Source organism: Photobacterium swingsii (assembly GCF_024346715.1).
In the GTDB taxonomy this organism is placed as follows: Bacteria; Pseudomonadota; Gammaproteobacteria; order Enterobacterales; family Vibrionaceae; genus Photobacterium; species Photobacterium swingsii.
The window spans coordinates 1,441,670-1,903,042 of sequence record NZ_AP024852.1 but is presented as its reverse complement, the minus strand read 5'-3'; the positions used below and the strand labels follow the sequence as shown (position 1 = coordinate 1,903,042).

At 41.7% G+C, this 461,373-nt stretch carries 426 protein-coding genes, 4 tRNA genes, 6 pseudogenes and 2 riboswitches (2 of these 438 only partly in view); of the genes and pseudogenes, 172 read left to right on the top strand and 264 right to left on the bottom strand.

Features of this window, described 5'->3' with window-relative positions; genetic code table 11:
* On the top strand, positions 1 to 1,296 hold the 3' portion of the coding sequence (locus tag OCU77_RS09005) for an ATP-binding protein (protein WP_107302866.1). Its footprint begins 792 nt before the window's first position; only the last 1,296 of its 2,088 coding nucleotides appear in the window; its start codon lies off the left edge, out of view; its stop codon occupies positions 1,294 to 1,296.
* Between the two features lie 511 nt (positions 1,297 to 1,807).
* A pseudogene (locus tag OCU77_RS09000) lies at positions 1,808 to 2,293 on the top strand (phage protein).
* Between the two features lie 60 nt (positions 2,294 to 2,353).
* Here the strand turns inward: OCU77_RS09000 and OCU77_RS08995 are convergent.
* The 3 genes from OCU77_RS08995 to OCU77_RS08985 form a co-directional block, all read right to left on the bottom strand.
* Positions 2,354 to 2,692: a hypothetical protein gene (locus tag OCU77_RS08995; RefSeq protein WP_048898369.1), complete on the bottom strand. Its 339-nt coding sequence runs from the start codon at positions 2,690 to 2,692 to the stop codon at positions 2,354 to 2,356.
* Positions 2,693 to 2,733: 41 nt separating this feature from the next.
* On the bottom strand, positions 2,734 to 3,258 hold the full coding sequence (locus OCU77_RS08990) for a hypothetical protein (RefSeq protein WP_048898368.1): 525 nt from the start codon (positions 3,256 to 3,258) through the stop codon (positions 2,734 to 2,736).
* Positions 3,259 to 4,202: 944 nt separating this feature from the next.
* Entirely contained in the window at positions 4,203 to 4,889 is a 687-nt protein-coding gene (locus tag OCU77_RS08985) for a pseudouridine synthase (protein WP_048898366.1), read from the bottom strand.
* A 342-nt stretch (positions 4,890 to 5,231) separates the two neighbouring features.
* Here OCU77_RS08985 and OCU77_RS08980 point away from each other — a divergent pair, with 342 nt between their 5' ends.
* Together OCU77_RS08980 and OCU77_RS08975 are read left to right on the top strand one after the other, a co-directional pair.
* Positions 5,232 to 5,384 carry a hypothetical protein gene (locus OCU77_RS08980; protein ID WP_162845625.1) on the top strand — a complete coding sequence of 51 codons (153 nt, stop codon included), beginning with the start codon at positions 5,232 to 5,234 and terminating at the stop codon, positions 5,382 to 5,384.
* A gap of 760 nt (positions 5,385 to 6,144) precedes the next feature.
* Positions 6,145 to 6,525, top strand: a complete 381-nt coding sequence (locus OCU77_RS08975) for a response regulator (RefSeq protein WP_048898364.1) — start codon at positions 6,145 to 6,147, stop codon at positions 6,523 to 6,525.
* Position 6,526: 1 nt separating this feature from the next.
* Here OCU77_RS08975 and OCU77_RS08970 read toward each other — a convergent pair whose 3' ends face one another.
* The gene (locus OCU77_RS08970) at positions 6,527 to 7,237 is read right to left on the bottom strand and encodes a PilZ domain-containing protein (protein WP_048898363.1); all 711 of its coding nucleotides are present in this window, start codon (positions 7,235 to 7,237) and stop codon (positions 6,527 to 6,529) included.
* Between the two features lie 214 nt (positions 7,238 to 7,451).
* Here OCU77_RS08970 and OCU77_RS08965 point away from each other — a divergent pair, with 214 nt between their 5' ends.
* Positions 7,452 to 7,697, top strand: a complete 246-nt coding sequence (locus OCU77_RS08965; RefSeq protein ID WP_048898362.1) for a hypothetical protein — start codon at positions 7,452 to 7,454, stop codon at positions 7,695 to 7,697.
* A 49-nt stretch (positions 7,698 to 7,746) separates the two neighbouring features.
* Here OCU77_RS08965 and OCU77_RS08960 read toward each other — a convergent pair whose 3' ends face one another.
* Both OCU77_RS08960 and matP read right to left on the bottom strand, forming a co-directional pair.
* Complete coding sequence (locus OCU77_RS08960; RefSeq protein WP_048898361.1) at positions 7,747 to 8,052, bottom strand: DUF3634 family protein; 306 nt, start codon at positions 8,050 to 8,052, stop codon at positions 7,747 to 7,749.
* Between the two features lie 101 nt (positions 8,053 to 8,153).
* Positions 8,154 to 8,618: a macrodomain Ter protein MatP gene (gene matP / locus OCU77_RS08955; protein ID WP_048898360.1), complete on the bottom strand. Its 465-nt coding sequence runs from the start codon at positions 8,616 to 8,618 to the stop codon at positions 8,154 to 8,156.
* 190 nt (positions 8,619 to 8,808) lie between these two features.
* On the opposite strand from matP, the gene OCU77_RS08950 reads away from it, so the two are divergent.
* On the top strand, positions 8,809 to 10,503 hold the full coding sequence (locus OCU77_RS08950) for an AAA family ATPase (RefSeq protein WP_048898359.1): 1,695 nt from the start codon (positions 8,809 to 8,811) through the stop codon (positions 10,501 to 10,503).
* Between the two features lie 69 nt (positions 10,504 to 10,572).
* Positions 10,573 to 11,088 carry a bifunctional 3-hydroxydecanoyl-ACP dehydratase/trans-2-decenoyl-ACP isomerase gene (gene fabA, locus OCU77_RS08945; RefSeq protein WP_084711759.1) on the top strand — a complete coding sequence of 172 codons (516 nt, stop codon included), beginning with the start codon at positions 10,573 to 10,575 and terminating at the stop codon, positions 11,086 to 11,088.
* A 161-nt stretch (positions 11,089 to 11,249) separates the two neighbouring features.
* Here fabA and rmf read toward each other — a convergent pair whose 3' ends face one another.
* The 7 genes from rmf to pyrD all read right to left on the bottom strand — a co-directional run bounded on the left by rmf (position 11,250) and on the right by pyrD (position 21,235).
* Entirely contained in the window at positions 11,250 to 11,423 is a 174-nt protein-coding gene (gene rmf / locus OCU77_RS08940) for a ribosome modulation factor (RefSeq protein ID WP_048898357.1), read from the bottom strand.
* 173 nt (positions 11,424 to 11,596) lie between these two features.
* The gene (locus OCU77_RS08935; RefSeq protein WP_048898356.1) at positions 11,597 to 13,651 is read right to left on the bottom strand and encodes a DUF3466 family protein; all 2,055 of its coding nucleotides are present in this window, start codon (positions 13,649 to 13,651) and stop codon (positions 11,597 to 11,599) included.
* Complete coding sequence (locus OCU77_RS08930; RefSeq protein ID WP_048898355.1) at positions 13,651 to 15,579, bottom strand: ABC transporter ATP-binding protein; 1,929 nt, start codon at positions 15,577 to 15,579, stop codon at positions 13,651 to 13,653. The genes OCU77_RS08935 and OCU77_RS08930 overlap by 1 nt, the downstream gene beginning before the upstream one ends.
* Complete coding sequence (locus tag OCU77_RS08925; protein ID WP_048898354.1) at positions 15,566 to 15,856, bottom strand: glutaredoxin family protein; 291 nt, start codon at positions 15,854 to 15,856, stop codon at positions 15,566 to 15,568. The genes OCU77_RS08930 and OCU77_RS08925 overlap by 14 nt, the downstream gene beginning before the upstream one ends.
* Positions 15,857 to 17,995: a bifunctional 23S rRNA (guanine(2069)-N(7))-methyltransferase RlmK/23S rRNA (guanine(2445)-N(2))-methyltransferase RlmL gene (rlmKL, locus tag OCU77_RS08920; protein ID WP_048898353.1), complete on the bottom strand. Its 2,139-nt coding sequence runs from the start codon at positions 17,993 to 17,995 to the stop codon at positions 15,857 to 15,859.
* 1,501 nt (positions 17,996 to 19,496) lie between these two features.
* Positions 19,497 to 20,036, bottom strand: a complete 540-nt coding sequence (locus OCU77_RS08915; RefSeq protein ID WP_107302865.1) for a cell division protein ZapC — start codon at positions 20,034 to 20,036, stop codon at positions 19,497 to 19,499.
* A gap of 188 nt (positions 20,037 to 20,224) precedes the next feature.
* On the bottom strand, positions 20,225 to 21,235 hold the full coding sequence (gene pyrD, locus OCU77_RS08910; protein WP_048898351.1) for a quinone-dependent dihydroorotate dehydrogenase: 1,011 nt from the start codon (positions 21,233 to 21,235) through the stop codon (positions 20,225 to 20,227).
* Positions 21,236 to 21,658: 423 nt separating this feature from the next.
* Between pyrD and OCU77_RS08905 the strand changes: the two genes are divergently transcribed.
* Positions 21,659 to 22,714, top strand: a complete 1,056-nt coding sequence (locus tag OCU77_RS08905) for a GGDEF domain-containing protein (protein ID WP_048898350.1) — start codon at positions 21,659 to 21,661, stop codon at positions 22,712 to 22,714.
* Between the two features lie 132 nt (positions 22,715 to 22,846).
* On the opposite strand, the gene OCU77_RS08900 is transcribed toward OCU77_RS08905, so the two are convergent.
* From OCU77_RS08900 to pepN, 3 genes are all read right to left on the bottom strand, one after another.
* Positions 22,847 to 27,676, bottom strand: a complete 4,830-nt coding sequence (locus tag OCU77_RS08900; RefSeq protein ID WP_048898349.1) for an NAD-glutamate dehydrogenase — start codon at positions 27,674 to 27,676, stop codon at positions 22,847 to 22,849.
* Between the two features lie 375 nt (positions 27,677 to 28,051).
* On the bottom strand, positions 28,052 to 28,273 hold the full coding sequence (locus tag OCU77_RS08895) for a DUF2835 domain-containing protein (protein ID WP_048898348.1): 222 nt from the start codon (positions 28,271 to 28,273) through the stop codon (positions 28,052 to 28,054).
* Positions 28,274 to 28,383: 110 nt separating this feature from the next.
* Positions 28,384 to 30,993 carry an aminopeptidase N gene (pepN, locus tag OCU77_RS08890; RefSeq protein WP_048898347.1) on the bottom strand — a complete coding sequence of 870 codons (2,610 nt, stop codon included), beginning with the start codon at positions 30,991 to 30,993 and terminating at the stop codon, positions 28,384 to 28,386.
* A gap of 337 nt (positions 30,994 to 31,330) precedes the next feature.
* On the opposite strand from pepN, the gene pncB reads away from it, so the two are divergent.
* Positions 31,331 to 32,524: a nicotinate phosphoribosyltransferase gene (pncB, locus tag OCU77_RS08885; protein ID WP_048898346.1), complete on the top strand. Its 1,194-nt coding sequence runs from the start codon at positions 31,331 to 31,333 to the stop codon at positions 32,522 to 32,524.
* Positions 32,525 to 32,684: 160 nt separating this feature from the next.
* On the opposite strand, the gene OCU77_RS08880 is transcribed toward pncB, so the two are convergent.
* Both OCU77_RS08880 and OCU77_RS08875 read right to left on the bottom strand, forming a co-directional pair.
* Positions 32,685 to 34,034 carry a MipA/OmpV family protein gene (locus OCU77_RS08880; RefSeq protein ID WP_315972517.1) on the bottom strand — a complete coding sequence of 450 codons (1,350 nt, stop codon included), beginning with the start codon at positions 34,032 to 34,034 and terminating at the stop codon, positions 32,685 to 32,687.
* Between the two features lie 192 nt (positions 34,035 to 34,226).
* Complete coding sequence (locus OCU77_RS08875; RefSeq protein ID WP_048898345.1) at positions 34,227 to 34,535, bottom strand: DUF496 family protein; 309 nt, start codon at positions 34,533 to 34,535, stop codon at positions 34,227 to 34,229.
* 419 nt (positions 34,536 to 34,954) lie between these two features.
* On the opposite strand from OCU77_RS08875, the gene cspE (OCU77_RS08870) reads away from it, so the two are divergent.
* The 9 genes from cspE (OCU77_RS08870) to OCU77_RS08830 all read left to right on the top strand — a co-directional run bounded on the left by cspE (OCU77_RS08870) (position 34,955) and on the right by OCU77_RS08830 (position 42,635).
* On the top strand, positions 34,955 to 35,164 hold the full coding sequence (gene cspE / locus OCU77_RS08870; RefSeq protein ID WP_048898344.1) for a transcription antiterminator/RNA stability regulator CspE: 210 nt from the start codon (positions 34,955 to 34,957) through the stop codon (positions 35,162 to 35,164).
* A 402-nt stretch (positions 35,165 to 35,566) separates the two neighbouring features.
* The gene (gene cspE, locus OCU77_RS08865; protein WP_048898343.1) at positions 35,567 to 35,776 is read left to right on the top strand and encodes a transcription antiterminator/RNA stability regulator CspE; all 210 of its coding nucleotides are present in this window, start codon (positions 35,567 to 35,569) and stop codon (positions 35,774 to 35,776) included.
* Between the two features lie 278 nt (positions 35,777 to 36,054).
* Positions 36,055 to 36,789 carry a DNA/RNA non-specific endonuclease gene (locus tag OCU77_RS08860; RefSeq protein ID WP_048898342.1) on the top strand — a complete coding sequence of 245 codons (735 nt, stop codon included), beginning with the start codon at positions 36,055 to 36,057 and terminating at the stop codon, positions 36,787 to 36,789.
* Between the two features lie 256 nt (positions 36,790 to 37,045).
* Positions 37,046 to 38,470 carry an exodeoxyribonuclease I gene (sbcB, locus tag OCU77_RS08855; protein WP_048898341.1) on the top strand — a complete coding sequence of 475 codons (1,425 nt, stop codon included), beginning with the start codon at positions 37,046 to 37,048 and terminating at the stop codon, positions 38,468 to 38,470.
* A gap of 279 nt (positions 38,471 to 38,749) precedes the next feature.
* Entirely contained in the window at positions 38,750 to 39,289 is a 540-nt protein-coding gene (locus tag OCU77_RS08850; RefSeq protein ID WP_107302864.1) for a hypothetical protein, read from the top strand.
* A gap of 165 nt (positions 39,290 to 39,454) precedes the next feature.
* On the top strand, positions 39,455 to 39,793 hold the full coding sequence (locus OCU77_RS08845; protein ID WP_048898473.1) for a CidA/LrgA family protein: 339 nt from the start codon (positions 39,455 to 39,457) through the stop codon (positions 39,791 to 39,793).
* Positions 39,794 to 39,795: 2 nt separating this feature from the next.
* Positions 39,796 to 40,476, top strand: a complete 681-nt coding sequence (locus tag OCU77_RS08840; RefSeq protein WP_193391650.1) for a CidB/LrgB family autolysis modulator — start codon at positions 39,796 to 39,798, stop codon at positions 40,474 to 40,476.
* A gap of 244 nt (positions 40,477 to 40,720) precedes the next feature.
* On the top strand, positions 40,721 to 41,605 hold the full coding sequence (gene cdd, locus OCU77_RS08835) for a cytidine deaminase (protein WP_048898339.1): 885 nt from the start codon (positions 40,721 to 40,723) through the stop codon (positions 41,603 to 41,605).
* Positions 41,606 to 41,759: 154 nt separating this feature from the next.
* Positions 41,760 to 42,635 (top strand): DMT family transporter, encoded by an 876-nt coding sequence (locus OCU77_RS08830; protein WP_107302881.1) that lies wholly within the window; start codon positions 41,760 to 41,762, stop codon positions 42,633 to 42,635.
* An 84-nt stretch (positions 42,636 to 42,719) separates the two neighbouring features.
* On the opposite strand, the gene OCU77_RS08825 is transcribed toward OCU77_RS08830, so the two are convergent.
* Positions 42,720 to 43,124 (bottom strand): hypothetical protein, encoded by a 405-nt coding sequence (locus OCU77_RS08825; protein ID WP_048898338.1) that lies wholly within the window; start codon positions 43,122 to 43,124, stop codon positions 42,720 to 42,722.
* 316 nt (positions 43,125 to 43,440) lie between these two features.
* Here OCU77_RS08825 and purT point away from each other — a divergent pair, with 316 nt between their 5' ends.
* Positions 43,441 to 44,616, top strand: a complete 1,176-nt coding sequence (purT, locus tag OCU77_RS08820) for a formate-dependent phosphoribosylglycinamide formyltransferase (RefSeq protein ID WP_048898337.1) — start codon at positions 43,441 to 43,443, stop codon at positions 44,614 to 44,616.
* Positions 44,617 to 44,701: 85 nt separating this feature from the next.
* Here purT and OCU77_RS08815 read toward each other — a convergent pair whose 3' ends face one another.
* The 3 genes from OCU77_RS08815 to OCU77_RS08805 form a co-directional block, all read right to left on the bottom strand.
* Positions 44,702 to 45,679, bottom strand: a complete 978-nt coding sequence (locus tag OCU77_RS08815; RefSeq protein WP_048898472.1) for a hemolysin — start codon at positions 45,677 to 45,679, stop codon at positions 44,702 to 44,704.
* Between the two features lie 415 nt (positions 45,680 to 46,094).
* Positions 46,095 to 46,751: a thiopurine S-methyltransferase gene (locus tag OCU77_RS08810; RefSeq protein ID WP_048898336.1), complete on the bottom strand. Its 657-nt coding sequence runs from the start codon at positions 46,749 to 46,751 to the stop codon at positions 46,095 to 46,097.
* A gap of 229 nt (positions 46,752 to 46,980) precedes the next feature.
* The gene (locus OCU77_RS08805) at positions 46,981 to 47,274 is read right to left on the bottom strand and encodes a hypothetical protein (RefSeq protein WP_048898335.1); all 294 of its coding nucleotides are present in this window, start codon (positions 47,272 to 47,274) and stop codon (positions 46,981 to 46,983) included.
* 227 nt (positions 47,275 to 47,501) lie between these two features.
* On the opposite strand from OCU77_RS08805, the gene OCU77_RS08800 reads away from it, so the two are divergent.
* Positions 47,502 to 47,897 (top strand): nitrous oxide-stimulated promoter family protein, encoded by a 396-nt coding sequence (locus OCU77_RS08800; RefSeq protein WP_048898334.1) that lies wholly within the window; start codon positions 47,502 to 47,504, stop codon positions 47,895 to 47,897.
* Positions 47,898 to 47,909: 12 nt separating this feature from the next.
* Here OCU77_RS08800 and OCU77_RS08795 read toward each other — a convergent pair whose 3' ends face one another.
* The 9 genes from OCU77_RS08795 to OCU77_RS08755 form a co-directional block, all read right to left on the bottom strand.
* Positions 47,910 to 48,281, bottom strand: coding sequence for a spore gernimation protein (locus OCU77_RS08795; protein ID WP_144414899.1), 372 nt, complete (start codon positions 48,279 to 48,281; stop codon positions 47,910 to 47,912).
* Between the two features lie 76 nt (positions 48,282 to 48,357).
* The gene (locus OCU77_RS08790) at positions 48,358 to 48,753 is read right to left on the bottom strand and encodes a TM2 domain-containing protein (protein ID WP_048898332.1); all 396 of its coding nucleotides are present in this window, start codon (positions 48,751 to 48,753) and stop codon (positions 48,358 to 48,360) included.
* Between the two features lie 34 nt (positions 48,754 to 48,787).
* On the bottom strand, positions 48,788 to 49,018 hold the full coding sequence (gene yidD / locus OCU77_RS08785) for a membrane protein insertion efficiency factor YidD (protein ID WP_048898331.1): 231 nt from the start codon (positions 49,016 to 49,018) through the stop codon (positions 48,788 to 48,790).
* Positions 49,018 to 49,239, bottom strand: coding sequence for a DUF4177 domain-containing protein (locus OCU77_RS08780; protein ID WP_048898330.1), 222 nt, complete (start codon positions 49,237 to 49,239; stop codon positions 49,018 to 49,020). The genes yidD and OCU77_RS08780 overlap by 1 nt, the downstream gene beginning before the upstream one ends.
* Before the next feature lie 114 nt (positions 49,240 to 49,353).
* Positions 49,354 to 50,862 (bottom strand): peptide MFS transporter, encoded by a 1,509-nt coding sequence (locus tag OCU77_RS08775; protein WP_048898329.1) that lies wholly within the window; start codon positions 50,860 to 50,862, stop codon positions 49,354 to 49,356.
* Positions 50,863 to 51,099: 237 nt separating this feature from the next.
* Positions 51,100 to 52,179, bottom strand: a complete 1,080-nt coding sequence (locus tag OCU77_RS08770) for a polysaccharide deacetylase family protein (RefSeq protein ID WP_048898328.1) — start codon at positions 52,177 to 52,179, stop codon at positions 51,100 to 51,102.
* A 100-nt stretch (positions 52,180 to 52,279) separates the two neighbouring features.
* Positions 52,280 to 53,401, bottom strand: a complete 1,122-nt coding sequence (locus OCU77_RS08765; RefSeq protein WP_048898327.1) for a M28 family metallopeptidase — start codon at positions 53,399 to 53,401, stop codon at positions 52,280 to 52,282.
* Positions 53,402 to 53,608: 207 nt separating this feature from the next.
* Positions 53,609 to 53,968 (bottom strand): MmcQ/YjbR family DNA-binding protein, encoded by a 360-nt coding sequence (locus tag OCU77_RS08760; protein ID WP_048898326.1) that lies wholly within the window; start codon positions 53,966 to 53,968, stop codon positions 53,609 to 53,611.
* A gap of 41 nt (positions 53,969 to 54,009) precedes the next feature.
* Positions 54,010 to 54,525: a ClbS/DfsB family four-helix bundle protein gene (locus OCU77_RS08755; RefSeq protein ID WP_048898325.1), complete on the bottom strand. Its 516-nt coding sequence runs from the start codon at positions 54,523 to 54,525 to the stop codon at positions 54,010 to 54,012.
* 135 nt (positions 54,526 to 54,660) lie between these two features.
* Between OCU77_RS08755 and OCU77_RS08750 the strand changes: the two genes are divergently transcribed.
* The 3 genes from OCU77_RS08750 to OCU77_RS08740 all read left to right on the top strand — a co-directional run bounded on the left by OCU77_RS08750 (position 54,661) and on the right by OCU77_RS08740 (position 56,160).
* A complete protein-coding gene (locus OCU77_RS08750) occupies positions 54,661 to 55,128 on the top strand; it encodes a hypothetical protein (protein ID WP_107302863.1) in 468 nt (155 codons plus the stop codon).
* 81 nt (positions 55,129 to 55,209) lie between these two features.
* Positions 55,210 to 55,878, top strand: coding sequence for a glutathione S-transferase (locus OCU77_RS08745; protein WP_048898323.1), 669 nt, complete (start codon positions 55,210 to 55,212; stop codon positions 55,876 to 55,878).
* Positions 55,879 to 55,932: 54 nt separating this feature from the next.
* Positions 55,933 to 56,160, top strand: coding sequence for a glutaredoxin family protein (locus tag OCU77_RS08740; protein ID WP_048898322.1), 228 nt, complete (start codon positions 55,933 to 55,935; stop codon positions 56,158 to 56,160).
* 90 nt (positions 56,161 to 56,250) lie between these two features.
* Here the strand turns inward: OCU77_RS08740 and OCU77_RS08735 are convergent, their stop codons facing one another.
* The gene (locus OCU77_RS08735; RefSeq protein ID WP_048898321.1) at positions 56,251 to 56,541 is read right to left on the bottom strand and encodes a YkgJ family cysteine cluster protein; all 291 of its coding nucleotides are present in this window, start codon (positions 56,539 to 56,541) and stop codon (positions 56,251 to 56,253) included.
* A gap of 209 nt (positions 56,542 to 56,750) precedes the next feature.
* Here OCU77_RS08735 and OCU77_RS08730 point away from each other — a divergent pair, with 209 nt between their 5' ends.
* Positions 56,751 to 56,918: a CCGSCS motif protein gene (locus OCU77_RS08730; RefSeq protein ID WP_084711758.1), complete on the top strand. Its 168-nt coding sequence runs from the start codon at positions 56,751 to 56,753 to the stop codon at positions 56,916 to 56,918.
* 131 nt (positions 56,919 to 57,049) lie between these two features.
* On the opposite strand, the gene OCU77_RS08725 is transcribed toward OCU77_RS08730, so the two are convergent.
* From OCU77_RS08725 to OCU77_RS08710, 4 genes are all read right to left on the bottom strand, one after another.
* Positions 57,050 to 59,344, bottom strand: coding sequence for an ATP-binding protein (locus OCU77_RS08725; protein WP_107302862.1), 2,295 nt, complete (start codon positions 59,342 to 59,344; stop codon positions 57,050 to 57,052).
* A gap of 37 nt (positions 59,345 to 59,381) precedes the next feature.
* Positions 59,382 to 60,203: a phosphate/phosphite/phosphonate ABC transporter substrate-binding protein gene (locus OCU77_RS08720; protein ID WP_048898320.1), complete on the bottom strand. Its 822-nt coding sequence runs from the start codon at positions 60,201 to 60,203 to the stop codon at positions 59,382 to 59,384.
* Positions 60,204 to 60,543: 340 nt separating this feature from the next.
* A complete protein-coding gene (locus tag OCU77_RS08715) occupies positions 60,544 to 60,966 on the bottom strand; it encodes a hypothetical protein (RefSeq protein ID WP_048898319.1) in 423 nt (140 codons plus the stop codon).
* 119 nt (positions 60,967 to 61,085) lie between these two features.
* Entirely contained in the window at positions 61,086 to 61,523 is a 438-nt protein-coding gene (locus OCU77_RS08710) for a GNAT family N-acetyltransferase (protein WP_048898318.1), read from the bottom strand.
* Between the two features lie 90 nt (positions 61,524 to 61,613).
* On the opposite strand from OCU77_RS08710, the gene OCU77_RS08705 reads away from it, so the two are divergent.
* The gene (locus OCU77_RS08705) at positions 61,614 to 61,958 is read left to right on the top strand and encodes a HopJ type III effector protein (protein ID WP_048898317.1); all 345 of its coding nucleotides are present in this window, start codon (positions 61,614 to 61,616) and stop codon (positions 61,956 to 61,958) included.
* A gap of 122 nt (positions 61,959 to 62,080) precedes the next feature.
* Here the strand turns inward: OCU77_RS08705 and OCU77_RS08700 are convergent, their stop codons facing one another.
* The gene (locus OCU77_RS08700) at positions 62,081 to 62,308 is read right to left on the bottom strand and encodes a hypothetical protein (RefSeq protein ID WP_048898316.1); all 228 of its coding nucleotides are present in this window, start codon (positions 62,306 to 62,308) and stop codon (positions 62,081 to 62,083) included.
* 557 nt (positions 62,309 to 62,865) lie between these two features.
* Between OCU77_RS08700 and OCU77_RS08695 the strand changes: the two genes are divergently transcribed.
* Positions 62,866 to 65,412, top strand: a complete 2,547-nt coding sequence (locus OCU77_RS08695) for an Ig-like domain-containing protein (RefSeq protein ID WP_107302860.1) — start codon at positions 62,866 to 62,868, stop codon at positions 65,410 to 65,412.
* A gap of 146 nt (positions 65,413 to 65,558) precedes the next feature.
* Complete coding sequence (locus OCU77_RS08690; RefSeq protein ID WP_048898315.1) at positions 65,559 to 66,053, top strand: peptidylprolyl isomerase; 495 nt, start codon at positions 65,559 to 65,561, stop codon at positions 66,051 to 66,053.
* Positions 66,054 to 66,165: 112 nt separating this feature from the next.
* Here OCU77_RS08690 and OCU77_RS08685 read toward each other — a convergent pair whose 3' ends face one another.
* From OCU77_RS08685 to def, 5 genes are all read right to left on the bottom strand, one after another.
* Positions 66,166 to 66,747: a dioxygenase family protein gene (locus OCU77_RS08685; RefSeq protein WP_107302859.1), complete on the bottom strand. Its 582-nt coding sequence runs from the start codon at positions 66,745 to 66,747 to the stop codon at positions 66,166 to 66,168.
* 95 nt (positions 66,748 to 66,842) lie between these two features.
* Positions 66,843 to 67,193 carry a putative quinol monooxygenase gene (locus OCU77_RS08680; protein WP_048898314.1) on the bottom strand — a complete coding sequence of 117 codons (351 nt, stop codon included), beginning with the start codon at positions 67,191 to 67,193 and terminating at the stop codon, positions 66,843 to 66,845.
* 41 nt (positions 67,194 to 67,234) lie between these two features.
* Positions 67,235 to 67,636 carry a GFA family protein gene (locus tag OCU77_RS08675; RefSeq protein WP_107302858.1) on the bottom strand — a complete coding sequence of 134 codons (402 nt, stop codon included), beginning with the start codon at positions 67,634 to 67,636 and terminating at the stop codon, positions 67,235 to 67,237.
* 67 nt (positions 67,637 to 67,703) lie between these two features.
* Positions 67,704 to 68,057 carry a hypothetical protein gene (locus OCU77_RS08670; RefSeq protein WP_048898313.1) on the bottom strand — a complete coding sequence of 118 codons (354 nt, stop codon included), beginning with the start codon at positions 68,055 to 68,057 and terminating at the stop codon, positions 67,704 to 67,706.
* 6 nt (positions 68,058 to 68,063) lie between these two features.
* Positions 68,064 to 68,570: a peptide deformylase gene (def, locus tag OCU77_RS08665; protein ID WP_048898312.1), complete on the bottom strand. Its 507-nt coding sequence runs from the start codon at positions 68,568 to 68,570 to the stop codon at positions 68,064 to 68,066.
* 344 nt (positions 68,571 to 68,914) lie between these two features.
* On the opposite strand from def, the gene OCU77_RS08660 reads away from it, so the two are divergent.
* The gene (locus OCU77_RS08660; protein ID WP_048898311.1) at positions 68,915 to 69,547 is read left to right on the top strand and encodes an NAD(P)H-binding protein; all 633 of its coding nucleotides are present in this window, start codon (positions 68,915 to 68,917) and stop codon (positions 69,545 to 69,547) included.
* Positions 69,548 to 69,600: 53 nt separating this feature from the next.
* Here the strand turns inward: OCU77_RS08660 and OCU77_RS08655 are convergent, their stop codons facing one another.
* The 5 genes from OCU77_RS08655 to OCU77_RS08635 form a co-directional block, all read right to left on the bottom strand.
* Positions 69,601 to 70,230, bottom strand: a complete 630-nt coding sequence (locus OCU77_RS08655) for a LysE family translocator (protein WP_048898310.1) — start codon at positions 70,228 to 70,230, stop codon at positions 69,601 to 69,603.
* A 37-nt stretch (positions 70,231 to 70,267) separates the two neighbouring features.
* Positions 70,268 to 70,921, bottom strand: coding sequence for a signal peptidase I (gene lepB, locus OCU77_RS08650; protein WP_048898309.1), 654 nt, complete (start codon positions 70,919 to 70,921; stop codon positions 70,268 to 70,270).
* 142 nt (positions 70,922 to 71,063) lie between these two features.
* Complete coding sequence (locus tag OCU77_RS08645; protein ID WP_048898308.1) at positions 71,064 to 72,095, bottom strand: alpha/beta fold hydrolase; 1,032 nt, start codon at positions 72,093 to 72,095, stop codon at positions 71,064 to 71,066.
* Between the two features lie 103 nt (positions 72,096 to 72,198).
* Positions 72,199 to 73,110, bottom strand: a complete 912-nt coding sequence (locus OCU77_RS08640; RefSeq protein WP_048898307.1) for a hypothetical protein — start codon at positions 73,108 to 73,110, stop codon at positions 72,199 to 72,201.
* A gap of 78 nt (positions 73,111 to 73,188) precedes the next feature.
* Positions 73,189 to 74,574, bottom strand: coding sequence for a serine hydrolase domain-containing protein (locus OCU77_RS08635; protein WP_048898306.1), 1,386 nt, complete (start codon positions 74,572 to 74,574; stop codon positions 73,189 to 73,191).
* A 362-nt stretch (positions 74,575 to 74,936) separates the two neighbouring features.
* On the opposite strand from OCU77_RS08635, the gene OCU77_RS08630 reads away from it, so the two are divergent.
* Positions 74,937 to 76,064, top strand: coding sequence for a hypothetical protein (locus OCU77_RS08630; RefSeq protein ID WP_048898305.1), 1,128 nt, complete (start codon positions 74,937 to 74,939; stop codon positions 76,062 to 76,064).
* Between the two features lie 77 nt (positions 76,065 to 76,141).
* On the opposite strand, the gene OCU77_RS08625 is transcribed toward OCU77_RS08630, so the two are convergent.
* From OCU77_RS08625 to OCU77_RS08605, 5 genes are all read right to left on the bottom strand, one after another.
* Positions 76,142 to 76,762 carry a hypothetical protein gene (locus OCU77_RS08625; protein WP_144414898.1) on the bottom strand — a complete coding sequence of 207 codons (621 nt, stop codon included), beginning with the start codon at positions 76,760 to 76,762 and terminating at the stop codon, positions 76,142 to 76,144.
* An 89-nt stretch (positions 76,763 to 76,851) separates the two neighbouring features.
* On the bottom strand, positions 76,852 to 77,565 hold the full coding sequence (locus tag OCU77_RS08620; RefSeq protein ID WP_048898303.1) for a class I SAM-dependent methyltransferase: 714 nt from the start codon (positions 77,563 to 77,565) through the stop codon (positions 76,852 to 76,854).
* Positions 77,566 to 77,597: 32 nt separating this feature from the next.
* A complete protein-coding gene (locus OCU77_RS08615; protein WP_048898302.1) occupies positions 77,598 to 78,395 on the bottom strand; it encodes a carbon-nitrogen hydrolase family protein in 798 nt (265 codons plus the stop codon).
* Between the two features lie 36 nt (positions 78,396 to 78,431).
* Positions 78,432 to 79,133 (bottom strand): glutathione S-transferase family protein, encoded by a 702-nt coding sequence (locus OCU77_RS08610; RefSeq protein ID WP_048898471.1) that lies wholly within the window; start codon positions 79,131 to 79,133, stop codon positions 78,432 to 78,434.
* 95 nt (positions 79,134 to 79,228) lie between these two features.
* Positions 79,229 to 79,624 (bottom strand): DUF2391 family protein, encoded by a 396-nt coding sequence (locus tag OCU77_RS08605; protein WP_048898301.1) that lies wholly within the window; start codon positions 79,622 to 79,624, stop codon positions 79,229 to 79,231.
* Positions 79,625 to 79,989: 365 nt separating this feature from the next.
* Here OCU77_RS08605 and OCU77_RS08595 point away from each other — a divergent pair, with 365 nt between their 5' ends.
* Positions 79,990 to 80,760 (top strand): siderophore-interacting protein, encoded by a 771-nt coding sequence (locus OCU77_RS08595; protein WP_048898300.1) that lies wholly within the window; start codon positions 79,990 to 79,992, stop codon positions 80,758 to 80,760.
* 98 nt (positions 80,761 to 80,858) lie between these two features.
* Here OCU77_RS08595 and OCU77_RS08590 read toward each other — a convergent pair whose 3' ends face one another.
* Together OCU77_RS08590 and OCU77_RS08585 are read right to left on the bottom strand one after the other, a co-directional pair.
* Positions 80,859 to 81,380 carry a chorismate--pyruvate lyase family protein gene (locus OCU77_RS08590; RefSeq protein WP_107302857.1) on the bottom strand — a complete coding sequence of 174 codons (522 nt, stop codon included), beginning with the start codon at positions 81,378 to 81,380 and terminating at the stop codon, positions 80,859 to 80,861.
* Positions 81,377 to 82,561 (bottom strand): MFS transporter, encoded by a 1,185-nt coding sequence (locus OCU77_RS08585; RefSeq protein ID WP_107302856.1) that lies wholly within the window; start codon positions 82,559 to 82,561, stop codon positions 81,377 to 81,379. Before OCU77_RS08585 ends, OCU77_RS08590 begins: the two co-directional genes overlap by 4 nt.
* Before the next feature lie 146 nt (positions 82,562 to 82,707).
* Here OCU77_RS08585 and OCU77_RS08580 point away from each other — a divergent pair, with 146 nt between their 5' ends.
* Positions 82,708 to 83,616 (top strand): LysR family transcriptional regulator, encoded by a 909-nt coding sequence (locus OCU77_RS08580; protein ID WP_048898298.1) that lies wholly within the window; start codon positions 82,708 to 82,710, stop codon positions 83,614 to 83,616.
* A gap of 10 nt (positions 83,617 to 83,626) precedes the next feature.
* Here OCU77_RS08580 and OCU77_RS08575 read toward each other — a convergent pair whose 3' ends face one another.
* The 4 genes from OCU77_RS08575 to OCU77_RS08560 form a co-directional block, all read right to left on the bottom strand.
* Positions 83,627 to 84,097, bottom strand: a complete 471-nt coding sequence (locus tag OCU77_RS08575; protein ID WP_048898297.1) for a pyrimidine dimer DNA glycosylase/endonuclease V — start codon at positions 84,095 to 84,097, stop codon at positions 83,627 to 83,629.
* Positions 84,098 to 84,205: 108 nt separating this feature from the next.
* Positions 84,206 to 84,721, bottom strand: a complete 516-nt coding sequence (locus OCU77_RS08570; protein ID WP_048898296.1) for a GNAT family N-acetyltransferase — start codon at positions 84,719 to 84,721, stop codon at positions 84,206 to 84,208.
* Between the two features lie 23 nt (positions 84,722 to 84,744).
* Positions 84,745 to 85,164 carry an NUDIX hydrolase gene (locus OCU77_RS08565; protein WP_107302855.1) on the bottom strand — a complete coding sequence of 140 codons (420 nt, stop codon included), beginning with the start codon at positions 85,162 to 85,164 and terminating at the stop codon, positions 84,745 to 84,747.
* A 22-nt stretch (positions 85,165 to 85,186) separates the two neighbouring features.
* Positions 85,187 to 85,657, bottom strand: a complete 471-nt coding sequence (locus tag OCU77_RS08560; protein WP_048898469.1) for a GNAT family N-acetyltransferase — start codon at positions 85,655 to 85,657, stop codon at positions 85,187 to 85,189.
* Between the two features lie 374 nt (positions 85,658 to 86,031).
* Between OCU77_RS08560 and dhaR the strand changes: the two genes are divergently transcribed.
* The gene (dhaR, locus tag OCU77_RS08555; RefSeq protein WP_048898295.1) at positions 86,032 to 87,963 is read left to right on the top strand and encodes a dihydroxyacetone kinase operon transcriptional regulator DhaR; all 1,932 of its coding nucleotides are present in this window, start codon (positions 86,032 to 86,034) and stop codon (positions 87,961 to 87,963) included.
* A gap of 93 nt (positions 87,964 to 88,056) precedes the next feature.
* Here the strand turns inward: dhaR and ptsP are convergent, their stop codons facing one another.
* From ptsP to OCU77_RS08380, 34 genes are all read right to left on the bottom strand, one after another.
* Positions 88,057 to 90,510, bottom strand: a complete 2,454-nt coding sequence (ptsP, locus tag OCU77_RS08550) for a phosphoenolpyruvate--protein phosphotransferase (RefSeq protein ID WP_107302854.1) — start codon at positions 90,508 to 90,510, stop codon at positions 88,057 to 88,059.
* A 3-nt stretch (positions 90,511 to 90,513) separates the two neighbouring features.
* Positions 90,514 to 91,155, bottom strand: coding sequence for a dihydroxyacetone kinase subunit DhaL (gene dhaL / locus OCU77_RS08545; protein ID WP_244915179.1), 642 nt, complete (start codon positions 91,153 to 91,155; stop codon positions 90,514 to 90,516).
* A 2-nt stretch (positions 91,156 to 91,157) separates the two neighbouring features.
* The gene (gene dhaK / locus OCU77_RS08540; protein WP_107302853.1) at positions 91,158 to 92,222 is read right to left on the bottom strand and encodes a dihydroxyacetone kinase subunit DhaK; all 1,065 of its coding nucleotides are present in this window, start codon (positions 92,220 to 92,222) and stop codon (positions 91,158 to 91,160) included.
* A 1,138-nt stretch (positions 92,223 to 93,360) separates the two neighbouring features.
* Positions 93,361 to 93,819: an RDD family protein gene (locus OCU77_RS08530; protein WP_084711755.1), complete on the bottom strand. Its 459-nt coding sequence runs from the start codon at positions 93,817 to 93,819 to the stop codon at positions 93,361 to 93,363.
* A 567-nt stretch (positions 93,820 to 94,386) separates the two neighbouring features.
* Positions 94,387 to 94,944, bottom strand: coding sequence for a hypothetical protein (locus tag OCU77_RS08525; protein ID WP_048898292.1), 558 nt, complete (start codon positions 94,942 to 94,944; stop codon positions 94,387 to 94,389).
* Between the two features lie 389 nt (positions 94,945 to 95,333).
* Positions 95,334 to 95,723 (bottom strand): GFA family protein, encoded by a 390-nt coding sequence (locus OCU77_RS08520; RefSeq protein WP_048898291.1) that lies wholly within the window; start codon positions 95,721 to 95,723, stop codon positions 95,334 to 95,336.
* Between the two features lie 96 nt (positions 95,724 to 95,819).
* A complete protein-coding gene (locus OCU77_RS08515; RefSeq protein WP_107302852.1) occupies positions 95,820 to 96,515 on the bottom strand; it encodes a hypothetical protein in 696 nt (231 codons plus the stop codon).
* 59 nt (positions 96,516 to 96,574) lie between these two features.
* Positions 96,575 to 97,027 (bottom strand): NUDIX hydrolase, encoded by a 453-nt coding sequence (locus tag OCU77_RS08510; protein ID WP_048898289.1) that lies wholly within the window; start codon positions 97,025 to 97,027, stop codon positions 96,575 to 96,577.
* Positions 97,028 to 97,174: 147 nt separating this feature from the next.
* On the bottom strand, positions 97,175 to 97,513 hold the full coding sequence (locus OCU77_RS08505) for a GFA family protein (RefSeq protein ID WP_084711754.1): 339 nt from the start codon (positions 97,511 to 97,513) through the stop codon (positions 97,175 to 97,177).
* 251 nt (positions 97,514 to 97,764) lie between these two features.
* Positions 97,765 to 98,802, bottom strand: coding sequence for an NAD(P)H-dependent flavin oxidoreductase (locus tag OCU77_RS08500; protein WP_048898288.1), 1,038 nt, complete (start codon positions 98,800 to 98,802; stop codon positions 97,765 to 97,767).
* Positions 98,803 to 98,984: 182 nt separating this feature from the next.
* The gene (locus OCU77_RS08495) at positions 98,985 to 99,638 is read right to left on the bottom strand and encodes a class I SAM-dependent methyltransferase (RefSeq protein ID WP_048898287.1); all 654 of its coding nucleotides are present in this window, start codon (positions 99,636 to 99,638) and stop codon (positions 98,985 to 98,987) included.
* A 191-nt stretch (positions 99,639 to 99,829) separates the two neighbouring features.
* Positions 99,830 to 100,174, bottom strand: a complete 345-nt coding sequence (locus OCU77_RS08490; protein WP_048898286.1) for an antibiotic biosynthesis monooxygenase family protein — start codon at positions 100,172 to 100,174, stop codon at positions 99,830 to 99,832.
* Positions 100,175 to 100,323: 149 nt separating this feature from the next.
* Entirely contained in the window at positions 100,324 to 101,220 is an 897-nt protein-coding gene (locus OCU77_RS08485) for a hypothetical protein (RefSeq protein WP_048898285.1), read from the bottom strand.
* A 134-nt stretch (positions 101,221 to 101,354) separates the two neighbouring features.
* Positions 101,355 to 101,711: a nuclear transport factor 2 family protein gene (locus OCU77_RS08480; RefSeq protein WP_048898284.1), complete on the bottom strand. Its 357-nt coding sequence runs from the start codon at positions 101,709 to 101,711 to the stop codon at positions 101,355 to 101,357.
* A gap of 67 nt (positions 101,712 to 101,778) precedes the next feature.
* Positions 101,779 to 102,681, bottom strand: a complete 903-nt coding sequence (locus OCU77_RS08475) for a class I SAM-dependent methyltransferase (RefSeq protein WP_048898283.1) — start codon at positions 102,679 to 102,681, stop codon at positions 101,779 to 101,781.
* Between the two features lie 116 nt (positions 102,682 to 102,797).
* Complete coding sequence (locus OCU77_RS08470) at positions 102,798 to 103,526, bottom strand: sugar phosphate isomerase/epimerase family protein (RefSeq protein ID WP_048898282.1); 729 nt, start codon at positions 103,524 to 103,526, stop codon at positions 102,798 to 102,800.
* A 140-nt stretch (positions 103,527 to 103,666) separates the two neighbouring features.
* Positions 103,667 to 104,086 (bottom strand): GNAT family N-acetyltransferase, encoded by a 420-nt coding sequence (locus tag OCU77_RS08465; RefSeq protein ID WP_048898281.1) that lies wholly within the window; start codon positions 104,084 to 104,086, stop codon positions 103,667 to 103,669.
* A gap of 235 nt (positions 104,087 to 104,321) precedes the next feature.
* On the bottom strand, positions 104,322 to 104,753 hold the full coding sequence (locus tag OCU77_RS08460) for a GNAT family N-acetyltransferase (RefSeq protein WP_048898280.1): 432 nt from the start codon (positions 104,751 to 104,753) through the stop codon (positions 104,322 to 104,324).
* Positions 104,754 to 104,958: 205 nt separating this feature from the next.
* Entirely contained in the window at positions 104,959 to 105,510 is a 552-nt protein-coding gene (gene cyaB, locus OCU77_RS08455; protein WP_048898279.1) for a class IV adenylate cyclase, read from the bottom strand.
* A gap of 107 nt (positions 105,511 to 105,617) precedes the next feature.
* Positions 105,618 to 106,121: a GNAT family N-acetyltransferase gene (locus tag OCU77_RS08450; RefSeq protein WP_048898278.1), complete on the bottom strand. Its 504-nt coding sequence runs from the start codon at positions 106,119 to 106,121 to the stop codon at positions 105,618 to 105,620.
* A gap of 285 nt (positions 106,122 to 106,406) precedes the next feature.
* Positions 106,407 to 106,862: a GNAT family N-acetyltransferase gene (locus OCU77_RS08445; RefSeq protein ID WP_048898277.1), complete on the bottom strand. Its 456-nt coding sequence runs from the start codon at positions 106,860 to 106,862 to the stop codon at positions 106,407 to 106,409.
* Positions 106,863 to 107,005: 143 nt separating this feature from the next.
* Positions 107,006 to 107,290, bottom strand: coding sequence for a HEAT repeat domain-containing protein (locus OCU77_RS08440; protein WP_048898276.1), 285 nt, complete (start codon positions 107,288 to 107,290; stop codon positions 107,006 to 107,008).
* A gap of 204 nt (positions 107,291 to 107,494) precedes the next feature.
* The gene (locus OCU77_RS08435) at positions 107,495 to 108,085 is read right to left on the bottom strand and encodes a hypothetical protein (RefSeq protein ID WP_048898275.1); all 591 of its coding nucleotides are present in this window, start codon (positions 108,083 to 108,085) and stop codon (positions 107,495 to 107,497) included.
* A 402-nt stretch (positions 108,086 to 108,487) separates the two neighbouring features.
* Positions 108,488 to 108,961, bottom strand: coding sequence for a hypothetical protein (locus OCU77_RS08430; RefSeq protein WP_048898274.1), 474 nt, complete (start codon positions 108,959 to 108,961; stop codon positions 108,488 to 108,490).
* A 9-nt stretch (positions 108,962 to 108,970) separates the two neighbouring features.
* Positions 108,971 to 109,504 carry a GNAT family N-acetyltransferase gene (locus tag OCU77_RS08425; protein WP_048898273.1) on the bottom strand — a complete coding sequence of 178 codons (534 nt, stop codon included), beginning with the start codon at positions 109,502 to 109,504 and terminating at the stop codon, positions 108,971 to 108,973.
* A gap of 63 nt (positions 109,505 to 109,567) precedes the next feature.
* The gene (locus OCU77_RS08420) at positions 109,568 to 110,098 is read right to left on the bottom strand and encodes a GNAT family N-acetyltransferase (RefSeq protein WP_048898272.1); all 531 of its coding nucleotides are present in this window, start codon (positions 110,096 to 110,098) and stop codon (positions 109,568 to 109,570) included.
* A 660-nt stretch (positions 110,099 to 110,758) separates the two neighbouring features.
* Positions 110,759 to 111,247: a GNAT family N-acetyltransferase gene (locus OCU77_RS08415; RefSeq protein WP_048898271.1), complete on the bottom strand. Its 489-nt coding sequence runs from the start codon at positions 111,245 to 111,247 to the stop codon at positions 110,759 to 110,761.
* Positions 111,248 to 111,303: 56 nt separating this feature from the next.
* Positions 111,304 to 111,453, bottom strand: coding sequence for a hypothetical protein (locus OCU77_RS08410; protein WP_162845624.1), 150 nt, complete (start codon positions 111,451 to 111,453; stop codon positions 111,304 to 111,306).
* 220 nt (positions 111,454 to 111,673) lie between these two features.
* Positions 111,674 to 112,177, bottom strand: coding sequence for a YgjV family protein (locus tag OCU77_RS08405; protein ID WP_048898270.1), 504 nt, complete (start codon positions 112,175 to 112,177; stop codon positions 111,674 to 111,676).
* A 425-nt stretch (positions 112,178 to 112,602) separates the two neighbouring features.
* Positions 112,603 to 113,370, bottom strand: a complete 768-nt coding sequence (locus OCU77_RS08400; RefSeq protein ID WP_107302851.1) for a DoxX family protein — start codon at positions 113,368 to 113,370, stop codon at positions 112,603 to 112,605.
* Positions 113,371 to 113,382: 12 nt separating this feature from the next.
* On the bottom strand, positions 113,383 to 113,922 hold the full coding sequence (locus OCU77_RS08395) for a YbhB/YbcL family Raf kinase inhibitor-like protein (protein ID WP_048898269.1): 540 nt from the start codon (positions 113,920 to 113,922) through the stop codon (positions 113,383 to 113,385).
* A 324-nt stretch (positions 113,923 to 114,246) separates the two neighbouring features.
* Positions 114,247 to 114,603 (bottom strand): hypothetical protein, encoded by a 357-nt coding sequence (locus OCU77_RS08390; protein ID WP_048898268.1) that lies wholly within the window; start codon positions 114,601 to 114,603, stop codon positions 114,247 to 114,249.
* A 108-nt stretch (positions 114,604 to 114,711) separates the two neighbouring features.
* A complete protein-coding gene (locus OCU77_RS08385) occupies positions 114,712 to 115,116 on the bottom strand; it encodes a DUF1294 domain-containing protein (protein ID WP_048898267.1) in 405 nt (134 codons plus the stop codon).
* A gap of 143 nt (positions 115,117 to 115,259) precedes the next feature.
* Complete coding sequence (locus OCU77_RS08380; protein WP_084711751.1) at positions 115,260 to 115,712, bottom strand: GNAT family N-acetyltransferase; 453 nt, start codon at positions 115,710 to 115,712, stop codon at positions 115,260 to 115,262.
* Positions 115,713 to 115,928: 216 nt separating this feature from the next.
* Here OCU77_RS08380 and OCU77_RS08375 point away from each other — a divergent pair, with 216 nt between their 5' ends.
* On the top strand, positions 115,929 to 116,111 hold the full coding sequence (locus OCU77_RS08375; RefSeq protein WP_048898266.1) for a hypothetical protein: 183 nt from the start codon (positions 115,929 to 115,931) through the stop codon (positions 116,109 to 116,111).
* A gap of 105 nt (positions 116,112 to 116,216) precedes the next feature.
* Here the strand turns inward: OCU77_RS08375 and OCU77_RS08370 are convergent, their stop codons facing one another.
* Positions 116,217 to 116,624 (bottom strand): GNAT family N-acetyltransferase, encoded by a 408-nt coding sequence (locus OCU77_RS08370; RefSeq protein ID WP_048898265.1) that lies wholly within the window; start codon positions 116,622 to 116,624, stop codon positions 116,217 to 116,219.
* 202 nt (positions 116,625 to 116,826) lie between these two features.
* On the opposite strand from OCU77_RS08370, the gene OCU77_RS08365 reads away from it, so the two are divergent.
* Together OCU77_RS08365 and yidZ are read left to right on the top strand one after the other, a co-directional pair.
* Positions 116,827 to 118,041: an MFS transporter gene (locus OCU77_RS08365; RefSeq protein WP_048898264.1), complete on the top strand. Its 1,215-nt coding sequence runs from the start codon at positions 116,827 to 116,829 to the stop codon at positions 118,039 to 118,041.
* Positions 118,016 to 118,969 carry an HTH-type transcriptional regulator YidZ gene (gene yidZ, locus OCU77_RS08360; RefSeq protein WP_048898263.1) on the top strand — a complete coding sequence of 318 codons (954 nt, stop codon included), beginning with the start codon at positions 118,016 to 118,018 and terminating at the stop codon, positions 118,967 to 118,969. The genes OCU77_RS08365 and yidZ overlap by 26 nt, the downstream gene beginning before the upstream one ends.
* Positions 118,970 to 119,116: 147 nt before the next feature.
* Here yidZ and OCU77_RS08355 read toward each other — a convergent pair.
* The 11 genes and pseudogenes from OCU77_RS08355 to OCU77_RS08305 form a co-directional block, all read right to left on the bottom strand.
* A pseudogene (locus OCU77_RS08355) lies at positions 119,117 to 119,275 on the bottom strand (carboxymuconolactone decarboxylase family protein); the annotation flags it as partial.
* A gap of 26 nt (positions 119,276 to 119,301) precedes the next feature.
* The gene (lepB, locus tag OCU77_RS08350) at positions 119,302 to 120,198 is read right to left on the bottom strand and encodes a signal peptidase I (protein ID WP_048898262.1); all 897 of its coding nucleotides are present in this window, start codon (positions 120,196 to 120,198) and stop codon (positions 119,302 to 119,304) included.
* A 51-nt stretch (positions 120,199 to 120,249) separates the two neighbouring features.
* Positions 120,250 to 120,966, bottom strand: coding sequence for a hypothetical protein (locus OCU77_RS08345; protein WP_261856002.1), 717 nt, complete (start codon positions 120,964 to 120,966; stop codon positions 120,250 to 120,252).
* Between the two features lie 380 nt (positions 120,967 to 121,346).
* Positions 121,347 to 121,724: a carboxymuconolactone decarboxylase family protein gene (locus OCU77_RS08340; protein WP_048898260.1), complete on the bottom strand. Its 378-nt coding sequence runs from the start codon at positions 121,722 to 121,724 to the stop codon at positions 121,347 to 121,349.
* A 65-nt stretch (positions 121,725 to 121,789) separates the two neighbouring features.
* Positions 121,790 to 122,140, bottom strand: coding sequence for a MerR family transcriptional regulator (locus OCU77_RS08335; RefSeq protein WP_048898259.1), 351 nt, complete (start codon positions 122,138 to 122,140; stop codon positions 121,790 to 121,792).
* A gap of 46 nt (positions 122,141 to 122,186) precedes the next feature.
* Positions 122,187 to 123,029 carry a DUF726 domain-containing protein gene (locus OCU77_RS08330; RefSeq protein WP_048898258.1) on the bottom strand — a complete coding sequence of 281 codons (843 nt, stop codon included), beginning with the start codon at positions 123,027 to 123,029 and terminating at the stop codon, positions 122,187 to 122,189.
* A gap of 29 nt (positions 123,030 to 123,058) precedes the next feature.
* Positions 123,059 to 123,388: a hypothetical protein gene (locus OCU77_RS08325; protein ID WP_048898257.1), complete on the bottom strand. Its 330-nt coding sequence runs from the start codon at positions 123,386 to 123,388 to the stop codon at positions 123,059 to 123,061.
* Complete coding sequence (locus tag OCU77_RS08320) at positions 123,378 to 123,725, bottom strand: YkgJ family cysteine cluster protein (protein ID WP_107302850.1); 348 nt, start codon at positions 123,723 to 123,725, stop codon at positions 123,378 to 123,380. The genes OCU77_RS08325 and OCU77_RS08320 overlap by 11 nt, the downstream gene beginning before the upstream one ends.
* Positions 123,719 to 125,437 (bottom strand): hypothetical protein, encoded by a 1,719-nt coding sequence (locus tag OCU77_RS08315; protein WP_048898256.1) that lies wholly within the window; start codon positions 125,435 to 125,437, stop codon positions 123,719 to 123,721. Before OCU77_RS08315 ends, OCU77_RS08320 begins: the two co-directional genes overlap by 7 nt.
* A 58-nt stretch (positions 125,438 to 125,495) precedes the next feature.
* Positions 125,496 to 126,566, bottom strand: a complete 1,071-nt coding sequence (locus OCU77_RS08310; protein WP_048898255.1) for a hypothetical protein — start codon at positions 126,564 to 126,566, stop codon at positions 125,496 to 125,498.
* Positions 126,567 to 126,729: 163 nt separating this feature from the next.
* Positions 126,730 to 127,683 (bottom strand): helix-turn-helix transcriptional regulator, encoded by a 954-nt coding sequence (locus OCU77_RS08305; RefSeq protein ID WP_048898254.1) that lies wholly within the window; start codon positions 127,681 to 127,683, stop codon positions 126,730 to 126,732.
* A gap of 455 nt (positions 127,684 to 128,138) precedes the next feature.
* Here OCU77_RS08305 and OCU77_RS08300 point away from each other — a divergent pair, with 455 nt between their 5' ends.
* The gene (locus tag OCU77_RS08300; protein WP_048898253.1) at positions 128,139 to 128,321 is read left to right on the top strand and encodes a hypothetical protein; all 183 of its coding nucleotides are present in this window, start codon (positions 128,139 to 128,141) and stop codon (positions 128,319 to 128,321) included.
* A gap of 129 nt (positions 128,322 to 128,450) precedes the next feature.
* Here OCU77_RS08300 and OCU77_RS08295 read toward each other — a convergent pair whose 3' ends face one another.
* The gene (locus tag OCU77_RS08295; RefSeq protein WP_048898252.1) at positions 128,451 to 128,981 is read right to left on the bottom strand and encodes a YqhA family protein; all 531 of its coding nucleotides are present in this window, start codon (positions 128,979 to 128,981) and stop codon (positions 128,451 to 128,453) included.
* Positions 128,982 to 129,084: 103 nt separating this feature from the next.
* Positions 129,085 to 129,981: a LysR family transcriptional regulator gene (locus OCU77_RS08290; RefSeq protein ID WP_048898251.1), complete on the bottom strand. Its 897-nt coding sequence runs from the start codon at positions 129,979 to 129,981 to the stop codon at positions 129,085 to 129,087.
* 98 nt (positions 129,982 to 130,079) lie between these two features.
* Between OCU77_RS08290 and OCU77_RS08285 the strand changes: the two genes are divergently transcribed.
* Together OCU77_RS08285 and OCU77_RS08280 are read left to right on the top strand one after the other, a co-directional pair.
* Positions 130,080 to 131,327 (top strand): MFS transporter, encoded by a 1,248-nt coding sequence (locus OCU77_RS08285; protein ID WP_048898250.1) that lies wholly within the window; start codon positions 130,080 to 130,082, stop codon positions 131,325 to 131,327.
* A 12-nt stretch (positions 131,328 to 131,339) separates the two neighbouring features.
* Entirely contained in the window at positions 131,340 to 132,230 is an 891-nt protein-coding gene (locus tag OCU77_RS08280) for an MBL fold metallo-hydrolase (RefSeq protein WP_048898249.1), read from the top strand.
* A gap of 106 nt (positions 132,231 to 132,336) precedes the next feature.
* Here the strand turns inward: OCU77_RS08280 and OCU77_RS08275 are convergent, their stop codons facing one another.
* Entirely contained in the window at positions 132,337 to 133,734 is a 1,398-nt protein-coding gene (locus OCU77_RS08275) for an McrC family protein (RefSeq protein ID WP_239685915.1), read from the bottom strand.
* Between the two features lie 3 nt (positions 133,735 to 133,737).
* Complete coding sequence (locus tag OCU77_RS08270) at positions 133,738 to 135,807, bottom strand: McrB family protein (RefSeq protein ID WP_053111786.1); 2,070 nt, start codon at positions 135,805 to 135,807, stop codon at positions 133,738 to 133,740.
* A 264-nt stretch (positions 135,808 to 136,071) separates the two neighbouring features.
* On the opposite strand from OCU77_RS08270, the gene OCU77_RS08265 reads away from it, so the two are divergent.
* Positions 136,072 to 137,598, top strand: coding sequence for a YfcC family protein (locus OCU77_RS08265; protein WP_107302849.1), 1,527 nt, complete (start codon positions 136,072 to 136,074; stop codon positions 137,596 to 137,598).
* An 84-nt stretch (positions 137,599 to 137,682) separates the two neighbouring features.
* On the opposite strand, the gene OCU77_RS08260 is transcribed toward OCU77_RS08265, so the two are convergent.
* Positions 137,683 to 138,411 (bottom strand): Crp/Fnr family transcriptional regulator, encoded by a 729-nt coding sequence (locus OCU77_RS08260; RefSeq protein WP_048898248.1) that lies wholly within the window; start codon positions 138,409 to 138,411, stop codon positions 137,683 to 137,685.
* Between the two features lie 846 nt (positions 138,412 to 139,257).
* Complete coding sequence (locus tag OCU77_RS08255) at positions 139,258 to 140,166, bottom strand: DMT family transporter (RefSeq protein WP_107302848.1); 909 nt, start codon at positions 140,164 to 140,166, stop codon at positions 139,258 to 139,260.
* 789 nt (positions 140,167 to 140,955) lie between these two features.
* Here OCU77_RS08255 and OCU77_RS08250 point away from each other — a divergent pair.
* Entirely contained in the window at positions 140,956 to 143,823 is a 2,868-nt protein-coding gene (locus tag OCU77_RS08250) for a C25 family cysteine peptidase (protein ID WP_107302847.1), read from the top strand.
* Between the two features lie 68 nt (positions 143,824 to 143,891).
* On the opposite strand, the gene OCU77_RS08245 is transcribed toward OCU77_RS08250, so the two are convergent.
* From OCU77_RS08245 to OCU77_RS08220, 6 genes are all read right to left on the bottom strand, one after another.
* On the bottom strand, positions 143,892 to 145,724 hold the full coding sequence (locus OCU77_RS08245) for a leukocidin family pore-forming toxin (protein ID WP_048898246.1): 1,833 nt from the start codon (positions 145,722 to 145,724) through the stop codon (positions 143,892 to 143,894).
* Between the two features lie 641 nt (positions 145,725 to 146,365).
* A complete protein-coding gene (locus OCU77_RS08240; RefSeq protein WP_048898245.1) occupies positions 146,366 to 146,683 on the bottom strand; it encodes a YbjQ family protein in 318 nt (105 codons plus the stop codon).
* A gap of 113 nt (positions 146,684 to 146,796) precedes the next feature.
* A complete protein-coding gene (locus tag OCU77_RS08235) occupies positions 146,797 to 147,726 on the bottom strand; it encodes a hypothetical protein (RefSeq protein ID WP_048898244.1) in 930 nt (309 codons plus the stop codon).
* Between the two features lie 142 nt (positions 147,727 to 147,868).
* Positions 147,869 to 148,345, bottom strand: coding sequence for a DM13 domain-containing protein (locus OCU77_RS08230; RefSeq protein ID WP_048898243.1), 477 nt, complete (start codon positions 148,343 to 148,345; stop codon positions 147,869 to 147,871).
* Between the two features lie 186 nt (positions 148,346 to 148,531).
* Positions 148,532 to 149,083 (bottom strand): hypothetical protein, encoded by a 552-nt coding sequence (locus tag OCU77_RS08225; protein WP_048898242.1) that lies wholly within the window; start codon positions 149,081 to 149,083, stop codon positions 148,532 to 148,534.
* Between the two features lie 241 nt (positions 149,084 to 149,324).
* Positions 149,325 to 149,798: an RDD family protein gene (locus OCU77_RS08220; RefSeq protein ID WP_390624766.1), complete on the bottom strand. Its 474-nt coding sequence runs from the start codon at positions 149,796 to 149,798 to the stop codon at positions 149,325 to 149,327.
* Positions 149,799 to 149,957: 159 nt separating this feature from the next.
* Here OCU77_RS08220 and OCU77_RS08215 point away from each other — a divergent pair, with 159 nt between their 5' ends.
* Complete coding sequence (locus OCU77_RS08215; RefSeq protein WP_048898241.1) at positions 149,958 to 150,458, top strand: outer membrane beta-barrel protein; 501 nt, start codon at positions 149,958 to 149,960, stop codon at positions 150,456 to 150,458.
* 218 nt (positions 150,459 to 150,676) lie between these two features.
* On the opposite strand, the gene OCU77_RS08210 is transcribed toward OCU77_RS08215, so the two are convergent.
* Both OCU77_RS08210 and OCU77_RS08205 read right to left on the bottom strand, forming a co-directional pair.
* The gene (locus OCU77_RS08210; RefSeq protein ID WP_244915178.1) at positions 150,677 to 151,300 is read right to left on the bottom strand and encodes a hypothetical protein; all 624 of its coding nucleotides are present in this window, start codon (positions 151,298 to 151,300) and stop codon (positions 150,677 to 150,679) included.
* Between the two features lie 336 nt (positions 151,301 to 151,636).
* On the bottom strand, positions 151,637 to 152,191 hold the full coding sequence (locus OCU77_RS08205; protein WP_048898240.1) for a GNAT family N-acetyltransferase: 555 nt from the start codon (positions 152,189 to 152,191) through the stop codon (positions 151,637 to 151,639).
* A gap of 52 nt (positions 152,192 to 152,243) precedes the next feature.
* Here OCU77_RS08205 and OCU77_RS08200 point away from each other — a divergent pair.
* Positions 152,244 to 152,345 (top strand): annotated as a pseudogene (locus tag OCU77_RS08200) (IS110 family transposase); the annotation flags it as partial.
* 86 nt (positions 152,346 to 152,431) lie between these two features.
* Here the strand turns inward: OCU77_RS08200 and OCU77_RS08195 are convergent.
* The 4 genes from OCU77_RS08195 to OCU77_RS08180 all read right to left on the bottom strand — a co-directional run bounded on the left by OCU77_RS08195 (position 152,432) and on the right by OCU77_RS08180 (position 154,631).
* Positions 152,432 to 152,707, bottom strand: coding sequence for a hypothetical protein (locus OCU77_RS08195; protein WP_048898239.1), 276 nt, complete (start codon positions 152,705 to 152,707; stop codon positions 152,432 to 152,434).
* A 145-nt stretch (positions 152,708 to 152,852) separates the two neighbouring features.
* A complete protein-coding gene (locus OCU77_RS08190; protein WP_048898238.1) occupies positions 152,853 to 153,278 on the bottom strand; it encodes a hypothetical protein in 426 nt (141 codons plus the stop codon).
* A 1-nt stretch (position 153,279) separates the two neighbouring features.
* Entirely contained in the window at positions 153,280 to 153,708 is a 429-nt protein-coding gene (locus tag OCU77_RS08185; protein ID WP_048898237.1) for a hypothetical protein, read from the bottom strand.
* A 203-nt stretch (positions 153,709 to 153,911) separates the two neighbouring features.
* Positions 153,912 to 154,631 (bottom strand): hypothetical protein, encoded by a 720-nt coding sequence (locus OCU77_RS08180; protein WP_048898236.1) that lies wholly within the window; start codon positions 154,629 to 154,631, stop codon positions 153,912 to 153,914.
* A 153-nt stretch (positions 154,632 to 154,784) separates the two neighbouring features.
* Here OCU77_RS08180 and OCU77_RS08175 point away from each other — a divergent pair, with 153 nt between their 5' ends.
* Positions 154,785 to 155,972, top strand: coding sequence for an IS4 family transposase (locus OCU77_RS08175; RefSeq protein ID WP_261856001.1), 1,188 nt, complete (start codon positions 154,785 to 154,787; stop codon positions 155,970 to 155,972).
* A gap of 135 nt (positions 155,973 to 156,107) precedes the next feature.
* Here the strand turns inward: OCU77_RS08175 and OCU77_RS08170 are convergent, their stop codons facing one another.
* The 5 genes from OCU77_RS08170 to OCU77_RS08145 all read right to left on the bottom strand — a co-directional run bounded on the left by OCU77_RS08170 (position 156,108) and on the right by OCU77_RS08145 (position 160,990).
* Entirely contained in the window at positions 156,108 to 156,455 is a 348-nt protein-coding gene (locus OCU77_RS08170) for a hypothetical protein (protein ID WP_048901118.1), read from the bottom strand.
* Between the two features lie 562 nt (positions 156,456 to 157,017).
* On the bottom strand, positions 157,018 to 158,184 hold the full coding sequence (locus OCU77_RS08165; RefSeq protein ID WP_048901117.1) for a toll/interleukin-1 receptor domain-containing protein: 1,167 nt from the start codon (positions 158,182 to 158,184) through the stop codon (positions 157,018 to 157,020).
* Between the two features lie 155 nt (positions 158,185 to 158,339).
* Positions 158,340 to 159,368 (bottom strand): hypothetical protein, encoded by a 1,029-nt coding sequence (locus OCU77_RS08155; protein WP_107303188.1) that lies wholly within the window; start codon positions 159,366 to 159,368, stop codon positions 158,340 to 158,342.
* Between the two features lie 132 nt (positions 159,369 to 159,500).
* Positions 159,501 to 160,022 (bottom strand): GNAT family N-acetyltransferase, encoded by a 522-nt coding sequence (locus OCU77_RS08150; RefSeq protein ID WP_048901114.1) that lies wholly within the window; start codon positions 160,020 to 160,022, stop codon positions 159,501 to 159,503.
* 221 nt (positions 160,023 to 160,243) lie between these two features.
* Positions 160,244 to 160,990, bottom strand: coding sequence for a hypothetical protein (locus OCU77_RS08145; protein ID WP_107303187.1), 747 nt, complete (start codon positions 160,988 to 160,990; stop codon positions 160,244 to 160,246).
* A 166-nt stretch (positions 160,991 to 161,156) separates the two neighbouring features.
* Between OCU77_RS08145 and OCU77_RS08140 the strand changes: the two genes are divergently transcribed.
* Complete coding sequence (locus OCU77_RS08140) at positions 161,157 to 162,176, top strand: IS110 family RNA-guided transposase (protein ID WP_048901126.1); 1,020 nt, start codon at positions 161,157 to 161,159, stop codon at positions 162,174 to 162,176.
* A 384-nt stretch (positions 162,177 to 162,560) separates the two neighbouring features.
* Here the strand turns inward: OCU77_RS08140 and OCU77_RS08135 are convergent, their stop codons facing one another.
* A complete protein-coding gene (locus OCU77_RS08135) occupies positions 162,561 to 163,253 on the bottom strand; it encodes a YiiX/YebB-like N1pC/P60 family cysteine hydrolase (protein WP_048901138.1) in 693 nt (230 codons plus the stop codon).
* Positions 163,254 to 163,359: 106 nt separating this feature from the next.
* On the opposite strand from OCU77_RS08135, the gene OCU77_RS08130 reads away from it, so the two are divergent.
* Positions 163,360 to 163,557 (top strand): hypothetical protein, encoded by a 198-nt coding sequence (locus OCU77_RS08130; protein ID WP_048901139.1) that lies wholly within the window; start codon positions 163,360 to 163,362, stop codon positions 163,555 to 163,557.
* Positions 163,558 to 164,093: 536 nt separating this feature from the next.
* Here OCU77_RS08130 and OCU77_RS08125 read toward each other — a convergent pair.
* The 12 genes from OCU77_RS08125 to OCU77_RS08070 all read right to left on the bottom strand — a co-directional run bounded on the left by OCU77_RS08125 (position 164,094) and on the right by OCU77_RS08070 (position 177,573).
* On the bottom strand, positions 164,094 to 164,951 hold the full coding sequence (locus OCU77_RS08125) for a hypothetical protein (protein ID WP_048901100.1): 858 nt from the start codon (positions 164,949 to 164,951) through the stop codon (positions 164,094 to 164,096).
* 129 nt (positions 164,952 to 165,080) lie between these two features.
* Entirely contained in the window at positions 165,081 to 166,097 is a 1,017-nt protein-coding gene (locus OCU77_RS08120; protein WP_107303180.1) for a hypothetical protein, read from the bottom strand.
* 827 nt (positions 166,098 to 166,924) lie between these two features.
* Positions 166,925 to 167,782, bottom strand: coding sequence for a YDG/SRA domain-containing protein (locus OCU77_RS08115; protein ID WP_048901096.1), 858 nt, complete (start codon positions 167,780 to 167,782; stop codon positions 166,925 to 166,927).
* A 115-nt stretch (positions 167,783 to 167,897) separates the two neighbouring features.
* A complete protein-coding gene (locus tag OCU77_RS08110) occupies positions 167,898 to 168,446 on the bottom strand; it encodes a hypothetical protein (protein WP_048901095.1) in 549 nt (182 codons plus the stop codon).
* Between the two features lie 26 nt (positions 168,447 to 168,472).
* Positions 168,473 to 168,745, bottom strand: a complete 273-nt coding sequence (locus OCU77_RS08105) for a hypothetical protein (RefSeq protein ID WP_048901094.1) — start codon at positions 168,743 to 168,745, stop codon at positions 168,473 to 168,475.
* A 141-nt stretch (positions 168,746 to 168,886) separates the two neighbouring features.
* Positions 168,887 to 170,002 carry a DUF4238 domain-containing protein gene (locus OCU77_RS08100; RefSeq protein ID WP_107303181.1) on the bottom strand — a complete coding sequence of 372 codons (1,116 nt, stop codon included), beginning with the start codon at positions 170,000 to 170,002 and terminating at the stop codon, positions 168,887 to 168,889.
* 995 nt (positions 170,003 to 170,997) lie between these two features.
* Positions 170,998 to 172,725 carry a TniQ family protein gene (locus OCU77_RS08095; protein ID WP_107303182.1) on the bottom strand — a complete coding sequence of 576 codons (1,728 nt, stop codon included), beginning with the start codon at positions 172,723 to 172,725 and terminating at the stop codon, positions 170,998 to 171,000.
* Entirely contained in the window at positions 172,725 to 173,654 is a 930-nt protein-coding gene (locus OCU77_RS08090) for an ATP-binding protein (RefSeq protein ID WP_162845640.1), read from the bottom strand. The genes OCU77_RS08095 and OCU77_RS08090 overlap by 1 nt, the downstream gene beginning before the upstream one ends.
* Positions 173,641 to 174,669: a hypothetical protein gene (locus tag OCU77_RS08085; RefSeq protein ID WP_244915190.1), complete on the bottom strand. Its 1,029-nt coding sequence runs from the start codon at positions 174,667 to 174,669 to the stop codon at positions 173,641 to 173,643. Before OCU77_RS08085 ends, OCU77_RS08090 begins: the two co-directional genes overlap by 14 nt.
* A 116-nt stretch (positions 174,670 to 174,785) precedes the next feature.
* Positions 174,786 to 175,973 (bottom strand): IS4 family transposase, encoded by a 1,188-nt coding sequence (locus OCU77_RS08080; protein ID WP_261856001.1) that lies wholly within the window; start codon positions 175,971 to 175,973, stop codon positions 174,786 to 174,788.
* A gap of 72 nt (positions 175,974 to 176,045) precedes the next feature.
* On the bottom strand, positions 176,046 to 176,915 hold the full coding sequence (locus tag OCU77_RS08075; RefSeq protein ID WP_261856000.1) for a hypothetical protein: 870 nt from the start codon (positions 176,913 to 176,915) through the stop codon (positions 176,046 to 176,048).
* Complete coding sequence (locus OCU77_RS08070) at positions 176,908 to 177,573, bottom strand: hypothetical protein (protein ID WP_261855999.1); 666 nt, start codon at positions 177,571 to 177,573, stop codon at positions 176,908 to 176,910. The genes OCU77_RS08075 and OCU77_RS08070 overlap by 8 nt, the downstream gene beginning before the upstream one ends.
* Before the next feature lie 707 nt (positions 177,574 to 178,280).
* Here OCU77_RS08070 and OCU77_RS08065 point away from each other — a divergent pair.
* Positions 178,281 to 179,537: a coiled-coil domain-containing protein gene (locus OCU77_RS08065; protein ID WP_144414948.1), complete on the top strand. Its 1,257-nt coding sequence runs from the start codon at positions 178,281 to 178,283 to the stop codon at positions 179,535 to 179,537.
* Positions 179,538 to 180,524, top strand: coding sequence for a DUF6035 family protein (locus OCU77_RS08060; RefSeq protein WP_048901083.1), 987 nt, complete (start codon positions 179,538 to 179,540; stop codon positions 180,522 to 180,524).
* Between the two features lie 147 nt (positions 180,525 to 180,671).
* Here the strand turns inward: OCU77_RS08060 and OCU77_RS08055 are convergent, their stop codons facing one another.
* From OCU77_RS08055 to OCU77_RS08030, 6 genes are all read right to left on the bottom strand, one after another.
* Positions 180,672 to 181,370, bottom strand: coding sequence for an arylamine N-acetyltransferase family protein (locus OCU77_RS08055; RefSeq protein ID WP_107303168.1), 699 nt, complete (start codon positions 181,368 to 181,370; stop codon positions 180,672 to 180,674).
* Positions 181,367 to 182,803, bottom strand: coding sequence for an asparagine synthetase B family protein (locus OCU77_RS08050; protein WP_048901080.1), 1,437 nt, complete (start codon positions 182,801 to 182,803; stop codon positions 181,367 to 181,369). Before OCU77_RS08050 ends, OCU77_RS08055 begins: the two co-directional genes overlap by 4 nt.
* Entirely contained in the window at positions 182,791 to 183,849 is a 1,059-nt protein-coding gene (ribA, locus tag OCU77_RS08045; RefSeq protein WP_083541053.1) for a GTP cyclohydrolase II RibA, read from the bottom strand. The genes OCU77_RS08050 and ribA overlap by 13 nt, the downstream gene beginning before the upstream one ends.
* Before the next feature lies 1 nt (position 183,850).
* A complete protein-coding gene (locus tag OCU77_RS08040; RefSeq protein ID WP_107303167.1) occupies positions 183,851 to 187,204 on the bottom strand; it encodes a glycosyltransferase family 2 protein in 3,354 nt (1,117 codons plus the stop codon).
* Positions 187,205 to 187,802: 598 nt separating this feature from the next.
* A complete protein-coding gene (locus OCU77_RS08035) occupies positions 187,803 to 188,027 on the bottom strand; it encodes a hypothetical protein (RefSeq protein ID WP_107303166.1) in 225 nt (74 codons plus the stop codon).
* Positions 188,028 to 188,076: 49 nt separating this feature from the next.
* Positions 188,077 to 188,481, bottom strand: coding sequence for a hypothetical protein (locus OCU77_RS08030; protein WP_107303165.1), 405 nt, complete (start codon positions 188,479 to 188,481; stop codon positions 188,077 to 188,079).
* Positions 188,482 to 188,570: 89 nt separating this feature from the next.
* Between OCU77_RS08030 and OCU77_RS08025 the strand changes: the two genes are divergently transcribed.
* The 8 genes and pseudogenes from OCU77_RS08025 (at position 188,571) to tnpC (ending at position 197,184) form a co-directional block, all read left to right on the top strand.
* The gene (locus OCU77_RS08025) at positions 188,571 to 188,816 is read left to right on the top strand and encodes a hypothetical protein (protein WP_107303164.1); all 246 of its coding nucleotides are present in this window, start codon (positions 188,571 to 188,573) and stop codon (positions 188,814 to 188,816) included.
* A 68-nt stretch (positions 188,817 to 188,884) separates the two neighbouring features.
* Entirely contained in the window at positions 188,885 to 189,268 is a 384-nt protein-coding gene (locus tag OCU77_RS08020) for a hypothetical protein (protein ID WP_146156707.1), read from the top strand.
* A gap of 36 nt (positions 189,269 to 189,304) precedes the next feature.
* The gene (locus OCU77_RS08015) at positions 189,305 to 191,602 is read left to right on the top strand and encodes a TOTE conflict system archaeo-eukaryotic primase domain-containing protein (protein ID WP_244915189.1); all 2,298 of its coding nucleotides are present in this window, start codon (positions 189,305 to 189,307) and stop codon (positions 191,600 to 191,602) included.
* Positions 191,603 to 192,013: 411 nt separating this feature from the next.
* Positions 192,014 to 193,144 (top strand): dsDNA nuclease domain-containing protein, encoded by a 1,131-nt coding sequence (locus OCU77_RS08010; RefSeq protein ID WP_048901051.1) that lies wholly within the window; start codon positions 192,014 to 192,016, stop codon positions 193,142 to 193,144.
* A 51-nt stretch (positions 193,145 to 193,195) separates the two neighbouring features.
* A complete protein-coding gene (locus OCU77_RS08005; protein ID WP_048901052.1) occupies positions 193,196 to 194,884 on the top strand; it encodes a hypothetical protein in 1,689 nt (562 codons plus the stop codon).
* Between the two features lie 719 nt (positions 194,885 to 195,603).
* Positions 195,604 to 195,732 (top strand): IS66 family insertion sequence element accessory protein TnpB, encoded by a 129-nt coding sequence (tnpB, locus tag OCU77_RS25240; protein WP_084711916.1) that lies wholly within the window; start codon positions 195,604 to 195,606, stop codon positions 195,730 to 195,732.
* Positions 195,733 to 196,041: 309 nt separating this feature from the next.
* A complete protein-coding gene (locus tag OCU77_RS08000; RefSeq protein ID WP_239686096.1) occupies positions 196,042 to 196,260 on the top strand; it encodes a transposase in 219 nt (72 codons plus the stop codon).
* A gap of 144 nt (positions 196,261 to 196,404) precedes the next feature.
* Positions 196,405 to 197,184 (top strand): annotated as a pseudogene (gene tnpC / locus OCU77_RS07995) (IS66 family transposase).
* 206 nt (positions 197,185 to 197,390) lie between these two features.
* Here the strand turns inward: tnpC and rdrB are convergent.
* The 6 genes from rdrB to OCU77_RS07965 form a co-directional block, all read right to left on the bottom strand.
* Positions 197,391 to 200,081, bottom strand: a complete 2,691-nt coding sequence (rdrB, locus tag OCU77_RS07990) for an antiviral RADAR system adenosine deaminase RdrB (protein WP_107303163.1) — start codon at positions 200,079 to 200,081, stop codon at positions 197,391 to 197,393.
* Positions 200,082 to 200,088: 7 nt separating this feature from the next.
* The gene (rdrA, locus tag OCU77_RS07985; protein ID WP_107303162.1) at positions 200,089 to 202,743 is read right to left on the bottom strand and encodes an antiviral RADAR system adenosine triphosphatase RdrA; all 2,655 of its coding nucleotides are present in this window, start codon (positions 202,741 to 202,743) and stop codon (positions 200,089 to 200,091) included.
* A gap of 980 nt (positions 202,744 to 203,723) precedes the next feature.
* Positions 203,724 to 205,451, bottom strand: a complete 1,728-nt coding sequence (locus OCU77_RS07980; protein ID WP_062692750.1) for a TniQ family protein — start codon at positions 205,449 to 205,451, stop codon at positions 203,724 to 203,726.
* Positions 205,451 to 206,380: an ATP-binding protein gene (locus OCU77_RS07975; protein ID WP_062692748.1), complete on the bottom strand. Its 930-nt coding sequence runs from the start codon at positions 206,378 to 206,380 to the stop codon at positions 205,451 to 205,453. The genes OCU77_RS07980 and OCU77_RS07975 overlap by 1 nt, the downstream gene beginning before the upstream one ends.
* Positions 206,367 to 208,322, bottom strand: coding sequence for a DDE-type integrase/transposase/recombinase (locus tag OCU77_RS07970; RefSeq protein WP_062692747.1), 1,956 nt, complete (start codon positions 208,320 to 208,322; stop codon positions 206,367 to 206,369). Before OCU77_RS07970 ends, OCU77_RS07975 begins: the two co-directional genes overlap by 14 nt.
* Positions 208,315 to 208,980 carry a TnsA endonuclease N-terminal domain-containing protein gene (locus OCU77_RS07965; protein WP_261855998.1) on the bottom strand — a complete coding sequence of 222 codons (666 nt, stop codon included), beginning with the start codon at positions 208,978 to 208,980 and terminating at the stop codon, positions 208,315 to 208,317. The genes OCU77_RS07970 and OCU77_RS07965 overlap by 8 nt, the downstream gene beginning before the upstream one ends.
* 1,020 nt (positions 208,981 to 210,000) lie before the next feature.
* Between OCU77_RS07965 and OCU77_RS07960 the strand changes: the two genes are divergently transcribed.
* The 7 genes from OCU77_RS07960 (at position 210,001) to OCU77_RS07935 (ending at position 213,853) form a co-directional block, all read left to right on the top strand.
* A complete protein-coding gene (locus tag OCU77_RS07960; RefSeq protein ID WP_146156708.1) occupies positions 210,001 to 210,492 on the top strand; it encodes a hypothetical protein in 492 nt (163 codons plus the stop codon).
* On the top strand, positions 210,489 to 210,833 hold the full coding sequence (locus OCU77_RS07955) for a hypothetical protein (protein ID WP_048901048.1): 345 nt from the start codon (positions 210,489 to 210,491) through the stop codon (positions 210,831 to 210,833). The genes OCU77_RS07960 and OCU77_RS07955 overlap by 4 nt, the downstream gene beginning before the upstream one ends.
* On the top strand, positions 210,824 to 211,528 hold the full coding sequence (locus tag OCU77_RS07950) for a hypothetical protein (protein ID WP_048901047.1): 705 nt from the start codon (positions 210,824 to 210,826) through the stop codon (positions 211,526 to 211,528). The genes OCU77_RS07955 and OCU77_RS07950 overlap by 10 nt, the downstream gene beginning before the upstream one ends.
* A 66-nt stretch (positions 211,529 to 211,594) precedes the next feature.
* Positions 211,595 to 212,461, top strand: coding sequence for a viperin family antiviral radical SAM protein (locus OCU77_RS07945; RefSeq protein ID WP_048901046.1), 867 nt, complete (start codon positions 211,595 to 211,597; stop codon positions 212,459 to 212,461).
* Between the two features lie 83 nt (positions 212,462 to 212,544).
* Positions 212,545 to 212,688, top strand: coding sequence for a hypothetical protein (locus tag OCU77_RS07940; protein ID WP_162845638.1), 144 nt, complete (start codon positions 212,545 to 212,547; stop codon positions 212,686 to 212,688).
* Between the two features lie 12 nt (positions 212,689 to 212,700).
* Positions 212,701 to 212,985, top strand: a complete 285-nt coding sequence (locus tag OCU77_RS25280; RefSeq protein WP_420892226.1) for a ParE family toxin-like protein — start codon at positions 212,701 to 212,703, stop codon at positions 212,983 to 212,985.
* 259 nt (positions 212,986 to 213,244) lie between these two features.
* A complete protein-coding gene (locus OCU77_RS07935; protein WP_048901045.1) occupies positions 213,245 to 213,853 on the top strand; it encodes a deoxynucleoside kinase in 609 nt (202 codons plus the stop codon).
* Positions 213,854 to 214,391: 538 nt separating this feature from the next.
* Here OCU77_RS07935 and OCU77_RS07930 read toward each other — a convergent pair.
* The 4 genes and pseudogenes from OCU77_RS07930 to OCU77_RS07915 all read right to left on the bottom strand — a co-directional run.
* A complete protein-coding gene (locus OCU77_RS07930; RefSeq protein ID WP_048901044.1) occupies positions 214,392 to 216,233 on the bottom strand; it encodes a hypothetical protein in 1,842 nt (613 codons plus the stop codon).
* Positions 216,233 to 216,670 (bottom strand): ABC-three component system middle component 2, encoded by a 438-nt coding sequence (locus tag OCU77_RS07925; protein WP_048901043.1) that lies wholly within the window; start codon positions 216,668 to 216,670, stop codon positions 216,233 to 216,235. Before OCU77_RS07925 ends, OCU77_RS07930 begins: the two co-directional genes overlap by 1 nt.
* Positions 216,667 to 217,674 carry an ABC-three component system protein gene (locus tag OCU77_RS07920; protein WP_048901042.1) on the bottom strand — a complete coding sequence of 336 codons (1,008 nt, stop codon included), beginning with the start codon at positions 217,672 to 217,674 and terminating at the stop codon, positions 216,667 to 216,669. The genes OCU77_RS07925 and OCU77_RS07920 overlap by 4 nt, the downstream gene beginning before the upstream one ends.
* Before the next feature lie 46 nt (positions 217,675 to 217,720).
* A pseudogene (locus OCU77_RS07915) lies at positions 217,721 to 218,050 on the bottom strand (tyrosine-type recombinase/integrase); the annotation flags it as partial.
* A gap of 254 nt (positions 218,051 to 218,304) precedes the next feature.
* On the opposite strand from OCU77_RS07915, the gene OCU77_RS07910 reads away from it, so the two are divergent.
* The gene (locus OCU77_RS07910) at positions 218,305 to 219,648 is read left to right on the top strand and encodes a hypothetical protein (protein ID WP_048901041.1); all 1,344 of its coding nucleotides are present in this window, start codon (positions 218,305 to 218,307) and stop codon (positions 219,646 to 219,648) included.
* Positions 219,649 to 219,946: 298 nt separating this feature from the next.
* Here OCU77_RS07910 and OCU77_RS07905 read toward each other — a convergent pair whose 3' ends face one another.
* On the bottom strand, positions 219,947 to 222,262 hold the full coding sequence (locus OCU77_RS07905; RefSeq protein WP_048901040.1) for a hypothetical protein: 2,316 nt from the start codon (positions 222,260 to 222,262) through the stop codon (positions 219,947 to 219,949).
* A 281-nt stretch (positions 222,263 to 222,543) separates the two neighbouring features.
* Complete coding sequence (locus OCU77_RS07900; protein WP_048901039.1) at positions 222,544 to 222,948, bottom strand: hypothetical protein; 405 nt, start codon at positions 222,946 to 222,948, stop codon at positions 222,544 to 222,546.
* An 844-nt stretch (positions 222,949 to 223,792) separates the two neighbouring features.
* On the opposite strand from OCU77_RS07900, the gene OCU77_RS07895 reads away from it, so the two are divergent.
* Complete coding sequence (locus OCU77_RS07895) at positions 223,793 to 224,998, top strand: hypothetical protein (protein ID WP_048901038.1); 1,206 nt, start codon at positions 223,793 to 223,795, stop codon at positions 224,996 to 224,998.
* Positions 224,999 to 225,200: 202 nt separating this feature from the next.
* Here OCU77_RS07895 and OCU77_RS07890 read toward each other — a convergent pair whose 3' ends face one another.
* Together OCU77_RS07890 and OCU77_RS07885 are read right to left on the bottom strand one after the other, a co-directional pair.
* Complete coding sequence (locus OCU77_RS07890; protein WP_107303173.1) at positions 225,201 to 225,425, bottom strand: hypothetical protein; 225 nt, start codon at positions 225,423 to 225,425, stop codon at positions 225,201 to 225,203.
* A 49-nt stretch (positions 225,426 to 225,474) separates the two neighbouring features.
* Positions 225,475 to 225,879, bottom strand: a complete 405-nt coding sequence (locus tag OCU77_RS07885) for a hypothetical protein (RefSeq protein ID WP_107303172.1) — start codon at positions 225,877 to 225,879, stop codon at positions 225,475 to 225,477.
* Between the two features lie 403 nt (positions 225,880 to 226,282).
* Between OCU77_RS07885 and OCU77_RS07880 the strand changes: the two genes are divergently transcribed.
* Together OCU77_RS07880 and OCU77_RS07875 are read left to right on the top strand one after the other, a co-directional pair.
* A complete protein-coding gene (locus tag OCU77_RS07880) occupies positions 226,283 to 226,666 on the top strand; it encodes a hypothetical protein (protein WP_048901106.1) in 384 nt (127 codons plus the stop codon).
* A gap of 130 nt (positions 226,667 to 226,796) precedes the next feature.
* A complete protein-coding gene (locus tag OCU77_RS07875; protein ID WP_048901107.1) occupies positions 226,797 to 226,979 on the top strand; it encodes a hypothetical protein in 183 nt (60 codons plus the stop codon).
* A gap of 316 nt (positions 226,980 to 227,295) precedes the next feature.
* Here the strand turns inward: OCU77_RS07875 and OCU77_RS07870 are convergent, their stop codons facing one another.
* Positions 227,296 to 228,018, bottom strand: a complete 723-nt coding sequence (locus tag OCU77_RS07870; RefSeq protein ID WP_239686100.1) for an HNH endonuclease — start codon at positions 228,016 to 228,018, stop codon at positions 227,296 to 227,298.
* Positions 228,019 to 228,117: 99 nt separating this feature from the next.
* Here OCU77_RS07870 and OCU77_RS07865 point away from each other — a divergent pair.
* Positions 228,118 to 228,280, top strand: a pseudogene (locus OCU77_RS07865) (IS110 family transposase); the annotation flags it as partial.
* A gap of 196 nt (positions 228,281 to 228,476) precedes the next feature.
* Here OCU77_RS07865 and OCU77_RS07860 read toward each other — a convergent pair.
* The 4 genes from OCU77_RS07860 to OCU77_RS07840 all read right to left on the bottom strand — a co-directional run bounded on the left by OCU77_RS07860 (position 228,477) and on the right by OCU77_RS07840 (position 231,117).
* The gene (locus OCU77_RS07860; protein ID WP_048901108.1) at positions 228,477 to 228,953 is read right to left on the bottom strand and encodes a hypothetical protein; all 477 of its coding nucleotides are present in this window, start codon (positions 228,951 to 228,953) and stop codon (positions 228,477 to 228,479) included.
* A 54-nt stretch (positions 228,954 to 229,007) separates the two neighbouring features.
* Positions 229,008 to 229,865, bottom strand: a complete 858-nt coding sequence (locus OCU77_RS07855) for an IS3 family transposase (protein WP_107303171.1) — start codon at positions 229,863 to 229,865, stop codon at positions 229,008 to 229,010.
* On the bottom strand, positions 229,862 to 230,170 hold the full coding sequence (locus OCU77_RS07850; RefSeq protein ID WP_048901110.1) for a transposase: 309 nt from the start codon (positions 230,168 to 230,170) through the stop codon (positions 229,862 to 229,864). The genes OCU77_RS07855 and OCU77_RS07850 overlap by 4 nt, the downstream gene beginning before the upstream one ends.
* Positions 230,171 to 230,364: 194 nt before the next feature.
* Entirely contained in the window at positions 230,365 to 231,117 is a 753-nt protein-coding gene (locus OCU77_RS07840) for a hypothetical protein (protein WP_048901111.1), read from the bottom strand.
* A 99-nt stretch (positions 231,118 to 231,216) separates the two neighbouring features.
* Between OCU77_RS07840 and OCU77_RS07835 the strand changes: the two genes are divergently transcribed.
* Together OCU77_RS07835 and OCU77_RS07830 are read left to right on the top strand one after the other, a co-directional pair.
* Entirely contained in the window at positions 231,217 to 232,236 is a 1,020-nt protein-coding gene (locus OCU77_RS07835; protein ID WP_048901126.1) for an IS110 family RNA-guided transposase, read from the top strand.
* Between the two features lie 439 nt (positions 232,237 to 232,675).
* Positions 232,676 to 233,719: an IS110 family RNA-guided transposase gene (locus OCU77_RS07830; RefSeq protein WP_107302444.1), complete on the top strand. Its 1,044-nt coding sequence runs from the start codon at positions 232,676 to 232,678 to the stop codon at positions 233,717 to 233,719.
* A 494-nt stretch (positions 233,720 to 234,213) separates the two neighbouring features.
* On the opposite strand, the gene OCU77_RS07825 is transcribed toward OCU77_RS07830, so the two are convergent.
* Positions 234,214 to 235,401 carry a HEPN/Toprim-associated domain-containing protein gene (locus tag OCU77_RS07825; RefSeq protein WP_107302443.1) on the bottom strand — a complete coding sequence of 396 codons (1,188 nt, stop codon included), beginning with the start codon at positions 235,399 to 235,401 and terminating at the stop codon, positions 234,214 to 234,216.
* Between the two features lie 1,052 nt (positions 235,402 to 236,453).
* Between OCU77_RS07825 and OCU77_RS07820 the strand changes: the two genes are divergently transcribed.
* Both OCU77_RS07820 and OCU77_RS07815 read left to right on the top strand, forming a co-directional pair.
* Positions 236,454 to 236,933 (top strand): cell division inhibitor SulA, encoded by a 480-nt coding sequence (locus OCU77_RS07820; protein ID WP_048897279.1) that lies wholly within the window; start codon positions 236,454 to 236,456, stop codon positions 236,931 to 236,933.
* 191 nt (positions 236,934 to 237,124) lie between these two features.
* Positions 237,125 to 238,531, top strand: a complete 1,407-nt coding sequence (locus tag OCU77_RS07815) for a basic amino acid/polyamine antiporter (protein WP_048897325.1) — start codon at positions 237,125 to 237,127, stop codon at positions 238,529 to 238,531.
* 89 nt (positions 238,532 to 238,620) lie between these two features.
* Here the strand turns inward: OCU77_RS07815 and OCU77_RS07810 are convergent, their stop codons facing one another.
* The gene (locus tag OCU77_RS07810; RefSeq protein WP_048897278.1) at positions 238,621 to 239,022 is read right to left on the bottom strand and encodes a hypothetical protein; all 402 of its coding nucleotides are present in this window, start codon (positions 239,020 to 239,022) and stop codon (positions 238,621 to 238,623) included.
* A 962-nt stretch (positions 239,023 to 239,984) separates the two neighbouring features.
* Here OCU77_RS07810 and OCU77_RS07805 point away from each other — a divergent pair.
* Positions 239,985 to 240,719: an IclR family transcriptional regulator gene (locus OCU77_RS07805; RefSeq protein WP_107302442.1), complete on the top strand. Its 735-nt coding sequence runs from the start codon at positions 239,985 to 239,987 to the stop codon at positions 240,717 to 240,719.
* A gap of 6 nt (positions 240,720 to 240,725) precedes the next feature.
* Positions 240,726 to 241,562, top strand: coding sequence for an arginase family protein (locus OCU77_RS07800; RefSeq protein WP_048897277.1), 837 nt, complete (start codon positions 240,726 to 240,728; stop codon positions 241,560 to 241,562).
* 188 nt (positions 241,563 to 241,750) lie between these two features.
* Here the strand turns inward: OCU77_RS07800 and phnX are convergent, their stop codons facing one another.
* From phnX to phnW, 3 genes are read right to left on the bottom strand one after another with little or no spacing between them, the layout of a single operon-like run.
* Positions 241,751 to 242,560: a phosphonoacetaldehyde hydrolase gene (phnX, locus tag OCU77_RS07795; protein ID WP_107302441.1), complete on the bottom strand. Its 810-nt coding sequence runs from the start codon at positions 242,558 to 242,560 to the stop codon at positions 241,751 to 241,753.
* Between the two features lie 32 nt (positions 242,561 to 242,592).
* Positions 242,593 to 243,963 (bottom strand): aspartate aminotransferase family protein, encoded by a 1,371-nt coding sequence (locus OCU77_RS07790; RefSeq protein ID WP_107302458.1) that lies wholly within the window; start codon positions 243,961 to 243,963, stop codon positions 242,593 to 242,595.
* Positions 243,964 to 244,022: 59 nt separating this feature from the next.
* Positions 244,023 to 245,141, bottom strand: coding sequence for a 2-aminoethylphosphonate--pyruvate transaminase (gene phnW / locus OCU77_RS07785; protein ID WP_107302440.1), 1,119 nt, complete (start codon positions 245,139 to 245,141; stop codon positions 244,023 to 244,025).
* A 264-nt stretch (positions 245,142 to 245,405) separates the two neighbouring features.
* On the opposite strand from phnW, the gene OCU77_RS07780 reads away from it, so the two are divergent.
* On the top strand, positions 245,406 to 246,422 hold the full coding sequence (locus OCU77_RS07780; protein ID WP_390624765.1) for a putative 2-aminoethylphosphonate ABC transporter substrate-binding protein: 1,017 nt from the start codon (positions 245,406 to 245,408) through the stop codon (positions 246,420 to 246,422).
* A gap of 145 nt (positions 246,423 to 246,567) precedes the next feature.
* Here OCU77_RS07780 and OCU77_RS07775 read toward each other — a convergent pair whose 3' ends face one another.
* Positions 246,568 to 246,735 (bottom strand): hypothetical protein, encoded by a 168-nt coding sequence (locus OCU77_RS07775; protein WP_160314690.1) that lies wholly within the window; start codon positions 246,733 to 246,735, stop codon positions 246,568 to 246,570.
* 242 nt (positions 246,736 to 246,977) lie between these two features.
* On the opposite strand from OCU77_RS07775, the gene OCU77_RS07770 reads away from it, so the two are divergent.
* From OCU77_RS07770 to phnR, 3 genes are all read left to right on the top strand, one after another.
* Positions 246,978 to 248,054 carry a putative 2-aminoethylphosphonate ABC transporter ATP-binding protein gene (locus tag OCU77_RS07770; protein ID WP_048897276.1) on the top strand — a complete coding sequence of 359 codons (1,077 nt, stop codon included), beginning with the start codon at positions 246,978 to 246,980 and terminating at the stop codon, positions 248,052 to 248,054.
* 27 nt (positions 248,055 to 248,081) lie between these two features.
* Positions 248,082 to 249,791, top strand: coding sequence for a putative 2-aminoethylphosphonate ABC transporter permease subunit (locus tag OCU77_RS07765; protein WP_107302439.1), 1,710 nt, complete (start codon positions 248,082 to 248,084; stop codon positions 249,789 to 249,791).
* Between the two features lie 258 nt (positions 249,792 to 250,049).
* Complete coding sequence (gene phnR / locus OCU77_RS07760; RefSeq protein WP_048897275.1) at positions 250,050 to 250,757, top strand: phosphonate utilization transcriptional regulator PhnR; 708 nt, start codon at positions 250,050 to 250,052, stop codon at positions 250,755 to 250,757.
* Positions 250,758 to 250,831: 74 nt separating this feature from the next.
* On the opposite strand, the gene OCU77_RS07755 is transcribed toward phnR, so the two are convergent.
* The 5 genes from OCU77_RS07755 to OCU77_RS07735 all read right to left on the bottom strand — a co-directional run bounded on the left by OCU77_RS07755 (position 250,832) and on the right by OCU77_RS07735 (position 254,196).
* Positions 250,832 to 251,080: a hypothetical protein gene (locus tag OCU77_RS07755; RefSeq protein ID WP_144414872.1), complete on the bottom strand. Its 249-nt coding sequence runs from the start codon at positions 251,078 to 251,080 to the stop codon at positions 250,832 to 250,834.
* A gap of 229 nt (positions 251,081 to 251,309) precedes the next feature.
* Positions 251,310 to 251,558 carry a hypothetical protein gene (locus tag OCU77_RS07750; RefSeq protein WP_048897273.1) on the bottom strand — a complete coding sequence of 83 codons (249 nt, stop codon included), beginning with the start codon at positions 251,556 to 251,558 and terminating at the stop codon, positions 251,310 to 251,312.
* Between the two features lie 149 nt (positions 251,559 to 251,707).
* Complete coding sequence (locus OCU77_RS07745; RefSeq protein WP_144414871.1) at positions 251,708 to 251,938, bottom strand: hypothetical protein; 231 nt, start codon at positions 251,936 to 251,938, stop codon at positions 251,708 to 251,710.
* Positions 251,939 to 252,023: 85 nt separating this feature from the next.
* The gene (locus OCU77_RS07740; protein ID WP_048897271.1) at positions 252,024 to 252,392 is read right to left on the bottom strand and encodes a hypothetical protein; all 369 of its coding nucleotides are present in this window, start codon (positions 252,390 to 252,392) and stop codon (positions 252,024 to 252,026) included.
* Positions 252,393 to 252,831: 439 nt separating this feature from the next.
* The gene (locus tag OCU77_RS07735; RefSeq protein ID WP_048897323.1) at positions 252,832 to 254,196 is read right to left on the bottom strand and encodes an FAD-dependent oxidoreductase; all 1,365 of its coding nucleotides are present in this window, start codon (positions 254,194 to 254,196) and stop codon (positions 252,832 to 252,834) included.
* 573 nt (positions 254,197 to 254,769) lie between these two features.
* On the opposite strand from OCU77_RS07735, the gene OCU77_RS07730 reads away from it, so the two are divergent.
* On the top strand, positions 254,770 to 255,750 hold the full coding sequence (locus tag OCU77_RS07730; RefSeq protein WP_048897270.1) for a TerC family protein: 981 nt from the start codon (positions 254,770 to 254,772) through the stop codon (positions 255,748 to 255,750).
* Positions 255,751 to 255,886: 136 nt separating this feature from the next.
* Here OCU77_RS07730 and folE read toward each other — a convergent pair whose 3' ends face one another.
* Positions 255,887 to 256,540 carry a GTP cyclohydrolase I FolE gene (folE, locus tag OCU77_RS07725; RefSeq protein ID WP_048897269.1) on the bottom strand — a complete coding sequence of 218 codons (654 nt, stop codon included), beginning with the start codon at positions 256,538 to 256,540 and terminating at the stop codon, positions 255,887 to 255,889.
* A gap of 376 nt (positions 256,541 to 256,916) precedes the next feature.
* Here folE and moeA point away from each other — a divergent pair, with 376 nt between their 5' ends.
* Both moeA and moeB read left to right on the top strand, forming a co-directional pair.
* Complete coding sequence (moeA, locus tag OCU77_RS07720; RefSeq protein ID WP_048897268.1) at positions 256,917 to 258,152, top strand: molybdopterin molybdotransferase MoeA; 1,236 nt, start codon at positions 256,917 to 256,919, stop codon at positions 258,150 to 258,152.
* Positions 258,153 to 258,242: 90 nt separating this feature from the next.
* Entirely contained in the window at positions 258,243 to 258,989 is a 747-nt protein-coding gene (gene moeB / locus OCU77_RS07715; protein WP_084711681.1) for a molybdopterin-synthase adenylyltransferase MoeB, read from the top strand.
* 385 nt (positions 258,990 to 259,374) lie between these two features.
* Here moeB and OCU77_RS07710 read toward each other — a convergent pair whose 3' ends face one another.
* From OCU77_RS07710 to OCU77_RS07700, 3 genes are all read right to left on the bottom strand, one after another.
* The gene (locus OCU77_RS07710; protein ID WP_048897267.1) at positions 259,375 to 259,929 is read right to left on the bottom strand and encodes an OmpA family protein; all 555 of its coding nucleotides are present in this window, start codon (positions 259,927 to 259,929) and stop codon (positions 259,375 to 259,377) included.
* Between the two features lie 314 nt (positions 259,930 to 260,243).
* Positions 260,244 to 261,860: a peptide ABC transporter substrate-binding protein gene (locus tag OCU77_RS07705; RefSeq protein WP_048897266.1), complete on the bottom strand. Its 1,617-nt coding sequence runs from the start codon at positions 261,858 to 261,860 to the stop codon at positions 260,244 to 260,246.
* Positions 261,861 to 262,218: 358 nt separating this feature from the next.
* Positions 262,219 to 263,061 (bottom strand): CvfB family protein, encoded by an 843-nt coding sequence (locus OCU77_RS07700; protein WP_048897265.1) that lies wholly within the window; start codon positions 263,059 to 263,061, stop codon positions 262,219 to 262,221.
* Positions 263,062 to 263,260: 199 nt separating this feature from the next.
* On the opposite strand from OCU77_RS07700, the gene OCU77_RS07695 reads away from it, so the two are divergent.
* From OCU77_RS07695 to OCU77_RS07680, 4 genes are all read left to right on the top strand, one after another.
* Positions 263,261 to 264,697: a hypothetical protein gene (locus tag OCU77_RS07695; protein WP_239685811.1), complete on the top strand. Its 1,437-nt coding sequence runs from the start codon at positions 263,261 to 263,263 to the stop codon at positions 264,695 to 264,697.
* 229 nt (positions 264,698 to 264,926) lie between these two features.
* Entirely contained in the window at positions 264,927 to 266,504 is a 1,578-nt protein-coding gene (locus tag OCU77_RS07690) for a protein adenylyltransferase SelO (protein ID WP_107302438.1), read from the top strand.
* A gap of 237 nt (positions 266,505 to 266,741) precedes the next feature.
* Entirely contained in the window at positions 266,742 to 267,779 is a 1,038-nt protein-coding gene (locus OCU77_RS07685; RefSeq protein ID WP_107302457.1) for an acyltransferase, read from the top strand.
* 22 nt (positions 267,780 to 267,801) lie between these two features.
* Positions 267,802 to 268,200: an OsmC family protein gene (locus OCU77_RS07680; protein ID WP_107302437.1), complete on the top strand. Its 399-nt coding sequence runs from the start codon at positions 267,802 to 267,804 to the stop codon at positions 268,198 to 268,200.
* A 118-nt stretch (positions 268,201 to 268,318) separates the two neighbouring features.
* Here the strand turns inward: OCU77_RS07680 and OCU77_RS07675 are convergent, their stop codons facing one another.
* The gene (locus OCU77_RS07675; RefSeq protein WP_048897263.1) at positions 268,319 to 269,209 is read right to left on the bottom strand and encodes a putative PEP-binding protein; all 891 of its coding nucleotides are present in this window, start codon (positions 269,207 to 269,209) and stop codon (positions 268,319 to 268,321) included.
* Positions 269,210 to 269,503: 294 nt separating this feature from the next.
* Here OCU77_RS07675 and OCU77_RS07670 point away from each other — a divergent pair, with 294 nt between their 5' ends.
* From OCU77_RS07670 to OCU77_RS07650, 5 genes are all read left to right on the top strand, one after another.
* Positions 269,504 to 270,559 carry a 3-deoxy-7-phosphoheptulonate synthase gene (locus tag OCU77_RS07670; protein ID WP_048897262.1) on the top strand — a complete coding sequence of 352 codons (1,056 nt, stop codon included), beginning with the start codon at positions 269,504 to 269,506 and terminating at the stop codon, positions 270,557 to 270,559.
* 58 nt (positions 270,560 to 270,617) lie between these two features.
* Complete coding sequence (locus OCU77_RS07665; RefSeq protein WP_048897261.1) at positions 270,618 to 271,100, top strand: YajQ family cyclic di-GMP-binding protein; 483 nt, start codon at positions 270,618 to 270,620, stop codon at positions 271,098 to 271,100.
* A gap of 871 nt (positions 271,101 to 271,971) precedes the next feature.
* Positions 271,972 to 273,267 (top strand): serine/threonine transporter, encoded by a 1,296-nt coding sequence (locus OCU77_RS07660; RefSeq protein ID WP_048897260.1) that lies wholly within the window; start codon positions 271,972 to 271,974, stop codon positions 273,265 to 273,267.
* A gap of 179 nt (positions 273,268 to 273,446) precedes the next feature.
* Complete coding sequence (locus OCU77_RS07655) at positions 273,447 to 274,052, top strand: DNA-J related domain-containing protein (RefSeq protein ID WP_048897259.1); 606 nt, start codon at positions 273,447 to 273,449, stop codon at positions 274,050 to 274,052.
* Positions 274,053 to 274,174: 122 nt separating this feature from the next.
* Entirely contained in the window at positions 274,175 to 275,014 is an 840-nt protein-coding gene (locus OCU77_RS07650; protein ID WP_048897258.1) for a pirin family protein, read from the top strand.
* A gap of 115 nt (positions 275,015 to 275,129) precedes the next feature.
* On the opposite strand, the gene OCU77_RS07645 is transcribed toward OCU77_RS07650, so the two are convergent.
* The 3 genes from OCU77_RS07645 to OCU77_RS07635 all read right to left on the bottom strand — a co-directional run bounded on the left by OCU77_RS07645 (position 275,130) and on the right by OCU77_RS07635 (position 277,693).
* Positions 275,130 to 276,212 carry a porin gene (locus OCU77_RS07645; RefSeq protein WP_048897257.1) on the bottom strand — a complete coding sequence of 361 codons (1,083 nt, stop codon included), beginning with the start codon at positions 276,210 to 276,212 and terminating at the stop codon, positions 275,130 to 275,132.
* Positions 276,213 to 276,448: 236 nt separating this feature from the next.
* Positions 276,449 to 276,949 (bottom strand): pilus assembly FimT family protein, encoded by a 501-nt coding sequence (locus OCU77_RS07640; protein ID WP_084711678.1) that lies wholly within the window; start codon positions 276,947 to 276,949, stop codon positions 276,449 to 276,451.
* A 378-nt stretch (positions 276,950 to 277,327) separates the two neighbouring features.
* Positions 277,328 to 277,693, bottom strand: a complete 366-nt coding sequence (locus OCU77_RS07635) for a helix-turn-helix domain-containing protein (RefSeq protein ID WP_048897255.1) — start codon at positions 277,691 to 277,693, stop codon at positions 277,328 to 277,330.
* 439 nt (positions 277,694 to 278,132) lie between these two features.
* Between OCU77_RS07635 and OCU77_RS07630 the strand changes: the two genes are divergently transcribed.
* Positions 278,133 to 280,628, top strand: coding sequence for a hybrid sensor histidine kinase/response regulator (locus OCU77_RS07630; protein WP_048897254.1), 2,496 nt, complete (start codon positions 278,133 to 278,135; stop codon positions 280,626 to 280,628).
* Between the two features lie 185 nt (positions 280,629 to 280,813).
* On the opposite strand, the gene OCU77_RS07625 is transcribed toward OCU77_RS07630, so the two are convergent.
* On the bottom strand, positions 280,814 to 282,535 hold the full coding sequence (locus OCU77_RS07625) for a chitinase (RefSeq protein ID WP_107302436.1): 1,722 nt from the start codon (positions 282,533 to 282,535) through the stop codon (positions 280,814 to 280,816).
* Between the two features lie 420 nt (positions 282,536 to 282,955).
* Here OCU77_RS07625 and OCU77_RS07620 point away from each other — a divergent pair, with 420 nt between their 5' ends.
* Positions 282,956 to 283,312, top strand: coding sequence for a hypothetical protein (locus OCU77_RS07620; RefSeq protein WP_048897253.1), 357 nt, complete (start codon positions 282,956 to 282,958; stop codon positions 283,310 to 283,312).
* A gap of 221 nt (positions 283,313 to 283,533) precedes the next feature.
* Positions 283,534 to 283,977: a DUF411 domain-containing protein gene (locus OCU77_RS07615; RefSeq protein ID WP_048897252.1), complete on the top strand. Its 444-nt coding sequence runs from the start codon at positions 283,534 to 283,536 to the stop codon at positions 283,975 to 283,977.
* A gap of 87 nt (positions 283,978 to 284,064) precedes the next feature.
* Here the strand turns inward: OCU77_RS07615 and OCU77_RS07610 are convergent, their stop codons facing one another.
* On the bottom strand, positions 284,065 to 285,039 hold the full coding sequence (locus tag OCU77_RS07610) for a hypothetical protein (RefSeq protein ID WP_048897251.1): 975 nt from the start codon (positions 285,037 to 285,039) through the stop codon (positions 284,065 to 284,067).
* Between the two features lie 178 nt (positions 285,040 to 285,217).
* On the opposite strand from OCU77_RS07610, the gene OCU77_RS07605 reads away from it, so the two are divergent.
* Together OCU77_RS07605 and OCU77_RS07600 are read left to right on the top strand one after the other, a co-directional pair.
* Positions 285,218 to 285,913 (top strand): DUF2786 domain-containing protein, encoded by a 696-nt coding sequence (locus OCU77_RS07605; protein WP_048897250.1) that lies wholly within the window; start codon positions 285,218 to 285,220, stop codon positions 285,911 to 285,913.
* 457 nt (positions 285,914 to 286,370) lie between these two features.
* On the top strand, positions 286,371 to 287,675 hold the full coding sequence (locus OCU77_RS07600) for an inosine/guanosine kinase (RefSeq protein WP_107302435.1): 1,305 nt from the start codon (positions 286,371 to 286,373) through the stop codon (positions 287,673 to 287,675).
* 155 nt (positions 287,676 to 287,830) lie between these two features.
* Here OCU77_RS07600 and hrpA read toward each other — a convergent pair whose 3' ends face one another.
* Positions 287,831 to 291,670, bottom strand: coding sequence for an ATP-dependent RNA helicase HrpA (gene hrpA, locus OCU77_RS07595; protein ID WP_048897320.1), 3,840 nt, complete (start codon positions 291,668 to 291,670; stop codon positions 287,831 to 287,833).
* A 331-nt stretch (positions 291,671 to 292,001) separates the two neighbouring features.
* On the opposite strand from hrpA, the gene OCU77_RS07590 reads away from it, so the two are divergent.
* From OCU77_RS07590 to OCU77_RS07560, 7 genes are all read left to right on the top strand, one after another.
* Positions 292,002 to 292,454 (top strand): tellurite resistance TerB family protein, encoded by a 453-nt coding sequence (locus OCU77_RS07590; RefSeq protein WP_048897249.1) that lies wholly within the window; start codon positions 292,002 to 292,004, stop codon positions 292,452 to 292,454.
* A gap of 398 nt (positions 292,455 to 292,852) precedes the next feature.
* Positions 292,853 to 295,015, top strand: a complete 2,163-nt coding sequence (locus OCU77_RS07585; RefSeq protein WP_048897248.1) for an LruC domain-containing protein — start codon at positions 292,853 to 292,855, stop codon at positions 295,013 to 295,015.
* An 81-nt stretch (positions 295,016 to 295,096) separates the two neighbouring features.
* Entirely contained in the window at positions 295,097 to 295,546 is a 450-nt protein-coding gene (locus tag OCU77_RS07580) for a hypothetical protein (RefSeq protein ID WP_048897319.1), read from the top strand.
* A 192-nt stretch (positions 295,547 to 295,738) separates the two neighbouring features.
* A complete protein-coding gene (locus OCU77_RS07575) occupies positions 295,739 to 298,135 on the top strand; it encodes a helicase-related protein (protein ID WP_107302434.1) in 2,397 nt (798 codons plus the stop codon).
* Between the two features lie 238 nt (positions 298,136 to 298,373).
* On the top strand, positions 298,374 to 300,062 hold the full coding sequence (locus OCU77_RS07570) for an NAD-dependent malic enzyme (RefSeq protein WP_048897247.1): 1,689 nt from the start codon (positions 298,374 to 298,376) through the stop codon (positions 300,060 to 300,062).
* Between the two features lie 179 nt (positions 300,063 to 300,241).
* A complete protein-coding gene (locus OCU77_RS07565; protein ID WP_048897318.1) occupies positions 300,242 to 300,934 on the top strand; it encodes a SanA/YdcF family protein in 693 nt (230 codons plus the stop codon).
* A 649-nt stretch (positions 300,935 to 301,583) separates the two neighbouring features.
* Positions 301,584 to 302,954, top strand: coding sequence for an SLC13 family permease (locus OCU77_RS07560; protein WP_107302433.1), 1,371 nt, complete (start codon positions 301,584 to 301,586; stop codon positions 302,952 to 302,954).
* A gap of 101 nt (positions 302,955 to 303,055) precedes the next feature.
* Here the strand turns inward: OCU77_RS07560 and OCU77_RS07555 are convergent, their stop codons facing one another.
* A complete protein-coding gene (locus OCU77_RS07555; protein ID WP_048897246.1) occupies positions 303,056 to 304,036 on the bottom strand; it encodes a Gfo/Idh/MocA family protein in 981 nt (326 codons plus the stop codon).
* Positions 304,037 to 304,397: 361 nt separating this feature from the next.
* On the opposite strand from OCU77_RS07555, the gene OCU77_RS07550 reads away from it, so the two are divergent.
* The gene (locus tag OCU77_RS07550) at positions 304,398 to 305,471 is read left to right on the top strand and encodes a ketoacyl-ACP synthase III (protein WP_048897245.1); all 1,074 of its coding nucleotides are present in this window, start codon (positions 304,398 to 304,400) and stop codon (positions 305,469 to 305,471) included.
* A gap of 107 nt (positions 305,472 to 305,578) precedes the next feature.
* Here OCU77_RS07550 and OCU77_RS07545 read toward each other — a convergent pair whose 3' ends face one another.
* The 7 genes from OCU77_RS07545 to OCU77_RS07515 all read right to left on the bottom strand — a co-directional run bounded on the left by OCU77_RS07545 (position 305,579) and on the right by OCU77_RS07515 (position 312,897).
* A complete protein-coding gene (locus OCU77_RS07545) occupies positions 305,579 to 306,865 on the bottom strand; it encodes a GGDEF domain-containing protein (protein ID WP_239685810.1) in 1,287 nt (428 codons plus the stop codon).
* A gap of 179 nt (positions 306,866 to 307,044) precedes the next feature.
* Positions 307,045 to 308,301: a DEAD/DEAH box helicase gene (locus tag OCU77_RS07540; protein WP_048897243.1), complete on the bottom strand. Its 1,257-nt coding sequence runs from the start codon at positions 308,299 to 308,301 to the stop codon at positions 307,045 to 307,047.
* Between the two features lie 129 nt (positions 308,302 to 308,430).
* Positions 308,431 to 309,339 (bottom strand): N-acetylglucosamine kinase, encoded by a 909-nt coding sequence (nagK, locus tag OCU77_RS07535; RefSeq protein ID WP_048897242.1) that lies wholly within the window; start codon positions 309,337 to 309,339, stop codon positions 308,431 to 308,433.
* Positions 309,340 to 309,581: 242 nt separating this feature from the next.
* Positions 309,582 to 310,304, bottom strand: a complete 723-nt coding sequence (locus tag OCU77_RS07530) for a tRNA-uridine aminocarboxypropyltransferase (RefSeq protein WP_048897241.1) — start codon at positions 310,302 to 310,304, stop codon at positions 309,582 to 309,584.
* A 195-nt stretch (positions 310,305 to 310,499) separates the two neighbouring features.
* On the bottom strand, positions 310,500 to 310,838 hold the full coding sequence (locus tag OCU77_RS07525) for a DUF3802 family protein (RefSeq protein WP_048897240.1): 339 nt from the start codon (positions 310,836 to 310,838) through the stop codon (positions 310,500 to 310,502).
* 155 nt (positions 310,839 to 310,993) lie between these two features.
* Positions 310,994 to 311,971 carry a sensor domain-containing diguanylate cyclase gene (locus OCU77_RS07520; RefSeq protein WP_371700813.1) on the bottom strand — a complete coding sequence of 326 codons (978 nt, stop codon included), beginning with the start codon at positions 311,969 to 311,971 and terminating at the stop codon, positions 310,994 to 310,996.
* Between the two features lie 5 nt (positions 311,972 to 311,976).
* Positions 311,977 to 312,897 carry a response regulator gene (locus OCU77_RS07515; RefSeq protein ID WP_048897317.1) on the bottom strand — a complete coding sequence of 307 codons (921 nt, stop codon included), beginning with the start codon at positions 312,895 to 312,897 and terminating at the stop codon, positions 311,977 to 311,979.
* 480 nt (positions 312,898 to 313,377) lie between these two features.
* On the opposite strand from OCU77_RS07515, the gene OCU77_RS07510 reads away from it, so the two are divergent.
* On the top strand, positions 313,378 to 313,737 hold the full coding sequence (locus tag OCU77_RS07510; protein WP_048897238.1) for a glutathione S-transferase N-terminal domain-containing protein: 360 nt from the start codon (positions 313,378 to 313,380) through the stop codon (positions 313,735 to 313,737).
* A gap of 44 nt (positions 313,738 to 313,781) precedes the next feature.
* Positions 313,782 to 314,468, top strand: a complete 687-nt coding sequence (locus OCU77_RS07505; RefSeq protein WP_048897237.1) for a DUF3334 family protein — start codon at positions 313,782 to 313,784, stop codon at positions 314,466 to 314,468.
* A 106-nt stretch (positions 314,469 to 314,574) separates the two neighbouring features.
* Here the strand turns inward: OCU77_RS07505 and OCU77_RS07500 are convergent, their stop codons facing one another.
* The 6 genes from OCU77_RS07500 to OCU77_RS07475 form a co-directional block, all read right to left on the bottom strand.
* A complete protein-coding gene (locus OCU77_RS07500) occupies positions 314,575 to 314,856 on the bottom strand; it encodes a hypothetical protein (protein ID WP_048897236.1) in 282 nt (93 codons plus the stop codon).
* 166 nt (positions 314,857 to 315,022) lie between these two features.
* Entirely contained in the window at positions 315,023 to 315,352 is a 330-nt protein-coding gene (locus OCU77_RS07495; RefSeq protein WP_048897235.1) for a hypothetical protein, read from the bottom strand.
* 109 nt (positions 315,353 to 315,461) lie between these two features.
* Entirely contained in the window at positions 315,462 to 315,968 is a 507-nt protein-coding gene (locus OCU77_RS07490; RefSeq protein ID WP_239685808.1) for a hypothetical protein, read from the bottom strand.
* Positions 315,969 to 316,063: 95 nt separating this feature from the next.
* Entirely contained in the window at positions 316,064 to 316,675 is a 612-nt protein-coding gene (locus OCU77_RS07485) for an HAD family hydrolase (RefSeq protein ID WP_048897234.1), read from the bottom strand.
* A 77-nt stretch (positions 316,676 to 316,752) separates the two neighbouring features.
* Positions 316,753 to 317,568, bottom strand: coding sequence for a transporter substrate-binding domain-containing protein (locus OCU77_RS07480; RefSeq protein ID WP_390624763.1), 816 nt, complete (start codon positions 317,566 to 317,568; stop codon positions 316,753 to 316,755).
* Positions 317,569 to 317,718: 150 nt separating this feature from the next.
* Positions 317,719 to 318,234, bottom strand: a complete 516-nt coding sequence (locus OCU77_RS07475) for a TetR/AcrR family transcriptional regulator (RefSeq protein ID WP_239685807.1) — start codon at positions 318,232 to 318,234, stop codon at positions 317,719 to 317,721.
* Positions 318,235 to 318,445: 211 nt separating this feature from the next.
* On the opposite strand from OCU77_RS07475, the gene OCU77_RS07470 reads away from it, so the two are divergent.
* Together OCU77_RS07470 and OCU77_RS07465 are read left to right on the top strand one after the other, a co-directional pair.
* Positions 318,446 to 319,669 (top strand): efflux RND transporter periplasmic adaptor subunit, encoded by a 1,224-nt coding sequence (locus tag OCU77_RS07470; protein ID WP_084711676.1) that lies wholly within the window; start codon positions 318,446 to 318,448, stop codon positions 319,667 to 319,669.
* A 3-nt stretch (positions 319,670 to 319,672) separates the two neighbouring features.
* On the top strand, positions 319,673 to 322,798 hold the full coding sequence (locus OCU77_RS07465) for an efflux RND transporter permease subunit (protein WP_107302431.1): 3,126 nt from the start codon (positions 319,673 to 319,675) through the stop codon (positions 322,796 to 322,798).
* Positions 322,799 to 322,962: 164 nt separating this feature from the next.
* Here the strand turns inward: OCU77_RS07465 and OCU77_RS07460 are convergent, their stop codons facing one another.
* Together OCU77_RS07460 and OCU77_RS07455 are read right to left on the bottom strand one after the other, a co-directional pair.
* The gene (locus tag OCU77_RS07460) at positions 322,963 to 324,108 is read right to left on the bottom strand and encodes a J domain-containing protein (RefSeq protein ID WP_048897232.1); all 1,146 of its coding nucleotides are present in this window, start codon (positions 324,106 to 324,108) and stop codon (positions 322,963 to 322,965) included.
* Positions 324,109 to 324,330: 222 nt separating this feature from the next.
* On the bottom strand, positions 324,331 to 325,038 hold the full coding sequence (locus tag OCU77_RS07455) for a helix-turn-helix transcriptional regulator (protein WP_048897231.1): 708 nt from the start codon (positions 325,036 to 325,038) through the stop codon (positions 324,331 to 324,333).
* A 749-nt stretch (positions 325,039 to 325,787) separates the two neighbouring features.
* A riboswitch (glycine riboswitch) is annotated at positions 325,788 to 325,887 on the top strand.
* Between the two features lie 82 nt (positions 325,888 to 325,969).
* Here OCU77_RS07455 and OCU77_RS07450 point away from each other — a divergent pair.
* On the top strand, positions 325,970 to 327,364 hold the full coding sequence (locus tag OCU77_RS07450; protein ID WP_107302430.1) for an alanine/glycine:cation symporter family protein: 1,395 nt from the start codon (positions 325,970 to 325,972) through the stop codon (positions 327,362 to 327,364).
* A gap of 119 nt (positions 327,365 to 327,483) precedes the next feature.
* Here the strand turns inward: OCU77_RS07450 and OCU77_RS07445 are convergent, their stop codons facing one another.
* The 3 genes from OCU77_RS07445 to OCU77_RS07435 form a co-directional block, all read right to left on the bottom strand.
* Positions 327,484 to 327,894, bottom strand: coding sequence for a nuclear transport factor 2 family protein (locus OCU77_RS07445; protein WP_048897230.1), 411 nt, complete (start codon positions 327,892 to 327,894; stop codon positions 327,484 to 327,486).
* Positions 327,895 to 328,016: 122 nt separating this feature from the next.
* Positions 328,017 to 328,574: a hypothetical protein gene (locus OCU77_RS07440; protein ID WP_107302429.1), complete on the bottom strand. Its 558-nt coding sequence runs from the start codon at positions 328,572 to 328,574 to the stop codon at positions 328,017 to 328,019.
* A 202-nt stretch (positions 328,575 to 328,776) separates the two neighbouring features.
* A complete protein-coding gene (locus OCU77_RS07435) occupies positions 328,777 to 329,430 on the bottom strand; it encodes an HAD family hydrolase (RefSeq protein ID WP_048897228.1) in 654 nt (217 codons plus the stop codon).
* 323 nt (positions 329,431 to 329,753) lie between these two features.
* Here OCU77_RS07435 and OCU77_RS07430 point away from each other — a divergent pair, with 323 nt between their 5' ends.
* Positions 329,754 to 330,062, top strand: coding sequence for a high-potential iron-sulfur protein (locus OCU77_RS07430; RefSeq protein WP_048897227.1), 309 nt, complete (start codon positions 329,754 to 329,756; stop codon positions 330,060 to 330,062).
* A 113-nt stretch (positions 330,063 to 330,175) separates the two neighbouring features.
* On the opposite strand, the gene yegD is transcribed toward OCU77_RS07430, so the two are convergent.
* Positions 330,176 to 331,528 carry a molecular chaperone gene (gene yegD, locus OCU77_RS07425; RefSeq protein WP_107302428.1) on the bottom strand — a complete coding sequence of 451 codons (1,353 nt, stop codon included), beginning with the start codon at positions 331,526 to 331,528 and terminating at the stop codon, positions 330,176 to 330,178.
* 217 nt (positions 331,529 to 331,745) lie between these two features.
* Here yegD and OCU77_RS07420 point away from each other — a divergent pair, with 217 nt between their 5' ends.
* The 6 genes from OCU77_RS07420 (at position 331,746) to OCU77_RS07395 (ending at position 340,400) form a co-directional block, all read left to right on the top strand.
* Positions 331,746 to 332,360 (top strand): thiol:disulfide interchange protein DsbA/DsbL, encoded by a 615-nt coding sequence (locus tag OCU77_RS07420; protein ID WP_048897226.1) that lies wholly within the window; start codon positions 331,746 to 331,748, stop codon positions 332,358 to 332,360.
* Between the two features lie 707 nt (positions 332,361 to 333,067).
* Positions 333,068 to 334,123, top strand: a complete 1,056-nt coding sequence (locus tag OCU77_RS07415; protein ID WP_160314689.1) for a porin — start codon at positions 333,068 to 333,070, stop codon at positions 334,121 to 334,123.
* 217 nt (positions 334,124 to 334,340) lie between these two features.
* Positions 334,341 to 334,958 (top strand): thiol:disulfide interchange protein DsbA/DsbL, encoded by a 618-nt coding sequence (locus OCU77_RS07410; RefSeq protein ID WP_048897224.1) that lies wholly within the window; start codon positions 334,341 to 334,343, stop codon positions 334,956 to 334,958.
* Between the two features lie 363 nt (positions 334,959 to 335,321).
* Positions 335,322 to 336,362, top strand: a complete 1,041-nt coding sequence (locus OCU77_RS07405) for a porin (RefSeq protein WP_048897223.1) — start codon at positions 335,322 to 335,324, stop codon at positions 336,360 to 336,362.
* Positions 336,363 to 336,842: 480 nt separating this feature from the next.
* Positions 336,843 to 338,501 carry a putative transporter gene (locus OCU77_RS07400; RefSeq protein WP_048897222.1) on the top strand — a complete coding sequence of 553 codons (1,659 nt, stop codon included), beginning with the start codon at positions 336,843 to 336,845 and terminating at the stop codon, positions 338,499 to 338,501.
* A gap of 210 nt (positions 338,502 to 338,711) precedes the next feature.
* Complete coding sequence (locus OCU77_RS07395; RefSeq protein WP_107302427.1) at positions 338,712 to 340,400, top strand: methyl-accepting chemotaxis protein; 1,689 nt, start codon at positions 338,712 to 338,714, stop codon at positions 340,398 to 340,400.
* Between the two features lie 79 nt (positions 340,401 to 340,479).
* Here OCU77_RS07395 and btuD read toward each other — a convergent pair whose 3' ends face one another.
* From btuD to OCU77_RS07330, 13 genes are all read right to left on the bottom strand, one after another.
* The gene (gene btuD / locus OCU77_RS07390) at positions 340,480 to 341,244 is read right to left on the bottom strand and encodes a vitamin B12 ABC transporter ATP-binding protein BtuD (RefSeq protein ID WP_048897221.1); all 765 of its coding nucleotides are present in this window, start codon (positions 341,242 to 341,244) and stop codon (positions 340,480 to 340,482) included.
* A gap of 8 nt (positions 341,245 to 341,252) precedes the next feature.
* Positions 341,253 to 342,245, bottom strand: a complete 993-nt coding sequence (gene btuC, locus OCU77_RS07385; protein ID WP_048897220.1) for a vitamin B12 ABC transporter permease BtuC — start codon at positions 342,243 to 342,245, stop codon at positions 341,253 to 341,255.
* Between the two features lie 124 nt (positions 342,246 to 342,369).
* Positions 342,370 to 343,428 (bottom strand): succinylglutamate desuccinylase, encoded by a 1,059-nt coding sequence (locus OCU77_RS07380; protein WP_048897219.1) that lies wholly within the window; start codon positions 343,426 to 343,428, stop codon positions 342,370 to 342,372.
* 200 nt (positions 343,429 to 343,628) lie between these two features.
* A complete protein-coding gene (ihfA, locus tag OCU77_RS07375) occupies positions 343,629 to 343,925 on the bottom strand; it encodes an integration host factor subunit alpha (protein ID WP_107302426.1) in 297 nt (98 codons plus the stop codon).
* Positions 343,926 to 344,611: 686 nt separating this feature from the next.
* Complete coding sequence (gene pheT / locus OCU77_RS07370; protein ID WP_048897217.1) at positions 344,612 to 346,999, bottom strand: phenylalanine--tRNA ligase subunit beta; 2,388 nt, start codon at positions 346,997 to 346,999, stop codon at positions 344,612 to 344,614.
* Between the two features lie 18 nt (positions 347,000 to 347,017).
* Positions 347,018 to 348,001 (bottom strand): phenylalanine--tRNA ligase subunit alpha, encoded by a 984-nt coding sequence (gene pheS / locus OCU77_RS07365; protein WP_048897312.1) that lies wholly within the window; start codon positions 347,999 to 348,001, stop codon positions 347,018 to 347,020.
* 276 nt (positions 348,002 to 348,277) lie between these two features.
* The gene (gene rplT / locus OCU77_RS07360) at positions 348,278 to 348,631 is read right to left on the bottom strand and encodes a 50S ribosomal protein L20 (protein WP_048897216.1); all 354 of its coding nucleotides are present in this window, start codon (positions 348,629 to 348,631) and stop codon (positions 348,278 to 348,280) included.
* Between the two features lie 44 nt (positions 348,632 to 348,675).
* The gene (gene rpmI, locus OCU77_RS07355; RefSeq protein WP_036832349.1) at positions 348,676 to 348,870 is read right to left on the bottom strand and encodes a 50S ribosomal protein L35; all 195 of its coding nucleotides are present in this window, start codon (positions 348,868 to 348,870) and stop codon (positions 348,676 to 348,678) included.
* A gap of 94 nt (positions 348,871 to 348,964) precedes the next feature.
* Complete coding sequence (gene infC, locus OCU77_RS07350; RefSeq protein ID WP_449301155.1) at positions 348,965 to 349,435, bottom strand: translation initiation factor IF-3; 471 nt, start codon at positions 349,433 to 349,435, stop codon at positions 348,965 to 348,967.
* Positions 349,436 to 349,519: 84 nt separating this feature from the next.
* Entirely contained in the window at positions 349,520 to 351,448 is a 1,929-nt protein-coding gene (thrS, locus tag OCU77_RS07345; protein WP_048897214.1) for a threonine--tRNA ligase, read from the bottom strand.
* Positions 351,449 to 351,634: 186 nt separating this feature from the next.
* Positions 351,635 to 351,937: a N(4)-acetylcytidine aminohydrolase gene (gene yqfB / locus OCU77_RS07340; protein WP_048897311.1), complete on the bottom strand. Its 303-nt coding sequence runs from the start codon at positions 351,935 to 351,937 to the stop codon at positions 351,635 to 351,637.
* Positions 351,938 to 352,006: 69 nt separating this feature from the next.
* Entirely contained in the window at positions 352,007 to 352,405 is a 399-nt protein-coding gene (locus OCU77_RS07335; protein WP_048897213.1) for a VF530 family DNA-binding protein, read from the bottom strand.
* 69 nt (positions 352,406 to 352,474) lie between these two features.
* Positions 352,475 to 352,861 carry a carboxymuconolactone decarboxylase family protein gene (locus tag OCU77_RS07330; RefSeq protein ID WP_048897212.1) on the bottom strand — a complete coding sequence of 129 codons (387 nt, stop codon included), beginning with the start codon at positions 352,859 to 352,861 and terminating at the stop codon, positions 352,475 to 352,477.
* Positions 352,862 to 353,105: 244 nt separating this feature from the next.
* On the opposite strand from OCU77_RS07330, the gene hutC reads away from it, so the two are divergent.
* The 8 genes from hutC (at position 353,106) to OCU77_RS07290 (ending at position 362,474) form a co-directional block, all read left to right on the top strand.
* Positions 353,106 to 353,810: a histidine utilization repressor gene (hutC, locus tag OCU77_RS07325; protein ID WP_107302424.1), complete on the top strand. Its 705-nt coding sequence runs from the start codon at positions 353,106 to 353,108 to the stop codon at positions 353,808 to 353,810.
* 276 nt (positions 353,811 to 354,086) lie between these two features.
* The gene (hutI, locus tag OCU77_RS07320; protein ID WP_084711674.1) at positions 354,087 to 355,352 is read left to right on the top strand and encodes an imidazolonepropionase; all 1,266 of its coding nucleotides are present in this window, start codon (positions 354,087 to 354,089) and stop codon (positions 355,350 to 355,352) included.
* Positions 355,342 to 356,382 carry a formimidoylglutamase gene (hutG, locus tag OCU77_RS07315; RefSeq protein ID WP_107302423.1) on the top strand — a complete coding sequence of 347 codons (1,041 nt, stop codon included), beginning with the start codon at positions 355,342 to 355,344 and terminating at the stop codon, positions 356,380 to 356,382. The genes hutI and hutG overlap by 11 nt, the downstream gene beginning before the upstream one ends.
* Positions 356,383 to 356,544: 162 nt before the next feature.
* Positions 356,545 to 358,275: a urocanate hydratase gene (hutU, locus tag OCU77_RS07310; protein WP_048897211.1), complete on the top strand. Its 1,731-nt coding sequence runs from the start codon at positions 356,545 to 356,547 to the stop codon at positions 358,273 to 358,275.
* Positions 358,276 to 358,295: 20 nt separating this feature from the next.
* Positions 358,296 to 359,849: a histidine ammonia-lyase gene (hutH, locus tag OCU77_RS07305; protein ID WP_107302422.1), complete on the top strand. Its 1,554-nt coding sequence runs from the start codon at positions 358,296 to 358,298 to the stop codon at positions 359,847 to 359,849.
* A 333-nt stretch (positions 359,850 to 360,182) separates the two neighbouring features.
* Positions 360,183 to 361,049: a fructosamine kinase family protein gene (locus OCU77_RS07300; RefSeq protein WP_048897210.1), complete on the top strand. Its 867-nt coding sequence runs from the start codon at positions 360,183 to 360,185 to the stop codon at positions 361,047 to 361,049.
* A gap of 85 nt (positions 361,050 to 361,134) precedes the next feature.
* Positions 361,135 to 361,791, top strand: coding sequence for a hexitol phosphatase HxpB (gene hxpB / locus OCU77_RS07295; protein WP_048897209.1), 657 nt, complete (start codon positions 361,135 to 361,137; stop codon positions 361,789 to 361,791).
* A 479-nt stretch (positions 361,792 to 362,270) separates the two neighbouring features.
* Positions 362,271 to 362,474 (top strand): CPXCG motif-containing cysteine-rich protein, encoded by a 204-nt coding sequence (locus tag OCU77_RS07290; protein WP_048897208.1) that lies wholly within the window; start codon positions 362,271 to 362,273, stop codon positions 362,472 to 362,474.
* Between the two features lie 92 nt (positions 362,475 to 362,566).
* Here OCU77_RS07290 and OCU77_RS07285 read toward each other — a convergent pair whose 3' ends face one another.
* Positions 362,567 to 363,175, bottom strand: coding sequence for a riboflavin synthase (locus OCU77_RS07285; RefSeq protein WP_048897207.1), 609 nt, complete (start codon positions 363,173 to 363,175; stop codon positions 362,567 to 362,569).
* A 237-nt stretch (positions 363,176 to 363,412) separates the two neighbouring features.
* Here OCU77_RS07285 and OCU77_RS07280 point away from each other — a divergent pair, with 237 nt between their 5' ends.
* From OCU77_RS07280 to OCU77_RS07215, 14 genes are all read left to right on the top strand, one after another.
* A complete protein-coding gene (locus OCU77_RS07280; protein WP_048897206.1) occupies positions 363,413 to 365,221 on the top strand; it encodes a sensor domain-containing diguanylate cyclase in 1,809 nt (602 codons plus the stop codon).
* A gap of 221 nt (positions 365,222 to 365,442) precedes the next feature.
* On the top strand, positions 365,443 to 366,813 hold the full coding sequence (locus tag OCU77_RS07275) for an MATE family efflux transporter (protein WP_048897205.1): 1,371 nt from the start codon (positions 365,443 to 365,445) through the stop codon (positions 366,811 to 366,813).
* A gap of 169 nt (positions 366,814 to 366,982) precedes the next feature.
* Positions 366,983 to 367,243, top strand: a complete 261-nt coding sequence (locus tag OCU77_RS07270) for a DUF5062 family protein (protein ID WP_048897204.1) — start codon at positions 366,983 to 366,985, stop codon at positions 367,241 to 367,243.
* Positions 367,244 to 367,474: 231 nt separating this feature from the next.
* The gene (locus OCU77_RS07265; RefSeq protein WP_048897203.1) at positions 367,475 to 367,822 is read left to right on the top strand and encodes a rhodanese-like domain-containing protein; all 348 of its coding nucleotides are present in this window, start codon (positions 367,475 to 367,477) and stop codon (positions 367,820 to 367,822) included.
* 195 nt (positions 367,823 to 368,017) lie between these two features.
* Positions 368,018 to 369,103 (top strand): DUF3080 domain-containing protein, encoded by a 1,086-nt coding sequence (locus OCU77_RS07260; protein ID WP_048897308.1) that lies wholly within the window; start codon positions 368,018 to 368,020, stop codon positions 369,101 to 369,103.
* Positions 369,104 to 369,271: 168 nt separating this feature from the next.
* Positions 369,272 to 369,348, top strand: a tRNA-Val gene (locus OCU77_RS07255).
* Positions 369,349 to 369,391: 43 nt separating this feature from the next.
* Positions 369,392 to 369,468, top strand: a tRNA-Val gene (locus tag OCU77_RS07250).
* 43 nt (positions 369,469 to 369,511) lie between these two features.
* Positions 369,512 to 369,588 (top strand) — tRNA-Val (locus OCU77_RS07245).
* A 38-nt stretch (positions 369,589 to 369,626) separates the two neighbouring features.
* Positions 369,627 to 369,703 (top strand) — tRNA-Val (locus OCU77_RS07240).
* Between the two features lie 191 nt (positions 369,704 to 369,894).
* On the top strand, positions 369,895 to 370,260 hold the full coding sequence (locus OCU77_RS07235) for a hypothetical protein (RefSeq protein ID WP_048897202.1): 366 nt from the start codon (positions 369,895 to 369,897) through the stop codon (positions 370,258 to 370,260).
* Positions 370,261 to 370,747: 487 nt separating this feature from the next.
* Complete coding sequence (locus OCU77_RS07230; protein WP_048897201.1) at positions 370,748 to 371,830, top strand: porin; 1,083 nt, start codon at positions 370,748 to 370,750, stop codon at positions 371,828 to 371,830.
* Positions 371,831 to 371,874: 44 nt separating this feature from the next.
* Entirely contained in the window at positions 371,875 to 375,096 is a 3,222-nt protein-coding gene (locus OCU77_RS07225; protein WP_107302421.1) for an ExeM/NucH family extracellular endonuclease, read from the top strand.
* A gap of 132 nt (positions 375,097 to 375,228) precedes the next feature.
* Positions 375,229 to 376,167: a LysR family transcriptional regulator gene (locus OCU77_RS07220; protein WP_107302420.1), complete on the top strand. Its 939-nt coding sequence runs from the start codon at positions 375,229 to 375,231 to the stop codon at positions 376,165 to 376,167.
* A gap of 256 nt (positions 376,168 to 376,423) precedes the next feature.
* Positions 376,424 to 377,629: a NupC/NupG family nucleoside CNT transporter gene (locus tag OCU77_RS07215; RefSeq protein WP_048897200.1), complete on the top strand. Its 1,206-nt coding sequence runs from the start codon at positions 376,424 to 376,426 to the stop codon at positions 377,627 to 377,629.
* A gap of 87 nt (positions 377,630 to 377,716) precedes the next feature.
* Here the strand turns inward: OCU77_RS07215 and deoR are convergent, their stop codons facing one another.
* The gene (deoR, locus tag OCU77_RS07210) at positions 377,717 to 378,451 is read right to left on the bottom strand and encodes a DNA-binding transcriptional repressor DeoR (protein ID WP_048897199.1); all 735 of its coding nucleotides are present in this window, start codon (positions 378,449 to 378,451) and stop codon (positions 377,717 to 377,719) included.
* A gap of 395 nt (positions 378,452 to 378,846) precedes the next feature.
* Here deoR and OCU77_RS07205 point away from each other — a divergent pair, with 395 nt between their 5' ends.
* The gene (locus OCU77_RS07205) at positions 378,847 to 379,938 is read left to right on the top strand and encodes an endonuclease/exonuclease/phosphatase family protein (protein ID WP_084711673.1); all 1,092 of its coding nucleotides are present in this window, start codon (positions 378,847 to 378,849) and stop codon (positions 379,936 to 379,938) included.
* A 146-nt stretch (positions 379,939 to 380,084) separates the two neighbouring features.
* Here OCU77_RS07205 and OCU77_RS07200 read toward each other — a convergent pair whose 3' ends face one another.
* The 10 genes from OCU77_RS07200 to rsgA all read right to left on the bottom strand — a co-directional run bounded on the left by OCU77_RS07200 (position 380,085) and on the right by rsgA (position 393,744).
* A complete protein-coding gene (locus tag OCU77_RS07200; RefSeq protein WP_048897198.1) occupies positions 380,085 to 380,546 on the bottom strand; it encodes a hypothetical protein in 462 nt (153 codons plus the stop codon).
* Between the two features lie 198 nt (positions 380,547 to 380,744).
* On the bottom strand, positions 380,745 to 382,241 hold the full coding sequence (locus OCU77_RS07195) for a DEAD/DEAH box helicase (protein ID WP_048897305.1): 1,497 nt from the start codon (positions 382,239 to 382,241) through the stop codon (positions 380,745 to 380,747).
* A gap of 173 nt (positions 382,242 to 382,414) precedes the next feature.
* Positions 382,415 to 383,188 (bottom strand): ribonuclease H family protein, encoded by a 774-nt coding sequence (locus OCU77_RS07190; protein ID WP_107302419.1) that lies wholly within the window; start codon positions 383,186 to 383,188, stop codon positions 382,415 to 382,417.
* A gap of 210 nt (positions 383,189 to 383,398) precedes the next feature.
* Positions 383,399 to 384,058: a hypothetical protein gene (locus OCU77_RS07185; protein ID WP_239685804.1), complete on the bottom strand. Its 660-nt coding sequence runs from the start codon at positions 384,056 to 384,058 to the stop codon at positions 383,399 to 383,401.
* Positions 384,059 to 384,271: 213 nt separating this feature from the next.
* Complete coding sequence (locus tag OCU77_RS07180; protein WP_162845608.1) at positions 384,272 to 385,318, bottom strand: alpha/beta hydrolase; 1,047 nt, start codon at positions 385,316 to 385,318, stop codon at positions 384,272 to 384,274.
* Positions 385,319 to 385,545: 227 nt separating this feature from the next.
* Positions 385,546 to 387,033 carry a glutathione synthase gene (locus tag OCU77_RS07175; protein ID WP_048897196.1) on the bottom strand — a complete coding sequence of 496 codons (1,488 nt, stop codon included), beginning with the start codon at positions 387,031 to 387,033 and terminating at the stop codon, positions 385,546 to 385,548.
* Between the two features lie 27 nt (positions 387,034 to 387,060).
* On the bottom strand, positions 387,061 to 388,944 hold the full coding sequence (locus tag OCU77_RS07170) for an ABC transporter ATP-binding protein (RefSeq protein WP_107302417.1): 1,884 nt from the start codon (positions 388,942 to 388,944) through the stop codon (positions 387,061 to 387,063).
* Complete coding sequence (locus OCU77_RS07165; protein WP_107302416.1) at positions 388,937 to 390,784, bottom strand: ABC transporter ATP-binding protein; 1,848 nt, start codon at positions 390,782 to 390,784, stop codon at positions 388,937 to 388,939. Before OCU77_RS07165 ends, OCU77_RS07170 begins: the two co-directional genes overlap by 8 nt.
* Positions 390,785 to 390,797: 13 nt before the next feature.
* Positions 390,798 to 392,414, bottom strand: coding sequence for a glutamate--cysteine ligase (gene gshA, locus OCU77_RS07160; protein WP_239685802.1), 1,617 nt, complete (start codon positions 392,412 to 392,414; stop codon positions 390,798 to 390,800).
* Positions 392,415 to 392,700: 286 nt separating this feature from the next.
* A complete protein-coding gene (rsgA, locus tag OCU77_RS07155; protein WP_048897195.1) occupies positions 392,701 to 393,744 on the bottom strand; it encodes a ribosome small subunit-dependent GTPase A in 1,044 nt (347 codons plus the stop codon).
* A gap of 272 nt (positions 393,745 to 394,016) precedes the next feature.
* Here rsgA and OCU77_RS07150 point away from each other — a divergent pair, with 272 nt between their 5' ends.
* Both OCU77_RS07150 and OCU77_RS07145 read left to right on the top strand, forming a co-directional pair.
* Positions 394,017 to 394,733: a glycerophosphodiester phosphodiesterase family protein gene (locus OCU77_RS07150; RefSeq protein WP_048897194.1), complete on the top strand. Its 717-nt coding sequence runs from the start codon at positions 394,017 to 394,019 to the stop codon at positions 394,731 to 394,733.
* Between the two features lie 237 nt (positions 394,734 to 394,970).
* Positions 394,971 to 396,881: a bifunctional metallophosphatase/5'-nucleotidase gene (locus tag OCU77_RS07145; protein WP_048897193.1), complete on the top strand. Its 1,911-nt coding sequence runs from the start codon at positions 394,971 to 394,973 to the stop codon at positions 396,879 to 396,881.
* A 131-nt stretch (positions 396,882 to 397,012) separates the two neighbouring features.
* Here the strand turns inward: OCU77_RS07145 and ald are convergent, their stop codons facing one another.
* The 6 genes from ald to OCU77_RS07115 all read right to left on the bottom strand — a co-directional run bounded on the left by ald (position 397,013) and on the right by OCU77_RS07115 (position 402,740).
* A complete protein-coding gene (gene ald, locus OCU77_RS07140) occupies positions 397,013 to 398,128 on the bottom strand; it encodes an alanine dehydrogenase (RefSeq protein WP_048897192.1) in 1,116 nt (371 codons plus the stop codon).
* 764 nt (positions 398,129 to 398,892) lie between these two features.
* Positions 398,893 to 399,159: a hypothetical protein gene (locus tag OCU77_RS07135; RefSeq protein ID WP_048897191.1), complete on the bottom strand. Its 267-nt coding sequence runs from the start codon at positions 399,157 to 399,159 to the stop codon at positions 398,893 to 398,895.
* Positions 399,160 to 399,186: 27 nt separating this feature from the next.
* Entirely contained in the window at positions 399,187 to 399,552 is a 366-nt protein-coding gene (locus OCU77_RS07130) for a DUF2799 domain-containing protein (protein ID WP_053111732.1), read from the bottom strand.
* A gap of 48 nt (positions 399,553 to 399,600) precedes the next feature.
* Positions 399,601 to 400,245 carry an HAD family hydrolase gene (locus tag OCU77_RS07125; RefSeq protein ID WP_048897190.1) on the bottom strand — a complete coding sequence of 215 codons (645 nt, stop codon included), beginning with the start codon at positions 400,243 to 400,245 and terminating at the stop codon, positions 399,601 to 399,603.
* A gap of 230 nt (positions 400,246 to 400,475) precedes the next feature.
* Positions 400,476 to 401,702, bottom strand: a complete 1,227-nt coding sequence (gene arsJ, locus OCU77_RS07120) for an organoarsenical effux MFS transporter ArsJ (RefSeq protein WP_048897189.1) — start codon at positions 401,700 to 401,702, stop codon at positions 400,476 to 400,478.
* Between the two features lie 39 nt (positions 401,703 to 401,741).
* Entirely contained in the window at positions 401,742 to 402,740 is a 999-nt protein-coding gene (locus tag OCU77_RS07115) for an ArsJ-associated glyceraldehyde-3-phosphate dehydrogenase (protein WP_048897188.1), read from the bottom strand.
* Between the two features lie 339 nt (positions 402,741 to 403,079).
* On the opposite strand from OCU77_RS07115, the gene pnuC reads away from it, so the two are divergent.
* From pnuC to OCU77_RS07100, 3 genes are all read left to right on the top strand, one after another.
* Positions 403,080 to 403,820, top strand: a complete 741-nt coding sequence (pnuC, locus tag OCU77_RS07110; RefSeq protein WP_048897187.1) for a nicotinamide riboside transporter PnuC — start codon at positions 403,080 to 403,082, stop codon at positions 403,818 to 403,820.
* Positions 403,820 to 404,563, top strand: coding sequence for a nucleoside phosphorylase (locus OCU77_RS07105; protein ID WP_048897186.1), 744 nt, complete (start codon positions 403,820 to 403,822; stop codon positions 404,561 to 404,563). Before pnuC ends, OCU77_RS07105 begins: the two co-directional genes overlap by 1 nt.
* Positions 404,564 to 404,746: 183 nt before the next feature.
* Positions 404,747 to 405,427 carry a Crp/Fnr family transcriptional regulator gene (locus tag OCU77_RS07100; RefSeq protein ID WP_048897185.1) on the top strand — a complete coding sequence of 227 codons (681 nt, stop codon included), beginning with the start codon at positions 404,747 to 404,749 and terminating at the stop codon, positions 405,425 to 405,427.
* Between the two features lie 144 nt (positions 405,428 to 405,571).
* Here OCU77_RS07100 and dcuC read toward each other — a convergent pair whose 3' ends face one another.
* Complete coding sequence (gene dcuC, locus OCU77_RS07095; protein WP_048897184.1) at positions 405,572 to 406,966, bottom strand: C4-dicarboxylate transporter DcuC; 1,395 nt, start codon at positions 406,964 to 406,966, stop codon at positions 405,572 to 405,574.
* A 495-nt stretch (positions 406,967 to 407,461) separates the two neighbouring features.
* Here dcuC and OCU77_RS07090 point away from each other — a divergent pair, with 495 nt between their 5' ends.
* Complete coding sequence (locus OCU77_RS07090) at positions 407,462 to 408,118, top strand: Qnr family pentapeptide repeat protein (protein ID WP_048897183.1); 657 nt, start codon at positions 407,462 to 407,464, stop codon at positions 408,116 to 408,118.
* A gap of 91 nt (positions 408,119 to 408,209) precedes the next feature.
* Here the strand turns inward: OCU77_RS07090 and OCU77_RS07085 are convergent, their stop codons facing one another.
* From OCU77_RS07085 to OCU77_RS07070, 4 genes are all read right to left on the bottom strand, one after another.
* Positions 408,210 to 408,704 (bottom strand): phosphatase domain-containing putative toxin, encoded by a 495-nt coding sequence (locus tag OCU77_RS07085; RefSeq protein ID WP_048897182.1) that lies wholly within the window; start codon positions 408,702 to 408,704, stop codon positions 408,210 to 408,212.
* A 2-nt stretch (positions 408,705 to 408,706) separates the two neighbouring features.
* Positions 408,707 to 409,540 (bottom strand): metalloregulator ArsR/SmtB family transcription factor, encoded by an 834-nt coding sequence (locus OCU77_RS07080; protein ID WP_162845607.1) that lies wholly within the window; start codon positions 409,538 to 409,540, stop codon positions 408,707 to 408,709.
* A gap of 104 nt (positions 409,541 to 409,644) precedes the next feature.
* Positions 409,645 to 410,706: a PGAP1-like alpha/beta domain-containing protein gene (locus OCU77_RS07075; protein WP_048897181.1), complete on the bottom strand. Its 1,062-nt coding sequence runs from the start codon at positions 410,704 to 410,706 to the stop codon at positions 409,645 to 409,647.
* Positions 410,707 to 410,961: 255 nt separating this feature from the next.
* Positions 410,962 to 412,596 carry a GMC family oxidoreductase gene (locus OCU77_RS07070; RefSeq protein WP_048897180.1) on the bottom strand — a complete coding sequence of 545 codons (1,635 nt, stop codon included), beginning with the start codon at positions 412,594 to 412,596 and terminating at the stop codon, positions 410,962 to 410,964.
* Positions 412,597 to 412,851: 255 nt separating this feature from the next.
* Between OCU77_RS07070 and OCU77_RS07065 the strand changes: the two genes are divergently transcribed.
* Both OCU77_RS07065 and OCU77_RS07060 read left to right on the top strand, forming a co-directional pair.
* Entirely contained in the window at positions 412,852 to 414,855 is a 2,004-nt protein-coding gene (locus tag OCU77_RS07065) for an SDR family oxidoreductase (RefSeq protein WP_048897179.1), read from the top strand.
* A 47-nt stretch (positions 414,856 to 414,902) separates the two neighbouring features.
* Complete coding sequence (locus tag OCU77_RS07060) at positions 414,903 to 415,169, top strand: acyl-CoA-binding protein (protein WP_048897178.1); 267 nt, start codon at positions 414,903 to 414,905, stop codon at positions 415,167 to 415,169.
* 160 nt (positions 415,170 to 415,329) lie between these two features.
* On the opposite strand, the gene OCU77_RS07055 is transcribed toward OCU77_RS07060, so the two are convergent.
* Positions 415,330 to 415,716: a DUF805 domain-containing protein gene (locus OCU77_RS07055; protein ID WP_048897177.1), complete on the bottom strand. Its 387-nt coding sequence runs from the start codon at positions 415,714 to 415,716 to the stop codon at positions 415,330 to 415,332.
* Between the two features lie 224 nt (positions 415,717 to 415,940).
* Here OCU77_RS07055 and OCU77_RS07050 point away from each other — a divergent pair, with 224 nt between their 5' ends.
* Positions 415,941 to 416,405, top strand: coding sequence for a YcgJ family protein (locus OCU77_RS07050; protein ID WP_084711671.1), 465 nt, complete (start codon positions 415,941 to 415,943; stop codon positions 416,403 to 416,405).
* An 18-nt stretch (positions 416,406 to 416,423) separates the two neighbouring features.
* Here the strand turns inward: OCU77_RS07050 and OCU77_RS07045 are convergent, their stop codons facing one another.
* Positions 416,424 to 417,326 (bottom strand): LysR family transcriptional regulator, encoded by a 903-nt coding sequence (locus OCU77_RS07045; protein WP_048897176.1) that lies wholly within the window; start codon positions 417,324 to 417,326, stop codon positions 416,424 to 416,426.
* A gap of 156 nt (positions 417,327 to 417,482) precedes the next feature.
* Between OCU77_RS07045 and OCU77_RS07040 the strand changes: the two genes are divergently transcribed.
* Positions 417,483 to 419,183: an L-lactate permease gene (locus tag OCU77_RS07040; protein WP_107302414.1), complete on the top strand. Its 1,701-nt coding sequence runs from the start codon at positions 417,483 to 417,485 to the stop codon at positions 419,181 to 419,183.
* Positions 419,184 to 419,409: 226 nt separating this feature from the next.
* The gene (locus tag OCU77_RS07035) at positions 419,410 to 420,270 is read left to right on the top strand and encodes a bestrophin-like domain (RefSeq protein WP_162845606.1); all 861 of its coding nucleotides are present in this window, start codon (positions 419,410 to 419,412) and stop codon (positions 420,268 to 420,270) included.
* 92 nt (positions 420,271 to 420,362) lie between these two features.
* On the opposite strand, the gene OCU77_RS07030 is transcribed toward OCU77_RS07035, so the two are convergent.
* A complete protein-coding gene (locus OCU77_RS07030; RefSeq protein ID WP_048897298.1) occupies positions 420,363 to 421,262 on the bottom strand; it encodes a DMT family transporter in 900 nt (299 codons plus the stop codon).
* A gap of 450 nt (positions 421,263 to 421,712) precedes the next feature.
* Between OCU77_RS07030 and OCU77_RS07025 the strand changes: the two genes are divergently transcribed.
* The 3 genes from OCU77_RS07025 (at position 421,713) to OCU77_RS07015 (ending at position 425,216) form a co-directional block, all read left to right on the top strand.
* Positions 421,713 to 421,880: a hypothetical protein gene (locus tag OCU77_RS07025; RefSeq protein WP_162845605.1), complete on the top strand. Its 168-nt coding sequence runs from the start codon at positions 421,713 to 421,715 to the stop codon at positions 421,878 to 421,880.
* Entirely contained in the window at positions 421,880 to 423,088 is a 1,209-nt protein-coding gene (locus OCU77_RS07020) for an MFS transporter (protein ID WP_107302412.1), read from the top strand. The genes OCU77_RS07025 and OCU77_RS07020 overlap by 1 nt, the downstream gene beginning before the upstream one ends.
* Before the next feature lie 284 nt (positions 423,089 to 423,372).
* Positions 423,373 to 423,544: riboswitch (Lysine riboswitch) on the top strand.
* Between the two features lie 85 nt (positions 423,545 to 423,629).
* A complete protein-coding gene (locus OCU77_RS07015) occupies positions 423,630 to 425,216 on the top strand; it encodes a Na+/H+ antiporter NhaC family protein (RefSeq protein WP_107302411.1) in 1,587 nt (528 codons plus the stop codon).
* Positions 425,217 to 425,649: 433 nt separating this feature from the next.
* On the opposite strand, the gene htpX is transcribed toward OCU77_RS07015, so the two are convergent.
* Positions 425,650 to 426,528 (bottom strand): protease HtpX, encoded by an 879-nt coding sequence (gene htpX, locus OCU77_RS07010; protein WP_048897173.1) that lies wholly within the window; start codon positions 426,526 to 426,528, stop codon positions 425,650 to 425,652.
* Positions 426,529 to 426,933: 405 nt separating this feature from the next.
* Here htpX and OCU77_RS07005 point away from each other — a divergent pair, with 405 nt between their 5' ends.
* From OCU77_RS07005 to OCU77_RS06990, 4 genes are all read left to right on the top strand, one after another.
* On the top strand, positions 426,934 to 427,092 hold the full coding sequence (locus OCU77_RS07005; protein WP_048897172.1) for a hypothetical protein: 159 nt from the start codon (positions 426,934 to 426,936) through the stop codon (positions 427,090 to 427,092).
* Positions 427,093 to 427,290: 198 nt separating this feature from the next.
* Positions 427,291 to 427,884 carry a GNAT family N-acetyltransferase gene (locus OCU77_RS07000; protein WP_048897171.1) on the top strand — a complete coding sequence of 198 codons (594 nt, stop codon included), beginning with the start codon at positions 427,291 to 427,293 and terminating at the stop codon, positions 427,882 to 427,884.
* A 223-nt stretch (positions 427,885 to 428,107) separates the two neighbouring features.
* Entirely contained in the window at positions 428,108 to 429,280 is a 1,173-nt protein-coding gene (locus OCU77_RS06995; protein WP_107302410.1) for a MerR family transcriptional regulator, read from the top strand.
* 226 nt (positions 429,281 to 429,506) lie between these two features.
* Entirely contained in the window at positions 429,507 to 430,220 is a 714-nt protein-coding gene (locus OCU77_RS06990) for an HAD family hydrolase (RefSeq protein WP_048897170.1), read from the top strand.
* A gap of 105 nt (positions 430,221 to 430,325) precedes the next feature.
* Here the strand turns inward: OCU77_RS06990 and OCU77_RS06985 are convergent, their stop codons facing one another.
* The gene (locus OCU77_RS06985; protein ID WP_160314687.1) at positions 430,326 to 430,499 is read right to left on the bottom strand and encodes a hypothetical protein; all 174 of its coding nucleotides are present in this window, start codon (positions 430,497 to 430,499) and stop codon (positions 430,326 to 430,328) included.
* A 183-nt stretch (positions 430,500 to 430,682) separates the two neighbouring features.
* Here OCU77_RS06985 and OCU77_RS06980 point away from each other — a divergent pair, with 183 nt between their 5' ends.
* The gene (locus OCU77_RS06980) at positions 430,683 to 431,540 is read left to right on the top strand and encodes a helix-turn-helix transcriptional regulator (protein WP_048897169.1); all 858 of its coding nucleotides are present in this window, start codon (positions 430,683 to 430,685) and stop codon (positions 431,538 to 431,540) included.
* Between the two features lie 30 nt (positions 431,541 to 431,570).
* Here OCU77_RS06980 and OCU77_RS06975 read toward each other — a convergent pair whose 3' ends face one another.
* The 10 genes from OCU77_RS06975 to OCU77_RS06930 form a co-directional block, all read right to left on the bottom strand.
* Positions 431,571 to 431,957, bottom strand: coding sequence for a thiol-disulfide oxidoreductase DCC family protein (locus OCU77_RS06975; RefSeq protein ID WP_048897168.1), 387 nt, complete (start codon positions 431,955 to 431,957; stop codon positions 431,571 to 431,573).
* Positions 431,958 to 432,171: 214 nt separating this feature from the next.
* Complete coding sequence (locus OCU77_RS06970) at positions 432,172 to 432,615, bottom strand: F0F1 ATP synthase subunit epsilon (RefSeq protein ID WP_048897167.1); 444 nt, start codon at positions 432,613 to 432,615, stop codon at positions 432,172 to 432,174.
* Positions 432,616 to 432,626: 11 nt separating this feature from the next.
* Positions 432,627 to 434,012, bottom strand: coding sequence for a F0F1 ATP synthase subunit beta (atpD, locus tag OCU77_RS06965; protein ID WP_048897166.1), 1,386 nt, complete (start codon positions 434,010 to 434,012; stop codon positions 432,627 to 432,629).
* A gap of 34 nt (positions 434,013 to 434,046) precedes the next feature.
* Entirely contained in the window at positions 434,047 to 434,922 is an 876-nt protein-coding gene (gene atpG / locus OCU77_RS06960) for a F0F1 ATP synthase subunit gamma (RefSeq protein WP_048897165.1), read from the bottom strand.
* A 53-nt stretch (positions 434,923 to 434,975) separates the two neighbouring features.
* Positions 434,976 to 436,517 carry a F0F1 ATP synthase subunit alpha gene (gene atpA / locus OCU77_RS06955; RefSeq protein ID WP_107302409.1) on the bottom strand — a complete coding sequence of 514 codons (1,542 nt, stop codon included), beginning with the start codon at positions 436,515 to 436,517 and terminating at the stop codon, positions 434,976 to 434,978.
* 13 nt (positions 436,518 to 436,530) lie between these two features.
* Positions 436,531 to 437,079 carry a F0F1 ATP synthase subunit delta gene (locus tag OCU77_RS06950; RefSeq protein WP_048897164.1) on the bottom strand — a complete coding sequence of 183 codons (549 nt, stop codon included), beginning with the start codon at positions 437,077 to 437,079 and terminating at the stop codon, positions 436,531 to 436,533.
* A 13-nt stretch (positions 437,080 to 437,092) separates the two neighbouring features.
* A complete protein-coding gene (locus OCU77_RS06945; protein ID WP_048897163.1) occupies positions 437,093 to 437,563 on the bottom strand; it encodes a F0F1 ATP synthase subunit B in 471 nt (156 codons plus the stop codon).
* Between the two features lie 53 nt (positions 437,564 to 437,616).
* On the bottom strand, positions 437,617 to 437,853 hold the full coding sequence (gene atpE / locus OCU77_RS06940) for a F0F1 ATP synthase subunit C (RefSeq protein WP_004730405.1): 237 nt from the start codon (positions 437,851 to 437,853) through the stop codon (positions 437,617 to 437,619).
* A 49-nt stretch (positions 437,854 to 437,902) separates the two neighbouring features.
* Positions 437,903 to 438,673 (bottom strand): F0F1 ATP synthase subunit A, encoded by a 771-nt coding sequence (gene atpB / locus OCU77_RS06935; RefSeq protein WP_048897162.1) that lies wholly within the window; start codon positions 438,671 to 438,673, stop codon positions 437,903 to 437,905.
* Position 438,674: 1 nt separating this feature from the next.
* On the bottom strand, positions 438,675 to 439,073 hold the full coding sequence (locus OCU77_RS06930; protein ID WP_048897161.1) for an ATP synthase subunit I: 399 nt from the start codon (positions 439,071 to 439,073) through the stop codon (positions 438,675 to 438,677).
* A 554-nt stretch (positions 439,074 to 439,627) separates the two neighbouring features.
* On the opposite strand from OCU77_RS06930, the gene OCU77_RS06925 reads away from it, so the two are divergent.
* A complete protein-coding gene (locus OCU77_RS06925; protein ID WP_193391636.1) occupies positions 439,628 to 440,527 on the top strand; it encodes a hypothetical protein in 900 nt (299 codons plus the stop codon).
* 76 nt (positions 440,528 to 440,603) lie between these two features.
* On the opposite strand, the gene bioD is transcribed toward OCU77_RS06925, so the two are convergent.
* The 4 genes from bioD to bioB are packed head-to-tail and all read right to left on the bottom strand — an operon-like array spanning position 440,604 to position 444,343.
* Entirely contained in the window at positions 440,604 to 441,284 is a 681-nt protein-coding gene (gene bioD / locus OCU77_RS06920; RefSeq protein ID WP_107302408.1) for a dethiobiotin synthase, read from the bottom strand.
* The gene (bioC, locus tag OCU77_RS06915; RefSeq protein WP_048897160.1) at positions 441,277 to 442,116 is read right to left on the bottom strand and encodes a malonyl-ACP O-methyltransferase BioC; all 840 of its coding nucleotides are present in this window, start codon (positions 442,114 to 442,116) and stop codon (positions 441,277 to 441,279) included. Before bioC ends, bioD begins: the two co-directional genes overlap by 8 nt.
* On the bottom strand, positions 442,109 to 443,263 hold the full coding sequence (gene bioF, locus OCU77_RS06910; protein ID WP_160314691.1) for an 8-amino-7-oxononanoate synthase: 1,155 nt from the start codon (positions 443,261 to 443,263) through the stop codon (positions 442,109 to 442,111). Before bioF ends, bioC begins: the two co-directional genes overlap by 8 nt.
* A 27-nt stretch (positions 443,264 to 443,290) precedes the next feature.
* Positions 443,291 to 444,343: a biotin synthase BioB gene (gene bioB / locus OCU77_RS06905; protein WP_048897158.1), complete on the bottom strand. Its 1,053-nt coding sequence runs from the start codon at positions 444,341 to 444,343 to the stop codon at positions 443,291 to 443,293.
* A 225-nt stretch (positions 444,344 to 444,568) separates the two neighbouring features.
* Between bioB and bioA the strand changes: the two genes are divergently transcribed.
* From bioA to OCU77_RS06860, 9 genes are all read left to right on the top strand, one after another.
* Complete coding sequence (bioA, locus tag OCU77_RS06900) at positions 444,569 to 445,858, top strand: adenosylmethionine--8-amino-7-oxononanoate transaminase (RefSeq protein ID WP_107302407.1); 1,290 nt, start codon at positions 444,569 to 444,571, stop codon at positions 445,856 to 445,858.
* 250 nt (positions 445,859 to 446,108) lie between these two features.
* Positions 446,109 to 446,669, top strand: coding sequence for an LON peptidase substrate-binding domain-containing protein (locus OCU77_RS06895; protein ID WP_048897157.1), 561 nt, complete (start codon positions 446,109 to 446,111; stop codon positions 446,667 to 446,669).
* A gap of 142 nt (positions 446,670 to 446,811) precedes the next feature.
* Positions 446,812 to 447,381 (top strand): sigma-70 family RNA polymerase sigma factor, encoded by a 570-nt coding sequence (locus OCU77_RS06890; RefSeq protein ID WP_048897156.1) that lies wholly within the window; start codon positions 446,812 to 446,814, stop codon positions 447,379 to 447,381.
* The gene (locus OCU77_RS06885; protein ID WP_048897155.1) at positions 447,374 to 448,066 is read left to right on the top strand and encodes a ChrR family anti-sigma-E factor; all 693 of its coding nucleotides are present in this window, start codon (positions 447,374 to 447,376) and stop codon (positions 448,064 to 448,066) included. Before OCU77_RS06890 ends, OCU77_RS06885 begins: the two co-directional genes overlap by 8 nt.
* A gap of 665 nt (positions 448,067 to 448,731) precedes the next feature.
* Positions 448,732 to 450,315 carry an L-lactate permease gene (locus OCU77_RS06880; RefSeq protein ID WP_107302406.1) on the top strand — a complete coding sequence of 528 codons (1,584 nt, stop codon included), beginning with the start codon at positions 448,732 to 448,734 and terminating at the stop codon, positions 450,313 to 450,315.
* Between the two features lie 254 nt (positions 450,316 to 450,569).
* Positions 450,570 to 451,289, top strand: a complete 720-nt coding sequence (locus OCU77_RS06875; RefSeq protein ID WP_048897154.1) for a (Fe-S)-binding protein — start codon at positions 450,570 to 450,572, stop codon at positions 451,287 to 451,289.
* An 11-nt stretch (positions 451,290 to 451,300) separates the two neighbouring features.
* The gene (locus OCU77_RS06870) at positions 451,301 to 452,710 is read left to right on the top strand and encodes a LutB/LldF family L-lactate oxidation iron-sulfur protein (protein ID WP_048897153.1); all 1,410 of its coding nucleotides are present in this window, start codon (positions 451,301 to 451,303) and stop codon (positions 452,708 to 452,710) included.
* 15 nt (positions 452,711 to 452,725) lie between these two features.
* A complete protein-coding gene (locus tag OCU77_RS06865; protein WP_048897152.1) occupies positions 452,726 to 453,472 on the top strand; it encodes a LutC/YkgG family protein in 747 nt (248 codons plus the stop codon).
* A 109-nt stretch (positions 453,473 to 453,581) separates the two neighbouring features.
* The gene (locus OCU77_RS06860) at positions 453,582 to 454,487 is read left to right on the top strand and encodes a LysR family transcriptional regulator (RefSeq protein WP_048897151.1); all 906 of its coding nucleotides are present in this window, start codon (positions 453,582 to 453,584) and stop codon (positions 454,485 to 454,487) included.
* Positions 454,488 to 454,515: 28 nt separating this feature from the next.
* On the opposite strand, the gene OCU77_RS06855 is transcribed toward OCU77_RS06860, so the two are convergent.
* Positions 454,516 to 455,232: a UTRA domain-containing protein gene (locus OCU77_RS06855; RefSeq protein ID WP_048897150.1), complete on the bottom strand. Its 717-nt coding sequence runs from the start codon at positions 455,230 to 455,232 to the stop codon at positions 454,516 to 454,518.
* Positions 455,233 to 455,446: 214 nt separating this feature from the next.
* Between OCU77_RS06855 and OCU77_RS06850 the strand changes: the two genes are divergently transcribed.
* Genes OCU77_RS06850 through OCU77_RS06825 form a run of 6 tightly spaced genes read left to right on the top strand, consistent with a single transcriptional unit; the run spans position 455,447 to position 460,697 of the window.
* Complete coding sequence (locus tag OCU77_RS06850; protein ID WP_107302405.1) at positions 455,447 to 456,514, top strand: ABC transporter substrate-binding protein; 1,068 nt, start codon at positions 455,447 to 455,449, stop codon at positions 456,512 to 456,514.
* A gap of 15 nt (positions 456,515 to 456,529) precedes the next feature.
* On the top strand, positions 456,530 to 457,345 hold the full coding sequence (locus tag OCU77_RS06845) for an alkaline phosphatase family protein (RefSeq protein ID WP_048897149.1): 816 nt from the start codon (positions 456,530 to 456,532) through the stop codon (positions 457,343 to 457,345).
* Positions 457,342 to 458,232: an ABC transporter permease gene (locus OCU77_RS06840; RefSeq protein WP_048897148.1), complete on the top strand. Its 891-nt coding sequence runs from the start codon at positions 457,342 to 457,344 to the stop codon at positions 458,230 to 458,232. The genes OCU77_RS06845 and OCU77_RS06840 overlap by 4 nt, the downstream gene beginning before the upstream one ends.
* The gene (locus tag OCU77_RS06835; RefSeq protein WP_048897147.1) at positions 458,232 to 459,017 is read left to right on the top strand and encodes an ABC transporter permease; all 786 of its coding nucleotides are present in this window, start codon (positions 458,232 to 458,234) and stop codon (positions 459,015 to 459,017) included. Before OCU77_RS06840 ends, OCU77_RS06835 begins: the two co-directional genes overlap by 1 nt.
* Entirely contained in the window at positions 459,017 to 460,036 is a 1,020-nt protein-coding gene (locus OCU77_RS06830) for an ABC transporter ATP-binding protein (RefSeq protein WP_048897146.1), read from the top strand. Before OCU77_RS06835 ends, OCU77_RS06830 begins: the two co-directional genes overlap by 1 nt.
* Before the next feature lies 1 nt (position 460,037).
* Positions 460,038 to 460,697 carry an HAD family hydrolase gene (locus tag OCU77_RS06825; RefSeq protein ID WP_048897145.1) on the top strand — a complete coding sequence of 220 codons (660 nt, stop codon included), beginning with the start codon at positions 460,038 to 460,040 and terminating at the stop codon, positions 460,695 to 460,697.
* A gap of 119 nt (positions 460,698 to 460,816) precedes the next feature.
* On the opposite strand, the gene mlc is transcribed toward OCU77_RS06825, so the two are convergent.
* Positions 460,817 to 461,373, bottom strand: partial view of a sugar metabolism global transcriptional regulator Mlc gene (gene mlc, locus OCU77_RS06820; protein ID WP_107302404.1) — the final stretch only. Its footprint extends 661 nt past the window's final position; the window shows 557 of its 1,218 coding nt (coding positions 662–1,218); its start codon lies off the right edge, out of view; the stop codon is at positions 460,817 to 460,819.

Genomic DNA, 461,373 nt, shown 5'->3' with positions numbered 1-461,373 from the left:
TTTGAAGATGTCGAGTGGCAGCTACCAGAGAGTGAAGGGGGCTTATGGATAAGCATCAGTGGTACGGCGTACTTCAATAAAAAAGGCAAGTTGCTCGGTTATCGAGGCACAGCTAAAAATATTACCAGTCGTAAGCAGCGCTTATTTGATCTCCTTGAAGCGCGCAAACAGGCGGAATCAGCCAATAAAGCCAAATCACAATTCTTAGCCATGATGAGCCATGAAATTCGCACGCCATTAAATGGCGTACTTGGCCTAATGGACACCTTGGCAGATTCAGGCCTCGATAATGAACAAAAGACCTGGCTCAATCAGATGGATCAGTCAGCACAATTATTGCTGACAATCATCAACGATATTTTAGACTTATCACGTATAGAGTCAGGAAACTTTGAACTTTATCATTCAAAAATGCGTATCCAAGACAGTATCGATCTGGTGGTTAGTCAATTAAAAGAACAAGCTATTATCAAGAATATCGACTTGACTGCCAACATTGATGATTCTGTTCCTGAATTTATCCATGGCGATAAAAATAGAATTGCTCAAATCATGTTTAACTTAGTCGGCAACGCCATTAAGTTTACTAACGATGGCGCAGTCCACATTCTAGCCAAAGCAACTGATGGACAGATCCAAGTATCAGTAACAGATACAGGGATTGGTATTGCAAAAGAAGCTCAGAAAAATTTGTTTAATCCATTCATTCAAGCAGACTGCAGTATAACGCGACGATATGGTGGTACGGGATTAGGTTTAGCCATAAGCCAACACCTAATCACAAAAATGCGCGGTGAGATAACGCTTGAAAGTGAATTAGGTGTGGGAAGCTGCTTTACGATGATATTGCCATGCTTGAACTGTAATACTGAGTTTTCAAAGCAGCAGGAAGAAATATATCCAGCCAGTGATCATGAGCTAAATATCTTACTGGCGGAAGACAGCCAGACAAATCAGTTGGTTGCCAAACTGATGTTAGAGAAACGAGGTCATAAGGTTCAGATTGCCAATAATGGTGATGAAGCCATAGCGATGTACGAAAAGAAACCTGAGAGTTACGACATTGTCTTAATGGATATTTCGATGCCGGTACTTGATGGATTGCAGGCTACACAAATTCTTCGAGAGCGCGGCTACGACATTCCAATTATTGCGTTAACCGCCAATGCGATGGATTCAGATAAGGTTTTGTGTGAAGACGCAGGCATGAATGATTTCCTTGCTAAGCCGATACAAGTCTCTGAGCTTGAGATGATTCTGCGTAAATATCAATTCATCACGCAAGTCGTGAGCTAACATCAAGAACATAAAAGATCTCTAGAGTCAGCATAACGCTGACTCTGTAATAAACACGTAAGTTGAAGCACCATGCAAACTGAACATTTGCAGCAGTACTTAAACATAGGTGTTTATTACCTATTTTATGGTAAATACGCAATACTGTTAAATATCACTTAGTAATGAGCCAAATACAGAGAAGAGGAGAAGAACGGGGATGAAGCAGCATTGATATTACCACCTGCTGACACCTTATTTAACATAATATATATAATGCGCACTGAGAGAGTGGTGCTTTTTTAACATAGTTCAAGCCCAATCTGAGTTAATGCCGAAACCTATGATTTCTCTATCAAAAAATCCTTGTGGTTTTATCACTTTGTTGCTTTGGTTATCTTGCCTGTGCTTGATAAGTTTGTGCTTTGGTTCGATATCTAGTTTTGTTAACGGTAATCGGTTTTCGCTATCACCACATGCTTTATCAATCGAAAAATAAAATCAAACTTAGATATTTTTTGCGAGGTACATCATGCTCCACGAATCGTTTGTTAAGCTGTTTTGGCGTTGTTTCGATGATATTGACCAAGGCGCGTCATGGTTTCATGTTCAGCCCATCACGGTAAAACGTTGGTTATCTGGCTGGATGGATGTGAATCCCATGGCTGAAAAACTGCTGTTGATTCGGGTTCGTGGCTATTTGCCCGTCTAGTATTAAGAGATTTGACCCGCTGGACGGGATTTCGTGTTGATGAGGAACGCTGTGTGATTATCACGCCTGAAGGACGAATGTTCAGCCCCAAAGAGCTGGATTCGATGGCGTTGCGGTTTGATGAGTATCATCAGTTAAAACGTATGTATGAAACTGGACTATATACCCGTGCGTTCCAATGTGGTGACGCCGTTACCGTTTCGTGGTGGTCGCCGCATCAAACAGCCACAAAGTGACACGGTAACCAAAGAGAAAAAGAAGATGTATCGCGAGAAAGCCAAGAAGTGTTTGCGCCAACTTCCCTAGCCTTTAGATGTGTCAAAGCCCGCTATGGCGGGCTTGTATCAACTTGATGTTTTTTTAAATTCAGGATTTAAGCTTGCATGGTAAAGCTAGGGGAACTTCAAATCTAACGCGATGGACAGCCTGAGTTTCATCGGTATTTTTAATACCACCTCCAATAGATAACACTGAAATTTTAGCTTTACCTGATGCTTCAGTAGAACTTACATCTTTAACTTGAATAGCGACATCAAATTTAACCACTTGATGGTCTGCTGCTTTATAAATAGGAGTTGCCCCGACAATTCTAATTTCCTCAGGGGGATTAACATTTCCACCTAACACCTCAATTTCTTCAGAAGCTGATTTCACTCCCCTAGTTATCTGTACCAATGTTTCTTTTATATAATCATCTAACTGCATTTTTTCCAACTATTTATTAAGTTTAAACATTGACGCATTTGTTATGTCTGATATTCCGACAACGTCTTGATCCCAACTTTTGAACCTTTTACAAAGTATTTTTTACCTAGCACATCTGTTAAATAGTATTTTCTAAACAAACTATCACTTTCTGTAGAGTACCATTTTGTATAATCATCATGTTTAATACGATATTCATAGATTTCACCATCATTTAATCGGACTCCTACATTATGAACAAAACCACTTGAAACAACCGATGGAATACCATTTTCATCATAAGCTATCGGCTCATCTTTCAGCGCCCATGAATGAGCAGATTTTCTTGAAATATAACCACAAAGATTCGAAAGAAAAATAGGTCTCTTCCCTGTGTTTACTACATATATTCTCAAAAATGGCGGAGGATTATCTAGATTTTCAGATTGGTCTCTAGAGCAATCATAAACAACTTTACAGAAAACTTTAACTCGGCTTCTGTCCCTATAAATTGAATACCCACTAACCAGTAAACTAATACCTGAAATCAGCAAAGCTAACCAAGGTAAAGCATTTTCAAAACCCATTAATTTCCTCATAGTATGCTTTGCGTGAAACCAACTCAATACGTAACAAGTAGCTTATCATTAAAAAGAAACAATCATACAAAGATAAATACTATTCAAGCCGTGAAATTCTCTTATCATGACTCTCTAACATCTTCTTTATCCAAGCAATATCCGTCTTCATGGCAATGCCAATGCCAAACGCTGAACAGAACCCCGTGGCCGCACCACGAGTATGGTTTGATATAACTCCATACTCGTCACTCTCCTACTTTTTCTCGTTGCGAGACATAGATCACGCGCCAACTAGTAGCAATGCAATTAAAGCTCTGACGTTTTTTGCAGGATATAAACAACTAAATATTATAGCTATGGTGAATAACGTAGAGATACAGACACAAGGCTATCGAATACACCAAAACCAAAATACTTTTTTCTATTTTGCTTTTTAAGCCATTAAAAAAGTTGCAGAACAGCATGTAAAGACAAATGAAAGGTAGTATTAAAATAGTAGTCAAAAAAAGCTTTACTAGAGGAAATAACGTGAATGCATGGAAAGAATAAATACTGAATCCGCTATAAACAAAGATAAATAATAAGTATAAAAGCGAAGTAAAGGCAAAGACAGCAAGCGTAAATAGCAAGCCAGAAAGCAAAGCCCAACCAATTCCCCTGTATATAAATTTATCTATTAGGCTAGTTAATAATAGTCCAATGCAAAATTGTATAACATAAAGAATACAGAGTTCGAGGAAAAATGGTTCAGCTTGCGTGAAAGAAAATGAGAAGGACAATGCTAAATAGATCGAACAAGCCCCCAAATAAACTAGATTAAGCCTCTGCAATAACGGCATAATAAGCAAAACTCTAAATACAAAACAGCAAAGGTACAGCATCAAACATGCTATATCAAGGTTGCTGTTCTTTTCCTTTTAGATAAGTGATGTTACGTGGTAACAGATGGCTTAAATAAAAGACTGCACTTCGTCACGGGTTAAATGCCGCCACTCTCCTATTCCAACATCCAGTGTAACCTTTCCTATGCTCTCTCGATGCAGTGATACAACACGGTTACCTACTGCTGAGAACATACGTTTCACTTGGTGGAATTTACCTTCGGTTATCGTTAAATAGACCTCAGTAGGATTAATAACTTCAAGCTTTGCTGGCCGAGTAAGTTGAGTCTCGCCTTGTAAGGCTATGCCTTGCTTAAATTTTTTACCAACATCATCAGCAATTGGACGAGATAAACCAACCCGATAACACTTTTCACACTGCTTATTGGGTGTAGTGATATTAAAAGACCAATGGCCATCATCAGTAATTAAGACTAGTCCCGTTGTGTCCGCATCTAACCGCCCGGCAATATGGAGTTCCTCAATATTGTCGATATCAATACAATTGAACAACGATGGGTAAACTTCATTTTTGTTTGAACAAATAGTTCCTGCTGGTTTGTGCAAGAGAAGGTAACGAAATGCACGGGGTTTTAGTATTGCACCATTCAAAGTAACAGTATTGTTCTTATGAACTTGTGACCTTTCATCTGTAATGATCTGGTCGTTAACTCTAACGGTTTGATTGGCTATTAATTGAATCGCTTCAGTGTTTGTGAATTCAGTACTTTTACAAATAAACTTATCAAGGCGCATAACAACAACTATTTTCTGATGAACTAGCCATTATCCCTATCTGTTTGTTGTTAGCAACAGTGCATGACAATGATTTAATTACTCCACCCAGGCTTATCAAGACAAGCAAAGAACAAAAGTGACGTGGTAACAATCGAGATTTTAAATCTTATGGCACATAACTATCGTGAATATTCAGATTAATACTGATTTTCCGCTACTACATTCCCAGATTTTATGTACCGCTTGGTGAAAAAATCTCATCGATATAACAAGTAAATGGATTAGTTCATCAGCCTTGCATCTGGTTAAATACGCCCATAGATAGCTGTCATGATCTTTTTATAATCAAGGTGTTAGATAATGTTTGAACTCGATGATCAAGTAGTAGCAACTAAAGGTGTTGATCTAGGTGTTATGGTTATTACTGGTTTTAGTGGTGGCGGTGCTTACATCCACGTTAAAGCTGGCGATATGACCCTAACTTACCCAGTTAAAGACATTAAAAAAGCATAATTATAATTTATGCCTTCGTTCTGATAGTAAAAGGTAGCCAATAGCTACCTTTTTCTTTTTAAACCCCTGCCTCTCATTCTAGTCCTTGCAACATAAGTGACATTGTCACACCATTAGCACTAAATACTTCGGCTTAATACTGCGCAGATACCTAGCATTAAAGGTATGATTTGTGACGCCGTAACAAGCTTGTTTTGTGATATCTCCTCCACTTATCTCTATGTATAGTCTTAACTTTTACCAGTCTTAGAAGTTGTGGCTTCAGAGTTCAAGACGCTTTTATCAACAGAACTAAAATGCACGTTACTATTTATACCAACCTATTAACTATTCAATAGCTGTTTAGATGAACAAAGGTACTGGTATTACTTTTTAAAGAGGAAAATGAAATGCGTTTTTTGTTGATGATAGCTTTACTTATACCCTTTGAAAGCTTCGCAAAAAAGAAATCGGTCGATGATTACGTAGAACAATATAAATACTTATCATGCAGTGGCATAGAGTCAAGGCGTGCAGATATAGAGCGTAAGTACATCATGGCCAGTAAGCCGAAAAAGAAGCAAATGAAGAGGCAAATAACCGCGCTAAACAGGTTGAAAAAAGCAAGTAACTGTAAAAAATGAAATAGCGAACAAGTGTAACAAGATCTCATATAAATGTTTGTTTTATGAGAACTATCGTATTTACTGCTACACTCTTTAATCAAGAGAAGTTAAGCTTATTAATAAGGAAATCACGACGTTGATACAAAGGAAGTAGTATGAAACGATTTATGATAATTGAAGATAATAAGATGATGGCACAAATTCTAACGCAACTTCTCCGAAAATGTGCAAAGCCTCAATCAATTATTCATGCAGTCTCACCACAAGCTGCAGTTAATGGCTTGATCAATAACACTGTAGATTGTGTTTTCTTGGATCTGAATTTAGAAAAGCCACTCGATGGCATTCCTGTTTTGCAATTCATTAAAAAACAGCATCCTCATCTACCCGTTGTGATTGTGAGTGGCGATAGTGAAATGGATACGGTTAAGCAAGTTATCTCATTAAAACCTGCGGATTATATTGTTAAGCCGCTATCAATACAAAAACTGGAACGCTGTTTGAGTAAAGTACTACCTGTACCCAACCCATCATAACCTATGACTTTTTAAATGAAAGCCCAGTGCCGTCGAAAACAAGCTGCTTGAGAAGTAGCTTAGTGTTACTACGGCCTTGTTGATCAAACATAACACCATACTGACAAAACACACCAATACGATTGATGCTCTTCACTGAACCCGATAATTGAAAATATGTTTTTAATGTTGGGTTCATGATAAAAAGGTCGATTTTCTGATTTAGGCTAATTTCGGGCCCATGAATGCTGTGTTGGAAACAGCAGCCTTTATGGGACAAGTCTTGCAGTTCAACTTGTAATTGACGCTCTGGTAACACAGCCTTACCTTGAAGATTAACTTCAAAGCGAGGTTCACTGCGTAAAGGTGTTAGCACCATGGAATGCGGCATATTGATGACCAGCAAACCAATCGGTTTAAGAATGAGGTGTTCAATTTTACTCGTAAATCGAACAACGGCCCCTTCACCTCGATCTGAAATTGCTTTGATTGAAATATTGAAACCTTCTAGCAGATACATCTCAATTTCTTTTTTTGAAATAGCGGGCATTTCAAAAAGTAAGTAATCGTGGCTGTTTGTACCAATAAATGCGGTCTCACACCGAAAAATACGACCAAGTGGTGTTTTGATACTGATGGTTACAACACTACTACTTTTAATGAGCAACGCACCTTGAGCACCTGGTATTTGCTTCTCTTTTTCCTTGCTAGAAATATATTTTTTCAGTTCCATTTGATGAGCGAGTAAAAGTTAAATTTTGCTTAGTGTATTAATTTAAAGTCAAAGTTACAATAATATTAATAAAACGCACCAGCAATAGTTATAGTGCATTAGGGTTTTGATAGCAAAACAACATAGCCTCCATTAGGGAAGTATACGAGATTTGCTATCATTTCATAGAATTCGTTAATGTTGTTAGGTAAAATGCTTCTTTTGGGAGTTTTATATGGCTATAACAATAAGAAATGTAGATAAACACTACTACATGATTGAAGACCTAAAGCAACTGACTAATAACAAGGTCACCACCAAAGCATTAATTAAAGGTGGCTATATGGCTGTCGAACTTGGAAATCAACTAAAAGAAGAACAAGCAGCGCACCAACAAACAAAAGATGAGCTACTAAAACTCAAAGAAGTGGTTTCTAATTACTTACACCACCACAATGCGTTAGCAAATAGTATCAAATGAAAAAGGCTTCCGAATTGGAAGCCTTTCTACATTTTAATTTCTATTTTACTTATGCACGGCGACCGTGCTTTTTACTGCCGCCGGTATGTGGAAAAACGTTGTGAATACGTTGCTTTACCTTCGATGGGATGGTTTTAGAAAACACCAATTTAGTCGTAAAACGGGTTTTATAGACTTTAACTTTTCCAGAAAACGGCTGTTTGTGCGCAATGTCTTTGCAGCCCATTAAAAAGCCATTAGGGATGTTACCCTTAGATTTAGTTAACTCACCATCTTCAAACTGGAGCACCATAACAGGACGATCCCAGAAAACAAAAACAGCCACAACAATGGCTAGAACAACAACATACTCCATATGCTCTCCCCGTAAAAATATGCTCAAGATTCAGTATAACCACTCAAAGCGCCCTATTACTTGATCTTGATATAAAAGCGCTTAACGAGTAAAAATGCGAATTAGCTTTCGTTGAGGTCAAAATCTAATAGCTCTGATAATTCATTTTTTATATCAGACACTTTACGCGTTGCCGTTTCAGATCGATTACTTTCACTGATAAGGTATTCAATAGCGTCAGACAAGGTACAATCAAGCTCTTGTGATTTCTCTGCAAGCTTTTCCCACACACGGTAGTCAAGATCAATCGACTTTTTACGTGTGTGCACTTGTTCAGCATTAAAATGGCGTTTGCGTTTAGCTCGGATCGCTTGCTTTAGCTTCTTATCAAGCTCAGCCGACATATGCTTAGATATCCAAGCGATAACTTTGGTCGGTTCGTGTTCTAGCGCTAGGAGTTGTTGAACCGCTTCTTCATCTTCACTGGTATCAACATACGAAGTGATTGTCTCACCTTCTTTCCATTTTTTAACTAGGTACGTCCATTTCCAACCAGCTTCAAGATTTTCAAGTTGTTGATATTTCATAATGTAAAGAGATTCTCAGAAGTCTACACTTAACCTGTGACAGTGTAACTGTAAGCAAGTTAAAGCTCAATCGCAAGATGATGTTTAACTATTTGTTTTCGCGAATATCATCGCCGTTATAGCTATTATGAAGCCACTGATTCCTTTATACTGCTGTCCTTTTCACAGTAACGAAAGAAAGCACAAGCTTATGCATCAAGAAACTTGGCGTACCATGATCCCTGATTACACACAATACGCTGAAATTATGGATCAGTTCAATACGATTCCATCTGCTACTACGGGTCTCCTTCAAGACCGACTTGTGGATGCCGTACGCCGGTTTACCGCAATACCTTACCAACCTAGAGTATTGCGTGTTATTGCGCCTGATAACAAAATTTATCGCGATTATGTTATTGAATTATTAGCTCAATCTGACGCTGAACTCAATAAAACTGATACAAGTATTATCATTGCAGGCGAAAACGTTACTGAAATGACGCTCTTTGGCGCGGTTTATCCCCCCGTTGAAGACAGCGCGATAACTAAACAGCAAATCAAACACGGTCTACTCCATCAAGCAAATGGTGGTTACCTAGTCCTATCAGTAACAAGCATTTTAGCAAACCCTTCACTGTGGCCACGCTTAAAAAGCGTACTAATGAATGGTGAGTTAGACTGGCAACCCGCATCAAATAAGACACTATACAGTGTGCCACCTGCCGAAAAGCTAAATGTGAAGCTTGTAATAATGGGCGATCGTTACTTAATGGCTGAGTTAGACGGGGCTGAGCCTGATTTAAGTAGCGGCTTCTCTATGTATAGTGAATTTGAACAAGATCTCGTGCTATCTAAAGAGACGATGCCGGATTACTTAAGCTACGTGAAATCAGTTTGTGATCATGCTGGCTTACCGCACCTCGCCGACTCCAAAGCGATAGAGTTGCTGCTACGTACAGGCGCTCGTTATGCTGAAGATAAGAATCGTGTTCCTCTTTGTCCTATTTGGCACCAAGGTATTTTATCTGAGGCTGCGTTAGAGTCTAAAGGCCTAGCGATTACAGCAGAGCATCTTGCAGCATCATTAAAAGCCAAAGAATTTCGTGAATCTTACTTACCTGAGCGTGCCATTGAAGACATACACCATGGCATGGTGGTGATTATCTCTCAAGGTGAGGAAGTTGGTCAGGTTAATGGCTTAACGGTTGTCGATGTACCAGGCCACCCACAGTCTTACGGTGAACCCGCGCGTATCTCCTGTGTTGTTCACTTTGGTGACGGTGATATTTCCGATGTAGAGCGTAAAGTTGACCTAGCAGGTAACATTCATGCTAAAGGTATGATGATCATGCAAGCCTTTGTAAGCGCAGCATTAGACCTCGATCAACCTTTACCCTACTCAGCTTCTATTGTATTTGAGCAATCATACTGTGAAGTTGATGGTGACAGTGCATCACTTGCCGAGCTTTGTGCGCTAGTTTCAGCACTGTCTAACCAACCAATCAATCAGCAAGTAGCTGTCACTGGCGCAGTTGACCAATTTGGCCGCGTACAGGCTGTTGGCGGCATTAACGAAAAGATTGAAGGCTTCTATAAGGTTTGTGTTCACCGTGGCCTAACGGGTAACCAGGGTGTGATCTTACCTAAAACAAACTTGGTTAATCTATGCTTGAATGACGAAGTTGTCGAAGCTATTAAAGCGGGACGCTTCCATATTTGGCCAGTTGAAAATGTCGATGAAACCTTACCTTTACTGACAGGTGTAACATTTAGAAGCGATGATGATGAAGTTGAGACCTTACTGACGCGTATTGCTGAGCGTATCGATCATTTCCATCACGGCGATCTTTCTAATGAAGTCAATTGGTTAACTCGAATTAAGAACTGGTTTGTCCAGCACTGATCCGAGTTGTTTAGCTTACACGTGTACGCTAAATTGCTCCCATACTTTTCAAGGAGCTAACGAATAGTGATGAATCGCCCTCAATCTTACGAATATGAAGAACTAGTTGCATGTGGTAAAGGTGAGCTACACGGGCCTGAGTTCCCGCGTCTACCCTCTGATAACATGCTAATGATTGATCGAATTGTTAAAATCACTGGCGAAGGTGGCGAGCACGGTAAAGGTTTTATCCATGCTGAGCTAGATATTGACCCAAGTCTATGGTTCTTTGATTGTCACTTTAAAGGTGACCCTGTAATGCCGGGTTGTCTTGGCCTTGATGCTATGTGGCAACTTGTTGGTTTCTTCTTAGGCTGGTCAGGTGGTGAAGGTAAAGGTCGTGCACTAGGTGTAGGTGAAGTGAAGTTCACTGGTCAAATCCTGCCAACAGCGAAGAAAGTGACTTACGATATTCAGTTCAAGCGTGTTATCAACCGTAAACTGATTATGGGTGTAGCCGATGGCCGAGTGCTTGTTGATGGTAAAGAAATCTACGTTGCTAAAGATCTGAAAGTGGGTCTATTTAAAGATACTAACGCTTTCTAATTTGACTCAACTCATTTCAAAAGGTCGCTTATGCGGCCTTTTTTATTGCTTGGACAAAATGGCCACCAGCCGTAACAAGACTATAGCGTCTTTAAGTAGCGTATGACAGGCATTAAAAAGCCCCTCTCCTAAGGGGCTAAATAAGGTATTTTGAGGGGGATTTATTTATAGAGACCTTGCTGTATTTCGCCTCTTGCTTCTCGCCAACCGCCTAACCAATTTGTACGGGCATCCGTTGCCTGATATGGACACGCTTCACTAGAACGCCCATTCAAAGCTGCCTGATAACCGCGAGCTTGTGCGCGTTCTAAACGATCCCGCTTTTGTCTCTTCATACTTCGGTCCTCATTCCTTACTTATTATTTCTTTCATTACAGTTTCATAATGATGGAGCTTTTGTGACTCCAGATATAAAGATGAGTGATTTATGAATAATGATCAACCCCAAAAACAAAACAGGCTCACAATTTGTGAGCCTGTATGAGTTTTAACCAAACTTGACGAAAATTTATTTACGTCTTCTGAAACCAATGAAGCCTAACAGTGTCAAAGCGAACATACCCAGTGAGGCACCGTTACGTTTGATCTCTGTTTCTTCAGCTGGACGGGTTTGGATATCACCGTTTTGAATAGGTACTAACTTAACCGCAACAACACGCTCAGAGTTCTTCTCACCCCCCTTACATGTCGATTCCTGCGTTAATTTATCGTAACCACCCTCACAATACAGCGCTGTTGCAGACATCACACCGGCATCATTAATGTCAGAGATTTCAGCAATACGGTAACTGTTCGCGACCTTATTACCTGATGTCACACCGTCATTAGTTAGATCATCAAGGAACCAAGCGCCACCAGCTTTTAATGGTGATCCGGCAATATCAGTACCCGCATTATACAGGAAGCCACGTTGGCGACGTTGACGGCCATCTACCTGATTCGCATTCTCTGAATCGAGCTTACCAACAACCACATTATTGTTATTAATTGCCGCTGCATAACCATTAGACCCATCAAAGAAGATTGGGTTAACCCCAGCATCTAAGAATTTGTATGACCCTTTCGTGTTATCGTAAATAAACATACGTTCAGTGTAAGTACGAGACTCAGAACGATACAGTTTGGCAACACCCGTCACTTGATCTTTGGTATTAATATCAGTTGCGACACTGTAAGCGTATTGACGCTTATCACCATCTTTAAACTCAGGACCAATCAGTTTTTTATCCCATTGATCCGCTTTAATATCGTTAAGATCTAACGTTGTTTTAGGCGTATACACAGCGGCACGCTGAACGTAGTAATCGTTAGAAACGCGCTCAGTGCTTGTACCAACAATCATTAGCTTGTCATTAACGTTTTCAATCGCACGAGCAGATGCTTGGTAAGAGCGGCGTTTTTCATCCGGATCACGTGCATCTAAAGTACGAGCCGTTATGCGAATAGGTGTCGCACTGCCATCTGCAGGGTTTACATTCCACAGATAAGCATCATTAGCAAAAACAGTAAATTGACACTCCCACGTGCCAAACAAACCATTTAGGTCACCATCGTTAGCTTGTTTTGAACAATTATTCAGGTTGCTTGTGCTTAGGCTTTGTTTGACATCATTAATCCGCAAATCACTTGATGATGGCAATCTATTACTGTCATCAAGGTAACTTTCAGTGAATGATGCACTACCAACAACTAACAAGTTGGTATTATTAGGGTTCTTAATGGCGCCCCACGCGGTTGTCGTACCCATAGCTTTAGCCAGCTTTGTTGCATCTGTTGCAGGGTTTAGAGCAACTTTCAAGCTAGCTTCGTCTTGAATAAAACCTCGCTTAGTAAACGGTCGAGGGTAACCTGAACCATTTTTAAAATACGCGCCGCTAGTGACACCGTATACATAATCAGTTCCAGTACCACCATCAGCATCATTCACAATACCATTAGGTACTGAGTTCATTGAATTAGATTGAATAGAACCCAGTGCGCCAGTTATAGATTGATCATATTTAGCGCTGTCTTCAGCAAATGTTGGTGTAGGCTGACCTTCCACGAGTAAAAATGAATTACGGGTATAACCGAGTCTAAAGGCTTGCTGCTCACGAAGTAATCCTGCATAGCCACTGCCATCGTGGTTATCTTCTGTATTGAAGCCCGTACCAAAGTAACGGCTCTCAGCCCATGTATCACAGGTATTAAAGCCAAGGTTATTTTTACAGTAAGACTCTAACGTACTTACATCATTTATTTCCTGCAGGTTATCGTAGATAAAAGCCACTTCATCTCGATATTCTAAGCCAGCGTTACCAAAGCGGCTTTCACCTACTGTCTTGTAATCTGCTGCACAAGTGCCGGCAAAACAATCTTCGCCATCTTTAGATTGCTGAATAGCTTGCGCATATGTTTCTGTGCGACCTGATGTGTTTTTTCCGTAATAGTTAATTGAGTCAATGGCACTCAGTCCTGAGCCAGTTTCATCAACTTCAACTATCTTATAAACAGCGGCATTAGCGTTAGTAACACCAGCGATAAGGATCGCCAGTGTAGACAGCTTTAACATATTTTGTCGCATTAGGATTCCTTCTGCATTGCTTCTAATTCTTCCCAACGTTCAAATGCACTTTCAAGCTCTTCTTCCGCTTTTGCTAAACGCGCTAACGTGGCTTCCGTGTCATTTTTTACGTCTTGGAAGAATGCAGGATCATTAACTTGTTCCTGAATAGCAGCAATTTCATTTTCCAAGTCTTCTAGTTTCTGCGGCAGGTTGTTCAATTCATGTTGAAGCTTATACGACAACTTTTTCGCTGTACGTTTAGGCTCTTCCTGACGCGGCTTATTATTTTCTTGTTTCTTCTTCGCCTGCTCGTATTCAGCAGCCTGCTTTTTTGCAATATTTGTTAGTGAGTTAGCACGTTGCTCTTGCGCATCATGATAACCACCTACGTACTCATCGATAACCCCATTACCTTCAAAAATCCAGCTCGTGGTCACAGTATTATCAACAAACTGACGATCGTGGCTCACCAATAATAAAGTACCCTGATAATTGGCAAGTATTTCTTCTAAAAGTTCCAATGTTTCGATATCTAGATCGTTCGTTGGTTCATCGAGAATTAATAAATTATTAGGTTTAAGGAACAATTTCGCCAATAACAGGCGGTTTTTCTCACCACCAGATAGTGCTTTAACCGGTGTGCGCGCACGACGAGGATGGAAAAGGAAGTCTTGTAGGTAGCCTAATGCATGACGTGTTACGCCATTAACGGTAACTTCTTGCTTACCATCAGCCAGGTTGTCCATAACCGTCTTTTCTGGGTCTAGCACTTCGCGGTATTGGTCAAAGTATGCCGCATCAATCTTGGTACCACAGTGGAACTTACCTGATGTTGGCTTAAGCTGCTCCAACATCACTTTCAGCAAGGTACTTTTACCACAGCCGTTTGGACCGATCAGTGCGATACGGTCACCACGCATAACGGTAAAACTGAAATCTTTGATGATCTGCGCGTCAGCATAGCTGTAACAGATATTCTCGGCTTCAAATACGATCTTACCAGAGCGTTTCGCCTCTTGAAGTTTCATGTCAGCTTTGCCAACGACTTCACGACGTTCGCTACGCTCTGCACGCAATGCTTTCAGTGCACGAACACGGCCTTCATTACGTGTACGTCGCGCTTTAACCCCCTGACGAATCCAAACCTCTTCTTGAGCTAACTTTTTATCGAATTCAGCGTTTTGTTCCGCTTCAACACGAAGCATTTCTTCTTTACTTTCAAGGTAAAGCTCATAGTCACCTGGGAAAGATGCAAGTTTACCGCGATCGAGATCTAGAATACGGGTAGCCATTGAACGGATAAATGCACGGTCATGCGAAATGAAGATGATAGAACCACGGAAGCTCTTCAAGAAACCTTCAAGCCACTCGATAGTCGCTACGTCTAGGTGGTTGGTTGGCTCATCAAGTAACAAGATATCTGGGTTACACACCAAAGCACGAGCAAGTGCCGCTTTACGCTGCCAACCACCAGAAAGGTCTGAAAGCATGGTATGTGGGTCTAGGTGAAGGCTTTCTAGTACCGCTGCAATTTGGGTATCAAACTGCCAAGCGTTAGCATGGTCAATCTTCTCTTGTGCGCGAGTCAGTTTATTTAAGTTTGACTCACTTGGATCCACCGAAATTAAATCCAACAAGCGGTGGTACTCTTTTAGTACGTTACCCACTTCAGCCAAGCCTTCAGCAACGTAATCAAAAACATTACCTTCAGCATTACGCGGTGGATCTTGCTCTAAGCGTGAGATTTTAAGTTCAGTCTGACGCTGGATGCTACCGTCATCAAGCAGTACATCGCCAGTTACTACTTTCATAAAGGTCGATTTACCAGCACCATTTCGGCCTACTAAACACACACGCTCATTAGGCTGAAGTACAAACTCCGCCTTATCCAATAAAGCGTGATCACCATACGCCAATTGCGCATTACTAATATTAATTAAAGCCATTATTTTTTAACCATACTGCAAGGTCGGCACGATCAAACGGCCAGCCAAGTTCAGAAATTGAAAGTGTCGAATCATCAGATGCCGTCTCTGCCACCGCAGTAGATACAGCTGAAGAGATTGATACGACAGGTATCGTGACGCCGTAACGCAAAAAGAGCACGTCATCAAAGGCAATATCAATTACCTTAACGTGCTCTTCTACCCCAGCCTCTACGAGCAAGCGATAAGCCTGCTCGCAAAGGTGGCATCCTTCCGTGCTATAAAGCGTGATTAGCACTTACGCTTCCTTGTGTTTAATAACCCAACAGTTGTGGATCTGTTTATTACGTGCGAAATCCATTGGCAACGTTTTATCCGAAATATTACGTGCTTCTAGACCTAGTTTCTCTAGGGCTTCGAAGTCCATCTTGAAGTGACGCTTGTTATTAGAGAAAACAATCTGACCTTCAGGACGTAGCATACGCTTCAAGTTCTCAAGCAACATCATATGGTCGCGCTGAACATCAAAACTTTGCTTCATACGCTTAGAGTTTGAGAACGTTGGCGGATCGATAAAGATCAGATCAAACGTTTCATCAACTTCTTGTAACCACTGCAAACAATCCGCTTGAATAAACTGATGTTGTTCACCAACTTGATTATTCAGCTCCATGTTCTCTTGTGCCCACGTGAGGTAGGTATTCGACATATCAACCGTTGTTGTTGATTTCGCGCCACCTACTGCTGCGTGCACACTAGCAGAACCGGTATAAGCAAATAAATTAAGGAAATCTTTACCTGCTGCCATTTCGCCTAACTTACGACGAGTAATACGGTGATCGAGGAACAAACCTGTATCAAGGTAATCGTAAAGGTTCACTTTAAGCTGAACACCATACTCAGACACGTTCATGTGACGCTCTGCACTTGATAGTTTCTGGTATTGGCTCTTACCTTTCTGGCGCTCACGCACTTTCAAGATAACTTTGCTGTTATCAACGCCTGTTACTTGAATCGTTGCACGCAATATATCCATGATACGACGACGGGCTGTCTCTTCGGGTACCGTTTTAGGCGCTGCGTATTCTTGAATAATCAAGTAATCTTGATAGCGGTCAATCGCTGCGTTGTAGTTAGGCAAGTCAGCATCATAAATGCGGTAGCACTCAATGCCTTCTTTTTTCGCCCATTTACCGAGTTTTGCAATGTTCTTTTTAAGACGGTTCGCAAAATCTGGTGCAACATCTTTTTGTTCGATGTGTCCTTCCGCTTCACCTTCTTCTTTTTTAACACCACCAGCTGTAATCAAATAAGTCTTAAGCACACAATCAAGTGCACCGTTCGCTAATTTGAATTGCTTGTCAGCACGCATGCGAATACAGCTTAGTAGTTCATTAGAACCCGAGTAAAGTGCCGCAGTTGAGCCAGCAAAAGCTAACTTAAGGCGATTACCTAACTCTGTGTATAGGCTGATTAGCTCTGGTGTTGTACCTAAGCGCTCACCGTATGGTGGGTTACAAATAACAGTACCCGCTTCAAAACCTTCAGGCGCTTTTAGCTCAGTCGCATCACCCTGCTGGAAATTGATTAAGTCTCTAACACCAGCGCGGCCAGCATTATCACGAGCAATGGCTAATACACGGTGCTCTAGTTCAAAACCAAAAAACTTAGTCTCTACTTTTGCAATACCACGACGTGCTTTCACAGACGCTTCAGCATGAATTTCAAGCCACGCGTCTTTGTCAAAGTCTTTAATAGACTCAAAGCCCCAGCGTTTACGTTTAAGACCCGGAGCAATATCAGCAGCCATCATTGCAGCTTCAATCAACAAGGTACCTGAACCACACATAGGATCGAGTAGTGGTTGTTCTGGCGTCCAGCCACTTTTAATAACAAGTGCTGCAGCGTGCGTTTCACGTAATGGTGCACGGCCCGCTTCAGTACGGTAACCACGTTGGTGAAGACCGCTTCCTGCCATATCAAGACCAAGAACACCTTTCTCACCAGATAGACGCATGTGAATGCGAAGATCAGGTCGATCACGGTCGATATTAGGACGACGCAGATCGGCTTTTGTAAAACTGTCGACGATAGCATCTTTCACTTTCATCGCACCGTATTGACTATTGCGGATTTCACGGTTCGTACCGTTAAAATCAACCACAATACGTGTTGCGTTACTGAAGTAATTTGTCCAGTTGATCGCCGCAGCGCCAAGGTACAGATCCATATCATCACGAACGTTAAATTCGCTTAATACTTGAATGATACGCGATGAAATACGCGTCCATAGACAACAACGGTAAGCTGTTTCTTGATTTGCTTTAAAGCGTACGCCCGCGTGGACGACTTGAACGCTTTGTGCGCCGAGTTCATTTAGTTCTTCGGCTAGGAGGTTCTCAAGACCTCGAGACGTGATTGCTAGATATTGATTCATGGAGTTCTTTTCGCACTTTAGTTGCTCGGAATTATAACCGAAAACCCCGAAAATACCTCGCGAATCAACGAATGCTTTTGATATTTACTTAAAAAATATCCAGTTAATGCCCAGTTAGAACAAAACAATCATCAAAAAACACGCTAGATCGTTTCCGAGTATATGAATATCGCACTTCCATCTTCAACATCGCGGCATCAACACACTAGATAGCAATAGCCATCGTTACTGTTTGTCTACATTCATCGTGCCAACTCTAGCCATCCGATTAACGCCAGTAAGTGACACTGTCACCCATATAGTTATGTGACAACAAAGCAAGAATAAGCCGAATGATAGAGCGGCTAGATAGATACTGATAAAGCGCAATTACAAGAAAGCTTACGGCATGCTTTATAAGTTAAAACTCAGCAGATACTAAAGGACACTTTTTGCTTTCTGGCACTGCTTTTCTCAGTTGTTGTAGCAAATGGTGAAGTAGATAAAGCTCTCCCATGTTTCCCGCCTGAAACATTGTCTACATATAAAAACAATCACCATAAAACCTAGGAATCATAGCTACAGTAAGTACTTACAAATCCACACATCACATTGTCTACCCACAAATACAATGCGTTTAAATAATTGATTTATATAAGCATTACCACAAGATAAAGATGTTTATAAATGATTAATGCTTGCATTTTGGTGCGAGCACTCACTTATTTCCAATCCCTTTCCTACTGGGAAATAACCTATAGTTTCCTATTGGGAATTTATAGGTTTAATGGATGTAAGTCACTTTCACAAAGAAGGAAAACGGGGAAATTGCCCATTATATTTACTCTCATCACAGGATTATGAATGGTATTTTTTTGTGTTTTAATCGCAAAAAGAGGCACAAAAAAATTATTATTTATCGTCATTTTTCTGCGTTACATCACTCATATTGCGCATTTATTGCACAAACTACTGCTTATAAAACAACCTTTTCGGGCTAATCTTTTATGATTTAAGTTAGATGAATTGCCATTTTTCGATGCAAACCGATAGAAAGACAGTCAGTTCTGAAGTGGGTAACTAGGTAGATGTATGGGGTAAGCTAACATTGAGCAGGCCTAGCCTTTAGTAGCTAGTCTTTACCAAAAGTGAAGCCAAGCTCTTAAAGAACTTGAACATAGGTAGGTATCAGAGGAGGTATGAATAAAGAGAATAAAATACAGTGTTTATATGTGATGTAACAAAGAAGCAGCCCTATAGGCGCTAGTAAGCCGCTCGTTCAGAAGCAATTTACTTTTATACTTATAAGCTTGTGGTTGGTATGAGAAGGGATAGATTAAGGCTGCAACCCTATTCTATTTGGCACAAGAGTTCAAAAATACACAAGAGTCGACCAGCTTGCAGAAACACTTTGTTGAGTAACACTTTCCGCCGTATTGGTGCAAAGCACTAACTCTTTGTTATTCAATAAATTATTATTAGTGTAGTGTCCTGGTTTACGCGGCGTGGTTTGCGCTGAGTGTTACCCTACCAGCGCAAGGCCTTGATGCAGTTCTTCTACAAACGGAGGAATGCGATCGTTCATTACTTTGATGGTATCGCAGTAATTCATCTCTTTTGTGCTACTCAGTGACAATGGCTCTTGCTCTGCCATCATACACAGGCTGGCACTACCACTGTTTTCTATCACAATGAACCTACTCTGCCCTGTCTCTGTCGCTAAAGTAACAATTTCACCAAGCTCTGGTTCATAACCATGGGATTGGGTTTGAAAAAACCAGCTTTTAGGCATCATAGGTTTGTGGAAACGGCCAGCAGCCACGGCGTTAAGCGCTAATTCGGCTTTACGGGGTTTTGGAAGGTCTAGATGTTCGATACTACTTTTGAAAGTCTCAAAAGCGGTAGCATCCTCTACGGTGAAGGTGTTTTCTTGCATCGCGCAAGTGATCAAAAATTTTGCAGGGATCGCTGTACGAAAAACCATATCATTTCCCAAATGCAGCATTAGGGAATTATGTTGTTGGTCAAAATACCACTTCCATGAGTTATTTGGCTTTAGCACGCGAACGCTCCAGTTTTAGTTCTTTATACTGTTTATCCAACGACTTACAGAAAACTTTAGAACAATTTTACTTTTGCATAGACAAAAAAAAAGGGGAAATAAATCCCCTTTTCGTTGTTCATTACTATGTAATTTTGACAATCGCGTTGCTAAATTCACTTTTGTTAAGTGAGTTTGCTACCTGCAGACTAAATATTAGTCGCTATGTCTTTTACCAGTTTTGGACCGTGATAAATGAAACCAGAATAGATTTGAACAAGCTGAGCGCCTGCTTCCATCTTCTCGCGTGCTGAGATTGCTGAATCAATACCACCCACACCAATAATCGGTAATTTGCCATCGAGTTCTTCAGCTAAACGACGAATCACTTCAGTACTCTTGTTTTGTAATGGACGGCCACTTAAGCCCCCCATTTCATCGCAATGTGGTAAGTCTTTAACTAAAGTACGATCAAGTGTGGTGTTGGTACCGATAACACCATCGATTTCATTTTTGATCAACGATGCTGCAATTTGAACAATTTCGTGATCTTCAAGATCAGGTGCGATCTTTAACGCAAGCGGTACATACTTACCGTGTTTCTCTGCTAATTCTTTCTGCTTCTCTTTTAATTGAGAAAGTAGATCATCCAGCGCTTCACCGTACTGTAGGCTACGAAGTCCTGGTGTATTCGGTGAAGAAATATTAACAGCAATGTATCCCGCGTACTGGTATACCTTTTCCATACAGATAAGGTAATCTTCAGCGCCCTTTTCTACTGGCGTATCTTTATTTTTACCAATGTTGATACCAATAACGCCGTCGTAAGTTGATTTTTTTACATTCTCAACCAGGTTATCAACACCCAAGTTATTAAAACCAAAACGGTTAATAATACCTTCTGCAGGGATAACGCGGAACAAACGAGGCTTATCATTACCTGACTGTGGTCGTGGTGTCACAGTACCGACTTCAACAAAGCCAAAACCCATTGCGCCAAATGCATCAATACATTCGCCGTTTTTATCTAAGCCAGCTGCGAGGCCTACAGGGTTTTTAAAGGTAATTCCCATGACTTCCACAGGACGATCAGGAACATGTTGACGATAGAATAAATCTAGAGGAGTGCCGGTGAAGCGAGAGAAGTTCTGAATAGCAAGATCGTGTGCTTTCTCAGCGTCAAGCTTGAAAATAGCAGATCGTGCGAGGCGGTATAACATTGTACCTCCTAATAAAAGCCCCGTATAAACGGGATGACATTATTCACACATTCGTGGTTAACATCAATCAGAATTTTAAGAAAATCATACCTAAAACAGTTAGTTATAATTAATACCATTATTTACAATGAGTTAGTAAAAATTAATCGTGGGTTAGATTGGGCTTTATAGGCAATCGTTTACGCGGCAAGGCCATTTTTGTACATGCTAAGGAAGGGAAATGCTAATAATAACGGTATGCTACTCCTCTTCTTTCTTAAACAATTAATCATATTTGTTACTCAAATCATCCAAATAACGAATATATGGATGAGTGGCACTTTTAAAACATACGTTTAAAAGGTAAGTTAGAGTCATTACAAAGTAAAACCTTGCTTCTTTTGAACCAGGTTTGGCCAATAAATCATTTCAATAAGGCCGCTTATGACATTAAACAAACTCCGTTTTGAACATGGCGATGATGAACTTCTGGACTTTTATCGTCGTCAACACATACTCAAATTTATCACAGCAGTAACCATCTTCACTTTTATACCACTCGGTATTAAAAATTTACTGATAGGTGAGACTTTACTCGGTCTTTCTCTTCTTGCTTTTGAGCTCAGCTTTATCATCGAAATGATTGGATTACTTTATGTTGAACGAAAAATTATTGGCAATGGTATCCCCCTTTCACTACTCGTTATTTCTATTACCTTAAGCATTTATGAACTTGGTATGTTCGTCAGTTATTGGGTGTACCCTATTGCTGTAACGTTGGTTTTTATCATTCCTCGGCGTCAGGCGCTTATTACGAATACATGTTTAGTCGTAGGCTGCGGAATTGCATCTTTTTACCATGTTGATTGGCAGTACGCAATGCGGTTTATATCTTCACTCATCGCTTGCGCCGGCATAGCCCACGTTGCAGTTGAAGCCATTCACCATCTTCAAGTGGAGTTGCGTTATTTATCAACCCGCGATGCATTAACAGGTGCATTGAATCGCCACCAGCTTGATGCTTTTATGAACCGTTCGATAGCTCAGAAAAATCGTGGATTTTCAGCATGTGTTGCCTTAATAGACATAGATCACTTTAAGCAAGTGAATGATCTGTATGGCCATGATGTCGGTGATACTGTCATTAAAAATGTAGTCGAAACCCTTAATCAACATACCCGTGATTTAGATATTTTATTTCGACTAGGTGGCGATGAATTTTTGATTCTATTTGATAATACCAACATGAATGAAGCCTTTAAGGTCATGGACACACTTAGTCAACACATACGTGAACAGCATTACCCTTACCACGCAAAAGTAACTATCAGTGTTGGGCTTAGCCCTGCTTTTGCTGAGGATGATGCGGTTCGCTGGATTAAACGAGCTGATATTGCTTTATACCAATCAAAAGAAAATGGCCGTGACCAGATAACAATCAATGCAAAAAGTGACACTGTGACCAATATTAATATGAATTTAAATCAGAGAGTTATGTAGTAAAATCCAATAAAACGATCTTTAAAATGCTCGTGTTAAATCACGAGAAACAGCAAGATCCTCATTTCGTTGAGTCAATAAAAAAGCCAACCTTCTCGGTTGGCTTTTTCTTAAGTTTGCTTATTGTGCTCGTTAGATACTAGAACGGCAATTTAAATTAAGTAACATCAACTCTCGTAATGCGACAGAGAACTTCGCAAACTCATGAACATTACCGACTTTAAATTCAGCCAATACACTTTCCCAACGCAAGATTGCTTTATCGTGTTCTTGCATCCAAGCTTCGATTCCCTGCTCTGCCGTCGCATCATCTGCCATGGTTGTAATAACCGCGGATGTTAATTGACGCTGCTGCCAATCAAGGTCTTCGCGGAATGATGCTCTTGCCAGTGCTTGCCAATGGTTATCAACAGACTGGTTGTTAACCTGTTGCAAGAACCAATGCAATGACAACTCTGCCCCAACCACAAAGTACACACGAGAAATCTGGTCAATTTCTTGTTTCAGTTCTTTCGCAATCTGCGCGATATCCATTGCTGAATACAAGCTACTTAAACGAGCGATATTCTCGGCCAGTGCTTGTGGAACCCCCTGTGCCACCATAACAGCAGCTTGATCTTTGTGTTCTTGAACCTCTTCAGTTACAAGGTAACTTTCTAAGTTTTCGTTCAAGGTATTCACGACTGGCTGGTAGAAGCTAATTTGCTGTTCGATACCCAGTTTGCGGTCACGATTACGTAAGATCCAACGAGTCGCGCGGCGTAACATGCGACGACAGCGGTAAAGCATGTCGTATTGTGTTTCTGCTGATACGACGTTGTCGAGCTCGCGAATTTGATCGAAGAACTTATCAAAGTTGAACACACTACGCCCTACTGCATACGCAGAAGAGACTTCGGCAACAGTTGCCCCTGTTTCTTCTTGTAAGCGAGTCACGAAGTTACAACCCATCTCATTCGACATTTGATTTGCCAGCGAGGTGGCAATCAGCTCTTTACGCAGTGGATGGTTATCCATTTGCGCACGGTATTTCTCTTTTAGCTGTGCAGGGAAATACGCAGGTAGCAAGCGAGCATGATACGGATCATTCGAAATCTCATCTGTTACAAGCTGCTCTTTTAGCACCATTTTACCGTAAGCAACCAATACAGCTAGTTCAGGGCGCGTTAGTCCCATACCTGATTTTTCACGCTCTGCCAGTGTTTCATCGTCTGGCAGATTTTCTAGGGCGCGATCCAGTTTACCTTCACGCTCTAGGTGGTGAATAAAGCGGATTTGCTCTTTCAGAAGCTGTACTTGCTGCTGTTGAGTCACTGAAATAGACTCACTTTGGCAGTAAGCATCATCAAGAACGATTTCTCCTACTTCATCTTCCATGCTTTCAAGCAGTTGGTTACGTTGCTTATAAGTAAGATCGCCACCAGCGACAAGGCTATTAAGCAGGATCTTAATGTTTACTTCGTTATCTGAACAGTCAACACCGCCAACGTTATCGATAAAGTCGGTATTAACCAAACCACCACGTTTAGCAAACTCAACACGGCCCAATTGGGTCATACCTAAGTTACCGCCCTCACCAACAACTTTGGCACGCAGTTCGTTACCATTGATACGAAGTGCATCATTAGCACGGTCACCCACATCGGTATGAGTTTCAGATTCTGCTTTAACGTAAGTACCGATACCACCATTCCATAACAGATCGACTTCCATCTGAAGAATCAGGCGGATCAATTCGTTAGGTGGCATAGTTTGCTTACGCGTACCCAATAGTTTTTGGATCTGAGGTGTGAGTTTGATCGACTTACTACGGCGAGAGAAGATACCACCACCCTCAGAGATCAAACTTTGATCATAATCTTCCCAACTAGATCGTGGCAGATTAAATAGACGCTCACGCTCTGGCCATGTTTTCGCCGAATCAGGATTTGGATCAATGAAAATATGCATGTGGTTAAAGGCAGCGACTAAGCGGATATGTTTCGATAGCAGCATACCGTTACCAAACACATCACCAGCCATGTCACCGACACCCGCACAGGTAAAATCTGTTGTTTGGCAGTCTGTTCCTAGCTCGCGGAAGTGACGTTTAACCGATTCCCACGCCCCTTTTGCAGTAATCCCCATCTTCTTATGGTCGTAACCATTCGAGCCACCTGATGCAAATGCATCACCTAGCCAGAAGTTGTAGTCTTCAGATACTGAGTTAGCTAAATCAGAGAATGTTGCTGTCCCTTTATCTGCTGCAACAACCAAATACGGATCATCTTCATCATGACGAACAACATTCGCTGGTGGGATCAAATCGCCATCAATAATGTTATCTGTTACATCAAGCAAAGCGCGGATAAAGCGCTTGTAACAACGCTGGCCTTCTGCCCAAATCTCTTCACGCGTTGTCATTTGTGGCTGACGCTTACAAATAAAGCCACCTTTCGCACCCACAGGTACAATCACGGTGTTCTTCACTTGCTGAGCTTTTACCAAACCAAGGATCTCGGTACGGAAATCTTCCTGGCGATCCGACCAACGTAAGCCACCACGTGCGACTTTACCACCGCGTAGGTGCACACCTTCAATATCAGGTGCATATACAAAGATCTCAAAAAATGGCACAGGCTGAGGAATTTCTGGAATGTCTGAAGGACGTAGTTTCAGCGACAACCAAGGTTTATTCTTACCATTTTCATCAAGCTGATAGTAGTTAGTACGCTGCGTTGCAAGGATCATCTCCATGTAACGGCGAATAATACGGTCGTCATCTAGGCTTTCTACATGATCCAGTTTACCGTTCAGTTTCCCTATAAGCGTCTGTTCTGCTTTCTCTGAATGTTTCTTTTTCGGATCAAAGCGCAACTCAAACAGAGCGACAAGATCACGAGCAAGATCGTTATGGCTCGACAGTGTTTCTTCGATGTAGTGCTGGCTAAATGGGAAGCCAACTTGGCGCATATAACGTGCGTAACTACGTAAAATAGTAATTTCACGGCCTGTTAAACCCGCGCATAGTACTAAACGGTTAAAGCCATCGCTTTCTAGTGTGCCGTGCCAAATCGCAGAGAATGCTTCTTGGAAACGATCGCGAGCTTCTCGAAGATCAATCCCGGTACACGCATTATGTAACATCGCAAAATCAAGGATCCAGAAAACAGTGCCTTTGCTGGTGGTCACTTGATAAGGTGATTCACCGATCACACGTAAACCAAGGTTTTCAAGCATCGGCATCACATCAGAAAGATGGATAGGTTCGTCACGATGGAACAGTTTTAGCTTCACAAAGCGTGAGTCTGCGGCTTCTTCTTGTGGACGATAGAACAACATACCCAACTTGTTTTCTTCGCTTAGGCTTTCTAGTTGCTCAATATCTGCCACCGCAGAACCTGGTAGCATTTCTTCTTTATATGAACGTTGGAATGCACGGGAATAATTCTTCGCAAGTGATGTTCCACGGCTTTCACCAAAGTTTGCCACTAATGCATCGCTAATACGATCTTCCCATGATGCCGCTGCTTCAACCAAGTTATGCTCAATCGCTTTAACATCAATATTGAAGTTATTGTTTTCTACCCTCACGATATAATGTGTCCTCGCTAGTGGGCTTTCAGAGAAGAAGGTGGTGAACTCGACGTTCTGCTCCGATCCGAAATACTCTTTCAAGATCGCCTGTGTCTTACTGCGTAGTTCCGTGTTGTAACGCTCTTTAGTGACATACACCATGCAAGAGAAGAAACGTCCAAATGGGTCACGGCGAACAAACAAACGCAATAAGTCACGATCTTGCATTTGAACCACACCGCAACCTACATCCAGCATTTCTTTTTCAGTCGCTTGGAAGAGTTCATCCCGCGGGTAAGTTTCAAGTAAGTTATTCAGCGCCTTCCATGAATGTGAACCTTCTGTGTAGCCTGAAGATTCAAGAATACGCGCCATTTTATTTCGAATAAGTGGAATATTCGTTGCTGTTTGATGATAAGCAGTAGACGCATACAAACCGACAAAACGGTGCTCGCCGATCACACTACCATCTTCAGCAAAACGTTTGATCCCGATGTAATCGATATAAGCAGGACGGTGGATCTTCGACTGACCGTTACTTTTAGTCAGGATCATAATTTCAGGTTTACGTGCTTCGAAACGCGCAGATTCAGGAAGATCAGATAACATTAAACAGCGCGCTTTATTTGGCTTACTGAGTAAACCAAGCCCTGCTTCTTCTGTTGGGCAAAGCTGATAATCACCTTCTACGGCTTTTAAGTCGTAATTGTGGTAACCCATAAAGGTGAAGTTATGACGAGTGACCCAATCCAGCAGTTCTAACGCTTCAGCTCGGCTCGAATCATCGACTGGTAAAGGAGCCGTTTCTAGTTCTTTAGCAATAGACTGCATTTTGTCTTGCATTGCTTGCCAGTCTGTTACGACCAGATCCACATCAACCAGCATTTGCTCAAGTTCACGCTTCAAGGTTTCCATCTCAGACTTATCTGTCAGTCGATCTACCTCGATGTGGAATAGCGTTTGGAAATCACCTTCTGTACCACAAGCTTCAACAATTGTGCCGCTTTCATTACGTTTAAAGTAATACGGACCATTCAACATTAAGTGGCTTGTAATGCCTAAGCGGTTCAGTGTCATACGTACTGAATCCACTAAGAATGGTGAGTCAGGCACAACAATCTCAACCACAGTATGCGTGGATTGCCAGCCGTAACGACTTAATGTTGGGTTATAAACACGAACAGAGGTTGTTGTAGGATCGGTTTTCAATAAGTGATGCCATAAGCTCAGTACAGCACCATATAAATCAGATTCATTTCGTTGCAATAGATCGTCATCTGCTAGCTGTCCTAATAACCGCTGAGCAAAAACTTCGACTAATGACTGCTGGGGAGTTTCAATTTTGTCTTGGATTAAGCCATACACTTTTTCAAGCAATACCGGCACGATTGGGTCAGGTGCGGTCATCGTGATGCTCCATCGTTTATGTTTTTATAAATTTAGTATAAACGCATAATGCGTGGAGCTATTGTAGAGCTTTTTGTTGCGATTTAGTTACGTTAATTACTCTAAAAATCAGACAAAAAATCGAATATGTGACTAAGGTTAAGATTTGGTGGTTTATAAAAGCGAGATCCCATTCCAATGCACGCAGAATAAGGCTTCAAACGGTTAATTGGTCTAACCAATTATTTATACTATCAATTTTTCTAATGGCTAACGGTCATTTTTCTCAGGATAAATAACAGCCAGTTGGCACAGAAATAATATTTCCTACTTTCAACAATAACCTTACAAATAAAGTTGTTAATAGTAAGTTATGGCGTATCTACCCCATAAGTATCAGCTTATTTGATAAATATTCTCGATTTTATTCTGCGCATTTACCTCAACCCTAAATCTGCCTTTTACACCAATTTGGCTCAAAAAAGGTCGAAAACGCGATGCTGGCAATTGAAGACGTATACCATTATCAGTTACGACTACCACGCTACTTGCAGCACCAGAATAATGGTTTAAGTATGCTTGATAGCTAATGTTGACTGAAAATGTGAATGCGTTCATGACACTTAACCTTGGCTCTCTACGGGTATTAATAAGAAAAATGCCAACCCATTACGGTTGGCATCTGGATATAACAACATCCTGCTACAGCAATTTAGCAGGCATCATGACTAAAGTGCCAGTGCCTTCTCAACTTTTTCAAATAAGTCTTTTGCTAAATTCTCTAGCGCTGCAAGTTTCTCAAGCTCAGCACGCATTAACACTTGGCGTGCTTCATCGTACTGACGGTATTTCAGGAATGGTTCGATCAAGCGTGATGCAACTTGTGGGTTCGATGTATTCAGTGCAGTAAGGATCTCCGTCAAGAATACATAACCAGAGCCATCTTTCGCATGAAAACGTACTGGGTTATTGCCACAGAAATTGGCCACCAAGTTACGAGTACGGTTCGGATTTTTCAAATCAAACGCTGGGTGGTTCATGGTTTCACGAACATTAGCGAGTGCATTATCCGCAGGGTTACTACCCTGTAGTGCAAACCATTTATCCATAACCAGACCATCATGAGTCCACTTGTCACTGAAATCTTTCATCTGCTCAGCACGACATGCAAGCTCAGCATTATTCGCAGCCGCCATCGCTGCCATCGTATCTGTCATGTTGTCTGATACTTGGTACTGTGCAGTAACAAGCTCGTTGCCCTTCTCGGTACATGCAAGGTAAGACAAACAACGGTTACGTAAAGCACGTTTCGCCATCGCTTGGTGTTCAATGGTGTAACTTGGCTGCGCGAGAGAATGGTAAATAGCTGTCAGCTCGTCTTCCATCTCTGTTGCTAGGATTGCTTTGATTTCACCAACCACTTTATTAATGGCATCAACATCCACACACTTGTACCAACCCGCAACTTCATTCTCACTTGGTAGCGTCAGCATTTCTGCAATAAAGGCAGGATCAAGATCATCTGCCAGTAATGCACCACGGAACGCATCAACCACACTTGCAGGGAATTCAACCGCTTTGCCATTTTGCACATTTGTGACATTGTCACGGATATACTTCGCCAATAGCATTTGCCCTGCGTCCCAACGTGCAAACTCGTTACGCGCATGGACCATCAAGAACACAAGTTCGTCATCGCTGTAATCATATTCCAGCACAACAGGTGCAGAGAACTCGCGCAACAGAGAAATAACAGGCTGCTCTGGTACGTTATCGAACTCAAATACTTGTTCTTCCTGCTTCACATCAAGGACGTGATGAACCGCCTCACCGTTACACTGTAACTCTATAACATTGCCCTTGCTATCGTATAGTTCGATATCAAGCGGAATGTGCAGCGCGACCTTCTCTTCTTGGCCTGGTGTTGGTGCCGTTGCCTGTTTAACCGTTACGCGGTAACTCTTGCTTTCTGCATCATAATCAGTCGCTACATTCACAACAGGCGTACCGGCTTGACTATACCAACGACGGAATGCCACTAAATCAACACCTGATGCATCTTCCATCGCTTGAACGAAATCATCACATGTCGCAGCAGTACCGTCATGACGTTCAAAGTAAAGCTTAATGCCTGCTTGGAACTTCTCTTCACCCAGTAAGGTGTGCATCATGCGGATTACTTCGCTACCCTTTTCATAAACAGTCAAGGTGTAGAAGTTATTCATCTCAATCACTTGCTCAGGACGAATTGGGTGTGACATTGGGCCGCGATCTTCAGCAAACTGTGGACCACGAACAATGCGTACATTGTTAATGCGGTTTACAGCACGAGACCCTAGATCAGATGAAAACTCTTGATCACGGAATACCGTTAAGCCTTCTTTCAAGCTCAACTGGAACCAGTCACGACAAGTGACGCGGTTACCTGTCCAGTTATGGAAGTATTCATGGCCGATAACAGCTTCAATACCTTGGTAATCTACGTCCGTTGCAGTTTGTGGATTTGCTAATACAAATTTCGAGTTAAAGACATTTAGACCTTTGTTTTCCATCGCGCCCATGTTGAAGAAATCAACCGCCACAATCATGTAAATGTCTAAATCGTACTCAAGGCCAAAACGCTCTTCGTCCCACTTCATGGAATTGATTAGCGAAGTCATCGCGTAATCAGCACGATCTAAATTACCTTTGTCGACAAAAATTTCGAGCTCGACGTCACGGCCACTCATGGTGGTGTACTTATCACGAAGCACATCAAAGTCACCCGCTACAAGTGCGAATAAGTAACTTGGTTTAGGGAACGGGTCTTCCCACTGCACCCAATGGCGACCATTGTCTAAATCACCTTGAGCAATGCGGTTACCGTTGCTCAATAAAAATGGGAAATTGGCTTTATCTGCAGTCACTTTTGTCGTGAAACGCGCAAGCACATCTGGGCGATCTAGATAATAAGTAATGCGACGGAAACCTTCAGCTTCACACTGTGTACAGAAACCACCACCCGACTTATATAAGCCTTCTAGTAGCGTATTCGCTTCTGGGTTCACTTCTGTTTCTATGGTTAGCTCAAACGCAGTTGGTAAGCCAGTTAGTGTTAAGCCAGCAGGTGTCTCTTCATACTTAGTCCAGGCTTCACCATTTACTTCAATGCGAACGAGCTTCAGTGCATCACCATCCAACTTTAGCGCGGCATCCTGCTCTGCTAGACGTTTTACTTGGCTTACTGCAATAATACGTGCTGCCGTATCGTGTAAGTCAAAGTCTAGGGCGATATCTGTGATGGTATATTCAGGCGCTTGATAGTCAGCGCGGTACTTAGCTTGGGGTTGATCCGCCATTATGTCTTCCTTTTATTACGCAAACACTTATCAGGGCACTTAACATGCGCCAATAAGATAACGAGAAGTTGTTTTATGTTGCTAGAGTCGTTTTAACACAGGTATTTATATCGCTCTCAACCATAAAAACAAGAATTGTTTACAACTATACGTAATGAAATTGAATATTTCTGTGTATCACCTGCCAATAGTCGAACATTTAATCAGCTGAAAGCGGTCTTCCTTGTTGTTTGATGGATTTAGGCGTATCGTACGCCCCCTAATTTTGTCGCATTTAGCCAAGAATGCGTGCAAAATCATATAAATTATCTAATGGCGTACAAACACAGCTTTTAATATGAATCATACTGGAACACATAGAGTTATCGACTCACTGCTGGATACAGATGCATATAAACTGCACATGCACCAAGCAATCTTCCATCAATACCCTGAAACAGAGGTCGTTGCTGAATTCCATTGCCGCAGCAAAGAGGATCTACGCCCTTATTGCGATGCTATTCAAGCGCAAATCAACCAGTTTGATTCGCTGTCTTTTACACAAGAAGAACTCGACTATTTGGCGACCATTGGTTTCTTTAAGTCTGATTACCTTGAGTTCCTAAAAAGCTTCACCCTTAGCAGCCAACAAGTTGAACTTGACCCATCTGGTGATCAGCTAAGCATTAAGATCACCGGTAAATGGTTAGATGTTATTTTCTGGGAAGTCCCTCTGCTTGCGATCATCTGTGAAGTTCGCTGTGCGGCACTTTATCCAAATGCCAGTGCTGAAGATGCCATTGAACAGTTAAAGACAAAAATTGACCGCTTTTATCACAACGCTGAAGGCACTGACCTTTCAGAGTTTGCATTAGTCGATTTTGGTACCCGCCGCCGCTTCTCTAAGGCGGTGCAGCATCATGTGGTGGATTACCTTGCTGAGAGTTTCCCTTACTTTAAAGGAACCTCGAATTACCATCTCGCGCGCACACGTGGTTTAACCCCAGTGGGTACACAAGCACATGAGTGGTTCCAAGCCCACCAGCAGCTTACTGGCGAACTGGCCGACTCACAGCAACTTGCACTTAACCGTTGGTTACAAGAGTACCCAGACAGCCTAGGAATCGCCCTGACAGACTGTATCAATATGGATGCATTCTTACGTGACTTTGATCTTCGCCTGTCTAATCGCTTTGTAGGATTACGTCACGACAGTGGTGACCCTGTCACTTGGGGTGAAAAAGCCATCGCACACTATGAGTCATTAGGTATAGACCCAACGACAAAATCGCTGGTTTTCTCTGATAGCTTAACACTTGATAAAGCATTAGCGATTTATAAGCATTTTTACGGTCGAATCAATGTCAGTTTTGGTATTGGAACCCAGCTAAGCTGTGATCTTCCTAATGTCGATACGCTAAATATCGTGCTTAAGCTAACGCAGTGTGAAGGTCGCCCTGTTGCTAAAATTTCTGATGAGCCAGGGAAAAGCATGTGTCGCGACGAAGGTTATTTATCTCAACTACGACAAGCTTTTGATATCGCTCAATAGCAATTCAAACCTCTAAGATACAAAAAAGCCGAGCATTTTATTGATGCTCGGCTTTTTGTTATCTGTACTTTCAGACTGATACCAATATGGGTAAGTAAATGGTCAAGTGATTGCGCAGGAAAAAGCAGTGCCAAAAAAGCACCGCCCCTTTGCTCATAAATTAGAAGTCAAACTGAAGATAAACGGTATTATAGTTACTGCCGCCTTTGATCCGACCAAATTGCGATGCTTGCTCAAAAATCGCAGAACGGTGATGCATGCTATAACCCAACCACACATTATCTAACGAGCGGTTATTGATTAAATCACCTATATTCACATCTAACGACAGATCTATATAGTTCAATAGCTTACTTGTTTCATAGCCTTTATCTGCCAGCTCGGTACGCTCAATGTATGTGACGTCAGTAACATACGACAGACCTTCCGCAACACCTAAACGCCACTTCACTGGCCAGTTAACGGTGTAATACGCTTTAATCGCCATGACGAGTTCAGCTGAGAAATCTTGTACTTCAGACTGCCAGTGCGTCACAAAGCCCGGTGTTAAATAAATATCTAACGGAATACCAAACAAGTTATCCGTTAACGGGTGCCCATAAAACACTGAAGTTAATTGGTTATTGAATTCATCTTTTTCGGTCTCTCCCGCTAAGATGTCCCCCATATTAGAAGGAGTCGCCCAGCCATGTGCTACCCGTAAATAAGGCTTAGTCGAGATTGACGATTTCTCACCTTTAGACGAGTCATTGAAGAAGCCAAAGCCTGCGTAATATTCTGCATGCCAGTTATCATTGACTGTGTCAGAGTGTCGTACGTTTTTATCAAAACGCGTCACATACGCCCCACCTAACAAGTAAAGGTTTGATGTTACGTGGTAACGCACCTTACCACCAAATTTGATATCTGAGCCACCACCAATGCTTTCCTTATTGAAGCCGTAGTAGTGCGTATTGTAGTCTGATGTTTTATTAATCAAAGTTGCCGATGGATGAAAATACCAATCTCCAACTTCATACTTGGCACCAACTTCTAAATTTGCTTGAAAGTGCGCATCAGGATCCGTCACAACTTCTGCAAAGCCATATACATTATCGTCCCATTGATACCTTAACTGTATACCGCCCATACCGGTATCACCACCAATCGAGTTTTGATAAATCGCCGGTATATCGATGAAGTGCATTCGCAAGACCGCATTCGCCGAAAATTCATCTTTCTTGTAAAGTTGATAGCCAGTTTCAGTACCATTAATGTAAAACTTTTCGCCGCGATAGAACATCATAGGCACAAAAGTCATCACTGATGAGTCATCGACACCTGCGCCTTCTGAATAAGGAATACTTGCCTGACGAACGACAGCAGCCAATCCCCAATTCTTTTCTTCCTCGCGATGCTCACGTAATTCCTCAACACTGGCTGTTTCGGATAGTTGTTCATTTGTATCGGCAAAAGATGCCATAGGTAACACCGTAGATAACGACAGTGTTAAGCCAAGCCAATGCTTCAAGTAAGATTCCTCAGGTAAACAGTTGTATTAATAACACCATAGTGCTTTCAGTCATTAATACCGCACATAAATTCATCGAAGTCTGATTTTATCAGATAAAACTGCGAGGTTTATCAAATTCTTGTCATTCAGACATAAAAAAACCTGATATTTCTATCAGGCCTTATTAGTTCGATGTATGAGCTGTTGTTATTACTGCTTAGCAGCAATCTCTACACGCTTAAGCTCTTTTACGGCTTTGCTTACTTCGCGACGCTCTTTTGATAACTCCGCACTAACGATGATGTGATCATCAACACGATCTTCATAATCGCCTTTCATGTTTTCAACGATTTCCACAATCTCATCGTGGCTCATTCCTGGGCGGATGTATTCCATTAGGTTTTCTAACAGCTCTACACGCTTACGGTTGTCGCGGATCTTGCGGTCGTTATCTAAGATTTCACGTTTTAGTTTATTCTTACGACGTGCTTGACGAACCAACTCTAGGATATTGTTCATTATTTGTCCTTATTTAAATCTACTAAACCCTTGCTGCAAAACGTTATATCAGAAAGTACTACCCAAGCTCAAGCAACCAAGTCGCTTCATCACTTTTATTTCATCTACCATGATTTCAGACATACAAATGCTAAGCCGACTATAACTGCCAATTATGACAAAATGGTATAACCTCAAAGATCATTGAATTTAATACTAATTGGTGTGAAATCGCCCACAATTTATACGCTCAAACATTTGCTTTTTTAGCCACAGTGCCTAGTCTTTTGGTGACCGATAGTTTTTTCGATGTCGGTAACTAGCTGCAAAGCTTCAAAATACACCGCTAGGTATGTTGTCTGAAGGTATCCGGTTTTAGTTATCACTGTTGTAATAAGGACTATTGGCAATTTGTTGAAGTAAGGAATTCAGGAGACAACATGTCTAAAGCAACAGGTACCGTTAAGTGGTTTAACGAAGAGAAAGGTTTTGGTTTTATCACTCAAGATAATGGCGGTGCTGATGTATTCGTTCATTTCCGCGCTATTACTGGCGAAGGCTTTAAAACACTAGCAGAAGGCCAAAAAGTTTCATACGAAACAGAGCAAGGTCCTAAGGGCTTACAAGCTGCTAACGTTGAAGCAATGTAATTGTTCTGAATACAAGATAATTCAGATAAAAGGGCTGTAATTACAGCCCTTTTTTTCGCCAAAATCAAAGCCAGCTTAGCTTAAAGTTTACCCACAAATGCAGCTTTAACCCCTTCAAACCAAACAGTTTTTTGCTTAATTAATGCGCCATCTATCACACTTTGTTTTCCCGCTAATGAATATTTAAAATATTATCTTGCCCAACCCTAAGCTCTGTGGCTTAATACTTCACGGCCTGTAATGCAGTCCTATTTATGCAAGTATTGAAAGACCCTTCGTTCTACCGCTTACAACTAAGCTATTGTCCTGAAGAGCTTCTCATTCTTTTGTCCATAAGTAATTCATTATGTTGGCTTAAGTACGCAATAGTGCGTGTTTTTTATTATATTCAGGAGACATGTCATGTCTAAAGCAACTGGTATCGTTAAGTGGTTTAACGACGAGAAAGGTTTCGGTTTCATCACTCAAGACAACGGCGGCGCTGACGTATTCGTTCACTTCCGTGCTATCGCTGGCGAAGGTTTCAAATCTCTTGCTGAAGGTCAAAAAGTTTCTTTTGACATCGAGCAAGGTCAAAAAGGCCCTCAAGCTGCTAACGTTGAGCGCGTATAATTCTGAGTCTATCAGATTATAAAATTCCAAAAGGGTGTCTTCGGATGCCCTTTTTTACGTCAGCCATTAACCATTCCCTTCTAGATTTTCAATATCCCTCAAGGTAAATCAAAGTATACCATCTCCTATCTTACTAATATCGTTGATAAAGTGCGTAAAACCTCACTGCTTGAATTTATAAAAAACACCAGTCACAATCTATAGGTATATCAATACCCACACATTGCTTGAGTTAATATGATTGCTCGTCCTATACACTTCTATAATATGGACGAAACATGAAACACCTCTTATTCGCAATACTTAGCCTTAGCCTCTCAATATCCGCTTCTGCCGCCATTTGTAACCAACACCTTGTTAAAGGAACCCCAAACAACAGTGATCAGATCCTCTGCAGAGATGGCTATGCTGCCGGTTATAATTACCAAAACAAGGTTTCCAATTGGGTTGCTTATCACATCACAAAAGAAAGTGTGAATGCTTTCTATAAACGCTCTAATAGCTTCCGAACGGATAAAGACTTACCTCCTGCTTTTCGCGCAACCAGCAGTGACTATTCAAAATCAGGGTACGACCGAGGACACTTAGCACCGTCTGGTACCATGGACTTCTCTCAAGTCGCTATGCAGCAGAGCTTCTTGATGTCGAATATGGCGCCACAACTACCAGGATTTAATCGTGGTGGATGGAAAGGACTGGAAGAAAAAGTACGTGAATGGGCAAACACTTACAACGAGCTTTATGTTGTATCTGGCCCTATTTGGGATGGTAACGAGACCTATATTGGTAACGGTGTCTATATTCCACATCGTTTCTATAAGGTCATCCTCGACCCAACTGCCAACGATGCAATCGCATTTATTCTTCCACACCGTAAAATTTCATCTTCAGAATTACCCTCTTTCATTACAACTGTTGATGAAGTTGAACAAGTCACACAACTCGATTTTTTCAGTGCACTACCAGATAGTGTTGAAAATGACATCGAAGCCCAAACATGGAATATGTGGTAATTCGCGACGTATGAAACACAGAGATACATCTCACCACGCAAGCTGATCCTAGCCATCAAGGCAATCATATTGCCTTTTTGCAGCATTGGCATTGCACACTAATTACAAGACACAGGCTAACTTGGGAGTTACTAAGCAAGTAAAATGCTTATCTCTAAGAATAAATATTTAGGTAGATGCCATAATACCTTAGTTGCTCCCCCATTATTTGTTACTATAAAGGCAGTAAAGTAATTCATCCCAGTAGGGAAAAATAATGAGTAATAACAATCATCAACCAACTATGCTTTGGTTGGATTACGAAACCTTTGGTGCTACACCATCCGTTGATCGTCCCTCTCAGTTTGCCGCGATTCGCACTGATATGGATCTCAATATCATTGGCGAACCTTTGGTTATTTACTGTAAGCCACCAAGTGACTATCTGCCCTCACCAGAAGCATGCTTAATCACAGGAATCACGCCACAAGAAGCAATGGAAAAAGGGTTACCTGAGCACGAGTTCATAGCCAAAATTCATGATGAGTTGTCTACTCCGAATACCTGTGTGATCGGTTATAACAACGTGCGATTTGATGATGAAGTCAGCCGTTATACTCTTTATCGTAACTTCTTTGACCCATATGCTTGGAGCTGGAAAAACGGTAACTCACGCTGGGATTTACTCGATATTATGCGAACCTGTTACGCACTTCGCCCAGAAGGCGTTAACTGGCCGACCAACGACGAAGGTTTTCCAAGTTTTAAGCTGGAACATCTCTCTGTTGCTAATGGTATTGAACATGCGAATGCACACGATGCGATGGCAGATGTGTATGCCACAATTGAGTTGGCAAAGATCCTTAAGAAGAACCAACCCAAACTGTTTAACTACCTGTTTGATCTACGTAACAAGCGTAAGCTTCAAGAACTTATCGACATTATTAACTTAACGCCATTGGTTCATGTTTCTGGCATGTTTGGTTCTGAGTGCGGTAATACCAGCTGGATTGTTCCAATGGAATGGCACCCTGATAATAAAAACGCGGTGATTACGGTTAACCTAGCCAAAGACCCAACGCCGCTGATTGAGCTCGATGCTGATACCCTACGCGAACGTCTTTACACCAAACGCAGTGAACTTGGTCCAGATGAGCTACCTGTGCCAGTTAAACTTGTCCATATCAACAAGTGCCCTGTTCTTGCGCCGGCAAAAACACTCAAAGCAGACGATGCGGAACGCCTAGGTATTGATCGAGAACTTTGCCTTAAACACCTTCAGATGCTCAAAGCACACCCTGAAGTACGTGAAAAACTCGTTGAGATCTTCAGTGTCGATCGTGAGTTTGAAGCGCATGATAACGTCGATGCCAAACTATACGATGGTTTCTTCTCGCATGCCGATCGCACAGCAATGGATATTATTCGTGAAATGGATCCACTCGAACTTGTCGATTTTGAGCCACAAGTGGCTGATGCGCGCATTAAGCCTTTGCTATTCCGTTACCGTGCTCGTAACTTCCCGCTGACATTGACGCAGCAAGAGCAAATCCGCTGGAAACACCATTGCCAAGATTACTTTGAGAGTAACCTACCTGCTTACATTGAGAATTTAGACAACGTAGCGATGGAACATCAAGGTGACGAGAAGAAGATGGCTATTCTTAAAAAAGTGTACGATTACGTTATCCAGCTAGCCTAACTTCGCGGCACTCAGAAATGATAGCATAAGGCCTTAACCTCTTTAAAAGAAAGGCTTTCTTAAACACCCTGATAACCCTAGTTTTCAGGGTGTTTTTATTAAGACAGTTTCCACTCAGCAAAAGTTGAAGGAACGCTCTCAGCCAGTCACACTTAAGCTAACCAAGATACCTAAATCTGGTACTTGTTCACCATAAACAGCCATGTAAATGTCATGCAAACGCATAGTGATTTGTCCTCACTACATATTCTCCATGGCTTATAGCATTAAGTGGTAGCTATGACGACAAAAGCCCTAACACGCTGTTATCGTTTTCCCAGCGTTGATTTTGAACCCGATTTGCGAATGTTAGTTTGGCAAGATGGCTCTGAGACCATATTAACAGTGCATGAGTCACGCCTACTTGAAGCACTTTGCTATTGTGCTGGTGAAGTCATTAACCCACAGGCGTTATATGATAAAACCTTCATACAGATCGAAGCTTATGAAGAAAATAACCATACCCACTTTGATCTTAACGCACTACTTGTTTCGCTAAACCATAAACTTATCTATCAAGGTCAACCTGCGATTGCGATTGAAATCGTGGCCACTCATGGCTTTCGTGTGCCGCTCCCCAATAAAACATGCCGACTGGTACATACATTCAAAGAGTCTAAATTCACCCAGTTTACAAACGATAAAACAGACAAAAACGAGCCGTCAGAGTCAGCAGCAGAACATATTGTAAAACACAGCATACTCCATCGTATTTCCGTACTCTTACTGGCTGCTGCTGGCGTTGCTTTGTTCTTTCTTGCCGACAATATCTTGTTATAGCGCTTTTACATTGCAAACATGCAATCCGCAACCAGCCTGTATTTAAGTCAGAATGCTTAAACTTGCCTCTCTCAATATACGCGAAATAAGTGTGGCATAGGTCACACTTATTTTGTATGATGAATCCACCAAACAAAAGCACCGCCATTGGCATCACATAAAAGCATGAGTTATCTACGCTCCTTCAGCATCATTCTCGTTTGCCTTTTCTTAGGTAAAGGAATTCAGGCATTACTTGGACTCGCGATACCCGGTAGCATCCTAGGGATGCTTATTCTCTTTGGTTTACTTTCAGCGGGTCTTATACGTTCTCATTGGGTGCAATCAGGCTGCCACTTATTAATTCGTTACATGGCATTATTGTTCGTTCCTGTCGGCGTTGGCTTAATGGACCATTTCGCACTCTTGAGTGCTAATAGCCTCCCTATTTTACTCAGTACTATCGGCAGCAGCTTAGTTGTCTTTCTTGTGATTGGTATTGCAGCGCACCATAAGGAAAAATAATGATCTGGTTAATCACAACCTTAGTCGTTTTTTACATCGCTCGTCTTATTTCCAAACGACTTCAACATCCTATCGTCAACCCATTACTTATCTGTCTTATCATTATTATTCCTTTGCTCATGTGGTTAAATGTGCCTTATGAGACTTACTTTGAGCAAAACAAATGGCTAAACGCCTTACTAGAGCCTGCCGTTGTTGCTCTTGCATTCCCACTGTACGAACAACTTTCACAAATCCGCGCTAAGTGGAAAACAATTTTTACTGTTTGCTTTATTGGTAGTGTTCTTTCTATGGTCACAGGTGCAGGCATCGCATTCGCACTAGGTGCAAATGTGGAGTTAGTGGCAAGTATTTTACCTAAATCAGTAACAACACCTATAGCTATGGCCGTTGCCGAGCAAATTGGTGGCGTGCCTGCCATTGCAGCTATCATGGTGATTATTGCTGGGCTATTTGGTGCCGTGCTGGGCTACCCTCTCTTTAAGCTGGCAGGCATTCAAGCACCAATAGCAAAAGGGCTAACAATGGGGACAGTTTCACATGCGCTTGGTACAGCGAAAGCCGCTGAAGAAAACTATCAAGAAGGGGCTTTTAGCTCACTGGCTTTAGTGATCTGTGGTGTTATGACCTCAATACTCGCCCCTGTACTGTTTCCTTTAATTGCAGCCATATTCGGCTATTAATACCTAGAAGGTTAATTAGCTAGAGTAATTTCATCATTAATGGGATTGGTATGGTTATGTGCAAGTAATCGAATACAAAACTAATCTATTGAAAAATAAGGATATCAATTTACGCTCGTTGTGTGACCTCACTCTCAGTTATGTAATGGGTGAAACAAGATAAATTACAACGTGACATGGATCACACTATTATTCTATCGAGCTGTCTACAATATTTCTCCATACACAAGACGGAGAAATCCACATGCACACTAAAGTAATGGATGCTTTAGGTTCTTTACCGGCTGATCTTGCAACCGCAATCAAGCCTATGCTGGAAGATGGCAATTTCGATGCAACCATCAGTGCAGAGCAATTCGACAACTTACTCAGCCAAACTCACATGACTGACAGCGAATTGCGCGTTGCGCTGCTTCCTCTTGCAGCCACGTATTCTGTCTCTCCCCTTTCTCATTTTTGTGTAGGTGCTGTCGTTCGAGGCAACTCTGGTCGCCTATACTTCGGCGGCAACATGGAATTTGCCGGTGCAGCACTTTCACAAACCGTTCACGCAGAACAATCAGCAATTAGTCACGCTTGGGTTAAAGGCGAAACGGGTGTTAAAGATATCACCATCAATTACAGCCCTTGCGGTCATTGTCGCCAATTCATGAATGAACTTAGCACTGCTGACACAATTAAAGTTCAGCTGCCAGAGCGAGAAGAAAAGACACTGCAACAATACTTACCAGAGTCATTCGGCCCAAGCGATCTAGGTATCACTGATAGACTCTTAGCTGAAAAAAATCACGGTCTAGGCGTTGAAGAAGAAAGCGAGCTTGTTCAAGCCGCGTGTCAAGCTGCTAACCGTGCTCATGCGCCTTATACCAAGAACTTCAGTGGCGTTGCTTTAAAAGCTGATGACGGTCGTATTTTTGTTGGCATGTACGCTGAGAATGCGGCATTCAACCCAAGTCTTCCACCGTTGCAAGTTGCACTAATCAACATGAATATGGCGGGCTACGAATTAAACCGCATTGCTGAAGCCGCACTTGTTGAACAAAGTAGTAGTATTAGCCACCTTGCTGATACACAAAATACACTAGAAGCACTCAACCCAGATATTCCATTAACTTATAGCGCACTGTAAGTTATACGGTATCTGTTAAAGACAGTTTTAGTTACAGCAGAAAAGCGATGTCCCTTATTGGCATCGCTTTTTTCATTTGTGCTTGGTGATATAAGTTCACAGGCGTATGATTCTGCAAATTATTCACACTATTCATCAGACAGTGCCCTTACTCATGTCTCAACATCATAATCCAATCCAAGGTGCGAGCTGGATGCTCACCGCAGGCTTAGCGTTTGCCATTGTAAATAGCCTAGCTCAAGTACTGAGCGTGAAACTTCACCTGCCTTCGACTACCGTTGCATTTATTCAATACTTTATTGCCTTAATTGCAATGTTACCTTGGCTTAAATCATTAGGGCTACGCCAAGCACTGCGCACCCAACATTTCGGTTTACACTGTTTTCGGGTATTTCTTTCCGTTATCGGTATTCAACTATGGCTATGGGCGTTAGCTTATCCTGTTCCTATTTGGCAGGGTATCGCTCTGCTAATGACCTCACCATTATTCGCCACCATAGGCTCAGGCCTTTTCTTACGTGAACGCGTAGGCGCCGCCCGCTGGTTCGCGACGGTCGCTGGCTTTGTCGGCGCAATGATCATTCTTGAGCCTTGGAGTGATGATTTTAGCTGGGCCACACTACTGCCAGTTGGGGCTGCGTTCTTCTGGGCAAGTTATTCGCTTATGGTAAAAAAAATGTCAGCGCACGATTCTCCAACCACTATGGTTGTCTACCTACTGCTGCTGATAACACCTTTCAATATTTTGCTAGCCGTGCCTGACTTTACAATGCCAAGCTCGCTAGAAACCTGGGGACTCTTAGTCGGGGCTGGTCTGTTAACCGGATTAGCGCAATGGGCCATCGCGAAAGCCTATGCCGTTGCTGACGCGTCGTTTGTGCAACCTTTTGATCACGCAAAATTGCCGCTAAATGTTCTTGCTGGCTGGATTGTATTTGGTTGGGCACCACCAGGGCGATTATGGCTAGGCGCTGCGATCATTATTGCTTCCGTTGCCTTCATTACCCATTGGGAAAGTCGTAAGAAATAACGATATTTATTTTTTAGAATATACAAAAACGCCACCTTCAATGAAGGTGGCGTTTTGCTTTCAATTCAATGCTAACTCATCAAATCAGAAACGAATACGAAAGCCCAATGCAGCTTCAAGATCCAAATCTACTTCTTCAACCACATACAAAGATGGACCTAACTCACCATAAAGCTCGAAACTATTGATCGGCAGTTCAAACCCTACGCCAGAACGCACACCTACTTTCTTATTGTGGTGATCAACGTACTGAGCACCAACGAAAGTGTATAAGCTATCAAGTTTGCGGTTATCCGTTAATGAACCTAGGTTAAATGTTTTATCAAATGCGACACCAAACTTTTCAACACCCAATGAAAGACGTAAATCGTCATGTTTATATTGAATGCCAGACATCGGGCTACCCAAAAACACACCGATACCTTTTGATGCGTGTGCCGAGAAAGGAACGGCTGCAATCAATGCTAAACCCACTAACAACTTTTTCATTGGTTATTTACCTATTTATGACGCTCAAAACAAAACAGGAGCACTGAGCTTCCCTGCTGAATACCTATACTCTAGCGGTTCGTACCTTGTTTAACGAGCTTAGCACCTAAACTCTGACAATCATTTTACAAAAGCAAAGGAACGTTTTCTGATAAACCAATATGCACAGTAATAAATCAGTAAGTAGCTCTTACTTATCCTGTCGTCTGATTAACTCTTAGCCAAGCACTCGCAAACAACCGCGCAATCGTTTGCGCGAAAGCTAAAATCAGGTATGATCGCACGCAGTTTACATACTCATTCGTAAGGATTATCAATGTTAGGTTCAGCTACCCGCCCTGATGCAACACGTGTTCTTCTTCTTGGTTCTGGTGAGTTAGGTAAAGAAGTTGCCATTGAGTGCCAACGTTTAGGTTTAGAGATCATTGCAGTAGATCGCTATGCAGATGCACCAGCTATGCATGTGGCGCACCGCAGTCACGTCATTGATATGTTAGATAGCGAAGCATTAAAACGTATTATTACGTTAGAAAAGCCGCATTACGTTGTACCTGAAATTGAAGCAATCGCGACGGATACATTGGTTGAGCTTGAAGCGGAAGGCGTAAATGTTGTACCTACAGCAAATGCAACAAAACTCACCATGAACCGTGAGGGGATTCGTCGATTAGCCGCGGAAACATTAGCGATTCCAACCTCACCTTACGAGTTTTCAGAACAATATGATGATTTCGTTGCCTCAGTAGAGCGCATTGGTACACCTTGTGTGGTTAAACCTATTATGAGCTCATCAGGTAAAGGTCAGAGCGTGATTAAAACACCAGCCGATATCGAATCAGCTTGGAAGTATGCGCAAGAAGGCGGTCGTGCCGGTGCTGGTCGCGTTATCGTCGAGGGTTTTGTTGAATTTGACTACGAAATCACTCTACTAACGGTTCGTGCGGCTGATGGCGTGCATTTCTGTGCCCCAATCGGCCATCGTCAAGAAGATGGTGACTACCGCGAGTCATGGCAGCCACAGCAAATGTCTGACAAAGCACTGGCTGCAGCGCAAACAGTGTCAGAAAAAGTGGTTAACGCATTGGGTGGTTATGGCTTATTCGGTGTGGAGCTATTTATTAAAGGTGATGAAGTACTCTTTAGTGAAGTATCCCCTCGCCCACACGACACTGGCATGGTTACGCTTATCTCACAAGAGCTCTCTGAATTCGCGCTACACGTACGAGCATTCTTAGGCTTACCGATTAACAGCATTAACCAGTTTGGCCCATCAGCGTCTGCTGTAGTCCTTGCAGAAGGCACATCTCAGAATATTCGCTTTGACAACTTAACAGCGGCACTAGCACGTCCACATACACAAGTGCGTTTATTTGCTAAACCTGAAATTGACGGTCGCCGCCGCTTAGGTGTTGCGTTAACACGTCGTGACAGTACAAAAAAAGCGATTGAAGATGCAGTTGCAACTGCTGCTGATATTAAAGTCATTTTCTGATCGAGTATTTGATAATGCTCAAACAGTCACTTAGTTACCCTGTAACCAAGTGACTGTTAATTACAACACTAAAAGTAGATTAAAGTTAATAAGGTTGTACCGTTAGCTCATCCCAGTCGATAGCAAAACGAACTTGAGCTTCGGTGTAATGCGTTTTTGTACCGTAATCAGACCAAGTACACGCGCTACGACTAAACCCTTCCTCGACTTGTTTCATACCTGCACGAACAATCATCTGTGTTTTTGGTTCAGTACCTCGTTCTAGCTCAGGGGTAAACACATATTGAAACTTTGGTTTAAAGCCATAAATCAAACGCGGTAAATTCTCTTCTGGCAACAAGTTTTCGTTATAACAATCGGTGTAATGATAAACACCTGCCCATTTCCCGTAATACTGATAATCATTGGTGTATAACTGACTAAGCGATGTCGTCCACTTCACACCTGTACCACGAGCATTACCAACAGAAGGTTTGACCGCTGTTACATAATCTTTGCTTGAATAGCGGGAGGTATACGCCACACCAAGCTGGCTGCCTAATGAACCACCAAAACTTGGAGCTGCACCTGGCGTCACTGTTGCTGTTAAGCCAATAGTTGGTGCAACAGTCGTCGTCGATACAGACACATCCGTAGTTTCATTCTGAGGCGAATAATCATCTCCAAAAATAGGTGTGCCGCCAGCCTGGTAGATGCTGTAATCAAACGTTACGGGGTAATTTTGAGTAAAGCGCGCAAGCAATGGCGCATCATATGTTAGATCCACACCTGACTGACCTGGAACATAACCATTGCCCAAGGTGACAACACGGGCAGCTTTTTTACCGTTATTAGTGTTATGAAACAGTTCAATCAGTAGCTTCATTTGCACCCGGCTACCACGAAAAGCATACGGGAAAAGCTCTGGCTCGCTTTCAAACTTAACTTCAAAGCTTTTCTTTACATAACCATTTAAACTGACGTCATCGAGGATAATACTTTCAACAACCTCATTAGCAGAAACAGATGTTGCGGAGGCAGCTGCAAGGCCCAAAATAACAGGCATTAGTATTTTATTATTCATTTTAAAATCCATTCTCTGGGAACAGTCCCAGAAATTAGCACCTTGACTAAAAAGCATCAACTCAGCCAAAGTCGGTACCAAATGGCATATAACAATAAAAAACACTCACCACAAAAATAAGATAAACCCATTTAGAATCAAGCCAGTAGAAATTATACCGCTGAAAAATACAAGGTGGGGTTTATACAGGAAAATACCACAAAGCGATATATTGCTCGCAAAAAATCAAATAAGAATAATTATCAAAAAGTTGATCTCGCTCTGATAATTTCATCAATAAATGGATTTCTGTGCTGGTTAATTAGGCAATCTATCGGGTGGTGATTCCATTAACGTATCATCATGATCACTTTCTTATTAAGAACCGATACAAAAAAGGAGCATCATGCTCCTCTTTTATCGTTAATGGCTTCTCTTACAGCGCTAAAGTTGGCGTTTCAATTAACCAAGCTTCTTCAGCAAAACGTGAGATACCTTGCTGACGTCGAGGATGAGACTCATCTTTATCATCACGCTCAAGGAGTGTGATCTTACAGCCTTCAAATAACGCATTTACTTCCGCTTCATCAACCGAGAATGGAGGCCCATTTAGCTGCTCTTGCGGGTAATCCAGCGTAATAAGCAAAATTCGACCACCAGGTTTAGTCAAGGATAATAAACGATCAGCATATTGCTTACGAAGCGTTTTAGGCATAGCTATCAGTGCTGCACGATCGTAAACCACATCTGTCGGTTCAACCTGTACTGTGAAGAAGTCACCACAATGAATTTTAATTTCATCAAATTCATAAACAGCTTGGCCATTGCCCTGCTCTATCACCATTGGCGTATACAGGTGCTCAGCAAAAAACGCACGTACTGCTATCTGGCTCAGCTCAACGCCGATAACATGACTGTGCTTTTGCGCCAGCCAATCCAAATCGATAGATTTGCCACACATAGGCACTAACACACTGTCTTCTCGGGTAGCGCCTAATGCTGACCAATATTTTAATAGTAGTGGGTTTGCATCATCCAAATGAAATCCAATACGATTTTCAGCCCAACGGCTATGCCAAAATTCTGCATCCATTTTGATTTTCTCTTAACTGACTTTTTATTTTATCTAGAGTTAATCTAGCTTGTATTGACCCTAGCATACCAATCCCGCCCAGTAGCACAAGATGTGGGTGCTAAAAACGCAAAAAGGATGCCGAGGCATCCTTTTGGTTCAATCATACTTCGTCTATGAAGCTGGATTGAAAAATTTGGTCTTCAATTTTTCTTCATGAAAGTCATTGAATTTCTATTATGCGGTCAGCTTAAGACACGCGGAATAGCTTAATCGAGTCACGGCGCACAGTCACACCACGGAAAGTAACAGGCTCTAACAACGTCATTAGCTGCTTAGAAACGAAGAACTTACCACCGTATGAACGATCGCCACCACGGTTAACCCAATCCGCAAATTCATCTGCCAAGCTAAACATAGAGTTACCGACCAATAATACCAATACTTTCGCTACTTCACTGTCATTCTGTTTGTTGAACTCAGCGTCGCGAACTTTCTTACGGTATTCGTCAACAATTCTTTCAAGGCACTCAAATCTGCTCATATACACCACCACAAAAAAAGAGGAGCGGATACTACTTCGCGAACCCCATGAAATCAACCCATCAAGGCCAGTTCTTACAATAAAACACGTTATTTTTTCATGTTACTTGGCTGTTTCGCCAAATATGTCATATAAATCACGTTTTGTGATCAACTTTTGCTCAAATAAGTTTTTAGGTGTATTTTATATGTAAGTTTAAAGTTTGTATAAAATATCAGGCAAAACACATGAAAACGGATGCAGAGCTCTTTTTGTTAGGCTCATTAAATACCGAGTTCAAAACCTTAACCGCCATGGTGCATATTTATTGTCGAGATCATCATGGCTCTACAACACTTTGTGCTGAGTGTGATGATTTTTTAAGCTACGCAAAAATGCGACTTGATCGTTGTCCATACGGTGAAGCTAAACCAACCTGTAAGCAATGCCCGATTCATTGCTATAAAAAGGAATACAAAAACAGGTCACAAATCATTATGCGGTACAGTGGCCCTAGAATGCTTTATAAACACCCTGTTCTTGCAATACGCCACCTATTAGCTGAAAGGCGCCCTGTTCCATCCAAGCCTGCGACAAATGCGTCAAATCGCCACAGGCGTAAGATTTTAAGAAATGTCGAATAACCCCCAATAACGCTAGTTACGATAATAATCGATAACCTGTACCTTGGTCGGCTCATCATCGCCACTTAAAATCAGTGTAAATTGATTTTCACCTTCAATTCTTACTGTGGCGCCAGATGGGCCAGTTACACTCACGCCTTCAATTTTTTCAAATGCCCGTTGGCCATCGTAGAACATGTTGACAGTAATTTCGTCGTGGCTACTTGTTGATACTTCAAACTGGCAAATACCCGTGTCACATTGCACATCCAACGCTTGGTCATTAACGACTTCTATCTTTTGAACGTTATTTAACGGTGTAGCGACGAGCTGCCCTTCATCGCTGCACGCTGTTAACGCACCCAGTGCCGATACCAGCACCATCATTTTGACCATCATTTTCAAACTACATACCTCGTTGACACAGCACCTAGCCTAAGACCTCTTAAACTAGACCTAGCGAACAATCAACGCCGTCTAATCATGTTTTAGTCTGAAGTACTTTGGCTAAGCACTTTGTCATTATCTGATTATTATGGTGATGAACAATATTTTGAGAATTAAGCAATTGCGGCAGTTCAATCACCAATATGCCGATCAATACGCTGTAACCCACCCAGTGATTGGGATAGATCACGAGTAATAATATCGACAACAAAAATAGACTTAAATTCACTCCACCTCGTACAAACTTACCTAAATAAAAATGGTGAAGTCCTGCAACAAAGAACCAGTTCAGAACAGCAAAGGTATCTGGATCTTTCACTTGGTCAACTTCTAGCTGGTAATATTGCTTGCGTTGAGCGTCCGTAAGCTGACGCACTTGACCTCGTAAATTATCTTCTTGCTGCTTCAAAGCCGCGTGACGTAACACCATACTTTACCCTTAATGTTTTGGCACGTAGTGACACTTATTCATCAGGTACAGGATCATGCACTTTGTGAATACAATCAGGTTCACTACAGCGACGAATACGTTTCATTCCAAGTACAACACCTTTATACACACCGTACCGTTCTATAGCTTGGCGTGTGTATTCAGAACACGTCGGTTCAAAGTTACATTCCAGGTTAAAGTAATGCCTTGAACCACCGCCTCTCTGATAACGTTCAATCATGCTTAATGCAATGCGCCTAAGCATTAACCATTACGCCCTAAAGTTACAATGACTGCTTCACGGCTCCAGAATAACCAAAAACGCTTACGCTCAATCACTTGAAAAACTAATTGCCACCCATCAGCCGCTTCTTCGTTCAATGTTGCTTCAAGTTTTTTCAAAGGCAAGCCACTTGAACCAAGTAATAAAGTCCCGCAACCACCTTCGACAATGTGTACGACTTTATATTCTTTAAAAGCTGTCATTCTCTACCCCTACTTTTGATTTATTCGCTCTGTTTCTTCTTTTTATAGCACTGTAATTAAACAAAAAAAAGCCGCACTCTTACGAATAAGAGTACGGCTTCACTAAAGTAGAATTTACGATTGTGGCGACGCTTGCGATGAACTTTCGATTCGTTCGAGTTCTTCACCTTTGCTAATTAATTTAGCAATCACTTTCGATAAGCCTAACGTAACAACAGCCATCACAATGGCAAGGATCGCAAGGTTATAGAAGTAGCTTGCGTAAACGCCTTCAATAATCTCAGGCGTCAATACCTGATCTTTAGGTAATGCGATCTTCGTTGAAATGACCGCAGCTAAAATACCACTTAGCGACAATGCCACTGAACGTAAGCCAATGGCAAATGCAGATAGATAGCGAGGCACCATTTCAAAAATGAAGCCAGCACCCAATGCTCCCACAATCAATTCCGCTGTCGATTGGAAGAAGTGAACCCACAAGATCCAATCCGCTGAAATTTTACCGTTTTCGCCCACAAAGCTGGTTGATAAACCTAATAAACTAAATGCAATGCCGCTAAAGATAAACGCTACTGCAAACTTAGTTGGAATCGTTGGTGAGTAACCCTTTTCCTCTAGCCAGTTATATACATAAATCATTGGCCCGCCTAAAATGAAACACCACAATGGGTTAAAAGCAGCGTTTGATTCAGGTCGAATTGGGATAAAGCCAAGAATTTGATCGCCCATTAAGTTGATGGCATAGATGTTCATCGAGGTAAGCATCTGACCATAGTAAAAATAGAAAACGATCATGATGAATATGGTGATTAACACACCACACATTTTGTATTTGTAGGCCGCTGATGCTTTGGTGATTTCATAAATGAAATACAAAATAGCACATGCACCTAATCCATATAATAGGTACTTACCTGCATCAAGGTTTGAGAAAATCCAGAATACTAGACCCAACATTAATGCTGAACCTGTCACAAAGTAACCCCAAGTTTTCATGCTCACACTACGGCGGTCAATGTCATTACCAACCTGAGCAAGCTGCTTACGGAAAGTAAAAAACAGCGTCAAGGTGATGAACATTAAAAACGATGAAATAAAGAAGTTACCTTGGTAAGCTAAATAAGCAACCAAGAATGGGAAAAGGTATTTAGATGCAAACGATCCCAAGTTATTTATGGAATAGTTAACCGTTAGACCCTGCTGGAAAGCTTCCCTGTTTGTTGCTGAGTATGAATTCCCCAATAGCACTGTCGGGCTGGTTGCCGATAGTCCACGCGCATAACCAATCAACGCAATGGAGAAAATGCTCAGAGGAACATTAAGTGTCGATGCTCCCATCCCCAATAGGAAGAAACCTATCGTATAAATCGTATAGCCAATATATACCGCGCGGAATGAACCAATATACCTATCAGCGACAAAGCCACCAACCGCAGAAAAGACAGGTCCAACAGCACCAAAAGCACCCATCATCATGATGGTATCGGCTTCACTGTAATTTAATTCAAAAAGAAAGTATTTCGTTAATAGAACATATGCCCCGTAAAAAGCAGCTCCCCATAGGAACTGCCGCAAAATTAAAACCTTTGCAATACTGGGGAACCTAGCGTTTGCATCTTGCATGTTATACTCCTTCAACATTATGCACCGCAAAAACTATCATATGCAGAATTGTTAAATAATGATCAGACATGCAAATATGCAACAAACCCCTACAGCCAATAAGGAATAATCACAGTTTTTTGATCCCGACAAATTTATAGCGGTCAAAAAACATCCTTAGAGTGATATTGATCTAAAAAAATATGATATTTCAATACTATATAGTGAGATTGGTATAGTTGAAGTTCAGAGGTGCCGCTAATACTCGCTCTTAGCGGTTCTTGTTTCACGCTCTATCACAGCGGTTTTGGTGGGTTCAGACTTTGATGGTTTCGATCTAGTTGGTGACTTTTTGTTAACACTCGGCTCGGCTGTAGTCTCTACAATCGCACTCACAGAAGACTTAGGTAACCATGGTTCACAATGCTGCGTTTCGATTGCCCACCGCACAAAGGTTAATACTCTTTCTGCCAAGTGTTCAACATCATCGTCTCCCTGCGTATAAGGTGTGACATTTGGAATAAAGCTGGATGAATGAAAGGAAAGGATAAAGTTATTTTGTCCCATCCGCTGCTGAGCCTTAAATACACGCTTCATTTGACGAAGACTTAACCCTTCTGGTGACAACCGATCTAAACGTAGACCGATGAGCTGGCCCAGTAACTTTAGTAACTTACTATTTTGCCACTGCGAGAACATTTGGGGTTGCCGATTAAATCTTGGCTCTAAAAATGAAAGCCAAGATGTTATTGCCGCAGTATGAGGCAAAAATCTCACCCCATTTTTACTGTAATTTAAGCAGGTTTGCTGGCTAAAATCGGGACCATCGCTATCAGATAGATCGTAATAAGGACAAATACTTAGATCTATTTTGTACCCCATAGACACAATATGTGCCAAGGTATTCGAGCCAAAGCCATGTCTACCAGCAAGATAACTGACAGGTGCGACACCGCAAACCTCGACGATTTTTTCTGTAAGCGCCGCAATTTTTTGTTGCTCCTGATGTGGCGGCAAATTACCAGGGTATGATGCGAAATTACTGACAGTAGAAGCGTTTGAATAGAATGGAGGGTTAATCCAAGGATGTAAATGACAAGCAAATTCGATATAAGAACCTTCTAGCCATTTAAAGTGTGAGATCACCTCCTGTCCTTCGACGCTGCTAACAAAAGCGTAATCCATAGCCAAAGTTACTTTAGCGCCTTGCGCAACTAACGCATCGATTAGCTTTATTAAGGTGTGTTGAGGCGAAACACGAGTATTAGAACGATCAAAGCCGCCTTTCCAATCGAATTCTTCTTCTGCATGAATTACGACAGATAACTCTGATGCCATCCTTGTCACCCTAAGTATCGAATTACTATTGAGGATGGCACAAGTACAGCATTACCGCAAAAAAGTACCGCTACAGGCTGTCTATAGCGGTACCTTGCACTTATTTCACTTGAATGTATTTATCACTCGTTAGCAACTCTAAAACTATATTTACGTTGTCGCTCAACTGTGTATTCACACGACCTGGGAAAGCTTCTTCAAGTTTATCGATGCGATCAAACTCGGTATGCCAAATTTTCCCCCATTTCTTCTCTTCAGCTCGGTTACATGCTGTTTTGTTGTCAGCGTCGTAACAATCCCACATCGCAGGGTTCGTTGTTTGGGAGTAACCATCATAACCATCGGCACCATTAATGTTGAAGTTCGTCGCTTCAACATAAGCAATGGGAATACCCGCACAAGCAAAACCTGCATGATCCGACCAAGAACCCGTTTCACCTTCAGGATAACCAGGGAATGTTGGGTGGATAATATATTTATTCGCCTCGCCATTAACATCAACAGAAGCCTTCAGCATCGCTTCTCGCATTTTTGTATCAAAGCTATAATCTGTTTCTGTTAACCCTAAAGATTCACATGTTTTTTTATATTCAGCATAATCTGAATGCGCGGCATGTACATATACAATATCACCACCACCAACAGTGTCGTAATTAATCATGCCTATCACGTTTTTCAACTTGTCGTTTGCTAATGCATCTTTGACATAATATAACGAACCATTTAATCCGTTTTCTTCAGCTCCTGGGTATAATATACGGACATTAAAAGGTAACTCTGATTGTTGTAACCTTTCGGCAATGGCAATCGCAGCTGCTAACCCTGCACCATTATCTGTCGCACCTAAAGAACCATGATCGACACCAGTTGAATCATAGTGTGCCGCTAATATAATAGTTTTATCGACTTTCCCTTTTTTCTCTACAATATAATTGTTCGAAAAATATGTTTTACCTTTCCTTTCATAGGAAAAAGGTTGCACATTAACATTATAACCAAAACCCGTTAATTTATCGTAAATCCAATTTCCTGTTTGAATTTCCTTTTGAGTGCTCGCTTCTCGAGCACCAATACCTTGAGTTTCGTCTGCAATTTCAACAAGATAACTCACAGCTTTTGCGCCATAATCGATCTTATTATTATCATCAGAAGAACTACTATTACAACCAGACAAAATAATAGCTGCAGCTAATGTACTACAGTGAAATATTCCTTTTTTCATTATCGCATCTCATTTTAGGGGGTTAATTTAAAATAAGAATAACGCTGAAACGCTAGCAACAACTGTGATATTTGGCTTATTTATTAATGGTCGCACTATTTTGTAATTAATATGAGAAACTGATCACTAATAACGCTAAGGGATATAATTTATGTACAATTGAATTATATCCCTTCCTTATTTAACTTCTATTAATAATGGTCACTATTACTCACCAATAAGAAGAGCAGTTCTTTCTGATTTTTTTAGTTTAGCAACAATAAGTTGGTAAGAATGATGAGCTAGGTCCATTAATATATTTGAATCAACCTCTCCACAGAGTTTAATCGTTATCCAGTGCCTTTTATTCATATAATAACCAGGCGATATCGATTCAAACTGAGATATTAAAACTTCACCATCTTCAGGCTTACACTTCAACGTAACACGTGCGATATCTTCATTTTGAGAAACCAATGCATACATCTTCCCTTTCACTTTATAAACCAGAGCGTCAGGACCAAAAGGAGATGATACATCCGAGCCAGCAAAGGATGATAATAATGTTTCAACTTGATGTTTATTCATGATCTACTCCGTGTCTATCCAATAAACGAGCATCACTAAAACTAACCCAGTTGATGGGCTTTCTTGAATTTCCGTATTTTTGTTCTTACGTTTTTCATCGGGGATGACGTATTGAACTGAATCATCCTCCCTAATGTCCATTTTTCATACCATGGCTGTTCATACAGTTCGGTATTGTCCAAGCTATCAATTAAGGTGACAATTGATACTGTCGTTATTTGCAGATCTTGCTGTAATGCAATAAACGACCAATCACGATATTCATGCTGAAAGTGTTGGGCTAGTTGCCCTAGCTGATTCCACTTATAACCATCAGCTGGAAATTCAACATCTCGCCCTGCTGCTTTTTCCTCATACCAATACAGCACAAGCTTCCCCCAACCGAGCAAATAAGCCAAGCTATCGCACACACTGATCTTTGTTCCTTTCACATTGCCTTCAATCTCACAAATACGCGTCAAGTCAGCAGGAATAGTGACAAGATCACGGTAAAGCTTTTCAAATGCATCATTGATTGCACTGCGTAATGCCGCTTTATTTTGGGGAACAGATGACACCCTACGCTCCTTTTACTTGCGAATCATTATCAAGAACTTGATTTACTAAGGTAAGTATCTAACATATAAAATTATATTGAGCCGTTACGACTCGCCACCAGCAACTACCAACACATGTAAAATGAAGGTTATTGAATGAACCATAAGATACTGACAGCTTACCAAGGCGAGCTATATGGCATTGCTTTTTTTGAGTACTTTGCTAAGCACTACACAGAACAAAATAAAGCGGCACTATGGGAAACTTTGATTGCCGTCGAAATACACACCGCAAAACTGATCGAAGCCTACTTTGATCGCATGCAGCAGCCTTACAACCACCATGACACCGCCATGGTCAATAAGGGGGAAACTGACGCACAAAAGTGGATATCACTGCCTTGGAGCGAATTAGTGACCACGCTTGAAGCTTGGGTTAAGCCTTATGAACGCCAATACAGAGATTGGTATAATCAAACCGAAATGCATACCGCATTAGAATTGCCGATATTTGAACTCATTGCAGCTCATGAAACGGCTATTTATGACTGTTGGCAAAATGAAAGCCAGCACCAATCCGGCATTGAGCCTCTTCAGCATTTTTTAAACCGCTATATCCTTTAATTGCCAGCTGAGGAATACGTTGCTAAAAAGCCAGTTATTCGTTAGAAAATTTCGTCGGAGTGTCTTTTAATAGGTGAACTTATGAGCGAATTGCATTACCCCGTTCTGTATTCATTACAACGTTGTCCGTACGCAATGCGCGCAAGACTCAGTTTACTGTTAGCTAACCAAACCGTGTTGCTACGCAATGTTAAGCTGACGAATAAACCTCTCGAAATGCTGGCTGTATCGCCAAAGGGCACAGTCCCTGTGCTCTACTTTCCGCACGTCAATAAAGTCATAGATCAAAGTTTAGCGATCATGTATTGGGCATTATCGCGCAATGATCCCCACAACTTATTGCGCGTGAATGAGCCTGATGTGTCGAATGAAATACGCCAACTCATACAACAACATGATGACGTCTTCATTCCGCTGTTAGAGCAATACAGAGCAGCTGCACGTTACCATGATGATAAAGAAGCCAACGCTAGACAGGCCTGTGAAAGCTTTATTGCAATATTGGAAGCTAAATTAACGTATTCAACTTTTTTGATGGGCGATACGCCATCGCTTGTGGACTATGCAATGCTCCCTTTTATGCGCCAATTTTCAAAAGTAGATAGAAAATGGTTTCAACACGCATCTTATCCCAAATTTCAGCAATGGTTGATAACCCACTATAACAACCCTATATATGCAAAAGCGATGAGGCCCTATCCCGAATGGCTTGTTACGCGTGAGAATGTTATTTTTAACCGTGAAAGTTAATCAGCTCAAAGCAAAACTCACTTTTGCTTAACGCAACAATAAGAAAAGACACCAATGAAAAAGATCACCTTGTACGTAAAAGACAAATGTCCACACTGTAAAGATGCTCAACGCTACCTTGATGCAAAAAAAATCCCATATCGCTTAGCAAACGCAGCAACACCACGCGCTCAAAAAGAACTCAGTGCAATGAGGGCAAGATCAATCCCAGTATTAAAGGTCGGTGATCAAGTGATTATCGGGTGGAATCAGAAGAATTTTGAAAAGGCGTTTAACGCTTAACTGCATGTTTGCGATCATCCCAAGCTTTAGACTTTCATCATGTTTAACAAAGCTTGGGATAAATCATTAGCTTATACTAAGGTATTCAGCCTACATATTCGCGACACGCTCATCAACACATTCATAAGAGCCCATTTCAAACTCACGGCAAATCCATGGACGATTTTCATAAATAGTACACATCAAAGTGTCACGATCCAGTGCTGAACACCAACCATCGTCTAAACGAGCCATCACCTCACCACCCCATTCATCGGTTGCGATGTGTTCTTCTGGTACACCTGTATCTGTCAATATCATTACTTCTAAACGACAACAGCATGCTTGGCAGTTAGCACATGTCACTTCAGAAGTCGGGATATTCTTGACTTCAATATTCATAAACAGCTTCAAAATACGTATTTGCCCGCATCATATCTTATTATCTGACGTCACAATAGCAGCAAGGTATCAGTTGCTTATAGTCAGTGCGAAACTGGTGAAAAAGTACTAATAAAAAAATCAGAGCAAATACATACTTGACCTATTTGGTCAGGAATAATAACATGCATTAAAAATACAACTTAAACTCAACACTCAGGAGAGCACACATGGCACTATCATTCAAAAAACTATTTAAAAAAGACGATTCAGAAGCTAAGGCTGTTTTGAAACAACAGGCACAAAATAACGTAGAGCCAACACCAACAAAAGAAACATCTGAAAAGAAAAAAGGTAAACACGGTGAGCCAGGCTTCTGTTGCGGTTCTTGCTCATAATCATCAGTTTACCTTCACTGTGTAATGCCGAAGGATTATCGCGCTGCATTTCAAGCATGCATACGCTTATACCAACTTAAATACTTGTAAGCTAAAGCCTTATTTAAGTTGGTATTATTCTGATAAGCATTTCAGTATTTAAATTTCGCGCCTTGCTTTTTTTCATTCTCTTCAGAAAGAGAAAGCCACTTAAAAATCATTTTAATCAAAAGGTCTTTGCTTATCGGTTTACTCAAATGATCATTCATCCCCGATGCAAAGCTTCTCTCACGCTCTTCAGTCATAGCATGAGCCGACAAAGCAATAATTGGACACCAAGGATACCCTTGCTCTTGCAAAGTCCGAATATCAGCCGTAGCTTCATAACCATCTTTGTTTGGCATCGATATATCGGTAATAACCATATCGGGTACATGTTGGCAGTATAGTGCTACCGCTTGCTCACCATCTTCCGCAAAAACTAATTCAACAGGCGCATCGTTCAGCATTTTTTCGATCAAAAGACGATTAACGTAACTGTCTTCCGCTATAAGTATTTTTTTATTTCTCAGCACTTCAGGTATCAATTTCTCATCAAGCATTGGGTAATCTTGGTTAGCCGCTACCGAGATCTTGGAATGCTGATTGACAAGCGTGATACTAAAAGAAAAACAAGATCCTTTTCCTTCCTCAGATTCCACTTTCAGCTCTCCACCATAGAGCTGTATTAAACGCTTACAAATAGCTAACCCCAAACCAGTCCCTTCGTACTGACGCGTTGCCGAGTTATCTACTTGCTCAAACTTCTCCATGATATAGGGTAACCTTTCAGCTGGAATACCAATCCCAGTATCTTCTACACTGATATAAAACCTTGTTGTTTCAAGAAAAGATTCTGCTTCTACGTTTACCGTCACAGTTCCAGAGTCTGTAAATTTCAGTGCGTTCCCGATCAGATTTAATAAAATTTGATTAACTCGTCCTTTATCACCCATAACCTTGGTATTAATCGCGGGCGCAATATTCATGACTAACGGCAATTCTTTCTCTTTCGCCTGATAGCCACACAAGTCTATGGTTGACTCAAGTACCTCTTGTAAATCAAACGCTTCATTAGTTAGCGATAACTTGCCGGCTTCAATTTTGCTGTAATCTAAAATGTCATTAATAATAGCGACCAAATTGCCAGCAGAGCGATGAACTAACTCAAGCTGCTCTCGATGTTCAGCGTGCATAGGCTTTTCAAGCAGTAGCTCTGTAAAGCCCATAATTGCATTCATCGGCGTTCGAATCTCATGGCTCATGTTCGCCAAAAATTCCGATTTCGCTCTGGTTGCCCTCGTCGCCTCTTTAAGTGCTGTCTCTAATTGCTCTTCAACCTGCCTACGTTGAGTAATATCGCGTTCAACAGCAATGAATCGGACAATCTCCCCCGTACTGTCTGTCACTGGTGAGATATCAAGCTCAACCCAATAAGATTCCCCACTTTTAGCGTAATTAAGAATCTCAACGCGTACAGCTTCCTTCTGGGCTATCTTCCGTGACATTTCATGAACAATTTCAAGGTCAGAACTATCGCCTTGTAGTAAACTGCCTGGTGACTGTCCAACAACTTCAGACAAGGTATAGCCTGTCAGGCTTTCAAAAGCGGGGTTTACCCAAGTTATTTTGCCTTTCGCATCTGTGATTATGATGACATCCCTAGCATGTTCAGCAACTTGAGCTAGCTCGGTGACTTTGTTCGTTAGTGCAATCTGTTGTTGATGTTTTTCTGCAAGCTTTTCTTGTGCTTTCGCTAAAGAACGAGACATCTCGTTAAAAGCGGTACTAACGCGCGTTACCTCATCGTTGCCTGTTACCATAATTTGCGCACCAGGCCCCATTCTGGCCACCTTCTCCGCCCCCTTTCTTAACACATCAAGCCGACGCATTAAGTATGTCCCTAGTGCTAAAGAGAACAAAGCCACCAGCGACATTTCAGCAATAGCAATTAACAAACTTGAGCGTGTTGCTTGGCTAAGCATTACATGGAGATCGTTAACGGTTACCCCCATCTCAACATTGCCATATAGCTGACCATCAACTTGAATTGGGCTTATGACATCATAAACACCGTCAGTCACCTCTGCAGGAGAAACACGAGTATCAACATGAGTATAATCACCGTGCCTCGCTAACTCGACACCATTGCGATCAGTAATTCGGATATAAGCAAGGTTTTGCTCACTGACCAGTGATTCAGCAAAGCTATCTAAATAGGCTAAGTCCGTCGCTAACACAGCATCTCTTGTCGCTTTTGCAAAAACACTTGCTAATTGATTGGTCCCCACTTTCAACCGATTTTCATTCGATGACTTTAGCCATTGCAGCCCAGTAACAATAAGTAGTGCAAGAGCAAGAGCCTCAATAACTGCGATGCCAATAATTGTCTTGGTTCTTAACTTCACAATACGCCCCCCACTCTTACCGTTAATTTGCTTCGAGCTAAAGATTAATGCCTAACCCGACGATATCGTCCCAATCGCTATCCTTAGCAGATTCAAAGCCTTTGATACTCAGCATGTCAAACATCGCTTTTGCTTTGGGATGCTGGTTTAGGGGATCGATACTGCTACGTAGTTGCTCAGCGGTTTCAGTGTCTAACGAATTCAGGTAAGCAATGGCATGAGGTGTATAGCTGTTCGTTTTATATATAATCTTCAACTGCTCCCTCAAAGATTCTGGGATACTGTTGAATGTCCGCATCACACCGCCTCCTGCCGGATACAGGCCTTTTGCAACCGCCATATATACGGAGTCATGCGCACCCACATATTTCGGTGTAATCACCACCCCTTTTTGACGCAGTTCTGACTGTGTGAGAATAGATGCCGCAAATGCTCTTGGGGCAGGAAAAGCAAGCAACTGATCATTCAAAGAATCAATAGCGCCATTCCAGTCTTTTTGCGCCACCATTATGCCTGTGATTCGTTTATCTTTAGCATGAGCCAGCGCAGTATACCCAGCAGCATGATTGACTAAGGTAAAGTGGTAAGGGTTCATGTAGGCCATATCATATTCGCCAGCAGCTAAACGCTCTTCGAACGTTGGAATATCACGAGCAGTTGCGAATCGAAACTTGATCCCAGTGACGTCACTCCAAGCCTCTAGTAAAGGACCCCACTGCTTTGCTAATTTAGATGCTGATTGTTGCGGCACGACACCAAAAACAATTTCTTTCTGATCAGCAAACGATTGAAAAGAAATTAAGACCAATAAAGCAATGAATAACTGTTTTGCGATTACGCATTTCGTTTTGGTTCGCATTTTAGTACTCCTTTAACCGCTTTTACCTAAGCTGTGATAAACACACAATGTATTGATACGTCATCATCGATATATAAGGGTTAAGTCATCCATTATTCATTGCGAACAGCTTCAATTAACAGAAATAGCAACCAATTGCATAACTTACTAAACTAACAATCAATTTTTATGCCAACGTAATTAGTTTACCGAGACAAAAAAAATCCCACTTTCTTCAGTGGGATTCTTAGTAAGAATAATGTAACGCTACATTCAAATTATAGCGCTTAAAGGCTTGTTCAATGCGGTGGGGGAAGTTTCATATAGATTAATTAACAGCTGTTACACTAGCGCTTTTATCTCAGCTAGCTTTTTCTATATGCCAAGTACCATGACAACGGGCATTGGTCACCTTCCATTCTCCGTCAATCGTGTCATTCGTCGCGATGCCGTTGAAGCGATACCCCCACCTAGGGTTGTCCGAGTAAAGCTCCAGTTTTCCTTGCGCTGAAATCCACCCCTTCAGCAACGTGTTATTGTACATTAGCTTTAAAGTTACCTGACCATTATCAATGGTGCCGAGTATCCGTGTTTGTAAACAAATTTTATCACCACTGACATCGACCCTTTTCCCTGCCCAGTCACCATCAAATAAGTTTGAAGCTGTAAATGAAGGACTATCAGGTAACTCCACAATAATTGGTGTTCGCTCATTAAGGGTAAGTTGTCGCGCTAATAACACAAAGGCCGCAACAATCGCTAAAATCACAAATGGCTTTTTCACGTCAGATCCCTCTATATCATTGTTATTCTTATTTAATCGCATTATTAGGACTAACAAAATACAATCGGAGGGTTTTGGAAGTTAGCTCAAAGTTTCTGCTTTTAACAACCAGTCATAAACTAAGCATTGTATTCCATTTTAAATTCAGTTTTCGTTTCCCCAACTGGCTCAAATCCTAGACGTGTATATAACCTTTTCGCAGGATTTGTTTTTAGCACACTCAAACCAACGCTGGCACCTTGCTCAGTAGCCACACTTATCAGTTCAGTCAGTAACTGACGACCTATCCTATGATTCTGATAACCTGGATGAAGTTGAATCTGAACGACATACCATTGATTATTTTCTGGTATATAAGACACTTTAAATAATCCAGCTGATTCACCATGAACTTTTATTACCTTAGCATCTTCAAACTTATACATGACACGCTCTAAATACGCCTCTGTCGTGGTTGGTTCACCCACATCCTCAAGATACTGTTTCATAGTAGCCTCTCGCAATTTCAACAAAAACGCGATGTCATGTTCTGATGCAGCTTGTAAAGAAAACTCCATATTCTTTCCTTTTAGCTATGTTTTTATGCATACCGAACGAGCTATAGTGTCAGTAATAGCAAAAAAACCAACTAGGAGAATAAATAAGCAATGGAATTGTCACAGTTTTTAGTGTTAGTGCAACAAGAACCCAGCCATATCGAATTTGATCAAACAATGGCAATTATCGATCAAAATTACACCTTCACCCCTACTGCATTCATTAATGGTGATATTAGCAACCAAGCAGGCGAAAATAATGGTTCATGTAAGATTCTGTCTTTTGCGAAGATACACAAGCTCTCTAAAGAACAGGCTTTAGCCTGCTTTGGCCGTTTCTATCGTGAAGATGTCATCAAACACCCTAACAATAATGACCATTTAAATATTAGAAATTTCATCCATTATGGTTGGGATGGCGTGAAGTTTGATTTAAAAGCCCTCAAAAGCAAATAATCAAAACACACAACGCATTGTTATGACTCGGGATGCCCTTCCCGAGTAAATCTATGAATGAATGCTAAAATTAACGGCTGACGAAAAAGCAACCTTACCTTATCCTCTTAGAAAGCCAATCATTATGATGTGCCGTTAAATGATTTCACGGTTTCAGCAACTAAGAAAAAAATCAGAAAAAAGGATAAGAAACTGAATACACTCACCGTCGCAATGGTGAGTTGATAATCGGTAATAGATTCCATCACCTTAGGCTTTATCAGGTAGGCTTTTTCCACCGTAAAATCTTTTCTTAATTGATTGGCACTTTCCGGAGTTAGCAGTAAATCTGGCGCTGTATGTGTTTGCATTGCTTATAACTATTTAATGGCGGCGCTTATCTCACGCGGTATATTGTTGAAAGTATAATATCGTCACCAACATAATATGAACAGCGTTTTTATGGCTTTAATATCCCCCCTTACAGATACACCAACCCGCAACCATTAGTCGTGATTATGCCTGACGGAAGTCTATTCATTTACCACAGACAAAATAAGTACAGATTTTGCCATCAAAGAATCAATGGCCCCTTCAAATGATTAACCGACAAGCCTCTTGCTTTAATAACAATGAGATAGCGGCATGCCCTAAGATCCCCTTCTTTTTAACGCTTATTTTTTCGCATTAAAAAACATCGAATCGCTTCCAAAATAACTCATATTGTTACTTTGCATTTTAACTAGCTTGTGAATGCCATATAAATTATTGAATCTATTTTAAAAATCACCTCATCATTTGACTTAAATAAGCTAATGATTAAGCGAGAGGACGTTTAATTTATGTCTTTATACCAGCCTCTTTTTTAGCAGAAAAAATCAACAAGCTTCATCTGTTATTAAATACACCATTTGATAGGGATATTATGATGCAAAAAACATTAATCGCTTGCACCATCATAGGTAGCTTAAGTGCCGTTGGACAAGCGAGTGCCATGGATTGTTCCCAGATTGAGATCTGGGACAGCAACACTGCCTACAACACGAATGAGCAAGTACAAAGCAGTAGTATTGCATACAAAGCCAATTGGTGGAGTAAAGGAAATGAGCCTTCGGCACACTCAGGACAATGGCAAGAGTGGACAGCATTAGGCCAGTGCGACGGCACGCCCAATAATCAGCCACCAAGCATTACTGTTACTTCGCCACTCAGCAATGCCCAATTTACTACAGGTGATGCAGTTATACTCAGTGCTGCAGCAAGTGATCCTGATGGGACTGTCGCGAGCGTTGAATTCCTATTAAATGGCACCTCTTTAGCACTAATTACCACAGCACCTTATACGACTAATTGGACTGCTCTTGCGGGTAGCCATGCCATTAAAGCAAAAGTGACCGATGACCAAGGCGCGACCAGTAGCAAAACAGTTAATGTTTCAGTATCTAACCCAACCAATAACTTACCACCAGAAATTAGTCTAACGAACCCAACCAACACATCTCAAATCAGAGCAAATGACAACCTAACTCTTGCCGCATCGGCCACTGATAAAGATGGATCAATTTCACAAGTCGATTTCTATATCGATGACAGTTTAGTCGGCAGTGATACCGCAGCGCCTTATGAACACATTTGGGTGGCCCAACAAGGTACACATAGCTTTAAATCAAAAGCGATTGATAACGAAAACGCGACAACATTTAGTGAAACAATCACAGTGGCGGTATCTGGTGATTCTGAGAGTGGTGGATGCCAAGGTATACCAACTTATACGGCTGGTAATACCTATCAAGTTGGTGACACAGTACAAAACCTAAATCATAAGTATCGCTGTGATGTGGCAGGTTGGTGTTCATCCAACGCAGCGTGGGCCTACGAGCCAGGTAACGGCCAACATTGGAACGATGCTTGGAGTGATTTAGGTATTTGCGCCATAGTGCCTGAAGTTGCCATTACTTCCCCTGCAAATAACAGCATTATCCTTGCTGGCACGAATGTCACGGTAGCCGCTTCTGCATCCGATGCCGACGGCAGTGTCACGCAAGTACAGTTCTTTGCTGGCAATGACAATCTAGGTACAGATACAACTGCGCCGTATACGGCAGATTGGCTTGCAACAGGATTAGGTGATGTTAGCTTAAAAGCGATTGCAACTGATAACGAAGGCAATAATGCAGAATCATCGGTACTCGTCAGTGTAAGCGATCAAGCTCTAGTCACCAGCCTAACGTCTCCGATTAGTGGCTCAACCGTTACCTTAGGAAAAGCCTTTAATCTTTCAGCAACGGCTTCTGCCATTAATGGATCAATCCAAAAAGTAGACTTCTTAGTGAACGGTAACATTGTTGCGACCGACACCACAGCCCCTTATCAAGCCAATTGGACAGCAGGCTCCGCGGGTAGTTACACCGTCATAGCTCTGGCAACAGACGCACTAGGCGCAACGGCAACATCAGCTGCGGCCTCTGTAAAAGTTATCGAGCAATCTGCAGTAAAACATAATCTCATCGGTTACTGGCACAACTTTGTAAACGGTGCAGGCTGCCCGATTCGCTTACGTGAAATTTCACCTGCTTGGGATATTATTGATATAGCCTTTGCAGACAATGATCGAAATAGCGATGGCACGGTGCACTTCAATTTATATGCTGGCGACATGCACAGCAGTTGCCCAGCACTCGACCCTGAATTATTTAAACAAGATATCCGCGAACTACAAGCGCAAGGTAAAGTGATCGTACTATCACTGGGTGGTGCAGAAGGCACAATTACACTCAATACCGATACTGACGAAGCGAACTTTGTGAGTAGCTTAACCAGCATTATTCAAGAATGGGGCTTTGATGGGTTAGACGTTGACCTAGAAAGTGGCTCTAACTTGATGCACGGTACGCAAATTCAAGCTCGCTTACCGCGTGCATTGAAGCAAATCGAAACCAATATGGGTGGCGATATGTACCTGACTATGGCCCCCGAACATCCTTATGTTCAAGGTGGTATGGTAGCTTATAGCGGCATTTGGGGGGCTTACATTCCGTTGATTAACGCACTACGCGATACATTAGATCTACTCCATGTTCAACTTTACAACAATGGTGGTTTGCCTAACCCATACATGAACGGAAGCTCTGCACCTGAAGGTTCTGTGGACATGATGGTAGCATCGGCACGTATGCTAGTTGAAGGCTTTACACTTGCTGATGGGACGCAGTTTTCGCCATTGCGTGATGACCAAGTCGCTTACGGTTTGCCATCGGGCCCTAGTTCAGCGAACTCAGGCCAAGCGCCAACTCAAAACATCTTGGATGCTTTAGACTGTGCCACCAAAGGTACGCACTGTGGCACGGTTGTTCCAACTAAGCTTTACCCTAACTTCGGTGGCGTAATGACATGGTCTATCAATTGGGATGAGCACGACGGCTACAACTTCTCAGGCCCTGTCGGTGATAAATTAAAAGCGATGAATGCGCAGTAATATTCACCAAACTTAAAGTTACAGGCATCGGGATTTAAAAACGTAATAAACGCTCAGTCTTTACTGAGCGTTTTTTATAACTTTACGCTTAACAAGGTAATTCCGTATACTGCCCCGCTAAATACCTATCAACACGGTTAAACAAAATGATTATTTTAAGCACCAGCATGGGCGACATCGAAATTGAGCTAAACATGGAGCGCGCACCTGTTACTTGTAAGAACTTTCTTAAATATTGTCAGGAAGGTTTTTACGAAGGCACAATTTTCCACCGTGTGATTAAAGGCTTTATGGTTCAAGGTGGTGGTCACACTGCGGACATGACAGAAAAACCAACTCGAGATCCAATTGCGAACGAAGCAAACCGCGGCCTTAAAAACGTAATTGGTTCAATCGCAATGGCGCGTACTGATGCACCGCATTCAGCGACAGCACAGTTTTTTATCAACCTAGATGATAACGATTTCTTAGATCACACTGCGACCACTAACATGGGTTGGGGTTACTGTGTGTTTGGTAAAGTAACAGCGGGTATGGATGTCGTGAAGAAAATGGCTGTTGTACGCACAACCTGTAAACGAGGCCATGACGATGTACCAAGCGAACCCATTGTCATTGAGAAAGTAACAATCAAAGACTAATACCTCTCTGAATAAGTTTATGTATTAATAGCTTGGTATCAAGCAAAAATAAAGCGTGCCAAATAGCCAGCTTAGCTCAGTAGGTTGGCACTCTTTATCACTTAGCGTCCGGTTAAGCATTCACGACAAAATCAAAGCTGGCCTGTGAGTATTCACCACCTTGAACTATATCGATTTGTAATTGCTCGCGCTCTTCTCCACCCCACCATTCATTGCCTGTTTGCCCTTTCAAATACAGCTGAGTTGTTAATAGCTCACGATCTTTTTGCCATAGCTTAACGTGAATATGTGGTGGTCGATTGTTATAAGGGACTGGTACCAAGGTTTGAAAAGCATATTGCCCTTTACTATCGGTTTTAACGCTACCAAAGCCAGCAAAATTTGAGTCAAACGATGCGTGGTTAGCCTGTTGAGGATGATCGTAAATACCGGCACCATCACACTGCCAAATTTCCACTTTAACACCGTGTAATGACTGACCTTGACGGTTTCGAACTTGCCCATGCAAAGTCATAGGCTTACCTATCAAGCCTCTGGCATTAATGATCATATTTGAGCGGCTAGGGATAGGCTCGACGGGATAGAATGGCCCTTCCGCTTGAGGGGGTGTTAACGAGCTAGTAGCGGATGATTTTGCTGTTGCACGCCACGCGAACAAGAGTGACCACAATGTAAGAAAGTGACGCCTACGCATAATACTTCTCCAAACAGTAAAATACTGTACGACATGACTTACATTGTGGCAGTGGTTTTTCAAATAGACTAATTCGCTACACCGCTGAGAAAAAGTTACTCAAAAATAGGCGCATCAAAATTATGCCCTTCATCTGTGTATGCTGTCACAATAGCATCGGCGACCAAACCCGTTTCTGCCTTAACTTGGGTTTCAAAAAAGTGCTGGATTTGTTTACGTCGACCATGTGCAGACCAACAATCTGCATCCTCCCAAATTTCATTAAATACAATGGAATAATCATTTCGACTTGCACTTGGATGATCGATTTGGCGTGTTAGCATATATTGGATACAGCCTTCTTCACGGTACGAATCTGGCTCTAACGCTTTTAACACCTCAAACAACTCGACCTCTTTCCCCTCTTTTGGCTTAAACTGAGCGAGAACATAAACACGACTAGTCATAGTAAATTCCTTTTTAATCAGAGATGTAAGTTACTTTTTAGTTAACTGTCTTTTCCAGTTGCCTGTTCAAACACCTGCTGGCCAGTGAGTTTTTCCGTTTCATTACTGAACGCGTAATAATCAGGCTTTTCATCAATAAATATTTCACTTTCTAAATCAAAGTCTTGATCTTGGAATAAGCCAGCTGAAAGAATATATTCATTCTTCGGTAGCAAATGGTAGAACAAATGTGTACCACATTTAGCGCAAAATCCTCGCTCTGCCCACTCAGAAGATGGGTAGATTGCCGGTGTATCGCCAAGAAAGGTAACATTCGGTCCACAATGAACAGCAAAAAATGGACCTCCCGTCCATCTGCGACACATATCGCAATGGCATAAGCCTACATCATGCTTATCGTCAGCAACGGCTTCTATTGCTCCACAAAGACATTTCCCTTTCATCATCCATTCCTTTCATTAATCTTGCTCTACACAGCGTAGACCAAATATATCCGATTCTTGGTGATAACTAATGTGCTAACTGTTGCTCTCGCTGGATCTTCACCCAGAATGCTTCTTGGCATTTATTATTGAACACTTTCTTCATAGGCCTAATGGCATAAACACCAGATTCCAGCACTTGATAGCTAATCCAGCACTCTTCACACACATTATCAGCGGCATGCCCTGCGATGCCATCTATGCTGTCTTTTTCAGAGTGATATTGAATAACAACGCCATTATTAAACACATAAGAGATCTGTTCTTCATTCACTTCTACGCCATCATCAATATACTGGTGTGAGTGTGTCGCCTGATTGGTGATCACAACATCAGAACTATGCCCTTTAATCGCAGCGATATAAGTAAACAAATTATCCATTTGCCACTACTCCGCTCGCGCTTTCAGGGTCTTCTTAACTTTTTTTAATGCCATTGTTCGCTTTAATGGTGAGAGGTAATCAATGAACAGGTTCCCTTTTAAATGATCAATTTCATGCTGCATGACCACAGCGAGAAATTCACTATTTTCGATTGTAATTTGCTCACCATTACGGTCTAGCGCAGAGACCACTACAGACGTGTAACGTTCTACGTCGGCGTAATAACCAGGGACAGACAAGCACCCCTCTTGCCCTATCGCTTTATCGCTACCGCTCACGACTTCAGGGTTAATTAGCACCAAAGGTTCATCGCGATTTTCTGAAATATCGATAACAACAATGGCATTGGTGCTACCAACCTGTGTTGCAGCTAACCCAATACCATCACTTGTCGAATACATGGTTGCTAGCAAATCATCAATGAAAGGTTGAACAGCAGCAATATCCGTTACCGGCTTTGCTGGAATTTTAAGTCTTGGGTCTGGAATTGTCAGAATATCTAAAATAGCCATAGCACTTCTTCTGTAAAGTCTCTTTAATATCAAGCTAGATAAGTCAGCCACACGAACAGTCACTTTGCTAGATTGGTATAGTTCATCGTAATGATATTACAGGCTTTCTCTCTTTATACTGATACCAAAGCAATTTGTGATCAAGTAAGGCATAGATCGTACGCCTTATTGATAACAATTATCAACTTTAAGTATAGATATTGCTGGTGCAAGCTGTACGAATCATCGATTAAGCTGAATGAATACTGGCGCCATTTGAAATACTCATGCTTACACCCTATTGATAACTAGCAATTTATCCATATAAATGTAAACTATTATCATTATCAGAAAGAGATTTATCTATGAATACGATTGTTGTTTGGGGAGCGGCAAGTGGCTTAGGCGCAGCCATGGTCGATTACTTTCATCGCCAAGGTGAAAGCGTTATTGCTGTTGCGCGAAATCCATCAAAAAACCCTCGCCTACAAGCATTAGGAATCCCATCTATTAGCTGTGATGCAACAGATGTCCAGCTAGTTGAAAAAACAGTAGCTGCGCTGCCAGCCGATGCTTGGGTTGTATCGACTATGGGTAGCTTCCACGCTGAAGTACCCGTTGATTACATTGGTCACAGATACTTAATCAATGCGCTTGAGCAACACAAAATACAGCGTTTCTTACTCGTCACGTCGCTAGGTTGTGGTGACTCATGGCAATACTTGTCAGACGCCGCCAAAAAAGGCTTTGGTGCTGCGGTTCGTGAAAAATCATTAGCAGAAGCTTGGCTTCAGTCGAGCACGCTGGATTACACTATTTTGCGCCCCGGAGGCTTAAAAGATGGAGACGTCACCAATGATGGTGAGCTTTCTCAACACACTGAAGTGCACGGTTTGATCCACCGTAGTGAAGTTGCAAGGCTCGCGTTGCAGTTACTCACTGACAAAGCCAGCATCGGTGAGATCTATCAATGCGTCGACCCAAGGTTAACGTGGTAACGCGATAAACGCATAGATCCGGTAAAACCCAGCCTATCGCTGGGTTTTACTGCTTAAGACGCCATCACTTTTATACCAAACAGAGTAAACAAGCCGCCTGTCGCGTAATCAATATAATGGGAAATACGTTGATAAACACTTTTGGCAGATTGACGCGAAAATGCAACGCCGAGAAACACATGCCACACCAATGTAATAGAGGACATAGTGAGCATGATTGTAAATACCATCCACCCCGTCATATGCGCTGGCATCGAAATACTAAACACACTCACAACAAAGAAACCAGTTTTAGGGTTCAAAATGCTCGTAATGAAAGCAGTTAAAAATATCTTTTTTGAGGAAGGAAAGTGCACTGTTGGTGCATTCGCCCCAGCTAGCAACGCGTTGCTTTTTCGTGTTTGATAGATCTGACGAATGCCCAGATACAATAAATAACAGCCACCAACTAGCTTCATGAAGCTAAACAATTGCGGGTAATGCGTAAACAAAATCACTAAACCTGACCCACCGAAAAAGGCCCAAAGCAAAATGGCTGTACTCACCCCCAAAGCTGAATAAAAGGCTAACTTTCGGTCATAGTGTAACGCTGTATTTATCGTTAGGAGTACATTTGCTCCCGGTGTCGCAACGGCGAACATCCAAATTAATGCGACATTTAACAATGCCAATGAAAACGCCATACTACTCCCTTAACTACGGTGCAACTTTAACTACCATTTATAGTGATTTAAAAAAACGATCGCTGCGCGGTATATAGTAATTATCATAATTAAATGACAAAACCACACTTTTTGTTCTACCCACAATTTCATCTCTCGGAACAAAGCCGATGACTCTAGAATCTGAGCTATTATCTCGGTTATCCCCAAGCGCCATATAGTGACCATCGGGGACACGAACAGGCGAAAAACTGGATCGCAATGACCCCTTCTTATTCACGCGCACAAAGTGAGTGGCATTAGGCAAATGTTCAATCTTATCTACCGAAGACTCGGTTGATGAAAAATCATCATATGACACGCGATTTCCATTTACGGATAACACGTTATCATTTAGCGCGATAACATCTCCAGGAATCCCAATCACCCGTTTTACTAAACGTAAGTCTGATACTTTAGAGTCAAAGACGATAATGTCACCACGTTGCGGATCAGAGACTTTATATAGCGATGTGTGCGTAAAGGGTACTCGAATATCATAAGCCATTTTATTAACAAAAATGCGATCACCTTCTAGTATTGTTGGCTTCATCGACCCCGTTGGCACCGTATTCCAATCCGCAAATGCACTGCGAAAAACACACATCAGCACCAAAAAAAGCAGCAATGAACGGTTTGATTTCCATAATTTCACGAGACGATTTTTAAACATCTATCCTCCTTGATAGCCAATGTAAATACAGCAATTAAGTTACATCGTAACGTATTTATGTAATTCTATTGACGGTAGCCCCTTTTCTTAATCACAAGACAAGTTGCCGTTAAATTTCGGCAACTTGTACAGGGTGATAGTGCTAGCCTCTTGCCCTTGTAACCAGCTTGTTGATGGTACGAATAACAAGTTCGGGTTGTTCCAGTTGAATGTAATGGCCACTTTTCGATGTAGAGACAAAGTAACTCTCCGACGACAGTTTACTCAGGGCTATTTGCATCTTGTTCCAATCTTTCGCCATCTGCTTATTCTGCTCTTCAGATAAAGAGGGCTGATTACGGTGCGTCGCTGTCAGTACCGCTACTGGTATATTATCTAAGTGCTTCAAATTAAGGCTACGTGCATAAATCAGGCTGTTTTCGATACTACTCAATTCAGCAATCATAGTCTCTAATTGACTGCCAGTGGCTAATATTGCACGATACTGCGCCATGGCTTCACTAGGTAACCCCTGATCTGGGATCTCTTCTGGTGATAATGCTAAAAGGCCTATCGATTGTAAAAGGGAAGCTACGCGAAGCTCTTCGACTAAAGCCACTTGAGCATCTCGATTAATACGCTGCATTTCAGACGAAACATCTTCATGCAATGCATCCACCAGTACAACACCTGCGACTCTATCAAGGTGACGATCCGCAAATAAGCGAACATTAAGGCCGCCGAATGAGTGTCCCACTAAGACTAGCTGGTCGTCGATGTTAGCATTAGTAAGCAAGGTTTCTAGTTCTTGCACCATAGTCTGACTTGTTCGTGCTTGCTCAACATTTGGCTCACTCCAACCAAAGCCAGCGCGATCGTAAGAACACACTCGGGTTGTTTGGCTTAGTGTCGGTTGAACAGCCGCCCAAGACACCGAAAAGTCGCCAGCTCCTGCTTCCATCAGCACAGTCGGAGACCCTTCCCCGATGCAGTTAATATGCATCTTGTAGCCACCAACATCAACTAGACGCCCTGGCGCTGGATTCTTCCCTATCAATTCCGATTTAGCCGACGCCCCAGCCAAAAACAAATAGGCAAAAGCTGCTATAACAACAACTAAAATAACAGTAGTTACTCTGACCAACCACCACTTAAACCCACGAGGGCTACTTGCATATTGAGACTTTACGACCATGGCTAATTCCTTTTAAAATTAAATGTCTCATCTAATAAATCAAACATACTCATACTGTGTTACGCAGGTACCTGCATTCAATGCTAGGCCTACCTAGTTACATTCAACCTGAAACGGCTCCCCATAAATTATCTAATTTTGACAGTGGTAGATTTAGCCTTGCTGATAATTCAGAATAACTATGTGCAAGTTTAATTTGATGTTCATTGCGATAGCCACATCCCCACACAGTTGGATCGGATAAATCTAACTTTTTCGGCTGAATGGCTATTAAATCGGAGGGAGGCTCTGGTTTTAAATCATTTAGTTCTAACTGAATCAGTAATGGCCTTACCGCTTTACTCGCTAATTCTGTGTAGCCCAGCGAATAAAGAAGGAAAACAGCATGTGCATGGGTTATACCGTGTATTTTCTCTCCTGCAAAAAAATACCCATCTGCATCGTGATAAACCTGTGCAACGCTACGTTCAATAGCTACAGCACATAAGGCTTCAATATTTTCATCGTCTATTAGTTCGTTATCTATTTGCCGGTGGAGGGGTGAATCTAGGGTATTATCAAGCACCTGGTAATAGCGATAATCATCAAGCCCAAAGTACCGATCCCACTTATCGTGAGTACAATTAGTAATAAGTTTTGCGATATTTGTAACCAGACTCTCACTGACCTTAAGATTATTATCAGATAGCGCTTTTAAAGCCAAAGCACCATAAATCACACCATGTCCAGATCGACTCAGCTGCTGCGTATTTAGTGTGATAGCGTCAACAATAGGGGTATAGTTAGTCGTCAACATACTTACTGCTAACGGCTTTAAAAGATATGCATACTCTTCTAATTGTAAATGTAACCTTAATTGTAAACTTTCATATGATGCATCCGACAGGTAACCACTCTTCAGTAAAGCTGCCCCAGCCAATAAAGATGCACCAACATGCCCTTCAAACCATCCCTTAGTGTCCTGCTCAACAACATTCGCTAATGCTAAAATTCCATTTCTAACGAAAGTATCCATTGCTTCCTCAATGATTATTAACTACTGCGAACACCTAGCCTGAACAATTAAACGTTTCTGAACTAGGTTGACTTAGCCTTATTGCCTTTTCTGATAATTTAGTATCCAGTTGCCTTGATATAAAGTGAACTTGGTGTAATTAACACCCCCATCAACTGTTTTAGCAAACTTGCACAAAATACCTGCTGGCTTGTATTCAAATTCATGTAAACTAAAAGACTCAACAGCTAAGGGCTCCTGCCCCGTAGCTTGCACCATCAATGACTGACCTTGCACAAAAACCTTAATATCCAAATTGGAGTTAGGCGCTGAAAAGTTACCTTGATATTTTTTGAGTTGATTCGTATCTAACGTAATAGGCTTTCGATCAAAATCAGGCAACTCAAAAGGTCTATTGTAGTAGATATTCAAAATAGCGACGGTGATATCGTTGAAGTTATAATTCAACGCATCGATGTTAATCGAAAAAGCGAAGTCATCACTTTCGAAATAGCTCATATCAGACTGAAAGCCTTCTATTAACCCTCGGTGCCCATAACTGTACCTGTTATAGAATGGCAATTTAAAAAGGCCTTTACTCGTGGTATTCGTTATCCCTTTCATTAGAGCAAGAGAGTGGTTAGAAACTAATTCACCTTTGAATAGAGCACGCATAAACCGTGTTAAATCATAAGGCGTCGACAATACTGCACCTGCACTATTGGCAACACTCATTGACCACTGAGTGGCTAAATGCCAGTCGCTATCGTAGAAATAAAAAGACTGTTGTTCTTTCCCACACCCTCTCTTTTCTGCACAATACACAGTCTGTGTTAAACCCAGTTTATTGATAATATGCTCTTGCACTAGTTGAGTATAAGATTTACCAGTCACATCCTCTAAAATATAGCCCAACAGTACATAGTTTGAATTAGAGTATTCATAGCTTGAATCAGGATCAAATGTTGGTGAGAATGACGCTATTTTTTCCAGCATCTTTTTTTTAACTTGGTACTGAGTAAAGTAATCATTAAAAGCGGGATCATTTGTATAGTTGAAAATACCACTTCGATGCGAGAGCATCTGCCCTATGGTTATTTTAGAAGCATTCGGAATCTGAGGGTAAAAGTCAGAAAGAGGTGTCGCTAACGTCAACTTACCTTGTTCAATCTGCTGAAAAACTAAAACAGCGGTGAAGGTTTTAGTAATAGAACCCGCTTTATATAACTTTTCATCATCCGTAAACTTTGCAAACTCATTGGGTAGCAGCGTTTGCTTACTGTAAATTACCTCTCCTTTTTCAGCCAAGACGACACTCAAGGTTGCCTTATTGTGCACAGCAAGCGACTCCAAATATCGATCCATTTTATCTTTATCGAACGTTGCTGCAGAAAAAGCCAGACTAGGCATTAAGAGAATGAGTAAAGCTAAACCGAGAATTTTGCAGTTGCCCATTAATACACATTGCAATTTATCAGCCAACATAAATACTCCCTTGACATGGCTTTGCTACGAATCTTGACTATCGCTCTGACGACTAGCACATCACTTTGGCAATTTAATAACAATGACTTACTTAAGATTAGCATCGACGATTTCCGCCATAGCTGGCTTGATAATTGTGTCATAAACACTTTTAAAAAGCTGGTTTCATCCGAGTTGCAATATTGATATGAGTCGAAATATCACCTGCAACTATCAATTAACTGCAAACTATAAATAATCCACATACCCAATCACCCAGCACAAGAGCAATGAAAAGGTGTTTCATAAAGATTTTATTGGCATTCTTCAATTTCACACTTACAATATGGAATACTGTAAATATCAGGAATATAGGATGCCACATGCATAAAGCTTTACTTGCAATCGCAACACTTGCTTTTCTCTCAGGTTGTCAAACAACATCAGGAGAGAAAGAAGATAAATTCACTATGTCGTTTGGACAATTTGACTTTGCTAACTCAGGTCTACAAAAGAAATGTGAGCGAGACAATTTCAGTGTTGAGCATGTGGTTAACCGAAACAACCTCTCTTTCTCCAACAGCAATGGTTATGGTTACCAATCAGTAAAGGGACCAATTCTTGTAAGCGATATAGAATCTAATTTCACTTACAAAACATTTAATAAGAAGTATAAGAGAGACTTTACTGCTCCCCTCACCCAATACAAAAATCACAACCTTGATTTTTTCAATCAAGTAAAGCAACTCGAACTGTTCCGCTCTAATATCTTTACTGGCAAACCAATGCTTGATAAGAAGGCTGTCAAAAATGTTGGCGGCACATATCAAGCCTGTTCACTCCTCTACTGGGCTGATATTGCAAACAAAGAAAATGTAAAGTTAGACAGTTTTGTTGAAGAGAAACAACGTAATTACAGTGCAAGGTACCAAAAAGATCTTGCGAAATGGAAAGCTAACGAAGAAAAAAATAAACACCAAAAAGCGCTTGCTGCCGAAAAAGAAGCCAAAGAGAAAGCACTTAGAGCAGCAGAAAATAAACGTAGAGCACAAGAGCGAGCAATTGCTCAAGCAGAAGCAGAACAAAAACGCCAGGAAGCTATTCAAGCAGAAAAAGCGCGTTGGGCCTCCCTCTCTCCTGAGCAAAAACTAAAAGAAAAAGAAGGTGTATGGGTAAAAAGCCTTGCTAAACATGTTTACCCTGTCATTAGCTTCTATGAGTGGGGACAAGCCTGTAAATACGCAAGAGTGGACACAAATACTCGCCATGTCGTAAGACGAGCTTCTGATAAAGTACCACAAAACTTCGCACTAAAGGCAATGGGGGCACTTGGCCCAACAGAATACCAACGCTATAGCAAACGAGTTAAACAGCAAGCGGAAGACATGACACGATACGGTACAGAAGCATGTGAAGGACAACTTTACATGCAAGCGATCGAAGCAGATCGCGCATTATCTAGCTACAACCACTTAATGGCCAATAAGCCAACACTAAAAGACTTCCAATAATACAAACCTCAGGCGACATAAACATGTCGCCTTTTTTATATCTAATTTTATATCTGTGTTTCCTGTTATAGATATGTTTAGTTTGATGACTCGCTGGGCTTATTTAAAACATCACTAAGATTAAAGCTCAGCACCTCATCTGAATCTAAGCATTGACTAGTCTTCGGTGCATTCGAGTCCCATTTTGACTTCGTGATTTTTAAATAGCCACCAGCGATATGCCCCACTTTAAAGCATGGCATGAAGCTCTCGCTAAGCTTAGTTAATACTTGCACTGGCTGACGCTCATTAGTGCTGAAATCGAACAAAACACTCTCTTTTTCATAACGGTAAATACCCACAGTACCCAAATGATATAGCGCGTACACATTCGTACTGAACTTGCCTAAAACTTGGTATGAAAAGCGAGTATGAGGGTCATTGTTATCTTCGATGTATTCAACGCCCCCGTTTGAGTTAACACTATAATTCAGCCCTTCAAATGCTAAGTTGCTGTTTTGACAGGTATCTATAACGATAGACCTTGTAATAATAGCCGTGTTTTCACTAAGACTTGGCTGTAATAATTGAACACACTTGGGGTTTATCACCTTCCCCTTATATGTAAAATCATTTTGTGCATCCACTAAAAATTTCGATTCATTTGCCAGAACACCGCTGCAAATCATCAACAAAGCGGCTGTTATTAACCTCTTCATTTCCTACCTTTTAACTTATTATCTTAGATTAAGTTATTATGAACATTCGGTTAAATATCAACCATCATCACTGAGCCAGAATGCCGCATTTAAGCTCGCACTTTATACTTTGAGTAATAAATATTAATGCTTACTGTATGCGTATCTCCTGCTGCATTGAGTTTCTCACGCACAAAATCAAAGGTACTTTGCTCCCCAAAATGTTCGACTAATAGCGCATAGCGCCGGATTGAAGAAAACAAGACATGCGCTAATTGCGCAGAGGTTAACCTTAAGTTAATCGTATCTGCTGTTACCTGTTCTTCATGAAAAGCAGAACAATCACTAAAATTCACCGTGTGGTCATAATTGGTATTGCTTGAGTATGTTTTAACACCTAACCAGGTTAATACATCCCCTAGTTGTACCTCAAAGTCATACACAAGTACTGTTGCCTTGGATTTACACACTCTTGCTAATTCACAGAGTAAAGCATCTGACTTGGCATAAGATAAAGACCCAGCAAAGGAAACCACATCGATCGACTTATCTTTAATAGGAAGGTTTTCACCACAGCCAAGATGATAAGAAATAGTTTCGGTTGTTCTTGCTTGCGCTATCATTGCAGCGCTTGGCTCAACACCATGAACATGGTGACAATATTGAGATAGTGCTTGGGTCGAAACCCCTGTGCCGCAGCCAATATCTAGCCCAATGTTAAACACATCACCCGTTACTACCATTTCATTCAATATTATTTGGTGTAACGGTGGACGATAAGCAGCGTAATGTGCAGAGACTTCGCTGCTGTATTCTTCACTCACTCCAATATCCTCTTGAATCTATTAACGTTATCTTACTTAGACAATGCTAACTGATGACTAACCGCACTCATTTCTGCGATTAAATCCACACCAATCACTTTCTTTCTTGCACTTGGATCCACTGCTATTTTCACGGTTTTTATCTCTGCCTCACTACCAAATTGAACTAACAGCTCACCGCTGGGCGCACAGATCTGGCTTTTGCCACAATATTCACCAACGATATCCGTAGTTACATCGCAACCGATTCGATTACATGTCACGATATACAAACTGCTTTCAATTGCTCTCGCTTTCGAAATATGTAGACTTTGCTCACCACCGAAGTTAGCTGGATGTAACAGCACTTCAACTCCCAACTTACTGTATTCACGAATAAGTTCAGGGAACCAAAGATCAAAACAAACGGCGATACCAAAAGTCACACCTTGGTGTTCGAATGTAAAAAGCGTATCCCCACGTGAGAAGTACTGCTTATCAATATTCGTTTGCGTCACCTTTCGGTATTTACCAATCAAACCTTTGCCATCAATCACAGCAACACTATTGAAAAACTGCCCTTTATGTTCTTCGGCAACGCCAGCCACTATGGTTGTACTGTATTTTGCAGCTAAACGACTTAACGCTGAAATGGTTGGACTCGTATCATATCTTTCGCACAAAGCTTGAATATCTAATGGTGATTCAAATATATAACCTGTTGAAAAAAGTTCAGGGAGAACAACAATATCACCAACACGCTCACAACTCGCCAACACCTCAGCCACCCACTCGAGGTTTTTAGCTTTATCTTTATAGAAAACATCAGTTTGAATCAGTGAAACTTCCATAGGCTTCCTATCACTGTTACAACATTTATTATCATGCTAACAAGGCTTAAACGGTGTGAGATCTATCTGTTCGATTTCACATACCGCAACAACTGTTGGATGAGCAGCCAAACGTTTTAGGTATGCGGCTAAACAGTCAAAATGTAATGGCGATGGCGTAATCGGTAACGACCATTCCACCAACATGAACAAAAAGAAGTCACATGCAGTGACAGTGTCACCCAATAGATACGCTTTATTCTCACGACAATTACTTTCAAGCTGGGCATTAATCACAGATAAGGCATCAGCAATTCGTTCATTCTGTGCCGCCACGATATTAGGAATGGTACTCTCATCATCCGTATGGCGATGAGGGTAATAACGCACCATAAGCTCAGCTTGTAACGTGTTATTCAAATACGTGAGCCATTGGAAAAACAATGGACGTTCTTTACTACCTAATGCTGGTATTAACCCATGCTCTGGGTGTTGCTCGCACAGATGAATACAAATAGCGGGACTTTCAAAAATCGCCAAACCACTTTTCAAATCAGCACCGAGCCCGACAGGTCCTTCAAGCGAGTGATCAATTAATGTTGGAATACGCCCCGCTGGATTCAGTGTTAGATACGCAGGTGATTTTTGAGCGTTGGATTTCTTATCTACCAAGACGAGATCGTAACTAAGCCCCATATGATGCAATAAAAAATGGGGAGCCAAGCTGGCATTATTCGGGTAGTAAAACAGTGTGTACAAATCACTTTCCTTGTTAAATTTCGAATAAATTCCTACAGACTTAACATCAGTGTAAGACCTGCGATATTCCGCATAGCATAAACAGGCAAAAGGCATTATTCCTTATCGAAGCTATCCACGACGATCGCTCCCATCGAAGCTGGCATAGTGATCACGATAATGCGCTTCAGTGCCACCAGAGGGTCACTCATTAACGGTAATTTGTCTAAACAAAACAAGACTAAAGCAACAACGAAAGCCGCCATCAAATAAGCAACGATAATACGAAAGATAAACACTCTCTTTCTCTGGCTTACCTTCCGCTGAAACACGCTTTCATAGGTATATAAGGTCAGGAAAGTAACAGATAACAGCACGAGCAGTAGTAAATTATGGCTTGGTAATGTTTCACCTAATCGCCACGCTTCTTCAGAAAAAGATATAGGTACCGCTAGCGCAAACGCGCCAACAAAAATTTGGCTCGCATCCTCAAAATTAAAGCTAAATTTCATATCCCTATTTCGCCCCTATACTTGCCCCTGCGTGAGAAGTCGTAACACTGTCACCCTCGAATATTCAGGCTTGTAGTCCCTATAGGACATAATTGTGATCAGCATATAGCTTACCGTCGATCTCATAAGCCTCAGGTGTCACATTATCAAGATTAAAACTGCATTTAACAAGCACACGTTCAGACGCCACTCTGCCTTCTGTAACAACAGCTTTGTAACGGGTAAAACCATGATAATAAAGACATATAAAGTGCAAAGAAACTTTAAGTACACCAAGCGTGTAAATTTAGTTAAAACCACTATTCATTAGAGAAGAGTGCTGCTAGTCTAAATGCAAAAGAGAATGATTATTGAGTAGCTAAGTCATGAAAAAGCCGTCACCTAAATTACTAACTGTTATTAACACCCAGCAAATCACTCCTAACATGCAACGTCTTGTCTTACACAGTGACTCACTGGCTGATTTTCCAGATGATTGCGAAGGTGGCTATATCAAGTTGCTCTTTAATAACCAAGGTAAAACAGATTTAAGCACAGTCGTTGAGGGTGATCGCCCAATTATGCGTACCTACACCATTCGACGTTTTTCGGCGACTGATTGCACCATAGAAGTGGATTTTGTTCGCCATATCACAACAGACTTACAATGCGGTTTTGCTGCTCGTTGGGCCATGAATGCACAGGTTGGTGACAGTATTAATATTGCGGGCCCAGGTATCATCAACGGCATGAACCTAGCTGCTGATTGGTTCTTTATGACGGCGGACATGACAGCTCTACCCGCACTTTCTGCCAAAATTCAAAAGCTCCCAAAAGATGCAAAAGGTTACGCGGTGATCAAAGTCATTGATCACGACGACATCCAAGCTATTGATGCACCTGCGCACTTTCACGTTATTTGGCTAACAGGTGAAGAGTCGCTAGCAGAGAAAGTAAAATCGCTGACTTGGTTAGAAGGTACAGCCTCGGTATGGACAGCGTGCGATTTTGACTCCATGCGTGCTTTACGCCATTACTTCCGTAACGATAAAGATGTCGCGCGTGAGAACATTTATATCAGCAGCTATTGGAAGCAAGGTATCTCTGAAGATGGCCATAAGGTAATCAAGCAACAAGATGCCAGCGAAAATAACTAAATAGCGAGTCATTCCCTTTGACTGAGCAACATCAACAAACAAGAGTCAGTCAATAATACATCAGACTGACTCTAATTCATTAAAGGCCATAGCGTAACTTAGCTTAATACCGCCTCAGCATAGGGCGAGAACACTTCTGACAGAAATAAAACTGAATCATGGTGCGACCATGTGAATTGCGAACTACGCCCATAATTAACCGTAGGACTTAACCCACCGTCCATGGCCACTTGTAGTTCAGGATCTGCCCCATCAACTTCAAAGAAACTATAAGGGCTGCGCACTAGTGTTCCTTTAATTGGTTTCATACCCTTAATGGCTTCTTTCGTCGTCCTCCTTTCAGAGGCAAACAACAATTGTTCACCCAGTGATTGATTACCCAATTGGCAAAAGGTCGCTATCGTTTCGTTATGAGTCGAAAAGAGAAAAGATCGTGCCCACACCAAAGGCCGTCCGTTATCGAGCAATAAGCACTCTCTAGTATAAAATGGCGCATTCCGTCTCAAACATTTCTGCTCAATATGAAAACCACAACACACCGTTTTGAATGCCCGAGTTAACGACCCCGTGCTTGTGAGATAAGAAGGTAATGACTCAGCATCAACCACACAATAACTCATGCCTCGACCTCTCTAGCTTTCAGTGCATCTCGCTTACGGCGAACCATGCTATCAAGAACACCAATATGCAAGGTTGCAATGATAGCGCATACAACCGCAAACCCAATGTACAGAGTGCCTGGCGACAAGGCTGAACTGGCATCGCGGACCAAGGCACTTAACGCCTGTCCTATAAAATAAAACATCACGAAACCACTCAGCATAGCGGTTCGACGTTTTTCAACGCTGTACATGATCACTAAATGCGTCAGAATCGGCAGTAATAAACCAAATGCGATTCCTGTGCTTGCAACAGCAACATAAGCTCCCCAACTGAGATCAACCAAAGTTAGCGCGCAGAACGCAACCATAAAACAATAAAAGCACATGGCTAATGTGCGTTGCTCTCCTACTTTTGCCAATACAAACTTAAACAAATAGGCAACAGTCGCAGAAATAAGGCTCATTCCCCCTAACAGCATACCCGTCTGGGCACTGTTAAAACCTAGGCTGTTTTTCAACGTAAACGGCAGATCAATCATAATCAGGTAATACGACAGCATGCCAAACAGCCCGAGCAAATAAAAAGGAAAAACAGCCTTATAATCGTGTAAATGGATCCGTTTAAGCCCTGAATGCTTAACTTTGTTAACTGGCACAATCCCCTTCAAAGACAGCACTAGTGCGATAATAGCCACAAGGTAAATAGCAAAAGGTAAGCGCCAGTGAATTGTCGTTAACCAACCACTCGCAACAACAAACATAATGCCACCAATATTGACCGCAATCGCTTGATGGGAAATAAACCGAATTCGCGCTTCTCCATCAAAGTAGCTCGCAATCAAGTCATTTATCACTGTCATGCAAATAGCAATGCTCATGCCCAACATAAAACGGCCAACTAAGAGCATATTCAGTGAATCTATCCATAACCCGCTGCTTCCCGCCAAGCCCGATAAACCAAAACCTAGTAAGATTGTGTTTTTCTCACCCAGCGCGTTAATAATGCTAGCCACAAAAGGGGCGAAAACAACCACTGCAAACGCAGGCAAGGTCATCATTAACGACACACCAAATGGGTCATTAAACACATGATTTAATTCAGCCAATGACGGTACAATCGCCGCATTTGCCATCACCAATAGACTACTACCCAGTAACAAGCACAGTTTTGTCAGCCTTTTTATTTCGTTATTTATCATCAAATATTCCTAAGGGAGATAACTGACAAAAAGGTTAATGGCTTTGGCTTAGGCCAACTAGCTCAAAAATTGCAACGCTGTGTTGTTTTGGTAATAGGTGTATTTATGTTATTAAATGGATTTGCCTGAAATATAAGAGTAATCGTGTGAACTGGAACCTAAATGATCTCCCTATTTTTATTGCGATTGCCGAAACAGGCAGTATCTCTAAAGCCGCCATAAAATTAGGCATACAAAAATCAAGTGTGAGTCGATCATTAGCACGATTAGAAGGTGTGTTAGATATCCGTTTACTAGAACGCAATAGTCGTTTTTTAAAGCTCACCTCAGATGGCGAGCAACTTTACAACCAGCTAACCCCATTACTTGATAATATCGATCGAGTTGGTAACGAAGTCGCATCACAATCACTGGTTGGTGAAATCAACATCGCCACCACATTCGCTTTATCGCGCGAAGTATTCGCACCCAAATTACACCTGTTTACCCAGCGTTACCCCGACATCCAATTACGGATGCGGATTGTGTCTCACCGTCCCAATCTATTAGAAGAAAAGTTAGATCTCGCCATTCAATTAGGGGATTTAAAACCTTCAGGATTTTACGCTAAGCCCTTAGCACAATTAAAATTACTCTGGTTTTGCACCCCTGAATATTTAGCAAAAAATCCAGCGTTACAAAACCCGAATAGTGAGATGCTGCAAGAGCATGTCGCCTTCTATCATGTACAAGAGAATTTCCCAGCGACGCTATACATGACGGAAGAAGATAACATTCAGCGCCCAATCGCCTTTCACAAGGCCAATCAGCTTGAAGATGTATTACTCATTCGCGACATGATCGCCAATGGTTACGGCGTAACATTACTCCCCGAAATTTATTGCCGACCACTGTGCGAACAAGGGAAGCTAGTGCAAATAGCCCAAAATATAAAAGTGACACCTGATGTTAAAATCTATGCGGTATACGCCAGTAAAACAAGCCAGTCTCCACGTTTAAAAGCCATATTACATTTTATGGAAGAGCTCACTCAGCAGTACTTTTCTGGCAATTAGAAGAGAATATCTACTTTGCAGTGAACCATGGTGGAGGATTTCGTTTCGTCCATTTGGCAAATTTTGCTTTATCACCCATATAAAATTGGCGATACGCTAAAATCGGATCGTCATCCACTTTATAGATATCAGGCATGGCTTGTGGAAACGGCGTTAGTCCTATTGAAGGAAAAACGAGATCAACGATCTGTGGTAAAACAGCAATAGATTTATGGTCTGTGTCTTTACCATAACGGTATTTGTACTCTTTATTCAGCTCTATCGCTAAATCCCGTAACCAAATAAAGTTATCATAAGAGGCTTCAACCCATAGCACACAAGGATGTTTAACATGAGTTGACTTGTAAGGGGTAACAAATCCTTTTTTATTGAGTGCGGTACAAAGTATCTGCACACTTTCTAAAATCATTTTCACAACATGCTGATCGCAATGGTACTGAGCACATTGCTTAATATCTTGGTCCAAAATAAAAATGTTCATACGACCTCATTATCTATTGTCTCGTGCTATTCCTAAGCAGATACAGTAGTAAACGTGAGGCTCAATATTTCGATCACAATTATCAATCTAAAGTCATAACAAAATAGGCTAGAGAACTGATTTATAAACGCAAATCTCACGATCCTGTCCGTGAATATGCCGTATCATATTTTCCGCATGGTCAACGCCCAGCTTGCGAATAACTGATTTTGAACGTTGATTTTCAGCTAAGTGTATGACATGTAGCTCTATCAGCCCGTGGTGATCTTTGTAAAACTCGACTAAGGCCTTCGCAGCTTCAAACGCAATGCCCTGCCCCCAATACGGCACACCCAACCAATAACCTAACTCCCCCAATCCATTGTCCAGCTTGGGAAAACCAACAGCCCCGATAATATCATCACAGCCTTTCATCGTAATGGCATATACAACCCCACCACCTTCCATAAACTGATCTTGGTGTGTTTGAATCCACTGGCGCGCCATCGCTGGCTCATAAGGATGGGGAATATTAGCCGTCATATCAGCAATGACCTTTTCACCGGCTAACCTAGCAACTCGTTCACTATCACTGAGCTTAAAGGCTCGTAATACAAGCCTATGCGTTTCAATATCCTTCTGCATTCCCCATCCTTAGTACCCAAAGACTATTCGTTAACACTTGCTTCAGCAATCCATGCCTTCGCCACCAGCCATTCCATCGCCACTTTAGTTGCAAGTGAACAAATAGCGAAATCATCACCATCCACAAATTTCAGCTCTTCAATTTCGGCATCAGGGCTTAATTCTCCTGAATATTCCGCGACATAACACGTCAATTGAACGAACACACCATCATCTTTACCATCGGCTTGCGCCGTAAAGGTGTCAACATACTTAATGGTATCTGAGACTAAATCGACAGAAATCTCTTCTTTGATTTCGCGTATTAGTGCTTGCTCATCAGTTTCGCCCAGTTCACGCTTTCCACCCGGTAAATAGAATAGCGTTTTACCTTTTGACCTTACAGTAAGTAACTTACCATCACGAATATATAACCAAGCCAGCTTATCAATTACTTTATCCATTTTGATTCTTTATATTCTCTCATTACTTTTGAGTATGATTAAAGCACTGCCTAGTTACTAAGCCCCATTTGTCATCAAGGTACTTGTCTTCTTCATAGTTCCCCGATGTATAATCATTTACGACATCACGCCAAAATTTCACCGCGTGATCAGCTCCAGCTACTTGCTTGATTTCCCAAGAACCTTCAAGTCGCTCAAAAAGCGTTGAAATAAACTGTTTACCCACTTTATTTTTGCGAAAGTATGGCACAACGTAAAAATCACATATTTCAAATTCCGAAGATGACTTATCTTCAATCGCTGTTAATGCAGCAGGCACACCATCAATGTAAAGTAAGTACCCTGTTACCTGATTCTCAATTTTGGGATAAATTTCAAACAAGCCATTTTCATCTGGCTTATCGCCAATAATTTTTGAAAACTCTGCCGCATAACCTTGGTACAAATTTGCATATACCTGCTGATTACTGCTATCAACTTTCACTATTTTCATCATAAATTCTCTATACAACCACGAGCCCCAAATAATACACACTATTACTTTCATTATTATGCATTATTTTGTAACTCTACAAATTTCTTATCTTTAATCTCTGAGGCCGAGAGTAAACACTTTGATTCAGGTAAAAACACGCGTTTTGCACCCGCTCCTAGTACTGCTTCACGAAAAGCACGTATTTCAACATTGGTATAATCCCCCTCCGAAACATCCAAAAGCTGAACAATCGCAATGGGACATCTTATCTAATAAGGGGGGATTTCATCTCAGAAGTCACTCGCCTCGTAAATACATATGGGAGTATGGTCACGTTACCCATTTCATCGTCACGATAAAATGTTTGATTACTTTTTGCTGGTATACATTTCATGCCATCGGCTTATTGCATCGATTCCAGCCTAAATTGCTGGGAATTTTTCCATAAACACCATTGGGTCTCACCTGAATTTTCACAAACGCAATGTTTTGCTTCATGGCAGCGCTGCGTTAAACAGTGCAGCGCTACACATTGGTCTCCACCGCATGTAGCGTCTGGTTCTACCCTCAACTCCCTGATAAAGCGTAATGAGAACCTTATCCAATGCGCGACCACGGTTGTTGAAGACACCTTTGATCTACTAGTTCATGAACCTATTGTATTACTCCTTACTGACGACAATGGCTGTGTGTTAAAGCGAATCGGACACCCTCATTTGGTCGATGAGTTAGAAGCCTTAGGCATAGTACAAGGCTGTTTTTTTTCTGAAGGGAAAATTGGCACCAATGCTATTAGCTTATGTATAGACACCCACCTCCCCTCGGAAGTATTTGCAGCTAACCATTTCAATCGTTCACTGCATCCCTACGGTGCCTGCGCCGCACCAATTTTTGATTCATTCGGTAAACTTCGTGGCACCATGGCACTCGTAAAAATCGCCAACCAATATCGCCGTGAAAACAGTGTGATTGTTACCTCGTGCGCAAAAGAGATCTCACTACAGCTGCAACTTCTGTATGAACAAGAAAATATGAATCGACTCGTCAGTATGCACAATGCGACTGTCACGTGCATGGATGATGGTCTATTAGCCTGGGATGCTAACCAACGCATCACTATGGTCAGTCAGCAAGCAGAGTCGCTTTTTCAGATCAGAGCGCTAGATGTAATAGACAAGAATATCTTTGATATTATTCGTTTTGCACCCAATATATCGGCCTGTTTCGAACAACATGAAAGTGCCTATCGCAAGCTAACTACTGTCGAAGTCAACAACACCTTCATTGAAGCCATTTTATCTGTCAGCCAGTTACAAGATGGATCAACCCTACTCTTCATTCACCCCGTTCACAAAATTCGTGAGTTAGCCCAGCAACAAATTGGTGGCAGTGCTAAGTACACCTTTGCCAACTTGCCTGCACGATCTAAACAAATGAAACACTTAATTACCGTGGCGAAACGCGCGGTAAAGTCCAAATCCCCGATTTTACTCTGTGGTGAGGAAGGCGTGGGAAAATCGTCACTGGCAATGGCTATTCATAATGAATGTGAATTTAAGGCAGGTCCCTTTATTACCGTTAACTGCCGTACACTCAGCAGCGATAATATGAGTCGAGAAATATTGGGGTTTGATGCCGATAACGGTTTACCCTCTAAGTTCGAATTAGCACACGGTGGCACTTTGTTACTTGAAAAAGTGGAATACCTAAATCAAGATCTGCAATCCGTGCTCCTGAAGTTACTGAAAACGGGATTAATCAGTCGCTGCGATAGTCAACGATTAATCCCTGTAAACTTCCAACTTATTACCAGCACCTCTTCAGATCTTAGTGCGTACGTCGCACAAGGCTCGTTTGGGCGTCAGCTCTACTATGCGATTTCCAACAATGAATTAATGCTGACGCCGCTACGCGAACGTAAAGAAGATGTCGCCTTGCATATTGAGCGTATTTTGGCTGAATACGAAAAACGTCATCAAGTACACATTCAGATTGACCCGGTGGCGTTGGATGTATTACTCGCATTTGCGTGGCCGGGGAACGATCCTGAGCTAAAGAGCCGTATGGAACGCTTACTGCTCAACCGCAGTAGCAATCGGATCCAACTAAAAGATATTCCCGATCATATTAAGCACAGTCAAGATGGACACCCGCAGCACAGTGCCCCCGTGTTGACCCTAGAAGCCTTGGAGAAGAAAGCTATTATTCAAGCTTGGGATACCTATGACGGTAAGATGTCTGAAATGGCCAAAGCACTCGGTATTGGTCGAACTACACTGTGGCGCAAAATTGATAAATACGGGTTAAGTGAAAAGCTTAGCTAATTTGCTAGTAATTGGTTATTGGTATTAGCAATCACCAATAGATAAGTACCAAAAAGCCGCCATGCTAGTGGCGGCAATTTGTAAAACTAACTCTTAACTACGACGTATCATCGCTTTTAATTCAGGTAGCAATGCTGCACTTGCGCTGAATTTACTCAAACCCAGTGATAATAACGTTTCTGTTGCCTTGGTATCCCCAGCCATTTCACCACACATACTCACACTGATCCCGGCTTTGTTCGCAACATCACAAGTGTGGGCAATAGCACTGATCACGGCTGGCTGGAAGTAATCAACCAACTCTGCAATTGCACTATTACCACGATCCGCAGCCATCACATATTGAGTCAGATCGTTAGTACCAATCGAGAAGAAATCCACTTCTTTAGCTAAAGCTTCAGCATTGAATACTGCCGCTGGCACTTCAATCATAATCCCAACAGCTAAACCTGTATCGTTAAGCCCAAGTTGCGCGCTTTGTTGTACTAGCAGTGCTTTCACTTGCTGCACTTCATCCACAGTCGCGATCATTGGGATCATTAGCTGAATATTTGGCTGCTCAGCATGCGCTCGTAATATTGCTCGCAGTTGAGTTGCAAACAACTCAGGGTGTGCCAAGCATAAACGTACGCCGCGTTGTCCCAAGAACGGATTATCTTCCTCAGGCATCGGATACGCTGTTAACGGTTTATCACCTCCCACATCTAAGCTGCGAATTGTGACTGGCTTATCACCAAAGGCCGCTGCAATATCGCGATAGACTTGATACTGTTCTTCTTCACTCGGCAACACATCACTTTGCTGGAATAAGAACTCAGTACGAAATAGTCCTACACCTTCTGCGCCACACGCCAAGGCTTGCTCAACATCGTTAGGCCCACCGATATTGGCTAACACGCTAATAGCACTACCCGCTTTGGTGATTGCTGGCGCTTGCGCATTGGCCGCACTGTTCTCAATATCATCTCGCCACTGCTGACGCTTTAATTCCAATGCCTGTTCAATATCTGTTGGAGGTGCAAACCAGAGGTGCCCTGCGAAGCCATCTAGTATCACTGTGTCCCCTGCATGAACTTGCTCTAAACAGCCTTTGGTTTTCACCAAGGCGGGGATCCCCATGGCACGCGCTAAAATAGCGCTATGAGACGTTTTTCCACCTTCGCTCAAACAGATAGCCACGACTTTAGACTTATCTAAACTTGCCACATCTGATGGCATCAGATCACGGGCGAATAAAACGACGGGGTCAGTCAATGTTAACGCTGAGCCTTTATCACCCGTTAGCACAATCATTACACGGCGAGTAATATCCCAAATATCCGCTTCACGTTCACGCATATACTGACTTTCGGCGGCCGCATATTGTGCTGCTAACGCCTCCATCACCGTAAGCCATGCCCGCTCTGATGTTACATTTTTAGCGACCATTTGCTCTAAAGCACTGATGATCTCTGGATCCGCCAACATTAATCCATGCGCTTCAAAAATCGCGCCATGTGGCCCTACGGCTTCGCTTGTAAGATCTTGTTGAACCTGCGCGATAGCATTCTTCAACGTCAGCATTTCTGCGGATGCACCTACGAATTCACGCATCGGCACTGCAGGCATTGCGACACTGAAAATCGCAGCTGGCGCAATCGCAACACCATCGCTCACACTGATCCCCGCTAACGCTCCTTCAGGAGCCACATTTACTGGACTCAGTACTAATGTTTCTTCTTGGCTATCTCCGCCCTGTTCGCCGAAGGTGCCCTCACCAACAAGCATACTGCCCACTTGCGTAGCTTCACCAAAATGATCATTCGCAAGCTGAGTAAATGCATCAACCGCTTGCTGTGCCATTGCGCCATTTGCTTGCAAACGGATCACCTCGCCACAACGTACACCCAATTTCGCGATGCTGTTTAGGCTCTTGGCGTTTGCTTGTTGATCGCCCTTAAATAATGCTAAGTCGGCATCAAAACTGGCGAGTGTACCCACAATCGTAGCGGCAGGACGCGCATGAAGCCCATACGGGTTTTGTACCTGCCATTCGACACTGAGCGTTAAACCATCAGAGTTCTGTGGTGCAGTTAATAATGTTAAGTTTGAGTTATCCTTGTCATCCCTGCCTAGGGCATCTTGTGGACCATCCACCGTTTCACCAAGGTGCGCTTTTTTCACATCAAGCGCACTGCTTGCTTCAGCAATAACGACTTCACGCGTTAAACCCGCCGCCGCTGCAACTGATGCAGCCATCGTGCCTTCAACGATTGGCGCAGCAATCAGCGAGACTTTTTCAACCAACTCAGGATCAAGCAACTCAAGCGCCATTTCGGTACTAAGTAAGGCGCTTCCTAAGTCCATTAGCACGACAACCCCATCGTCATCACAGACCTGTTCAATCGCAGCCATCACTGCAATCGCATCAGTACCGATAGGGTTTTCAGGGTCATCAACACCTGCAGCAATCGCGATATTAGCCTTGCCTTGGGTCATTTGCGTGGCCAATTCGACCACGCCCTGCGCCAGTAATGTACTGTGCGATACTACAACAATCCCCACCATGGTTTAGCACCCTGTTATGGCTTGTTTCAACGCTTTAATCATTAACAACGATGATGTCGCCCCCGGATCTTGATGACCAATACTCCGCTCACCTAAGTAACTTGCGCGCCCTTTTTTAGCCCGCATTTCAATGGTTGAAACAGTACTTTTCTCAGCAATGTCGACCATCTCATCCAGCAGGTGATCACCACTAGCACCTTGCTCTAGTGCTGCTTTAAGGTGCTGTAATACTGGCAACCAAACGTCGCACATTGTCTTATCGCCTAGCTCTGCTTTACCACGTGAGACAACACCATCAACACCGCTTTTAAGATCGTCTACCAGCTCTTCAAAACTCAATAAATCACGGGCACCCACAGAAGCCGACATACGAATAAATAGCGTGCCATATAGCGGGCCACTCGCGCCGCCAATACTTGATAGCAGCGTCATACCAGTATTTTTCAAAATAGCCGCGATGTTCTGCTCTGCCACTTTCGGTAGCGTTTCGCGTACTTTCGTAAAGCCACGGTTCATGTTCAAGCCATGGTCGGCATCACCGATATCTCGGTCTAAATCCGTTAGAAAGTCTTGATTCTCTGCATAAGTGTCTGCGCACAGATTTAGCCAAGTAATGATATGTTGTTTATCAATTTGCATAGTCATGATCATTTACCCCAGGTCATCGCCGCTGTGCTCACTGGCGCATCATAAAGCGATAACATCTCTTCATCAGCTTGCAGTAAGGTAATTGAAATCCCTTCCATATTCAGCGAAGTACAGTAATTACCAACAAGATTACGCGCGATACGCAGCCCCGCCTGCTCACAGTTTTGTGCTAAACGACGGTACACACCGTAAAGCTCAGACTCTGGTGTCGCACCTAAGCCATTAACTAATACGATGTAGTCTTGATCGGTATTGAAATCATTGATCTTGGTTTCAAGTTCATCCCAGTCACCACTCTCACGGTTCCAAATTCGCAGTGTGCGGCTATAGCTCGTGTTATCCATAATTTCAGCAAACATCTGATCGACTAAGGTATTCACATCTTCATAAGCACGGCGCTCAATACCTGGTTCACCGTGGATACCGACCCCAAACTCAATTTCATTTTCTTCAAGCACAAATGATGGCTTGCCCGCAGCAGGCACGGTACACGCACTGAGAGCAACACCAAATGAACGACAGTTATCATTAATTCGACGCGCCAATACTTCACATTTTTCTAGATCGTAACCTTGTGCGGCTGCCGCACCCACCATTTTTTCCACCAGCACAGTACCTGCAACACCACGACGGCCCGCAGTGTACAAACTGTCTTTTACTGCGACATCATCATCCGTTAGAACGGCGCCAACACGCACACCATCGGCATGTAACAACTCAACCGCAGTTTCAAAGTTCAATACGTCACCAGTGTAGTTTTTAATTACGAACAGTACGCCTTCACCACTATCGACTTTCTGACCACATTCGTACATTTGATCTGGGGTTGGCGAAGTAAACACCTCACCAGGACAAGCGCCCGTTAACATGCCTTCGCCAATGAAACCCGCATGAAGAGGCTCGTGACCGCTCCCACCACCAGAGACCAAAGCAACTTGTGGCTGCTTAGGTTCATGCCACATATAGCGTGGTTCATAACTGACTTGCAGCTCTGGACGAGAAAGTACAAGACCTTCCATTTGCTCTTTCACGACATCTTCAACACGGTTAATTAACTTTTTCATGGCTCAGCACTCTTGTTAAATGGGATTGTTGATTGATTCCTTTCGCAGCGACTTTGCAGGTATTTTATCGCTGGGGGGTGATTCCATCCTAGAGCCAATGAGTTACATGACAACGCAAAAATATCCGTTTCATTTTGAAATGAACCAGCCAACCAAATCGTTTCATAATGGAACAAAACAAATAAAAACTTAGCGGTTCGTGATCAACCACACGCCATTTTCATTCACTAGCCCTAAAATGAATAACATTTGTATTTATTTCGATAATTAATTGGCTAGAACAATTCACCAGTCTAAAACCAGTAAGACTTAACCACTTGAAATAAAACAAATTAACAACAAAATTGAATATTGGTATTCTTCCAACTCAGTATTTCCAGCAAGTAAATAGAGAAATTTTGTGATGCATTTAGCAAAAAGCAATCAAGCAGCTTTGATCGAGGTTCGAGTTCGCCTAGAAGAACCGAGCACCGCAGCAGAGAAAAAGACCAGAGAAAAAACAGCTTAAAAGCTCAACGTGAAATGAGATGTAGTCACGCAGGATTGTAGTAAAACAGACTTATTGTGTTTCATAACGAAACCATTCGAAGAACAGCTAGATTGCTATACGGCTTAAAGACGCCCCAACAAAGCCGATGTAAGACATTGATTGCCAGCCACTTTGGGTTCGGAAGTACAACAAGCGCACCTGTTACACAACCTTCTGCCTACACAATAAATGGAAGTTTCGATAAACTAATTTTATTCACGCACTACAGTGGGAGTAATTGATGGAATCAATGCCCTAACATTCACAAAAAGAAACTCAAATCACGATGAGACTGAGAGTATCTATATATGGTTTGGAATAACGCCAGAGCATAACATTTAGCACTATCACTTTTAGGTAGACTGACGAGTTTTATCATTTATTAAAATAGGAAAAGAGATCTTCCAACAGCTGGAATATCGCATCAACGGATAAGCAATACCTTGGGTATAAGGCCCTCTAACTCAAATACCAAGGAGCAATTATCGTACATAACTTATATGAGGATTCGCCAGCGACTGAAATAAGGTATGCCCTATGAACCAACAAAGCACACCGAACTTCATATCAAAACTGCCAACAAAGTATAACGGTTCATTTAAAGCTTTATTATAACTTTCTTACACGGGTTTTTGATATTTTTTCATGTAGGAATAGTCTCTCTTTATTAAATAATGGGTACAACAGTCCTAGCCCGCCAGGCAAAATAGATAAGAACTTAGCAATGTTTCTACTAAGCGATTGCTTATAGGTCAGTTCATTACCATCTGCATCCTCAACTCTAATTCTTAAAATTGACTTTCCTAATGTATTTTTTGTGTTTGACCCTTCAAATATCACAAAATAGACAATACATAAGATTGAAGCGAAGTTTCTTATTACATTTCTTTCTTCTAGAAACATTGCTTTAATAGCAAGATCCCTCTGGTTTTCAATAAACAATGTAAAAGTTTCATTAAAACCCTGAAAATACCAAAAGTATGCAGTAACAAATATTGTTATCGGTATTACATCCAATATATAAGCGAGTAACCGCCTTATTTTCATTTGTGCTCCTGTAAAAATCATCAATTATTCTTGGTATACCATAGCAAAAGTAGATACTAGTTAACTCACCATTCCTCGTACTTTATTAGGATTGAAAAAATCCAGCGATAGAATAAAACCACATTCCACACTGCTAAAAAACCACTAAACGGAATTGAAATGGTACAGCGCCCACAGTCTATTTTAATTACTTATTATGTTTCTCCATGCTATTTCGAAATAGTATATGTCACTGGTTTTTTAATGCTAAGCCTTGAACCAGACATCACTACATGACCAGATTTCATATGCCTAGATAATTCTCTTATAGTCACAAATATACTTTTCAAATTAATTAACATAAATGAAAAAAAGGCAAGCCATAAAAAGCCAGAGATAGCCAGAGATAGCCTCTAAAATACCAAACTCGACAAAATTGCTTTGTGCAAAATAAGAAACATATGCAATAAAAACCAAGTAATATAAATATGGCTTCTGCACTATTATTATTTTGCTTTCTGTCTCTTTCCGTTCAAAAATCCAAATCACTGTAGTTAATTCCCTAGAGGATAACGTCAGCTACAATCGCTGCAACGCATTATGACAATGTTAATAAATTACTTTCGTGAAGTATGATTTCAAGTTCAAACTTGAATGTCGCTTGTCTTTTGATGATCCAGTATTATTAGTTGAAGGTTGACCAAAATACATTTTTTCACTATCGATATAAAATAGTGAGTAAACTGTAGATTCACTTTCCCAGCTACCACCATCAATACTCTTTGGTATTATATTTACAGCATAAGCTTCATAGCTCTCATCCGTTGATATTTTTCCATCTACATCAAGTTTTGAATCCATTGTGATCGTTTTGGTAGATGATAAACATTGAGAATCAGAAGCAGCATAAACTTCCACTTTACTTGTTGATGATAAATCTGACTTTACAGTCATTAAAATTGAATTATAAACAACTACCTTATTCGTGTCCTGCGGGTCATACACTGGAAAACATGACTTTTCCCATGTTCCTACCACTTCACTTGAAAACTGTTTTTTTACTGCATTTGATTCACTACTTGCAGATTCATTAGAGCTATCACTTCCACAGCCAACAATTAAAGACGAAAAACCTAACGTACAAACTAACAACATTTTATTATTCATGAACTATTCCAATTAAACATTACAAAAGCGATGAATAAACAACTCTATTATTTGTCAATAACAAACATTTATAAGACATTGATATCGCTAACAAATGAAAGCAGAATAATGCAGATAAACCACAAATGCAACTAAGCGCAAATGCAATCACCCTTATATGTGTGATTACTATGATTTAGAACACATTTATTGGGCTAGTTAGCTACATGTAACACCTGAAATTTACAAATTCCCACAAAATAACGTTGTAGTTCAATAAGTAAACACCTACCTCCAACAGTTACCTTTAGTACTAGAGGGTGAAATCATCTAGTGTAAATCAATATTGTGAGTAGTCGAATATTGTTTAAGCTATTAGGGGCAGCGCAGGCTTTTGGTACAGCGATCCTTTAATGTTCATTTTGCGGCAGATCATCGTTAATGTCATAGTAATCACCCTTCTCTGCGACAAAGATATGTTGCCCAAGGTTTGTCCCTGTCGGCTTATCAAATGAACCTAATGCAATTCCTATCCAATGGTGTTTTTCTTTATCGAGAGGATCGAAGAACAAAGATGATCCGCACTGTGAGCAAAAGCCCCGCCTCACTTTTTCAGATGAGTGATACCAAGAGAGATTTGCTTCCCCCTCGATGAGTAATGATTCCCGCGAGACTTCAGCACTGGCAAGAAAGTGCCCTGTCCATTTCCGACACTGATTACAGTGGCAAGCATCTGTTGCTTCAAAGACTCCAGAAACTTCAAATTTAATAGCACCGCAAAGGCAAGATCCTTTATACATTTCATACTCCATTTAGATTTATATTACAGTAGAACCTTAGCAATGCCTTATCCACGACTGCCACTGCAAACATACCAGCCTCGTCTTACTCATTTGCTAAGCCTCAGTTTTGACAACTGAATTTACAAAATCAACGAAGTGTTGTTTACCTGTGCGGTTTCCATATACTTTAGAAACTCGGTTCCACCATGGCATACCAGGATGAGGCGTTCGGGTATATTTTATGCCTTGTTCATCAAATGCTTTTAACAAACCACTTCGTTTAGCATGGCGATATGCTAATGAACTTGTGAAAATGATGATTTCTGGTGCGATAGCTTTAGCGACTTGGCCCACGACATCTTTGCTAACATCAGCATCAAGTTGAGAAACCTTAATTGATTTACCCGTTTGTTCTGCTGGACGCTGAAAATAATTAAGAAATGCGATACGACTAAATGCGGTAGAACTCGAACAAAAATCAGCCTCACTTTCAAAGAGCACTTTCTCTATGTTTCTGTATATCGTTTTTGACTTGGATTTCCATTTGCTCTTTATACCATTAGAAATAATGTTTCGAGTCTTAACCCAACCCTTATCTTCTTTATCTGATAAGGTTACACCCGCATACCACTCTTCAGGGTTATGGTGATACGTACTTCCAACATCTAAATAATGGCTTTCGCCAATAATTAAAATCTTTACTCTCGATGCAGCATATTCACAACCAACCCAAGGCTTCATATCAGGATAGTTCTGATAATGACCAATGGTATCTAATGCTTCATCAAACTCATTTGAACAATGCTTCACTGTTATAATTTCCTCCTGAAACTCGCCTTTTCTATCCGGCCTGTTCTATCCAAGTGTTGCTATCTAACTTCTACTCGATAAAGCGCATTCGCTTTTTTTTCAACAAAGTATGACCATACATGCTTAAACACAGCGTGCTGATTTGGAAATGGTGCGAGCTCTAATGCTTCTTCTAAAGAGCACCATTTATAGTCAGTATGTTCTTCATTTAAAACTACCGCCTGCTCAGGCGGGCACATAACCACAAAGACAGGAATTAACTCAATGACATTCGCGCTAGGCTCATAAAACTGCTCTAGAAATTGAGCATTGTACAAGTTTTCCACTTCTATTTGAGTTTCCTCTTGAAACTCTCGAACAATCGCATTAATACCTGTCTCACCGTCTTTTATCGTGCCTGCGACATGACACCAGAAGCCACCTTTCACTCGTTTCATTAACAGCATTTTTATTTCACCGTTAATTTCCGATAGTGCGACACCCGAAACGATAGATGTATTTACTGGAATCATTGTTACCTCTAAATGTAATATCTTGAGATTGGTGGGCCTCCCCACAAAGATAAATACCTGCGAATACCGTGCTTAAAGTACTGACGACTAACTTTCCAACCGCGCATAACTTCACAGGCATCCAGCAGAGCCGTTGACGAGAAAAAATCAGTATGATGCACCATTTATCTTTCTGGTAGGAATAGACGACAGAGTGCTTGCATCGGCCATTCTCATATTGACGGCCAAGATACTTTCAGAGCACTTTTCTGTGGTTATATAGTGTGTCACACAACCGCAAAGATCACAGCGATGAAACTCAACTTCTTGATCTCCCCAACAATAAAACACGGTTGGCTCTTCATAGTTGATTAGAACTTGTTCAGGGGTAAAGTATGACCAAGCCGTAGCGTAACGACGACAAATAGAGCAGTTGCACTCGCCCACTTCGGTAGGAATAAATTCCAGTTTTAGAACCACATTCTTGCAATGACAGGTTAATTCCATTTATAGACTCCAAGCACGTTTAGCGTATATCAAGGTATCAACTAGGCGCGACTACACGCACTCTTCAACTATTACGCCATGAATACCAAATCCAAGATAAATATATAAATGCCAGACGTTGAATTCATACTCTGCAGTCTATTGTGCGCGTGATTAAGACATGCACACATAACCGCCTGATTACAAATCGCTGTATACAATCATTACAAGATCCATGTCGTAATTTGAATAGCTATCAACGCCATCGTCACTTACTCGCTCTTTCCTGCCAGCTGAAGCGTGAGTGCTTTTGCGGAAATCTCTTTGCACCCTAGAGTATTCTGACCACACCATAACGGAGAAAAGCCATCCATTCCGAGTTTTTCGGCTCTATGACGTAATTGCGACATTTCAATTGAAGCGAACGGAAATTCAGGAGCAAAGGCACTCATATAACCAAGTTCGTCCATGACACGATTCACGATACCCCGAGCAGGCTTACCAGAAAATATATTCGTTAAAGCCGTGTGTGATGACTTGTCACTCTTTAATGCTAACCTATGCATTTTCGGTGTTTCAGCTTCTGTGCATAATAAATATGACGTTCCAACTTGTACTGCGCTTGCACCCATTTGCAGGCAAGCATTCACGTCCTTTCTGTCACTTATACCCCCTGCGGCTATCACGGGAATATTAACGCGATTAACAACCTGAGAAATAAGCGAGGCTAGCCCCATTTGAGTTGAAATCTGATTAGAGAGGAACATTCCTCTATGCCCACCAGCTTCGAGTCCTTGAGCGATGATCCCGTGCACACCTCTCGACTCTAACCAGATTGCTTCTTCAACAGTCGTCGCAGAGGATACAACCTTTGTTCCCCAACTTTTCACACGCTGCAATAAATCTTTGTCTGGCAACCCAAAGTGAAAGCTAATAAATTCGGGGGAAAAAGGTTCAATCGCGTCAGCAATATCATGGCTAAAAGGCACCCTATTACTACCCGCGGTAAGGTCTATTTTAACGCCTAACTCAGTAAAATAAGGCTGGAGTGTCTTTCGCCACATCGCTTGGCGATTTTCGTCATAAGGACTAGGCTCATGGCAGAAAAAATTCAGATTATACGGATTGCATGTTGCCGCTTTAATTAACTCAATTTCACTAATGATTTTTTCCGTACTCAGCATGCCACAGGGTAAAGAACCTAACCCTCCAGCTTCACTAACAGCAATAGCCAAAGCACTGCCTTGAACACCTGCCATTGGGGCCTGAATGATAGGTAAATCCGTACCTAATAATTCCTTGTCGTTCATAGTATTCCTTTACTTTTTAATCAAACAAAACCACCAAATCACTTAAGCCAACATATAGTGAAAATATCATGCGGTAACTTAACCACAACTACTTTACACTATAAGCCGTAAATGAATGCCTTAAAACAAAAACACCCGACAACCTAAATTGCCGAGTGTAGTGAATCGCATTGGTGCTTACGTTATATTTTCTTAGCAGAAAACAAGGCAACACAGCCTACCACTTCCACTTTTACATCAGTAAAGTGCTCATTCAATGATGCCACTAATGAATCTAAATCATCATTGTGGTTACTAAATATCCCTTTTTTATTGTAAACAGCCATCAATTTTTTAGCGAAAATATTCAGCTTCGTACCCTTACCTAAAATTGTACTACCAAACACTACCCCTCCCTGGTTCAAGTGACTTTTTAGATGCTTGAACATAATGCCTTTCTCAATTAAGTTTCCAGGTAAGCAATGAAGTAAATAATTCACACTTATTGAGTCAAACTTTTCGCCGCTTAATTCAATAGGCTCAAGCACATCACCACAGTACACTTCAGGTTGAAAATGACTAATGGCCTTTGATGTTGTATCAAGGCTATTTTGATTCAAATCTAGCAGAGCGATACGTTTTGTAGTTTGAGGGAGAAAGTTCTTAAGATAGTAACCAGAGCCAACACCAACATCTAAGTGATTAGGTGAAACTAGCATTGAGAATTGTGCACTAATGAGTTTCGTTGGGCATTTCCAAAAATAGTTATTTGACACCCCTAAAACCCAAAAATCATATACGGAGAGTACTTTTTTCGAGTAAACAGCCTGCCCTGCAATTGTAGCTTCTTTATTCATTTTAATTTCATATAGTTATAAATTATTAGACATCAATTTATACTAAAAAATAAAGGTAGCAAATCATACCAGAGATAAAAATATAACACCGAAAATCAAATATCCTCCACTATGGCAGCAAAATACACAAAACGCGTAGCATAAATGCCACGCGTTAAGTGCTCGTCTTGAATAATTTCTAATATAAATGCCTAGCCGTGTGCTTCGATGCTATCCCTTGGGGCTTCAGAGCGTTCATCCATGCCATAGTCCCGAATAACGCCAGCCACTCTCAATCTGTAGTTTTCAAAAACACTGCTTCGACCTTTAGATTGTGCGAATCTGTGCCTTTCTAGGCGGCGCCATTCTTGAATAGACTCTTCATCGCGCCAAAATGACAGAGAAAGAACCTTCCCCTCGTTAGTAAGGCTTTGGAAACGCTCTATTGAAATAAAGCCTTCAATTTCCGAAAGTAATGGTTTAATTTCGTTTGCAATATCAGTGTATTCTGAAGTTTTACCTTCCGCGACTTGAACTTCGAAGATTACAGCAATCATAACTCACCAACTGATTATAAAAACTTCTGTTATCTTAACTAATTGAGTATTCATTGATATGACAAACAACAAATAATATTACTCTATCTGTTTTGATGCGAATTAACATAAAACACAACGAACATTTGCCACGCTGTCATAGTCATTTTTTAGCGGCACTTCTCTAGCATAAGGCATTGATATTGAGCTATTTTGCTAAAATCTGCGGTATGCTCTGAAAATTCGCTCTGTAGTAAGCATAAAGCATCAGCAAGCGTAATTTGGTGTAAATTTGAGGTGTAATTAAACACTAAATTATTTATTCGCTGGACAAATATTTCTTTACTTGGTTCCGACTCACATTGCTGCCAAATCAGTAGATCAACATTATCTTCTGGGTCTTCTAAGGGGCTATTCGCTTGATGCTGAAGGTTTGACAGCATCGCTTCATATTGAGGGACTGATAATTGATTTTTGCAACGTAACAACCATGCCAACGTTATAAGGTTATGCCCAAAAAAGCCAAACTGTTTGATACAAGAAGCCAATACGGTTTTAACGCTTACCTTTACATGTGGCAAGCTCTTCTCGTCAGTATTTGAGAAGGTAGACGTAACAAATTCAGTAAAGCGATTTAAGAATGTTGGAATCTGCTGCTTACTTAATTGCTGATAAACACTATTCATTGCAAGCAATATTGTCACATTATGCGATAAGTACTCATTGTTCAATGATGCTTTATGTGCGAAATGTTCAAAAATATCCTGAAAGCCTTTGCTTTGATGCCACTGAAAAATAGCTTGGTATGAAGCAGGATAAACACCACGCTCCAGCACCCTATGAATACGAAATTCCGGCAATGGTGGCGCTTTTACAGATTCTGCATATGTCTGTAAAACCCAAATGGCGTCATCCTTCATCAACGTCGATGTATGTGAAAAGAGAGCATTGCTTTCTCCCAAATACTCCGCAAGGTATTGTGCAGATAGGAATGCTTTCAAAGCATGAGGTTGATGTATTATTGCTCCGCAATGAAGCGCTTGATCTAACAATTTTTGATTGGCCATAATTTCCTCCGTGAAACTAACGCCGGTATTAGGGAAAGAGCAACGCAGACTAACAACCCCGGATATGACTCTATGCCCCAACGATGGAATGAGAACACCAAATGTTGGGAGTCACTAGTAAATACATGCCTGTGTTAGCTAGGTATAGGAAGATTATGGGCTTGTAAGAAACTAAGCTTATCCCAGTAGCCTCTTTGAAAAACAATAACGCCATTTTCAAACTGGAAAAAACCACAGCCACGTAACCCGATTGGATCTTTCCACTCCAATATCGCCCACTGACTATCCTGGAAAATATTTTCAACAATACAAACCATCTCAGCCGCTGCAAACTCATCCGCAAACATCTGTTTTATGGCTTTTTTACCAACAACCGGTTCGTTGGCAACTTGATGATTAACTGCATCTTCACTGTAAAATTCTGCGATTTCGTCCGCATCGCCTTTGTTAAAAGCTTCAACCCACTTCTGAACAATTTGCTTCGGTTCCATAACAACCTGACCTATTGAAAAATAACCAAATTTCAATATGTTCGATTTTTATTGAGATTGCAACATACTACGATTCCGCTACGACAAAATGTTCCAATTTGAAGATCTGATCTTCAGGAATAGATCTCCCCGCAGGAGAAAAATAAACATCATTCAGGTCTGCCAAGGTTCTGTTTTCTTTTACTGTAAATCCATTAAGAGATAATAGCGCTTCGATTTCTTCGGCATTGTAGAATGATACCCAAGGCTCACCACTCTTCGCGGATAAACGCTGTATTGTTTCAGCTCGTTCAGCGGCTCTTGGATAACCTTCACCAAAACACGCTTTAGGATCACTTTCTATTAAATCATTGACATAAGACATAACGAAAGTTGAGCTTGATCCTTGGGTAAGTTTTGACAGCTCTTTTATTGTCGAAGCAAGCGCCTCTTTACTAATGTACTGAGAAACACCTTCAAGCGTAAATATTGTGCGCTTGTTTTTATCAAAACTCGTAGCTAAAAGCTGTTCAGTCAACGACTGGTGATTAAAATCAATATCCACATAAGTAACATTATCAATGTTAGGCAAATTTTGAGGAAGTTTTGAGCGCTTCCTAGCCTGAACTTCCATTTGATCTACTTCAAAAACCTTCATTGAGGATGGCAAGTCTAAGCGATAAGGCCTTAAGTCATACCCAGCTCCAAGAATAACGTATTGCTCGAAACCATCTGAAGCACTCTCTTTTACTTGTTCATCAATAAAGCGAGTTCGCGAAATTAGATGTTCATGAAAACCAGGCGCAAATTTTCCAGAAAGCCATACGCTAAATTTATGCCCAAGCAGCTTTATCAGAGTGGCACCTATAACAAATCTCTCAGCATAAGGATCATTGATGATACGTTTATCTGCATGAGCCAGTGTTTCAATCAGGCGCTGTTTCGCCACCCCTTGGGCAGTACCATCTTTTCTAAATATTGAATGACTCATTGAAAGTACCTCGTTATAAAACTAACACGCATTTAGGTGTAAGCAAGGCGACCACACAGCCAAAGCTAAGCCAGATTAACCCGTAAACCGAACCCTATGGGAATTGAAACCAGTGCTTACAGCAATAACTTAGTCTTAAGATAAGATCTACTTACAGACAACTTCTCAAGTGCCGCAGGCTCAGGTTCATGCTCTACAACTAACCATTCAAGTAAAGCATTCTCTCTTAGCTCATGGACAATACTAGCAACGTCAACTGAACCTTGACCTAATGCAACAGACTTACCATTAAGAAAGTCCCTCAAATGAGCATATGAAATCCTATCTCGATATTGCTTCAGGAACGTAACTGGATCTAACCCAATCATGTGGAGCCAGCCAGTATCGACACATAATTGAATCAATGATGGATCGAGTTGCTCCAATAGAATATCAAAAGGGCTAACTTTGTTTTCCGCACATTTAAATTCAAAATCATGATTGTGATAATGTATTTTGATACCTTCAGGCTTCAATAACGCTGCTTGCTCGTTTAGAAATACGCATGTCTTTTGAAAGTTACCTAAACTTCGGTCATGCCACGCTAAAGGGCCAGAAATACATAAATTCTGACAGTCATTTAACTGCAAGTGACTTATTAGTCTTGGTAAATCTTTTAGGGCATCAGGGCCAGTATGTAACGCTGAATACTGTAAACCATATTCCTTGGTATATGGGTGAACATCCATCATGAAAGGCATTTCAATAGCTTGATAACCCATTTCAGCTAAATGTCTGAAAATATAGTCAGGTTTATTTAAAATATGTTCTTTTTCAAAAGCATAAAGCTGAACACCTAGATGCATATTGCTCTCCTTCGCATAACGTCGCATTTAGGTGTGAGCAACGCAATACGGGCTTGCCTGTAAACCACCTTACTCGCTTAATGCAACGTATAGTAAAAATGCCGTGCGTTACGAGCACACTTGAACACGTTGTTCGCTGTTTACTCTTTAACAAGTGCTTTGGTCAAAAACGAAAGTTTCGAATCCATCGGATAGTTATCCAAAACCATTTGGCACTTGTAACCTTGCTTCTCATAGAAGGGCTTCGCTTGGAAGCTAAGAGTATCAACAAGCGCTGATTTGCATCCCTCAGACACTGCGTGAGCTTCTAACAACTTGATCAACTCACTACCTACTTGCTTCCCCCTCACTGAGTCATCAACCCATAGAAATTTAATAAGCAGCCAATTACCCCAAATATCAGCAATAATACCGCCTACTTTCTTCTCGCCTTCGATAGCATAGTAACCTACTTGTGACTTAGGTATACCGCCCAAAAATGGCGTATTATGCTTGATTAACCCATCACGTATTTCATTGATATTATTATCTGACGGCTCAATATCTAGTTGATATTCCATATGCATCCTTGCTTAATTTTGTCGAGAACAGCTAACGTAACTATGATACCAGCTATGCGATGTAATCCGGTATTTAAGAAGACTGACCAACGGCTTCTGACACATGCAAAACAACTTAAATCTATTTGTGACGCGATCGTTGTTATTTTGCGGTTTTCCTCGCCATATACGGAAACGCCCAAAGTTATTAGCTTCGGGCGTTTCTTCTAGCAAACTGGTTACGACAAACCGAGCTTTAACGTGTCATATGCAGAATTGGAAAAGGTTTTCCCATATCATCAAGCGGTGAACGAGAAACGACGTTAAAACCCATATGCTCGTAGAAGCCTACTGCTTGTGGATTTTGTTCGTTTACATCGACTTGGGTTGCACCTAACTGCTCTATTGCGTATTGCAGTAGAACTTTACCAACCCCTTGTCCTCTCGCCTCATTTAAAATAAACAGCATTTCAACCTTGGAATCATGAATACCTACGAAACCTAAAATTGAACCACTTTCATTTTTTACACATCTTAACTCGACAGCAGGAAAAGCCTGCTCAATGATAATTGGTTTAAAAAACTCAATATCTTCTTCTGTTATGAAGTCATGAGTTGCTCGGACTGAATTTTCCCAAACATCAAGCATTTCTGCATAATTTTCAGGAAGCACATTTTCTACAATCATCGTATTATCTCTAAAATTGACTGAAATTCATGTGCAGCCGCGGGCCAGCATTTTAGCTTTAGATGCTTGAATTGTCTACAAATCACATAGCGCCTGAGATAAGCTGTGCCACAACGTATTCCAATAATGTTGATGAAGCCCCCGAAAACTCCGCTGCAGTTCAGACCTAGAATACCGAACATTAGTCGCTGTATTGATGGCTTTGTTATACCGTAAGACTTTCTGAATAAAGAACCCGATATGACTTGTGTTCTAAGTCGCTAGATGTCAAACCGAACTGACTCGCTAAATCAATTAATTCTGACTTATAGCTTTCAAGTAAACTTTCATCATTTGTCATAATTGCAAATTCAGCAAAGTCACCTACTCCATCAAGGTGATCAACTGTTATATGAAATTTACCTACGAAATAAATACTACGCATCTTCTTCATTGATAGCACAAGGTTATACCCCATCGTATTTAGCATACTCTTTGCTTTATTAGCATCACTAATAGTAGTCGCTTCGCAACGGTCTGCTTCTAGGCCTTTTACGATCCAAAGCTTAATTCCAGATGGATCCATTTCACGAACACAAAGACTTTTATTATTAACGAGGAGATGTTGCTCTGGCGTATCAAAGTAGCAATCAGATTCTAGGTTATCTTGAAGCATTACTTCATATTTCATTGAATTTAACGTCTCTAAGAACTGAGATTTAGACGTTAATCGGTATTTTAACTCAACTTCAAATTTGCCTTCAAAATGTTCTGACATCGTAATTACTACTTAAAATATAATATGGGCTGAGACTAGCATGCTTACCACTTTAGTTCAGTTAACCAAGTTCAATTACGGTGTAATGCCATGCGCTGTGAATCATTCTAAACAGTTTGTTTTAAAGCAATACTTTCGTAGCTGTAGATGTGGTCGGCGTACAACTTACCGCCTATTTCATAAGCGTCCGGCACGACTTCTTTCAAAGAAAAGCCACTTTTAGTTAGCACCTTCTCAGAACTAACATTTCCTTCAGTCACTATTGCGCCGAATGATTGAATACCTTGTTCCTCCGACGCCCACTTAAGCAAAGCTTTTAAAGACTCTGTACCAAAGCCTTGACCATGATATTTAGGCAGGATTAAGTAACCAACTTCAGCTTTGCCTTCGGCCATACGGAAACCAGTAACGCCAATTTTTTCACCCGTCTCAGCTAGAGTCATCGTCAAACACAACCAATGATCAGAGCTTTTATTCCAAGCTGGAAGCCTCGACTCAAAGCTTTCTTTAATAGCCTCAGGCGATGGTTCATCAAAACATAGGCTAATTACTGCTGGGTCTTGATTTAAAGACTGAAATAAACCCCAGTCATCAGCCGTAATTTGAACCATTTCTAATCTATCTGTCTGTATATTCAATTGCTGAACTCTCCTTGTTTCATGTAGCCCTGTTAAGTCGTGAATAACACGATCACCTAGCCCCCCATAGTGCCGTAAACACTAAAGTTAATTCAAGCCGAAAGTGCCAAAGTCCAGTATCTGCTTATTAATCTAGGAAATACAATCTTGGGTCATTGTGCGAGTGACATCCAAATCTAGAGGAAACACATAACCCATTGATGGAATGAAAAATACCAAGCGGTGGGAATTACTCTTAAATGCTTTGTAGCAGACAGCCTACAACGCGAGCTTAAACCCTTCATGTGTTGCTTTGAATCCAAGTTTCTCATAAAACCTGATTGCATCAGGGCGCTGCTTGTCACTTGTTAACTGAACGATTGTACAGCCTTTGTTTTTTGCCAGTTCGATAGCATGTGCGAACATTTGCTCACCGAAACCATGTCCACGGTAGTCACTATGGATTCGAACACCTTCGATAAGACAACGCCAACTACCAATATGCGTCAGGTAAGGAATAAAGGTAATTTGAAGCATCCCGACTAGAGAGTTTTCCTGCTCAACAACAAGTAATTCGTTATTTGGGTCTCGTACAATTGCTTCGAACGCTTCAATATACGCACTATTCAACGGAACAGACGCATCTTCCCTTTTACTACCAAGTGGGTCATTTGAAAGCAAAGTAACAAGACTTTCCAAATCTTCAATATCAGCTGAACGATACTTCAATTCCATCTATAGGTCCTTTTACTTCTGACAATTAACGCTCTGTTAAGGTGTGTGCAACGGTACCACAACACTCAATCATTACACCGTAAACACTAAATCCAATTGAAATCAAAACTGCCAAGCGTTGCGAATCACTCTTAAAGCGTTTGTTAGGCTAATTTTCGACCTGCACGCCCCAGAGCTTTTAAAACCTGCTCTCGATAAGTGGAATGAGATGAGTAAATTCTCATGATTTCTTTGACCGCCTCTTCGCCGCCGGCTTCTCCTAATGCATGTAAAACCTGCTCACGATATGTAGAGTGGGATGAGTAGATTCTCATAATTTCTTTAACGGCATCTTCACCGCCTGCTTGCCCTAAAGATTTTAGTACTTGCTCACGATAGGTAGAATGAGAGGAATAAATTCTCATGATTTCTTGGACTGCCAAACTCATAATACATCCTTAATTTTATATTTAATTACAATAATTTGATTGGTTAAATTTGGGCATATCTAGTAGCTCAAGGGAAACAAAGTTTAACTTTCCCCAATTGTGAGCCTAACGCCTTGGCATAAGGTGCGCCAACGCTGAACTTACAAAACAAAATACACTTCAAACCAAAACCGCCGAGTGTAACGCGTCACCTTGATGCCTTTGTTATGTACGCCTTTTGACGTGAAACATGTAAAGAATACCCCCTCCAATAAGAGCAATTGAAAAAACAACAAAGTACAACGAGTTTTTTTTCATTAAGTAGCTAAGCATAACTTCTTCTTTTGATTTAGACCGCTTGGCTTTATGTAAAGATAAACCATTTGATTCTAGATAGTATTCTATATCAATCTTTATACCTTCATAAGCTAGTCTATTTATCAGTTGGTTACGCCTTTCACTTGGCCAGCTTTTTGATTGAGATTTATAAGACTCTAAAGCATTTTCACAATACCAAGAAGCTAACTCATGATTATCCTTTCTTGAATCAATACAAAGCTCAACCTCAGATAAGGTTGATTTGAGTATATTGCGCCGAATCTCTATATTATCAACTATTTGATTTAAATCTGATTGAGCCTTAGTTACAGTCCAAAGGTAACTAATCGAGATAAAGTAACCACCAGGAATTAATGATATAAATAACAGTAGGGTAAGCATTTGAGTAAATAAGTTTTTAGAGCCTAATTCTATCGCTTTATCTAACTTTGCTTTTAACTGCACTAACGATTCAATATTATCTTTAAAATCACTCACTTAACACCCCCCATAGTACATAACATTCACATCTACGCCACTGCTGCGCATATCTAGTGCTACTGGCATTATCAACGCATGAAATAAACGAAAACCATGCGTAAAACTCTCATTTAGCTTGTCGACTTGTAGTTCGAGGCAAGCGCACCCTGTGAAAGCAGTATTATATCAACGCGTTTATTATTAAACCTAACATTTTTGTATGGTTAATTGGACAAAAATGCATGACAAGCAAGAAAAAGCAGGCGTTAATCGTGCGTATCTGCTTTCATTTTGGCTAGGTAGGATACATGCTGGAACTTGAGGCTTGATGGGAGTAGAGACAATCGTGTGATGGGAACTATGTGCGCCCAACCAATTAGAAATGAAAAGACGAAACGCAGGCACTACCTTAATGCTTATTTATAGATTATTTTCAATATAGCTTGGGATATCAACCTTTTGTCCACCTTGCGCAAAGTGATAATCAAATGCATACGCGATTTTCTCTAACGGCGCTTCGGCATAACCAAAAGTCTGCACTTCAGTGATATAGCGTTGTAAAAAGCCAATTGCCCCAAGAGCATCCCACTGAGAAACATGCACTAACTCATGGAAGTGCAAACGTAAATCAAGCACAACACTCGGCACTATGTAATACGTGTTTTTATATGTGATCCCTTGAACGTCCATATCGAGGAAATCACCTAAGCCTGCCTCACGTAGCTCTGGGAGATCTGGCTTTGGCAGGCTCTCGACAACAACAAAATATGCGTTAGCAAGAAATGCTTCAGAATAGAACCCAGCAAAAGGCTCAGCAAATTGCGAGCAGCTTTGTCGTTGTTCGGCAAACTTCGCATTCGTTTCATCAATCCATGCTTCAATGCTGTATATCATGCTTAGCTCCTATTCTAATGCTGTTTTTACGTAAATAACCGTGCTATCTAACTCGCCAGAAACTAAACGACGCCCATTCTCTAACTTAGCTTCAAATTGATAGCCACAACGCTCAGCAACAGCTCGACTCTTAACGTTAGAGCCCGCCATTTTTATTTCAACCCTTTGTGCCTTGTTATCAACAAATGCAAAGCGTTCAATAATCTTCACCGCTTCGCTTATATAGCCTTTACCAACCATGGAAGTACAAAGCCAGTACCCAATTTCAAAATATGGAACATCTGGGTCTCGAACAATAAAACCTACAGCACCAATGAAAGCCCCGGTTCTCTTTTCAATAATATTAAACCAGAAGTCATCGGAAAAATTGTTGTAATGCTCAGCGGCAAATTCGATATTATCTTTCAGTTTATTCAGCGTCAGAGATTCAGATACCCAAGGAAGAAACTCAGACAACTCGGCCTCGCTTTCTTGAATAATAGTCCACATCGAATCTGCATATGCTAATGATGGTGGGGTGAGTTTTATTCGCTGACTTTCCATATAACAAGCCGCTCCTACAAAACATAAAATACTGGCTGGGCACTTTTCCTGCCAAACACTTCATTAATTGCGTTCTAACCACTCCGAGCGTAACACACCATATTTGACTGAATCATAATACTCACCTTGGTAGTATCGCACCTTTCTCAGCCTAGCTTCTTGCTGAAACCCCAGTTTCAACGCCAATGCCATCATTCGAGGGTTACCCGACCAAGTGGTTAAGCCAACCCTTTCAATTTTCTTACTCTCAAACAAGTAGGAAACCCACAATGGAATAGCTAACGCAGCAATGCCTTTACCCCAATACTGTTTATCGTAAATAACGACACCAGCCTCAAGCCAACGCGTTTCTTCACATTCCCAGTAACAACTAACAGCCCCGACAGGCATATCGTCGATGGTAATTAACTGTAAATCTGCGCCGGTTAGCAGACGCTGAAATGAAGAATTTTCAAACTGCTCTAATGATGGGTGAGAGTATGGGTAGTAAGGACCATTAAACTTCGTCCATTCGTTATTTGATATGACCAAAGAATGAATAAGCTCAAGTTCACTTTTCCTTGCTGCTCTGATATTTATTCTCTTTTCTTCCACGGTACTTCCCTGTTTTTATAGCAAATTAACAGCCTAAAACTAAGAAACTATCGCCTTGCTTCTGAAAAGCACTTTTTTACATGACAAACAGACATGTTTATATCGTGGGTCAGAATGAATAGTTAATGGCTGGAAAATAACCTTATCTGAGCCACAGCTAAAACATTTGGCATTTTCACTGTCATTGGTTTTACACTCTGGATGTTTTCCCAAATATTCTGAAAGTGTTGGCAATCTGTGCCAATCACTATCCTGTGGTTTAGAGTAAATAACGAAATAGTAAAATACACTGAAACCACAGCCAATAAGAAACAGCCAAATAAAATCCATCCTATTCTCCTGAAATTGCGTGTTGATAGAGCACTGAAAATACTAAAGACAACCCATACCTAGAATGCAGAGCATTGGCGGTAGTATTGATGACCTTGTAAAGTCTTCTGTCATGAAAAATGGAATATAAAGGCTAAAGCGGAAACCACCTTTTCGCTTTTCGAATATTTCATTGCTCATAATTGCGTTTTGACATTAATAAAACAAAATCAAGGGTATAAAACCAAGCACTTATCGATCAATAAACTCTCAGTATGACCTGTAAGAAAATCGACCAAGTTCAAAGATTTACTCATAGTGACTGGTGTCCCCCACGCTATGTAGGCAGCGTCACATCTTGGGCCACACCGCCTTTGTCATCAACACTAAATCCCAAGGCTCGCCGTTAAAAGAACGAATGCCTTTTTCCAACGAAGTGATCTCAAAACCTAACGATAAATAACATGCTTTTGCAGCATGATTATGATCGAAAACAGCAAGGCTCACTTGCTTAGCATTTAAAGTATTTACGGCTTTGTCGATAAGCAGTGTCAGCATTTCTTTAGCTAAGCCCTGCCCTCGGTATTCATCCGCAATAAAGACACGACAAATACGAAAATGATCATGAGATTCTTGATAAAGCTCGACATAGCCAAGCTTGATACCCGAGCGAGTAAGCAGAAAAGGAAAGACTTGGTGTTGCTTGCAGTGAATGCGAATTTGTTCCGTATCAAGCGGATAAGAAAAAACAGGGCCACCCCATAAATAGTTAGTTTCAGCTGACATTATCCATTTAATAAGCTGGTGATAGTCCTGTTGATCAAAGGGGCTTAACTTCATATCTTCCTTGTTAATAAAATCAGGTTACAAACGCGATGAAAATCATCGAGCAGCGATCACTTTCGGCTCATAGAGACAAACGTGCAATTGAGCAACAAAAGGCCTAGCGCAAAGCAGCTAAATTGCCACTCAGTTAAAACCTCTGCCACCGAGCCTGCCAATAACCCCGAGCCTAAGCCTAACGCTATTTTTTGAGCTAATGTCATACTCGCCTCCTTGGCAATTAACAGTCACAGCTTAAAAGCTCTGATATATTAAATTGTATAAGGTCATTTCATTTTAACCCAGAATATTCAGAGGTTTGAGAAAGGTATCACAAGAAATAATCACATTTGGATGAATCGATTTCAAACCCTAGCGTGCCGCTTTTTCATTAACAGACCATCAAATGACATGCACTTGATTTTTAAGGAAGAAGAATAGATATTACAGCGCAGGTGCTGGCTTATAGTAATAACGATAATAGCCAATTAAGTTACTAGAGATAAACAACATTTCCATTACTACTGCAGTTGGTGAACCAATTAGATAATTGTGCAACAACCAAAATGCTGTACCTACAATCATCAATTCTCTTAAGCGACGGTCATTTTCGTTAAAAGCTGCAATCGTTTGGAACATAGAGCCTAAACAACTAATAACGCTGACCAGCCCCGAATAGGTTACAAAAGTAGAGATGAATGATGCGCCACAAAAAAGGTATTTAAGCTTAGAAGAAGTAGAAAAAACGCTCACTAGATATCGTACGGTTGCTATTATCATCAGGCTTGCTGCTGTCCACTGCTCTAGCAAGATGAAATGACTAGAGATCAGTGTACCTGCGCAAAACAAACAGGTTACGATTTTTTTCCTCTCTTTGAATTGAAAGGACATTAAGTCAAAACATATCGCGATTGCGACTAAAACTTGAGATAGAAAAAAAGGGGTCACTCTCGGCTCCTTGTGTTGGATTCTGCATTATGCAGTCACACTATTTAGCAGCATGGTGTCAAATGTCTGCTTGCATTTCTAGTGAATAATTCCCACTCTATGAATAAACGCTTAAGGGCATCCAATGTATACACATTTAACATCCTTAATGAACACCCTTGATGCACTATCTATATGACCAACAACCGACTCTGCCTTACTCTGACACTTTATATACGAGTAAAATTAATAACTAGTGAAACAGCTAACTCATCAATTGCATACATGACGACAGGCATAACGTAATCCCACTCTATGCCTGCCTTCATATTCACACTAAGTATTATCTAAGGCGATGTGAGCTTGATACTTATTCGCCTTACCTAGTCATCCATTTAATAACATTGTTCGCGTTTCAAATAGAGATGTGTATGAGCAAATCTATTTCAAACACTAGCATGTCGCTTTTTCATTAACATACCATCGAACGACATTGGGCCTTGATTTTTGAGGAAGAAGAATGGGTATAGGATCATTGCCCAGAAGAATGGGAATTCCCAACCACCACCTGGCATCGCCCAGGTATAACCAATAAGGAAGTGCCCAGAAAACAACTCAGCAGCGATCAAATAAGCAATAGCCCACACCACACCAAGGCGAGTAAATAATCCCCAGCCAATCAATAGCGCGACACCTATTTCAGTTACACCACCCACATAGATCATCAGGTCCGTAAACCATGGGCCCACTTGGTCAAACCCAGCGACTTGCCCGAAATAACCTCGCATGCCATTGTGCACAGCGGCACCAGCAAACAACTTTTCGGTGCCATGAGTGATAAAGTTAAAACCAACAAATAGGCGAATACACATAAGTGCAAATTCATGTTGGTTTTCTTTGTAAACTTCTTTCGCAATCCCAATAAATTGAATTAAAAGTGGAATGAGTGATACGGCCGTTAACCAACCGATTAAACTAATATCATTTTGGTCAGCAATTCGAATAATTATTAATGTCGGTACTATGGTGATCAAAAACGACACTCTATTTTTATTTCTTAAGGCAAACACTAAAATGGGCGTAATAGCACCAAATATAAATAATGACGCATGTAGCCATGTATCGTCTATTGTTCCCATCTTATAAAGTATTGCGACAAACGAAAGTAATGAGGTTGCTTGTAAAAACAACCACATTTCATTTTTACTTTTCATTATAATATCCTTTTATTTTCGTCCAGCTAACACTGTCAGTGTTACGTCATCGATCTTATGAGCAAGCACTGTTAAAGCGACAATTTGCGGGGTTGCATTTGAATCAACAGGTAATTTAGCGACATCTAATGCAGTGAGCTTCCATTGATAACGATGCACTTCCCCGATTTGTGGGCAAGAGCCAATAAAGCCTTTTGCACCAACATCCGTTTTGCCTTCAACAGTGCCAACAGGAAGCTTACCGCCATTAATCCCACCGTTTATGTGCGTCACATTGCCGGGGATATCAAAAACAGACCAGTGCCAAAAACCACTCCCCGTTGGTGCATCCATATCAAAATAAGTTAGAGCAAAGCTCTTGGTGCCTTGGGGAACATTGTTCCAACTCAAGTCTGGAACCTCATTAGCTCCATCACAACCAAATTGATTTGCGAAAAATGTATTTGATATCGGCTGCCCATTTACAACGGAATCACTCGTCAGGCTGAAATCAGCGGCAAATGAAGGAGATGACAATAAAACCGAGACTGCAAATATAAGAGGTTTTCTCATAGTAATTTTCTCTGTTTGTTAAGTATTCCAACCATTAACGTAACAGAACGATAAAAACTAAAATGACATAACTGAAATACAAGACAGGCAAGATTTCCTATTCCATAGCCATCAAGCTTCGCTCTATTGCGTACCTCAGCATCGATTATAACTATTCATATTATTCTGATAATTGAGCATTTGAAGAAAAGACTATTCGGATTAAATGAACAATCTTGATTAAATGGTATTGCTTAAATAGCCTTGATTAAAATTGTAGATTTTTAAGATAAAAAAAAGCCACCAGCAATACCTGCTAGTGGCTATAGTTTTTATCGTTGATTGTTATAACTGTTCAATTTTCGCTAAAGGGCAAGCTCTACTCAACGTTGACTTAACTGCGCCTAACTGAAATTCAGACACCCAAAACTCTAAAGCACTACCACTCTTATTTAATAAGGTGATGCAAATGCCTTGCGGTAATGGGTTCGCATATTGAATACGCACTATGTCCGACGCTGGGATAGATTTACCTCGTAACCTGAGTAACCTTTGTGCTGAAAACTGACGGATACAAACATGATCACCTTTTACCTCAAGGATGCGATGACTGTCATTAACGGCATCGTTGAATCGAGAACTCACATAAGGAAAGACAAAAAACATCAAAAGCACAATAACGCTAATTAATAATACATCCATCAATGCTTACTCATTCAAATAACAACATACTTTCATGCTTGTTAGCCTCTAATACACTAACGTTTACTCGGGGAACCCGCTCAAACTCAGTCTATTGGTTAATACTGGCTAACTTATTGCCGTCGCTAACAACTGATGTAGCTCTACCAACGCAGCATGGCTAATAACACTTCCTTTTGGGGTTTGAGTCCAAACGAAAGCGACACAATTTAAAACAACTGTTACCCATAGTATCAACTTAAACGGTTGTTTTTTGGTCTTATGTCGCAATTTTCTTTGTGCAATCAATGCACCAGGCCAACCGCCCATTAAGGATAGTAAGTGAAGCGTACTTTCTTTCGTTCGCCACTCACCTTTCACTGCCGCCCTTTTGTCTTTCGCGTATACAGCAAAAGTCAAAAGACTAAGAACAATATAACTCGCTAAAAATTCAACTGGGGCATGAGAAAATAATACAGTGCAGGTAACAAACACAAGATAAATAACACTGATACTTAAATTTAATGACTTCATAGAAGGAAAAAGATCTTAATTGCAATAGGAATACATTATTAGCTTCAAAGTATCATGCCGCAGTAAAGTATAGACAAGATAATTTGATCATTTATTGCTAACTTTTAAGCACTACACTTTCTCAGAACACGACAACTAGGTTTCTATATCGAAAGCTTTAACTCCAACTCACGCCCTTCAATATAATTTCCCGTAATTTTAAAACCCAAGCATTCGTAAAACTGCTGAGGCCCATCTTTAGCCGGAACCACACTGGTAGTGAGCTCTGTAGCGTTAAAAGTTGCTTTTAGCTCGTTAACAATAAGCTGAATAGCAGAACGGCCTAACCCTAATCCCTGATAATTCTTATCTATCATAAAGCGCCACAAATAGAAGGTGTTTTCTTCAGGGTGAGCATTAAGCATCACAAACCCGACAGGTACCTCGTTGAGATAGATACCTCTCATCCATACGTAATCAGAGAAGTTAGCTTCAGCCATTGATATGGCATTAGTGTCTACGTAACCCTTCTGCTCCTGCTTAACCGATAATTGGCAAACAGCATAGAAATTGGTCGCGTTTAATTCTTGCAACCTTAATTCGTCATGGCTGATCACATGCACAGTCCTTGTTACTCAAACGGAAGAATTGTTTAATTAAATTGCCTTATCAGAAAACCAAAGTACATGAGTGACATAGAAACAACAATAAGGTTCGTTAACGCCACTCACACATTTGGTTAATCTTATGTTCCATATTTAACGGGTGTGTAACCCTAGTAAAGCGATTAATGTTAGTAGCACGTAAAGAGCAATAATAGCGAGACCAAGTCAGTGAAAATACTCATTCAATACACACAAACAGGCAAGTATCGGGATCATGCTTGGGAGTCACTCACGCTTAAAGCAAAAGGTGAAGTACAAGCAGTGACACCCTCTTATGCTGCTCAGTTGATCGACCAAAATAGAGCGAGCTTATTTACGACAGATAAAGAAAGTATCGTCATTCAGCACTAGCTCCCGTTTTCATGAGCTCTCGCCCTCAGAGCTCATGCCCCTTACTGCCAACTCAAGTTCATACTGACTAAAGGTTTATAGTTTGAAAGTGAACTATAAAACGGCTTATTCCCATTTAACCGCCATTTGATAATACGATACATCCGATTTTTTAAACACTTCCCCTTGTGCTTTGAAATCAAACCTTTGATAAAAACCTAAAGCACTAATACGCGCATCGCACCAAAAGTAACAAACACCGTATGCTTTGAGTTCTTCAACTGCACGCTCTATAACTTTTGTTCCAATACCTTTACCTTGAAAGTCAGGTAAGGTCGCAAACTTCCTTAGCCTCGCAGAGCCATCATCAATATAAATGGAAGCAACGCAGACCAAGTTGTTATCAATAAATGCGCCATAGTGTATTGCCGTTTCATCACCCTCCACCTTACAAAATAGAGGCGGCTTCGTCGGCCAAAGTACAGTGTGCCTAACTGACAAAGCTTGATCCCATGTGATTCTTTGAATATCCATAACCCCTCGTAGCGCTAATACCTTTGATATTTGATTAACACTTTACCATAAGCGCCTAGGGCCTCGTCTTGCCCTGTCGATATAAGAAAACCCATCACAATGTTAAGGGTTGTCCTAAATGGAAATACCTGTTGTCAGATTAGTAACTCGCTTCCATTTGGTTTGACGGCTAATATCCTCGCAACATTTTAGTGAGGTTTTCATGGTTCGTTATCTTCTTTGTAGTTTTGCGCTTGTTCTGCTTTACCCCACCGCGATTGATTTGTACTTAGTCGGTTTACCGCATATTGCGCAAGATCTTGGGGCAAGTGAGTCTCAGCTTCATATCGCTTTTTCTATTTATCTTGCTGGTATGGCAACCACCATGCTGTTTGCAGGCAAACTTTCAGATTCAATGGGGCGTAAACCCATTGCTATTTTTGGGGCGATCACCTTTGCGCTCGCCTCTCAACTAGGCGGCCTGGCTGAAAGCAGTTCAACCTTCTTAATCGCACGCTTTGCTCAAGGTATAGGCGCTGGCTCCTGTTACGTTGTCGCTTTTGCAATATTGCGCGATACCTTAGACGATCAACGCCGTGCCAAAGTGCTATCAATGATCAATGGGATCACTTGTATTGTGCCTGTATTAGCGCCTGTACTTGGGCACTTAATCATGTTGAAATTTCCGTGGCCGACCTTATTTACTACCATGGCATCAATGGGCGTCTTGGTATGTTTAATCGCAGTGTTTGTATTACGAGAAACCAATCAGCACAAAACATCCCGCATCAACGCAGGCAAACAAGATCAAACCGTAAAGACTGCTACTAAACAAGAACCCTTCTTGGAGCGCTTTTTCGTCAGCCGTTTGATCATTACCTCTATTGGTGTCACGACTATTCTTACCTATGTGAATACCTCACCTATGCTGGTCATGGGCAGCATGGGCTACAGCCGCGGTGACTATTCATCCGTCATGGCGTTAACAGCTTTGGTGAGTATGATCACCTCGTTTTCAGCACCATTTGCACTGTCTGTCTTTAAGCAACGTACCTTAATGCTTGTTTCTCAAACACTGTTGCTGATAGCTGGGTTAGTTTTACTGATTACATCCATAGCTGAACTCAGTGCTTCATTTAATTTACTTGGCTTTGCACTTATCTGTGGTGGCTTCTCGCTAGGTTTTGGGGTGGCGATGAGCCAAGCGCTCAGCCCATTCGCATTACGTGCGGGTATGGCAAGCTCTTTGTTGGGTATCGCACAAGTGTGTAGTTCTGCCCTATTTATTTGGTTTATGGGGATAATCGGTGTTAACGCACTGAATATGCTGGCGATAGTATTAGCGTTTGGTGGCATTATCTGCGTCGCTCTAATACTATTGGTGCCATCGCCATCCTTAAATTATTCGACCAATGAAGAAATCGTTAGCACGGCTTGATCTTAACTTACTGTCCACTTTGCAGCTGCTATTACAGGAGCAAAGTGTCTCTAAGACAGCAAAGAAGTTGAATGTAACACCATCAACGGTGAGTAAATCACTGACGAAGCTTCGCGATTGGTTCGACGACCCTTTATTTGTCAAAACGCCACAAGGGCTACGGCCGACGACTCTCGCACAGAGTATGTCACAAGATCTTTCAGACTGGCTGCAAATTGGCAGCCAACTTTTAGCTATGCGAAACGATAATAAGCCTGAAGGGGTGCAATTCAATCTCACCATAGAATCGCCACTCTTGCTGCTTATGTTTAATGCGCTATCACAAGAAATTTACCGCACTTATCCAGCCGCAAAAATCAAAGTTAAAAACTGGGATTACGACTCACTCGAATCAATCATTCAGGGCGAAACGGATATTGGTTTTACAGGGCGAGAATCGCACCCACGCTCGAAAGAATCCCTCGATTTACTACCGTATTTCATCGACTTTGAAGTCTTGTTTCATGATTCACCTGTGATCTTCTTACACAAAGACCATCCAGCATTACAACAAGATTGGGATCTAGAGGCATTCTTGCAGTACCCGCACATCAATATTGTGTGGGAAAAGAGCGAATCTTGGGCGCTAGACGAAGTGCTCGCTGAAAACGGTTTGACCCGTAATGTCGCACTAACCATGGCAAGTTTTGAACAATCACTGTTTATGGCGGCACAATCAGGGCACGACATGATCACCACTGCACCTCAATATTGCCAGCAATATACCCAGCAATTACATCCAGATCTCATCTGCTTACCTATTCCTTTAGAAGCAGAAGCACACGCCAAGCTCAGTATTCCGTTCACTATGATCTGGCATAAAAGAAATGGCCATAACCCTAAGATTCAGTGGCTGAAAGAGACAATTAAGCAGCTATATTGCCAATAAGAATTAAGTATCTGTGCCCCATTTTCATCAGCCAAACACGTGATAACAAGTAAATGATGGGAACGCTCAACGCTCTCCCATCACTTTAATTAACATTGTTCACTTTCAGGTAAGGCGAAATCTACCAGCTAACACTTAGTGACTCTACTATGTCAATTCATTGCGTGATTCGAAGACTTCTTTAGCAACGAACATCCCATTTAATGATGCGGGAAAGCCCGCATAAACAGACATTTGTAGGATCACTTCGGTGATCGCCTTGGGCGTACAGCCAACATTCAACGCACCATTAATATGCACATTTAATTACTGTAGCAGTTATCTTTTACAAATTACCAAGCTATTGCTACAGTTCCAATTATATTTCCTTGCGGAACAAAGCCCCAATAACGACTATCAAAGCTTTTATCTCTATAATCACCTAAGACAAAATAGTGCCCTAAAGGAACGATCCACTCACCAACTTTAGAATTTTCTTGAGTAAAGTACTTACTCGTTCTATCTTTTTTTGTTTTATCTATCAAAATGTCGTATTTATTATTACCAGCATATTCTTCATATAGCCAAAGGCCTTTATCAAGTAATTTACCTTTATCATTTCTCACAATATTTAAATAATCGCTATTACCATCCCCGCTACAACTAGTTTTACTGCAATATTTTTCAATCTGAATTTTTTTGTTTATATATGTAATTTTATCCCCCGGTAAAGCTACAATTCTTTTCACAAAATCAATACTAGTGTTCTTTGGATATTGAAAAACAATCACATCCCCTCTTTCTAAATTAACTGATGCAGGTATTTTCGAAAACTGCATTCCAAAATATCTATAATTACCAAACCCTCGCTTATCCACCACCACTTTGTCGCCTGGATTCAAAAAAGGACTCATAGAGTTAGCAGGTACTCTAAATAAATCGAAGAAAAACACTCGAATTGTAATCAGTAGAGAAAGCATAACTAAAAAACAAAGTATAGTGGCCCACCATCGAGCAAACCAAGGTCTGACACCTTGACCTTTATATCTTCGAGCAATGATATAGCCATGAATAGGACATATTAGAATGAAAGCACCGATAAAATCAGGCGAAAATATCATTACACCTATCAGTAATAGAAAGTATAAAACAAAGTACCTTGGTTTATTAACATAAAGAAAAACAAATGGCTGAACTATTAACCCTAAGACGATTACGACCAAGATATTTGGTTTCCAAAACGTACCCACACTCACTCCTTAAGCAAAAACCACAATAAATTTAACATTACATCTTTAATTTTATAAAACACTTTCGTCTACACAATCAGACTTTTCGATTATTATAGAAATAACTTCATTTTGATTATCATCTTTATAAATATAATTAAAATCAACACCATTATTCATAAATGCTATATTGATATAGTTTGAGCAAACATTTTCAATAAGTGCCTTTTTTATTTTTGTAAAAAACTCATATTTGTCAATATAATCAAAGTTCAACCCCGTAAGTGTATACAATGCAATGTACTGCTTGTCAGTACTATATATACGGTCGAGCTTAGTATATTCATCAATGATAATAGGACATGATTCATTATTTCTTTTTGTGACTTCAGCTAACATTGTATTTGTGTTTTTCTCAATTATTGATTCAGAGATAAAACCTTGTATCGCCATACAACGCCTCATTGATTTATAAATAGAATTAATTTCAGGTGTAATCTTAGCTGATGGGGACAATAATATCTGTCGATAAGCAAGATCAAGCTTTAAATCCCAGTCACATTCTATTTTTGCTTTGCTAACCTCTTCTTGTGTGGCTTTTCTCGTTTGGTATATCCATTTAGATTCAGTCTTAGAAGCACAACCTCCAAGTAAGATAACAGCTAGTATCAAAAACACATATGGCACGATTAACCCTCTTTTAAATAAAAAACAATAAAATGCATAGATAGTATTCAGTATGTGAATACCTGCGAAAACCCAACCCCAACAAAGTAAAACCAAAGCCATATCAACTAGTTGAATATGGGTGATTATAATAGGAAACCATTTAAAATGTGAGTTAAATATTGCTTTTACCTTCCATATTGACTTGATCGACCAAATAATAAACAGACGTACATTTAAACCAAAATGAAAAACCTTCATTAAATGGGAGTCTTTATTAGGTTAGCTGATTATCATATTGATATTTAAGAGGCCTATATGCATAGCTCTAACCATAGCAGTGCCATCATCAATATTCAGACACATAAAATGAGGACTATCGATGGCAAGGTTAATCGGTCTGCTTACACCTATAAACGATAAAGCAGCTAGAAATAGCTGCTTTATCGTTTATTAATCGCTTACTAATAGAATTAACGCATGTGAAAATTGCTTTGTACAACTTATTCTTCACGTAATTTAAAGACTTCTTTAGCAACGAACATCCCATTTAATGATGCGGGAAAGCCCGCATAAACAGACATTTGTAGGATCACTTCGGTGATCGCCTTGGGTGTACAGCCAACATTCAACGCACCATTAATATGCACATTTAATTGCGGCTGACAGTTACCTAGAGCCGTTAATGCCGCAACCGTGACTAACTCTCTTGTTCTTAAATCAAGGCCATCACGTTGATAAATATCACCAAAGGGATACTCAATGATGTATTTAGCAAGATCGGGGCAAATATCATTCAAACTCTTTATGACATTTTGCCCTGCTTCGCCATCAATCTCATTTAGCTTGTTTAACCCATTAACATATCGTTGATTGTCCATTTTTACACTCCAGTTAATAAACATTAAAGCGACGATACTTGTTAGAGTTAACTCTAAGTCAATGGTTAAATTAGCTGATTGTAATAGTCAATTTTCTTCTTCAACGCTTCTAAGTGGTCAACTTCACTTGCTATTCTTTTTTGAAGGTTGTCTGAATGCTGTTCAAGCAGGTCTTTCCTTTGATCCGCGGTTTCAATCCCTTGTTCACGCAATTTTGCGTACTCCATGATCTGATTCAACGGCATACCCGTTTCTTTAAGACGAGTAATGAAAGCGACCCACTCTTGGTCTCTCTTTGAATAATTACGATGACCACTTTGGTTTCTAGAAACAGATGCTAACAAACCAATCTTTTCGTAATACCTTAAGGTATGAGGCGACAATCCAGTCAGCGCTGAAAATTGGCTAATATTCATTTAAACGTCCTTGTCTCTTTATTTTAGGATCTCGCGATCCTTCTACTCAGGATTTCACGTCAGAAAATGCTTTCTTCAACAACTCACCCAAGGCTTTGTGCTTAAACTTGGTATGCTTACTGGCAACGTCAGTCACATCAAGGTTAGTAATTGCCGTGTGGCTTTTATGCTCTAACGCATGTAAACCAATCGGTGACTCACGGAATAACGTCCCCGCTTTGTAGGCATATTTCAGTACCGAGTCCGTTTTACTCATGCAGTTAATAAAGACGGTATCAGCATGGGTATCGAAAATCGTTTTCCACAATTTGGAGTGTGATGACACCGCGCCAGCAAGCAAATAACACTGGCTGACTTTGTTGGTTGTTAGCCTTTCCATCGTATGGCGAATAATACGCGCACCCAGTGAGTGCCCCATCAAAACACAAGCATCTAATTCAGGATCTTGTTCAATCAAATTGGCCAGTGCAGCCCCTACAACTTCAGTTTCAGCGAACGCTTTACGCCAATGACCCGATACTTTATTGATCGCTGAAAAGCCAGCCACACCTAATTTTTTGATTAATGAGTCTTGCGTGGTCACGCTTGGCATTAACTGAACTAGGCCTTCATCCAACAGCAAATCGCTCAAGTTACCTGCCTTCCATTTTACATGGATCACTTTATGATCTGGGTATAAGGCATCAACAACTTCTAGCCAGTCAGAAACATCACAACCTTTGCCAGACATGAAACCGTTAATCACTAATACTGTTGCTGCACTGGAGGCCGACTTGTGCTTACCCTCTCGAATAACGTGTAACTCAACGGCTGAGCTCGGATCTGATGTTGGTTGAGTGGGATTAACACGGGGTAATGCCGCTTTAATGGCTTTGAGTTTACTGAGCACGGTTATTGAGGTTCCTTTGTTTAGTTAAACTAGCTAAGAATACGCTGAAAGATGAATGTAATAACAGCCATGGTCGCGATACCCACGTTAAGCAATAACATCTTTTTTTGATGGCTTCGCTCTATTGTAAATCGTGCTTCCATTTCCTGCTTGTGTTTAGCATGTGCTTGGTCGATCGTTGCTAGCACTTCTTTTTTTAGATTTACGGCGGCTTTTTGAATACGTTCATCAACCAAGTCGAGCATTGGCGCTAACTCTTTCGCCTCTAGTGTCAGATTTTTCGAACTTTCAACGACAGTTTTCGCCTCAGCCGCTGAAGCATTAAACTTATCCAACGCCGATTCAATTTTATCTAGCATTTATCTCTTCATCTTTAAGTAGTTGATCGCTTATCCCACTGGCTAGATCTAGGCTATTTGCTGCGATTCTATCAGGTAGGTTTTCGCAGATTTCTAGATTAATCGCGATAAACTCATCCCAAGAAAACTGCTCTGCATAGTTTTCTCGATATTGCCGTTCTACTTGGCAAATCTCTGGCCTGTTATCATAAATTTTACAACGCCTCGTCGCGGTATCAAGGTGACGGCATATGCCATCACCTCGACTTAGTGGCAGCGTTATTTCTGACAGGTGAACGTTCGCACAGCACTTCCCACACCCGTTACACGGAAATGGTTTTAGCTTTTCGGTTAGCATAAGCTTTTCAACCAACTGCGCGTGCTATCTAAGTTACCCGCTTCAAACGGTAATTCAATATCACGCATTTTGATTTCCTGCGTAAGGATCAAGCCTTTCTCATACTCACAATTAACGGCGACTAAACTATCGGTAAATTGCGCCATTTCTTGTGGGTCTAAATTAAACTCAAGGGCCGCTAACTCAACCAAATAGCGATCTAGCTCGGCATTCACTTTTTGGAAGTATTCTAATGTACGGCGCGCTTCGCTTTTAAATTGATTAAGGAAGTTCCAGACCTTTTGCATCATCTCACTGTGATCCAAAAAGTAAGTCACCCCTAATGTCATCAGTCCAGTGGCAATAGCGCTAATGAATGATGCAAGCTCAGAGCCAAAAGGGAATGTCATGACAGTTGCTAGGTGTTGGTTCAAAATAACCCCCATAGCGACTGCGACACCCGTTGATAAAATACGGGTCACTTCACGCGCTAAATCGCCAGCAGATAGCTTACTTGGGTTAAAGAACACCATTTTTGCCGCTGACACTAAGCTGGTCCACATTTCTCGGATCAACTTACCAATCAACTTTTGAGTCGTGAAAAATATATTCATGACAGTGGTAGTCAAGCTAGAGAGTACACCACCAATAGCGCCGTCTTTGAACTCGGTCAAAATATCTTTAAAACGTGCTTTAATTCGCGTCCAAATATCGACCGCCATTTTCTTTAAGCGGTCAAGAAAACGCTCCAAGGTAAAGTTGCCCTGTGCATCTTTGTACAGTGATGGAATGTGTTCTTTTAGCTCAAACCAAACTTCAGCCATGATCATGCCGAGTGCTTGGCGCATCCCCATTTTAAAGCCTGATTTTGCAGACTCGACTGCAGTACTTTTGAAAAACTTGCTGCTACTGTAATACGTGGCATTGATCTGACCATCGTACTGCTGACGTGCTTGTTGATCGGCTTCGCGCATTTTGTCGTGATCAAGACTTTCTAGCACCTCGATATGTTCTCGATCTTTCGTGATCTTAGCTTCAATTTTACGCTTTTCATGGCGTTGTTGAGGTGTCGTCGTCGGCATGGCTGCCAGTTTCTCGCGATTTTGCGCTATGTTGGCTTTTTTCGTTTCTATGGTACGTGGTAACACATCACCTAAGAACGCATCCATCGAGTGAGCAGACTTAAGGTTGTTAATGTACGAATGGGTTGATTGAAAATTCGAACTTTGGTTGGCAAGTTCAACGCCATCAAGCCCAGCCAGTACGCGACCTGCATCGTTGTGCACCTCATGCGACGAAATGATGTGATCAAGCTGGCGATTCTCGTTGTATGCCATGTTTTGGTCGCGATATGCATCGTACAACTGCCCTTCTTGATGCAGTTGTTTATCCACTGCGCCACGGCTTTTGTAGTCGGCATCAGAATGGTAACGATCAACCTTTACTGCTTTACCTTTACTGTTGAATACCGGCTTACCGTCAGCATCTAACTTAGCAGGTTTATAATCACCTTTATTTTGATATTCCTGTTTTACTTGTTCAGAAAGATGAATATCTGTTTCACCATTCTGATGCTTACGCACGTTATGGATAGTGGCAACTTCGCCACCTTTTTTATCTTCAAACAATAAAAAATCCAGACCAAACGAACTCACTAAACTTTGAACTACCGTTTTATTCAGTTCTTCCATTAAGTGAAAATCAGTACGTGCAGAGGCAGATGTTACAGACATGAATCGCATACTCCAAGAGACAATAAAGGTGGCCTTATCCGCCACCTTTCATTGGTTGTTAATCAAATTGTTTTGATTCAAATTTCGCTTTCGCTAATGTTTCATCAATAGCAGCATCGTTAATAACCTGCATACCATCTTTGTCTGTTTCGATTTGAACAACATTATCTTTAATAATCACTTTACCCGCGCTATCACACTTCGGCTTAAATAATGGCGTAGTAATAATATCGGTTAAAATGGCAGCCACTTGATAGCCATTCTGAATGATTTGAATAAGATCATCACCAAAGGCGTCAATGTTCGCACCCGTTTTTATCAGATGATCCATCGCTTTTAAGCTATCAAAGTATTTTTGGAATTCTTCATAGATACGCTGTGTTTCGGTTTTAATTTGAACAACATAACCACGTGTCTTATTTAATTGGCTACGGCCTTTGGTCATTTTTGAGATAGCATCATCAACTTCATCACGCGTTTTGCGAGCATCACTTAGTGCTTCTTCTGCATGTGCAGCAAATGCCCAACCCGCAATTGCCATAATTGGTGCAGCAACAACGCCACCCAATACCATAGCACCACCTGCCATACCAAAGCCGCCAGCAGCCAGTGAACCACCACCAATCGCAGCCATCGTTGCGTTATAGGCCGCGGCACCAGAAAGTGCAGCAATTGGCGTACCAGTAGACGCAGCAGCCAATGCCATGACACCGCCGTAAACAGCGTAAGCCGCGGCTGCACCACCAATACCAGCCCCTGCAACTTTACCCAAGTAAGCCGTTGTCGATAATGCCAAACCATCAATTTTATCTAGCTTGTGCTGAGGGAAATCAATGTTGATATCTTTCGAGCCCGATTGGTTCAGTTTTTCAAGTAACTTATCTGCAATAGTACGAAACGCTTTAAAGTCTTCGCCTACTTTCAGTTGCAGTTCACCCAACTGAGTAAGGCTTTTCGTTGTGCGTTCATTTGCTTTGTCGAATAACTTTTTATCATTTTCGTAATCGCTTTTCGCTGATTCCAAAATATCATTCGCTAATGATTTATCTTGATAACCGTCATACCCTTTCTTTGCACCAAAACCTGCGGCCGCAACTGCAGCTCCAGCCAAAATGAATGGTAATGCCATACTATGTCCTTACTCTCTAATTATTGATATTTCTGAAAAATCACTCTTAATATAAAGAGTAATAAAATTTAGTTATTTCAGATATTAGGAATCGCTGCCACGAATAAAGTTCGCCAGTAAATGGCATTCTATTCATGTTGTTGAAACTAAAATAAAGTGCTTTTTATTTCTCGTAACTTACATTCCAAATATCATCACCAAAGCCTCTCACCCACATTTTCAACCTGAGTGAATCAATGACTGTTGCGGTAATAAAATAATCCTGCTCGTTTTCTTCTATTATTTGATCGTGTGACAATGGCGTTTCTAATAAATGAAACCCCGCTTGTTTAGTGATATTAAATGTCACTTTACATTTATCTCCTTCCCCAAAGCCAAACCGTCCATCAGCATCATACTGGCTCAATTGAAAGTCTTTAGGGCGTTCAAAACCAAATGAAGAAACCACAGCCTTACTGATTCGATGCAAAGCCAAAGCGCGTTCATTGTCGTAACCATCAAATCGACAAACTAAATACATTCGGCAACCTTGCTGCGCCAGTCCCAGCGGCATCACAAGCGCAGTGCGTGTTTGCTGACGCGCATTATGGTATTCCAGGTTCAATAACCTATCGTTGTACAAGCCTTCACTCACAGCTTTAAAAACACCATCATCCAGCTTTGGAGGCAATAATGGCTGGGTTTCACTAACAACCCTTACCTTTTTCAACCAGTTTCTGTCTTTGCTGTTATCGCAACTAGGATTGAGCTTATGTCTTGCTTCAGCAAAAAAGCCGTCTAACGATGACATGACATTTGCTGGTAACAAGTTCGCTAAGTAGTCTTCTGCCATGCTCAATAGCAAAGCTTCATGAGAACTCAAGTTCGGCAGTGCTAACCCTTCCCCACACTTATTCCATGAATAGCCATAAGGCTTACTACGTTCATCGCGAGTGATATTAAAATGCTCGCACAATGTTTCTAAGTTACGTTGTATCGATCGAATGTCTCTAACGATCCCGACACTCTCTAATTGATCGCGCAGTTCACTGGCCGTTACCTTCCGTGAGCGTGGAATGCGCTTCAGTAATTCAAACGCCAAGGCTACCGATTCTTGAGTGCTTGCTCTTTTCGCCATACTGTTCAATCACTCTTATCACAATGCAAAATAACGCTATGTCGTTGTTGTTATGATTATTATCATTATTGATGCGACATAATGTGACGCATATTATACATATTTAAAAATTAAACAAAACACCATTCTGTAAATTGAGTTCTGTAGCTCAAACAAAAAAAGAGCACCTGAATGAGTATTCAAGTGCTCTTTCGAAGACTTAGCTGCTATGTGGTATGAAAAAAAGTAACCTTATTGTCCTATTAGTCCGTTCACTAAAGTTCCGCTGTTAACTCAATATTCGATAAGAAGCAGTGATTACAACCCAGTCATAGAGCAACATTTAGATCACACTAACCACCAAATCCCATAACACAATAGTGGTAAACATTATCTGTATTGATCTACATCATTTTAATAATGAGTAACCTTGAGGCATGTTAATAATGCGTTAACAATCAACAGAGGTTAAAAATATGACATTAAAACAAGACTCGCGATGCTACACGGATGTTTGTGTTAACGGTAAATGGTTCCACCACGATCACTGCACAACCAAGGCTTACATGCTCAAAGGCGGTGCCTCGTCTGTTATTGAGCTTGCTAAAATGCCAACAACAGAGGGTGAATTAATCGACTTACTCGCCGATACATTTTAACGGCTGTAAAGCCCAATAAGGCAGCACAGCAATCTTCTTTTAAGGCGAATGCTAGCATTAAGTAAACAGAGAATCTTACATCACGCTCAATATGACGGCCCCATCATATTGAGCTGATTCTTCCTTATTCTAGTTATCTTTATGTGCATTTTTATGATTTTCGACCTGCCCTAGCCCTAAATATTTCAAACCTACGCTAAGTAACAATATCGATGTTGGCAGCACTAAAATATCCCAACTAATGCTATCGAAGTTGATTAAGACTAACTCCAAAAACTTCACAAATAAAATCACAATAATCGCTTCAGCCAATATGTTTTTTAGGTGGCCGATGTTCGGTGTTTTTATCCAACGAAGGACTTTAATTTGTTTGTTTTCGTCCTCTTTGTTAGCGATAAACAGCGTGTAAACACCATGAGCAAAAATGAATAACACTAAAGCGACAAGGAAAGTATCAAGCGATTTAATCAAATATGAAATGGCAATATCAGCGGTGTCTAAGTGCGCTAAGCTTGCCGGTGGTGTTTTGCTAAGGGCGAAAACAGCAAAAGCCGAATAGGTTTTCGCCGCCCCCATCACAAACAGCAGAGATGAAGCCAGCATAGAACAAATGATTGCGATCCAGCTGACATGTCGAAATAGGTTGAATGTTTGTTTCATAACTTCGCGCTCACAGACTTAATTGATGGCGGCAAGTGTAAGTGCAAATTCAGACTGTGATAATCCCATCGAAATGACAAACATTATTACAGCACAGTAATAATCAACCGTTATTCAGTGCTTGTTGTAAGCACTCAACGAACAAAGAGATCTTAGTCGCCAAATGTTTACGCCCTGCATGAAACGCATATAACACCAAGTCTTCCGGTTGTGCTTCTAGTTCAACTTTTTTCAGTAAACCCGCACTGATTTCAGCAGCACATGACCACTGCGGTAAGATTGAAAAACCAATCCCAGCCAAAGCCGCAGATCTTGCCATGGTGCCACTGTTGACCTTAAATGATGACTTAACATGCTGATGAAGATGTTGGCCTGTGTTGTCTTTAAATACCCAAGGAACACCATTTAATGCTGTTAGGCTGGTAATGCAGGGTAATTGACTTAACTCTGCAAGCTTGTGCGGCCGCCCGTAGCGCTCAATAACACTCGGGGCTGCGACAACGACACTTGGGTAGCGCATAATCTCTTTTGCTATCCAGCCGCTGTCCGCTAACTTCCCTCGGTTGAAGGTTACAACCAAATCATAGCCATCAAGTAAATCTTCTTTTGGGCTCAGGCTTGTTTCACACAAGAAGGAGATTTCTGGGTATTGGAGACAAAATGAGACAGCCGCATCGGCAAGCATAGGAATATCCGGCATTAGGACTTTAAGCTGCCCAGATACCGCTTGAGCGTGATAACTGATTTCCTTAAATGCATCATTCAAGGCACCCATCAAGTTAATGGTTGAGCCATAGAGTTGCTCACCAAACTCTGTTGGTGTGACACGACGTGTTGTTCGATTTAGCAAGCGTACATTTAGTTGCTCTTCAAGTAGTGCAACGTGGCGGCTAACATTGGAAGTTGGCATACCAAGGTACTCTGCAGCTTGTTTAAAACTGTTATTTTCATACACGCAGTGAAAGCTTCTCAGCCACTGCTGATCGATTTGGTCAATCATAACTATCCCATTTTTTAGGATTATCAAACCTATTTAGGTGACTTTATCCCACAAAATTAACGCCTACAATTGTTGCTTTCTCTTGATAAGAAGCAACCATGAAAATACTACTTAACAGACTGAAAGTGAGTGATATAAGCCTCATTCTTTGCTGTTTTTCACTACACTTTTTAATTGCTGTCGATATGCTGATCATTGTTCCGTTTAGTGCATCAATCGCATTAGACACAGGAACATCCAGTGCTCAAGCGGGCTACCTGACTTCAGCCTATGCGCTCGCAGCAGCGGCAATATGCTTAAGAGTCAAGGGGGCAAAAAGTGCACATAAGGAGTTAATACGACTGATTGCCTTATTAGTCGGAATAACACTCACAACGCTGCTCACACCAGTCTTAAATGACTTCGGCTTAATACTGTTAGCTCGTGCTATTACTGGGGTATTTGGCGGTGCGTTGGCTGTTATAAACTTGAACTTTATGCTCTTAGCGACGAGTAAGCAGAGTAAGAGGAAAAACACCGCCGTCCTGCTTAGTGCATTCCCTTTGGCACTGGCGCTCGGCGTACCTCTGCTTTTATCCGCAACATCAGCAACAAACTGGCAGCTAGGTTTTCAGCTGCTTGGTGGTGGGTTTATCTGCCTTTTAATCTTATTTTCGCTTTACCACCATTACCAGGATTCAGCAGGAGCAGAATCCACAGCCTCACTAGCGCCTGCACTTTCAACGTCCGAGCCACCAGCGACTCACAAGGCTTTGCGCTTTGCTCTACTTATTATCACTAGCGCTGTGGTGAGCACTTTCATTGTTTCGACGCAATACCCTGTGATGTTAATTACCACACTCAATATTCCAGACTCACTGCTTAGCTGGTGCTATACCGTTAGCGGAATTGGCTCTTTTCTAGCGATTCAGGCTTATGCCAGAGTCTCTTTGCAAAACCGTTCCATTAGCCATGTGATTACCTTACTGTCTATCGCCATGTTGGTTGCCATTCATCTTGGTTTTAGCACTTTAGAGGTTGTTTATGCTGCGATAACCTTCATCGTATTTGTTATTGCAAGCTCGGCCAGAACCTTGATCATTACCACTGAACTCATCAGCTCTCTGACTGTGAATGACCGAGTAAAAATGATTGGTCTTCAAGGCGCAGTTCAACACTTTTCTGTTGGGCTTGGTAGTACCATAAGTAGTACTCTGATAACCTTAGGTTCAGATTTATCCCCTGATTTTACTCAAGTTATCACTGTTGCTACCGCTTTAATCATGCTAACGCCCATTCTGTGGTGGAGGAATAGCGGCAAAGAGACACACTCTAGCGATAAACCTCAATCAGCTAACTCTAAATAGTAGAAGGACGTTATGATAGTTACAGCATTAGTCGACAATTCCCGCTTAGAAGATAGACCTGACTTAGGCGTTGAGCGTGGGTTAGCAATCCACCTTAAGACTATGGGTAAACAGATCTTATTTGATGCGGGCAGCGGTCAGACTTTTTGCGATAATGCCGCCAAACTGAACATTCGCATTCAAGATATCGATGCTGTGGCTATCTCTCATCGCCATCACGATCACTGCAACGGTGTCAGCCACTTCATAGATCGTAATACAACTGCACCAGTTTATTTTAGATCGTGTAAAAGCCAAGATTATCGTTTTAAAACCTTCGGCTTTAGCAGTAATGTTGGCATCGACAAAGGCTTGCTCGACACAATGTTATTCGATAAAGGCCTATCCGACAAAGACTTACCCGGAAAAAAGAATACCCAGCTTGAGTTGATTCAAGACGACACAGAAATACTGCCGAATATATTTTTGCTCACGAATATCAATCAACAGTACCCTCAGCCAAAGGGGAATCAATACCTGTACACCGAATCAGAGCACGGCTGCCAGCTCGATAATTTTGATCATGAACTCATGATGGTGGTTAAAGAGGATGATGGATTGGTTGTCTTTACTGGGTGTGCACACAATGGGGTGCTAAACATGGTTGATACAGCGGTCACATGCTTTCCTAATACCCGTATTAAAGCCGTTATAGGTGGTTTTCATTTAGTGGGTTTGCCTGTATTCAATAGTATTGGTGGTTCAAAAGAAGATATTCGAAACATTGGACGCCAGCTACTCGCCTACCCTATAGACAAACTCTACACTGGGCATTGCACCGGCATGAAAGCATTCGGGCTACTTAAAGAAGTGCTTGGCGATAAACTAGAGCACTTACCAACAGGGCGACGTGTTGAGGTGTAGAATAGTACCTGTTCTAGGCAAACAGCTTTGGTAAAACTACCCCAAGATAATCAGAATAAAGAAGACAAAGCGAGACGCCATCCCCCTCGCTTTGTATGTTCAGAGTTTATAATTGAGCACTGGCAACTAACAGATTAAATATCTCACCTTCATCACTGTGCCGTAGTGCATCCGCCCAATGGCATTGGCTTTTCTTCGACACGATGTCGAACGGCACAACCCAGAGTCGATGACCATCATCCAAATCAAAACGATCTGGCAATGCTTGTTGAAAATGAGGCTGCATGGGATAGATCAACACGACATCTTTACCTTGTTGAAGTTCTCTGTCTTGTTGAAGATCACCGCCTTGGCTTAAGTATTTTTTCGCATAAGCAAACATCTGGTAAATATCAGACTGAGAAATATTAGCGTTATAGACATCACTATCGAGCAGCTTCCATTTCGTATCAAGTACGACTCTATTGCGTCCACCCTGTTTAATCATCAAATCTGGGCGGAGACTGAACTTACCTTTCCCTTGATAAACCGCTAAATGCTTACCTGTCGCCTGTGTTTCTAACTGTAAGCCCGACCCGTTATTGGCAAGCTGATCCTTTAGTGTTTTCGCCACGTAGTCTTCAAACACTTTCTCCATCGGGAATAACAAAGATGCCGCATGAGTTGCCCCTTTCATACTTTGCGGCGAGTAACCATTCAATATCAGCTGACACCACTGTATAGGCACCTGGTAGTGGCCCATACTCCTATCCAGCTTTAACTTATTAAAGTCCGTTTGGTGATCCTGACTTTTGGGGATGTCATGAAAAACAAGCACAAGTTCTTGCAGTAGCTTCTGATTAGAGGCGCTTCGCGTGAGCGTTTTCACTTTATTTAATGCCGCATGCAATAGCCGATTTGCAGGGCGATCCAGTAAAAACTCATCGTACTCACAATACAGCTTATGCTTATCCACTAAATTATGACGCAGTTGCTTGCCTATATTCAGCTTACCTTTCAGGAAGGTTAAATTGTCTTCTCGGCGCGCATAATCACTGCGTAGTCCCCGCTTAACAAGGTAATTCACCGATTGCAGAAATTGCGTAATGAACACTTCAAGCAAAGGCATCTTTTCCGCTGCAATATTCGCACTCGCAGTTTGTACATGCTCAAAGCCCTTCAATGCTCTAAGCATAGTGATTAAAGATTGGCGCGCCTGCTGAATACCCTGTTCGCCAGCATCCAAATACCGTCCAATTTTAGGCAGTACTTCAATTTGCGTCTTGTCTGGCGTGAATATGACACCGGCATAGTTTTGCACTTGCAAGACTTCCATCCCATCAATACTGCGCAGCTTAAATAACTTACGATCACTTTTATCGCCTAAACAAATCTGCTTCAAGTAATCGTAACTTTTCGCCGTCACTTTATGAACATTAGGATGGCTGGTATCGGATCCCGCTTTTATCGCCTTAGCGACAAAATCAAATTCAAATACCGTAAGCGCTTTCTGTGGCTTCACCATGGCTTACTCACTCTTAGAGTATATCGCTACATAGGCTTCAGGCTGACTCCAAACCGCATCGTCAAAGTCCTTCAACTTGTAAGTGACTTTACTGTCTTCATACGTTTCTAAACCGTGATTATGGCCAAACAGTGCATCGAAAGAATCGCTATGAGCTTGGATGAAGGTGTAATCGCGCCCAGCACTCTGTTCTTTTTGATTGTCGCCAAGTACAAGCCGGATCTTATTCCAATCTTCGTAGAAGTATTCTTCCAGTAATGGAATAATTTTGTTCTTGAATGCATCTTTCAGCTTAATAAAGGCGTTGTCTTCATCCGCCTCGTTGAACACAGGAAAAAGAAAGGCATGACCCAGCATATGCTCACGATCATATAAAACTTCGATACGTTTATTGAGTGTTTCTAATAAGCGCGTGAGATCGATGCCCTTCACTGTTCTGTTATTGAACAGTTCAGGTTTTGGCATCATCTCTTTGAAATCGAAACGGCGACGCAGTGCGGTATCCATCATAGCAAGCGAGCGATCAGCCGTATTCATCGTACCTATGATGTAAAGATTATTAGGAACGGAAAACGTTTTACCTGAATACGGTAAGGTTAACGCGATCTCTTCGTTATTGCCTGCACGTTTCGATTCTTCAATTAGCGTAATGAGTTCACCAAAGATTTTAGATATATTACCGCGGTTGATCTCATCAATAACCAATACATGATTATGCTGTTCAACATGGCTTTGTGCAGGTAAAGGGGTACTGTCACCGCGATCGACACTAGGAGATAACTCCGACACCGAAGCCGCATTAGCAATGGATTTAAAAATACCGTCACTCACTTTATAGCTAATCTGATTATCTTCTGTGGTTTCAGCTTTCAAGCCTTCGACAAACTCTTCGTAGCCATAGCTCTGATGAAAGGTTACAAAGCGAATACGTCCAGCTTCCGACAAGGCTTTATATTTTTTTGTTAAGGCTTGGCGCTGTTCTGTGTCCGCTCCCACTGCGGGATTAATATTAAGTTGGCCATAAAACGCAGGGTCAGCCGCTTTGACTGCAGCTTCTGTTGTATGAAAGGTTTTACCTGTGCCTGGCGGCCCGAATAGAATTTGGTTAAGAGGTGAATGCGTCATAGCTATACCGTTTTGATTGAATGCTTTCATTTCGTCTCCCGCGTGTTGGCTCGGCGAAACAGGTGTAATCGTTTGATACCACTGACTAACCAATGTCGTCGCTTTGGTGAAAGTGCGACTATCGATGATGATTTTTAACCAATTACCTTCTTGCGTAAAAGGCAGCTTAAGTACACTCAAAACGCTTTTAATATCTTGGTAAAAGCTTATTTGCTTACTATTCGCTTGCGATAAATTAAATTCAAAGCTCAAACCAGCAACCCCAAACTTTATACCACCTATAGTGGCATTGCCTGCTTGATAAAGAAGTTGGTTATCCTGATTAGAATATGCCTGCGCATTATAGTATCGAAGGATTTGCGAAACCTGTCGTGCAATACCAAATAAAAAAGCTTGATCTGCTGGTTGAGAGGTTTGATCGCAACGTTGCCAAAATTGAGGGCTTGTATCACTAAAAGAAATACCAAGTTCAAGCAAACATGCTTGCCAGTATTGTGAAATGCCTTGATTAGGGATAATTGCTAAGCCTGACGCTTTTTTAGGCTCTAAAAAGTTAACCCGGCAGCGCTCACTATTATTAAGTGTAACAATCGGGTGATTTCCATCGCTGAGTACCGCTTGAAATGGAAAGGTAAGTTTTAAATCTTTTGCTTGTGAAAATGAAAGATATTCACCTCTATCTTGAAGATTTAAGCTGAAAATAAACGTTCCAGTACGAGGTGTTTCCTTCACCCTGTCAAAATAAAACTTCAGCTTGTAAATATCACCATCCGTAGAGAAAGCAATGTCATCCAATTTACTTACACAAGCCAACAAAGGCTCTGTTGATTGATAGAAGTTATCGCCTATCTTATTATTTTTTTCATAACGATATTCAAAGTCCTTATTGATACCATCGTTACGAAAACCAAATTGTTCAAGCTTGTTGACAAAACTTTCAAAATCCACTCGCAACCTACTTTATTTATCTTCCCAACCCCACATACAGAACATCATACCATTTGATAATTGGAAAACAAATCTCGTTTTAACACTATGAATTTACAAGATATTAACTTTGGTTATTCACGCACTTCTAAGATCAGTTTTATTCAAAAAAGACAGTCTTAACTTCGTGATCAAATCGACGTTATTACATTTGGTAACACATTACCGTATATGCATGGATTGACTAACTTTCCTGTCTAATAATACGGCTTAGAGGACATTCTTATGCTGCTTACCAAAGAAAAAGGCAAAACATTTCAGTTCCCAACCGCCTTCACCATTTTATTTATTATTACTCTATTTGCGATCGGTTTAACTTGGCTTGTTCCTGCGGGCTCTTATTCCAAACTCTCATACGACACCAGTCAAAACGCACTTCATGTCTCTAGCCCCATGGGCGAAGTGACCACAGTGCCAGCAACGCAAGCTGAGCTAGAAAAACTCAATATCAATATTGGCATCGACCAATTTATTAACGGTACCATTCGCAAACCGATTGCGATTCCTGATACCTATGAGCAACTGGTGCAATCCCCTAAAGGTTTTAGCGATATTGCCATTGCGATGGTGGAAGGTACGGTTGAAGGTGCTGACATTATTGTCTTCATCTTGATCTTAGGCGGCATGATTGGCGTAATAAACAAAACGGGGGCTTTTAATGCAGGATTAGTTAGGCTGTCGGAGAAAACAAAGGGGCGAGAATTCCTGTTTGTGGCCATTGTTTGTATCGTGATGGCGCTGGGTGGCACCTCGTGCGGACTCGAAGAAGAAGCCGTCGCTTTCTACCCTATCCTTGTACCCATTTTCTTAACGCTAGGTTTTGACTCTATCGTCTGTGTCGGTGCGATTTTCTTGGCTGCTTCCATTGGTACGGCTTTCTCGACCATTAACCCATTCAGTGTGGTCATTGCTTCTAATGCCGCTGGCATCTCCTTTACCGAAGGAATTGGCGTGCGTACCTTTGGCTTGGTTGTCGGTATTATCACAGTGATCGGCTACTTATACTGGTACTGCAAGAAGATCAAAGCGGATCCTTCATTCTCTTACACCTATGAAGACCGTCAAGCTTTTAGCGAACGTTTCTTGAAAGGCAAAGATCTGAATGAGAAAGTACCATTCACACTACGTCGTAAAGTTATTTTAGGCTTATTTGCCATTGCATTTCCGATGATGATTTGGGGCGTATCGACGCAAGGTTGGTGGTTTGGTCAAATGGCAGCCTCGTTCTTAACGATTGCCATTATTATTATCTTCATTTCTGGCCTGAAAGAAAAAGAAGCGGTCGAAGCATTTACGCAAGGTGCCTCTGAATTGGTGGCGGTGTCGCTGATAATTGGCATGGCCCGCGGGGTTAATATCATCCTTGAACAAGGCATGGTGTCTGACACTATCTTGGCATGGGCGTCTGAGTTAGTCACAGGCATGCATGGCAGCGTGTTTGCAGTATCGCAGATGTTTATTTTCTTCCTACTGGGTCTGGTTGTACCGTCTTCGTCAGGCTTAGCTGTCTTGGCTATGCCAATTATGGCTCCACTGGCTGATACGGTAATGATCCCACGTGACATTGTGGTATCAGCTTACAACTGGGGACAATACGCAATGCTATTTCTTGCCCCTACAGGCTTGGTGTTAGTGACTTTACAGATGCTTGATATTCCCTTTAACAAGTGGATTAAGTTCGTATTACCCATAGTGATTTTCTTACTTGGTTTTGGTTCACTGTTATTGGTTGCGCAGGTGATGATGCTATAGCACCAGCTCAAAATAAATGAGATTCATGATTAAAAAGGCTCTGTAATGGAGCCTTTCGTACATAAAAGTGCTTTCAGTATTAAACTAAATTAAAGCACCTAAGCTAAGCCGTGTCTTTTGCCGAGGGTCTCTCATCATCAAATTCATCGATGCGATAATTTGGCAAAGCCCTCTGCAATTAACAATAAAGATTTTATTGCGTTGAAGGCTTATAAAGCCTTTGGCTTCAATTTGTTTGAGGGTTTCGTTTAGGCGTGGTCGTGATATTCCTGTAATTGTACTCAGTTGATACTGCGTAACATTAAGACAATCAACTGCACCAGTGACAGACGAATACCTCGCACGCAGCTCCAACAATGTATAAACCAGTTTTTGTTCTCGAGTATGGATAGACGATAGCAACGCCTGCATCCATATCGATTGAGTTTGTTGTCCCGCAAAGAATAAAAATTTGTAAACCAACGGATCTTCTTGCGCGAGTTGCAATATTTTATCTCTTGGAAACAAAAGCATGCTTAGCGTTTCTATTTCTTCTGTAATACCGAAGTACTTCTGCTCTCTTTCAATAGAGTAAGCACCAAGCCAATCACCTTGCCCTACCACTCCCCCAACAACACTTTTCATATCAAGTGTTGAGAAACACATCCCAACGCTACCTTGAAGTATATAAAACAAGCCTGGGATATAAGCATACCTATCTGTAAACTGGAGACTCGTGGCACCTTGTTTATAAATCGCTGTTTCTAGTAATTTTTCTTTAAATAACGCTGGTAAATCACAAGGCCATTTGATGCTATCTCCATGCACAATCAACGATTACCTCCTTTTATTGTTTCACCATTACTACTTCATCATTCTCACCACTAATAGGAACACACTGTCAATAGCATATTAATGTCACCATACCGCTTATAGCTAATGGAATTCAGTGCTCTTACAGTTTGGATATCAAATGGTTATAGAATCAAAAGAATTTATTATTTGTGGCCATCAACACACAAGAAGTGTTCTTTATGAGACAGACACATTATAACCCTTAATATATATTCAGATGATAAAACATTCATCAAGTTTACACATTATAATAAATTACTCTCTAGGAGAGGTTTAGATTAATTTAAGTAAAACAATTTCGAATTTACACTGGATTAAAATGAATGCCATTTCATATTTTAAAGACAAGTAAGGAGGATGTGTTAGAGATAACAAAATTAAAAACAAGTTGCATATTTAATAGCAGTTCAAACATCAATGGAAGATGAATTAACTTATGGTAATACAAGCAAATACTTACATATTTGTGTTTTCACTTTCCCCCAAAAAAAGATAATACACAATAAGTTTTGTAGGTATATATGGAATTTTTAGAGTGCAATATTATGATTAGCTGTGAAGACGGCACATCATTTTATACTGTGGCTAACACCTTATCGTTTCTCGATGAGTACGTGGGTCGTAATATAATATCTGCATATATTAAAGTGCAGAATAATGAAGAATCATTAATGCTATGGTTTGGATCAAAAGAGACATTATTAGAAGCATTACTTAACTTCTAACTTATCAAAGTCTGATTCTTCATTCTATATACAAAGAGGCCTGTTCGGCCTCTTTATCAGCACTTCACGCTTCCATAGAAATGCGTGCAGCAAAACAGTCTTAGCTAGCTTGCTTTGGCTTGTATGCACTTCCCTTTATGCTGCCAAAAACATTGATTAAAGCACCAATAATAATTAATGCCCCACCAGCCAATGTCCACCCCGATGGTATCTCATTAAACAAGAAGACACCCAGCATGATCGAAAAGACCACCTGCACATAAGAGTATGCCGTTGCTTTACCAGCCGCCACAGTTTGCATGGATTTAGTCAGCCCGATTTGTCCTATCTGAGTAAAAATACCCACAAATAACAACAAGAATAACGCTTCTGTATTCGGCATCACAAAATCATCTCCTAACAAAAAGAGAGAAAATGGCAAAGCAATCAGCGGGAAATAGAAAATGATCACTGAACTATCTTCTGTTTTACTCAATCGCTTTACAATTACATAGGCTACTGCGCTACCCAGCGCGCCCAACAATGCAACAACCACGCTAAACATAGGTAATGCAGCAGCACTTTCAACAGACAAGCTAGGGCTAACAATTAACCCTAATCCTACAATACAACATGCAATACAAATAGCTGTCGAGGCTTGCACTCTTTCACGCAGAAACACCAGTGCTAAAATGGCCGTAAATACAGGATGCATATATTGAAGAATTGTCGCTTCAGCTAAAGGCAATGTCGCCACAGCGTAATATACGCAAACCAGCGCAAGTGAACCCGCTACACCACGTGCAACCAATAGTTGCTTGTTGTTCCCCCAGATTGATATGCCCTTTCGCTTCACATCCACGTAACTGATGAGCAGAGAGACAATCGCCCTCGCTGCCACAATTTCAAAAACAGGTATGCCATACGTGCTAACCAACTTTACGCAGCTAGACATAAGTGCAAAAGCCAATGCAGATACCAGCATATATCTGACACCAACGGGAATAAAATTCATAAACTGAGCAGGCATAAATCCGTAACTATTTGATGAGTATAGAAGGTATGATCTTATGGAACTGAGCGAAGAAAAGAAAGAGAAAAACAACAATAGCTCTGATCTCTTCATCTATACGTTAAAGATAAGAACCAAAGCATTACCCTATCCAACAGGTGAAAATGAAACATGAAAGAATGATCACGCAGTCAAGGTGAAATCCGTAAACAGTTATAATACTGAGGTACTTTGATACTTGACGCCAAATCGCTATTTGAAGGGGGAATTTATTTCAACCTACATTCGTATTGAAAATTTCACTTTGTACATTAGAAACAATAAAGCGACCTAATCCCTATTACCTTAACAATCAAAACAACGTTCATACTTTAAGAAAAAAACCATTTAATATAATTTTATAAATATCCCCGCACCCAATAAGAGTCAGCTTTAGGACAAACGGGAATTAAAAAACGAATATTTTATTAGAGCAACATCACATTTGTATTACAAAACCGAAGTCTACATGCACTTTTTTGCGATGCACTTTTTTATTTATGATATACATTCCTTATCAACTCAGCATTAACACACAAAAAACACTTTTAAAAACAATACAAGAAAAAGACAAAACCCGATAAAAGCACAGTAAAACAAAAGGTTAAAACAACACCCTGTGAGTAACGGGGGGGATTTAGCCACAACTAAAAAAAACCAATAATAAGAGAATACTCAATACCAAAATAACAGGCTTAGTTATTAGCACTGTTAACTTATAAATATTATTTCTAATTCCAAACAACACAACACATACCGGAGACAATAATGAAACTCAATAAAACGAGGTTACTTTTAACTCTTGCACTCTTCTCACAATCCACATTTGCTGTCGAACATGTTGACGCCTCTATTTTTAATGAGCGTGTTATCAATTTTGATTTAGCCACTGATGTTGCATCTGCTGCTGACGAAGAAAAGTCGAGCCCTTATTTCTCATTATTAAATCTAGATGCCAGTAAAGCTATATTTGAAGCAAAATTAACCTCTCTCACTATGGCCAAAGTAAAAATGGCCGATGGTAATATTTATGACCGTATTATATTGCCTGATGGCGGTGGCCCAGTTGAACCAGGAAAGCCAAATTTAACGGGCTACCAACAGTTAATCCGTATTCCTGATGGTGCTCAACTGAATATCGTTATTGATGAGGTGGAATGGTCTGATACGTTCAAAGACACCTTAGTCGATCCTGTCCAACTTCCCTTCCCTGATGTGGTTGAAATGGATGGCTCTCGCCCAGACCAAAACATGCCATTTGTGAAAGATGAAGCGGCTTATAGTTTAATGACAGAGGCCCAAATCCCTCCTGTCACTGTTGTTGAAACCGTCCGTGTTCGCGGTAAAAGTTACGCGGTTATTTCATACCGTCCGATGGATTTTAGTCCAATTGAAAAGACCGTTCGTTTCGCTAAAAAAGTACGTTTTCACGTTAATTACAGCTTGCCTAAAAACAAAGGGGGGCATTCAAAACGCACGGATCAATTAGGCTTTGATGCACCAACAGATTCTGTTATTGATATTCGTTCAAAAGCTGAGCAATCAGCGTCTCCCGCTTTACAAGCTCAACCTAGTGCTCAAAACAATGCAGCACTGACACCCGCACAAAATGCAGATTACTTGATCATCACAGCAGATCGATTCAAAGATGCCATTGCACCATTAGCGGCTTGGAAGCGCCAAAAAGGCTATAAGGTCCACGTTGCTACTGTGACTGAAACCGGTAACACACAAGAAGACATCAAGAAGTATATTTCAGATGCTTACAGTAATGGGACAATGACCTCTTACGTGCTCCTAGTTGGCGATCATGAAGACATTCCTGCATGGGAGATCACAGGTCACGGCTATCACGGCAAGAATCACAAATGGCACACCGATTTCGAATACACCTTAGTCGACGGCACGGATAAATACCCAGACTTAGTGCTAGGTCGCCTGCCGGGTGATACCGAAGCACAAATCACCAGCATGGTTACTCGTACGCTTAATTACGAAAAAACACCGGTTGATTCCGAACGTTACAACAATGTTTTACTTGCTGGTCAATACCAAGATAACGATGGTAATAGAAAAGCTGACCGCATGTTTATGGAAGATCTCCATCGTGTCGCTGACTTCTTAGGCCCTGACTATGACTTCTTTGATGGCCCAGGTGATTTATTCAATAAAGGGTTTCTAATCCACACAGCACTACAGTGGGATGCCGATTTATCCAAAGAACTAAAATATGGTGGTTGGGATTACGGCAGCGCACGAGTCACACCACCAAGCCCAGTGCCACAAGCTTGGAAAAACCAAGGCAATGGCAACCATGTACAAATCTCAGACGCCATTAACCAAGGTGTTAGCTTAGTTATGCACCGAGATCATGGTTACGGTGACGGTTCTGGTTGGGCTGATCCCCGCTATACGGCAACCGAAGTCAACGCACTCGCGAACGGTAACATGTCACCAGTTGTTTTCAGTTTAAACTGTGCAACGGGTTGGTTTGACGGAAAAGATTCATTTGCAGAATCTTGGATGCGTAATCCAAATGGTGGTGCAGTCGGCTTTACGGGTGCTGTACGAGTGAGTTACTCCGGTTATAACGATCTGATGCATGCCGCAATCATGGATAGCTTCTGGGATGATTACGACGGTAACTGGTCAAGTAATATCTACCCTGTTTCTTGGCGTCCAGCAATGGCAGTAAACCGTGCTAAACACCGTCTATTTAGCCATTATGGCACCCAAGGCACAGCACTTTCCACTGCCCGCTTCTTTAGTTGGTTTGGCGATCCTGAATTAGAGTTGCGTACTCAACGCCCGCAAGCGTTAACGGTGACCTACCCAGAAAACATCGCGAGTGGCACTCAATCTGCCTTTGATGTGGTTGTTCAAAGCAATAATGGTGCTCGATTGAAAGATGCGCGTGTTGCGCTTGTTGCCAAGTCAGGTCAGTCGCATGTAGTTACAACAGATGATAACGGTGTCGCACACTTTGATATCACCCCGACTGAGTCAATGACGATCACAGTGACAGAGCATAATGCACCAGCATATGAAGGTGAGATATCTGTTGGAGGTAATACCAGCATTACAGCGAAAGTGCCTGCGAGCCAAGCGTCACCAGCCCGCCAATGGGTAGTATTGGATGGTACTCAATCTGTTTTCGCTGAAGGCACCAAAGTACATTTTCAATGGACACAGATCGAAGGGCCCAACGTCCGAATTGATTACGCAGATAAAAACTATGCCTACGCAATTACACCAGATTACAGCACTACGTTGAAGTTTAAGCTCACCATTACGGATGAGAATGGCAATACCGATTCGGCCATTCAAACTATCGTCGTAAAGTCTGAAAATCCGGATAATAATAAAGCACCTATTGCGATTATTCCTGAAAAGCAAATCGCTTCTTTCTCGCAATGGGCTGCGCTTGATGGAACCCAATCAACTGATCCAGATGGTTCGATCAGTCAATACCAATGGAGCCAAGTTTCAGGACCAAAAGTAAAAATAGCCTACCCAACCAGCCGTTATGCTTATGCGCTAACACCTAATGTGAACGCTAAGTTGACGTTCCAACTAACAGTGACAGATGATAAAGGTAAGTCATCCTCTTCAACACAGACGATGATTGTTCAATAAAAACAGGGGGAGCCTAATTTAGGCTCCCCCTTTTTACAGTGATAATAATTAACCTTGATTAATCAACATTAGTTTCTGTGTACCGATGACTGTTTAAACACATTTACATAAGCAGAATACCAATCCGTACTGGTCGTGTCGTTTGCCCCAGCAACCATGATTAAATCACCTGTCGTCTTATTGTGACCTAAGTATTCTTGGGTAAAGACATTCAGCAGTTGGTTAGTGCCTTCCTTCCATTTCCAACGTTGTGAAAGATTCGCACCACATGTTTGAAGTTGATTTAAGTTTTCACCATCTAAACATAACTTGGTATTTTGGGCGCTGACAAACTGCCCTACCTTGTTGTAAATAAAAGCTTGTTGGAAGTTATCTTCATTACATGTTTTAGCGCTTAAGTTATTTTGATAATCACCAGCAATACACTTGTTATTAAAGCTAGCCAGCTGCAAGTTAACAGGTCGACCACCAGTAAACACAGGATGATCCCAATCCACGACAAAGCTTACTTTCTTATTTATGTGTCTAACTTGATTATCACTGTCTTTTGAGTAATAAGTACGAACACCAAAGAAACCTGTCACACTTGAACGGTATCTAAAACCAGTAATATCGACCGCTGAATCAACCGATAGTGTTGTTGTACCCGTTGCTGTTGGAGCTGCTTTATAGATCACCTCCATTTTAGGCGTAAAGCTTTTATAACCAATGGGATTAATAAGGCTTAAATTAGCAGGGATACCTAAACGAGCCGAAATGCCATGTGTTTTTACATTTCGAATAGATTCAGCTGTAGGGTATTGTTGTCGAGCCCATTTAAACGCAACATGCTTTGGCCCTTTTGAACTTCGTTCAACGCGATAATCACGAGTGTCAAACGACAGCCATTTAGACTCACTCCAGCTTGCATTCGCATCTAACTTAGCTTTAGGGCCATCTTTATTGACTTCAACTCCACCACTAATACCGAAATTAAATGTCGATACTTCTTTGTGGCTGTAATTGGCATTAAGGTTTGACGCCGGTACTGTACGCAAGATATTCGCTTTATCATTCGACGCATCAAAATTAAAGTCATAATTTCGAGCTATCGCTGTTGTAACAAACTCGGCCTCATTTCCACCTTCAGGCCACGGAATACCGTGTGAAACCAAATAGCGAGGTTCAAGCTTATCGTTTAACTGGATACCTGTACCTTGCGTCGAGTCATCAATACCTATGCGTACGATTTTTGCGTCTGGCGTTGCAGAACCTTGCGTACCGAAACGCAATGAACGCTGGAGGTTTACTTTATAAATAAGCGATATATTAGCGTTACGACAACTACGGTAACTTTTTTCTGGTCCATCAAATGTATTCCATGTCAGATTACACTCATCATCTGTTATTTGGCGGTGAGCATTTAGGTAAAAAGCCACATTTGGAATGGTATTATCAGAATTCGAGAGTAATGGTGCACTACGCTTTGAACGTGAAGCGCGTTTTGGCTGAGCTTCTAACAAAGTGATATTGGGATCATCTGCGCCATCAAGCAACGAGAACATCAACTCGCCTTTATACGGAGTGATGAGGATCATATCACCAGATAAGAAAACCCCAACACTTTGACGTAGCTTATCTTTAGCTTTATTTTTCGCCTCTTCACTTGCGATATTACTAAAGTCGATAAAGTAACGTTTTCCAAAATCTAAAACCTGTGTTTTGATCTCTGATAAAGATGGCGGAACTGCACCTTCCTCGACTAAATACCCTGCATTAATATAGTTAACATCACTAACATCTTGTAGGTTACTTAACATATTAATGGCCGAACCTGTAGGCTCAGTCATTTCTGTTGCACTAACTGTTGTGGTTGCCACTAGCCCTAGTATCGCAAGCGTTATAATATTTCTTCTTATCATGATTATTTCCTAGCATATTGTCTCTTGAAATGCTCAAACATTTCTATTTTTAGAATATCGGTTTATTCACCTCATCATAAGTAATTATCGAAGGGAATAAACAATGCCTCTTGTTCAGATTTGAACCCTAAATACATCAAGCTGTAGATAAAGACAAAACAGCCTGTACCTTAAAATTTAAGATATGAACAAGAATCTTAGCCAATAAATGAAAGCGGGGATGTTATTCGCCATTAACAACAGAGAAACCTTTGGCGAACATCAAATACCCACCTGCAATATGACAAGGCATATAATGCGCTGATAGAATCGCTTAGCAATAATTTGCATGCATAAATGAAATATTGCTCCCAATTTAAACATCACTTTTGGAATATAAGCAAACAAATGGAAGAAATAATATAACGTGCCTTATATTATCAAATGAGGGCGCATTTATAAAAACACACTCATTGGAAATATAATAAATAAATTAAATTAACCTACATATAAAATATAACAATAATCAAATAAAGAATAAAAGAAGATGCAGGTGATTATATTCGGTATAAATGTCACCTGCACCCTCTAGGCTTAAAACTCGAAACCTAACGTTTTTGATGTTCACAAATCTTATAGTGCAAACAAACGTTTCTTCATCTTTATCTTTTTAACCTCACCGCTGTACCATACGCCATAATTTCTGAGGCGCCTTGGGTTATCGCACTGGTCGTAAACCTTACGCCAACCACGGCATCTGCATTAAGGTTTTGAGCTTCGATTAGCAAACGTTCAATTGCAATACCGCGAGCTTCCGCTAGCATCTCGGTGTATCCCTTCAGCTCACCACCGACAATACCTTTCAAGTTTGCCATAATATCGCGGCCAACATGCTTAGATTGCACAACATTGCCCGTTACAACACCAAGCGTTGCTTCAATCTCTTCGCCCATAATGCTTTCTGTTGTTACAAATTTCATTTTTCATCCTAATAAAATGATGGAACGGCTAACCGCCAAACGTATAAGCTATCTATAACGCTAAAACACTCTTGATGTCGAATAATTTGCCGTTATAACAAAATAAAATACCTTTATTCATCGGCAAAAAATCGTGAGGCATTCTCGTATTGGTTAATCACCCACGCTGGCGTTGGGAAATCATAAAGGACTGGTTTAACAGGATTACGGCTGCCATCAAAAATGCCCGTCACCTCTTCTTTAAGCGCTTGTAGAATATCTTTCGCCGATCGATTTGTTAATTCAAGTAATAACATCAAATAAGGCTGGAAAGTAAACTGCTCTTCGAGTTCATCAAGGTCACTGTTCATTTTATTCACCTCAAGGCTCGCTAATCCTAGGTGATGTTCATCTTCTGAATGTGTCAATGCATTGCGAATAAACTCTGCAGCACATAATTGAATAAAGTAATTACAATAAGCTGGCTCTAAAAAACGCGCTACAAATGCTGATGGTGGTTTGGGCAGCACAGGATCGGTAGAATACGACATTAAACGCCCTACCATTATCGCGGCATACAAAATTGCAATTTCTTCGCTTTCTGGATAAAGACGAACAAACTGGCGTTTAGGCTTATCAAAGCCAAGATCATAATCACGGTCTGATGTACTAAACGCATCGCAATAAAGATCAATGTATTCTGCACCTAAATCAACTAATGCATATACGGGATCTTTAACTATCTGGGCCTCACCCGGTGCCACTAAGGCTGAACATGAGCCCAAAAAGAAATTATACGCGGTTAGCTTTTTAATATAAGCAACCAGCAATGGTCTCAAAGCATCATTCTCTGCCAATGCTTTATAAAAAAACGTTTTACAAACCTTGCCTTTCCCCAGTGAAGTACCTTTTTCATCTTTACCAACAAAACGATAATCTCGATAGCACTTACTTGACTCTTCAATACCATCTAAATCGAGATCATTAATTAATGCCTCTATACCATACTGTAGAGATTCTAGATTACCCAGAGAGTATTCAATGGTTAAAGAATGGGCTTTCACGTTGTCATACCTTTTTTATAAAGAAACAAACCAATCACTTAATAGTGCTTGGTTTATATTTAATGAATGTAATATGTATACCCACCCCATCAATTATCCAGCCCTTCTCCTGACTGGTTAATCAATAGGATGATTATTTTGATTATTTATATTGAGCGGCAGTAATAAACTCACCAAAGGTTTCGCACCAAATGATTACTGTGTTATAGCGAGAAATCTCAACGTCTTCTGGTACTTGTACCACAAAGTTTTCAAAGGTTTTCACTTCATCAACTTGAATCATGCTCGCTTTAATGCGATTAAAATCAGCTTCTGTTTCAACGAACTCGGGCGAGAGATAGAGCTTATAGTCAGGGCCTGGTGCCAGTTTCCCCATGAGAGTAATAAATTCAGGCCCAACAGAAACCTGACCTTGCCCCCAGTGAAATGCATCGCTGCCTTTTAGATCCTTTTTAAACTCTGCCGAGTATTGAGCTTGTGAGGACACTGTAGAAACTTCGTGTGCTGTTGGTGGCGGCGGAGCAATAAGAATGGGCAATGCATATATCCCAACTGCAAAGCCAATGGCACCCACAGATAAGTGGCTCACAAGGAGCATTAACAAGGTTTTTCTTTTCATTCAGCCTCCATAAAACGCAAACCTGTGCTCGATCCATTTTAAGCACACTCTTAACGCTAACAATGCATTATTATACTTGCACAGTATGTAGTACAAGAGATAGACATTCAATGTCAGCGTAGTTCTTATTATTTGAATTTGAAAGTAAAGTTTACGTTTTGACTCGTATCCCCTACTAGAATCCGATTACATCATTAACGCTTGCTGAGCTTCTGAGAAACTCGCGCGTTTTGCAAAGACTCGGTATTCTGGCTGACGATCATAACTGACGCGAACAACAGATTTAGGTGTTCTGAGTAGCACATGTATCCGACGCTTATGCCTCATATAACGAATAGCGTCTAACTCTAATGCTTTGACAACATCATCTAATAAAACATCAGGGGCTAACTTGTTAGCCACTTTCACCATGATCCCATCTTGTACTGTCGATTCTATTTCACCCCATGGACATACAGTTGGATTGTCACCGCAGTCAGCCACCAGCTCTTTTTCATGCACATAGATGGAGCGTCGCTCTTTTGGTAAATAAAGCTGGTAGACGATTTCATTCATGTCATCATCAAAAGCCACATCACGTACAATCCCCCACACAGTGAACAGCTGTTGTAGCCAAGCAGGCTGAGCTTGGTGGCAATCATAAAAATAGACATGGGTGTTATTCGCAAATTTTGCAGGATGGGTATCAACATTAAGTGGACGTATATTTCGCGGAGTAATAAGAGGGCATTTGATCATGTTTTTCTTCTTTTAGCACGTTAATCACAGTAATGTACTAGGCTCTTTGCTTGCTAATACTGTTACGCACAAACGCCTATTGATACACCTGTGTATTCTAGAGCCTGATTTTACACCTAATTTCTGCTCCTAGCTTGATTATGTCTGATATTTAAAGGTTAAATTCAGGTTTTCCTTACGCTTAACTTGCTGATTTGACGTAGCATAATAATACAGAGGATCGCAAACCAGCTTTACACGATTAACCATTCAAGCTGTCTTTATCAGCTTCTTTACTTCGAGGTCGGATAACCACTGAACCGGCTAATTTATCATGCCAACCTTGTTTCTTTTTATCCCAACCGACCCAAAATAATCCAAGCCCTAATGGTATAGTCGAAACAATATAACCAAAGTAGCGAAGCAAAGACTGTTTTACTGTTAAAGGCTTACCTGTTTTAGCGTCAACAATCGTCGCCTTTATTACCATTTTTCCTGGTGTTGCTGATTTATATGTCCAAAAGGCGATTGTTGCACATAAAGGAAAGATGTAATTAAGTACAGCATCTACCCCTCCAAGTAGTACATCTTCCGAATATAAATAGCCATCACCATAAACAACGTACATTAATGGAATTATTATCAGCACCATAATTAAGCAATCAATTAAGGACGCACCAACACGAGCCCAAAAACCTACGTAATCAGTATCAGACATTATTGCTTCATCATTCACTTTTACTTTCCTTTCTTGTAACTACGTATGTGTATCAAGGTAGCTCAACTAGCTTTAATGTGCTTCCACCATAAACACAATCTTATTTACCCAATATAGCACTTCAAATGAACGATGTTTTAAATATTATAAGATTGTCAGCCATAGAGGAGAATTACAATGAAAATAAATAAGCTACTTGTCGTGACTATGGGTATCGTGCTACCTACTCTATCTCAAGCACAAGATGTAAATACATACTTTGGTGCTAATTACGAACACGGTAATGTCAAAGTAGGAAGCCAGCACGCCAACATGAATGGATTCAAATTCCAAGCTGCCAGTGAGCTAGCATGGGGAAATATTAAAGGGGCAGCTTCATCATTAAAAGGAGATGGTGCAGATTACGACAATTACACGCTGGCGATCGAAAAGCCATTTAATATTCAACAAAGTAGCTTCTTTGTCTCTCCTGAAGGTGGAGTAACCTATGCCCGCTATAAAGATGATCAGATGAAAAAGTCAGATCTAGGGCTGATGCTAGGCGCGTCATTAGGTTACAACATTAATGACCATTTCCAGATTGTTAGTAACTATAATCACTCATTTGGAATGAAAGCCAATCAAGATAATCTTCAAGAAGATAGTTTAAGTGCTGGTATAAATTACCGATTCAACTAATGCTACGAGTGATAAAGACCCACAACTTTTTTAGGCCTTTATCACTCGTCAAATACACTTTATCTGAGGCGCTATATATCCCCTTGCTTGTATCACCGCATAACGGCCTTGCAATAGGTCTACTTTTGCATATTACGTAAATCTTAAGGGTCGAACCTTCGAGTGTGTTAGAGCATCAATACAGACACTAACCAAGAAAGCTAACCAACACGTTGTTTTTACTTTCTTTTGATTAGTGTCAGTAAGAATTGTTTCAGATTTACAGGAATAATAACGAAGAGTGCCACACCGCTATTAAAGTGCGGGTTCAGCTTACAATAATACTGAATTTCTGGTTTATCACTGGTCAGTAACATGTCCAATTCCGCTTGGTTATAATTACTCACCCTATCGACCGAAACCAAACACCGTATCGCATTCTCTGCGCTAGGATCACCGTCTGGGTTAAAATGGTCAAATAACGCGGCCGGTGCCTGATGTGAAAAATGTGGCCAAATTATCCCGGTATTCTTAGCAATTGCACGGTACATAGCTGGGCTAAGCATAGTGTCTGCATAGTAATGTTGTCGCCAAGGCTTAGTCAGCCAACTTTTAAAGCTTTCTTGAAGAGAAAAGATGAAAGTATTACTACCCTTTCTATAATCAGGCAAAAACGCAGCAGATGCCTTAATAACAACCTTATTTGAAATATGGGTAAAAGTCAGTAAACAGTAACCGACAACCCGTTCTTGATCGAGATAGAGCCTCAATTTCCTCTGATAGGGTTCAGCACTATCAAAGTATTTAAACAAATAAGCGTCAGAGTCTACATTAGAGAAGCTGGCAGTGATGATCTCTGCCAACGCTTGCCGCTGCTCTGGCTGTAACCAACGTTTCGACTGAGTAAGATCGATACTTTTAAGCCGCTTGATAATTCACCCTCTCTAGTCTTCTGCCACAGTATCAAGAGTAACAAGCTCTGCGCTGAATACAAAAGTCATGGCGTAAAACGTTAACTTGGTGCTTTCTATACACTTGTGATAAATGGTAAAGCAGTCTCATCGCGTACCACGGCTGATATCACATCAACGGATCAACAATTCGTTGTGCGCAGTGCCCCCTAATTCTGATGGCAACGAACAATTACCGTGCGTAAATTATGTGAGGGTTCGCCAACGTTTGCCGTATTGACAGCCTTGTTATGCAGTTGAATTTCTCCACATTTCTGACGTTATTCGATATAAACAATGCCGAACTAATTCATGATCATCGGGCAATTTTGGATGATTAAAATCTTGATTTATATCAACCATGCCAATTTTGGTCATTACATTTCTTGAAGGTTGATTGGCTGTAGTTGTAAAAGCATAAACAGCCGTTTCATTAAGTTCTTCAAATGCGAACCTCAGTGCTGCTTGCGCTGCTTCACGAGCATAACCAAGCCCCCAGAAATTTGATGATAACCTCCACCCTATCTCGATAAAGGGTGAGTTGGGAATACCCTGGTCTTGGTAGTGCAAACCAACGAAGCCGATAAATGTTGACGTTTCCTTCAGTTCAACAGCCCAAAATCCCCACCCATTATCGTTAATCAATGATTCAATCTTTGAAGCCAACTGATCACTTTCATTTTTCGATAGCACATTCGGGAAGAACCTCATAACCAAAGGATCTGCAGTCATTTCAGCAAACGCTAAATAATCCGACTTTTTCCATTGCCTGAGAATTAAACGATCCGTTTCTAACTCAATCATTTATGGTAACTCCATACTCACTTTAAATTGCGCAGCGCCCGCCATGCTGAAGAGAACCAAAAAAGTCGCTATCATCGCCTGCGTCAGAAAGATGGTTATCATCCTCAATTCAATGCTAAGAGATGGCGCCTTATGGGATGCAAAAACAGCTTAAAATTAAACTCTGACCTACCTTATATGTTGCACTCATTAGAAAAATAATTGAATCACTACTTGCGGCACTGACAACCAATTCACTTATTACTGTTTCGAGTTTTCACGAAAAGTAACTTCCTTCTTATATCTGCGCTCAGTGATATACCACATAACGACTCCGAACATTAAGCCAGCCATTGACCAAATTGTAACGTGTCCTAATACTGCTTTAAGCGTAAAGCCGTTTTCAAATAACTTATTTGAATAAGCCGTTATAATGCACATAGGTAATCCATACAATAAAAGCCCATTAACAAAAAAGAACCTTAATTTACCTTTTACTCGAATCGATTCCCAAGTAACAAATTCCTTATCTTTCATTCTCTACTAACCTTCCATATATCAGATAATATAACGCCAGCAACGTATTATGATGGTGTTGATAGACCACCGAAAACACTACAGCCAATTCAGACCTAGAATGCCGAGCGTTGGTGGTCGTTTTAATGGCCTTGTTATGGCTAAATTACTCTACTATGTACTCTTTTGGACAAACAGCTTTATTAGAAAATTCCAACTTACTTTCCAGTAATAATATATCAACAGCCTTTATTAAAGCTCTTGGTGATTCTTTAGTGTATTCAATATTGAATGACATTGGCTGATTATCAAAATCAAAGCCGTTAACGGTTAAACAACCGTAGTTTGAATATAAAGTTTCATTAAGCTCATCTATAGACTTCATACTCTCTTTGAACATAAGTTGTTTTTTTAAATAATCATCACTAATATCTATATCTCCAATCAGAATATCACTAAAATATTGACTATAATTATTTTCTATATTTTGAAATGTTAGGCCTTTTATGTAGTCATTATATGCTGATGTCAGTGATGCTGAATTGACACTAAATGATAAGGCCATGATTAAAAGTAAGCTTATACGAACCATATTAGTTACCCATTGCTTCAGCAAGTTTTCTTTCAATATATGCAGGACGATTTTTCAATCTTCTTGCTGCTATACAAAGAAGTCCTGAACACTGCGTAATCAAATCTTCTACGTTAAAGCTACCTTTTACAGAGGTTGATATCAGGCCTAAATTTAATGTAGCTGTATATGAGGCTTGACCGTCACCTTCATTTTTAAAACTGACGGAAACTCTTTTAACTTGCATCCCCAATTCATTAATTACATCCTGCCCACTAAAAGTGACTACACCAGCCTTCCCTGATAAAAGCGCATTCCCCTTATCATCAACGGTTAGTTTGATAAAGCCAGCATCCAACATAATAGATGTTGTTAAACCTTTATTTTTTGAGTATGCAACTTCGATTAATTTCGCTATCGTTAACTTTATCTCACTATGCCTAGTACTCATTACTATCTCCATACAGTTTAAATCTAATGATCGTAAAGACATAAAATCATAGATAAAAACATCAATATTAAGAGTCTAGAGTCAGCTCTAATTATTAGATAAAAGTGTAAAGATATTTAGCCATAACGCCTTGGCATAAGGTGCGCCACGATAAACACACAAAGCACACCGAACTCCATACCAAGACTGCCGAGTAAAGTGCGTCAACTTGATGTTTTTGTTAAGCAAATCACAGGGAATTTGTTTGCTAACCATTCACACAACAGTGCTAATATGAATCCCAACAAGACTGCTTCAGCAAGCTGAAAGTAATTCAAGGCACGCTCCCCCGCTAAATCAAGCTTAAGGGCCTCGGTAAATTTTAAACTAACCATAACCTGGCATATTATGTAAGAGGTTATAATAGCCCCTAAGGTAAAAAACTCAGACACATAGAAAACAGTTTTCTTAAATAATGTATTAGCTAGTTGACGTTCTCTTGCCCGATGTAAAAGCCATACAAACGCTAATACGGCACCAAACAGTAGAGAAAGTGATAAAATTGCTGGGTGAGGATAATACGAATAAACAATTGCCAATATTATTAATACAAACAAGCAAATCATTCCACCGAAATGCTCTTTTTTAGATTGAACTCCAGTGACAACTTCAAACTTATATTTATTCCATTTAAAAGTATAAATCTCTACTCTTCTAAAAATTGGAAATGCAACATTATACCAAATAAAGAAGCCTAATGAATAAAAGAACACTTGCTTTAAAACAGATATCACCACACTACCATCCAGCAAACTCACTCCAAAAAGATTTGAGATTACTCCGCCAGAATAAATAGACAAAATTATACAGAACACTAATTTAAAACAAGAAAATCCAAAACTAAATTTACCGAAGTCATTATCATCAGTAATGTTTTTTTCCATTACAATTCCTCACACACTTAAGGGAAACTATATATTGCTTAACGCCTGCCACTTACGAATCCCCACAAAATACCTTTGTAGTTCAATAAGTAGACACGCACCTTACCTTCTGATCTAATGAATTCACCACAAACACAAAAGATTGAAAGCAAGATGCGTGATATTCAAATTCTACACGAGTCGCTGGAAAATCAATGCCCTAACATTCACAAAAAGAGACTAAAATCACTCATGGACTCGGTGCAATCATTGCTTAGCAATGATGCACTTACGCTTACTTTGCTTGGGCGCTCTCTTCCTTCAAAGGCCAAAACGAAACACTGTATTAAGCGAGTTGACCGTTTATTAGGTAATAATCACCTGCACCACGACAGACTCGATATTTATCGGTGGCACTGTCATCAATTTTGTTCGGTTAATACACAGCCCATTGTCTTAGTCGATTGGGCTGATATCCGCGAATACGAACGACTCATGGTACTAAGAGCATCTATTGCTGTAGATGGTCGTTCTGTTACGCTTTTCGAGCAAACTTTTACTTTCAAAAACTACAACTCTCCACGTAGTCATCAACAGTTTCTCGATAACTTTAAAGCTGTTTTACCCTCGCATGTCACCCCTATCATCGTGACTGATGCTGGCTTTCGTAATACATGGTTTAGACAAGTTAATGACATGGGTTGGTGTTATCTTGGACGCGTAAGAGGAGATGTAAACGTCTTAATAAAAAACCAATGGCAACACATCAAGCAGTTGTTTAATCAAGCGAATAGCAAACCTAAATATGTCGGATTCACACAGCTAGCCAAGCGAAACCCATTGCAATGTCATCTTCATCTCTATAAAAAACAAACACCTAAAAAGCGTAAAGACAGGCCAAAAGGTCGAGAACACTTCTCCGCCCAGGCAGTCCATAAAAAGTCAGCACTAGAGCCTTGGCTGCTGGCGACTAATATCCCAACCAATATATTTTCATCTCGATGTATCGTCAGGCTCTATACCAAACGCATGCAAATTGAAGAAACATTCCGAGACTTAAAAAGTCCACAATATGGTTTTGGCTTACGCCAAAGCCGCACTCATGACCCTAAGCGCTTCGAAATTTTACTGCTCATTGGTCTGCTCGCTTTTATGGTCTATTGGTGGTTTGGAATAATTGCAGAACATAACGGTTGGCACCGCCACTTTCAGGCAAATTCAGTAAAAGACCGACGCGTTTTATCATTTGTTAGGCTAGGAAAAGAGGTCTTCCGACGGCTGGAATATCACATCAATGAACCAGCAATACGCTGGGCGCAATCCACCCTAATTCTAATGGCAAGGAACAATTATCGTGCGTAAATTATGTGGGGATCCGCCAGCGCCCGCCATAAAACGCAAGCAACGTATTACGACAACTTTTAAAAGACCACAGTAAACACTAAAGCATATTCAGACCCAGAATGCCGAGCGTTGATTGTCGTTTTGATGGCTTTGTTATGTTTTCACTGTGTAACTAAGAGCTAAAATTTCAAACTGTCCAAGCTCATTAAAATTAAACTTATAGTGCTTGTAACATTCTGCCTCGGATATTTCATCCTGAGCTATATGCAGCTTTAACCATTCAGAGTTCTCTATCACGTAACAGGAATCATAACGCTCACCCTCAAGAAGAGACTCAGCCATTTGCCATTTCATTGCTACGGGATCAGCGAAAAAGACTTCTACAATTGTTTCTTGCCAGTCTTTAAATCTAAGTACAACATCACCTTCGACTTGGTGTATTTCTGGATACTCTGCATCCGCTGTTGAAAAACCAGTATGTAATAATTTTGCTATTTCCATAAAACTCTCAAGAACATATAAAAACTGAGACAAGCGAACGTAACTACGTATGTATAAGAATTAACCACAGCTAACACAACACTCAATTTATACAAAACCGCCAAGTACAGTAGATCAATTTGACTGCATTGTTATACGGTTGCCGTGTCACACCAAAATTAGGAGTAACAGTCATCCACCCTACACCTAATTCTTATCGTTCCAAACTCTTTGCCAATACCTACCGCTTCAGAGGTAAGGACATGATCTGCTAACAACAAATAACTAACTACTTCTGCCAATTCGTCAAAGCCTGAGAGTTCTACTGATTTATGCCCTTCATCAGTCTCTACTTACATCCATACTGCCAATAAACCCTGATCTTGTAAGCGGCTTACTTGAAGATCAGTCAAAAACTCAGGTCGAGCAAACTCAAGAACTTTTTATGCCTAGACATTCATACTCCGAGAAACATAACGCCTTGGCATAAGGTGCGCCAACGCTGAACTTACTAAACCAAATACACTTCAAACCAAAAATGCCGAATGTAAGGCATCACCTTGATTGCATTGTTAAATTACAATTACTCTCGTGTTCTTGGAAGTTTTAATAACTCATCAGCTAACACATCAACACTTGATCTTCCTGATATAATTTCTTTTAGAATACTCCTGCGTCGTTGATCATAAGCAGGGTTATTTATAGGAGACCCATGCGGTGCGATTATAAAATTATAAGGCGTAATATACCGAACTCGTAGTTCTGCCTGACCAGCAGTATCTACAGGTTTACCATCGATTACTGCTGCACCGTCATCATATTCACTTCTATTTATTAAGTGCTCACCAAATATTGCATACTCCTCTGAGCGGTAATCTATGTCATCTGGATCTCTTGTATCCTCACTTACTTCATACAAACCAGTAGGTTCCATTGCATATGTTTCAACATACACAAACGATTGATAATAGGAACCACAATTAACTGCTGCAATTTTGTTTATTTTTAATTCATCCCTATTCATCAAAGCAATATTATCTTCTACAGCTTTGAAATCTGAAATGTGATTATCACCATGCCCCCACCACCAAATTGGAGTTCCGTCCTCAAATTTTAGTGGTTGTTTTAATAAAATTTTTAATCTTTCAATTGCATTTTCTCCTTCAAACCATTCAATACTGCGTAAGCCAGGGAATGCTGATGAAAATCTAGAGTGAAAGAAAGGAGTACTTTTTTCATTCATCGAAGGTAAATTGCTAGCTGGTCTCTGAAATGGATTTTTCCCCAACTTTGGTTTTGGCCTTAACTTTAGACCATAGATCTCATGAACAAGTTGATTGAATGAATCATCAATATATTCATCATTAGAAAAATCAATATAAAGCCTAGATGCTAAACATCTAGGTGTCTTCTGTTGCGAAGATACGGACCTAATAATTGGGATAAACTTTGTCGTTTGTTGATTATACATTAACTCTGTTGTCAGAATTGTATTTTCAAAACCAACACCACCAAGACTGTTATTAGATTTTGAGTTATAATTATCAGTACAAACAACTAGCACTCTATCTGAATCATGCAAACCATTTTCCATGAACTTAGGTAAATTGGCTCCTAACTCTAAATCCCATTGATCCAGAATAGTATCTATACCTTTAGCCATTAAGTCTGTTGCTAGTTTATATACCCAATCCTTATGTTCTTCATTATCATGAGAGTAAGAAATAAATACTTTTGGATTATTTACCACAGAGACCTCTTTGTAATTTAACGCCCTGTTAAGGTGTGAGCAACGCAATACCGAAGCCTCTGCATACCACCTTAAACACAAAACGCAACGCATAGCAAAAATGCCAAGCGTTGCGAATCACTCTTAAACAGTTTGTTAACCGTTTCTGCCACGAACTAATAATTCAACTTGGCTTTAATGTTAATGTAATTAATATAAGAATATAGAGTATTCATTTTAAAATGTGCATATGCCCTTACTAAATCAAGATCAGACACCAAATTATTACTCATTGATTGAATGTAATATTTAGGATATTTCCTATATTCATCTGGTAATAGTTTTGAAAGTCCATCCGCATTAGGAATGCTGTTTTTGTAAGCAGAGTAGTCAAATAAAGCGTTTTCACTTAATGAGTGAAAATACTTTTCATAAATATCATCACCCTCATAATTTTCATTTAGAATTATAAAGAATTGATACGTACTAAATAGTTCAACGTAACAATAAAGCAATTTATCTTTCGAGTTACCAGAAAGAACTAATGAGTGTATTGCGTAGTAGTTACTATTATGTACATTTTCTTCAAAATAACTCTCTTCATTAGTTGTAGGCAAATAAGGTGCAATTAAAATGTCATCTTTAAATTTATTATTTTTTAAATCAATAATTCCACACAGATTATCACGAGACACCCCGCAATATGTCGCAAAACCAGCCGCAATCTTTGCTAATCCTTTCTTAAAAAGAGAATTGTCAAAACCAAACTTAACTTCAAACTGACCAGTCATATCAGTTACAACCTTGATAAGGCCTGCATCTAAATTCTCTTTTTTTGCAATGTATTTAGAAAAGTTCACCCCCGTTTTATTATCCTTGGCATATACGGCATTAGTCTTTGAATCAAAAAAAGGTTCTATTGGGTAACACTTACCGTTCCTAACAATAATATCTTTTCCAAAATCACGGTGAAAAGCTTTAATTCCTCCTAGCTTTCCTCTATCTTTTTTTAATGCAAGCCTTTGATGAGCACTTTCAAATATTGAATTAAACTCTTCGTCAATATCAATATTTAATTTCTGATTTGAATCATGTGTTAATACATACCTATGCGTAAGAACCCCTCCCAACGCATTCGGTATGATATGTTCGAGTGATTTATTTGACTCATTAATTTTTTCACCTGTTAGGTAACAGATATTCATAATTTTAACCTGTAATTATTCGAGACGGTTAACGCCGCATTAAGGTGTGAGCGACGCTTGGCTATACTTGAGCGAAGTGAAACTGCCAAGCGTTGCGAATCGCTCTTAAATGCTTTGTTGCCCTGTGGTTGACTAGTACATATAACCTAGCCAATCAAAATGTCCAACACCCCACTGCTTATCTCTGAGTGGTTTCACATACAGTTCATCAAGATGCTCTACAGCAACTCCAAAGTTGGTGTGCTCGTGAAGCCTTAACCAAGACTGCATACACTGAACTTTGTTAAAGCCATTTGATGAGTAGAAATCATGTAACTCAGATATGAGGATTATGAAATCAACGTCTTTAGTTTCGGCAAATGACGATACTTCTGACAACATGAAAGAGCCAATACCTTGCCCTCGATAACGTTCATCAACACAGAAGTCGATTACGCCCAGAACCTTATGTATTTCCCCACCGACGCTAACAACGCGATAATCCAGTCCAAGATAGCCAACCAACTGTTCACCTTGAAAATGAAGGGCACGCATATGAGGTAACTGCTTAAAGTAAGAACGACTTACTTGGCTGTCTGGAAAAGCTTGATTTCTTAATGCTTCGATTGCCTTATGATGCAATTCTGAAACATCTATTTCTTGTACGATTTCCATATCGTTTCCTCGAAAAGGGCTAACGCCTGCCATAATACGCCACAACGCATTACGATAATGTTGATACAACCACCTAAAACACCAAAGCAAATTCAGACCTAGAATGCCGAGTGTTGGTGGTCGTATTAATGGCTTTGTTATGTCACTGATTTAAAATCAGATAACAAGCTATATTTCTGCACGCTTATCAAATAACGAATTTCACTGGTTGCAGGAAAATATTAATTTGTAAATATAGAATATGAACGCCAATCATCTTTTGTCAGTGCCTTTCCATCTGAAAAGTGTGTTTTTAAGCTATACTTTAGGAGTTCTATATGTTGTTCTTTATCTATATGCTCTGAAGACAATAACATTTCACTATAGTCGTCATAAGCTGTCGAATTTAGTGAGTTAAATTTCCAACATGCAAAACATAAATCAATCTTTCCCCCCGAGTGATGTACAACTAACTTTAGATCATCACCTAACCGTGTACGTGTATCCCCCATTAAAAATACAAAAGGACAAGCAGAGTTACAGTGAGTACCCGATAATGTACCTCTTCCTTCAATTATATATTTTTCAGCTAGGCAGGTATTCAAATTATTGCTTTTAATCCAGTTACCTATTCTCACAGCTGAATCAATACTTCCGCCAGGAGACCAGAAACACACATTATGACTAAATTTGTCAGCTTGGTTTAGTTTTTCTAGGAGACGAGAAGCACTGTTTTCTGTGCCTTGATCAAATATGCCTGCAAACAAAATGACATTATCTAAACAATTTTCTTCGTTTTTATCACAAGCTTTAGCCATAAGAACTTTGGGTAAACTTACATCATCACGAATGCTAACCTCTTCATTAAACCCAAAATTAGCTTTAATTGTGGGAATAACACTGCAAGCAAAGTACAAACCAACTAGAAGAATGATTAATAGCGCTATCGACTGGTAAAAAAATTTTTTTAGTAGCTTTGGGGATATCACAAGAAAGCCTTTAAACTCATTAAGTTAAACTGTTAATTTTAATCGTTGTAAGTTGTAATTACTAGTACATGAGTTCCAAGTGACATAACGAATGGCATGGACTCCCCTCTCATCAGGCTCTGCCACACTTGGTAATGTCTGACGACCAAATTTATTGGAGGCCACCATGTCACTCTCTATCTATGGCATTGATTTAGCCAAGCATAGCTTTAGTATCCACGGCGAAGATCCTACAGGCAAGGTACTGATCCACAAAACAATAACGCGGTCTAACGTTTTAACGACGTTTGCCAATATCCCACCGGCTATCATCGGTATGGAGGCCTGTGGGGCTTCGCATTATTGGGCTCGTGAACTGACTAAACTCGGTCATACGCCAAAAATTATGGCGGCCAAATATGTGGCACCTTTCAGAACGGGCGCCAAAAACGACCTCAATGATGCCGTTGCTATTTGTGTTGCTGTCGCCCGTCCTTCAACGCGCTGCATTAAAATCAAATCTGCAGACCAACAAGCCATTCTGTTACTTCACCGTGCGCGTGAAAACTGGGTGCATGAACGTACTGGATTACTCAATCAAGTTCGAGCTATGCTCGCCGAATTTGGTGTCATCGCCCCTGTCGGTCGGCATGCTCTCCAACGCGCAATACCCGAAGCATTGGAAGATGCCGATAACCAACTACCTGATTTATCGAGGGCGATTATCGCCGATTGTTACGACCATCTTTTAACACTCAACCAACGCATTGAAGATCAAGAAAACTGCTTCAATATGCTGGTATCACGTAGCCATAATGCCAAGAAAATAATGAAAGTAGCGGGTATTGGCCCAATCACGGCTACGGCAGTTATTGCCAGTATCGGTAAGGGTGAGCAGTTCGATAAAGGCCGTGACTTTGCTGCGTGGCTGGGCCTCGTTCCTTCCCAATACTCGACTGGCGGTAAACCTCGGCTAGGCCGTATCACTAAGAGAGGCGATAAGTACCTTCGAACATTGCTGATACATGGTGCGCGGGCAGTCATTGCCAACCTCGGTGATAAAACCGACAGGCTCAGCCTCTGGTGTAAAGGCCTCGTTGAGCGACGAGGCTTCAAACGGGCGACCGTGGCACTGGCAGCCAAGAATGCGCGAATTATCTGGTCGCTACTTCGTCACGATACCGACTACGAACCGATTAAAAACTAACAGCTGTAGAAGCCCATTTAAAAGGGAGTAATAAACTTCACCGGGTCATAGCAATAGCCAATGATGATATATGGTTCAGACCATTTGCGGGAAAACCTGATATGCAGGCGGGCAATAAAAATGCCTTCTAACGAATAAGGAACCGCAACCGCGTAGTTTCATCAGGGTCATGGCAAATATGCCAATAAACAGACCGAATGTAGAGCGGCAGTCCCAAACCTTATATTACCTGACGCTGTTGTTGACAATCGGGGGAGTCCATGTAGCCTGCATAACACGTTTGCTACCATGCAGATTAAGCTCAAATTTACCACTTAACACGGTAAACTCAAAGAAACCTAGAATGCCGAATGTAGCAAATCGTGTTGATGCATTTGTTATATTTTACAGCAAAAATATATCGTCCCTATGAATGCTTTCAATACCATTAATAGCAATATATCCTTGAAAAGATAGTAAATCATCATGAGCCAAATCTGTTGGTGACCACATGTGAGCAACATATGTCTTGTCATCTTTTGAAATATAGCCACTAGCTTTGAAACAATTCAAAACAAACTCAGAACAAAACATTTTATCATTTTTCTTTTCGATGTTTGGTTTAGGTTTATTTCCCCAAATAAAGCGTCTATGTTCCATTCGTTTTTTAGGTAAATTTATTGCGCCACCTAAATCATACTCAATTTTATTTTCAACGCAATTATATGCGTAGGCAATCATTTTCGTTATTTTATCTTCTTTTACGTATTCACAACGAGAAACTACAATATATGAATATGAATCAATAAATTCATTAAGTTTTATTGTTCTTACAAACTTACCTGCTGCATCTGCAACTAAATCATTACCAAGATATATACCACAGTGAACATAGATCCCTTTCGTTTTACTTTGAATTAATTTTGTTTTCTTCTTATTAAAAAATGACTCACTTTTAGGATCTTGATAACAAAACAATACATCCCCAGGTTTAATTTTGTCACAGGTAATTATTTGAGGGTAATCACTACCAAATAACTTAAGACCTGTAACACGATGTTCATTACCATTTTTATCAACTTCTGTTAATTTAACCATTACCAACCTCAAAAATATAACGCCTTGGCATAAGGTGCGCCAACGCTGAAATTACTAAACCAAATACACTTCAAACCAAAACCGCCGAGTGTCAGGCGTCACATTAATGCCATTGTTACCCGGCCGTTCGACTTGGGTGAAGCAGCTTGCCTGCCATGATGAAATGCAATTAAAAAAGACGCTGATTAAGCGCGACAAACACCCAACTCAAGGCAGACAAATTCAAAACTATAACCACAAAAATCACTGCGCGTTTACCCACAAAATAGCGGCTACGATGAAGTTAGCACTATGGTTTACCTAGAAAAGATGAACCAGAAACGCGTGCCAATGTTGATTAAAAGGCAGCTTAAACTAAAGCCGCGAACATCGCCCACAATTCTATTTCTTTCGGCAACCACCAAAATGTAACCACTTCCCTGCCAGCGCACCGACCACAATATTGAAAGCGGTATTCCTCGATGATGGTGCGGTAATGGCTGAGAAATTTAAGAACTGGTGAGTACGCGGAGCATCAACCGCCACGGCCGAACCATGGTTAAACCAAATAGAGAAGTTAGCGCGGTTATCAGCGAATATTCTCGCAAGTCATTGAGACGTTTAAAAATAAGAAGCCGCTATGAACAAAGAACGATTCTAACTGCATACGAATTTATCTGGAATTGACCAACTCATAGCAACAGCGGAGTTAAGCACACAAAAAGAACTCAACCTAGTCGGGTAACGCCCAATTAAGGTGTGAGTAACGCAACCACGTAACTTGATAAAACCACCGTAAACACTAAAGCCCAATTTTACACCAAAATCACCAAGCGTTAGGAATCACTCTTAAATTGTTTGTTAGGCTTTGATTCTCAATGATATTTCTGCAAATGGCGCACGCTCACTTTCCAAGTTTCCTGTTACGAAGTTCCATGTACACCACTGTCGTACTTGCTTCAAAAACTCTGTTCTAGCAACTTTTAAACTTGCCAATTCTTGTTTAGTTAATACAGGCTCAAAACCTGAAAAAGCTACTTGATTATCATCGAATGGCGACATAATGCCTATGGACGTCCACATTGTAATAAGTGACCAAGCTCGACACAAACCTTTCAAATCTCGATCTACATCTGACCATTGAACATTCGGCTGTTGTTCATTATGTGCTATGGCTTTATTTCTATACTTCATAACATTTGAAGTATTGTTTTTCAGACCCATTATAAATTCTGTGATTTGAGAAACTTCTTCTTTTGTTGTGAAATTTTCGATCTGAAGGTAATTATTAACATTACACCAAACATTCTTTAGTGACTTGTCACTTTTGTGACTATTTAACAATTTCCCATAAATAGCAAATATCTTGTATGTATTCCCACTCAACCACTGAGAATGTAGTTTATATGCTTGAAATGGATTTGATTGTACTTCTACATTTTCAAAAGAATACATAAGAGCCCTAATTTCAATAAGCTCTAACAATAACTCGTCAATTCCTGAGTGGTACTGGCCTAACTTAAACTTTTCACTATTTAAATATTCCGTGCACTCTTTTTCAATCTTGAGCCAATAATTTTTCTGCTCTAAATCATCAGAGAACAACTCTTGATAACGCTTGCATTCTGAAATACGACGTAAAAGATCACTTTCAGAGGCATGCTTAGTTGTTGCTGAAAGTGCATATGATTTAGCTTCTTTTTCTGAGTTGAAATTCATATTACCTCCTTAAAGCCTAACGCCTAACATAAGTTGCGCCACGGTGAACCCACCAAGTGCACTGAACTCCCAACCAAAACCACCGAGTGTAACGCGTCAACTTGATGTTTTTGTTATATGAAAACTTAGCTAGCTCACCATATTGTTTTTTAACGTTACATCATACCGAACTGGGCACTCACTCTTGAGAGCCTGTTCATCTATCTTATAGAGAGCAAGAATAGGATGACTTTTAAGCTTATCCATTACTACCAAAACTATTAGATCCTCGATCAGGTGCATCATGTTAGAGCAAAGAACATCTAAGTCATTTAATAAGTCATGTGGACCTTTTTTTACTTTGAGTTTTTTTGTTAGATCATATGTCCACACTGGAAGTGAAAACCGATTACCGGGTTTAATACTAAAATTCTCGACCTCTATCCGTTGTCCTTCCCCTGAGTGCTCTATCGCATTGCGGCATTCTGAAAGCAAGCGAATCCAATCAAAATCTTGAGCAAGCAATTTTACTATTTCGTTGTCTGCACCCAAACTTTCATTCAAAAACTCTACATGCTTATTAAAGTGTGATTCGTTTCTATCATTAATTGGTATCGCATAAAATAGAGACAAGAACTTGAAAGTATCTATCAACACTAGCTTAGCATTTGTAAGGTAAACTCGAACTTTAGAGTCTAATTCAGGAACCTTGGGTAATGCTGGGAGAAAGTCATTATTTTGGTTACCAGAAATGATTTGATTACATTTAGGAATCAGCTCTTGATAGAGGTGTTCAAGTTCTGAAACAACATTTCTGCAATTTAGAAGCTGGCTGTTCAATCCCCATATATGGGATAGAATCTCATCTTTTTCTGCGTCTGAGCTGTTAATAAACGGCACAAGCTTTACCGCTTGCATCAGGACTCTGGCTACATACTCAGAACTGCAACCAAAATCAGCTACTTTTTCATACGAATGTTTAGTACCTAATTCAGTACGTTCCGGATCGATTGAATCCGCAGTAAGCATTCTATAAATGCTATTGGCTTTTATGAGGTACAAAGAATCCCCAATCACCAAAGATTCAAGAATTGCCTCTTGCTTATCAAGGTTATCAGGGTCTTTTACCGCAATAGAAAATGCACTATCTCGGTTAAATTTTCTCATTATATCTCGGAAACCTCTTTTTCATATAACGCCTTGGCATAAGGTGCGCCAACGCTGAACTTACTAAAACAAATACACTTCAAACCAAAACCGCCGAGTGTTAAGCGTCACCTTAATGCCTTTGTTACCCGGCCGTTCGACTTGGCTAAAGCAGCTTGCCTGCCATGATGAAATGCAATTGAAAACTGCGCTGATTCAGCGCGACAAACACCCAACTCAAGGCAGATAAACTCAAAACTATAACCACGAAAATTACTGCGCGTTTACCCACAAAATAGCGGCTACGATGATGTTAGCACTATGGTTTACCTAGTGAACCCACACCTTACATTTGCGATGAAATTAATAACAACGCAGCCAAACCAAAGCCGCGAACATCGCCCACAATTCTATTTCTTTCGGCAACCACCAAAATGTAACCACTTCCCTACCAACGCACCGACCGCAATATTGAAAGCGGCTATCCTCGACAATGGTGCGGCAATAGCTGAGAAATTTAAGAACGAGTAAGTACGCAGAGCACCAACCGCCACGGCCGAACCATGGTTAAAACCAATACAGAAGTTGGCGCGGTTACCAGCGAACATTCACGCAAGTCGTTAAGATGTTTAAAAATAAGAAGCCGCTATGAACGACTAACGATTCTAACTGCATACGAATACTTCTGGAATTGACCAACTCACAGCGACTGCGGAGTAAAGTAAGCAAAAAGAACTCAACCAAGTCGGGTAACGCCTTGGCATAAGGTGCGCCAACGCTGAACTTACTAAAACAAATACACTTCAAACCAAAACCGCCGAGTGTCAGGCGTCACATTAATGCCTTTGTTATGCATTTTTTTGATAATGTTCCCTGTGATAGTGAATAAAACGTATATCTATCTTATGTTTTTTTACAGTTACCAATTCACCTGGAATACCGATTAAAGTGAAGTCATCCGATATAGTAAAACCACCATTATCAAACATCACATGGTGGTTAGGGCAAAGACACAAAATATTATGCTCACTATCAGGACCATTATGGGGCTCACCTAATGGCTTTATGTGGGCGGCTTCTGCATACAACCCAGCGCTAGTTTCTATAGCTATACCACATACTTGACATTTATATTTGTACCATTTTTTAACATTTAATGCTTTTCTATAATCTCTAACTAATTTATTTGAACTAGTGGATTTTCTTTTAGGGGCTCCATATTCCGCTGGAGGTTCATTTACTTCATCAATGATTATGTTTACATCTTCAGCAACTAACCTATAGCGCCAAATAATATAGCCAGATTTACCTAACTCCTTCCAATAATCTTCCACATGATACAAGCCTGAATATTGATACCCAGAATCAGGGCTGTGTTCATTTTTATGTTTGTAGCCCCGAGTGACTCGAACAGGTAAGCAATCAGTTTTACTTTTAGCAAGTGCAAGATTAACTGAATCTAAGGTTTGATCCGCTACCTGCTTTTTCCTAGTATCTTGTCCACCTGCCCCCGTATAAATAATGACATCACCAAAATCTTCGTCATCTTCATATCCTCCTGAGAGCACAATTGAATCAGCGCCTTCCAGTTTTGAGCCACTAATACCAGCTACCGTAGGACAGTGAACACCTGCTTTTGACAAAGCATCCCTGTTTTTAAATTTATCACCAGGTTTTATTCCAGGAATATGTCCAAAAACTCTCAATTACATCCTCCTAATGCATAACGCCTTGGCATAAGGTGCGCAACGCATTACTTACTAAACCAATTACACTTCAAACCAAAACCGCCGAGTGTTAAGCGTCACCTTAATGCCCTTGTTATGTGCTTGCTTTGCCAGGAAAAAGTTGATTTATAAAATCAGCACAAACACAAATATGATGATAAAAATCAGGTGTTAACATGGTAGAACCATGAGCCTGTGAGTTTCTTAAATCAGAAATAGTATGAACCATGCTCTTACACCAGTCATTCGAACTTGAAGGATCATTAATATGACGAAAACCACTGTCTTTAACCCAACCTTGCTTAACAGCTAAGTCCAATAGTTTTCGCAACATTAATGGCCTTTTCGCATTCTTGTTCACACCTTCTTTTTCTGCCTTCAATCTCAATGCATATTCAATAATTGTGTAAGATTTAAGCTGAACCTCTGGTACTAATGAATACAAAAAGTAGCTATAAAGCGCCATATTCCGAGCAACATTAAACTGGCTTTTAATATCAGCAGGAACTTCAGAGTTTAAATGTATTTCACCTAAAGCTGAGTGAATCTTCTTCAAATCAGGTATAGTACCTGTAAGTTGAGCCAGAGAAAGGTATCTATTATCAATTTTAGTAAGCTCACTATATTTTTTGAATTCTTCCATAATTACACCGACATATTGAACTTAAGTTAAATCCGATTCCGTTCTTTTCTAAATAATTTAAAAACCAAACACCAAGATGAAACTAGAAAAAACAATGCAGCCTTATCATACCTATGGCCAAGTTTATGAACGAATAATTCTCTTAACACGCCAAATTGAATATTATCATTAGCATTTTCTATGAAATACCATCCAAGACTATGAGTTATAGTAAAAGCTACTACCCCCAATAAAAAAGCAACTTGCATTCTAGTTGAATTCACAAAAACTATTAAGAATTCCACTACCCAGTTCTTCATTCAAGCACCTCCTTTTTACCTGATTGAATAGCACATAACGACCTGCGATAAGGTGCCCCACGCAAAACCAACAAAGCGCACCGAACTCCATACCAAACCCGCCGAGTGTAACGGGTCACCTTGATTGCTTTGTTAAACGATTTATAACAGATGAGCTAGTATCTCGTTTTTTAAATCCATGAGTTCAACATCATTATAATTTTGTGCTGCATCTATTACACTACACATTTGTTCTTTACTATTACAAAATGAATACCGACTCGACTGTAAATGACTAACAACTGATACTTTAAAGCAAAAATCTTCAACATCATCTATTATAGGCTTCTGCCTACTGGCTAAAAGTATATACTTTGATGACCATACAAAAACAAATGGAGCCTTCATATTCAGGCCTAAGCTATTATCAAAAATAAATGGATAATCAGAACTCAACATGTTATTTTTAGGGCTCTTAACTACATAAAAACTCAAATCACCACTAACATCACTTAAATAAGAAGAAAATATTGGATATATTAAATTCCTGTAAATGATTTTTAAGTTTTTATTTTGACCGCAATCAATAACACTGCTAATATCCGAAACTAATGGCTTAACATTCGACTCTAGCAATGAATTGAATTCATTATCAAAACCAGAAACTTCTTTTTCAAAACATTGGGTCACTTCATTAAGTTTAAACTTAAGGTCAAAATTCAAATCATTCTTTTCTAACCTCCAGAATGACGTTGATATAAAGAATGAAATCAACTTTATTGCTTCAGGTATTTCTTTTAGTGCCGAAACATCTGTTGAGCTCAACATAAACTTGACATCAAACGTTGAGCGAGGTTCATATATATATATAAAAGGCCTATATTCCATCACTCTCGTAAAGTAGCTCTTAGGCAACTTCTTTTCCATGAAAAAAAACAAGTGTTCATTCAGTGCGATCTTATCGTAACAGCATGCTCTTAACAGCCTAATTGATTCGAATCTCTTTACTAGAAAAAAATTTTCAACAGCTAAAATTAATTTTGAAAAAATCCCTTCCAACTCACTTAGCGAATATTCAACCCAGTATGATTTTTCGCCATCAAGTTCTAAAGTGTTTCTATGCTTTTCACAACAAATATTGCCTGTATCCATTGGAATAATATTTTTATTAAACAATTTATCAAAACTATACACCTTATATTTTCGTTTTTTCTTTTGAAAGCCAAACTTATTAATGTAAAATTTTGGCAAATAATGATGATTAATTGGGTCGACCATTTTTCCTCTTTCGTAGCTTATCGTTTAACATTTTCTTCTACGAATTGAATTCGTATATCCCCACCAAATCCGCAGATATACCCGCAAGATATACGATCTGTGTTCGTATATATCTCTCCAAAGATCACCCAAGCCGCATACAACAAGTTCAATAATGAAGAGCATTAAGTACGCTACCGCCCTCGGGTACGTCCCCGCATGCGTAGTAATAAAATGCAGGCGGTATAATACCAACTGATTGGATATGTAACTTGACGAAAGTCTAATTAACCAGGTATTAACTACCAACTTATAAGACAACAAGAGCTAAATGCGCAATTTTTAAGCGCCACCTGGCAGACAGGTGTTCACCACATTGAAATCTATCGGCTATGTAAGGCTAAGCAGGAAGGAAAATCGCGCACTTAACTCATGTTCTGCATCGGGGATCTAATTTGATTAGGTTCTAACCACCAGCAGTGACAAACCCTCACGTAATAACGGCCAATATTCACTTTATACAGTTCTCTTTGCTGGCGTGTGTAATTCAAGCTCCTAGACTCTCACTTTTCAGGTTTCCACTACCTAAATTAGACAAGCTGATTTGCATCAAAATGCTCATTAAGTAATAAAACGATTAAAAACAGTAGGATAAGAAGAAAATCAGAATCTCATTTAGCTATACAGAATCCCAAATGAGGCTGGTGTCATGTCCAATATTTAATGAGATTTGGGGTATTTGAAAATCAATAAGTTAGGAAGATTTGTCCAACTTTAAATTGTACAAAATCCGACAATTTGCGAGATTATCAGAAGAAATCCAGTAATTCGTGGGATTTCTGCCAGATATCCTAGAAAGTAAAGAAGAGTGATGGCGCTGTCTGGAAAGCCATATTAATAATTAATATAGCAGATTCTATGATGATATTAATATAAAAATAAACCCTGTTTGAAATCGCAAAGTTTCAAGATTTCAGACAAAAAAAAGCACCTGATAAATCAGGTGCTCTTAACTTTTAAAACTCACTTTTTCGCCTTCGCTTCCTACCCTTATAGTTCTGGGCCAACTCATCATATCTATCAAGTAGTACTTGTTCTGCACTCTTAGGATATATCTCAAAAGAGTTGCAATGCTCTTCATTGACCCTCACTAGGGGTTCGACCTTAGCCCGCTTCAATGCACACAGACACTTAGTCTTACTCTTGCTATGTGAGTATGCCCACTTATTTAAAATCAGGTAGTTATCATGAAGTTCTTTTAAAGCAGATGTTGGAATATCTTCTTTTGCTCTTAAGACATCAAAACCCATAACCTTTTGTACAAAAACACTTTTTAACGCGGCCCTGACATTGGGCATCTGAGTCCCAAAGAAACCTGGCAGAAACGTTACTGGAACCGTTTGATATTCATAAATGTCACATTCTGTGTACTGTTCACAAAAAGCTTCTTTGTGTACATACAATCGTTCAATAACTGTTCCTTTTTGATTTGACAGCAACTGTGTAGGGAAATCACAGTTAAATATATCCACTAACACGCTGCCTTCATGCAGCCCAGAGATGAACTTACACGCTACCGGTACAAACTCTTCATATGCCACATATCCTGCTTCAACGTTATCAACCCGAATCAGTTTTGAAAACTGGCGTGCAACTGCCTCTAAACAATAAAGCGCATCTTTCTTAGCTGCCTTAGGATTGATCTGGATAAAGACCCCAGCCTGTCTTAACTGTTCAAAATCTTTCGGTTTTATCCCAAGAAAATTCATTAGTTGGGTGGCCTTTACAAGGCCTCTTGTAGAGTCACCTTCACACAAGAATGCAAAACGCTTCGTACTTTTGATGATGTCAAATTCGCGCGAGTCACTTTCAAATACCGGTGCATCCAATTTGCCATCACTAGCATTATCATTAGCCAAGGCTAATGCTGTAGCCTCACGGTACAGCGTCAGAGGTAGTTCTTCACCCATTACCTGGTTCACCTCATGCCAACGGCGATTCAGAGCCTCTTTTAGTGTCTGCCTAGCAGTATAACTATGAAGCAAATTCCAGGCCTTTTGCATCAACGCCATCACTTCTACGACACGCATGTCCCTCACTCGGATATCCGAGGTGAATAAATCCAACGGCCGAACAGCAACCATGCTCATCCCCAATAACGATTGAAGTAACTCTCTAGACTGAGCTCCTTGAAATACTTCCTTCTGCCATACAGGCACAGTCATTACCTGTACAGGCCCATCTGACATATGAGAGCCACAGTCATGGCAACGTCCATTCAAACAAAAGTCCAGTTCAAGGCCATTTCCACAATGTGGACAGCAATCAATCATCTGCTCATTATGTTTCGTACATACACAATACATCGCATGCTGCCATGCCTGACGGTGATACGGAGCCTCAGACAAGCAACTAAGGCAAGCCCGAACTGTGCGTACCTTCATTTCACTCGTCCCTATCACACTGGGTATCCATAGATCTTTCATGGATGGTGTTCTTAGGATTTCCAACAGCGCTTGTTCGCTGACGTTAAGCACTTTGCTTAACGCCGTATACATCATTGACTCTGACGCCGAACCAGGCGTAAACCACGTGCTCGGCCCAAACCCCAAGTGCTTAACTAATGTCTTGTATTTGCAGGCATTAACGTTAGCCAGGCGTAACAGGAAGCTTTTGAGACTTTCTCCAAGCATTGGCGGACGGCGAACTGCCAGAGAGTGCTCATCACGTGCACCAAACTCCATCAGATCACGCCCCTCATCAGTTTCTTATTCAACTGCTGACTAGTTGCCAGGAAAGGATTAAACCCTAGCTGCGTTTCCCTCAGCTTGAAATAACTCGAAAAAGCATCGGCAAAGATCTCTTTGCTTAGCTCCGTACAATCACGCTTTTGAGCCACATGAATAGCTTCGGTTATAAGCTTTTTAAGTAAGGCCATACTACCGCTTGTCGCGAGAAATAGTCGCTCCAACATCTTGCCTTCAAACACGACAGATGATGGTAATGGTGAGCGCTTCATCAACTTATCAACAAAATACTTGTAATATTCCGTATCCTGCTGGGTATCGATAGAAAAGCTTGGGATCCGATATAAGTTATAAAGACGGTGAAACTGCCCATCAACTTGCAACACATGCTCGACGGACTCTGTACCAGCAATAACTATCGGGATGAGTGTTTCTTTCATAAACCCCTTATAAAACATTGCCGTTTTAAAGGCTTTCTCGCCCGTATATCCCTCAAACAAGTCTTGAAATTCATCAATAATAATCATCAACACGCCTCGTCCTTGCATAAGAATACGAAGCCGTATTCTCATATCTTCCGAGGTACCCTTGGTCGGCTCAATATCACCAAGCTCATATAGCAGCGCGCTAAAAAATGACTTAGGTGTCGTGACATTTTTGGCCGTAATAACGACAACGGGCAATTCATCAGAATTGAGCGGAACCTGGCTGTTAACCTCGTCACGAAAAGCCCGACATAGCGTACTCTTACCAACACCGGTGGGGCCGCTAATCGCCACAGACTCAAAGTCATCAGTGCCTGAAAAGCCAATGGCCTTAACCAGACACTCTTTGGCTAATTTATAGTGCGGATGCTCAACTTTTGTCGCTTTAAAACCTAACTGAACATCATTACGATATTTGGCTAAAACACTACTCTTCATCATCCCACAGCCCCTTACTAAAACCAGTAAAATTGTCATCATCTACGTCAGCACCTAAATAAGGCTTATGCGATGACTCATCATTTAACTGCAGTTCCATAAGATCGTGCAGCTCATCAAGTTTGGCTGGCTTATTCGTATTCTTAGCAGCCTTTGCCTTTTGTCGATCACGTTTCGCCTTAGCATCTTTGGCTTTTTTGCGCTCAACACTATCCGCTGTCATTCCCGCATAATTAACCACAGGCCCAGTAACACCAGCGGGAATTGTTCCGTTAAAGCTTTTCGTCTCAGCCAATGTCATACCAGCAACCACCCTTGGGTGGACGCATTTGACGTGAATCAAGTCTTGAGTAATAGGATCAACAACCGCAACATGAGACATATCTGCATGCGTCGCTAGTAGTTCTACCTTTGGGTTATTCTTATCCGAACGTTTCTTAATTTTTGAATAAAGATCTCGAAGTTCTTTACAGTTGAACCGAAGATTTTCGTACTGAACACCTTTAAAAGGATCCAATGTTGCTACCTTCAAACGCGGGTATAGCATACGAATAACCTGAGCCTGTTCAGGAAAACTAATTCCGCTGTACGCTGCCTTTTTCTCCCAAGTGTCAAATGGTGTCGCCCCATTAAGGCTTTTATGTGGTGTATGGTGGTAGTCATTTACGATAAAGTGATACAAGCAATTTTTAAACTCATTGACCGTTAACGTTGCCGTTCTTTTTAGTGTCTGATCGGGCTCTAATTCTTCAGTCTTTCGCCCTGAAGACATATAGCCAGGCATCGTTTGTAAAAAGCGGGTACGTAATGTTCGAAAGAAGCGTTCGATAAACGGCTTCTTCCATGGTCGCCTAACTTGGGTGGTTTGGCGCGACACATCTAGAAAGGACAGTAATAAAGTAAATGCTTTTGATACATATCCAGCACCTGCATCAGCGATAATTTGTGCGGGTTTCCCACACATAGGCCACCCTTTACGAAATTGCTCAGGAATGGCCTCATTATCGGTTTTAGGCAATATGGCACTTCGCAAGCAATCAACGATATGCTCGGTACTTTCACCTTTTCGCCCAACTTCTAGGGATATACCTAAGATCGCGCGACTGTATACATCCTGGCGGATCCCCACATAATTTACGCACGATAATTGTTCCTTGCCATTAGAATTAGGGTGGATTGCGCCCAGCGTATTGCTGGTTCATTGATGTGATATTCCAGCCGTCGGAAGACCTCTTTTCCTAGCCTAACAAATGATAAAACGCGTCGGTCTTTTACTGAATTTGCCTGAAAGTGGCGGTGCCAACCGTTATGTTCTGCAATTATTCCAAACCACCAATAGACCATAAAAGCGAGCAGACCAATGAGCAGTAAAATTTCGAAGCGCTTAGGGTCATGAGTGCGGCTTTGGCGTAAGCCAAAACCATATTGTGGACTTTTTAAGTCTCGGAATGTTTCTTCAATTTGCATGCGTTTGGTATAGAGCCTGACGATACATCGAGATGAAAATATATTGGTTGGGATATTAGTCGCCAGCAGCCAAGGCTCTAGTGCTGACTTTTTATGGACTGCCTGGGCGGAGAAGTGTTCTCGACCTTTTGGCCTGTCTTTACGCTTTTTAGGTGTTTGTTTTTTATAGAGATGAAGATGACATTGCAATGGGTTTCGCTTGGCTAGCTGTGTGAATCCGACATATTTAGGTTTGCTATTCGCTTGATTAAACAACTGCTTGATGTGTTGCCATTGGTTTTTTATTAAGACGTTTACATCTCCTCTTACGCGTCCAAGATAACACCAACCCATGTCATTAACTTGTCTAAACCATGTATTACGAAAGCCAGCATCAGTCACGATGATAGGGGTGACATGCGAGGGTAAAACAGCTTTAAAGTTATCGAGAAACTGTTGATGACTACGTGGAGAGTTGTAGTTTTTGAAAGTAAAAGTTTGCTCGAAAAGCGTAACAGAACGACCATCTACAGCAATAGATGCTCTTAGTACCATGAGTCGTTCGTATTCGCGGATATCAGCCCAATCGACTAAGACAATGGGCTGTGTATTAACCGAACAAAATTGATGACAGTGCCACCGATAAATATCGAGTCTGTCGTGGTGCAGGTGATTATTACCTAATAAACGGTCAACTCGCTTAATACAGTGTTTCGTTTTGGCCTTTGAAGGAAGAGAGCGCCCAAGCAAAGTAAGCGTAAGTGCATCATTGCTAAGCAATGATTGCACCGAGTCCATGAGTGATTTTAGTCTCTTTTTGTGAATGTTAGGGCATTGATTTTCCAGCGACTCGTGTAGAATTTGAATATCACGCATCTTGCTTTCAATCTTTTGTGTTTGTGGTGAATTCATTAGATCAGAAGGTAAGGTGCGTGTCTACTTATTGAACTACAAAGGTATTTTGTGGGGATTCGTAAGGTATACATCAATAGCAACAGTTAAAATAGCGGGGCCAAGATAATTACCATCGTCATCATACAAACCAATATTGATATAAGCAGAATCAATTTCTACCCGCTCTAAAATGGAGGTAACAAGGTATTGATCAATGGCTAAACGATCATGTTTGTTCGCTGCTGATTGACCCTTTGTTGCAGCAATGACCTCCCCCTCTTCTAAGTAGGCGTAAACCTCCTTATAAAAAGTTGAACGACACGGAAAGTTGCTAATATTATTATGCTTCCACCCAGACTCAAGTTCCTTATAAATAGTACTAAGGAACTTGTTATTTCGTTTCAAATAATCTAAGTGTAAAGCATCATAGATATCATCTAAGCGGCTTAGTGGCACACGACTTTTACGATTCGGCCCCGTTTTTCGAGGAGCAAACGCCATTATGTGTGACCCTGCTGTTTTATAACCCTTAACCCAGCGGGCAAGTGTAGATTTAGACGGGGGACTTAAATCGCCGATTTGGGATGGGATCACCGCCAACATATCGTCATATGCATCTTGCGATGTAGGCTCTCCTGATGAATGAGCCAGAACGTGATCAACATACGATCGCTTGCGTTCCAGTTCCGCATATTCACGTTCGGTCAGCATCTCCTTTGTTGGTATCAGAGTCTCAGTATTTAAGATTTTGAGGCTACCATTACAGAACATCTGCTGAATATAGCTCGTTTCAAATACGTTGCTAATTTTTGCTTCTTCAAATTTTATGAGTGTCTCTTCATGGCAAATATGTTTAATAAACCCTTTCTTACCTAAGATTTCAATTCGTTGGTTTTTTTTGAACATACCGTAGCTATCACGCATTTAGAATCAACTCCATATGGTCATTGAATGGAGTCTGCAAATCACACAAAACCTCACGATGGGCAATAGCATAGTAAAGAGATGCGATATTTATACGTTGCTCGCCTATCCAACGAAAAAGCTCACCGAACAGACAATTAGAACCAAATACGGCACGCGCCTCTGAAAGCCACGTTAGATCGTGAGGGTAACTACGATGGCGATATAGTTGCCAAAGGTTTGCTATATAGAGTCTGTTTGATGTGAGTTCATCTGTAACAACACGAAAGTTGATACCTTTGCGAAATAAACGGCACTCGACTTCACGTAATCGTTTGATCACCTGAGGTTTATCCAGCTCAGAGGCTGGTTTCACTTCTTCTATGTATTCTTTTCCATCACTCTCACGAGTGATGGCATCAGGTGTATAACGAAAATCACCAAAATCGATAGTGAAAGGTTGCGTCAAACGTTTTACAACTCGCGGATCGAAATCTTTGACGAGGCAAACCTCTGCTTCAAGTGTGCTTTCACAAAGCTGGGCTTTAGGATGTTTGATACTTGGGAATGATGTGATCGCTTTGACTTTGTCATAGCGATAAATTCGATGAATAAGGTAGTTATCAATGAAGTGATTCTCGTTTAGATAACTATCTTTTAGGTGATTTTTTTCAAGCATGAAAAACCCTCTCTGTTTATAGATACAGAGAAGATTAGCTGCAAAATCAATATATAACAAGCGCATTTTTAGCACTTACGATTATGTTAGTACTAACATAATCTAAAATCAAGCTTTTTTTTCACTCAATATTTTAAAGTGAATCAAAGAGATATCGCATTAATATTGGCATAACTAACATCAAAACCTTACTAAAACATGAACTTAAAAAATTCACTTAACCAATAAAATTTGATCAATTTCAAGTATCTAGACATCAACTCGACCATCAAAATTAGTCAACAAAGCTCATAACACTTCCTTTGTGAACCAGCTTTCTGGTATTCAAAAATATTATTAACAAGTCACCCCTCTTCTTCAGCGATGGCTATTGTAAAGTAATAAGTTCCTATCTCATTCCCCTAATTATGAGAAACTTCAGGGCTCACAGATTAGCGCTGATGACTAAACTTCTGAGGGCATCAAGATGCACTTGCACGCCTTTAATCTCATATGAACGTCCTGTGTCCGGTGATGAGCAAACATATAATAACCAACCTATTATGTTGTTTTTCAAGATAGCCTCATCTATTTACAGCTAGGTTCAAACTTTTGGCTACAAATCTACACATGAGAGGTCTATTGCATATAATCAACCTTTAGGTATACATTCGTTTTGGTGAAGTTGAATGCTTTTTAGCTCTCACAGAATTGGACTCAGATTCTGTATGGATAGTGATAGTCGTTTTATAGATTCGCGGACATCCGAAGATTTAAATGCAATATGCCGCACTTGTAGCACCCCTGTTATAAGGCATTCTCCTAACCAGTTTTTTCAACATGCAGACAACCAATGTGAAGGCGCACTCTTTTCCGAATTACTTGAAAGGCTCTGTTCAATCTTTATTGATATTGGGCATATTTCATTGCCTATAACATTCGATAACAGTGAGAGCACAGCACAAGGTGTGATAGCCGCAGAAGTGAAGTATGAACACAGCATGATGCCTATTCTGGCGTTGACATTGACAGGCGGGCAGCTCATCTATCTCAGTTTGCGAACCGAAGATTATGCACTAAGTCACCATCAACTTATGGCTCTTCGGGAATCGTTTCAAAGTGTCATTGAAATGGATATATCAACACTGACTCTTCCTTCCTCAGGTCTTACTGCCTATCTTCGTACTCAAGTTGTAAGTGAATCATTCGTCAATCGATGCGCATGGCTGGCATTGTCACCACTTGCTCCCCTAACTCGTACTATTGCAGCGTTAGAAGCTAACTCGCTTTCTAAGCAAAAAACGCAAGCGGAAAAGGAGCTATCATCTGTACAAAAGCACTTGCAAGAAGCCCAAACAGAACTCAGATTTTCAGCGGATATTTTAGATCAGGTTGCTCTTTATGAATCTGCAGAGGCTTTGAAAAATGAACGTACTCACTTAATCCAGCAAGTAAACAACCTGTCTGAAAAAAAACGTCAGCTCGAGTCACAAATTAAAAATGGCGCTCATAGTCACGAGGCTACTCAATTAGCGAGTCAGGTTGAAGTGTTAAGAGAGCAATTTCGCTCTGGTCGTCGGCATGTCCGCGAAATAGAAAGCGAGATCGACTTTGCGAGAAAAAACCTAAACCGTGTAGAAAACCAAGCTATTGAGAAGCGCCAAGAACTCGAGTCACTCGATAAAAAGCTATCTGAAGTGAATTGGATGAAAGGTTTTCTGAGTCATATCGATATGACATTTGAAGATTTTAAGTCCGTTACCGAGAAAGTTGATCATGCCTTTAATCAACTCGCTACTCTTGAAAAACGGATAAGGAGTAAAAATTCCACCTTAGTTGATTTAGATGAACAGCTGATTAGTAAGAATCAAATGTTAAGTGAAGCGAAGAACACCGCTGATTTCTACTCAAAACAGAAGTTTGCACTCTTTCGTGAAGTTAATCAGCTAAGAGAACAACTCGCTGAAGTTAAAAATGGTGATTAAATGAAGGCTCATCACGATAGACTCATTACCAAAGTCTACGATCCTATCGTGCGCGATTTTATTAATGTCGCGAGGCAATTAGACGGTATTGATGAAGGTGAATTCTTCCGACGTCGCAGACAGATAGAAGAAGGCACTCGCACCTATCTTTGCTCAGTCTGTTACCAGCCTCTCGTACTTCGAGGAACTCCTTCTCGTGTGATTTATCACTACAGCCATCGCCTATCAAGTGAAGACTGCCCATTGCAAGAAAAATACAAGCTAAAGGCCGAAGAAGTTCTAGCCATGAAGTTTAACGGGCAGAAGGAAGGTGCACCCCACAGAAACGCAAAAGCATTCATCTATGATGCAATTGTTGCTGATACCCATAAGTGTTTTTCTGAAGCCAGAATGGAACCGACTTTTCGAGATAAGAACCCTAATAATGTAATGACTAAAGCATGGCGGAGGCCCGATGTATCAGCTCTGTATACTGTCGATGGTAAAACGCGAAACGTAGTTTTTGAACTTCAAATGAGTTCAACTTTCATCAGTGTTATTGTCGCCCGTGAAGAGTTTTACCAGCGTAATAACACTTTTGTTATTTGGGTTCTTCTTGAGTTTGATGGTCAAAGGTACACAGACCTTGATATCGCATATGGGAACAGGGTTAACGTTTTTGTTTTGAGTGATGATGCAAAAAACTTAACATACGAAACTGGCGAACTTTGGTTTGAGGTACACTGGCGAGAACCCGAACTTGTTGGTGATGAAATTCAGTACGATTGGAAGAGCGAATTAATTCCCTTCTCTAAGCTAATTTTCCACGATTACTATATGAAAGCATACTTCAATGATGTAGAGACAAAAGAAGGTGAACTCAAAGCCAAGCTACAAGATAAAAAACGCGATCATTATGAGGAGTATTGCTCTTTCTGTCGAGAATCAACACCAAGCAAACATGTTGCAAACTACAAACTATGTTCGAATTGTATGTCGCCCAAGTAGCTCACCTCATTAGTAATTTCTTACTCCATATATTGCTAATACAGGAGTATATTTACCTTTAGGACAACCTCTAGTATCACGAGCAATCAGAGGTTGACGCACTGAAAGTTGCTTAGGGAAGAAGACCAAAAATGAAACTTTATGATCTCATACTTTGGTTCTAGCATGTTTTCTATAGCCGACGTGAGACTCTAGTAGTTTAATATCATAGCCAAAATATTCCATTACCACGTTTTGTAGATCGCTTATACTGATGTTGGGGACTTCCTCGTAGCCACTGCTACTGTATATCTCTAACTGGGTACCACGAATAAATAAAAATCGCTGGCCAACGATCATTGAAAATCGCAACTGGTTGCTAAATGGGTAGGTAATGTTGGTGGAAAAGCGGTTTGCTATTCCTTGCCGGATTTCTGCCTCTGGTTTTGCTGCAATATCTATTTCCATTTGTTGCTTTTCTACGCCACGTTTAAGGTGGTAAATCGTGATCACACCATTTTCTATTTCAGTCCTATAGCGCATTCCGTAGCACTCATACACAATGGGGGTTGCTGCTGGGAAGAGTTGAATGGATGGCCATCCATTGCCGATATCGGCAAAGTAACGCTGATTACCAATCTCAAGCCTTACCAACCGGTGAATATCTTGCCCGCCAATGCGAGCAGAATGCAAGTGTGCATCAAATCCTGCTACTTTGGCTGCCTCTAAGTAGCTTAGTGTTTTGTCCGAGCAGGTGCCACCATATGCCGTTGTGCTAGGTTGCACATTGTTGAGTAGATAGAGGTTATGAAATGGTTCTTGCTTGAATTTGTCGAGCAGTATCTTTTGGGCTAATTGTACTGTCATCTGTGAGTTGCCCCGCGTTTAGCAATGGCAGTATCAAACGTTGGGTAGCTAAAAAAGTAAGTGTTGTCGGCATCGTGTGTAAATGTCCGTTTCCAAATTTTCTTAAGCTCGGCTATTTCCGTATTGCCGTTGCGGGTTAAATAGTCCACCACCAACTTGCGTATGCCACTGCCTACATCGAATGAGGTTTTTTTGCGGGTAGCGATTTCGACTGGCAATAGATCCCCAAAGGTATTCCTAAGTGCCACTTTATTGTGGCCAGGTAAATAGAACTCTTTGTGCTCCAAAGTATCAGCGATACACTTCACCACACGATCTAAATATGGGCAACGAGCTTCAATACTATGCGCCATACTGCATTTATCTAGCCGACGAAGTTCGGTAAAGCGCATGTCGATTATCAGGTTAGTACGGGTTGCTTGCCATTCTTGTTCTGATAGCTGATCGTGGTAGCCAGCAAATAGCTCATCCGCCCCCTCACCGGTTAGTACTACCTTTAAACCTTCCTTCTGCGCAGCTTCAGCTAATAAATAAGTTGCCAAGCCATTACTTATTACCGATGGGTTATAGCTTTCAGTTGCGTAAAGCACTTTAGCAATCAATGAGGGTAGCTCTTGCTCTGTTGGTAACGGAATATAGCGAACTTGGCTTAACCCTAAATGCTTAACGAGTCTGTTAACCATCGCGATATCGGAACTCTCTGGGCCGCCAAGTGCAAAATAAGTGATATCCTTGCAGTGCTGATTAGCTAGTGCTGCAATAATTGAACTATCCAAGCCGCCACTCAAGAAAACACCAAACTGCTGTTTGGGCAAGCGTTTTATGACTGCTTGTTCCATTGCAACAGCCAGACTAACCGCTTCCTTGGCTAGCGGTTGGTGCTCTGCTAATTGCGTTAATTTTCCTGTAGTTAACTCTAACTGACTTATACCTAATGGTACTTGCTCAAACCACTCGATGTTATGTAACGCTTTGAGCTCACTTACAACAAATATGTTACCGTTGGCTTGACCATAAAATAACGGTTTTTTGCCTATGTGATCGCGTAATAAGTAAAGAGTGTGGACGCTAGGTTGATAGATGACGCCTGAATAAAAACCGTCTAACTCTGACAGCACTTGGTTACCTAATTGAGCAAATAGCGGTGCAATAACATGTGTATCACATTGACTATTCAGCACTAGGTGATGTTGTTTAACAAGTGCATCAGCATTGTAGATTTCGCCGTTAAATGCCCCTATCAATTCACCAGCTTTATATGGTTGACGACCTGCGATGGTTCCATCGTTGATCGCCAAGCGTACAAAGCCTATAGCTAATTGACCGCTGACCCAACAGTGTTGGTCATCAGGCCCTCGATGAAAAAGCCGATCTAGGGTCGCTGACATGCTTTGTTCTGCGGTGTCACCATAAAGTAACGCTATTCCGCACATAGTTGTGTCTCTTTATTATCTCGTAACTGGCTGCGCAATTGCACTAACAACGCACCTAATCGGTTTAAGCCAGTGCCATCTTCTGCGTCGCCCCAGTAGCTGTCATTACGTGTATGTTCGGCTATATTACGTTGCTGTGTTGATAACAATAACTCTTTAAGCTCAGGGTGCTGAGTAAATTTAGCTGCAAGCGCTTGCCACATCACCTTTTCTTTCACGTTGTGCCAGTTAGGTTGGAGATGTTGTGATTCCAGCTGGTTGGCTATTTGTTTGGCTAACATCGGGCTCGCAGCAGAGCGAACACGCTCTTGTAGTGCAGGATCACTAAACTTTTGAGCTTGATAAAAATGCTCAGTTGTACGCCAAATTTTGTTATATAGATAAACGGCATGTTGCGAGAAGTTGGAAAACTCCCCCCAGGTTTGGTCAGAATGATAAAAGTGAATTGAGCTGGTATTATCATGTTCGAGGCCCAAAGGCAGATAGTGGCCCAGTTTGTCATTTTTACTCTGCAAGTAGTCGGCGTTTTCGTGGCGTACTTGTGGGTGAGTATTAACGACTTCTACCGCGATACCTGCTTGTTCCAGTGCACGTCGTTTTCGAGGATTATTTGACACTAATCGCACTTGTTCTATCGCTATTTTTTTTAGCACTTTGATAGCTGGCGCGTAGTCGCGAATGTCTTGTTCTAAGCCCATCGCTTGAAATGATTCAACGGTATCTAGTGCCTCGGTTTGCATTTTATATACCGCTTGAATCTTCTTCGAGAGACCTTGCCCGCGCCCTTCTTGATGCAAATGAAAAATGATACCGCTTCCATCGTGTGCCATGACTTTCATGGCTTCGCGCAATTGGTCTGCGCAGTCGCAGTCTCGTGCTTCAAATACCTCTGAGGCTAAGCAAGAGGAATGCAATCGCACTATTGGCTTACTGCCTAGTTTGTTAATATCGCCAAAAGTGACCACTCGTAGCAATTCATTCCCAGTATCGTACATTCTAAATGTGCCATGTGGTGTTGGGAGTTCGCAGTAATTTTTATAAGGCATTTTATTCTATTATCTCAACAATTTTCTGGTGTGCTTTTGCAAAGCGGGTACTTTGCGGCTCAATTTGATTTAAAAACTCGTAAATATGGCGCTCGTTCATTTGCTTAACCTGAGCTTCTAGTTTGGAAATCGTGGCTGGGTTAAAGGATCGAATCAGGTATTCACATAGCTCGGTGAGTTCTGGAAACTTAGACAATGCTTGTGCCAAACCATTAATTCGATAAAAGCTATTTTTTAAACGAACGAGACGAATGTTGCGTGCTACTTTGGTAGCTTGCCAAACTTTGATAATTTCGGCAGAAGTAAAAACCAGATTATGCTGTTCTTTTGTAAGCAAAAAATCCTGCAGACCAGCGTACAGTGCCGAGCCCATGATTTCATCCTGTACCTTATCCAAGTCCAGCACTTGCTTGTTTTGCACGCGCCCCGTATGTTGCACCGGAAATGGTGCGCTTTTAATACTTAGCCCATGGTGATGCTTATTGACCATCGCCCAGACCATGTCTGAACGGCGCGCTTCACGCCCGTTAATTTTAGGAATTAGGTTGGGTGTTTGTGTTAACGCCTTTGGGTTTATTACAAAGGTATTGCCACCACGATTGACAGTGTCTTTTGCTGTCGCCAATGGGTCTACAGAGCATGCCGGGATGATACTACGAGTGAGCGGGAAGCCCGTGACCACCAATGGCGCATAAGCAAACAAACGGGCGCGCGCTTCCGCTACAGTTTCGCCTTTGTAGGCGGGCTCGAGCCAAAATGGAACTTCAATATGAGCCGAATGTTTACGCGATAAATCGTAGTAATAATCAGGGTATTTATTTCGAAGTATTGTGTTTTCGCCGCTGCGGTCAGGCAGCTCGATATTGCTTGGTAGTTTATCTAGCCAGCGTATGTTATGCAGCAGGTCTTGCAGCTGACCACGTAGGCCATTTAATGGAGGATTAGGTGAGGAGCCTTCATATTGCCCAATAACAACATCAACGCCCGCTTGCTTAAACCTTGGTAGCCAAGCGAGGTACTGCTTCGCACGCGCATCTAAGCGCATGTCGTCATCAAGAATCCAAGCAATGCTATCTGGATTCGCTTCGCATTTTAGTCCAACGTACTTTTGCAGCATACTTCGTGCATGTGCGATGCCGACCTGGCCTCGAGGGCGGCTAGCTAAGTCTGAGCCAAATAAGCCACTTTCAGCATCTTCTACTTGTCGTGCTTCGCTGATTATTCGAACATTGCCCAGTGGTCGCTTGCTATACTCAAGAACAGCTTTCAGAGAGCTAGCCGAGCAACCGTTGCACAGTACGATGGTGTTTACCTTGGATAAAAAACCATACTTCGCAAGTTCGGCAATGCTGTTAAGCAATGGCAATAGTTTATGGGCATCACCAGTAATCACGCCGATAGTTAGTGCAAAAGGTGCTGGCGGCTCTGATGGCAAAGTCAGGGGCAAACGGGCTTGCTGTTCTAGCTTCAGGTTACAGTCAATACCGCTTAATCGTTGACGAAATACTTGATAGCCCTGCATCTCCGGCAGATTTGTGGTTTGCAGCGATTGACGCATTAAATACTTTAGACGTGGGTGACCCGCATGATAAATAGTTAGATAAGCACGCCGCGCCATGTGTTCAAAACCCAGTTCATTCCATGGGCGAATATCTGAGCCATAATCAATCAACTTCACTTCATCTTGAGTTTTTATCAGGTTTTTAGGATGAATGTTATTGCATACAATGCCCGCTTTACTGCAGCTATACAGCAAATTAATCACTTGCTCGCAGTCACCACCTTGGTAGGCTTTACTCACCTCATAGGGATAAGTCAGCACTAAGGTTTTGCCATCAGAAATGATTTCATCGAGGGCATATAAACCAGGTAGATCACGCCATTGTGAACACTCCTTTTGTAAAAACTTAATTTGCTCAGCAGGTAGACGTGTTTTCCAGTAATCAATGCACTTAAAAACGCGTTTACCATCGGTCATTACAATGGCTTCAGAGCCAATACCAAGTAGTTGTAGATCACTGGTACTAAATAACTTATTAATACGAGCATGGGCTGCGTCAGTGCGACACTGTTTTATTTTTTGAATTAGTTCTCTTTGCTGCTTTGTGAACTGCTCATTAAGGCTGTCGTTGCACAACTGGCGAGCACCTAATTCTGTCAGTATTGCTGAAATGACATTTTCGCTTTTTCCGGATGGTTGCTCTTGAGGTTGCCAGCCTCTTAATACCCATGCACTATGGCCAATGTTCTCTTTGGCGACAAATGCAGTAGCTATTTCAATACATGTTTGTTGAGCACATAAGTTGTAGCAAGTAATTCCCTGTTGTCCCACAAATTCAAGAAACGTACGCAAATCATTCAAATTCAAATCTTGAGTTGCAGTCAACACAAGGTTAAAGCCAACTAGATACTGTTGGCCTACTTGGTGAATTCTCTCTATAGCTTGGCTTAGCTGACAAAACGAGGTACTTCCTAATTCAATGCCGAGTGTTAACCCGATTTGAAGTGCCGACTTTGATGCTGTTTGCGGTGCTGTTTCTGGTTGCCATTTAAACAGAAGCAGTGCGCGTTCAAGGAATGCTTCACGCTGCGCGTCATTCATGCGCCCATGATATTTCTGCCAAAACGCTGCCAAACCCTTTTTCTTGGCTGGTGAGTTTGGTGTACTAAGCCTTTGGCGATCACTATCTGCATAGTGATTTAACAATGGTTCATTTATGCAATGGTAGCGAATCACTCCTAATTCACAGAGACGTATGCATAGATCGCGATCAGTGCAGCTTGAGAGATGTTCGTCAAAACCGCCAGCCATCAGCATGACATCGAGTGATAAGAATAGGTTAGAGCCTTGAATTCCCGGGTTGCCCCGCAAGAATAGGTCTTCATTTAATGACTTAGGTGGTAAGCACTCTATAGGCTGCAGGCCATTACTTTCATAACGGTAGAATCCAGCGGCCACCATATTGCAGTGATTTGCACTTGATACCGCTAAGCATCTTTCTAAATAGCTGGAATGCCATTCATCATCGTCATCAAGGAATGCTAAAAACAGCGAATCATTGCTCTTTATTTGCTGGCTGCTCAGGTAATCTATTGCCGTATTCCACGCACCACTGGCACCACGAGTTCGCTGATTCCTCAGGTATTGAATATGATAATCACTTGATGAAAGGGAATCGACAACCAACCTATTTTGTTGTTGAGCTTGCTCTGGAGAGTCATCTACAACAATTAAATATTTTGGTAATCGGGACTGCTTTAAGACTGAGTACAGTGCTCGTTGTTTTAATAGGTTGGGTCTATTTTTGGTCGCAATAATTACTGCTACTTGCGCGGTATTCAAACCATATTCCATTACGTCTTAACACCTAGTTAACGCTCTACATTATAATGACCAAACTAGCTTTCAAGTTCCTAGTTTTGGCCGTTCAAAAATTAAGCTCTAAAGTATCTCAAGCATTGACTCCACCTTGATGGATTCAGCACCTTGTTTATTTTAGTGGTTGATATAGTCGTAAACTAAAACTACTACGCTATGATCTGCTTAAGTTCGACCAGCCACGTCATGTTTTAAGCTAACAAAAAATACACTCATCCACGGAGTGACATTAATATGTATTACATATTAACATAATTTCTTTACAATCAAAATCTTAACTAAATCCGAGCAACTCTTTCCGGTATTTCAAGAGTCTCTGTCAATTTAAAAAATAAGTATTTACATGGCAGTCTCTTAGACGCGCTACCAAATCTGTCGTCATGCGTTTATCTATATCCCAACCTACTACTCCACGGAAAACACAGGCACTCTGGTGATTCTATGCAGATGCTCCACTTTTTCACTTGAGATCCTACGTATATAACAGTCCGCCTGAAAGACCTTAGGAAACGTATCTAAAGCTCAGTGACAAGATCTGGCTTAAGTAAATACTTTAAGATGCATTGGGAAACTGTTAATTAGAAATACTCACCTTAATAGAAAATTTACCCCGCACAATATAAGTGACAGCTATCACTCCAACAGCATTAAAGAAGCTCAAATCAGGTAAGGTGGAATGAATACTGGACACCAAGCCATTCCATACAACAACGAGAATGATTGAATTAAGAACGATATTGATGCTCATAACGAGTAGGCTTGTCATACCAAATACAATCAATGCTTCTTTAATTTTCATTTTTGCCTCACTTCACATTGAGTTCGAACATATAAAACAGTGAACGCTTTCACCCCTCCGCTCGTCGCAATCCTTCTAAGCACTTCACCTGCTTCAACAGCTGTAGCCAAAATTCATCAATAGTTTCACGTGCATCATCGTCATTAACGAAAGAATACGAGAACTGAACCTTCGACGGTTTAAATCTATCGCTGCAGGTTTGGTGTACACACAATTGAAATGCACATTGGAGGCTAAACAAGTCCGATTGCTTGGGGAGCGAATACATAACCCTTCGAACCTCTTCATCCCGATAAAAGGCGACAGATAGAGCTAACAGACGAAAGCTATACCAATGTGTAATGAGCTGACTTTGGCTGACATAAAGCCCGTACTCATGCACCACCAGCGTTAAATCGAAACCAGTAGGTACTCTTAGTTCATGCTCAAGATTTAAAATATTGGGTATATCCATACTAGCCCTCCATCAATTTGCTATTTTTCAAATCGGAGCAATACTGTATATAAACACAGTATAGAGCTAATTTCTGAGGTTGGAGTCAAATGGCTAGATATCACAACCACCAAATCAAATTAACACCAAGATATATTGAGGCGATTCACGAACTGTTAGAAGCCGAACTCGAGATGATGCAAGAGCAAGATAAAGACTATAGCGACTGCTGGTCTTGGGGCATCTGCACCATCGGCAATTTTTCAAAACCAAACCATCTTTATCTTACATTTGGTGATGAAGAATCGAGGCCCAAGGGTATGTGCCAGGATACCTGTGTTCGGGAAGGCGATTAACAGCACCAATCTAAGGTAACTCTAGATAATCTAACCCAATACGGCCGCAAATTAAGCGAGGCTCTCACATGAAACATATAGTGCTAAACCGAATTAAAACCCCTGACAACACAATCTTGATTAGCCGACATCGTCACGATTATGTCACTTACGTTGATAAGAATGGAGAGACCTATATGGTGGACGGGGGTACGGATGAGCTACGACGCAACGTTAATACTGAGCCATTTGAGGAGCTATCCATCTACTCTGATGCGCCTCATTATGAAGTTAGGCAAGGTTTCTTTTGGGGAACACGAGGTAAAAACGGTAATCAACCTGTCGAATTCAAGCCTCTAAAAAATCTTGATACCGATCATATTGAGGCCATTATTCAGACACAAAAAAATCAGCCTCGCTGGAGAATTGAAATATTCAAAGCGGAATTGGCATTTCGCAAGAAAAGCAGTTAAACATGGTAACCAAGTTAAAAATTTGAGGTGCCTCAATTGCCTGATATTACTAATCGAGACCATCTGTCATCAGAACTTGAGGCGATCAACATTCGTCTGCGGCAACTTGATGCTGAAAAGCAAAAACTATTAGCTCATAAACAAGAGTTGTTAAAACAACAAAATCTACCGCCACCAACCCCTTCAATGACTCCTGAACAAAAGATCGCAATTTTTGCCGGCCTGTTTAAAGGAAGAGCTGATATTTATGCGATACGATGGGAAAACGGAGTATGTGCAAAACCCAAGGTGAAGTGTGGAGAATGTCCAAACCAGCAATTTAAGCCCATCACCAATCAAACACTTTACGATCATCTCTCCGGAAAAATAGTCGTAGGACTTTACCCTCTTTGTAAAGACAGTCGCTCTCATCTCCTTGCTATCGATTTTGATAAGTCCGATTGGCAAGAGTCCATTCAGGCAACATCTAAAGCATGTTTAGCTTATGATATTCCTCATGCCATTGAGATTTCCCGCTCAGGAAATGGCGCACATTTGTGGGTATTTTTCTCTGAACCCATATCGGCAAAAACGATCCGCCGACTTGGCTTCTTGATACTCGATAAAGCCATGGAAATTCAACCATCGCTTTCTTTTGATTCTTACGACAGATTGTTTCCAAACCAAGATGTGATGCCTGAAGGAGGGTTTGGTAACCTGATAGCACTCCCTCTACAACTAAAATCCAGAAACCATGGCTTCAGCGTGTTTGTGGATGAAAATTTGAACCCCCAACTCGATCAGTGGGACTTCTTATCAAAAATCAGACGTTTTTCACAACAGCAAGTACTCAAACTCGTGGAGTCATACCAATCAACCACTAAGGAAATATTTGAACTAACTGAACCATGGGACACAAATAAACCTATTGCCCATAGCTTGATTCCTAACTGCCCTGACTCCATAGAAGTGACATTAGCAAATCATATTTATATACCAACTGAACCATTACCTTCCCCGGTAATCGCCAACCTAAAACGAGTCGCGAGCTTTTCAAATCCAACATTCTTTAAAACACAAGCAATGCGATTTTCTACACATGGTATCCCTCGCTATATCAGTTGTGCTCATATTGAAAAAGGCTATTTGTCCCTTCCTAGGGGGTGCTTTGATGAAGTTCGATCCCTTCTAGATAGCCAAAAAATCAATGTTATCTTCAATGAAAAAAGAACCGTCGGACAGCCACTAGACCACATCAAATTCCTAGGCTCACTCAGAGAAGAGCAGCAAGCTGCCGTCGATGCCATGGCATCTCATGATACTGGTATTTTGCACGCACCAACGGCTTTCGGAAAAACGGTGGCCGCAATTGGTTTAATCGCAAAACGAAAAGTAAATACACTCATTTTAACCCACAGCAGACAACTGCTAGACCAATGGAAAGATCGTATCCTCTCATTTACATCAGGTATTGATGTCGGCGTGTATGGCGGAGGTAAGAAAAAACCAACAGGACAGATCGATATTGCGACCTATCAAAGTCTTATTAACAAACGTGATAACTCCATATCAGAACTAACCCACCAATATGGCCAAGTGATCATCGACGAATGTCACCACATTTCAGCGCCAAGATATGAGATGGTTATCAATGAAGTAAATGCTAAATATGTACATGGACTAACAGCTACACCAGATAGGCAAGATGGACATCAAAAGATCATGTTTATGCTAGCTGGCCCAGTAAGGCATAAGGTCATTTCAAGCCATAGCAATTCCTTTACTCAAACCGTCCACATAAAACATGTACACAACCAACCACCGCTTGAGCTCAGTGATATAGAAAAACGACCTCACATCGCTTCCGTCTATCACTGGATTATGGAGAATCATGAGAGAAACCAACAGATCATAAATGATGTGACTGCAGCAATTAAATCTGGTCGCAACCCACTACTTCTGACAGAACGAAGGGAGCATGCCAAATTACTATTAAAACTATTAGAGGCCCAAAAATTAAGCGCTGTAGTGCTTCGAGGAGCGATGAAAGCCAAAGAGCGAGAAGACGCAAATAAGAAATTACAAGATGCTCAAGTAATCGTCGCAACAGGTAAATACATAGGTGAAGGCTTCGACCTTCCTCGCCTCGATACATTATTTCTCACAATGCCAATTTCCTGGCGAGGATCACTTGCCCAATATGCAGGCCGTATTCATCGGCAATCAGATGGTAAACACGACACTATTATCTATGATTACGTGGATATCAAGTTACCAATGCTACAAAGAATGTTTGATAAAAGAGCCAAAAGCTACAAAACCATGGGATATCAGATTGCCAGTCCAAAAGAGTAAAAGCACTTCTATCACCAGGCAAGGCTTAGCTTAGATCCAGAGATACAATTTCTCCCAAACGAACCAGAGGAAAGTCCACCTCGTTCTTCCCCCATACCTTGCCAACACAATGGATATGTACATGATTGTTTCGCTGAATGCGCAAAAAATGTTCAATACCATACAGCGCTAAACTATCACTTTTGGTGCGTTGACTACCTTTTTTTCCTCAAACCTTACGGCATGTTTTTGCAGCCACACTTTTTGTGTGAACTGTAACAAATTTACACATCGAAATTTGTATGCTTTTCTGTACACAAAGAGCTAAAATGTTCGACAAAATACGATATGCAGCTGAAACTAGTGTTTTACTAAGCCAAATCAGCTATTTAACGTGATAGGTATAAAATATACTATGTTGTGGATAAAACAATGGTTGATATAACTGAAAGTGGCGTTGTAATCAATTTTGCTCAGGAGGATAAAGAAAATGAAGACTCTGGAGCACAAACGTTTGCAAAGTACTGGTATCAGTATAATTGGGCTTTGCTACATATTCTGAATAACTGTATCAGTACTAATGAGTGCGCTATTACGATGGAAACTCATGAAGATGTCATGTTCATCAATGATACTAACTTTTCGAATGCGTCTTTAGATTTATTTCAAGTTAAAGAACGTTCTAAAACAGGACGATTGACAGCAAATAAAATTTGTTCAGGAAGCAAAGACAAACCTTCTGTTATATCAAAGATGATTTCTCACATTAACAAGAAAAGAATCTCTGAACGAATTAACAGAATTGCTCTTGTATCTTCCACTGGATACAATTTTGATTTGGCTAATCCAGAAGATAGTATTGATAAAAAAGACTACATAAGTTTCGACCACCTTTCAGAATCTGTTAAAGATGAGATAAAGAAAGCAGTAATTCGTGATCTGGAAATTTCTGAGATCCCTTCTTTTATTCAATTTATTAATGGAATAAAAACAACATCATTAGATGAAAGTTCCATGATGATTGTTGGAAAAATTGCCACTTATATTGACTCTTTAGATCCAAACTTATCTTCAAAACCAAAGTTGATTTATGATGCCATCGCAACTGAATTGGTTAAGATAGGTTGTGATACTACCCGGTACAATAAATGGGAAGACTTTTTAAAGCATAAAACAATATCGAACACTCAAATTAATAAAATTATTGATCGTCGCTCTATAAACCCAGGTGTAAATGATTTTGAAAGTATATGGAACACATTATTTAATTATTTTAATCATGAACACGAATATAACAAGTTAAACTTTAAGGGAAAAGTTGAATTTAAAAATCGACTAAAAAAATATTTTTCATTAAGAATTTCAAACAAAGCGCTAATTTTTGATGCTTTTAATCAGAAAGTTAAATCAGTCTTTTCAGAATGTTCTGATGACTCATTATTTGGTACTGTAAATAACATAGCCAATAATATAAGTTCAACAGATGATTTTGAAGGTATCTTTGACAGTGACGACTTTACTATTGTAGATGCGATTTTTTGTGAAATTTGTGAGTGTATATGAATGAACAAAGAAAATATCAATTACTTATCAGAAATCTTAGGCTGAGAAAACATGAAACAGTTAATATTCCATCAAATAGCAATAATCTCAGACTTAGAGAAGTCCGCAAACATATTTCAGTTTGCACCGAAAAAGAATTTGATACTAGGTACGGCAAATAATGTTGGTAAAACATGTCTATCTACATCCATTTTTTGGGCTTTAGGTATCGATGTTAAGCAACAGAAATCATGGAAAAAATTAGATGTTAAGACTGCATTAGAGTTTTCTATTTGTGATGATATGTATATCATCACAAGATATAAAAACACTATGTCTATATTTTATCCAAACTTATCTAAGGATACATTCTATTCTCTTAAAGATTTTTCTTTAGCTTTTTCAAAAATAATTGAATTTAATGCATGTGTACAAGTTAAAGGTGTAAAGGACAATTATGAGATCCCTTATACTTGTGTACAATTTTTGCGTTCATTTATTCATCAAGATTTAGGATGGAGTGAATTATTTAAGTCCCTATCGATTCATTTCTATACTAAAACTGAATTAAATAAAGTTGTCGATTACTTTTTAGGTATAAAACCTGATGAATATTTTGAACCGTTATTAAAAAGAACACCTTTAATTAACTCAACAAAAAACATCGCTAAAGACGTAGAAAAGATTGATTTTGTTCGTGATAAACTTGTGAATTTTAGGAGCCCCATCCTAAAAGATTACATCTCTAGTATATCTTCGACATCATCAGATAATAACAAATTAGATTACTATATTGGACAAGAGATTGAGTTAAAATCTCATTTATTCGAACTTAAAAAAGACTTATTTTCTCTTAAGGAAGAGCATAAAATTCTATCTCAAGCTGAAAGTGAACTTTTTAAAGACTACCAATATGCTACTAATAATCTTGAGGGACAGTCATTACTTTGCCCCACATGTGGAACAGAGCATGATAATGATATAGTGTCGAGATTTAGCCTTTTATCAGAACGTGATGATATATCCAAGTCAAAGAAAAAAATTGAATCTGATATTGTTTCCATTAGAAAATCTATAAAATCCACAAATAATAAAATTACTTATGTGAAATCAGAAATATTAACTCATAAAGTTATTTCAAATACTCCTGCGCATTTAGAGCAGCAAATCATTGCTCATGCAAAAGGACATTTTGATGAAATGATGCAAGATTTATTTTTAAATGTCATTAATAAAAGCACTCATGAAATATCTTTACTAGACGATCGAATTAACTCGATCCGTGATTTCAAGCCATCTAAAGAACAAAAAGATAAAATAAAAACGATTAAGAGTGAATTCATTTCTTCGCTCTTGAATAATTTCAAACTTTTAAACATTGAAGATATGCAAGATATTGACAAAAACAAAATAATATATAACTTTGATGTGAGTGGAAGTGATATTTCTCGTTCAATTTTAGCCTATTACAAATCTTTGAATGATATTAGTGCTAAGTATTGTAATGCATACACTCTACCATTTGTATTGGACACCCCTTTTCAACAAGAACAAGATGATGACAATGTTAGCTATATTGCCGAATTCTTGTCAGATTGGGACACCCAACAACTATTTGTATTCGGTATGAATCAAGCTAGTTATAAAAGTCTGCTAAGTGATAAGGAAAACAATGTAATTTGGCTATCAAGCAAGAAAGCTTTACTTTCTAAAGATAACTATGAATCTATTCGTAACGATTTCGATGAGTTATTTTTATAATAACTCTGTCTAACCGAACAAGGAAAGGATTTATAGTTCCATGGCCTATCAGCACGTTATTGTGATCGGCCTCCTCCTCATTACTCTATTTTACTCAGCAGTCTTACATACATAATTAAAATAACTTTGTTTTCCGTGTAATTTATTAAGGTTATTCCTAATGCTCATTAATCACTTAAAACTGATTATTTTTACCGTTTACTTTCTTGAATAAATATTAACCGACCTTCCATAGGATAGATGTTAAATTAATAATATACGTAAGCGTCGAATTAAATAAACATACCCATATAACTAAATCTCATTCATAGTTTTCTCTACAACAAAGGAGGAGCGATGAATCAATCTGAAAACGGCAAGATTGGGTGGGTATCATTGAAAAAAATCAGTAGGCTTTCTATTCCTGTTTTTTGCAAAGCGAACGAACTTAGCTATCCGACCTTTCATTCCTAGCTGGAGAGGCTAACAGAGCAAAACGACGAATTGCAACACGTGCACATAATTGTGATTAATGATGACATAGTTATAGAGACTGTCGCTTTAAATCTCACTAATGGTATGAAGGCAGAACTACCGACGAACCTGATTCAAGCACAAATTAAAAACTGATTACAGGTACTACAATGCTCCCTAGTTGCGCTATTTATCTCGTCTCAGGCGTTACAGATATGCGCAAGTCTATCGATGGCCTCTAAATCATTGTCGCTGATATACTAGAAATGGATCCGCTCAGTGAAGCCTGGTTTACCTTCTGTAGTCGTGGACGAGACAAACTCAAAATCTTATTCTGGGATACCAACGGGTTCTGGCGCTATTATCACCGCTTGGAAAAGAGCCGATTTAAATGACCAAAACCAAATTACGCTGGCCATATTCAACTTTCCCAACAGCAACTCAATTGGCTGTTATCAGGCTTAATCATTGAAAACCCAAAGGTACACCAACCGCTAATTGGCAAACAAGTGAGGTGATCGTCACTGATCGCCTCGTTGCTGTTGAGTGATCTTTTAAAGCTGGCATTCTATCGTCATCAACTAAAATAAGTATGACAAAAATGACTGAACTTCCTGATGATGTAGAACAGCTGAAAGCCATGTTGCTACAGCTTCAGCAATAAAAACAAGCGCAGGCTGAAGAGATTATTGAGCTAAAAAGCACTGCTCACGGAACAACTCAACCTTAGCAAATCCAAACGCTTTGCATCTAAAAGTGAGGAGCACTCTAAAGGCACCTTCAATGAGGCGGAGCAACAAAATAACCCCGATCCCAAGCACCACAAAAAGGGTAGAAAGCCCCTGCCAGATACGCTAGAGCGAGAAACGCGTGTTCATACCAAATGCACCGCACTATCACTGTTGCGGTGGTGCGATGCATGACTGTAGCAGCGATACGTCAAAAGAGCTGAAAATCATTCCAAGAAAGTCAGTGTTATCCGCCCTCAGCAGACAATATATGCCTGTCGAACCTGTGAGAAAACAGCGCTGCAAAATCAGATAATCACTGCGCCTAAGCCCGCCAGCATGATACCGAGAAGTATCGCTAGCCCTGAAGCCCTCGCCGCAGTAGCGGCTGCCAAATATATCGATATGCTTAAATGTGCATATTTCGATATCAGCCGAGGCACACTGGCTAACTGGTGCGTGCAGCTTGGTGCCAAAGTTAATGTGTTGGTCAATGCGATGAAGCAGCATCTATTGAGTGAATCACTGGTCTGCGCCGACGAAACCACCGTGCAGGTACTTGATGAGCCGATCGAGCAGCGACAAGCAAATCGTATATGTGGTTTATCGTACTGGTGAGTTCGCACCCAATCCAGTTGTTATCTATGATTACCAACCGAGTCGTGCGCAAACTTGTCCAAAAGGCTTTCTGGCGATTACTCAGGCTATTTTATTGTAAGCATACGAAGGACTACCTTAGCGGGCTGCATGGCCCACGCCAGACCCAAGTTCACCGATGCCCAAAAAGCACAACCGAAAGCGAAATCAGGGCAAGCTGAAAAAGCCTTAGGATACATTGGTAAACTCTACGGTATCGAAAGCTAAAGCAAAGCACTGAGTGCAGATAAGCGTTATCAACACAGACAAGAAAAAGCCAAACCTATCCTGGCTGAGTTCCACTCTTGGTTGGAAGATAGCCAAGAAAAACTGCTGCCAAAAAGTCTAATAGGGAAAGCCATCAACTACACGCTTAACCAGTGGGATAAGCTGACCACTTACCTCGAAGATGGCAATATTAGCATCGACAACAATGTGACAGAGCGAGATATCAGGCCGTTCACTACCGGCCGGAAAAACTGACTGTTCTCAAATCAGTTGCTGGCGCAGAGGCGAGCACGAACTTATATAGCATCGTGATGACATGCAGAGCGAACGACATCAATTGTTACTATTACTTCTTACACCTGTTCCAAATGCTGCCACGAGAGTAGCTGGTGCTGACCATATTGACTTTAGCGAGGTCGAATAAGGCTTAACTGCGCGCTTACTAATATATAGTTACAATACTAATGATAAAAGACAGACTTATGTACTCTATCAAATTGTTGATTGGAAAATTGACATATACGGTTAATCCAATTTCCAGCATCCTCAACTGTAAATCCATTATCAATAGCAGCTTTATACAGCAACTTGTATTCAGTCCTAAGTGTAGTTGGCATAATACCAGGATCATCTGTGTTTATAGTGACATCAATCAAACCATCTCGCAATCCAAATTTGTTATGACAATTTCCATCAACAAGCTTATTAGGATCTGGGGGATTCCATCTAAATATAGGATGTTCAGTATATGATGTTAACTTTGAAATATAAACATTAGAGCTTGGGTTAACTTCAATTATTAAACCCTTATTTTTATATTCATTAAGTAAATAATCCTGTAATGCATATAAAAATTCAATGTCGTCGCTTGATTCAAAATCCTCCAGCATACCAATGGCATTTATGTGATTAATATCAGACTCAAATATTGAACCTCTCTGAATACTCCTAACATGTACAATTAAGCCCTTACTATTTTTTGTTTTAGAACGCATTAACTCTGCTCTTTGGCAATAAAGGCGTTTTGCACACATGTCTTCATCCATACCGTTCCTTTTATTTCTCCAGTCGAATTGAACTAATTCTTCAATATCAGGTAATGCAGACGATACTATAGAATCGTCAGTAATTTGTGAAGTGTAACTATCTAGCTGAAAGAAACAATTACGACGCAGAAGCCAAGCTTCGTAAAATGTTTGAGGCTCAATCTCAGCAATATTTACAATGTCATCTTCACTAAAAATTTCAGCATTAAAATTACTCTTATAAAATTGTCTCATATATGCTGAACTAGTCCATGGCACATACTTAGAGAAGATAGCTATTCTACGTTCAAGATCTGGAAGTACTTGCTCAGCCAAAGATAATCGATCACGCAAATTTGAAGCAAAATGCCATAACCAAACAATATTATCCAGATGCTCTTCCACAGGTAAAAAAATATCACCCTGTCGCTCAATCCAATGTTTAGGCTCAATCCCAAGAGCTAGAGCATGTCCTAGCCTATCTCCACTAGTCATTTCGCAAAATGTTACAGTTTCATCAATATTACGCATACCTGAAGCTGGATGAGCATAATCTTCACCTGCATGAATACTGAGATGAAAATCATGGATTATTGACCTTAGTTGTGAGCCATTAATTGGAACATTCCGTAACCAGCGAATGACTGGTGCATAGATCTCTGTTTTTACAGTATTCTCATCACCGGCAACATCTAGGCCTCTAATCCAGTTAGACGGATTAAAATTGATACTTTCTTCAGAAGACATAGATATATCCTCGATTACTTTCCAACCTGCTTTGCTTTCCATCTTTCTTTTAAGCTCTTTACCTTCCTTCCATATATTTTGGCGCTGACGTGTATTAGGATTATTTCTGATAAAATTAATACAAAAATGCCAACGTTCCAATTGTTTTCTTTGGCTTAATGCATATTCTAATGAAGGCCTCTTAAGAAAGTTTTCTTGATGAATATTTTGTGTTTTATTTATTGAATTAATCCAACTGATAACATTCTTAGCTGAAAACTCATGGTGAGTTACTTTTATTTCTGCCACATCACTCCTTCCTTGGAGGATTTTTTTTGCACTACTTATAGACTTGAATTTAAAATCAACAGATTTTCTTAATGGATGATTATTCGTTTCAACAAAACGCGTTAAACCTTGGCCATCCATTATGATTTCAGATCTTTTATTCATAAGCGTAATCATAAGAAGAAAAATTGCCATTCGTATTTGTGTATTAGTTTCTGAATTTTGGTATTCTCTCCATAACCAGACAATAAACCATAACCATGCTTTAGTAAGATCATTATCAACAACAGCACATGCTATTTGCTTCCTTAACCAAATAGAATTGATCGTGCTTGAATCGACATTTTGTTCAGATATATATTTAAAATTATATTTAAAAATAGGTGTTGTTTTAGAATTAACTCCAATAGTTGTCTTCCAAAGATTCAGTAACTTTGTATCAATTTCCTTTTTAGAAAAACTAGGATTTGCAATAATTGGTATTTCACGTAATAGTCCATGACTTAATTTTGTAAGACTATTAAATTGTTCTAATCCCCTTTCCTCAACCAATTGATTTAATATAACCACCCCATCAAAATATACCCCATTTAGATGAACATGCCCCTCAGAATACCTGTCATCTTGATTAGGAGAAGAACTATACAATGGTTGTTGAGAATTAACTATTCTCAACAAATCAGTTGTCGTCAATAATGTTCCATTGTTAATTTTTTTTGCAATATTCCACCCCACAATAATTGTGGGGTCAAGTTTTGCTGAAAACTTAACATAACTATCCACATAATCATCTTTATAAGTAATGGAGTCATTATCTATCTGCATCAACATGTCATATAACAAATCTAAAACAGGAAGACTGCCGTTTTTAAAGATACCTAAAGGCCATATCTGCTCTAAAACAACTTGAATATCATTCAATCTAAATTTTCTGGGATATAGTTGATCTACCTCCCTTTTTAGAGCTTCAATGCATTTACTATGAAGTTCGTTCATAGTAAAAACCACTTCATTATCAACCGACTCCGTCAAAAACTCATGTAATAATTGCGACACGTGCTCACTTGATAGTACAGTCGCAATAGTTAACTCAAATAAGGTTTGTTTAAGCATTTAATTGCTACTTCTTATCCAATGACTTTTTCAATTCCAACAAATAGTAATAATATTTGTTATTTCTTGATATAGCTATATCTACATTCGCTTCAAACAGTTCATAATTAATTTTATCTAATACTGAACTTTCAATTTCAGAAATTGAATTAATATCGTTAATAGTTCTTAGGTTTAAATTCTTCTTAATTATTTCAGTTATTTTTCTATTATTACTAACTTTCCTTTCTTTTGCTTTTTTCGACTTATTTACTGGATTTGACTGTTCTTGCTCAGGTGCATTTAAATAAGCATTTTCGATTAATTTTTTTAGTGGATGATCAGATAATGCAAAAGTATACGACATTACTAAATCACCAAAACAGATATTATCGTCAGAATCACTCTTTCGAAGAAATGGTAAGATATTTTGTAAGTATAGTTCATTCCTTTCGAAGTCATCCCCATCACGGATGTTAACACTTGCAATTAACATCGGTAAACCAAACACACTACCTTTCTCAAAACTACCAAATGCAGCCCATAAACTTCTATATGCTTTTCTCGCCACGTTAAAAATATACTTAACACCATCATTTCGTGGTGATTTATTAGTAGTTAAAGGCTGATTGAATATACCAACTTGGCTGTAAAACTTATTCATAACATTGTATACCAACCATGCTGATGTGCTTGAACCTTCTAATCTATGTTTTTCTCTCCATAGATTTATATCCGTGACAAGTTTATTTATACATTCGCTATTATCGCTATCATCGTTAGTTAAATTTAGTTCTAGTCCATTTTCTTGCTCTGAATCGTCACCTATAACTAATGCTTTAGTACCAGCAATACTACTAAAAGAGTAAAATGGAGCTCGTTGTAAGATGTGAGCAACATCTACATTTTTTATATCTTTTATAAGGCTAGTTATGACAAGTTCAAATATTCGACCACAACAAATCAAATCTGCTCTTTTGTTTATCGAATAAAAATTTCTGTGAAGAATAAAATCTATCAAAAATTGTTCTTCACTATTTAAATTATTTGCTCGAAGCGTAGTTGCATATCCCGCCTCTGGTGTTGGATATGAAATAATTGTACATTCAGGTAAGTTATTCAACCAACTCTGAGGAACTCGTCCGTGAAAAAATTCCACCCATGACTCTATACTCTTTTCTTGATGAAATGCTTTTAATGATTTATGTTCATGAGTTAGTGGCTGAAATAAGTAAGTATCGAAAACACTTTTCCATTCTGCTGTATTTATTTTTTTCTGATTTTCAAAATATGAATCAGCTGTGAGTGAAAGATAAACCTTCCCCCCCTTATAGTCATATTTCATATGTTCAATTAATGTTAACTTCGAACTATTAACTAAATCTTGTATTTCCTTATTATTTGATGACTCACTATTTTCAACATTATTGAAAAAATTCGTATACGATACATTCCTACCTGATTCTCGCTTGCTTTTGTTTTCTTGTGATTGCGCTTCATTATATTCGCGTCTAAATAGTTTTAGTGCACTCGATACATTCATCGGCATAAAGGTTATACGCCTTATCATTGATGCACTAGGGTCTTCAATACCTATCTTTTTGAGTTCAACCCCAAGACTTGGAATATGTTCTTTGAAAGTATAAACTAGTTGGGATAGCTCTCTAACTGTTTTAATTGGTAATTCAAGGTGACTATTTTCAAATCCATTTATTCTTTCATTTAGCAAGGCTTCAAGCCATGAAACAAATGTATACATAGATAAATGGTCATTATTATTGCTTCGCAAAATAATGTCTCTCTGTTGCATATAACTATTTACAGATGGCATTGTTTTACGGTATTGAAGTGGTAAGACCTTTCTTTCATACTCATATGCTAAATCTTTAGATCTAAATATAGAACTCTCTGAATTAACATTACTATCTTTATTTAATCGAGCATGAAAATCCCGCCACGTTACCTCATGATAAAGCGAAAGATCACCACTAATAATTGGTAACACATAAGGAGACGTAAGATATTTACGTACAACTTCAAGATTTTCGAATGCTTGACTTAAAGAAGTATCGACATCATCAATAGGTAACACTAGCAACTCTTTACCTACTAGTTCTAATGTTTTTTTGAAAAGTAAATGTACTTGTTGCATCAAACCATGATTGCCAAGAAATGCCCGCAGTTTGTCCAAACCATAATGTTCATTTTGTAACTGTAGACTTTCAAGTGCATTTCCCAGCATTTGCAGCTGATGGTGAAAAGCTTCAGATTTTTCATCTGCTAAATCAATCGCTTCTGCAACTTGCTGATCTCGAATAATTGCAGCAACAATAACGTTTAAAAAAAGATCATCGCTGCTTTCTAAAAGTGTTGGATCGACTGGTTTTAATATTAATAGTTTACCGTATAGCTCTTTATCTACATCCCCTATATAGAGTGGGAGGTTAACTAAAATTGAGCTTTTACCAGTCCCTCTTTCACCATCAATTAAGATTGCATTATGAGAACGCTGATTATCAATATCATCGTTATCAAACTCATTTAATATTGCACGATTTTCTATACTTTCATTTAGAAAAGTAATTAGATCTCTAAATATTGTTTTAGCAAGAAGATTATCAGCACTTAACTGTGCAGCTTGTTCTCTTTGATTTACTGGAAAATATATAGCTGATTCTTTCATGATTAATCTGAACCCAATAATTCACTTCATAATTTATTATTCCTTGTCCATATATCCAGCCAAATTTGCAAAAAGTAAGCTGTAGATAAACACACAAAGTTACTCATATATCAAGTCATTATATAAGGTATAAAGTCGCTACGTTTCCTTTCTCGGCATCCTCGAAAGTGTCCATAACACCCATATCCTTAGAAAAAATGAATATTGTATGATACTAACTAATCAGATATAAAATTTGATTTCTGTCCAATTAGTTATACATAACAAGCATTTTATCAGTCAGCACATACTGATTGTATGATTTTCGTACATTAATTATTCTGCGACGGTTAACGACATTGAAATCTATTGAGAGTAACAAGGCTAAACAGGAAGGAAAATCACGCTCTTAACTCATGTTCTGCATCGCGGGATCTAATTTGATTAGGTTCTACCCACCAGCAGTAACAAACCCTCACGTAATACCGGCCAATATTCACTCTATACAGTTCTCTTTGCTGGCGTGTGTAATTCAAGCTCCTAGACTCTCACTTTTCAGCTTTCCACTACCTAAATTAGACAAGCTGATTTTCATCAAAATGCTCATTAAGTAATAAAACGATTAAAAACAGGAGGATAAGAAAAAAATCAGAATCTCATTTAGCTATACAGAATCTCAAATGAGGCTGGTGTCATGTCCAATATTTAATGAGATTTGGGGTATTTGAAAATCAATAAGTTAGGAAGATTTGTCCAACTTTAAATTGTACAAAATCCGACAATTTGCGAGATTATCAGAAGAAATCCAGTAATTCGTGGGATTTCTGCCAGATATCCTAGAAAGTAAAGAAGAGTGATGGCGCTGTCTGGAAAGCCATATTAATAATTAATATAGCAGATTCTATGATGATATTAATATAAAAATAAACCCTGTTTGAAATCGCAAAGTTTCAAGATTTCAGACAAAAAAAAGCACCTGATAAATCAGGTGCTCTTAACTTTTAAAACTCACTTTTTCGCCTTCGCTTCCTACCCTCATAGTTCTGGGCCAACTCATCATATCTATCAAGTAGTACATGTTCTGCACTCTTAGGATATATCTCAAAAGAATTGCAATGCTCTTCATTGACCCTCACTAGGGGTTCGACCTTAGCCCGCTTCAATGCACACAGACACTTAGTCTTACTCTTGCTATGTGAGTATGCCCACTTATTTAAAATCAGGTAGTTATCATGAATTTCTTTTAAAGCAGATGTTGGAATATCTTCTTTTGCCCTTAAGACATCAAAACCCATAACCTTTTGAACAAAAACACTTTTTAACGCGGCCCTAACATTGGGCATCTGAGTCCCGAAGAAACCTGGCAGAAACGTTACTGGAACCGTTTGATATTCATAAATGTCACATTCTGTGTACTTTTCACAAAAAGATTCTTTGTGTACATACAATCGTCCAATCACTGTACCTTTTTGATTTGACAGCAACTGTGTAGGGAAATCACAGTTAAATATATCCACTAACACGCTCCCTTCATGCAGCCCAGAGATGAACTTACACGCTACCGGTACAAACTCATCATATGCCACATATCCTTCTTCAACATTATCAACCCGAATCAGTTTTGAAAACTGGCGTGCAACTGCCTCTAAACAATAAAGCGCATCTTTCTTGGCTGCCTTAGGATTGATCTGGATAAAGACTCCAGCCTGTCTTAACTGTTCAAAATCTTTCGGTTTTATCCCAAGAAACTTCATTAGTTGGGTGGCCTTTACAAGGCCTCTTGTAGAGTCACCTTCACACAAGAATGCAAAACGCTTCGTACTTTTGATGATGTCCAATTCGCGCGAGTCACTTTCAAATACCGATGCATCCAATTCGCCATCACTAGCATTATCATTAGCCAAGGCTAATGCTGTAGCCTCACGGTACAGTGTCAGAGGTAGTTCTTCACCCATTACCTGGTTCACCTCATGCCAACGGCGATTCAGAGCCTCTTTTAATGCCTGCCTGGCAGTATAACTATGAAGCAAATTCCAGGCCTTTTGCATCAACGCCATCACTTCTACGACACGCATATCCCTGACTCGGATATCCGAGGTGAATAAATCCAACGGCCGAACAGCAACCATGCTCATCCCCAATAACGATTGAAGTAACTCTCTGGACTGAGCTCCCTGAAGTACTTCCTTCTGCCATACAGGCACTGTCATTTCCTGTACAGGCCCATCTGACATATGAGAGCCACAGTCATGGCAACGTCCATTCAAGCAAAAGCCCAGCTCAAGGCCATTTCCACAATGTGGACAGCAATCAATCATCTGCTCATTATGCTTCGTACAAACACAATACATCGCATGCTGCCATGCCTGACGGTGATACGGAGCCTCAGACAAGCAACTAAGACAAGCCCGAACTGTGCGTACCTTCATTTCACTCGTCCCTATCACACTGGGTATCCATAGATCTTTCATGGATGGTGTTCTTAGGATTTCCAACAGCGCTTGTTCGCTGACGTTAAGCACTTTGCTTAACGCCGTATACATCATTGACTCTGACGCCGAACCTGGCGTAAACCACGTGCTCGGCCCAAACCCCAAGTGTTTAACTAATGTCTTGTATTTGCAGGCATTAACGTTAGCCAGGCGTAACAGGAAGCTTTTGAGGCTTTCTCCAAGCATTGGCGGACGGCGAACTGCCAGAGAGTGCTCATCACGTACACCAAACTCCATCAGATCACGCCCCTCATCAGTTTCTTATTCAACTGCTGACTAGTTGCCAAGAAAGGATTAAACCCTAGCTGCGTTTCCCTCAGCTTGAAATAACTCGAAAAAGCATCGGCAAAGATCTCTTTGCTTAGCTCCGTACAATCACGCTTTTGAGCCACATGAATAGCTTCTGTTATAAGCTTTTTAAGCAATGCCATACTACCGCCTGTAGCGAGAAATAGCCGCTCCAACATCTTGCCTTCAAAGACGACAGATGATGGTAATGGTGAGCGCTTCATCAGCTTATCAACAAAATACTTGTAATATTCCGTATCCTGCTGGGTATCGATAGAAAAGCTTGGAATCCGATATAAGTTATAAAGACGGTGAAACTGCCCATCAACTTGCAACACATGCTCGACTGACTCTGTACCAGCAATAACTATCGGGATGAGTGTTTCTTTCATAAACCCCTTATAAAACATTGCCGTTTTAAATGCTTTCTCGCCCGTATATCCCTCAAACAAGTCTTGAAATTCATCAATAATAATCATCAACACGCCTCGTCCTTGCATAAGGATACGAAGCCGTATTCTCATATCTTCCGAGGTACCCTTGGTCGGTTCAATATCACCAAGTTCATATAGCAGCGCGCTGAAAAATGACTTAGGTGTCGTGACATTTTTGGCCGTAATAACGACAACGGGCAATTCATCAGAATTGGGCGGAACCTGGCTGTTAACCTCGTCACGAAAAGCCCGACATAGCGTACTCTTACCAACACCGGTGGGGCCGCTAATCGCCACAGACTCAAAGTCATCAGTGCCTGAAAAGCCAATGGCCTTAACCAGACACTCTTTGGCTAATTTATAGTGCGGATGCTCAACTTTTGTCGCTTTAAAACCTAACTGAACATCATTACGATATTTTGCTAAAACACTACTCTTCATCATCCCACAGCCCCTTACTAAAACCAGTAAAATTGTCATCATCAACGTCAGCACCCAAATAAGCTTTATACGATGACTCATCATTTAACTGCAGTTCCATAAGATCGTGCAGCTCATCAAGTTTGGCTGGCTTATTCGTATTCTTAGCAGCCTTCGCCTTTTGTCGTTCACGTTTCGCCTTAGCATCTTTGGCTTTTTTGCGCGCAACACTATCCGCTGTCATTTCCGCATAATTAATCACAGGCCCAGTAACACCAGCGGGAATTGTTCCGTTAAAGCTTTTTGTCTCAGCCAATGTCATACCAGCAACTACCCTTGGGTGGACACATTTGACGTGAATCAAGTCTTGAGTAATAGGATCAACAACCGCAACATGAGACATATCTGCATGCGTCGCTAGTAGTTCTACCTTTGGGTTATTCTTATCCGAACGTTTCTTAATTTTTGAATAAAGCTCTCGAAGCTCTTTACAATTGAACCGAAGATTTTCGTACTGAACACCTTTAAAAGGATCCAATGTCGCTACCTTCAAACGCGGGTATAGCATACGAATAACCTGAGCCTGTTCAGGAAAACTAATTCCGCTGTACGCTGCCTTTTTCTCCCATGTGTCAAATGGTGTCGCCCCATTGAGGCTTTTATGTGGTGTATGGTGGTAATCATTTACGATAAAGTGATACAAGCAATTTTTAAACTCATTGACCGTTAACGTTGCCGTTCTTTTTAGTGTCTGATCGGGCTCTAATTCTTCAGACTTTCGCCCTGAAGACATATAGCCAGGCGTCGTATGTAAAAAGCGGGTACGTAATGTTCGAAAGAAGCGTTCGATAAACGGCTTCTTCCATGGTCGCCTGACTTGCGTGGTTTGGCGCGACACATCTAGAAAGGACAGTAATAAAGTAAATGCTTTTGATACATATCCTGCACCTGCATCAGAGATAATTTGTGCTGGTTTCCCACACATAGGCCACCCTTTGCGAAATTGCTCAGGAATGGCCTCATTATCGGTTTTAGGCAATATAGCGCTTCGCAAGCAATCAACGATATGCTCGGTACTTTCACCTTTTCGACCAACTTCTAGGGATATACCTAAGATCGCGCGGCTGTATACATCAATAGCAACAGTTAAAATAGCGGGGCCAAGATAATTACCATCGTCATCATACAAACCAATATTGATATAAGCAGAATCAATTTCTACCCGCTCTAAAATGGAGGTAACAAGGTATTGATCAATGGCTAAACGATCGTGTTTGTTCGCTGCTGATTGACCTTTTGTTGAAGCAATAACCTCCCCCTCATCTAAGTAAGCGTAAACCTCCTTGTAGAAAGTTGAACGACACGGAAAGTTGCTAATATTATTATGCTTCCATCCAGACTCGAGCTCCTTATAAATAGTACTAAGGAACTTGTTATTTCGTTTCAAATAATCTTGGTGCAAGGCGTCATAGATATCATCTAAGCGGCTTAATGGCACACGGCTTTTACGATTCGGCCCCGTTTTTCGAGGAGCAAACGCCATTATGTGTGACCCTGCTGTTTTATAGTCCTTAATCCAGCGGGAAACTGTCGATTTAGACGGTGGACTTAAATCGCCGATTTGGGATGGGATCACGGTCAACATATCGTCATATGCGTCTTGCGATGTAGGCTTTCCTGAGCAATGAGCCAGCATGTAATCAACATACGATCGCTTGCGTTCTAGTTCTGCATATTCACGCTCTGTCAGCATCTCCTTTGTTGGGATCAGCGTCTCAGTGTTTAAGATTTTAAGGCTGCCATTACAGAACATCTGCTGAATATAGCTCGTTTCAAATACCTTGCTAATTTTTGTCTTTTCAAATTTTATGAGTGTGTCTTCATGGCAAATATGTTTAATAAACCCTTTCTTGCCTAAAATTTCTATTCGTTGGTTTTTTTGAAAATTGCCGTAGCTATCACGCATTTAGAATCAACTCCATATGGTCATTGAATGGAGTCTGCAAATCACACAAAACCTCGCGATGGGCAATAGCATAGTAGAGAGATGCGATATTTATACGTTGCTCGCCTATCCAACGAAAAAGCTCACCGAACTGACAATTAGAACCAAAAACGGCACGCGCCTCTGAAAGCCAAGTTAGATCGTGAGGGTAACTACGATGGCGATATAGTTGCCAAAGGTTTGCTATATAGAGTCGGTTTGAAGTGAGTTCATCTGTAACAACACGAAAGTTAATACCTTTGCGAAATAAACGGCACTCGACTTCACGTAATCGTTTGATCACCTGAGGTTTCTCCAGCTCAGAGGCTGGTTTCACTTCTTCTATGTATTCTTTTCCATCACTCTCACGAGTGATGGCATCAGGTGTATAACGAAAATCACCAAAATCGATAGTGAAAGGTTGCGTCAAACGTTTTACAACTCGCGGATCGAAATCTTTGACGAGGCAAACCTCTGCTTCAAGTGTGCTTTCACAAAGCTGGGCTTTAGGATGTTTGATACTTGGGAATGATGTGATCGCTTTGACTTTGTCATAGCGATAAATTCGATGAATAAGGTAGTTATCAATGAAGTGATTCTCGTTTAGATAACCATCTCTTAGGTGATTTTTTTCAAGCATGAAAAATCCTCTCTGTTTATAGACACAGAGAAGATTAGCCGCAAAATCAACATATAACAAGCGCATTTTTAGCACTTACGATTATGTTAGTACTAACATAATCCAAAATCAAGCTTTTTTTCACTCAATATTTTAAAGTGAATCAAAGAGATATCGCATTAATATTGGCATAACTAACATCAAAACCTTACTAAAACATGAACTTAAAAAATTCACTTAACCAATAAAATTTGATCAATTTCAAGTATCTAGACATCAACTCGACCATCAAAATTAGTCAACAAAGCTCATAACACTTCCTTTGTGAACCCGCTTTCTAGTATCCAAAAATATCATTAACAAGTCACCCCTCCTCTTCAGCAATGGCTCTTGTAAAGTAATAAATTCCTATCTCATTAACCTAATTATGAGAAACTTCAGGACTTACAGGTTAGTGCTAATGACTAAACTTCTGAGGGCATCAAGATGCACTTGCACGCCTTTAATCTCATATGAACGTCCTGTGTCCGGTGATGAGCAAACATATAATAACCAACCTATTATGTTGTTTTTCAAGATAGCCTCATCTATTTACAGCTAGGTTCAAACTTTTGGCTACAAATCCACACATGAGAAGTCTATTGCATATAATCAACCCTTTTGGTATACATTTGTTTTGGTGAAGTTGAATGCTTTTTAGCTCTCACAGAATTGGACTCAGATTCTGTATGGATAGTGATAGTCGTTTTATAGATTCGCGGACATCCGAAGATTTAAATGCGATATGTCGTACTTGTGGTGCCCCAGTTACATACTAGGTTAGGCTCTGACTAGGTACTCGGGTATTGAGTTCATACTTGTTAGTACTATCAACTCATCCACTAACTCAACTAGCAACGACTGATGGGAACACGTTCATTTCAAAGGCTCACAATCACCAAAAACTCAATTTTCCTCTAAATATTAGACTGTTAGGTATCAACAATACGCCAAAATAAGTATACTGTTTCATATCTTAAGCGAATAGAACAAAACAAAGACATGGAACAACATCATCAATCAATGCTATCTCGAATAGGTAAAGCAATAAAACTCCTTTTCAAATACTTCTGGGAAATAGTCATTTCTCTTTTTGGTATTTATTCCCTTGCCAATTTGCTATACAAACAGATATTTGAGTATTCAATATCATTCAGTGAATTAGATTTTTCAGAATTAATTTTTATAATTGCTTTCACCCGATTAACTCTCAATTACTGCCGTACAGTTAAATTATCGAAAGCAGGCATATTTAAAAGTATTGAAAGTTACTTTTTACCACAGGGTTTTTTGTTTCTGGTCGGAAACTTCATCATCAGACACAACATATTAATGATCACCTCCTATTTAGATGAACCTGTACTCAAAATAGCTTGCTTCCTTCTAATATTAGCGGGCATTGGAATTAGCATCTTTATTATCCAAGAAAGTAAATTAGCCCTGCCAGCACCTAAAAAAGTTAAATCAGATAAATCTCAGGACAGCTTACAATGAAACCATTACTTTTCCTCACTCTTATCAGCATATCTTTCTGTTCAGTTGCGAAAACAGATAGAGTCAATCATCCAGGCTCTCCTGCTTTTCTTCAATCTGCATGTCAAGAATACATTGAGCTATACAATAAGAAAGGTGATGAAATGTTTGCCGCTTTTTTGACCACATCAAAAGAAGAAAGCTTTCGAGCAGGCTATTGCCTCGGAGCAATTAGTCACTTTGAATCGGCCCGACGTTGTCATTACGGTTCAACATACAGAGCAGCACAAAAAATCGCGAAACTAGATATGTCCTATAACCATAGTGAAGACAGATTTATCCAGGACGCTGTATGCCAGTAAGTTATTTAAACACAAACCAAGCCGTCAAAGAGCTTTTTGGTATCAACGCTTCATGCTTACGCAGCAAAGCTAACACATTTGTAAGAAACGAAACTATTCCCAAAACTTTAGTAATAAATGAGGGTTTTGCTGACGCCAGTATGGGTAAAAGAGGTAAAGTTCATTTACAACCTAAGGCACTAGTACCTCTGTTTAATGCATTCCTGTTAGATGCTTTTCTTGGTGATCCAAAAACCGTTAGATCAGCTATGCATGAGCCAACTAAAAGGAACAGTTATGCACGATTAATCGAAGAGATATTACATAACCTTGATACCACCGAAAATAAGCATCAGCTTTCATCGGCAGCTTCCAGCTTTATTACTCAACTGAAAGATCCTAAATTCAGCTTAACTGAACGAAAACTGGACACCCCGTTCAAAGATGAACAACTGCCACAACTGAACTTCAAGCTAACTAATGCCAGTCTATTACGAGAACTATTGCTGAAAAACCGCCTTGCTCTCACCGCGACTGAGCAGCTACTTCTTGATTTTCTAAATAATGAACTAGAAGCTGCATATCAAATAGCACAAACTTTGGACTCAGACCTTCTGGCTAAAGACACTACCCTGCAAATGCTTGTAAGTTTTATTCAACAACAATATAAAGAGGCCGTTAGCTTTACCCACTTCCTTTCTCGTCTTCCCGACTAAAAAAACACTTTTTTGTGCAGTGCACAACGTAACACTACTCCTGTTATCAATTACAGGATTAGTGTTATGTCTACTAAACAACTAGTAATCAACTTTCACATGACAGAGCGTTGTAACTATAACTGTCACTATTGTTATGCAAAATGGGAAAAACCAAATGAAATTCACAAACAAGAAGGCACTGTAAATCAGTTACTGACAAACCTCAGTAATTACTTTTTAAACCCCAACCCTGTCCAGTCAGAGCTTGGCTACGATAGCGTTCGACTTAACTTTGCCGGTGGCGAACCGTTACTGCTTAAAAACAAGTTTATCGATGCGATTGATTGTGCAATATCTTTAGGCTTTGACATATCAATCATTACCAACGGTCATCTGCTTACAGAGAGCTTCATAAAGGAGCAGGCTCATCGTATGAGCATGATTGGTATTAGCTATGATTCGGCAAACCAGGCATGCCAACAACAGATCGGACGCAATACAAGAAGTGGTTCGGTGATCACACCGAGACAACTGAGCAACATCAGTCATCTAATAAGAAAGCATGCACCTAAGACGGAGCTAAAAATTAATACTGTTGTTAACCAGTTCAATATCAATGAAGACCTATCTTCCTTAATCTCAGAAGTTAAGCCAGATAAATGGAAACTACTCCAAGTACTGGGGATCTACGATGAAATACCTGAAATATCAGATAGTGATTTTACCAATTTCGTCACTCGTCATCAGTCACTCAACTCAGTTATGTCGATTGAAGATAATGCCTCGATGAGAGGTTCATATCTGATGATAGATCCAAGCGGTTGCTTTTTTCAGAACGAAAATACTCACAGCGGGTACCTCAAGAGCCGATCTCTGCTAACTACACCTGTAGGTATAGCTTTAAAAGAAAGTGGCTTTAATCCTAAGAAGTTTTCTGCGCGATACAAATAAAACTTTTTTGTGCACTGCACAAATTAACAATGGTTTTGCTTTATGAAGAAGCACATAAATCAACATTTATAGAGGAATCAGATATGTCTAAAAAAATCACTCCAGCAAACAATTCAGGTAACCAACAAAACCCAAATAAAGGAACTCCAGGTACTAACCGTCAATATGATCAGGCACAAGGTAACCGTGGTAAGCAAATGAACCCAAATCAAAAAGGTAATAAATAACCGGAGTAATCGATGGAGAAGCAAACTATATTGTTATCTCATCGCAAACTTGTTCACCTAGGGGGGCAACTGCCCCCTTACATTACACAAAAGGCCATACAGCTATGCGGTAAGATTGCATCCAACACATTTTCATTAAACCAGCTAAAGGGAAAACGGTTAACACGCAACCGTAACTACATCAGCTATTCAATTAATAAGAACTATCGAGTGGTAGTGAAAAGTAATCAGCGACATCATGGCCCTTATCTTTGCTTGAGCCATGCTGACTATAATCACTGGCTAAAGAAGATATAAAAAGAACTTCATTTCATTTTGAACTGATAACTGCTGACTTCACAAACTATACAATTATCGAAGAGCTTAGTAATTGTCCTTATAGAGGAAGCTATACGTAGTAAATGCTATAAGTCCTTTTTTAAAGCCCGTCGATTTATACCATGTGGATGACAATTTTTAAAAATTAAAGGTATGACATTGTTACACATCAGCCTAGTCGTCTAATTCAACTCAGAATAACCAAGACACTTTTTAAATAAAAAGAAATGAGGAACAAATGAATAAATTTATTGCTTTTGAAGGGCTAGATGCCTGCGGAAAAACAACGCTAAGTTCACTCTTCGCGAAAGAGAAAAAAGCCGTTGTTCATTCTGCGGTAGTGGTAGAAGCACTGGAACTTAGAAATATCATTGACTCCTACCAGTCAAAGGAGAGCGCTTTACTCTTTTTTTTGCTAAACAACTTCTTGAAGAGTCATGAGATTTCGGGGGAATTAGAGTCTGGAGATGTCATACTAGACAGATATATCTTTTCAACCTTGGCATACCAGACAATTATGCTTGAAGAAGATACGGTCAAGAAGATCTTTGATGCACTTAACATTGCAAAAAAAATTCTTCTTCCAGATGTAATAGTTTTTGTTAAGGCCGATGCTGAAACTATAAACAGCAGGATAGCGGCCAGAAATGGCACTGCTCAGTGGTACGGTGATGCAGTAACGCAAAATAATTGTGTAGAAACAGCCTACAAAAAGATCTTTCAGTGGTTTGATATTCCCATTGTAGAAATTGACACATCAGAAAAGTGTAATATGTCCGTGGAAGAAAATTACCAGCTAATGAAAGATCGGATTGATTGCGTTCTTTCTGGAGGGAGTAATTCATAAATACATTTAGGCATGAAGAATGAAATTTTGCAATATTCTGTATATGCTCTACTAACTGGCAAAGAGTCAATATCGACATTGACTCTTTGCATTTTAAACCTAGAGCATAACCTCGTTCATAAGAACAACCGAATAATTATGATGCCCCATACCACCTTGGTGATGGGGTATTTGTTTAAAATTAGGGGAATGACAATGTTCACTTTGACATAAACCTCCTATCGCTTCTTGTCCGATAGAGCTAGCACTTGTATATTTCGGTGGATGTAAGCCACAGTATTAGAAACTTAAAGCCTGAGCCGAAACAGACTTAGGGGGCTTTCGAAGCAAAAAATGCCAAGTGTAAAAGCTCAATCCATAAAAGTTCTGGACATAAACGAGCTAGAGACTTTGCTCTAGTTCACTTGCTTTGGACTAGGAAAAGTACGGTGAACTTTGACAAAAAAACGCAAGCGCCCATACAAAGAGTTTATGGCATGGGCGCAAGAGAAAGGTGCTTTAATAAATTAAAAAGAGAGGCTAATGCTTCCCTTTTTATTCAAAGTAAGCCTATACGTTGACCTTGACCGGCATTTTTTCCATAGAAGGTATCAACACCAATAACACTTCTGAGTGACTCTGGAACATCAATATTCTCGACTATGATAAATTGTCCGAACCGACTAATTTTATGTAAATAATTTAAGAAATGATAACTTATCTTTGTTTCAGCAAGCTTTTCTTCATCTTCTTCTAGCTCACCATGTTTACTCACCAATGGATCTCGATAGGTCACTAGAGGCGAATCTAAAATTACAATACCAGGATGGTATATCTCTTTCTGTCTACAATGCATTAATAAAGCGATTTTAAAGACAGAATGAAGAATAGCCCTTACACCTTTACCATTTAAATTACGTGGGTTCCCATCAATTATTACATCAAATGTTTTGTAATCAAACTCGACGTTATTTTCACCTGGGAATTTAATGTTTCCCAAAATGTTACTATAAATACGACAGAAACTATCTATTGCCTCACTTTCAGGATAGAACTCCTTAGCCGTATGTTTTTTAGGTACTGGTGCAAGTTCAGCCTCTTGTAACTTTTTATTGAAGGAACTAATTCGATCATGTAAGTTCAGGTCAAATTCAATGGATGTTCTTTCCTTCCTCAAAGCCATCAAACTATTATCTTCTAGTTTTATTTCCGGTGCTCGCCTCTCCGCTTCATTATCTAAAGCCTTCAACCTTGATTTCAAATGACCTGCTTGTGTTAAATGCACAACTAACTGTTGATCTAACTCACTGCTTGTATCACTTAATTCAGCAAGCTTTGATTTGATCTTTTTTATTTCAGCTTTGGACGCTTCAGCTAATACATTAACTTCGATGAGATCCTTACAGATTGTCTCTGGTGCTTTTCCACAAAAATCACACTGACCTCCATGGCCAACCCCAAGCAGAAATGCCGCTTCTTCTTGAGAGTTGAGTCTTTCTATATCACTAAGATATATATCTTTTAACGTTTCAAAATTAGCTAAGTTTGCCTGAATAATATTAATACGCTCACTAACATCCATCAACTCATTAGAAACAGCTTTTTTCTCTGAAACCACACCTGACAATGCTTTCTGAGATGAGTCAATATATTCTAGCAAGCCATCAATTGATACATCAAGTTTTCCTGATCGTTCATTTAAGCTTTCATAACTTTCATCTTTAAATACCAAGTCAGATTTTAAGGTCTTAACTACATCTGCTAGTACCTCTACTTGACCTTTTCTCTTACTTTTGAACTCTTTATCTCGAATAACGGTTCTAACTTCAGAGTCATCATTTCCAGTAAGTAAAAACTTGAATACATTTTTATTTTTACTATTTTCACTTGTGTCACCAACAATAATTGGGGAATCTGAGCGAATAATTTTCTCTTCACTTGATAATATAACTCTCGATAACAACCGTACCGTCAACGCTCCCTTCTCACCATATAAATTTGATGAAATTTGGGTATCTCTGTAACCTTTCAAGTAAAAATCACTGATATTATTAACAGTTTTTGTTGCTGTTCCAATTTTAAAATAATTATAAAAGCTTGCACCTTCCTTTGAGTCTACTAAGCCATTATAAACCTCAAAATTATTTGAAGGCCATTTACGGAACACAGTGAAAGACTCACCATTAAGGAGAACCTGCATTGCCACTTCACTGTATTTTTTACTTTCAGGCACCTGCTTTAATTTTTCGGTACCGAGCATGTAATCAATTGCTTCAATAAGAAGTGATTTACCAGTATTTGATGCACCATGTACAATATGAACAGGGTTAGAAAAGCTAATTGAAGAATCATGGTTATCACTTAAGAATAGTAATTTTTTAATTTTCAATCCAATTGTCATTAAAATACCCTTTTACCTAAAGTTATGTTTAACCTTTCAAAACCTATTTCGTTCAATTCACTTACCAGCCATTCTGAGGTATTCCTAATAGCTATTGAATAGTTTGCTCTCATCAATTCCAAATATGGATTTGCATTTTCAGTCGCTCTGTAAAATACACCGTCATGAGTTAAGTCGATTTCAATAAGATCAAATCGTTTCATTAACTCAATACCGGCACGGACTGTCTCCCTACGTGAGCTCAACTCACCTTTTCGGTTAGGTGTTTTCGGATGTAAGCTTTCTGGGCCATCGAAATCAGCTGAGTTAACTAGAATGTAATCTATCTTCATTAATAGCTCAAAATCGAGACTTTTTGGGTAATATGAATCAAGAAAACTAACAGCTCTTACACCAGCTTCCAACGAACTATTAAAAACATGAGTACCTGCCATCATTTTTTTCTCCAATTGAGTCGGTTTTCATTTGCAAAGTGGTGGCAGTAACCCTGCTTAACGCCAATCTTGCCATGAATAGCAAGCTTTCCTGATGGTTGAAGCTTGCCCGCTTCTCCAAGTACAGTACACATACGTTCAAATGAATCTGAATATTTGAGCCGTAATGTGGGTTTAATACCTTGAAAAATTTCCGTCTCAAAATCTTCCAGTACACCTTCGACCGTGTTGTCTCTGTAGAATGCACGAAATGCTTCAGCACTATAAAAGCGCTCTCTTTGATCTATAAAGTCTTCTTCAAACTCATCGTGACCGACTATATCTTCAGCCTTGGCATATATTTGTTGATCATATTCGCTGTATACATCAAGAACTTTACTGACATAAATCAGCTCACTATCATCAATTTCCTGCGGAACTTTACCACTGGGTGCTCTTGGTAGTTCACCACCATACAAATCAACCAAAATAGTTCGAAAATGGGGATCATTTACCATGTAATCAATGTCAATGATGGACACATTCGAGAAATCATAGTTTAAAATAAATGTACGCAGCTCTGCGGAGAGTAGTACTTTTTGTCCGTCGATAATTGTACCTTCACAGAACTTAGTCCACTGTTTCAGTAACTCAGCTTTTAGCTGAGATGGGTTTAAAATCCAAGTTCTTAGATTGCGATTCACTCCTTTTGGTGCCACAAAATAATAATTCTTCGGAGCTGTAAACTCACGGAGGAAAGCATAATAAAGTAACTTTCCTAATTCATGCATTCCGGATGCCGTAGGTAGAGTGTTTTTATACTGTTTGCACTGATAATTATCCCAGTCGCCCTCAAACTTGGCTGCAGAGTAAAAGCCAATAACATCACAACCTCTATCTCCAGCCCCTGCGGGTCTCATTACTGAGCAATATTTATGTGTTTGGCATTTGGCCCACTTACTGACAAGAATTTCCAAATCGTCAGGATCTAATGACAATATATGACGTGTATAATCAAAACTATTCACTTATTTCTATCCTTTACCTTAGGCACTGACACCACCTTGCATGAGCTTATCTCTGCTCATCCAGATAATCATAATCCAAGTAATGCCTATGCATACCTGCATGTACCTTATGCCCAGCATCGTCTCTGCAATATGGAAGGTAGCCCATCGCCTCCCACATATTTCGAGCCGTTCTACGCATTTAGTGGTTGGTCGTTCTTGGGAAAGCTGCCACCTCTATCGCATCAGCTAATTTACGGCAGAACTCAACTGGTACGCTTTCAGACATTGGTCTGTCTTCTTCTTTGTTGACTGGTGGGAACATGATATAAAAATCAGGCCATATGACAAACTAATAACGAGTAATTTCTTCTGCTAATGAAGGGATTGCACGACGAAAAACTCGAAGGGGGCGTCTTTTGCCTTTTGCTAGCAAGAACCAAGAGGTTACCCCTTAGAACTTCTAAATTAGCGAACCATTAATTACTAAATTAAAGGTAAAGTCACAACTGAGCGTCCAGTTTAATTGACACAATGAAGATATTGCCCCCTGCCTAGAATATCGATGAAAAAGAAGAGTATACTAACCCTAACTAATTGATCTTAAATATGCTCTAATGAAGCATTAACTATGCTGTTGGGTGGTAATCTATGAGCGATAGAGTCTATCGGACAATCTTCAAGGTAAAGTTATTCTGGTTAGTACTTACCTTACCTATCCTCGTCGGGATTGTTATCGGTAGTATCATTGGACATACCGAGGGTTTAATCTTAGACGTTAGTCAGGGTAAAGAGTCATTTGATATTTTCTGGAATCACATGAGGTTTCCAATAGCTATCGCATCGATGTCAATTCCTCTTGCTACATGGGTTATAGCAAACCACCGAACATCCCAATTCGTAAAGTCATTGGAAGTACAAGAAAGAAACTCTGAATTACAGCAGAAAAGCATTGCAAACCAACTTCAAACGCTTTCATACCAAGCTGATACCCAACTTCTAGATAGTTACTACTCGCATCGAGACTTTTTCATAACTATCTATAGCCGAAAAATTGAAACAGATAGCTGGGAGTACATCGAAAAAGAGGATTTACCACTGATTCATGCAAAGCTCTACAATTATTCTGAACTGACTAACATTAAAGAAATCAAGTTAAATCAAGAAAAATTGATATTTATTGAAGAATACCTTGAACGTCATAGTAGAAAATTACTTGAAATCTGCACTGAATTGACCGAGTTCAAGACGAAATTTAGTGACACTATAGATGACCAGCATGAGGCTAGTATTCTAGCTATTAATAGTCTTTGGCAATTGTCTGCTTGGCTAGACCAATTTGCACTCAACCTCAACTTTCGAAGGGTAATATCAACACAATGCCCTTTATCTTTAATGATAAAGTCATATTTCGAAATATTTTCCCTATACACTGACTTAGTTCCTGACAAAGCTACGGAAACTCGGTACCAAGATGTACTAGAAGACCAAGCAATTGCAAATGCGATCACTAATTTAATTGGTGAAATAACAAAGTCTGGAGATGATATAACGATAGAAGGCCTTGAGCAAAGCATGGGGATTAAAGCTATTTGCCTTTCCGTAAATCCCAACCAAAAGCACCTTGTAAATAGCTTTCTATTTAGATTAAACGATGAATTGAAACATCACTTCTTAGTTGATAGCAAAGTTGAGGATAATAATGGTTATGTATCAATAAGCTACCAAAATCCAACTGGTGAAGACCTAGTCATCCGTTATGTGGAACACTGCATAAATGATTCTAGCGATGTTGAAAACTCTTCTGGGCATATACTACTGAACGAAGAGAAGATACTAGAGACAATAAAAGTTGAGGATAAAGATAGTTGGAAGGAAAGCGATGAAGAGTTTGCACTAATCGCTGAACAAATAGAGAAGAAGGTAAGCTTGATAGCACGTTCACAAAGAAGTGATCGTATCAAAAACGCCTTTGACTATTTGGAAAATCAATGACACATTTTTGGACAAAATGAGTTTTCGATTAAGCAAATATTGAATTAGCACAAGTATTGCAAATCAAAGTGCCTATTTATTGACATGCCTTGATGATCAATCGTGACCCAGTGATGGTTACGCAGACCTAAGAACTCGATAAATCCCTCGTTCGTGACCCAAATATCACCGTATCTATTAGCCCTTTTTCGAGCGCTGGCTATAGAAACGAGCAAATTATCCGTACTAATACCGTTAAATAGCGAGTAATAAACGCCTTCATGGCAAAAAGGCGTTTTGTAAATCAGTGGTGAGTGCATTACCTTTTATAATGAGCTACAGCGTTATACACACTAGCAGTATCAATATTTTTAGCTATTACCATAACGTTATTAACATGCATAGCTTCCAACGCAGAATTTACAGCATGTTCAATGTAATCTTGACGTTTTGAAGAGTTATCATTTTTATAAACGATAATACAAATAGATGTATCAGATAGCTCATTAGGTGTATAAATAATCATATTATTATGCGTCTCTATATGAAATGTTCTAGGTACATTCCTTTCAAGATCTTTATACATTCGAAGCAACGTTTTTTGCTCATCTAAATTTAGCATACATAATGAGTTGCCTAAATCTGTCCAACCTTTAAATGTACGTCTTTCTATCTGTGCCAGTATGTCTTTAAAAAATGGGATCATCTCAGGTCTTGGCTTTACACAATCAATACCCTGTTCTTTTAACTGAAAGTACTGGTCAATTTTAGATGACATCCCGGTAATTGTTACTTCTGTACTTTCATCCATCATCTCATTGCTAAATGACAATCTATCTTTACAATAAAGCCCTAAGTAATCTAACTCATCTCCCAAGATATTTACTCTATTTGATAAGTTAGATCGTCTAGTAAGATAGTTTATTATTTCTATGGGGTGTTCTAAGATATCTGTAATACATTCAAAATCGGATACTGTCATAGAGACGCATGGCTCATAGTCGTTAGGCATCCAATCCGTTTTGTGGAACTTATCAATATTTGTTTGCATCGTCCCAAAATCTTCAAGTGTAATTGACATTCTAATAACATTATTAATGTCGTCTAATGATACTGGTAATTGCTCTCTTAGAGTATCTTCAGTATCTGGATTATCTTTGAGATATAGGATCTTATCTCTTAATCTCTTTGACTGTATATTTGGCTCGATTATCATCTCATCGAACTGCCGCTTAACTGTTTTAGGTGCGCCACGAAGTGCGGCCTTATTTACCTTGTGGGATTTGGCTTCTATAATAAGCATAAAACCATCAATAAATGTTACCAAATCAGTCTCATACTCCCTACCGTCTTGTGACCATTCAAGCCCACTCTTTGTTTGTGACTCTGGAAATCTTCTAAGAATAATTTCTTCAATCTTATCCTCTAAGTATTTAGCTTTAGTACGCTTTACTTTTTCTTTATTTATTCCTTTTGTGAGATTTATAAAACAATCATGAGAATAAGCAAAAAATAACTGCGGGATATAACAAATTAAAACATCATCATATCTGATTATTGGCTTACTCCATACTGGGTTATCTAAAAAGAAAAATTCTTTATTATTTCCCGTTAAAGAGGAAGTGCTAAAACTAAATTCATCGACTATCTTATGAATTATTTCAGTATTCATACTGGTCAATATTGATAATTCTTCAATACTAAAAGTATAACAGTCCCTTAACTTTAATTGGTGATGAGCGAATACTAGCATCAGTATTTCTTCTTTTTTCATAGATGGGATGTCTAGTTGGCTGTCTGACATCATCGAAGAAGTATAATCACTATCAAAACCCATTAACTTACAATAATCAGGAATTAGCTCATTCTTATTTTTTGATTTTCTTAGTTCTTGTATAACGTCTAACCATGAGTCAACTCTGTCTTGAATAGAGTTCATTAGCACCTCAAATAGAGATATGACATCATTTGGTTTAAATTCAAAGTTATTATTGATATCAACCTCAAGCTTAGAATAAAGCTCGCTGGTTAGATTTTTCATCTTATCCTGATAACTCCAATTGCGAATTGATTGTGTTGAGGTTCGCAATAATACCTGAATACTCTCAATAGCTTTTTCTTCAGTAGTCGTATCATTTATTGATGTTGGAAATCTACTAATATTAGCGTGACTTCCTAATGAAGTGATTTTTTCTGTTAATTCATCAGTTACATTTGGTGTGGGTGGGAAGTAACCAAGCTCTTCATTTGGTATACAAAGGAATATAGCCTGTAATATTTCTATGTGATATTGATGTATTCCATCTTTTTTTTCAACTAAATCTCCCTCTTTAGTTACACCTGTGACTAAAGCTTGCATTGAGAGTATTGCAATTAGCGATATAGGATCTACTTTCTTAAATATTTCAACAATATCATCAATTAGAACTGAGGTTTGTTCTTTGGCATTCTCTATCATTTTAGATAGAAATTCTTCTCTTTGCTCATCGGACAAATCTCGTAAAGGATTAGGAACATTATAGGTTACAAAATCGTTATCACTCTTCGTGTTTTTTATCCCACCATGACTTGGTTTTTTCTTTTTATTAAGATTTCTTTTATTTATTTTTCTTGGTTTCTTTGCGCTTTTTTTCATAGCTAAATTCCGAATTTTGTTACAATGAATCAATCGTAATGGGAAGACACTACACCCATTAGGAAAACTAGGTCAAATAGCGCTTGAGTGAAGTGGGATATCAAGCTGTTTGTAAATCGCTTAGGGGCACTTTCGTGTTTGAAAGTGCTGACTGTATCGGTTCTGGACAGAAGCGCGTTAGAGAGCCAGATCTAACGCGCTCACCTCTGATGAGAAACAGTATCTTGATGTCTTAAACGTTTGTTAAATTACATGCTCAAAGCCATCTTTAGTACCATTAACTAATGGTGTTCTGTCGGGCTATTGCAAGTCATAAGGTATTTTTTTAGTCGTTGCAGAGGCTCAATATTATCAAGAACAATTGTACAAAATATATTGCCAAACATTGGGACTAAAGCGGCTGTCCACGCTACGTTTGTACTCAAGTACCAATTGTTAAGTTTTGCAAAACCGACATATGAGCTAAAACTATAAATATCAAAACACTCTTTTTTGATTGCGCAGAATACAGTTAAAACATCAAAACTTCCCCAGGATCCAGTTTTAAACCACATGTACGAACCATACAGTGTTGATACGATCAAAACCAAAATCGGAGCGACAAGTCCAAACAATACAAAATCATCGCTTAGCCACCCAAGAAGTCCCCAAAGTAAAACTAACGAGAATAATATTAACAATGCCACCTTTTACCTCACTGATGTTTATTGTTGTAATTTAACGCTTTATCAACGGCACAACACCGCAGATCTCACCCACGTTACCGCCTTCCAACATACTCTTAATGCAACGATGCTATGCGTGTTAGTGATAAAAATCAGTGATCTAGCTCATTATCAGATAAGTTGCACATTATGATCTACCGACAGTTGCCATAGCTCCTGTTGAATGTAGGACGGCTACATCAATGCTGTGTTTAGTCACAGTACTGTTGGGCGTGATCTTTGTATTGAACACGTATTTGTTATTAACTGCTCCTAACACGGAATGGGGCAAAGATGAGCTAAAACAGGCCGACATGACTTGATGTTGGGAAAAAGCACCTTAGATCTCCCAATTGACCGTAGTTATAAATGAAAGTTTTTACTGAGATTCACGATTAAAGAATTATTATCATAGCAAGCAGCTTCGAAACGAGCACGATAAGAAACTTTAATCTTTGTATCTAACTTCCCCGTATGTGTAGCCTGAGAGTGGCAACTATAAAAGTCAGAATGCAATTAAGTAACTCTTGACGATCTTCAAAGTTATTACCAAGAAACAATACAGGTCTTAACCTCAAAATAAGGGAAATTTGTTCTTTATGGGACTTGTCATTTAATACTAAGGCTTCATACACAATGCTTGAATCAATTCTACGGTCAACTAAATCACTTAGCCATCTTGTTTGATTAATCCGTTCAATTAGAACACGCAAAAAATAAAAATTGACTATTATTCAATACCTTATAAAATCCCACCGACAGAGTTGAAACTAAACTCATATAAAGTAGCATAACAAACCGATTCATATATTTGTCAGAGGCTAAGATGAAAAAAATTATAATCGCAATCGGCTGTACAGCCATTATCGGTGGTGGTGCGTTCGTTGCCAATAACATGTTAATTAAGAATGCAGCAGAAACTGTGACTAGTGAAGTTGAAAGCTCACTAATTGGACTAAAAAACAAGTTCATTGATGTCCAACTCATCGATGTCGAAATCAACAATAACAACGTCAAGCAGGATTTCGCTATCTACATAAACAATGGTTCAAAAAGACTTCCTGAACCAATCTACCTCAAGCACACAGCAACTGTTGCGCCATTTGGGCTTAGCGTTGAAGGTAACTTTAGCCTCCCGAAGGATAAAGGACTAACCTCAACGTTAATCAAAGAGGTTGCGAGCTTAAATGAAAACATAAAATACAAATTCGATACCAACAATCAGTCTTTAGACTTACAAAGCAACTTCTCATTCGGAGAAATCAACGCAGGCCGTTCAAGTAGCTTCAAACTTGGTGATGTCGAGATTCTACTTAACGGCAACAAAGATGCCTTCACTACATCCACAAAAATTGACGGCATTAGAATCTCTAAACGAAGAGAACAGGTCTATCTAAACGGCATCGAGCTTAAAACAAATACCACCAACAATACTTATCATACTGAAATCATAGCCAATGATGGAGGCTACAACGATCGTTCTGGTGGAGTTAGCTTCAAAGACGCAAAGTTTGATTCAGCAATTACGATTGACGACAATACGAACCTGAAGCTTGATTGGAAAGTTAACTCACTAGACCTTCAATCTTCAAACATCACCCAGCTATCGAACAAACTTGGTTTAAGTGGTGAGATTAACGGAGTTAAAACTCAAGATCTTAGCAGCCTCATCGATTTGATTGAAAACAATCCTACAGAGGAAACAATTAAGGCAGCATTAAAATCCATAATAGGTAATGGGATCAAATTCGAGAACATCAATATCTTCGTTAATAACTCAAGTACAAATGGGCAACTTGAAATAATGCCTGCAAACTATAAAGGATTAACTAACCGAGAGTCAGGAAAGGCATTTGAGAAGTCCCTTAAAGTTGACTTCAATATCACTATCACGCCAAAGCTAGTTCAACTATTTGAAATCAACCAAAACGTATTGGACAGACTATGGAACGAAGAAGAGTCAGGTAACTATACAACTACGTTCAAGCAATCACTTGGGAAGCAGTTTATCAACGGGGTCAAAGCGAACTGATATTGAGTTCAAAGTTCTATTGCCGCCTTGTCATTTGAAAATGCTGGGCGGTATGAATATTCAACTAACGTTCCAGAGTACTTCATACCCATAGTAATAACTTTATGTATTCCACCTCATAAATTTGGTACAAGGGCTTCGAATCTATATATGCACGATACCTACGAGTTAGAATTCTAACCAACAACGGAGCAGCTGCAAGTTAACTAGAAAGACTCACCTTAATCGAAAATTTACCCCGCACAATATAAGTAACAGCTATCACTCCAACAGCATTAAAGAAGCTCAAGTCAGGCAAGTCTGAATGAATACTGGATACCAAGCCATTCCATACAACAACGAGAATGGTTGAATTAAGAACGATATTGATGCTCATAACGAGTAGGCTCGTCATACCAAATGCAATCAATGCTTCTTTAATTTTCATCTTTGCCTCACTTCACATTTAGCTCGAACATACAAAACAGTGGACGCTTTCACCCCTCAGCTCGTCGCAACCCTTCTAAGCACTTCACCTGCTTCAACAGCTGTAGCCAAAAGTCATCAATCGTTTCACGTGCATCATCGTCATTAACGAATGAATACGAGAACTGAACCTTCGACGGTTTAAATCCATCACTGCAGGTTTGGTGTACACACAATTGAAATGCACATTGGAGGCTAAACAAGTCCGATTGCTTGGGGAGCGAATACATAACCCTTCTAGCATCTTCATCTCGATAAAAGGCGACAGATAGAGCTAACAGACGAAAGCTATACCAATGTGTAATGAGCTGACTTTGACTGACATAAAGCCCGTACTCATGCATCACCAGCGTTAAATCGAAACCATTAGGTACTCTTAGTTCATGCTCAAGATTTAAAATATTGGGTATATCCATACTAGCCCTCCATCAATTTGCTATTTTTCAAATCGGAGCAATACTGTGTATAAATACAGTATAGAGCTAATTTCTGAGGTTGGAGTCAAATGGCTAGATATCACAACCACCAAATCAAATTAACACCAAGATATATTGAGGCGATTCACGAACTGTTAGAAGCCGAACTCGAGATGATGTAAGAGCAAGATAAAGACTATAGCGACTGCTGGTCTTGGGGCATCTGCACCATCGGCAATTTTTCAAAACCAAACCATCTTTATCTTACATTTGGTGATGAAGAATCGAGGCCAAAGGGTATGTGCCAGGATACCTGTGTTCGGGAAGGCGATTAACAGCACCAATCTAAGGTAGCTCTTGATAATTTAACCCAATACGACCGCAAATTAAGCGAGGCTCTCACATGAAACACATAGTGCTAAACCGAATTAAAACCCCTGACGAGACGATCTTGATTAGCCGACATCGTCACGATTATGTCACTTACGTTGATAAGAATGGAGAGACCTATATGGTAGACGGGGGGACGGACGAGCTACGACGCAACGTTAATACCGAGCCATTTGAGGAACTATCCATCTACTCTGATGCGCCTCATTATGAAGTTAGGCAAGGTTTCTTTTGGGGAACACGAGGTAAAGACGGTAATCAACCTGTCGAATTCAAGCCTCTAAAAGCTCTTGATACCGATCATATTGAGGCTATTATTCAGACACAAAAAAAACAGCCTCGCTGGAGAATTAAAATATTCAAAGCGGAATTGGCATTTCGCAAGTCCGTGCTCTGACATAGGCACTGAATCAGTGTCTATATTCTGGCGGCGAAAAGAGAGTAATTGCACTCAATAACGCAGCTTGCGCTGAACACCATTAGTACAGAGCCATAGCTACCCACCATACCAATAGGATACATTGACGATGAATGACAAAAAAAGACGCTGGCCCGCCATTGAAGACCTTCCTACTCTTGAGCAAGAAGCGTTTGAAAACTATTTAGCAGGTAGTCAAAGACCACTAAATGAAGACGGTACTCAGGGTTATTATCAACACGACAATGACGCTTGGAAACGCTCCTTACAACGTAGAAAGTGTGATGACTGAGTTGATATATATGCCAACATCAGCTAAAAGCTAAAAGCTAAAAGCTAAAAGCTAAAAGCTAAGTACTCAACTCAAACACAAAGACTATCGCAATGTTTTATTTACCCTTCATAATACCCAATAAGGCGACTAGAGGCGTCATTATGAAAGCCAAACCAAGACCTTATATTACCTGACACTATTGTTGAGAACCGAGGGAGTCCATGTAGTCGTTAAATGGAGAACAACGCAATACCGAGCTGCCGCAGACCACTGTAAACACTAACGCAGCGCATAGTAAAGCCAAATCACTCTTAAATGCCTGTATGGCATTTAATTACCCAAAGTGCATTTCTCTATGACAATTAGGGCACAGCGCCGTAGTATTTTCTAAAATATCTAAGCCACCATCACATAAACGTTTTATATGATGAACTTCAAGGTAAGGTGTGCTGTCTTTTAAACGAATAAAAGGCGCTATTTGACCACATTTTTCACAAGAACCGTCAGCAATAGTCAAGCGCTCAGCAACAACATAAGGATTGCGTTGATAAATTGACGTAGTAACGACGATTCTACGAGGTTTAGTAGGAGCCTCTTCGATCTTTTTTAATCGCTCTGAACGAGTCAATTTAAGAGACTTAAAGACATCATTTTCAAATTTGCTTTGTACTAGTTCAGCAGTTTCCTCCGCTTGAAAAACTTTACGATAATGCGATTCAACTTTTCTCATCGATATCGCATTCGTCTTGTAGTGAGCCTCCCAATATTCAATATGCTTTATCAAAGCGTCTAAAGCATTTTTCAAATACGATGATGGGAAATCCTTCGCGATATTACATAGAAAATAATCCATTGCGCTGTGGCTCATCGCCCTTTGAAATAGCCGACCTTCTAACATATATTTAAAACAATTTATGAAATCTCCGGCGCTCGTTTTATTTAAACCATATGTACACGACAAGATTGCTATGCCATCTGCCTTTTTTAATATTCCCAAAAACACATCCTTACTAGTCATGTAAGCGAATGCTACTTGTTCTTCGGTTATTTTTGCCACCACAATTTCCTTCTGTGTATATTGCCTAACGAATGACATGGATTCCCCCTACCGAGGATCTGCCACACTTATGTGGTACTTAATTGCATCGGAGGCACCATGTCTGATTATTCTTATTTCTGTGGTATCGACCTAGCTAAAAACCACTTTAGTCTTCATGCCGTAGACCAAAACGGCAAGGTCATACTTCATAAGTCAGTGACCCGCTCTAAACTACTGACAACAAGAGCAAATATGCCAATAAACAGACCGAATGTAGAGCGGCAGTCCCAAACCTTATATTACCTGACGCTGTTGTTGACAACCGGGGGAGTCCATGTAGCCTGCATAACACGTTTGCTACGATACAGACTTAGCTGAATTTTAACGCCTTAATCACTGAAACTAAAGGCAAACTGACAATGCCGAGTGTAGCAAATCGTGTTGATGCATTTGTTATAAAAATCCTTAAAGCGCGTTTAGATTTGACTATATATATCTAAAAGAGATCCATATAAACATTGATACCGTTTCTGAAGAAGATTCAATGACTCTGGTGTTAATTCAAATCCCGAGCTGATTTCTAAATTGGTATCTAATTCAGCTAACCTCTGAGCATATTTTTGACTTTCTAAATTATGAGCCAGCTCATTTCTAATTTTATTTAGAAGATCAATATCTCTAAACATTAGTGCTATGTCATCACGATATAATATAGCTTTAATGATTCCATGCTTCTGTGAAAATGACAATTCACTTTTTAAAATTGAATTTGGATAAGGAAATGATTTCTTAATTATTTTTTCAAACATTTCTTCAATACAAAGGTGCATTTTTAATATAAATAACTCAGTTTTACCTCCAAGATTTAAAGAGGTGTAAGTTGCCATTCTGTATGTATCTTCAAGGAAAGATTCATTATACTTAACATTTGGATTTATATGTATTAATTTCATTTTTACTCAAATTTCATTGATTTTTTGGTGTACCCCACAAAAAGTAGACACCTGTTAACTTGCCATTTGCTCGTACTCAACTGGGCTTACATAACCCAAGGCTGAGTGCCTTCTCTTGCGGTTATAAAATACTTCGATGTACTCAAAGATACCCACCCTTGCTTCATCGAGTGACTGATAATCTTCTGCGTAGATCAGCTCAACTTTAAGTCGACTGAAGAATGATTCCATGACCGCATTGTCCCAACAGTTACCCTGGCGGCTCATGCTCGGCACGCCTCCATGCTTGCGCATGAAGTCTTGATACTTATAAGCGCGATATTGTACGCCTCGATCTGAGTGCACGATAAGCCCTTTAGTCGGACGACGCGACTTGAACGCCATTTTGAGGGCGTTTGTAATGAGTACTTCCGTCATCGTCGTATCGAGTGACCAACCGACAATACGTCGTGAATGAAGATCCAGCACTGTCGCTAAGTACAACCACTGCTTCTTCACCCAGATATAAGTAATATCGGTGACCCACTTGCGATTAGCGGTATCGGATTGAAAGTCTCTACGTAATAAATTATCGGCAACATTCGTCATCGCTGCCACATCCTTACTGTATTTAAACGACTTTCCGTTACGTGCTTTAATGCCTTTTTTTGACATAATATCAGCAACATAGTTAACGCTACAGTCTGAACCTAATTCATTTAATTCACGCGCGATCCTTACCGCGCCGTAACGAGCTCGATACTCAGCATACGTCCGCATGATGAGTTGCTCAAAGCGTTCACGACGCTTTGCTCGCTCGCTAGGCGAGCGCTCAAACCACCGATAGTAACCACCTCGTGAGACATCTAAAGCGCGACACATCAGGGCTATCGGATACTCATCCACATAACTTCTAATGAACTCGTACTTCACTCTTGCTGCTTCGCGAAGTACGCCGAGACCTTTTTTAAGAACGCCATCTCTTCTTTTAAACGCTTGTTTTCACGCTTAATTGCTCGAAGTTCTTCAGACTCTTTCTTAGAGTAATCAACACCCTCAAGGGTGTTAAACTGTTTATCAGACAGCCGATTAAACTGACGCTTCCAGTTCGCGATCTGCTGGGCGCTTACGCCCAACTCTTTGGCTACTGACGCTGCAGTTCTGTCTGGAAGTTCAGAGAGACGAACCGCTTCTTTGCGGAACTCTTCTGTGTACGCTGGATTTCGATGTTTACCCATAGTTCACCTCACAATTAGACCCTAGATCTAACTTAGTAAAGTGTCTACAAAACGTGGGGTACTCTGTCGGGTAACGCCCAATTAAGGTGTGAGGCACGCAATACCGATGCCACCGCATACTACCTTAATCACTAAAACCAACGCATAGTAAAAATGCCACGCGTGCCGAATCACTCTTAAATTGTTTGTTAGTTTTATTGCATCCGCCAAACTTCACTTTCGTCTATATACTGCAAAACATCAATATCATTAGACTCAAAGTAGCTTTGAGTATTTACCAACACTCTTTCGGTAACCTTTTCAATAAAAGTTAATGGATATACTAGTTCGACTCTATGACCAGAAACTAGTTGCTCCTCTGAATTAGAGGCAATATTGACAACTTTATATCCGGGTTCATTGTAGATACCGTAACTTGCACCAGAACAGTTTTGGAAGCTATGAATCAAGTTATTTCGAAGCTCGTATAGCAAACTAAAGTGAGAAAATTGGTCTATGTACGCTTTATGTAACTTACCATTATCACTAGCATATTTATTCCATAAAGTGATGATCTCCTCAGACTTTATATCTACTTGTGAGATAGCGGTAAAACCTGATACCGCTAGCGTTTCATCTGTCGGAAATAACCTACTTTTGACGAAAATAGACATTTCTTCAGTTGCTAAACACTTAAGCTCATCAATGTCTTTTACATCAGAGTGAATGAACGCATTGAGTTGTTGGATGCTAATTAACCTTCCATCAGTCCAATCACTGAACTTCTTCAGGGTGCTAATAAAGCGATTTCTATTTTTCTTTTCACTCGGCAACGAAAAGTTAGAAATGCCATCAATCAGACACAAGTAAAGCGAAATTTTGTACTTATCAGCACATTCCAATTTTTTGATATTGATGAAGTCATTTCTAAATGAACCAAAAACACATTCTATCGCCCGCTTGTTCATTTACACTCTCCATAAAACTAACGAATGGCATGGACTCCCCTCTCATCAGGCTCTGCCACACTTGGTAATGTCTGACGACCAAATTTATTGGAGGCCACCATGTCACTCTCTATCTATGGCATTGATTTAGCCAAGCATAGCTTTAGTATCCACGGCGAAGATCCTACAGGCAAGGTACTGATCCACAAAACAATAACGCGGTCTAACGTTTTAACGACGTTTGCCAATATCCCACCGGCTATCATCGGTATGGAGGCCTGTGGGGCTTCGCATTATTGGGCTCGTGAACTGACTAAACTCGGTCATACGCCAAAAATTATGGCGGCCAAATATGTGGCACCTTTCAGAACGGGCGCCAAAAACGACCTCAATGATGCCGTTGCTATTTGTGTTGCTGTCGCCCGTCCTTCAACGCGCTGCATTAAAATCAAATCTGCAGACCAACAAGCCATTCTGTTACTTCACCGTGCGCGTGAAAACTGGGTGCATGAACGTACTGGATTACTCAATCAAGTTCGAGCTATGCTCGCCGAATTTGGTGTCATCGCCCCTGTCGGTCGGCATGCTCTCCAACGCGCAATACCCGAAGCATTGGAAGATGCCGATAACCAACTACCTGATTTATCGAGGGCGATTATCGCCGATTGTTACGACCATCTTTTAACACTCAACCAACGCATTGAAGATCAAGAAAACTGCTTCAATATGCTGGTATCACGTAGCCATAATGCCAAGAAAATAATGAAAGTAGCGGGTATTGGCCCAATCACGGCTACGGCAGTTATTGCCAGTATCGGTAAGGGTGAGCAGTTCGATAAAGGCCGTGACTTTGCTGCGTGGCTGGGCCTCGTTCCTTCCCAATACTCGACTGGCGGTAAACCTCGGCTAGGCCGTATCACTAAGAGAGGCGATAAGTACCTTCGAACATTGCTGATACATGGTGCGCGGGCAGTCATTGCCAACCTCGGTGATAAAACCGACAGGCTCAGCCTCTGGTGTAAAGGCCTCGTTGAGCGACGAGGCTTCAAACGGGCGACCGTGGCACTGGCAGCCAAGAATGCGCGAATTATCTGGTCGCTACTTCGTCACGATACCGACTACGAACCGATTAAAAACTAACAGCTGTAGAAGCCCATTTAAAAGGGAGTAATAAACTTCACCGGGTCATAGCAATAGCCAATGATGATATATGGTTCAGACCATTTGCGGGAAAACCTGATATGCAGGCGGGCAATAAAAATGCCTTCTAACGAATAAGGAACCGCAACCGCGTAGTTTCATCAGGGTCATGGCAAATATGCCAATAAACAGACCGAATGTAGAGCGGCAGTCCCAAACCTTATATTACCTGACGCTGTTGTTGACAATCGGGGGAGTCCATGTAGCCTGCAATAAGGTGTGCCCCATTGAACCCACAAAGCACACTGAACTCCATACTAAAACCGCCGAGTGTAACGCATCACCTTGATTGCCTTGATACTTATTGAGCCTTCTCCGACAACATGCCCCAAAGGAGTATGCTGGAAGGCGACTAAACCAAAAAACGGAGAAGACTCATATGCAATTTTATACGAAGAACCACCCTTATTACTGCGGGATAGATCTCCATGCCCGTTCTTTATATGTCTGCATCATCAACCATGATGGTGAAATATGTATCCATCAAGAGATTAAAGCCTCACCTGAACATTTAATGAGAATTCTTGAACCCTATATCGGGAATATTATTGTCGGCGTTGAATGTATGCATTGTTGGTATTGGGTAGCCGACTGGTGCGAAGACAATGCGGTCGACTTTATTCTCGGACATGCTTTGTACATGAAAGCGATTCACGGCGGTAAAGCTAAAACCGACAAAATTGATTCTTTTAAAATAGCTAAACTACTTCGTGGTGGTACATTCCCTGTCGCCTATCATTACCCTAAATCAATGCGTGCTACACGTGACTTATTACGTCGCCGAATGAAAATTATCCGTCATGGCGCAATGCTTAAAGCACACGTCAGTAACACTTTGAGTCAATATAACTTACCCGCCCATGGAACCAATCTTCGCTATAGCCAGGCACGAGATGCACTACGCGAGACCTTTGACGATAAATACGTTCAAGCTAATATCAATCTCGATTTAAACCTCGTTGAACATTACGATAAAGAACTTCGACAGATAGAAAAACAGGTGGAAAACCATGCCATCAAACACTTCTACCGTGAATACCATTTACTCAAATCTATCAAAGGGGTCGGTAAAATACTCGCCCTCACCATTCTCTATGAAATCGGTGACATCCAACGCTTTGATTCAGTACAGAAGTTTGCTTCTTACTCTCGCCTAGTCAAATGCAAAGCTGAATCAGCAGGTAAAATCTATGGTACTTCAGGTGCCAAAATTGGAAATGCTCATCTTAAATGGGCGTTCTCTGAAGCTTGCGTACTTTATCTTCGAGGTAATGATGATGCCCAACGCTATTTAGCCAAGCTTCAACGCAGAATGCCAAAGTCGAAAGCCCTATCTGTACTCGCTCACAAATTAGGGCGATGTGTTTACTTCATGTTAAGGAACAAAACACTATTCAATGAAGATCAATTTATGAAGCGTTAGTCACGCAGTGAAAGAGGCTCATCGTCTAACTGTGCCAATATGGTCGAGTACGAATCGCAGTCATTAAACCATGAGATAAGGCCATGACCTTACAACTGACGCGTGTACCAATAAACCAGAGCACGATGCTTTGATTAGCCCTTTCACTGACGTGCATTAATACGATTAACAAGAACGTTTGCACCCGCACTGAGCCTGAAACTAACTGGTACGAATATCGTAACCATCACCCTTTGAATAGTGCCAGATGTGGGTTAACCGATAAATGTCTAGCGACCCTGTTTCACCGCAATGGAATGCAACTAAACAGGCAGCAGTTGAGACTGCATAAGAGATCCTCAATATGTGTTTGCCGCAAGCGTGACTTGAAGGCCATTCTGACTAACGAAGAGGACGCGCTTGTTAATCGACTTTGAGTCGACCGCTAACGCGGTCGATAGGATCCACTTTGCCGCTTGACGCCCGAAGGCTCATATGTGTTAGGCCATACTAACTCAACGAAAAGCTTTAAAAATACTTTGCAATAACAGATGCATACCAGACCAATCATAGTTATCTATTTGGCTTCGGTCTTTCTCACATACTTCCAGTTTTTTATAAAATTCTTGTTGTATTTTTGTCTTATCCATTATCTCTCCTTGATATCTTTCAAGGGATTTTTCATAACCTTTCCATTGTATCGGTATAAAACCTGACTTATTTTTTAAAACATCCTCACCTAGATATAATTCAACACTCCCAGCTAAACCATTGATATTAGCTCGCTGGTTTCCTGTTGGCCCAAGTGTTGGATATTTCTCTGCGAAAGGTAAATAAGGATAATGTATAACTTTAATATTATCAGGAAGGCTTATTTTAGATACTCCCTTTACCGCAACAAAAGCAGCTGTATCGTTATCCAAAATAGCAACAACTTTATTTTTAATACCCGTACCAACAAATGCTTTGACATTTGCGACTAGAGAACTAGCTCCACCTGATGCATTAGCTAAACCAAAATCCATAAACGAGTAATAATCAGACAGATGCGGGTATAAAACACTTAAAGAACGTTCAATTATAGTACGATCTGAACTTCCTTCAGTTAAAATAATAATCTTTGAATTTACCTCAAAGTCAGCAGTTAAACTATCAACTTCATTATCCCTAACCTTTGTCTCGTGATCATAATATCCTGCATGTGTTACTTCTGTTAAATCTTGTGTAACCAATTGGTCTCGATCTGCCGATTCTAATAACACTCTTAAATATGAACGGAGATCATTCGCAGGGAAGTTATACATCCAACCATCATTTCTTGCCAAGCTTATAGCAAATTCAGATAAATTATGTTCTTCGCTTTTAAAAAAAGGAGTCAATGGAACATTATTTTCTCTTATTTCTTTAAAAGCTGCGATGTATTCATCCATTAGTTCAATTTCTTCACCCAGCGACCTTTCAAGGTTAAATCCCATAATTTCTAATCGATCAATTGCCTTGCCAACTGTTGTTACGTATTCATGCGTAACCTCATATGAATGATCATCTATGACGCCCCATACTAATGGGTTCCGCTGAGAAACTTTTCTTTTTTCAGTAACTTTATCTGACTCTGAAAAGATCGTCATAACTTCTGAATAAACATAGCTTTTAGAAGATAACACTGGGTGATTATCAACATATAATTCTGTATAAGATCCCATATTTTTCCTTTGGCCTAACATTTTCTTCTACGAATTGAATTCGTATATCCCCACCAAATCCGCAGATATACGCGCAAGATATACGATCTGTGTTCGTATATATCTCTCCAAAGATCACCCAAGCCGCATACAACAACTTCAATAATGAAGAGCATTAAATACGCTACCGCCCTCGGGTACGTCCCCGCATGCGTAGTAACAAAATGCAGGCGGTATAATACCAACTGATTGGATATGTAACTTGATAAAAGTCTAATTAACTAGGCTTTAACTGCCGACTTATAAGACAACAAGAGCTAAATGCGCAATTTTCAAGCGCTACCTGGCAGACAGGTGTTCACCACATTGAAATCTATCGGCTATGTAAGGCTACACAGGAAGGAAAATCACGCACTTAACTCATGTTCTGCATCGCGGGATCTAATTTGATTAGGTTCTAACCACCAGCAGTGACAAACCCTCACGTAATACCGGCCAATATTCACTCTATACAGTTCTCTTTGCAGGCGTGATGTAATTCAAGCTACTAGACTCTCACTTTTCAGGTTTCCACTACCTAAATTAGACAAGCTGATTTGCATCAAAATGCTCATTAAGTAATAAAACGATTAAAAACAGTAGGATAAGAAGAAAATCAGAATCTCATTTAGCTATACAGAATCCCAAATGAGGCTGGAACTGACACTGGAACTGACACTGGAACTGACAACTGTATAAACCACTGTATAAACCACTGTATAAACCACTGTATAAACCACTGTATAAACCACTGTATAAACCACTGTATAAACCACTGTATACAGTGTGAGCCATGTCAGAAAAACACAACACCATTTTTTGCCGCATTTTTATATCACCAAATACCCCCTCTAGCGAAACCAATAAAACCCATTTAAAAACAGATAGATAAAAACATACCACACAGATATTGCTAATCACCCTCCCTCGTTGCAAGCAAGTAAATGCAAAATTATCAGTTGCTAAATGTCCAATTTCACAATACTGTATATACATACAGCATGTATAGATAACCACTAGTAAGGATGATGACAATGGCTGAACTATTTGAATCACAACACTCTGTTTCTGTTTCACAGGCGTACAAATCAACGTACTCATCCTTACAAGGTACACCTCTTTCTATTGCTCAGTCTGTTAGTTGCCCAATTGAAGTCACCTTCAGCGATGAGCATCAAGCGCAGTTGGCCTACTTCCTACGATTGCTTAAACAAGCCAATCTAGAAAATCGCTGGATCATGTTTATTAGTCACGACGCTTTATTGGATAAAAAGCTGCTAACAAATGCAGGTATTAATTTGAGCAAAGTGCTCGTACTTCACAAAACCAAAGGTAAACCGCTAGCCTGCCTGATGGAAAAAGCATTAATAAGTGGGAATTGCAGTGCCGTCATCGCGACAGGTGATATTGAACTCTTTCAAACAGCAGCGATTCGCCAAGCAGCACATGAGGGAAAATCTTTAGCATTTGTGATCAATAAGGAGCAAGCTCAACAGCGCATTACGTTTCATTAAGCACAAATATGTCATATCGACACTATCATTACTTTAACTGATGACTTAGTTGATAATTGATCCAAGGCAATGAACAGTCTAATTTACTTAGATATGAACACCCTAGGTCACAAAATTTGTGCAAACACACGAATAAGCAAAATAAGATCCTTTATTATCTCCCCCACGAAGAATTTATAGTGGGTGCAATTTTGGATAACAAACTCGGATTAGGCTCTATGACAGCGCTCGTGATCGGTTCAATGATCGGCGCGGGTGTCTTTAGCCTTCCACAGAATATGGCCGCAGTTGCCAGCCCAGCCGCTGTTATTATAGGTTGGACGATCACTGGCATCGGAATGATTTTCCTTGCTCTTTCATTCCAATTTCTTTCCCAAATGAAGCCACATATAGAAAGTGGTGTCTTCGGATATGCCCAAGCAGGTTTTGGTGATTTCATTGGATTCTGCTCTGCTTGGGGCTACTGGCTCAGTGCCATGTTGGCGAACGTTTCTTACCTTGTGATTGTTTTTAGTACCTTAGGCATGTTTTTCGATACGCCTGAGCTAGTGTTGTTTGGCGAGGGCAATACTTGGTTAGCCGTTGCAGGAGCCTCCATTTTACTTTGGGCTGTACACAATCTTGTGTTACGTGGTGTTCAAACCGCAGCCATCATCAACCTCATTACAACGATCGCAAAACTCGTTCCTCTCGTTATCTTTATTATTGCTGCCTCGATTGCTTTTAAATGGAATACCTTCGTATTCGACTTCACAGGCTTACATTTCGGTGAGCAGCACGATCTACTCTCACAAGTGAAAGGCACCATGCTGATCACTGTATGGGTATTTATTGGTATAGAAGGTGCAGTGGTTGTCTCTAGCCGTGCTCGTCACCGTAAAGACATTGGTAGAGCAACTATTCTTGGTCTGCTGACTGCGCTATCAATTTACGTATTCGTTACCTTGCTTTCTATGGGGGTGATTAGCACAGAGGCACTTGCCCAGCTGCAAAACCCATCAATGGCAAAAGTGTTAACGCATATTCTAGGCCCTTGGGGCGGTGTGATTATCGGTGTTGGTTTATTGGTGTCAGTTTGCGGTGCTTTCCTAAGCTGGACGGTACTGGCATCTGAAGCCCCCTACCTTGCCGCCAAGTCAAACATGTTCCCACGTGCTTATACTGAACAAAATGCCGCTGGTAGCCCAGTTAAGTCACTGAAGCTCACAAACATTTGTGTGCAACTTTCGCTGTTCTTCGTTGTCTTTGCCGGTGGTACATACGACACTTTATTAGCCATCGCATCTGAAATGATCTTGGTCCCTTATTTCCTTGTTGGTGCTTATACCCTTCGTGTGGCTATCGAGCAAAAAAACCGAGGTAAGCTACTGATCGTTGGCATTTGCGCCACTGTATATGGATTGTGGCTACTGTATGCATCAGGCCTTAATTACCTATTACTGTCAGCATTGCTATACCTACCTGGCCTTTACTTCTACGTGAAAGCGAAGCGAGAACAAGGGGTATCCGCATTTATGGGCAAAGAAAAAGCTGCAGCAGGCTTACTAACGGTAGCTGCAACTCTAGCCGTTGGCATGCTATGGCGCGGTATGCTTTAAGCAATTACGACTCGGTATTTTCACCACAGATAAAAAAGCCAGCGATCGCTGGCTTTTTAGTATCAAACCCGTCGTAAGACGAAACAAAGCTAGTGAATACAAATACTCAATACTTCCCCATTATCATCTTCAAACGTGATCTCACAGTCCGTTTTATCTGTGATCATCTCAAGCTGATCATAATCGAGCGCATACGGCATGGTGATGAGCAGGCACATTATTCCCTCTGTGCGTGCAAGCCGAAGTAGCCGTATCACGTTATTTGCATCACTTACGCTTGTAGACAACACCTTCAACGCTTGTAATTGCAGCTTCTCAGAATCTGATAATCCACTTGGCCCAGATGACTTCCAAGACATCTCAAAGGCTGGGATCATCGATTTAAGCGCATCCATAAACGTTAAATGGTGTTGCTGGCAAGACGCTGAAAGAAAAGATGTGTAATCAAATACCACCTTCTCGCTATCTACGATTTCGCTATATGCTTTCATATCTATCCTTAATACGAAACATGGTACGTTACGCTCTTTCAGAAAACAGAGTATATGCCCAATGAAATCTTTATGCCTTGTATTTAATATACGTTTAACTTGCCTCTAGGGTATTTCAAAATCATGAAAATTTGCGTTCGATCTTGCTTTTTAGTTATTAAAATCATTAATTAAATACATTGAGAACAATTAATTAACAACTAAAAAACGAGATGAAAACAACACTCCCTAAATACGATAATTTGATATTAAAATAGTTAATCAAAATAAAACAGCTAATCGTTATAATATTTACAATGTACGCAATAAAAGCAGAAAAGATTAATACCATCAATTAAGAAAACATTATTCAAGTGGCGATAATGTGCTTTTAAGGTGACTCACGTGTGCAATCTAATGTTATCACCACACCAAGAAAAAGGTAAAAACAACTATAAAACAACAAGATAAGACGAAACAACAATATTCAACCAGCAAATTATCCAATAGAACAAGCTAAAATAACCAACTCACATTCATACCATATAAAATGAACATCCAAGATTAAATTGAAATATACTTCACCTCATTAAGGGGAAGTAGCAATTAATTACATTGTTCATTACGGATAGTGCCAGTGCTTTATTCTGATAATTCCCACCCATTATTAAGAGTAATATTCTTCATTGTTTTATTTTCGTCCAAAAGACACTTCTACCAGCACGATTCACTATTGGAGGTAAATTTAAGACTTGGATTTTAAAAACCTGTAAACAACAGTTCACGATTGCCACTCTTTTTATCAAAGCAGCAACACCCTATCCTCGAACACAAACATACCATCCCCTTCGTATTCATCATTACATTTACTGATTTTTATCAACTTTCTCATCAAATGAGAAAATACCCACCTTGTTAACCTCGTATTCGCACCAGATAAGAATTACAGTTGAGGAGTCCGATAAATAGGGATAAAAATAAGCATGAAAGAGAAAAAAAGCGCTGCCAATCAAGTAAATGAAAAGGCCTTACAGCTTTTGATGCAAGTTGCCGTGAATGAAGCCCCTGTTTCAGCCAAGGTGTTAAGCGAGCAGCTTCAAGTACCCATTAGCAGTCTGTATCGCCATTTAAAAGTGTTGAAAGAGTGGAATTTAATTGAAGAAAGTCCTTACGACAAAACGCTGATTATAGGCTCAGCGGCATTGTTATTAATGCGCAGTTACGAAACAAGCCAGCACAACTTAGATGCTGTCGATGCGGTATTAAATCGACTTCAAAAGCAAACCGGTGAGATGGCGGCATATATGGTACCTGTCGGCTATCGTGCCCTATGTGTAAGTCAGAAAGAAAGTATGCAAGCACTTCGCTGTAGTTTTGTACAAGGACAAAGCCAACCACTACTTCGCGGGGCTTCATCTAAGGTCATGCTGGCGTACTTACCCACTCAGCGCTGTGAAAAAATCCTGCGTTATTTTGGTGAAGAAGACCGAATGGATGCATGGCAAACAGAGCTAGAAAAGATACGTCGCAACGGCTTTGCTGTTAGTACATCGGAAATTGATCCCGGTGTATCTGGCATTAGCGCCCCTGTGATGAAAAGGAGTAAGTTGATCGGTGCTATTTCTGTAATGGCCCCAGCGCACCGCGTTGAAGCCAATAAAGAACGGATCATCTTACATGTATTACAGGCAGCACGCGTGTTGCCACCAGAAAGGTAATTCACAATGTTAAGCATATTCAAACGCTACCGTATGCGTCACAATCACAACCAACCCGTGCACCCTTTTACACTAATGACGGTATGTGAACGCGTAAAGCCCATGTCTCAGGCTTCGTTTGAATTTGCTCAACAAAGCCTAGAACTGGCTTCATACTGGCTATACCCGCAAGAGTCTAACCCGAATTATTCTGACGCAGGGCACTTTGTGCTGGAAGGCAATAATGATGTCGCTTTTCAGCACTGCCTGAGCAAGCATCTAGGGTTGCACTCTATCCCTGTCGTGCTATCAAACTGCCATGAAACCTTACTGCATGCTCTACCCATTGTTGCACTGAAAGATAAAGAGATTGGTTTGATTAACATTGGGCATCGTTTCGATCTAAAACAAACATTAGATGTACAAGTCGGCTCTGTTTATCATTTTGCGTTAAATCGCTATGACAATACACGCTTACTTTGTTTGGGCATTGATGAAGAAATCCAAACAGGTCAGCTGTATGAATATGCTGAAGATCTGGGGGTGAACTGGCTATCGTCGGATGAATATAGCTTCCGAAATCGCACCTCGCATAAGTCTCAACTATTAAGCTATACCAGCCACTGCGATCACCTTGTTATTACCATAGATCTCGCAGCCTTGATGCCTAGTGCTGGATTTGATGACAATAATCGTCTTAATAATAAAATGATCCTTCGTACTCTCCGTCATTGTGTTTTGTCGGGAAAGGTGAAAATGATCCAATTGGTAGGTGCCAAAGACAACCTCATTTGTTCAAGACAAACCAAGGAGATTTTAGATGCTTTATGTGAGCTTCCCCCTATTCTGACTCACGCGGCCTGAAAGTAATCACGTAACCGATTCAAATACAGACAGTTCAAAGACAAGCAACTCAAATACAAGCAATTAAAATAGCAAACACACCTAAAAGTCACTGAAAGTGATAAGCAAAAGCTAAGCAGCCTCTATACACTAGAGGCTGCTGTGTTTATTGCTCGCGGTAAAGATCGGCGTACTTAGATCAATCTCATCTATGGTCGCTCACCTTGCGCCAAACGACGATTAATATCGGCAATCACTTCTGGAAGTTGTGCCACTGTGTCAATCTGATAATGCGCCCCCGACATTGCAAACGCATCTTTTGCCTTATTGCGTGCTTGCGCTAGTCGCTCAGTATCTGCAGCCTCAAACTCTTGCTGCGTTAAACCCGCTTCATTACCCGATAGTAACAATGCCACAGTCCACATACCGGCATTCAGCCCTTCCGTAATGCCTGGTATTGAATCGTCCACCTTCACACATGTTTTTACATCATCGACTGCTAGTTCAATCATGTTCTTAAGCAACATGTAAGGTGCCGGTCGGCCACCCGCAGCAAGGTCATCCGTGGCAACCGCACAATCAGGGCTAAAACCGTTTGCTTTGGCTGCAGGCAAGAGTTCATTCAAGACAACGCGCGGGTAGCCTGTGCATGAGCCTATCTTAATACCTTGCTCGCGAAATCCATCAACCACACTTTTTGTACCAGGGATCAAGTCAGCATGCTGAGCAACTTTGGCAATTTGCAATGGCATGAAGGTTTGGTAAATTTTATCGATGTCATTGGTATCCATCGGCTTACCGAATTGAGCCAGCCAGCGTTGAGCCACTTCAGGTAATTCGCCAACACATTTGATGTGATCCCACTTACCAAGCCCCATCGGCACGCGTGCTTCTTCTAACGAGATATCAAAACCATATTCACGTTTAAATGCTTCAACGAAGATAGATGTCGGTGCAAATGAGCCAAAATCAACAACTGTACCAGCCCAGTCAAACATTACCGCTTGTACTTGTTTCATGTTTACAATCCTAAATTTGTTATGGAGTCACATTACGTTGTTAAATCAGTCGAATGAACAACTTCTGAAATGGCTTGCTCGACAATATCGAGGGCTTTAGCTAAGTCTTTTCGCTCAATGATCAAAGGGGGACTCAGTTGTAACACATTGCCTTGTGAGACTTTGAAGCTCACACCAAGCGCTAAGCTGCGATATAACACCTGCTCAGCAGCATCAAACGCCCGCTCTTTGGTTAGCCTATCGGTAACGAGCTCGATCCCCCACAGTAAGCCAATGCCACGAACATCCCCAATAATAGGAAAACGTTGTTTCATACTCTCTAAACGTTCGGCAACATAAGCAGCATCATCTCGCACTTTCACTAACAGATTTTGCTGTTCGATCACTTCCATTGTTGCAAGCGCAGCAGCACAACCAATCGGGCTTTTCTCGTGGGTGTAATGCCCTAAAGAGACATGCGCAGCCGTGTTGTATTCATCTTTAGTGATCAAAGCCGCCATGGGCACAACGCCGCCACCTAGCCCTTTACCAATGCAGAGCATATCGGGTTCGATCCCCATGGCTTGGTGCGTAAACCATTCACCCGTACGCCCCATGCCATTAGGAATATCATCGATAATAAGCATCACATTGTGACGATCACAAATTTCTCGAATGCGTTGCCAGTAGGCTTTACTCGGCACTTGCACATCAGTATTGCGCACACCTTCAGCAATGAACGCCCCAATGCCACCTTCTTTCTCAATCACGTATTCAAGGTAGTCGGCATAATGCACATCGCTCCCCTCTGATGAAGGAAATGCGCCGCGGTAACTCACTGCAGGCGGTATACGTTCAACACCCGCCATTAGCGGCCCCATACCTTCACGGAAACAAGCCTCTCCCCCCACAGAAATGGCATCTAATGACGCACCGTGAAAAGAATCCCATAAGGAAACCACCTTGTAATTGCCCGTAATATAACGCGCTAATTTCAACGCCATTCCCACCACAGAAGTGCCCCCCGGTGCGAACAGCACACGATTAAGATCGCCACCAGCAATCTCAGTGAGTTTCTTCGCGCAATCTATCGCTGTTTGGTTGGTAAAGCGACGTGGCGAAAAAGGAAGGCTCGCCAATTGTTGTTGAATCCGACCTAATACATGAGGATGACCATAGCCTAATTGATGGACATTATTGCCATGAAAGTCCATGTAGCGCTTACCCGCTGCATCTTCAAGATAAATACCATTCGCCCCAACTAGTGCGTCTAAACAGGGTGTCGACATGGCTTGATGCAAAAAATACTGGCTGTCTTGCGTTAGCATGGTCTGCGTTTGTAGATCGGCAATCGATGCCACCCAACGCTCACGAGCGGGGGTTATATTGGTATCACCTTCACTGCGTAACGCGCGCATATCCATGTGAGTTGTTATTTGATTGGGGAGCTGACTCGCCACAGTGTGACCCTGTAACCTATCCATTATTGGTTACCTGCCAGCCAGTACATAGACTCACTCACTGCTGTGATTAAGTTTTCAATATCATGGTTGTGCACATCACCGATGTTACCTATTCGGAAGCAATCAGCGTTCGAGACCTTGCCAGGGTAAATAACGAAACCCTTTTGTTTCAGCAAATTGTAGAACTGCTTAAAGTCATAATCTGGATGTTCTGGCGAGAAGAAAGAGGTGATGATTGGTGAATGTAAATCACATGGTAGTAAACATTGGATACCGAGCTTTTCCATGCCTTCGACCAGAATTTTTTGGTTCATCGAATAGCGATCAAAGCGAGCAGCAACGCCTCCTTCTTCGGTCAACTCAATCAGTGCTTGATGAAACGCTCTAACCGTATGTGTTGGTGAAGTAAAACGCCACTTCCCTTGGTTGATCTCCATGCATTGCCATTGATCATAAAGATCCAGCGATAGCGAACGCGCTAAGCCTTTACAACGTTCAAGTTCGGTTTGTTTCGCAATCACAAAACCAAAGCCCGGTACGCCCTGAATACATTTGTTTGCAGAGCTGATCATAAAGTCGATGCCAAGCTCGCCAATATCCATAGGGATACCACCAAAGCTCGACATTGCATCAAGGATCATGACTTTGTTGTGCGATTTAACTACATCACACACAGCCTCAATCGGATTCAACATACCAGTAGTGGTTTCACAGTGCACCATAGCAACATGAGTGATTGTATGATCGGTTTCTAACACATCAATTAACTGTTCAACACTTGGCTGAGTCACTTCGTCTAACTCAATGACATGGTGAGCAATATTAAGGTATTGCGCAATTTGCCCAATACGCTCACCGTAAGCACCATTGTTGACCACTAATAGCTTGCCATCAGCAGGAATAACGCTACCAATGGTTGCCTCAACAGAGGCTGTACCACTCCCCTGCATTAAGACACTTGTGTAGCCATGATGCTGCGTTGCCATCTGCACCAGCTGCTGACGGATCACCTGAACAATGCCTTTGTTATAGTCATCATCCCATGTGCACCAATCTTTTAGCATGGCTTCACGTACACTCGGTGACGTCGTTAGTGGGCCCGGTGTTAACAGTAAATATTGATTATCAACGTTTTCCATTGCGCTCTTTCCATTTGGACTATACCAGATAGAAAAACTATAACGACTCCGAGGATTAACTGTAAATCCCTCAACCATAGAGTTAATAAAACTTTCACATTTCAGTATGCACCCTTTACTAGCCTGTTTTTAAGCTGTCATCGCAGCCACATAAAACTGTTAACAAAGTGAAACCCGGTAATCATTGAACTGTCATATTGCCGCTCTAGCATCATTCCTGTCGCAACAATCTGGTACATACCAAACTCAATTCATGGAGAAAGAATGATGAAAAACCGTTGGATCATTGCACCTTTGACTGCAATAGCTGCTCTTACTGCTACCCCTGCTTTTGCTGCCGAAGAGCTAACGGTATACACCGCTTTTGAAACGGATATGCTCGCGAAATTTAAATCAGGTTTTGAACAAGCAAACCCAGATATCAAGATCAAATGGGTACGCGATTCTACGGGGATAATGACGGCGAAGTTGCTGGCAGAGAAAAACAATCCTCATGCTGATGTCGTTTGGGGGTTGGCAGGTTCATCCATGGCACTGCTCAAAGACAACGGCGTACTGAAACCTTATTCGCCTAAAGGTTTAGATCAAATTCGCACCACTATGGTTGATCCTGAAAACAACAAAGCATGGTTTGGTAACGATGCTTTCTTCAATGCCGTATGTTTCAACGAAGCGGTCGCAAAGGCGCAGAACCTGTCTAAGCCAGAAACATGGGATGACCTCCTAAAGCCTGAATATAAAGGGCAAATTGCAATGCCAAACCCTGCCTCATCAGGAACGGGTTACATGCAAGTGTCAGCATGGATGGAACTCATGGGTGAAGATGCAGCCTGGGATTACATGAGCAAACTGGATAACAATATTGCGCATTACACCCACTCAGGTTCTAAGCCTTGCGTGCAAGCAGGTATGGGGGAAGTCGCGATTGGTATTTCGATGGCAATTCGTGGTGCTAAGTTGAAATCGCAAGGCGCACCGATAGACATTATTCTGCCGAAAGGCGGTGTCGGTTGGGAATCTGAAGCGGTTGGTCTTGTTAACCCTCAATCAGATGCGGCAAAACGCTTAGTGGATTGGTCTATCTCTAGAGAAGCCAATAAACTCTACAACGAGTTCTACCCTGTTGTTGGCCACAGCAATGTCAGCACACCCGTGAAAAACTACCCAAATGTTGAAGAAGCCATGGTGAAAATGAACTTCTCTAAAATGGCCGCAAACCGTAGTGAAGTGCTGAAAGCTTGGTCTAACCGATTTGATGCGAAATCAGAGCCTCGTGGTTAAGTTTTACTAATCAATATATTAGGCCACAAATAATCTTTATCACTGCAATATTGATAAACAACATAAAGTTAAAACGGTGCCTAGTGCACCGTTTATTTCGTCTTATTTGTTCAAAAATAAGAGAAAGAAGGTAACTATCATTCCCTTAATCAACAACACTGAGCTCAGTTATAACGAGCGGATCAGGTTGAAATACTGGATTCAATTTCTTAGTCTGGAACTCGCGCTCTTCTAAAACGGCTAACTCTCTTTTCATCTCTGACAGCTCACGTTCCATATAAGAAATATTTCGACGAAGCATTTTCATTTCCATAACTATTCCTTATCTACTTGTTCCATTCAAAAATAACAAACTTGAGTCGACTAAAAAATGACCAGCGATTCAATTTCTTTTTTTAGTTCGACAAATAATGCGTGATTCAGCAAACATTAAGTATTAACTCTGTTGCTTATTTTCACCACTATGGTGTTGTCTTTTTTTCGTCAATCTAATGTCATTATATTGTAACGCCTACTCGGTAGATTTGGTATATACCAAAATGAGTGAGTTTTAACATGGAAACGTATCTACAGATTAAGAATGTGAGTAAACAATTTGGACAATTCACTGCTTTAGAGAACATTTCTCTTACGATCAATAAAGGTGAATTCATCTGTTTTCTTGGTCCTTCAGGGTGCGGTAAAACCACCCTATTACGTGCTATTGCAGGCTTAGATCTCGCCAGCTCAGGTACCATCATCCAAAATGAGAAAGACACGACTTTCTTATCCCCAGAAAAGCGTGACTTTGGTATCGTCTTTCAATCTTATGCACTCTTTCCAAACTTAAGCGTTTTCGACAACATCGCGTTAGGTCTTCGCAACCAAGGTAAAAGCAACAAAGAAACGGATGATATCGTTAACCACTGGTTATCAGTAATTGGCTTACCTAAAGCTGGCATTAAGTTTCCTAACCAATTATCCGGTGGCCAGCAACAGCGCATAGCACTAGCCCGTGCCTTATCATTATCACCAGGTTTGTTACTGCTTGATGAACCTTTGTCAGCTTTAGATGCAAAAGTACGTACACATCTTCGTGAAGAGATCCGTCGCTTGCAGCGTCAACTCGGGATCACCACGATTATGGTGACCCATGATCAAGAAGAAGCACTCGCGATGGCAGATCGTATTGTTGTGATGAATCATGGTGTTATTGAGCAAGTCGGCACACCTCAAGAGATCTACCAACAACCCGCTTCACGCTTTGTTGCTGAGTTTGTAGGTAATATGAATTTCATTCCAAGCTCTGTGGTGAGTGATCACGAAATTCGCATTGGGGAGTCTTTGTTAGAAAAGCCCTGTGAATCACTCAACCGCGGTGATCGTTTTGAACTCGCACTTCGCCCTGAGGATCTTCGTTTCAGTGTCGATGAGCAGCAATCTGAAACCTCTTTTCCTGTTCAGATCGAAGATCTTGAGTTCCAAGGTACCTTTGTGCGCGCCGAATGCACCTTGCAAGGTGACTATCATGCTAAACCCATCAAAGTTGATGTGCCTATTCGTGAAACACGCCAATTAGGTTTAGAGCGTGGCCATTTCATGCACCTCAATATATCGAAAAAACACGCACATATTTTCCAGCTTAATCGATAAAGGCATGTACACATTATGGATACGACGATGACCCCATCTCAGTCAATGGGCAGCCAGTATTTAACCCAACTTAAAGCCAAATTAAGTCGTGACAACGTCACTCTAGCAATCATACTGATCTTGCTCACCTTAACCATGGCTTTGTTTGTTCTTGGGCCACTGGTCAGTATGCTGCAAAAAAGTGTGCAAGACACCCAAGGCAATTATGTGGGTATGGCTAACTTTGCCGAGTACTTAACATCGCCAGCCTTGTGGCAGTCATTACAAAATACCGTCACCATAGGGTTAATTGTGACCTTGAGTGTTGGCATATTGGCGTTTGGTTATGCCTATGCGCTGACCCGAAGCTGCATGCCATTTAAAGGGGTGTTTACCGTTTTAGGAGCTGCCCCTATTCTTGCACCATCGCTTTTACCCGCTATCAGTTTAATTTACCTCTTTGGCAATCAAGGCATCGCCAAAGAGCTACTATTGGGACAATCGATTTATGGTCCAATCGGTATTGCGATAGGTTTGATCTTCTGGACATTTCCACACGCTCTGATGATATTATCGACGTCTTTGAAAACTTCCGATGCTCGATTATATGAAGCCGCACGAGCGCTAGATACCTCTGCTTTCAAAACCTTTTTTGTAGTGACATTACCCGCCGCGAAATACGGGTTAATCAGTACCTTAATTGTCGTCTTCACCTTGGTTGTATGTGACTTTGGTGTACCTAAAGTCATTGGCGGCCACTACAACGTATTAGCAACAGACATTTTTAAACAAGTTGTCGGGCAACAAAATTTTTCAATGGGTGCGGTGGCCAGCGTAGTGCTATTACTACCCGCTGTATTAGCTTTTTTTGGCGACCGCTGGGTACAGAAAAAACAAAAAGGTATGTTTGATTCACGCTCTGTCGCTTATGTACCGACACCAAGCCCGCTACGTGATGGGGTTTGCTTCATCTTTTGCTCTGTTATTTCGTTTGCGATTCTAGCAATAATTGGTATGGCAATTTATGGTTCACTCGTTACCTTTTGGCCGTGGAACTTAACCCTGAGTTTAAATAACTACAACTTTGCGGAATTCAGTACTTATGGTTGGGAGCCGTATTTTAATTCATTAAAACTGGGGAGCTTGGTTGCCGTTGTGGGAACAATCGTTATTTTCTTAGGAGCATACTGCATCGAGAAAGGCCGTAGTTTTGGTGCATTACGTAGTTTATTACAAATGTTTGCCATCATCCCTATGGCTGTGCCTGGGTTGGTATTGGGCTTAGGTTATATTTTCTTCTTTAACCATCAAGCGAACCCGCTGTCTATGCTGTATGGCACCATGGCCATATTGGTTATCAACACCATAATTCACTACTACACTGTCGGACACATGACAGCGCTAACAGCCCTTAAACAACTCCCTGCCGAGGTAGAAGCGATTTCAGCCTCTATCAAAATGCCACAGTACAAAACCTTTTTTAAAGTTACTGTACCTGTTTGTGCACCGGCCATTTTAGAGATTGCGGTGTACTTGTTTGTCAATGCCATGACAACAACCTCAGCCATAGTATTCCTGTATGCCACAGACACTATGCCTGCTTCTGTTTCTGTACTTAACATGGATGACGCAGGTCAAACAGGCCCAGCAGCAGCTATGTCCGTTATGATTTTATTAACGGCTGCCGCAATGAAGCTAGCACATGTAGGATTAAACAAAACACTCGACCATTACACCCAAGCATGGCGTAAACGCTAACAGGCTAAGCTATTTATTCGCACTGTGAATAGACATGATGAATAAGCGCTGTAATCTACATTTTGCAGTGCTTTTTCATTTCTATTCCCCCCCTATTATTAGCACGACGCCATATTTCACATTCCATTATTCTTCACTCTTTGGCATCATAATGCTTATCCGATTGATGATTAAATAAAGCGCTTCAAGGCGTTTTGTTAACACATTTTGTTATCACAGAGTGCGTAATCGAATTGGCATTTAACCAGAAGGCAAACTGTGCAGTACATCAAAATCATGGAAGCGATCAATGAACAAATTGACGCGGGACTATTAGCACCAGGCAACAAACTTCCAGCTGAAAGAAAACTTGCTGAATCATTCAACACAACACGTGTTACCTTGCGTGAGTCTTTGGCATTACTTGAATCAGAAGGGAAGCTATACCGTGAAGATCGTCGAGGCTGGTTTGTGTCACCCGAACCATTGCGCTATGACCCAACACTAACGACAAACTTTTCGTCCATGGCAAGCGCTCAAGGCCGCGTTGCACGATCTGAACTCATTGATGCCAAGCGTGTACCAGCAAGTCGAAGAGCAGCTTCGTTACTAGACATCTCTCCTTTTTCTGAAGTTTACCGTATTGACCGTTTGCGCTTTCTAGATGAGCGCCCTGTCATGGTAGTGACCAATTTCGTTCTGCCTGAATATTTTCCGAACTTGCTTGAACATGATGTGACAACCTCGCTTACAGACACTTACCGCGAACACTACAATACCCTGTATGCCAAAACACGTTATCGTGTCAGTACCACATCATTACTTGGGGAAACTGCACAAGCCTTACGAGCAACAGCAGGTAGCCCTGCGATGTTTATCGAGCGATTAAATTACGACCAGCATGGCAATATGATTGATTGTGATTTGGAGTATTGGCGGCACGATGCATTAAGTATTGAATCTGTTGCAACCTTATCGAAAGGCTAATACCAACGAAGTGTAAAAAAAAGCAAGAACGAGATACCCTCATCGTTCTTGCCTTAATCAGTCGCTATTTCTAATTAATTATTGCAAAGTTCTTCGCGCAGCATTGCCATTGTTTCACTAAATTCAGTCGTACGCTTTAGCGCATTAATGAAAGGCAAGGCTTGTGAGCGAAACGCACTCAATAGCGCTTCTCCTTGCATATTCACCTCCAAACTATCATCTAATGCAACAGCAGCTATGCATGCTTGTACTTTTTCATCATTAGCGTTTAGTTCTACCACACGGCATAACTGTATTAAGCTTCTTATTCTATTTTGAATCATTGTGTAACCTGTCATACATCCTGTTAAATCAAACCCAAAGGTTAAATCGGACGGTTAATTTTTATTATGAGTAAAAACCAAATAAAACAATGTTTTAAATGAGGGTGAACTGTAGCAAAACTACGCTACTAAATTCAAGGGAATTTACAAAAACTGTTTAATATAACACTTAAAGGTTATGGGGAGTTATGCATAACACAAAAGCAACCTCTCCCATCAACAACAGGAGTCACACTTCCAACAGCTGTTCATTAAGAATATTGAGAATAGCGTTAAATTCATCTGTTGTTTGAAGAGCATCCATAAAGATGCTTGATGGTGCTTGGTATGCGTGAATAAAACAGTCACCCAATTCACTATCTTGAAGACTATCACTCATCGATATCGCAACAATACTTGCTTTAGCCTTGTTATTGTGAATATTTACATCCATTTCTTGGCAAAATTGTATTAACCACTTTACTCGATTACGGATCATTGGATATCTACCTATTAATAAAACATCGTTTCCATTAGGTGTGAACTTATCAATTAACTGAGAAGTTATCCAGTAACTTTACTCAATATCCCTCATTATGTAAATTTGAGGTATATTTTGACCCAATCGATTATCACTAAAGTGAAATCTTAATGATCAACCTTGCTGTTTTTTATAAAATCACTCATTTCATCGTTAAGAATATCAAGTGCAACCTTAAATTCAGAGGTGTTATTGAGTGCACTGATAAATAACGAAGATTGTGTTCGGTAAGCAGACATTAATGCTGCGCCCAATTGATTATCATGAATATTTTCATTCATTGAAACAGCCACGATACACGATTTCACATTATCATCAGCAAGATTTATTTCCATCATATTACCAAAGCGAATTAACTTTCTAAGTTTATTAACAATTATCATATTATTAAATAGTTAACATTTCATATAATAGGAAGCATTCTTACCAAAGATATTTGTTATAACAAACAGCATCTCCAGTAATGTTGAGTAATTCTTGAAATTGAGGCGTCATTTTTATAGTTGTTAAAAATAATGAGTGGCATGGCGATTCTATGATGCTATGCAAGTTTGACTCAACCTGGCCTTCACATTTTTTGTAGTTCATAGCAACTATCGTTATTGCGACTTTAACTTTATCAGTACTAATATCTAACTCACAAGCCTTTGCAACACCCAAAACACTTTTCAAGTTAGATTTCATCTCTAGGCTTTCTAACGCTTCTTCAACGTTGTTATCATCAAGTTTAATCCCAACACTTCGAATAACCTCTAGCATTTCTTTGATGTTAGTCACGTTATTATTATTCATTTTTCTCTTCCTGTCGTTTAAGGCAGACTAGTTTGTCTTACGAAGGAAAGATACTCAAATTAACTTTTGTTAAGTTTAATTCTCTTTAATTACATAGCATTACAGTAGAATCATTACTCTAAAACCAATTCACCAGCCCAGGTGGCAAGCAGTAAAGCGTACTAAAAAAAGCAGGACGAACATTAGCATATAAAATAGGCTGGAAAATTAGATTAATATCTATACATATTACTTTCACAATCACTTCTGATTGTTATAGGAGGTTGACCTTACATCAATATCTATTCTAGTAACGCTACTTAACTCGCAATTTCAGACTATTATTCTATTTAAAACCAACCACATGAATGATAAGTATACAAAGGTGCCCACTCATTAAGTTTCTCGCTATAGACATGCCATTAACACTTAAAAATAAGCAATATAATCTATCGCAGAATTAACCTTTATCAGCTTTTCCCGCAGCATTGGCAAACTTAGCCAGTTGCCTATCAAGCCAGAGCGGTGTTTTATTTTCATCTTCTGCCGCTTCTTTTCGACGAATAGCGTCACGTACAATCATAACGCCTATCCAACGAATAGGCTCAGGCGGGAATTGCCCTTTTGGCCCCGAAGTTAGTCCACATCGACTCCATTTATTATCTTGCTCTAACACCATCGACGATAATATTTTCCCGCCTATCCATGTTTGAGCAACACCGTTACCAGAATACCCTAGCCCATAATAAATATTCGCGTTCTGCTTCATCTTGCCAAAAAAAGGTAACCCTGTCGTTGAACGGTCTGATGCCCCCGTCCAAGTAGCATCGAAACTTTGTTGCGACAGCGATGGAAATAAACGATTAAATGACTGACGTAATATCTTTGTGTACCGACTTGGTTGATCAAACACTTTGCTTAACTTATTCGCAAACGAAAAATAGTTGCCCCCTTTGCCTAACATTAATCGACCGTCCACAGTCGTTCGGTAATAATGAACAAATATCCGTGAATCAACGATCGTTTTACCGTCATTTATGCCTATCACCTTTAGCTTTTCAGGAACAGGGGCTGTAATCGCCATATCCGATGAAACTAATACCACACTGCGCTTAAATTCTGGGAATTTCTCCATCATCCAAGCATTTAAAGCTAACACGACCTTACCTGCATAGATATCCGCTTCTGGTGTGGTTATCGTAATAGGTACATCAGTATTTATGTCCTCCATTGGCGTATTTTCATAAATGACTACTCCCATTTTTTCAGCAACACGCTTTAAGCCACGCGCCAATTTCGCGGGCTGAACACTTGCAGCTGCTGATGAGTAATAACCTTCACAAGGAAGATCGGATCCCGCATCTTGCTGTACACGATCTATTTGCCATTGCTGCCAACTATTGATTTCATGTTGATCTAGTGCTTTGAGTACAGGATCCATACTGCCTTGCTGTGCTGCGTTTGTGGCGGTATATAAGGTGCCATCAACACGCAACTCAGCATCAATACCATGCAGCTGGCAAAAGCGTTCAATTTCAAAAATTGCTTGTTCCGACGCTTGGACTAAACGGATAGCCTCTTGCTCACCGTAGAGTTTCTTCATCGACAAATACTTGGTGGACCATGTCAGCATGCAGCCACCATTACGGCCAGATGCCCCACTCCCACATAAGCCTTTGTCTATCACAACCACATCCAGCTCTGGTTGCTGCTGTTTAATATTAATGGCAGTCCATAAGCCAGTGTAACCCCCACCGACAATACACACGTCGGTTTGTATATCTCGTGTCAATACATTGATCGTCGAAGGCGGCTCTTGTTCCATTGCTTGAGCAAACCAAAAAGGTTGAAAGCAACTGTCATTTGCTTTGCTCACCTTGCCCGATTTCAACGCCTGCTTTGTTTCTGTACCTGCTTCTTTTTCTGTTGGCATAATTCATCCAGACTGTTAATGGAAATTTACTGGTATAGACCAGCAACTTAATAACTACTTTACCAAAAACGATTTGAGGCTCAATACATGCGGTGGCATTGACACAGAAAGTTCATTTTGGTCTTTTTTCTGTCATAGAAATTATCTTTATAGCCAAGATCGAAAAAAGCGCTGGCGTGAATACATTTTCAGGAATAGAATCCACTTGTTTGGGGAGTAGTCACACTCTACTGACTGTAATTAGCCATTGCTGGCTAGCTACAAACAGTGAATGTTCGCCTGTCGTCATCCCGGAGCCTCATGCTCCCGGCAGCCGTAAGTTAATGACCTTTCATCAGCTTTGACAAGACCAACGCCATTAATGTGTACACCCTAGGTGTATCTGTACGTTATGCGCGGAAGGTCAACGTCAGCCCTCTTTATTAGTGCTCTTGCCTTCCGCGTGATCTGGAAGGAGTAAACCCTATGAGCCTTTTTTCTTACGAAGGCTTCGCCGTTTTAACATTGTTAATGTTAGCGCTCGATTTATATCAAACCCGTGGTGGTAAAATCACCATCAAAAAAGCGGCTATTTGGAGCTTATTTTGGGTTGCGTTAGCGTTAATCTTTAATGTTGTTATCTACTTTTACTGGCCTGTTATGGCGCCAGAAAGTAGTTACACCAGCAATGAAGCGGCAACCGCATTTTTAACTGGTTACTTACTCGAAAAATCGCTTAGCGTAGACAACCTCTTTGTTTTCGCATTGATTTTCGGTCAGTTTGCTGTACCTGAACATTTACGCCCTCGTGTATTGATGTTGGGTGTGGTCGGTGCATTGTTATTGCGTGCAGTCATGATCAGTGTGGGCGCACAGCTATTGGCTGAGTTCCATTGGGTGCTATACATCTTTGCGGCATTCTTACTCTACACAGGCTACAAATTGTGGCGTGAAGATGACGAAGAACAAGAGGATTTCTCAAACAGCTTGCCTGTTCGTCTTGTGAAAAAATGTGTTCCAGTCTCGGATGAATACCATGGCAACAAAATGTTGTTCAAAGGAAAAACAGGCTGGATCGCAACACCGTTACTGATTGTTGTGGCAGTGATTGCGTTAACCGATGTGATGTTTGCGCTAGATTCCATTCCTGCAATCTTTGCTGTGACACAAGAACCTTTCTTGGTTCTTACGGCAAATGTGTTCGCACTGTTGGGCTTACGTTCACTGTACTTTGTATTGGAAGGCATGTTGACACGTTTCTGCTACTTGCGTGTCGCATTGGCGTTCATTCTGAGCTTCATTGGTATCAAGATGCTATTGATGGAAACGGCTTACGCAATTCCAACACCAGTTTCTTTAGCTGTGATTGCATTAACTATCACGATCGCGATTTCGGCCTCGCTATGGAAAACACGCGACCAAGCCGTTACTGTAAAAGCGGATGTTAAAGCAAACAATGAGTTATAAGGCTTTCCGATAACGGTTAACAGTCAGCCGCAAATACTGATCGAACCGAAAATCAGATAATAAAAAACCGCGAAATTTCGCGGTTTTTTTATATCTAGATACTTTTACATCTGGTGCTTATCGCGAGTACACGTAACTAGCGAATGCCGTGCAGAAACTCGGCGCGAGTCGCTGGATTCTTCTTAAAGATACCGCCCAGTGCTGTGGTTGTCGTTTCACTGGTTGCGTCCATCACACCACGTGATTTCACACAATAGTGCGTTGCATCGATAGTTACGGCAACGTCATCGCTTTCCAGTAGCGTTTGTAAAGCCACTAAGATTTGCTGCGTTAAGCGCTCTTGTACTTGTGGGCGCTGTGCGAAAAAACGCACAATACGGTTAATCTTGGATAGACCAATAATTTTACCACGCGGAATATAGGCCACCGTTGCTTTACCATCGATAGTAACCAAGTGGTGCTCACAAGTACTGGTTAAGGTAATGTTTTTAACCCGCACCATTTCATCACACTTCATCTTATTTTCGATGACGGTAATTTTAGGGAAATTCGCGTAATCTAACCCAGAGAAAACTTCATCAACATACATTTTCGCAATGCGATGTGGAGTTTCCATCAAGCTGTCATCGCTTAAATCAAGCGAGAGTAACTCTAAGATCTCACGCATGTGGAATTCAATTTTCTCTTTTTTCTCTTCTCGACTTACCGCTTTTTCGGTCATCGGAGTTTCAAGGCCACGTGCCGCTAGGGCATCGCGCACTAACAGTGCGGATTCACTTAATGCTGTCATTCTTTCCCTCCACTTGGCTCAGGCTTGAATGCGAAATAGCCTAATTTACAACGCCAGTGCTTAAATCTGCCCCGAAGGATACCGCCAAATGAGAAGAATTACACCTCGTAATTAGTAGGTGTTTAGTCTGTCGCAAACGTTTTCTCACCAAGAGGCGCAATATATAAGCCTTACAAGCAAGAGATTCTGCGATTTAGCCATATTTGGTATAGGGCATAGTCGTATTTTTTGTCATAATTAACGCAAAAGGAATCAATAGAAAAATCATTGTTCTATCTAAGGTTCTTTTCCTGATAACGAAATAAGCCAAGACTTATCATTTAGTCCCACCGACTATGCTTGGTGGGTACATCACTAACGACGGACATGACTGATTATGGGATGTTGCGATACGCCGGGCCTAATGCCTGTTGAAACAGCGCTAGAAAAAATTCTTGATCAAGTAACAGCACTTGAAACCAAAAGTACCATTGCCCTACCCGATGCAATGGGGCATGTAATTGCAGACGATATCCGCTCTCCGATTAATGTCCCTCCTTTTGCCAATTCAGCGATGGATGGCTATGCCGTTCGTACAGCCGATCTGGTCGATACAGACACACTAACCCTTGCGGGTAAATCCTTTGCAGGTATTCCTTTTGATGGCGAGTGTCAAGCGGGCCAATGTATTCGCATCATGACAGGCGCGCAAATGCCAGAAGGTGCTGATGCCGTTATCATGCAAGAAGAAACCGAAGTCGATGGCGACACAATTCGTTTCTTGATCAAGCCACCAGCAAACGACAACGTGCGCCCTATTGGTGACGACGTGCGTTTAAATGATGTGGTGGTTGCGAAAGGCTCACGCGTGACAGCACGTGAAATGCCCCTGCTAGCATCTTTAGGTATCGCAACCGTTTCTGTGCTTGTTCGCCCTAAAGTGGCTTTTTTCTCGACAGGTGATGAACTTCGCCCATTAGGTGAACCACTTGAAGCGGGACAAATCTACGACAGCAATCGCTACGGTATTCGCGCCCTACTTGAAAAGTTTGGCTGTGATGTTTTAGATCTTGGCATTATTCCTGACAGCCCAGAGCAACTTCGTGCCGCTTTCCATAAAGCATCGACTGAAGCCGATGTGGTGGTTACATCAGGCGGTGTGAGTGTGGGTGAAGCCGACTACACCAAAGACATTTTGGACGAACAAGGTGAAATTGGCTTTTGGAAAATAGCCATGAAACCAGGCAAGCCATTTGCTTTTGGTACTATCAATAATGCATGGTTCTGTGGCTTACCGGGTAACCCAGTTTCAGCCATGCTGACTCTGTATCAATTAGTCCAACCTATGCTAGCTAAACTTGCGGGTCACACACAGTATCAAGCACCGCAACGCCTAACGGCAAAAGCAAGTACTATGTTTAAAAAGCGCCCTGGCCGTACTGATTTCCAACGTGGTATTTACAGCATTAATGCTAGTGGCCAAGTTGAGGTGGCAACAACGGGTAACCAAGGGTCTGGCGCGTTTAACTCTATGCACCATGCTAACTGTTTTGTCGTACTTGAGCAGGAACGTGGTCGTGTTCAAGCGGGTGAAGATGTGACGATTGAGCTATTCAATCACACTATGTACTAAGTACAGTGATACCGCTTCACGCTGAATAAGCGCATTTAATCAATGCGCTTATTCCTTGATTTAAAACGTTACGTTTAAATAGGATTTACTGTGGTTGAATTAACCGATGCAGAAATGCTTCGCTATAACCGTCAAATTATTCTGCGTCAATTTGATTTTGATGGTCAAGAAGCGCTCAAAGCATCATCTATGCTTATTCTTGGTGCAGGTGGTTTAGGCTGTGCCTCTACGCAGTATCTGGCTGCAGCGGGCGTTGGCAAGCTCACACTCATCGACGATGATAACGTTGAAGTGTCTAACTTACAGCGTCAAGTATTGCATAACGATAGCACTGTGGGTCAGCTAAAAGTTGATTCGGCAAAACGCGCCCTTGAAACGATTAACCCTCATCTACACGTTGAAACTATTGCGAAGCGTCTAGACGATGCCGAATTGCTAACATTGATTGAGCAACATAACTTAGTGCTTGACTGCAGCGATAATGTCGAGACTCGCAACCAACTGAATCGTTTATGTTTCCGAACTAAAACACCATTGATTTCTGGTGCTGCCATTCGTATGGAAGGTCAAATCAGTGTTTACACTTATCAAGACGATCAGCCTTGCTACGAGTGTTTAAGTGCCTTATTTGGCCAGCAAGCCTTAACCTGTGTGGAAGCTGGGATCATGTCACCCGTTGTCGGTATCGTTGGCGCTGTTCAAGCAATGGAAGCAATCAAAGTCGCCGCTAATTTAGGCACACCGCTAACCGGTAAAATCCTAATGCTTGATGCCATGTCGATGAATTGGCGTGAAATGAAATTAGGTAAGCAAGCAAACTGCTCAGTGTGCGGCTAATTCATCGTATTCTGCCTGTTCAATTTTAAAGAAATAAAAACACCGCGCTAAATGATATTAATCGCGGTGTTTTATCTTTTCGTGTTTTCATCATTATCGTAATCACACACACTGCCTCAATTACGCTATTATTCTTATCTATCCCAACACTATTGGCTGACTTATCCCCTAACGATTACTATCCGTGTGCGACAATCACCCCCAAAGCTAATGATAAGAAGAACGCAAAACTTACAAAATAACTGGCCCAAGTCATAGCCGCATTTGCAGACATTTTATTTCCCTATAATCTTAATTAAACCACACAGTACATTTGTTATTGCAAACAAGTAACGATTAGTCACTAAATTAGCGGCTACATGTTATAGCCGCATGACATCAATCATTAAAATTGATCGAAATCGGGTGTAATTCGAATATCAATACGACGGTTTTTTTGTCGCCCTGCAGCCGTATCATTATCTGCGATTGGACTGACTTCACCAAACCCGTAGGTATTCACTTGCTCTTTATCAACGCCACGTAGTGTGAGGTAATTAGCAACAGATTTTGCGCGCTTATCTGATAACGAACGGTTGTATTCATCGCGGCCTAAGCTATCAGTATGACCCCCAATAAACACTTTCGATTTTTCATTTTTTGCAATCAGCGCAGATAAGGCACTCAACACTTTATGGCTATCGCTACGAATGTAAGCACTGTTGTAATCGAAACTACGATCGCCATCCAGCAAAATAGTGATCTGATCACCGTTGCGGCTAATAACACCATCTTCGCGCTCAACAATACGTTCAGCTTTAGTGTAAAGCTGCGTCATATAGCGATCAGCGGCAGACTCGTTATACGTTTCTTGAGCCTGAGACTGACCACTACCATTCGACTGGCATCCCACCATAACTAAAGATGCAATAGCCAGAGCACCAACCTTCATCCATTTCATTGTTCTTTTCCTGCTGCGAAATAAGAACAAACAGTACCAAATCATGCTTAAAACAGCAGTGAAGATAAAAAGTAATATGGATTCACCTCGCAAGATTATATGTTGATTTCAAAAAGAAAAAGTTGAATCTTGATATTAGCCGAACAATGTACGCCCTCCTCTTTTCTCAGCGAAAAGCCCTTCATACTTTAAAAAGTCACTATGAGTTATTCTTATTGCTATATCGTCACGGCTGATCAAATAAAAAACCGAGCATCGCTGCTCGGTTTCATTTCATCATACTCATCTGCAACGCTTAGGTTGCTAGTGCGGTGTTATTGCGTGATATACATATCACGAGTAAAACGTGCATCACCCGCATTTTCAATTGAGTAACCACCAACTTTCGTTTGCTTCAACACTGAGCGTGTATAGAAGTAGAGTGGAATTGCAGGCATTTCTTCAGCGAAAACTTGTTCCGCTTTCTGGTAGAACTGATTACGCTTATTATCGTTAGGCGCTTTAATTGCACTCGACATCGCTTTATCGTAATCAATATTGCTCCAGCCAGAATAGTTCATACCGTGGCTTTCGAAATACGACAAGAATGTTGATGCTTCGTTGTAATCCCCAACCCATGCATAACGTGCCAACTCAAAGTTCTTCTCGCGAAGTTTCTCTAGGAAGGTTTTCCACTCTTGGTTAGCAAGCTCTACATTCACACCAAGGTTTTTCTTCCACATTGAAGAAACAACCAAAGCGAGTTTTTTATGAGATTCACTGGTGTTATAAACCAGCTCAAATTCCAGTGGGTTATTTGGACCATACCCTGCTTCAGCTAACAATTCTTTTGCTTTCTTATTACGCTCTTTCTGACTAATTTCACCCCACGCCAGTTTCGGCGCTTCAAAGCCCGATACTGACGGTGGTGTTACACCATAAGCAGGAAGTTGGCCTTGGCCTAGAATAATATCCGTAACAACATTACGATCGATTGAATATGCAAGAGCTTTACGAACGCGCGCATCATCAAACGGGGCTTTATCCATATTGAATAAATAGTAATACGTACCCAATGACGGCATAGTTAATAATTCATCTGGGCGCTCTTTCTTAATCGCTTTATATTGTTCTAGCGGGAATGAAGAAGTGATATCAATTTCACCGGTGCGGAAGCGGTTATATTCAGCCGTTAGATCTTGAATTGGTAAATAAGTGACTTGGTTAATCACTGTCTTATCATTATTCCAATAACGTTCGTTACGCTCAAGGACGATACGCTCATTCAATACCCATTTAGATAGCTTGTACGCACTGCTTGTAACTATGTGCTCAGGTTTAGTCCAGTTGTCACCGTACTTTTCAACCACCTCTTTATAAACTGGGTAAGTCGATGGATGAACCATCATTTTAGTAAAGTAAGGAACTGGCTGATCTAAGGTGATCTTCAATGTGTGGGCATCAACGGCTTTAACCCCAAGCTCATCAATGGGCTTCTCACCTTTGTTGATTGCTTCTGCATTATTAAAACGTGCCATGGTTAAATACCACGCATACGGTGCTGCCGTTGCTGGATTAATTGCACGTTTTAGACTGTATTCAAAATCGGCTGCTGTGATTGGTTCACCGTTTGACCATTTTGCGTCTTTGCGTAAATGGTAGGTGTAGACCATACCGGTATCATCCACTTCCCAGCTTTCAGCAAGTGCCGGTACAACATCCCCATTTAGCCCTTCAGAAACAAGCCCTTCAAACATGTCTTGAATTACGCGTGAACTTGCAGTGTCAGACGAAAACGTCGGATCCAGTGTTGGTACTTCATCACCGTTACCACGTACAATTTCTTGTACTTTCGCCAACTTAACGCCAGCAGGTACATCAGCAGCTTGAACATTTGCCGCACAAGCCATTGCAACTGCTATTGCAACCACAGAGCTTTTTAACGCATTCATATAAAATCCTTTTATGTGTACGTAATCGTTGAATTCTTGTCATGCTCGCGAGGTAAACATTATATCGCGAGGTATTAGGTACAACACTCATCCATCATGTCATAACTGCTTGTTTCTATTAACCATGTCGAACAAGTCCAAATACTCGTACATGTATAACGAGAAAAGGTAGACTTGACTAGTTTTTTCCTCAAAAACATGACTTACAGTGGCGTTTTTTTGCACTGAAACCACTTATCCTGTTTATATCCCTTCCAGCCAGTGTGATATAGCGTTCAAAGCTCTTCATTGATTTTTAGACATAAAAAACGCCGTTACTATGAAGCAACGGCGTCTAGAGTCTTTACTTGGCGGCGACTTAGTCGTTATCGTTTAAGCGAATACCTTCACGCTCAATAACAATCAGACCTTTCTTATACAAGCCACCGATTGTCTTTTTAAACAATGCTTTACTGGTACGAAACTCTTTGAAGATCTCGTCTGGCGATGATTTATCACTCAATGGAATGAAGCCACCTTTTTTACCTAGCGTAGTCAATACTTTATCCGCTAGATCGTCAACACCCGCTTTGCCCGCTTTTTGCAGTGACAAATTGATTTTGCCATCTTCGCGAATTTCTTTAATGTAAACTTTTAGGCTCTTACCAATAAATAGCTTACCAAAAGCTTCAGTCTTAAATAATAGACCCCAGTGTTGACCTTCAATCACAGCTTTAAAACCAAGATCCGTAATTTCAGCAATGATTACACGAACTTCTTGGCCAACTTTGTACTTAGCCGGTGTTTTATCAAGGAATCGGTTGAACTTAGTCGAGCCAACGATACGACCAGATGCTTTATCTGTATAGATACGTACCATAACATCTTGGCCAACTTCTAAACGACGACGTTGCTCACTGAATGGTACTAATAAATCTTTCATTAGCCCCCAATCAACAAACGCACCAATTTCACATGTACCAACAACGCGCAGTAATGCGAAATCGCCCACTTTTGCTTTTGGCTGCGTTGTTGTCGCAATAATTTCATCGTTCGAGTCAAAGTAGATAAATACTTCGATCTTATCACCTAGTTGAGTGCCCTCAGGGACAGAGGATTTCGGCAGTAAGATATTGCCAAAGTCATCACCACCATCAAGAAAAACGCCAAAATCTACTAATTTGACGACTTCTAATGTGTTGTATTGTCCAATTCTAATCATTCTATGACACTCTCAGGGTAAATAATTTCAATAGTATTGCTGAGCGCATTATACGTGATGTTAAACAACGCTGCCTGACCAATCTGGAATATTTTTGATGAATTTTCATGCTATTGACATTTAGCGCTATAAAATCAACTGCTAAACGTAACTTAAATCAACTAGAATAAGAAAAACTAACAAGAGGTATATTGTCAGCGTGATCACTGTTGAAAAAAAAGATGGGCATAAACTTAAGATTTCCCATGTTATTCAAGAAACAACCAATCGACAGTTAGATTTCTATATCTTCGTGCCTGGTGAACTAGGGCTTACGGATAAAATCGTGAGCGAAGATGAGTTTTATCACAATGCTATTCATGGCAAACGCACCTACTTTAGTGACGTTAACCACCTTCCTCTTGTCCACAGTCGCCTTGCTAGCCGTGGCAAACTATCTACTGAACAATATCGCTTGAGCTTGAGCTTGTACGCCTATCAGTACGCATTGGCGCTTGAAAAAACCTCTGAGCAGCTTTTAGATGATAAGCAAGAGCGTACCATTGAAGAAGTGGAAGAAGTTGCACAACTGACGGTTCGTATTCTAAAACGATTACGCCGTAGTATTCCAACCGACAAGAAGCTCCTAAAATACTACGAAAATATCGATAATTACCTCTCTTGGTTTACTGAACAACGTTGCCTTGCCTTAGTCGCGCACTTGCCTCGCGGTAACGACTACAATGAAATCCGCGATATGTTGCTCGATGTATGCAATAAAGAATCCGAGCACCGTACTAAACACAATTATAACTCTAACAAAGCCTTGCAAGATCCGACGCGTATGTCGAACAAAATGCGCTTATTGCGTCGTTTGATCGAATACCCTGTCACCATGAACGAGAAAACCATTGAGCTGGGTAATAACACGCGAAAAATCGTGACAGGTTTTGCTGCAGGCTTTGTGATGATCTTCGTGACCATCATGCTAATAAAAGCCCGTGGTGTATTGGGTGATATTACTGCCTCTTTCATCGTTGTGCTGTCTTTCATTTATGCCGCACGTGAAGTCTTTAAGGATGATTTAAAACAAGTGCTATGGCGCTTAGTTCGTAAAAATAAACCTAAGTGGCGCAAGCAATTTTTTGATGCCAATAGTGGTCATCTAATCGGACGTCAGTTGGAGTGGCTAGAGTATACTCAGTTCAGTAAGCTCGACAGTGAAATACGTAAAGCACGTAAGCACAAGGTTTCTCAACGCGAAGAGGCCGTACTGCACTATAAAAGCACCACCCGAATGTCACCGATCAAATTCCTGAGTGGTTATGAACAGACTCGTGAATCTATCATGCTTGATCTTCGTGTAGTTGCGAGCTTAATGGAAAAAGGGTCGCAGCGTATTTACCAACTTAAAGACGGGCAAGTTACCAAAGATTCCGTTGAAAAGCGTCATCTCATCAACTTGATCACGCAAGAAACCGATGAAGACAATACGACGCGTATTCAGCGTTGGAAAATCATTATGAACCGTTCAAAAGTGGTCGACATTGAAGCAATAGACCTAACACCGAAGAAAAAATCATCTGCGAATAAAACGGATACGCAAAGTAAAGACGACAACGCACCAAATAAAGACGAACAGTTACCCATATTCTAACGCAACCCCCTTCCTGTAACAGTGAATGGCTACACTAATGGTATGGCACTAGATAGGGTTTAATTCGTAAAGCGAAGATAACCCTACTTTTTGTCCCTTGTTAGCCGCTGAAATATTGCTACCTTATAGCTATCGCAACACGTGATCACTTACGGCTTAGATATACATTACAGCCAGTATGAAGTTGTGATCACTTCGCCTATTTCAGATTGTAAAAGGATTCGTTGTCATGACGCGTACATTAGACCAACTCGTTTTTAATAATAGCTTCAGCCAGCTTCCTGCCTCCTTTTACACTTCGGTAATACCTCAAGCGTTAAGCGAACCACACCTAGTGAGCTTTAATCCTAAGGTGTGTCAGTTACTCGAATTCAGTCATGAGGAGGTAACCACGCAGCGTTTTGCTCAGATATTCAGTGGCAACCAAGTTCACCCACGCTTTTCACCTCTTGCAATGAAATATACCGGGCACCAATTTGGTCAATATAACCCTGATTTAGGTGATGGTCGTGGTGTATTACTTGGTGAGGTTGTGACCTCTACTGGTGCTAAGTGGGATTTGCATTTAAAAGGCTCGGGGCTTACCCCCTATTCACGTCAAGGGGATGGTCGCGCCGTTTTACGCTCCAGCATCCGTGAGTACCTCGCCAGTGCTGCGATGGCAGGATTAGGCATAGCAACAACACATGCGCTCGCTATTATCGGCAGTACAACACCTGTTTATCGAGAACAAGTAGAGCAAGGTGCTACCTTGATCAGAGTTGCTGAAAGCCATGTGCGGTTTGGCCATTTTGAATACCTTTTTTATACCCAGCAGCATGGTGATTTAAAACAGCTTGCTGATTACATCATTGAACACCACTTCTCTGATTTAAGTTCGCATTCCACCCCCTATGCAGCTATGTACCAACGCATTGTTGAGCTAACCGCGACGTTAATTGCGGATTGGCAAAGCGTTGGATTCGCACACGGAGTAATGAATACCGACAATATGTCTATTTTAGGGCTAACCTTCGATTACGGTCCCTATGGCTTCCTCGATAATTACAATCCCCACTATATTTGTAATCATTCAGACTACTCAGGCCGCTATGCCTTCAACCAACAACCGAGTATCGCTTTATGGAATTTGGCCGCACTGGGTTACGCACTTTCTCCGTTAATCGAATCAGATACAGCCAACGCAGTGTTAGATACTTTTGAGCCTTTACTACAGACGGCTTACAGCAAAAAGATGCGGGCTAAATTAGGGTTAATAACGGATAGTGACCAAGATGGGTATTTATTTAAAAATCTATTTAACTGCTTAACAGCGTTACAGCTGGATTACACCTTATTTTTCAGAACACTGTCATCAATCCCTGCTACTGATATTGCCTCAAGTGCAGACAGGCTATTCGCGGTGGCTTCTGACAATACATCGTTAAAAGCAGACGATACCAGCACCGAGAGTGTTCGTAACAAAAAAGAAAACCAAAACAATGAGTACAGAGCACAACTAGCAACGTGGCTGAATGAATACCAGCAACGTGTGAGTTTTGAACTGATAGATTCTGAAATAAAGGGTGGTAACAAGCATAGCGATCAAGCTCGCCAACACCTGATGCTGGCAAGCAACCCCAAATTTATATTGCGTAACTACTTAGCCCAACTCGCTATCCAAGAAGCAGAACAAGGCGACTATTCGCGTATAGAATCGTTGATGGAGGTGCTGGCATCCCCCTTTGATGAGCACCCCAAACATCAATCGATGGCCAAACTTCCACCTGAGTGGGGAAAAACGTTAACGATCAGCTGCAGCTCTTAATCAACCACCCTATAAGTCACCACGCTGTACGCAGCATAATATTACCTTGCTAACATTATGCTGCTGTGTAAAAAATCGACCTCACTCACAACTCAAAACATCTTCTTTGTTATCTCACCATTTCAATCAATTTTGCGTTTTATAAAACTAGTAATTTAAAACGGATTCAGGATACTGACAGCTCTAATTTAATTCAGATCTTAATTGCATTACTTCATGAAAACGCAAAGCCAATCGATGGTTCCGACCAAAATAATGAGTGTAGAATGTTGGCGTATTATTGCGCTCATCGCGATTATTACTATTCATGCAAAACCCTTTTCAACAGCCCCGCTTTTCGATGGCGAGCCTTGGCTTTCATTAGTTTTAAATCAAGCTGGTCGTTTTGCTGTTCCCCTCTTCTTTTTATTGGCGGGCTATTTCATTGCGCCAAAACTACTTAATAGTCCCTTTAATACCCTAAAGCGCTACAGTTTACCGCTTTTAAAAGTCTGGTTCGCATGGAGTATTATTTGCTTATTAGCCCCTTTTAATCTGACCGTATTCTTTGAGCAGGGTTACCTTGCTGAGCGTCACGGCTACTGGCAGTTTCTATTGAATAACCCTCTCAATACGTTATTTGAAGGGGGGCTTGTTCACCTTTGGTATATTCCTGCATTAGTTTGTGCAATTAGCATTATTGCGCTACTGATTCGTTATAATAAAAGTAACCTCTTACTACCACTCGCGATCGCCTTATACATCTACGGTTTAATGGCTGGCAGTTATCAGCCAATATTTGACTTAGAAGCCCCTATTTTTACACGTAATGGGCCATTCTTTAGTTGTCTACTGGTCGTTATGGGATTTGAAATACGAAGAAACAACTGGCACTGTCAATACCATTATGCCGTTACGTTAGCGCTACTTGGTATGCTATTACACTTTTTTGAAGCCACTTATTTACTGCGCTTTGATGCTCCATTTAATACACATGACTTTTTAGTCGGTACACCGTTTTGGTCGTTAGGCCTCTTCATGGCGTTATTAGCCAAGCCTCACTGTGGTGAAAGTCGACCAAGAATACGAACTGCAATTTTAGATGCCAGTAAAGATGTATTGGGTATGTATGTCGTGCATTTACTGGTGGTTATTTACGTTTTCAATATAGCCCGCCTAATCGGTGTTGAAGGCCTGTGGCTAGATATTAGTATTATCCCACTGGTCTTGCTGATCTCTATCGGTATTACTCGGTTAATCAACAAGACACCACTTCAACGCGTGTTACTTCGCTAAGCTTAAAACAGAGAACGCTAGTATGAGTATTCAATTAACATGGACGGGCGACAGCCAGTTTAATATCACAACAGAAGGCGGTTTTAGCTTCAAGGTTGATGCAACCAGTAATACCGCCCCTTGCCCAACAGAGATATTATTATCAGCTTTAGGCTCATGCAGTGCGACGGATGTCGTTTTACTCCTTCAAGAAAAAGGTTTTAACATCACTCATTTAGAAAATGAAGTGACATACACCTTGACGGAAGATGAACCTCGACTCTATGAATCGGCCAACCTACATTTCACTGCATCAGGCACTCATCTAACAGAAGACGATATCATTTCAGCCGCACAAGAAGCGGTATCAAAACACTGTCATGTTTGCCTTATGCTACAGCCAACAATCGCAATCAGTTGTTCTGCCAAGGTACTTGAATAAAAGGTGCTGGAATAAACAGAAATGCAACAGAGATACGCAAAGGCCTCAAAGCGATCGAATAAACATTGTTAGTAATATAATAACGACCAAGCCTATGTTGGTCGTTTTCTATTTAGCTCTAAAGGCTTGGCTTGATGACGTGCTCAATACCTTGCTCGTGTAGCCAACGTACCAATTTGGGGGAATCATCTAGATGTCGGCTGATCAACTCACACGGTTTCCCTGCTTTTTCTGAAGCTTTAAGCACTTGGCGTAACAAGGTCAAAACGGCTTCATTTTGCTCATCGTATAAATACGTCAGTGCTTGGTGGTCAGGATCTAACGCCAACGTAAACTGTGCTAACACATCAATATCCACCACCATGCCATCAAAATACTGTAAGAAGGTTTCGGCAAGTAAGGCATTCGCTGGCAACTCAGCCAAAATATGCACTTTCAGCCCTTGAGCACCACGGCATAAACCTTGCTCTGCTAATAAATCAATAATGGTTGCGGCTTCACTAAAAGTCCGAACAAATGGGATCACCAGTTCAATATTCTGGCAACCTTCCTCCGAACGGGCTCGTTTAATCGCTTCGCAATCTAAAATAAAACTTTTCCGGTGTGCTGTATTGGCATAGCGAGATACCCCGCGTAACCCCATTGCCGGATTTGTTTCAAGGGGTTCTAACTCACTGCCCACACGATCTACACGCGACGATGATTCAACACTAGAAAGTGCCACACGTAATGGCAGATCTTTCAGGTGCTTCGCCGCTTGGATCAAAAGATTGCTTAACTCCGTAACATAATGCTCTGCGGGTGGACAATCACCACAATCTTTAATGATCGACGCCTGTTCTTCTGGATTTAAAGCAGCAAGGTGTGAATAAGCATACGGATGATAAGGAAACTGATGCTTGACAACATCGTCTAACGAAAACAGCCCAATGGTGTCTGATTGTGCTAACAGGGAGGGTTGAGTTAAGACGATGGAGGTCGCAATAACGGATTGGGTGGTGTTGGTCATAAGGCTCTAATTTCACTCCTATCTTCCATGACGAAAACAAAATACATACGTTTGCAACATGACGTATAAGGCTTCTTTTATCAAGAAAAATTGAAAGGTTTTATTCACCTTATCTATTCTTTAGTGAATTAGCTAAATAACGTTTAGTTAGCAATGCGTTGTAGATTCGTAACAACTCGATGGATTTTTAAGGAAAAACTTATGTCATATCACATGTTTGGTTTATTCCTGTTGGCTTTTGGGCTATCTTAACGCGTCGTTAATTTTAGAGATACCAAGGTAGGCGCACGTATTATGCCAATGAAAACCGATGAACTCCGCACAGTTAGCTTAGGGGCTATGCCTGCTCCTGCTGAAGTTGAAGCGGCCTACCCAATTACAGATGATATTGCAGAGCACGTAGCGCAATGTCGTCGCCAAGTTGAAAACATCCTCACTGGTAAAGACTCCCGCCTTTTGGTGATTGTGGGTCCATGTTCTGTCCATGATACCGATGCTGCGATGGATTACGCTCAGCGCCTTGCTGATATTCAAGACCAGTACAAAGACGAACTTTGTATTGTCATGCGAACGTACTTCGAGAAACCACGCACTGTCGTGGGCTGGAAAGGTTTAGTCTCTGATCCACATTTAGATGGCAGTCTAGATTTAGTCACGGGTCTATATAAAGCACGTAAACTGCTCGTTGATATCAATAAGCTTGGTCTGGCGACAGCTACTGAATTTCTCGATATGATTACAGGTCAATATTTGGCCGATCTTATCTCGTGGGGTGCGATTGGTGCACGTACCACTGAATCTCAAATTCACCGTGAAATGGCGTCTGCCCTTTCATGCCCAGTTGGTTTCAAAAATGGTACCGATGGCAATATTAAAATTGCTGTTGATGCAATCCGCGCCACGCGTGAGTCGCACATTTTCTGTTCACCAGCCAAAGATGGTCAAATGACGATCTACCGAACGTCTGGTAACCCACACGGTCATATTATTCTTCGTGGTGGTAATGAGCCAAACTATAAAGCATCAGATATTGCAGCGGCTTGTCATACGCTTGAAGGCTTTGAATTACCACCTCGTTTAGTGGTTGATTTCAGCCACGGCAATTGTCAGAAACAGCACCGCCGCCAACTGAACGTTGCTGAAGATATTTGTACACAAATTCGTAATGGCAGCACATCTATCGCTGGTATTATGGCAGAAAGCTTTATTGCTGAAGGCAACCAAGCTGTGAATACCTGTAAACTTGATGAGCTAACATACGGTCAGTCTATTACTGACCCATGCATCAACTGGGAAGACACAGTAACTATGCTTGATATGCTTGCAGACGCAATCAAACATAAACAATAAGCATTAAAATTAAGGGTGCGCCCTTTTTTGTTAACTTAATAAGATTAGGATTATACACATGCCATCTTTTGATATTATTTCTGAAGTTGATCTAGTAGAAGTAAGAAATGCTGTCGACAACTCAGCGCGTGAACTTGAAACTCGTTTCGATTTCCGCGGTGTTGATGCAAGCATCAAACTAGAAAAAGAGGCAGTTAAAATCACAACTGAATCTGACTTCCAACTTAGCCAACTTGTTAGCATCCTTCGCAGTAACCTTGCAAAGCGTTACGTTGATGCACAATCAATGGAACAGCAAGCCACTACGCGTACAGGCAAGTCATTCTCATGTGTAGTTGAATTCAAGCAAGGTGTTGATCAAGCTATCGCTAAGAAAGTTGTTAAGCTAATTAAAGAAGCCAAACTAAAAGTTCAAGCATCAATCCAAGGCGATAAAGTGCGTGTAACGGGTAAAAAGCGAGACGATCTGCAAGCAACTATGGCGGCAATTCGTGAAGCTGAATTGGGTCAACCACTGCAGTTTGATAACTTCCGCGACTAATCCTAGTTATCGATTTATCGCTAAAACGCACAGGTCAAAAGCCTGTGCGTTTTTTTATCTCGCAAACCAAGCCATTCCCCTCACCCAGCTTATTCCTCATTGGCATTCCACTTTCTACCCATATTTTTCTTTAGAAATGGTTGAACACTGCCTTTTTTGTGTTCTTATTCTCACACATTTCTTTCTTACCCGTTCTTTTTCTATTTCTTTCCATTTGCATCCAGTGCATTTATTAATCAATTCGGTAATAAAAACCAAGGTTACATCAAGGTGAAAAATAGGTAACTAAGTCCCTAAATAGCTTTTTTGACGATATATAATTTAAAAACACATTTCATAATTTTTTATTCATTGTCATTAATTTAAGCAGTTACGTATAAATGGCAAACTTATCGCTTAAATATACGCCAACCAACAAAATAAAATTTGTTATACAAATGATATTTTTTACACAAACGATGCAGAACTTGTCAGAAATCAATAGTTGTACCACAGTTAATCCCCTATACTTCCCACGTCATCAGGGTTTCATTAGTATTTATAAGGTTTTAATTAGAGATACACAGCACACATTGGCATTAGCAGTTTTTTTGGCCGTATGGATACGCTCGTTAGACCTAGGAACCGTCGCTTGTTTAGCTTTGTGAATTATCTTAATTCACGCTCGTTACACAATATCACCCATCTGCTTCTCTCTTGCCTGTACAGTATGTACTGCACGGCAATGTTCACTGCTTGTTATCGTTCGTCCTCGACGAAACATGGATGCATTACTTTTTCCCGCCCAACTCATCAACTGGGCTGTAACGAGTATCACTAGCGTAAACCCTTTGAAGGCTATATCAATATACCTATAAAGGAGATGTCCATAATGGACACTGTGAAAAACAATACTGTTGACTCTTCATCTGTAAACAGCGCAGCCAAACTTGGCTGGAGCAAAAGCGATACTATTTGGGTTCTTGGCCTATTTGGTACTGCTGTAGGTGCTGGTACGCTTTTCTTGCCGATTAACGCAGGTGTGGGTGGTTTGATCCCGCTAATCGTTATGACTTTGCTTGCGTTACCTATGACTTACTTCGCACACCGTGGTATGACACGTTTTGTACTTTCAAGCTCTAACCCAGGTGCAGATATTACTGAAGTAGTTGAAGAACACTTTGGTGCGGGTATGGGTAAAGTAATCACCTTACTTTACTTCTTCGCTATCTACCCGATTCTATTGGTTTACAGCGTTGCACTGACTAACACAGTAGAAAGCTTCATGGTGAACCAGCTTGGTATGGTTCCACCAGCACGAGCAATTCTTGCACTAGCACTTATCATCGGCCTAATGGCTGTTGTACGTCTTGGTGAGCAATTGATCATCAAGGCGATGAGCGTACTGGTATTCCCATTCGTTGCTGTTCTACTGATGCTTGCGCTTTACCTAGTTCCTTACTGGAATGGTGCTATTTTTGAACAAGTAATGCCTACTGAAGGCGGCTTCACCACTATCCTTATGGCTGTGTGGTTAATCCTTCCTGTAATGGTGTTCTCATTCAACCACTCTCCTGTGATCTCTTCTTTCGCTGTTGCGAAACAAAAAGAGTACGGTGAGCAAGCAGAGAAACAATGTTCTCGCATTCTTGCTCGCGCTCACATCATGATGGTTATGGTTGTTATGTTCTTCGTATTCAGCTGTGTACTTAGCCTTTCTCCTGCGAACCTTGCAGAAGCTAAAGCACAGAATGTTTCGATTCTTACGTACCTATCAACGCACTTTGAAGCACCAACAATTGCTTACGTTGCGCCTGTTGTTGCGATTATTGCAATTACTAAATCTTTCCTAGGTCACTACCTAGGTGCAAGTGAAGGTCTAAATGGTCTAGTCGTTAAACTAGCACGTGACCGTAACAAAGAAATTGGCCCTAAAAAGCTAAACACTTTCACTGCGCTATTTATGCTTGTAACAACATGGGCAGTTGCAACTATCAACCCAAGTATTCTTGGTATGATTGAAAGTCTTGGTGGTCCTATCATCGCGATGATCCTATTCATCATGCCGATGTACGCAATCAACAAAGTACCATCTATGCGTAAATACTCTGGCGCAATGAGCAACATCTTTGTGACAGTTATTGGTCTAATTTCTATCTCTGCAATTTTCTACTCTCTTGCACAGTAAGGTTTAAGACAAACAATACTAAGGCCATCATTTGATGGCCTTTTTTGTAGCCAAATTTCAGTAATCGGTATCAAGGGAAAGCACAAGTCTGCTAGAGTTATAGGGTGTAAGTTAGTATGTTATTTGTAAGCTAGTCACTAATAGTCAGATAAAAACAAGAATAAACAAGAAGAACATTTATGCAGATTGATCAGTATTCAGAATATGACAACCCGCTAATTTGGCCAATGATCTCTATCCTTCAACACCAGCCTAAAGGCTGGATGATCCATACGCTGTCTGAAGAACTAAAGCAGCAAGGTATATGGTCTCAGCTGGATGATGATCCCGATAAAGACTTGTTCAAGCGTAACTTCCTATTAATGAATGCGCTGTACCAACTACAAGAAATGCTGCTACCTAAGCAATGGCTACAGGCCCATGCGATGGACATCTGCTTAATGCCCAATAAGCACTCAGCAGAGAATACCATTGATATAAATGATCCACTGCGCAGTTACTATTTAGACTGGGCAAATTACAATGCCGACAGTGATACGATTCAGGAACTACTTTCTTCTTTCTGGCGACGCTACCAGGATCATATAGGCCACCAAGAAGCTGAAATCAGCATCGCAAATGCTCGCCCTGAAGATCTCGCTTTGTTTGAACTACCTGCCGATGCAACACCACAACAAATCCGTAAACAATGGCGAAAACTTGCTTTACGCTGGCACCCTGATAGACCAGCAGGCGATGCCATTAAGTTTCGTACAATCTGTGAGGCTTGGCAGCGACTGCAATAATCACGACTTAAATTAGTCATTCAAATTTTTAGAACAAGCTGTTCGTTTTAGTCCTCTTTTTCTCACACTATGCTGAGCCTACACTCTCACTATGAATTATATAGCGACTCAAGGGAGTAGATATGGCCTACCGAACAGTGAATCAAATTCTTAAATCACACTCGTCATCTGATGGAGACGGTGTACGTATTCAGCGCGTACACGGATTTGATAACCCACACTTCAGCCCATTCTTAATGATTGATGAACTCAAGTCACTCTCACCTGATGACTATATCGGTGGATTTCCACCCCACCCACACCGTGGTATCGAAACGTTAACCTATATGCTTAATGGCCATTTCCAGCATAAAGATCACTTAGGAAATGTTGGTGAACTTCGCAGTGGCGGCGCACAGTGGATGTCAGCAGGTAAAGGGATCGTTCATAGTGAAATGCCAATCATGGCGAATGAACAACTGCACGGCTTTCAGATTTGGATTAATCTCCCTGCCTCGAAAAAAATGTCAGATCCTCAATATCACGATTTTCAATCGAATGTCATTACCGAGAAACAGCTTAGTGATAACAGCCTGCTCCGCATCATTGCAGGTGATCTTACTATTGATGGTGAAACCCTCACAGGGCCGCTGCTACAAACGGGGGTGCCGCTTACCGTAGCCGACTGGCAAGCAGATAGTAATGATAAAATGCAAGCATGCTTAAACCCAGATTTCCAAGCCATGTTGTATGTGTATCAAGGGGAAATCAGTATTGGCGATATTTCCGTCGCACAAGGACATTTAACCTTGCTATCGACAGGCGAAAGTTTAGCAATAACAGCCAATGAACGAAGTGGGGTTTTACTGTTAGCGGGTACACCAATCAATGAGCCGGTTGTGCACTACGGCCCTTTTGTAATGAATAGCATGGATGAAATTAACCAAGCCGTTGAAGACTATCAAAACGGGACTTTCATTTAGAGGACTCCTACCTACCGCGTAGATCTGCTCTCCTATTAGGATCAAAAAGCCCTCGAACGCTTTATCTAGCATCGAGGGCTTAACCATGACTTCCCGTGAGAAGACTTAGTAATAATTAAAACGAGTAGACAAAGTTAAAACCGCCGCCATTGTCTGTGGTACTAGAGTTAGCACTGAACTCATTCAATTTGTTTTGCTTCGCTTCAAACGTAAGAATCGTTTCTGGCGTGAATGAATAAGCAAGACCTAATGCGTACACTTGACGATCACCGTTAATACCGCGAGCATCTTCTTTGAAGTTCACGTTAGAGGCGTAAGCAAATGGACGGAAGCCCGATTCAAACACATAATGCGCATATACATCGAACGCATCAGCATCTGCCCACTCAGCAGTACTAACACCACCTAACAAACCTGCTTTATGGATTTTTTCACCCTTAGTGTACGCTGTCGCAACTTTCAAGCCACCACGCACATACTGACCACCAATGGTTGTCGCTGTTTGCTTATCACCGTCTTTCAGGCCATTAACTGAACCGCTTGTAACGCTCACTTTGTTTTCTAGGTAAGCAACACCTAAGCTCAATCCAAAATCAAAATCGTAACTGGTTGACGCCGCAATGTTATGGTCACGTTTCACATCAACCGTAGACGTCGAATCGGTACTGGTAAAACCGTAGTGCGCAGAAACATTCAAACCATCTTTACTGTAACGGTATGCGGCCAAGTTATCACCACGACCTGTCGCCGCAAATCCACCATCCGTACCTTCAGAGTATATAGGTGTCGCATCAGGGTCGATGATCACCATGTTATCCATGTAACGAGCAACATCATGATATGCAGACCATTGTTTACCAAAACGTAGGCTACCAAAAGTATCATTCTTCACTGTCACATAACCTAAGCGGTTACGGAAGTTAGCCTTGCCAGAAGATGGCGAGTTAAGAAACTGATCCCACTCTAATTTAGCGTCTATGCTGGTATCTGAAGTTAATTGACGTTCAAAACCAAAATTTAAGATACTGCGACCTGCCGAGAAAATTTCGTCATCACCCCATTTAGGTTGAAAGGCATCCAGTACAAATACACCACCTACATCAAATGTCGTTTGATCATCTTCATAAACGGTAATTGCTGAAGCTTGGCCAGCGAACAAAAGGGTTGGGATCAATACTGCTGATAGTTTTAATTTCATTATTTAACAACTTCTAATGATAAATGTAATAATAGCTCTAAGTGCAAAACTAAAGTAACAGATCAAAAAACAAATTGTAATAGCGAACTAGTACAAAATTGCACTTTTTTATCTCCACTCTTTATTTTTAAAAGCTATATTGTGCTTCATCCGACAATTAGAAGTAAAAAACAAACCCTAGAAGTAAAATATCGCAAGCGCTACAATTTATTTATTAACCTCACAAAGAGACAGGTTTAACACTCGTCAGAAATGACCTCTACACTAACTGCTTTTAGGGTATTCTTAACCACAACAAAACACTTCTTAGCATCATCACTCATTAGATCTCTTGGTGTATTAAATATCTTACTTAGTCCAAACCTAAGGGTGTGCTCTTTTTCATTTCCTGAATTGACGCCATAGAACCACTCATCCAAGTTCACATGTAATAACTCATGTACACTCATACCCAACCAAACAGGGTAGCCATACCGCACCCAGACAGCTACATTATTCTTCCTATCTATTACCAGTTTATGCTCTGGGAGCTTATCGATCCCTTCTATAATTGATTTCCCAAAAACCTGTTCATTTGCAGTTAAGATTGAAGCCTTAAGCCCATTCATCGCTGCAATACGACTATCGACTTGTATAGAAAAAAACCTTGGCCAGGCTATTAGACTTAATGTACTCACTAACACTATGACTACAATTAACTCTATGAGGGTGAAGCCATTCTCTTTATGCATATTCATCAATATATATTCGTGGAATTAAATTGGATTTAATTTAATTGATAAAAAAGCGTTATATATACCAATTAAAACAACTTTCTTGATTAAATAGTAGCAATGCATTTAAATCGACATCAACTAAAGGAATGGATATAACACTATAATATTGATACTTATCGTTTGAAGGGGAACTTTGGATAAATCACTGCGTCATCACGGCAGTATAAATGTAACTAATCGCTACAAAGATAAAATAGATTCAGCTCTACTTTACCCAATATATAAATGAGAGATAAATGAATAGCCGACAGTTTAAGCTATTTTTGTATAGAAAAATAAACCCCTACTCTAATTAAAAAAGAATAAGGGTCGTTGTTGCAAAGTTACGAAAACAATAATCTAAAGGGCGTTTGTTTCACTTGAGCCGTGTTCATACTCAACAATCAGCTGGTTACCGCTGTAGCGTACATTGCGTATCTCGCCATCTAGAATAAAACGGTTAGTAAGCAATACACTGCCATTGTTAGTACTTCCTATATTCTTGCGTAATGAAGGAAGTGTTAACAAAGGGTCAACGCCAATAAAATCACAAAATTGATTCACGAACTTATGCTCTAAAGGCAGTTTCCCTCGTAGAATATCGGAAAAAACCAACTGACTCATACCCAGTTTTTTTGCCATTTCAATCTGCGTCACACGCATTTTCGCTTTATAGCTCATCCATGTGTCATGTAATATTTGTTGATCTTCTTCTGTGTATTGCATCCCAAATTCCTGCCGCACTTCAGCCTTGTGGCTTTATTTATCGTTACTAATTGCTGCCTACATCACGCTAAGTTCTTCTTAATCAAACCCGTTGATGTGGTGTTAGCGCACTGAAGTATTAGAGCCGATAGTTCAGTATTGAATGTCAGCGTAACGTAAGGCTTACGAGCATTGAGGTGTTTAATCATAACAAAATGTATCTGTGTCTATTTTGCACCACAACTGACTAATTTTCGCTCTCCACCCACAACAACTCATAACATCGTCGCTCATTACAAGTTAAGCCACATAACCAGTGGTAATCCTACTTACCCGATTTATAAATGCCCCACTTCGCATATTGATAAAAAACCTGACTGCAACAACCTTCCGCACTCACTAAACAAGAATATTTTAGTAAGTTAAAGGTGGGATATATTTTGTTTCAAGGAAGATCTCAATGACCAGAGCAAAAACGCATTCAATACAGACACTACTCTACTGGGGAACAGGCATTATTATGGCTTTAGTTCTCATTTTCTTTTACGCCAACAGCCAACTGGATAAAGAAGAAAACGAACTTCATCTATTGCAACTAGACATTGCATTATCATCCCAGCAGATGCTAATGATGCGTCGACATGAAAAAGACTTTCTTGCTCGCCACGACAATAAGTACGTTGCAAAAATGTCAGATGAAGCTAAAGCCATTAAGTCCCGCCTACTGACAATAGACGATAATATGGCAGCACACAGGCTTAAGGCAGATTTTAATAATAACAACACGCTGGCTGCCATTGATGCATACCAAGCGCAATTCAAACGCCTTACCGACACGGTCTACCTTATTTATGGGGATACTCAAAACACGGGGGCTGCCGATAAGCTCAAACAGTCAACGTTAGATTTTGAGCGAGTTGCCTTTACGGCTAATGATGAGCAATTGACTTATCAACTCATCGACCTCCAATCTTTACTGATTGCATTTTTTAAAGATTTTGATACCACCCTTATTCCACAAATAGACCTAGCCTTTGACAATCTTCAGCAACGCGTAAATACACAGACAAACAACCAACAGCTCAAGATTCAATTCTCTCAATTTTCAGACCATTACTACCTATTAAAAGGCTATTTTGAAACACTCGGCTATGACCACAATTCTGGGCAACTTGGCAAGCTGCGCGCAACCATTCATAGCGTCGAATCCAATTTAAGTAGTCTCTACAATATTATTCCCAGCTTGATACAAAATAAGCTGTCTAATTACATGTTCTATCACAACCTATTAGCTGGCTTACTTGGCTTATCCATTCTTGCCGTGCTGAGTTTTGTTATTCGCTCAGTATCAAATTTAGAGTCAGCGCTTGTCAGATCCCGTGAAAAAGAAACCAAAGCAAACCGTGCTAAAAGCTCATTCCTTGCCAACATGTCTCATGAAATTCGTACCCCATTGAACGGTATTATTGGCATGACAGAAATACTGGCAGATTCCAAGCTATCAGCGATTCAAAAAGATTACCTCACAACCATTAATTCATCATCCCAAACATTACTGATGCTGATTAACGATGTGCTTGACCTTTCCAAAATTGAATCAGGTCACTTGGAAGTTAATGCCCATACCTGCGATATTCGTGAAATTATTTACGATACAGCTGCGCTTATTGCACCTAAAGCCCAACAAAAGAATGTCGATTTGCGCATTAATATGGATGCCAATATCCCAGATTATGTCCGTGCTGATGAACAAAAAATCCGCCAGGTGATGATGAATCTCGCATCAAACGCCATCAAATTCACTCAAAAAGGCACTGTCACTTTCACACTTCAACGTGTTAATCATAATGACGATAGTTTTAAATTTTACTTTGCTGTTAAAGATACAGGTATAGGCATTGATAGCAGCAAACATGACCAGGTTTTTGAAGAGTTCAAGCAAGAAAGTAACAGTACATCCACAACCTATGGTGGTACGGGCCTCGGGTTAGCCATTTCATCCAAAATGATAAAGATGATGGGTGGTAACATTGAAATCACATCGGAAAAGGGCCAAGGATGTGAATTCTACTTCACAATCCGTCTTGCCAAAGACCCAGAGAAAAAAGTACAAAAAAATGAGCATAAATCTATTGTTTACTGCTCGCCAAAAGCTGATGAATTACTTCTGCAAAACCTACAAACACTGGGCTACCCAATTACCCTATTAACGTCACCAAAAGATCTCGCTGCAGGTCTTAACCAAGTGAATGACCATGTAACAAAAAGCAGTATATCCACAAACAATCATGAGCCCGTCCTCATTCTTGATGTCGATGCTTTTGGAAAAGAAGTCGATACAATCCATGAATTGTTCCCTCGCCTACCACTACTGCTCGCACGTCAGAACAATGCCGACAAACCTGATTATGGTGATAAAGTTGCAGGCTACATAACCTTACCGCTACTTGGTAGCCGTTTGGATGCGCTGATTAAATCAGCAAAAGCATACGATGCAAGGTTAAGTCATAGTGAGCTCGATGAGGATGGTGAATTAGCAACAGCAAAACCAATCTCTTCTTCTGAACACAATGGCATGGTATTAATTGTTGAAGATAACGTCGTTAACCAAAAAGTCGTCTCTATCAACCTAAAGAAACTGGGGTACCACTATGAGATTGCAAATAATGGTGCAGAAGCTGTAGAGATATTTAAGCAGCAACACCAGAAGGTATCGCTGATATTAATGGATTGCATGATGCCAATTATGGATGGGTTTGAAGCAACACAGACTATCCGTGATTTCGAGCAGCAACAACAGCTCAGTGGCACGCACATTATTGCGCTTACTGCATCCATTCTTGATGATGACATCCAACGCTGTTTTGATTCAGGCATGAATGATTACCTTCCTAAACCATTTCGTCGAGAAGTGTTAATCGAAAAATTAGAAAAACATGCTGTGTGTGAAAACTAACCTTGAGTCGAGTGAATAGCGCCGCTCAGAAGAAGGCCGCGCTCAGTGGCTTACTTAAGAGTACGAGCAATGATCTAGTTAGTTCTATATAAGAACCAGATACAAACAAAAATGGCTTTAAACTCAGTTTAAAGCCATTTTACTTACCACTTCATTAACGTTTAGTTGGTATCAAGTCCGATGTTTTATTTACAAACTTCTTCCGCCCAAAACCAATTTGAAGCCGTTGGTGTTTCCCAAACCCCAGGGTTATTTTTAGCGACAAAACATTTACCCACATTTGTAACTTTATCGCCATTTGCTACTTTCGTGACACCAGCCTGCCATTGAATATATTCACCCGGCGTTGGATCAGGCGTAGGTTCAGGTTTTGGGTCTGGCGTCGGATCTGGGGTTGGTTCAGGCTTTGGGTCTGGTGTAGGCGCCCCATCGCAAGGAATGCTATCCCAGAACCAATTTGGCTGTGTCGGTGTATCCCAAACACCAGGGTTATTCTTTGCTACAAAGCACTTGTTCTGATAAATCACTTTATCACCGTTAGCGACTTTGGTTTCACCTGGTACCCAAGGCGTAAATTCCCCTGGCGTTGGATCGGGATCTGGGCCTGGTGTAGGTGGCTGTGGATCTAACTTATCCACTACACGTACTTCAGGCCAACTTGCATGGGATTCATATAAGTTAGTCACACACTTCTCATAATCACCTGCAACTAGCGCAGAATATGCTGTTTGGAAGCCCACTAATGAACACTCAAACGAGAACCCTTCAGGACGATCAGCGTAGTATTTCCAGTTACCGTCCCAGTTGGTGTATAGCACGTCTGTTGCACCATTAAGGTTTAAGCTACCATAAGGTGTTTGCTGCCAGCACGTATTGGTTTCATCAGCTTCAATCGGAATTTGATAATACGAAGATAAGCCTTCCCAATAACGAATACGGTTAACAGGCTGACCTTTATCTTTGTTTTGTTCACCACATTCAATACCACCATTAATGACATTAATTGTGGTACCAAAACCGTAACCTATACCCGCATCAATTTCACGTTGTGAAGGTATCCAAGTACGATCAATAACATGCAGCATGGCTGGTTTAGGCGCTTGAGGTGTTAAGAAAAACCAAATGGCAGAAGCGAGATTAAGCCAAGAGTCGGCAACCAAGCCAGGATTATTCAAGAGTACACTTGCATCCCCATCATACATAACTTCAGAGAATGCGCCGTAGTTAAAATGATAAGAGAGCTGTTTAGCACCGCGTCCAAAGTACCCTTGCCCAGCAGCACATGGCCATTTTTTATTTTGCCAATCATTCTGACCACAGCCTGTGGTATAACCCACTTGACCTTCTGACCACCCCATCTCACGCACATGCACAAGCGCTTGCTGCCATTCTTCCAGCCCCAAAGGGTTATCCCAATGGTTGTCTTTCGCTATGTGCCCACCAGTTTCTTGGGCAAAGTGTGCGAAGGCCGTTACGATAGACTTCTTACAAATAGCATCTGCGTTTCGGCCATCAGTATAATCACCACAAAATGCGGGGAATTTACCTATCGCACGTAGGAAGCGAGTATAGGTATATTCTGGCGCAGCCATCTTGGTTAGGAAATCCCACTCCGCATAAGGAAAAACACGCTCAGCACGCTTAACGTTAACAGGGTTAGTTGCTAAGCCAGGCTCAATCGCTTCCACTTGCACATTTGGCAGTGTTCGGAGTGCTTGCGCCCATACCCCATACATAGGGTCCGCCGTTTTCGTCTTTTCGACCGCTTCAACATCGGCGCGCGAAATAATATAACCAGTTGGATTAAGGGGATCAGGTTGGATATTCATTGCATGAGCACTTGCGATTAAGCTACTTGCAACGAGGCTACAACCCACTAACAGGGTAAGATGTTTCAGTTTAGTCATTAGAATAAATCCTTTTTATATAGACGCTGTATTTAAGTGATACTTAGAATCTATGTCGTTACATGTCGGAAAAACAAAGAGATATAGCTAGCCAAACTGCAATAAAAACACTTATATTTTTCTAACATTTACTAAGGATAAATCGCTATTACGCCACTTGATTATAAACACGAAAAAAGAAAGTCATTCTTAGAACGACATCTGAACAATTACTGTCGCCTAGTTGGAAATTACAGTAGAGAATGGAATCGCGGTCAGAGTTCACTTGCGTCTCGCTAAGGTAAAATAAACCAGCTACAAGACAAGTCGAACAGCCTAAGGATGAGGTCGTTATCAATTTTAATCATAATTATCTTTCTAAACATAAAAACACACGTATAATTCACTGTATTCAATCACCATTATTTACAGGAGCGTAATATGAAACAGTTTAACCGTTTCATATGCCAGTGGGTTATCGCAGCCCTACTGCTTACCTTCTTGCCACTATCGGCAAGTGCTTCTGTAATGGCTGACAACTCTTCCCTCACACATACTATGGAGAACTGTTGTAGCTCAGAAATGATGCAACAATCTCACTGTATGTCGATGCAAGGCGATGGTGATTCAAAAACAACTTGCCAAAGCAGTGATTGTCATTCAACAACCGCATCTGCCATTTTATTTGTTCATCAATTAACTATGTCGACAATGCCAGACAGCCATAATTATGGTGACCCTGTCAGTCAACTGTTTGACTATTCTGAACGTATTTTAAGGCCTCCTGTTCAAGCATAAATCAATCTGTACCTAGGGCTGCTGTGCTTTTTGTCATAGCAAGCTTGCTACATGCCATTCAACTATGGCCGTATCTCATTGATTTACACACCCTCTATTCAGTAAAAGCAAATAGAGGTCTTGAATATATTAACCTGTTCTATTCATTCGCGAAGCAAAGCCTTGTGCAATACATACAAGCCTCGTTTACTCACAATAGAATGGGAACTTTAGGAGTTACCATGAAATTTTCACGTTTAGTTGCCCTATCACTGCTTACTTTTAGCTCTTTCTCAATGGCCAAAGCAATTCAAGGCACAAACTATCAATCACCGTATTGTGGCTGTTGTGGCGCATGGGTTGAGCATATGGAAGAAAATGGCTTTGACTTAGATGTAGTAAAAACAGCTGAAATGACACCCATTAAAATTAAGCTCGGCTTACAGCCTGAACTTGCGTCATGCCATACAGCCCAAATCGACGGTTATACCTTTGAAGGTCATGTGCCAGCTGAAGACATTAAACGCTTTTTAGCAGAAAAACCGCAGCGCATGATTGGTCTAACCGTACCAGGCATGCCTATTGGTTCACCTGGTATGGAGCAAGGCGATACCAAACAAGCATTTGAAGTATTAGCATTCGATAAGAATGGTAGAACCATGGTTTGGTCACGCTACAACCAATAAACGACACATAAAGACAGTTAGTCATACGACAACGCCCAGCAATACTGGGCGTTTTACTATTCTTCTACTATCTATTAAACCGCCATACTACAAACGCGCAAATAGCTCACGATTTGGATCTTCCTGCTCTGCCCATAAAGGATCAGTTTCCCGCTTTTCTAAGTAGATCTGTAAGCCATTAAAATAGGTGAAAGCGACCATTTCTGAGTCTTTTGCAAAGTGCTCGAAAAATGCATCTTCTTGAACGGCAAGTTTGTGCAAGGTGTCAATCCCTCGCTCCAGTGCCCATTGAATCGCATAAGCTGAAATTTGTGTCCGATACAAAATCAAATCATGGATCTCACTTATCGAAAATTCGCGTGATCGCGTCGACGTAACAGCAGGACTATCCACCATTGACTCGTTGACGGCTTCTTCTGCAAGAAGCGCTTTTAAGCTATCTAAACTGGCTGCAATTTGTGCATCAGAATACCCATAAGACGTTTTACAAAAACGTAAAGCATAGGCCATTTTACTGCGGCCAACTAACTCAACAACTTTCTCTAAATAAGGTTGAGGAATGCCATGTTTCAATGCTAACTGCTGCACAGCATGATTTAACCCTGTGTAACAAATGCCGTCAAATTCAAACTGGAAAACATTGGTCATGCCAGCAACAGGAATACCATCAATGCTAACCGGCCATCCCTGATAATTAACCCGCTCTTTCGCGATCTCGAACATCGCCCATGCACTTTCACGAAAGCCCTCTAAGGCTTTACCTTCAAATTCGCAATCTTCTAACTCTTCTTTTGTCCAATTCACGCCAATCTGTAGATGTTTTGCATAACGCTTATGCAACTGCTCTTTCACTTTATCGCGCAATAAATCTAAGCTACTCACCTTGATTGATTTACAGCTAGTGAAACATTCTTGGCAGCATGGCAACATCAAAGGGTGAGCTTGATGCTCGTAATTAGGCGATGGCATAAACCCATATGATTCAAAATAAGGCTCACCACAGAACCAGCAGGTGTGACGATAGTTGAAGGGTACATCGATTGACTGATAAAGGTCTGTCATAGGAATATCTGCACTTATGCCATTGGCGGTATGTAACGTTATAAACGCATTATGCTCAGCCTTCTTGTTTTCCTCAAGTTTATGAAGGCAGCCTCCTCCTCTTAGACGAAAATTTTCTCTGAAATTTCATTCAAAAACAGTTAAAATACGTCCCCCGTTTTATAGTGAGTGTGATTGAATGTCTGAAAATAAGCGAAAAGCACTGAAAAAAATTGCTAAATGCTTAGAGCTTGGTAACTCTGCTAACGTCAACGAGGCCGCACAAGCCATTCGCATGGCTCACCGCTTGATGTTGAAATACGGCTTAGACAAAGACGATGTTGAATTCATCAAAATGGGTAAAACCAAAAGTAAAACCCTGCTACCAAGTGAAGTTAGCCCACAGATTCTTAAGATCATCCGTGGCATTAACCGCCGTTTTGGCGTGGAATGTGTGTTAACAAACTATAAAGGGCTTAAAGAAGCAGAATTTATCGGTGTTGCTGAACGCGCAATTTTCGCAGCATTTGCATTTGATATTGTCTACCGTGAAATGAACCAACAAACGGGACAATTTCGTAATAGCTTTGCAGGTACAGGTGCAAGTTCGAGTGAAGTTACACGCCGTGTATCATCATTTCTTGCTGGCTGGTTAGAGGGTGCATTAGAAAAACTTCCCGTGCTAAGTTCTAATGATGACCATGAAGAACGCCTGACCAACTACATAGATAAAGAATTCGCAAACATCGATCGCGAAACTTTCAAGCAACAGCTTCAAGAAGCGATGAAAGGCATCACCGATGACTATGAAAAAGGCATGAAAAAAGGCCGTAGTATCTCGGTAAACCGCCCTGTCGATGGTAGTCGACCTGCTGAGAAATTGTTACTCGACTAACTTTGCCCATCCTATGAATGATTGCCTGTGCGACAAGCTGGCTCAGGTGATCATTTCTTCTCTTTGCTCTCCTTGACCTATCTCCCCCTGACTCTACCCTCTTCATTTCTTTTTCTTTTTCTTTTTCTTTTTCTTTTTCTTTTTCTTTTTGCCCATTAACATGATTCTATTTTCCGCAAGAATAAAACAACATACGCCAAATTAGCTCTCATAAAGAATGTCGTCCCGAATTCAACCAATGCGTAGATAAATAAGAGTAACCTCCAGCTACAGAGTAAATTTGAAGGACTATCATGCTCCGTTTTTCGCTCAAAGAACCAAAAACGTGACCAGTGTCGATTAAAAAAGAGCCGTAAGGCACCTTTTTGTCATTAGTTTGTGATGAAAACGGTTGTTTCTTTTATTTCTGTGGTAGAATCAAATCAAAATCCCCTAAACAAATAGCCTTTACTACAGCATGAAATTTCCTGGTCAGCGTAAGTCTAAGCATTACTTCCCAGTCAATGCCCGCGATCCATTAATGGCTCAAATTCAACAAGAAAATCCACTTGCTCGCGCTCACATTGTAGGCGTCGGTCAGACCATTGTTGATATTGAAGCACGTGTTGATGACGAGTTTCTGGCTCGCCATTCTCTGAGTAAAGGACACTCGCTTGTTCTTGACCAAGATAAAGCTGAACTGCTTTACGAAGAACTGAAAGAGCGAAACCTGATCAGCCACGAGTACCCTGGCGATACTATAGGTAATACCCTACATAACTACTCTGTATTGGCAGACGATAAGTCAATTTTACTGGGTGTAATGAGCAAAGATCTAAAAATTGGTTCTTACGCTTACCGCTACCTATGTAATACATCTAGCCGTATGGACTTAGATTTCTTACAGCCTGTCGATGGTCCAATCGGCCGCTGCTACACCCTTATCACTGAAGATGGCGAACGTACGTTTGCGATCAACGAAGGTGATATGAACCAACTTCGTCCAGATAGCATCCCTGAGTGCGCATTTGAAAATGCGGCAGCTTTAGTGCTTTCATCTTACCTTGTGCGCGGTAAACCAACCGACCCAATGAAAGATGCCGCATTACGTGCTATCGAATTTGCTAAAAAACACAACGTCCCTGTCGTTCTTACACTTGGCACGAAATACGTGATCGAAGATAAGAAAGAATGGTGGATTGAGTTCTTAAAAGAGCACGTTACTTGTGTAGCAATGAACGAAGAAGAAGGTGAAGCCCTAACAGGTGAGAAAGATCCACTATTAGCTGCTGACAAAGCACTTGAGTGGGTTGATATGGTGCTATGTACTGCTGGCCCTGTTGGCTTGTACATGGCTGGCTACACTGAAGACGAATTAAAGCGTGAGTCTACTCACCCGCTTCTTCCTGGCCAAATTGCCGAATTCAACAAATACGAATTTAGCCGTCCTATGCGTAAATCAGATTGTGTGAAACCACTACGTGTTTACTCACACATTGCACCTTACCTAGGTGGCCCTGTTGAAATCAAAAACACCAATGGTGCTGGTGATGCTGCGCTATCTGCATTACTGCACGATATGTCTGCTAACGGCTTCCACAAAGCGAACGTGCCAAATTCGTCTAAGCACCAAGCAGAGTTCTTGTCTTACTCGTCATTCTCACAAATCTGTCGCTACTCTAACCGTGTAAGCTACGAAGTGCTAACACAGCACGCTCCTCGCCTATCACGTGGTCTACCAGAGCGTGAAGACTGTCTGAAAGAAGATTACTGGGAACGTTAATTCCCACTTCTTAGCAAGATCATCAATAGACTAAAAACGGAGCTCAGGCTCCGTTTTTTGTTTTGGCTGCGCATCAATATTAGCCAATAAAAAACCGAAGCCTTATTACTAAGACTTCGGTTCTTGTTTTTTATTGTCCGCGTTTTAGTTTCGCATTAACACTCGTTAATTGCGTTACGCACACGCTTATCAGAGACTGGGTAAGGTGTCCCTAACTGCTGAGCAAAGTAGCTTACACGCAGCTCTTCAATCATCCAGCGAATCTCTTTCACTGGCTCTGGTACTGGTTGCCCTTTTGGAATCTTGTTCAGTAGTTCTTTGTAGTCACTCACAACTGACTCAATCTTCAAAATATGAACACGATCTTTATTTGGATCGATCGGCAACTTCTCCATACGACGTTCAATCGCACGCATGTAACGAAGAATATCTGGCAAACGTTTCCAACCACACTCAGTGGCAAAGCCTTTAAAGATTAAGCCATCAATTTGTGCTTTTATATCTGATAAAGCAAACGCCATTGTCAGATCAACGCGACCTTTTAAGCGCTTATTGATAGAGAAAGCCGTGGTAAGAATTTCTTCCACTTGCTTGGCGACATCCACAACTGTATCGCCAAGTTCAGCACGAATAAACTCTTTGGTAGCTTCAAATTTCTCCGACTCCCAAACTAATCCGCCTTGTTGCTCTAGCAGCTTATCAATACCACATGCAATACAGTCATCAATTAAATCTAACACGCGCCCGTAAGGGTTAAAATACAAACCTAACTTTGATTTATTCGGTAAGTTTGCATGTAAGTATTTAATCGGCGAAGGCACATTCAGTAACACCAAACGGCGCAAACCTTGCTGCATAACCGTTTGCTGTTCTTCCTGAGTTTCGAACAGCTTAATGCCAACCGAGTCTTTGTTATCAACCAATGCAGGGAAGGCTTTCACTTCAAAGCCACCACGTTTTTGCTGGTAACGCTCAGGTAGCGTGCCAAAACTCCAGGTTTTCAGGCCTTCTTGCTCAATATCATCATCTGCCACTTGCGACAGTGTTTCTTGCACCTTGTCTTTCAAGCTTTCTTTCAACCCGAACAAGTCTTTGCTCTCTTTTAGTTTACGATTGCGGTGATCAACACTGCGATACGTAATCTTCAAGTGATCAGGTACTTGTTCAGGCTTCCAGTCTTCACGTAGGACTGTCACACCCGTCATGCGTTTAAGCTCTTTCTCAAGCGCATCAAGTAAAGGCATGGATTGCGCTTCAACACGAGATAAAAACGCGTCAGCATAGTTTGGCGCAGGCACAAAGCTACGGCGAATTGGCTTAGGCAGCGACTTAATTAACGCAATCACCAACTCTTGGCGTAGACCCGGAATTTGCCAATCAAACCCATCAGGCTCAACTTGGTTCAAAATCGGCAATGGAATGTGAACAGTCACACCATCGTTATCTTCACCCGGTTCAAACTGGTAACTCAGCTTAAGTTTTAGCCCACCTTGATGCCAGAAGTTCGGATAATCCAAATCTGTGACATGGCTTGCATCACCTCGGAACAGCATTTCACGTTCAAAGTTCAATAGCTCATTGTTTTCACGAGACGCTTTCTTCCACCATGAATCGAAGTGGCGACCAGACACAACAACGTGCTCTATGCGTTGATCATAAAACTCGAACAGCTGATCATCGTCGATCAAAATATCGCGACGACGTGATTTATGCTCCAGTTCTTCAACTTCGCGCAGCAACTTACGGTTTTGATGGAAGAACTTATGCTTGGTTTCCCAATCCCCTTCCACCAGCGCTGAACGAATAAAGATCTCACGCGAGACTTGCGCATCAATATTGCCGTAATTCACTTTACGTTTCCCAACCACAGGGATCCCATAAAGCATCACTTTTTCAAAGGCGAAGACTGCGGCTTGTTTCTTCTCCCAGTGCGGTTCACTGTAGCTACGCTTGATCAAGTGTTGTGCGAGAGGCTCTACCCATTCAGGTTGAATTTTCGCAGCAACACGGCCCCATAAACGTGAGGTTTCAACCAACTCAGCAACCATCACCCACTTTGGCTGTTTCTTGAAAATGCCAGAACCAGGGAAAATATTAAAGCGCGCATTACGTGCACCTTGGTATTCATTTTTCTCTTGGTCTTTCAAACCAATATGCGACAACATACCCGCAAGTAAAGCGGTATGAACACCTTGGTAGCTGGCTTCTTGTTCGTTAATTCTGAAATCAAGCTCTTTCACTACCTGAGATACTTGGTAGTAAATGTCTTGCCATTCACGTACACGCAGGTAGTTCAGGTAATCTTTTTTACACTGGCGGCGGAACTGATTACCTGATAACTCTTTTTGCTGTTCTTGCACGTAATCCCATAGGTTTACATAGCTTAAGAAATCAGAGTCTTTGTCGTTAAAGCGACGATGCTTCTCATCAGAGGCTTGTTTTTTCTCTGAAGGACGCTCACGCGGATCTTGAATCGACAAGGCGCAGGCGATGATCATCACTTCTCGCAGCGCACCTTGTTTCGGCGCTTCAAGTACCATACGCGCTAAACGCGGATCAATCGGCAGACGTGCAAGTTGACGACCAAGTTGCGTTAAACGCTTACGCGGATCAGTTGCTTTATTGTTGATTGCACCCAACTCATCTAAGAGACGGATACCATCTTGGATGTTACGGTTATCAGGCGCTTCAACAAACGGGAAGGCTTGAATATCACCCAAACCAATCGCGGTCATCTGCAAAATAACTGATGCTAAGTTAGTACGCAGAATTTCTGGATCAGTAAACTCAGGACGCGATAAGAAATCTTCTTCCGAGTAAAGGCGAATACAGATACCTTCCTGCACACGACCACAACGACCTTTACGCTGATTCGCACTCGCTTGAGAAATCGCTTCAATCGGTAGACGCTGTACTTTGGTACGGTAGCTATAGCGACTGATACGGGCTGTACCTGGGTCGATAACGTACTTAATACCCGGTACGGTTAGTGAAGTTTCAGCCACGTTGGTTGATAGCACAATACGGCGACCAGAATGTGACTGGAATACCCGATTTTGTTCGCCCGCAGACAAACGTGCATAGAGTGGCAGAATTTCAGTATCACGCAAATTACGCTTTTCTAACGCATCGGCCGTATCTCGAATTTCACGCTCACCGTTCATGAAGATCAGGATATCCCCTAGCCCTTCATCGCACAGTTCATCAACCGCATCAAAAATCGCCTGAAGTTGATCGCGATCGGTATCATCACCGTCTTCAGTAATTGGGCGGTAACGCGTTTCCACTGGGTACGTTCGACCCGACACTTCAATAATAGGTGCATTGTGGAAATGCTTAGAGAAACGCTCGGGATCGATTGTCGCCGAGGTAATGATCACTTTCAGATCAGGGCGTTTAGGCAAGAGCTCACGTAAATAACCCATGATGAAATCGATGTTCAAACTACGTTCGTGCGCTTCATCGATAATGATGGTGTCGTACTGATTTAAGAAGCGATCGTTTTGAATCTCAGCCAGTAAGATACCGTCTGTCATCAATTTCACTTGGCTACGATCGGATACTTGATCGTTAAAGCGAACTTTATAACCAACATAAGAGCCCAGCTCACACTGCATTTCTTCTGCAATACGTGTTGCAACCGAGCGTGCAGCAAGGCGACGAGGCTGAGTATGACCAATCATACCCGCAGCACCACGGCCTAGCTCTAAACAGATCTTAGGCAACTGCGTGGTTTTACCTGAGCCAGTTTCACCTGCCACAATAACCACTTGGTTATTTTTAATGGCCTCGGCTATGTCATCTTTTTTCTGGCTAACAGGCAGTAATTCTGGGTATGAAATTGTCGGACGCTGAGTTTGGCGCATCTGAACAATTTGCATTGATTTGGCTATATCGAGAGCGATCTCATCAAAAACTGCATGCTTGGCTTTTTCATTTTTAATTCTTGCCGCGCCTTGAATACGTTTCTGTAGACGGAAACGGTCGCGCATCATGCAATCTTTGATCGCCGCTTTTAGCGTTTTTTCATTATTTAAAACGCTTGAAGAGGTGTTGTTATCCTGATTCAAGGGATTTCCTGATTCTGAACACGAAAAAAACTGGCGTGATTCTATCACATTTGCACAAGAGTCTGGTTACCTTCACAAACAATTACCTTCACCATAAGGGATTTATCTGGCTTTTTTGATGTCCTATAACCATGCAACTATTATGAAAAGTAAAAGTTAAGCTTGTGACAGAGCGCAAAAAAGAACATCTTAACCTGATTACATCAGTAAAGTTTGCTCACCTCACAGCATAGATTAAGAAAACAGAGAGAATGCTATGTTTAAACAGTTACGTGTTTTATTTCGTCAAGTGATGCATGAAGGTACAGATGGTGGTGCAGTAGACACCCCGTCAATGCATTTAGCAATGGCATCCTTATTATGCGAAGTTTCTAATGCTGATCACAGTGTTGACCCACGAGAAGAACAAGCAAAAGCACACTTGCTGATGATGTTGCTTGATATTGATGAAAATGACGCCACAGAACTGCTAAAAGAAGCCACAGCAAAAAGCAAAGCTTCAGTATCCCTTTATGAGTTCACCACTAAACTGCGTGAACTTGCGCCAGAGCAACGCTATTCGTTGATTGAAGCTATGTGGGAAGTGGCGTACGCCGATGGTGTTATCGATCCACTCGAAGAAGCAGTGATCAGACAGGTTGCTGAGCTAATCTACATTGATCACTCTTTGTTTATTAAAGCCAAGTTAGCGGCTCAACCACCACAATAAACGCTACCTGTTACTTTTACCTCACTCGATTCAATGAAAAGGTTGGCTGCTATGTAAATGCTCATGGTAGCCTTTCCTTCCCTGACCTCTAGCAAGCTCTTAAATTTTACACCCTTCTTAGATCTAACACTCTGTCCTCTGTCTAGCTCTCCCTATCTTGCTGTCTATTAAGTATTTTTTATTTCATTATCAAAATGCAAATCCTGAATGCTGTCAACATCATCCTTACAATCACTATCACTCACCCTTAACTAACAACCATTAAAAAAACAATAACTTACGAACAAAATAAACAAATTTGATTATTTGGCAACCATCTTGAATAGCCTCTACGTACGTCACTTAATCCTTTAGCTGTTTGAAAATTCAGTGAACAAACAAATAACGCAGAGGCCAGAATGAAGACACCCTTAATTCCATTTGTTATCGCTAGCGGGGCAGCAGCAATATCACCAGCCTTTGCTATTGCACCTTTTAACGATTGTCCAACTGAAGCCATTTTGTTCCAAGGCAACCCCTCAACGGTTTATGCCGTCGATCTTTCTACCGGTAATTATTCTATAAAGCAGACAGATACTGGTGCTGGTGGCACGATCAATGCGGTTGGCTTCAATGAAACAGATCGTTATATCTATGGTTGGAATAAAAATAGCAGCACAGTTACGCGAATTAACCAAGCTTTCAAAGTTGAAAATCTCACGGTATTAAGTGGCCTTCCAAATAAAAATTTCTTTGTTGGTGATGTCTTTAACAACCACTACTACGTATACCTTAAAGGTAGTGGGATGTTTAAAATCGATCTCAGTGCAGCTGATGATAGCTTAATCGCTACGGAAATCATGCCAGCAGGAAGCGCAACCCTTCAACTCACAGACTTTGCTTTTTACCCAGAAACTGGCGACCTATTTGCTGTAGAAAATACAAATAACAACCTTTACCGTTTCAGCTTTGATGGTGCAGGAAATGCATCTTTCAGCCTTGTTGGTTCAACAGGGCTTAGTGGAACAACCACCTTCGGTGCGCAATATTTCGATAAATCTGGCTTTATGTACATCAGTAATAATAACGACGGTAAAATTTATCGTCTTGATTTACGTGACTTAGGTGACCTTAATCCCACCGCTGAATTTTTCGCTCAAGGCCCATCATCCAGCCAAAATGATGGTGCGCGTTGTGCCAGCGCTCCTGTGATTGCCTCAAACACTGACTTTGGTGATGCACCAGATAGCTACAAAACGTCATTAACAGAAAATGGACCACGCCACTTTATAGGTCCCAACTTCATCTTAGGTTCCATTGTTGATACCGAAGGTGAAGCGCTTGTTTCCCCCAGTTCTGATGATAATGACGGCAGTGATGATGAAGACGGCATTACCTTCAATTCAGTGCTAAAACAGGGGTCTGATGCATTGATTCAAGTTACCGTTGGCGGTGGTGCTAACGGCTATGTTAGCGCTTGGTTTGATTGGAACCAAAACGGCCAGTTTGATGAAGGAAGTGAACAAGCCATTGTTGATGAATGGTTAGCCCCTGGTTCACACAGTATCAAATTCCGCGTGCCTGAAACGGCAACAGCAGGAACAACTTGGGCGCGCTTTCGTATCGGTCGAGATACTGGGCTTAAGTCTTTCGGTGGTGTGACCGATGGTGAAGTCGAAGATTACAGTATTACTATTGAAGAACAACTACTTACTCACTCTTATTACCCAGGTGAAGGTGAATGGGCCACTTTAGCTTATGAGGACAACTGGCCAAACAAAGGTGATTTCGACTTCAATGATGTCGTTCTGTATTACCGTGTCGATACTGTTTCTAACTCAGATGGCAACATTGTTCGCTATGACATCAGCGGTAAACTGCAAGCCTACGGCGCGAGCTTTTCCAATGGCTTTGCTGTCCAATTAGATGAAATACCACGCAGTGCGGTAGACGAAGCACTCACTAAGCTTGTGATAAGTAACAAAACCCAACATTCAGCCAATGTATTAGAAGTAGGTCAAACCGATGCTGTGGCCATCATCTCAAGCAATTTAAAAGAGGCAATTCCTGCGCCTACCTGCTCAGGAAGTTCAGGTACCTATTACCGTGTATGGCGTGGTTGTAATGACGACGCAGCCGATCAATTCACCTTTGAAGTTAGTATTCCATTTACCACGCCTTTAGCCAGTGGCCCTGAAATGCCATTAAACCCTTTCATCTTCGCACCAGAAGGCCGCTACCACGGCAGCAGCTTTAGCGAAGAATTCCCCGGCCGCGATCTCGAGATCCATTTGAAAGGTGATTGCCTAACATCACTGGCTTCAGAAAGTTTTTTCTCGACTCAAGAAGATACATCGGTATACAACGCAGCCAATTGCCCTGGCCCTAATTGTGATAGTTACCGAACAAGTAATGGTACGCCTTGGGGGCTTGTCATTGAAGATGACTGGATGCACCCAAGTGAACGCACCAATATTCTGACGGCATATCCAGAGCTTGAAGGCTATGCAACCTCAGGTGGTAGCAGCAATCAGAACTGGTTTATTCGTAGCAAAGCCATTGAAGCGAAACTGTTTGAATAAACGAAATAGCACTACGCACAATCGCAAGCGATAAATCAACCGATTGATAACGAATACAAAATGACTCACGAGGGTATGTTCATGATACGTCAATGCTTACTGATTTTAATTAGCTTACAACTCGTCGCTTGTGGCGGCGGCGGAGGTGATGACTCAGGTTCTTCAGGTGGCTCACAACCTGCGGCTCCCGTAGAAACCAGTGAGAGCAAATTTGAAGATTTAGTTATCCCTGAAGGATTTAAATTTAAGAGTGCTTATCCCGTCAGTGTCAGTATCGACCTGAATACACGAGAAACCCTATTTCTTAATATTTATGGACGATACACAGAAGCAACTGACGGCACCCCAATTCCCGACTCAAGCAGCCGTTTAATTTCAGGGCCAATGAAGAACGGAGAATTTACAGGCAAACTCACCATTACGAGTCAACGTACAAGTTTGCTCGTGGAGGCTTGGTTTCAAGACGGGGCTCGTCAGCCTTTTCGCCAAATTATTTCGTTACCAACAAATGAAATAGTCATTACTGAATAACACAGTAAAGAAGCTGTTCTCTGGTATTACATTTTCTAGCCGATGCGTAGTGTTATCCCTCACTATTGCCTCTTTGATGCAGCCTTGCTGCATCTTTTTTTTGTCTGCCATTAATAGAAATAGACAAATGACTGGTACAGAGTCACAAGGCTGCTTTATGATCGTCCCTGCGTCTCACCAGTATCGGATTACATTGTGCAATTACCTATCGACCCACTTAAATCTCTTTTTATTGAAAAACTCGCTCACCACCACCTAGTGGTTGAAGCCGAAACAGGGTCTGGCAAATCAACACGATTACCGTTATGGGCGGCTGAATCAGGCAAAGTATTAGTCATTGAGCCTCGTCGTATTGCCTGTTCTTCTCTAGCTGAATTCTTAGCGGCAGAAAGAAACGAACCCGTAGGAAAAAGTATTGGTTATGCGATTCGCTTTGAAGCGCATTTTGACGACAACACAGAAATTATCTTTGCGACACCCGGTGTGGCATTGCGCTGGTTAAGCGAAGGGCAACTAACTGAATTTAAAACTATCATTATTGATGAGTTTCATGAACGCCGCTGGGACACAGACTTACTGCTCGCCTTACTAAAAGATCAACCCAGTGAACCACACAACAAACAGCGCTTAGTTATTACCTCTGCCACCATAGATAGCCAACGCTTAACCCAATACTTGGATGCCGAACACCTCAAAGCAGAAGGCCGAAACTTTACGGTTACTGTCGAACATCTTGCTGCAGACAATCGACATAGCCCAGATATTCGTTCTATCGAAAACAAAGTCTCTAGTGCGATTCAAAACTTTCTGAATAATCCACAAGACCAAGCAAAGAAACAAGGCGACATTCTTGTTTTCTTACCCGGCCGAAAAGAAATCGCCCTTTGCCAAAGCAAGCTAAAACCATTCAGCCTTGAATTTGGCATTGATGTGATTCCATTACACGCTTCTGTGTCTGACACTGATAGGCAACGCGCTCTGACAGCCAGCCAGCATCAGCGCATTATTCTCGCAACCAATGTCGCTGAGACTTCGCTGACAATTCCAGGTATCACACTAATTATTGATACTGGATTAGAGCGTCGAACCCATCAACGCAATGGCCGCGCCGTGCTGGGGTTACACGCAATTTCACGCGCGAGTTCAGAACAAAGAAAAGGACGCGCAGGCCGTATAGCGGCGGGGCACTGCATACGATTATACGGCAGTGCTGCCCCACTGGAATTAATCACGCCACCAGAGTTACACCGCGAAGAACTCACAGAGCCTATGCTTGCGGCCGCTTGTTGTGGATTCCGTCTTGCTGATTTAGCTTTTGTCGATGCATTACCAGAAAAAGCACTGCTGCAAGCCCATGACCGCTTACTGGCCATGAAAGCGATTAATGACCAAGGGGACGCCACAGAACATGGTAAACGCCTCTACCCTTTACCTATCGATGCATTATTCGCCCATTTAATCACCGCCATGCCAGATAAGGCTGCAACCGAAGCCATGGTTGATCTCGCGGCAGCCCTATCGGTTTCAAATAAGCCATGGCAAAAAACAAACAGTGAAGAAGTGTTAGAGCAACTCACACAATGGGAAAAGCATCATTGTGACGCTATGTTACTGGTTAAACTTTTGCGTGAATCAACGCCTGAGTTTCTGACCGTTGACGATGAACGCTTACAAGAAGCCCGCCAAATTTCAGCACAAATCCGTGAAGCGTTGTCTTTACCTCAACTTGATGTCGCGACTTCAGTTAAGCGAGATGCTTGGCTTGCTGCTGTCATTAAAGCGGCACCAGAACTGGCCTTTGTTCGTAGAGAAAAACGTCGACAAGCATTGGGTAACGGCCACAGTGAAGTCACCTTAGGCCGTGATAGCCGCTTATCTGACAATGCTGAAGCTGCTGTAATATTTGATCAATTCAGCCTTCCAGGGAAAGGCGTTAAACAAACACTTAACTTAGCCACTTGCACTGCACCCATCCCTTTATCCTTGCTCATTGAACACGATCTTGGTGAAGTCCAAGTATGCGACAGCCAACTCGTAGATGGTCAATGCGTCACCAGAACACAACGGATTTATGCAGGGCGCGTCATTGATGAGCAAACCCAAAACAGCAAGGATACAGTGACTACAGCATTGATTGTCGAAATGATCGAAAGCGGCCAGCTTTTTGAGGGGCTAGCCGATCAACGCCGTCATCAAATTGAACAATGGAACCTCTTTCTTAAACTCGGCTTACTTGATGAAACAAGCTGTACCCGCACTCAACCAACGGAGTTAACAACTTGGTTAACGGAACAAATAGAAGCACTAGGTGTTGAATCACTCGACGATATGCAGCTCTTCAGCAATGATGACTTCATCTTTGATGGTATACCCGAATGGGAGCAGGATGAATTTGATGAGCGCTTCCCTCGTAAAATATACATCGCAGACTTACACCTTACTGTCGAATATGCTGCCGCTGGAAAATTGGTCACTGTGGTATACCAGAGCGGTAGCCGCAAACAAGATCCACAACGCTGGGAGCTACCTCGATGGCAGGGTTGGCGAATTAAATACCGAAAAGCAAGCCGTGTTATTGACATTCGATGATCATATCTGCACGTATTCGTTCACCAAATACGTGCAAAATAAACGCAATTTTTAACACGCTTTTCGCTGAAAAATAGAGAACTCAATTAAATCTACAGACCAATCTGTAGAAACATGATCTCTTTCTCGAAAATAATGCTTTCTCCCTTTGAATTCACCGTGTTGAAGGACTAGGATTACGGCCTTAGAGTGAAGTGTTTCGCTCTCTCATTCTCCAAACAAGAACAGAGTCTATTGCATGAACAACGATAAAAGACCTTTATACATCCCCTACGCAGGCCCTGCGCTTCTAGAAACACCTCTGCTAAACAAAGGTAGTGCATTCTCTGTCGAAGAACGTATGTTCTTTAACTTGGAAGGTCTTCTTCCAGAAGCGATCGAAAGTATCGAAGAACAAGCTGAACGTGCTTATCAGCAATACCAAAAATTCGAAAATGATATTGATAAGCATATTTACCTACGTAACATCCAAGACACCAACGAGACTCTATTCTACCGTTTGGTTGAAAACCACATCACTGAAATGATGCCAATCATTTACACACCAACCGTTGGTGCAGCGTGTGAAAACTTCTCGAACATCTACCGTCGTGGCCGTGGTCTTTTCATCTCCTACCCAAACCGTGATCGTATCGAAGAGATGATCAACAACGCATCTCGTCAAAACGTTAAAGTTATCGTAGTAACAGATGGTGAGCGTATTCTTGGTCTGGGTGACCAAGGTATCGGTGGTATGGGTATTCCAATCGGTAAACTATCACTTTACACCGCGTGTGGTGGTATCAGCCCTGCTTATACGCTACCCGTTGTGCTTGATGTAGGTACAAATAACCCACAACGTCTATCCGACCCTATGTACATGGGCTGGCGTCATCCGCGTATTACTGGTCAAGAATACGATAAATTCGTTGATGAGTTCATTACTGCGATCAAACACCGTTGGCCTGAAGCACTCATTCAATTTGAAGATTTCGCACAGAAAAATGCGATGCCATTGCTTGAGCGCTACAAAAACAAAGTATGCTGTTTCAACGATGATATCCAAGGCACAGCAGCCGTGACAGTCGGTTCACTTCTTGCTGCATGTAAAGCTGCGGGCAGTAAACTGTCAGAGCAACGTGTTACCTTCTTGGGTGCGGGTTCTGCTGGTTGTGGCATCGCTGAGGCAATCATTGCTCAAATGGTATCTGAAGGTATTTCTGACGCTCAAGCTCGTAGCCAAGTTTACATGGTTGACCGTTGGGGCTTGTTGATTGACGACATGCCAAACCTGATTAACTTCCAAAGCAAGTTAGTACAAAAACGCGCAACAATTAACGAGTGGGACGTTGAAAACAACAATGTATCACTGCTTGATGTTATGCGTAACGCGAAACCAACAATTCTTATCGGTGTATCTGGTGTCCCTGGTCTATTTAGCGAAGATGTTATTCGTGAAATGCACCAACACTGTGAACGCCCTATCATCTTCCCACTGTCTAACCCAACCAGTCGCGTTGAAGCAACACCTGCTGATTTGATCCGCTGGACAGACGGTAATGCACTTGTTGCGACGGGTTCGCCATTTGAGCCTGTCATTCACAATGGCAAAACTTACCCAATTGCACAGTGTAACAACAGTTACATCTTCCCTGGCATTGGTTTGGGCGTATTGGCAGTTAATGCTCGTCGTGTCACTGATGAAATGCTAATGGAATCAAGCCGTGCGCTTGCTGAATGTTCACCACTAGCAATTAATGGCCAAGGTGCACTTCTTCCTCCTTTAGAAGATATTCAAAAAGTATCGCGCCACATTGCATTCGCTGTTGCGAAAAAAGCCATTGAGCAGCGTAAAGCACCGAAGAACACAGATGAACGTATCAAAGAAAAAATTGATGCGAACTTCTGGCAGTCTGAATACCGTCGCTACAAGCGCACTGCATTCTAATAACGACTACACTATTCAATTAAAGCCCGCTGTCATGCGGGCTTTCTTATATCCAATATATGAGATTTTTAAATAATTAACATAAACGGCTGAAAAAACGACACATTTGACGTGCTTTTTACCTAACATTATCAAGGTATTAAGGTAATATGTTTTCAGTTTTTATTATTTGGATTGGTATGAAGCTGTTTTCCATTGTACGTATTTCTGCAGTGATCGGCATTGTTGCAATTGGCAGCAGTTTGCTCGTTGATCGCTGGGTGTCAGAACATACTGCCGACCGTATTTTTACTGATTCTAAGCATATCCCTGAACGTTCTATCGGTTTAGTGTTAGGAACCAGCAAGTACATTGCAAAAACGCTTAATCCTTATTATCAGTACCGTATTCAAGCAGCTATTGACCTTTACCAACAACAAAAGGTTAATGTATTACTGCTAAGCGGTGATAACGCCCATCGCTCTTACAATGAGCCATGGACAATGAAGCGCGATTTACTGAAAGCTGGCGTGCCAGATCAAGATATCGTGCTCGATTATGCAGGGTTTCGTACGCTAGATTCCATTGTTCGTGCGCGTGAAGTTTTCGATGCTGATCATTTTGTCGTGATCACTCAACGTTTTCACTGTGAACGTGCATTATTCATTGCCGAAAAAAATGATATTGATGCAATTTGCTTAGCTGTACCATCACCGAAAGGATTAGCGGGATTGAAGGTGCGAATGCGTGAAGTCCTCGCACGAGGAAAAGCCTTCATTGATTTATATCTGCTTAATATTCAACCTCGTTTTCTAGGCCCTAAAGAACCGATTTCGAGTGCTAATGAGTATGAATTCGTCGGCCCGCCAGACGAAAGAGCCCCCTCATCATAATCAAGCATAGATAAAATAAAAGCACCAAGTATGTAACATACTATGGTGCTTTATTTAGCAATAATTAAGCGACCAAAAATAGAACGCTAATTTGATAATACCCTTATCCTAAATGACAGCAAAATATTCACTAAAGCTACGCTGCTTCTTGGTAATTACGTAAAAATTTTGCTCTCACTTTTTTCAAATGCGTGCTCGCATCTCTTTGAATTCTTTTACGAATAAGTTTTTTATCTTGTGCCATTTCCCTAGCCTTTCTTGTTTATCTATTCGCGCAATCTAACGCGTTTAATTGACGAATTGAATGATACAAGATGCACAACCTATGAACTACAAGGAAAAAACCACCAAATATATTATGTCGAGCCAGGTCACACTTTTATACTCCTCCATGCATTAAAACATCATCCAATTTAACATATCTTTCTCGCGTTTGACTCATTTTCTCTTTTTGCTTGATGTAACACACAATATCGTGTGTAGAACCCTACACATTCCCAAATAATAGCCTCACATTTTTACGCTTTACTCCGCCGATTGAGCAACATATGAGCACCAAGCTATTAACATTACATTTTGAAGGTGTAACATCCCAACTACCAAAACGCATCACGTTGCATGAAGCAATCACCAACAAAAGGAAGAAAGCATGACAGCCTTAACTCTCACTCTAAAAAAGTGGCTGTTTGATCGAAATAGCATGATATTACTTGCCGATATCGCGTTATTCGCTATTTTGTTCAACACCCTACCCTTTGAAAAAGATGTTGTCGTCGGACTAAGCATTCTCGTTTTTGTCGCAATACTCTGGTTAACAGAAGCAGTGCACGTCAGTATTACTGCGATTTTAGTGCCTATTTTGGCAGTGGGATTCGGGATATTCCAAACACCACAGGCGCTGAGTAACTTCTCAAACCCGATTATATTCCTATTCCTAGGTGGCTTTGCTCTTGCAGCTGCACTGCACAAGCAAGAATTAGATAAAGCCATTGCCGATAAAGTACTTCTTATCGCTAAAGGCCGCATGTCTGTCGCTGTCTTCATGCTATTTGGTGTCACTGCATTCTTATCGATGTGGATCAGTAACACTGCAACGACAGCTATGATGCTGCCACTTGTGCTAGGCGTACTAAATAAAGTAAATGCAAAGAGTGAACGTAGCACATACGTGTTTGTTCTACTGGGTCTTGCTTACTGTGCAAGTATTGGTGGTATCGCTACGGTTGTCGGTAGCCCACCGAACGCAATCGCAGCGGCTGAGGTTGGCTTAAGCTTTACAGAATGGATGTCATTTGGTTTACCGATTGCACTCATTTTACTACCAATTACCGTTTTTCTACTTTATGTGATGCTTAAACCCAATCTTAACCACACCTTTGAGCTAGACCACAAACCAGTAGAGTGGAGCAATGGCAAACTTGTCACGCTAGCGATTTTTGCACTGACTGTTTCTTGCTGGATCTTCAGCAAACCTATCAATGCTTTCCTAGGTGGTTTTAGTAAGTTCGATACCCTTGTTGCCCTTGGTGCAATTGTTCTACTTGGTGCATCACGTGTTGTTGCTTGGAAAGACATTGAGAAGTCGACAGATTGGGGCGTATTACTTCTATTTGGTGGTGGTATTTGCCTAAGTAACGTACTTAAAGCAACGGGCACCAGTGTGTTCCTTGCTCACAGCCTAAGTGGTTTCCTTGAGCAAGCCGGCTTATTCTTCACAATCCTTGTTGTTGCCGCTTTTGTGGTATTCCTAACAGAGTTTGCGAGTAATACAGCCAGTGCTGCCCTATTAGTTCCTGTATTTGCGACCGTTGCAGAAGCACTTGGTGTATCGCCTGTTGTTCTATCAGCACTTATTGCTGTCGCGGCTTCTTGTGCCTTCATGCTGCCAGTTGCAACGCCACCAAACGCCATTGTATTTGGTTCTGGTCACATAAAACAAAGCGAGATGATGAAAGCAGGTATCTACCTCAATATCGCCTGTATTGGTGCCCTATCAGCGTTTGCTTACTTATTCTGGTAAGAATACGTCGCTCAACATCAGCGAAAAGATAGAAACACAAACAAAAGAAGCGACCAGATGGTCGCTTCTTTTTTATGCTTGTTTTCGCGTTACTGAATAGTCTACATATCGTCAGCTGGGAAACGAACACCAATCACGCCACGCGCGTGAGTGATAATATTGCTCACGATACGCGAGCGATTGAGGCCATCATGCAAAATGGTTTTATTTGCCACTAACTCAGCAAAAACCTCTGCTTCGTATTGCATGGTGTTCGGTACTTGATCTCTCGATAAGGCGAGTACAGGCTCATCTTTACGGTACAAATCTACAGCTAAGCACTCAGAAATACCTTTCACCGTGATCGTCCCTTGCTCTCCCTGAAACTCACTCGGGATCACACCATCACTCACTTTTGAGTGCGCAATTGTCACATCAAAATCTTGATAATGTAAAACCAAGGTGCCATGTGCATCAACACCTGAATCCAAGAGTGTTCCTTGCGCAGTAAAGCTGTTTGGCTCACCAAACAAAGCCACCGCAGCACTTAATGGATAGATACCTATGTCCATTAGCGAACCATTTGAAAATGCAGGATTAAAGGTATTTGGGTTTTCACCGTTTAGGTATTTTTGATAACGCGATGAATATTGACAATAGGTTAAGTGAACTTTTCGCAACTTCCCGATCTTCGGCAGTGCTTTTTGTAGCGCAGAAAAGTTTGGTGTATACGGTGCTTTCATTGCTTCAAACAGCACTACTTGATGCTGTTTTGCTAACTCAACCAAGTGTTCAACTTGTGTAATATTCGATGCTAGCGGCTTTTCGCCAATAACATGCTTACCTTCCTTAATAAACAAAGCGGCCTGCTCTGCATGCAATGAATTCGGGCTCGCAATATATACGGCATCAATACAATCGCTGCTTGCTAACACCTTAATATCATCAAAGCAGGTAACGTCTTGGTACTTGCTAGCAAATTCTTCGGCTTTTTCCATTGTGCGCGAATACACGGCGGTAAGTTGCATTTTTCCACTAGCAATAGCACCTTCAATGAAAGCATCGGTAATCCAATTGGTACCAACAACTGCAAATTTAATCATTACGTCCTACTTCCTTTTGTACCAACCACGAAAACCTTGATTCAGCCCATCGCAAATAAAATATCGAGACCATATTTCAACGCAATATGAATGAACTCATGCAATCCTGTTGGAGTTTGCTATCAACAAATAGTTCAATATTATATGGGGCATCATACTGAAAACATCTTCAATAGTCATTATACCCTTATAATTTATCCGCAGACAAAAACCAGCATTAGTGGGAATGTTTTAAACGCTATCAGCATCGCCTTTCATGGAAGTGTGCCATTGTTAGCATTTAGTGGCTTTGACATTGCACATCTGCCCGCTAGGGGTACTATGAAGGCATAGATAACAATAATGACAGGTACCACGCTAGATGTATTACGCAGAAATTACTGGCTGGGGTAAATGCTTACCACCCGCCGAACTGAATAACGAACTCTTAAGCACATTTGTTGATACCAGTGACGAATGGATTCAAACACGCACAGGTATTCAATCTCGCCGAATCAGCCATGTAGATACGTCTAAACTTGCTGAAATTGCAGGGGCGCGCGCATTACAAACAGCCGGCCTTGATGCGACGGATCTTGATTTAATCATTGTGGCAACATGTTCACCAGACACTCTTATTCCTAATATAGCTTCTAAGGTACAACTAGATTTAGGTGCAACTAAAGCTGCTGCTTTTGATATGAATGCAGCCTGTACTGGCTTTCTTTACGGTTTAGAAACTGCCACACGAATGATTCAAGCTGGTAACTACCAACATGTGCTAGTGATCGGTGCAGAACGATTAAGTTGGTACCTCGATTGGAGCCAGCGTGATACTGCTGTTTTATTTGGTGATGGTGCTGGCGCTGTCGTACTGAGTAAAACGGATAAGCCAACGGGTTTATTACAAGCACAACTTGGTTGCGACGCTGAAGGGCGTGATGTGCTGGCTATACCTAATTTTGGCACATCGATGGATCGCTTTAATCCTGATGCTGGTCACTTTACGTTTGATTTCATTGGCCGAGACATATTCCGCCGCGCAGTACGCGGCATGGGTGCAGCTGCCAATATGGTATTAGAACGCGCAGAACTAAGCAGCGAAGAAATAGATGTCGTTATCCCCCACCAAGCCAATAAACGCATCATCGAAGCCTTATGTGAGCACGCAAAAATCCCATTAGATAAAGCCTTCATCAACATCCATAAATACGGCAACACCTCAGCAGCAACGGTGCCGATTGCCTTATGTGAAGCAGTGGAAGACGGCCGAATTACACCAAACAGTAAGATTTTATCCGCTGCATTTGGTGCAGGCTTAACCTGGGGCGCAAGTGTGATTCAGTGGGGACAGCGTGTCACGCCAATTAACGCGCCAACCGCAGAATTACCGCCATGCAATCAATCAGCAAAAGAGTTACTTGAAAAGTCGATTAAGCACTGCACACAAAAGTAAGAAATACCACGACTCAAAGAAAAACGCCGATAGCCAGTATTGAGCCATCGGCGTTTTCTTTACTGTCGTAGCTTGCTAAGTTGTAGCCACCATCTTACTGCTGCCAACTAACACACTTCTTCACATACCACGCAATTTCGACCACTTTGTTTGGCTAAATACAACGCCTTATCCGCAAGTTTAATGACGCTACCAATATCTTCATTTTCTAATTCAGCCACACCAAAACTAGCCGTCACTGTCATGGAACTCGGCCATTGGTAATTTGCGACTATATCGCGCAGTAATTCGGCTAATCCAGCAGCACCTTCACGTGTGGTTGCAGGGCAAAATAAGATGAACTCCTCCCCGCCCCAACGCACTAAGACATCAGTTTGTCGAATTCGCTGATTAATCAAAGCAACAAAACATCGCAGCACTTCATCACCCGTTTCATGGCCATAATTATCGTTAATCGATTTAAAGTGATCGATATCCATATAGATCACAGAGAATGGCTGAACATTCGTTTTCGCGTGCTCGACCAATTCAGCTAAATACCGTTCAATCACATTTCGATTTTTAGCTCCAGTTAAAGCATCTGTATAAGCTAATGCTTCAACTTCTTGCGCTTGTTTATATAAATGACGATTAGCTTGGCGCAAACGTAGCGATTTTTCTCTTATTTCATTCAAAACACTACGCAATTGAAATTGCTCTGACACCAAATAAACAATGGCAAATATAACCCAAGATGCCAATAATAACTTCATCAAGTTAGCTTCTGAAATCCACTTTCCATAAAACACCAGCTGGTTCAATTGAATAGTATAAGTGCCCTCTTGAACATAGCTACCCGTTGCAATTTCAATAGAGGTGACATGATTAAACTGCGGGCCTGACTTCTCAATAGGCACACTGTAGTCAGCGATCCACCATGACAAGACTTGGAACGCACGCAACGGAATCACTTGCAATCCATCTGACACTCTTGGGGTAAACTCTATCGCGTTAAATTTATGAGAGACAGGATCCTCTGACGAGGAATAACTCGGGTCATAATTACGCAAGTAAACACGTAACCGTTCATTTTCAACTGGGGTAAGATAATCAACATCAATACCAATAGAATGAAAACGGCTGAGATCGATCCCGACTTCATCAGCTACAAGATCTATCGATATTTCACAGAATGGCCATTTGGCTTGGTTAACAATATTGCAGGTCAATATAGTCTGCTGAGGCGTGATACTAATGTGAGTCAGTGAGGCTCCGCCTTGGCTTTTATCATCAATGGCAGAATATTTGGCCGTTTCCGGTGAGATCACAAACTTACGATCGGCGCCCCCCAAGTAGTGCCAGGTCATCGCTGATATAGAGATGATGATTAAAAACAAAATCGATAACCGATGCATCCTTGCTGCTACCATGCGTCTAGTCACTTATTAAAAGAATTGATTTAAACTAACAAAGCACTTAATAAGCAACAAGAACTAATTTTACGCTGATAATTAATATGCAACGTAGTCGATAAAATTCGAAAAAAGCCAGAATTAATCTGGCTTTTTTAATTATTTAATGCGCAACTGATTTACTATCTTCGCGATGTGTTACGGCCACGGTTTTTATGGATTTTAGACTTAGCTTTTGCACGGCGCTTTTCAGACGATCGACCACGGCGTAAGTGCTCAGGCGCTTGAATCGTTGGATCAGGTTCATAACCTTCAAGCCACTCTTGCGGTAAACGCTTATCAAGCAAATCTTCAATTGCACGTAGAAGAGGCTCTTCATCAATACTCATCAATGAAACTGCTCGGCCCGTTAAGCCTGCACGTCCAGTTCGGCCGATACGATGAACATAATCTTCGGCTTTAAATGGCATGTCGAAATTGACCACATAGCCAAGCTGCTCAATATCCAAACCGCGAGCTGCAACATCAGTCGCAATTAAAGCACGTACCTTACCCGTCTTGAACTCTTCCAATGCACGTTGGCGAGCCCCTTGGCTTTTATCACCATTTATTGAAGCCGCTTTAATGCCATCAAGCCCTAGCTCTTTTGCTAACTCATCTGAACCTTGCTTAGTACGTGTAAACACCAATACTTGCTGCCAGTTACGCGAGCCAATCAAGTAAGACAACAGCTCACGCTTGCGGTTTTTATCTACTGGATGAACAATTTGCTCAACAGTATCAGCAGCACTGTTCGATGGCGTAACTTCAATTAATGTTGGTTCTTCAAGAATAGAATAAGCCAAATCTTTAACTTGTTTGCCGAACGTCGCTGAGAAGAATAAAGTCTGACGCTCATTTTTAATGCGCTTCATGATACGTTTAATATCAACAATAAAGCCCATATCCAACATACGGTCGGCTTCATCCAACACAAAGTATTCAATTTTCGATAAATCCACAGTACCCACGTGCGCGTGATCAAGTAGACGTCCCGGTGTTGCAACCAGAATATCAACCCCCGCTTCCAAGGCTTTTACCTGAACATTTATGCTGGTGCCACCATAAGCCACAGCTACTTTTAATTCAGTGTGCTTACTATAAGTAATTAGGCTATCGAAGACTTGCTGTGCTAATTCGCGCGTAGGTGTTAAAACCAACGCACGTACAGTAGGACGACCTGCCGCTTGTACTTGAGCTGGGCTTTCTAACATTTGATGCAGCAAAGGCAACCCAAATGCTGCTGTTTTACCTGTACCTGTTTGCGCTCCAGCCATAATGTCTTTACCCGCAAGTACATGTGGAATGGCTTGTTGCTGTACTGGCGTTGGCGTTTGAAAACCAAGTTCATCAATTGCTTTCAATAACTGAGGATGAAGTGCCAAAGCGTGGAATGACATTATGTTTACCTGTAACTATGTTGAAGAGCGGGCATAGTAACAGCGTGAGATAAGAGAAGAAATAGCAGAAAGGAAATATCCGAAGCCTATTAACTTAGGCTTCGGGATAAAGAAGAAATCAAAAGCTCACTAGGCAATATTCAAGAATGCAGCACCACGTACGCCGCCTGAGTCGCCATGTTTCGCTTTAATAATTTTAGGCGCACGTGCAACAGACAATAAGTGCTTAGGAATGCGTTTCGGCAATTCTTGATAAAGAAGATCAAAGTTTGATAAACCACCACCTAGTACAACGACATGAGGATCTAGCCCTGTAAATAAATTCGCTAAGCAGATGGCAAGTAACTCAAGAAAACGATCAACGTGCTCAACTGCTTTTTCTTCACCGGCTTCGTGGTTCTTAATAATCTCAATCGCTTTCAACTTTTCACCGTAGTAATGCGCGTAAAGCAATTCAAAACCACGACCAGAAAGGTAGTTATCAATGCAGCCTTTATTATCACAGCCGCAAGTTAGCAGTGGTGCTTTCTCACCAAGGTGGAACCAAGCATCGATTGGCATACGGGTATGGCCAAGTTCACCCGCGACATGGTTCATGCCTGAAAATACGTGACCGTCATACACTAAACCGCCACCAAAACCCGTACCTAGGATCAGACCTAGAACAGACTTTTCGCCTTGCAGTGATTCATCCCACGCTTCCGATAGCGCAAAACAGTTCGCATCATTATCAATGTTTACACTGCGGCCTAGCTTAGATTCAAGGTCTTTACGTAAAAATCGACCTTTTGCAGCTGGAATATTAGAAGTCAGTACAGAGCCATCACGCGCATCTTCCATACCTGGAAGACCAATACCGACAAGCCCTTCACAACTAAATTCTTGGTCTGCTTTTTTGATCAATTCAACAATGGTGTCAACGAGCTTGTCGTAATCATCACCTGGGGTTGGTACACGCTCAGTTGCAACGCGTTCTAGTTTTTCATTAAACGCGCCAAACTCAATTTTCGTCCCACCTACATCGAAACCGTAGTACATCCTGTTCTCCCAAGAAAAAATAATCAAAAAATCAAACTAAAAAAATTATCCACACTTCTACACCTACAGACTGTGATGTAAACCAAACTTAGGTGGCAATTCACAAGTAATGGCTCGCGTTTGTTGAAAGAAACAGCAAGCTATTACATTTTTTACTTAATAAGCCCTAAAAGTTCACATTATCACGCCGTATGGTAGGAATAACAGTACAATTAATATGCGCTAACACATTGAATAAAAAGCTATACCCTTTGCGCTTGGTATGTTTTCAAGTCATTTAACGCTTTTGCATCAGGTAATTGCCTGTTCATCTTACCCGTAATGTAATGTTCGCGGAAAACATCAAACCACAGATCGAGTGTTTCAGCATTATTTTGCTCACCAAACACATCAATAATGCGTGCAGCAACTTCAGCCGTACCAAGTTGGTTTTCTTTTGAGGCGACACGGACCGTATAGCGCGACGGCTTCTCGGGATTAATAGACATCACAGGAAACTTGTTAAGATAAGGGCTCTTACGGAACATCTTCTTCGCTTCAGCCCAGCTACCATCAAGCATAATAAATAGCGGGCGTTTCCCCTGCTCTAGCTGAACATCATTCACCACACGCTCAGGTGTTGCGTATTCTTCAGGGAAAATAACGTACGGCTGCCATTGAGGATCCTCTAGTAGCGCTAGCATCTCGGCATTTGGCTCAGTACGAGACCAAATAAAGGCAAATGTATCTTGGAATAAGTCCGCAATTAGACGCCCAGTATTGCTTGGTTTTAATACTTCATCATCGTACATAACCAATAAAAAAGCGGCATTTGATTCAATAACAGGTTTATGGCTGCAAATACAAAGATGTGGACGCAACATACAGTGTCGGCAACGCTCCACTTTAGCACCACGGGCGCGGAATGGACGGGTTGAACGTGCGAGTCGTTCTTCATAGAGTTCATGGACAGCGTGAATGCGCATATTGCAGTTAACCTTAAACGAAAAAACGCCAGCATTGTACTGGCGTTAAGCTAAGTTGCAATAGCACTATTTTAGCGAAAGACTCGCATTCAGAAACCACCAGCCACAAACTCAGAGGGCCAAATACCAAATTACAGGCAATAAAAAAGGTGGAATCAATCCACCCTTAGTTACTCTCTTGACAATCTATGACGACTATTGACTAATCGCACTATCAAACAGGTTCTTTACCAAACCTACATAGTCTTCAAGGAAAGTAATTTGTTCGTTGGTCGGACAGCGTGTCCATGCACCTGCAAGCACTTCGCTAAGATCTTCAACAACAGCATCAGCTTCTTGCATCAGTTTAAAGCGTAAGTCTTGCTCAATATCCGGGTTCTGGCTAAATACAACCATAAGGTTAGACGCAACCATGTCTGTCACAACATCTTCTACTGTTTCAGTACAAGTATCTGTGCTTACATTTTCGAATAACGACAGGTGCTCGGTAAAATATTCTATCAGTGCCAAGTAACCTTCAGATTCAACAACCATATTCGTTCTTCACATTATTTACAATTGGGTCAATTCTAAATAGAAGAGAGATAATTTCAATCCCATTGCTCCATCTTGTTGCTGTATATCAAATCTTGGGTGCTGTTTTAACCCATTCGCACTGCCATTAAGCAACAACTTATAAAATTAAGCGATTAAGATAAAATCGCAAGCTCGCTTTCAGGGATTATAACATTCGATACTGTAGTCTGGTTGCGCCCATTTTGTTTAGATTCATACAGGGCATTATCGGCATTTTCTAACCAAGCTTCATAGGTTCGAAAACCCGAGTGCCATTCACTCACTCCTAAACTAATAGTGACATTAATAGAACGTACATCGACCGCTACTGCTGCTTTTTCAACCCGTTTACGCAAGCGTTCAGTAAAGTACAGTCCCATTTCAGCGGTCGTGTTAGGCAAAATCACACCAAATTCTTCACCACCATATCGACCGGCAATATCACTCTGACGTTTCGTTCGTCGCAGTAAACTCGCTACAGTACGAATAACCCCATCACCCGCAATATGCCCGTGAGTATCATTCACTTTTTTAAAGTGATCGATATCAAACATCACTAATGTTGCAGGTTGCTGCAATTGACGACAACGTTCAAACTCTTCCAGTAAACAACTTTCCCAGTGGCCACGGTTATAAAGTTGAGTAAGACGATCTGTCATACTTAAATGCGTCAGCTGCTCATTTGATTCACGTAAATGGGTCTTATTTTTCGCAATGTCAGACACATCTGTGATCGTCATACAGATATGACTATATTCACCGCTTAATGATTTAAGTGGGGTTAACGTCATATTCTGATACATCAAGCTCGAACCGCCTGAGATAGGACTAAAATTCTGAAAGTTAAAGATCTGCGGGCGATCTTCCCAGCCAGTAAAAGAGCGCATACGCAGTTTAAAAGTGGACTTTATTTTATTCTTCAACCACTCAATGGGAAGATCCTCAACCACATCGAAAAGATTACGCCCTATGATGCGGTCAGCATTAATGCCACTATACGCCTGCATAAAGGTATTCCACGCCATCACGGTGTAATTACGATCAAGAATCACAACGCCAGCGTCGATGTTATCCATCACTTGCAGCGTTAAATGAAAATCAGCAAGGTTCATCTGGTTCAATGTAAGGTTTCCATTATTTTTTTTATAACCGAAGTTGAACTGTTATCCATCAAGAACAGCACATCACAATCCAAATCTAAAGATTCAGCACGATAACCGTATTCAATAGTAAAATACTCCGTTGCTGCACTTTTCGTACTATCACTCCAGTGCATGTACTCCTCTAGCACTATAGGTTGACGAACAGAAAATGGAATATTCATATGTTCTGTCAATGCGCCGAGAAAAGAAGACACCATCAAGTTCGCAATATCAATCACAATTTCATTAGTATGCTCGTCGACTTGACTAAACCCCAACCGCTGACCAAAGGCTGAAATATCTTTGCCATGTAAGCGCACTAACGCTTCACCATAGATACCTCCACCAACAAAGCGTTGAGAAATTGCGACTGCGTGCTCGTTATCGCGGATTTCGTTGAGTGTCATGGCCAAGCTGCTTGCTTCCGTTGTCGCAACAATAGGCAAAGGCATGGTAATAAATTCACCCAAATGATCGGAGATGATGGCAGCTCCTCGTCCTAACGCTACGTTGGCGACCTCTCTAAATACTTCAATGTAATTAGTTTCTACGCAAGGGAATGTAGCAAGTGGCCGAATAGGTGATGTCACGCCGAAGCGACTTAAATTTTCAAATAGTTCACTTGGTTCAAAAGGTTTTGCCATAAAATGCTCAACGCCCAGAGCTTCGCAACGCGAAATGGCTTGTTGCTGAACATCTGCAGACAAAATCACGACATTAGTGTCATGCTCACTTACGGGTAATGATTCAAGTAACGTATAACCATCCATCACTGGCATAGTCAGATCGAGAAATAAAATGTCTATGTCATTATGACGCAGACATTCAAGCCCCTCTTTGCCGTTCAGTGCGTAATGTAAAACTACATTATCAATAGAGCAGAGATAACGCGCCATTGTTCGATGAACGAAAGGTGAGTCGTCACAAATTAGAATGTTATAGTTATGTAACACAGCTCAAGCCAGCCTTGAAAAGGACGTTTTAGATCTTTAATGATAATCAAACGATTTTATATAAGGTATTTTCATGCCTGTAAATTTATTCAATAAGTGACACGGATCGTCTTTTTGGATAAAGGTGACATTTTTTTGGCAAATGAAATCATTGTTTTTATGGCTGTTTTTTATATCTTAAGCCCAAACTCATACGCCAAAACGACAGATTTACGTCAAATTTAACTCAATATTAACACAGTAAAATGACGCTACTAGCCTAATGCATGTCTAATTTTTCAGACTGTCAAAAAGACGCAGTACAGAATATAAACTGTTTAGTATGCCGCCTGTTAATCTTGTTTTTTGTGGAAGTTATTACCTTCAAATATGATTGTGGTAAACTCTTCCATCACAAAAACATAACAACCAGGTATATTTATAATGAAAGTAGTCCGCTGGCTCTTAGGTCGTCTCATCTTAGTTTTAAATGCCGTATTTTCACCTAAAGGTTTAGCGCGCGATGCCGATAAACAAACAGAGGTGAATAATCAAGTCGAGAAACTAAAACTCTATCAATTTGAAGCCTGCCCTTTTTGTGTGAAGGTACGTCGATCTGCAAAACGCCTTAACCTGCCTTTAGAAACACGTGATGCTAAAGTTTCACCATGGGAACAAGAACTCATTGAGCAAGGTGGTGCTAGAAAAGTACCTTGCCTACGCATTGAAAAAGAAGACGGTGATGTAACTTGGATGTATGAATCAAACGATATCATCGCTTATCTTGAAAAACGTTTTGCATAGACCTTCACCTGTCATATTCATCATTAAACTGTTTGAGATATAGAATGAAAAAAACCAAAACCATCACGACTGATGATATTTTATTAAAACTTTGTCAGTCATTTTCAGGTGTATTATCGACCGCAACAGACACGGATGTTAATTATTCGGCAATGGTGCAAAAGATTAATAAAACAAGTTTAAAGCCCGATATTGGTTGCTTCGTTTTATTTGATGGTGGTTTTACAGGACTTGTTGTTGCGAACTTTTCACAACATGCCGCGCTTGAACTTTACCAAGAATACATGTTGAAAATGGGTATCCCCGCAGATGAGCTTGCCATTCTGCACACATCAGATGATGTATCAAATGTACTTGGCGAGCTAATGAACCAAGTTATTGGTGATTTCACCAGTAAGATTCGTCGCGAATTACAAATCTCGATCATGCAAAACCAACCGAAAATGTTGGCGCTAAATAAGCAAATTTTGCTGTCAGTTGATACTAACTTAGACCGCCCACAGGCTCGCCGTGTCAGCTTCACAACTCAAAAAAACAACATCTTCTATCTAGAGCTAGCAATGGACAAAACTGAGTTCATCCAAATAGAAGAATTTGAGCAACATGCAGCAGTCGATCCAGATAGCTTGATAGAAGAAGAACAAAATAAAAAATCTGTATCAGAAGAGTCTACATCAGCGTCTTCAGTATCGCAGGCAGAACAAGATCTGCTTGATGAGCTAGGCATCTAATTGTTACATCAGTACCATTTTTAATCGTGGTATTAACAGCACATCGCGTAAAAAAGGGCTTGGCATCTATTGCCAAGCCCTTTTTAGTATTGGGTACATCTTCAACTTAACGGTAGCCGTGCTCGTTTTTCCAGCTACGACTCATTTGTTCAACAATACAGTTAGGTAATGGACGGTGTGCTTGAGATGGTTTTGTTGTTATAGGACGATAGCCAGCGATTTTTAAACGTAAATCAATCGCTTGATTAATAGGCATACCCGCTTGAGCAAGATCCCAGCGAAACACCCTTAGCGCAGTATATTCGTGTTGTTCAATATCACCGCCATACGGGTATTTCAGCACTTTATCATAGGCTTGCTTCGCTAGTTCAAAGTTTACTTGAATCATAAGCGCCTCCTGTGAACCAATAAGCATCTTTTGCGTACTGGATATAACCACAGTATTACGTTACAACGTAGCTGGCAAGTAAAATTACCCGTTTTTATGCTTTTTATTCAGATACAAAAAAGCCGAAACACAGTCTCGGCTTTAAGGTATTACTCACTAAGCTAAACTACTTAGGAATATTAAAGTTCTTATCATCCGTACAAGTAAAGGTGAAGTAATTCTTACGCTCGCTGAATACAGTAAACCCTTTACCGTGGCAATACGCCCCATTCAGTTCTTGCATATACGCTAACGTACTTTGATTCTTCACTACAAAGTAACTGTCGTTTTGGCAAATAACTCGTATTTTACCATCATCGCTTTTGGAGAATGCCTTCACTTTGGCACCGCATAAGGCATAGCTCGCTTCTACATAATCATCCGCTTGCTGATCGACCGTTTGACTACATGCCGTTATTGCTGCTGTAAAGAAAATCACACTCAGTACACGTATCACAGACACTCTCCTTTTCAACGGTGAAGAATTGTGTTCTTTTTCAGTGTAGTAGTTCTAAACATCGATAGCAGAATAATTACAACGCTTGAGAACAAAAAAAGACTAAATCCTAACCTTTTACATGCTTTTTCTCATCAATGCGACGACGATGCCAAATCGAATAATGGCGTAACCCTGCTGGCCCGTGAGCAATAAAAACAGATAAAATCAAAATAGTCGCAAACAAGGCAGGCTTACTTTCTGGGATGATAATAAATGATGCTAACAGACCAAGTTTAACGAAAGTCAGCACGCCTTTTAGCTGAATTAACCACAACCTTGAACTCAGTATTTCTGAAATCATCATCAATACCCCCGTCGCCATGGCTAGCATCCACCACATTTGCCACTGGTAACTTTCAACTTGATACAAAATGCCGGCACTGGCCATCGCTATGCCAGTAATATGCAATGCACGTAACCCTGTTTTGCTTAATCGGCGAATCCAAAAACGTGTTTCAGACATACCGAACTCTTCTTGTTTACCACGTTTGCGTGATGAATGAGCCAGCTCTGGCTTAGTTTGCTTCTGGGAAGGTAATTCTGAGGAAGTTTCCGATTTTTTAGATTGAGTCATAGCACTTTATCGCGAGTTTTTAACGGTTCGATTCTAATCGTAAACAACAAAATATCGAACCATTGATTTCACTCAAACTGAATATATCCTCAGTTTTATCGCTCACACCCTGTTGTTGCCGCTGTAAACGTTGAAATTTTCCCCTCAGTCACCAAGATGCAGTCCATGCCTGCAGCTAATGCAGCGCGCTGCCCTAACAAGGTGTCTTCAAATACGACGCAATCTTTTGGTTCAACACCCACCAGCTTTGCAGCTTTAAGAAATGTATCGGGATGAGGTTTATGATTAGTCACATCACTCGCAGTCACAACAGCATCAAGTAACGGCATTAACCCCGTGACAGTCAATAACTCATCAGCATGACGTCGCATACAGCCCGTCCCCACCGCAACCTTTTTATCTTTACGATGTGCTTTTAGAATATCGACCGTTGCGGGGATGATATTGCCTTTATGAGTCAATGATTCGTAATGGCGAAATTTAGTTTCAGCCAGTAATTGAGGGTGTTGGTCGAGGCCAAATTTATCAATGATCGCTTGCGCTGTTTTGATTGTCGGCATGCCACCTAGGCTATGTAGCCAAACTTCATCAAAGGGGATTTCAAACTCTTCGCAGGTTTTTTGCCATGATCCGACATGTGCTGGCATTGAATCGATGAGAGTGCCATCCATGTCAAAAATCAACGCTTGGTATTTAGTAAGATCCATCTGTATTCCCTATTTCGAAACGCGCTATGTTAAATAGCCTTATTAGCTGTCACGATATCTGAGAATAATGCTGTTTACTAGCGCTTATCCAAATGGGCTATTCCCCACTTTTTTGCAATGCGATCGAAGAAACCTTGGGTTTGCTTTAACGTGATCCAATGATTCACATAATTAATCCACACTTGCTCATCATTGGGGATTAACATCGCAATAGGTGTCGGCCTTTGCATCCCAGCAACCTTTGCCACTTTTAACTTAGGGTAGCGACTAGCCAGTGATGCTGCTTCAATATTCGAAGTGAGTGTCATGGTGGCACGTTTAGACAATAATTCGTTATACGGCGTACTGCCCGCCGCAACGGTTTGATGCTGAGCATCAGGGAAAAGTTCTTTCATGATCATCGCTTGTACCGTGCCAGCAGTTGCTGCTACTTTGACATAGCTAGAGTTGAAATCTTGCCAACGACGAAACTGATTAAGGTTATTGCTATGAACAACCGGCACAAAAGCAAGGTAAAAGTAAGGCTTGCTGTAACCCGCGACTTTAGCCCGCTGCATATTCAGTGAGGCGCTGCCCGTTATGTCGTACTTGTCAGTAACGACACCGCTAACTAAGGTTCGCCAATCCGCAGGCACATACTCAACGGTCACTCCCAAATCTTTTGCAAGCTCGGTCGTAATATCTATATCAAACCCTTTATAGAAATTCGTCGCAGGGTCACGCATTGTCATAGGATGCCAATCCCCTGTCGTGCCAACGCGGAGTACGCCACGATCGATGATCTCTTGCAAACGGCTTTTCGCCGCAAGTGCTGGTGATAAACTCAACACGATACAACACAACAGCATGCAAATGACTTTTACCGAACGTTTCAGGAACAACACAGGCAGCATAACAACCTCTCAATGTTAACGAACGCACCCCACCAAGATTCAGCTGAATCATGGTTTAAACACATTCATTAAACATAGCAGTCTTTTACACTGATAAATAACAAATTAATTACATTAACTATGCAACAACTATCAAGTCCAACAGCAACTTTATCGACTATATCCTTTTAAAAACATGTCAACACAAGCTTCAAGGTATCCCCTATTTTGTTGCTCTGAATCTTCAATTTTTTGCCCTAAATATGCCCAATAAAGTACCTTGCCATGGGCCATTAATAATAATTGCATGGCGGCATCTTGGGCGGGTATCGAAAGCTGAATAACGTGATTATCATGCTGAACTTGCAGGTATTCAGCTAACATTTCTGTCGTTGCCTGTGGACCTGCTTGCAAATACACTTTTGCAAGCTGAGGGTGTGTTTCACTCTGGCTAACCGCAGCTCTGTAGGTCTGGCAAGCCTCTTCACTTAACAGCATCGATTGAAAGCGCAAGACAAACTCTTTCAATACAATATCTATGGTTCGAGTATCTTCAAGTAAAGAGTCATCAAGTTGATTATCGACACATTTAGCCCTAATGCAGGTATCAAAAAGATCATCTTTGGTCTTAAAGTGTGCATATACAGTTTGCTTCGAAACTTCTGCCTTCAGCGCAATTGCATCCATACTCACGCCATAGCCTTGCTCACAAAACAAAATGCTTGCTGCCTTTAAAATCTGCTGTTTTTTTTGTTCACTTCGCGTTGTCACAATACGCCTCACATAAAAACAATTTGTTATCATTGGCATTACAATCAAACTAGACAGTCTAGTTTAATTCGTATACTTTTTAACTATACGCTTTTTTTGTTTCATTGGCAGACAAATAGGATCCGATATGCCCTTTTTTTCGAATCATTTTTCACTCCCACCCATGGGACTGACACTCAGCCTATTAATCGGATCCAGCTTATTAATGGGGTGCAATAGCTCAACAGCTGAGGCGGAAGCGAGCCCAACAACCGCACAAACCATCAAAGTAAATAGCGTTACGCTGCTGCCTCAAGAAAGCTATCAAGTACAACGTGAATATGTTGGGACAATCCAAGCCGGCCAACAAGCTAAACTGGGATTCGAACTTAGTGGAAAAATTGCACAATTGCTGGTTGATGTCGGCGATCAGGTCAAGCTTGGGGATCCTATGGTGATCCTAGATACGCAACTCTTACACACGGAAGCCGACCAATTAAAAGCACAGCAGGCACAGATCACCGCACAATTAGATTTGGTTGAAGCCAACTTAAACCGCCAACGATCATTAAAGAAAAAAGGATTCAGTGCTGAATCTGAAATTGATAGCTTAAACAGCCAGCGTAATGTATTACGTGCTAATTATCGCCAACTCAGCGCAACACTGGCTGCCAATCAATTGCAACAGCAGAAATCAACCATCTACGCCCCTTATGCTGGCACTGTCAGTGCTCGTCATATATCCACAGGAGATGTTGTGAGTATGGGTTCCCCTACGCTGACCTTGCTCGCCAGTACCCACCAAGAAGCGCATATAGGCATACCAGCCAAACAACTAACCAAGCTGTTGCAGCAAAACAAGATGAAGCAGCACGATAAAGAGAAGCAACTAGCTTATAAAGAGCAAGCAAATTATGCCGTGAAAGAAAGCGATGATTGGACGCTTCGTGTAGGACACAAAAGTTACGTCGTCACCTTGTTAAATCCAGGGGCACGTGTTGATGTAAATTCTCGCACGGTACAGCTTCGTTTTGCCCTTCCTGCCGAAGCACAGGCTATTGACGGTGAATTGGCTTATTTAGCATTTCAAGATCACCATAAAAACGCAGGGTATTGGATTCCCCTTTCTGCACTGACCGATGGGATCCGCGGCGTATGGAATGTATTTGCGCTCAAGCCTGACGGATCGGCTTACACTATTGAGCGCCGGAGCGTACAAGTACTCTTTGCGAATAATGATCAAGCCTTTATCAATGGGGCCATCGAACCCAATGAAAAGATCGTTGCCAATGGCCTTCATCGTTTAGTGCCAGGCCAAACGGTTTCACTCGCAAAAAAGTTTCCCCTCCCTCTGAGCGATGAGGGAGCATAAACTATGTTTTCAATCATCAATAATACGCGCCTACTGATCCTCGCCGTCGCTTTATTGGTCGTTAGTGGATTGTCGGCTCTCAATACACTGCCCCGCGCTGAAGATCCTATTATCAAGAACCGACATGCCAGTGTTATTACCCACTACCCTGGCGCAACCGCTGAGCGTGTTGAAGCCTTAATCACTGAAAAACTAGAAACTGCCCTGCGTCAGCTGGATGAAATAAAAGATCTCACCTCTGTTTCTCGTCCTGGGATCTCAGTGATTACAATCGAACTAAAAGATGAAATCACCGATAGCGATCCCGTTTGGTCACGCGCACGCGATAAACTGTCAGACGCTGAGCATTTACTACCGAAAGGTGCTTCACGCCCTGATTTAGATAGCGATCATACCTACGCGTTCACTGCAATCACCGCCCTGACTTGGCGGGGTAAATCAGAGCCCGACCTACTCACAATGCGCCGTTATGCTACCGAATTAGGTAACCGCCTGCGTAATTTAAGCGGGACAGAATTTGTTGATGAATATGGTATGCCAGATGAAGAGATTCTTGTCAGTATGGATCCTGTCGCGACAAGTGCGCTGGGCCGCTCTGCTGTTTCTATTTCTAATGCCATTGCAGGTGCAGACGCTAAAAACGCCGCTGGTGAACTGGTAAACAGCCACAACCGCTTTAGCCTTGAAGTCGCCGATGCATTAAATTCAGTCGATCGCATCAAGCGTGTGCCTATTGCTGTTGACGACAATGGGCATGTTATCCGCCTTGAAGATATTGCAGACGTTGAACGCACCGCAGCTACCCCGCCCGCACAGCTGGCCTATATTCATGGCCAGCCCGCTGTTATCGTTGCTGCCCGCATGCAACCACATCTCAGAGTCGATAGCTGGACTAATCGCGTACGTCATTTTTTAGATAGCTATCAACAAGAAATACCGAGCAACATCAAAGTTAACCTCATTTTTGAGCAACAGAGCTATACCGATAATAGGCTGTCCGATCTCACCGAGAGCCTACTACTCGGCTTTTCGATTATTTTGGTTGTCTTACTGCTGACACTTGGATTTCGCTCCGCGATCATTGTTGCCTTATCGCTACCTTTAACTAGCCTACTAACCCTTACCATGATGAAGTTTACAGGCTTACCGATTAATCAGATGTCAGTCACTGGCTTAATAGTGGCGCTTGGCATCATGGTCGATAATGCCATTGTCATGGTGGATACCATTCAGCATTATCGCCAGCAAGGTATTCAGAAAATACAATCGGCAATTAATGCCATCCGCCACTTGTGGGTACCTTTGTTGGGTTCAACCTTAACCACGGTATTAGCATTTGCGCCTATATTCTTAATGCCTGGGCCTGCGGGGGAGTTTGTTGGTGCTATTGCCGTCACCGTTTCATTTTCGCTTATTGGCTCTTACATTATCTCGCACACCATAGTGGCTGGCTTCGCCTCTCGTTGGTTACCTGACGCGAACAACCACTCGCAAGTGGATGTTAAAAAAGCAAACATTCAACACGCTTGGTATCACACAGGCATCCACTTGCCCAAGCTAAGCAAAATGTTCAAGTCCTCTATTAACTTAAGTATTAAGCACCCTTTCATCACCGCATTATTAGTAGCCATTATACCTTTTGCTGGCTTCTGGGGGGCCACTCAGCTTACAGAGCAGTTCTTCCCACCATCTGATCGCGACATGTTTGAGATTCAGCTCTTTATGCCCCCTCAGTCAAGTATCTATGCGACAGCCGATGCCACCGCGCAAGTCGATAAACTCATGGCTAAGCATGCAGAGGTAGAACAAGTTAATTGGCTGGTTGGCACCAACTTTCCATCGTTTTACTACAACTTGGTTGCAGGCCAACGTGGAGCCCCCTACTTTGCGCAAGCCATGGTGAAAATGTCAGATTTTAGAGCAGCTAATGCCCTGATTCCCTCCCTACAACAAGAACTCGATGAAGCGTTACCACAAGCACAAATTCTGGTACGAAAACTCGAACAAGGCCCTCCTTTCAATGCACCGCTCGAGGTTCGTGTTCTTGGTGGGAACTTAGATCACTTAAAAAGCATTGGCGAAGACATACGCCTGATAATGGCGCAAACACCAGATGTCACCCATACTCGCGAAACATTGCAACCAGGTACACCAAAAGTGTGGGTAAACGTTAATGAAGAAGCGAGCCAACTGAGTGGATTAGCGCTGTCAGACTTAGCAAGCCTATTACAGGGCTCTTTATCAGGCAGTGTAAATGGTTCTATGATTGAGGCAACAGAGTCCATCCCAGTGAGGGTCCGCGTTAGCGATGAAGGGCGTGAGAACATCACTCACCTTAGTAATTTACGTTTACCTGTAAAATCACAAAGTAACATCACTGGCTTACCTATCTCAGCCCTTGCCGAATTGTCGCTTGCACCAAGCCGCGGTGCTATCCCTCGCCGTAATGGTGAGCGCGTTAATGTCATTGAAGGATATATTCGTGCCGGTGTGTTGCCACAAACTGCACTCGACCACTTTAAAACACGATTAATTGATTACCAACAAACACTACCATCAGGCTACCGTATTGAGTTTGGTGGTGAATCCGCAGAACGAGATGAGTCTGTAGGCAACCTACTGTCGAATTTACTCATGGTGATCACCCTATTGATCATGGTAGTCGTACTCTCGTTTAACTCCTTTAGGCTGAGCCAAATCATTTTCACCGTCGGCTTTTTAGCGGCAGGATTAGGGCTTTTCTCAGTATGGCTGTTTAGCTATCCATTTGGCTTTACTGTCATCATTGGGATATTGGGCCTAGTCGGCTTGGCAATAAACGCAGCCATTGTCATTCTTGCTGAATTAAAATCTTGCCCCGATGCCGTGAAGGGGGATCAAGCCGCTATCCTCAATGCCGTAATGAGCTGTACTCGTCACATAACATCGACCACTATCACGACTGTTGGTGGTTTTATGCCATTAATTCTTGCAGGAGGCGGATTCTGGCCACCTTTTGCGATTACAATCGCGGGAGGTACACTGCTCGCCACCATGATCTCATTTTACTTTGTTCCTGCTATATTCCGCGTTGCTGTTATGAGAAAGCCATTGGCAGTAACGCCATCAATAACGGCTATAAGCCAATAAACGAATCCTGTAGATAAATTAGCTAACAGCTAATAACAAAAAGGTGCGCCATTAATCTTAATATAAGACTCATGGCACACCTTTTTATCTTTTAACACTGTTTGTCTTTACCGACGTTTCTCTATCTTCCGTTAGTTCTATAACTTTCTAACAGCTCCATTTGCCTAATAGGCAAAATCACACGTATTTAATAAATCCTGATACGCATTCTCAAATCCCTGATTAGGGAAATATTCATCGTTGATCAGTAAGCTCTTACTTCCGCTCCACTGCGCCAACGTTGAACCATTGCCATAAGGCATGTTGTAGATAGTAAAGTGGCGATCTCGGCGCTCATATATAAGGTTGGCTGGCAAACGACGGCTACGTAAATTTTGATTCATATAGTAATGAAATTCACCTTGGCAATTACGTAACACATACGATCCCCCCTCACTACGGATCGCAATGTAAGGCTGCTGAGTTTCATCAAAATACCCTTTATGCCATACCCCGTACTCTTTCACCAATTTAAGCACAGGCAAAGCTTTAGGCTTTTCAGGAATAGCCATCACCATTGATGCTTGCTGTTGGCCCTTGTTCTTATCTAAGTCGTCAGGGTGCGTATTCACTATGATTGGCTTAGCACTCACTGTCGCCGCTGGCGAATCAAACAACGAGAGAATAGTTTTTATATGTTCACTCGCAGGCAATAGCATAACTGCCACAATGAGTAAGGGAAGCCCTAGCATTATCCCCATTTTACGCTTGTGTGATGTACTGACAGTTTTGACCTGTTTAAAGGTTTCTGCAGTCCCAAAGAATACCGGCTTCGATGTCGTTTCGCTCGACAGTTCAGTTGCGGCTGATCGCGGGGATTTGGCCGATTTAGAAGCGCGTAATTCAAGCTGCAAATCGGTGATATCACGCTTCAAGCGTATATTTTCACGCTTTAATTGTGTCAGCTCGTAATCATCGGTGGTTTGCTGGGAATGTGTATTACGAAGATGCTTAAGTTCAGCTTCTGATTTGCGAAGCTTATTCTGCGACTCCTCATAAACTGCGCGCAACTCTTCATGAATTTTTTCTAATTCATCTAGCTGTTTACGTAATTGTTCTGCGCGACCATCTTTCTTTACTATGGTACGAATAGCTTCATTAGCGCCGTTACCTTTCATCACTTGCTCATAGGCTTGACGGACCATTTGCATCAAAGCTTTAGAGCCACCTTTGTCAGGGTGAGAACGGTTAGATAGCATTTTATAGCGCTTTTTAATGTCTTCGCGAGACATTGAAGCCGTGGTACCAAGTATATCGTGAAAAGATGTCATGTAGTCTTAATGCCAATGAAATTCGCTTATGGATAACTTCGCTTTGCCACTATCGTTTAGAGTTATATAAAAACAAAGCGCTGCTGATTATACATAAACACAAGCATAGACAATAAACTTGTTTTAAACTTTTTCAGTATGGCATACCAGTTATATATTCTAGCGTGATAGTTTTATGGCTGACTAAAACCAATCAATATAACTCTGATCCCATTCTTTACATCATGCATCCAAGTTAGTTTTCCGCATTCTAAATTCTCCCGGAGAACAACCTATATGTTTTTTAAATACGCGAGAAAAATATGAAACATCTTTAAATCCCGTCGAGTTAGCGATAGTGGCAATTTTTTCTCTATCTGAGCGTAATAAGCCACAAGCCAGATCGAGTCGCTTCTTGATTATGTACTGCTTCAATGTCACACCCATAATACTGTGAAACAAACGTGAAAAGTACGTCGGTGAATATTGGCAGGCGTTGGCGAGATCTTCTTCTCTTAATGGCGCACTAATATTTTCATCAATAATTTTTAGAGCTGGTCGAATAGATATCTCACGGCTTTCTAAATTGCCCGTCGCATCGGTATGTATACTATGCGTATGTAATCGGGTAAAACACTCATCCAATTGCTGTCTGCTCGCATCAGCCCCGATAACGTCCTCTCCACCCGCTCGCAATACGTTCAATGCTAAGTCTGCATCGAGTTTATGATAAACCACAACTATCTTTGCTGATGGAAAACGATTCTTAACAGCCCGTAGTAATTCAAACCCCTCTGAAGATGAACTCAGCACCTCCAGAAATATCAACTCATGCCCCGTCATCGTCGAGAGTAATTCATACGGAGACACATCAACCACACTATGCGAAAACTTCAGGTTTTCTTTTGCCACAGCAGGCTTATCTTGTTGGCAACAACTTACCCAAATCACAAATCCACCTTTGAATGTGTCAGCGAAAACAAACTAACAAAGTCGATAAGCTGCACGCCATCGCCTTGTTAAACCTCTGACACTCCATGTCGATGAATACAAATTACAGCAATTTATTATTAGTATGATTTCACATACAAATTTTTCTTACTTATGAATAAGTAACGTCTAAATTATCCAATTATTCCAGTCCCATACTCTGTCTCACTATTGCTTAACCGAGACAAAAAACTCCGCCTCTCTACGGTGCTTCAATGAGTTAGTTTATTTTTAACAGCTTTTAAGCATCTTTACATAACTAGCAGTTCTATAGGGAATACTGTTAATACTTATTCATTCTAAAAAGACCGTCATTTTTTTGACCACCAAAGGCGCGGCACATAATTTTTCCGCTCTTTGTCCTAATTTAATATCGCAAAATTATCGTTTCACACATTTATCAATGGCTATTTTTACTAAACAGGTTTCATTTAGGATGAAACACTAGATATATCGCCTACGAATATTTTTATGCTAAGTGGTTACTTTTTTTGCAGACAACATAGATTTTTTTTATTAACATTGCGGCTCAAAATTTGAGTTCCGTTGAAGGCAGCAGGAGAGTGGCACGCTATTTATTATATCAATAATAAATAATGAGCCCGCCGAAGAAGTAAGCGTTGACCGTTTGTGACTGTTCAAACAGCTAGCGTAAATCTTTCAGGCACCAGATAACCACCTTAAAAAAGGTGCTGGTATGGACTGTTGTTGGAGGAGCCTCTGGAGAGATCCGTTAAATCGGACGCCGAAGGAGCAAGCTTGTGGCAATTCACAAGTGAAACTCTCAGGCAAAAGGACAGAGGAGATAAGATCAGCAGGCAGAATTACTTTCTGTCATCAAACATTTCTGTTGTTCTGTATCTCTTCCTTTGTTGTATTGAGGAAGGCATAAATGAATCCCCTTTTAGAAACACTACAAAATTTATTACAAACCATTGATAACCTTATTTGGGGTCCCCCACTCCTTATCTTGCTTGTTGGTACAGGTTTATACCTCACCCTTCGCTTAGGCTTTATTCAAATACGTTATTTACCACTCGCATTGAGCTATGTGTTTTCTCGCAATAAAAAACCAAGTTCAGGCAAAGGTGACGTATCTAGCTTTGCCGCTCTTTGTACTGCTCTTTCCGCGACCATAGGTACAGGTAACATTGTGGGTGTGGCAACTGCTATCAAAATGGGTGGTCCAGGCGCTCTCTTTTGGATGTGGCTTGCAGCACTGTTTGGGATGGCAACAAAATATGCGGAATGCCTATTAGCCGTTAAATACCGCGAGCAAGATGCAAATGGCCAAATGCTAGGCGGCCCAATGTATTACTTAGAGAAAGGTGTCGGCAGTAAATGGCTAGCGAAGCTGTTTGCCTTCTTCACATTGGGTGTCGCATGTTTTGGTATTGGTACTTTTCCACAGGTCAATGCCATAGTTGATGCCGCTTATTTATCTTTTGAAGTACCACCTGAATATACTGTTGTGGTGCTGACTTTATTGGTTGCTACAGTAACATTAGGCGGTATCAAGTCTATTGCCAACGTCGCAAGTAAAGTTGTACCTGTGATGGCTGGTTTTTATATTCTTGCTTGTATCACAGTACTGGCTAGTCAAGCGTCTGCACTACCAAATGCCGTTTCCTTAGTGATCAGCTCTGCGTTTACTGGCCATGCAGCAACAGGCGGTTTTGTCGGTGCTAGCATCATGCTGGCTATTCAATCAGGTATCGCGCGTGGTGTTTTCTCTAACGAATCTGGCTTGGGTAGTGCCCCTATGGCTGCAGCAGCAGCGCAGACTGATTCTTGTGTCCGCCAAGGGTTAACCTCTATGACAGGTACCTTTTTCGATACCATTATCATCTGTACAATGACAGGCTTAACACTTGTTGTGACTGGAGCATGGGAAAGCGAGTACGCAGGCGCAGCAATGACAACCTATGCCTTTGCATCTGGCTTAGAATCGTCTTACTGGGGCCCGTTAATGGTTTCAGTTGGCTTAATGTTTTTTGCTTTCACCACAATTTTAGGTTGGAACTACTACGGCGAGCGCTGTATTACTTACCTTTTTGGTGTAAAAGCGATTAAGCCCTATAAGTTTATTTTCTTAGTCTTAGTTGCGGCAGGTGCTTTCCTGAAGCTAGATATGATCTGGTTAATTGCCGATATAGTAAACGGCTTAATGGCCATTCCAAACCTCATAGGTTTAGTGCTGTTACGTGAGGTGGTAATTTCCGAAAGTCGTTTATACTTCGCTCAACTAAAACAAGAAACAAACGTACAAGAACAACAAACGGCTTAATGCTGATATGCCGTAAATAGATAGCCCAGATGGCGCACACCGTGCTATCTGGGCTTATTAGCCACTAATTGAAGCTACCATCAATATGGTAATCACTAACCTCAGTTGAATCACACCCATTATTCTAAATATCGTGTTAGCTGTTGGTACAAATCAAAACTACTGTCCTCTAGCCAGCACTCGGCCATCAAATCGCCTTCCATTCTAAAAACCATAATACCCGTCATAGTCACAATTTGATTTTTAGCCGGGATTTTAAGCCACCCTCCGCAATACAAAGCTGAACACTGGTAAACCGCCACCAGCTTATTATCCGCTTCAATCACTTGCTCTAGTGAAAATGACATATCACGAAAACGTTGATTCCAGAACTGTAGATATTCACCGTATTGCTCGTGACTGAGCGATAACTCGCGACCACCAGGAAGGTGAAAGATAAAAGGGTCTACTGCGCATTCGGCTAATCGTTCACCGTTGCCTTCGGCCAAAATACGGTTAAACCAACACTCAAGCCATGCTTGTTTACTCATCGCCACTACTCCTTGGCGTTAGCCGACTGTTACGATCCTTATATTTGAGGTTAGCTAATTCCAATGGAATATGTAATCTAATTCTATCGCTTCACTCGTAATAACTGTTCTATTACTAAGGGCTATAGCAAGGCGATTCCTTCTTTTTTAAGTCGACGATCATTACTCGTGGCGATAATTTCTTGTGCCCTTTTTAGCCAGATTGCCGATTGCTTTTTATCATAGCGGCTTTGCATAATTGCAACTTCGGCTTGCAAGCGATCATCATTGGCTTGTTGAGCAAAACGCCATGCTTGATCTAGCGCTGAAATTGCTTGTTCTGATCGATGTTGATAGTGCTCCAGTCGTGCTTTTTCTGCCCAATAATGGCCATGCGCGCTTGGCTTTGCATCATCTAGGTACAAAGCTGATTGAGAGAGGTAGTATTCAGCGTTATTGTATTGATTACGCACCGTATAAGTACGTGCAATCTGGCTAAGTAATTCACTGAGATAGGTTTTATCGTGGCTTTTTGTTGCGAGGTTCAACAAAGCTTTATAGGTAATTTCTGTCCGCTCAGGATGAGCTTGATTCCAAAGGGCGCGGTAATCTGGAAAATTAATGCCTGCGTAGCTATGACAATAAGTAAGGCTATCATCTGCTGCTTGGGCGAAAGATGCGCCAGAAAGCAGCAGATACATTGCAAGTCGTTTAGATAACGGAAAAGTTAATTGCGGCATATATAAACAAATTTTAAAGACTTGCCGTCAATTTAACTGACTTGTTCCATTTTCGATAATAACGATAAGTGAGGATGGAACACTGATCACTTTGAGTTATTCATAACGGTGTTTACCCGTTCAAATGGGTTATTAACAACGACTAATTTACGGCTTTCCCTATTCACATCGCTAGTTGCGAAAATACTGCTTGGTAGTGTGACAAGTTCGCCAATTGCGTGTGATGCTGTACTTTTTTACCTACTGAGACAAAATCAAATCCCAGCTCTTGCGATGCATTACGGTTCCACTCACCCGCCCCAATAAACACACGGCGATCAAAGACAACACCGCTGTCTTGTTTAGCTCGAAACGTGGCTAATGCCATAATTTCAGTCCGACTCATAGCATCAGACGACGATGCGAAAGTAATTGATGATGTATCAATCCCGACAGCACGCAGTTTTAACTTAGCCGCAGACTCCCACCCCCCTGTAGCGATTGCCACATGAATATCTTCGCGTTGTTCCAAGTGATTAATAAAATCTTTTGCACCTGAAATTTCATATTCTGCATGCGGCTGTTCAGCCATCTCTTCACGCATTAATTGAACATAACGCGCTTCAACTTTGCGATGAATTAACGATCGACTTTCAGCAATCTGGTTTTTATTAATGATTTCATCCAAGACACCAGAGTCAGTCACATGTTGATAGTGACTCCAGTCAGGATCTACTTGGATCCCTAATACTTCTGATATTGCTTGCGTTAAACACCGTTGATCCAATGCATTTGAGTTAACGAGCGTACCATCCACATCGAGTAGAAAAAGATTCATATTCTTACCTTTTTAGTTTCCTTTGCTGTAAAAGCCGCGCCAGCTTGCGCTTGTAAATAAATTGTTGCAAGACATTATCGTTATTTATCTATGAAACTATGCACAAGGTCATAATGCAGAATTAAAACACTGATTTGTAACCGTGATATGTCAGTAAAAAGGCGAAAATATGAACACTGAAGAGTTTGTTCGTAGCGGCTTCATCTACAATTATGAACTGAGTGATAACAATAAACGTAGAACACTCAGTGTTATGTTTCGCTGTGCTAATCCCTACTAGCAACGAAATAAACCAATAACAATGATAAAAGAAGGAATGAGCAATGAAATCAAACCCTACACGACGTCGTTTTTTACAGCTCAGTCTCGGTGGGCTAATTGGAGTAACACTTGGCGGTAAGCACTTAATCAAACCCGCAGCCGCAGCGGATCTACCGCATTTAGCCGAAGATGACGCCCAAGCAGCTGCTTTAAAGTATGTTCATGTGTCACCGGAGAGTGATAAGCATTGTGAGAATTGCGCACTGATCCAAGGTACAGATGGTGATGAGTGGCGTCCATGTGCTCTTTTCCCTGGAAAAGCCGTAAACGCTAAAGGGTGGTGCTCAGCCTACGCACCAAAACCAAGCTAAGCGAAGGAGCGCGTATTTAATCCCACGCAATAATACCCACTTTATGTATATAAAAGCCCGATGAGCATCGGGCTATAAACATTAGCTTAATAAATAAGTTAATATATCATTCATTACTTAAAGCAATGTTGCGCCCAACGCGCAAGACCCGCAGTAACAGAGCCAAAATAGCTGCCACTTACAATAGGCACATCAGGCAACAGTGCTTCAATGCTGGCACGTAAAATCGGCGAACGTGCTGTACCACCCGTCATGTAAATCACATCTGGTTTTTTGTCGCTTTGCTGCATGGCTTCAATCACTAACTCTGCCATCTTAATGCGAGGCGACTCAATTGCAGCAGCCATATCAGATTGCGAGATATCCGCTTGCAAACATTCAGACAGTACATTGATGTTAGTGCAGTATTGTGCAGCATCACTCAGAGCTATTTTACTTTCTTCTGCTTTGCGTACAATTTGGTAGCCTAATGTATCGTGATACACTTGAATCAAGCGCTTCAATTTTTCAGGCTCCGCGGCATCACGGCGTAATTGATCTAATGCACGAAAGTTACTGCTACCATAAAAATCGGTTTGTGCGGCAACGTTATTAATCGCAATCGCATTCCAAAATTGGCTGATCGGCATGTCCGTGCCTTTTTGTGTTTTACTACCAAAACCAAATAAAGGCATCAGCTGACGAAATGCTAGGTGGATATCTAAATCGTTACCACCAATACGCTGCCCAGAATGTGCTAATAAGCTCTTGGTACGATCATGCTTACCTACCCACTCAGGTCCCATTTCAATTAGCGAGCAGTCTGTTGTACCACCGCCAATATCGACCACCAGCACAGTCTTATTCTCTGTAAGTGTACTCTCATACTCTAAACCTGCAGCGACAGGCTCAAACTGAAACTCGATATGCTGAAAACCTGCACGTTGCGCAGCCTGACGTAGAATACCTTCAGCTTGCTGGTTGGCTCTCTCACCACCGGTACCTTGGAAGTTAACAGGTCGGCCTATAACTGTACTTAAAATGCTCTGCTGCGCATCCTGCTCGGCTTTTTGCTTGATGTTTTTCATCATGGCGCAAACAAGATCTTCAAAGAAACTGATTTGGACATCATGAAGGCCATTCGCACCCAGAAAAGACTTAGGAGACTTAACGTAATACACTTCTTCAGGATCGTCTAAATAGCAATCCAATGCTGCCTGACCAAAAAGTAAATCACCGCGTTCTACAACAATATCTTCTTCTCGGTTCATAGAAATCGCGCGGCGTAGCACTTGTTGACCCGTTGCGTTAAAAGGCGAGACATCCATAAAGCGATAAAGGTATTCACTCACAGATTCACGTGTTGGCGCACACAGCGTTGAAGGGATGAAGTGCTGGTTATTTTCTAGTGCTAATAACCTTGGTTTTCCTTGCTCCATCATAGCAACAGAACAATTGGCGGTGCCGTAATCAAACCCAATAAACATGCCACACTCCACTTCAAAAAAAGCCGGCAATCATACTGGATTGAGCAATTTCTTCAATATTTAGAACAAAAAATTGCAACATCCAAATGGTTTGAAAGCGATAAATGGCTCGCATGCCTTTTGTAAGTGTAAAAAAGTGTAAGTTTTGAAATTGGCTCACGATTTTTTTCAAAGAACCATACATAATGCAACCTTATACATCACTACTAAAAACATCATGAAAAAAATACTATTACCTCTATTTGTGAGCTTGCTGGCACTTGTCGGCTGTAACGATGCATCAACACCCAAAGAAGGTGTCCAGTACACAACAATAGCCACGCCGATTACGTCGACAACTGCACCTGTAATGGAAGTGTTTTCATTAGCTTGTGGCCACTGCCGCAATATGGAAAAGATCCTACCTGAAATCAAAAAACTTGCTAACACCGAGGTTGAGCAGGTACACGTCACTTTTAATGAAAGCGCCCAACTTGCTGCATACATTTTTTATACAGCGGCCATCCAATCAAATGGGCATCCAAAACCTGAGTTAATGGAGCAACTATTTGCTTACACGCAAGATAAGCAAGAAGGCGCAACGGAAGAAGCTCGGAAAGCACAATTAATTTCGATTTTTAACCAGTACTCTTTACTTAGCCCTTACGAACTATCTGAAGATCAACATAAGCAAGTCTTCGAACAAATGGCTAAATCCGAACAAATTGTTGCCAATGCTGAAATTGCTTCTGTTCCTGCATTTGTCGTTAAAGGAAAATATCTCGTTCAAAGTGATGCACACGAAAGCCTTGAAGATTTAGCAAATACTATTAAATACCTTTCTCAACTTTAGTCTTAGTATTTCAATGATAAAGCCGCTGTAGCATAAATTACTACAGCGGTTTTTTGATCTTTACGGCACACAATCAGTAACCCAATCCCTTCAAGGGAATAGACTTCATACTCCCAAGCAATCAATCACATCATTCACAACCAAACAAAACCCTTATAAATCAACTGGTAATAACATCACCTATATTTATAAAAGTTGAGATATTCATCTCCTCTATCCTCATTTTGCTCCCCTACCAACTGACCTCTATAGTGATTAACTAATAAATGGCTTACTAGCAAACTACTTTCTATCAAGTAATTTATTGCAAGTTAGTTTCCAAATACGCCCAAAAAGAGGTGCCTTAAATCTGATATTAAATTGATAACTTGACCCAATTGTTATTTGAGTAATTTAATTAAGTTTTCTTATAAAAAAAGCGTGATTAAAAATTGAATTTTGTCGCTTTTTAGCTGACTAATATTTCGTGGCAGATCACATAACTAAACTACACGAACTTCACCGATTATTCATCACAGCAATAAAATATAAAAAAACATAAATCACTCTTTAAATACATTTAAGACCATAAAATTACTAAAGAAAATAAAATATCACTTGATCATTTTATGTTCTTTTACTGGTTTCAACGTAACTTAAATAATAAAAATATTAGCAAGCATTTAGGAGTTAAATGCTTCACTAATAACAAATTTGGATACGTTAAAATGAATAAGAAAATTCTTGCTTTAGCAGTCGCAGCATTAACAACCTCTACTTACAGTAACGCAATTGAAGTCGTTAATGACGGAACAAACACTTTCTCTGTTGGTGGCCGTTTAGCCGCTAGCGCACAATTTTCAGATGGTGATAGCCAACTGAAAAACCAATCTTCTCGTATTAATTTCGCATTTACTCATGCCCTGGATAATGGCTGGGATGTAGGTGCAAAAGCAGAATGGGGCTACGATGCTTTAGCTAATAGCAGTGAAGGTAGCCACTTATCTAACCGTCTTGGCCAAATCACGGCAGATAAAGAAGGTATTGGTCAATTCACTATTGGTAAAGCATGGTCAGTACATTACGACGTAGCAGGTAAAACCGATTTATTCTGGGTATTTGGTGGTGATACAGCAGGTAACTATGATGGTATCACTGGCGATGGTGGTGCCCATGGTACAGGCCGTGCTGATGACGTAATCCAATACCGCGGTAACTTTGCAGGCTTACAAATTGGCTTACAGTACCAATTTGAAGACGACAACTACAATGAAACAACAGGTAAAGGTTACAACCGTAAAGGTGGTTACCAAGGTATGCTCGGCTACGACTTTGACTTTGGTCTAGGTTTAAGCGGTGCTTACTCTGAAACACAGTTTGACGATCGTGAAAATGCTAAAATCGGTAACATCGTTGCTAATTACCAGTACGAAGGTTTATACCTTGCAGCTAACTACAGCCAAGCACGTAACCACCAATATCAAGATGATTACGGGTTAACAGGTGCCGATGTCACTTCAAACGGTGCAATTAAGAAAGCAACAGGTGTCGAAGTGTTTGGTTCTTACGATATTGGTAACTTCCAACTGTTAGGTGGTTATAACCAACTATCAGATGATAATTCAGATGCTAAATACGCTTATGCAACACTTGGCGCGGCTTACTTCACAGGCCCAATCATTCTAGCTGCTGAATACAAAATCGATACTAGCAGTAAAAATGGTAATGGCTCTTCCGCAGAGCTTGATGATGTCCTAGCACTACTAGTACGTTACAACTTCTAAGTAAAAGCTGCTCCAAAGAGAAAAACTGAGTCTTTATTTGGGTCCCTAATAGGGGCCCTTTTTTATGATTACTCGGCACTAATCACACAATATTCAGGCTATGTTAATTGCAATAATAAATTACATAGCACCACATCAAACCATCTCGCGTGAGCTATTTATCATTGTGGCAATTTCGACTATAGTATGCCCACCTTTCCTACATGACCTACGGATTATGAAGCACTTTTTAAAACCCTTCATCGTGATTTTTTCGATGCTCATCATGGTAACTGGATGTAATGGTGCAGACGCACCAAAGCAAGGTAAACACTACACCGTACTTCCAACAGCAATCACTAATGCACCACAAGTACTCGAAGTGTTTTCTTTTGGCTGTGGCCACTGCCGTACGATGGAAACCATCATCCCTGAGATGGAAAAACAGACAAACACGAAAATTGAAAAGATGCACGCGACTTTCGATCGTGGTTCACAAATGCTTGCTTTTATGTACTATACCGCGGTAATTCAAACCGAGGGTAAACCAAGCGAAAAATTCATGGATGACTTGTTCGGATATATTCAAGAGCCTTCAAATGCCAGTGAAGAAGAACGTAAATCACAACTTGAAAACATCTATAAGAACAATAACCTAAAGACACCTTACGCTTTATCTGATAGTGAGCAAAAAGAAGTTGTTGCTAAAATGGAGTATGCCGACAAAGTGATGCAAGAGTCACAATTGAATGCGATTCCTGCCTTTATTGTGGGTGGTAAGTACCTCGTTAACACAGGGGCACATGAAAGTATTGAAGACATCTCAACCACCATCAGCCACTTATTAACGCTGTAATAAATCCGTGCGCGATCTGTCTCTGAGTTTCAGTGAGAGATCGCGTACTTAACCCCAGCTTTCATTATCTGCTACGCCTACTTGCACTAAGTCCATCTCTTTTCAGTTACCTAACAGCCTGCAGTTATTGCCTACTTTTACTTACAAATTTCGCGCAAACTTTAATAAATAGACTAATTTTCGCTAAAAGTAAAAAAACACTTTTCAATATAAACCCCCTGTCTCATAACCCAATTTCTATGCTTTTTTTGTGGAACTTTAATTATGTTTTTATGACTTCCTTCGTCTACGTTTTATACGCGAACGGAATGATTGTTCGTCATGTAACAATCACATAAAAACACAATAATAAGGGACATTAAAATGAATAAGTCATTCATTGCCCTAGCAGTGGCATCAGTAGTAGCATTCCCCGCTTCAGCAGTAGAAGTTTACCGCGATGGTGATACATCATTCTCCGTCGGTGGTCGCTTAGCTGTTCGAGCTGAACATACTAAATCAGTTGGCTCTGAGGATAGTACAACCAAATTAGTAAATAGCAGTTCACGTATTAACTTCGGCTTTACACACGGTTTGGTCAATGACTGGATCGTTGGTGCAAAAGCAGAATGGGGCTATAACCCCGTTGCCAATGGTAGCCAAGATTTTGGTAACCGCCTTGGTAATATTTATTTTGCCAGTGATAACGCTGGGACCATTACAGTCGGTAAACAGTGGTCTGTTTATTACGATGTAACAGGTTGGACCGATGTATTCTGGGTATATGGTGGTAGTGCATCTGGTACCTATGATGGCCGTGACGAAGGTGGAGCAGCTGGCGGTGACGGCGGTGTATCAGGTACAGGCCGTGCCGATGAAGCCCTTACATACCGTAATCAATTTGGCCCTGTAAAAGTCGGGGTGCAATACCAATTTGAAAACGGTTCTAATGATGGTTCTCGTGAATATGGCCTACAAGGTAGTGTGATCTACGACATCGAGCAAGTGGGTGTCAGCCTTGGTGCGACTTATGGTCAAACCAAGTATAAAGCAGAAGAAGATGACAAAGTATGGTCACTAGCGGCGCTTTATGACAACAACAATATCTACGCAGCGGCACAGTACGGCCAGTATGAAAACCACATTAACTTCAACGGCACAGGTGATGCTGTCGATAAAGCCAAAGGCTATGAATTAATTGGTGCTTATACTATCCAAGACATGTACCAAGTTTATGGCGGCTACAATAGTGTGACAGATGATAACAGTGACGCCGAGCTATCTTATGGCCTAATCGGTGCTGCTTGGGTACCTGCGAACATTGTTATCGCTCTAGAGCTTAAACTTGGCACTAAATCGAAAAATACAATCGGAGATGACGTAGGCGCTGATCAATACGCCCTACTCGCACGCTACAACTTCTAATCAATACTACATACAAAGATGTTCCCCAATTAAAAGCTGTCGGTAGGCAGCTTTTCTTTATTTGACGATAACATAATAAAGATGCTCTCAAATCAGTAGGCTGCGAAATACATTGCGAGTGAAAACCTTGTTACCTCGCAAAATGTAACGAAATATTACTTCCTTTGTGCCCACCACCACACATATGTATGACAAACCTTAACACTGCCCTTTTTTTCAGGTATTTATGGTTTATTAACTTTAACGATAGCAAGCAAGCCACTGACTTTTATCACTAAATCTGTGGTTAGAAAAAATTATGCTTAGGATACACCAGCTGTAGATCGGCGTTACTCCCTACTTACTCCTTTCGCACATGCGAAATCAGTGCCTACTGAGTCCCAGTTCCTACCCCTGGCGCAAGCCTTTTCGCTGTTCGCGAATATTCGCTATCCCCTATGAAGTTTAAACGAATTTGTTTGATAAAAATGGAGACTCAACATGAGTGATATTGCACTATCGATCAGCATTCTCGCGCTGGTTGCTGTGCTGGGCTTATGGATTGGGAACTGGAAAGTCTACGGCGTTGGTTTAGGGATAGGCGGTGTGCTGTTTGGCGGCATTTTCGTTGGTCACTTTACTGATGCATGGGGCATAGGTCTTGATTCACATACCCTGCACTTCATCCAAGAGTTTGGTCTGATCCTATTCGTTTACACTATCGGTATCCAAGTTGGCCCTGGTTTTTTTGCCTCTCTTCGAAGCTCAGGGTTAAAGCTTAATGGGTTCGCTGCGTTAATTGTTGTCATCGGCTGTCTCGTCGCGATTTTATTACATAAAATCTTTGATGTGCCTCTACCTATTATTCTTGGGGTTTTCTCAGGAGCGGTCACCAATACACCGTCATTAGGTGCGGGACAGCAAATACTCAGTGAACTCGGTGCACAAGAGAACATGCTTGACTTAACCGGTATGGGCTATGCGGTCGCTTACCCTTTTGGGATCTGTGGCATTTTACTGACGATGTGGTTACTTCGGTTGGCTTTTCGAGTCGATATCAATGAAGAAGCCGATGAGTTTGAAGCCAATAACGGCCAAAAAAAGCAAAGCCTTCATACCATCAATGTTGCCGTCAAAAACACTAACCTCAGTGGTCTAATGTTAAAAGACGTCCCTGCACTCACCGATGGCGACATTGTCTGTTCACGGCTAAAACGCGGTGAACAACTGCATGTCCCTCGCCCAGAATCCACTATTGAAGTGAACGATTTACTTCACCTAGTTGGTGAAAAACATGCGCTAAGAAAAGCCCTGTTAGTCATAGGTGAAGAAGTTGACGCATCACTCTCTACCCGCGGAACCGAATTACGGGTTCAACGACTTGTTGTCACTAACGAAATTGTACTCGGCAAAAAAATACACGACTTAGAATTAAAGGAAAAATACGATGTTGTGGTTTCGCGTCTTAACCGTGCTGGTGTTGAGCTGGTCCCGACTAGCCAAACTACGCTTCAGTTTGGTGATATTCTCAACTTAGTGGGCCGACACGAAGCCATTGAAGCCGTCAGCGGTATTGTGGGTAACGCTCACCAAAAACTTCAACAGGTTCAAATGTTGCCTGTTTTCATTGGTATTGGCTTAGGTGTATTGCTGGGCTCTATTCCTTTCTACTTACCAGGGTTTCCTGCTGCAATAAAACTAGGGCTCGCTGGTGGTCCATTAATTGTCGCGCTTATCCTCGCTCGTGTCGGCAGTATCGGCAAACTATATTGGTTCATGCCACCCAGTGCTAACTTGGCTTTACGTGAGATTGGGATTGTATTATTTCTTGCTGTGGTGGGTTTAAAATCTGGCGGTGGCTTTGTCGAGACATTGGTAAACGGCGATGGGCTTAGCTGGATGGGTTACGGCATGGTCATTACCTTAATTCCATTAATCTCCGTCGGTATTCTGGCTCGCTTATTTGGTCAAGTAAATTACCTAACAATATGTGGCATGCTGGCGGGTTCGATGACAGATCCACCCGCGCTTGCCTTCGCAAATAATATTCACAGCACCAGTGGTGCTGCCGCACTCTCTTATGCGACGGTTTACCCATTGGTTATGTGCCTACGCATATTGTCTCCCCAGATTTTAGCGCTACTGCTCTGGACGCTCTAATGTCTAAACTGTGACCAAGCTCGGCCAGTGCCTAGATAACTGGCCGTCTTTGTTACACAAACACTCATCCCACCAGTCGATTCACCTCATCAAACTCACAAAAACAAAACAACATACTATAAAGCGCAGCGTTTTTATGACGATATAGATACTAGGAATGCATATTTCATTCCTATAGGAATCATAAATACTATAATTAGGCGTGTTGTTATGAAGAAATTGAAGTTAAAGAGCAAACTTTTGTTGCTCAGCTTGCTCCCTCTATTTGTCACTTTGGCGGTCGCAATTGGATTGATCGTAACGTTAGAACAAAATGCACTCAATACAGAAGTCGTTCACTACCAAGACCGACTCATTTCAGAAAGAAAGTTTCAGCTTGAAGATGCAACGACCATCATCAAGCATTCCGTTGATAACATCCTTCAAACCACACCAAACAAAACAGAAGCCATTGATAAAATCCGCACGCTTCTCTCTCCTATCCGCTTTGCTGATGAAGACTCAGGTTACTTTTTCATCTATGACATGAAAGGCACTAATATTGTGCATTCAACAGCACCGAACAAGCATGGATCTAATAGCATCAATGCCCGTGACGTAAATGGTGTCGCTTATATCCAGGATTTAATCAACGTCTCACGTAATGGTGGTGGTTTTGTTGAATATAGTTACCCTAAAACAGCAAATGGACAGCCACAGCCAAAACTCAGCTATGCGGCAGGCGTAAACAACGGCAGCTGGTTTATTGGCACTGGCTTATACATAGATGACATTACAGAAGAAGTTGCAGCTTACCGCGCCACAGCCGAACTCGCGATGAAAGAGCGCTTTGAGCTTGTATTCATTAGTTCTGTGATCCTAGCGATAATCACCATTATTCTCGTACTATTCAGCGCAAGTCGTATTACTACTCCAGTACAGAATATGGTTGATACTTTGAACGACATTGCCGATGGTGAGGGAGATCTTACTCGCCGCCTCAATGTACAAGGTGAAGATGAAATCGCAGATCTCGCTAATGCGTTCAATCGATTTGTTGCCAAGTTACAAACCATTATTAAGCAAGTTTCTGATGTAACAGAGAACGTTGGTCGCGCAGCAGGCAGTATCCATCAGCAAACACAAGGCCTCACCCAGCAACTTCACGATCACAATAATGAAACAGAACAGGTCGTTACTGCTGTAACTGAAATGAGCTCTGCAGCAAGTGAAGTAGCAATTAATGCTAATGAAGTTGCGAATGCTACAAGCAATGCCAGCCAAGATTCTCAGCTAGCACAGCAACGAGTGGATACTTCTGTCGCTTCAATCACAGCCCTTGTCGATGAAGTTGATCAAGCAGCAAAACACATTGATTCACTCAACCAGCAATCTCAAAAAATTGATAATGTTCTTAAAGTTATTGGTGAAATTGCAGAACAAACTAACCTTCTGGCCCTCAATGCCGCAATTGAAGCAGCACGTGCGGGTGAACAAGGTCGTGGTTTTGCTGTGGTGGCAGATGAGGTTCGTGGACTTGCTAGCCGTACGCAAACCAGTACCCAAGAAATCAAAGAAATGCTTGATGAGTTGCACTCACTGGTTGCTCACGCCGTTAGCTCAATGGACCACAGTCAAAATACCTGTACCGAAGCGGTTGGCGCAGCCAACTCAATCACAGAAAGCCTATCTTCGGTTACTGGCGCAGTGGAAGCCATTAATGATATGACCAGCCAAATTGCAACGGCTGCAACAGAACAAAGTTCGGTCACAGATGAGATCAACCGTAATATGATCTCTATCCAAGACATCGTTAGCCACCTTATCCAATCTAATAGTGATTCAGAACATGTGGTGTCTGAGCTCAACGAAGCTGGCTCAGAATTAAAACAACTGGTTGGCCAATTTAAAACAAGTTAACCAACGCCGTTTTATCCATAAACAAAAATGGCAACGCACTCGCGTTGCCATTTTTAATATGACGGAAATAAAAAGGTGTTTAATCACTAAACAATAAACAACTCCGCCCTTCGATTTCAATACGCTTCACTTGGGTTGCAAAAGTATTAGTTAGCCGCTCTGCAGTCATCACATCATCTGGCGTACCTTTCGCAACGCATGAGCCATTATTGAGCAAAATAACCAGATCAGCTTCGGTCAACGTCCGATTGAGGTCATGATTTGCCATAATCACAGCAACCCCTTGCTGCGCAATTTTCTTCACTAATCGATACATGGCCGCTTCTTGGCCTATATCAAGCGCAGCAGCAGGTTCGTCTAATAATAATAGCTTTGCATCAGGGTTGATGGCAGGCCATACCTGCAAGCATGCAGCCGCTAAGCGTACACGTTGCCACTCACCACCCGATAATTGCTGAATATTTCGATTCAGTTTATCGCTAATCCCAAGCGCACCACAGATTTCATCAACCGCAGCTTGTAATTTTCTTTTACTCACACTGACTAGAGCTGACGTTGCCAAAGCCAAATAATGATATACCGCAACAGAGAATGCAGGGCGATCTTGCTGTGATAAATAACATCGTCGTTGTGCCAATGATGGATAGTCATAACGCTCAATACGTTCACCAAGGAATTGGATGTCACCATCTGCAGAAAAAAGGCCTGAAAGTAACGAGATTGCAGTGCTTTTTCCGCTTCCATTCGGACCAATAAGATGCAAAATTTCACCAGCATTCAATGAAAAAGAAACCGGTAATAAACGAGGTGGCATCGCGAGATTACTCGCGCTAATAATGTTCATAGCTTCACTTAATCAATATGGGAGCGTAGCAGCATCCAAACAAAAATGGGCGCGCCAATCGTCGTTGTCACTACACCAACAGGTAGCTCAGCCGCCGACAAAGCTATCCGTGAAATCGTATCAGCGAAAGCTAAGAGCAAGGCGCCACTAATCGCAGAAAGAGGAAGTAAGTATCGATTCTCTGTCCCTAGAGCCAACCGCAACAAATGAGGCACGACAAGCCCAATAAAGCCAATAATGCCGCCTAATGCAACCGATGCTCCAACCAATAGTGAAACGACCATGATCAGCTTCCAACGCAGCTTAACAACGTCTAGACCGAGTTGTTTCGCATGTACTTCACCAAGCATCAAAACATCGAGCTGTTTACCTCGCGTACAGAGCCAAAGTAATACAGGCACAACCAGCAAGCCTATCGACAACTGCGACCAACTGACACCACCCACACTGCCCATCAGCCAGTACATCAACTGACGTAAGCTCAGATCAGTACTAAAGTAAAACGCCCAAGTGACCACGGCACCGGATAAGATCCCTAATGCAACACCGATTAATAATAACTTGGCGGTAGATACCCTACCTCCGCGCGATAAGCCAACGAGAATTAACGTAAACGTGAATGCGCCTAGCATAGCGGCACTCATCGTCATGGCGGCAGTTGGATCGACAGGAACAAAAAAGAGCAATAGAACAAGCGCTAGACTCGCCCCACCAGAGATCCCTAATACACCAGGCTCTGCCAACGGGTTACCGAGTAAGACTTGCAATACCGCCCCTGAGGACGCTAATGCGGCGCCTATCATTAATGCCGCAATCAGGCGGGGGAAACGCAGTTGATACAAGAGCTGCGCTTCAAGTGCACCATCTGGAGACCAAGGTAAAATCCATAGCTCACCCACTGATAAAGCAAAAAAAGAAACAAGAATAAGAAGTGAGACAATAACTAAACTACAGGCTTTCCAACGTAATTGTTGGCGATGAATAAGGTCGTTAAGCTGCATGGGCCGAAGTGTAATAAAATGATGGCGTAACAATACAATTAAAGCCACAAAATGAAAAGCGCGAGCTAAGGACTCGCACTATCAAGATATTACCGACCCAAAGCTATCGCTTACTTAGCTAAAATCAAATGACTTCGATTTGCTCTTCTGAAGAAACTGCAGCTTGCTGAACAAGCAAGCAAGCTCGTTGGCCAAGTGCAACATTGGGGTTAGGGAAAACAACAGCCTCCCCTCCTTCCAAGGAAAAGTACTTCTTATCTTGATCTTGACCTAATAAACAGCCTTGCTCAAAGAAGGTGAAATTAGCTTGAGATGCAGGAAAATTAAATTGAAAATCGTCTGTTTCTTTAGTCAATGTTCGCGTTACTTTATAAACAATAAGTTTATCGCCTTGCCAGCGGTACGCTTGGTCTTGGCTAGTCAATAACAACCGCAATGCCGCGTCAAACGCTGAAAGAAGTTCAAGATCATTTTCACCCAATCTAGCAACCCGCCCCAGCTCCATCGTCAGTGCTTGCGCACCATACTTTGCTGCACTATACCAGCTGAAAGTCGGTGAATCGGTACGAGAAAGTAATACGGCCTCTACGTCGGCTTGTTCTAAGAAAGCAAATAAAGCATTGCTTCGAGTTGGGTACGTGCTATGAGGGCTGACGGCAAAGGTATAGTGCGCTGAATCGCGAATCGCGCTATGTAGGTCTAAATGCCAACGCAGTAAATGACCGCTTTCAACATCGAGTGTATCGCTATTTTGATAAAAGAAATCGACTTCTTGCTGAAGCATATTCGCGATTTCACGGTCGATATTTATCGGTTCATTTCGGCTGGCAAATAAACGGTTCATGTTTTCGGTAATAAAACGGGTATGCGCCAATGTCGCTGTCGGGTGCGCAATAATAAGCAAGAGACGGTGAACCGGTTCAAATTGCCCTTTCAGTATTTCTTCACTTAAGTGCTGAAGTAACTCTATTGGTCCTGTTTCATCACCATGTACGCCAGAAGAGACAATAATACTTTTAGTCTGTGCTGATACAGTTGCAGGCTCTATGCTCAGCACTCCTCGAGCACGCAGCTGAAATGAAACCCCAGATTGCAGTTTCCATTCACCACCAACAAACTCACTGTCTATATCAAGTGTTGCAGATAAAAACTCTCCGGCCTTAACGCGCTCTAGTGATGACATCGACAACCTCCTTGTTTATTCGACATATCATACACGTTGAGATTACAAGAATGTTAAACAGGAGTAAACAGATGCAACATTGAGGTGTGACTAAAGGCCGGGGTTCTAGTTGGCGTGGTTGTTATATTTTGCAGACAAAAGAAAACCCAAACGAATCGACATGTTCGTTTGGGTTACTCAATGTTCATCGCTAAAAGCTGTTATTTTTCGATCTCGATATTTTCAACACGAGCTTTTAGTTTTTGGCCAGGACGGAAAGTTACTACACGACGCGCAGAAATTGGAATATCTTCACCCGTTTTAGGATTTCGTCCCGGACGTTGGTTTTTATCACGAAGGTCGAAATTACCAAATCCAGATAACTTCACTTGCTCGCCGTTTTCTAGTGCTTTTCTGATTTCTTCAAAAAAGACTTCCACCGTATCCTTGGCGTCCCGTTTGCTTAATCCCACATTTTCAAACAGGTTCTCAGCCAAATCGGCTTTTGTGAGCGCCATAGATAACTCCCTCAAGACTAAGTTGAATGGATAGCGTACACAACTTTAGTTATGTGCCACTGTTAATGGGTTTGCTGGCCTGAAACCCAAACAAACTGCGTATACCCTCAAATGCAATTTGCTGAGGTCTAACTCAAGCTCAACTGTAGTCAAGTTTAAGCCAACTTGCTGATTTCCGCCAACTTTTTTAGCTATACAAACGTAAAAATAACAGACAAGTTCACGAAATAATGCTTTATTTTGATACGCTCGCCCATGCTTATCAAGGCCATCAACCGAGAACAAATGCTGCATTATCAGCAACATACAGAATTATTAGCCACTTTATAAACATAAAACAGCAAAAATAACCAAGTATCAATCTGTTAGAGAATTTGGGAAGCAGATCAAAAAAATATTATGTTTTTTTGCTAATTTCTGAAAACAAAGACTTATCGAGCTGGCTTATGCCATCAAATTAAATAAAAAAATAGAAAGATAATTTTATCGCCCTTACACGCCACTCAGTATTCCCTGTACAAATACATTACTCTGAAGCACGCCTGCGCTCCCTGATTTACCAACGTAAAAGTACATTTTATTCGTATAACACAAATTCAGGGCGTAAAAAAAGGGTGACTTGTAAACAAGTCACCCTTGATTTGTTCGATGAGTTAAACTCTCTTTCGAAAGCCTAATATCAAGTATTAATCACGTAGAGACGCGTTAAACTTCTCAGCAAGAGCAGCTACAATCGCTTCAACTGCAGTCGCAATATCAGCTTCTTCAAGTGTGCGTTCTGTTGATTGTAGTGAAAGTGCGATAGCAAGGCTCTTATTGCCTTCCTCTACACCTTTACCACGGTAAACGTCAAACAGGTTAACGCCTGTTAATAGTTCACCACCGTTTGCACGGCAAGCTTCAACAACATCGCCAGCAGCAACATCGTCGCTTACAACAACCGCGATATCACGACGGTTTGCAGGGAACTTAGAAACAGCAACGGCTTCTGGTAGTTCACGAGCGTTGATTGCAGACCACTCAATCTCGAATACGATTGTACGACCGTTTAGGCCAAACTTACGCTCAAGTTCTGGGTGAACAGTACCAATGACACCCACCTCTTTACCATCAACAACGATTGCCGCTGTTTGGCCAGGGTGAAGTGCTGGGTGCTTAGCTGACTTAAAGCCGAATACAACATCATTCGCAGTTAGCTCAAGTACAGCTTCTAAGTCACCTTTAAGATCAAAGAAATCAACAGTGTTGCTTTCAATGTCCCAATGCTCGTCGCTACGGTTACCCGCAATAACACCTGCTAGCATTGGTTCTTGACGCATACCGTTTTCAGCCGTTTCACAAGGAATGAAACGTAAGCCGTATTCAAATAGACGAACACGTGGCTGTTGACGTTTCTGGTTGTGAACAACAGTGTTTAGCAAGCCTTGGATTAAACCCAGACGCATTGCTGACATATCTGCTGAAATTGGGAATGGCAGAACAAGTGGCTCAACATCAGGCACAATCAGTTTTTGTTGCTCAGGCTCTACAAAGCTGTATGTAATCGCTTCGTGGTAACCACGGTCAACAAGAAGGTCACGTACGCGCTTAAGCGGTAAGTTAGCTTCTTTGTGATCGTTCATGCTTAGTGCAGCAACAGGCGCTTGATTAGGGATGTTATCGTAACCGTAGATACGACCGACTTCTTCAATCAGATCTTGCTCGATTGCGATATCAAAACGCCATGTTGGTGCTGTTGCAGTCCAGCCTTCCGCAGTTGTTTCAACTGTTAGGCCTAGGCGCTCTAGGATTTCTACCACGTCAGCATCAGCAATGTGATGACCAAGTAGGTTATCTAGCTTAGTACGACGAAGAGCGACTGTGTTTGGTTTAGGAAGATCAGCTTCTGATTCAACGCCAACAACAGGTGCAACTTCACCACCACAGATGTCAACTAGCAGTTGAGTTGCACGTTCCATTGCGCTGTGCTGTAGTGCAAAGTCCACACCACGTTCAAAACGCATAGAAGAATCAGTATGTAGACCGTAGCTACGCGCGCGACCACGGATGTGGTCAGGTGCAAAAAATGCACACTCTAGTAGCACATCTTGAGTTTCACCTGTAACACCAGACTCTTCGCCACCAAAGATACCAGCAATCGCTAATGCTTTGGTGTGATCTGCTACAACAAGTGTATCGGCGTTTAGTTCAGCTTCAGTACCATCAAGAAGCGTCAGTTTCTCGCCCTGCTCTGCCATACGTACTACGATGCCGCCTTCGATCTTCGCTAGATCAAATGCGTGCATTGGCTGACCTTGCTCAAGTAGAACAAAGTTAGTGATATCAACAACAGGATCGATAGAGCGAATACCACAACGACGCAGTTTTTCTTGCATCCATAGTGGTGTTTCAGCTTTAACGTTCACGTTCTTAACAACACGGCCAAGGTAACGAGGACATGCTTCAGATGCTTTCACTTCGATAGCAACTGTATCATCAATTGATGGCGCTACAGCTTCAACAGCAGGCTCAGTCACGTCAGCACGGTTTAGTACGCCAACTTCACGAGCAAGACCACGAATACTGAAACAGTCCGCGCGGTTTGCTGTTAGATCTACGTCTACAGTCACATCGTTAAGTCCAAGGAACTCACGGAAGTCTGTACCCAGTACAGCGCTTTCTGCTAGTTCAAGGATGCCATCAGACTCAACATCAATACCCAGCTCAGAGAAAGAGCAAAGCATACCGTGAGATGGTTGACCACGTAGTTTCGCTTTCTTGATTTTAAAATCGCCAGGAAGCACTGCACCAACAGTTGCAACCGCAACTTTAATACCAAGACGACAGTTAGACGCGCCACAAACGATGTCTAGAAGCTCTTCAGCACCCACATCAACTTTAGTTACGCGCAGTTTGTCTGCATCTGGGTGTTGTTCACAAGAAACAACCTGACCCACTTTAACACCAGTAAATGAACCCGCTACCGGTAGAACGTCGTCTACTTCTAGGCCAGCCATTGTAATTTGGTGAGTTAGTTCGTCAGTAGTAACCGCAGGGCTAACCCACTCACGAAGCCAAGATTCGCTGAATTTCATAGTGATTAAACCTCTGGATTACTTAAATTGTTTTAGGAAACGAAGGTCGTTCTCAAAGAACGCACGTAGATCGTTTACACCATAACGAAGCATAGTCAGACGCTCAACGCCCATACCAAATGCGAAACCAGAGTATTTCTCAGGATCGATACCTACACTGCGAAGTACGTTCGGGTGAACCATACCGCAACCAAGTACTTCTAACCATTTGCCGTTTTTGCCTTTAACATCAACTTCTGCTGAAGGCTCAGTGAATGGGAAGTAAGATGGACGGAAACGCACTTCCACTTCTTCTTCAAAGAAGTTACATAGGAAGTCATGCAGTACACCTTTAAGCTGTGCAAAGTTCACGTTTTCGTCAACTAGCATACCTTCCACTTGGTGGAACATTGGCGTGTGTGTTTGGTCGTAATCGTTACGGTAAACACGGCCAGGTGCAATAAAGCGTAGTGGCGGTTGGCTCGCTTCCAGAGTACGGATCTGAACACCAGATGTGTGCGTACGAAGCATCAAATCTGGGTTAAAGAAGAAGGTATCGTGATCCGTACGCGCTGGGTGATCTTCTGCGATGTTTAATGCATCGAAGTTGTGGAAAGCATCTTCGATTTCTGGGCCAGCTTCTGTTGTAAAGCCAAGCTCACCAAAGAAACTTTCAATACGTTCGATCGTGCGAGTAACAGGGTGAATACCACCGTTTTCGATACGACGACCAGGCATAGTCACATCAATCGTTTCAGCAGCAAGTTTTGCTTCTAGCTCTGCACGTTGTAGAGCGTCTTTACGCGCTACTAGTAAAGCTTGAACTGCTTGCTTAGCTTTGTTGATTTCTTGACCAGCAGTGCGACGCTCTTCTGGTGGTAGTTTACCTAGTTGTTGTAGTTGAAGGGTTAAGTGACCCTTTTTACCTAGGTACTGAACTCGGACTTCGTCCAGAGCGACTAAAGAATCAGCCTGCTCAATAGCTGCCGTTGCGTTGGCAATAATCTCGTCTAGATGTTGCATCATTTCCTCATCCACCCACAGGTGGCGTCCATAAGGGAGATATAAATTCGCGTAACGATACATACTAAAGAAACAAACGTCTAAATCCAAATTGATTTGTAAGAAATAGGTTTGTTTGTTTAAAAAAATACCCTGATGAGCAGAGATACGAAGGTTATGCGCTATCTATTTGAGAGATGAGGTGGATTTGCGAAGATAAACACGAATGAAAAGAAAATAGCAGGTATAAAAAAAGGAGAGCCTAAGCTCTCCTTTTCAAATCAAACTGGACTGAAATTACAGTGCAGCTTTCGCTTTTTCAACTAGTACTGTGAAAGTAGCTTTGTCGAATACTGCGATATCAGCAAGGATCTTACGATCGATTTCGATAGACGCTTTCTTAAGACCGTTGATTAGACGGCTGTAAGACATGCCATTTTGACGAGCAGCAGCGTTGATACGTGCAATCCAAAGTTGACGGAAAGTACGTTTCTTGTTGCGACGGTCACGGTAAGCGTATTGACCTGCTTTAGTAACAGCTTGGAAAGCTACGCGGTAAACACGTGAACGTGCACCGTAGTAACCTTTAGCTTGTTTAAGAACTTTCTTGTGACGTGCACGTGCTTGTACACCACGTTTTACGCGAGGCATAGGAGACTCCTAACTAAATATAATAAAAATAAAACTAAAAACGATTAAGCGAACGGAAGCATACGTGCAACAGCTGCCACTTCACACTTAGGAAGGATAGCGTTTGGACGAAGCTGACGTTTGTTCTTAGTAGTACGTTTAGTCAGGATGTGACGTTTTGTAGCGTGCTTAAACTTGAAACCACCAGCAGTTTTCTTGAAACGCTTAGCAGCACCTTTGTTGGATTTCATCTTAGGCATGATGAGACTCCGCATTGTTGATAGTTAATAATCTAGTAATCAGGCGAACAAAAGCGCTGCCGAAGCAGCGCTTTTAGCTACTTTAATGCCGTAATTACTTCTTCTTAGGGGCAAGCATCATCGTCATTTGACGACCTTCTACTCGATTAGGGAAGCTTTCGCAGACCGCTAGGTCTTCTAGTTCTGCCTTAATGCGATTTAGAAGCTCGATACCAAGATTCTGATGGGCCATTTCACGACCACGGAAACGTAGTGTGACTTTACCCTTGTTGCCCTCTTCTAAAAAGCGAGTCAGGTTGCGTAGTTTTACCTGATAATCGCCTTCGTCTGTACCAGGTCGGAATTTAACTTCCTTAATCTGGATTTGTTTCTGCTTTTTCTTTTGCTCTTTAGCAGCCTTTGCCTTTTCGAACAGGTACTTGCCATAGTCCATCACACGACAAACAGGTGGCTCGGCATTCGGGCTGATTTCAACTAAATCCACACCAGCTTCATTAGCAATACGAGTCGCTTCATCAAATGAAACAACACCAATTGATTCACCATCAATTCCCGTTAGACGCACTTCGTTAACACCGCGAATTTCACCGTTTAGACGGTGCGCATTTTGTTTAACTGGTGCTTGAGTTCTTCTTCCGCCTTTAATACCTTAGTCCTCCAAAACATTAAGCGTACGACTGCTAATCTCTTGCTGCAAGAATGCAACAAGGTCATCAATCTTCATTTTACCCAAATCTTTACCCTTGCGAGTTCGAACAGCCACTTCGCCTGCTTCGACTTCTTTGTCGCCGCAAACAAGCATGTAAGGCACTCGCTTCAAAGTATGTTCGCGGATTTTAAAGCCAATCTTCTCATTTCTCAAGTCCGCATTGACTCTAATTCCACATTTCTGCAGTTTTTTTACAATTTCTTGTGCATATTCTGACTGACTGTCAGTAATATTCATCACTACAGCTTGTTGAGGCGCCAACCATGTTGGGAAGAAGCCTGCATAATCTTCGATAAGAATACCGATGAAACGCTCTAGTGAACCAAGAATTGCACGGTGAATCATAACAGGGGTATGACGTTCGTTGTCTTCACCCACGTATGTTGCACCTAAGCGTTCTGGTAATGCAAAATCTAGCTGTACTGTACCACACTGCCATGCACGATCTAAACAATCGTGAAGTGTGAATTCGATCTTAGGACCGTAGAATGCACCCTCACCCTCTTGAATCTCATAAGCAATGCCCATTGATTCGAGAGCGAATGTTAGGTCAGCCTCAGCTTTATCCCACATTTCGTCAGAACCTACACGTTTTTCAGGACGTGTAGATAGTTTAACAACAATGTTGTTAAAGCCAAATGTCTGGTACGTATCGTACACCATTTTGATGCAAGATGTAACTTCTTGTTGTACCTGGCTTTCTGTACAGAAAACGTGCGCATCATCTTGAGTGAAGCCACGAACACGCATAATGCCGTGAAGTGCACCTGATGGCTCGTTACGGTGACAAGAACCAAACTCTGCCATACGTAATGGTAGATCACGGTAAGACTTCAGACCTTGGTTGAAGATTTGTACGTGACCTGGGCAGTTCATTGGCTTTATCGCGTATTCACGGTTTTCTGAATTCGTCGTGAACATTGCTTCAGCGTATTTGTCCCAGTGACCAGAACGCTCCCAAAGTACACGGTCCATCATTAATGGGCCTTTTACTTCTTGGTAATCGTATTCTGTTAGTTTTTCACGAACAAATACTTCTAGCTCACGGAAGATAGTCCAACCGTTGTGGTGCCAGAAAACCATACCCGGTGCTTCTTGCTGCATGTGGAACAGGTCAAGTTGCTTACCGATTTTACGGTGGTCACGCTTAGCCGCTTCTTCTAGACGCGTAAGGTGCGCTTTAAGCAATTTCTTGTCTTGGAAAGCAGTACCGTAGATACGTTGCAGCATTTTGTTGTCGCTGTTACCACGCCAGTATGCACCCGCTACGCTCAGCAGTTTAAAGTGCTGGCAGAAGCTCATATTAGGTACGTGTGGGCCGCGACACATGTCAATGTATTCTTCGTGATGGTAAAGGCCTGGACGATCATCGCGTGATACGTTCTCGTCTAGGATTTCCATTTTGTAGGTTTCGCCACGTGATTCAAACGTATCACGAGCTTCCTGCCAGCTCACTTTTTTCTTAACGACTTGGTACTTAGTTTTCGCAAGTTGAACCATGCGCTTTTCGATCGCATCAACATCTTCTTGTGTTAGCGATTGCTCAAGATCGATATCGTAGTAGAAGCCATTGTCGATCGTTGGGCCGATCGCCATTTTAGCATCAGGATAAAGTTGCTTAATCGCATGACCTAAAAGGTGAGCACAAGAGTGACGAATGATCTCTAGACCATCTTCGTCTTTCGCTGTGATGATTTCTAAAGCAGCATCGTTCTCAATCAGATCACAAGCATCAACACGTTCACCGTCAACGCGACCAGCGATACATGCTTTAGCAAGACCAGGGCCGATTGAAAGTGCTACGTCCATAGTTGATACAGCGTTGTCGAATTGACGTTGACTGCCGTCAGGAAGAGTAATTACAGGCATTGAATTTTCCTTACAGTGGTGCCACACACCAAGTAGCACATGTTAGTTGTAAAGCCTTTGAAAGCTTTTATGAGTTAATAAGAAGCTTTTGTTTCACCAACCCCGCAATACAGAGCGATATAGTGAAGCAAAGCGTTCGCGATAATAGCAGAGGCGCGTTAATGAATGCAAAGCCTCTGTCTATAATCACGCTTCAACAAGTTGATATGTAACTACATAGAGTGACTCTATGTTGGGGTAGATATCCTGAATGACAGATTTTAATTCAGGCAGTGTCATGTTCTCTTGCTGAGCATGAAAGTCAGTCAGCTCCGAAAACAATACAGGCGTTACCGCTTCAATTTTTAATTTACAGAACCAACGCCCGTCTTCGTATGTTGATACATCGACAACAGAGCCAACTTGATAATGGCTTTCAGCTTCATCACGGATGGTGATAGTTTTCTTTTTTGCCAAAATATCAGCTTCAAATCGCTCGAAGAAGGTCATTTCTGTTGGAATACTATTCACGGTATTTCCTTACTATAAGGCCAATATAAAGCCAGATAAGCCGCTTAATTAGCGGCGACGTGGGTGCGGACGGCGTGATGAACGATCTTTATAAGCAGAAGCGGCTTTAGCTTGTGACAGCTCAATCGACTCAACAGTTAGTACCATAGGCTCACGAGGCACAATGCCGTTCTTAAATGTACGTTTACGTGGTGGCAAAGCATACTCTTCATCAGTCGCACGTGGCATACGCTTAAAGCGAGATAAATAGAAGCCTTCTAATTTTTCTCTCGCCCACTCTGTTTTACGAAAATACTTAACGCAACTAGCGATTGAAGGATTGGTTTGAAAGCAATGAAAACGCATTGCTGTTGCTAGAATCTCCCAGCCATAGAAGTCCACTAACTCAGTCAGTAAGGTTTCTAATTTAAGGCCGTGAAGCGGGTTATTTTGCTGTTCTTCTAACATTGTTATTCCAAAAAAAGCCAGATAAGGCGACATCATCGCACAATCACATAGTATTCACTATCTGTGGTTTTATTCTGCGCCCACGCCATCTAAGGAGTCAAACACCTCTTTAGCAGCAGTCATACCATTAATTGCTGCTGGAAAGCCTGCATAAACTGACATTTGCAAAATCACTTCTGAAATTTCCTTCTGGGTACAACCGACATTTAACGCACCGCTAATGTGTCCTTTTAGCTGTGGCTGACAGTTTCCCATGGCCGTTAGCGCTGCAATAGTCGCAAGTTCACGCGTACGAAAATCCAAACCATCGCGCTGTAAGACATCACCAAATGGGTACTCTATGGTGTACTTGGCTAAATCAGGACAAACATCGCGAAATGTCTCCATCATGCTATCTGCCGCCCCTGGCGCTAATTCATTCATTTTAGCCAAACCTGATTCGTATCTATTTGTCATAAACTACAACCTACTCGTCTGATTTTAAAGGCATAAAATAGCACCATTTACCCTTGCTACCTATTACGTAATTGACGAGCTCTGCTTTGCCCTCAATAAATTTGAGTCAATTTACCGAAACCACCGCCTACAAGATTGCGCGCAAGCACAAAAATCGAATAACTCGACGATAGGCCCACTCACTAAACTTGCAATAACAATCAAAAGTTGCTTTTATTTGTATAGGCAAATATGGAAGACAGCAATGAGTCAATCTCCTCGTTACTTAGCAATAAAACAATACTTAAAAGAGCATATCCAAAGTCGACAATGGATGCCGGGCTATAGGATCCCCACAGAGGTCGCCTTGTCTGAACAATTTAATGTCAGCCGAATGACAGCCAACAAAGCCGTCAAAGAACTGGTTGCTGAAGGCTTACTGCAACGCACGCCACGGCGCGGAACATTTGTCTGCCATAAAAAAGCAGAATCGCCATTAATGACCATCAGTAACATAGCTACCGAAGTCACAGAACGTGGCCACCACTATTCAAGTAGAGTCATCAGCCAGCAAAAAGTATCAGCAACGGACGATACTGCTCTACGGCTGGGAGTACGACATGGCACGGCACTCTATTTCACTCAGATTGTGCATTTTCAAGATGATGCACCTATTCAACTTGAAGAGCGTTGGGTCAATCCTGATTACGCACCAGAATATTTAAATCAAGACTTTACGCAACAAACACCGAATGAATATCTGGTTCAAACCTGTCCACTCAGCGATATAGAACACACCGTTGAAGCCATTTTACCGCCGAAGCGCATTTCGACATTACTAAAGATGTCCAACTCGACACCTTGCCTATTACTCAACAGGCGCACTTGGAGCAATAAAAATCTCATCAGTACCGCCTTGCTCTACCACCCTGGTGATAAATATAAATTGAGTTCACGTAACGCTGTTTAAGTGTTGTTAAATAGCGCTCGGCTTATCAATGAAAGCGAGGTATACACATCGCTTTCATGTACTTTGCTACCAATAGCACCAACGTCAGCTTCAACAAAAGGCAAACACAGCTAACACACTTACAGCTATGTATATCCTGCCGATCTTGCTCACAAAACCAGTTTATCCCCCTCCAATCACGGCATAACGATCACATTTCTTTTACATCTCATCTTGAGTTCAGTGGAAAAATTGTCTATTTATTTGTATATACATTAATAACAATTAGAGACCATCATGGATCGCGTTCTTACCAACCTGAACCTTGTCACTATGCAGCCAGCAACACATCCTTGCGAGGCAGATACTCATGCCAGTATCAGTACCAACGACTGTAGCAATGGCTATCAAGTGATCGAGAATGCAGTGATCGGCATTACCAATGGCAAAATCAGTTTTGTTGGATCGTCGGATCAAGCGGATCTTCATGGTCATCCTGATGTTATTGATTGTCAGCAAGCGTTGGTCACGCCCGGAATTATTGACTGTCACACTCACCTTATATTTGCAGGCAACCGTGCCAATGAGTTTGAGCAACGCTTACAGGGCGTCCCTTACGAGACCATAGCTAAAGCTGGTGGTGGTATTCTTGCAACGGTAAAAGCAACGCGTGCAGCAAGCGAAGATGATCTTTTCGAATTAGCGGTTGAACGCCTAGAAGGGCTAAAACGTGACGGCGTAACAACCATTGAAATAAAATCAGGCTACGGGCTTACCCTAGAAGACGAAATTAAGATGTTACGCGTCGCTAAAGCCATTGGTTGCCTTGAAGACATAAAAGTCACGAGCACTTTATTAGCAGCGCATGCTCTTCCGCCAGAATATAAAGATCGCGCAGATGACTATATCGATCACATCTGTAATGACATCATCCCTGTTGTCGCCGCAGAAAAGCTTGCTGATGCCGTTGATGTTTTTTGTGAGAACATAGGATTTAGCAATCAACAATGTGAACGCGTATATCTCGCAGCAATCGAACATGGGTTAAAAATAAAAGGCCACACTGAGCAATTATCGAACCAAGGCGGAAGTCAGCTGGCTGCATCGCTAGGAGCAACATCCGTCGATCATATTGAATACCTTGATGACAGTGGCGTAAATGCGCTACACCAGCATGGTACTGTAGCGACACTATTACCCGGTGCATTCTATTTTCTGCGTGAAACCCAATTCCCCCCGATTGAAGCGCTGCGTAACGCCAAAGTGCCTATGGCGATTGCCAGTGATTTTAACCCAGGAACATCACCTATCGCTTCAATGCGCATGATGATGAACCTCGCTTGTACCCTCTTTAGACTCACACCAGAAGAAAGCCTACGCGGTGTAACCTGCCATGCAGCTCAAGCCTTAGGGTTAGGTGAAACCCGAGGGCAAGTGCGCGTTGGTATGGATGCTGACCTCGCAATATGGCAGCTAGAACACCCAGCTGAATTATCGTATCGCATTGGCGTTCCCGATTTACTCGCCCGTGTTGTGGATGGAGAATTCTTCTATGCCGATTGATATGCGTACCGCTGTGATAGACATGACTCCATGGCAGGGCCGTGATGATCCTGAAGATGGCGATCGTGGTTTACGTTGGCACCACCAAGTGCAACCTGCCGATAATGCCAACGATGAAGGCATCATGTTATTAGGCTTTGCTTGCGACGAAGGTGTCAGCCGCAATAAAGGCAGAACAGGTGCTTATGACGCCCCTGTAGTCATTCGCAAAGCCTTAGCAAACCTTGCTTGGCACCATAAAGAACCCATTTATGATGGTGGTGATATTCACTGTGATGACGGTAACCTTGAACAAGCTCAACAACGTTTGGCCAACGATGTATCGCAAGCCCTTCGCCAAAAGCACAAAGTAATTGTTTTTGGTGGTGGTCACGAAGTCGCTTGGGGGACGTTTCAAGGTTTAGGCCGGTACATACAGCAAAAACAAACTCAGCAGAATGAAATCTCACCTTCTGATAACCCATCACAACAAGCGCCGCGCATTGGTATTATTAACTTTGATGCACACTTTGATTTAAGAAGTCTACCTGCGGCATTAGGTGGCAACCTTGGCAGCTCAGGGACGCCTTTTCATCAAGCTGCGCGCTTTTGTGAACTTCAGGCATGGCCATTCCATTACGCTTGTATTGGCATTAATCGTGCCAGTAATACCCAAGCACTGTTTGATAAAGCCGACGACCTTGGTGTGACTTATATAGAAGATCACGCACTAACCTATTCTCAACTAAACCAAGCTATTGAAACATTAACAGGCTTTGTTGCTGAATGTGACTACTTATATCTCACCATAGATATGGATGCCTTTCCGGCTTCTGTTGCCCCCGGTGTCAGCGCACCTGCAGCCCGTGGGATCCCTCTCGATATTTTTGAGGCGTTATTACAGCCCATATTTACCGCTAAAAATGTCCAACATGGCAACAAGTTACTGGTTGCCGACATCGCCGAGCTGAACCCTAGATTTGATATTGATAGCCAAACAGCGCGCTTAGCGGCAAGACTGACATGGCTAATAGCGCAGTCGATCCGTTAATCAGACAAACATACAGACTAAAAAATTACGTAAATCAGGCGAATGCACTAAGCAAAGCCTATGTGAAAAGGCATAACGAACACCAACATCAAACTAATCATACAGGTAACCCCTTAATCAATAAGTACTGTCTTAATGGGTAAATACCGCAAGGAGAGCACAATGACGCACCATTCAGCACCATCACGTTTAGATGAAAGCCGAACAATTAGCGCCCCGACAGGCACGTCACTTAACGCTAAATCATGGTTAACAGAAGCCCCATTAAGGATGCTAATGAACAACCTTCATCCTGATGTTGCTGAGCACCCCCATGCGTTAGTCGTTTATGGTGGTATCGGCCGAGCTGCCCGCAACTGGGAATGCTATGACAAAATTGTAGAAGTCTTGCAGCGTCTAGAAGACACCGAAACGCTTTTGGTGCAATCAGGTAAGCCTGTTGGTGTATTCCAAACCCATAAAGATGCACCACGAGTTCTCATCGCCAACTCCAACCTAGTACCACACTGGGCAAATTGGGAGCACTTTAACGAGCTCGATAAGCAAGGCTTGATGATGTACGGTCAAATGACAGCTGGCAGCTGGATCTACATTGGATCACAAGGGATCGTTCAAGGCACCTATGAAACCTTCGTTGCGATGGCAAAACAACACTTCGACGGTATAGCCACTGGACGCTGGATCTTAACAGGTGGCTTAGGTGGCATGGGGGGAGCACAACCACTGGCTGCAACTATGGCTGGCTTTTCCATGCTTGCGGTTGAATGTGATGAAAGCCGTATTGATTACCGTCTACGTACAGGCTATGTCGACTGTAAAGCAACCAGCCTAGATGAAGCCTTAGCCATTATTGAAGAATCAAAGCAAACGGGTAAACCTGTTTCTGTCGGCTTATTAGGTAATGCTGCCGACGTATACAGCGAACTGGTTAAACGCAATATCACACCAGATGCCACCACTGACCAAACCTCAGCACACGATCCACTCAATGGTTATCTACCACAAGGTTGGAGCATGGCGCACGCAGCAGCAATGCGCCAGAGTGATGAGGCGGCAGTTGTCAAAGCCGCGAAACAATCGATGGCTGTTCAAGTCAAGGCCATGCTGGCTTTACAAGCTCGCGGCTCGGCAACCGTAGATTACGGTAACAATATTCGCCAAATGGCATTTGAAGAAGGCGTAGAAAATGCCTTTGATTTCCCTGGGTTTGTTCCTGCCTACATTCGACCTTTATTTTGTGAAGGTGTCGGCCCATTCCGCTGGGCGGCACTATCAGGGGATCCAGAAGATATTTACAAAACCGATCAGAAAGTGAAAGAGCTGATCCCAGATAATCCGCATCTTCATAATTGGTTAGATATGGCACGCGAGCGTATTCAGTTCCAAGGCTTGCCTGCACGCATCTGTTGGGTCGGATTAAAAGATCGAGCACGCTTGGGTGCTGCATTTAATGAAATGGTCAAAAACGGTGAGCTAAAGGCGCCTATCGTGATTGGACGCGACCACCTAGACTCTGGTTCAGTCGCCAGCCCTAATCGCGAAACTGAAGGCATGATGGATGGATCTGATGCTGTCTCTGATTGGCCATTACTTAATGCCTTACTGAATACCGCTTCGGGCGCAACTTGGGTATCGCTTCATCATGGTGGCGGTGTTGGCATGGGCTTCTCTCAACACTCAGGCATGGTTATTGTCTGTGATGGTAGCGACGATGCCGCAACCCGCGTGAAACGCGTTCTGCATAACGATCCCGCCACTGGGGTTATGCGTCATGCCGATGCGGGCTATGACATTGCAAAACAATGTGCACAAGAACAAGCACTTGATCTACCGATGCTTACAACAAAAACAGACGCAACTGCAAACACTGACAAACAAGATTCACAATCATGATTACGGCAAAGGAAAGCACCATGAATCAAACCCACACTTACCACCTTGAAATAATGCCGGGCAAGCTCACCCTTAGCCAGTTACGTGACGTGAATCGCCACCCTATTCACTTATCATTGCACGCATCGGCTTACCCAGACATGAATACCAGCGTCGAAGCTGTCACTCGCGTGATTGATGAAGACAAAACCGTTTACGGTATTAATACAGGGTTTGGCTTACTGGCAAACACACGCATTGCTGTCGAAGACTTAGAGACCCTACAACGCAGTATTGTTTTATCGCATGCCGCAGGTATCGGAGAGTTCATGGATGACGCCACTGTGCGCCTCATGATGGTATTAAAAGTGAATAGCCTTGCACGTGGCTATTCTGGCATTCGCCCACTGGTTGTCGATGCGCTTATACAACTTGTTAACGCTGGCGTGTACCCTTGTATTCCGAAAAAAGGCTCAGTCGGCGCATCAGGGGATTTAGCCCCTCTCGCGCATATGAGTACGGTTTTACTGGGAGAAGGTGAAGCCAGAATCAAAGGCGAAGTGGTATCAGGCAAGACCGCACTAGAATATGCAGGCCTCACGCCAATTACCTTAGCACCAAAAGAAGGCCTAGCTCTGTTGAATGGTACGCAAGCCTCAACAGCGTTTGCGCTTGAAGGTCTGTTTGCAGCCGAAGATCTGTTTGCATCGGCCACCGTGTGTGGCGCTATGTCAGTTGAAGCCGCATTAGGCAGCCGTCGTCCTTTCGACCCAAGAATCCACCGTGTCCGTGGCCATCGCAGCCAAATGGATGCCGCTCAGGCTTATCGTCATTTACTTGATACCACCAGCGAAATTGGACAGTCACATCAGCAATGTGAAAAAGTACAAGATCCTTACTCGCTGCGTTGCCAACCACAAGTTATGGGGGCATGCCTACAGCAAATTCGTCACTCAGCCTCCGTTCTCGAAGTAGAAGCTAACTCTGTTTCTGACAACCCATTGGTGTTTGCCGACGATGATGACATTATCTCTGGTGGTAACTTCCATGCTGAGCCTGTTGCTATGGCTGCGGATAACCTCGCTCTCGCCATCGCTGAAATAGGCAGTTTGTCTGAGCGTCGTATGGCCTTACTGATTGATAGTGGCTTAAGTAAATTACCACCGTTTCTCGTCAATAACGGCGGTGTAAACTCAGGCTTTATGATTGCACAAGTCACCTCTGCAGCTTTAGCAAGCGAGAATAAAAGCTTGGCACACCCAGCATCAGTCGATAGCTTACCAACCTCGGCCAATCAGGAAGACCATGTTTCTATGGCGACATTTGCAGCCCGTCGCTTATATGAAATGGCAGCGAATACCCGTGGTATTCTCGCTGTAGAATTATTAGCAGCAGCACAAGGGATAGACTTCCGCCACCCTCACAAAAGTTCACCACGCATAGAAGAGGCAAAGGCAGCGCTTCGTGAACGCGTGAGCTTTTACGATAAAGATCGCTACTTTGCGCCAGATATCGAAAAAGCCAATGCTTTATTACTCGAAGCACAATATAACGATCTTATGCCGGCTCAGTTACTACCCAGCATTTGTAAATAAACACTGATATTGAAAAGCGGTCAGAATAAATGCCGCGTCAATATTCCCTCTCTCGCCATTAAGTAGGAGCAGGTATCCCCTCTCCTACTTTTTCAAAGCCTGTAATTATGACTGCCTTCAATCACTTGCCTAACAGTCAATCACTCAAGTACTAACAAATAAAGTGCATAAATGACACAAGATGAGGTAAAACCTTGATAAAAGCACGGTTATCCCTTTAATAAATAGTCTAAGATGTTGATGTACCGCACGACTTTCCCACGAACCCTATCTGGATTGATAGTCGTGGGCTGTGACCTTTGTTGTCTTGATCGATTTGCCGTGGAGGATGCTATGTGGCAAGCAATTTCTCACCAGCTTTCAGAAATACTTGATCGACCATTTAAGATTCGCGAACATCAGCTGATCGAAGCTGGTGACATTAACCAGTGCTATTGCATCAGCGATGGTGATGAACGCTTCTTTGTTAAATTGAATGATCGTGAGCTATTACCGATCTTTGAAACAGAAGCTGAAAGCCTTCGCATGTTGGCGGAATCAGACAGCATTGATGTCCCTAAATTCATACATATGGGCGTCAGTCGTGATAAATCTTTCCTTATTCTCAACTACCTACCAACTAAATTAATCGATGATAAATCCGCCTTTGTACTAGGTAAAGAGCTCGCTAATCTACACCTGTGGGGCGAGCAAGCAGAGTATGGATTTGACCTTGATAATTATATTGGGTTAACACCACAACCCAACAAATGGCGACGTAAATGGTGCCGTTTTTTTGCAGAGCAACGTATTGCGTGGCAATTGCAATTATGCGAAGAAAAAGGAATTAAATTTGGCAACATTGACACCATAACAGGTAATGTCATTGAACTGCTGGTACAACATCAACCTAAACCCTCACTGCTTCATGGTGATTTGTGGCATGGCAATTCAGCGCTCAGCGTAAATGGACCAATTATATTTGATCCTGCTGCTTATTGGGGCGACAGAGAGTGTGATATTGCCATGACAGAACTGTTTAACGGTTTTCCCGACAGCTTTTACGAAGGCTATGCGTCGGTATGGCCGTTAGATGCCGGTTATGAAGAACGCCGTGATTTATATAACCTTTATCATGTGCTGAATCATTGCAACCTGTTTGGTGGCGATTATCTACTGCAAGCAGAGCACATAATTAGCAAGCTCGGCTTGACTGACTAACCACGCCTACATACCCTCATTTAATCCCATCGCCTGTTTACACAAACAGGCGATGTTTCATTTAGACTAACGAAGAACACATACAATGAAGTTACAAGCTGCAGTATTCGATATGGATGGCCTGCTGGTCGACTCTGAACCTTTCTGGCAACAAGCACAAGTCGAAGTCTTTCAAAATCTTGGCGTACAAATGAAGCAAGAAGATACCTTAGAAACAACGGGGCTTCGCGTCGATAAGGTCGTTGAACTTTGGTTCTCTCGCCAACCTTGGCAAGGCCCGAGCTGCGAAGAAGTGACAGCATCATTAGTCACTCGTGTGGAAGAATTAGTCGCAGAGCATAAGCCTATGATGCCTGGTGTGTTGGAAACACTGGCACACTGTAAGGCATTAAACCTAAAGCTCGCAGTCGCATCGTCTTCACCAATGCGATTAATTAATACAACATTAAAAGCACTTGGATTAGAAGAGATGTTTGAAGTGGTTGTATCCGCAGAACACTTGCGTTTTGGTAAACCTCACCCAGAAGTGTATATCAATGCTGCCGATGCCTTAGGTGTTGAACCTGAATTCTGTGTTGCCTTTGAAGACTCACTCAACGGCGTACTGGCTGCTAAGGCTGCCCGCATGAAAGGAATTGTTGTACCCGAACATATCGTAGCTAATGACCCTCGTTGGGCCATTGCTGAGCATAAACTTTCATCGCTTCACGAAGTAAATCAGCAATTATTAACAATGCTATAAGTACTTAATCATCACAGTTTGGTGCAAGAATTTAACATCTTGCACCAAGTTCAAATTTATCCTTCTTGCGCCACTTCCCTTTGTTTCACTTCTAACACTTTCTTGATTTTTTAATCTTTCATCATAGAAAGATATACCAGAAAAAAAATTCACTTTTGCGATCCAGCATCGTAGCAAGCACCGAATATTCTTAATCAATCAAAGTTTATAGTTAATTTTAGGCAGAAAGGATCGCCAGAAGCTAGAGTAATAACATCAAGTAAATAATAGAAGTAACAGTAGTAGAGTGCGCTTAGCTATATGCAGAGTTAGGTGGATTTTCACTAAAATTTTGTATTTTGAGCTTGTTGATTTTAAGACTCAATCCCTAAACAAGATCAGAGACATTTTTAGGCTACGCAATGTTGCAGACAAAACTGGAAATGCAAAAGCAACGGATGCTTGTGCTGTATATGCTAAGGCATATTGAGGAGCGATAAATGAAACAATATTCTGAACAATCGGCAAACTGCCCACACTGCGGTCACCACATTCATATCACATTAGATACCAGTGGTGGCAGCCAAGAGTTTTATGATGACTGCCCGGCTTGTTGTCATGCCATTCATCTCAACATGCAGGTAGATGAACTGCACAAAACCATTAACCTTTTCATCGATGCAGATGACGAGCAGATCTTTTAATTCCAAGCAGTAAGTTGTACTGACTCCTTATGGCACATATCGCCCAAAGTATATACTTTGGGCGAACTTTACATCTGCCATCAATTGAACCGCTATTTTTTATTGGCTAATACACGCTCAACGGTATCCACAACGGCCTGTGTCTGAGGGTCAATTTCAATATTAATCATGTCACCGACTTCCCGCCACGCAAGGTTAGTACGCGCTAACGTTTCAGGGATTAAGTTCACATTGAAGGTGTCTTCAACCACATCGCCGATCGTTAAGCTAATGCCATCAATCCCAATATAACCTTTAGTAAACACGTATTTCATTTGTGCCGCTGGTAAACGAAACCAAACCTGGCAATTGTTTGGTGTTTTGCGTACTTCAGACACAGTCGCCATACACATAATATGCCCAGACATAGAATGGCCCCCGATCTCGTCACCAAACTTAGCGGCGCGCTCAATATTCACGCTATCACCTACCTGCAAAAGCCCTAAATTGGTTACTTTTAAGGTTTCTTGCATTAAGTCAAAAGAAACCAAATCACCCTCTCGCTTAGTCACAGTTAAACAACAACCGTTGTGAGCAATAGACGCGCCTAGCTCAATGCCTTTCAACCATGCCTGATCCAAACGCACAACATGAGTTTGGAATTGCTCTTTTTTGATTATTTCAACAATGGGTGCTGTACCTTGCACAATGCCTGTAAACATACTTCCCTCTGGAATATTCGATATGTGAATAATAGAAACTGCATGATATTCCATACTAGTTGTAAAGATAAACCGTCTAATTTAGCCACTGAAAGGTGCTTTTTCGCAAATTTAGCTGCTATTAAGACATTACAGTTTGAAATATTTATACCAGTTATATTATGCTGCCACTGAAATGGCCGCGACGAACAATTTGTGATGTAGCCACTATATTACTACAGGTTGGATATCTATATCATGGTGATGCTTAACACCAAAAATCTGGGCTTTCGTATCCAACTGACCCTCTCTATTTTTGTCTTACTCACCGCTCTCCCAATTGGCATGATGTGGTATTCAAGCTCTGAACAAATTTTACAAAATAGTGTTCAACAACTTTTCCGCCAATCTAACCAAGTTATCACAAGCCACTTAGACGATTTTTTTGATGAAGCGCACCTTGTGTATCAACATCAAATCACAGAGCAACAATTATTACCCAAAGTAGTCAATCAACGTGATGACTTATTAAAGTACCTTGCGAATGTACTCGCTCACCATGATGATATTGATTATTTCTATTTTGCTTCTGCAGAAGGCCATTTACTTTCTCTAGGTCGTGATGAATTTGGTAACTTTGTTCGTATTGAGTCCGACAGTAACAAAGCAGGATCTACAACCAGTTACAGCACAGATTCCAAAGGTGATGGAATTGAGGTGATCAATACAAATGCTCATTTTGACCCACGTACCCGCCAATGGTTTCAGCGTGCTTTAAAATCCAAAGAGCCTGTATGGAGTGATATTTACCCAGGAGCCATTGAAAATGTTCTGGGAGTAAGTCTTGCAAAAGCACAATACGATGAGAACGGAAACTTCCTTGGTGTATGGGGACTCGATTTAACCTTATCTACGCTCGAACATGAGCTTCAAAAAAATGTTTTAAGCCCAAACAGTCGCATCCTGCTGATAAGCGATCACGGGACTATCGTCGCCAGTTCGGACAAAAGCTTTCCAGCACTCATGGAACTAGACACCCCATTAACCCCTGTCGTTAATATCATTTGGGATAACATTAGCAATACTCAGCCTAGCGATACGATGGCCGTAACCCAGTACCCTATTTTAGGGGGAAATTGGATGACGGCTCATACCAAATATCAACTAGGCTCAAACCGTTACTTAACCATTTTGTTCATTTCACCAATCTGTGATTTTATTGGTGAGTTCATCAGTACAAAATACTACGCAGTCTTGTTCACCCTCATGCTAATGGTGGCAGCCATGTACTTTGGGTCTCAAGGCACGCGTTATATCCTAATACCAATTAATCAGTTACAAGCAACTGTAAAACGCATCACATTGGGAAAATGGAATGCTAGAACCCAGCTAGATCGTGAAGATGAACTCGGTGATCTCTCACGGTCATTCGATCATATGGCAGAGCACCTCCAAGTCACTATTTGTCAACTGAAAGAAGAACAAAAAGAAACAACGCGCCTCAATAATTTATTAGCTTACAATAACCAAGAACTAGAACGTAAAGTCTCTGAGCGCACTGCTGAACTCGAAAATGCAAACAGCAAATTACAACAATTAGCAAACTTCGATCCGTTAACCCAAGTGGCTAATCGTCGCCATTTTTGGCAATTGTTTGAACAAAAGAATCAGCAAAGTCCTGGTTGGTTGCTAGTACTTGATATTGATAACTTCAAATCAATTAACGATGCTCATGGGCATCTAATCGGCGATCGTGTCTTGCAGCAATTTTGCTCTGTGTGCCAGTCTTGCCTCGGCCCTGATGCTTTATTTGGCCGTATTGGCGGAGAAGAATTTGCCCTTTATATAACAGTAGCTGATGCACCAAATATCAAAGAATATGCTGAAAAATTATTAAGATGCGTTAGAAACACTCCTCTCACTATTGATGATATCAACATATCATTCACGGTCAGTATTGGTGTCGCACAGACATCACCCGAGAATAAAAATGTTTATGCTGAAGCCGATAAAATGCTGTTTAAAGCTAAAGCCTCAGGTAAAGATTGTGTGAGTTTCTTGGTATAACGTTCAGAGCAAACAAAACTGCCTACTATGCAACAATTTAGCGAAAAGTCAGCGCATAGGTGTAAGCCAAGCTTTCATTTCCTTATTTTGTGCCAAGCCATAAATTAGCTAAGCTGATTTCGCATCAAGATGCATGGAAATACGTGAAATAACCGCGGAAGTGATTATAATGCTCACGCTTTCTGGCATTCTCCAGATGGCGCTTGAATTCAGGTATATCCATGCACAAGTACAAACGAGAAACACGTCGTTTACTCAAATTAACTATTCCCGTATTACTCGCCTCCGTTGCTCAGACCTCGATGGGATTTATCGATACCGTTATGGCTGGTAGCGTCAGCGCAACCGACATGGCAGCAGTTTCTGTCGCGTCCAGTATTTGGCTACCTTCCATTTTATTTGGTGTTGGCCTACTTGTAGCACTGGTGCCTATCGTGGCACAGCTAAACGGTTCAGGAAAAAAAGAGCGGATCCCTTTTGAAGTGCAGCACGGTTTTTATTTAGCCCTGCTGATTTCTATTCCTATCATGCTCATTCTCTACAATGCTGGCACATTGATTGACCACATGGATGTAGAAGCCATTTTGGCCGAAAAAACCAATGGTTACATGTTTGCAGTCATGTTTGCAGTTCCAGGCTTTTTAATGTTCCAAACACTAAAAAGTTTTACTGAAGGCTTATCGTTAACCATTCCCGGAATGATCATTGGTTTCATTGGTTTAGCCGCAAACATTCCACTCAACTGGATTTTTGTTAACGGAAAGTTCGGAGCACCTGCACTTGGCGGGGTTGGCTGTGGTGTCGCAACGGCCATCGTTTACTGGTTAATGTTTATTGCCATGCTGGTGTACATCAAATTCAATAAGCGCCTGCAACAAGCCAACCTTTTCCAGACATGGCATAAACTTGAGCTCAGAGCACTAACACGTTTATTTAAAATGGGCTTCCCTGTTGCTGCATCCATGTTCTTTGAAATATCCTTATTTGCTGTAGTTGCCATCATGATTGCACCACTGGGTGCTGTAATGGTGGCATCACATCAGGTTGCAATGAACTTTTCATCACTCGTGTTCATGCTACCAATGAGCTTAGGTGCAGCAGTAAGTATTCGGGTTGGCCACCAGCTCGGTGAAGAAAACCTATTAGGCGCTAAAGTCAGTAGTTACTGTGGCTTGGCAACCGCCTTTGTCATGGCAGTATCAACAGCGATTTTAACTGTGGTATTCCGTGAGCAAATCATTGCAATTTATAGTGATAATGCCGACGTTATCTTAGTCGCAAGCCAACTGCTATTACTGGCCGCTGTCTACCAGTGTACTGATGCAATTCAAATTGTGGCTGCGGGCGCACTTAGGGGCTATAAAGACATGCGAGCCATCTTTGTACGTACCTTTATTGCCTACTGGTTAATTGGCTTACCACTTGGCTATACGCTAGGTATGACAAACTTAATCACTGAACCTATGGGCCCCCATGGGTTCTGGATCGGTATTATCTTTGGCTTAACATCATCAGCAATCATGTTAGGCACACGCTTACGCTGGCTACAACGCCAACCTGAAGCGCATCAACTAGAAATGGCTACGCGCTAGTCAAGTTTTCTGGTGATAAAAACATAATTCAGGCGGCCTTATGGCCGCCTTCTTTTTTATGGCTATTTTCTTTTTGGATATCATTAGCATAATGCCACGATCTGATTGGTATTCCCTTTATTTTCAGATACTCTGAATAAAGTACGTTAAGGCGTGACAGGGAAAAATGATGAAGAAAAATAAAAATGATGCAAAGTTACTCAAAAAAGCGCTAGAACTCGGTATGGCATTTGCTAAAAAGCAGGGTTATAACGATTTAGAACGTCATGTATCTTCCACCGACAAGGTTGAATGCATTTACCGTTTATTAGTGCAATACAAGCAAATTACTCCTCTCGCTGTTGATCAAGAAGATGGCGTTAATATGAAACATAAACTGGTTCTTTGGATATCTCGCCTCTTACCGCCCGATCACGAATTACTGAAATAACTCACATTGTGTTAGAACAATAAATAGCATTGATGCCATAGCACCATGAACTGTGTTACCCCTGCAGTTCATGGTGGTTCGTTTATACTTTAACTAAGCAATAAAGTCACAATGAACAACCGATTTACCATCCGTATTATTTTTCATAAATACGATCAATAGAACAGACTCCCCTTAATCCGAACACGTAAAATAGCGTCTTATTTTTCATAAAGTTAAAAGGGATAACGCATGAAAATCAAAGCTATCTTGTGCCTATTTATCGCCATGGTTTCTTTTTCTAGCTGGGCATCAGAACGAAGCGAACAAGCATGGGCACTTATCGAGCAAGGTGCATTCTTGGTTGATGTACGTACTCCAGATGAATTTAGCCAAGGTCACCTTGCAGGCTCAACCAACTACCCCTTGAACACTATCAATACCGCTTTTGCCAACGTAGATAAAGAAATGCCCATTGTTGTGTATTGCCGCAGTGGTAATCGCTCTGGTAAAGCGATGGATTACTTAAAAAATGCAGGCCTTACTCACGTACATAATGGTGGTGGATTAGAAGAGATGCAGTCCTCTCAACCTAAATAACACGGTGCCCATTACATTATTAAAACAAATATAGGCAATGTATCTATCAAGGCATGTAATACTTAACCGATCAGCGGAGCTGTAATTTACGTTCAACTAACATAAGTTGATTATACTTCTTAGATGAACAATACCTCCGCTTTCGATCACCTATTTAGCCACTTTTACTGTCGCTATGCTTATATTGCTTCGCGTATGATTGTTTTGACTCTATCTGTTAGCTTAGCCCTAACAGGATGCGACAACAGTGGTGAGCACCACTTCAATGACTATCATCAACGTCTAGCCAACGTATTGGAGGTCGACCCAATACCTTTTCATCCTCAAGAGGATTTACCTAGCTTTCCTTCAACACGCGATTTATATATACCAATAGACGACATACGTATCGGGTTACTAGATGCGTATGAACTGCGTCGCTGTGGTTTATTTCAACTTATTGCCGACAGGAACTCCAGCCTAGGAAAAGTCCAAGACAAAACTCGCCAACTCAGATATGAATTGCTGCTGTTGAACGGGCTAGAAAGATGCCTGACACAAATCATACCAACGAGCCGTGATAACCCTATCAGCCAGTCTTTAATTGAGGAACTCACACCAATAAAGCAAAAAAAACAGCAACAGCTGGGTACAATTATATGGAATATGCTTACAACAGGCAAAGAGTGGCGGCAACAATTCGTGCTCTATCCGCACACTTTTGCCATCGACCATCTCGCAGGGTTCACAGCTAACCTTTCAGCAATGGAAGATATATTTGCGTTATTGGAGTATTCGCAAAAACAAGGTTATATCGAAAACAACCAACCAACGCTTAGCTCAATTCCGAATGGTATTGATGAAGCCATCGTAAACCGATTATTAACCCACCAAGAAAAAATCCATCGGAGCCGTTACTTTGGCCAGCTATTTTACTCGATTGCCAATGCAACCCAATGGCTTAACACCACAACACAATTACTGAATCAGCAAGAAAATCAAATCCGGTGTGGAAAACAGAGAAACCAGCAACAAGCTGAATACCTAAGAAATGTGTTTTACCGCTATTATAATCGTCAGATCCAACCTTATCTCGCCGAGCTAGATTCTCAATATCGCCAGATTCAGCCAATTTTACAGCAGATATTTGCACAATCGCCGTATCAAGATCCCGAACTCATTACTTATAAGGAAACTTTCATTGATGGCAAAGCACATCAGCTTTTTCGAAAAGCTGTCATGGATCACACAAAATTTTGGCAACGCACCTTTCAGCGCTGCCAATTTAAAGTTGGAATATAAGAATTAATCCAAATACTTAGCACGTCAGAGCAGCAAACCGTATGTTTGATAACCAAACGAGCAAAGAAAGCCAAAAAAGAGAAGCTAAACACTTGCACGCTTTGTGGCGAGTCGCTAATATCTTTTTCGTTCCGTTGAATTGGCTTATTTAAAGCAACAACGACAGATGCTCGCTTAGCTCAGTTGGTTAGAGTACTTGCATGACATGCAAGGTGTCACTGGTTCGAGTCCAGTAGCGAGCACCATATTTCGATAACACGTAATACGGGTTATCATGCTGTACAATTTGCTCGCTTAGCTCAGTTGGTTAGAGTACTTGCATGACATGCAAGGTGTCACTGGTTCGAGTCCAGTAGCGAGCACCATATTTCGATAACGCGTAATACGGGTTATCATGCTATACAATTTGCTCGCTTAGCTCAGTTGGTTAGAGTACTTGCATGACATGCAAGGTGTCACTGGTTCGAGTCCAGTAGCGAGCACCATATTTCGATAACACGTGGGTTATCATGCTGTACAATTTGCTCGCTTAGCTCAGTTGGTTAGAGTACTTGCATGACATGCAAGGTGTCACTGGTTCGAGTCCAGTAGCGAGCACCATATAAAAAAGCCTGCTTTTTAGCAGGCTTTTTGCATTCTTACGCGGTGATCTTTTCATCGGTACTATCCGCTTAGACTTTCAAACCTGTTTATAATCTAACCAGCCAAAAAGCATCAAGAGCATTTAGACTTTAAACCCACTCTTCGCTCCTTTACTATGCCTTCATAAATAGCACCTAGGGTTACAACGAATGCAAAAAGTAAAACTGACAGCAAATCCTCAGATTGCCGTTATCTTTAAAGGTTGGTCTGATGATTGGGCAAAAGAAAGCCAAGCAGATCAAAAAGACATGGCAACCAAATTTCATACCGTTTATAAGATAGCTGCAAATGCTTTTGCAAACGGCGAAGAAGTCGAACTTACTTTCGTTTCAGCCTTGTTCAGTGACTGTAAGCAAAAAGCAGAAATGGCTGCTGCGATGAATGAAAAAGTCAAAGCAAGCCTACAAAGTGACGATGAGCGCGCGCAACGCATCATTGCTAAAGTTAATACCGCAGCTCAAGATGCCGCTTACGTTGTTAACTATCTAAACAATGTTTTACTGCAGTCTGCTTAATTTATTACGATAGACTATACGCCCAAACCCGAGCCTCTCTCGGGTTTACTTTCCGCAAAGACCAATGCATCTTCTCGCTGTTATCTGTGATTTCAACCAGCCACAATGAGAGTAATTCACTTAAACTTACAGTGTATATCTCTCCTTGCCTGAGCACTCCTTCCTCTGTGATCTAGATCGTCTAATCTATAAAAACCCATAGGCACTCAGTTTTATACTCTACTGTGACTCTACTCCTTTATATTTTATTCTAAAAAACCTCACTTAACGCAAACGATATCTATTTTGTGAAATTTACAACTCATATCGTGAACTTATCAACGTAAACTAATACTCCTAATGTCACATATTTACTCTCACATCCCTAGCTACAAACGACACTCATCACAAAATCAATGGATTGCAATTGAAAGATAATAATTTGAAATGTGAAAATTAAAACATACACACAATCAAATGTTACTTTAATAACATATAAGGTCGAGTAATGGACATTAAAACGACTAACAAAACAGTGTTAGCAGCATGCGTCTCTGCCCTTCTTGCTTCTACTAGCCTACAAGCAGCAACCATTTACCAAAATGAAAACGGCGACAACTTAAAGCTTTATGGCGAGGTTGGTGTTGGTGGTCACTTTGGTGCAAAGTTTGAGTACGGTGAGTTTTACAAAGACCAAACCTACATCGATGACTCCTTTGCAACTTTGGGTGTGAAAGGTAAAAACGGCCAATTAGTCTACCGCTTAGAACTAGACTTTGAGCGTGAAAACTGGAAGTACGGCTCTGGCGACATGGTGCTTAGCATCGATAAAATGTTCATTGGCTACGCCCTAAATGATTACCACTATGTTGAATTTGGCTTAACCGATACAGCCTTTGACGATTACGACAAATGGGGTGACTTCACATTCGATACCACAGTTGAAACAGGTGAAGCTGGCGACCAAGACGCAACAGTTAAATATGAAGGGACTTATGGCAGCTTCAAGCTAGGTACGTCATACAGCTACAACGCTAAATCTTCTTCAGGCTCTCATCTTGGCGATGTTGTTAACGGTTACTTCGGCTACTTTGGCAGTCGTTTTTCAGCTGTCGTAGGCCTTGAAGGGCGCGGCGGTGCAGAAGGCGAATCTAAGTACGGAAAGCAGAAACTTGCAGGTCTTGGTATGCGCTTCGCTGTTACCGATAACTTCCACCTTGGCTTTAATGGTTACCTTGAAGACGAAGATATAGCTCAAACCAAAATCCCTACCGATATCACAGATCCAAACAACAGCGTTCACCTCTATAACGACTATCAAACTCTTTACCGTAGAGGTGCATTAATCTCAGGTAAATACGAATTCACACCGCAATGGGAAATGACAGGCTCAGCCAACTATGAAGCCTATGAAGAGTGGGATAAAGATAACGAGTTTTGGGATACCAAAGAACACAGTTGGGGTTCAAGCCGCACATGGGGCACGCTGGGCGTGAACTTCAAACCAACCCCATCATCCATCATTGCACTTGAAGCCAATGCTGGCGATGCAGCACAAGATGTGTACGCCTACACGCGTATTTACTTCTAATCACACTGTTTAAAAAAAATTTAGGGATTGAAGGACACCCCATCATGAATAAAAAAGTCACCTTACTTTCCGCTGCTATCGCATCCGTTTTAGCAGCACCAGCAATGGCTGGTATTAATGATATTATTATTTCTGAGTACGTTGAAGGCACTAGTGATAATCGCGCCATTGAAATACTAAATACAGGTAGCGCACCGTTTACTTTCAATGGCGATCAAGCACTATATTACGCAAGTCAATCAAAATCAGGTAGTATCCACAACAACCAAATTTATACTCCGGAAGGAAAGCCTGTATTGGCAGGTGTCACCATTCAACCAGGTAAAACAGTTGTTGTTGCCCACACTGATGCAAAAGACGCATTAACAAATGCAATTAAAGCAAACAATGCCGAATCAGTTGTTGGTGCTGATTTCAATCAAAAAAAATATAACTCAATGAACTTCAGTGGTGATGATGCTGTATTTATCGCTGATTCAAACGATGCTAATAAGAAGTATGATGTTATTGGTATTATTGGTGAAAACTGGGGAACAGATAAAACATATCGCCGTTTAGCAACCGCGGCTGCACCATTAGCAGCTCATAACCCAAAAGCATGGTTAGTTAAACCTATAGACACTGTTGATGGCCTTGGAGATCCCACATTAGCAGCAACTGAACCAGCAGCAACTCCATGTTCAGATGCAGCAGGTAGGAGCCGCCTTAATCCAGGGCAAATACAGGGGAATAGCTTTAAGTCACCACTGATTAATTCAGGCTTTGTCAGTGATGATGAATACTTAGTTCAAGGAGTGGTTAGTGCAGTCTCAACCAGCCTAACGAAAGGGTTCTTCTTATACGCATCAGATGGTGACGAGTTAACATCTGATGGTATATTCATTAAAACTAACGGCCTTATTTCTGAAGAAATGGTAGGCCAAGAAGTCTGTGTTAAGGGTTTTGTAGAAGAGAAATATGGTCAAACTCAAGTTCTCGCAACTAAAGATCAGTGGGAGGTTGTCAACGCAACACCAGTAAAACCCACAGCAGTTGACCTGAAACGAATCTCTGCAGATGATGAGTATTTCAGCAAAACGCTAGAACGCCATGAAGGCATGTTAGTACGCTTAGTCAATAACATGGACGAAAGCACCAAAGAAAACGAGACCATGCGTGTTTCGCGTACCTTTAGCTACGACTATAGTGGCCATCGCAACAATATGGTGTTGTCATATAAACGCCCTAACATGCAACCCAACCAAGAACATGTCGCGGGTAGTGATGGCTCTATTGCCCAAGACAAACAAAACAAAGACTATCGCTTATATGTTGAAACTGACAAAAAAGCAAATGACGGTGTCATTCCTTTCTACCCTGATTTCAATGACAAAGAGACTGTAAAGAAAGGCCAAGATTACATTCGTGTTGACGATAGCATTACAGGACTTGAAGGTGTCATTTCTTACAGCTTCGGTGACTACCGCTTAATGGCGACTAACAACATTAGCCGAAAAGACATTATTCATAACACAGATCGTAAATCAAAACCTCAACTAGACGACAGTACAACATCAGATAAGTTTGCAATTCGTATCGCCACTCAAAATGTATTGAACTACTTCAACTCGCCGTATGGTGGTCCTGACAACCCACGTAACGACAACCGTGGTGCAGATAGCGAGTTAGAGTTCCAACAACAGCATGCTAAAATCGTTAAAGCAATTAACAGCTTAGATGCCGACATCATCGGCTTAATGGAAATTGAAAACAATGGTTTTGGTAACTACAGTGCAATTACTGAGCTTGTAAACGCCGTCAACAAATACTATAACAAAGAAAACCATTCTAACCGTCACAATGAACAGTCAATTAACAACCAATACGTCTTCGTTGGTTTTGACTCAGATGGCAATACCGTATTAGATGAGTTTGACTCTATTGGTTCTGATGCTATCAGTTCAGGCCTGCTATATCGTCCAAATAAAGTATCACTAGAACAAGCGAAAATCATCCCAATGCCTTCGCAACAAGCACCAATGATCACTGATACAAACGGTGCTGCGCTTCTCGATAGCAAAGGTGAAATTCGTGAAAGCGGTAAGAACTACCAGCGCGATACTATTGCCGCTACTTTCCGCATCCACAACACAGGTAAAAAAGTCACTGTATCGGTTAATCACCTGAAATCTAAAGGTTCAACTTGTTGGGAAGATTGGCAAGGCTGGGAAACTTGGGAAAAATTCGATCCAATCAAAGACAAAGTTGAAAACAAAGACTTCCAAGGTTCATGTGAAAACTTCCGAGTAGCAGCAGCTTACCAACTCGGTAAAGAAATGGCTAAAATCGGTGGTGATCACGTTATTATTGGAGATATGAACTCATACGCACATGAAGATCCGATGCTAGTGCTAACCTCTAACCCAACAGGTAAAACACTGAAAGCCGCTCGCGATACCTTCATCGGTAAACGTCCTCAATTTGGTGAAAATGGCGCAATCATTACTGATAATTTCGGTTATATTAATGCTGTTAGCCTGAAAGATGCTGAAAACAAAAAAATGAGCTGGAGCTACTCTTATAACGATGAGATTGGTTCACTCGATCACATTCTTATCTCACCATCCCTTAAGAAGCACCTACTAGATGCAACAGACTGGCACATCAATGCCGCCGAATCGACACTGTATGATTACAACCAAGAAAATAAAGGGATCGGAGCTGGTGAGAGTAAAGAGGTTCGTCTTGAAAAAGAGAGAACAATTACTCATAACTTTTACGCCAATAACGCTTATCGCTCTTCAGACCACGACTCTGCAATCATGGCACTAGGTTACGGCTACGGTGAAAGTGACGGTGCGCCTGTACTGCTTGCAACGAAGAGCGGTCGTATGGATGTTCCTTACGCCATCAACACTGATAAAGCACTTACAGGTGATATCGCTGAAATCTCATTCTCTCCAGAACCAGAAGACATGAGCAAAGTTGCGTTACCTACAATGAAGTTGAGCAAAGATGGCAAACAACTTAAAGAGTTTGACGTTAGTGGTATTGAACCTGGCAATTACACTGTGACCATGAAGCTAACACGCCCTAGCGCGCAAAAAGCCTCAACGCCAACAACAGTGGCTGGCTCTGAAGTTAGCATGAAGGTTGAAGTCGCTAAACGAGATTCGACCACGCCAACAGTTGTTATTCCACCATACGATGGTAGCGGCGGTTCATTTGGCATCTTTGGCCTGCTTTCACTACTCGGACTAGGTTTCTTACGTAAAACTAAAAAGTAATTAAGCAATAAACGATTTAGTCGATATACGTTAAAGAAATAATCAAAGAGGTTTAGCTTATGGCTAAGCCTCTTTTTTTGTTATGCACCTCACTATACTCTGTGTATTCATTTTAATTACAGAGCTAAAATTTTGAACCCAGATCGCGCTAGCCAAATGGTCATTTTCCACACCCTTGTTAAAGCAGGAAGTTTTACAGCTGCAGGCAAGCAGTTAAGTGTCTCGACATCACATATCAGCAAGCAATTGGGAACATTAGAAACGGCTCTGAACGTAAAATTAGTCCAACGCACAACACGTAGTTTTACCCTGACTGAAGCAGGTGAGAACTACTTGCAATACTGTGAAAGCGTCGTTAAAGCCATTCAAGATGGTGAAGCGCTTATGGAAGATGCGAGAGATGAAATATCAGGCGTTTTACGCTTAGGGATATCGCAATCCTTTGGCACCATGCATTTAATCCCCGCCATTGAACAACTACAAGGTCACTACCCTAACTTACGCGTTGAGATCAGTTTATTCGATCATAAAGCCGATATGATTGAAGATGGACTCGATCTTTGGATCACCAATTACGAACATATTCCAGACGGCTATGTTGCACAGCGCCTTGCTGAGACCAAATTTGTCGTCGCAGCTGCACCTGAATACCTATTACATCATGCTGCACCATCACATCCTAGTGAATTAGCTAACCATAACTGCTTAACCTACCAAAGCCGTCAAAGAAACTATCAATCATGGTCATTCAAGCAACAAGACAGACAGCTTAAGGTTGATGTAGAAGGCAATTATCGCGTCGATCTTGCTGAAGCAGTGCGGGACGCAGCTATTGCTGGTTGGGGCGTCGCTTACTTAGCCACTTACTTACTCCGAGATGAATTTAAAGCAAACAAACTCATTCAGCTGCTACCAGAGTGGCAAGCCAATCAATCAATGCCGTTTTATGCGGTCTACCCCAGTCGTGCACATTTACCAAAGAAAATATCAGCAGCCATTGGTTTTTTTAAGGACTATATCGGCGATACTCCCTATTGGGATGAAGATCTGAGCAAACATATCAGCATCTAGTCACATTTTATCTGTGGCAATAATGCTGAGAAAACCACCAAGATTATTGCCACTATCATTCGCATTAACCAAAACATCTTTTCCAAACGGAAACAATCAACTTGAAAAACTAAAATAAAAGCTATAATTCAATAAGTTAAAGATAGGCATTCTAGTACACCCGTCACACATCACACTTGGCTAACATTCGTCACTTGCAACCGTTTGCGTCCTCCATAGAATGCACCGCCTACACATTCTGTTACAAGGTCTACCCATGTCATCTTTGCTTGGTATTGTTGCTATCTTAGTGATTGCCTACTTGCTTTCTGCCGATCGTCGCAATATTCCGTTAAGAACCGTTAGTTTAGCGTTTTTACTTCAAATCACTTTTGCTTTGCTTGTTCTGTACATCCCAGCAGGAAAAGTGGCACTCGGTGCTGTAACCAATACTGTATCAAGTGTGATCGATTACGGCCAAGAAGGTATCGCTTTCTTATTTGGAGGATTGGCAACAGGTAGCGTTGGCTTTGTATTTGCCGTTAACGTACTGGGCATCATCATTTTCTTCTCCGCACTGATTTCAGCTCTTTATCACATAGGACTAATGCCTAAAGTCATCAATATTGTGGGTGGTGCACTACAGAAATTATTAGGTACTGGTCGTGCTGAATCTCTTTCTGCGACAGCCAATATTTTCGTTGGTATGGTTGAAGCGCCGCTCGTTGTAAAACCATACCTCAAGAACATGAGTGACTCTCAATTTTTTGCCGTCATGACATGTGGTCTAGCCTCAGTGGCAGGCGGTACTTTAGTGGGCTATGCATCGCTTGGAGTGGAGTTGAGCTTTCTGATTGCTGCGGCATTCATGTCTGCGCCTGCGGGCCTGCTAATGGCAAAAATACTATTTCCGCCAAGTGACAAGCAAAACAACGAAGATGAAATCACATCAGTTGAATTACCTCGAGCAGCGAACGTAGTTGAAGCATTGGCTGATGGCGCAATTGCTGGTATGCGTATTGCCGCAACAATAGGCGCAACTCTGATCGCCTTCATTAGTGTGATCGCATTACTGAATGGTCTACTAGGTACGGTGGGTGACTGGTTTGGGATTACATTGAGTTTTGAATTGATCATGGGTTACCTATTTGCCCCTATTGCTTTTCTGGTTGGTATCCCATGGAACGAAGCCATTACAGCAGGTGCACTGATCGGTAACAAAGTGATCGTTAATGAATTTGTCGCCTTCATCCAACTAATGGAAGTGAAAGATCAATTAAGCCCACACTCACAGGCTATCATCACGTTTGCATTATGTGGATTTGCTAATATCTCCACCATGGCAATCCTGATTGGTGGTTTAGGTAGTTTAGTACCTGAACGCCGTAGCTTTATCTCAAGAAATGGTTTCCGCGCCATTACTGCCGGTGTACTTGCTAACCTAATGAGTGCCGCCATTGCTGGTGTCATTTTGTCGCTATAACGACACCGACTTTCTTATATAAAAAAGTTACACGTAAAAAAGGGGCTAACCGCCCCTTTTTATCTGAAATCTCGACAACCTGAATCACTATGACAAGTATTCTATCGGTAGGTCTATGTCTGAAATAATGATATCAACGCTTTTTAAGCTACAAATAAACGCGGACTTAACCACACCAAATTTACTATTATCAACAGCTAAGACAACATTCTGAGATTGTGAAATGGCTTTCTTCTTATAAGGCAATTCATTGAATGAATAACAAGTCAGGCCATGAGCAGGGTCAATCCCTGCAGCTGATAAAAAAGCAGAATCAAATCGAATATTATCAATCTCACTGCTATCCCCTAACGGATAGAAGTTATTATGCTTAGTATCATAACCACCACCACATAAAATCACATGACAGTTAGGCTTGGCTTTTAAAGCCATAAAGACATTCAAAGAAAAACACACGCCAGTAAACGATATATCATCGCTAATAGCTTGAATAATATGAACTACAGTTGTGCCGTTATCAAAAAAAACTGTTTGATTATCAAGAATGAGTTTTGCCGCTTCTTTACCTATCTTCGTTTTTTCTTTGACATGATTAGTACTTTGCTCATTTATAACGTACTCAAGATCAGCAGAACCGACTTGCTTCTTCACAACATAGCCGCCAATCAAACTGACAAAAGTATTTGGCTCATTAAAATCACGGCGAATCGTCATTTCAGATACATCGAGACTTTCCGCTGCATCTTTCAAATGCACTTTTTCCTGTCCCAGCAACAACTCAGCTAATTGCCTTATTCGTTTTTCTCTTTTCGTCTCTACCATCAAGTCACATACCAATTATTGTCATCTTTGCATTCTAGATGACTTTCCCATGTCCTAAAAGATGCAAACAATGCGCCTACGCACAGAAGCAGATAAAGTATTGATTATATTGAGTACTTAAGGTCAGTAACTTGATCTGCGCCTATGCAACTAGCGATTATAACGAGGATACCCTACATTATCTGATAAAACTTCATCTCTAATACCTACAGCCTTAAAACTTTTCACCAAACCTTCAATACTGTGGTAATAGGTGACTATTCGCCCCGTTTTTAAATACACTTTGAGTTCCCCCAAAAAATAGAATCGTTATTCTACATTGACGCCACTTTACCAATTATTGATTTAACGAAAACCTCTTTGCATTTGCCCTAAACCCTATAAGCCGTCACTATATGGATACGCTTCATGATTTGGATACGCTTGTGTTAGCAAATACTGCTACAAACATCATCAATGACACATTGAAAATTGCCACCTTCAATCTTTTCAATTATATAGAGCCACCACTGGCTTATTACGACTTCGAAAATATTTATAGCCAAGAAAGTTGGCAGAAAAAGCAAGCTTGGATTTGCGACTATCTCGCGCAATACCAACCTGATGTGATCGGTTTCCAGGAAGTATTTAGTGCAAGCGCACTTCAACAACTTTTAGCAGAGCAAGGTTATAACCACTTTAGTGTTGTTGATGAACCAAATATCATCGATGACTACATTTGCCGTGATCCTGTCGTTGCCATTGCCTCTCGCTACCCTATCAAAGCGGTCTCTGCAATTATGGCAGATCCTCATATCGCAACCAGTATTGGTATCAGTGCTGATTTTGCATTTAGCCGTAAGCCGCTTCGAGCTACTATCGATCTCCCTCATATAGGCGATACAGATTGTTATGTCGTCCATTTAAAATCTAAACGCCCCATGCTTGAAGCTGCGCCTGATAGTGGCAATGCTGCCGATACTGGGTTAACCAAAACACATGTACTCGCAACACTTAAAGCAGAAATAATGGGAAGTTGGGGATCATCGATTCAACGTGGCAGTGAAGCTGCTCTTTTGTATCACGCCATCTTAGAGCGCAGAGAAGAAAGCGGACACCCTGTAATATTGATGGGTGACTTTAATGACGATATTCAGCAAACACCCTTACAATGTTTAACGACGAATAGTATTCGTGATCGACAGGTATCCGATCAAAAACAGATTCTCGATACCTTTTGGCTGACAGATAGCTTCACACTTTACCAAAACACAGATAACGCTGATCATAAGGTAAGCCGCTCTCCTACCCATTATTATGGCGCAAAAGGCAACGTGCTGGATTACATCTTATTATCCTGTGAATTCAACGCTGAATATAATGCGAGTTTATTTGAGGTGAGTGCTTACCAAACTTATGATCGCCACTTAATAAATCCCATTTTTGATCGTGATGGCAACAGCACGGACCATGGCATTGTGAATGTGACTCTTAGCCTTCGTAGCTAACATCAACAATACAACAAAATTAGTTATCACAACTAAGCCGTGAATAGTAAAAGATCCACTATTGGCAGGAAAAACACTCTGCCAATCACAACGCTAGCCCTTATACGCACTCGAATAGGTCAATACTCTTACGTATACTGCCTCCCCTACTTGTTCACCTTCTTGTTCGACTTTTGTCCAAGACGAATACCATCTCTAATATTCAGGCCTATCATTGCAGTATTGGTTACACCGGCTATTAACTCAATCGCTTGCACGAACCAATAGCGTGTATCAAATAGTCCTTCAGCCGACCATATGGCCAAGAAATAAGCCGCTGGAATTAAAACTACAAGTCCATTAAACGCAGCCACTTTCAAGCGCTTTGCTTTGACAGCCAAGATGCCTTTGAGCTCTGCTGGATACAGTTTCTTACCCGTTATGCCCACAGCCATCATCGACAACACCAATAAAGCGACCCATTGTAAAATTGTCTGCTTTACTAGCGCGATGGTTTGATACGAGCCGAATAAATCGGCGATGACGCTACTCAAAAAGAAAGTTGTGATCATCAATAAAGCAACAACACCTGCTATACGGTGTGCGCTTTTCAATATTGTTCTTTTCATCAGGTACTCGCTAGATGGCTGTTCTTATCTTAGCTATAGGATAGAACACAATAGTTGCAATAGCAATCATTTCAGACGCAACGATTGTATTTAAAAGATCAATTGCTTCTGAGAACACGACATAAGCTGATATAGCAGGTAATAAAAAACCCGCTATCTCTTTCGAGATAGCGGGTTTGAAATCTAAGCGGTTAGCAATTAGCGTAACACACCTTTATTCTGCGGATTACGTGAGCGACGCGGCTTATCTGAACGTGGCTTCTCATCTGTGCTGCTACGACGTGGCTTGCCAGCAGGCTTACCAGTCGCTCTCGCTGCTCCTGCTGGTTTAGGCTTTCTCGCTGCGCCATTGCTCGCAGGTTTACCTGAAGGCTTTCCAGCTGGTTTTTCTGAAGCATTAGCGGATGGTTTGTTACCACCGACATGGCGACGATTTTTACCCTGCGGCTTATGGCCCTTCGCATTCTCACCAGAGCGCTGACCATCTTGATGATCTTTCTTTGGCTTTTTCGGTTTTTTAGGCTTAATTGGGCGCGTGTCTAAGCGTGATGGTGGCAAGCTGTTAACTGGCTTAAAACCGTCAATAATTTCACGATCAATCACTTTTTGGATTAGACGCTCGATCGCGGCTAATTCCTTAAATTCATCAGCACTTACCAATGAAATTGCATGGCCTTCTGCTCCCGCACGGCCTGTACGACCAATACGGTGAACATAATCTTCAGAGACATGTGGTAAGTCAATGTTCACTACTTGCGGCAATTGGTCAATATCGATACCACGTGCTGCAATATCTGTCGCAACAAGAATGTTTATCTCACCACTTTTAAAATTAGCGAGTGCTTTAGTTCGCGCACCTTGGCTTTTATTACCATGAATTGCAGCTGCTTTGATTCCTTTATTTTCAAGGAAAGCTGTTAAGCGGTTTGCGCCGTGTTTAGTCTTGGTAAACACCAATGCTTGCTGCCATTTGTTGTCTTTAATCAGCTTCGCTAACAAAGCGGATTTCTTGCTCTTATCAACAGGGAAAACAGATTGCTTAACTGTTTTTGCCGTTGTATTACGCGGCGAAACAGAAATCTCAACTGGGTTGTTCACCAAGCCTTTTGCTAAAGCACGAATTTCGTCAGAAAATGTCGCAGAAAACAATAAGTTCTGGCGATTTTTAGGCAAAATTGCAAGGATCTTGCGGATGTCACGAATAAAGCCCATGTCTAACATGCGGTCAGCTTCATCTAACACCAACACTTCCAGTTGATCGAAACGTACCGCTTTTTGGCTGTACAGATCCATCAAACGGCCAGGCGTGGCGACAAGCACGTCAGCACCTTGTCGCAAGCGCATCATTTGCGGATTGATCTTCACACCACCAAATACAACAGCTGAACTCAGTGGTAAGTGCTTCGCATAAGTTGCGACACTTTCGGCTACTTGAGCTGCAAGCTCGCGGGTTGGCGTTAGCACTAACGCACGCACTTGGTTAGATTTCACACGAGGACCGCCAGATAAGCGCTCCAAAATTGGCAGTGTAAAACCTGCTGTCTTACCAGTCCCTGTTTGTGCCGCCGCCATGACATCCTTGCCTTCAATAACTGCAGGGATAGCTTGTGCTTGAATCGGTGATGGCTTGTCGTAACCTTGATTTGCTACGGCTTTTAAGAGAGGGGCTGATAAGCCCAAAGAGTCAAAACTCATAAGATCATCTTTTTTGTAATGTTTCATAGTGAAGACCGCCTCAACGACGGGGGGCGTGTAGCATACAGGATAATAAAGTTCTGTGCTGAATTTATTCATCTTCAAACTGAGCGCCTGACAATAACAGGTCACTCAGGAACAAAAGACGATCTCTGTAATGAAGGGGCTGGCACTTAGCCTGCTCGTAAGGCGAGTAATTTAGTGATATCTGACGTGTCAGGATAACGACAAAACTCATAGGCTTGCTGATCAATACCATAAATCGACATGCGGTCAGCCAACTCATTGCCTTCAATGCCAATATGCGCTTTTACATGCGACACAGTCACCTTATCTTTAATACTGTCGTACAGGGCATGGGCTTGCTGAATAACCTCAAGGTTTTTAATGTCACCTGGTGTTTGGCGTTTCCAGCCTTTTTTCTTCCAGCTATAAGCCCAGACCGTAACGCAATTAATTGAGTATTGAGAATCACATAAAACCTGTACCGTTTTACCTGCATCTAAATCCGTTTTAGCAATCAATAAAGACTGATGCAGCGCATTTAGCTCAGCAGAGTTGTTTGTTCCATGCGGATTAAACAAGCCGTACCAAAGTTCTTCTAATACATTCTGACGATAAACGGCGACACCCGAACTCGCTTTGCCCGGGTTAGGATCACAACCACCATCACAAAATATATGAACATCACTCTTAATCATTGGATTAGCAGAACTGAAGCCTGCTTTCTTAGCCGTTGCTGGTTTTGTACCTGCAACTTTGCCACTTGCAGCACTGGCAAATGTTTTTGCGTGACCAGCAGAAAAGGCCGCTTTCGCTTCAGCTTCTGTAGGAAAGGATTTGTACTTAGCTTGTGGGTACTTCTCCACCTGCTTTTTCGTATAAGGCCAATTTGTGAAAATACCCGTTTCTCGACCAACCCAAACTACATAATACTTTTTTGCCATGCTCGACCCTTTATCTAATAAATAAAGGCAACACTGCTCACCGCTCTAGCACCTTTCATACACTCACAGCGGGTAACCATTATTGCCTATACAAAAGATAGTCTCTTACTTTACGGTGAGATACAAATAGATACCGACTAACAAGAAACAAGCCTGCCGTAAAATTAACATCTACGATGAAAATAAAATCAATAAATGCAATTTAAAGCGTTATTCCACAAAACCTTCGGGCGTTACTTTAATCAATTTCTCGATATGTTTATTCGGACTTTCAGCCATACTTTGGCTTGGCCCATATGCTAAGTACGTTAACTGTATACTTGATGTCACATCAAAAGGTTCATCAGTTTGCATAGTGTTAATAACAACGCGATCACCAACGAAAAAGGTGTCAAGCTGCTTAATATCACCGTATTTGGTATTCATATGGTACAACCCAAGATACCAGAACACCCCACTCCCTTGGCTAGAGACAGAAAAAGGCACGGCGAACATCATCTCATCTTCAACAAAAGTAAAATTCAATACGGCCATACGCGTATAGTCGACACTCACTACCCCGCGCTCATCACCTTGCTGATAGTAACCAACAGCAAGGTGCTGACCATTAAAGTCTTTCATCTCAGTTAATGGCACTTTCTTTGAAGAATCAGGTAGCTCAATTTGCCAATACTTATCAGTATAAAAACTAAATAAAGTCCGCATTACCGATGTATTATCTTCTATCGCTAGAGGCACAGTTTGTCCGTCAGCCTGAACCACATAAATGTCATCATTCGTAAAATTAAAGCGATAAACCCCTGCAGCTACTACCAAACCACTCACAATTGCAGCTAGTAATAGGATTTTAGGCAGCATTCTTTTTAGCATGACAGTCTCTTTTCGTCGTTCTTGAAAGGTTTAGAATATAAAATACAGCGTTCAAAACAAGGTGGATTTTAAGATAATCACTCCAAAAAGCAAGTATCACGATAATAATCGTGACACATTAACAGCATGAACAACGCAGTAAAAATCGAAACAATCAAATAACTTCAACTGCTTAGCTACCATAGGTAACACTGAAGTCTAAATATCAAGGTTTCAGCGTTTAACTTCAGCCTTATCATTAATAACTAACTTTTCATTAAGAAATGCCGCCATTTTTTTCCGTGCCAATTTTGCTTCTGGAATATCAAATGCAAAGGCTTGAAAGACGTGCCACATTCCTTCGTAAACATCGAGTTTCGCCTCACCACCATTACTGTCTATCGCTTGATATAAGCGCACGGCATTACTCAAAAAAAGCTCTTTTGTGCCCGCCTGAATCAAAGTCGGTGGATAAGGTTTTGTGTAGTCACCGTATACTGGCGAGACATATGGGTGCTTCTGATCTTTAACATCAGCATATGCGTCTGCTGAAGGTTTAAGTAAGAGATCATAGCGGTACAGTGGTTCTGCATCTTTTAAGGTCTGGTAAGTATCACCTGTTTCTGTGATATCAGACCATGGTGACCAGAGTACCACTGCCGCAGGTAATGGCAGGCCTTTATCTCGCATCTTAAGTACCGTACCAGCAGCCAATCCACCACCTGCTGAATCACCATAAATAGCAATGTCTGACATTTTATAACCTTGCTTGGTTAATCCTTCTAATACCGCAATAACTTGGTCTGTAATCACATCAAATTTTGCATGGGGCGCTAACGTATAATCCACAGAGATAACACGTAGTCGCGTATCATTCGCTACTGGGACACTACTTGAAAGTGTTGATTCAGCACTGTATGCAGTGTATGCACCACCGTGGGTATATACCAAAACTTTGCCATTATCTTTCCAGTTTTGTGGTTTTATATCTAATACAGGAATACCTGCCATAGCGGCTTTGACAATAATGGGCTTATACAATGCCATTATGGCTTTATTTGTCTCAACCATACTATCATCAGCTTTGTGCTGATAATGCTTCCACCCTTCAATATCCGACAATGCAGGCGTTAGAACCTTATTTTTAGCGTCTAGAGAAAAGTTTTCATTCAAAAACATCTGCCCTTTATGTGAAATTGTGCTTGGGACATAAAAGTCTTTTGCTATAGCACCAGAGCAGGCAACGGCTAAACATAATGCGATTAAAGATCGTTTCATCATTCTCACTCTCATGATTAAGGGCAGTAGTGACTACTGTAATACACACAACTCATGGTTGTTGAGAGTTCCCTCAACAAATAAGCGCGATATCAAATCAAAATCAAAAAAAACGAGCAACGTCATAATAACGTTACTCGTTCTAAACTATAACCCTACATATAAAGCCTACATTCAGCTTTACTTATAAAAAAACCACACAAGAGTTAATGTCAAACCAGCGTGTTTTATTACTCCACTAACGTAATCGAATCTAAAATACCTTTGCCACTGTGGATCCCACCTTCGTTCTCTTTCGCAGGTTTACTACGCACTAAATATCCAGCGTACCCTTCAAAATCAGTCACAGGTTTATCGTTATAAAATGCGGTAAATAAACCAATTTCACTCACTAAATCATGCACAAGCGTCACCTCACCATCACGCACAGCCAAAGTCGGTTTATTACGCTCATGCGGGTAAAGTCGTTGCATCAATGCCCATGCGTCAAATTCATGTTCCTGAAGTTGATCTAAGCGCTCAGTGATCTGTTCACCAAACACACAGTGTCCCCCACCTTCACCTTGGTTTTTAAGCACCCACTCTTCTTTCATCGCTTCTGTCTTAAACCAATGAATAGTATCAGTGTTAATCGGTAACATAGCGGCCAACACACGCTTAATCTGATTCGCTTCTTCAAGGCTGATTTCCCAGCGTGAAAACGCCTCGGCAGGCATCATGGTAATAAGCATCTGCATGGTTTTACTGGTAGCCAGTTGCTGGCTGATTGTCGCGTTAACAGCCACGTTATGCTTTTCAATAAATACCCGTGTTTGACTCAGGGTGTGGCAGCACTTTTTCTCTGCGAGCTCAGGCGAAAAGTAATCCATATACTGATAACCTGCGCGTAGGTACACCACATCAATACCACCAATATCTTGCAACATTAAGCGGTTGTTATCACCCGTAGACAGCTGGCAAGATAGCTGACCAAAGGTACGTCTCACGGTGCGAATCCCCATTTCTTGTAACGCGACTTCTAGCAAGTGCTGATCGTAAACATTATCTTCCTTGTCTTGCACTACCATTAAGAACGTCGGTTGTTCACTGTCAGTAAACTCGGCGTGAATACTGCGTGCAGCTGTCGCAATACCTTGAGCAAGTTGCGTTAAACAAACATTGTCTTCCGCAATGCCATCTTTATCTTCAGCCCAGACGTTATACTCTTTAGGCCATTGATTTTTCACATAGCGATGAAGTTGTTGCGCGCGCTGTCCAAATGGCCCCATACCTGCAGCAATGCCATTAAATTCAATGACTTTTGCACCTTGTACACGATCATCCATAAAATCTGTACGCATCAATAACAACGGCTGTCTAGCCGCTTTCAAAGGCGCATCTTGTGTACCATGGATCTGCGCATGTAGCTCCATTAAGCGGCCAAAGAAAGGTTCTGCTTTTGCCATTTCAACCAGTGACGATTGAAGGTAATCATAGTCTTCCGAAATACGACTGATCAGCTTTGCAATCAGTGGCGTTACCGCTTGTAAATTTTCAAAAACATGACGCTTCATTGCCATAGGGGCAAGGCTGAATGGACAGTGCCTTGCTGTGCCATCACTGTTTTTGATCGCCACACCGTGCATGATTTCCCACTCACAAATATCATTGATGACTTGCTGAGTAGGCTGTACGTTCGTTTCCAGAGGCGAAACATTTGATACATTCGCTTTATTCATTATTTTAAATCCTTCAATACAGTGTTCTTAGGCAGTAACGCTTGCTGACGCCAAACCAAGGTCGATATTTTCATCTTGATTATCTTCTTCTGCCTTTTGAGCAAGGTATAAATCACGGTAATGCCCAGCAGTTATCATGAGCTCGTCATGAGTACCGCTTTGGACAATCTCACCTTGGTGCATGACGAGAATCTTATCTGCGTTCATAACAGTTGATAATCGATGCGCAACCGCAATCACAGTTTTCGCCTGCTGCATATTGGCTAATGCGGCTTTCACCGTGTCTTCTGTTTCACTGTCAATATTGGCCGTTGCTTCATCCAATAAGAAAATCGCGGGGTTATGTGCTAATACCCGAGCCATTGCAATCAATTGTCGCTGGCCAAGCGATAACGATGAACCGCTGTAGCCAGGTTGGTGATCATATCCTTCTTCAAGGCGTTCAATAAACTGCGCAGCTCCCGTCTGCTCTGCTGCATGGATAGCAGCTTCACGTTGATTTTGTTGATGCGACAAGTCGATATTTTCAAGCACACTACCACTGAAAATATAAGGTTCTTGCGACACCAAACCCACCAACTTTCGAAGTTGTGCATCAGGTAAACTCGCAATGTTCTTACCACCAATAGTAATCGCGCCTTGTTGGTGCTGGTAAAAACGCATCAGTAAGTTAATTACTGAGCTTTTACCGCTACCGCTATGCCCTACAATCGCAGTGAACTTTCCGCTTTCGGCTGTAAAACTCACATTAGATAGCGCGTTATGTTTACCATCGTAGCTAAATGAAACACGGTCGAAGGTAATTGCTTCAGGGTGAGAGACTTGCACCTTCGCGTCATGCTCTGGAACATTAGATACTTTGTCCTCAACCATCTTGTTATCAACGGCTTTCGCTTCATGGCTAAGTGGCTCATCCAATAGCTCAAACACACGTTTTGCCGATACTGTTGCTACTTGTAGCTTTCTTAACTCCATCGATAACTGACGGAAGGGTTCAAAGAAACGCTCAATATAATTTAAGAATGCGTACAAGGTACCTACAGCAACCGCACTGCCCCAAGAAGACACACCAAACCACGCAATAATACCGATTGCGGTTAAAGTGCCGATTAAGCGTGTAAAGGGCGCTAACATTAAGCTATCAATAGCGATTGAACGCTTACGGTACGCCAACCAAGCCGCATTATCTTTTTCAAACTTTTTACCAAAGGCGCGTTCTTGACCAAAAGCTTGAATGAGTGCCATACCCTGTAAGGATTCATTGATGGTGTTATTGATATTACTTACTTGCTGGCGCACGCCATCAAAAATTGGCATTGAAAGCGTGCGATACCAATGCATGGTCAACAGCAAGATTGGGATCAAAAATAAACTCAGTAGCATCAATCGCCAGTCCAATAAGGCAATAGCAATAAAAATGGCCACAATGCGAACTGAACCTTGCAAAATTGTCGGCATGGTTGTCACAAACATATCACGTAACGACTCGGTATCATTGGTGACATAAGACACCATTTTCCCAGCAGGTACACGGTCAAATAAGCTAATTGGTAACTTCAATAAATGTGTGTATAGCTGTCGTCTTACATCATTAACTACCAAGAGCGCACTATGACGAAACATCAACGACTGCGCATATTGGAATACTGCCGACACCAGGTACAACAGCATCACAGCGCCACACAATAAACCTAAATGCGACCAATCAAATTGCTGCGGCACTATCACATCGTCAAGAATAATTTTCACTAACCATGGAATGGCCATTTCCGTACTGATCGCAACAATCAACAAAGATAATGCGCTAATAAAGCGCATTTTGTGAGGCAATGAAAATGCCAGCAACCTCAAGAAAGGCGAACTTGATACTGCGGCATTCGATGCCTTATGATGACTTCCCTCGTTACGCATACTGCTCACCCATTTCTTCACTTACTTTGTTTACTGCCTTGTTGATCACCTTCTCATTCACAGCAGAAACAAGTGTGCTCACTTGTGGCTGTACTTGCTGTTGTCGACCATTGGCTTGATTTTGTTTGGTAAACACACGTGCATACCAACTTTCATTAGTCATAAGTTCGTTGTGTGTTCCTTGCTCGTGAATGCTGCCATTTTCCATTACTACAATATGATCAGCCGTCATCAGGTTTGCGAGACGTTGGCTGATCATCACGATCGTTTTATGACTAAAATAATGCTTAATGTTTTTCCGAATTTTCGCTTCTGTCTTCATGTCTAGCGCACTAAAAGGATCATCGAGCAACAAGATGTCGTTATCGCTTAATAGTGCACGTGCTAGCGTCAAACGCTGCTTTTGACCGCCTGATAAATTGCCGCCATTCTCGTTCAAGACAGTCTTAAAACCGTCAGGCAAAGCGTGGATTTCATCCAGTATGCCAGCCATATCTGCTGCATGAACGATCTCGGCTTCAGAGGCGTTTGGACGTGCTAACGCAATATTTTCAGCAACCGTACCCGAGAATAAAAACGGCTTTTGTGGCACCCATGCAATCTTGCTGCGTAGTGCATGAAAAGTTAGCTTATTAATCGGCATGTTTGCTAATGTGATACGCGACGATTCAGGCAAACTGTATTGCTGTAACAGCAAGCTAATTAAGGTACTTTTACCACCACCCGTTGGGCCGGTAATACCCACAAAGCCACCAGCAGGAACAGAAAACGCCACCTGTTTTAACGCATGCTGCGTAGCGGCTGGGTACGTAAAGTGCTCAATATCGACTGTCATATCGAGTGTCGCATCAGCAGGTAATTCTGCTTCACCTTCTTTGACCATAGGTTGTTGAGCAAACAGCTTCTCTAATCGACGCCAAGAGGTTGTACCCCGTTGGAATATATTGAATTGCCAACCAAATTGCAGGAACGGCCCCAATAGCTGTGCAAGGTATAACGTAAAGCTGGTAAATAATCCGACAGTAATATCACCTGTGCTGATTAACCACGCGCCGTAACCCAATGAAATCACGAACGATGACCCATAGATCAATTGAATGGTTGGACCAAATAATGAATCGATTTTGGCAACTGAGATATTGGTTTCTAACGTATGATCTAGCGTGTCGTCGAAACGGCTTTGCTGACGTTGATTTAGGCCATGCGAGCGTACAGCACGAATTGCCGACACAGATTCACGGACTTCTTCATTTAACGATGAAAACGCACCTTGAGCGCGACCAAATCGACGCTGTAAATTCGTTCCATATTTATGGGTCACGTACACAAGTAGCGGAAAAGGTAGCAATGCTGCGAGTGTTAATTCACCACTCACCACAAACGCCATCCCAAAGATCACGGTTAAGCCTGCGATCAATGAATCCACCATAGTCATAACACCACCACCAGCTGCTTGCTCAACAGCGTTCAAATCATTAGTCGCGTGTGCCATTAAATCACCGCCACTATGACGCGCATAAAACTCTGGTGTTAAACGTGTAAAGTGCCAGAACAATTGCTGTCTGATCACCTGAGTAATGCCCACAGATGCCCCGTATAGCTGGCTATGCCACACATAACGCAAGCCATACATACCAAAGCCAGCGGCAAGAATGGCACCTAAATGTGTCGCAAGAAGAGTCCCCGTTAGCCTGTCTTCGCTAATCGCATCCACAATGCGACCAATCAGCCAAGGCGGAACGAGGTTAAGCAAAGCAACAACCTGTAAGCCAATAAACGCAACCACATAATGACGAGCAAACATTCTTATGTAGCTGCGCAATTTCCACAATATTTCCATGAATCAAAAACCTTTAGCACTCGTGCGTTAATGCTGTTTTTTGTTGTAAATAATCATCAAAGCTAATGGTGTCATTGGCTTCAATTTCTTGCTGTAACACTAAGGATTGCTTAGCGGCTAACGTTAGCTCTTTGTATAACTGTGTTGTTTTACTCACCTGTTGATGCTGCCTTGCATGTGCTTGAGACAAAGCTAATAAGAAATCGGTATACGAAAGATTATCGCGCTGCATATCGGCCAACACTCGCGCAGATGGCGTTAAGCTAGCATCGAACAGCTTGCCCTTTTCTCTTGCAATACTTTGTGCATACACTGCCGCTTCTTGTTGGTCTTCCAATAGAGACAGCAATGCCTCCATGCCTGCTAGCAAGTCTACTCCTAGCGTTTCTAGTGCTTGTTCACCCTGTAATGTCGGCAGTGTTAGTTGAGGTTTTCGCCCTTGCATCGCTACGCGCTCTTGGCGCTGCTGTATGAGGGCCTGTTCATCTGCATCTAGCGCTGCACTTGGTGAAAGCGCGCAGTAGAGTAAGAACAAATCCAAGAAATAACTCTGAGTTTGATCAAGCCCAAGCGGTAAATAAGGATTAATATCTAGGCTACGTAACTCTATGTATTCCACACCATAACGGCACATAGCGTATAAAGGACGGAGCTCATCGTTAACAATTTTTGGCCGCACAGAGCTGTACAATTCATTCTCTAATTGCAGTACGTTATTGTTCACTTGCTGGCTTTGCTCAAACTGTGCGTAATACTCACTTGGCATCGCAAGAATGTTATATAAGCCAGATAAATAATCATGCTTATTGTTGTAATTAAGCGCGTATTTAGACTGCTCGCTATTGCTATAACCTAGGTTGCTCAACCGTAAAGACGTCGCCCAAGGTGCATAATAAGTACGGTGATTAGCCCCTGTAGCTGAACCGAAATCCAGTTCATCCAGATCATGCTGCTTACCCACCAAATACGAACTATCAACGGCAGGTGATGCACCAAATAAATAACCAATAATCCAACCATGACGCATGATATTGCGGATCATATGGAAGTAACGATCTGAGATAAATTCACTCAACGGTTGGTGACTCTTCTCAACCTGATGCAAGGCTTGCCAAAAGGTTTCTGGCAAGGAAAAGTTATAGTGAATACCCGAAATCGTCTGCATTTTTTTACCATAACGATTAGCCAATCCATGACGGTAGCGTTGCTTCATTTGACCTACATTCGAGTGACCATAATCCGCAATAGCTATTGCTTCTTCACTTGGTAAACGTGGCGGCATACTGGCCCCCCACATCACTTCGCTATCAGGCAAATTATTCGCAACATAGCTATGTAAGGTACTGAGGTGATCAAACAGTTGACCCCGATCAGCATAAGCCGGCGTCACCAACTCTAACTGTGCCTCGGCAAAATCAGTGGTAATATTGGGATGTGTTAACGCCGCCCCTAATGCTTGAGGGTGTGGATATTGTGATAAGTTGCCATCAATGGCTGTTCGAATCCCTTCTTTCTCAATCCCACGACGAATACCGTTTAGCGCATTAAAAACATCTTTGTACTGGTGTAACCACTGAGGTGCAGAGTTCATTGACTCTTGCTCTTTTTGCACGACAACTTTCTGTAACATATTTTCTATTTCTCTATCTAACTGCGTCGATTCTCTCGGTGTTTCTTTTGAACACCACGAAGAAAGCCACTCCCATTGAGTAAGCCATGAACCGACAATCAGCAATCACTTATAGGATTCATGTAGCTAAGACGAACGAGAAAGGAAAAAGACGAAAGAAAATTGAAAATAAATAAAAAAAAAAAGCAATAACGAACAACGCCACCGAATACGGTGGCGTTAATCTCTTTAATAACAAAAAGCTAGCGGAAATCTAGAACACCAATAATCTAGGGTATCAAATCGATTAAAAGCCTTTTTTACGCTGGCGTGATTCATTTTGAATCGAGCTAATCATTTTACCGAAAGCTTTATCTTTGGTGCGTTTCTCAGCCAAGGTAGCACCATTAAACGCTTGTTCACGCAATAGCTTCTGGTAACTAACAAAGCGCCTTTCCGCTAGGCTTCCATCCGCCAATGCAGCTTGAATCGCACACCCTGGTTCGCTGCCATGCTGGCAATCGGCAAAGCGGCACTGATCAGCAAGCTCTGTGATTTCGCTAAAGGTATCATTGACCCCTTTTTCGCAATCTGTCAGCTGCAGTTCACGCATTCCCGGAGTGTCCATCAACAAGCCACCTTGTGGCAGCCACTTTAACGCACGTGATGTCGTGGTATGGCGACCTTTACTGTCATCTTCACGAATACCTGCGGTGAGCTGAGCTTCAAAACCCATGAGACCATTGACCAATGTAGACTTGCCGACACCAGATGACCCAACCAATGCCAAGGTTTTGCCTAAGCTACAGTAACCAGACAGCTCTTTAAGGTGCTCTGAGTCTAACGCATTAATGGCATGCACCATCATAAACGGATCTAAGTCTTGAACTTGTTTACGTTTCTCGTCTGCATCGTCGCACTGATCTTCTTTCGTCAGCACAATCACTGGCTCGACTTCTGCATCTTTTGCCAACGCCAAATAACGTTCAATGCGGCTTAGGTTAAAATCATTATTTAATGAGCACACCACCAGCAAGCTATCAACATTAGAAGCAATAAGCTGAGTATCCAGTTTAGAGCCAGGCGCTTTACGTTCGAACAATGATTGACGCTCTAACAGGCGATGAAGTTTCAAATTATCATCAAATAGCACCCAATCACCGACACAAAGTCGATCACTCTGTGGCGATTGCATTAGGCTTGCTTGACCTTGTTCACTCATCACAATCGCACCGCTACGATGCTGTTCAACAACGCGACCAATCTGAAAATCCGTCAGCTCTTCAAGTGTGAGTTGTTGTTGAAAAAAAGGACGCCAACCAAGTTGAGCTAAAGTCGGTTTTGTATTCATTCTTGTTTTACCTTAGGCACACTATGCCTACTCAATTTGTGTTCTAAATGCCGATATTTGTCTCGACTTAACCTAGCAGCCAAAAATGGTTAAGCCGATAAGCATAATAATAGCGGCAACGCCTGAATGTGAATTGAAAAAAAACGACAGTTTACGTGTGGATTTCAGCTTCCTACTCGGCCTTGCATTTAATATTGCTAGCAGCAATAAAGATTCCGCCAGCATAATTGGATACACTCCCCCCATAAACAGTGTATTCATTTGGATTTACTATGATTTCAGGACATCGTGGTGCGCGAGCATTAGCACCAGAAAATACCCTTGCAGGGATTAAAAAAGCCGCTGAGTGTGGTACAACTTGGGTCGAGATGGACGTTCAATTAAGCGCTGATCGGGTTCCAGTAATGATCCACGATAAAACAGTGAACCGCTGTACTAATGGCCGTGGTAGCGTTGGAAAGATGTCGCTGGAAACATTAAAACAACTTGATGCAAACGCCAAGTTCAGCGGTGCTGACAAAGATTTATATAGTGAAGAGCAAATACCTACCCTCGAAGAAGCACTACTCCTTTGTGAGCAGCTTGGTATTACAATGAATTTAGAAATTAAGATCCATCGTAAAACCGAAGTACTTCCCTTAGTCGAACAAATTGTAAAAACCGTTAAACAGCTGAATTTCCCACTCGATAAGCTCGTCTTTTCAAGTTTTGATCTTGGTGTACTCACCTACTGTAAAACGCTGTACCCGGAAGTACGTCGTGGCCTTATTACTTCAAAGAACAAACGTAATATGATGAGAAAGGCACAAGAATTGTCGCTTTACAGCATTCATTACGATCAGAGTAAACTCACCGAAAATATGGCAACCAAGATTAAAGCAGCAGGATTGCAATTACATATCTGGACAATGAATGAGCCCGATAAAGCCGCGATGTTTCGCTCATGGGGTGTCGATAACATCATCACTGATTACCCGAATCAATTTTAGGGCTAAGCCCATGACTGTTGCATCATTAGGCTGATTATTGTTCAGCCTAATTTTCAAACGGTAAGAAATGACTTATCTTTCATCCCTTTAACCACTTCGGTGAGATGGTACTCACACTGCGTGGTATATATTAAATCCGTTTCATCAAAATGGTGATGCTCATCACCAAAACATTCTGTGTATCCTCCTACCATAGCGCCCGAAATCATTACATAATTCTAATTCGAGCCTTATTCTATGAAAAAGCAGCTACTTACTTCTGCCATACTTCTTGCGTTAAGCGGTACAACATTTGCGGCGGATGGCGATATTACCGATGTTACTATTCTAGGGACATCTGACATTCATGGTCACTTCATGCCTTGGGACTACGCAAGCGATAAGCTCAATATGCGTGGCAGTCTTAGCCAAATAGCCACTAAGGTGAAACAGATCCGCCAAGAACAAGATAACGTTATTTTGGTGGATGCAGGCGATACCATTCAAGGCAACTTTGTTGAGACATTCAAAGATGAACCAGTCGATCCTATGATGCTTGGGTTCAACGAAATGTCTTACGATGTATGGGTATTAGGTAACCACGAATTCGATTTCGGCTTGAAGGTGCTAAACCGTTCATTATCGCAATTTGAAGGCCAATCATTGGGTGGCAACATTAAACGTGCAGATGGTAACCCTTTCCTTCCAGCTCATACCATCATTGAACGTAATGGCATTAAGATTGGTGTTATCGGCATGGATACACCAATGACCGCTGTTTTTGCAGAAGGGACGAACCGTCTTGATGGCATGACTTTTACTAATCCATCGCTTGAAGTCAAAAAAGTGATCAAGCAAATCGACGACAAAGTTGATGCCATCGTGCTCGTTGCACACATGGGGCTAGATAACGAAAACAACATTAAAGACACTGGTGTAACCGATATCGCCAATGCCAACCCTGAGATTGACGCGATTGTTGCAGGCCACATGCATACCCGTATCGACAAAGCTGTCGTTAACGGCGTGATCATCACTGAACCAGACAAATATGGCCGTGCCCTTTCACGCATTGATCTTCAATTTGAAGAACGTGATGGTAAATTTACGCTAATCAATAAAGACAGCTTTACCTACAAAATCAAAGGCACAGACTCTGATAAAAAAATGGAAAGCCTTTACGCTCCTTACCACAAACGCTTACGTGAAAATGCTAACCGTGTAGTGGCAGAGCTTACTGGAACTGATCTGGTACCTGAAAATGAAATCAAAGGTATTCCACAAGTTCACATTCAAGACACAGGTATTAGTGCGCTATACCAAGAAGCCAGCATGTACTACGCACCAATGGCGAATGTGATTGCGTTACAGATTGACAACGACAAAGCTGAACTGGATGTGGGTAAAATCAAAGCGAAAGACATTGCTTACAACTACCAATACGCTGGCGGCGAAATCACTGTTTATGAAATGACAGGTAAAGAACTGAAGACCTATATGGAATGGTCAGCAGGTTACTTTAACAGCGTGAAAGACGGTGACGTTACTTATAGTTTTAACCCTGAGCGTCGAGCGTCCAAATACTCCACCAATGACTTCTTTGCTGGCGTGACTTACACCATCGACTTAACGGAGCCCGCAGGCAAACGTATTAAAGATCTGAAATTCGCTGACAACAGTCTGATCACTGACACAACACCGATTCGAATTGGTATGAACAGCTACCGTATGGGCCACTTAACCAAAGCAGGTGGCGTATTGGAAGGTCGTAAATTCCCTGTTCTTTTTGATACTGAAGAAAAGTTTGGCGAAGAAGATGGCACCATTCGTAACTTAACCATCAAATACTTAACTGACGTTAAGCATGGTCAATACGAAGGTAAACCCATGCATCGCTGGCATTTAGCAGGACTAACGGGTTTTGAAAAAGAAGCGAAAGTCGTTAAAGATCTTGTGAATAGTGGCAAAATCTCAGTACCAACCAGTGACGATGGTCGTTATACCAATGTGGCTGCCATCAATGTAAAAGATAAAATCTTTAGCAGCAAAGCCAGCATGGAAAAAGCGCTAGCGAGCTTACAACAAACGATTAAAACAGCGAAAACAGACGTTGAGAAGCAAGCAGCTCAGCGTGATATCGTTCTAATCGAAAACTTGAATAGCTTTTAATAAGTAGCATTTTGATAAGTTGCAATAAGTTGACACTTTTCAAGCGAAGGCCTTAGCAAGTTATTAAACACATAAAAATCCCCGTCACTAACAGTGCGGGGATTTTTTAATACTTAATTTATTATTGCCGATTACGCAATAGCAGCTTCTGGTGCGATGTATGGCATATCTAATGCCTCAGACACTTCTTCGCAAGTAATTTGGCCACGGTAAACATTCAAGCCGTTAAGAAGATGTTTATCATCTTGTAGTGCTTGTTTGTAGCCTTTGTCAGCTAGTTGAAGGATGTATGGAAGCGTTACATTGTTCAGTGCAAACGTAGATGTACGTGCAACCGCACCTGGCATGTTAGCTACACAGTAGTGAACAACGTCATCAACAATGTATGTTGGGTCACTGTGCGTGGTTGCGTGCGATGTTTCAACACAGCCACCTTGGTCGATAGCAACATCTACAATTGCAGCACCAGGTTTCATCGCTTTAATCATTTCAGCAGTAACCAGTTTTGGTGCTGCTGCGCCTGCTACCAGTACACCACCGATAACAAGATCTGCTTCTAGTACGTGTTTTTCAATCGCATCTTTGGTTGAGTAAACACACTGAACATCGCCACCAAACTGCGCGTCTAAGTGACGAAGTACATCAATGTTACGGTCAAGCACTACAACGTTTGCACGTAAGCCAACGGCCATTTGTGCAGCGTTAGCACCAACCACACCACCACCGATGATAACAACTTTCGCTGGCTCAACACCTGGTACACCACCTAGTAGCATGCCGCGGCCGCCTTTTGATTTCTCTAGGGCAAAAGCACCGGCTTGGATAGACATACGACCAGCAACTTCTGACATAGGAGCTAGAAGTGGTAGACGACCTTGATTATCAGTTACTGTTTCGTAAGCGATACATACCGCTTTGCTGTTAATTAGGTCAATCGTTTGTTCTGGATCTGGGGCAAGGTGAAGGTAGGTAAATAGAATTTGACCTTCACGAAGCATCGCACGCTCAACAGCCTGCGGTTCTTTAACTTTAACAATCATTTCAGCTTCAGCGAAAACATCTGTAGCTGTTGGCAGAATTTGTGCACCTGCATCGATATAGTCTTGATCACTAAATCCAATGCCTGAGCCCGCTAGCGTTTCTACATATACTTTATGGCCATGCGCTACTGCTTCACTTACAGATGCTGGAACCATACCCACACGGTATTCATGAACTTTAATTTCCTTAGGTACGCCAATAATCATCTTTAGTTTCCTTGCTGCCTTGTTTAAAAGTTATATACACAATAAAGAAAAAAACTTGGAATGTGGCACTAAATTTTAACTAATAAGCAACAAATGAAACTGGAATTTTATTCCACAGCAGCATGATCAACCAAGTTTGAACTTAGTCACACAAGAAAAAACCAGTTTATTACAACAAACCAGACCAGATAACCAGTTTTAAGCAGCAAACTAGATACTAAAACCACCCACAAAGTATTATTTGGCATTAAAACCCTTTAGATAATGCTACTTTTTTGCCTTTTCATCGGTTTAATCACACTATTAGAAGAATAATATTGCGCATAAAGCCACATCCATCTACTAAGCATGCTTGGAAATAATTTACATACAGGTGTCAAATAGTAATAAGACTTTTCATATTATTAACAGTTAATTCAAAAGCTGATGATCGATCACTTCCCCAAAACCAAGTTGGTATAATAGGATGATTATCGACAGAGTCATCAAAAAGCCAACAGCGCATACCTTTAACGCATAAGACATAACCAAGCAGGCTGAGAAAAGACGCTTAGAACGCGGTATACATTACAGTCCGCATACCGCTCTACCAGCAATACCAATAACGCTGTTATCGTGATTTTATCCAGCAACAACGATTTGATAATTAATGACTTTGTTATCATCACGAGGAGGGGGGAATATTTTTCCTCGCATATAAAAAACCACCGCAATAATCTGCAGTGGTTTCAAGTAAAGGCTTTTTAATTAGAAGCAGGGAATGTTTACTCGTCAAAATCCCAAGGCATGTCAGGTAACGAGTCTAGGTTTTCACTGTAGCGCTTAAGATCAAAAGTGCCTTCGTTCTTTGCTACATCAAACACTTCCACAGAAAGCGCGCAGGCAATCATTTCTAATGCTTCTTCACGTGGTGTGCCCGTCATGACTAAGCGCATTAATGTTTCTTTTACTTTGACAGGATTACCTTCAGCCAGTTGGTTCTCAACCGCCTCAACAAGCATTTCGCCTGTCATGATGTCTTCGTTTTGCATACTTTGCCTGTTATTACTCTTTTACTATTAAAATGAACGGCCAGCACGACTTGTACGCCCGCTGATATAGTCTTGTCGAAACGTCCAGTCTAAGCGATCACAAATGCCATGATATGCTTGGTTTTTAACACCTAGTATAAAAGCATTTTGTGCACAATATTCTGTTCGCCCTAACTCATAACCGTCACTATAGGCTTGATAGCCTGTTGCTTGCAACGACTTCATTTTATCGCGGCTTCGTAGATCATCTTCAGAATTTTTTATCATTCCTGAAAGTGCCGTTTCATAGCCATAGTTTTTCCATGCAGTATCGTCATTAAATGCCAATTCAGGCTGCAGTACACAACCCGACAATGACAGGCCCGCAAAAATTGGTAGAAGCCATTTATTCATATGCTCTCCTTTCTACTACGAGTTAAGTCCTTACTGCATGTTGTTACTTTACGCTATCATTCGATGCAGCAGCACTTGCGCTTCCTCCATCGATGAAAATGAATCATGAACATCCATATTCCACTGCGGAAGTTCAGGGTTCACCAATATTGTCGGCAACCCAGCAGATAACGAAGACGTGATCCCCGTAAGGCTGTCTTCTACAGCGATGACACGATCAGGTTGCTCATTTAATTGTTTACAAGCCAATTGATAAATTTCTGGAGACGGTTTGTTATTCTCGACATCCTGCCCCGTCACGACACCGTCAAAAAGTGATAACCAGCCTAATCGGTCTAATATCCCTTCAACATATTCCCGAGGTGACCCTGTCACTACCATTAATGGACACTGCCCGTGTAACTGCTTAAGTGCATTGTCCACACCAGGCATTGCTGGAATATGTCCTTTTTGCAGCATTTCGCGGGTTAGCGCTTCCATATCATGCAAAATATGATGGATTTCTTGAGTCAATGAAAATTGATTTTTCATCTCTGCCGCAACTTTAGGCCAAGGCAGCCCTGCGTAATGAGATAGAAACTGAGGTTGTGAAATATCGCCCCCTACAGAGGCAATATAGTTAGACCAATTTTGTGCGTGAAAAACTTCTGAATCTATCAATGTACCATCAAAATCGAAACAAATAGCCTGCATACTTTCGCCTTATGATTATGGTTATCGTTCTGTTTTTACTTGAATTTCATATCAAGCAAAAGGCGTAACAGCGGTATTTCTGCGCCATACTAGAAACAATTATCTTCAAGTCACCTTTATAAAAAGTATAACGGAACTTAATTAATGAATCCTTGCTGATGAAGTAAATCAGACTAAAAAAGAAAAACCACGGTAATTGGATCACCGTGGTTTGTCATAGAGCAGCGTTACTATGCAGAAACAGTTTTATGTTGAGGTAAGCCGATAGAGATCAATGTCGTGACAACTAAGAACCCAAACGAGACCCACAGACAAGCCGCTAAACCTGCTTCTTGGTACACCCAACCAGATAAGATCGTACCAATTAAGCGCCCCATCGCATTTGCCATATAGTAAAAACCGACATCTAAAGACACCCCATCACCTTTTGCGTAACTCACAATGAGGTATGAGTGCAGCGATGAATTAACAGCAAATACAGCGCCAAAAACAAGTAAACCAAAAACTATCGTGAATTGTGGCTGCCAGTTATATTGAACACCTAAAGCTATGGCACCCGTAATAAGAGCTAGCAAGGCAACCCAAATCATAGCGACACGACCATCAGGAACAATACCTTGTGCTTTACCTGTAATGCGCGGCGCAAAGCCTTGCACAAAGCCATAGGCGATCACCCAAAGTGCAAGGAAACCACCCACCCATAAATGATCCCAACCAAACACTTGCCCTAGGTAAATAGGAAGCGCGACGACAAACCAGACATCACGCGCACCGAACAAAAACATTCGATCGGCTGACAAGATATTAATGCTACGACTCTTAGAGAAAATCTCTTTAAACTTGATGGCTTTTTTGGCTTTACCTAAGTCTTTTTCAAGCCAAATCAGGCTCATGATGAGTACAGCCATCAGCACAGATGCCATTAGCACAACCGCACCTTGGAAGCCGAGCCAAGCCAGCAAGAGTCCACCTAAGAAGAAACCTGCACCTTTTAAGGCATTTTTCGACCCAGTCAGAATGGCAATCCACTTGTACAAAGCACCTTGTTGATCGTTTGGTACTAACGTTTTGATCGCGCTTTTCGCACTCATTTTATTCAGGTCTTTAGCTATGCCAGAAATAGCCTGTGCAAGCATAACCCACAACACTGTCAGTGAATCGGCGGGAACAGCGAGCATTAACAACGCCGTGACCTGCATGGCTAAACCAATATTCATGGTTTTATTTAAACCAAGCCTAGCACCAAGCCACCCCCCAATAAGGTTAGTGACTACTCCAAAGAACTCATAAAACAAGAACAAAGACGCTATTTGTAGCGGTGTGTAACCCAAGTGGTGAAAATGCAACACCACGAGCATACGTAATGCACCATCAGTAACGGTAAAATTCCAGTAATTAAACGTCACCAAGATGTATTGGCGCACTTGCTGGGGTAATTGTGAAAAAGTCGCGATCATGGCTATGCCTTTTAACTCAACTAAGTATATCTACTTAATTTATGCGCCCACTTTACGGATCAGTTCGGCTGTACGTGTTGCGTAGCCCATTTCGTTGTCGTACCACGCGTACACCTTTACCATGCGATTATTCACAACCATGGTAGACAATGCATCAACGATGGTTGAGCGTTGGTCACCTTTGTAGTCAATCGATACGAGAGGACGCGCTTCAAAACCGAGTACACCTTTCATTTCACCTTCAGCGGCTGCTTGCAGTAACGCATTAACTTCTTCCGCAGTCGTATCACGACTTACATCAAAAATAATATCGGTTAATGAAGCATTTGCTAATGGCACACGTACCGCATGACCGTTAATTTTGCCTGCTAGCTCTGGGAAGATTTCAACGATTGCTGTTGCTGAGCCTGTCGTAGTTGGGATCAAGCTCATTCCACACGCACGGGCACGGCGAAGATCTTTATGCGGCGCATCCAAAATTGTTTGGGTATTGGTTAAATCGTGAATTGTCGTAAATGAAGATTGCTCAATACCCAATTTCTCATGAATAACTTTTACAATTGGTGCAATGCAGTTCGTAGTACATGACGCTGCTGTTACGATGCGGTGTTGCTCAGGGTTGTAAAGATGATCGTTAACACCAACAACCACATTCAAGACACCTTCCTCTTTAACAGGTGCAGAAACGACAACACGCTTAACACCTTGGTCGAGGTATTGTTGTAGCATCGCCGTTTTACGGTGCACACCCGTCGCCTCAAGAACAACATCACACTCAGACCAATCAACATCATTAATGTCACGCGCTTGCGTACAACGAATACGTTGTCCATTAACCACTAAAGTGTCGCCATCCACGCCAACTTGATGACCCCAGCGGCCTTGAACTGAATCGAACTCAAGTAAGTGGCCTAAGGTTGTTGCATCACCTGCAACATCATTTATTTGTACAAACTCTACATCTTGCCAATCAAATGCCGCACGTAATGCTAAACGACCGATACGACCAAAACCGTTAATACCTACTTTAATAGCCATGTGATTCCCTTTTCGAGATTAAGAAGCAATAGTTAAGATATGCGAATTATCATATATATGATTTTACAGATATACAAACTTTATTGGGCGTATCGACTGATCTTTTTTTGATCATGTGTAAAAACAAAAGACTAAAAAATAATAGAGAAGCGCAGATACCTTTAAACCTAGCTTTTGAACACCTCCTCTCCAAGATGAATGTGTGCACCCATTCATCAAGCCATGGGATAATTCTCAAAACATGAAGGTTGCCAATGCTAGTCGGACAAATGTCCTTAAGATAATAAAAGCAATTTCCTACACTAGCGCCATACCAATAATCACCCAAGGACATGCATGATGGACTTTATCGCTTGGTTCGATATCAATAACACCCTTATCAACATCCCTATTGGTGGCGGCTACGCTATGTCGTGGATTGAAGCCATCGGAACAATTTTTGGCTTACTGTGTATTTGGAATGCCAGCCAAGAAAAAACGATTAACTACTTATTTGGCTTAATTAATGTCACGTTGTTTGCCATCATTTTTTACCAAATCCAGCTATATGGCATTTTGCTACTGCAACTGTTTTTCTTTTGCGCCAACCTTTATGGCTGGTACGCATGGACTAGACCTGCATCTGAAAATGGTGACATGCTTGAAGTACGTTGGCTCAGCAAACAAAAACTGTCTTACACGGTTGCTGTAAGTGTGCTAGCCATAGGCCTCATGACCATTTACATCGACCCATTCTTCTTAGCACTCGCCAATATTAGCGTCGATGGCCTAAACCTGTTGGGTGCAGACTTAGCCCGCCCAACGCTAGAACCTGATGCATTCCCATTTTGGGATTCTGTTATGACAGTGCTTTCTGTGGTAGCCCAAATCTTAATGACCCGTAAATATGTTGAGAATTGGATTTTATGGGTCGTGATTAACATCATCAGTGTCGGTATTTATGCCGCTCAAGGTGTATATGCACTATCTATCGAGTACGCTATTTTGCTATTCATTGCGATGAACGGTACACGTACATGGATGGGGACAGCAAAACAGAATCAAAATAAAACAACTGAAACAGCAAACGAGTTAGCGTAATGAGTAACCATGCCCAACAACCCCATATCGCTGTCGGTATTGCTGATGTATCAGAAAAAGTGATCGTCTGTGGCGAACCCGATAGAGTCAATCGAATCGCAACCTTACTCGACAACAGCGAACAGCTCGCTAACAACCGCGAATACCGAGTGGTTAGCGGTGACTACCAAGGCCAAAAAATCACAGTGTGCAGTACAGGTATAGGGGCTCCTTCAGCCATCATTGCACTAGAAGAATTAGCCTTATGCGGTGCAAAGTATCTGATTCGCGTTGGATCGGCAGGTGCATTACAAAGTCACATTCAGCTAGGTGAATTGATTGTTGCCGAAGGGGCTGTGCGTGATGAAGGGGGCTCTAAAGCCTATATCACTGACACTTACCCTGCTGTTGCGAGCCGTGCTTTAACAACTGGGATAGAAAGTTATTTGCGCCAACATAACTATCCGACCCATTACGGCATAGTGCGTTCGCACGACAGTTTCTACACTGACGATGAAGATACACTCTGCGAACACTGGAATCGTAAAGGTGTGCTAGGCGCAGACATGGAAACATCGGCTTTATTCACGGTAGGAAGACTACGCGGCCTGCAAGTGGCCTCAATTTTGAATAATGTTGTGCTTTACCAGCAAGATGTTCAAGAGGGTGTCAGTGAGTATGCCAATGCAAATGACACCATGCAGAAAGGTGAATTAATGGCAGCAAAAGCCGCTTTATCTGCACTGTGCAACATGACACCATAATCACATAGCAATGACAAAGCACATAAAGCTCAGATTTTCTGGGCTTTATGTTTTCTAATAGGAAAACAGTGCCCCTCTATCTGTGCGGGTCCTTATATCTGTGATCTTTGCAACATTGCGGCTCTACTGATACATGTATCATTTCGCAACCTCCTTAGCTCTCATCTCCGTTTCATCACTACTATGCAGCTGAAGCCTTACCAAACAGGTCGATTTACCGAAACGTTAAATGCGCTCTATGACGAATTTCGTGACGCTTTTTATCAGTGCCACCTTCACAGCCGATTTTACCAAGCCGGTGAAGTCATACTTCAGCAAGGTCAGCCCGTTGAACATCTCTACCTCGTTTCTGTAGGGCGCGTGTCAATGAACATCTCCGCGATAAACGGTCGATGCTTTCAGCTAGGTGAAGTAGATTGTGACCATCACATTTTTGGCGAAATGGAGTTGTTCTCTCAAACAGCATGCCAATGGAATGTAGTAGCAGAAGAGCAACTCGATGTTGATGTCATTTGCTTGAAATCCGTTGCCGATCTCATCAATCATCGGCCTGAATTTACCCTCTTTTTTGCCAGTGCCCTCGCAAATGACTACCAAGATTCATTAGATATTTATACTTATCGCTTACTGCACCCTATCACATACAACATTGCGTATGACTTATGGCACCGCTATCAAGATAAGGTCATTCTGGGTTCATTTGATAAAGCAGAGCAAGAAGCCGAGCGCTTTGGCACATCGAGCCGAGTCTATCGCCGCGCTGTTAAAGAATTAATCGATAAAGGATTAATTGCTAAAACTAATGGTGAGATAAGCATTGTGGATATTGAAGCACTCAAATCCTTTATCTTTGAATGTGACTAATGCCAAGCGTATCAGCACAGTGACTCGCCATTTAGGAAAATAAGAAGGTAACGCACAAAAAAGCCTGACACGTCATAGTACGAGTCAGGCTTTTTATTATGCGGTCATACCAACCCCACCGGCGATTTAGTAATGTAATAAGTATTAAATCGCCATTGGCAGGAAAATAATGCTCAAGATGATGTTAACTGCCAGCCCAAAAGTGATGGGTGGAATGGTTCGTTTGATCAAATCAAACGGCGACACTTTTGCCATACCAGATGACGCGACAATAACCCCAGCAACTGGCGACATTGCACGACAAGCATTCGATGCTTGCTGCATAGGCATCACTAAGTAGACGCCATTAATGCCCATGCCATCGGCAATTTTAGGAATAAGCTCAACAAAAGCATAGAATGCCGCATTACCAGAGCCAGTAAGGAAGGCAACCGCACCCGTTAAGCCAACCAGCGCAAGCATCATAGCTGTTGGTCCAAAACCAACCTGCGAAGCTGATTCAATCAGCATATTAATCGCACCGATTGCCTTCAGGCTTTGTGCAAACACACCAGCACCAACCAAAATCAGAACTACAGGTAACGCATCTTCCATACCTTTTACAATCGCGCTCATGCCTTCCATTGCAGTACGACCGCTACGGTGACGAATCGCTTCTAGCGCCATCGCGGTGAACAAACATAGAATGGCAATTGTACCAATATTCATAGTAACGCCTTCAATCAGGCCTAGCTCACCACTAGTCACAATAAGCACTATGATAGGCAGCATTGGCAACCAACCGTAAAAACCCGGTGCTTTGCCTTCAACTTCTGCGGTACGTACATCAACGTTTTTCAGATCAACTTTTTTAGTACTACCCTGCTGGAACAAACCTTCTTTTTTATCCATATATTGCTGCCAAAAATAATGGGCAGCCGCCATCGCTAGCATGCTTGGAATAGCCAAAGGAATTTGATATTTAAGGGTGTAAATTTCAACCGACATACCTACATTCTCTGCCGCAATCACTGAATCTACAGCCAAAGGCGAGAAGCTAATAGTTGCCGTTGTGGCAATAGCAGCAGCAATTGAAATAGCAGGTAAACCGAGCGCATTGAGCACAGGGAATAGTGTCGACATTAGGAGTACAGCCAAGCTAGTTGCACCAAACCCTGCCAACGAAATAAAGCTACCAATAAGGAATGTCACAGCTAGCAATAAATAAGGCTTGTTGATACCACCAAGCAGTCTTAGCGCATTATTGATGACAATGTCGTTAGCACCGATGTACGTCATATAACGGGCATAAGCCAACAAGGCAAACAGGATCAGCCCCATGCCGCCGAAGCGATTGTTGAACATTAGGTTCATCGATTCAAAAATATCCAGCCACGCATTACCACTGGATTGAGCTTCAGGTATAACGGGCAGCCCCATCACAGCACAGACAGCCATTAGTACCGCCGCCCCTAAAAATAGGGTGGCAATCGCGTTATATTTTTTAAGAATGGCGAATCCGACTATAGATACGACAAGTATAGAGATAAATATGCTCATTGCTTCCTCATAAGCAGTGTTAGATAACAGTGCAGAGGTATATCTCAGAGTATGCAACTAAATGTTGATTTATATCATGAGTTGCATACACGTACAGTCTTGCTTGCAATAAGGATTTTGTTTCTCAGTATATGGTCACATTTTAAGACATTAGCTTAATTTTTATGTATCTATCTTCACAAACCAATAATTAGCAATGATAAATCCATAGGCATATACAGGAGGCAGCCCAATGATTGAACGGTTTTCGTTTGGTGATAACAGCCTGTTTTGATGAAAACATAGCCAATTAATGGCTAAGTCGACATTAGTTTAAATTAATTTATTCATACGCTCAGGCGATGACAAGCTCGTTAACCTCACCAGGTGCGATTGAAGTGCCTTTAAGGGGCTATTTTGAGGGTTTTTAATCTATTGTTTTTCAAGGGTTTTAATTGCTGGTTTTTCAAGGTTATCAGATGGTAGTCTGCATAGGTAATTTAACGGAGCTTACCCATGCTAACGAAAAACAAATCTTTTGATCAGACAGATTTTTCTCGCCAAAACTTACGTGATTCACATTACGAGAACTGCCAGTTCTATCGCTGTAATTTCGAACGTGCTGATTTAAGAGATGCACAGTTTGTTAATTGTAAATTTATTGAGCAAGGTGATATTGAAGGCTGCCAGTTCAATTATGCTGACTTGCGCGATGCCAGCTTCAAGCAATGTCAACTGGCAATGGCTAACTTCTCGGGCGCAAATTGTTTTGGGATCGAATTCAGAGAGAGTGATCTAAAAGGCGTGAACTTTCAGCAAGCTAGCTTCGTCAATCATATCAGCCACAGCAGTTACTTTTGCTCGGCATACATTACAGGCTGTAACCTTGCCTACGCTAACTTTGAACGTCAATGTATCGAAAAATGTGACTTGTTTGAAAACCGCTGGAATGGTGCAAACCTACTCGGCGCGTCATTTAAAGGCTCTGATTTAAGCCGCAGTGAGTTCGCAGAAGATAGCTGGGGACAGTTTAATATGGAAAATTGTGATTTAAGCCATACGGAACTATACGGGCTTAACCCACGCCGAGTGAATTTACATGGCGTTAAGATATGCGACTGGCAGCAAGCACAACTACTCGAACCATTGGGTGTCATCGTCATACCAGATTGAACACGGAAACCGCAAAACTAAAAAAGGCACGACCTGCGTGCCTTTTTATCTCTTCCTCATGCTTTCACAATAACAGCATGCTCAATACAACTTACTTAGCAAACTGTGCAATATAATCGATATGCGCTTGACGAGTGAAAGCACCCGGACGAAGCGCTTGAATTTGCGCAACTGCCGTTTCAACATCCACACCACGATCTAGCATGATACGCGCTGCAATCAAGCCAGTACGGCCCGATCCCCCTTTACAGTGCGCAACCACAGCTTCGCCGTTATCCAATGCAAGTTGAGCAGCTTGACTGGCGGCGACCCAATTTGCATCAAAATCTTCTGCTGGTGCACAGTCATCTTCAATTGGTAAATGGAACCACGCTAAGCCAGCAGCTTTACAGGCATCAGCTAAGGCTTGTACACCATTATCAGGAAGATCATTCATTTCTAGTGCTGTCAGTACTACTGTCGCCCCTTCCGCTTTCAAATCAGCGATGGATGTCGTCAAATCAGCGTCTTTGGTACCAGGACATGGGGTTAACAATAATTTACCACTATCAGCTAATGGCAGTGTCCAAAATGGGTGAGTCGACATAATTAATTCCTGTTCTGTAATTCTTTTTTCGCTAAGTGATGCTGGTATTTTTCACTTAGCCCACTGAATGTATGAGATTTACTTAATTGAGGCTTACGGCGATCCTTCAACTGCATCAAGCGAATCTTCTCTTGATTAATCATTGCTGAATTACCATTACGTACTGTGGCTAATACATGCGTAATCCACTTTGGTAACGACGTAGGGAAATGGTAGTAGATCCACTGACCTTCACGGTGATCATTCAAAATGCCGGCATCGCGTAATAAGGCTAAATGGCGTGACACTTTAGGCTGACTCACTTCTAGCACCTTGGTTAAATCACTTACCGACAGAGCATATTCGTCTTCAATTAGCATCAGTATGCGTAATCGAAGTGGATCACTCATGATCTTGAACAATTCAACAGGGCCAATTGTCGGTGATGTTTGCTCACCATTGAGTAGTAAAAACAGCGCAATCTTTGACTTAAGCTGTTCAGCAGTTTCAAAAAAACTCTCGCTACCTGCTTGCTGTTTTGGATCTTTAAAGTCCCAATGAATCAGCGCATCAGAGTCGGTGAATAACTCACACTCATTACTCGCTTTATCACACAGCGTAATAACAACATCAAAATGCTGATCTTGGTACGATTCTGCAGTTACACTCTTTAGGTGATCGCTACTGATCTTCATATGATCGAGCACTTCATACACCCTAGGGTCGACCCCTTCAGGGCGCATACCCGCACTCATTACCATGTACTCATCACCCGCCATATCACGCATGATAGCCTCTGCCAATTGAGAGCGGGCAGAGTTGCCTGTACATAGAAATAATATTCGTTTCATGATCACTCGTTACTTAACCAACCTAAAGAGAATACTATCGCAAACTCAATATATAGCAAACCATATATATGAAATTTTACATATCTAACAAAAGGCATAATTCACAGCACTCAATCTGGTGAATTGACCAAGATCCAAGACTGCACTTGTTGTACGACTTGCGGATCATTAAGCAAGCCTAAATGACTAATGCCACCAGCCACCCATAGATTGTCGAGCGGGAAACCTAACCGCGAGATATGCCCTCTGGCCTCACCTAACGCGCTTGCTACTGGTACTAACCCATCACCTAACAGCCTGTTTTTCTCATCATGGATATCACTGCCCAAGCAACTTGCCGCAGCAAAGCACTTCACGTTAGGCGGTAACGGAATATGGGAAAACACCCCTTGCTGTCCATCACGCCATGCTTCATGAAAGATCACACCTCGACTTAAATCACGGCTACCATTACTTCGGACATCAGCAATGGATGCAAATGCCTTCAAAGATGGCGTATCATCTATTTGCGCATCTAACCAGCAAGCCAACTTTGCTAACGGTGCGCCATTATGTGGACTGCCTAATGTCACTAAAGTTGTCAATGCACTCAACCAAGAGTGATCATGTTGCTGTGCATAATGACAGGCACTACGACTGACTAACCCGCCCATACTATGTCCCAGTAATACCAGTTCTTTCACTTCACACGGCCATTCAGTTATCAACTGCTCAAGAAAGTGAGAAAAGTCCTCACCATTTTCTGAAATATGCCGCCCCGTATTATATCTAAGATAAACAGGCGTATAACCAAACTGCGCCAACTGGCGTCCATGATCGATCCCTTTACGTGTCCACTGCACATCGCTCATACACCAGCCGTGGACGCATAAGATAATCCGAGGTTGCACATCTGAAAGCTGACGCTCCAACTGTGATTTTTCGAGCACTAAGTCTTGTTTCTGATCGCGAATTGACATCCGCTGGGCAAATCGATGCTTTTTTTCAAGCAAGGTATCGCCAAATAATCCATTTAAGGTCGCGACTACCGCTGCCGCTGGATACGAAGAGCCACCATTTTCAAGCAAGTTTTTAATGCTTGTTTGTGCTAACTCGGTGTTTTGTTTCAAACGCGTATTAACGTCATCTAATAGGCTTTGAAATTTTTTAGAAAAATTATCTTTTGAAAACATACTTCACCCCGAGCGAAATAATGCAATTAACATGAAATATTATAAGACTGTCTCATACTTCAATAATATTAAATATAGGCGATACGAAAAAGTGTCGCTAAACGAGTGAAAACGTGTAGGTTAAAAAGAAAGGAAATTGGAATTATGACTATGCAAGACAATTATCGTAAATAAAATTAGAATATTCACCCTAATTTTCAAAATAGACATAAATAAAGCCTAATCACATTGCGATTAGGCTTTACCTTTTAATATTCAGGCTTCATTCAATGCTGCTTGTTCTTTATCTTCAGTTAATCTTTGTTTAGATAAAATATCGATTGAGGCTTTTTCTGCAATCATAATAGTGGGGGCGTTTGTATTCCCTCCAACCAATGTTGGCATGATAGAGGCATCAACAACGCGCAAACCTTCAATACCATGTACCTTTAATTCACTGTCCACCACTGCCATATTATCCGCTCCCATTTTACACGTTCCAATGGGATGATAAATCGACTCAGCTTTACGACGAATGAATGCCCGTAATTCATCATCAGACTGCACACTTTTACCAGGAAAAACCTCTTCACCACGGAAACGTTCAAATGAAGGCTGCGCCAAGATTTGACGTGATAGCTTAATGCCTTTTAGCATCACTTCTATATCTTCAGGATGCGACAAATAGCCCGCATTGATTCTTACCGCATCGTGCGGATCACGGCTGACTAAAGACAAAGCGCCTCGACTCTTCGGCCGCAAATTACACGCATGCAAAGAGTAACCATGACGAACAGTTTGCCATAGATTCAAGCCGTGATTATCCAGAAAACATGGGGAAAAATGAAACTGAACATCGGGCTCTGACAGTTCAGGCGAGGTTTTAGCAAAACCACCCGCCTCAGCAATATTGGTGGTGAAATTACCTTTTCTAAATAACAGATAGTCAACAATACCCTTGAGAGAACGCAACAAAGCCACAGGGGAAAAGCCCACGGAATGGAAGGTTTTCTCGCGAGTAACGACTAGTGCATCTAAATGATCTTGAAGGTTTTTTCCAACACCAGGTAAATCTTGAACACAGTCTATTCCTAATTTTTCTAGTTCAGTTTTATCACCAACACCTGATAACATCAGTAGCTGTGGACTATTAATCGCCCCACCACTTAGAATCACTTCGCGTTTAGCGTTAATCACATCACGCTTACCCTTCTTTTCATACTCAATGCCAACAGCTACCTTCCCTTTAAACAAGATCTTAGTGGTTAGAGCTTCTGTGATTACCACTAAATTTGGCCGTGCTTCACTTGGTCGTAAATACCCAACAGCAGAACTACAACGCTGACCGTTAATCTGAGTAACTTGGTAATAGCCAACCCCATCTTGAGTTACACCATTAAAATCCGGGTTATACTCATGGCCAGCTTGTTTAGCGGCAGCAACAAAAGCGACAGATAACGGGTTTTTCACTCGTAAATCATCAACATTTAAAGGCCCTCCTGTACCATGATACGTGTCTGCTCCTCGCATTTGGTTTTGCGCTTTTTTAAAGTAAGGCAACACCTCGTTGTACGACCAACCTTTATTACCAAGACTTGCCCAGTGATCGTAATCCCACGCATGACCTCGAATGTAACACATCGCGTTTGACGCACTGCTTCCACCCAGTGTTTTGCCACGTGGCCAAAACAATTTACGGTTATTTAATTCTTTCTCTGATTCTGTGTAATAGCGCCAGTTCATTTTTTTTGAATGCATCATCCCTATTAACCCCAAGGGCACATGCACAAAAAAGCTTTTATCTTTAGGGCCAGCTTCAATCAAGCAAACTTTTATTTTTGGATCTTCAGACAATCTATTTGCCAATGTACAGCCAGCAGAGCCTGCACCCACAATGATATAGTCGAACATTATTCTTTCTCCATCCTTGAAAAGCGCCAGCTCATTCTCTTGTTATCGATTAATTAATAATAGATGAATTCTAGTTTCTTTTTGATCAATGTCTGTTTTATCTTTGCATTAAATTGAAAACACAATATGAAACAAATTTAAAAGGTGATCTATTTAATAATTTTCAACTTTGACTAAAGACAGGAGCTCTGACCAGTGTAAGTTATATATCGAAAAGGAATACAATTATCAGCTGTGAAAACTTAAGGAGAGCAAATGGCATATTTTCTTACTGGTGGTACAGGCTTTCTAGGACGAAACCTGCTAACCCGCCTGTTAAAAAGAGAAGGGATAATATATGTACTTTGCCGCAATGAAAATGCTCAACAAAGACTAACCACATGGCAAGAAGAGAACGGGATCGAGGCTGGCCGCATCGTTCCAATTACAGGTGATCTCACTCAAGCTGGACTGGGGCTTTTAGAGCAAGATATCTCTGCATTAAAAGGCAAAGTCACTCACTTTTTCCACTTAGCTGCAATTTATGATCTCAGCGCTGGCGCCGAAGAGCAGCAAGAGGTAAACGTACTAGGGACAAACCATGCTTTAGAAGCGGCTAACACACTACAAGTAGGTTGTTTCCATCATATTAGTTCCATTGCAGCAGCAGGCTTATATGAAGGTCACTTCCGCGAAGACATGTTTAGTGAAGCAGAAAACCTTGATCACCCTTATTTCTCTACCAAACATGAATCTGAACGTGCGGTTCGCGAAAACTGCTTAGTCCCTTTTCGTATCTACCGTCCAGGCATGGTTGTTGGTGATTCAAAAACAGGTGTTGCTGACCGCGTAGACGGCCCGTATTACTTATTCAAGATGATCCAACGCATTCGTGGTGTGCTACCAGCTTGGGTGCCAACCATAGGTTTAGAAGGCGGCCGACTTAATATTGTACCTGTCGATTATGTCGTCAATGTGCTTGATCATATTGCCCATAAAGAAGGCTTAGACGGTGGTTGTTTCCACATTACCGATCCTAAACCTTACCGTGCAGGTGAAGTACTCAATATCTTCGCAGAAGCTGGCCATGCACCACGTATGGCGATGCGTGTCGATGCACGCTTGTTTGGCTTAGTGCCAAATCAAGTGAAGCAAGCGATCATGTCGTTACCAACAATCAAGCAAATCGCAGATGTGACAATGAAAGATCTCGGCATTCCAGCCGAAGTCTTGAAATTCTTCACCTACCCGACAGAGTTTGATTGTCGTGAAACGCAGCAGGCACTTAAAGGTTCTGGAATCGAGTGTCCTCGTCTTCCTCACTATGCGCCCGCTATTTGGGATTACTGGGAGCGCCATTTAGATCCAGAAATCTCAGGTGATCGTAGTTTGAAAGCACGCGTAGCCAATAAGATCATTTTGATCACAGGTGCAAGCTCAGGGATCGGCCAAGCTACGGCATTCAAATTGGCTGAAAATGGCGCAGAAATGATTCTGGTTGCCCGTGATGAAGAAAAACTCGCTGAAACACGTACGCAAGTAGAAGAACTAGGTGGTACAGCGCATACCTATCAATGTGATCTCTCTAACATCAGTGATGTAGAACGCTTAACCGCAGATATTCTAGCGATCCATGGTCGCGTTGACATTCTAATTAACAACGCTGGTCGTTCAATTCGTCGCTCGATTGCAAACTCAGTCGATCGTTTCCACGATTTTGAACGTACAATGCAGCTTAACTACTTTGGTGCACTTAAACTGACATTAGGTTTACTGCCAAGTATGGAAGCGCAAGGTGGCGGTCATGTTATTAATATCTCATCAATTGGGGTCTTAACTAACGCACCACGTTTCTCTGCTTATGTTGCGTCTAAAGCCGCACTCGATGCCTTCACCCGTTGTGCTGCCGCAGAATACTCAGATCTCAATGTAAACTTCACCACCATCAACATGCCACTTGTGGCAACGCCTATGATTGCGCCAACAAAAATCTATCAATCAGTGCCAACGCTGAAACCAGAAGAAGCGGCTGATTTATTGGCAACAGCAATCATCGATAAACCTAAACGCATTGCAACCAACTTAGGTATTTTCGGGCAAATTGTTCATGCTCTCTTCCCTAAACTTGCTGAAATCATCATGAACAGTAGCTTCCGTATGTTCCCTGATTCGAAAGAAAGCACACAAGGAAAAGAGATAGAAACAGAGAAAAATAAAGAAAAAGCATCATCAGCAGAGCTCATTGCGCTCTCAGCATTACTACGTGGTATTTATCTCTAAACCACGAATATCAACGTTACACGTCTATTGGTAAAAGGAAAATTAACATGGCAGATCTAAAAGCAAACTTTGAACAAGCTCAAAAGGATGTTAAACAGCTGACTCAACGCCCTTCAAATAACGAGCTATTAGCACTTTACTCACTCTTCAAGCAAGCAACGGATGGTGATGTACACGGAAAACGTCCGGGTATGTTTGATTTTAAAGGTGCAGCAAAGTATGAAGCATGGGAAAAGCTACAAGGGATGAATGCTGACGATGCAATGCAGAAATACGTAGAGATTGTTGAAAAGCTAACTGAAGCTTACGCGTAATCAGCGTATAGGCTACCTGACATGCTTTCGTAAAACATGCGGAGCCATGCTAAGTAAGCTGTTAGGCTATTGAACAAGAAGCTATCAATCCATAAAGCAAAAGGCAGACTTTGAGGTCTGCCTTTTCTTTTACCGCTGTACCAGTATTATACACAAGCCACTAGCCACTAAACTGAGCGTCTTCAACCTGTTTTGGGTTAGGTCCATACTCGTTAGATTCCGGATCACTGTCTTTAACAAAGAAGTATAACAGCACCAGTGCGCCAACAATTGGAATCATCACAATGAACATCCACCAACCAACACGGCCTGTATCATGTAAGCGTCGTACCCCTACTGCTATGGTTGGGATCATCACAACAAAAGAATAAATAGAGCCTAAAATACCTGCACCATCGGCTGATCCTGGTGTTTGTAGCACTTTGTCGATAACAGCCAAACAGAGCGCAACCACAAGGTTACATAAGAAGAAGTACCAATACTCTTTGCGGCGCGCCCTTCCTTTGAATACAGCGTAATTTTTTAAAACGTGTAAATACCAGCTCATAGTCCTACCTCTTGTCATTTGCTGCTATGTATTACTGTGTTAATTGTTAGCATAAAACAGCCGCTATAAAGTCGCTAAATAAATCTCTGAAATGTAAGTGTGCAATATAGCGAATACTGTATTACCTGAGTATGGATGATGCCTCATATTCCTAGATTAAGACTGCAGGTGAACTGATTTACGATAAGCTAAATAAACATGAATCATAGAAATAAGGCACTGGTATGAAAACTGTCAAGCACTTAGTTCGTCCAACACTCTTGTTACTTTCTACTTCTTTGGCATTTTCAGCATTAGCAACCAAGCAAACAGAACAAAGTAACAGCCTAAATACAGAAACAGTAGATATAGAAGTAAACAGCACTTCCAACACAGCAAACCATACACCTTTAGCCGATGGAATATACTCACCAGAGCACGGCATTATCTGCGATCAAAAAGCGGGATTTTGTGTTGATGGTTTTGGCATTTCCATGGCTTTCACCCAAACCTTCTTAGGCGAGGATGCACAAAACAAGATGCTGCAAATGATCGAAGAAGTCGGTGGCAGCGACAACTTTGACAGTAGCCGCTTTTCGTTTAGCAATAAGGTGTACTGTGATTCAACAGAACGCCGTTGCTTCGATGATCGCTACAGTGACACCCAGCAAACACAATTCACCGATGTGCTGTTTGCTGAAGAAGAGTAAAGCAACCAATGCTGCCGCTTAAAAATAGTGGCCAATCGCGAGATAGCGCGCGCGAATATGCTCTATTAACAAACGGATTTTCTGTGGCGGTTGACGGGTGAATGGATACACAGCATAAATCCCCAATCGCTTACCAACTTGCTTGGGAAATAAATCCATTAAATCTCCTTTCATCAAATCATGGTACACCAAACACCTAGGTACATAAGCAATACCATGACCGCCTAATGCTGCTTTACGTAATGCGCCTGCATTATTGGTCGAGAAATTACCGCTGATCCTCACAATGTAATTACCGTGGTCACCCTTAAATTGCCATTCTGCCGCACCGGTTGTTTGATAGGCATACTGCAAGCAATTGTGATTGATTAAATCTTCCGGTTGCTGTGGTTTGCCGTTGCGGCTGATATAAGCTGGTGCAGCACAGATTACCCATTGTGAATCTAATATATGCCGCGCAATCAAACTAGAGTCTTCGAGGTGGCCAGTCCTGATCACCAGATCGAACCCGTCATCGATTAAATCAACAAACTTATTATCAAGCGACATATCTACCGTCATGCCCGGATTTTGCACGCAAAAATCTGCAACCGCATCTGCTAAAAGTAGGTCTCCAGAGATAGTAGGCACTGACATTTTCACGTGTCCAGTGACTTTTTCACCAAATCCAGACACAGTATCTATAGCTTCTACCGCTGCCTGCTTCACATTTTTAGCACCTTGATAAAGCAATTTTCCGGCTTCACTCACAGTCAACTTTCGTGTGCTTCGATATAAAAGTTGCACGCCAAGATCTTCTTCTAACCGCGCAATTCGCTTGCTAACCACTGAGTTTGTAAGGGAGTTTTGTTCAGCTACTCGACTGAAAGACCCCAGCTCTACTACCTGTGCAAACAGGATTAAATCGTCTGTTTTAACCATGATTTATCAACTTTTGGAATTAATCTTTTTCATTATTTCCCTATATTAAGAAAAATGAAAGGAGTACCTTCACACTTGATTTACATACTTGCTACAAACACAACAATAAAATTAATCTAACGTTGATACAAACGGCTGTACGAAGGATGTACTCTAATGACTGATACCCTACTCGCTTTACTCGCCTTTTCGCCGATAGTGCTCGCCGCTATCTTACTGGTTGGTCTTAATTGGCCAGCAAAACACGCAATGCCTGTCGCCTTTGGTTTAACGGTTATTATTGCTCTATTCGGTTGGGATATGTCCGCTAACCGTGTACTTGCATCCAGTATCCAAGGCTTAATGATCACCATTGCAGTGTTGTGGATTGTGTTCGGTGCTATCTTCTTGTTAAACACTTTAAAGCACACTGGCGCTATCACGACCATTCGTAATGGTTTCACCGATATATCTACCGATCGTCGGGTTCAAGCCATCATCATTGCATGGTGTTTTGGCTCGTTTATTGAAGGAGCATCAGGCTTTGGTACCCCTGCTGCTATTGCCGCACCATTACTAGTTGCTATTGGTTTTCCTGCCTTAGCAGCTGTGCTGATGGGCATGATGATCCAATCAACACCGGTTTCTTTCGGTGCGGTTGGCACACCTATTATCGTTGGTGTTAACAAAGGGCTTGATACCCACAACATCACTGAAACCTTAATCAGTAACGGCTCAACTTGGGATGTGTATTTACAACAAATCACCACGAATGTTGCCCTGATCCACGCTTGTGTTGGTACATTAATGCCAGTGCTAATGGCGATGATGTTAACGCGATTTTTTGGTAAAAACAGAAGTTGGACAGAAGGCTTAGATATCCTGCCGTTCGCTCTATTTGCTGGTTTTGCTTTTACTGTACCTTATGCATTAACAGGTGCATTACTCGGCCCTGAATTCCCATCGTTAATTGGCGGTTTAGTGGGATTAGCTATTGTCGTTACTGCTGCGAAAAAAGGCTTTTTAGTACCAAAATCAAAGTGGGATTTTGAAAGCGAAGATAAATGGCCAGCAGAATGGTTAGGTTCACTCAAAATAGAGATTAAAGAAGCTACAGGCAAACCAATGAGCCTCGCATTAGCGTGGGCACCTTATGTGCTGTTAGCGGTAATATTGGTTGCGAGCCGAGTCAGTAAAGACTTCAAAGGTATGTTGACCGATGTTAGCTTCTCTCTCAGTAACATACTCGGTGAAACAGGGATCAGTGCTGCAATTCAACCTTTGTATTTACCCGGTGGAATCTTAGTATTTGTAGCCTTACTAGCCGTGTTGCTTCAATCACGTCAAATAACTCCGTTATTTAAAGCCTTTGGGGAGTCAAGTAAGACCTTGATTGGCGCTGGTTTCGTACTCATTTTTACCATTCCTATGGTACGAATTTTCATTAACTCAGGCGTCAATGGTGCTGACTTAGCCAGCATGCCTGTAACCACTGCGAATTTTGCCTCAGGCTTAGTCGGTGAATTCTTCCCTGCCCTTAGTGCGACAATTGGTGCGCTTGGCGCTTTCATCGCGGGCTCTAATACCGTATCGAACATGATGTTCAGCCAATTCCAATTTGAAGTGGCACAAACGCTAAGTATCTCAAGTGCGGCAGTTGTTGCCTTACAAGCAGTCGGGGCGGCAGCAGGTAACATGATCGCGATTCACAATGTGGTTGCCGCATCAGCAACAGTGGGGTTGTTAGGCCGAGAAGGGGCAACATTACGTAAAACGGTTATCCCAACCTTTTACTACCTTGTTATGACTGGCGTGATCGGCTTGGTCATTATTTATGGCTTCGATATAGGTGATGTGCTACTAGCCAGTAGTTCGTAAAAGCTGTATCTCATGCTAAATACTTAATACGAAAATAAGCCAAGAAAGGGACTTCTTGGCTTCTCTTTTATTCCTTTACTTATTACTGACGGTTCCGCGCCATAGTGTGACTCTTGATTGTCACGCAGTCCTTCTCCCATGTCAGCCGCGTCTACCATCCAAGACACAGACACCAATTTTCGCCAACTATACTGTAACCACCTTGTAGCCATTAGGAATGAGCGTGGTGATAGAATCGCTTCCAACTTTTGTCGGATTGGCCACAGTTATCAGCCTTTCAGCGCTGGTTGCTGTGCTGTTCACTACCCTCATCCACTACACCGTTCACCCTGCTCGCACCGATGAAAATGCGCAGTTATGCTCTACACTGTCGACACGGTTAGGCGCTATTCAAGCATTCATTCTTGCGCTCGCATTCAATTCCGTTTTTTCCGAATACAACGAGTTACGCGAATCAATTGATCAAGAGGCTATGGTGATCTCTTTGGTTCTGGAGGATTTGAGTGAAGAATTGCCCGCTGAGCATGCACTTCCTAGCATCGCGACACTCGCAAACTATGTCTATGCGGTGATTGAAGAAGACTGGATTACCAAAGACCCACTGGCAAGCAGCCTTACCGCAGATCACGCCCTGTATGATTTACGACGCTTAATGGATGCCATTCCTCGCAATCCAGACATCGTTGCAACAACCACTGAAATAGACAAACTGCTTGATGAGATAGAACGGCTACGCATGCAGCGATTATTTGATTACGATGATGACCTACCCCCTCTATTTTGGGTCATGGTGATTGGCCTCTTTTTCCTTGCTCTGATCCCAATGAGCTATTTCAAACAAACCAAAGTAAGTATGTTTTATCTCTCAGCGTATGGCGCTGCCACAGGTATGGTGATGTACGCAATTTTGATTTATTCACAACCCTTCCAAACAAGCTTAACCGTCGGCAACCAGCCCTTTCAGCAAATACTCCACTCAATTGAAGAAGAATATACACTTCAGCAGCGACTCCTTGATGATCCTGACGATCTCCGCCTGCCAGAAGTTAAATCAATGCAAGCTACACCCTATCCACGGGAACGCTAGCCGCAATATAGACCAGTAAGATAGACAAATATAAATAGCGGCTAGCTAACTGGGAGCCCTATTAATGACGCTAATCACTCGCAGTGATCACGCTATGATGCATGTGGGTCGGAGCGCTTAATTAATGCCCGTATTTTAGGGTTAGACAAACCACGATACAGTAGCAACGAAAATAAAATCAGGCTACAGCCTAAAATCTTAGCGGCAGGCATGGCTTCTTTGTACCATAGGATACTAAGCAACACGGTCCAAATCGGCTCCAAGATCATAATGATCGCTGCATTCGCCGCCGTTACTCGCTGCTGCCCCATCGTTTGAGTTAGGTAGCGCAAGCTCGTCGCAAACAACACACTCAACGCAAACCATCCCCAAATTGCTGACGGTATTGCTGATGGCCATGCTTCAACAGATGTTGATAGCAACAGCCCCATGATCCCAGTAACAAACAATTGAATGCAGGTGAGTAGCATGACAGGCATACGCTGCGCAAAACGGCTATTAAAATTGAAGTGCAACGCAAGAAAGAAAGCCGCTAATAAAAACCATAATTGGCTAATCGACCCCTGCCACCCTTGTGAAAGCGATAACAGCATTAATCCAATAACAGCAAAAGGCAAAGATAACCAAAATTCACGGACAGGTTTATGCTTAAAGAGTCCCCAAGCCACTAAAGGTGCGAGTAATACCGACAGGCTCATAATAAAAGCCCCTTCCCCTAAGGTATCACTGACTGAAATGGCATAAATCCAACACAACAATGCCCCACCCAGTAAGCAACCGACCGACATGGATCGTAGCACATCACCCAGCGCAACCGCTTTAAAGTGCTTTAAACAGAAAGGCAGCAATATCAAAGAAGCCGTGAGAAAGCGTAACCCCATGAATCCAAACGGCGGCAGACCTTGGATCACTTCTTTTGAGAAGATCCACCCTGCAGATGCACAAAATGTTGTAAAGAGGAGTAAAAACTCAGCGCGTCTTTCGAGAGTCATTGGATGGTTGGTCTCATACATAAATAACGTAAAGAGGGATAATGCGCATTGTATGATGATTTGATAAAAACACGATTAGTTTCACGGTGAACCGAGTGATTTATCACAAAGAGCATCACATTCTATACTTAATCACCTTTTCTTTAATCATCCAAATCCCTCATAGCTATTTTTAAAAATATAAAATACCTTGAGATGAATAAAGCCGTTTCGAGAAGGCTTCATTTCAATCTTCCAGCTCAGCTCATTCTGCAAGTAAAATCGAGATTGCTTTTGTTCATTTTCATTAGTCTGGAGGAAAGCGTTAAAGAAGATCCTTTATTTCCTCATAATAATGCCCCTCAGCCACAACATGCATTTTATGCATAATCCTCCTGACTTTTATTCATTTGTCTCATTATGTCAGTTTATTTAGAATCCGCGCCTCGCAATTTCGCGTATGAGGCACTGATGTTTTCACAATCACTTTTTGCGCAGCTAAGCCGTATGGTTTTACTGCTCATCATTACTCTTATTGGCGTTCATCATTGTCAGCCTTTGTTAGATGCACTTGCACAGCATGCTGTCCATGCAGGCTGTCATCAATCAAATTCGGATTCACATATAGAGCACCATTAATGAGCATTTTTCGTTTTCCACTTTTAGTATGGATGGGAATAGGGACATTAATTTTTAGCCTTGGGATTAGGCAGTCATTCGGTATCTTCATGATGCCAATCTCAGATACATTTCAAACCGGCCGTGAATTCTTTAGCTTTGCGATTGCCCTGCAAAACCTTCTATTTGGTATGTTCCAACCTTTTGTTGGCATGGCATCCGATCGCTGGGGACCACGACGTATTATCATGTTAGGTGCTGTAGCCTATGGCGCGGGCTTGTATCTCACGTCAATTGCCACTGAACCAAGCATCTTGTATATCACTATAGGTATGTTGGTGGGCTTAGGTCTAAGTGCTACGAGTTACGTAATCGTACTGGGTGCTATCGCACGCGTAGTACCCGCAGAACACACAGCCAAAGCCTTTGGCTTAACCACCTCTGCAGGCTCGTTTGGCATGTTTGCAGTGATCCCCGGTGCACAATCGTTACTGACACATTTTGACTGGCAAACCGCATTACAACTTTTTGCCTTGGCATGTTGTTTAATGATCGCATTTGCGAGCTTTATGAAAACAAGCAGTACCAAAAGTAACAGCAACACGATTGACGATTCACAAACACTCAAGCAAGCATTGTCTGAAGCTTTCAATCACAGAGGTTACTGGCTAATTCATGCGGGTTTCTTTGTGTGTGGCTTCCATGTCATGTTTATAGCTACCCACTTGCCAAGCTACCTAGCCGATAAAGGTTTACCTGGCAATATTGCTGCGATGGCACTGGCCTATGTAGGTATTTTCAATATCTTCGGCTCGTATTTTTGGGGTGTCATGGGCGATAAGTTTGATAAACGCTATGTAATGACTTCCTTGTATCTTGTACGCACCATCGTCATTGCCGCCTTTGTTACCTTACCTGTTACTGAACACACCGCTGCTATCTTTGGTGGTGCAATTGGTTTTTGCTGGTTAGGCACAGTGCCATTAACCTCTGGCTTGGTTCGTCAAATCTTCGGGGCTCGCTACCTATCTACCTTGTACGGTTTAGTTTTCTTTACTCACCAAGTAGGTAGTTTTTTAGGTGCTTGGGTGGGTGGTCGAATTTACGATTACTACGGTTCATATGAGCCGATTTGGTGGTCAACGGTAGTATTAGCTTTCGTTGCTGCACTACTCCACTTACCAATAAACTGTAAGCCTGTTGCTCGTCTTCAAGCCGCATACAGCTAAATCAAAAAACCAAGATGCATCAGGCTGCATATTTATTATGCAGCCGATTTTTATCTCTCATTTTACTGCACATCAAGCAACGCCTTTGCGCATACTTTTTTGCTAAAAAGTATCGGAGCCATTCACAAAACGAACAATTACCATCCACCTATTTAATATATTTATCGTCACAATCAAAAAAATTGCATTTAACCGTGAATAAAGCGGATTATTTGATGACTAAAATATTCAACCACATATAATACCAGTACACGGCATTTCATTGGTATAATGGAGTCTGCCAACCCTAAAGTAGAGGCGCGCTGCCTAAGAGTATCCGAGTGGAGGGTGATTCCTTTGATGCCGGAGAAAGGAGCCAGCGCCGAAGTGACTGTTGCTATCAATCTCAGTCGCTGGGTCTGTGCCGAACAGGTACAGAACTGCCATAGGTTTTTACTATGGAGCGCTGCCAGAAGGGGTAACAAGTGATCGTTATTATGCTTCTTAGTTACTCGTCCTTTCGGTAGATCTCCACCTTATATGTTGTAGGTGAACTGAGATCATGAACCTTTTTGATTTTTCGGACTCTCTTTGGTCCGTATTGCCCGCTATGATTGCGGTCGTCCTTGCTGTATCCACCCGTCGTGTTTTGCTGTCTCTCGGCACCGGTATCGCAGCTGGCGCATTAATGCTCAACCATTATTCCCCGCTTGAAGCTCTCCACTATTTATTTGATAAAGTTTTAGCTATTGTCTGGAGTAACGGCTCGCTGAATGGCGATAATGTGAACATGATTATTTTCATGTTACTGCTTGGTGCACTAATCAGTTTAATGAGTGTTTCTGGCGCGACACAAGCCTTTGCTGATTGGGCATCGGTACGCTGTAAAGATCGCCGCAGTGCTAAATCGCTGACTGGTTTAATGGTGTTTGTTTTCTTTATCGATGATTTCTTCCACAGCCTTTCTGTTGGTGCGATTTGTCGTCCTGTTACAGACCGCTTCCAAATCTCCCGCGCAAAACTTGCCTACTTGCTTGACTCTACTGCAGCACCAGTTTGTGTTCTGATGCCTATCTCATCTTGGGGGGCGTACATTATCGCGCTTGTCGGCGGCATTATGGTTGCGCATAACGTAACAGACCAAAGCCCTATCGCTGCATTTGTCGAAATGATGCCAATGAATCTGTACGCGGTATTTACCTTGGTAATGGTGATCTGCGTTATTTTCTTCAAACTAGACATTGGCCCAATGCGTAAGCACGAAGCTTGGGCATTAGAAGGAAAGCTTTGGGATGAATCACAAGGCAAACCAGCAGGCTTAGACGTAGAAATACCAGCAGATGCCAAAGGCGGCATGATTGATATGGTATTACCTATTTTCACGCTAACAGCAGCGACAGTCTTTTTCATGGTGCAATCTGGCGCTGAGGTACTCAGTGCGAAAGGTGAAGTATTTAGCATTATTGGTTCGTTTGAAAATACCAATGTTGGCTCGTCACTAGTTTACGGTGCGATTTGTAGCTTAGTCGTTTCTATTGGTTTAGCACTACGACTAAAAATGAGTGCGGACACTTGGCTGAAAGCAGCACCACAAGGTATCTCTGCGATGATGCCTGCGATTGTGATTTTATTCTTTGCATGGACAATTGGTGCGGTTGTACGCGACATGCAAACAGGTATTTACTTAGCATCGATGGCTAATGGCAATTTACCTATCGAGCTATTACCTGCGCTGGTTTTTGTTTTATCTTGTGCTATGGCGTTTGCAACAGGTACAAGCTGGGGTACGTTCGGTATCATGCTACCACTAGCAGGTGATATTGCAGCAGCAAGTGACATCGCAATGCTACTTCCAATGCTGTCTGCGGTACTAGCAGGTGCGGTATTTGGTGACCACAGCTCCCCTATTTCCAGTACCAGTATCCTTTCTGCTACAGGCGCAGGTTGTCACCACATGGACCATGTCATGACACAGCTGCCATACGCATGCTCTGTCGCATTTGGTGCACTACTGGGCTACCTTGCTATCGGCTACACACAATCAGCTTGGATTGGTGTTGGCGTGAGTGGCTTATGGTTCTTAGCCTTCTGCATCTTTGCTGTACGAAAGTCTCAACCTACCATGGCCGCCGAGCCTGTGACTAACTAAGTCCCTTTCAAATAGTAAGAAAGAGCAAAGCTATCATGGCTTTGCTCTTTTTTTTGCTTTCACAACCAAGCTGTATCAGCTTCTGCATACCTCACTTTCCTCCAATCGCTATCACGCACTACAACATGCTATTTCAGTCTCGCCCTATACCAGTATTGCTTGATTTCAATATCCGTCGATTTGACGATTGAGGTTAGCTCGCCCGCGAACACCCACACATGCTCGCTGACCCAGCCGTAGGGAAAGCAAAGTAATAACACTATTCACCGCGCCTAGGCGCCCATAGCACCTAGACTACCTTGGCCCCAAGGTAGCCGACTTCACCTATAAAAAATGCCAGTCAGCAAAACTGACTGGCATTTTGATTTTTATGCTAACCTACTGCTAGTACGGGTCATCGGACTTTCACATAGAAAGTTATAACAATTAACGATTAAAGGTGCTCACCACGACGTAGAGCATCGATACGTTTCTCTAACGGTGGGTGTGTCATAAATAGCTCAGACAGTGACTTCTTGCCGTTAATACCAAACGCCATCATCGAACCTTCAAGCTGTGGCTCTTGGCTCATTTTCAGACGCTCTAACGCTGAAATCATCTTCTGCTTACCAACAAGGTGGGCAGAACCTGCATCCGCTTTAAATTCGCGATGACGGCTATACCACATGGTCAAGATACTTGCTAAGAAGCCAAACAGTACTTCCATGATAGAAGACACGATAAAGTAGGTCATGTAGCTACCACCTTCGCCTTCTTCATCATTACTGTTTACACCACTGATAACGCCAGCAACCAAACGAGACACAAATATAACAAAGGTATTCACAACACCTTGCATCAAAGTCATCGTCACCATGTCACCATTGGCAATGTGGCTAACTTCATGTGCTAAAACAGCCTCTGCTTCATCGCGTGTCATGCTGTGCATCAAACCTGTTGATACAGCAACTAATGAATCATCACGCTTAGCACCTGTCGCAAACGCATTAATATCCGCTGAGTCGTAGATCGCAACCGTTGGCATACCAATGCCCGCTTGCTGAGCTTGACGAGATACAGTTTCCATTAACCAGTGTTCAGTCTCATTACGAGGGTGCTCAATGACAGCACCACCTACAGAGCGCAACGCCATCTTCTTCGACATGAATAGAGAGAACAGCGAGCCACCAAAACCAAACAAGGCTGCCATTACAAGTAACCCAGAAAGGCTACCTGGCTGCATACCAGTGACAGCATAAACAATGTTCAAGACGACACTGAATACCAGCATGACGGCAAGGTTGGTTGCCAAAAACAATGCAATTCGCTTCATATTTTTAGTTTTCTCCAATAAAAGAAGCTTCAACAGCTTTATTGTTAAATGCCACAACGCCTTCCTGCTACGCGCCATTTGCGTATGCGTAAAAAGCATTTAACGATTTATCTATATAGTATGGTCGATCAAAGTGATTACAAGGGAAAGTCGCAAATTGTTACTTTTCGTTAGCTCGCATACACTTTTGACATAACCATTGAGGGGTAGCGCATTGTATAGAAAGAGTTTTCTGTACAACAACACATATTAAGACTAAGTTACAAATTATCCTTTGTTTCTGATTAAACACTGAACAAAGTGTTTTTTTATTAGTATACGACCTTAGTCGTATTGCACAGAACATGCTAGTTAGCTATTGTCGATAGCATGTAGAGCGAATGTCATATCTATCAAGGAGGAAAAATGGCAGACCAAGAGAATTACCAAGTTGCAATTGATATCCTTCGCTGTCATCTGGGCATGACAGCAGATGAAGCACACAAAGAACTTGGTTTAGATCAGTCGGGCAAACAACAGTTATCTTCTACGCAAGAAGCGCTTATTGGTCTCACCCAAGACTAATCTAGCCTTGTATTCCAGCGTCACAACTTGCTCTGATAAATCCCCTGCCACTCGCGGGGGATTTTTGTTATAGCCTATCGTCAGCTATAACAAACTTTCACACATTTCAAAAAGTGTCGGAAATATTCAATCTGTAATAAGCCAACCCATCTATCATCCCCCTTATCGTATCCATTCCAATTAATAAGGTTTACAACATTGTCTATTTCCGCGCTTAAACAAGGTCAGCCTGTTGCATTAACACCAACACTGAATATTTCACTTATCACCCTAAATGACTTACCAGATATTATTAACATGCTGGGTAACCCAGCTGTGAGTGAATTCCTGTTTTTTGCACCTGCACCTGTTGAAGTTTACGAAGGTTTCTTTGGCCCTATTATTACAAACACCGAAAAAGCCATCGCTGTGGGTGAATGGCCGGAACATCTCACCATTGTCATTCGAGACACAAGTGGCGTATACATGGGCATGGCAGGTTTGCCGTCTGTAATGTTCTTAGAAGGCAATTTTGAAGTAGGCTATCAGTTAGCAGAACATGCTTGGGGACAAGGGATTGCCACTCAAGCCGCACTATACTTAACTGCGCTTGCATTTAACGAGCTTGGCGCTCACAAAGTCACGGCTGATTGCTATGCCAGCAATATAGGGTCGTACAAAACGCTAGAAAAATGCGGATTCAATCGTGAAGGCAGCCAGAAAAATTACTACAAGGTTGAAAACGGCTTTGTTGATCGTCTACATTACGGCATGACTAAAACAGACTTCATTGCACAAAACTCAGCGCAATGAAGTCTACCGCCGAGCAATAAGTCAACACTATCACTTCTCGCGCCCCACTCACATCATCATGCCGCTGTGGTGATGTGGATTATCCCCTCTATCTCCCGTTAATCTAGGCCCTCACTTTGCTTGCTGCCTCATAGTCTATAAATTAGATGGTCGTTAATATTGACCTGTCTATAGCTTTACAGTTTACAGTGCCTTAGTTCAAACAATCGTGTGGAGAAAAACAGTGTATCGAATCTCAGAACTTGCAGAGCAAGTAGGCTTATCACGCACTGCTTTGCTCTATTACGAGAAACAGCAACTCATTAAGGGTCATCGTCTCGACAACGGTTATCGCGTATACAGTGATAAAGATTTACAGCGGATCCGCCTAATTCAGCAGCTGCAATCCGGAGGACTAACACTCAAGGAGTGTAAAGCGTGCTTAGAAGCAAAAGTGGATCGCCAGTTACTGGCAAACCGTTTAGTAACCTTGGATGAAGAAATTGCGAAAAAGCAGCAATCTCGTCAATTGCTTGCTGCATTACTGGGTGAAGGTGACCTTAAAGCATGGCATGAGAGCGTTGATAAAGTCGCGCCAGATGCACATTTAGACTGGTTAATAAAGCAAGGTTTTACTGAAAAAGAAGCTTTGCACTTAAAATGGTTATCAAAAGACATGAACGAACACGACACTTACATGGCCGACTTTATGAAGGTCTTTGAAACACTTGAACGTTGGGCTCCAGGTTCTGAAAGCGAAAGCCTAAAAGCACTATCATTTATTCCCCATACACCTAAAGCCATTCTTGAAATCGGCTGTGGTAAGGGGCTAGCAACTCACTTATTAGCAAACCACACCGATGCATCAATCACAGCGGTGGACAACGAAGAGTCTGCCCTGCAACGACTCAACGAACGATTCACAGCCAATCACTTAGCCCATAGGCTCACGACTGTGTGTGCCAGTATGACAGATATGCCCTTTCCCAATAAAAGTTTTGATTTAATTTGGTCGGAAGGGAGTGCTTACATCATGGGGGTCACCAAGGCCCTATCCACATGGAAGCCTTTGCTGACTGACGACGGTATGATGATGCTCAGTGACCTTGTATGGTTGACCGACACACCAGATGATGAAGCGGTTGAATTTTGGAAGCAGGAATACCCTGATATTCAGACTGTCGCGACACGTTTAGCACAAATCAACGCCGCAGGTTTTGACGTTATTGAGCACTTCACACTCAGTGAAGAAGCATGGCAAAACTATTACGAGCCACTCAAATCGCGAGTGAAAGAACTTGAGGCAGGCATCCCCCACTCTGTTGCCCTGCAAGACATTAACAAAGAGGCCAAGATCTACACCCGCTACCTTGGTCAGTTTGGCTATCAAATGTTTATCTTAAAAAAGCGGTGCTAACTATTCTGGCTCTTCACATCATTTCGAAAGTGTCATGGTGTGAATCCCCTCTGACAAACTCAACGCTTTTTCGCTTATATCCTCAATAAGCAATCAACTCATTGTTTCCTTACGTGGACGTTTTAAGCCTGTTTCGGCTTATATTTTCCGATATATTCATACCAACACAACTAGTAATAACACCTAGTCATTTGCCCCGACTGGGAATCAAAGTACGAGAAAACAAATGAAATTAGATGCGATCCTTTGGGATTATGATGGAACACTCGTTAACTCAGTCCCTAAAAATATCGATATTACGAAGCATATTTTATCCATCGTTGCCCCCCACCTCACAGGCGATAACCTTCCTGAGTGCCTACAAAGTGAAGCAGCCTATCATCAGGTAAACCATGCGGCCAAAAACTGGCAAGATCTTTATGTACGCTATTACGGTATGACAGAATCAGAAATGTTAATAGCAGGCTCATTATGGGCTGAACATCAATTAACGAATACAACCCCCGTCCAACTGTTTACAGGTATAGACTGTACTATCAGAGATCTATCCTTGATCCCTCATGGTATTTGCTCACAAAATGCCTCACAAAACATTTTGAATGTATTAACTGATGCACACGTTGATCCCTATTTTAAAGCGATTATAGGCTACGATGATGTTGCTAGCTCAGGGCAAAAGCCATCACCAGAGAGCGGCTTGTTATGTTTTAACCAGTTATTTGATAGCCCTGAAAACAAAACCATTATGTACATTGGCGATCATGAAGCGGATGTTCTTTTTGCTAAAAACATGAATGCAGCATTGGGTGATAATACAACCGTTATTTCTGTTGCTGTCACCTACAGCGGTGCGCTACCTAAGCATTGGGCTACCCAGCCAGACTTCATTATTCACACACCAACAGAATTAACCACTCTCTGTGTACCGTACTTATCGTAGCTAACGGCTTTTGCGAACTTCTCTCCCCCTGAAGTCACAAAGATGTTGCAACCAACGAAGTTGATAAAAGCCCCCTGCTTATCATATGTGGGGGAAATATCGATATTACTTTTGTTGTAAACTTCGCCCTAAATCCTTCCTGTAATCATCATAGGAAGCGTAGCCATATAACCGCCACATTTCAGGGCTTTTTAAGCCATACCGATAAACACACTCTGCAAGCCATTGTTGACGATTAATAGCAATAAGCTGTTCTATTTTATGTTTAAGTAATGTCATCTTAATTCTCCAATGTGGTGGACATTGAAAGTATATTGACCACAGCTCACAACATAAGTATTCGGCAAGCATATAGCAGTACTTTTCGTGCAATATAAACATAACAAGGCTATTTTCAGTATAATTTCAATACCTAAAAACCACCCGTAACCATCGGTGGAAATAAAGAATGAAGGCAAAATAATGAAGGGACACCTTGAAAAAGTACCTCAGCGCATTGGAGCATCTTGGCGATACCGAAAAATCGTTGAGGGAAGTAAAAGCTATGGCTGGCACCGACACAAGGAGTATGAACTCGCCATTCATCGTCACTTTCAAGGTTGTTGTTTTGTTGGCCACCACCAGAGCAATATTCAGCATAATCATATGGTACTTATCGGCCCTGACCTACCCCATGCCATGTTTTCCAATACTGACGGCCAACACACTCAGTGTGAAACACATGTCATTTGGTTTCGTAAAGATTGGGTTCAGCAACTCATCGCCTGTTGCCACGAGTTAGACCCCCTAAAACGGCTACTCTCAAACGCGAGCCATGGCATACAGTTCTCTACCGATACAGCAGAGCGCGCAGCGCAATTATTAGCTGGTGTGATTGATATGCCACCTCACCAGCAACTCACCACGCTATTTTCATTGTTCTCACTGCTACTTGAAGATAAACAAGCGCAGCAATTGATGAGTATTGTTACAACAAACATTGATGATGAATTAGCCAATGAACGTATTGGTAAATCTGAGGCATTTTTAATGAAAAACTTTGCAAATGATATTAGCCTTAACGATCTGGGTAATCATTTGTATATCAGTGAGAGTAGCGTTCGGAGGCTATATCAAAAGCACTATAACGAAAGCTTCAGCCAACATTTAAAGAAGATCCGACTGAATGTTGCCTGCGATTTACTGATGAATACCCACTTACCGATAAATATTATTATCCAAAAGGTAGGATACGATAACCAAGCCAACTTTAACCGTCAGTTTAAAGCGTATAAGCAGGTCACTCCGACGGCTTATCGAGCGGCAATGAGTAAGATATAGATGGGGTAATATCGTGAGCAGACTTATGTACTATTTTACGCATGTTCCACTGTCACAACGCGATTTACCGGTTAACCAAAATGAAAAACGGTATCTATTTTTAGCAAAGAATAGGTAAAAACGATCGGCAAAGGGTTTGATCAGGGGCCAGCGCAAGGGTGCGTATAACCAGCCTCGCCCAACTAACTGCCATGCACGATGCGTGACGTCTAATCCCAGTAATAACTGCCCTTTATCATCTAATGCATGCAGCACGGTATTAGCTGCGTTCGCATCAATTTGAGGGTATGCACTAAAAGCGTCACTGTAGATGTCCACGATTTGAATAACACGCTGGTGATCTTTTGCTGCCAGCGCTGACATTTCTTTTGAACAAAGCGGACATGTTCCATCATAAAATACCGTGAGCTTAATCATTACGACCTTCAGTACAGTGAATGTATTTACCCTAATGTACGCGATTAAGTCTGTTTCGATCATCGTTTAATAAATTTCAGATAAAAAAAAGCCCCGAACTCAGTACTGATCGGGGCAAAGACAACTCTGGAAATGAAATTTAATTAGCTTTTCTGAAACCGTATTTCAATCTGGACAAGCGGTCGGTAAGCCGTGTCCAGACTGCAATATCGGTCTATCGGCGCATCTGTTTCTGGGTTAATTCAACGGCACGAAGTTGTGCCATTGCTTTTGCCAAATCCATTTGCGCCTGAGCGAAGTTCACATCGTTAGCATGCTTAACAATGTTCTCTTCCGCTGCACGGCGTGCCTCGTCCGCGCGGGCTTTGTCGATGTCCTTCCCGTGCATGGCTGTATCAGCCAGCACGGTTACTACTGAAGGTTGTACTTCAACAATCCCGCCCGAGATATAAAGGATTTCTTCAGGATCCTTTAGACCAGTAACGAAACTCGCCACACCTGGTTTTATCCCACTGAGCAAAGGAGAGTGGCCCGGGCGAATACCTAATTCACCATCGAACCCTGCAATCGCCAGCGCATGGGCCGGACCAGAAAACAGTGGGCCTTCGGCACTCACAATGTTGAGCTGGAACGTATTTTCAGTAACGCCAATTGCCATAACTTACCCCTTTACATCTGCTTCGCTTTTTCAATTACTTCGCCGATATTGCCGCAGTACAGGAACGCCTGCTCTGGGATATCGTCATATTCGCCGCTTAGCAGCCCTTTGAAGCCTTCGATCGTTTCTTTCAGAGAAACAAACACACCTGGCTGACCAGTAAACACTTCTGCTACGTGGTATGGCTGAGTTAAGAAACGTTCAATCTTACGAGCGCGGGAAACGGTTTGCTTATCTTCTTCAGACAGCTCATCCATACCCAAAATCGCGATGATATCTTTCAGTTCTTTGTAACGTTGCAATACAGTCTGTACACCACGTGCAACTTGATAGTGCTCCTGACCAACAATCAGCGGATCAAGCTGACGTGACGTTGAGTCAAGCGGATCAATCGCAGGGTATAAACCTAACGCTGCAATGTTACGTGACAGTACAACCGTTGCATCTAAGTGCGCGAACGTTGTTGCTGGAGACGGATCCGTCAAGTCATCCGCAGGTACATATACTGCTTGGATCGAGGTGATCGAACCTTTCTTCGTTGATGTAATACGCTCTTGTAATACACCCATTTCTTCAGCCAATGTAGGTTGGTAACCTACCGCTGATGGCATACGGCCAAGAAGTGCTGATACTTCTGTACCTGCCAAGGTGTAACGGTAAATGTTATCGATGAACAACAACACATCACGGCCTTCATCACGGAAACGCTCAGCGATAGTCAAACCTGTCAAAGCAACACGTAGGCGGTTACCTGGGGGCTCATTCATTTGCCCGTAAACCATGGCAACTTTGTCGAGTACGCCCGCTTCTTTCATCTCGTAATAGAAGTCGTTACCTTCACGGGTACGTTCTCCAACACCAGTGAACACAGACAGACCTGAGTGTGCTTTTGCGATGTTGTTGATAAGCTCCATCATGTTGACGGTTTTACCTACACCTGCACCACCAAATAGGCCGATTTTGCCGCCTTTGGCAAACGGGCAGATCAAGTCAATAACTTTTACGCCAGTTTCAAGCAGCTCAGCACTGTTTGCTTGCTCTTCGTACGAAGGTGCTTCACGGTGAATGGCATAAGTGACCTCTTCGCCAATCTCACCACATTCATCAATCGGTGTGCCTAGCACATCCATGATACGACCCAGTGTTGCTTCACCTACTGGTACAGAGATTGGTGAACCTGTGTTTTGAACATTCAGGCCACGGCGTAAACCGTCTGATGAACCCATTGCAATACAACGAACAACACCACTACCAATTTGCTGCTGGACTTCCAGCACTAATGAAGCATGACCATCATCAATAATATTCAGTGCATCGTATACGCGTGGCACACTATTCTGGTCAAATTCCACATCAACGACTGCGCCGATGACTTTGACAATTTTACCCGTACTCATTTGTTATCCTCGGAAATTCATTGTTAGCTTGGTATTACACAGCTTGGGCACCAGCTACAATTTCACTCAACTCTTGAGTGATGGCTGCCTGTCGGGCTTTGTTGTAAACCAACTGGAGATCATTTATCAGGTTGCCTGCATTATCGGTTGCTGCTTTCATTGCCACCATTCGTGCGGCTTGCTCACATGCACAGCTCTCAACCGTTCCCTGATAAACCTGCGATTCGATATATCGCAGCATTAATTCATCCAGTAGTGCCTTCGGGTCTTGCTCATAGATGTAGTCCCAACGGCCTGACGTTTTTTTACTGTTAGCATCATCAACTTGTGCCAACTCTGGCCGTGGTAGTAACTGCACCACTTGTGGCTTTTGCACCATGGTGTTAACAAATTCGTTATACACCAGATGTAAGCGATCAATTCGGCCCTCGTCGTAATGCTCTAGCATGGCCTTCACTGGGCCAAGCACATCTTCCAACTTAGGTTTGTCACCCAGACCAGAGGTCTGAGCAACAACATTACCGATACGGTGAAAGAAAGAGATGGCTTTAGAGCCAATCAAAGAAGTATCAACCTCTACCCCTTTCTCACGCCATTGCTGCATCTCACCCAGCACTTTCTTGAACAGGTTGTTATTCAAGCCACCACACAATCCTCGGTCAGAAGAAATAATGATGTACGCAACCCGTTTAACTTCGCGTTCTTCAAGATATGGATGCTTATATTCCAACGAGCCTGAAACAACGTGACTGATCACCTTACGCATGTTGTCTGCATAAGGGCGTGTCAGCACCATGTTGTCTTGCACCTTACGCATCTTGCTCGCGGCAACCATTTCCATCGCACTGGTGATCTTCTGGGTGTTCTGAACACTACTGATCTTGGTGCGAATTTCTTTTGCGTTTGCCATTTTTCGCTCCTGTCTACCTCGTTGCTATGCCGCTGAGCGGCTTACCCTGACAATTAAAACGACTGGGTGTCCATGAAGGTCTTCAACAGGTTGTGCAGATTAGTTTCAATCTCATCGTTGTAATTACCCGATGCATTGATTGACGATAGCAATTCAGCTTGTGAGCTCTTAGCAAAAGCCATTAACTCAGCTTCAAATTCACCGATACTCGCTAATGGGATCTCGTTGAGGTAGCCTTTTTCAGCCGCAAAAATAGCAATCGCCTGTTCAGCAACAGACATAGGTGAATACTGTTTCTGCTTCATTAGCTCAGTCACTTTTTCACCGTGGTCCAACTGTTTGCGTGTTGCGTCATCTAGGTCAGATGAGAACTGAGCAAACGCTGCTAACTCACGGTATTGCGCCAATGCAGTACGAATACCACCAGACAGTTTCTTAATGATCTTGGTCTGAGCAGCACCACCAACACGAGAGACCGAAATACCTGGGTCAACCGCTGGGCGTAAGCCCGCATTGAACAAGTGAGTCTGTAAGAAGATCTGACCATCTGTGATAGAAATAACGTTGGTCGGAACGAAGGCAGATACGTCACCAGCTTGCGTTTCGATAATAGGTAGTGCTGTGAGTGAACCCGTCTTACCTGTTACTTCACCATTGGTGAAACTTGCGACATAATCTTCGTTTACACGCGCTGCACGTTCTAGCAAACGGGAGTGAAGATAGAACACGTCACCAGGGAAGGCTTCACGACCCGGTGGGCGTTTAAGAAGCAGCGAAATTTGGCGGTAAGCAACAGCTTGTTTAGACAAGTCATCGTAAACAATCAGTGCGTCTTCACCACGGTCGCGGAAATACTCACCCATAGTACAACCAGCATACGGAGCAAGATATTGCAGTGCAGCCGCTTCAGAGGCAGACGCTACAACCACAATCGTATTTTGTAGGGCGCCGTTTTCTTCTAGCTTGCGTACAACGTTAGCAATGGTTGAGGCTTTCTGGCCAATTGCCACGTAAACAGAGTAAATACCGGATTCTTTTTGGTTGATGATGGCATCTATCGCCATCGCTGTTTTACCCGTTTGACGGTCACCGATGATCAATTCACGCTGACCACGGCCAATTGGCACCATGGAGTCCACGGCTTTGTAACCAGTCTGAATCGGTTGATCAACCGACTTACGATCGATAACCCCTGGGGCAATAATTTCGACAGGTGCAAAACCATCATTTTCAACCGCACCTTTGCCATCTAGTGGCTGACCGAGCGTATTAACGACACGGCCGAGTAAGCCTTTGCCTACTGGTACTTCAAGAATACGGCCAGTCCCTTTTACTGTCATGCCTTCAGCAAGGTCAGCATAAGGGCCCATAACAACAGCACCGACTGAATGGCGCTCAAGGTTCAATGCAAGTGCATAGCGGTTGCCAGGAAGTTCGATCATCTCGCCTTGCATTACATCCGCAAGGCCGTTAATGGTGATGATACCGTCACTTACGGAGATAATTGTGCCTTCATTACGTGCTTGGCTAGCTACGTTAAAGGAGGCGATCCGTTGTCTTATTAGATCGCTGATTTCATTTGAATTTAATTGCATGTCTAGTACCTAATTACACCTCTAGGCGGCTCGCAAGTCGATTAATAGCGCTTTTTAGCGACCCATCAATCACAAGTTCACCAGCAGTGATCTTAATTCCTCCAACCAGCGTCTTATCGATCTGGCAAGTCAGAGAAACGGTGCGGTTCAACTTCCGCTCCAGAGCTTGGCTTAAGCTATCTTTTTGCTGCTCATCCAGCGGCTCAGCTGTTGTTACACAAGCCTCAACTGTGCGTTCAAAATCAGATTTGAACGTCTGATAAAGCTCTGCGACCTGAGGCAACACACCGAGTCGGCCATTCTCTGCCATTAGCTTGAGTAGATTCTGTCCGTACTCATCTAGCAGGCCTTCACAAATAGCCAGAAAAGACTGAGTAAATTCCTCATGCGCATCTGGGCCGAGCATATCAAGTGCTTCGATTTGGCTGGCGACAGACGGCGCTTGTGCGACTTCTTTCATCACTACCAGCATATTTTCCCAAGCTTCAAGCTGGGCTGCATCGCGAGCATAATCAAACGCCGCTTTTGCATAGGGGTAAGCAATGGTTTGTGAATCGGACATTCTTAACCCCTTATTACAGATCTGTGATGATCTTATTAACCAATGCTCGGTTGGCGTCCGTGTCTAGTTGACGGTCAATCAATTTCTCAGCGCTCTCAATCACCAAGGCCGTCATTTCGTGGCGTAGTTCTTCGCGAATACGATTACGCTCACTTTCCAACTCCGTTTTCCCTGCCGCAATAATGCGGGCTTTTTCTTGCTCAGCTTCGAGCTTGGCGTCTTCAATGATCTGTGAACGACGCTTGTTACCCTGCTCAACCAAGCTGCTTACTTGCTGTTTGGCATCTTCAATCAGTTTTGCACCATTAGCTTTCGCCATTTGCAACTCTTTCGCCGCATACTCGGTATGAGATAAACCTTCAGCGATAACTCGCTGGCGCTCATCAAGTAATGCAGTCAAAGGAGGCCAAACATATTTCATACAAAGCCAGACAAAAATCACGAAAGACAGTGCCTGTCCTAGCATGGTGGCATTTAAGTTCATTCCATCCTCACTTTTTGGTAACCCAATGTTGTTTAAAAGAGTGGTTGAATGACTTATGCCACAGCGAAGATAATGTACAGACCGATACCTACGCCAATCATTGGTACCGCATCAACCAGACCCATCATGATGAAGAATTGAGTACGTAGCATTGGGGTCAAATCAGGTTGACGTGCCACACCTTCAAGATATTTACCGGCTAAGTTACCGATACCGCTTGCTGCACCAGCAGCACCTAAACCAATAAGCAGCGCACCCGCAACGTAAAGAACTGCACTAACAATATCCATGAATAACTCCGAATCTAATTATGAAAAAACGTAACTTAAAAAAATAAAATCAATGTTGCTCTTCTACAGCCATTCCTAGGTAGACAATTGTCAGTACCATGAAAATGAAAGCTTGTAAGAACACAATCAAGATGTGGAACAGTGCCCACGGCACACTCAGTGCCCATTGCATCCACCACGGCATTAATGCGATAAGAATAAAAATCATCTCACCTGCATACATATTCCCGAACAGTCGCAAACCAAGTGAAATAGGTTTGGAGATCAGTGTTACTAACTCCAAAATAAAGTTCACTGGATACAACAATGGATGAGTAAAAGGTTGGGTCGTTAATTCTTTAATGAATCCAACTAAACCTTTATTTTTGAGTGTATATCCAATAATAAGGATGAATACACCAATCGCCATCGACATTGGAACATTTATATCAGCTGATGGTAGATCCCTGAAATGCTCAAAACCAAGAGTACGCGCAATCATTGGCACATAATCAACAGGAAGCAAGTCAATCGAGTTCATTAAAAACACCCATACGAATATAGTTAATGAAAGAGGACCTATTAATTTATCTTCTGTTTTAAATATTTCCTTAACTAGGTTATTAACAAATTCAAATGTGATTTCAATAAAGCATTGCAACCGACCAGGAACACCACTCGTTCCTTTTGTTGCAACATACCTAAACACACCAATAAAAGTTAAACCTAACACCCAAACCATGAACATGGAGTCTAAATTAATGCTCCAAAATCCTTCGCCTGCGGTGAGAAATGTCAGATGGTGCTCAATATATTCATGAGCAGAAGTAACTATTTCCACCTTACGTCATCCTAAATTGAGGTTTGTTAAGTATAGGGGTTAAACAACTTCCCACATAAGTCAGCGAGTATGCTACTAACATAACTATCTCATTGATTTCTATAAACCTAGAAACCAAAAGCATCAACACAGCTGTGTATATCAATTTGATTGATTCATTAAACCATGCCAGTTCGCTGATATGACTTCTGTTATTACGCTTAACTTTAACTGCAACAGCAAGCAAACCTAATAAAGAGGGAACAACAGCAATAGCAACACCAATTAATGCTGACTCAACACTCAGGGCATCTCCCAATACTATTTGATATAAAATCACAAGAGCACCAACAATTGATTGTGCGATTAATAATGATTTCACAACAGAAATAATATCAGACCCTGGGGAGTAACTTTCCATAGATATATCCTCTTACGTTAATTAATATTTAGCCAACCACCTCCCAAACATCATCAACCATGAAATATCCGATGTAATATAAATAAAACCCAAAGTGTTTTTTTAAACTAACACATAGATTTTAAATGTCACACAAAAATAAAGTTATTTTTAATTTTCTTATATTTCCAACCATAAAACACATTCCAATTTAAATCATCCAAACATATATTTACTTACAATACATATAATGAATTATTTTAATTAAATTCCGTTTTTGATTTTTATTAAAATGATATTTTAAATAAAGTTATGGTTTGAAGAGGGATTGAATCTACGCCTCGCCAAACGTGATTGGAATCTCAATTTTTGCAATCATTGATTTTCATTTTTGGTGGTTGATTGTGTTATCAGTTAGTAGGAGTATGCATATATGAGCTGAATAGTTATGCTAGCAAAGCTTGTTGATAAAAATAATAATCTTTTAAAAATCAATACGTTCCTTTAAGAAAATAACCTTGCCTACCCATTTGTGGTTATTAGCTGGTAGGCCATATAGAGACGAAGATGTAGAAATGAGAAAAACCAAAGCAATGTTCGTTGAGCAGGCACGGGCTTTTCATAACGGAAAATACGGTTATGAAAATTTCGTGTACACCAACGCCAAAGCCAAAAGCTTAGTGACTTGTCCTATACATGGTGATTTTGAGCAACGGGCTGATGCCCACCTAGCTGGTAGAGGGTGCCCTAAATGTGCAGGCAAAGAAAAACAAACAATCAAAGAGTTTGTGATAAAAGCAAAGAAGGTGCATGAAGATAAATACGACTACAGTAAGTTTGTTTATCGTGGCTCACTTGAGAAAAGCATCATCATTTGTCCACATCATGGTGAGTTTGAACAGCGCCCAAATTCTCACCTTGCAGGTAAAGGCTGCCCGAGTTGTTCTCGATCCAATCCTTTGACCCAAGAGCAATTTATTGAGCGTGCTTATGCTGTCCACCATGGTAAATACCATTATGATCGCTTCGTCTATGCAGGAGCATTAACCAAAGCGACCATTACCTGCCCGTTACACGGTCCTTTTGAGCAACGGCCAGACACGCACTTACGCGGTGCTGGGTGCCCTGCTTGTGCTAAGAGTAATCGTACCAAAACCACCTCTGATTTTGTTAGTCAAGCCTTAGCCCTGCATAATAAACGTTATAGCTACGAAAATTTCGTCTATGTTAACGCTCGCACTAAAGGCAAAATCACTTGTGCAATTCACGGTACCTTTGAGCAGTTACCTTTTAATCACCTTGCAGGGAATGGATGCCCTCATTGTGCTGCGCAGAGCCGCCCTAGCTTTATGGGTAATAGGTTACAACCCTTCTTATTGTGGTTACTAAAACCTTTGCTGGCCCACTCACCGCACTTTCACACCTTCTTCTTACACCACCCAGTGTTTCATCACGCTGTGACTCGATTGATTTAATTCACGTACAAAAAAGCCGACTCTCGTCGGCTTTTTAATATCTATCTACTTACTGCAAGTAGCAGGTATTTGCTAATTATAGCCCTAGCGGTGCTAAGTTGATGTACTTAGACAGATCACGCTTTTTGATACCTGGCATGTATGGGATTTCGCCGAGTTTTGGCGCGCCTAGGTTGTCTTCCATCATGCGAATGATTTCTGCGTAATTCTCTGTACCCGGATTAATTCGGTTCGCGACCCAGCCCACAAGTTCTAGGCCATCGTTACGAATCGCTTCTGCCGTTAGAATAGCATGGCTCATACAACCAAGTTTCACGCCGATAACCAAGATAACAGGTAGCTTCTCTTGCTTAACCCAACTTGATAGGTAGTCAGTACGTGAAACAGGTACACGCCAACCACCTGCACCTTCAACTAATACCGCTTCCGACTTTTCTTTCAATGCTGCAAGACCTTCAGAAATCACTGGAAACTCAATGACTCGGTTTTCTTGCTCTGCCGCTAAGTGTGGTGACACCGCCGCTTCAAATGCATAAGGGTTAACTTCGTCGTACGCTAGCTCAACAACAGAGGCTTCTTGAATGTACAACGCATCAGAATTACGCATACCTTCATCTGTTTTTACACTGTCTGACGCTACTGGCTTATAACCTGCCATCTTGATATTCGCGCTAGCCGCAGCTTGTAAAATTGCGCGCGAGGCAACCGTTTTACCTACTTCGGTATCGGTTCCTGTCACAAAGAAAGCGTTAGTCATTTATTATTACTCCAAAACAGACTTGATAGGTTGCTGGCAGTTGGCCTTTCTCATCTCTAAACTCATCGTAAGCGCGTTCTAAAGCCTGAATTGTCTTGCGACTAGCTAAGCCTGCTTTGCGTTCCCGCTGCAGATGCGTCGCCCCTATCCCTTTCAGGTCTTTCATGAGTTCAACTGCCGTATTGTATTTCACTGTAATCGGGAGGAATTCTAGGGTATCGATTTCTCCCCCCGCTTGCGCCAGCGCAAGTTTTACCGCCTTTTGCGAAAGAAAGTGGTTCACATGTTGATATTGATCAACCTGCAGCCACGCATAACGAAGCTCATGGAGTGAATTTTCTGCCAATGTGGTGAATAAAATACAACCACCAGGTTTGACCACACGTCGTAACTCTTTCAAGGGTACAGATAAATCAGGGCACCACTGTAGCGCTAAAGTGGTATATGCAATATCAAAGCTATTATCCGCAAAAGGCAGATCTTCTGCATCACCTTGTTGATAAGTGACTTGGTTACCACAACGTAATTTCGCCTGCTCCAACATTTCAGATGATAAGTCTGTCGCGCAAACATCAAAACCACGGTTAGCTAGTTGCTGTGAAAAATATCCCGTTCCACATCCTAAATCGAGTAGCTTGCTGCCCACAGGAATAAGTGCTGGTAGCTTCTCCATAAGCTGATGGCCAACTAAACGTTGAAAAGCGGCAGATTTATCATAGTTAGCCGCAGCTTTACCAAAGGCGGCTGCAATTGCACTTTTATCTACACACGAAATAGGTTCTGTTAGTTCGGTACGATTTAAGTTCGACACCTTTTTTGCAACATCAGTCATACATCACCTCATTGATTGTTGTTGCGAGATATTTAACATCCTCGATGCTATGACTAGCCGTTAATGTAATGCGTAATCTGGCACTATTTGCAGGGACAGTCGGTGGCCGTATTGCACTTACCCAACACCCACGCTGGTTTATCGCATGAGATAGCTGCATAGCTTTTTCACTACAGCCCACCAGCAACGGCTTAATAGGCGACGGTGTATTGATAAACTTAATAGCACTATCTAAGGCCTGTTCGAATTCGTGGCTTAGGTGCGCCAGTTTTTCACGTCGCCAATCACCTTGCTGAATCAACTCACAAGCTTGAGATAGTGCATAGGCTTGCGCAGGTGGCATAGCGGTTGAATAAATAAAGTGGCGAGCAAATTGCACTAAATATTCGGCAGTTTCTTCGCTACACAGCACGGCTGCGCCTTGCAAACCAAATGCTTTGCCAAAAGTGACAACCAAAATATCGGCTTTTATCTTGGCTAAATCGCAACTGCCACGCCCTTTTTCACCTAAGACACCACAGCCATGTGCATCATCCACCATGAGCCAAGCATCGGCAGCTTGCGTCAGATTAGAGATGTCAGTTAATGGCGCGAGATCGCCATCCATACTGAATACCCCTTCGGTTACCACCAAAGATGTTTGATCCACTTGTTGGCAGAGTAATCGCTGGAGATGAGCCGCATCGTTGTGCTTAAAACGTTTCATGGAGGCGGGAGATAACATGCCTGCTTCAATGAGTGAGGCATGGTTCAGTTTATCTTGCAGCAGAATGTGGGCTTTATTCAGTAAGGTAAACAACACCGCTTGATTCGCGCTAAAGCCACTGTTGAACAGTAATGCACGATCGTAGCCTAGCCACTCTGCAAGCTGTTGTTCTAACTGTTGATGAGGTTGATTAAACCCCGTGACAAGTGGCGATGCTCCACTACCCGCTCCAAAGCGTTGCAAACCCTGTTGCCACGCTTGAAGCAGTTGTGGATCTTGCGCTAAACCAAGGTAATCATTTGAGGAGAAGTTTAGTAGCGACTTACCTTGATGATTAACGTGCTGCGCTGTTCGCTCTAGACATACACGCTGGCGATATAGCCCTTGTTGATGACGCTCCGCCAGCGCTTGCGTAATATGTTCGTTAAACCGAGACATGATAAAAAGCCTTGCTAAACCAATGTAATACTAGACAGTAGCATCATAAAACAAGTCATCTTTACCTGGACGAGCAGCGACGCGTTCGGCCACTCGATCAAGCAACTCATGCTCTTGAATTTCATCAGGCTTCGCGGCGTGCTCTTGGCTGTTAATACCCAATTTAGCAAACAGCTGCATGTCTTTATCTTCACCTGGGTTTGGTGTCGTGAGCAGTTTACAACCATAGAAAACTGAATTGGCCCCCGCCATAAAGCACAGTGTTTGCATTTGTTCATTCATGTCTTCACGCCCAGCCGAAAGTCGAACGGCAGATTCAGGCATAATGATACGTGCAACAGCAACAATACGAACAAAATCGAAAGGGTCAACGTCATCCACATTTTCTAATGGTGTCCCTTTCACTTTCACCAACATGTTAATTGGCACGCTTTCAGGATGCGTTGGTAAGTTCGCTAGTTCAACCAACAAAGCCGCGCGGTCACGTGAGGTTTCACCCATGCCGATGATGCCGCCCGAACAGATTTTCATACCAGAATCACGCACATGACTCAGCGTATCAAGACGATCTTGGTAAGTACGCGTCGTAATTATGCTGCCGTAATATTCAGGCGAAGTATCAAGGTTGTGGTTGTAATAGTCTAAACCAGCCTCGGCTAAGACATTAGCCTGATCACCCGTGATCATACCCAGTGTCATACAGGTTTCTAGGCCCATTTCTTTTACCCCGCGGATCATGTCCAACAGGTAAGGCATATCGCGCTCTTTCGGGTTTTTCCACGCAGCGCCCATACAAAAGCGAGTGGCACCAGATACTTTTGCTTTATTGGCAGCATCAAGCACTTGTTCTACTTCAAGTAGGCGTTCACGTTCAACATCAGTACGATAGTGCGCACTTTGCGGGCAGTATTTACAATCTTCAGGGCAGGCACCAGTTTTGATCGACAGCAAGGTACTCACCTGAACCTTATTAGGCTCGTGGTATTGGCGATGAACCTGCTGTGCTTCAAATACCAAATCCATGAACGGCTTATCAAATAAGGCTTGAACTTCCGCGACTGTCCAGTCGTGTCTTACTTCCACGTATATAACCTCTTTCTCTAACACTCCAATACGATCTTGCTCATATTGGTTGTGCAATCGACATGCTTAATTGCTTGTTATTGTTCTGTTGCCAATCACTAGATTGGTCGACAAAACATACGAGTAAATGTATTTCTTTGAATAATTTTGCTCGCTGTAATGCTTGGCTAGTCTACGTAGACTTAGTAGACTGTCAACTAACAACAAACACCAAGGTTTACATCTGTGCAAGAATTAACCAATAAAATAGATTTAGAATTTGATCAACAGCACATCTGGCACCCATACACCTCCACGCTAACCCCCTTGCCTTGTTACCCTGTCACAGGTGCAAATGGTGTTTATTTGGAACTAGAAGGGGGAAGGAAAGTCATTGATGGGATGTCTTCGTGGTGGTCTACCATTCACGGTTATAACCACCCATTACTTAATGAAGCAGCAAAAACACAAATAGATAAAATGTCACATGTCATGTTTGGCGGGATCACCCACCAGCCAGCAGTGGATTTGTGTAAGAAATTGGTCTCAATGACCCCTGAATCACTACAACATGTTTTTCTTGCCGATTCAGGCTCTGTCGCTGTGGAAGTCGCGTTAAAAATGGCGCTGCAATACTGGCACACCAAACAAGAACGCCGCCCGAAATTTCTGACCGTTCGCCACGGCTACCATGGTGATACCTTTGCTGCCATGTCAGTGACAGATCCTGATAACTCCATGCACAGCTTGTATAAAGGCTTCTTGCCTGAGCATATCTTTGCTGATTCACCTGAATGTGGTTTTTTCGATGAATGGCGCGAAGATGATATTCACCATTTTCGCGAACAAATCACCCAACACCAAACAGAGCTTGCTGCGGTGATCCTTGAACCTATCGTACAAGGTGCTGGTGGCATGCGCCTATACCATCCCACTTTCCTCAAGCGTGTTCGTGAGCTATGTGATGAATTTGGTATTCTCTTAATTGCCGATGAAATCGCGACAGGATTTGGCCGAACAGGGAAATTATTTGCGTGTGAACATGCAAACATCAGCCCTGATATTATGTGTGTCGGTAAAGCCTTAACGGGCGGCTACATGACACTTTCCGCAACGTTAGCAACAAAACATGTCGCTGATACTGTCTGTGGCGGGGATGCAGGATGCTTCATGCACGGACCAACCTTTATGGGGAACCCGTTAGCTTGTGCCGTAGCGAATGCCAGCTTAACCCTATTGCAAGAAGGTAAGTGGCAACAACAAGTCGCAGCAATAGAAAAACAACTGGCACTCGAATTAGCTGAAATTAGTCACCTCAGTGCCGTGAAAGCTGTACGCTGGCTTGGCGCGATTGGCGTGGTTGAATTACATAACGCCGTCGATATGGCCAGTATTCAGCAAGCATTTGTCGACGCTGGTGTCTGGATTCGCCCATTTGGGAAACTTGTGTACATCATGCCACCCTTTATTATTACACCGGAGCAACTTAGCAAACTCACTTCTGCCATTTTTACTGTGCTTTCAGCATCAGAATAACCTCATTATCGAAAAGCAGACAAATTCCTACATTTGTCTGCTTATACTAAACCCAATGCTACACATTGATCGTTAAATAATAATAATTCGTACTAGAACGTATACGCGTTCTCTTTGAGAGTCAGTGATTCAGCCTAGCCCTATAAAGCACACGGACAAGTCAATAATAATTTGCTAGGTAAGTGACGGCTCTCGCGATATATGTCGCTAAATATTGGCAGGCATAATTAACGTCAGTAAGGGTTATATAATGCAGTTACCCCTATTCCCCCTCAAGCTATACCTACTGCCAGGTGGGATAAGCACACTTCGTATATTTGAACCTCGTTATGTTCGGTTAGTGAAAATGGCAATGGCTTCAAATGAAGGCTTTGGACTTTGCATGCAAACCGATGACAACCTCTGTCATTTTGGGTCTCGGGTGGTGATTACCGATTTTGATCAAATGCCTGATGGCTTTCTAGGGATCACAGTGCGTGCTATCGACAAATTTGTGATCAACCAACATTGGACGGAAGACGATGGCTTAATCATGGCTACAACTTCTATCATCCCCAACTGGACACCCACTGAAATTAAATATATTGATCGCGATCTCTCTAGTGGACTTCAAATGTTATTTGAAGAATACCCTGAACACGCAGCACATTATCCGCAGCCAGATTTTGAAGATATGGCGTGGGTATGTCAGCGCTGGTTAGAAATATTGCCGCTAGGTACAGAACAAAAACAGTGGTTTATGAGCCGCAGCGATCACAAGGCTGCACTTTCCTTTCTACATTCAGTCATAGACGAAGAATTAAAAAAATAATGATCCATTTCTAATTCCGCTACGTAAATCTCAATACATGTTCGTGGAAGTGTTTCTTAACAGAGGCATTATTGAGATTATGCCATTAACAAATTACTATCATACTCAGTCTAAGCTACCTCAACCTCGGGCTAGAGCGTCAATGGATGATTTGAGTATTGAGAAACAAAAAGAGTTACTTGCCAATATCGCGCTACATCGTGATAAGTCTTCTTTCGCTGTCATTTTTTCGTATTTCAGCCCTAAGATTCGTATTTATGGATTGAAATACTTAAAGCAAGAAGCAGTTGCAATGGAACTGGTGCAAGAAACAATGATGAAAGTATGGCGTAAAGCCCACATGTTTGACGGCTCTAAAGGCGCGGCTTCCACGTGGATTTATACCATAATGCGTAACCTTTGTTTTGACATGCTCCGAAAACAGCAATCAAGCAGAGAAGACAATTACAGTGACGATTTGTGGCCCATCTTTGAAGAGCGGCTAGCCAGCCAAACAGACGAGCAAGCCAATGCAACCCTAAGTGACGAGCTGATGATTTATATCGAGACCTTACCCGATGCACAGCAAATTGTGGTGAAGGAAATTTATTTAAACCAGCGCTCTCATCAAGATGTCGCCGACCAACTGGGCGTTCCTGTCGGCACGATTAAGTCACGGTTACGACTTGGGTTACAAAAGTTACGAGGGCAATTGGAGAATAGCGATGATTAAACATCACCCGCATGCAGCATTAATGCAAGACTACGTAGAAGGTAAGCTACCGCTATCACTTTCAATTGCTGTCTCTGCTCATATTGAGCTATGCCCATGCTGCCAACAGCAAGCAGACAAACTTACCGCACAAACAGCAATGCGATCTTGGCGTGACACCGAAGTTCAAACTGAGCCGAAAAGCACCGCTGCGGAAGCTGATTTTGACCTACAAGCCAACTTTGATGCCATGTTTGCTGACATTGTAGAAAATGAAACCGCAGAACCTGTAGTGCACAAACCAGTTGAAGTCACCAGTGTTGAATGCAAGGGAACACACTACCCACTTCCTCGAGCACTGCGTAGCTTCGATAGCTTAAACTGGCATGGGTTAGGTAAAATTACTCGGGCACGATTGCCACTGGAAGAGCAAGAAGTGCGAGCAAGCCTGCTTCATATTGATAAGCATGGCAGCATTCCAGCCCATACCCACAAAGGCTATGAGTTAACCTTGTTAATCGCAGGTGAGTTCAGCGATGAAAATGGCACCTACCACGCAGGCGATTTTATCTGGCTTGATGCATCTAACCATCACACACCAGAAACTAAAGAAGGGTGTCTGTGCTATACGGTTTCAAACGCGCCACTGCACTTTACGCAAGGTGTCAGTCAGCTGTTAAATGGAATAGGGAAAGTTATTTACTAAATTAATCTGAGTCAAACTAAACGCCCTCTATGACATCGAGTAATTTTGCATTACTCGGTGTTTTCTTTCTAAACGACAATCCTGCAATTGTATTTCCCTGCGCCTATAGCCTCCTTGTGCAAAATCTAATATCCCTCTCGCCGTCCATTTGTCAGTGTTATTGACCCTATCCACTCCATTATCATTTCGTAATTAACATTCAAAAAACCAGAAATAAGCCCAAAATGTAGTTTTATTACAACACCGGTTTTCAGTGTGAATTGAAGGTTAAGTTAAAAAGCATGATTTTGCTAAACCCACACTATAAATAACACTATTTCATTAGGTCATTCATACAAAATCATTGTTTCCAATTGTGCTCCAATTCATTTGTTGCAGATCCCACAAGAAAAACATAAGCACATGATTAATAAGGCAGATAAGTGAAAATCGGAATTTAACATTTCATTACCTATCACAGATTGGTGATTTGTCTGATGAAATCTTCAAATAAAAAGCATAGCGAACTCCGTATTGATACTTACAATATTCTTCCCACGACGTCGTAGAAATCGAAACGCCAAGAAAACGTATAGAAAGTTACAACATTAATAATTACAAAATCGACTACCGCTTTGGTGCACACAACACTCGGCATGGATAGTCACGATAGAGTGGAATACAGCATGTTAAACCTTGTTATTTCAGTAGTCCCTATCTTGCTACTGATATGGATGATGACCAAAAAGAATGCACTGCCGTCGCATATCGCGTTACCGGTGACAGCATTATTAATTGGCGCCCTACAACTTTTTTATTTTGGTTCAGATATCACCTTACTTAGTGCCAATATTGTCGCTGGGATGTTATCTGCCATCACCCCTATTTCGATTATTGCGGGTGCCATTTTATTAAACCGTACTATCGCCCTATCAGGCGCTGAAGATGTTATTCGCCAATGGTTAGAAACCATTAGTCGCAATCAAGTTGCACAGTTGATGATCATTGGCTGGGCATTTGCGTTCATGATTGAAGGTGCATCAGGCTTTGGTACACCAGCGGCTATTGCCGCGCCCATTCTTGTTGGCTTAGGTTTCAACCCACTTAAGGTTGCGATGCTAGCACTTGTGATGAACTCGGTACCTGTTTCATTTGGTGCAGTAGGTACGCCAACATGGTTTGGCTTTGGTAACTTAGGTTTAAACGATGGCGAACTACTTGAAGTCGGTCGTAATTCGGCATTAATGCACGCAATAGCAGCCTTTGTTATTCCTGTTCTGGCACTACGCTTTGTGGTTAGCTGGCAACAAATTCGCCGCAACATGCTGTTTATCCAATTAAGCATTCTTGCATGTACTATTCCTTACATTTTATTTGCGCAGTGGAACTATGAATTCCCATCACTGATTGGTGGTGCCATTGGTATGGCTGTGTCTATTCTTTTGGCTCGCTATAAGATCGGCCTAGAAGAACCTGAACTCGATGCGCAGCACAAAGCTAAACACATCCCTTTTGGCCAAGTTGTAAAAGCCATGAGCCCAACCCTCATGCTAATCGCTATTTTGATTGTGACGCGTATTCAGCAACTCGGCATTAAAGGCATGCTGACTGACTCGACAGCCCTACTTAACCTGAACTTAGGGTTCTTTGGTGACTTGTCGATTAGCCAAGCCTTGATCATCAAACTAAGTAATATTCTGGGCACTGAAACAGCATGGGCATACAAAACACTTTATGTGCCAGCACTTATTCCATTCTTCTTAGTGGTGTTGATCTCTATCCCTGTATTCAAACTGCCACGTACTGTCGTTAAACAAGTATTTAGCGAAACGGCTAGCCGTATCAAGATGCCATTTATTGCGCTTGTCGGTGCATTAATCATGGTGAAGTTCATGATGATGGGTGGAGAGAACTCACCAATCATGACAACGGGTCGTGCTTTCTCAGATTTGATGGGCACAAACTGGCAGTTCTTTGCATCTTACCTTGGTGCGCTAGGGGCATTTTTCTCTGGCTCAGCAACAGTATCAAACCTAACGTTTGGTGGTATTCAACAAACCATCGCCCACACCGTTGGTTTACCTGAGACGACTATCTTAGCCCTACAGTCGGTAGGCGGCTCTATGGGTAACATGGTGTGTATCAACAACATTATTGCAGTATCAACCATTTTAGGTATTGCGAATAAAGAAGGTTACATCATTAAACGTACCGTTATTCCAATGGTGCTTTATGGTGCAATTGTTGCCGTGGTGAGCGTGTTTATCTAACCGATAACACCCTGCTCTCTACGCGACGTTCGGAGCGATTAGGAACCAATCCGTACCCTGATAATAATAACAAGCTACACCTGCAACACTATTTAAGACACACAATAAACGGCCTCGCATCAGGGGCCGACTTTTAGTCCATCTCGATACGTTCTTATACTAATAGGTAAGTATCGAGATGGTTATAAACAGACAACGCCACGCGCGTTGCTAGAATCACTATACGGTAGCCATGCTACCGACTGGAGCAATGTATGAAGGTTAACTTCTTTGTCACCTGTCTATGTGACACGGTAAAAGCTGAAGTCGCTAAAAAAACAGTCATGTTACTAGAGCAACTTGGTTGTGACGTTATTTTCCCTGATCAACAGGGTTGCTGTGGCCAACCTTCTCTTAATAGTGGTTACATTGACAGCAGCAAGCCTGCAATGAAAAACCTGATCCGTGCGTTTGAGTGTAATGACTTACCCATAGTGACCCCAGCGGGTTCATGCGCAGCCTCTGTTAAGCGATACCCTGAATACCTCGCAGATGAGCCTGAATGGGCTGAACGTGCCCAAAAAGTGGCTGACCGCTTATTTGAGTTAACTCAATTTATCGTCAACACCTTAGGGGTTGAAAACGTAGGTGCTCGTCTTGAAGGTCGCGCTGTCTATCACCCATCTTGTAGCTTAATCCGCAAATTAAATGTGCGTGAAGAACCGCTGAAATTGCTAGCCAATGTTGAAGGGCTAGAAATGCTTCCAATCGAAAACCAAGAAACCTGTTGCGGGTTTGGTGGTACTTTCTCGGTAAAAATGGCTGAAATTTCAGGTGAGATGGTAAAAGAAAAAGTCCACCACATCTCAGCGGTAGAACCTGATTACCTGATTGGTGCCGACATTAGTTGCCTTATCAACATTGGCGGTCGTATTAACCGTGAAGGTAAACCCGTTAAAGTAATGCACATTGTTGATGTGCTGATGAGCCGCTAAGGAGATCACACATGTCGATGAAAACCAGCAATGTAAACTTTAAAGACCGCATTAAAGTCCAAATGAAAGATGACTTTATGCGCCAATCTGTCGCTAATGCCCAGACCCGTATGTATGCCAACCGCCAAAAGGCAGCTGATAAGCTAGGTAACTGGGAAGAGTGGCGTGAAATGGGCATGGATATTCGTAACCATGTGCTTGAAAACTTGGATTACTACCTACATCAGCTGAGTGAAAACGTTGAAAAAAATGGTGGTCAGGTTTTCTTTGCCAGTACGGCTGAAGAAGCAACCAGCTACGTTGAAAGCATTATTCAAGCGAAAAATGCCAAGAAAGTGGTTAAGTCTAAATCTATGGTGACGGAAGAAATTAACCTGAACCATGTGATTGAGCGTAACGGCTGCGAGGTGGTAGAAACCGATTTAGGTGAATACATTCTACAAGTTGATGACTGCGATCCACCGTCGCACATCGTGGTGCCAGCATTACACAAAAACCGTTACCAAATTCGTGACATTTTCCAAGAAAAAATTGGCTACCAAGGCAGTGAAGACCCTGAAGAATTAACACGATACGTGCGTGATTACATTCGCCATGACTTCCTTGAAGCTGACATAGGTATCACAGGTTGTAACTTTGCCGTTGCCGAGTCAGGTACTGTCACCCTAGTGACCAATGAAGGTAACGCTCGCCTAGCCACCAGCTTGCCAAAAACACATATTGCCGTCATGGGTATGGAGCGTATCGTTCCGACTTTTGAAGAACTGGATATAGTGATCAGTTTGCTATGTCGTAGTGCTGTGGGTTTGCCATTAACAGGCTATGTCACCGCGTTAACGGGTCCACGAGAAGATGGACAAACCGACGGTCCAGAAGAGTTCCATTTAGTGATCGTCGATAACGGTCGCTCAGATATCTTAGGTTCAGAATTCCGCGATATTCTCCGTTGTGTTCGTTGTGCAGCATGTGTCAACACTTGCCCTGCTTACCGTCACATTGGTGGCCAATCTTACGGTTCTATCTATTCTGGCCCAATTGGTGCGGTTCTATCACCATTATTGGGGGGGTACGATGATTTCAAAGACCTGCCTTACGCCTGTAGTTTGTGTAAAGCTTGTCATGATGTCTGCCCTGTGAAAATCCCACTGTCGGACTTGTTACTGAAACACCGTCAAAAAATGGGTGAAGAAAAAGTCACGCCATTAACTGAACGTGCCTCTGTGGGTGTATTTAACTTCATTAATGCTCGCCCAATCTTATGGGATACCACAGTACGCGTAGGTGCAACTATGGCAAGTGGCTTGATCCGAAATGGCAAACTACCCGTCAACATGGGTGCAATTAGTGAATGGACGGAAGCACGCGATCTACCAAAACCAGACGGTCAATCTTTCCGTAGCTGGTTCAAAAACAGAAAATAACGAGGAGTGGCAATCATGAGTCAAATTCATAATCGCGACAGTTTCTTAGATAACATTGCAGAAAAACTAGGCCGCCCTCGCCAAATCGAAGCGGTTGAGCGCCCTGCCCTAAAGTACATTTGTCACCAAGAAGTCATGGCTGACTACAGTTTAGATGAGCTAAAAACAGCACTGATCGATTACACCCATACCGCACTTGGTGCGCATGCGGTTGAAACAACGCAAGCTGAACTCACCAACACGCTTGCGATGGTGTGTGAGAAATACTGCACAGATGAAACGCAAGACGCAAATGCCCCAGCGAAAGTGGAAGAAACTGTGCTGTCTGCTGATCCTCGCTTATTGGATTTAGTGAACCTAGACCAGCTTAAGACAGACACCCACCACGTGCACGTGTGGAACCCTGAATTAGGCTACGCGCCTAATATTGAAGTGGCCGAACGTGCAAAAGTGGGGGTGGTATTTGCAGAGCAAGCTTTAGCAGAATCAGGCACCATGGTGCTGTACAGCAACCCAGCGCAAGGTCGAGCAATCAGTTTGCTACCTGAAGCCTCAGTGTTTGTTGTCCCTAAAAGCACGCTAGTCGCGCGCTTAACCCAAGCGACAGCTAAGTTACACGAAAAAGCGAAAAACGGTGAGCGCATGCCATCATGTGTTAACTTCATTTCTGGGCCAAGTTCAACCGCCGATATTGAATTAATCAAAGTAGTTGGTGTGCACGGCCCAGTTTACGCAACATACGTGATTATCGACGATCTCTAAGTCAGATCGTTAATCAAGTGAACGAGGCTATGCTTCATTGGAGCATAGCCTTTTTAGCTTTATACTAGTCTCCTACACACCTGATTTATTACCATTAACGAGTTCTTGTATGCCTCAAATCGACGATTTAGTGTTATTTACCCAAGTGATCGAGCATGGCTCCTTCAGTAAGGTCGCTGAAATAAACAAAATTACTAAATCCGTCGTCAGTAAGCGCATCAGTAAGTTAGAAAATGAGCTTGGTGTGCAACTGATTTACCGCACAACACGAAAGCTGACGCTAACAGAACCTGGATCTGTATTGTTTCACCGCGCCAAAGAAATAAACCAAGTCGCGCAATCCGCTTTTGATGCCGTTACAGGCTATAGCGAAGCACTGTCAGGCAATATTCGCGTATCCGTACCTACGATTTCAGGTGAACTCTTGCTCGCCGAAGCCCTATCGGACTTTTGTCAAAGCCACCCAGGGCTAACCATTGAAATGTCGATGGATAACCACTTTGTTGATTTGGTCGCGGACAACTTTGATCTGGTGATTCGAACGGGGTACTTGGAAGACTCAAGCTTAATTGCTCGCCATATTTTCAACTCCCGCTGGATGATATGCACATCCCCGAAATACATCGAACAGTTTGGTGAACCAACAACACCGAAAGGGTTACTGCACCACAATTGCTTAGGTTACACCCAACAAAGTACGGGCCCTTTCGATTGGCTATTTATCCGAAACAGCAATGAAAACTATACCTTAAAAGTGTCTGGTAATTTTGCCTCAGACAATGCGGCAGCGTTGAAAAAAGCCGCACTCAAGGGCAACGGGATCGCTTATTTACCCACTTGCTTAATTTACGATGAATTACAACGTGGCGATCTGGTTGAAGTATTACCTAAGCACTCAGGTAAAGTGGTTGGTATTTATGCTGTGTACCCTTACACCAAGAAACCATCAAAACGCATTCAGGCATTAATTGAACACATTCGTGAACGTTATATGGGGATTAAAGAGCGTTTTTAATATCGGCTTTTAATACCGTAATAATGAGCTAACCTTCACTGTCGATCTGAATCATCATGGCATCAGGTCGCCAGTATTCAAATTCACAATCAATCAACTCACCATCTTGCTTGTAGTTTATTCTGCATATCTTCATCACAGGCTGGCCTTCAGCTAAGTTAAGTGCTTTGGCTACGTGGGCAGGCGCCGCGGTTGGAATCACTTCAAACCGTGAACGTTGTGTTTCGTAACCGTATTTTTCTCGATAAAGCCCCGTCAATGATAAGGTTAAGTTCTCTGCCAAAATGTCTGGGAACAGCGCTGCTTTTAAGCAATTTTCAACAAATAATACCGCTCTACCATCGATATATCTCACACGTTCAATAACATGAATTTGCATCAAACCTTGAAGAGCCAGTGCGCTGGCATACTCACCACCGCCAACTTCAGTTCGCACATTCAATAAACGAGTTTCTGCCGTTCTACTCTGATCTGTCATCATTTGATGAAAATGACTACGTGATAGCGGGTTATAGCAAACACGCTCAGGCGACACATACCAGCCACGTCGCTCTTCTCGGTATATAAGCCCTTCCGTTTCTAACGACACCAGTGCATCTTTAATCGTGATACGTGTGGTTGCAAACAGCTCACTTAGCTCTCTTTCAGAAGGAAGCTTCTGTCCTTGGCTGATTAAGCGTGACTGTATCTGCTGACGAAGCCGTTTTTTTATCTTCCCTAACTGCGTATTGGCTTGTGTGCCCATCTCTGATCTAGTCCAGCTTCCAAAATTGATGAACAAGATAAGACAGTTAAATAACAGTTTAATGACAATATATTTCACTACTCCCTATTGGATTATTGAAATATTCCATACATACAAACGCATTAAAACTGTAAAAAAACTCCATTCAAAGCGTCACATTCCTTCCCTAGCATACCTATCGAACTTACTGACCTAGTCCAGAAGGATGGAGACAATGAATACTTTGCTTAGCCGTTCCACCGCACTTTCTGCAACCCTAATTGCAACCAGTTTTTCGGCATCGGTAGCAGCGAAAGACGCAAACCTAGACACCCTAATCCAAGCGGCTCAAAAAGAAGGTGCCGTATACAGTGTCGGTATGCCAGACAGTTGGGCTAACTGGAAAGGTACATGGGCTGATCTCCAAACAAATTACGGTTTAAAACACCAAGATACTGATATGAGCTCAGCACAAGAAATTGCAAAATTTGAAGCCGAGAAAAAAAACGCCACCGCAGATATCGGTGACATCGGTTTTGCTTTTGCTCGTGTCGCGGTCAAAAAAGGCGTAACACAAGCATACAAGCCAACAACATGGGATAGCATCCCTGATTGGGCAAAAGACAAAGACGGCCATTGGGCACTGGCTTACACAGGTACAATTTCTTTCATCACCAATAACAAGCAAGTAAAACAAGCCCCTAAAAGTTGGGACGATTTACTTGAAGGTGATTACAAAGTCACTGTTGGTAACGTCGGGGTAGCGGCACAAGCCAACAACGCTATTTTAGCGGCGGCTTTTGCTAAAGGTGGTGATGAATCAAATCTAAAACCTGCACTGACGTTCTTCTCTAAACTCGCGAAACAAGGCCGCTTATCCTTCACGGATCCAAACATGGCTAACCTTGAAAAAGGCGAAGTAGAAGTGGCCATAATGTGGGATTTCAACGCCCTGAATTACCGTGACAAGATTGATCGCGACCGCTTCACCGTCACTATTCCTCAAGACGGGTCGGTTATTTCAGGTTATACCACCATCATCAACAAATACGCTCAGAACCCAAATGCGGCAAAACTTGCTCGAGAGTATATCTTTAGCGACCAAGGTCAAATTAACCTCGCGGAAGGTTATGCCCGCCCTATCCGTAGCAATGTCACTCTGCCTAAATCCGTGCAAGACAAGCTGCTATCCAATGACAACTACACCAAGGTACAGCCCGTTACTGACTTTAAAGCATGGGAAAAATCAGCCCGTAAGCTGCCACGTCAATGGCAAGAAAGCGTTCTCATTCACCAACAATAAAAGACGAGTATAACAATGAACAATAAGGTGATTCTTGTTGTTCTTGATGGTCTCAACTACCAAGTAGCCCGTGATTGCATGGGCTACTTAAACGGTCTGATTGAGCAGCAAAGAGCAACGCTATACCCAATACAATGCGAACTACCTTCAATGTCGCGTCCATTGTATGAATGCATTTTAACGGGTATTCGCCCTGTAGAAAGTGGAATAGTTAACAATGAGATTGCTCGACTTTCTCACCATGATTCCATTTTCAGTATCGCGAAATCTCAAGGCAAAGTTACCGCGGCAGCAGCATACCACTGGGTAAGTGAACTGTATAACCGCGCGCCTTACAATGCAGTACGTGACCGCATGACGAATGATGAAACTATGAATATCCAGCACGGCTGTTTCTATCACTGGGATCACTACCCAGATGAAGCACTGTTTTTAGATGCTGAGTATTTACGCCGTACTTATAACCCTGATTTTTTGTTGATCCACCCGATGAACATCGACGATATCGGCCATAAATTTGGATTAGACTCGCGCCAGTATCGCAACAGTGCACGCGGGGCAGACATTTACTTATCTAACTATATCGAGCAGTGGCTAGCGGATGGTTATCAAGTGATCGTCACCAGTGATCACGGCATGAACAATGATTTATCACACGGTGGGATTTTGCCAGAAGAGCGTGAAGTGCCCTTCTTTGTGATTGGTGACAAGTTCATCCACCAGCAAGACATTACACAACCCGTTAAACAAACAGAGATCTGCGGCTTGGTTTGCCAACTGATGAACCTTGACCACAACAAACCTTATACTCAGGAATTGTTAGCCCTATGAGTAGCTCGACTCTGACGCAGGCATCCCCTGCGTCTTCTTCACAGACGACAAGTCGATTAAGCAAATTAAAGCCCGCGCTTTGGCTCGCGCCTTTTGCGGTATTCTTCTACCTGTTCCAGCTAGCCCCTATGATTTGGGTGTTAGTGAACAGCTTCATCTACGAAGACGAATTTGCACTTGATAACTACAGCGAAATCTTTGACTCCGCTTTCATGATGCAAGCATTCAGTAACAGTTTATGGTTATCCATATGGTCCAGCATTATTGGCCTCGCCATCGCTACCCTTCTAGTTTCATCGCTGCGCCGCGTGGATTCTAAAATCCGCGATGGTGTCGTGGCTTTCACTAACATGAGCAGTAACTTTTCTGGCGTGCCTCTCGCCTTTGCCTTCATCATTATTTTAGGTACCAATGGCGCGATCACCCTGCTGCTCAAACAATACGGGCTGTTAGGTGACTTCGACTTATACGGCAAATGGGGCTTACTCGTGCTGTATATCTACTTTCAAATCCCACTGGCGGTATTGCTGCTTTACCCCGCTTTTGATGCGTTAAACGATGATTGGCAAGCAGCCGCAGCTTTATTAGGGGCCAAAACCTGGCATTACTGGTTAAAGGTTGCCTTACCCGTTTTATCACCTGCATTGTTTGGCACCTTGATTATTTTGATTGCTAACGCCATTGGCGCGTATGCCAGCGTCTTCGCACTCACATCCGGTAACTACAACATCATTACCGTGCGTATTGCGAGTTTAGTCTCAGGTGATTTATTCCTAGAGCCTAATTTAGCAGCTGCGATTTCGGTCATTCTTATGGCAATGTTGGCTTTCATCACTGTTGTTAACCAGTGGCTTATCGCCAAAAGCTACGCAGGGAAGAAAAAATAATGCAAAACGTGAATACAGCTTTCCACAAAACCCTGGTGTACTCAATTGTCGGCATCATGCTGATTCCCATCTTGGCAACCTTGGTATACTCAATCTCTTCACGTTGGGGAGCGACAGTATTACCCGATGGTTTTACCTTTGATTGGTATATTAATTTACTGACTGATAGCCGTTTTCTTGATGCTTTTGGCCGCTCGCTGTTTATCTGTATTGCAGCCTTGACACTGAGTGTGGTTTTGATATTGCCTGCAATTTTTGTGGTGTTCTATTACTTCCCTAAACTTCACAAAGTTATGAATATGCTGATTTTGTTGCCTTTCGCAGTACCACCTGTGGTGTCGTCGGTTGGTTTACTCCAGCTATACGCCGACAGTGAAATTACGCTTATCGGCACACCTTGGATTTTGATCGGTACCTATTTCACCATTGCCCTGCCATTTATGTACCGCGCTATTGCCAACAGCTTCGATGCTATTAATCTGCAAGATTTGATGGATGCCGCACACTTGTTAGGTGCCAGCACATCGAAAGCCTTCTTACTGATTATTTTACCGAATTTGAAAAAAGGCTTAATGGCATCGTTATTCTTGTCTTTCTCTTTCTTACTGGGTGAGTTTGTCTTTGCCAATATTTTGGTCGGCACCCGCTATGAAACCTTACAAATGTATTTATACAACATGCGTAATACCAGTGGTCACTTTACATCTGCACTGGTCATGACCTATTTCCTATTTATTTTTGTACTGACTTGGCTGGCAAGTCGTTTCAGCCGAGGAGCGAACTAATGAGTTATGTAACTGCGAAAAACCTAACCAAGCGTTTTGGTGATAATACTGTTTTTGAAAATGTCGATTTCACTATAGAAAAAGGCGAATTTATCACGCTACTTGGCCCAAGCGGCTGCGGTAAATCGACCCTGTTACGTAGCCTGACCGGGTTAGATCCACTCAATGGTGGCGAGATTTGGGTTAACGGTGAGAACATTACACAGCAAACTCCACAGCAACGCGGTATTGGTATGGTATTCCAGTCATACGCGCTTTTTCCCAATATGACGGTCGAAGAAAACATCGCGTTTGGTCTTAAAATGAAAAAGATGGCAGCAAGCGATATCCAACGTGAAGTAGCAAAAGTTATCGCCTTGGTTGAGCTGGGTGGCCGTGAAAAACGCTATCCACACCAACTTTCAGGCGGTCAGCGCCAGCGTGTAGCATTGGCCCGTGCACTGGTTGTTAAGCCACGTATTCTGTTATTAGATGAACCGCTGTCAGCACTGGATGCGAAGATCCGTAAGCACTTACGCCAACAAATCCGCGACATTCAAAAAGAGATGGATCTGACGACTATCTTTGTCACCCACGATCAAGAAGAAGCCATGATCATGTCAGATCGGATCTTCTTAATGGACAAAGGGAAAATCGTGCAAGCAGGATCACCTGAAGAGATCTACACCCAACCTGCCAACGAGTTTGTGGCTGGGTTCATGGGTCACTACAACCTTGTTAATGCTGATAAAGCCAAGCAGCTTTTTGATATTGAAACAAACTGGAAAGTGGCCATTCGACCTGAGTCTATCTATGTAAAAGAAGCGGGTCGTCAATATGGTAGCCACATTTCAGCACCACAAACCGGTACCATTAAAAACCACCAGCTATTGGGTAACGTCATCCGATACCAAGTGGATGTGAATAATTGTGAACTAACAGTCGATTTACTCAATCGTTCATCAGAAAGATTGCTCGCAGCTGGCAGTCAATTAGAGCTATTGTTTAACCTTAACGAAATTCAACCCGTGAGCGCGTAACATGCCAACTCCTCTTTATGTTTTTGATATGGATGAAACCCTGATCAATGCTGATTGTGCGATGATCTGGAATACTTTTTTAGTTGAGAAAGGCATTGTGACCGACACAGGATTTATCGACGAAGATCAACGGCTAATGGGACTATATGCCGAAGGGAAGCTAGATATGGAGGATTACCTCAACTTCTCGATGGCTCCCCTTACTGCTATGCCTAAAGCAGACGTTGATGCACTGGTGGCTGAATGCGTAGAATCACATATCTTAGCCCTGCAGTTTAATCACTCTAAGACACTGATTGCGCAATTGAAGCGTGACAATATCGACATGGTGATCATCTCAGCGTCAGTGACATTCCTAGTTCAAGCCGTCGGCCGTCGCTTAGGGATTCCCGTTGCGTTAGGGATTGATTTAGTCGAATCGAATAATTGCTACACCAGCCAGATTTCAGGCGTGCCAAGTTATCAAGAAGGCAAAGTAACGCGCCTTAATCAGTGGCTTGCCGCGCAAGAAAAAGACTATAGTGAAGTACACTTCTATACGGATTCAATCAATGATTTGGCTTTGTGTGAGCATGCAGATTTTGCCTATTTGGTTAACCCTTGCCCTCGCCTTCGAGCACATGCCAATCAACCCAACTGGACGGTATTAAGCTGGGATTAATCATGAATAACTTAACCGCCCGAATCTAGACATATAAAAAAAGCAGCCACTCGGCTGCTTTTTCATTTCAAGCTAGTTTATAACTCGTGTTCAACTGCTAGACCTAGCACACGAAGCTTTCACCCTTCGTTGATCAGCTTCATCAATAAGTGTCCATCATAAAGCGCCTGTTTTACCAAAGCAGCACCCGGCATGGTTGCTTGCGTGTAAAAGCAGCTCTCGTCAATCTCTAAGTCTTTATTATAAACAGGCAAAGATTGCGTACGAATGCATTCCATAATGGCCGGATAAAGAATTTTCTTGGCATGGTTTAACTCACCACCAATTAAGATTTTTTCTGGGTTAAACAAGTTGACCATAATCGCAATAGCTTGGCCAAGGTGGTGTCCTAACTCAATAATGACTTGGCGCGCCAAGGTGTCATTATTTAATGCCGCTTCACAAATAGTTTCTATGGTTACCTTTCGGCCATGCAACGACGATGGGTGCCCTTCACGTAAGCGTGTTTCAACTTGCTCGATCACCGCAGGTAAACTGGCAACCGTTTCAAGACAGCCATGATTGCCACAGAAGCAGCGCTTGCCATAGGGCTTAATTTGAATATGCCCCAACTCTCCCACATTACCAATTCGACCTTGTAGTACCGTATTATCAAGCACGATCCCCGCGCCTACAC

Coding starts and splice junctions, on each gene's coding strand:
- OCU77_RS06865 (WP_048897152.1), top strand. CDS start 452,726: ATGAGTCAAATTCATAATCGCGACAGTTTCTTAGATAACATTGCAGAA.
- OCU77_RS07885 (WP_107303172.1), bottom strand. CDS start 225,879: ATGGATATACCCAATATTTTAAATCTTGAGCATGAACTAAGAGTACCT.
- OCU77_RS07530 (WP_048897241.1), bottom strand. CDS start 310,304: ATGCGCATTCACGCTGTCCATGAACTCTATGAAGAACGACTCGCACGT.
- OCU77_RS06950 (WP_048897164.1), bottom strand. CDS start 437,079: ATGTCCGATTCACAAACCATTGCTTACCCCTATGCAAAAGCGGCGTTT.
- OCU77_RS07215 (WP_048897200.1), top strand. CDS start 376,424: ATGTCATCTTTGCTTGGTATTGTTGCTATCTTAGTGATTGCCTACTTG.
- OCU77_RS07180 (WP_162845608.1), bottom strand. CDS start 385,318: ATGATGAAACGATCTTTAATCGCATTATGTTTAGCCGTTGCCTGCTCT.
- OCU77_RS07800 (WP_048897277.1), top strand. CDS start 240,726: ATGTTAAGCATATTCAAACGCTACCGTATGCGTCACAATCACAACCAA.
- OCU77_RS07135 (WP_048897191.1), bottom strand. CDS start 399,159: ATGCAAAACGAAGACATCATGACAGGCGAAATGCTTGTTGAGGCGGTT.
- OCU77_RS08465 (WP_048898281.1), bottom strand. CDS start 104,086: ATGGAATATCAACTAGATATTGAGCCGTCAGATAATAATATCAATGAA.
- OCU77_RS08900 (WP_048898349.1), bottom strand. CDS start 27,676: ATGACCGCACCTGACCCAATCGTGCCGGTATTGCTTGAAAAAGTGTAT.
- OCU77_RS07505 (WP_048897237.1), top strand. CDS start 313,782: ATGAAAAAAACCAAAACCATCACGACTGATGATATTTTATTAAAACTT.
- OCU77_RS07400 (WP_048897222.1), top strand. CDS start 336,843: ATGAGTGATATTGCACTATCGATCAGCATTCTCGCGCTGGTTGCTGTG.
- rsgA (WP_048897195.1), bottom strand. CDS start 393,744: ATGAATACAAAACCGACTTTAGCTCAACTTGGTTGGCGTCCTTTTTTT.
- OCU77_RS07565 (WP_048897318.1), top strand. CDS start 300,242: ATGAAGCTGTTTTCCATTGTACGTATTTCTGCAGTGATCGGCATTGTT.
- OCU77_RS08480 (WP_048898284.1), bottom strand. CDS start 101,711: ATGGAACCGAAGCAAATTGTTCAGAAGTGGGTTGAAGCTTTTAACAAA.
- OCU77_RS07005 (WP_048897172.1), top strand. CDS start 426,934: ATGGCAGACCAAGAGAATTACCAAGTTGCAATTGATATCCTTCGCTGT.
- OCU77_RS08440 (WP_048898276.1), bottom strand. CDS start 107,290: ATGAGTTTGGCAGTCCAAGAAATCATGAGAATTTATTCCTCTCATTCT.
- OCU77_RS08135 (WP_048901138.1), bottom strand. CDS start 163,253: ATGGTTAAATTAACAGAAGTTGATAAAAATGGTAATGAACATCGTGTT.
- OCU77_RS08760 (WP_048898326.1), bottom strand. CDS start 53,968: ATGAATAAACATCAAGTTGAAACATTATTATCATCCTTTGCTGGCTCG.
- OCU77_RS07075 (WP_048897181.1), bottom strand. CDS start 410,706: ATGTTTTCAAAAGATAATTTTTCTAAAAAATTTCAAAGCCTATTAGAT.
- OCU77_RS07260 (WP_048897308.1), top strand. CDS start 368,018: ATGATTGTTTTGACTCTATCTGTTAGCTTAGCCCTAACAGGATGCGAC.
- OCU77_RS07085 (WP_048897182.1), bottom strand. CDS start 408,704: ATGTCGACTCACCCATTTTGGACACTGCCATTAGCTGATAGTGGTAAA.
- OCU77_RS08700 (WP_048898316.1), bottom strand. CDS start 62,308: ATGCAAACACATACAGCGCCAGATTTACTGCTAACTCCGGAAAGTGCC.
- OCU77_RS07040 (WP_107302414.1), top strand. CDS start 417,483: ATGACTGATACCCTACTCGCTTTACTCGCCTTTTCGCCGATAGTGCTC.
- OCU77_RS07690 (WP_107302438.1), top strand. CDS start 264,927: ATGACGCGTACATTAGACCAACTCGTTTTTAATAATAGCTTCAGCCAG.
- OCU77_RS08195 (WP_048898239.1), bottom strand. CDS start 152,707: ATGAAAGATAAGGAATTTGTTACTTGGGAATCGATTCGAGTAAAAGGT.
- OCU77_RS08230 (WP_048898243.1), bottom strand. CDS start 148,345: ATGAAAAGAAAAACCTTGTTAATGCTCCTTGTGAGCCACTTATCTGTG.
- OCU77_RS08070 (WP_261855999.1), bottom strand. CDS start 177,573: ATGCTTGAAAAAAATCACCTAAAAGATAGTTATCTAAACGAGAATCAC.
- OCU77_RS07050 (WP_084711671.1), top strand. CDS start 415,941: ATGAAAACTGTCAAGCACTTAGTTCGTCCAACACTCTTGTTACTTTCT.
- OCU77_RS07895 (WP_048901038.1), top strand. CDS start 223,793: ATGAAAAAAATTATAATCGCAATCGGCTGTACAGCCATTATCGGTGGT.
- OCU77_RS07515 (WP_048897317.1), bottom strand. CDS start 312,897: ATGGCGCGTTATCTCTGCTCTATTGATAATGTAGTTTTACATTACGCA.
- OCU77_RS08575 (WP_048898297.1), bottom strand. CDS start 84,097: ATGAACATTTTTATTTTGGACCAAGATATTAAGCAATGTGCTCAGTAC.
- OCU77_RS07395 (WP_107302427.1), top strand. CDS start 338,712: ATGAAGAAATTGAAGTTAAAGAGCAAACTTTTGTTGCTCAGCTTGCTC.
- OCU77_RS08050 (WP_048901080.1), bottom strand. CDS start 182,803: ATGTGCGGAATAGCGTTACTTTATGGTGACACCGCAGAACAAAGCATG.
- OCU77_RS07485 (WP_048897234.1), bottom strand. CDS start 316,675: ATGGATCTTACTAAATACCAAGCGTTGATTTTTGACATGGATGGCACT.
- OCU77_RS07170 (WP_107302417.1), bottom strand. CDS start 388,944: ATGCGTAACGAGGGAAGTCATCATAAGGCATCGAATGCCGCAGTATCA.
- OCU77_RS07065 (WP_048897179.1), top strand. CDS start 412,852: ATGGCATATTTTCTTACTGGTGGTACAGGCTTTCTAGGACGAAACCTG.
- OCU77_RS08585 (WP_107302856.1), bottom strand. CDS start 82,561: ATGATAAATAACGAAATAAAAAGGCTGACAAAACTGTGCTTGTTACTG.
- OCU77_RS08765 (WP_048898327.1), bottom strand. CDS start 53,401: ATGAAAAAAGGAATATTTCACTGTAGTACATTAGCTGCAGCTATTATT.
- arsJ (WP_048897189.1), bottom strand. CDS start 401,702: ATGATCGCGACTTTTTCACAATTACCCCAGCAAGTGCGCCAATACATC.
- OCU77_RS08595 (WP_048898300.1), top strand. CDS start 79,990: ATGAAAAAGCCGTCACCTAAATTACTAACTGTTATTAACACCCAGCAA.
- OCU77_RS08530 (WP_084711755.1), bottom strand. CDS start 93,819: ATGATTTTTACAGGAGCACAAATGAAAATAAGGCGGTTACTCGCTTAT.
- OCU77_RS07705 (WP_048897266.1), bottom strand. CDS start 261,860: ATGAATGCGTTAAAAAGCTCTGTGGTTGCAATAGCAGTTGCAATGGCT.
- OCU77_RS08500 (WP_048898288.1), bottom strand. CDS start 98,802: ATGAACGACAAGGAATTATTAGGTACGGATTTACCTATCATTCAGGCC.
- OCU77_RS08325 (WP_048898257.1), bottom strand. CDS start 123,388: ATGCTAGATAAAATTGAATCGGCGTTGGATAAGTTTAATGCTTCAGCG.
- OCU77_RS07545 (WP_239685810.1), bottom strand. CDS start 306,865: ATGCATCGGTTATCGATTTTGTTTTTAATCATCATCTCTATATCAGCG.
- hrpA (WP_048897320.1), bottom strand. CDS start 291,670: ATGATGCGCGACCGTTTCCGTCTACAGAAACGTATTCAAGGCGCGGCA.
- OCU77_RS06835 (WP_048897147.1), top strand. CDS start 458,232: ATGCAAAACGTGAATACAGCTTTCCACAAAACCCTGGTGTACTCAATT.
- pheS (WP_048897312.1), bottom strand. CDS start 348,001: ATGCAACATCTAGACGAGATTATTGCCAACGCAACGGCAGCTATTGAG.
- OCU77_RS08505 (WP_084711754.1), bottom strand. CDS start 97,513: ATGGAATTAACCTGTCATTGCAAGAATGTGGTTCTAAAACTGGAATTT.
- OCU77_RS08095 (WP_107303182.1), bottom strand. CDS start 172,725: ATGGAGTTTGGTGCACGTGATGAGCACTCTCTGGCAGTTCGCCGTCCG.
- OCU77_RS08730 (WP_084711758.1), top strand. CDS start 56,751: ATGGCACTATCATTCAAAAAACTATTTAAAAAAGACGATTCAGAAGCT.
- OCU77_RS07780 (WP_390624765.1), top strand. CDS start 245,406: ATGATGAAAAACCGTTGGATCATTGCACCTTTGACTGCAATAGCTGCT.
- OCU77_RS07950 (WP_048901047.1), top strand. CDS start 210,824: ATGCCAGTAAGTTATTTAAACACAAACCAAGCCGTCAAAGAGCTTTTT.
- OCU77_RS08285 (WP_048898250.1), top strand. CDS start 130,080: ATGAAAATACTACTTAACAGACTGAAAGTGAGTGATATAAGCCTCATT.
- OCU77_RS08055 (WP_107303168.1), bottom strand. CDS start 181,370: ATGACAGTACAATTAGCCCAAAAGATACTGCTCGACAAATTCAAGCAA.
- bioD (WP_107302408.1), bottom strand. CDS start 441,284: ATGACTAACGCTTTCTTTGTGACAGGAACCGATACCGAAGTAGGTAAA.
- OCU77_RS07225 (WP_107302421.1), top strand. CDS start 371,875: ATGAATAAAAAAGTCACCTTACTTTCCGCTGCTATCGCATCCGTTTTA.
- OCU77_RS07605 (WP_048897250.1), top strand. CDS start 285,218: ATGTCTGAAAATAAGCGAAAAGCACTGAAAAAAATTGCTAAATGCTTA.
- OCU77_RS07410 (WP_048897224.1), top strand. CDS start 334,341: ATGAAGCACTTTTTAAAACCCTTCATCGTGATTTTTTCGATGCTCATC.
- fabA (WP_084711759.1), top strand. CDS start 10,573: ATGAATCGCCCTCAATCTTACGAATATGAAGAACTAGTTGCATGTGGT.
- OCU77_RS06945 (WP_048897163.1), bottom strand. CDS start 437,563: ATGAACTTAAATGCCACCATGCTAGGACAGGCACTGTCTTTCGTGATT.
- OCU77_RS08310 (WP_048898255.1), bottom strand. CDS start 126,566: ATGGCATTACCATTCATTTTGGCTGGAGCTGCAGTTGCGGCCGCAGGT.
- OCU77_RS07560 (WP_107302433.1), top strand. CDS start 301,584: ATGACAGCCTTAACTCTCACTCTAAAAAAGTGGCTGTTTGATCGAAAT.
- OCU77_RS08295 (WP_048898252.1), bottom strand. CDS start 128,981: ATGAAACAAACATTCAACCTATTTCGACATGTCAGCTGGATCGCAATC.
- OCU77_RS08490 (WP_048898286.1), bottom strand. CDS start 100,174: ATGATTGCTGTAATCTTCGAAGTTCAAGTCGCGGAAGGTAAAACTTCA.
- OCU77_RS07015 (WP_107302411.1), top strand. CDS start 423,630: ATGAACCTTTTTGATTTTTCGGACTCTCTTTGGTCCGTATTGCCCGCT.
- OCU77_RS08470 (WP_048898282.1), bottom strand. CDS start 103,526: ATGCATCTAGGTGTTCAGCTTTATGCTTTTGAAAAAGAACATATTTTA.
- OCU77_RS08300 (WP_048898253.1), top strand. CDS start 128,139: ATGACATTAAAACAAGACTCGCGATGCTACACGGATGTTTGTGTTAAC.
- OCU77_RS08025 (WP_107303164.1), top strand. CDS start 188,571: ATGGCTAGATATCACAACCACCAAATCAAATTAACACCAAGATATATT.
- OCU77_RS08105 (WP_048901094.1), bottom strand. CDS start 168,745: ATGAAGAACTGGGTAGTGGAATTCTTAATAGTTTTTGTGAATTCAACT.
- OCU77_RS08100 (WP_107303181.1), bottom strand. CDS start 170,002: ATGGTCGACCCAATTAATCATCATTATTTGCCAAAATTTTACATTAAT.
- ald (WP_048897192.1), bottom strand. CDS start 398,128: ATGATTATTGGCGTACCTAAGGAAATTAAAGTTCATGAATACCGTGTG.
- OCU77_RS07500 (WP_048897236.1), bottom strand. CDS start 314,856: ATGATTCAAGTAAACTTTGAACTAGCGAAGCAAGCCTATGATAAAGTG.
- OCU77_RS07510 (WP_048897238.1), top strand. CDS start 313,378: ATGAAAGTAGTCCGCTGGCTCTTAGGTCGTCTCATCTTAGTTTTAAAT.
- OCU77_RS07675 (WP_048897263.1), bottom strand. CDS start 269,209: ATGACCAACACCACCCAATCCGTTATTGCGACCTCCATCGTCTTAACT.
- rplT (WP_048897216.1), bottom strand. CDS start 348,631: ATGCCTCGCGTAAAACGTGGTGTACAAGCACGTGCACGTCACAAGAAA.
- OCU77_RS08845 (WP_048898473.1), top strand. CDS start 39,455: ATGAGTTATCTACGCTCCTTCAGCATCATTCTCGTTTGCCTTTTCTTA.
- OCU77_RS08990 (WP_048898368.1), bottom strand. CDS start 3,258: ATGGGTTTTGAAAATGCTTTACCTTGGTTAGCTTTGCTGATTTCAGGT.
- OCU77_RS07735 (WP_048897323.1), bottom strand. CDS start 254,196: ATGGAACAAGAGCCGCCTTCGACGATCAATGTATTGACACGAGATATA.
- OCU77_RS07290 (WP_048897208.1), top strand. CDS start 362,271: ATGAAACAATATTCTGAACAATCGGCAAACTGCCCACACTGCGGTCAC.
- rdrA (WP_107303162.1), bottom strand. CDS start 202,743: ATGAAAGAATCAGCTATATATTTTCCAGTAAATCAAAGAGAACAAGCT.
- OCU77_RS08750 (WP_107302863.1), top strand. CDS start 54,661: ATGAACCATAAGATACTGACAGCTTACCAAGGCGAGCTATATGGCATT.
- OCU77_RS06930 (WP_048897161.1), bottom strand. CDS start 439,073: ATGGAAAGTTACTCCCCAGGGTCTGATATTATTTCTGTTGTGAAATCA.
- rpmI (WP_036832349.1), bottom strand. CDS start 348,870: ATGCCTAAGATGAAATCCAACAAAGGTGCTGCTAAGCGTTTCAAGAAA.
- OCU77_RS07630 (WP_048897254.1), top strand. CDS start 278,133: ATGACCAGAGCAAAAACGCATTCAATACAGACACTACTCTACTGGGGA.
- OCU77_RS08735 (WP_048898321.1), bottom strand. CDS start 56,541: ATGAATATTGAAGTCAAGAATATCCCGACTTCTGAAGTGACATGTGCT.
- OCU77_RS08800 (WP_048898334.1), top strand. CDS start 47,502: ATGAAAACGGATGCAGAGCTCTTTTTGTTAGGCTCATTAAATACCGAG.
- OCU77_RS07945 (WP_048901046.1), top strand. CDS start 211,595: ATGTCTACTAAACAACTAGTAATCAACTTTCACATGACAGAGCGTTGT.
- OCU77_RS08670 (WP_048898313.1), bottom strand. CDS start 68,057: ATGGATAATTTGTTTACTTATATCGCTGCGATTAAAGGGCATAGTTCT.
- OCU77_RS07570 (WP_048897247.1), top strand. CDS start 298,374: ATGAACAACGATAAAAGACCTTTATACATCCCCTACGCAGGCCCTGCG.
- OCU77_RS07765 (WP_107302439.1), top strand. CDS start 248,082: ATGACCCCATCTCAGTCAATGGGCAGCCAGTATTTAACCCAACTTAAA.
- OCU77_RS08215 (WP_048898241.1), top strand. CDS start 149,958: ATGAAAATAAATAAGCTACTTGTCGTGACTATGGGTATCGTGCTACCT.
- OCU77_RS07185 (WP_239685804.1), bottom strand. CDS start 384,058: ATGCTAAAAAGAATGCTGCCTAAAATCCTATTACTAGCTGCAATTGTG.
- OCU77_RS08400 (WP_107302851.1), bottom strand. CDS start 113,370: ATGAAAAGTAAAAATGAAATGTGGTTGTTTTTACAAGCAACCTCATTA.
- OCU77_RS08425 (WP_048898273.1), bottom strand. CDS start 109,504: ATGGAAAGTCAGCGAATAAAACTCACCCCACCATCATTAGCATATGCA.
- OCU77_RS08320 (WP_107302850.1), bottom strand. CDS start 123,725: ATGCTAACCGAAAAGCTAAAACCATTTCCGTGTAACGGGTGTGGGAAG.
- OCU77_RS07475 (WP_239685807.1), bottom strand. CDS start 318,234: ATGGATGCAATTGCGCTGAAGGCAGAAGTTTCGAAGCAAACTGTATAT.
- yegD (WP_107302428.1), bottom strand. CDS start 331,528: ATGTTTATTGGGTTTGATTACGGCACCGCCAATTGTTCTGTTGCTATG.
- OCU77_RS08190 (WP_048898238.1), bottom strand. CDS start 153,278: ATGGTTCGTATAAGCTTACTTTTAATCATGGCCTTATCATTTAGTGTC.
- OCU77_RS08850 (WP_107302864.1), top strand. CDS start 38,750: ATGACGACAAAAGCCCTAACACGCTGTTATCGTTTTCCCAGCGTTGAT.
- pyrD (WP_048898351.1), bottom strand. CDS start 21,235: ATGTTATACCGCCTCGCACGATCTGCTATTTTCAAGCTTGACGCTGAG.
- hutU (WP_048897211.1), top strand. CDS start 356,545: ATGACGCACCATTCAGCACCATCACGTTTAGATGAAAGCCGAACAATT.
- OCU77_RS07940 (WP_162845638.1), top strand. CDS start 212,545: ATGTCTAAAAAAATCACTCCAGCAAACAATTCAGGTAACCAACAAAAC.
- folE (WP_048897269.1), bottom strand. CDS start 256,540: ATGACAGCATTAAGTGAATCCGCACTGTTAGTGCGCGATGCCCTAGCG.
- OCU77_RS07165 (WP_107302416.1), bottom strand. CDS start 390,784: ATGGAAATATTGTGGAAATTGCGCAGCTACATAAGAATGTTTGCTCGT.
- OCU77_RS08565 (WP_107302855.1), bottom strand. CDS start 85,164: ATGGATAAAGTAATTGATAAGCTGGCTTGGTTATATATTCGTGATGGT.
- pheT (WP_048897217.1), bottom strand. CDS start 346,999: ATGAAATTCAGCGAATCTTGGCTTCGTGAGTGGGTTAGCCCTGCGGTT.
- OCU77_RS07195 (WP_048897305.1), bottom strand. CDS start 382,241: ATGAGTTTTGACTCTTTGGGCTTATCAGCCCCTCTCTTAAAAGCCGTA.
- OCU77_RS07860 (WP_048901108.1), bottom strand. CDS start 228,953: ATGAAATTAATACATATAAATCCAAATGTTAAGTATAATGAATCTTTC.
- OCU77_RS07635 (WP_048897255.1), bottom strand. CDS start 277,693: ATGCAATACACAGAAGAAGATCAACAAATATTACATGACACATGGATG.
- OCU77_RS07685 (WP_107302457.1), top strand. CDS start 266,742: ATGGTTCCGACCAAAATAATGAGTGTAGAATGTTGGCGTATTATTGCG.
- ptsP (WP_107302854.1), bottom strand. CDS start 90,510: ATGGTGGGGATTGTTGTAGTATCGCACAGTACATTACTGGCGCAGGGC.
- OCU77_RS06925 (WP_193391636.1), top strand. CDS start 439,628: ATGAGAAAAACCAAAGCAATGTTCGTTGAGCAGGCACGGGCTTTTCAT.
- OCU77_RS07460 (WP_048897232.1), bottom strand. CDS start 324,108: ATGACATCTTTTCACGATATACTTGGTACCACGGCTTCAATGTCTCGC.
- OCU77_RS07910 (WP_048901041.1), top strand. CDS start 218,305: ATGAGCGATAGAGTCTATCGGACAATCTTCAAGGTAAAGTTATTCTGG.
- OCU77_RS07235 (WP_048897202.1), top strand. CDS start 369,895: ATGCAAAAAGTAAAACTGACAGCAAATCCTCAGATTGCCGTTATCTTT.
- OCU77_RS08995 (WP_048898369.1), bottom strand. CDS start 2,692: ATGCAGTTAGATGATTATATAAAAGAAACATTGGTACAGATAACTAGG.
- pnuC (WP_048897187.1), top strand. CDS start 403,080: ATGGACTTTATCGCTTGGTTCGATATCAATAACACCCTTATCAACATC.
- OCU77_RS07330 (WP_048897212.1), bottom strand. CDS start 352,861: ATGACAAATAGATACGAATCAGGTTTGGCTAAAATGAATGAATTAGCG.
- OCU77_RS07750 (WP_048897273.1), bottom strand. CDS start 251,558: ATGATCCGTAATCGAGTAAAGTGGTTAATACAATTTTGCCAAGAAATG.
- yidZ (WP_048898263.1), top strand. CDS start 118,016: ATGAAGAAATCGTTAGCACGGCTTGATCTTAACTTACTGTCCACTTTG.
- OCU77_RS08695 (WP_107302860.1), top strand. CDS start 62,866: ATGCAAAAAACATTAATCGCTTGCACCATCATAGGTAGCTTAAGTGCC.
- OCU77_RS06845 (WP_048897149.1), top strand. CDS start 456,530: ATGAACAATAAGGTGATTCTTGTTGTTCTTGATGGTCTCAACTACCAA.
- OCU77_RS06870 (WP_048897153.1), top strand. CDS start 451,301: ATGTCGATGAAAACCAGCAATGTAAACTTTAAAGACCGCATTAAAGTC.
- OCU77_RS07640 (WP_084711678.1), bottom strand. CDS start 276,949: ATGAATATGCATAAAGAGAATGGCTTCACCCTCATAGAGTTAATTGTA.
- OCU77_RS08860 (WP_048898342.1), top strand. CDS start 36,055: ATGAAACACCTCTTATTCGCAATACTTAGCCTTAGCCTCTCAATATCC.
- OCU77_RS06880 (WP_107302406.1), top strand. CDS start 448,732: ATGTTAAACCTTGTTATTTCAGTAGTCCCTATCTTGCTACTGATATGG.
- OCU77_RS08935 (WP_048898356.1), bottom strand. CDS start 13,651: ATGCGACAAAATATGTTAAAGCTGTCTACACTGGCGATCCTTATCGCT.
- OCU77_RS08980 (WP_162845625.1), top strand. CDS start 5,232: ATGTTTGAACTCGATGATCAAGTAGTAGCAACTAAAGGTGTTGATCTA.
- OCU77_RS08250 (WP_107302847.1), top strand. CDS start 140,956: ATGAAACTCAATAAAACGAGGTTACTTTTAACTCTTGCACTCTTCTCA.
- OCU77_RS07405 (WP_048897223.1), top strand. CDS start 335,322: ATGAATAAGTCATTCATTGCCCTAGCAGTGGCATCAGTAGTAGCATTC.
- OCU77_RS07830 (WP_107302444.1), top strand. CDS start 232,676: ATGCAATTTTATACGAAGAACCACCCTTATTACTGCGGGATAGATCTC.
- OCU77_RS07450 (WP_107302430.1), top strand. CDS start 325,970: ATGAATCCCCTTTTAGAAACACTACAAAATTTATTACAAACCATTGAT.
- OCU77_RS07975 (WP_062692748.1), bottom strand. CDS start 206,380: ATGATGAAGAGTAGTGTTTTAGCAAAATATCGTAATGATGTTCAGTTA.
- OCU77_RS08090 (WP_162845640.1), bottom strand. CDS start 173,654: ATGATGAAGAGTAGTGTTTTAGCCAAATATCGTAATGATGTTCAGTTA.
- OCU77_RS07520 (WP_371700813.1), bottom strand. CDS start 311,971: ATGAACCTTGCTGATTTTCATTTAACGCTGCAAGTGATGGATAACATC.
- OCU77_RS07755 (WP_144414872.1), bottom strand. CDS start 251,080: ATGATTCAAAATAGAATAAGAAGCTTAATACAGTTATGCCGTGTGGTA.
- OCU77_RS08705 (WP_048898317.1), top strand. CDS start 61,614: ATGGAATTGTCACAGTTTTTAGTGTTAGTGCAACAAGAACCCAGCCAT.
- OCU77_RS07555 (WP_048897246.1), bottom strand. CDS start 304,036: ATGATTAAATTTGCAGTTGTTGGTACCAATTGGATTACCGATGCTTTC.
- OCU77_RS07970 (WP_062692747.1), bottom strand. CDS start 208,322: ATGCGTGATAGCTACGGCAATTTTCAAAAAAACCAACGAATAGAAATT.
- OCU77_RS07790 (WP_107302458.1), bottom strand. CDS start 243,963: ATGGATATGCGCGCGTTACGCAGTGAAGGTGATACCAATATAACCCCC.
- OCU77_RS08030 (WP_107303165.1), bottom strand. CDS start 188,481: ATGGATATACCCAATATTTTAAATCTTGAGCATGAACTAAGAGTACCT.
- OCU77_RS07810 (WP_048897278.1), bottom strand. CDS start 239,022: ATGAAAGCATATAGCGAAATCGTAGATAGCGAGAAGGTGGTATTTGAT.
- OCU77_RS07770 (WP_048897276.1), top strand. CDS start 246,978: ATGGAAACGTATCTACAGATTAAGAATGTGAGTAAACAATTTGGACAA.
- OCU77_RS08895 (WP_048898348.1), bottom strand. CDS start 28,273: ATGAACGCATTCACATTTTCAGTCAACATTAGCTATCAAGCATACTTA.
- OCU77_RS07680 (WP_107302437.1), top strand. CDS start 267,802: ATGAGTATTCAATTAACATGGACGGGCGACAGCCAGTTTAATATCACA.
- OCU77_RS07125 (WP_048897190.1), bottom strand. CDS start 400,245: ATGCAGGCTATTTGTTTCGATTTTGATGGTACATTGATAGATTCAGAA.
- OCU77_RS08485 (WP_048898285.1), bottom strand. CDS start 101,220: ATGGCCAATCAAAAATTGTTAGATCAAGCGCTTCATTGCGGAGCAATA.
- OCU77_RS08125 (WP_048901100.1), bottom strand. CDS start 164,951: ATGAATTTCAACTCAGAAAAAGAAGCTAAATCATATGCACTTTCAGCA.
- OCU77_RS07430 (WP_048897227.1), top strand. CDS start 329,754: ATGAAATCAAACCCTACACGACGTCGTTTTTTACAGCTCAGTCTCGGT.
- OCU77_RS07100 (WP_048897185.1), top strand. CDS start 404,747: ATGCAGCTGAAGCCTTACCAAACAGGTCGATTTACCGAAACGTTAAAT.
- OCU77_RS08110 (WP_048901095.1), bottom strand. CDS start 168,446: ATGGAAGAATTCAAAAAATATAGTGAGCTTACTAAAATTGATAATAGA.
- OCU77_RS06825 (WP_048897145.1), top strand. CDS start 460,038: ATGCCAACTCCTCTTTATGTTTTTGATATGGATGAAACCCTGATCAAT.
- OCU77_RS08335 (WP_048898259.1), bottom strand. CDS start 122,140: ATGAATATTAGCCAATTTTCAGCGCTGACTGGATTGTCGCCTCATACC.
- OCU77_RS08970 (WP_048898363.1), bottom strand. CDS start 7,237: ATGGAACTGAAAAAATATATTTCTAGCAAGGAAAAAGAGAAGCAAATA.
- OCU77_RS07270 (WP_048897204.1), top strand. CDS start 366,983: ATGAAGAAAAATAAAAATGATGCAAAGTTACTCAAAAAAGCGCTAGAA.
- OCU77_RS08225 (WP_048898242.1), bottom strand. CDS start 149,083: ATGATCAAATGCCCTCTTATTACTCCGCGAAATATACGTCCACTTAAT.
- OCU77_RS08645 (WP_048898308.1), bottom strand. CDS start 72,095: ATGGTCGTAAAGTCTCAATATGCAAGTAGCCCTCGTGGGTTTAAGTGG.
- OCU77_RS08950 (WP_048898359.1), top strand. CDS start 8,809: ATGCATCAAGAAACTTGGCGTACCATGATCCCTGATTACACACAATAC.
- OCU77_RS08385 (WP_048898267.1), bottom strand. CDS start 115,116: ATGAAGTCATTAAATTTAAGTATCAGTGTTATTTATCTTGTGTTTGTT.
- OCU77_RS08345 (WP_261856002.1), bottom strand. CDS start 120,966: ATGGCTTTGGTTTTACTTTGTTGGGGTTGGGTTTTCGCAGGTATTCAC.
- OCU77_RS07300 (WP_048897210.1), top strand. CDS start 360,183: ATGTGGCAAGCAATTTCTCACCAGCTTTCAGAAATACTTGATCGACCA.
- OCU77_RS08080 (WP_261856001.1), bottom strand. CDS start 175,973: ATGCGTGATATTCAAATTCTACACGAGTCGCTGGAAAATCAATGCCCT.
- OCU77_RS08445 (WP_048898277.1), bottom strand. CDS start 106,862: ATGGAATTGAAGTATCGTTCAGCTGATATTGAAGATTTGGAAAGTCTT.
- thrS (WP_048897214.1), bottom strand. CDS start 351,448: ATGCCTGTAATTACTCTTCCTGACGGCAGTCAACGTCAATTCGACAAC.
- pncB (WP_048898346.1), top strand. CDS start 31,331: ATGAATCATACTGGAACACATAGAGTTATCGACTCACTGCTGGATACA.
- OCU77_RS08170 (WP_048901118.1), bottom strand. CDS start 156,455: ATGGAAATAGCAAAATTATTACATACTGGTTTTTCAACAGCGGATGCA.
- OCU77_RS08155 (WP_107303188.1), bottom strand. CDS start 159,368: ATGAATATCTGTTACCTAACAGGTGAAAAAATTAATGAGTCAAATAAA.
- OCU77_RS07880 (WP_048901106.1), top strand. CDS start 226,283: ATGAAACACATAGTGCTAAACCGAATTAAAACCCCTGACGAGACGATC.
- OCU77_RS08780 (WP_048898330.1), bottom strand. CDS start 49,239: ATGACAGCTTTTAAAGAATATAAAGTCGTACACATTGTCGAAGGTGGT.
- OCU77_RS07840 (WP_048901111.1), bottom strand. CDS start 231,117: ATGAACAAGCGGGCGATAGAATGTGTTTTTGGTTCATTTAGAAATGAC.
- dhaL (WP_244915179.1), bottom strand. CDS start 91,155: ATGACTATGCAAATTGATAAACAACATATCATTACTTGGCTAAATCTG.
- OCU77_RS07285 (WP_048897207.1), bottom strand. CDS start 363,175: ATGTTTACAGGCATTGTGCAAGGTACAGCACCCATTGTTGAAATAATC.
- OCU77_RS07930 (WP_048901044.1), bottom strand. CDS start 216,233: ATGACAATTGGATTGAAAATTAAAAAATTACTATTCTTAAGTGATAAC.
- OCU77_RS07580 (WP_048897319.1), top strand. CDS start 295,097: ATGATACGTCAATGCTTACTGATTTTAATTAGCTTACAACTCGTCGCT.
- OCU77_RS07070 (WP_048897180.1), bottom strand. CDS start 412,596: ATGTTCGACTATATCATTGTGGGTGCAGGCTCTGCTGGCTGTACATTG.
- OCU77_RS07145 (WP_048897193.1), top strand. CDS start 394,971: ATGAAAAAGCAGCTACTTACTTCTGCCATACTTCTTGCGTTAAGCGGT.
- yidD (WP_048898331.1), bottom strand. CDS start 49,018: ATGCTTAGGCGCATTGCATTAAGCATGATTGAACGTTATCAGAGAGGC.
- OCU77_RS08040 (WP_107303167.1), bottom strand. CDS start 187,204: ATGGAATATGGTTTGAATACCGCGCAAGTAGCAGTAATTATTGCGACC.
- OCU77_RS08905 (WP_048898350.1), top strand. CDS start 21,659: ATGACATTAAACAAACTCCGTTTTGAACATGGCGATGATGAACTTCTG.
- OCU77_RS08290 (WP_048898251.1), bottom strand. CDS start 129,981: ATGATTGACCAAATCGATCAGCAGTGGCTGAGAAGCTTTCACTGCGTG.
- OCU77_RS07525 (WP_048897240.1), bottom strand. CDS start 310,838: ATGGTTGTTGAATCTGAAGGTTACTTGGCACTGATAGAATATTTTACC.
- OCU77_RS08495 (WP_048898287.1), bottom strand. CDS start 99,638: ATGAATAAAGAAGCTACAATTGCAGGGCAGGCTGTTTACTCGAAAAAA.
- OCU77_RS07805 (WP_107302442.1), top strand. CDS start 239,985: ATGAAAGAGAAAAAAAGCGCTGCCAATCAAGTAAATGAAAAGGCCTTA.
- OCU77_RS08075 (WP_261856000.1), bottom strand. CDS start 176,915: ATGCGTGATAGCTACGGTATGTTCAAAAAAAACCAACGAATTGAAATC.
- OCU77_RS08475 (WP_048898283.1), bottom strand. CDS start 102,681: ATGAGTCATTCAATATTTAGAAAAGATGGTACTGCCCAAGGGGTGGCG.
- OCU77_RS08390 (WP_048898268.1), bottom strand. CDS start 114,603: ATGGATGTATTATTAATTAGCGTTATTGTGCTTTTGATGTTTTTTGTC.
- OCU77_RS06885 (WP_048897155.1), top strand. CDS start 447,374: ATGATTAAACATCACCCGCATGCAGCATTAATGCAAGACTACGTAGAA.
- OCU77_RS08340 (WP_048898260.1), bottom strand. CDS start 121,724: ATGGACAATCAACGATATGTTAATGGGTTAAACAAGCTAAATGAGATT.
- OCU77_RS06980 (WP_048897169.1), top strand. CDS start 430,683: ATGAAGGGACACCTTGAAAAAGTACCTCAGCGCATTGGAGCATCTTGG.
- OCU77_RS08395 (WP_048898269.1), bottom strand. CDS start 113,922: ATGAGAAAACCTCTTATATTTGCAGTCTCGGTTTTATTGTCATCTCCT.
- OCU77_RS08305 (WP_048898254.1), bottom strand. CDS start 127,683: ATGGCGAAAAGAGCAAGCACTCAAGAATCGGTAGCCTTGGCGTTTGAA.
- OCU77_RS08740 (WP_048898322.1), top strand. CDS start 55,933: ATGAAAAAGATCACCTTGTACGTAAAAGACAAATGTCCACACTGTAAA.
- OCU77_RS08060 (WP_048901083.1), top strand. CDS start 179,538: ATGAAGGCTCATCACGATAGACTCATTACCAAAGTCTACGATCCTATC.
- OCU77_RS06890 (WP_048897156.1), top strand. CDS start 446,812: ATGGATGATTTGAGTATTGAGAAACAAAAAGAGTTACTTGCCAATATC.
- OCU77_RS07480 (WP_390624763.1), bottom strand. CDS start 317,568: ATGCTGCCTGTGTTGTTCCTGAAACGTTCGGTAAAAGTCATTTGCATG.
- OCU77_RS08825 (WP_048898338.1), bottom strand. CDS start 43,124: ATGAAAAAGTTGTTAGTGGGTTTAGCATTGATTGCAGCCGTTCCTTTC.
- OCU77_RS07115 (WP_048897188.1), bottom strand. CDS start 402,740: ATGGCTATTAAAGTAGGTATTAACGGTTTTGGTCGTATCGGTCGTTTA.
- OCU77_RS08265 (WP_107302849.1), top strand. CDS start 136,072: ATGCTGCTTACCAAAGAAAAAGGCAAAACATTTCAGTTCCCAACCGCC.
- OCU77_RS07060 (WP_048897178.1), top strand. CDS start 414,903: ATGGCAGATCTAAAAGCAAACTTTGAACAAGCTCAAAAGGATGTTAAA.
- OCU77_RS07850 (WP_048901110.1), bottom strand. CDS start 230,170: ATGGGTAAACATCGAAATCCAGCGTACACAGAAGAGTTCCGCAAAGAA.
- OCU77_RS06985 (WP_160314687.1), bottom strand. CDS start 430,499: ATGACATTACTTAAACATAAAATAGAACAGCTTATTGCTATTAATCGT.
- OCU77_RS06975 (WP_048897168.1), bottom strand. CDS start 431,957: ATGATTAAGCTCACGGTATTTTATGATGGAACATGTCCGCTTTGTTCA.
- rmf (WP_048898357.1), bottom strand. CDS start 11,423: ATGAAGAGACAAAAGCGGGATCGTTTAGAACGCGCACAAGCTCGCGGT.
- OCU77_RS06840 (WP_048897148.1), top strand. CDS start 457,342: ATGAGTAGCTCGACTCTGACGCAGGCATCCCCTGCGTCTTCTTCACAG.
- cdd (WP_048898339.1), top strand. CDS start 40,721: ATGCACACTAAAGTAATGGATGCTTTAGGTTCTTTACCGGCTGATCTT.
- OCU77_RS07670 (WP_048897262.1), top strand. CDS start 269,504: ATGCCAATGAAAACCGATGAACTCCGCACAGTTAGCTTAGGGGCTATG.
- OCU77_RS08255 (WP_107302848.1), bottom strand. CDS start 140,166: ATGCCTGCTCAGTTTATGAATTTTATTCCCGTTGGTGTCAGATATATG.
- hutC (WP_107302424.1), top strand. CDS start 353,106: ATGAGTCAATCTCCTCGTTACTTAGCAATAAAACAATACTTAAAAGAG.
- OCU77_RS06875 (WP_048897154.1), top strand. CDS start 450,570: ATGAAGGTTAACTTCTTTGTCACCTGTCTATGTGACACGGTAAAAGCT.
- OCU77_RS07150 (WP_048897194.1), top strand. CDS start 394,017: ATGATTTCAGGACATCGTGGTGCGCGAGCATTAGCACCAGAAAATACC.
- OCU77_RS07955 (WP_048901048.1), top strand. CDS start 210,489: ATGAAACCATTACTTTTCCTCACTCTTATCAGCATATCTTTCTGTTCA.
- OCU77_RS06860 (WP_048897151.1), top strand. CDS start 453,582: ATGCCTCAAATCGACGATTTAGTGTTATTTACCCAAGTGATCGAGCAT.
- OCU77_RS08245 (WP_048898246.1), bottom strand. CDS start 145,724: ATGATAAGAAGAAATATTATAACGCTTGCGATACTAGGGCTAGTGGCA.
- OCU77_RS07175 (WP_048897196.1), bottom strand. CDS start 387,033: ATGAATAAAGCGAATGTATCAAATGTTTCGCCTCTGGAAACGAACGTA.
- bioC (WP_048897160.1), bottom strand. CDS start 442,116: ATGACTGATGTTGCAAAAAAGGTGTCGAACTTAAATCGTACCGAACTA.
- OCU77_RS07090 (WP_048897183.1), top strand. CDS start 407,462: ATGCTAACGAAAAACAAATCTTTTGATCAGACAGATTTTTCTCGCCAA.
- OCU77_RS08675 (WP_107302858.1), bottom strand. CDS start 67,636: ATGAAAGGGAAATGTCTTTGTGGAGCAATAGAAGCCGTTGCTGACGAT.
- OCU77_RS07925 (WP_048901043.1), bottom strand. CDS start 216,670: ATGATGGCAGGTACTCATGTTTTTAATAGTTCGTTGGAAGCTGGTGTA.
- dhaR (WP_048898295.1), top strand. CDS start 86,032: ATGCCATCGGCTTATTGCATCGATTCCAGCCTAAATTGCTGGGAATTT.
- OCU77_RS06895 (WP_048897157.1), top strand. CDS start 446,109: ATGCAGTTACCCCTATTCCCCCTCAAGCTATACCTACTGCCAGGTGGG.
- OCU77_RS08035 (WP_107303166.1), bottom strand. CDS start 188,027: ATGAAAATTAAAGAAGCATTGATTGTATTTGGTATGACAAGCCTACTC.
- pepN (WP_048898347.1), bottom strand. CDS start 30,993: ATGGCGGATCAACCCCAAGCTAAGTACCGCGCTGACTATCAAGCGCCT.
- OCU77_RS07130 (WP_053111732.1), bottom strand. CDS start 399,552: ATGAATAAATGGCTTCTACCAATTTTTGCGGGCCTGTCATTGTCGGGT.
- OCU77_RS08065 (WP_144414948.1), top strand. CDS start 178,281: ATGGATAGTGATAGTCGTTTTATAGATTCGCGGACATCCGAAGATTTA.
- matP (WP_048898360.1), bottom strand. CDS start 8,618: ATGAAATATCAACAACTTGAAAATCTTGAAGCTGGTTGGAAATGGACG.
- OCU77_RS07610 (WP_048897251.1), bottom strand. CDS start 285,039: ATGACAGACCTTTATCAGTCAATCGATGTACCCTTCAACTATCGTCAC.
- OCU77_RS07205 (WP_084711673.1), top strand. CDS start 378,847: ATGGATACGCTTCATGATTTGGATACGCTTGTGTTAGCAAATACTGCT.
- OCU77_RS06850 (WP_107302405.1), top strand. CDS start 455,447: ATGAATACTTTGCTTAGCCGTTCCACCGCACTTTCTGCAACCCTAATT.
- OCU77_RS08815 (WP_048898472.1), bottom strand. CDS start 45,679: ATGAATAATAAAATACTAATGCCTGTTATTTTGGGCCTTGCAGCTGCC.
- btuD (WP_048897221.1), bottom strand. CDS start 341,244: ATGAACATTATTAGCGCGAGTAATCTCGCGATGCCACCTCGTTTATTA.
- OCU77_RS07420 (WP_048897226.1), top strand. CDS start 331,746: ATGAAAAAAATACTATTACCTCTATTTGTGAGCTTGCTGGCACTTGTC.
- OCU77_RS08630 (WP_048898305.1), top strand. CDS start 74,937: ATGCATAAAGCTTTACTTGCAATCGCAACACTTGCTTTTCTCTCAGGT.
- OCU77_RS07585 (WP_048897248.1), top strand. CDS start 292,853: ATGAAGACACCCTTAATTCCATTTGTTATCGCTAGCGGGGCAGCAGCA.
- OCU77_RS07490 (WP_239685808.1), bottom strand. CDS start 315,968: ATGACTCAATCTAAAAAATCGGAAACTTCCTCAGAATTACCTTCCCAG.
- OCU77_RS08810 (WP_048898336.1), bottom strand. CDS start 46,751: ATGGATGCAGAATTTTGGCATAGCCGTTGGGCTGAAAATCGTATTGGA.
- OCU77_RS08985 (WP_048898366.1), bottom strand. CDS start 4,889: ATGCGCCTTGATAAGTTTATTTGTAAAAGTACTGAATTCACAAACACT.
- hxpB (WP_048897209.1), top strand. CDS start 361,135: ATGAAGTTACAAGCTGCAGTATTCGATATGGATGGCCTGCTGGTCGAC.
- OCU77_RS08005 (WP_048901052.1), top strand. CDS start 193,196: ATGAAACAGTTAATATTCCATCAAATAGCAATAATCTCAGACTTAGAG.
- ribA (WP_083541053.1), bottom strand. CDS start 183,849: ATGCCTTATAAAAATTACTGCGAACTCCCAACACCACATGGCACATTT.
- OCU77_RS07265 (WP_048897203.1), top strand. CDS start 367,475: ATGAAAATCAAAGCTATCTTGTGCCTATTTATCGCCATGGTTTCTTTT.
- OCU77_RS08510 (WP_048898289.1), bottom strand. CDS start 97,027: ATGATTCCAGTAAATACATCTATCGTTTCGGGTGTCGCACTATCGGAA.
- OCU77_RS08240 (WP_048898245.1), bottom strand. CDS start 146,683: ATGAAATTTGTAACAACAGAAAGCATTATGGGCGAAGAGATTGAAGCA.
- OCU77_RS07020 (WP_107302412.1), top strand. CDS start 421,880: ATGAGCATTTTTCGTTTTCCACTTTTAGTATGGATGGGAATAGGGACA.
- moeA (WP_048897268.1), top strand. CDS start 256,917: ATGGGATGTTGCGATACGCCGGGCCTAATGCCTGTTGAAACAGCGCTA.
- OCU77_RS06990 (WP_048897170.1), top strand. CDS start 429,507: ATGAAATTAGATGCGATCCTTTGGGATTATGATGGAACACTCGTTAAC.
- OCU77_RS08175 (WP_261856001.1), top strand. CDS start 154,785: ATGCGTGATATTCAAATTCTACACGAGTCGCTGGAAAATCAATGCCCT.
- OCU77_RS07660 (WP_048897260.1), top strand. CDS start 271,972: ATGGACACTGTGAAAAACAATACTGTTGACTCTTCATCTGTAAACAGC.
- OCU77_RS07650 (WP_048897258.1), top strand. CDS start 274,175: ATGGCCTACCGAACAGTGAATCAAATTCTTAAATCACACTCGTCATCT.
- OCU77_RS08590 (WP_107302857.1), bottom strand. CDS start 81,380: ATGAGTTATTGTGTGGTTGATGCTGAGTCATTACCTTCTTATCTCACA.
- OCU77_RS07645 (WP_048897257.1), bottom strand. CDS start 276,212: ATGAAATTAAAACTATCAGCAGTATTGATCCCAACCCTTTTGTTCGCT.
- OCU77_RS07710 (WP_048897267.1), bottom strand. CDS start 259,929: ATGAAATGGATGAAGGTTGGTGCTCTGGCTATTGCATCTTTAGTTATG.
- OCU77_RS08130 (WP_048901139.1), top strand. CDS start 163,360: ATGCCATTGTTACCCGGCCGTTCGACTTGGGTGAAGCAGCTTGCCTGC.
- OCU77_RS07615 (WP_048897252.1), top strand. CDS start 283,534: ATGAAATTTTCACGTTTAGTTGCCCTATCACTGCTTACTTTTAGCTCT.
- hutI (WP_084711674.1), top strand. CDS start 354,087: ATGGATCGCGTTCTTACCAACCTGAACCTTGTCACTATGCAGCCAGCA.
- OCU77_RS08830 (WP_107302881.1), top strand. CDS start 41,760: ATGTCTCAACATCATAATCCAATCCAAGGTGCGAGCTGGATGCTCACC.
- OCU77_RS08875 (WP_048898345.1), bottom strand. CDS start 34,535: ATGAACAATATCCTAGAGTTGGTTCGTCAAGCACGTCGTAAGAATAAA.
- OCU77_RS07890 (WP_107303173.1), bottom strand. CDS start 225,425: ATGAAAATTAAAGAAGCATTGATTGCATTTGGTATGACGAGCCTACTC.
- OCU77_RS07470 (WP_084711676.1), top strand. CDS start 318,446: ATGCCCTTTTTTTCGAATCATTTTTCACTCCCACCCATGGGACTGACA.
- OCU77_RS08975 (WP_048898364.1), top strand. CDS start 6,145: ATGAAACGATTTATGATAATTGAAGATAATAAGATGATGGCACAAATT.
- OCU77_RS07625 (WP_107302436.1), bottom strand. CDS start 282,535: ATGACTAAACTGAAACATCTTACCCTGTTAGTGGGTTGTAGCCTCGTT.
- OCU77_RS08745 (WP_048898323.1), top strand. CDS start 55,210: ATGAGCGAATTGCATTACCCCGTTCTGTATTCATTACAACGTTGTCCG.
- OCU77_RS06970 (WP_048897167.1), bottom strand. CDS start 432,615: ATGGCAATTGGCGTTACTGAAAATACGTTCCAGCTCAACATTGTGAGT.
- OCU77_RS06830 (WP_048897146.1), top strand. CDS start 459,017: ATGAGTTATGTAACTGCGAAAAACCTAACCAAGCGTTTTGGTGATAAT.
- OCU77_RS08640 (WP_048898307.1), bottom strand. CDS start 73,110: ATGGATACTTTCGTTAGAAATGGAATTTTAGCATTAGCGAATGTTGTT.
- OCU77_RS08570 (WP_048898296.1), bottom strand. CDS start 84,721: ATGCAGAAGGATATTGAAACGCATAGGCTTGTATTACGAGCCTTTAAG.
- OCU77_RS07700 (WP_048897265.1), bottom strand. CDS start 263,061: ATGATTAGAATTGGACAATACAACACATTAGAAGTCGTCAAATTAGTA.
- sbcB (WP_048898341.1), top strand. CDS start 37,046: ATGAGTAATAACAATCATCAACCAACTATGCTTTGGTTGGATTACGAA.
- atpE (WP_004730405.1), bottom strand. CDS start 437,853: ATGGATATTGTTAGTGCAGTTCTTTACGTTGCGGGTGCGCTGCTTATT.
- hutG (WP_107302423.1), top strand. CDS start 355,342: ATGCCGATTGATATGCGTACCGCTGTGATAGACATGACTCCATGGCAG.
- OCU77_RS07200 (WP_048897198.1), bottom strand. CDS start 380,546: ATGAAAAGAACAATATTGAAAAGCGCACACCGTATAGCAGGTGTTGTT.
- OCU77_RS08720 (WP_048898320.1), bottom strand. CDS start 60,203: ATGCGAACCAAAACGAAATGCGTAATCGCAAAACAGTTATTCATTGCT.
- OCU77_RS07730 (WP_048897270.1), top strand. CDS start 254,770: ATGAGCCTTTTTTCTTACGAAGGCTTCGCCGTTTTAACATTGTTAATG.
- OCU77_RS08930 (WP_048898355.1), bottom strand. CDS start 15,579: ATGGCTTTAATTAATATTAGTAATGCGCAATTGGCGTATGGTGATCAC.
- OCU77_RS08460 (WP_048898280.1), bottom strand. CDS start 104,753: ATGATTGTAGAAAATGTGCTTCCTGAAAATTATGCAGAAATGCTTGAT.
- yqfB (WP_048897311.1), bottom strand. CDS start 351,937: ATGACCTTCTTCGAGCGATTTGAAGCTGATATTTTGGCAAAAAAGAAA.
- OCU77_RS07775 (WP_160314690.1), bottom strand. CDS start 246,735: ATGGAAATGAAAATGCTTCGTCGAAATATTTCTTATATGGAACGTGAG.
- OCU77_RS07380 (WP_048897219.1), bottom strand. CDS start 343,428: ATGTCATCACTAGAGCGCGTTAAGGCCGGAGAGTTTTTATCTGCAACA.
- OCU77_RS07835 (WP_048901126.1), top strand. CDS start 231,217: ATGTCACTCTCTATCTATGGCATTGATTTAGCCAAGCATAGCTTTAGT.
- dcuC (WP_048897184.1), bottom strand. CDS start 406,966: ATGAGCATATTTATCTCTATACTTGTCGTATCTATAGTCGGATTCGCC.
- OCU77_RS08020 (WP_146156707.1), top strand. CDS start 188,885: ATGAAACATATAGTGCTAAACCGAATTAAAACCCCTGACAACACAATC.
- OCU77_RS07275 (WP_048897205.1), top strand. CDS start 365,443: ATGCACAAGTACAAACGAGAAACACGTCGTTTACTCAAATTAACTATT.
- OCU77_RS08370 (WP_048898265.1), bottom strand. CDS start 116,624: ATGGATATTCAAAGAATCACATGGGATCAAGCTTTGTCAGTTAGGCAC.
- OCU77_RS08365 (WP_048898264.1), top strand. CDS start 116,827: ATGGTTCGTTATCTTCTTTGTAGTTTTGCGCTTGTTCTGCTTTACCCC.
- def (WP_048898312.1), bottom strand. CDS start 68,570: ATGGCTATTTTAGATATTCTGACAATTCCAGACCCAAGACTTAAAATT.
- OCU77_RS07960 (WP_146156708.1), top strand. CDS start 210,001: ATGGAACAACATCATCAATCAATGCTATCTCGAATAGGTAAAGCAATA.
- lepB (WP_048898309.1), bottom strand. CDS start 70,921: ATGTTTAAAAATCGTCTCGTGAAATTATGGAAATCAAACCGTTCATTG.
- OCU77_RS08450 (WP_048898278.1), bottom strand. CDS start 106,121: ATGGTTCAAATTACGGCTGATGACTGGGGTTTATTTCAGTCTTTAAAT.
- OCU77_RS08520 (WP_048898291.1), bottom strand. CDS start 95,723: ATGTATAAAGGATCTTGCCTTTGCGGTGCTATTAAATTTGAAGTTTCT.
- phnW (WP_107302440.1), bottom strand. CDS start 245,141: ATGGAAAACGTTGATAATCAATATTTACTGTTAACACCGGGCCCACTA.
- htpX (WP_048897173.1), bottom strand. CDS start 426,528: ATGAAGCGAATTGCATTGTTTTTGGCAACCAACCTTGCCGTCATGCTG.
- gshA (WP_239685802.1), bottom strand. CDS start 392,414: ATGTTACAGAAAGTTGTCGTGCAAAAAGAGCAAGAGTCAATGAACTCT.
- OCU77_RS25280 (WP_420892226.1), top strand. CDS start 212,701: ATGGAGAAGCAAACTATATTGTTATCTCATCGCAAACTTGTTCACCTA.
- rdrB (WP_107303163.1), bottom strand. CDS start 200,081: ATGCTTAAACAAACCTTATTTGAGTTAACTATTGCGACTGTACTATCA.
- OCU77_RS08280 (WP_048898249.1), top strand. CDS start 131,340: ATGATAGTTACAGCATTAGTCGACAATTCCCGCTTAGAAGATAGACCT.
- OCU77_RS07740 (WP_048897271.1), bottom strand. CDS start 252,392: ATGAATAATAATAACGTGACTAACATCAAAGAAATGCTAGAGGTTATT.
- OCU77_RS08615 (WP_048898302.1), bottom strand. CDS start 78,395: ATGGAAGTTTCACTGATTCAAACTGATGTTTTCTATAAAGATAAAGCT.
- cspE (WP_048898344.1), top strand. CDS start 34,955: ATGTCTAAAGCAACAGGTACCGTTAAGTGGTTTAACGAAGAGAAAGGT.
- OCU77_RS07440 (WP_107302429.1), bottom strand. CDS start 328,574: ATGTATCTGCTGCTTTCTGGCGCATCTTTCGCCCAAGCAGCAGATGAT.
- OCU77_RS07820 (WP_048897279.1), top strand. CDS start 236,454: ATGGCTGAACTATTTGAATCACAACACTCTGTTTCTGTTTCACAGGCG.
- OCU77_RS08120 (WP_107303180.1), bottom strand. CDS start 166,097: ATGAGAAAATTTAACCGAGATAGTGCATTTTCTATTGCGGTAAAAGAC.
- OCU77_RS08690 (WP_048898315.1), top strand. CDS start 65,559: ATGATTATTTTAAGCACCAGCATGGGCGACATCGAAATTGAGCTAAAC.
- OCU77_RS07550 (WP_048897245.1), top strand. CDS start 304,398: ATGTATTACGCAGAAATTACTGGCTGGGGTAAATGCTTACCACCCGCC.
- OCU77_RS07655 (WP_048897259.1), top strand. CDS start 273,447: ATGCAGATTGATCAGTATTCAGAATATGACAACCCGCTAATTTGGCCA.
- OCU77_RS08660 (WP_048898311.1), top strand. CDS start 68,915: ATGAATACGATTGTTGTTTGGGGAGCGGCAAGTGGCTTAGGCGCAGCC.
- OCU77_RS08680 (WP_048898314.1), bottom strand. CDS start 67,193: ATGACTAGTCGTGTTTATGTTCTCGCTCAGTTTAAGCCAAAAGAGGGG.
- OCU77_RS07980 (WP_062692750.1), bottom strand. CDS start 205,451: ATGGAGTTTGGTGTACGTGATGAGCACTCTCTGGCAGTTCGCCGTCCG.
- OCU77_RS07045 (WP_048897176.1), bottom strand. CDS start 417,326: ATGGTTAAAACAGACGATTTAATCCTGTTTGCACAGGTAGTAGAGCTG.
- OCU77_RS08010 (WP_048901051.1), top strand. CDS start 192,014: ATGGTTGATATAACTGAAAGTGGCGTTGTAATCAATTTTGCTCAGGAG.
- OCU77_RS07230 (WP_048897201.1), top strand. CDS start 370,748: ATGGACATTAAAACGACTAACAAAACAGTGTTAGCAGCATGCGTCTCT.
- OCU77_RS07465 (WP_107302431.1), top strand. CDS start 319,673: ATGTTTTCAATCATCAATAATACGCGCCTACTGATCCTCGCCGTCGCT.
- atpA (WP_107302409.1), bottom strand. CDS start 436,517: ATGCAATTAAATTCAAATGAAATCAGCGATCTAATAAGACAACGGATC.
- nagK (WP_048897242.1), bottom strand. CDS start 309,339: ATGTACTACGGTTTCGATGTAGGTGGGACGAAAATTGAGTTTGGCGCG.
- OCU77_RS08560 (WP_048898469.1), bottom strand. CDS start 85,657: ATGAAAATAGTGAAAGTTGATAGCAGTAATCAGCAGGTATATGCAAAT.
- OCU77_RS08180 (WP_048898236.1), bottom strand. CDS start 154,631: ATGGAAAAAAACATTACTGATGATAATGACTTCGGTAAATTTAGTTTT.
- OCU77_RS08770 (WP_048898328.1), bottom strand. CDS start 52,179: ATGGCATCAGAGTTATCTGTCGTAATTCATGCAGAAGAAGAATTCGAT.
- OCU77_RS08805 (WP_048898335.1), bottom strand. CDS start 47,274: ATGAGCAGATTTGAGTGCCTTGAAAGAATTGTTGACGAATACCGTAAG.
- OCU77_RS07280 (WP_048897206.1), top strand. CDS start 363,413: ATGGTGATGCTTAACACCAAAAATCTGGGCTTTCGTATCCAACTGACC.
- OCU77_RS07335 (WP_048897213.1), bottom strand. CDS start 352,405: ATGTTAGAAGAACAGCAAAATAACCCGCTTCACGGCCTTAAATTAGAA.
- OCU77_RS07055 (WP_048897177.1), bottom strand. CDS start 415,716: ATGAGCTGGTATTTACACGTTTTAAAAAATTACGCTGTATTCAAAGGA.
- OCU77_RS08150 (WP_048901114.1), bottom strand. CDS start 160,022: ATGGAAATCGTACAAGAAATAGATGTTTCAGAATTGCATCATAAGGCA.
- OCU77_RS07745 (WP_144414871.1), bottom strand. CDS start 251,938: ATGATGGAAATAAATCTTGCTGATGATAATGTGAAATCGTGTATCGTG.
- rlmKL (WP_048898353.1), bottom strand. CDS start 17,995: ATGAATCAATATCTAGCAATCACGTCTCGAGGTCTTGAGAACCTCCTA.
- OCU77_RS08775 (WP_048898329.1), bottom strand. CDS start 50,862: ATGCAAGATGCAAACGCTAGGTTCCCCAGTATTGCAAAGGTTTTAATT.
- OCU77_RS08410 (WP_162845624.1), bottom strand. CDS start 111,453: ATGACATTAGCTCAAAAAATAGCGTTAGGCTTAGGCTCGGGGTTATTG.
- OCU77_RS07875 (WP_048901107.1), top strand. CDS start 226,797: ATGAATGACAAAAAAAGACGCTGGCCCGCCATTGAAGACCTTCCTACT.
- OCU77_RS07620 (WP_048897253.1), top strand. CDS start 282,956: ATGAAACAGTTTAACCGTTTCATATGCCAGTGGGTTATCGCAGCCCTA.
- OCU77_RS08430 (WP_048898274.1), bottom strand. CDS start 108,961: ATGATATACAGCATTGAAGCATGGATTGATGAAACGAATGCGAAGTTT.
- OCU77_RS08315 (WP_048898256.1), bottom strand. CDS start 125,437: ATGTCTGTAACATCTGCCTCTGCACGTACTGATTTTCACTTAATGGAA.
- ihfA (WP_107302426.1), bottom strand. CDS start 343,925: ATGGCGCTCACAAAAGCCGATTTGGCTGAGAACCTGTTTGAAAATGTG.
- OCU77_RS07190 (WP_107302419.1), bottom strand. CDS start 383,188: ATGGCAAAAAAGTATTATGTAGTTTGGGTTGGTCGAGAAACGGGTATT.
- OCU77_RS08525 (WP_048898292.1), bottom strand. CDS start 94,944: ATGAATAATAAAATGTTGTTAGTTTGTACGTTAGGTTTTTCGTCTTTA.
- OCU77_RS07935 (WP_048901045.1), top strand. CDS start 213,245: ATGAATAAATTTATTGCTTTTGAAGGGCTAGATGCCTGCGGAAAAACA.
- dhaK (WP_107302853.1), bottom strand. CDS start 92,222: ATGAAAAAGTTAATTAACCGTGTTGAAGATGTCGTGAAAGAGCAAATG.
- cyaB (WP_048898279.1), bottom strand. CDS start 105,510: ATGTCAGAACATTTTGAAGGCAAATTTGAAGTTGAGTTAAAATACCGA.
- OCU77_RS07665 (WP_048897261.1), top strand. CDS start 270,618: ATGCCATCTTTTGATATTATTTCTGAAGTTGATCTAGTAGAAGTAAGA.
- OCU77_RS07590 (WP_048897249.1), top strand. CDS start 292,002: ATGTTTAAACAGTTACGTGTTTTATTTCGTCAAGTGATGCATGAAGGT.
- deoR (WP_048897199.1), bottom strand. CDS start 378,451: ATGGTAGAGACGAAAAGAGAAAAACGAATAAGGCAATTAGCTGAGTTG.
- OCU77_RS08140 (WP_048901126.1), top strand. CDS start 161,157: ATGTCACTCTCTATCTATGGCATTGATTTAGCCAAGCATAGCTTTAGT.
- hutH (WP_107302422.1), top strand. CDS start 358,296: ATGAATCAAACCCACACTTACCACCTTGAAATAATGCCGGGCAAGCTC.
- OCU77_RS07105 (WP_048897186.1), top strand. CDS start 403,820: ATGAGTAACCATGCCCAACAACCCCATATCGCTGTCGGTATTGCTGAT.
- OCU77_RS08205 (WP_048898240.1), bottom strand. CDS start 152,191: ATGATTGAGTTAGAAACGGATCGTTTAATTCTCAGGCAATGGAAAAAG.
- OCU77_RS07965 (WP_261855998.1), bottom strand. CDS start 208,980: ATGCTTGAAAAAAATCACCTAAGAGATGGTTATCTAAACGAGAATCAC.
- phnX (WP_107302441.1), bottom strand. CDS start 242,560: ATGAAACAAGTACAAGCGGTAATGTTTGACTGGGCTGGTACAGTTGTT.
- OCU77_RS07540 (WP_048897243.1), bottom strand. CDS start 308,301: ATGTCATTCCACGCTTTGGCACTTCATCCTCAGTTATTGAAAGCAATT.
- OCU77_RS08965 (WP_048898362.1), top strand. CDS start 7,452: ATGGCTATAACAATAAGAAATGTAGATAAACACTACTACATGATTGAA.
- OCU77_RS08625 (WP_144414898.1), bottom strand. CDS start 76,762: ATGAAGAGGTTAATAACAGCCGCTTTGTTGATGATTTGCAGCGGTGTT.
- OCU77_RS08655 (WP_048898310.1), bottom strand. CDS start 70,230: ATGGCGTTTTCATTGGCATTGTTAAATGTCGCATTAATTTGGATGTTC.
- OCU77_RS08185 (WP_048898237.1), bottom strand. CDS start 153,708: ATGAGTACTAGGCATAGTGAGATAAAGTTAACGATAGCGAAATTAATC.
- OCU77_RS08605 (WP_048898301.1), bottom strand. CDS start 79,624: ATGAAATTTAGCTTTAATTTTGAGGATGCGAGCCAAATTTTTGTTGGC.
- OCU77_RS06855 (WP_048897150.1), bottom strand. CDS start 455,232: ATGGGCACACAAGCCAATACGCAGTTAGGGAAGATAAAAAAACGGCTT.
- OCU77_RS08635 (WP_048898306.1), bottom strand. CDS start 74,574: ATGTTGGCTGATAAATTGCAATGTGTATTAATGGGCAACTGCAAAATT.
- btuC (WP_048897220.1), bottom strand. CDS start 342,245: ATGCAGCTTAACGACCTTATTCATCGCCAACAATTACGTTGGAAAGCC.
- OCU77_RS07825 (WP_107302443.1), bottom strand. CDS start 235,401: ATGGGATCTTATACAGAATTATATGTTGATAATCACCCAGTGTTATCT.
- OCU77_RS08960 (WP_048898361.1), bottom strand. CDS start 8,052: ATGGAGTATGTTGTTGTTCTAGCCATTGTTGTGGCTGTTTTTGTTTTC.
- atpD (WP_048897166.1), bottom strand. CDS start 434,012: ATGAGTACGGGTAAAATTGTCAAAGTCATCGGCGCAGTCGTTGATGTG.
- tnpB (WP_084711916.1), top strand. CDS start 195,604: ATGGATCCGCTCAGTGAAGCCTGGTTTACCTTCTGTAGTCGTGGACGA.
- OCU77_RS08415 (WP_048898271.1), bottom strand. CDS start 111,247: ATGAAGTTAAGCCCCTTTGATCAACAGGACTATCACCAGCTTATTAAA.
- atpG (WP_048897165.1), bottom strand. CDS start 434,922: ATGGCAAACGCAAAAGAAATTCGCACCAAGATCAGTAGTGTTCAGAAC.
- purT (WP_048898337.1), top strand. CDS start 43,441: ATGTTAGGTTCAGCTACCCGCCCTGATGCAACACGTGTTCTTCTTCTT.
- OCU77_RS07415 (WP_160314689.1), top strand. CDS start 333,068: ATGAATAAGAAAATTCTTGCTTTAGCAGTCGCAGCATTAACAACCTCT.
- OCU77_RS07025 (WP_162845605.1), top strand. CDS start 421,713: ATGTTTTCACAATCACTTTTTGCGCAGCTAAGCCGTATGGTTTTACTG.
- cspE (WP_048898343.1), top strand. CDS start 35,567: ATGTCTAAAGCAACTGGTATCGTTAAGTGGTTTAACGACGAGAAAGGT.
- OCU77_RS07445 (WP_048897230.1), bottom strand. CDS start 327,894: ATGAGTAAACAAGCATGGCTTGAGTGTTGGTTTAACCGTATTTTGGCC.
- OCU77_RS08710 (WP_048898318.1), bottom strand. CDS start 61,523: ATGGAGTTTTCTTTACAAGCTGCATCAGAACATGACATCGCGTTTTTG.
- OCU77_RS08685 (WP_107302859.1), bottom strand. CDS start 66,747: ATGCGTAGGCGTCACTTTCTTACATTGTGGTCACTCTTGTTCGCGTGG.
- OCU77_RS07435 (WP_048897228.1), bottom strand. CDS start 329,430: ATGAATCTTTTTCTACTCGATGTGGATGGTACGCTCGTTAACTCAAAT.
- OCU77_RS07600 (WP_107302435.1), top strand. CDS start 286,371: ATGAAATTTCCTGGTCAGCGTAAGTCTAAGCATTACTTCCCAGTCAAT.
- OCU77_RS07030 (WP_048897298.1), bottom strand. CDS start 421,262: ATGACTCTCGAAAGACGCGCTGAGTTTTTACTCCTCTTTACAACATTT.
- OCU77_RS08790 (WP_048898332.1), bottom strand. CDS start 48,753: ATGGTGTTACGTCACGCGGCTTTGAAGCAGCAAGAAGATAATTTACGA.
- OCU77_RS08275 (WP_239685915.1), bottom strand. CDS start 133,734: ATGGTGAAGCCACAGAAAGCGCTTACGGTATTTGAATTTGATTTTGTC.
- OCU77_RS07905 (WP_048901040.1), bottom strand. CDS start 222,262: ATGAAAAAAAGCGCAAAGAAACCAAGAAAAATAAATAAAAGAAATCTT.